Consider the following 341,571-nt stretch of genomic DNA (forward strand, 5'->3'; position numbering starts at 1 on the left):
GCTGCGAACACTTTGCCCAGGACATCATGGGAAGGTATCCCATTCTTAAAAGGGAAGAATCTGCGAAGCCAGTCAAGCTTGGCACGACCAAAAAGACTGATGGTCGTCCAGCTATCCATCCCGCTGACAACAGCGGCAATGGAAAGGAACAGGATTTCATCAAGAGGGTAAAGGTGGTTGCCTTTGGCTATACGTCGGGGATCTTTCAATTCTGAAAAAAATGAGGAGAAAGCCGGGTGTACTTTCTGGTCTAAATCTGGATTGGCCATTTTTTTGACCACTCCCAAAAATATCCAATAATTCTTAAATTTCAACGATTTTTAAAAGCGATTTCCCTGTGTTTGAACCGAGGCAAGCGCACTTTAATGCGGTAATCTCTTTAATTTCGCCCAATGGATTTCAAATTGACACGAATTGCCCCTACTCCCAGTGGATACCTACATTTGGGAAATCTTTATTCTTTTTTGGTTACCAAAGCTTTGGCGGAAGAAACTGGCGCAAAGATCCTTCTACGAATAGATGATCTGGATCGAGAGCGATATAGGACTGAATACGTTCAGGATATTTTTGACACGCTGGACTTCATGGAAGTCAGCTATGATCAGGGACCGAAAACAGTTCAGGAATTTGAGCAGGAATGGTCTCAAATCCATAGAATGAACAGCTATCTGGAAGCTTTGGAGCAAATTCGGGAAAGAAAACTTGTCTTTGCCTGCGATTGTACCCGGAAGAAAATCCAGCAAATGGACTCTTCAGGCTATTATTTAGGTCATTGTCAGGTTAGAAATATCCCTTTGGAAAGACTGGAGACTTGCTGGCGCATGGATACTTTTGATACAGATTTCATTAAAATCAGGACCTATACAAGCGGAGAAAAATCCTTCGTTCTCCCTGAAGATTCCGCATTTTTTATCGTAAGAAAGAAAGACAAACTACCCGCTTATCAGCTTACTTCAGTCATAGATGATGTGCATTATGGAGTCGATCTGATCGTAAGAGGAAATGATCTTTTGGGATCCACCCTCGACCAGCAAATCCTTGCTGATGAACTTGATCTACCTTCTTTCCAGAAAGCGACTTTCCACCACCATCCCCTTTTGAAAGGGTCTAAAAACAAAAAACTCTCCAAATCTGAAGGAGCCACTTCTATCCAATTTTTAAGGAAAGAGGGGAAGAAACCGACTGATATTTACCAGATTTTGGGAGAGATGATTGGTTCAACAGAACCTTGGATTGATTTTGAATCTTTCAAAAAACATTTGACTATCAAGGGAAACTGACAAATATAAAAGCCGAAGAATATTCTTCGGCTTTTATATTGACTGATCTAATTAATCCTTTTAACAGTAAAATGATAAAAGGATTGCATGATGCCAAACTCAAATATTGAGGTGAATTCGGTCTTCCGTCATCTGTCTTCCAACTTAATCATACTTCGCAGGCATGTCCGGAGCTACCATAGATTTCTTGATAAACTCGCGGATATCATCATTGGAAGTCTCCAAGTCCTCAGCCCTCAAATACATCATGTGACCACTTCTGTAGCCTTTCCAGGAAAGTCTGTCTGCCATCCTGCCTGATGGATCCATTTGCCAGTGGTTGTATTTTGCATTGAAAAAGTCTGTTCCGCCATCATAATAGCCAGATTGGGTCATTACGTGCAAGTAGGGATTTTGGCGCATGGCATCTGCCAAATCATAGCCTGTGTTCTCGTTAGAGCGATTCCAAGGATGTACCGGGCCAAAAAGATTGTAAGTCAAATCGGTTTTATACTTGAGATGCTCTCTCACATAGATCTGAAAAGATGGGGCGAAAGCATGATTCCAAGAAGACAAGGCTGGATCAAAATCAGGTCTTGAACCTGTGCCTGCATTGTCAAAACCTTTATATCTACTGTCCAATCTACCGATAGTCATTCCTTGATCTCTCAGTAATTCTTTCCAAAAGAAATTCGTAGGAATTAATAGATTATGCTCAAGCACCACTTCTTTGCTTAGCCCCGAATACAAAGCATATTTGGTAGCTATGGCATCTCGCTCAGCTGCTGATAGCAATCCTCCCTTCACTACTGCGGGAATCAGTTCATTGATGGTGAAAGCTTCTACTTCAGGTAGGAATTCTTCCAAATCCTGGCTTTGAAGAGATGCATCCAATGCTTTGTGATACCAAGCCGTAGCTGCGTAATAAGGTAGATAGTTGGAGGTATGGATAGGTGCTCCGCGTTCAATTCCAAGTTCAGTCGGAGAAACCATGATCACCCCATTAAAATACATCCAGTGTGAATTTTGGAGCTGCGCTACCAAACCTGCAACACGCGTAGTACCATAACTTTCACCGATTAGATACTTTGGCGAAGCCCAGCGCTCCTGACGAGTTACAAATGTATTCACCCAATCCGCCAAGTATTTGATATCGGAGTTAATCCCGAAGAAAGTAGAGCGATCCACTTCTTCATCTACAATCCGCGAATATCCCGTATTCACTGGATCTACATAAACGATGTCGGCTACATCCAGAATTGAATGTGGATTTGACTTCACACCGTATGGCTGAAGAGGATATCCTTCCTCATCAATATTCAGCACCACAGGCCCCGTATAAGCGATATGCATCCAGATAGACGCCGATCCCGGTCCTCCATTGAATGAAATCACTAGCGGCCGGGTAGTTTTATCTGAAACATCTGTACGCTCATAATAGGTGTAAAATAAAGAAGCTATTGGTTTCCCTTTTTCATTCCAAACAGGCTGGGTTCCCGCTGTTGCTTTGTAAGGAACCTTCTTGCCTTTGATGGTAGTCTCATGGGTAGTCTCCACTGCCGACTCTATTTCTATATGTCTTTCTTCCTGCGCAAAAACAACAGAAAGCAAAGCCATAAAAAGTACTGTTAAACTAAATTTTCTCATAAAGTATAGGGTATAATTATTCGATTTTGAAAGTACTAATTGTTAATACAAAGCGGAAAAAAATTACATAGATGGACACAATTAGTTCACTTTGTTCACGGCAACTAAGCGGGCAATCACCACCGCTGGATAGAGAATTCCAATAGTAGAAAGAAAAACAGAGAGCATTTTTGACATAACCTGGATTGGATACAAATCGCCAAAACCGACCGTTGTAAGCGAAACTAAACTAAAATATATGTACAAAGCGAAATCCTTATCCAATCCCTCCAAAACTACGTCTCCACCTATCCCTGACCCTGTAGTCAGATAGATAATCTCAAAAACAAAAGAGCCTAAAATCGCTACTAGCAAATAAACATTGACTGCGCCAATCACCCTATAAATGTTTACTTCATCATCTCTAAATAACAGCCTGATATTCAAAAATATAAATACAATCATATTCAAAATACCAACGATACGCTCAACCAAGTAAAATTCATATTCATACTCTGAGAAACGCAAAACTCTAAGCCCCAATTGAGTCATAAAAAGAATTGCTGTCAATCCTATCAAAAGCTTATTGCGGGAGGACCAGATTCCGGTAAAAAATAAAAAAAGAAAGACCGAATTCACGAAAAAGGCATGTACATGCCCATATTCAATCAAAATGGGTAAGACAAAAACAGTGAAGAGTAAAATCACCAGAAGCACAGCAAAACTGGTATCAGTAAGCCAATAATCCGTGAAGGAATTAAATGCATATTTTACTTGACTTCGCTTCTTATTTACAAATTGATTCATCTAAAATGGGTTAATACTCATAAATCAATATTTACGCTTTAGTCAATTAAGGCAATAATCTCCCTTTCAGCCAATCCATCATCAATATCGCTCTTTTAAAATATTCATGTGATGTTCAAAATGCCCAGGAATGATCCAAAATAGTGCTCGTGGAGTTATGGGATTACCACTAGCGGTACCAACAAGGTCTAAGGTGTCTTCATGCAATATTCGAAGAAGGGACAATAAAGCCATGCGCTGACTTACAAAATCATCCATTAAGTGGTCGAGTGGCACATGCCCAAACCTGGCATTGAGTACATAAGGATCCTGATCAAAGCCCGGTAAGGAGGATTTCTCGCCTCTTGCAAAACAGAGTGCCCTAAAAGTCATGATCCGCTCTGTGTCTATCATATGGCCAAGAACTTCCTTAGGTGTCCATTTCCCTTCAGCATAGGGCTTATCTGCCCACTCAGCTTCCTTATTTTTAAACAATTTTAAAAGGGAATCAGATTGTTTTAATACCAGCTCTTCATAGTTGTTACCAGAAACTAGTTTGAGGTAGGTAGAAAAAAAAGGCGAATAATCACCTTCTTTCGGTTGATCTAAGGTTTTCATGTAAAAATTCTTTGGGGGAAATATATATCGGATAAATTTAAGTCATAAGTATAAACCACATCTATATCATGCATAAAAAATTACTCACAATCTTACTTGCACTTGGTTCTCAATGGGCGATTTCGCAAACCACCATTATCAGAAATCCAGAAATCGCTCAAATGATCTCGGAGATTTCAGCAGATTCTCTGGAGCATCATGTGAGAGCCTTGGCATCCTTCAATTCCCGACATACCTTAAGTACAGATCAGGAAAATGGGATGCCGGCAGCACAACGCTACGTTCTTTCTAAATTCAATCATTTTGCGAAGCAATCATCAGGGAGAATGAGTGCTGAGATTGAAAATTTCACTATCTCAGCTGATAATCGGCGGATTAAGGCTGATTCTCCTGGTGCGAATGTAGTCGCAACATTAAAAGGAACTAACCCAGCAGACGACCGAATATTTATCATTTCGGCACACATGGATTCACGGAACAAGGATGTGATGGATGCTGAAGGAAGCTCACCTGGCGCGAATGATGACGGTAGCGGAACTGCAACTGTGATAGAACTCGCTAGAATAATGGCATCTCACGAGTTTTCTGCTACTATCATGTTTGTGGCATTTACCGGAGAAGAACAAGGATTAAAAGGTGCAACTTACATGGCTGATAAGGCTAAATCCGAAGGTTGGAACTTAGCAGCTGTGTTGAATAACGATATCGTGGGTAATAGCAGCTCATCGGAAACACTGATAAAGGACAACTTAAAAATGAGAGTTTTCTCGGAGACTATTCCAGCTTCGGAGACCGAGCAAGAAGCTAATATCCGTCGCTATACCAATGCTGAAAATGATAGCAAATCAAGGCAACTGGCTAGGTATATCAAAGAGCATGGAGACAAATATGTAGATCAATTCGAAGTAAAGTTGATTTATCGAGCAGATAGATTCCTGCGAGGAGGTGACCAAACTCCCTTCGCGAGAAATGCCTTCACTGCGGTCAGAATGTCCGAAATGAATGAGGACTTTATCCATCAGCATGAAAACGTTCGTGTAGAAGATGGTATTCATTATGGTGATTTACCAGAGTATATGGATTTCGAATACCTGCGAAAAGTATCTGCGGTAAACTTGGCCTCTTTAGCTTCTCTGGCTAATTCTCCTGACCAACCTCAGGAGGTCAAAATAGATGTACGAGGATTGAGTAACAAATCCACTTTAATTTGGGATGCGCCGGAAATCGGCAAAGCTGTGGGGTATTACGTACTTATGAGAGAGACTTCATCTCCGATGTGGGAACAAAAATTCTGGACAACAGAGACCACATTGACATTGCCCTATTCTAAGGACAATTACTTCTTTGCCGTGCAATCTGTCTCTGAATCAGGAGCAGAAAGCCTTCCTGTCTTCCCTACTCCACTTTCCAGATAAGCGAATTCTTAATTAAATCAATTCCAAATTCAATAGAAATTAACTGAAATTGGAACTCCAATGGCTATATTTAGTTAATCATTTGAAACATTATACTTATGAAAACTAAAGAAATCGTAACGCTTCAGCGTTCATTACTTGTCGATACAGAGAAATTGCTCAACCAACAGGTGGAAATGGAAGGCACCTCTTCTGCGTACTATCTTTCTATGGCCTCTTGGTGTCATATGATGGGGTATGAAAATTCGGCAAAATACCTCTACACACATGCTGATGAAGAGCGCATGCACATGATGAAAATATTCCAATACATCAATGAGGCAGGCGGACATGCTATTCAACCGGAAATCACCGGAATTAGACATAACTTCAATTCTTTGAGAGAGATCTTTGAATTGATTTTGGAACATGAAATCAACGTGACCAAGTCTATCAACAACATCGTCGATCATGCTTTCTCCAAGAAAGATTTCGCTACGTTCAGCTTTATGCAGTGGTATGTCACCGAGCAACGAGAAGAAGAAACCATGTCTAGAAGAGCATTAGAGCTTTTTGATATCATTGGCGAAGAAGGAGTTGGTCTTTGGACGATAGATCAGGAGCTTGGCAAGCTACATGCTGCTGCCCATCCTGCAGAATAAATTTAAAGCGACTTTCGAGTCGCTTTTTTTTTCCAATCTTTAATAAATACAATAAAACACGCAATATTTATATTACTGTTTGACTATCAACTCTTTGGGTGAAATTCTTTTGCTAGTATGGATTTTTTCTTATTCTACTTTGGCATATCTTAATGCAAGTTTATTTCAATCCACCCCTTAACACATCCTGTTGCTATGAGTTTCAATAAGAGCCAAGCGGCATTTTTCCAGGCAATAAAACTTTCATTACCCAGCTATAATTCTCTAGTTGACGAGATAGCAGAGATTTTAGAAATCAGCATAGACAGCGCGTACAGGAGAATCCGAGGCGAAAAGTTACTAGACTTTACAGAGCTAGAGATCCTATGCAATCGGTTCAACATTTCAGTTGACTCCTTTTTCAACTTGAACTCTAAGAGTATCCTTTTTCAGGGAAATCAAAATGACTATCAAGAGAATAGCTTTATGAAGTGGATGGAAGATGTCTATGCACAGCTGAATCTGGTGAATAGTTTTTCCAAAAAACACATTTATTGGCTGGTTAAAGACATGCCGCCTTTCCATCATTATTACCACAAGGAGTTGGCGGCTTTTAAGTTCTTTTTCTGGAGAAAATCCATTCTCTTTAATGAGAGCCTGAAAGACACCAAGTTTTCCATAAAGGATAATTCCTACGACCAGTTTGCCGAAATCACCCAGAAAATCCTCAAAGCCTACCATAAAATCCCGACCACTGAAATCTGGAACATAGAAGGCATAAGTGTTACGCTGCGTCAAATTGAATTATACCATGAAATGGGTATCATGACATCCACAGAGGACACTTTGTTTCTATACAATTGCATGATGGAGGTGATCGACAACCTGGAGCGAATGGCAGAGAAAGGAAGGAAAATCATCCCATCGCATCCCGACATTGAAGGAGCAGACTATAACTTTTTTGTAAATGAATTCATTATTGGAGACAACACCTTCTTTGCTACTATGGATGAGCAAAAAGTAACTTATCTAAACCATAGTGTCATCTATTTCCACGGCACATCCGACCCAGTTTTTAATAATGCGATGTTCAGAAATCTGGAAAATCTGATCAAAAAATCTACCCAAATCAGCGTAGTCTGCGAAAAAGAGCGGAAACAATTTTTCAATAAATTACGCAAGAAAGTAGTAGAAAGAATCAATGCCCTCCCAGTGGAAGAAGAGTAAAAACCCATTTCCTAACCAATTCTTTCGGATAAAGCTTAGAATCTACTACTTTTAAGCTTGAAGGAACCTACTTATGAATAGATCAATCAAATACAGTTTCGCTAGCCTTGCTCTAGTTAGCACTTCGTTTTTCTCCTGTCAGGAAAAAACTTCCGAAGAGGTGATCGACGAGGACAAAATGGTAATAGCCAGCAATCCGGCACCAAAAGAAAAGATAGAAGGGATGGCTTGGATCCCAGGTGGCGAATTCGTCATGGGAACCAATGAAGCTGAAGCATATTCTGCGGAGAAACCAGCCGTAAATCTGAAAGTAAATGGATTTTGGATGGACACCCACGAGGTCACTAATGCTGAATTCAAAAAATTTGTAGATGCTACTGGCTATGTTACGCTAGCTGAGAAAAAACCAGAATGGGAAGACCTCAAGAAGCAATTGCCACCAAATACCCCAAAGCCAGACGATGCACTTTTGGTTGCGGGTTCCATGGTTTTCAGTCCGCCTCCCTACGCAGTTCCTACTCAGGACATTTCACTTTGGTGGGTGTGGGTAGAAGGTGCCAACTGGAAAAACCCAGAAGGTCCTGAATCAAATTTGGAAGGTAGGGAAAATCATCCTGTAGTTCATATTGCATTTGAAGATGCACAGGCTTATGCAGATTGGGTTGGAAAAAGACTTCCTACAGAGAATGAGTGGGAATTTGCTGCCCGTGGTGGCGCAGAAGGTAAGCGATTCGCTTGGGGAGATGAACTGACTCCAAATGGGCAGTACTTGGCAAATACATTCCAAGGAAACTTTCCTAATGACAACCAGAGCCTTGATGGATTTGAAGGAACTTCTCCGGTAAAATCCTTTGCCCCAAATACATTTGGACTATACGATATGATCGGAAATGTCTGGGAATTGACAGGCGACTGGTATGACGCACTGAAATACGCCAGACTGGCTGGGCAAGCGCCGAAGTTGGATGCCAAAATGAATCCTTGTTACAATCCTGACAACCCATACGCTATGGAGCGCGTGATCAAAGGTGGATCGTACCTTTGTGCAGATAACTACTGCGTGAATTACCGCCCTTCTGCCCGTCAAGGTCAGGCTTTTGATAGCGGAACTTCCAATGTAGGTTTCAGATTAGTAAAAGACGCTGAGGATAAAACAATCAGCATGAAGTGATACTAGTTAGACATCAAAAAAGGTGGTTTCTGAGTCAGAAACCACCTTTTTTATTTTACAGTTTTCTTCACTAGAATAAAACTAGTTTTTCGCGATACTGAAAGCCTCGCTCAATCGGGACGGATGAACGCCTACCAAAATGGAAAGATTTTTAATTCTCCCCTTGCACAGTATGCAGTTTAACGAAAGCACACTCATACTGCGACTGCGAACTTTGCATTTACTTTTTGCTCTCCGTGGTTAAAAAAATCATGGCAAATCATATCCTTTGGTAATTCTTTGGATATACTTCCCTAGAATATCAAACTCCAGATTGACCAAGTCTCCTACCCTCAACTGATGAAAATTAGTGTGCTCAAAGGTGTAAGGTATGATTGCTACTGAGAATCTACCTGGACCAGAGTTAAAGCAGGTCAGGCTTGTTCCATTAATGGTGATTGATCCTTTCTCTACAGTCACATTTCCAAGACCATGCTCAAATTCCAGATCAAAAACCCAGGAGCCATTTTGATCTGTAATGTTTTTCACTGTCCCTACCTGATCCACATGACCCTGCACAATATGACCATCAAAACGGCCATTTGCAGGCATGCAGCGCTCCAAATTCACCCGCTTCCCCACTTTCCACTGCGATAGATTCGTCTTCTGAATAGTCTCATCTATTGCTGTCACTCGATAAGAATCCGGCGTAGTTTGAACGACGGTCAAACAGACTCCGTCATGAGCCAAAGACTGATCTATTTTTAATTCAGAAGCCAATGTGGACTCCAAATCAAAGTGGACATTGGTGCCATCCTGAGTTATATTATGTATTGTGCCAAAAGCTTCAATAATTCCTGTAAACATAGCGGTGAATTTAACTTTCAAAGTTTCAATGACTAAGCAATAAATGCCCCATTCAAGTTCAAATTAAGCCAAATATTCCTTTATCTTCGACCGCAGAACCACAAAAAACCATGCCCCTACTCAAACTCGAAGACACTTATTTACATAAAGGAAAACGGAGAGCTCTAGTGACTTTGTTACGGGAAAAAGGAATAAAAAACGAGCGTGTTCTTCAGGCTATCAACACCTTACCAAGACATTTTTTCTTCGATTCAGCACTCATTTCCCACGCTTACGAGGACAAAGCTTTCCCTATCGGTGAAGGTCAAACTATTTCGCAGCCCTATACCGTAGCCTTCCAAACTGAACTTCTGGAGATTAAAGAAGGAGATAGAATTTTAGAAATCGGAACTGGATCTGGATACCAAGGAAGTATTTTACATCTACTTGGAGCAGAGGTATTTACGATAGAATATCAGAAGAAATTATTTGAAGGAACCAAGCGATTCTTAACGAGATTGGGAATAGAAATGCATCTTTTCTATGGAGATGGAACTGGCGGTCTTCCTGCCTATGCACCTTATGATAAAATAATTGTGACAGCTGGCGCTCCTGTGGTCCCGGAAGCCTTGATTCAGCAACTGGAAATAGGCGGAATTCTGGTAATTCCTGTTGGTGATAAGCGAAAACAAGCCATGCTAAAAATCACCAAGAAATCTAATACCAAGGTCGAGCAGGAAGAATACGAGGGTTTTGCTTTTGTTCCACTTTTGGGGAAAGACGGTTGGGGTTGAAAGAATTTGAAATTGAAAATTTGATATTTGATATTGTCGGTATTTGAAATTTTTTCAAAATTAAATTCCGATATATCTTCTTGAATTATTTTCCAGCCAAATTTTATTTCTATTTTTGTTAAAATTTAGATTTATGAGCACAAAGAAATTTGCAAGAGAGTCAGCAGTGATTATGACCGAAATGGTCCTTCCTAATGATACCAATACATTGAACAATCTCATGGGAGGTAAACTGATGCATTGGATGGATGTGGTGGCTGCCATCGCTGCTCAGAAGCATTCAAACAGCATCGTAGTAACCGCCTCTGCAGATAACATTTCGTTTCAGCAACCAATAGCTCTTGGTAATGTCGTAACACTCAAAGCACAAGTGACTCGTGCCTTCAATTCTTCCATGGAGGTTTTCATCGAAGTTACTGCAGAGGACATTCCTGCAAATAAAAAGGTGATGACCCATAGAGCTTTTTTCACTTTTGTCGCTGTAAATGAAAACAACAAACCCTCAAGAATTCCTGAGTTAGTTCCAGAAACTCCCGAAGAGATTGAAAACTTTGAAGGCGCACTGAGAAGAAGGCAACTTCGATTGGTACTCGCAAAAAGAATGAAACCAGAGGATGCAGTGGAATTGAAATCCATTTTCAATTTGGACTGATCAAACTATAAAGTCATTAAAAAAGTGAGGGGTGCTAGAGATATTGCCCCTCTTTTTTTGTGTTAAGGGGAATTTTGAGCAATTTCCCGACATGGAAAATATGAGCATTCAAGAGCTCCAGCATATCATCACCGAGGAGCTTTTTTTCTTTGAAAAAGAACCTGAAGCCGGTCAGGCAAATCAGGAATCAAATCATACTTCTGAGACAGAAAAACCAAAGACTCTTCCGAAAACTGTCCATATAGATGGTGTAACCCCTCCAAAAGAAGAACTAAAGCCAGAGCCGCTGAGTGTTCGTGGTAAATTCGAAAAGGGAATTCTCGTACTTCATGAAGAAGAGCAGCTCAGACCCGAGGTAATGGAAATGTTGGTGAATATGATCAATGCCGTGGGGCATTCCATGAACGAAGTTGGGCTACTTTCATCCAAAGAGCTGGAAGGTAGAACGCTAGCCGAGCTCTATGACCTCAATGCGCATATCGTTCTGAAGTTTGGTCGCCTGAAACACCCTATAAATGCGCTACCGGCATCGGATTATCAGATTCATACAGAAGGAGAAACCGAATACCTTTTCGCAGATGCCCTAACTACAATTTCTGAAGAAAAGGCGCTAAAAGGCAAACTTTGGAACACTCTTAAAATACTCTTTAACATTTCTAAAAAATAATGAGTCTCACACCACAACAACATACCTGGGCAAAGCGCTTTCGCTGGATTTCACTCATAGAAGGTATTTCCACTTTAGTATTATTTTTCATTGCTATGCCTATGAAATACATGTGGGACTATCCGCTGGCCGTCACTTACGTAGGTTCAGTTCATGGGGCTCTTTTTATCCTCTATATCTGCATGGTTTTCCCTACGGCACATAAGTTAAAATGGAATTTCAGCAGAACATTCTTTGCGATCATTGCTTCAATTATCCCCTTTGGCCCCTTTATTTTTGATAGAAACCTGAAAAAAAGTCAACACGTGAATTTGTAAGAAATGGCCTTAATCAGCAAAAAGAAGCGTATTTTCCCGATCAGTCCTGGACTGAGGCGCTATCTGATTAAGTATTCCCGTGAGGTGGATATTCCTATTCACTACCATGAATTGCTACGCTATTCAAGCTCCATAGCACTTTACGATTCCAAGGAACAAGACACACTTTGGGAAACGGTTTTCTATGATCAATCCGACCGGGAGGAGATTCACCTGAATGTCAAAAAAATCTATGCCCTACTGAAAGCCGGAGGGGATATGTCGGTGATGGAGCATCTGTATGTAGATCGGATAGACCTCTGTGTCTATGGAAATACACAGCCGTTTAGGGTAAGAATTGTAAATAGAATCAATGATAATTTTGATTATTTCTATGTGAAAAATGCTGATGCTTCGAGAGTTTACGGGTTGGAGTTTGAGCATTTACTTTCACCAAATAGAATTTCCTATCTGGTTCATCAAAATACGCTGATTGAAGAACATATCGCAGGAATTCCCGGAGATTTATTCATGCGTGCTCACATGACTGATCCTCATTTGAACCCCATTCGATTAGCTAAGGAATTCGTCAAATTCAATGAGCGTTGTTTTGTGAGACTTCTCGGAGATATGCACTCCTCCAATTTCGTGATTGACGTCACTCCCGACTTTGAAGAAACCCATTATAGGATCAGGGCAATAGATTTTGACCAGCAGTCTTATGAGGGAAAAAAATCGATTTACCTGCCCCAGTATTTCAAAGAAAACAATGTATTGATTCAGCTGGGAATGAAATACATCACCCCCGAATCCATGGCTCAATATCAGAAAGAAGAGCGGGCGCTTATAGCCACCCGACTCAAATCTTCCCGACAAGGTATTCTTGATATTTTGCGTTCTATGGAGCAAGACACCATTTCCCTTCCGGAAAATATCACCTCTTTAAAAATAGACTTGGCGAAGCACTATGGAAATGATAAGTTCTTGGACTGTAAGAACATGGGTCAAATCATGAAAACTAGTCTTGAACAACTTATCAAGAAATAATTTAGTCTATTTCACTAGTCTACGGAGATAGCCACCATACCCACTTTTCCCCAATTTATCTGCAGCCTGAAGCAGTTTTTCCTCTCCGATAAACCCTGCTCTATAGGCGATCTCTTCGATGCATCCGATCTTTAAACCTTGACGCTCTTCGATTACTTCCACGAATTGCGCAGCCTGTAAAAGCGATTGATGAGTACCCGTATCCAGCCAGGCTGTTCCCCTATTTAGGATAGCCACTTGCAATTCACCCAGCTTCAGATATTCATTATTAATATCAGTTATTTCGAGTTCCCCACGCGGGCTGGGCTTGATCTTTTTAGCTATCTCCACCACTCGATTGTCGTAGAAATAAAGCCCAGGAACGGCAAAATTTGATTTTGGGTTTTCTGGCTTTTCTTCGATGCTGATCGCCTTCTGATTCTCATCAAATTCCACTACGCCGTATCGCTCAGGATCATTGACATGATAGGCAAACACAACCCCGCCAGTCGGCTTAGTATGCTCTTTCAACGTCTTATGAAGACCGGATCCGTAAAATATATTATCTCCTAAGATCAAAGCGACATCATCGTCTCCAATGAATTTTTCCCCAATGATAAAAGCCTGAGCCAAACCATCCGGGCTCGGCTGGACTGCATATTCAAATCTGCATCCCACTTGGGAACCATCTCCTAAAAGCCGCTGGAAAGCCTCGCTATCTTCTGGAGTCGTAATAATTAGCACTTCTCTGATTCCTGCCATCATCAATACAGAAAGCGGATAATAGATCATCGGCTTGTCATAAACCGGCATCAGCTGCTTGCTGACAGAAATAGTCAGAGGATATAAACGAGTGCCAGACCCACCGGCCAAAATAATTCCCTTCATATAGTTAGTTGTATAAGTTTCATAGATCAATTCCCCATTATTTCAAAAATGAATCCAAATCTATCGGCGACCAATTCGGTATGTAATGAATTCAATAAATAGTCTTCGCTAAATTCAGCGATAAATGATGTAAAATAACGTTAGATTAAGGCTTAAAGCTACTGAAAGCCCCATAATTAAAAAAATAAGATAAGAAATCAAGGATATGAAGACACTGTTTGCTGCTTTGGGAACGCGTGGAGATATCGAGCCGTTTTTGGCACAGGCTGAGATTTTTGCTGAAGCCGGTCAAGAAGTGATTTGCCTTTTTCCAGAGCAATTTAGAGAAACAGTGACCCAACTTGGGTATGAATTCATCGGCTTTGACAGAGGCTTTCTGGAATTGTTGGAATCTCAAAGTGGCAAAAATATCATGGGAGGCGGAGGAAATGTCTGGAACCAGCTCAAAAACTATTTCAAGCTGGCTAAAAGCTCCTTGAGTTTACAGCATCTACTTATCGCTCAGCAGCGGGATGCGCTCAAAAATCTTAATCCCGATAGAATTGTTTTTCACGCCAAATGCCTGTATTTTATCCTGGCAGCTATGGCTGATCCAGCTAGATTTACTTTTCTCACTCCCATTCCATGCCTCACCCATCCTTCTTCGGAATATCCGCATATTGGATTTGGAAAATGGAAACCCTTTGGGAAAGCCTTGAATCTAAAGTCCTATAATCTGGTAAATGGGGCTAGAAGGCTTGCTATGAAGAAGTTTCTCGGCCAGTACTATTCAGATTTTCCTTCACTAAAAATCTCTTCCAAAAGCATTAAAAACTTTGAATTAAACGGTCTGAGAACCATTTACTCTATTTCTCCTTCACTTTTTCCCAGACCCATAAATTGGCCGGAAACTGCACGTATTGTAGGCTATTATTTTAGAAATCAAGTCAATAAATTCCAGCCTTCAAGAGAATTGGAAGAATGGCTGGAGAAATATCCAAAAGCTGTGCTAGTCACTTTTGGCTCAATGAGTAACACCAAGCCTGCCGAACACTCCAAAACAATAATTGAATTACTTCAAAAGCATCAGATTCCTGCAATCGTCAATACTTCCTGGGGAGGATTGGAGAAAGTGGAAGGTAGCGGAGAATCCATTTTCTATGTCAATCAAATCCCCTATGACTGGATTTTGCCAAAACTATATGGGATGATCCATCACGGGGGCTCTGGTACTACCCACCAAGGAGCGGCGCATGGGTGTGTGCAACTGATTGTTCCTCACATTATCGATCAATATTTCTGGAATAGGATTTTAGAAAACCGTGGATTAGGACCACTTGGCAAAAGTATCCATGACTTGGATGTACAAAAATTTGAGATAGCTTTGGAGGACTTTTGGACAAATCCTAGCTATGCAGAAAACGCTAAAAGAATTTCCGGAATGGTCAAACTTGAAACGAACCGGGATACAGTGCTTAACCTTGTTTTGAACCCAAAATCAAGCTAAATGAAACTCCAATCAACTTTACTTCTGATAATTTTTGCTCTGGTAATCTTGAGCTGCCAATCAGATCCTGAAATCATTTTCGAATCTCAAGTGAATGAAGATTACAGACCCATTTACCATTTCACGCCGGAAACCGGTTGGATGAACGATCCAAATGGACTGGTCTATCTGGATGGGGAATACCACCTTTTCTACCAGCATTACCCAGACAGCACAGTCTGGGGTCCTATGCATTGGGGACATGCTGTTTCTACCGATTTGGTGAATTGGGAGTCACTTCCGATCGCACTCTATCCAGATAGTTTGGGCTATATTTTCTCTGGAAGTGCCGTTTTTGATGCGGAAAACAGTTCTGGATTAGGCACGGATGAAAACCCTCCGCTGGTCGCCATATTTACCTATCATGATGCCGAACTAGCGAATACAGATTCCGAGACATTTCAGAGCCAGGCAATAGCCTTTTCACTGGATAAGGGCAGAACTTGGGAAAAATATGAGGCAAATCCAGTCTTACCCAATCCGGGAATCCGGGATTTTCGGGATCCAAAAGTTTCTCAAATCACAAATCCAGATGGTTCGAAATCCTGGTTGATGACTTTGGCGGTGCTAGATCAGATTAATTTCTACAGTTCCCCGGATTTGAAAAACTGGAGTTTGATTGGAGTGTTTGGTAAAAATATAGGCGCGCATGGCGGTGTTTGGGAATGCCCTGACCTACTTCCCTTCAAAACCCCATCAGGAGAAGATAAATGGGTTTTGCTAGTAAGCATCAATCCCGGCGGACCACAGAATGGCTCTGCCACACAATACTTCATTGGTGACTTCGAAAATGGCCAATTCACCCCAGACGATACCATGATCCGCTGGCTAGACTACGGACCGGACAATTATGCAGGAGTGACTTACAGCAATCTTCCAGCTGAGCAAAACAGAACGCTTTTCATAGGATGGATGAGTAATTGGCTCTACGCAAATGAGGTTCCGACGGTGGCATGGAGATCAGCGATGACTGTTCCAAGAGAGTTGAGCCTTTTTGATGTAAATGGCACCTTACTCTTAAAGTCTGCTCCTGCCCTAGAACTTGAAAAACTTCGATCAAAGGAGTTTTTAGTAAATGACCAGAGTTCAACTTTGCCCTCTGAAGCTGTTGAAATTGCTGCTGAAATCGAATCTGATTCTTTTACGATGTCATTTTCCAATGTAGCAGGTGATAGCCTGATACTATCTAAAGAAAATGGCCTCGTAAGTATAGACCGGAGAAAAGCCGGAAAAAGTGATTTCAACAAGTATTTCGCTGCCATTCATTCGGCTCCTATGAGCTGGGAAGCAAAGGAAATCAGGATTTTCATGGATGCTTCTTCTATCGAATTGTTCGTAAATGACGGTGAATTGGCGATGACTTCTATCCTATTTCCATCTAGTCCTTGGCAAAATGTAACTGTATCTGAAAATGTCGATTCCTTAAAAATATATAAGCTGAAAAAATAAGAACCTGTCTCTATTGACTTCTCGGAAAATTATGTTTTACATTTAAGCACAATTAAAAGTAAAATGAAAAAACAGCTATCATTCCTAATGGTTTCCCTAAGTTGGATCTTATGGTTTATAGCTGTTTTTGCATTTCCTCTCACTACCAAATCAGCCGACAGTGGCTACTCTCTGGATTCAGTTTCGAGTTCAAGACAACTCACTAAAATCCAGTTTAATTCTACTGCGGAGCTTTTAGAGGTTCCAGAATTCAAAGTCGATTGGAGCTTGACTGCAAAGCTGAATTCGGACTTCAATTTTGAACAAATCAGTCCATACAAGGCTTATTTATCACCTTCATTTTTCAAAAAATCCTCTCCACTTTTCGACGTTAAAGACACCTTTATCCACTTTTTCTACACCTGGTAAAATCGAATAGAATCCCACTCTGCGATACAAAATCGCATAAAATTCTCTTCATTTTAACCACATTCCTATGATCTCAATAGATCCAGTCACACTTGCTGTGACTTCATTTGCTATGGTGGCTACGGCTTCACCATTCGTGTACTACAGTTATAAACTCAAGAAATTAACTACAGCTAATCTTGCCTCATTCGAAGAATTTTCGACCTCCAATAATGCTGTCCCAACTCAGCATGAGCGGTGGAGAAATCATTACCATTTGGGTTTGGATTGCCAAAGTAAAAAGTTGGTTTATCATAGATTTGGCAGTTATCCCGAGCAGAGTATCATTGATCTCAATGAGGTAAATAAGGTAAGCATTCAGGAAAAAAGCCATATGATTCATGTTGGAAAAGAGAAGCGACATATCTTAGAATACCTGGCTTTGCAATTTCACTTCAAAGATTCAAGTCATTCACCCAAAACAGTAGAAATCTACGATGGCGAACTCTTTTCTGACCTAGCCGGTGAGCGCAGTATCGCTGAAAAATGGCAAAGAATTCTTGAAAAAAATCTAAAGAGCCCCATCTAAAGCACTCGCATAGCCCAGTTGCTAAAGTAAAACTTGCTTGAATTACTCTCTTTCAAAAGACCCGGTCAGGTGACTGGGTTTTTTAAATTTTATACCTCCTTAGTACTAGATTAAAATTGATAATTTGTAACATTATATCTTTTCAAACCAACAAACGCCATGTCAGACTCGCCGATTCATAAAGAATACTCCAATGGGGAAGTAACCATCACCTGGGAACCGCATAAATGCATTCATTCCAAAAATTGCATTTCAGGATTACCGGCTGTTTTTGACTTCGAAAAAAGGCCTTGGGTAAATGCCGAAGGAGCCAGCACCGAAGCCATAGTGAAGCAAATAGATACTTGTCCGAGTGGAGCTTTGGGATATTATTTTGCGGAGCAAAAAGAAAAAAGCACAGGAGATGTAATGTCCGAGCAACTAGTAGAAGTAGTTCCAAACGGCCCATTGATGGTTTACGGAAATCTCCAAGTAAAGCTTCCCAATGGTCATATCAAAAACCAGAGTAAGGTTTCGGCCTTTTGCAGATGTGGATCCAGCCAAAACAAACCTTTCTGTGACGGTTCGCATAAGAAAATAAACTTTCAAGGATAAAGGCAAAACAGATGCGTAAAGTACTCGTCCTTTTTGCCCATCCCAAGTTTGAGCATTCTGAGGCAAATCAGGCTTTGATACAGGCTGTCGATGGATTGGAAAATGTAGAGATCAGAGATCTGTATGAGCTCTATCCTGATTTCAATATTTCTATCCAGGCTGAGCAGGAAGCACTTTTTGAAGCCCAAGTGGTAGTCTGGCATCACCCGGTCTATTGGTACTCATGCCCTCCGCTTATGAAGCAATGGATAGATTTGGTCTTGGAATTTGGCTGGGCATACGGTCCGGGGGGTATTTATTTGAAGGGAAAATACATTCTCAATGCCATTACTACCGGAGGCTCCCAAGAAGCCTACCAACATGAGGGTAGAAATAAGTATCGCATCGAAGAATTTCTAAGGCCTTTTGAACAGACTGCCAGGCTTTGTCATATGAATTATCTGGCTCCTTTTCAAGTCGCTGGAACTCATAAAATTTCTGCTTCCGAATTAGCTCTAAAAGCAAATGAATATAAGGAACTGTTGCTCAGTCTTAGAGATGAAGGTGATCTTAACTCCTACCAAAACCGCTAAATTTTAAGCTTATGAATGGATTTTTAGCAAACGCGATCATATACATTTTAGCTGCGATCATTTGTGTTCCGGTGGCCAAAAAACTAGGAATGGGCTCTGTCTTGGGCTATTTATTTGCTGGAATTCTCATCGGCCCCTACTTGCTTGGCTTTATCACCAATGAAGGCCAGGGGCAGGATATCATGCATGCGACCGAGTTTGGCGTGGTGATGATGCTGTTTTTGATAGGATTGGAACTTGAGCCAAAAAACCTCTGGAAAATGCGAAAGCTGATTCTACAAGTAGGATTGAGTCAGGTTTTGATTACAGCTGCATTGGTATTTGGCATTGGGTTATTACTAGATGTGCAGTGGCAAATCTCCCTAGCCATTGGACTTTCTATGGCGCTTTCTTCTACAGCCATTGTCTTACAGTCTCTAAAGGAGAAAAATCAGATGAACGGCCCAACGGGAAAACTTTCTTTTGGAGTTTTGCTGATGCAGGATATTGCCGTGATCCCAATTCTGGCGCTATTGCCTTTATTGATTTTCGGTGAAGCTTCACAAGTGGCAACAGATACTTCAGGCATGCACGGCCTTATTGACAACTTACCTGGATGGGTTCAGACATTATCAATCTTTGCCGCAATAGGAATAGTTGTTCTTCTCGGACAATTCGGATTTGGACCGCTATTGAATTGGGTGGCTAAGACCAGACTCAGGGAATTGTTCACAGCTTCTGCTTTACTTATCGTAGTGGGAATATCTTTTTTGATGGAATTAGTAGGTCTCAGTCCAGCTTTGGGTGCTTTTTTGGCGGGAGTCATTCTAGCCAACTCTCCTTATCGGCATGCACTGGAGTCAGATTTGGAGCCTTTTAAGGGACTACTTCTAGGTTTATTTTTTATGGCTGTGGGATCGACGATTAATTTCAGCCTAATCTTCAACAATGCTTCCACTATAGTTTCTCTCACGCTAGGCGTCATTGTATTGAAAACCATCATTTTGCTTGTGATTGGTAAAACGAAGAAGCTTAGCCTCGGAAGTAATCTCAGCTTTGCCATCGGGCTTTCCCAGGTTGGTGAATTTTCCTTTGTCACCTACGCCTTTGCACTTCAACTGGGTATTTTTGATCAATCGATTTCTGATACACTCATGGCCGTGACTGCTTTGAGTATGACTATCACTCCCATCCTATTGGTGATTCTGGATAAAGCTGTCATTCCTGCCATTAACAAATCCCATTCAATCAGTGAAAAAGAGATGGATAGCATTGATGAGCACAACAAGGTTATTTTGATCGGCTTTGGACACTTTGGCTCTACGCTGGGCCGTTTTCTTAGGGCAAATGGCGTGGAAGCTACGATTTTAGATGCAGACCCTGATCGCGTAGAGTTTTTGAGGAAAATGGGTTTCAAAGTATATTTTGGAGATGGAACCCGCGCAGAGCTGCTTCATTCGGCAGGTGCCGAAGAGGCTTCTATTTTAATCTCAGCATTGGACAACACAGAATATAGTCTCAAGCTAGTGGAACTTTGCAAGGAGGAATTCCCGCATCTGGAAGTGATGATTCGGGCAAAAAACAGATACGACGCCTTCGAACTGATGGAAATGGGTGTGAAAAATATTTACAGAGAACACTTGGACACTTCTATTCGAATGGGAGAAGATGTGTTGAAAAAACTTGGGTTTAGAGCTCATACTGTGCACAGATTGGCAAAGCAATTCCGGGATTACGATGAAGATGCATTGAAGGTACTGATGAGTCTGAAGGACAATAAGGAAGCTTATGTATCCAAAATCCGACAGCAAATAGAGATGCAGGAAAGTCTGCTAAATGGAGAATTGATGCGAAAGTTTTCGGTGAACGATCATACCTGGGACAGCGATTCGATAAAGGAGGCAGAGAAAACTTCATAGGTTCAACTCTTCTATTTTTCTAATTGGAGATTCATTTCCAATCCACATACCTTATTTTTTTCGTAGGTGAAACAACATCTACCTGTCTATCAACTGCTTATTAGAAAAATTAACAACCCTATTTATTGTTAAATAGCTAGTTTGAAGTAGCGAATTTTCAATTAAACACGTTATTTCAATCCATGGGAACCAATCAATCCCTTTTCTCATTTTCTCTGAGATTAAAATACTAAAAAGGAATACTAAAATTTTCTGAACCATATAAACTACTGCTATGAACCAACACTTTACACTACTAAAAAAAGCCATTGAAGTATTTCACTCCTATGGCATCACACTGATCGGACAGCAAAAAAATGCTGATTTTATTCAGCAATTAAACATGGATCCAGTGTTTATCAATGGATTGATTTTCGAGCTGGAATACCAGCTTCATGTCATTTTCCAAGAGGAGAAATTAGGCGCGGTTCATACACCAAAGGATCTGATTGCTCTGCTCTTCAATATTCCTCAAGAGAATTAACCACGAATAGGAAAGCTAAACCAACTAGAAAGGGCTGAAATAAAAATGTATTTCAGCCCTTTTCTCATCTATAAACTATTCTACTTTCTTATATGGAGGATTTTCCAAACAATCATCAGTCGAGAGGCATATAAAGGCTAAGGTCGAGAAATCATCTTCAATTATAAATTCCGAAACTCCGCTCACCTCTGCGGGGACAAGTTGATCTTTGGTTCCAAAAGGAAAATCTGTAGAGCTGGTAATCAAATACGTATCAAATTCCATAATCAATTTAAGTTTGGAAGTACTAATTTCTTCTACAAAGTAGCTTCCATATACTTCTCTTAAATACCCAATTGTATCCTCAGACCCTAATTCCCTGACTATTGAAGTTCCGAAAACGGAGCCATCCTCCTTTATTTCAAAACTATCTAAAAAGCTAAACCCTCCACTATCTTTCACTCGTGACCAGGAACCGGCGAGAAGTCTTTCTGGAGTAATTTCTTCACTATCCTTGCATCCGATTAGAGTGACAAATACACAAATCAGCAATAATTGTTTTTTCATAATTCTGGGTTTTGCATTTGAGTTTAAGTTCAAAGTACCCTCTCATAAATAATTCCTAATGAACTGGAATATAAAGGCATAATGGTATGCAATTCGGAATTATTATTTCTGAGTTGAAATTCTCTGGATTGGTTGACTATTTCCATCAAAGTAAGCTGGTCTTTATCCGAATACATTTCCCCACTTACTTGATTGGTGTAATGCTCCGTGATTAGTACAGTAATTTTGTTTTGGCCCACTTGATAGTTTCCATCGTAATATTCAATAAAACCTAAAATATCTTTGGTCTCAAGATCCCTGAAGTAAGACTCATAATGAACCTTTCCATCAATTTGGAAATCAATTGAATAAACGACTTCATAGGGAGGATCGAAATTTAAATCTTGGAATGCTTTCTCCCAGTGATATTGTGTCAAGACTTCAGGGTTAACCTCTTCATCTTCTTTGCAACTAATGAGCACAAAAACAATAATAACGAGTGGTAATAGCTTAAAATTCATAGGTATAATTTTATAGGTTTATAAAAAGTTAAAATTTCGTAAAAGATATTCACAATCTCAACCTATACGTAAATCGGCATCGAAATGATACAAGCAATGCTAAATTTTGCTGGCATACTACCGCAGTCGAAAGTACCTTGCACTCACAAACGCAACACTAAAAAATGGAAAAGAAAACTTTACCAGGAAGTATCAGGAAAAACATACAAATAGATAGCGAAGTCACCATTGTACAGAAACACCATCAGCAATCTGGCGAACTCACAGAAGGCTTTGTGAAGAAAATTCTCACCTCCTCTCCTACTCATCCACATGGCATCAAAGTGATGCTGGACACCGGGGAAGTTGGACGGGTAAAGGAGGTCTTTGTAGAAGACTAACTAGACGGTTGGACGATGTTTCTTTTTTAATCCATTTAAGAAATTCCTGAGAATCTGGTCTTTGCAAGGTCTGTATTGCGATTGACTAGGCTTTCTGAAAAAGGCACTCAACTCGTGCGGACTTATATGCATACCTACAGAAGAAAGAATTTCCAGCACATCATCTTCTTTCAGATTCAATGCAATTCGAAGTTTCCTGAAAATGATATTGTTATTTAAAGACTTTTCGGGCTTTGGATCCTCACCTTCCTTTTTTCCTCTTTTTGTTATGATAAAACCATTCAAAAAAGCTGCGAGATCTTTGTCAATAATAGCCTGAAAATGCTCCTCGTCATCATTTTTCAAAAAATTTGCTACTTCCTCCCGTTTTAGATCTAATCCTCCATCTTTAAAAATTTCGACCATTTCAGGGTCTTTGAAGTTGAAAATATAGCGTATCGTCCGTAAAATATCTGAATTTGTCATGAATGCTCTTTGAGTGTGTAGTTCAAAGGTAAGGATGAATTAGGAATTGCTGGATGGAAATAAGCAATCAAACGTTTTTCATGATTTCAGACAGATGAAAAAGCGTGCCGGTGAAATTAGCTCACAGTTGTCCTGCTTATGAAAAGAACATAACCGCATTATGAGAATACCGCTCGTGTGAAATGAGCTTTGACCCTGGTTCAAGAATATTAACTTGCCTGGCGTAAGACAGGTCTGAAGGCTTGTCCTACGCCAGGCGGGATTGATTTAAAACCCGGAAGTTGCATCAACCCTGCGGAGCAGCTTCAGCAAAACTTATCATCCAGTTAATTCCAAATCGGTCTGTGCACATACCGAAATAATCACCCCAGAAAGTACTTGCCATAGCCATTGTCTCTTTTCCATCAGCAGAAAGTTTAGCAAAATAGGCATCAGCTTTTTCCTTTGAATCTGTATTGATTGAAATGGAGAAGTTATTTCCTACGATAATAGGCGCTCCGTGTCCTCCCGTATCAGAACCCATCAAAACGCATTCCTTACTGATAGGCAAACTGATATGCATGATTTGGTTGCGAAACTCATCTCCAATAGGATAGGTTGGGTCAGCTGGCATGTCTGAAAATCTACCTACATGGGCGAATTCACCACCAAACACAGAGCGATAGAAGTTGAAGGCATTTTCACAGTTTCCTTCGAAGGTCAAATACGTGTTTAAAGTTGTCATAGTGCTTTAGGTTAGTATGGATAGGATTTATTTACAAGTTGTATTGAAAAGAAATTAGTGCATTTAATTTAGCAAAATCAACTGACTTCACCTTCACTCCTACACCTCCATCAGCTTCCATTTACCTTTTCTGAAAAAGAACAAGGATACCAATGAGTGAAAACTATGGCTAAAAGCAATCGAAATAAATATTCCCAAATGAGCCAAACCAAGTGGAAATGCAAGCACATAAGCCAGCGGAATTTCGATAAACCACAGCACCCCGATATTGATCCATGCGGGAGTTTTAGTATCTCCTGCCCCATTAAATGCCTGCGTCAACACCATGCCTACGGCAAAGAAAACATAGCCTAACACCACTACCCAAAGACCTTGCGCAGCTACTTGCTGTACCTCTGGAATGTCCGTAAAGAAACCCGCTAATTGTTGGTTGAAAAGCAAATAGATGCCAGTTACCGAAGCCATGAAAATGACGGTATATCTTGTCGTCATCCATACCGCTGTCTCTGCACGATCAGGTTGCTTGGCACCTAAATTTTGCCCTACCAAAGTAGATGCAGCACCAGATAAACCCCAGGCTGGTAAAAGAGTGAAAATCAATATCCTAAACGCGATAGTAAATCCTGCCAATGAAGCTGAACCAAACTCAGCGTTCATACGCGTAAGAGCAATCCAAGAAACTGAATCGATTAGAAACTGCCCCATTCCACCCACTGCGATTTCCATAATTTTCTTGATAATTTCCCAGGAAACAACAATGTTTTCCTTTAGGATTTTCAGCTTGTGCTTACCGTTGAAAAGATGGTAAAGCTGATATACCACACCTACTCCTCTTCCAAACGTAGTGGCTATTGCAGCTCCTTCCAGACCAAATCCTTCAATATTCCCAACTCCAAAAATCAGGATTGGGTCCAGAATTATATTTAACCCATTGGCTATCCAAAGTGAGCGCATCGCATGATGTGCCTGTCCTGCTCCCCGAAATGCACCATTCAATAAAAACAACAGCATAATGGCGGTATTACCGGCGAAAATGATTCGCGTGTAGTTCACTCCGGTATCTATGACAGTTTGCTCAGCTCCCATCAAGCCCAGGATATCCGGTGCGAAGATCCACCCTAGAATTCCCAAAACGATTGATATCGCACCACCCACAATCAGTAATTGAAAAGCAGCTGCTCCGGCTTCCTTGAATTCTTTTTCCCCAAATCTCCTCGAGATCAGAGCTGTAGCAGCCATACTTATCCCAAATCCCATGGCATAAACCAGAACAACAACCGACTCGGTCAAGCCAACCGTAGCGATGGCATGCTCACCTAATTTGGCTACAAAAAAGATATCCACCACAGCAAACGCTGATTCCATCATCATCTCTAATATCATGGGAATCGCAAGTACGAAAATGGCTGTTTTGAGGGAAAGACTTGTAAAATCCTGCTCTTTGCCTTGCAAGGCGTCTTTAATTAATTGCCAAGTCATTGGGGGTTTGGAAAAATTTTGAATGGCGAAAGAAAAGAAATTTTCTGAGGATCAGAAAGCAGGCTGAGTTAATATACAGTTACTAATCGCATATCAGACATATTTTGTCGCTTTTAGCCTTCTCATTAAAGCTTCCCTATTTCATTTACTGCAATCTCTTCACCAAGCAATAGCCATATTTTAAAGCTGGTCTCGACAAGCACGACCACCGCTGCTCTTTAGAAACAGGAGGGAGGAAAGGGAATTTAGGCCATGGCCTAAATTCCCTTTCCTCCCTCCTCACCAAACCTAACCTGGTCACCGAGCTTGCCGAGGTGATTCAAACATTACCATCAAATTACTTTAATATTCTATCAATGAACCGATTTCCTATCCACAATCACATGAGCATTTGGATGGAGCCAAAGCAGAGAAGCCGGCAAATCTGTCCTGATTTTCCCTTCTAAAAGTAAATCCAATGCCTGCTTTTTGCCATTGCCAGTGATAAAGAGTATGACCATTTTCGAAGACATAATATTCCCCACGCCCATAGTCATACCTTGAGTTAAGGGAATTCCAACCTTCTCGATCATTCCGCTAGCTAAAGTCACTGGATGCAAATTTGCTACATGGCAATCCGGTTGAAGAAATTCCGAAGGTTCATTTAAAGCAATATGTCCATTGATCCCAATACCGAGAATACAAATATCTATGCCAGCAAATTCAACGATTTTATCCTGAATTCTATCGCATTCTGACTCTGGATCATCGGTTTCCACGTCAAATGAAATGTAACGATCATCCTTTATCTCCAATTTTTTAACCAGCTTCTCTTGAATATCATACTCTGAAGTGAATGTAGAATCCTTGCTCAATCCCACCCATTCATCGAGCTTGATCACATTCATCCATTCAAAAAAGCCAGGAGTATCTAGGTGTTTTTCCACCATCAATTCATACAATCCTGCCGGAGAATTCCCACTGGCTGCGCAAAAAAGCAAATCTGGATTGATCTCAACCTCTGCATGAACGAGCTCTGCCCCTAGCTGAGACATTTCTTCGTAGTTTTTGCAATTGTGTAGTTTCATGGCCTAAGTTATCTGTAAAAATGAATGTGAATTATGATTCTATCAAGCTGATTTTCAATTGATTTACTCCTTACTTTTCAACATACTACCCTATCCCCGTTCCCAGCCAATCGCCCCGATGTCTGATCGTTCTTATTTTCCAATGGCCAGTTTTGTAATAAATAAAGGCTACCAATGCTGCTATAAAATTGGAAATCGGGAATGCCCACCAAATTCCCTCGAAAGCCAGCGTAGTTTTCTGAGAAAGTACAAATGCTGTTGGAAATCGTACGATCCATAAACTAAAGATGGAAATCAATAAAGAAGCTTGGGTAAACCTAGCACCGTTAAATAGACCATTTAAAACCTGATTAACTCCCAAAAGCCCAAAACTAGGTGCCATAATTCTAATAAAAGTTGCTCCGTCTTTGATCACTTCCGGATCATTTGGGACGAAGAAAGCCGTCAATGTCTCCGCAAAAACAAATAACAAAAGTCCTATTCCAGTCAGCCCAAAGAAGGCAACTTTCACACTTAGATTACCAATACTTTCAGCTCTTTTTATTTTAGAAGCACCAATATTCTGACCTACCATGGTTGTGGTGGCCATCGCTAGTCCTTGCGCAGGCACAATTACTAAACTCAAAATTCTTGCCCCTATCCCATAAGCAGCTACCACTCCGCTTCCAAAACTCGTAACCAACATAACTAAAACCGTCAAAACCGCAGAGCGTGAGGATTGCTCTAAACTGGCTGGAATACCCAATTCAAACATTCGCCTGATCCACTGGAAGTCTGGTTTCATATCCGCAAGACGGATTTTGATGCCTTTTTTACCTCTAAACAAAATCACAATTCCGACCAGAGCTGATAAGCCTTGCGTGATAATACTTGCCACAGCTGCACCAGCCACACCATAGCCTTCGATGGAACCAAAACCAAAAATGAAAAGTGGATCTAAGACCAGATTTAATAATACCGTCCCAAGCACGATATACATGGGCATCAGCACATTTCCAATGCCTCGCATCAGCGATTGGAAAGTGAAAAACATAAAGAGAAAAACAAATCCAAAGGATGAAACCTGGAAATACTTGACCGAATCATCCAGCGTTTCTGGCCCAGCACCCACCAAATTCATCAAAGGAGATGCGCCAACATAGCCTAAAACGGCCAGCATTGCCGACACAAAAAAGATAACAACCACCGTCTGAGAAGCACTGAAATCTATCATTCGCTGATCATCGGCGCCTTTGTATTGGGAAACGATAACTGTACCCGCCAAAGTAAGCCCAGCCCCAAGAGATAAAACCAAAAACAAAATCGGAAAACTGATACTCACTGCTGCTACAGCATTTGCCCCAAGTCTTCCTAACCAAAAAGTATCGATTAACTGATAAGCAGTCTGGAGAATATTAGCCATGATGATCGGCCAAGCCAAGGAAAAAAGGCTCCTGATTAAACTCCCTTGTGACAAATCTGACTTTTTACTCATTCATCTAAAATCTAGCTTTTCACTTGATATCCTAAGATGCTAGTAATATTCTGAAATCAGAAATTTGTGCTTCAAGAAGAAACCGCTTTGGTTAAATTTTTATTTGGGATCATCTTCACGCTATAATCAATCCTGCCGTCCCCGCCACAGTATGCTGGACTTGCGACTTGATACGATCTACTCGCTACTTATATCTAAAATCCTAGCTCTTATTCCTTTTCACTAAAATCTAGCACCTTGACTCAAGATTCTTGAATCTTGATTCTTATGTCTTGATTCTAGCATCTTATTACTTGATACTAAAGTCTTGCTACTCCCAAAACCTACTCTTCCCCAAAAATCTCCTTCACTACCCAGCCTTTTCCCCACTGCTCTTTTTCTTCCTCTGTCCATAGCTCAGGATAGAAAATAACCTTCTGGAAGCGCGGAGGCAGGTATTTCTGCCAGTTCGTTCCGCCAGTAGCAGCTATGTCAATCGGATCTCTTTGGAGAAAACGTACCGCAGATTTATAGTGCGCCAATGGCCAGAAAACATTAGCTTTCAGGTCAAACTGCTTCATCTCCTCGGTCAACTCATCAGATGGATCAGACAAATCTATGTACCGCTGCCAAAGATTCTTGCGTCTATAGGCATCGATAAGATCCATCAGTTTTTTGCTGTATTTGGCTTCAAAATTCTTCAGCGTGAGCGTTTTCTCACCTGTCGCCAATTCTACTGCTCCCTGCTGCCAATAGAGGTTTTCAAAAATCTCATCCGTCGGCGTATGGAAATCAGGATCTGTACGCTTATCCAAAGCAACTAAATTAAAAGCATCTGCTGCCATCAGTTCTATCTCTCGATATTGGGCACTCTGGAAACCACTTGCAGGTAGCAAAGACATTCGGAATTTGAGAAATTGTTCCTGTTCCATGCCTTTCCACATCATCGCAAAAGAGCCGATCAACTGATCAAAATACATATTGATCCGCCCCAATCTAGCTTTGAAAAATTCCTCCGTAATCGGCTGAAGTTCTGCAATCTGCTCCATCTCAGAAATAATCAGCTTGAAATATAGCTCCGTGATCTGATGATAGATAATAAATATCTTTTCGTCTTTAAATGAGGTCTTTGGCTGCTGCAGCGAAAGCAACACATCCAGATTGATATAGTCCCAATAGGCCAAGTAATCCGCATATTGCAACCCTTCCAGGTAAGAAAGCATATCCTGACCGGAAGCTTTGAATTTCTGCTGAAGCAGTTCAATTTTATCTAATATCTTGGGATCAAATTGGGATTCCTCCATGAGTACTTTTAGGATAAAAAGGTAGTATTTTCGTCAGCGATCTAGTTAATTAGGATCAGCTGGAGATTTTAAAATCCCGACAAAAGTCACAGATTCATTCTATAAAACCAAAAAAACCATGGAGTCAATTGAAATCCGAAAGTCATTAAAGCAAGATACCTTCGAAGGCGTTGATTTTTTAGACCTAGATGATTTACTCACAGATGAGCATAAATTGATCAGAACTTCCATCCGGGATTTTGTCAAAAAGGAGATATCTCCTTACATAGAAGATTGGGCCCAGAAAGCTCACTTCCCTACAGAAATCGTCAAGAAATTCGGTGATGTAGGAGCTTTTGGACCGCAGATTCCCGAGCAATACGGAGGCGGCGGCTTGGATTACATTTCCTATGGTTTGATCATGCAGGAGATTGAGCGAGGGGATTCGGGCATGCGTTCAACGGCATCTGTACAAGGTTCGCTGGTGATGTACCCTATCTATAAATTCGGATCCGAGGAACAGCGAAACAAATACCTACCAAAACTAGCTTCAGGAGAAATGCTGGGTTGCTTCGGATTGACCGAACCAGATCATGGTTCCAACCCATCCGGAATGGTGACCAACTTCAAAGATATGGGTGATCACTACTTGCTCAATGGTGCCAAAATGTGGATCTCCAATTCACCGGAAGCAGACATTGCGGTAGTCTGGGCAAAAAATGAAGAAGACCGAATTCATGGTTTGATCGTGGAGCGGGGAATGGAAGGATTCACTTCGCCGGAAACTCACGGCAAATGGTCGCTTCGGGCTTCCTGCACCGGAGAATTGGTATTCGATAATGTAAAGGTTCCTAAAGAAAATCTACTTCCTGGCAAATCAGGTTTGGGAGCGCCACTGATGTGCTTGGATTCTGCACGATTTGGCATCGCCTGGGGAGCAATCGGCGCTGCGATGGACTGTTATGAGTCTGCAAGAAAGTATGCTGCTGAGCGTATCCAATTCGGGAAACCAATCGCAGGTTTTCAATTGGTACAGAAAAAGCTCTCTGAAATGCTTACCGAAATCACGAAAGCCCAACTTCTAGCTTGGAAAGTAGGCAAGATGATGAATGCCGGAAAAGCCAAAACTGTCCATATCTCCATGGCAAAGCGAAACAATGTGGAAATGGCGCTTAACATCGCTCGGGAAGCAAGACAAATCCATGGTGGAATGGGCATCACAGGAGAATATCCGATTATGCGTCATATGATGAATTTGGAATCGGTAATCACTTACGAAGGAACCCATGATATTCACTTGTTGATTTTAGGTCAGGAGATAACTGGGATTCCTGCTTTTGTGTAGGGAATTTTACCGCGGAGGGAAACGCAGAGGGCGTAAGAATAAAAATTCATATCCATAATAGTGTCATCTATATTTCTAGGTAGATTAGTTTTTAGTATAACTTGAAAAATGAATGGACAAAGATTTTTCATTATCCCCTAAGCAGATTGAAAATCGGATTTTTTCTATCCGAGGAGTTCAGGTTATGCTAGATAGTCACTTAGCGGAGATTTATAATGTCACCACAGGAAGACTAAATGAGCAAGTAAAGAGAAATAGTGAGCGATTTCCTGAAGACTTTATGTTTCAGCTTACGCAAGTCGAATGGGACAATTTGTTAGTACAACTTGCTAAATCGAATCTAAGATCGCAAAATGCGATCTTAGAAAATGAAAGAGGCAAACATCGTAAATACCTTCCTTACGTTTTCACCGAACAAGGAGTAGCTGGATTGTCAGGAGTACTTAAAAGTGAAACTGCTACAAAAGTTCATGTGGCAATTATGCGAGCTTTCGTAGCAATGCGCAAACTGATTCAGGGAAACCAGTTAATTTACGACCGCTTGGATCGTCTAGAATTAAAGCAACTTGAAACCAATCAACAATTTGAACAGGTATTTAAAGCTTTAGAAAGTAAAGAATTGATCCCGAATCAAGGTGTTTTTTTTGATGGGCAAGTATTTGATGCGTATGAACTAGCATCAAAAATTATTCGATCTTCCAAGCAAAGTATACTATTGATAGACAACTACATCGATGAAAGTACGCTTACCCTTTTATCAAAGAAAAATGAAAATGTGGAAGTGCTTTTACTAACCAAAGTAATTAGCAAGCAACTGAGCTTGGATGTAGAAAAAGCCAATGCCCAATATGGCAAGTTCATAGTAAAGCCCTTCACAAACAGCCATGATCGTTTTCTAATAATTGACAAAACGGAGATTTACCATCTAGGGGCATCGCTAAAGGATTTAGGTAAAAAATGGTTCGCTTTTTCCAAGCTTGAAAAAGAAAGTGTAAGTAGCATGTTGAATAAGATATCATTGTTAATTTAAGCATATGATTGGTAGACAAAAATCATTAAAATTATTTCTCTCATGAAGCCAGACAAATCCATGGAGGAATGGGAATCACAGGAGAATATCCGATCATGCGCCATATGATGAACCTGGAATCAGTGATCACCTATGAAGGAACGCATGATATTCACTTGCTGATATTAGGTCAGGAGATTACTGGGATTCCTGCTTTTGTGTGAGGGATTTTTATCGGGAGGAGGGCACGGAGCGCTCAATTAGAGATTAATAATATATATAGGAAATAACCCCAATTGCGGAAATAGTACGTTACCATTTATTACTATGCATATCGTTAAGTTGAATATTACAGGTAAACAAGTTGGTTCGGAACAGTTCTTTGAATTCTCAGCTTATTACTTTTGATCACTATATCGGACTAATCAAATAATAAATCAAGAATGGCAGTATGAACCTATTGAAGATGGATTAAGTCTGAACCTTTTTTGTCCTGAAAAAGCTTCATATTCTGAAAAAAATTCTACCATCTATGGTAACAGATGGAAAAAAAGAATTGAAGAAGAGTTAGAATGTATATTTGAATTCAAATATATTGGATTAGACCCTGAATTTGGAAAAACTATCATTCCACAAAAGCTAGACTTTTTAATTCTCAAAGCAGCAAGGTTTTCCCCATTAATAGAAGGGGAATCAATGAGTCAAATTCCATTATATAAAATTCCTTACACCCATCATGATGGTCAATCTTATAATGATATAAACTTCTGGGAAGACAATTACCAGCAAATTGAGGGTCTTTGGTATAATAGTGTAGTAGGTGAACGATGGACTCAAAGTCAATTACAAAATCATGATAGTGATTTAAGTAAACAAGGGAGAGATTGTTGTAGAAAAATTGAGGAAGTTACTGGTGTGCCCACATACTATTTCCTTTTCAACTATAGGGCTTGGGGTCAAAAAAAAGATAAAGAAAGAAAATGCCCTAACTGTGGACAAAATTGGCTATCGCAAGATTTAACACTTAATGATCATTTTGCATTTAAGTGTGATGATTGCAGATTAGTGTCAGAACTTTCATCCAATAAATAGAAAAACAAAAAGGTAACAGGATGTATAACGCATTTTACAACAAACCTTAACTTCTCCCCACTAAAACACTATGCCCAAATCCAAAACCAAACAAACCCTCCGAATCCTCTTTATTCTTGCAAGTATAGGTTCGCTATATTTTGTTCCTTGGCCGTTGGTGAAAGCTTGGATCAGGCCCCTACCCGATACGGTTCAGGAACAGCTGGAAGAAGGTGTTGAACAGGGCTTTGATGGAATGATTGTTTACGTGGAGCAAGGCGGAAAGTCCCCAGAGTTTTATGCCGCAGGCTGGCACGATCGGGAAAAGAAAATCCCTGCCTATCCTCAGGCACTATTTAAGATTGCCAGTATCACTAAGCTTTATGTTGCTGTGGCTACCACTAAGCTTGTCAAGGAAGGACGCTTGTCTCTGGACAAAACGGTAGCTGAATACTTTCCGGAACTGGCAGGAAGGATTGAGAATTCGGATAGAATCACCTTGAGGATGATGGTGCAGCATAGATCAGGCATTCCCAACTTTGTAGATCATCCAGATTACTGGACTAATCCTCCCAAGAATAAGGAAGAGACTTTAGCTTATGGATTGGATTTACCCGCTGACTTTGAACCCGGTGAAAGCTATGGCTATTCGAATACGAATTATAGGCTGATCTCTGATCTCATTGACAAGACGGTTGGCTATCCTCATCAGCAATATATCCGGGAAGAGATTCTGACCCCACTTGGGCTGAAAAACACCTACACTTCCCTAACTGAAGTAAATATGGATGAGGTGATGAGCGGGTATTACGTGGGTGTTGACCAAGATTTCAAAACAGAAAACACAGGCTTAATGCTTGCCACTGCTGAAGATGTGGGGATTTTCCTTCGGGCGTTAAATGATGGCTCGGTATTCAAGGAAGGGGAACAGGAGATCTATACTGACATTTATGTGTACGAACACACCGGTTTACTTCCCGGCTACCAGAGCATCGCCAAGTACTTCCCAGACATAGATACGGTGGTCATTCAGTTTAATAACACCAGCAACTTTAATGGCTATGATTGGAGTTTGGCAGAAATTATCTACGGCCGTGTGGTGAAGATTGTGAGACGAAACAAGGAAGGGTGATTGCTCTAAAAATGAAAAATCTGCGTAGAATCAGCGTACTTTTCTGCGTAAATCTGCGGGAAACACTCATTCACTAATTCAATACCGTTAAGCAGATTCAGCAAAAAAATCAGGAAAAGACAAATTTTAAGTATTTTTGGTATATGAACATCAAAGACAAAGATCTAAACCATATCAAAAAGCTCTGTGAAAAATACAGGGTTCGGACATTTTCTGCATTTGGTTCAGTTAACCGCGATGATTTTAGTGATGATTCCGATATAGACTTTGTTGTGGATTTTGATGAAAGTGACCCATTCAAATACACCGATTTATATTTTGGGCTTAAAGAAAACCTTGAGAATTTATTAAAACGCCAGATTGACCTGGTTGAAGAGCGAGGAATAAAAAATAGATTTTTTAAAAAAGAGCTTAATGAAACAAAAGTTCTAATTTATGGACAATAAGGTAAGTGCTTGGCTTGAAGACATAAATAGATCTATTGACGAGATTTTTGAGTTTCTTCCAGAAAAAAGAGATTTTTTCGAATATCAATCTGACCTCAAAACAAAGAAAGCAGTAGAGAGAAATATCGAAATAATTGGAGAAGCAATTAATAGAATTTCAAAAAACAAGAGTAGTCAGTTTGAAATAAAAAACGCTCAAAAAATCATTGGAACAAGAAATAGGATCGCTCACGAATATGATAATATTTCCGACGAACTTATTTGGACTATTATTATCCGAGAGTTACCTAAGCTTAAAAAAGAAGTAATAAAATTAATGAAGTAATGATTCATCAAAAAAGCCTCACAAAATGATTTTGTAAGGCTTTTTAAATGATATTCGAATTCCTACTGCTTAATCAACCTCCCTACAAAAACTCGATTATCCTGGCTTTCGACCATAATCACATAAGTTCCTGCAGAAAGTCTAGCTATGGCAAGTGTGACAGCATTCGAACTTTGACGGATTACCTCCACACTAGAGCTGACGTCCTTACCGCTATTATCAAAAATCCTCATGGAATTCTCCGCAAACTCCAGATCTCCCATGGCTTGAATTTCCACTTGAGAAGAAGCTGGGTTAGGATAGATTTTCAATTCCTCAGAGATCAAGATTCCCGGATTGAAAATGCCAGAGATAGTCATCGTAACTGCAGCAAGTCGCGTGGAACATCCTGCCTCATTGGTCAATTCCACAGAGAATTCACCCATTTGATTTACTGTCAACATTCGCTGAGTATCTCCTTCTAGCTTATCTCCATTTCTAAACCATTGATAAGTGTAATTACCTTCTGGAGCTCTTAGGATATTTCCGTCCACAGCGATCTCTCCACTAGGTTTAGCCTCAGTTTTTACTTCGAATTTGGTAGTTTCCACCAAGCAACCACCAGCTAACCGAACTATGGCATGGTAACTTCCTCCCTCGGCTATTTCCAATGTTTTACCGGTTGCTCCAGTAATCTCAGTTCCGTTTCTTCTCCATCTTAGCACTTCGAATTCAGCTTCTGAAGTCAAAGTCAGTGTTTTATTATCTCCAGCGCAAATAGAAGCCGGACCAGTAATTTTCACGTCTGCAGTGGCAGTTTCTTTTACAGTAAAGTCAGCTGTTTCAACCAAGCATCCTCCTGCAGTTCTAACAATTGCCTGATAAGTCCCTGCACTTTCGATTTCTAAGGTTTTCCCTGTAGCGCCGGCAATCTCCGTTCCGTTCTTTCTCCACTTCACCACCTCAAATGCAGCTTCAGATTTTAGCTCCAATGTTTGCTTTGTACCAGCACAAATGGATTCTGAGCCAGTAATTGTCACTGGCTTTGCACTAGCTGTCTCCACTATAAAATCAGCTGTTTCAACCAAGCATCCACCTTCCGTTCTTACGATAGCCTGATAGGTTCCAGCACTCTCAATTTCCAATGTTTTTCCATTGGCTCCAGTAATCTCAGTTCCATTTTTCCTCCATTTCACGACTTCAAAGCCAGCTTCAGATTTTAGCTCTAATGTTTGCTTTGTACCAGCGCAAATGGATTCTGAACCGGTAATTGTGACTGGCTTTGCACTAGCTGTCTCGACTATAAAGTCAGCCGTTTCAACCAAACATCCTCCTGCAGTTCTAACAATTGCCTGATAAGTCCCTGCACTTTCGATTTCCAATGTTTTTCCTGTGGCTCCAGTTATCTCGGTTCCATTTTTTCTCCATTTCACTACTTCAAAACCTGCATCAGACTTAAGTGTCAGTGTTTGCTTAGATCCTTCACAAATCGATTCAGAGCCTGTAATCTTGACTGAGGTGGCATTTGCAGGATTTACGATGAATTTCTCTGTTTCAAAAAGACAGCCTCCCACATATCGAACGATAGCATGGTAACTTCCACTATCTTCGATCTCCAAAAATTTTCCGGTTGCACCACTTATATCAGTCCCATTCTTTCGCCAACTTACCACTTCGAAAGCTGCATCTGACTTTAATGTCAAGGTTTGCTTAGTTCCAGCGCAAATAGAATTAGAACCAGCGATGGTGACAGGGCTAGAAGTAATACCTTTAACCACAAGTACAGCGGATTTTTCAGTTACATTCCCCGCATTATCCACGGCTCTCAATTCTACCCTAATCTCTTTCCCTACATCCTCACAAGTGGCTTTTGTTTTGTTTAAGGTCACTTCCTTGACGCCACAATTATCAGTAATTAATTGAATAAAATCCTCCGGACTCAATTCTACTTGACCTTTGGTCAGATCAAGCTCAAGTACAAGATTTTTGGTTTCTAGAACTGGCGCTATTTTGTCTTGAACAACTACCTCAATCTTATCCTCCCAATTATTTCCCTTATCGTCTTTGATAAGGACAGTGACCTCTTGAGCGCCTAGATTTTCACAGGTAAAGTCAGACTTACTTAATGATACCGTGTATATAGAACTGATTGGCCAATTCGTGAAAACCTGCTCAGAGGTTAAGGTCGCTTTTCCTTCATTAGAAAGCCCCAGCTCTAACCTGTCTTTTACTTGAGGCCTTTCTTCGATAATCCTGAGAGGAATTTTTAAGCTCACCTCATCATTATATACTCTGCGTTCTATTTTCTGCAGGTTATAGTTTTGATCCATAACGGGGAAAACATAGACAGGAATAAAATTAATCAAAGCAAACTCCTGATCTCCTTCTACCTTTTTCTCCAAGTTCACTTCCAGGTGTCCGTAATGCTTTCCTCCATCAACCAAAACGGGGTTTGCACCAGAAGTATTCCATTGCTCCACAGAACTCTGATCAGCTGTCCATTTTCGATAAGGATTGTAATCAAGTGTATTAAATGGATTACCTAACCAATCTCTCTTTTCCCCTCTCATTCCATCACCAGCTACACCTACATCATAATATAAGATCCCTTTTCCATCTCCATCCTCATCCACAAAGCTTCGTTCGAATAATTCATCATGTCCAGAAAAGACCGCTATTACGCCATAATTTTCCAGCAATGGATTCAAGACCCGCAAAGGTGTTCCTACCTGTCCAACAGAAAGTTCATGATTCATCGGCACGCCATGCTCACCTGAGGAATAAGCAATGTGGTGATATTGAACAAAAATCAACTGTCCATTTTCTTTGGCATCTTTCAGATTTTCTTCCAGCCATAAATACTGATCGGATCCGGGTTCAAAACCACTTAAATCATTACCCCCGGCAGCATTGTATTGAGCAAGCGTGTAGTTTTCCTGGGTATCTGTACCGGGTAAAGTGTATTGCTTGCCAGTAAGTTTTGGTTGACCGTCAAAATCAGTGGCAGTCTGATCAGGCGTACCATTACTGGAATCCAGTGTCAAAATAGTCACAGGACCATAATCTACTCTGTAGTAGCTCTTTTTATGCTTCTGCAAAGGATCTTCTACGGGCGTTTCAAAATAAGTGTGGAAACGATTTCTCCCTACAACCGGAAGGAACTCCCCTCTTTCATTATTCCCGTATCCACCACTAATAGCTCCATAAGACTCCCAATTACCTAGGGCTGGAATAATTGCATAACTGGACAACCCCTTTCCCAAATCCCCAGCATTGTGCCTAAAAAACTCATCCCAAGCGGGCTGATAGCCTGCTCCCTGCACCAAATCTCCTGGCATGATGATAAAATCAGGATCGCGTTCATTGATGATTTTAAGGTTTTCTTTATAGCCAACTTCCTCAGTCAGCATATAATTTGGTAGCTCTATACCTTGTTCTACAGTACTACCAAACTTTTGTTTCCAAAGTTCTGGAACACTCGTAATTGGTCTAAAAAGTGGGTTTCCTGGATACCATGCTCTGTTGGTCACTCTTCCTCTTGGGTCAGTTTCGGAGTCAGCTAAAGCCATAAATCTAATCTTATCCCAACTAGACTTCGATACCGGCATGGTAAAGGATCCTGCATAGTCAACACCTCCGAGGCTCACTACATAATCTACAGCAACTCCAGCCGGCAAATCAATAGGCATTCTATAGCGAAAAACCTGATCACTTTTTATCCAGCTTCCTTGCTCTAATCCATCTATTGTTTGATTTTTTTCCTGTGAGGTATAGTAAATATTCGGTACGGACTCACCTGCCACTTCACCTTCATACAGTATTTCGCCAGATTCTCCTGTAAGCTTTATTGAGCTCGTTGCCAAAGAATTACTAAACCATGTCAGTTGCATCTTTCCCTGCCCATAAACCTGCAGGAATGGGTAAATTCTATACGGATTTACTTCTGCGACATTCAATGAAGTGAAAGCCAAGCATATCAACAACCCAATACTAAACAGTAAATGTTTTTTCATAATTAAACAGTTGAAGTAAATCAGACAAACCTAGAGGATAAATGCATGAATTACAGTCCCTAATCTACGAAATATCGGTCTCTATATGCTTGCAATCGTAAATGAAAAGTAATCAGACTATTCCACCCGACTTTTCAACAAAAACAACTGAACAGGATTCACTGGATCATTGCTGAAAACGTAGATATTTCGCTGATCTATTCCTTTCCTTCCCACCGGATCAAAAACCAATTTGAGTACCATTGATTCTCCCGGATCCAGGGTGGTCTTAGGCATTTCGAGCCTTAGACAATCACAATTTCCTTGAACCTTTTTGATTTCAAGAACTTGTCTGCCTTTATTGGTGAGCATCACCTCCTTTTGCTGAATTGAGGTTGATTTAATTGTTTTTAAGTCAATTTCCCTAGGTTCTATTACCAACTGAGGCACTTGATTCAAATCATCCTTAGAAAATGGCGCATAATACTCAAATACATCAGCTAAAACATTTAAGGCAATAAATCCAGTGCTATCTTTCCAAGTAAGGGAAACTTGATCCTCAAAATACCCCAAATCATTTTTCATCGCTCCATCATAAGCCACCTGAAGTAATCCACGGTCGTTTGGCATGATAGAATCTGTAAGCTGAGCCACTTGAATGTACTCCGGCCCTATAAATTGAAGGCTATCTTTGTAAAAAGGGGTATCTCCAAAATTATACACTTCCACCTCCTTTAATTTTGGCACATTGGTAAACACCTCTCCCACATTGATTTTCTCCAGTCTGAAACCCAAATCTCCTTTGCGGGTTCTATAGGTTCCTTCAGGATCACTTGCTCTTGGGATGGCATTTCCTTCTATATAAAGTGTATCCTGAACTCCCTGTAAATTTCCTTTCACCACTATCATTCTAGAGAAAAATCCAGCCCCGGAAGAGGGGTCAAATGAAACCTGTAAAGTCCCGCTTTCTCCTACCACCAAAGTATCCTGAGTGTATTCTACCGTAGTACAACCACAATCAGTCACTACTGTCTCAATATAAAAAAGAGAATCCTGCGTGTGGGTAAACTCAAACTCTGCCACTTGCGGTCCCTGCTCTTCCAAGACAGTACCCAAATCGACCTTATTCACCGCCCAGATTAATTTAGGTACGATAGTATCTTGAGCCTGTGTAAGTTGAGTGATAAAACAGAGTAAAAGAAGCGCAAAGAGGTTTTTTGGAATTCTAATCATACCCGCAATTAACGCATAATTTCAAACGTATTAAGGACTGTTTTACTTAATTTGCAGCAAAATCAGACCAATGGCAAGAGTATTAACAGGCATTCAAAGCAGCGGCAGACCACATTTGGGAAATATCCTAGGTGCTATCGTCCCTGCGATTGAATTGATCAAAGAGAACAAGGAAGAGTCCTTCATTTTTATTGCAGACTTGCACTCACTTACCACCTCCAAAGATGGTGAAGTAAGGAAGCAAAACACTCTGGCGGTGGCTGCGGCATGGCTTGCTTTTGGGTTAGATATCGAGCATACGACCTTTTATCGACAGTCAAGAAGACCTGAAGTGGCTGAGCTGACTTGGTATATGAACTGCTTCACCCCTTTTCCTATGCTCGCAAATGCGCATAGTTTCAAAGATAAGTCGGAGCGTCTTGCTGATGTAAATGCGGGTCTCTTTACCTATCCTGTTTTGATGGCATCGGATATCTTACTGTACTCGGCTGATTTGGTTCCTGTAGGAAAAGACCAAATGCAACACCTGGAAATGACCCGGGATATCGCTTCTACCTTCAATAGAATTGTGGGTGAAGATATCCTGACCATTCCTGAGGCAAGAATCGATGAAGTGGTAAAAACCATTCCTGGCACTGACGGTCAGAAAATGAGTAAATCTTACAATAACTTCATTGATATTTTCCTTCCGGAAAAGGCGCTGAAGAAGAACATAAACAGCATCGTCACGGATAGCAAAGAACTGGAAGATCCAAAAGATCCAGACACGGATAATGTCTTCAAATTATACAGCTTAATCGCATCAGAAGAGCAAACTAAGCAGATGCGGGCTAACTACGAAGGAGGAAATTATGGTTATGGTCATGCCAAAAAAGAATTCCTTCAGCTGATTCTTGATAAGTACAGAAAAGAGCGTGAGCTGTTTGACTTCTACATGAATCACCCAGACGAAATCGAAAGAAAACTTTCCGCAGGCGAAGAAAAAGCCAAGGCAGTTGGAGCAGAATTGCTGGATAAGGTAAGAGTGAAGTTGGGGTTTAAGTAAGTTCTCTCTCCCGATAGCAGACGCGGCGTATTCTATCTCCCGCAACGGCGCAAAGGCGCAATGTTGATGTGAACCTTTGAGGTGTCATTTCGACTGAGGGACGAAGGAGAAATCTCCTCGAAGGTTTAAATTCCTTATTCCATGAATATGGCTCCGTCAACATCTGACGGAGCCATTTTTTTATAATACCGATCGTGCCTTTGGCGCTCGCCATGTAATCACTATTCTTACTTAACCCAGAATATCATTCTGGGCTTTTACTGGCCTTGCCTTTGGCAAAGAGCATTAAAACTCAATTGAAAAGTTGTGCCAACGGCACCAATAGTAAAAGCCCTGAATGCAGCGAAGCGAAATTCAGGGCTTAAACCAAATCAGAATATTTAGAGTGCCAACGGCACGATCAGTATTCCTTACGATTCAAAAACAAACCACAATAAAAACCTTTGCGGAATTCTTCGCGTCCTTTGCGACTTCGGGGTAAAAAACAAAAAACCTTCGAGGTCCTAAAGACCTCAAAGGTTAGGAAATCTATACAAACTCTTTAAATACCACCGAAGCATTATGCCCACCAAAGCCAAAGGTATTGCTCAAGGCTACCTTCACCTTTTTTTCAATTGCTGATTTGGTGACAATTTGAACTCCTTGAGGAATGGCAGGATCTAAGGTTTCAGTATTGATTGTAGGAGGGATTATTCCTTCATTGATAGCCTTCACACAGAAGATTGCTTCAATAGCCCCTGCAGCTCCTAGCAAATGTCCTGTCATAGATTTCGTCGCGGAGATATGCAACTTATCATAGTTACCATCCAGCAATCTTGAAATAGCCTTAATCTCACTCAAATCACCAGTTGGTGTAGAAGTGGCGTGGGCATTTAGGTAATCTATATCCTGCATGGTCAATCCAGATTCTTCCAATGCGAACTTCATGCACTGAGATGCACCTGCTCCTTCGGGATGAGTTGCAGTCAAATGATACGCATCGGCTGTCATAGCCGCTCCTACCACTTCTCCGTAGATTTTGGCCCCACGCTTTTTGGCATGCTCGTATTCTTCCAGAATCAAAGCCGCGGCTCCCTCTCCCATTACAAATCCATCTCTGTCCACATCAAAAGGTCTTGATGCGGAAGTCGGTTCTTCATTTCTAGTGGATAGCGCTTTCAAAGCATTGAAACCTCCCATGGCAGCTTCAGTAATCGGTGAGTCCGAACCTCCAGTGATGATCACTTTGGCTTTTCCCCACTTGATGTAATTAAAAGCATCCATGATCGCGCTATTCGAAGAAGCGCAGGCAGTCACTGGCGTATAGTTGATCCCCATAAAACCATACTTCATCGAGATTACTCCAGAAGCCATGTTCACTAGGTATTTGGGAATAAAAAATGGATTGAAGCGTGGAGTAAGGTCGTTTGCTACGAACTCCTTCATCTCCTTTTCAAAAGTATTCATTCCTCCTTGACTGGTGCCCCAGATCACTCCGGCATCAAATGGAGAATCCAATTGAGACACATCCAAACCAGCATCTTCCATAGCTTCAGCAGCTACGTATAACCCATATTGCGTGTAGAGATCAGAGCGTTTGATATCATTTCTATCAAGTCTCTGGGTAGGGTCAAAGCCTTTTAGCTCACTGGCAAACCGCGTTTTGAACTTCTCCGCATCAAAATAAGTGATCGCTCCCGCTCCGCTTTTGCCTTCTTTGGCGTTCTGCCAGTTGCTCTTTACATCATTTCCAAGAGCAGACAAAGCTCCCAAACCGGTAATAACTACTCTTCTAGAATTCATTCCTTTTAATTTTCATTGCTTCGAAAATGCCTACAAACTTTATGATGAGAGATCTTATTCGATAGGCAAAGGTAAGCGCAACTTTTACCTAAATAAACTTTACTTACATGACTGGAAAAAATCCCCCTCAAATAGAAAAACCCGGCTATTCACCAGGTTTATTCTATTTGCAACTCGATATGACAAATCCGAAATCATAAATTTGAAATCCGACATCTAATTATCTGCTTCTCCAAAGATCCTTCAGCTGTCTGCCATTGATCAGCATCACAAATCGTGCGGGATTTGGGATCAAAACAATACGTACATCTTGCTTGTCAAATTGCTCCGACTCAATCGGAACACCTTGCTGACCTCCTACCTCGTAGCTCACGACACCATTGGCATCAGGAAGCATAGGCTTGTAGGCATTGGCAATGTAGGCAGTAGGTAAAAGGATGTCCGTGTCAGACTGTAACTTCTCCTGGATTTTCTCGATTTCAGTTTCAAGTCTATCCTCATAGTTTTCATTGAAATCATCTTCCAAATCATGAAGCTCTTCTTCAAGATCATCATATCTTTCGTCGCTATAATCCATAGCGGCTAGTTGATTTCTTTTTTCTACTATTTCGGTAAGCTCTTTATCCAGCGTATCCCAATTCATTCTGTTCAGTTTTTTTGATTTGAAATGCAAAGATGGGGAATCCCTTTTTTTATGAAGAACTATTTCAAAGAAATTAACTCAGCAAGAGGATTTTTCCGTTTCGTCCCGGTTTGTTATAAGCTGCTATTGCAGCCTTTACTTCAGCAAGAGGGAAAGTTGCTTCCACCTCCACTTTGGAATCTTCATCCATCAGAAAAGCCTGCGTCTCCTTATAAAGTTTGGCTCGATCTTCATTTGAGATCCGCTGCAGAATACTACTCAGCCAGAAGCCTTCTACTGTAATCTCCTTGAAAATCATCAATCCTGTCTTAAGTGGCATAGGCTTTCCGCTCAGTACTCCGAAAACGTACATCTTTCCGAATTGCTTGATACAAGTCAATGCTTCGGCTGCCAAATCTCCTCCTACTGCATCAAATACGGCTGAAACTCCTTCTGGAACCACCTCACTGATAGCCTTTTTCAAGTCTTCTTTCTCCGTATTAATCACCAAATCAGCCCCGAGATCAGTCAAATGCTTTTTCTGCTCATCATGTCGAACGGTACAGGCAACTTTGATTCCTTTGGACTTGGCCACTTGTATGGCAAATTTCCCAAACGCAGATGCTCCCGCAGTCAGCAGTAGCCAGTCTCCGGATTTCAATTCAGATTTATTGACCATTGCTACAGCAGTCACAGGGTTGACAAAAGCCTGACAGGCCACCTCAAACGACATTTCTTCAGGCATAGTAATGACTTGCTTGGCCGGCAAAGTGATATATTCCCTCCAAGTCCCCATATTGGTTCCTTGGGCGGTAAACATCACTCGCGTGCCCACAGGCACCTTTCCATCAGCATCAGACTTACTTACTATTCCCGCTGCTTCAAAGCCCGCACTACTCGGCAAATCAGGCTGAATTCCATATCTACCGCGGATAAACATCAGGTCAGAAGGATTGATATTTCTTGCTTTGACTTGAATCTGAACCTCGTGGGGTTTTGGCTCGGGAGCAGGGGATTCTCTTACTTGAAGCACATCCTCTGGGAGCCCGGTTTTTTCAAAAATTACTTCTATCATATTCTATTGAAATTTCAGATTTGCAATTACTTCTCTTTTAACTACGATAAATCTTCATTCGTTCAGGCATACTCTTGATCTTTCTTTACCTTGAGCGCAGAAAATAGCAAAAATGACCATCACTACTATCTGCATCATTGGAGCTGGCAATCTCGGGACGAAAATTGCTTTGCAGGCAGCAATTTCTGGTTTTCAGGTGCAGGTCTATGATGTGGACCACAGCAGACTTCAACGTTCTTCTACAGAAATGAACCTCCTGATAGATCAACTGAATAAATCAGGACAAAAAACTAACGTCCCATCAGTAGAAGTGATGGAACGGGTTTATTTTACTTTTAATCTAGCGGAGGCCTTACAAGCTGCTGATGTAGTCATTGAAAGTGTGACTGAAGACGCTGGAATCAAATCTGAAGTTTGGAAAGAAATAGGGAAACTAGCCCCAGCACACACCATTTTCACAACAAACACGTCTTACCTCCTTCCTTCCCAATTTGCAGAGGTATCAGGAAGGCCGGAGAAATTTTGTGCATTTCACTTTCATGATGTGTTTCACTCCAGAGTGGTGGACATTATGCCTCATGAAGGTACCGATGCTAAAGTGATTAGCATCTTGGAGGGGCTTGGGCGAAAACTGAATCAAATACCAATTTTGGTTAAAAAAGAACATTCTGGATATATCTTCAATACACTTTTGATCGCCTGGATCGATGCAGCAGGCAGACTGCTGACAGGCGAAATAGCCGAAGTAGAAGCCATAGATAAATCTTGGATGATCAATTTCAATATGTCTGCTGGCCCATTTGGGATTTTGGACAATGTGGGTTTAGACACAGCCTGGCATATCACCAGTTCTAGAAGAAACCCTTCCTCAAGAGCTTTTGCGGCTCTTCTCAAAGCATATGTGGATCAGGGGAAATTAGGTGCCAAATCGGGCGAGGGCTTCTACAAATACCCCAACCCTAGCTATAAAAGCGTAGATTTTTTGAAATAATCAAAACATTTTCGGCTTAAATAAGATCTAGTTTTAGAAAATACCTCGTAATTGCTCCTACCCTTTAATCTCCCTTATGAATTACTTTTATTTATGTCTTACCCTTGGCATGCTGTTTTGGAACAGCGCAGAAAGTAGAGGTCAGATCTCAGCTAGTCAAAACTTGAATTTTCCTGCCTCCTTACATTCCCAAGCTGAAATTGCCCAAGTAGATTCTACTAATTACACCTTGGAAAAACTGCTTGAAAATGAAAACAATCTTGATTTTGCTACTTTAAAATATCCAATAACCGATTTAGGTTTTACAGATAAGACCTTCTGGTTGAGGTTTTCTTTGGAAAATAACTCTGAGGAAGCCCAGACTTTCTTTTTGGAAACTGCCCGCCCTATCACAGATGTGGTTCATTTATATCAATTTACTGAAGGAAAACTTATTTCAGATCAGCTGAGCGGTGATTTGGTCAGTTTTGATGATAGGCCATTTAAGCACAGAAAGCTGATCTTCCCGATTACGCTTGAACCTAATTCCTCGTCCAAATTTTACATCAAATACCAAAGTGATGGTGAAGTAATTAACCTTCCTCTTCTGTTGAATGACACCTCATCGCTGGTTAATTCTTCATTCTTCAACCAACTGATATTTGGGTTTTTCTATGGCATCCTCTGTATCGCAAGTGTGATGTACCTTTTCTTTTATTTTGGAATGAAGGAATCCAGCTTTCTTTTCTACGTAGCCTATGTAGTGTCAGTCGGACTTCTTCACTTAAATCTTGATGGGTACTTTTTCCAATACATTACTCAGGAGCAGGGCTGGTTTGCCAATCGCTCCCTGTTGATTTTCGCAACTTTGAGCTCACTGGCACTCGGGGGCTATAGCTATGTTTATATCAATGCACCGAGACTCACTACTCTCATCAAGCGTTCGTACCAAATCCTTTTCATTGCACATATTTTCTTGTTAATAGCGATTCTGACGTACACAGCAGGACAGGCTCTCTATTACCCGGCTGTCAATATTCTTGGGATTTTAACGTTGGCTTTGATCATCACGAACATTTTCAACAGTTACATTACCAAAACGCCAATTGATTTTTTCTTTACGATAGGCATTGCCTGCTTGACTTTTGGCTTCGTGCTATTCATTTTAAACAACTTTTCCCTGATTCCCAATTCTTTTTTCACAGCAAATGCTTCCAAAATCGGTACTGGAGTAGAAATCATATTCCTATCCCTTTCTATGGCAAATAGAATACGCTTGCTGAAAAGCGAAAAAGAGAAAATGCAAGAAATCGCATTGGTGCAGTCTCAGGAATCCAATGAAATAAAGTCTTATTTCCTTTCAAACATGAGCCATGAATTGCGAACTCCGCTAAACGCAATCTTGGGACTTTCCAAATCAATTATAAGCAGCACGGATGATCCCAGTATCAAAAACAACCTGGAGGTAATCCAATACTCCTCTATGTCTTTATTAAGTTCCATCAATGATATTCTTGATTATTCTAAAATCGAAAAAGGTGAGTTGAAGCTTGCTCGTGTGGACTTTGAACTCAATAAAATCATTAAAGAATTAAAAGTGGTAACCAATCAAAAATCACGGGAAAAAGGGTTGGAATTCATCTATGAAGAGCGAAATAACATAAATTCAAAACTCCTTGGGGATCCTATTCGCCTCAAGCAAATCATATCCAATGTCCTGGATAACGCGACTAAATTCACCCAAAAAGGACAGGTAAAATTAGCTATCAACACCGAAGAACTTCCAGGGAATAAGGTCAGAATCAACTTGGACATAGCCGATACCGGCGTAGGGATAGCCAAAGAAAAGCTGGATCGGGTGTTCGATTCATTCAGTCAGGAGCAGATCAATGACAAGCGGAAATATGGGGGTTTTGGAATAGGTCTATGCATCGTAAAAGCCTTAGTGAACCTTCATCAGGGTGAAATAGAAATCAATTCTGTCAAAAATAAAGGAACTCAGGTAAGCATAAAGCTGGAAATCGAAAAGTCAGAAAAGTCTCTGCAAAACCAAGAATTGATGACTCCTTCACAATCCGAGAAGCTAATGAATGGTAAGCATTTGCTAGTGGTAGAAGACAATACAGTAAACCAGCTGGTAATCAAATCTATTTTGAGGAAATGGAAAGGGGTAACCTTTGATTTTGCAAACCATGGAATAGAAGCACTGGAAGCCATGAAGACATCTGCTTATGATGTGGTGCTGATGGATCTGCAAATGCCTGAAATGGATGGATATGAAGCTACTCAAGAAATCCGTTCGGGGAACTCGGGAATGAATTCCAAGGATATTCCAATTATAGCTGTGACTGCAGATACCACCGAAAAAACGAAAAACCGGGTCTTTGCAATTGGAATGGATGCTTATATCACCAAGCCTATAGATCAGGAATTACTTTTTTCCAGTGTGGAAAAAGCGCTTTATCTGGATAAAATCAAGCTGGATATTGAGCTTTAAATTAGTTCTGTGATTCGAAAATCAACAAGGCTTTTATGGTTTTGTAGATTCCGGATTGTAATCCATAGGCAACAAATCACCCACTCGCTCCCATGCGATGTATCCTTCTACTAAAATCCCAAATGGATCTGCATAGCTCCCATTTGCGTAAATTTCCAATTCCTCTAGTTCGAGATGAATTGTAGAAACCTGATTTCCAAGCCTCCCAGGGCTGGCTCTGCCTCTGAACTCCACGCTTTCTAACTCCTCGGTGTAGGTGACATGCACGTAGTCACTGAAGCGTAGCATCACTTTGCCCTCAGCATTCTTGGTGATTAGTTCCTTTGCCGAAAAAGGACTAGAAACCAATTGATTAACAAACTTACCGGGATTGGAAGGATCAGGGACTCGGTAGAGCCTTCGTAGGACAAATCCCTGTTCTTCTGTAGTTCCTTCGTAAATTGACCTGATCAGGTGCTGTAAACTTCCTCGATATGCTTTTTCACGTTGTTGTTCGACTTTTCTCTGCTTTCTTCTAGACAAAGTTGAATCGGGTACAAAGAGTGGATATCCGGCATAAAACACATAGCCATCCTGCCTCTGATACCTAAATTCTTCTAGTAAATAGTCAAGCCGGTAGCCAAGGTTCGGATTTTCAATTCTCAGGATATCTGCTGCAGTCACTTTGAGCACGCCTGTTTCACTTTGATCATCCAGTCTCAAGATAGTTTCATCGAGAAACTTGCATTGGAGTCCATTTTCTGAAGTTCCAAGAAAATAAGCTTTGAAACTCGCCAGGTTCCTGTACCAAGCTGGATCACGGTTTACCTTGACCTCTACCAAGTCCAATTCCTCCTCACTTGGAGTTAGTAAAAACCGGTACCCCTGAGGCTTTAATTCTTCTGTAGATAAACTGAATACTAGCCCATTATATCCCAACATACGAATAATCACTTCATAGTTTCCTTCGGGAATAGACAAAGAGAATTTCCCATTTTCATCTGCAGATACACCAAAGGTGGTATTCGTGATAAAAACAGTGGCATATGGAATCTCTTCACCCGTATCAAAATCAGCCACGGTACCTTGAAAAACCAGTTGGGCAAAAGCCATATTCCCACCTAAAAACAAAAACAAGCCTAAAACAATCTTTCGAAGTATTGTAATAGGCTTGTTCATTTTATTTCTGGTAGGTAGGTTTTACTTACTTTTTCTTGGCGAATCTCCCTCCTTTTTTCTTGGGTTCAGGCTGGTTTTCTATGATATGAATCGTCTCTTCGTAAGTAAGTGTTTCGGCCTCCTTATCTTTAGGGATTTTGTAATTATTCTTACCCATCTTGATATAGGGTCCCCATCGACCATTCAATACCTGGATTTCAGGGTTTTCATCAAAGGATTTGATATGTTTTTTGGCATCAGCTTCACGCTTATCCTTGATGAGTTGGATTCCTTCTTCTTCTGTGATGCTCAGTGGATCCATTTCCTTTGGAAGGGAAACGAAATTGCCATCATGACGCACATAAGGGCCAAACCTTCCGATAGCAGCCACCATTTTTTTGTCCTCAAACATCCCGATGTCACGAGGTAATTTGAACAATTCCAGTGCATCTTCCATCGTAATATTTTCGATGAACTGGCCTTTCTTCAAGCTTGCAAACTGCTTTTCTTCATCTTCCGAGTCGCCGATCTGTACCAAAGGACCAAATTTCCCAAGTCGAGCAATCATTGGCTTCCCACTTACAGGGTGATTTCCAAGTTCACGGCTTGTATTGAGATCTTGTCTGGCGATTTGCTCAGTGTCTTCTACATTCTTATGGAAATTGCCATAGAAAGAATCCAACATATCCTGCCAAACCTGTCCACCTGCAGCGATATCATCAAATTCCTTTTCTACTCTTGCAGTAAAGCTGAAGTCAATCACATTCGGGAAATGCTCTACCAGGAAGTCATTCACCACCATTGCAATATTGGTTGGGAAAAGCTTCTGTTTCTCAGCTCCAGTATTTTCAGTTTTGGTGGCATCTTTAAATTCACCACCTTTTATGATCATTTCCACATAATCTCTAGGCGTACCATCTCTGGATTCCTTGATTACATATTCACGTCGTTGAATGGTAGAAATGGTTGGTGCATAGGTGGACGGTCGTCCGATTCCCAACTCTTCAAGTTTCTTCACTAAAGAAGCTTCTGTATATCTAGGAGAAGCTCTGGAGAAGGTCTCCCGGCCTTTCATTTCCTGAAGACTAAGAGCTTGACCGATGTTCAATGGAGGCAATAAAGCCTTTCCCTCATTGCGGTCTTCCTCTTCCGGCTCATCATCGGTGTCTTCAAGATATACTTTTAGGAATCCATCAAACTTGATGATCTCGCCCGTTGCGACTAGATTTTGCGGCTGATTTGAGATATCTACCGTGATGATCGTCTTCTCCAATTCCGCATCTGCCATCTGCGACGCGATAGCACGCTTCCAGATCAGCTCATAGAGCCGCTGTTCGTTGCGATCTCCCGATCCATGGGTATTGCCAAAGTCAGTTGGTCGGATGGCTTCGTGAGCCTCCTGAGCCCCTTCAGACTTGGTCGTGAATTTTCTTGATTTGTGGTATTTGTCACCGTATGAACTCTGGATTGCACTTTTAGCTGATGCCATCGCGTCATCCGATAGATTCACACTATCTGTTCTCATATAAGTAATCTTACCAGCTTCGTAGAGTTTCTGAGCGACAGACATAGTTTGAGCAACAGAGAAATATAGCTTTCTACTCGCTTCCTGCTGAAGTGTGGAAGTGGTAAAAGGAGCTGCTGGAGATTTTTTCCCAGGCTTTTTCTCCAGATTAGCAACTGAAAAATCAGCTTCTAGGCATTTCTTTAGGAATTCCTCAGCCTCAGCTTTCGTATCAAATTTCTTTGGAAGTTCCGCCTGGAAAGTTTTGCCTTCTACTTCGAAAATAGCGGTTATTCTATAACTTGACTTGGCTTTATGCTGTTCAATTTCTCTTTCTCTATCAACAATCAGCCTAACTGCTACAGACTGAACCCGTCCTGCGGAAAGACCTGTTTTGATTTTCTTCCAAAGAATCGGAGAAAGTTCAAAACCCACCAAACGATCCAAGATCCTGCGTGCCTGCTGGGCATTTACCAAATCTATATCTATCCCTCTTGGGTTTTCGATGGCTTTGGTGATCGCATTTTTGGTGATTTCCCTGAAGACAATTCTTCGGGTATTTTCATCCTTTAGCTTTAATACTTCCTTCAAATGCCAAGAAATCGCCTCTCCCTCGCGGTCATCATCACTCGCTAGGTAAACAGTCTCTGCATCCTTCACTAAAGCTTTGAGATTTTTGATCACATCCTTTTTATCGGCAGTGACCTCATAGGTGGGATTAAATCTATTTTTAATATCGATCGCTTTATCGCCTTTAGGAAGATCCCGAACATGACCGTAGCTGGATGCGACCTTATAGTCCTTGCCCAAGTATCCTTCTATGGTTTTGGCTTTGGCAGGTGACTCGACGATAACAAGGTTTTTTGACATAGAAAAGCAGTTTTTCTGGGCTTTCAAACCCGATAAGAAAAGCTAAAAATAGACGGCATTGTTTTCTCGTCCAAATATTTAAAATTGCGTTGCTCGGATTTGGTGGGATTTTTGATTCAAGTGCCTTATACTTTTACAGGCTTAAACCACTTATCATGAAGCAATTGTTTTTACTCAGACACGGAGAAGCAGGTTTTTCTCAAGGATCAGATTTTCAGCGCCAACTCACCAAAAAAGGCAGAGATAGCCTGGATCGTATGGGAAAAAGCTTAGAAACAACCCTGAAATCCGTGGATTTGATGTATTGCTCAGCTGCACGACGTACTGTAGAAACTGCTGAACTGATCGAAAAGTACATCCATATTAAAGACAGAATTTTCACTATGGATATTTATGAAGGCAATGTAGGCAGCATGATTTCCTTGCTGGAAAATACAGCTCCTGACGTGGAAAACTGTCTCTTTATAGGACATAATCCTACCATCAGTTTATTACTATCGCATATTAGCAATGAAAACTACATTGGATTGCAGCCCGGAATGATGGCTGTGATAGACTTGCAGGTACCGGAATGGAAGATGCTTGGCTTAGGCACTGGAACATTGAAGGAAATCATTCAATAAGCAACAATCCATTAAGGGACCATTGAAAAACCCACTTTTAGATTCTCATCAAAAAAAAGAACACAATAATTAAGTTTTTGACCCCACTCCTATTATATTCGTAAAATAATTCGGCAATCAGCGAAGTTTAACACCCAGTATTTTAAAATATGTTGTTTTTTTGAATTTTAATAAACCCTCTCGATTCGGAAAGTTTACCCGAAGCCCCGCCCAAAATACTCAAGTGGTTCCATCGCCGCGGAACCTTCAGTTACATGCTGATCAATGGCTAAAAATTAGAGTACCCTTTTAAAGAATATACATACCCAAATTACGATTACCGATTAAAGTGCTAGCATGAATATCTTCGAAAGAACCGAATATTGCCGCTTTCTTCACCCAGCCTCTGAATAGATGCAGTTCCTACGGAAGTTTAGAAGAGCAAACAGTTTTCTGAATTCTTTAGGAAAAAGAACCAAATTAAAATGCGAAAAGCCCTGAATTTTACGGTTCAGGGCTTTTTTATTGGTCTATGTATTACTTTAGAAATCAGTGGACATATCGTCCAATTTCAGTTTTTTGATCCAGATATTTCTGAAGAAAACATCATGTCCTTCTGCCTGAAGTTTCAGTCCTCCAGGTCTGTCAGTGATACCTTTTCCGCCGTCATTTCCTCCATCTAGACCAGAATTTGGTCCTCCCCAAACTTGTTGTATCTCCTTGTCTTCATGAATTTTCACACCATTTAGATAGACTGTTGCACGAGGCTTTGCTACCAATTTCCCATTTTCAAAACGTGCAGCTTTGAACACAATATCATATGCATTCCATTTGCCTATGCCATAGTATTCCTCAGAAGTAGGAATATGCTCATTAATCAATGCACCCAAGCCGTGATCACCATAATCTCCGTCTAGTATTTGCACCTCGTACCTGTTCTGCAAATACACGCCACTATTACCACCTTCGTTTTTGATAAAAAATTCTACATGAGCTCGGAAATCTTCAAATTTATCTTTGGTCACTATGTCCGCAGCGCCATATAGACCGCCAGCTGCTGCCGGATCATTACTACTAATTGCTTTGCCTCCGTCAACGGGATCCGATACTTCAGGCCATTTAATGGGATTTTCAGCACTAAATCTTGGGCCTTCCCAGTACTCCCAGTTCTTTTCTACCGATTTCTTCGAGCCGTCTAGGTATAATTTAGCTCCCTTTTCAGGCTTTACTCCTACACCAGTTTGAGCCATCGTAAGTGTGGCAGCTCCTAAAAGTGCTAGAGTGAAAACAAGTCTTTGCAAAAATTTGTGATTCATATGTAGATAGATTTGAATATATTTTTTCTCTAAATTAAATAATTGAACAAGTCTGATTGGTCAATTTGGTTAATTTTAAACAAAATCAAGCTGTTTATAAGATGAATTCAAGAATGAAACAAATGAGTTCTATGGGATTGGTTAAAATTTTTCCAGATTCTCCCCAAATCAGCTTGGGACAAACTTGATAATTCTTTGAAAAAAATTAGGAACACATGAAATCGAGCATGTCGGAAGCGACACACAGAGGGATGATTATCTCCCAGGCGAGATTCCATCCCGTATCCTTCGTCACGGGACAGGTTATGGCCTTTAAAAGACAAATTATAATCATATGAAATCAAGCATGACCATAACCGACATACAGAGGGATGTTTATAATTCATGCGAAGATTCCATGTGACCTTAAAAAAAATTATAAACACATGAAATGGGAAGGAAAAAGACGAAGCTCCAATGTGGAGGATAGACGTGGTCAACGTGCAGGAGGTATGCAAGGCGGAGGGTTTAATCCCATGCTGATCGGTCCATTGATCAAGATTCTATTCTCCAAAACTGGTCTAATCATAGTCGGAGGAATTATTGTAATATCTGTAATTACTGGCACAAACCCTCTTTCGTTCTTAGGAGATTTCATGGGCGGCGGCGGCCAAGGCTTTACTATGGAGACCAATTACACTCCTTCTGCGGAGGAAGATCGACTGGCAGCTTTCTCTGAAACCATTTTGGCAGATACCGAGGATGTCTGGAATCAGCAATTGGATAATTACCGGGAACCAACCTTGGTGCTTTTCAGTGGACAAGTTTCTTCTGCATGCGGGATGGCTTCCAGCGCAACTGGCCCATTTTATTGCCCGGGGGACGAGAAACTGTACATCGACCTGAGCTTTTTCAAAGAAATGGAAGTAAAACTGAATGCTCCGGGAGACTTTGCACAAGCGTATGTCATCGCACATGAAGTAGGGCATCACATTCAGAAAATCTCCGGAATCACTTCGGAAATGGATAAACTGCGAGGCCAGGTGAGCGAAAAAGAATACAATCAATTATCCGTTAAACTAGAGCTCCAAGCAGATTTTTTAGCAGGAGTTTGGGCGCATCACAGTCAGAAGTCTGTAGGTTGGATGGAAAAGGGTGACTTGGCTGAAGCCTTAAATGCCGCGAATGCAATCGGAGATGACCGCTTGCAAAAGCAGGCAACCGGAAGAGTGACGCCAGATTCCTTTACCCACGGCACCTCAGCTCAGCGCATGAAATGGTTTAAAAAAGGCTTTGAGACTGGCGACATCAATCAAGGCGACACCTTTAATACCAACGACTTGTAAGAAACCTTAATTTGTTTCTAGCACTTGGATTTGAGCTGGATTAATCTGATGGATGTATTGGCGAAGGATATAATAAGTCTCTGGTACTTGCGCCACAAAATCTAATTGCGAAGGAATGTCATCAGTAAGCTGGTCTTTTTCCAGAAAGGAAAATTTGCTAAGCATTCCGCTTTCAAACATGCAATAGGCGTTTTCATTAGGATTACGACCATCCAGACTGATCAAAAGCTCTTTTTGGCTCTCCTTTATTTTCTCCATAAACTCAGCCACTCTCTGATTGTATTCCTTGGGTTTCTCAGTAAAATGGCAAGCACCGTTGCAACTCATATCCTCTTCAGGTGCGCAATTCACTTTCCTAAGCCCACTTAATTTGGGACATAAACCATAGGTTTTAATCCCAGTCTTCAGGAAGGCATTCGCTTCCTCCATAGAGAAAAAAGATTCTATGGGCTTGAAAAACTTGGTAATCTTCGAAACCTGAAACCTCCCATAGCCTGAATTGTCCTCATAGTGAAACAGCCCAAATAGACGCTTTGGCATTTTCAAAGCGGAATTATACTTGGGCCATAGACGTTTGATTTCCAAGGCTTCAAATAGAAGTGCCATAAGTTCACTTCCAGTGAGTTCCCATTTTAGATCAAACACTTCAGTCTTAAGTTTTTGCTTGAGGTTAGGCAGTAACTGACCTGAAAAATGGTTTTTAAATCGTTCTTTGATATTAATCGCCTTACCGACATAAATTACTTTTCCACGCTCATCCAGCATGTAATAAACTCCACAGGCAGTTGGGATTTCTTTGAATTTGGAGTGAGGAAAATTAGGCGGAAGAAAAGCCTCTCCGGTGTTTTTCTTAAGGGATTGGTTGATGATTTGATAGTCGGACTTGATCATCCGATCAAACAAAATAGCTGTAGCCCTCGCATCTCCCATCGCCCGGTGTCTCGCTTCAATTTCGATTTTTTGGCTTTCACATAGTCTCCCCAAGCTATAAGATTTCATACCTGGATACACTTTTCTACTCAACTTTACAGTGCATAGTTTAGGTGTTTTTAGCTCCTTCCCAACTTTCAAAAACGCCTCCCGAAGGAAACCATAATCAAAACTGACATTGTGGGCTACGAAAACTCTATCGTTAAGTAATTCCCATAACTCATCCTGAATCGCCTCAAAAGTAGGCTTGTGCATCACCATGAAATTATCTATTCCAGTCAGTCCAGTAATGTAAGTTGGGATTGCCTGCTCGGGATTAAGCAGCGTCTGGTATTCTCTGATAATCGATTCCCCATCGTGAATCAAAACTGCTATTTCAGTAATTCCACCGTATTTGGGCGCGCCGCCAGTGGTTTCTATATCTACTATGGCAAATTCCATTGCCTAAAAGTAAGGATTTGAATTTTTAGATAATGATGTGGTGTCAGAGAATGACAAAGAATCAGTTCAATAACCTTTATATGATTTGAAATAGGATCCATTTACAGCCCAACCACAGACCAAAATTTCAGTTCCTTGTAGTTTTTTACCTTTTATCCCATAAATGCAACTTTGTTTCATTTGTTCTAGTTTATAATCCCGACGCCTACTACTTTTGCATTGTGAATTTAAAAACAGGACTACTTATTACGGCTTTCATCTTACTTGCTGCGTTTAGCATCCAAGCCCAGGATTGCAAGCTATCCATCAGAGGTAAAATTATCCACTTGGAAAATAACGAACCCATTGAGGCTGCTTATGTGTGGATAGTTGAGGCGGAAGAAGGCGCTGTAAGTGACCAAAATGGAAACTTCACAGTAAAAAACCTGTGTCTCGGCACTTATACGCTTACCATACAATACATCGGTCATAAAACTATAACAGATACTGTCAACTTAGAGTCAAATAACTACAGCAAAACTTATCGATTGGAAGATGAAGCGCTGGAACTTAGCGGCGTAGAAATTCACGGTCATCGGGATGCTGTACAAACTACATCTTCAGTATCTGCCCTTTATGGCGAAAATCTACTTGAATCTAGAGGTGAAAACCTGGGTGAAAGCTTAAAGAGAATTTCAGGAGTTTCTACTTTTTCTACTGGAAACAGCATAGCAAAACCAGTAATCCATGGAATGCACAGCAATCGAATCATGATCATGAACAATGGCATTCGACTGGAAGGGCAGCAATGGGGTGCAGAGCATGCACCTGAAATTGATCCTTTTCTAGCTGATGAGATCACTGTGGTAAAAGGAGCAGAAACGGTAAGATATGGCCCAGAAGCAATGGGAGGAGTCATTCTAGTCAATCCAGCCCCACTTCCCACCAATAAATTCAGGAAAACGAGTCTAAACCTGATCGGCGGAACTAATGGCAGAATGGGTAATATTAATGTGGTGCATGCGGGTGGCTCGGAAAAAATAAAAGGCTTCGGATATAGGATCCAGGGCTCTGCCAAAAGATCCGGTAACATTAAATCCCCTGACTATTTTCAGGATAATACAGGAGTCAGTGAGTTAAATTTGAGTACTTCCTTGGGATACAGCACCTCCAAACTTGGTGTGGAAGCCTATTATAGCCTATTCCATTCTGAGTTGGGAATCTTGAATGACTCCCATACGGGCAACCTATCCGATTTAGAAAATATCATTGAAAATGGCCGCCCTTTCGGAGATGGCGAGTTCACCTATGACATCGTAAATCCCAAACAACGGGTAACTCACCATTTGGCCAAGCTGAAGTCGCATTATCACATCTCTGAGAGTTGGAAAGTGAATTTCCAGTATGGTTTTCAGCTTAATCACCGACAGGAGTTTGATAAGCGAAGAGGAGACTTGAATGAGAAAGCAAGCTTGGATTTAGAGCTTTTTACAAATACCCTGGATCTCTACGTAAACCATACGCACAAGAATGAACTCAGTGGCACTTGGGGTTTGAACCTGATTCAGCAGGCAAACAGCAATGTGCCAGGTACGGGAGTTACGCCCTTGATACCTAACTACGACATGGTAAATGTAGGAATGTATGCCATGGAAAAATACTCCAAAGGGCCACTCGAAGTGGAAGCGGGAGTGAGGTTTGATTTCAGAAATGTGAATACTGCCAGATACATCAATCAAGAGCTTCAGACCGCTGATCTGAATTATCAAAATTTCTCAGCATTCCTTGGAGGTCTTTATCACATCAGTCCAGATTTGACCTTCAACTCCAATCTCGGCTCGGCCTGGAGACCACCAAATGTGAATGAATTATTCAGCGAAGGTCTGCATCATGGAGCTGCAGCAGTGGAAATTGGCGATCCTGATCTGAAGTCAGAAAAATCACTGAAATGGATCAATGAGCTTCAGTACGATGGAAACAAGACCCATCTGGAATTCACTGCTTACTTGAATCCTATTCAGGATTACATTTACCTAAATCCCACAGGTGAAACGTATGTGAGTTTGAGGGGCACTTTCAATGTGTATGAATACTTGCAGGCAAATGCATTCTTCTACGGATTTGATTTTGCTGGAAGCTATGAATTCACTGATAAGATTAGCGGGTACTTAAAAGGCGCTATCGTACAAGCAAAAAACACAGAGGAGGATAATTACCTTCCTTTTATCCCTTCAAACAGACTGGACTGGGGCGTCTCTTATGACTTTGCCAAAGCCACAGATTCGCGCACAAACAAACTAACCTTGAGTAATGTGCTGGTGGCTAAGCAAAGTAGAGAGCCTGATTTCGACATTGCACCTGCTCCCCCTGCCTATGCACTCTTCAACCTCGCTTACAATAGGCAACTAACCGTTGGAGAAAACAAGTTAAATCTTGGACTGCAAGTACAAAACTTATTCAATACCAACTACAAAGATTACATGAACCGCTTCCGATACTTCACTTACGATATGGGAAGAAATGTCCTTTTAAAAATCAATTACGAATTCTAACCGACTACTTTATGAACACAAAAAACAAACTTTATTTGATCGCCTTTGCATTTGTTTCATTTGCTATGGCAAGCTGTTCCAGTGAAGATCCAGTACCTGAAAATGACGGCGAAGTGATCACAGATGTCACGCTGATGTTTCAGGAAATTGACGCCAGTGGGAATGCGGTAGGTTCACCAGTTGAGTTCACTGCTTCGGACGCAGAAGGAATTGAAGTGGGTGGCGCGCCAACGATAGAAACGGTGATGTTGGCCAAAGGTAAAACCTATGAGATGTCTATCGAAGTGTATAATTCCATTGAAAATGAAAACATCACTGAGGAGATCCAAGAGGAAGGTGATGAGCACCAGTTTTATTTCTTAGGATCTGCTTTCACTAGCTCTCCATTCCTATCTTATACCTATGATGATGAGGGCACAGAATTGATTGGATTGAAAGGCATCGTATCTGTGCAGCAAAGTCCAGGTTTTAGCACTGCGGAGATGCGGGTGATCCTTCGTCATGATTTAGACAAAAACTTTCCTGGAGCTGACAACCCAAATTTCACAGACTATGCACAGGCAGGTGGTGAATCTGATTTGGACATCACTTTCCCTGTTGTAGTAGAATAATTACAAATCCCTTATAAACACCAAAAGCAGCGAAATCGCTACTTTTGGTGTTTAAGCCTAAATCCAAACCATTAAAAATCAGGGGAACAAATCGTCATCTGCTCAGCATCAAATCGCCCAAGTTCCTCTACGTTGGAACCTACATTTCCAGCTACCAAAATCACTTCGTAATCCGGTCCTTCATTTGCCAGATGCACTTTTACATGACCATCGAAAGTCTTCATATCTTCAAAGCTTAGCTTTGTACCATCCATCAAGGTGCCTAGGACAGTTTTACTTAGCAGATCTGCACCACTCACCGGAGTAAGCATAACTGCCATAGGGGCATCCGGATCTGTATAGCTTCCGTAGTGTAAATGAGCTGGAAAGGTGGTGGCAGCTGTACTTCTTTCTCCGACTAACTGTATGGTAACTTCCAGGTTTCCATCTATCAATTCTCGGACAGAAAAAGTCCCACTGTAATCAAAATCACTGGCTTTATATAATTGAAAATCCAATTTTTGTCCCGTATAAAGATCTTGATCGCTTTCAGAGCACGATCCAAAACCAATCAAAACTAGAAGTACTAAAATTACATTTCTCATAGGTCTATTTTTCTAAGCTCAACGGAAACAGATTTGCATCTGTTCGGTTATTTCTGAAATTACAAATTCATTTGGAATTCTTTCCCTTTTCTTTGGGTAGGTTCACCGCCTAAACTTCCTCGTTAAATATACTTATGAAAGAAACGCGTCTGGCAATTGGTTTGGATTATTTTCAAAAGAAAGGCTGGACGCTTTTCCCGTTTCAAAAGCAGACTTGGAATGATTACCTCGACGGGAAATCCGGGCTATTAAACGCCCCGACAGGATCAGGAAAAACCTTTGCGCTTTGGTTTCCTGTCATCTTGGAATACATCAAGAACAATCAGGATACGTGGCAAAAGCCTAAGAAAAATGGTATCCAGCTAATATGGGTCACTCCGCTCCGAGCACTTGCTCAGGATATCCAAAAAGCAATGCAAGAAGTCTGTGAGACCATTGGGCTGCCCTGGCAGGTAGCGGTCAGAAATGGTGATACAGATTCTAAAACCCGCGCTGCGATCAAAAGAAGACCTCCAGAGTGTCTGATTACCACTCCAGAGACTTTACATGTGCTGATTTCCCAAAAAGGTCATGCAGATCTGTTTCGAACCGTTCAGGCTGTGGTTGTTGATGAATGGCATGAATTGGTAGGAAACAAGCGAGGGGTTCAGGTGCAGTTGGCACTGGAATACATGCAGTCAATCTGCCCAACCACCTTCCGCAGATGGGCGGTGTCAGCTACCATAGGGAATCTGGAAGCTGCTGCCAAGACTCTTCTGGGGGAAGAAATGCCTACTCATATCGTAAAAGCTGATATCAAGAAGCAGATCATTCTAAACACAGTGATTCCTGAAGAAGTGGAGAAATATCCTTGGCATGGACACCTGGGAATCAGAATGCTGGATCAGGTAATCCCTATAATTGAATCAGGGAAAACCGTACTTCTCTTTACCAATACCCGGTCACAAACTGAAATCTGGTATCAGAAGATACTCGAAGCCAGACCGGACTGGGCAGGCTGGATTGCCATGCATCATGGTTCCTTAGACATGGCTGTCCGCGGATGGGTGGAAAATGCCCTGCATGAAGGGAAATTAAAGTTAGTCGTATGTACTTCTAGTTTAGACTTAGGAGTTGATTTCCGTCCGGTAAACCGGGTCATACAAGTAGGAAGTCCAAAAGGAGTTTCAAGATTTATGCAAAGAGCTGGGCGAGCTTCTCATCAGCCGGGATTGCCCTCTGAGATATTCTTTGTACCTACTAATTCCCTGGAATTGATCGAAGCGGCTGCGCTTAGAGATGCGATAGAAAAGGAAGAAACGGAATCTCAATTCCCTCCGGTTTTAGCTTACGATGTCCTGATTCAATTTTTGGTAACACTCGCAGTTGGCGATGGATTTGAAGAAAAATCAATTTATGAAGTAGTCAAAAAGTGCCATTCGTATAAAGACTTATCTGTGGCCGAGATGTCTTGGGTTATGGACTTCATCACAAAGGGAGGAGCTTCCCTTGGGAGCTATGAGGACTTTTTGAAGGTAATTCAAACAGAGGATGGACTCTACAGAGTCACGAATAAAAAGATTGCAATGAAACACAGATTGTCCATGGGAACGATCGTTTCGGAAGCAATGATCAAGGTGAAATTCAAAAATGGTGCTTACCTCGGCACGGTAGAAGAATCCTTTATTTCCAAAATGAAAATCGGTGACCGTTTTTTCTTTACTGGTAGAAGCCTTGAATTGCTTCGCGTAAATGGGTTGACAGCTACAGTGAAAGTCTCTGAGAAAAAGACCACAAATGTAGTGAGTTGGATGGGTGCAAGAATGTCGCTTTCATCTAAGCTGGCAGATAAAATCAGGGAGATTTTTGAACTCTACAATCAAGGAATTTCGATTTCAGAAGAGATCGTCCACGTATCCCCTATTCTGGAGCTTCAAAATCGCCTTTCTATAGTCCCAAACCGGGACACATTTCTGATAGAAGCACATCAAACCAATCAGGGATTTCACCTCTTTTTTTACCCTTTTGAAGGTCGGGCAATTCATGAGTTGATGAGCGCTTTGATCGCCTACCGAATCAGTGTGAGCTATCCTGTGACCTTTAGCATGGCGATGAACGATTATGGGTTTGAGCTGCTTTGCGACAGCTATATGAATATTGAAGAAATACTGGAGGAAGATCTCTTTTCTCTTAAAAACCTACGTGAGGACATACTACGCTGTGTAAATGAGACGGAAATGACCCGACGGAAATTCAGGGAAATCGCAAGTATTGCTGGCTTGGTTTTCCAAGGATACCCAGGAAAACCAACTACCTTCAAGCATATTCAAGCCAATTCCAGTCTGCTTTTTCAAGTCTTCGAGCAATATGACCCTGAAAACTTACTATTGAAACAAGCGCATGGAGAAGCGATAGATCAGCAGATGGAGGAAGATAAAATGATTCATGCGCTGCAAAAAATAAACGGTCAATACTTAGTTGTAAAGCATCCAGTGCAGTTCACACCTTTTTCATTTCCAATCATGGTAGATCGGCTGAGCAGAACATCGATTAGTTCGGAATCAATAGAAGATCGGATCGCTAAGATACAAGCCCAGTTTCAAGTCATGGATTAATTAGCTCTCCAGAAGAATGGAGTGAATAAAATCAGGAGTGTAAATAGCTCCAATCGCCCAAGAAGCATGATTACCGAAAGGAAGATTTTTGCCGTAGGCGAGAAAAACGCAAAATTATCCACTGGACCTACTTTGCCTATTCCCGGACCCACATTTCCCAAAGAAGTAGCTACAGCACCTAAGGAAGTAGCAAGATCATAGCCCATCAGAGAAAGTGCCAATGCTCCCAAAACAAAAGTAAGTAGATAGATCAGCAGGAAATTCATGATATGTGTGATGATTCTCCCGGTCACCCGGTCTCCATTGATCATCAGCGGGACTATTGCTCTTGGATGAACCAATCTCTTAAATTCCAGCCATGAATTTTTAATGAACGTCAGGTGACGCACGAATTTGATCCCGCCTGCGGTAGAACCCGCACAGCCTCCCAAAAACAACAACATGAAACAGATAAAAGTCACTCCTTGACTATACTGCGTGTAATCATCGCTCACGAAACCTGTGGTAGTCACAATAGAAACTACCTGAAACAAAGATTTACGGAAAGCCAATTCATGGCTCACTCCGCCATTGGCAAAAATCGGGTAATAGAGGATAATAGAAAGTGCCAAAAGCGCCAAACCGTAGGTTTTGAACTCATCACTTCGCAACACGCGCTTAAACTTTCCAATCAAGCCAAAATAGATTACCGTAAAGTTGGTTCCTGCCAAAAACATGAAAAAGATCGCTACATACTGTATAAATGCTGAATCGTAGTAGGCCATGCTGGCATTTTTAGTAGAGAAACCTCCCGTAGCCAATGTAGTCAAGGCGTGATTGATCGCATCGAAAAAGGTCATTCCTCCTACCCAGTAAAGTGAGGTGGCCAACACTGTAAGCCCTACATAGACATACCAAAGGCGCTTTGCTGTCTCAGAAATTCTCGGGTGAACTTTATCCGAAGTAGGCCCGGGAGACTCTGCTACAAAGAGCTCAATCCCGCCGATTCCCAAGAGTGGAAAAATTGCGACTGTTAGCACGATTATCCCCAATCCTCCAATCCACTGGGTCATACTTCGCCAAAAAAGCAACCCTTTTGGCATAGCTTCAATATCTGTCAGAATAGAGGCTCCCGTGGTAGTGAGACCCGACATGGTCTCAAAAAGAGCATCTGAAAAGCTCCCTATTTCCTGACTAAGCACGTAAGGAAGCATCCCAAAGCCAGCCATAAAAACCCAGCTCAAAGCCACAATCAAGTATCCTTCTCGCTTTCTAATATTTTGGTCCTGCTTTGAAAAAGAGAAAAAGAGCGTAGCACCAATTACCATAGTGATCACAGCCGAGCTCAAAATCGGCCAGGGGTCCTCTTCAAAATGAATAGAAAAAATAATCCCGGGAAGCATCAACAGGGAAATCAGCACCAAGAGTGCGCCCATGATTTTCCCGATTTCTTTAAAATGGATCATCCCTTAATGAAACAGTTTTTCCAGCGCATTTTTTGCTTCAGGCAGCGCCAAAACAATTGCTTTATCATTCAAATCCAGCTGAAAATCACCGTCAGGGATAAAAACTTCCTCTCCTCTGATTACTCCGGCTACGATAGCTGAATCCGGAAAATGCAATTCTCTCAGCGGATTTTTGATCAATCGGTTATTCTTACAGACGGAATATTGGATAAACTCCGCATCTACACCATAGATACCGGAAACTGCTTCCACTGTACCTTTTTTCAAAAACCTGGACACTTCATTAGCAGCTACCAGCTTTTTGTTGATCAATGAATCCACACCTATACTATGGGAAATATGGATGTACTCCCGTGTATCTACGTGGGCAATAGTCTTGTAAACCCCATGATTTTTGGCTGTCAAACTTGCAATAATATTGGTCTCGGAGGATTCGGTCAAGGCAAGAAATGCATCCATCTGCTCTAGGCCTTCCTCGATGAGTAATTCTACATTCTTATAATCACCGTTGATCACCAGCGAGTTTTTGAGATTCTCTGCCAGCCATTTACAGCGTTCCTTGTCCTTGTTGATTAGCGTTACCCGGAAATGGTCTTCCAGCCTAAGCGCTGTGGTCAGCGCCATATCATCCCCACCGATAATCATCACATTCTTAATGGTATGCTTTTCCTGACCTAGCACTTCCATGATGGTCTGTGTATTTTTCTTATTAGAGATGAAAAATACGTGGTCGTTATTTCGGATGATTGTACTTCCCCTAGGGATGAGTGTTTTTTGATCCCTGAGAATCGCTATGATCCGAATGTCATCAAATATAGGGTTGGACTTGGTGTCCATTATCCGCTGATTGACTAGAGGATTGCTTTGATCTAGTGTGATCCCCACGATATTCAGCTTGCCACCTTCAAAATCGAAAACTTCCGTAAAACTGGAATTCTCTATCATGTTGAAAATATGCTTGCTGCAAAGCATAGTTGGTGAAATCAAATTATCTATGCCTAGATTTTTGAAGTAGGACATGTTCTCTGATTCCATGTAGGAGTGATTTCTCACTCTGGCCATCACCCGCTTTGCACCAAGTTGCTTGGCCAAAACTGCAGTCACAATATTGGTTTTCTCAGAGGTAGTCACAGCCAAGACCATGCTTGCTCGATTGACGTTGGCGCGTTTGAGGATCTCAAATGAGGTAGCATCTCCCTGAACTGTTAATACATCGAGCTTGGAGGACACATAGTCCAATACTTCTCTGTCTGTATCGATCAGCGTAATATCCTTATTATCGTAACTTAATTGCTCAGCGAGGTGGTAACCCATATCTCCAGCACCGGCAATCACAATATTCATCCCCATAGAGGTAATTCAGGTGATTTTTGAATTGGCAAAAATAATAGCTTTCTAAATGGTAATCAGATATTAAGCAATTTCTTTTCTGCCTTACGGGTCAAAGTAACAAAGCTAAATCCTAAAAATTCACTTTTGAGTCAGTTTTTTGAAGGGACATTTTCAAGACTTATCTCCTTCAATTGGTTCAATCCTCGAGAAGCTTACTGCTTTCAGCTTCGGGCAATTCCTGAATGTCTTTAAGCTTTCGCTGAATAACTCTCGTCCGGGCACCGACCAGCTTGTCTAGTTCAGAATTGGCTTCATTTAGCTTCTTCTGGGTCTTTTCGATCAACTCTCCAAACTTCCCAAACTCAGTTTTGATCGCTCCCAAAATCTGCCAAACCTCCGAGCTACGCTTCTGAATAGCCAGCGTCCGAAACCCCATTTGAAGACTATTCAAGATTGCAGAAAGTGTGGTAGGGCCAGTGACCAGCACTTTATATTCCTGTTGGATTTGCTGAGTCAGTCCAGGTTCACGTAGGATTTCTGCATAGAGGCTTTCTACTGGGAGAAACAGAATGGCGAAATCCGTAGTGTGAGGAGGATTGATGTATTTGTTCTGTATATCCTGAGCAGCTTTTTTTACCGCTTTGAAAAGCTCAGTTCTAGCCATTGTAATCTCTGCTTTAGACGCTACTTCATACGCATCAACAAGCCTCAGATAAGACTCCTGAGGGAATTTCGAATCAATCGGCAATAATACAGGCTCATGTTGACCGGGCATTTTCACCGCGAATTCCACCCGCTCGCGGTTCCCTTTGCCAACTTCTGCATTTAAAATATACTGCTCTGCAGTAAGCAGATTCTCCAAAATTGCCTGCAACTGATATTCACCAAGCACTCCCCGGCTTTTCACATTGGTCAAAACCCGCTTCAGATCCCCGACTCCATTTGCGAGACTTTGCATTTCACCTAGTCCCTTTTGTACTGCCTGAAGCTGATTGCTCACCATTTCAAAAGACTGTCCCAAACGGGTTTCCAACGTCTTCTGAAGCTTTTCATCTACTGTCTCACGGATCTTTTCCAAGCGCAACTCTGTAGTTTTCATCAAATCCTCCTGCCTTCTGTTCAATTCGGAAAACTTCTCCCGCTGAAGTGAATTAAACTCTTGCACATTTTGTCTAAAAACCTCTCCAAAAGACTTCAACGCCTCATTTTGATCTTTGGAATTGGCTCGGATACTGTTAAATACCAACTGAAACTGATTCGCCAGATTCTCACTAGCCTCACGTCTGGATTGCGCCAAAGCTACTTCTAGCTCTTTGCTCATTCTAGCAAGTTCTGCTTGCAAAAAGGCTTTTTCCTGCTCATTATTCTTTCGTAGAAAAAATAAAAGCATGAAAATCACTTGAAGAATGATTACTACAATAATCAAATACTCAATCGGCATATGTCATCAGTTTGGGTTCTTGAAAGTAGTCCTTTCGTACTTCCACCCCTAAAAATGAGAGATATTTAGCGACAGATTCCGTCGGTATTTCTTCCATCGGCACATGAGCAGCATTGTCAAAAACAACCAGTTTAGATCCAGGAATTGCTTTTTCTAAAGCATACCCCTGAGTTACAGGAATCCACGAATCCTCTTTTCCCCACATGATCAAAGTAGGCATATCCAACCTGTCAAAGTCAATTCGTGATTCTCGCGGTGCTCCCATTCGATCCAAAGTCGCTTTTCTATTCCCCTTCCGAAGCATCAGCTCATAATACCGGGTAATGGCCTCATCAGTGACCTTTTCGGGATCAGCATACACTTGTTTCATATTCATCCCAAAAAGAAACTTGGGAGTGCATTTCAGAAGTATGGATGAAAGCACTGGATTCTTTGCCAATTTAAAAATCCAAGGATCACTTTTCTTTGATTCTTTTAAATCCAAATTTTTATTTAAAGTAGAAGGAACACCTGAAGCATCTACAAAATTCAAAGAGAGCACTTTATCTGGTCTAGTAGAAGCTACCTGCATCGCCACTGCTCCACCCATAGAATTACCCGCCAAGTGAAATTTATCAAGATTCAGCTTTTCAGATAACTCCAAAACCAAAAGAGAGTAATCTGTCAAACTATATCGCTTCAGCTCATCTGGACCAGTAAGTCCATGCCCGGGAAAATCGATGGAAATAGTCAAAAAGTAGGGGCTCAACTCTTGCTGCCAAGCATCCCAGGTATGCAGTGAAGAAAAGCTACCATGAAGGAGAATTATTGGCTCACCTTCTCCTATTATCCGCACATGGACATTGATACCGTCTAGGGAAATAAAATGGGATTCTCCTGTAGCGTATTTTTGCTCAATTTCCTCTGCTGGGATATCATTTCTATAACATAACCCTAAAAAGAACAAACACGCGAAAAGAATAACAGTCAATACTTTTAAAATTCGTTTGATCCAACCCATAAATTCGGCTTTTTTGAAATAATGTTTATTCTCGGTAGAATAGAAAAAGTACAAAAATTCTACCCTAATCTCTAGCTAAACCTTTAAAGATAAACCTTGAGTCTTAAAACATTTTTTAAAAATCTCGGGCCGGGCTCTATCATCGCCGCTGCTTTCATCGGCCCCGGTACGGTGACCGTCTGCACTTTGGCCGGAGTCAATTTTGGGTTTGCTTTACTTTGGGCATTGGGATTATCGATTATTGCTACGGTGATTCTGCAGGAAATTTCCGGCAGACTTGGATTGGTGACTGGTCAGGATCTCAGCCAATTGATACGTAATCAAACCGGAAAGCCACTTTTCAGAGTGTTCTCCATGATTCTGGTGCTGATAGCCATTGGACTTGGAAATGCCGCTTACGAATCCGGAAATATATCAGGAACCAATTTGGGATTGCAGGTTTTCTGGGATGCACCGATCATCAATGTTGCAAGTTTTGAAATACAAACAGGAAATCTAATCCTAGGCCTTTTTGCTTTTGCTATACTTTGGCTGGGAAATTATAAAGCGCTGGAGCGAATACTGGTTGCTTTGGTGATATTCATGTCTATAGCTTTCTCAGTGACAGCCATTCTCACAAAACCCGATTGGTCAGCTGTTTTTTCAGGGTTTATCCCAAGTTGGAATGACGCAAATCTCCCAACGCTTGTCGCTTTAATCGGAACTACCGTAGTTCCTTACAACCTGTTTCTTTATGCCAGTTTAGCCAAAAATCGTTGGTCAGGGTCTGAAGATATTGTATGGATGCGAAGAGATATTGCAATTTCCATAATTCTAGGCGGGTTGGTTTCCATGGCTATTTTGATGGTAGGAGCAGCAAATACGAGCAGCGAAATCAAAAGCGCTATTGATGTATCCAAAGGTCTGGAAGGAGTCTTCGGAAGCTTTGCAAAATACTTGATGGGATTTGGCTTGATGGCAGCTGGACTTACTTCCAGCATCACTGCACCACTGGCTGCTGGATTGGTAATCTGTGGAATACTGGGCTGGAGTCAGGAAATCCAATCCCGATCCATGCGAGCTTCGATGGGAGTAATCGTAGGTCTGGGATTACTTTTTGCTTCCTTAGGAATCAAACCTGTGCAATTGATCACGCTTGCCCAACTGGCTAATGGAGTTCTTCTTCCACTTATCAGCGGATGGATTATCTGGGTTGCTTCGCAAAAAGAAACACTAGGGGATTACCGAAATAGATTAGGCTACACTTTCCTGGCGGTTTTGATCTGGCTAGTCACTTTGGTCCTGGGTTTGAAAAGTATTTTGGCGGTTTTGGGGATTACATTTTAGTAGAATTTTTCAGCAGGTTTTACTTGAATTATTCTATTCTAATTCTATCCCACTCGCTATCCAAAACACTATAATAAATCGTATCTCTTCGTCTTCCATGCGTAAGCAAGGTGTGGCTTCTCAAGATCCCCTCTTCTACAGCACCTAATTTTAGCAATGCTTTTCGGGCTGGCATATTCAGCACATCGGTTTTTATTTCTACGCGCTTGAGCTTTAGTGTCTCAAAGCAATAGTCCAGCATCAAAAGCTTCATCGCTTGATTTATTCCTGTTCCATGAAACTTTCTTCCAAGCCAAGTCCAGCCTATTTCTATGCGTTCATCTCGTTCAGAAAAATTTCCAAAAGCAGTACTTCCCACTGCTTGATTGTGGTGTTTGTCCCAAACCAAAAACTGTAAGCGACTTCCAGCAAAAGCAGGCTTTGCCCATTCTACAAATTCCTCAGGGACGCTCAGGTCATAAGTGAAATAAGTCCATAGACTTGGATCAGTTGCCAAGGACATCAAAACAGGAAAATCCTGCTCTGTGATAGGCCTGAGCAGGATTTTATCATTCTCTAAAACTAAATTCGGATTGAGCATTAGCCTAAAACTTCTGTGATTGCTTGATTATAAAGTTTGACCTCTTCGATGGTGCCGGTTGAAATTCTACACCAGTCAGTTAAGGGTTCAAATGGCCTGCCGATGATAAAACCTTTGTCATACATCACCTTGTTCAATTCTTTGATAGTTCTTCCAGATTGGAAAAAGATGAAATTGGCATGGGAATCTAAATAAGGCAATTTTAATTCATTTAGAGTATGTGTAAGTAAAGCTTTTGCTTCATTCGTTTTCTGAAGAGAAAAGTTGTAAAAATCAGTATCCAGTAGCGCTGCTTTACTCGCTTCAATCGCCATAATATTTGTATTGGCGACCACGCGATCTGAAAGCATTTTGGCCAACTCAGGCTTTGCTATCAAATACCCCATTCTGATTCCTGCTAGTCCATAAACTTTAGAAAAAGTACGGGAGACGATTACATCATAGCCTTCCTTCACCAACTCAACCATGGACGGGTAGTTTGGCTCCTTGATGTAATCGTAATAGGCTTCATCAGAGAAAACCACCGCTTGCTTACTTACCGTTTTGCAAAAATCAACGACTTGATTCGCTGGAAGTAATTTGCCCGTTGGGTTATTCGGATTACATAGAAAAACCATTTTAGTTTTATAGGAAACACGCTTTTCTATTTCCTCCAGATCGAAGTCTAAGTCCTTATTCAGAGGAACCCAATTGATATCCGTACCCCATACCTCTGCATAATTCATCATGGTCAAAAAAGTAGGCGAGCAGGAAATAATCTCTCCCCCACTGCCAAAGGTAATTCCTGCAATCTTTAGTCCTTCAGTAGATCCTGCGACTAGTACAACATGATCCTCAGGCACCCCCTCTTTTTCAGCGATCATTTTGACTAGATCAGCATTGTAGCCCCAAGGATACCTACAGCCATTATCAAAACCTTTAGTCATCGCCTTTCTCATAGATTCAGAAGGTCCATATGGATTTTCGTTAGAGCCTAAGCGAATAGGTGAAGCTATGGATCTGGGGTTAAACCTTCTGACTTCCTCGGCACTAAGCGAACTGATGACACCTGTAGTTCCTAAGGCAGCTAAGCCAGTGCCAAGCGAAGCTTTTTTTAACCATAATCTTCTTGAAATTCCTGACATAATTTCACCTTTTAATTGTTAAAATAATAATATATAACCGCACCTATTGGAATATTTTCATCAGTAAAGATCTTTTATTAACAATAGCCTGTTTGGTATAAACGACCTATTATAAAATTATCTATTATTATTTGTTAGTGGCTCAAAATAATTATTTAAATTATACAAAAGCGAAATTAACCCTAAACCCTAATATTCATGAAAAAGCTATTATTTTTCTTAGTCTTTGGGATGCTTTGGGTAAGTAGTCTCAAGGCTCAGCAAACGCAGTATATGGTATTCGAATTTGTCAAAGTTGAAAACGAGCAACTTTTTGACTACATCGAATTTAAAGATTTAATGGAAAAAGTTTACCGGCAGGCGCTAAGCGACAAGAGAATCAAAGGTTGGGATTTCTGGTCTTTACAATCCGGTGGCGATCGTTCCGATTTTCAATACATCATGGTCACCTATTACGATGATCCTGTGAAAATGATGAATGGGCTCGATGAACAGTCGATGATGGAATACACCAAAATTGCCTACCCGCATCTGAACAGCTTACAGGTGAGCAAATTGTTTCAAGAATCACTGAGTATGCGTGATATGCCCATGAGGCTGTATATGCGAGAGATTGCACATACTAATGATAACTTCCAAATGAAACCAGGTGTATTGGCATCTTTCGATCTGATGAAAGCGAAAGAAGGGAATTTTGAAGCTTATGAAGAGGCTGAGTCAACGACATTCAAACCCATACACCAGAAGTTTGTAGAGCAAGGTTTGATGGGACATTGGAGCTTGCTGAGAACGGCACTTCCTCTTGGGTCTGAAGCCAAATCCACGCATTTGACCATGAATGTGTATAAAGATTACATGCAGTTTTTCAATGCCCAATCCTATGAGGATATGAATCAAACAGAGGCACAACGATTAGCTGTAAATGAAGGGTTAAACTCCAGAGATCAAAAATGGGTTTACCTGGCAACATTAGAAAACGTAGTTCGATAGTCCGGTTGGAACTTACGCGGGAGGCTTCGGAAGGAGCTTCCCTTTTTTTATGTCAAATTAGAAAGACATAATCAATGCTCAATGGACAAAGAGATACAAAAAAGCTATTGGTGTTTATAAAAGCGAAAAAGCATCAAACCCAGCAATGGACCAATAAAAAGCATGGCCAATACTCTATCTATCCTAATCCATTCCAGCAGAAATTGAGCGAACTGGATACTGACAATTGATAATGCAAACCCCATAGAATTGACAAGAGTAAGTGCAGTACCGCGATATTCCGCAGGTACACTTTGAGCTACTAAGGTGGAAAACTGTGGTGAATCTGCTGTGATAAACATTCCCCAGATTAATAACAAACTGATCCAAACCCAACTTGGTAATCCAGACGCAACAAGCACCAAAACACAGCATAATCCAGAGCCTATAAGTGCTACTTGTGCCACTTTTGAACTTCCTTGTCGCTTCGCTATCACTCCCCCTATAGCACAAGAATATGCACCTATTGCTATTACAAAAAAGGTTAGTAAGCTATCACTTGCCTCCATAGCTTCATTTCCCTGAAAAAAAACAATCAAAACAGGCACGAACGCCCAAAAAGTATAAAGCTCCCACATGTGTCCAAAGTACCCCGATGCGGCACTTTTCAATGGCGAAATCCTAGATAGCTTGGTTAATAAACGAAAATCAAATTTGGAATTGATCTTATGAAAAGGCCCATCAGGAACAAATAAACCAACTATGACTCCTCCAAGCAATGCGAGTCCAGATGTAACCCAGATTACTATTTGCCAGGAAAAATCCAGATCAAGTCCCTTCAGAAGATGAGGAAAAGCGGTGCCCAAAACCAAGGCTCCTACCAAAAAACCTAAGGCTGCACCAAGCCCTTTTTGATAGTAGTCCGCGGCGATTTTCATACCTATGGGATAAATCCCAGCTAAGAAAAACCCGACCAAAAAGCGGCAAACCAGCACAACTGATAATTGCATAGGTAAAACAACAATCAGCAGATTCACGCTGGCTGCGAGAATAGAGCTGACCAAGAATATTTTACTCGGTGAAAATCGATCTGGAACAGAAAAAAAAGCAAATACTAAAGTCCCCAAAATAAACCCGAACTGAACTACAGATGTGATAGTAGCCAAAATTTCAGGCTCATTGAGAATTTGGCTGATTTCCGGAGCTACAGCATTACCGGCAAACCAAAGCGAAGTGCCGAGAAATTGAGCAATGACTATCAAAATCAAGGCACTTCGAGATGTTAACTGGGAATTCAAGCTCCTAAAATTCCTCTGATAGTTTTCACTTCATCAGGACTAAAAGTAGAATTCTTCACAGCAGCTACATTATCATCCAATTGCTCAGGCTTGGAAACTCCCACCAAAACGGATGTAATTCTTTGATCTTTTAGCAACCAGGCGATCGCCATTTGAGCTAGCGTTTGCCCTCTCTCTAATGCAATATCATTTAGCTTGGAAATCATGCTGATTTTTTCATCAGAAATCTGCTCAACTTTCAGGTATCTACCATCTTTGGCTGCTCGGGAATCTTTAGGAATTCCTTTCAGATATTTATCAGTTAGTAATCCTTGCTCTAGTGGAGAAAAGGCAATGCTTCCAACCCCTTTTTGGCCCAAAACGTCCATCAAACCATTTTCTACCCAGCGATCAATCATCGAATATCGCGGCTGATGAATCAAAAGTGGCGTACCGAGACGTTCCAAAATAGCGTAGGCTTTGGCAGTATCTTCTGCACTATATTGAGAAATGCCTACGTAAAGTGCTTTTCCTTGGCGTACTAAAATATCAAGAGCACCCATGGTTTCCTCAAGTGGCGTATCTGGATCAGGTCTATGATGGTAGAAAATATCCACGTAATCAAGTCCCATTCTCTTTAAGCTTTGGTCACAGCTCGCCACCAGATATTTTTTGGAACCATAGTTCCCATAAGGTCCAGGCCACATATCCCAGCCTGCTTTGGAGGAAATTATCAGTTCATCTCTTAAGGTGCCGAAGTCCTTTTTCAGCATTCTCCCAAAATTCTCTTCTGCGGATCCAAATGGAGGCCCATAGTTGTTTGCCAAGTCAAAATGGCAAATCCCAAGGTCAAAAGCACGACGAAGAATAGATCTGCCTAGGGTAAAATCAGCATTGTGACCGAAATTATGCCAAAGTCCTAGGCTGATTTCAGGCAGTACTAAGCCACTATTTCCGCACCTGCGGTACTTCATCTGATGGTAGCGATCAGCAGCTGGTTGATAAGGCAAAAGAGGTGAATGATCGTTAATATCCATGATTTGTAGGTTTAAATGTTAGTTTAAGCAAACCAAATTAGAGCGATTAAAACTGATATCAAACCTAAGACCATAAGAAGCAGTCAACTTTTCCATAAGTAGCCTATCCAGTTATGGTATTTTATACCAGCAGCAGCTATTACAGCCATCATGCCCAAGTTAGTCGGAGTGATTAAATCCATTAATCCTCCTGCATATAGATAAATCACTACTGCAGAAAGAATAATAACTGGGTAAGGGAAGGATTATTTCATTTAGAAATATGATTATGGTGAAATATAGGACAATACTTGAATTGCTATTTCGGTTCTAAAACCCTGCTCGTCTCTGGAATTAGAAAAAAGAAAAATACCCGTATCGGTTTCATTGGAATAAAACAATAAGCTTGAATAACCGGCTTGACCTCCAAAATGACCAATCCAATCGGCACCCAATAGTTGAATTTTCTGAAAACCTAAGGGAATTTCATCCTCAGTATCAAGCCAGCTTAGCGCTTCGGAGTATGCGCCAGCATGGCCTTTTAGCAAATGCGATAAGGCTAAACTCATGTCTTTGGTGGTGGTCACTAATCCTGAAGAGGGAGAAGGTAGAATTTGAAACTTGATTTTTTTCGGCCCAATCCGCTTCCAGAGAAAGGTTTTCTGGTATCCAGTGATCCCAGTTTCTTCAATTGGCCAGATATTGACAAACTCAGAATTCAACATTCCCGAAGAAGCAAAAACTTCTCTTTGCATGAGTGTGCTGAAATCATCTTGTTCTGATTCGGCGAGCAAATAACCTAAAAGGTCGAAATTCGAATCCGCGTAGAAATAACCTACATATCCATAATCGGTAGTATGTGGCGTTTTCTGGAAGCCTACTCCCCAATCATGCAAAGTCTGGGTCTTGGAGGATGACATGATTTTTTCTCTAAAATTCTTATCCCTAAGTCCAGAGGTATGACTGAGTAAATCTCCAAATTGAAGATTTGCTAATGAAGAAGTATTGATATCCTTTAGACCTAATGCTGCCAAGGAATCCGTTGCACTTATCCCGCTTTTCTGGAGGGTACCTGCTACACCTAAGGCGGTAAATATTTTGGAAATAGAAGCCACCAAAATTTTACTATCTACCGTTAGAGAATCCTTTGTATCTAGATTTTCATACCCGAAAGCATCCAGGTAAACCACTTCTCCCTTCTTTACAATCGCAACAGAAACACTAGGTAATAAATAAGTTGACATTGCCTGCTGTAGGATGGAATCTACCCCCTCTTGCATGCTGTTTACCTTTGCAGCGGGTTTGATCCGTACTCTTGGAAAACTACGCCACCATTCCCAGATAATGAATAAGGCAGACCAGAAAGCCAATACTGCTAAAAACACTTTGATTTTCTGCTTCATGGAGAAATGGTCTTTTACTCAAAATTTGCTTGAATCACCTGAACAGTTTAAATCCAAGTTAAGCAGCTAAACAAAGAAGGAACAGCGTTGTCCTACTTGCTATCCATATGAGAGAAATCACAATCAAGACTTTCCTGATTCCAATCACCCAGTTTGGCAGCTGAATTATAAGTGCTCTGAATAAACTCAAGAAGCATTTCAGCAGGAGCGGGTGACTTTTGAACATCTGCATAATTCAACATAAATTCCCCCATGTCCTTGCTCCAATAGGCACTTGCCGGAGACACTTTAGCATCCTGAAATTCAGGGTAATTAGGATAGCAATATGCATAGAAAACTGGCATAGGAAATTGCTCACTTCCTGGCCAAAATCCTACACTGAACACCTCATGAGAATATGCCTCCTGCATCACGGAAGTAGGTATATTAGGCACTTGACCCGAAAATTTAGGTGCTTTATTACCAGAAAAGCGTGTGTATGCCAAGTCAAAAGACCCCCAGAAGAAATGGATTGGACTACTTTTACCGGTGAATTTGGTTCTGAATACACCAAAAACATTTTGAATTTGTACTAAAATTTTCCAAAAGGTTTGAGCTGTATTTGCTTGATACATCAAGCGTTTCTTGTTTTTTGGAAATGGTATTGGATTGGGAATCTCATTTGGGGTTTCGTGAATTTTCACATTTACTCCCAAAAACTTCAACTTTTCCATCAATTGTTCATAGAAACTAGCGACCGTCTGCCCCCCCAATTCAAATCGGTCTCTCGTGCCATTACTGGTTTTCAGTCTCAATTCATGATGAATGAAATCGAATTTGATCTCAAAAACTCCATTTTCATAGGGAATCAGACCTGTGGTAAGACCTTGCGAATCTACATAGAGTGATACATGCCAAGAATGATTTTGCCAGGGAGATTTCTTCAGACGTACTTTTCCGACAATCTGAGTCCACTGATGCAAGAGATAAATGGTGTCTTTGTTCTCTTCAAATTGAAATGCAGGCCAAGAATTCTTTTTCGATGCCATAGGTAAAAGTTTATCCTTCAATTTATAGGTTTTCCTTCCTGAACAAAAATTAAATCTCAGACTTTAGCATTTTTCCAAAAGTAATTATCCCTGAAGTAGCATTTTCCAAGATATAAACAACCTTTTTATTTAAGCGAACTCCAGGACTAGTCGGGTCAATCAAAAATAACTTGCTGCTAGCTGGCACAAAATCCACTAATCCTGCAGCTGGATAAACCTGCAATGAAGTCCCTATTACTACAAGAATATCCGCAGTCGAAACAAGCTCTATAGCCAAATCCATCATGGGCACCTGCTCGCCAAACCAGACTATAAATGGCCTCAACTGACTTCCACGCTCGCATTTATCGCCTTCTTTGATCTCCCAGTGATCCAGATCATATACCAATGTTGGATCCAAGGTGCTCTGAGCTTTCCTCAACTCCCCATGAAGATGAATAACTTTAGTGGATCCAGCGCGCTCATGTAGATCATCGACATTCTGAGTGATGATAGAAACATCATATTCCTCTTCTAATTTTGCTAATGTCAAATGAGCTAGGTTGGGTTCACATTCCAATAATTGCTTACGGCGCTGGTTATAAAAATCCTGAACCAATGTGCGATTTCTTCTCCACCCCTCTGGGGAAGCCACTTCCATCACATCATGACCTTCCCAGAGTCCCCCAGAATCCCGGAAAGTCTTGATACCACTCTCCGCAGAGATTCCAGCCCCACTCAGTACTACCAAATGTTTCTTTTTGCTCATGATTTGTCGCAATTTTATTATTTACTTTTTGCCCACAGATTAACGCTGATCAAAATCGCAGATTGTCGCAGAATTTGAAGAGTACTGCGTCAAATTGAGCTAAAACATCTGCGCAATTTATCTGTGACTATCTGCGGGAAAAGAAAGCTAGAAACTTTTAACTAAACCTGCACTTAAGGTACTTAATCTTCTCTCCTTTGTCAGAAAACATCTTTTCGTAGCGCGTCTGTATCCCAAAGTGATCATCCTTCCATTCGGATTGGTAGAAGTCATGCGTAAAACCAATCACTTCTAAGTCTTCTCTGGATAGGAATAGCTCCAATGAATAGTTGAAAAGATCTGTATTATCAGTTTTGAAGTGTAAACACCCGTCTTTCTTCAGCATGGGCTTGTACATATCCAAAAAACGTGGAGAAGTCAATCTACGCTTTTCGTCTCCATCTCTGGGAAAAGGATCCGGAAAAGTGATCCAAAGCTCAGAAATTTCATCTGGTGCAAAGTATTTCTCCAATAGTTCTATCTGAGTTCTCAGGAAAGCCACATTCTGAATACCTTCTTTGGTCGCGGTAGAGCTACCTTTCCAGATACGGCTCCCTTTGATATCTACGCCAATAAAGTTCAGATTGGGAAAATTTCGGGCTAAGCCGACAGTAAACTCTCCTCTTCCGCAGGCGAGTTCTACAACAATTGGATTTGAATTCTGAAACTGAACTTCATTCCAGTTTCCTTTGATCGTTTCAAAAATTGGCTTTCCAGCCTGGATTACATTTGGATTCTCGTCGTTCTCTTGGAAGCGAACCAGTTTTTTTCTACTCATCTAAAGCTCTTCGATTTCTGCAACCACAAAAGTACTCCCTCCCACAAAAATCAAGTCATCTTCTCCTGCATTTTTTCTGGCAAATGCCAAAGCTGCATTAATATCAGGAATTACTTCACCTTTTAAACCCACTGAAACTGCCTTTTCTGCCATTTGATTTGCTGGAAGAGCTCTAGGTAGTTTAGCTTCGCAAAAGACATAATTGCCTGATGCAGGAAGCATGCAAAGCACTTTGGAAATATCCTTGTCCTGAACCATACCGAGGACCATCCACAGCTTATCAAAGCTGTAAGTTTCTAATTGTGCCAATATTTCTCGAAATCCAGCCTCATTATGTCCCGTGTCACAAATCACCGTCGGATTTGTTGAAAGCGTCTGCCACCTACCTTTCAAGCCAGTTAATTCAGTCACATTTTGCAAACCATCCAAAACTGCTTTGGATGGAAGATTCCAGCCTTGACTTTTCATCTGAGAGACAGATTCTAAAATACCCGGAAGGTTATATTTCTGATAGTTTCCATTCAGTCCAAAAGTCAAATCAATCGTTTCCTCTCCCTGTGCCGTGGTCTGTGTCTTCACAGACCACTCTGACTCTTCACTAATGACAACTTTATACATGGCCTTGCCATCCTCTTCAGAAACTTTTGAAGCAGTCCAGTTTTCATCAGCAAATGTAATTTGAGCATTCATCGCATGAGCCTTTTCAATGAAAACAGGCTTCGTCTCTACATGCGTTTCGCTGATCACCACAGGTACATTTTGCTTAATAATTCCGGCTTTTTCACCCGCGATTAAAGGTAAAGTATCACCCAAAAACTGAACATGGTCAAAACCTATATTGGTAATCAAAGAAAGCTCAGGCCTGATGATATTCGTACTATCGAAATTGCCTCCCATTCCCACTTCCACGATGGCGATATCCACTTCCTGTTGAGCAAAATACCAAAAGGCCATCCCAACGGTCATCTCAAAGAAGCTAGGCTTCAATTCATCGAGAAAGCTTTTATTTTCTTCCACAAACTGAACGACTAACTCAGGACTGATTTCCAGTCCATTAATTTTAATTCGCTCAGTGAATGATTTAAGATGTGGGGAAGTATAAAGTCCAGTCTTGTATCCTGCACTTTGAAAAATAGCGGCCAAACTATGGGAAGAACTTCCTTTCCCATTAGTGCCTGCCACATGAATTGATTTGAATTTATTCTCTGGATTTCCTAAATGATCGCAAAGAGCAATTGTACTGGCAAGGTCCTTCCTGAAAGCAGATGCTCCCACTCGCTGGAACATGGGAAGGGAATTAAACAAATAATCCAGCGTCTCCTGGTAATTCATTGCTTAATCTACCTTAATAACAAACGTGATCTTGCCTGTAGAGAATTCTGCTGCAGCACCGCCTTGCTTCTTGAAGGATATCTGATTTACTACCTGACGGTAATAAGCCAAAACATCATTTGAAACATTGTATTCCAAAGGAACCGCCTGCACTACTCTACCGAGATCATCAATGGTAATTTTAAAAACTATTCTACCATTACGGGTAGAAACTCTATCATTGATATTCGGTCTATTCGCAAAATCCCATCCCGCAAGGTCCAGGCTATAGCCATCCCCTGAGTTCGCTCCTTTTCCAGAACCCACGCCCATAATCGCTCTTCCGTCCACGGTGCCTTTCGGGTCGCCTTCATCCCCTTTTTCATTGGAGGTTCCTTGCGCACCACCAGAAGCTGGTGTAGTTCCCTTTCCTGAAGTTCCACCTGCACCAAAGATTGCTCTCTGATCAATTTTAGGTTTTTCAGGTGCTTTTTGAACAGTTTCCTTTTCCTCAGCTTTAGCTGGAGTTTCTACCGGCTTGGCCACTTCCTTTTTAACTGGTTCAGGTTTTTTGGTTTGTTCGGTAGCTTTTTCCTCTCCTTTTATTGGAGAAGGTTTTGTTGTCACAGCTTTATTTACAGAGGGTTTCGGCTGAGCAGCTGGTTTAGCAGTCTCAGTTTTGGGACTGGGAGGAGGTGTGGCTGGTTGGGTTACAGCTTCAGCTATTTCACCCGGTGCAGCATCTTCTACTACTGGTGTTGGAGTTTCTGATGGCGGCGCTGGGCTATTTCTTTCGCCAGAACCTGTTGGTGTGAAACCCAGATTTAATTCGAGTCCGAATGCAGGCAAAGGTGGCACGGGTTGCTTCCAAACCACAATAAAATAGAGCGCAATCAAAAGCAACACGTTGAAGATAATGGTGATTATCCACGATTTCTTTTTGCTTTCGTTCTCTATTTTATCTGCATTCCAGTATTCCATTGATTTAGAATGGTTTTGTAGCTATGGAAACATTTGCTTCTAATCCTGCTGCAATTCCTCCGATCTCCACCAGATACTCTACTGGAACATCTTTATCTATGTGCAACACGACTTGACCTTTCTTATCCTTAAGTAAAGAAGTCAATTCCCCCTTGATTTGTTCCCTTGGGACAATTTTGTCGTTTACAGAGTACTTCAAATCCTTAGTAACTGTAACGGTAACTTCCTGCATTACGATGTCTGAAGTCTCGCTGGAAGGTAAGTTTACAGGCAGTCCAGAAGGCGTGATGAAGGAAGATGTAAGCATAAAGAAGATCAACAACAGGAAAATAATGTCTGTCATTGATGACATGCTAAATGCTGGATCTACTTTATTTTTCGCTTGAAGTCCCATAGTAATTAGTCTTGAAGCAAATCAATAAATTCTATCGAAGAATACTCCATATTGTGAACAAGCTTCGATACTTTCGATACGAGATAGTTATATCCCAAGTAAGCAATAATACCTACCACTAAACCGGCTGCGGTAGTAATCATCGCTTCATAGATTCCTTCAGAAAGAAGCTTTGGCGAAACCATTCCTTCTTCCTGTGCAATGGCAATAAACGCTTGAATCATACCTGCGACTGTTCCCAAGAAACCAATCATAGGGGCCGCTCCGGACACTGTTGCTAAAAGATTCAAGTTTTTCTCCAACTTGTAAATCTCGATTTTACCAACATTCTCGATAGCTACTTCGATATTTTTTAAAGGAGAACCAATACGCTCTACACCTTTGGCAATCATATTTGCAACTGGCGTATGTTCACCTGCACAAAGAATTTTCGCCTTTTCGGTCTGACCACTTTGCACCAATACTCTCACTTGATCCATCAGGTGGGTTGATGTTTTGGAAGCCTTATTGAGTGTAATTAATCGCTCAACAAAGATAAAAATCGCAAGAATGAACAAAAGATAAAGCGGAACCATCATGTATCCGCCTTTGATTAACAGGTCAAGAAGTCCTATGTCATTATTGGTGGCACCCATCGCCAGGCTATCTGCTGCAGAAAGTGTATCTGTAGAGAGCGTTTGAAGTAGAATCATATTAATATTTCAAAATCCATAAATCTTCTGTGTACTGGTCCTTAACCCGAGCTAGCTCTTCCGTCATCTCAGTGAAGCCGATTGAGCCTGCTATTGCCAAACGATAATTAGTGACATCTTCGTATGGTAGGATCAAATAAACCGTTTCTGCTCTATCCATGTATTTCTGTGCCTCCTCGATAGCCATAGCTTCATTTGGGAGGCTACCGACAACTACATAGAAATACGGGCGGCTGGCTTTTTCTTCAACCCGGACCAAGGTTCCTGATACCTCTGACGCAATAGTTGTACCAGTTTGAGCTGATTCTGCGACAGGTGAAACAGAAGTTATAGAATCTGAAATAGATGGCTGATTATCACTTAATTGAGTTTCTTCAGTTGGGGTGGAATTGAGGGATACTGCATCATTTTCTTCCGCTGCCAAACCTTCTATAGGTCCTGAAACAAGTTCCTCCGAATCCTGATTTGGAACCACAGACTTGTTCATTTGCCAAATAATCACCAGGACTACCGCCAAGGCCAAAACAGCAGCAATCCATATCCAAGAATTATTGGATTTTTTTGCTTCTATTTTTTGTTCTTTCTGCTCAGGTTTAGAGGCTTTTTCTTCTTCAGCAAAAGATGGTTTTACAGATTGTATAGTTCTCTTTTTAACTTCACTTACATCAATTGGAGCTATTACTTCTTCCTCTCTTTTAGGCGCATCAGTTTGAGCCAAAGGCACAACTTCTACATAGGGAAGCCCATAGTCTTTTGGATCAGTCCAATGCTTATTATCTGTCGTTTTACCAGTCATTGTTTTCGGGGAATGTTACGAAACTAATTGAATTGAGTCTAAAGCCCAACCCAATGCCGCAAACAATCTTAGAATTTAAATGAAGCGCCACCTATGAATTGAATTCCTCTCACAGGATAGTTTAGCCAGCGCATATTTCGACCATTTAGGAGATTATTGCCTTCGGCAAAAATTGAGATTCTATCCGTAATGCCATAATCAGCTTTCAGTTGCAAATCAGCAATAGTCTTCAATTTCACCACTTCATATGGGCCAGTTTCTCCAAAAATATCGCTTAAATCATGGCCACGTGCCTTGATCCCTCCCATCAAATTCAAATTTGCCTGAACAATTAATCGCTTGATTGGAGTAATCTGATTGTTGACTCTCAATTCCCAAATAGGTCTGTTCCAGGCTTCCGCCTGCGTGCTTAGATCATATTGATAAAGATCTAATCTACTATTCAGAGAATACATATCTGAGAATTTATATCCCAATTCTGCATTGATATTGAAAACCGTAGTTTTTTCATCATACACTAAGCTGAATCTTGCTGAATCAGAGGTGACCAAATTATTGGTGTAATTATTCACAAAGAAGTGCATCTGATTGTAGCGGCTCATATTGATCGCACCACGATAACTGAATGCTCCACCAAACTGACCTTCTATCCCACCTTCAACTTTGTAATTCTGAATAGTATTAAGCAATTGATCACTTGGTCCCAAGTATGGGTTTTCACTTACAAAACTGTAATAAGTATTACGCTGCACGTCTCCTGAGAATTCTGCAAAAAAGCCAAATTCCTCAGCAAACTGATAGTTTGCTTTTAATACTGGAAACACATGAAAATCGCTTGATTTATCCTCCACAGAATCATTTTCTGACACGAGATTTAATCCTGCAGTGAAGTTAAAGTCGTTGTATTTGTAGGAAATAGTAGGACGAACAGCGAAATAAGTTCTCTTCAAAGAATAATTTACATCTTCAGGACTTGTAGAGAAATAGGATAAGCCGACTCTACCTGCCCAATCTTCTGTAGGTCTGAAAGTCAAACTTCCCTCAGCTCCAAATTGGTTTTCCTTCACCATGTAGCTATCCGTGAAGTTTCTGAAGCTCAACTGACCTTCATATGAAATCGGACCAACTTTTTCCAGTTCCCGGATACCGGCTTTCGCTTCCACAGCATGCAAGACATTTCCGGAAAAGCCAGTAAACTGCCCAGTTTCATCTATAAGAAAGTTAGGATCTTCTCCATAAAACTGATAACTGTCCTGATTCCAACTTAGCCCTCCGAAAATCTCAAATAGATCCGTAAAGTAACTCCCATCAAAACCTAAATTCGTATGCGCCTCTTTGGACTCCTCAGCCAAAACCGGCCCTTTACCAAAACTCTGGTGATTCAGCTGCAATGAATAATTAAAGTCAGCAATGTCAGTTCCCATGTATCTAGCTTCCAAAAGTGGTGAAGCAAAGTTTCCATATCCAGCCTTTATATATCCTTGATAGAGGTCTAATCTCTCAGGAGTATAAACTTTCTGGGATGGTTCAGCCTTCAATTCCAAAGGTTTTAGATTCAAAGGATAGCTGCTCACCAAGTAATTATATTCATTTAAGCCAGTGGGTTTTGGCAAAACTGGAAGTTTCTCATACATCCTAGGCTGCACTGGTACTGTCAATACACGGTCTTTTCGGATCACAAATTCCTGATCAGTCACTGCTCCACGTTGCTGGGTTTGTGCCAAAGCCCATCCGGATGTCAAACCGATAATTCCTGTCAAAAGGATAGTTTTCGCTAGCTTCATCATGGTTTAATTAAGAGTTTGAAGTTTGGATTGAGCCATTTCTTTTATTTCTGGATTGGTAGAGTTTTCCACGATAGATTCCAAGGTGGCTTTTGCCTGGAACTCCTCCCCGCTCTTCACATAATTATCTGCCAGAAGCAAAAATATCCTACCATACCAGTAATCATAATTGACAAATGAACCCGATTGGTCAAAAATCAATTCATTGGATTGCGTGATTTCTCCTTTTTCCTGAGAAGCAAGGGCCAATAAATAGAGCCCCTCAGCACCCTGCTCAGTTTTATAATCAGCAACCAAAGCCGTCAAGGTCAATTCCGCCTGTGGTTTTTGGTTTAACCCATTTTGGGATTTGGCTTTGATAAGCAATGCCTCTGGGGAAGTCTCTGGAATCACTCCATCTAACGTTGCCAAACGCTCCGCTTGAGTGATCGCCTGCTGATAATTCTTTGTTTCAAAGTTTGCAATCATCAATCCCTGGACTGCCTCAGCTTCCTCTGGTTTGCTTCTGGCATTTTGTACCGAAGTCTCCAGATAAGGTATTGCTTGCGCAAAGTTTCCTCTTTCCAATTCGATTACTCCGATCTTTTGCATAGCCCGAAGTCGCTGTGGTGAAGCGGGTTCACGTTCCAAGGTTTTAAATTGTGCCAAAGCTTTATCCATATCACCTACCTGCATGTAGCTATCGCCAAGGAAGTACAGCGCATCTGCACGCTGTGCTGATTGAGGATAACTCTTCAGGTAGTTCTCAAATCCACGTATCGCCTGCGCATAGTTTTTATCGAAATACGTTCCTTTTGCAGCCTCAAACTCTAAAGATTGTACACTACCGTTACTTGGATTTGAATCTTTGTATTGGGTCAAATAATCAGAAAATTCCCCAGATCTACCTTGGAGTGCAAGTGTTTCCTGAAGACCTTTAAGTGCGGTCTCAGCATTTTCAGAATTTGGGTGATTATTTAATATTGTGCTGTAATCCTTCACCGTCTGATCGTAATTCTGAAGGGAGAAATTTGCCACCGCTCTGCCTTCCAAAGCATAAGGAACAAAAGGACTATTCGGCTTGGAGCTCAACAAATCAGAGAATGAAACCGACGCAGCCTGATAGCTTGTTTCCTCCATATAAATCTGCCCACGCTGATAAAGCGCATCCTCCAAGTACAAACTATTAGGGTAGCGGGAAATCAGTACATCCAGTTGACCTAGCGCTTCCTGATTTCTGGATTGGAAATTTTGTACTACAGCCAATCTGTAATAAGCGTAATCCGCACCAGAATTCCCTTCATTGATGGCCTTTTGGAAAGTAGAAGCGGCTTCACCGAATCTTTTCTGAACATAGTAACAATCCCCTAATCTCAAAATCGCATCGTCGTATTGCTGCTTATTGGCAATAACCTGTCTGTTTTCAGTGAATCTTCTGAATTGATCTTCTGCTTTTGAATAGTTTTGAGAATTGAAGTATGCGTAACCAAGTCCGTAATAAGTCTTAGTAACCGTTCCGTTTGTTCCTGAAGGACGATTGCTCAGTACTTGCTCGTAGGATTTGATCGCCTGAGGCAAATTATCCGCAGCAGAACTGATTTCTCCTTTCCAGAAGTAGGAATCCAACACCAGGTTTTTATCCACCGGAAACTTCAGTGATTTATCCAGATAAGCCAAAGCCGGATTCCACTTTTGGTCACGGTAATAAACCATGGCCTGATAGAAAGCCACCTTTTGGTAAGCCTCCTGAATTCTTGGAGACTTGTTGGTGATTTTATCCATTTGCTCGATTGCCCGCAAATAATCATTTGTATTTACAAGCGCTTCTGAAAGCAAATTCTCCGCTTCTGCTCTGTATTTACCAGACGGGTAAGCTTCTACATATTCATCCAAAGCTGTAATCGCAGACTGGAAACTCCCCTTCTGAAGATTTACCTTGGCGTAATTAAAAATAGACTCTTCTTTAATGATTGGATTGAAGTCAGATTTAGCAGCCGATTGAAAACTGGTAGAAGCAAACTGATAATTCTCCAATTTCAAATAGGCATGAGCCAAATAATAACTGGAAGCTTGACCGATTTCATCTTCAGATGAAGCGGAAACTTTCAGGTAATCTGTCGCTCTTTGGTAGTTTTTGATTTCAAACTGAGATATCCCTGCTTTGTAAATTTCATTTCTACCTAGCTCTTCACTTGGACGGGAATTGATGAAAGCGTCATAGTTCTCAGCTGCCTTTGGGAAGTTTTTCTTAGCATAATATGCTTCGGCTAGATACAAATAGATCAAATCCTTTTTCTCCAAATTCTGACCATTCGTCAACTTAGGCTCTGCATAGCTGATCAACTGATCATAACTACCTTGTTTATAATATAGCGCTGCCAATAGATAAGGAACCTTGTTGGCATAAAAAGTAGATTGTGAAGCTGTCTGAAGATCAGCGATTGCTTTACCGGTATTCCCATTTTCCATTGCGATAAAGCCACTATAGTAATAGGAATCAAAGCTTGCCTGTTGATTAAGCGCTTTACCCGCATCAAAATATGGAGCGGCTTCAGCATACTGATTGAGCTGAAAATAGGAATATCCCTGTTTGAAAAGTACCTCAGCTTGATTTTCCAGAGGCAGCTTTTCTGAATCTACCAGTTTGTAGCTTTCTATTGCTTCCGCGAAATTTCTTTTAAAGAAAAAGTGATCTCCCAAATACAAGCCAGCAGTAGTTACCGACGGATCATTTCCATGATCAAAAATGTATTGCTTCATCAAACCCGGACCATCTGGACTTTCCAATTGGAGAGCGGCCATAGCGCGATTTAATTCTGCAGCTTTGGCTTGACCTGAATTAACAGGCTTTTCCAGAAGTCTGGAATTGTCATAGATACTTGCAGAATATAGCTGCTTATCAAAAAGGGCCAGATTGTGATCTAGCTTCTGTTGTGGACTCGTCTGATAGAGGGAAGACTGGGAATATGCCTCTAAACTAAGTCCAAGGCTCGAACCGAGCAGGCTCGCAAAGAGCACAAGGTGGTATTTCATCTGCTAATTTTTAGGTTTTTAATAGCCAGATGGAAACTAGCATATTACAATATCCAGTTGTTTGGAGCTTGAAATAATGCTGGATTTCAAATAGTGGCTTAGGTAATCAATGCAAAATCTTGTAAACAAGCTCTCGGAGGTTTTCTGCTTCGCTTAGACTTCCGGAGTCAACTCCTTTAAAACGAAGATCGGCCTCTTTGATGTATGCGAACACATCAATTACCTTGCCCAAATTATAGTTTCTGGACGCTACTAAATATTCTTTGACCACAAATGGAGGCAGTCCCAAAAGGCTGGCAAGCTGCTGCTCACTGGCTCCAGTTTTCTTGGCTTGATGGATTAAAGCAATTCTGGTGAAGTAGTTGAACATCAGTGAAAACATGGGAATCACCGGGTTTGCCTTTGGGTTTTGGATGAAATAATGGATGATTTTATTGGCTTTCACCACATCCTTAAATCCTATAGCCTTCAAAAACTCAAAGTTGTTGTAATCTTTATTAATCCCTATATACTTGGAAATATGCTCATTGGTGATTTTCGTAGGTTCACGAAAATTGATCAGCATCTTCCCTATTTCATTGGAAAGCACTTCTAGGTTATTGCCGATAGAATCCGATAACAGTTGGGCTGCTCGGTTATCTATTGAATGCTCTGTTTCCTTGATAAAGCCCTCAATCCATTCAGTCAACTTGTAATCTTTTACTTTGTCCGAACGCACATAGACAGTTTTCTTATCTAGCTCCTTGTAAAGTGCAGATCGACCATCCAATTTTTTATACTTATGCGCAAAAACCAAAATCGTACTCGGAAGCGGATTTTGAACGTAGTTGACCAGTAATTTCTGAGAATCTTCTTTGGTGAGATCTGACAAGCTCTGAGCTTCTTTAACGATCACTACTTGACGATCCGCCATCATCGGGAATTTCCTCGCATTATTAAGGATCAAACCGACATTTGCGTCTTTTCCATAAAGCACCACCTGATTGAATCCACGCTCATGCTCAGCAATTGCATTCTTTTCAATGTAATCGGTAATCTGATCGATAAAGAAAGGCTCCTCCCCATCCAAAAAGTAAATGGGAGCAAACTTTTTCGCTTTCAGATCTTTAAGTACAGCTTGTGGTGTTTGGGGCATAAATCAGGAATAATCTCAAGCCTTAAAGATAACAGGCCTATCCATTTGCCTGCAAAAACCAAGGAAAGATTCTTTGGTAAACTATTCAGGCGTTAACTTTGTCTTTGAAAGAGAAACAGTTTTCGACGAGCAGTCAGGAGACTGTATTTGGAAAAGTCCAAGTCTGAAGACTTGAACTAGCTATAAAAAAACACGCCATCTGCGTGAACTACGCTTACTCTGCGGTTAAAAAGAAAAGATTATGAGCTTCGAAAAAGGAATAGAATTATATAAATCAGGGAAATTTGAGGAGGCTTTAGCCATATTTGATGGATTGATAAAAGAAACCCCAAATCAACCGCAGTTGCATCTTAACCGTGGAAGAATACTTTCCAGGCTTGGGAGAACCGAAGAAGCTTTAGCAGAATTTGACCTGATCACTTCCCTCGAACCTTATAATACTGACTTTATTTCTGACCGGGCGGTGGTTTTGCATTTGCTCAAAAGAAACGAAGAAGCCCTCACAGAATTAGACCGAGCAGCAAATCTTGACCCTAAAAATCCCTATCGCTACAGTAGTAGAGCTTATTTCAAAGATAGAATTGGAGACCTAGAAGGGGCCATTGCTGACTATGAAAAAGCGATAGAACTGGATCCTGAAGATGCAGTTTCTCATAACAATAAAGGGTTGGTAGAGGAGAAAATGGGTTATCAGGCAAAGTCAAAAAAGAGTTTTGAAAAAGCAGATGATTTGGTGGGCTACAAACCATTACAAACTACTGACCAAAACCCTAAGTCAAGTGAAGAAAACTCAGAGCTTCCAAAAGTTGGTTCAAAACCAAGTGAAAAACCTATAGTACCGGTTCAAAAGAAAGAAATGACTTTTAATCACTTCATGAATACCCTTGGCTCTGTCTTCAACAATGCGAATACCCGAAAAGAATTCGGTAACTATTTGAAGGGATTCTTTGGCGGGAAAAAGGGTGAGTAGCTGCTTTTCGGTAATCTTAATACACTATAATTTTATAATGAATTGCGTCTGAAGACGAAGCAAATCGAAAAGTAAAATCTGCGCTCTCTGCGAGACCTTTGTGCACTTAGCGGTTAAATTCTCAAAAAGACTTGATCACCCAAAGCGGCTTATTGATGAAATAGGCCATCTTTTTAGATAGACTATTTGAGAAAATCTGATCAAAAAAGGATTTCTTTTCGCTGAGTGTGACCAGAATGTCCCCTTTTGCTGTTTGCAGGTAATTTTCCAATCCCAAGGCAATATCATCCCGGAAGGACTTCAAAACGAAATTCACTTTACTGTATTTGATAAATGGCTCAATCTCCTCAACCATAGTCATATGCAGCGATTTGTCAAGAGCTTTATGCGTAGAACTGATATGCACCATATCAATCTCTGAATCAAAGAACTTTGCCACCTCAACGATTTTCTGAATGGCGATCTTATCCTCTTCCAAGTAATCGCTGGCATAAACCAACTTTCGTGGAGCTTTGAAATACACTTTCCGAGGGACTACAAAAATATCCTTATTAGACTGTTCCACTATCCTACTCGCACGGGAACCTATAATATTTTCCCGAAAATCATTTACACCTTCAGTTCCTACAACAATCAGATTGGCTTTCACTTCTTTGGCGTACTCCAAGGTTTCTTTCACAATGTTCCCTTCTTTTACTACAGAAGTACAGCTTTGCAACCCGTTTTTCACACCTTCCTTAATGACTGCACTTTGTAAATTCTGCAGTTTTTCAAGCACAAAGTCCATTTGAAACTTTCCATCCCTATCGTTAGGAGAAAGTTTCACGTAATCCTCACGATTGAGCACATGAAATAGGATGAGCTCTGCCTTGTACTTTTCACCCAATCTGGTAGCGTACTCGATTGCATTCAATGAGCATTCAGAAAAATCTGTAGGGCACAATATTTTAAAAATCTGTTCCATTTCATTTCTATTTACGACCTACAGTTAATTAGGTCAATAACCTTTAGAACGATTAACGACATTAATCAATTCCTTGTTTGCACGAATCCGAGTAATATTTTCTATCACCTGTGGCGCAGCCGCCTGAGGATTGGTCACACTTGCGATATGTGGTGTCATAGTTATTTTCCAATTTTCCCAAAAAGGATGGTTTTCTGGTAGTGGCTCCTCACGATAAACATCTAACATAGCCCCTGAAAGCTGTCCACTTTCCAAAGATTCAATTAAATCATCCTCTACCAAATGCCTCCCTCTTGCAACATTAATGAGATAAGTATTGGGATTACATTTTGAGAAAAGATCAGCATTGAGGATGTTCTCTGTGTCTGGGGTAAGCGGAAGCAGACATACCAAAACATTTACCTCTTTTAAAAACTCTTCCAATTTGTCTTTGGTGTAATAGGGAAATTCAAAATCGTTCTTTTCTGAAAAGCCAAAACCAACTACTGGAAATCCCATGTAATTGAGTTTATCCATGACATCTTTTCCCAAAGCCCCGACTCCCATAACGCCTACGGTCACATCCAACTCCGGCATACTCATATCCCAGACCTTTCGTGTTTGGTTCATCTGAAAGCGAGGAGTTCGACGATGATAATTCAAAACGCCCATCACCACATAATTGGTCATGGAAAAAGTCAGCTTTTCATCTACGATTCTCACTATGGGAATATGCGATGGAATTGATTTATCTCTGAGAATATGATCAACACCAGCACCCATAGAACTGATCAACTTAAGATTTGGAAAGTCTGAAAGTATCCCTTCAGGGTGTTGCCAGAGAAAAACGTATTCCACTTTTTCTGGCTCGTTTATTTCCGGATATACCTCTATACTTAACTCAGGAGCAAGTGCTTTAAACTCTTTGATCCAAACATCCGGTTTCTTGCCGGGACTTACAATTGCTAAACTCATAGTATTCTATACGATGGATAATTTTTGAGGATGAAAAACAAACGAAAACGTTCTGGTTTGCTCAAAAAAATGAGCATTAGAATAATTAAAATTGCCTTAAAAAGCTTCAAATTGCATCTCTTTACGAAACAAACTTTCAATTTTGACGCTTAAGAATCTTCAAACCAAATTATAACTTCAATTCCAATGAAACAAAAAATAGTCTTCTCTTTAGCCTTTTTGCTTTGCAGTATTTTTTCTTTTGCGCAGCAAATCCAAATGCCTCAGGCTTCTCCATCAGCTAAAATTGCACAGAAAGTAGGACTGACAGATGTGACGGTGGATTACAGCAGACCGAGTACCAAAGGAAGAAAAATCTTCGGTGAGTTGGTTCCTTATGGACAGATCTGGAGAACAGGTGCAAATGGAGCCACAGTCCTTTCTTTTTCTACGGATGTAATCATAGACGGCAAAACCGTCCCGGCTGGCCAATACGCGCTGTATTCCATTCCAGGCAAATCAGACTGGACAATGATTCTATCTAAAAACATCAAGCTCTGGGGAGCAATTGGTTACGAGCAAAGCGATGATCTTATCCGGTTCAATGCCAAGCCAGAGAAACTCAGCAAAAAGGCTGAAACGTTTGAAATCAGCTTTGCAAATATGACAGACACAGGTTCTGACCTTTCCCTAAAATGGGAAAATACCCGCGTGGACTTTAGAGTAGAAACGGAAGTTGACCCACTGGTAATGGCTCAGATCAAAGAATATGTAATCGAAGCGGAAAGTAAAGATCCTAGTCTGCTTTATGCAGCTGCCAGCTATTACTACACCAATGAGAAGGATATGAATCAGGCTTATAACTGGATAAATGAGTCTGTAAGTTCTGACCCCAAATACTGGACAATGCACCTCAAAGCTAAGATAGAGGCAGCTTTAGGAAAAAAAACCGAAGCAGTAGAGACGGCAACGGAAGCAATAGATCTTGCTGAAGAAGCCGGAAATCCAGACTACGTTGGCTTGAACGAACGCTTGATCAAGTCGTTAAAATAGTATTGAGCCAATTCTCAGATGGGAATACTTAAAAAGACTAAATACAAAAAGCCTCCAATTATAGAGGCTTTTTGTATTTAGGATTGACTCGTGCCTTTTGAAGGAATCACCAGCTGTAAAAGACCCGCAAATAGCATCACGGACAAGCATCCAATAGGATTGTACCAAAGAAAACCAATATCCCAAAGGTTTCCGTCCATTACATCCCCATTGTTAAAATGAACAAACAAGACAAGTGCCTGCGAAAATAAAGCCGCTATAAATACCGCGTGCCCCTTCACCCATTTCATAAAAAATGCAACTAGGAAAATACCCAGAATTGTTCCGTAAAAGAGTGAGCCTAACAGGTTGACAGCTTGGATTAAATTCTCAAATAAAGACGCATAGGTTGCAAAGAGGATCGCTCCTAATCCCCAAAAAGCAGTGAATAACTTCGAAGAAGTCAAATAATGCTTGTCTGTCGCCCCCTTTTTGATAGATCTCTTGTAAAGATCAACGGTAGTCGTGGAACCCAAAGCATTCAATTCAGAAGCTGTTGATGACATAGCTGCAGAAAAGATCACTGCGAAAAGCAACCCAATGACGCCTTTAGGAAGGTTGTCCATCACAAAGCGCATAAAAACGTAATCGGTATCTCTAGTCTCAGCCACTGGATCATTCGTGACGATAAGTTCTTTTACTTCCGCTCTGATTTCCTGCTGCTCAGACTTCAAAACAGAGATTTTCTCCCGGATTTCATTTTCCTTTCCTTTATCCTCTTGTTCTATTGCATCAAGCATTTCGAGGTAAGATGACCTGCTGAGTTTAAAATTCTCGGCATATTCAGCCTCCAAGCCTTCGAACTCACCAGCATACTCACTTTCGCGAAGCTTGTCTGTCTGCACTTTATTAAAAACAACCGGGGGTAAAAAAAACTGGTAAAACACAAAGACCATTACTCCGATAAATAGAATAATGAATTGCATGGGAATCTTCAAAAAGCCATTCATGATCAATCCCATTCTGCTTTGCGAAAGCGTCTGACCAGAAAGGTAACGCTGAACCTGGCTTTGATCTGTTCCAAAATACGAAAGGAAAAGGAAGACTGCAGCGGTCATTCCAGACCAAACATTGTATCGATCTGAAATATCAAATTCCAAGTTGATCATATTCAGCTTATCCATCTTCCCTGCTACATGCATGGCTTCCTGAAAAGAAATTGGAAGCAATTGGATAACAATAATTCCTGCCAGGATCATCCCTCCCATCATCACAGCCATTTGCTGCTTTTGGGTAATAGAAACAGCTTCAGTACCACCGGAGACGGTATAAAGGATTACCACAGAGCCTATCAAAATATTGGTAAAGGTCAGATTCCAGCCCAGCAAAGTAGATAGAATAATAGCCGGAGCATAAATGGTAATTCCTGCCGCTAATCCTCTTTGCAAAATAAACAGTAACGCAGCAAGTGTTCTGGTTTTCAGATCAAATCTATTTTCCAAAAACTCATATGCGGTATAAACTTTCAGTTTATAATAAATCGGAATAAATACCACTGAAATGATAATCATCGCCAGAGGCAATCCAAAGTAAAACTGAATGAATCGCATTCCATCTTCGTAGGCTTGTCCCGGAGTACTTAAAAAGGTGATTGCTGAAGCCTGGGTAGCCATAATCGAAAGACCGATTGACCACCAGTTCATGGAGTTTTTTCCCCTTAAGTAAGAATCAAGACTCTTCGAACCATAGGTTTTGTAAACACCATAAGTGGCTATAAGTGCCAGTGTACCAAAAAGTACTACCCAATCTAGTGTGCTCATGCGTAGGTCACTTTAAGCCAAGAAAATAAGGCCATCAAAATAAAAAGCGATGCAATTAAGCCTATATAAAGGTATTTCCAACGTACTTGTTTTTCCTCCAAAACTATTGCTCGATCAAGTTGATGAATAATTTAGTAGCCCCAGGCACGCCTGCAGGCAGTTCTCTGAAAAACGAAAGACCAGTGTAGATGTATGTTCCTTTGCCGTATTTCGCATAGATCAATGAGCCATTCAAGGGGACTTCACCAGGATCCTGGAAAGTCAGCGGTGTAGAATATTCCGGAGCTATATTAGCTTCAAAATACAACCCTCTTTCCTGAATCCAATCGTCAAAATCTGCCGCTGTAATTTTATTAGGCCCAGCTAAAACAGGGTGATCCCAATCCGCCGTAAAAGGCGAATTCTCTACAGTCACTCTATCTCTACTGATTGAAAACGGATAAGGTCCCAGCTTATTGATCAATAGCGGACGACTCACATTGTATTGCACCACCACTGTTCCGCCGTTCTCCACATAGGTCATGAGATTCTGTTGGTTGGCAGCCAGTGCCGCATTGGTATTGTAAGCTCTGATTCCTACTACGATGCTTTTATACTGGGAAAGATTAGCCAGGGAATAATCGATGATTTCTGTCACCTGATAGCCCAAAGAAGAAAGCACTGCCGGCACATCATCACCAGCCCCCATGATGTAGCCTATTTTAGCACCGGAGACTTTCCAGTCTTGCTGAATCAGATTTATGGAAGCGGGAGAAAAATACGTTAAATTGGGAATGTGGGCATAGGAAATCCTATGCGTGACTTGATCGTAAACTTTCCCATCCTCAGTAGTAAACTGAGCCACAACTTCCCGCTTTTCGTTTTTATCCAATTTGAAGGAAACTTGGTAAACTTTCTTCTTCTGAGCGATATTTTCCTCAGTACTTATTATTTCAAATTCAGACTTCTGAAGGCTTTTGAAAGTCAGTTCTCCATCTTTAACAGCTCCTTTGAAATTGACAGAGATGCTGACTAAAGGATTTACACCCGGAATTAAAAACACATTTTGGTCAGATACCTCCAGGTCGATTTCTGGTACAATAGTGAACGGCTGCTTCACCTCTCCATCTACCTGATCATTGTATTTGTATTCTAGAGGAATTACTGTTTTGAATTCCTGGTCATTGATTTTAAACATCAAATCACCGCCAGCACTAATATCATTAAATGGCTTGCCTATCATTTTCTGACTCCGCACATCATAGATAGCATCGGTAACAGGATTGACTAACCAATACGGTTGGGAAAGAGGGGTGCTTTCACTGATGGTAAATTCAATTGGAGTAATAGCTGGGGCATTATTGCTAGTCGTCTCTTTATCAGAAACATAGTAGGTATCATACAATTGAAGAGAAATATCTGAAACCAAAACAGCGGAAGGATTATTTACCACAAGACTTGCATTAATGACTTCACCAGTATAACCTAACTCTTGGTTGGTGACAAACTCCATTTTCAGTCCAAGTAATTGGAAAATCAACTCATCAACTTTCTTCGCTTTTTCCTTAAGCCATGGTGCTTTTGAGCTCAAAGCTGAAAGCTTGGAGCGAATGTCCATCAGGGCTTTCAGGTTCACCACTGGCTCAGTGAAGTTGAACTTCTCGATAGCGCTTTGAATCATAGCCTCGACTTCCTTTCCGCCTTCTATCTGAGTCCAACGATTTGAAATCCCTTCAAAAGCTGAGGTTTCGAATGATTCACCTTTGATGAATTGCAAGTGATCCTCAGCTGCACCTATTCTTGGAGTAGCACCAAAACCCTGAGATTTATGCATCGTACGGCTATCTGCGGCAATTTGGCTGTAGGTTTTACCCAATAAGCTATTGAATTCACCAACTTGAAATACCGCATACTTTTCTTTCGGGTCAGCTTTAAATTCTCCTCCAAAATTATACGAATTCCAAAAAATCCTCTTAGTCTGCCAGGTTTCTACGTAGTTCAGTTGATCTGGGAAAGCAGTTCGATCTGCTGCCAGCTCAAACGCTTCTTCTGCTAAAATAGCCGAAGTGGTGTGATGCCCATGATTTCCCCCGGGGATAGTATTGAATCGGGTAATAATAATGTCTGGTCTAAAACTCCTAACCACCCATACCACGTCGGAAAGCACCTTTTGTTTATCCCAGTTTTGCAGGGTTTCATCTGGATTTTTAGAATAACCAAAGTCCATAGCCCGGGTAAAAAACTGCCTTCCGCCATCCGTCTCACGGGCTCTAAGCAACTCTTGGGTTCTGATTTGACCGAGTTCAATCCCCAGTTCTTTTCCAAGCAAATTCTGGCCTCCATCTCCACGGGTCAAACTTAAGTAAGCTACTTCCACATGCTCCCCATTCCGAAGGGTAGAAATCAGCTGGGTATTTTCATCATCCGGATGTGCTGCCACATACAATACCTGCTTGGTTTCTTTAAGCTGAAGTAACTGGTGATAAATCTCAGAGGATGAAAGTGATTGGGCAACACAGAACAAACTGCTTAGCGAAAAGAAAACAAATGCTAAACTTCTGAACAATATAAGCTTGGTCATAAATGGGCGTAATTTATCCTTACAAGCTAGAATAAGCCTGATGGAAATAAAAACTTTTTTTGATTAAAGGAAGGAAAACTCCTTATCGGATGATAGATTTTTTGACTTTACCTGGAATGGTGTATCCGAAAGTAAACTCAAAGAAATCAGCTTTTGCCTTGTGAGCTTTGATTTGCAACCCAGCAAAAATACTGTCATTCAACCTATAACGTACACCAATCCGTTCGTAAAAACTTGTGGTTTCCTGATTCAAATGAGCTTTGTTCAAGTAAACACCAAAGGCAATGGGCATATACAATTTTTCGGATAATTTCCACTCCCAAGATCCTACTACAGCGAAGGAATTCACGTCATTGAAAGTGACATTCTCATTAGGAAATCGCTGAGATCCACCGGCTCCATAAAACCAATCGATCCCGATGCCTCCCCGATATTTATAAGATATCTCCCAAAGGTAATTAACTCCTAGTCCGCCTCTGAAATAAGCTTTCTCTCCTATTTCATAACTCTTCATACCTGTATATGCCGCAATATTCCAAAAACCTCTTTTCTCCAAAGTTGGAAAATCAGGCTTATCTCCCGGGTTGAATTCCTCCTTATCCAAATTGACGCGCAACCCAATCGCAATAGGGACAAAATTGATCCCAGCATTTGGTTTTTTGACAGCGCCATTAGAATAATGCTTCGTGCCTATTGAAGTAAAACCTTCGAAAGTATTAGAGAATCTATAGGAGGCTTTTAAGCCGAAATGTATATGTGCATTAATCGCTGTACTTACGAATCCGTTGATTTCATTCGTTTCTGCATCGTAGGGATTCATATTGAATCCTAAACCAATTTGAGCAAAATAGCTGAAATTGAGTTTTCTGTCAAAATCATTCTTACCTAATGGGAATTCACCAAATCCATAAATCCCCATGGGCCGACCTATTTCCTCATAATAATTCACTGTGGATGTGAATCCTACCCCATAACTTGGAAATCTATTGATGTAATTGTAGTACGTATTCTCTCTGCTCCTCCAGCCAAACTTGACATCTACGCCAGCATAATCAATTCTATCAATCAGCTCATTAGCCCAGTCCTTGTTGTTTCCAATGATAGGTCCATGATCGTAAGAAAACTCAATGAATTTTTTCGACTGTGCTTGTGATTCCAAAGAAACGCATCCAAAAAATATGAAAACCAGAACTGGTACTATCTGCAATCGCATCGCTACTTAAATTTTCTGATGGCAAAGATATGGATAATGTAAAAAAACAAGACAATCAATTTCATGACTCGGAAAATCAAAGTTCAAACCTATGATTAAAATGGACTATAAGGCATAAAAAAAACCTCTGAATGTAAATCCAGAGGTTTCGTAAATATGTTATGATTGATCAACCTTCTTCCAACCAGTTTGGACCTTTCAACTCGATTAGCATTTTATTGTATTTTTCCGCTTCCGCATCATTTTTCAGACGTGTATTGATTTGGAAAAGAATACCCATAATGTCTGTATTATCAGGCTTAAGTTCCAATGCTTTTTCAAAGTAAGGAATTGCTTGCTCGTAGTAGCCGTTTGATTCCTTTGTCATTTCTTCAGATCTTTTTTCCCACTCTTCGTCAGATAAAGCTCCCAATTCAACAATAATTTCTCTGGATTTCTCCAACAAAAGCGCTCCTGTATAGTAATTTCCATCATAGAATTCAGGATCTGCTTCTACAGACTTTTTATAGTCTTCCAGTGCACCTTCCATATCACCAGCTTGCTCCTTGAGGTAACCTGATCTCAAGAGAATACCAGCATTATTAGGGTCATTTTTCAAAGCATCCTGGATAGAAGCCATTGCCTCATCCATTTTATTCAATTGTAGTAATAACTGAATCTCATATTCAGCAAGGATTTTATCTTCAGGATAATCTTCTCTACCCCTCATAATCATGTCATATGCTGCTTCAGGATTTTGATCTTCACTACTAAGTATCTGAATTAATAAGTAGTACACTTGAAGTTTGTTATACTCTTCTACATCAAGTAAGTATTCGAAATGCTTCTTAGCCTCTTCGAATTTACCTAAATCATTAGCAATAAATCCTGCATTGTAGTGAACAGTGGTATCGGTAAGATCGATTTCACCTGCAAGGTCAAAGAATTCATAAGCCATTTCCTGATCTTCAGCATTATACCTTTCTAATGCCTTGTCAAAAGCAATGTTTTTAAGCGTATAAATAGAATAGGGTCTAAGATTGTCAGGTACGCCTGGCATATCCTCCGTATAAATATCTTCGCCTACTCCTTCTTCTTTATTACTTCCACCCATTTCAAAGGCTTTGTTGTAAGTAGCCAAAGCTGCCTGACCAGTTTCTACTGTAGAAGCAGTGTTACTAGAATCCGAACCAAACATTTTGGTTTCAATTTGGGCTTTTAATAAATAGGTAGCAGGATCACTTCCAGTTTCAGGGTCAGAACTGGCTGCTTCTATATCAGCCATTGCTTCGGTTAGATCTCCAGATTTGAAGTTCTTCTCAGCAGAACGAACCACTTTTTTTTGTCCAAAAGCCAGTGTCGTTGCACCGATCAAGGCCATTGATAGAATTAGCTTCTTCATTTTAGCGTATTTTTCTTGTTTGGTTGGTTATTCGTTAATTTCATTTGACTCATCTGAAGAGTCTTCCGATTCCTCAGTATTAGGGTCTTCGGTAGTAGTTGCATCAGGATTTTCATCAGTAACTTCTACTATACCTTCTAATGCTTCTACTTCCTCTTCTTTTGATATTTTCTCTACAGAAGAAATTTCGTCATTCTCTCCTATTTTGATCAATCTTACCCCTTGCGTAGCTCTTCCCATGACACGAAGACCATCCACAGAGATTCGGATCGTGATACCAGATCTATTGATAATCATCAGATCATCAGATTCTACTACTTCTTTGATTGCAACTAGGGCTCCCGTTTTTTCGGTTACATTCATTGCTTTTACTCCTTTGCCTCCACGATTGGTGATTCTATATTCGTCTAGACTGGAGCGCTTTCCGTAGCCTTTTTCAGATACTACAAGCAGGGTTGCATCCTCCTCAGATGCACATACCATGCCAATCACATAATCCTTATCATCATTTAACCTGATCGCTCTCACACCTGTAGCTGTACGTCCCATAGGTCTTACTGCTTCTTCGTTGAAGTGAATAGCCCTACCTGATTTTGCAGCAATCACGATGTGCTGGCTGCCATTGGTCATTTCCACATTTACCAATTGGTCATCTTCACGAATGTTCAATGCGATGATACCGTTGGTTCTTGGGCGACTGTATTGTTCTAGCGTAGTTTTCTTGATGACACCTTTCTTGGTCACCATCACCAGGAAGTGATTGTTCAGGTAATCCTGATCATTCAAATCTGCTACCTGTATGATAGAACGAATTTTGTCATCCTGCTCAATGCTAATCAAGTTTTGGATTGGTCTGCCTTTAGAAGTCTTGGAACCCTCTGGAATAGCGTAAGTTTTCAACCAAAACAACTTCCCTTTATCGGTAAAAATCAAGAGATAATTATGAGTGGACGCAGTGAATAGATATTCGGTAAAATCATCCTGTTTGGTACTCACACCTCGAGATCCCACTCCGCCTCTACCTTGAGTTCTGTATTCTGTAAGCGCGGTGCGCTTCACGTATCCTTCATGAGAAACAGTAATAATCACCTCCTCATTTGGAATCATATCTTCATAACTGAAATCTTCTGCATTATGCTCGATCTCTGTTCTTCGATCATCAGCATAGCGAGTCTTCATTTCTGAAAGCTCTTCTTTGATGATTTCCATTCTCTTGTCTTCGTTGGCAAGAATTTCTTTGAGCTCTTCGATCAAAGCCATGATCTCATTGTACTCATTGATGATCTTCTCTCGCTCCATTCCTGTCAATCGCTGCAATCTCATATCGAGAATAGCCCTTGCCTGGATTTCGCTCAATTCAAATCTCTCAATCAACCCATTTCTGGCTGTCTCAGGATCTGCAGAGTTTCTGATCAAAGAAATCACTTCATCCAAATGATCTAATGCGATCAAATATCCTTGGAGAATGTGTGCTCTTTTCTCAGCTTCTCTCAGTTCATATTCCGTTCTACGGATCACTACTTCATGGCGGTGATTCACATAATGAACGATCATATCCTTTAGATTCAGTGTCTGAGGACGACCTTTCACCAAGGCCACATTATTCACTGAAAATGAAGTCTGTAACTGCGTATGCTTATAAAGATTATTAAGTACTACACTGGAAATTGCATCACGCTTTAATTCATAGACAATGCGCATTCCCGAGCGATCCGATTCGTCACGGATAGCAGAGATTCCATCGATTTTCTTTTCATTGATTAGGGCAGCGGTTTTCTCCACCATGCTAGCCTTGTTCACCATGTATGGAATCTCAGTGATGATAATCATCTCCTTGTTTCCACCATCTTTGACTTCTACATTGGCCTTACCACGCATCACCACTCTACCACGGCCAGTTTCGAAAGCCGCTTTCACTCCATTGTACCCGTAGATAATACCGCCGGTAGGGAAATCTGGGGCAATGATATGCTCCATCAATTCCGCCACAGTAATCTCATTATTATCGATGTAAGCTACTATGCCATCAATGACCTCACCCAAATTGTGCGGAGCCATATTCGTGGCCATACCTACGGCAATACCTGAAGCTCCATTCAATAAAAGTGCAGGGACTTTAGCAGGAAGTACAATTGGCTCCTTTAGGGAGTCATCAAAATTGAATTGAAAATCTACCGTCTCTTTGTTGATATCCACCAAAAGCTCCTCAGCGATACGCTTCAGTCTAGCCTCGGTATAACGCATCGCAGCGGGATTATCTCCATCGACGGAACCAAAGTTACCCTGACCATCCACTAAAGGATATCTCAAAGACCAAGGCTGCGCCATACGGACCATCGTCTCATAGACGGCAGAATCACCATGTGGGTGATACTTACCGAGTACCTCACCGACGATTCTGGCAGATTTCTTATAAGGTTTGTTATGTAATACTCCCAGTTCCTGCATCCCAAAAAGGATTCTGCGGTGTACTGGTTTCAGTCCGTCACGGACATCAGGAAGCGCTCTTGAAACAATAACCGACATCGAATAATCGATGTAGGCGCCACGCATTTCCTCTTCAATGTTAATGGGTATGATGTTCTCGTTTTCTCCTTGAGCCATATAATGCTATTCACGGGGTCGATTAAGCCTGCAAGATAGTAAAAACAGAATGGTTTTGAAAAGAGATTGTAAACAGCAAAGTCGATTATATGGACTTTAATACCACTGTCCTACTTTACGGTCCTGAAAATTGAAAATACCACTTCCTCTATACTCGATCCCGTTGTGCATATGCTTCATCACTACGCCACAGCCGCCGATTTTGCAACGCTTAGTGCCCGGGAAACGAACTGCCAAGCCAACTTGCATGGCATAAACCTTTTGCTCGAGGTCTTGAAATTCAGAAAAATCAGAAGCAGCGTAGGTAAAACTACGGAAATCAGCTCCGCCTTTGACAAACATTTTGGTGTATTCGGAGAAGTCCCGCTCTATTCTAAGACCTATTCCATAGTAATTTTTATCCGAAACAGCCAATCTCGGCTCATATGCACCTCCTGCAGCCAAAGCCGGATCGTAAGACTTCTTTAGGTCTAGTTTGCCAAACTCAGCCTCAGCTATAAACCTCCATGGGTAATTCTGTCTTGCGCGCTGTCTAAGCTCAGACTGCATGTACAGATTGGAAGAAGAATAATTTCTATACCTCCAATTCAGAAATGCTCTACGTCTATTAGCATCATAGAGAACCAAACCGACTGTTCCATACAATTTATTGACTTGATAGGTAGCACCTTCGAAATCAAACTGGTAATCTCCACCCTGCATCGGCGCCAAATTGCCCCACTCCTGCCCAAAACCTCCTCCGATCGTAAGTAGATTAAAAAGGTTGACTCTTATCCCTCCATTCCAATTGGGAAACACCCAATCTCCTCCTTTCATCTCCAATGGGTTTTCCTCGGAAATATCCAGCGGATCCCCATCTAAATTCTGAAACCTGGAGAATGGATAGAGATTCGTATTGGCCGAATAAAAGCTGGTTCCAAACTGCTGATAGGCACCTCCACCTGAAATCTCAAGACTGAAAGCTTCCAGCACATTTCGGGTAATATTTCCCAATCCAGACTCACTTTTAGGGTTTTTAGCTTTTTGAGAAATCCCGAAAATATCTTCTTCCTGCGCTAAGACAGTTGTAAATAAAAAACAAAGTATAAAGGAGAAGTGTAGCTTTTTGAAATTCATATCTATCTAAACGAAGGCTTGTGACTCTTGGTGTGAAATTAAAAAAAAATGCCTCCCAATCAGGAGGCATCTTCATATTAACTTCAATAAATTCTTATTTTCCGTCAGTTGGCTTTTCAGTATCTTCGGCGTCTTCTTTTTCAGCTTCCTGCTTTGCTTTCATTTCAGCAATCATCGTATCAAGTTTCTCTTTTAATGCAGGATCTTCTTTCACAGCACCATTTACCTTATTATAGATAGATGCGCCTAGAATAGAATCGTTCATGATAAGATCAGTTTTATATTCTCTCATAACATCCTGTTGAGAATCTAAAAAAGCTTGAACCTCTTCATAAGCAGCCTTCTCCTCATCAGTTATTTCAGCTTCGGTCATCTTAGCTTCATCACCCCAGGCAGCCTTGATCTCATTGTACCGAGCTCCTCCTTGGAAAATTTCATTGTCTTGAATCATTGATTTCATTTTCTCAGTCAATGAAATACGGAATTCATCAAACTCAACTTCCATATTTGCAAACTTCGTAAGTTCCTCAGTAGTCACTTCCTCCGTCGCTTCCTGCGCAAATCCTGACATTGCAAAACATGCGAAAAACGCTCCAAACAACAGTACTTTTTTCATAAACATTGTGATTTTAATTTCTGTATAATCCTCAATAAAAAACTCAGATCCCAAAAATTCAAGATTTACGGCCACTTTTTAAGATTTTTTATGATAAATGGCTTGTCAGAATTTCAAACTACTTCAATGCTCTTTAGTTGATTGATGGTTTGGATTGGATCAGCTGAATTGAATACAAAACTTCCTGCAACTAATACATCAGCTCCTGCGGCAAGCAATTTCGGTGCATTATCGAGGTTGACTCCCCCATCAATCTCAATTTTAGTTGCTGCTCCTTTAGCCAAAATTAAATCCTTCAGCCGGGACACCTTCGAATACGTGTTTTCAATAAACTTCTGTCCGCCAAATCCCGGATTAACTGACATCATACAGACTAAATCCACATCCTGAATTACATCTGAAAGTAACTCCACCGGAGTATGAGGATTGATGGCAACTCCGGCTTTTGCCCCTAGGCTATGAATAGCCTGGAGTGTTCTATGCAAATGAGTGCAGGCTTCATAATGAACTGAAATCACAGCTGCTCCAGCATTTTTAAAAGCTTCCAGATAATTATCCGGATTTACTATCATCAAATGCACATCCAATGGTTTCTGGGCATGACGCTGTATCGCTTCTATCACCGGAATACCAAATGAAATATTGGGAACAAATACACCATCCATAATATCCACGTGTATGTAGTCCGCAGCCGAGGTATTCAGCATTTCTACTTCTCGTTGGAGATTTGAGAAATCAGCTGCTAAGATAGATGGGGCAATTAGTAAGGACATTTGTTTGTTTTTAGTGGTGTTAAAAGAGGCAAAGTTAGGATGAATGTGTAAAGAGCTATTGTCTGATTAATTTGCTTTGTTTGATCAAAGCTCCGTCTTGCATCTGAATCACATAGAACCCTGGTTTCACTCCTTGAAGTAAGATTTGGAAAGGTTCTTTAGGACTTGCTCTATTCAAAGTTTCATTTTCCAGAGCTCGACCATTTAGATCAATTAGGGTAAACTCTGCATGCAGACTATTTCCGAAATAGATATTTAATTGATCACCAATTACAGGATTAGGATACACGCTCCAAGCCAAAGTCTCTTCATTATCCTCCACGGCGAGAATCTCTCCATAGTAAGCTCGAAAGAAATTAGGAATGCCATAACCTAATATATTATCTGGTTCATCTGCCTGCGTTCCACTATTCAATAAGGCCTCAATCAATTGATCCTTTTTCCATTCTGGTTTGGCTTCCCAGAGTCCAGCCGCCAATGCAGTAATCTGAGGGGCAGAAAAAGAAGTGCCATTCGAAAAGCCTTGACTGCCATCTGAGCGAATCAAAGCAGCTCCCTGTCCCAACGCCGCTAATTCTGGCTTTATTCTTCCATCGCCAGTAGGTCCCCGTGAACTTGAATTAGCAACATTCAATTCTTTATTTACCGAACCTATCGCTAGAATTCCTTTTGCATCTGAAGGAGAAGTTAATGTAGATTCTCCTGGCCCGTAATTCCCGGAGCTATTGACAACTAGAACCCCCTTACTTGCAGCTATGCTTGCCCCTCGTGCTATAATGGTCGTTTCCCCATCCAACTCTTCTAGTGTATAGTTCATCTCAGGATCATCAAAATCCCAATAACCCACAGAGCTGCTGATTATATCTGTTCCTAAGCTGTCTGCATATTCAGCAGCTCTCACCCAGTTGTATTCTTCCACCCAATATTCGGTAGCAATTTCCTCAGTCATGGATAGGATATAATCTGCATCAGGAGCCCCAGCAACTAGTTTACCTGGCTCGTTGGAGGCAATAAGGGACAATACATTCGTACCATGTTGATTATCAGAATATACATCTTCATTCCACGGTCGCACAAAATCCCTTGTTGCGATTATTTGCCCGTTGGTTTGAAGGTGTGCCAAAGAACTTGCCGTTTGAGCACCAGGGAATCCGGCATCAAATACAGCAATAGTAATTCCTTTGCCAGTGAAGCCTTCTCCATGCATGATATCTATACCCAATAAGTTATTCTGAAAATCGTAGGTCTCTTCATTTGTCGTTAATACTCTAGCGCTTCCTGCTTCTGGAGGACAAAATCTATTAGTAACTGAGGCAAAAATTCTTTTCCCAACCCGTGCATTTGGACTTGGGATAAATCCCCTTCCTACCAACTCTACTCTATCTACAAACGGCAGTGCTTCCAATTCCTTGACTTGAGTAGCGTCTGTTACCAATAAAGTAGCATTAAACCATTTGCTGGAATAAAGGATATAATTGGACTTTTCGTAAACCGCATCCACATATTTCTGAGCAACAGGAAGGTCCAAACTATCCGGCGCAACGCCTTCTTTAACTCTCCGGGCTAAAGCTTTTGCCGAAAGAAACTCATCTGGTCTTTCTAGAGAAAGACTCTCTTGCGGTTTGTACTTATAAAATACTGCATAGCGATCCTGAGCAGCTATACTGCCAGATAAAAGCATTCCCAGTAACACAAAAGCTAAAAATTTAATTTTTTCCATAATCGCTCAATTTCATGTGAACTTTAGACCCTGAATCAATCAGCATATCACCCAGGCAATCATTTCTGGAACAGTACGTCAATACTTCATCGTACTTTTCCACCATGCCTATTCCTTGTTCATATAACTCATATCGGATATCTCTATACGTCACCTCATCGTCACTTGCCTCCTGATTGACACGAATAGAATTTCCCGAAGAAATTAATTCAAAATCATCGGCCACATCATCTCTGTAGATGTTGCCATTCCATATTGCTCCGTCTTTAGGAGGGAAAACCAAGGTAACCAAGGGTTGGTTATCAATCGTGCGAACCAATGCTAGATCTCGCTGAATGAGTGTGTATTCTACTAGGGAACTCCAACTCGACTGATCTGAGGATTTGGAGCGATTCACAATAAAAACCTGCTCTCCTTCTGCATTAATATAAAAGCTCCTAATCCGATCCCTGTAGAAAAATGTCTCTTGTTCAAAATCATTTTCACCAAAATAGATGGTTTGACCCACTTCATAAATCCAAAACAATCCTACCTCCAATGGCTGAAAATCAAAGCCCAAGTTACTCTTCGGCTCTTCTATTTCTCTATCACAAGAAGCAAAAAGCACAAGTAAAATAAATATTATAAGAGGTAGCTTTCTTTTCATTTGACACTATTCAATGACTAAAAATACTAGGATTTTCCTAAAGATAGTCTAAGTCCAGATGCATACAGTTTCGAAATACTTTTTTCTAGCCAATCATCCTGTTTAACTTAGCGGCTTCAAAATTTCAACCATGGCTTTAAGCACTTTTGTAAAAATAAGTGGCATCACAAACCTTTCTGATGCCCGATATTGCTCCGGTATGTATGTGGACTTACTGGGTTTTTCTCTGGAAGCAGAATCAGATAAATATATCACAGCTACTCAATTCAGCGAAATTACGGGCTGGGTTTCCGGTCTGGAGTTCGTCGGAGAATTTCTAAGCTACGATTCAGAGCAAGTCTTAAGCACCTTAGATAGCTATCCAACTGTAAAGTGGATCGAGCACGATAGAATAGAGCCTTTGGTAGCGCTGGAAGGCAAGGGTTTTGGCTTGATTTATAAAATGGATTTAGAAGAGGTTCGTCATATTGAACTCGAAGTAGCTGAGAAACTCAATGAATCTGGAATTATTTTCCATATCACTTCTATTCATGAAGAGCTGAATGAAGAGGATAAAAAGGGAATAAAACTAATAAGTGAGCATTGCCGGGTGATTTTAAGCGCGGGTATTTCTGCCGAAAATGTGCAGGAACTGATCGAAGAGTTGAATCTCTATGGTATCTCTCTCACTGGAGGAGATGAAATCAAACCGGGTCTTAAGGACTTTGATGAGTTGGCGGATATTCTCGAAGCTTTAGAAGTTGAAGATTAGGTTTTATGGTTATTCGAAATGATGCCAGTTACCTAAATCCTTTGCTAATCTTGTTGGGAGACAGATGACCGAAGCGGCCTCAATTCAATAGTTTAACATATCCTATATTGCTTTAGACTCCTTACTGGCTAAAAATCTGTTATTCTTATTAGTAAATTGGCAAATCAAACAAAAAGGCTATTGGATCAAATCCAGTAGCCTTTTTTACTTCTAAAACTTAATCCTTAAGCCGGATCAAATAAGTCAGATGATTCATATGGACTGTTGTCCCCTGTGAAAAAGGAACCGTCAATAAATCTATGGCTGATTCCTATATCCCGAAGTTCCATCATGTCGTGATCATCCAGGCTGATTTTGGCGGCGGCCAAATTACCAATGATTCGCTCCTGATTCACAGACTTAGGTATAACGGCAATTTCTCTGGCGATAGACCAGGCAATCAGGATCTGTCCAGCGCCCACTTTATGTTTGTTAGCAATCTCTTTGATGACAGGGTCTTCCAATAATTTAGGGTCATTTTCATGCCTTTCTGCCCGGGAATCAGGAGATCCCAGCGGTGAATAAGCAGTCATCAAGATTCCATGCTCCGTGCAAAAATCCACCAACCCTTCCTGCGGTAGATAGGGTTGCATCTCCACTTGATTCATTTCTGGCTGCTGTCCGCCCACTTCGAGAATTTCATTCAACTTATTCTGATTGAAATTTGAAACACCTATGTGTTTTGCAAAACCTTGTTCCTTTACTTTTTGCATGGCTTCCCAAGTCTCCGAGATAGAGACTTCCTCATAGGTATAAAAGTCATCTCTTTCCTTCGGAAAGCCTACACCAGCCTTAAAAGCAATTGGCCAGTGAACCAGATACAAATCAACATAGTCCAGCTTGAGGTCAGAAAGTGATTTCTGTAAAGCTGGCAACACCTGATCTTTTTTATGGGAATTGTTCCAAAGCTTGGAAGTGACAAATAGCTCCTCTCGCTTTACCAATCCTTCGGAAATTGCCTTGGCAATTCCCTCTCCTACTTCATTTTCATTTTGGTAAACAGCCGCACAATCTATATGTCTATAGCCTGCCTCAATAGCCCAATAAACTGCCTGAGAAACTTCCCCCGGCTTGCTTTTCCATGTTCCTAAACCTAGGATCGGAAGTTTATCTCCGTTTTTAAAACTTAAATGTTTCATCGTATAAAAATTTTAATCGTTTGTTTGAGTCTATTATCAAGTAAATCTCAGGAAAATTAATTCAATCTATTTGCTAAATATTTCTTAAACCGATTCATCACCCACAGGTGAATCCGCGCTTGGGTGTTTACATAAATCAACCAAGGCAATCTAGGAACAAACTCGTGAATAGCGGATATAATATAGCGATTGTCCAGAACTCCCCGAAACTCTAACCATCCATGGTCAAATCTTTTCACCAGCCATCCACCTGAAATATAGAATAGCTGTCGATTCACCTCGCTTCGATCTGGAATTAAGGTCAATTCCAACATGGGCTTCTTCGTCCAAAGCAGGTAAAATACAATTTCACCACTTTCCAGCATTTTCCCATTGATCCAAAACTTAAAGAAGGTAGGTAGCCAAATATTATAGCGCTGAGCCACCCAAGTGGCAGTATCTCCCTGAGGGTTTGCCATACGCTGAATACTACGAACCGTATTCTTGACCTTATCCTGGGGATGAAAAGTTGGATTTTGCAGCTCAATCGTAGAATCCAACGCCTCCCTAACTGATTCTTTGTAACTCAGGTAATCAATGGCTTTCTCCTGAAACTTCAACTCTTCTGACACGGTCAAGGTATGCCTGAGACTTTCTACCAAAGGCGAAACCAATTGCGGTGGCGACTCACCAAAAAAACCTACCCAAAGTTTGGAGAGACCTAAAGAAAATACTGGGACAGAAAACACCAAACGCTTCTTGCCTAATTCCTCGGCGGTTAATTCGAGCATTTTCCGGTAGGAAATCACTTCTGGATTTCCTATCTCGATAGCTTTCCCATAGACATTTTCATTGCCTACACAGGTATCAATAATATCAAGAGTATCGCGCAAAGAAATAGGCTGGGTAAGAGATTCTGTCCACTGAGGACACATCAGCACGGGCAAGTTCTTGACCAAATTTTTGATCATATCAAAGGACGATCCTCCCGGCCCAACAATGATCGATGCACGGATAGCTGTTAATTTGGCAGATCTTGATCCAAGCGTTTGCTCCACTTCCAGGCGACTTTTGAGATGCCGGGACAACTTCTCGCCTGTCTCCTTAGGCAAAAGACCTCCCAAATAGATGATTTGCTTTACTTTATTAAGATGGGCAGCCCTACTGAAATTATCTGCAAGTAAGAGATCTGTGTCCTCAAAACTACCTTGATTTAGCCGAGTAGATGCATTCATGGAATGAACCAAATAAATAGCAACATCTACATTTCTAAGCACTTCTGTCGTACTGGAGATCGAATAAAGTTCCACCTGCTTCCAAGTAACTTCCGGATAAGGATTATCCTTTACCTTCTTGCGGCTAAGGGCTATAATATTGTATTTGTGACGGAAATGATGAATAAACCAGCGTCCCACATAGCCACCGGCTCCGGCAATTGCTACGGTAGGTTTTGAAACAGTAATAGGTTGATCAGTTAATTCCATAATTAACTAACCAACCTATTAATTGGTGTTACTGTTCAGGATATGCTTAGTTTTCTTGAGCTTTTTCTAAAGCTTCTGTGGTAGTGAAATACTTCACGATCATATTTGGCACTTCCCATGCCGGCATATTTTTGTTGGTGAAATACTCCAAATACTTCTCTGTAACTTGTGCAAAGTGCGCTTCATGCCCATTATGGTATTTCTCAGGGATGATCACTTTGTATTTTCCATCACTGATTTTCTCTAGATCTAATCCTGGAAAGCGATCCTGAAGTTTTTCTTTTACCAAGCTAGCCAGCGCTTCATCCTGCCCATCCAGAAGCTCCACATATAATGTGGCTACATAATTCTCATTTGCACCTTGTTGAATAATCAGATTGGCTTTGCTACCACGCATCATGCTATAATGTGTATCGGCCGCTCCTTCCGGTGCTTGAAAATTCCAGATTACACTCACTTTGGAATGAACCCCCTTCAAGGTGTAGTTCATCTCACCGTTGCTATTGACACTCAATTTCCCATCGGATACATTTTTCTGCAAGAAATCAGAGAACTCTTCCTTCCCTGTAACCTGCTTGAATTGTTCCAAATCCATCTCCGTTGCCCAAAGTTTGGCAGTCTGCATCTGCACATCAGAAGTATCCAAAGTCACGCCAGGAAAAGCCTCCCATTGGATCAAATCCACTAAGTGAGTTGTCACGTCCACAATTCCTGTCCCTTCTACATCCGTGTCGAAGAACCAATCCGGCCTAATCAGAGGGTTTCCGGAAACATACTTGAAGAAATGGTGAACAGATTCCTTAGTAATTGCTGGGTTTTCAGGTGAGCCTTTTTCTAATTCTCCGAAAACCTCAGGAACCATAGAAAGCTCTTTTTGCAAAATTGTACTGATTTCAAAGCGCTCGGTCATGATGTCATAGAGAAGCAAATCATTTTGCTCCGCCTCCTCAAAGGCATTGATCAGCTTCTTGAATCCTTCTTTATTGATCACCAACGGCTTGTCCGCATAGACATGGATCCCGTTGGAAATAGCCGTGGATATATAATCAATCTTACGATCATTTTTCCCTGCCACCATCATCACATTGCCAGGCTTGGTGGAGATCATTTGTTCCAAATAATCATCACCAGTACTTACCTGCAAGCTCCAGGCGGTTGGATTTTCTTCCCGGTTGTTGTAGCCGGAAAGGCGATTCATATGATCCTTGAGCTCAGCTCCTTCCGGTGCAAACACATAAACTGTAGAATCCACCTGAGGATACATGGATTTATGGATCAATCCGGCATGAAAATGTCCCGGGTCTAGGGACATTATCGTAATCTCAGCGGTGGATTTAGGAGCTTCAGTCACAGTTTCTTTATTTTCGCAGGAAAACAAAATACCTGCGGCCAAAGCTACTAGAGCAGTATTTTTCAAAATATTCTATAATTAAACTTTCACATAATTAGTACCATAAGGCGCACGCTGCGGTCTTTCCAACATTGCATTTGCCTCATCATCATTGATAAACTTTTCAGCAGCAGCATCCCACTCCAGTTTTCTTCCAAGCTTCATGGAGATGTGCGTCACAAGACATACTGAACAGGAACGATGGCCGATTTCTACCGGGGAAAGCAATTCATTATTTCCCTGAATAGCTCCCAGCCAGTTGCCATGATGCTCATCACTTCTGATCAACTGAATCTCATCTGGGCCGATTACTGATTGCAAAATTTTGGGATCTGAAGCATCCAGCGCTTTAGCACTATTCCCTTTTGCCACCGGATCAGATGCAGAAGCCACATAGCTACCTCTGGAAACCCAGATCCATCCTTCCGTACCTTCGTAACGAATACCGTTTGGATAGCCACCACTGGTGTACATGGTGATGCCATTGTCGTATTCAGCTTTTGCCATAAAGTCCCCATGCACATTCCACAGACCAGACTGAGGAAACTCAGCCACTGCCTGAATGTATCGTGGACCTGTAAGCTCCGTGTCCATTCCCCAAGCTGCAGAATCGTAGTGGTGCTGTCCCCATCCAGTGATCATTCCCGCACCGAACTGCTCCAACCTCAACCATCCCGGACGGCCGTATCCTCTTTGCGGATGCACACCAATCTCTGTGTAAGGGACTTCTGGGGTTGACCCTAGCCACATGTCATAGTTCAAATTGGAAGGAACTGGCATAGGATCCGCTTCTGGGCCAGCTGGATCGCCTGGCAAACCTACTTTAACTGTATGAAGCTTACCGATTCTACCATTTCTCACCAATTCTGCAGCGATTCTAAACTGCTCGCTTGAACGCTGCTGGGTACCGAGCTGAAGAACAGTACCCGATTTTTTGACCGCATCAACCAGCTGACGACCTTCTCGGATAGTCAAAGAAGTAGGTTTTTGTACATAGACATGCTTCCCCGCCAAAGAAGCTTCCATAGCCGGCTGAGAGTGCCAGTGATCTGGAGTACTGATTACAATCGCATCAATATCCTTATTCTGAAGCATTTCTTTGTAGTCTCCATATTGCCTGACATCCAGGTAAGCTGATCCCATTTTCTTGGTGTAGTAATCTTCCACCAACTTTTTGCCATCAGCCATACGGTTACTATCCAAATCAGAAACTGCGATTACGCGTGCTACCTCATGACGCATTACGCCAGGCAAATCATGATCACGTGCAATTCTACCACAGCCTATTTGTCCAATGTTGATTTTATTGCTAGGAGCATTTTTTCCAAAAACCGATGCTGGCACTATCGTAGGAAATCCTATCGCTGCACTTGCAAGGGCGCTGTTCTTAATGAATTCTCTTCTTTTCATCTTCATAAGGGTTATTTATGCGGGTATAGTTTATGCAGGTAAAGTATTGGTTTTTCTGGGTAACAAAAGCTTCCATACCTACTAGAACTGAAAGCATTGCTGATTTTTTTTTCTGTTACTTAACAAACGCTCTCCAGTACGCTTCTGCTTCCTCTTTTGTCATTTTACCGTCATAGACAATCATTCGGTATTTTAGCGCGTAGCGTTGATTTTGCTTCAGTTCCCAGGACTCATGACGGATAGGAGTAAATTCTATAAATACATTTCCTTCTCCATTGTACTGGTCTTCCGGCCAAACGCGAAGGGGTTCAGGAAAGGCTTTATTGGTGTTATGGCTCAAAAACAAGATACCGCTTTCTCCAGAGACATCCTCAGTTTCACCTTGTACGATGACCCATCGGGCATTGGTGCCATCTGCAGTTTTACGCGCATCGCCCTCTGAAGTGAGAATGGTGCTGTTAGCCTTTCCCCATTTATCAGTCGCACGGAAACCGATTCCCCCACCATAGCGGTAATCATCCAGAAGAATCCCGCCCGGAATTTTGGTTTCAATGGTGCTTGTATAATCTACCATGTAGCGCCCTTTGTCCGCTGGCTTTACTTTGATACGAAGATCTTCTTCGATAGCAATTCTTTCGTTATCTGGAGCCTTGAGGTCGATATGATTCTGACGTACATTTAGCTCTGCTGCTCCACCTGCTTCTTTTTTGGAAAGCACATGAGAAAAATCCACTCTTCCCTTCCCGTCACCCAAATTCCAAAAGTCAACCTCGCGTCCAGAGATGGTCGCACGGGTCCAAGGACCCCATATTCCATAGTGGTGATAATGGTCCTTTGGCTGAATTCTAGTGAGAACTTGCCCGGATGGAGAAGTTAATGGATGAATAAACCCAGATTTTGCAAAATCTTTTTTCACGTCTTCAGGAACGTCTTCCACAGCAGTTTGATAGGTCAAAACAGGCTGATTATCAATCACGAAATCAATTCCGTTAGTTGTCTCTTTTAAGGATACTTTTTGCGCGTAAACCGACACTATTAAACATAGGTAAAGTGCTGGTAAGCAGAAAATTCTTTTGAATATCATATAAAATTCAGGTTATTGGGATCGAATTTTAAAGATATAGAATTCTAAATTATCGACTAACCCATTCATCCAATTACCCCATGAAGAAGATTATTATCTACGGAATCGTTTTCCTAGCTTCTGTCAATTTCGCCCTTGCCCAAAACCCAAAAGAGATTCCGTTGGATCAAGCATGGAAAGACAAAATCGAGGAGTTAGCTCCTGAAAAAGCCAATTTCCCATTCAAAAAGAAAAAGAAAATCCTGGTTTTTTCACTCCACACAGGCTTCTGGCACTGGGTAAATCCCCACACTCAGGCAATGATCGAAATCTTAGGGGAGAAAAGTGGTGCTTTTGAAGTGACTGGCAGCACTGACATCGCAATGATGGAAAAGGACAAATTGAAAGAATTTGACGCAGTGGTTTTCAACAATACCAATGCGAAGGGTGACTACAGAAATCTCTTTGTAGATGTCTTCAGTGAAGACGCCTCTATGGATAGTGTAGCCGTTTGGAAAAAAGCCAGCGAACTGGAAAACAACATCATTCAATACGTGAAAAAAGGAGGAGGAATTCTCGTGGTACATGGAGGAAACACCATGCTGAACAACTCCATGGAGTTCTCCAAACTTATAGGCGGTAGCTTCGATTACCACACCAAGCAGCAAGGTTTCCAAGTGAGAATTGAAGATCCTTCTCATCCCTTGACCAAGTCACTTCCCGCAGAAGGATTCAATCATGTGGACGAGCCATACTTCTACAAGAATGCTTACGAAGAATTGGACTTTCATCCCCTGACTTACTTCAACAATGCGGAAATCGAAGGCCAGAGAAAAGGTCAGGAGAAAACCTCAGGTAAAACTTATGTGTCCTGGATCAGAAAAGATGGCAAAGGAAGAGCGATGTATATTTCCACTTCCCACAATGCCCAAAGCTTCGAAAATGCTGCGGTCCTCGCCTACTTCCTGGATGCACTTCAGTATGTAGCTGGAGATGTGAAAGTGGATGAAACGCCTATTGGAAATTGAAAAATTTGAAGTTTGAAATTTAAAATTTGAAAGTCCAGTAATTGAACTGTATGTGAGTTAAATTACTGGGCTTTTTTTCTATTAAATCCGAAATCAAAGTTCCGAAACCCGAAATCCCTAAGCTTTCTTCACAAATTCACTTTTCAGTGCCATCGAGCCAAATCCATCGATCTTACAGTCGATATTGTGATCTCCTTCTACCAGACGAATACTTTTTACTTTGGTGCCAGCCTTAATTGGTTTGGGAGCTCCTTTCACCGGAAGGTCTTTTATAATGGTCACTGAATCCCCATCTGCTAATAAAGCACCATTAGAATCTTTGACTACGAGTCCTTCTTCTACTTCTTCCTCAACATCATTGTATTTCCACTCAAAACTACATTCTGGGCAGATCAACTTTTCATCTAACTCATAGCCATAAGGCGAGTTGCAGGCGGGACAAGGAGGTATATTTTCCATGCCGCGAAGATAAAGGAAATTCTCTTTAGGAGACGGAAAGGGAATTAAGTAAGGGTTGACCAAGCCCAAACCCATTTATTTTTTAACTCAATAAACTGGCGTAAAACTATGAACTACAGCCTCTGCAGCTATGCGTCCAGATGCCATTGCGGCGTTGATCGAACCATTTAGCAGGTAATCCCCTGCAAGAAAAACATGATCAGAAATCTTCGTTTCGGTGAATGGAATGGTTCCCTTCATATCTTCAACGGTGGGAATAGCGTAGTCTATGTAATAGGACTTTACAAACTTGAAATACTCCGCATTGATCCTTGACAGGGTTTCTAATTCAGTTTGAACTGCTTTAATCAACTCCTTCTCTTTAAGATGAGAATTTAAAACAGAAACAGACAACAAGGCTCTTCCATTGGTTGAATATGCTGATGATACATCACTCATAAAGACCAAGTTATTGATCAGGTGATTATCTCCTGGAACCAAACCTAGCATAGCCCTATTCATAAATGACTTTTGAAGGGAAAAATACAGGGTAATCACTGATCTGGATGGGGCAAATTGTCCTTGCAATTGCTTCATAATTTTATCAGGCTGTGTAGCGACTATTATTCGATCAGCATCCAAGGTCTGCCCATCCTCCAGCTGAATCTGCTGGCCCAGTAAACTGGACACTTTCGTATTAAATCTGAATTCTGTACGCTTCAATTGCTTTCTAAGCATATTCGGAACCTCTATCATTCCTTTTGCAGGAATCCCGCCCAGCCCCTGGGAAAACATCTTAAACACAAACTCAAACATTCTAGAAGAGGTTTTTAAATCCTTTTCCAAAAATATCCCGCGAAAAAAAGGCTTGAAGAAGTTTGTAATGATCTGATCTGAAAATCCATAGTCAATCAAATACTTATGGGTAGTCATAGACGGCTCATTGAAAATTTCATCGATCGACTTATTCTTGAGCATTTGGGTAAGGTTGAACATTCTAACTTTGTCCAAGAAAGTACCTACATGAGAAAAGGCCATGCTAACCACTTTGAGTGGATTGCGTAAGGGGTCTGAGATAATAAATGTTTCTTTCTCTCCAAACACTATCGCACCAGGTTCGAAATACTTTAGGTTTAATTCGGATAGATCTAGGTATTTTTTCACTTCAGGATAGGCTGTCAACAGCACCTGAAATCCATGATCTAAAAGGAAACCATCCACTAAATCTGTTTTTATCCTACCTCCTACGCTATCACTCCCTTCCAAAATAACCGGTGAAAAACCTGCCTTCTCAAGTTCAATGGCTGCCACCAAACCTGCAATTCCGGCACCAATTATATAGACATTTTGCTCTTTCATGTACTGATTGTATTTGATAAAAACTTTCAAAAATAATTTTGGTAAGGGTATTCAGTGTTAACTCAGCGAAGATTGCTTTGTTTGAAATATTCTGGAACAATCTGACTGTTCTGGAATTAAAATTTTCAAGCTTCACAAAAATAGAAACAATTTGTTGCGGTTTTATCAAAATAGAATTCAACTTAAAAAAGCAGGTAAAACATGATTAACTGGATCAGGAAAATAAGCTGGTAATCGTAGCTCGACGGATTCCAGGTGGTGACAAGAATGAGCTGATAAGGCAGGTCTTGGAGAGTTTGAACTAATTCAAGCTTCTCTGATAAAATAATCATCGGCAAAATCAAGTGTTCTCGGACTATTACTACTACCATATGTCAATCAACAAAAGATAAAATCATTTTTGACAAAAAATAATAACTATATTGATGAGTTTATAGCACGATAATCTATAACCTAATGCTAGTTATAGTCTTCCTGTTGATATCTCATGAGCAAAATCAAACCCTCCTTAATCAATAAACCCTGGGCCATCACACTCATATACATGATAGTGGGTGCCTGCTGGATATTCTTCAGTGATGTACTGGTTAACAGCATCTTCAGCGATGATGTCCAAGAGATGTCTCGATTTCAACTTATAAAGGGCTGTCTATACGTTTTCCTATCTGGAATGCTGCTTTACTATTTGATCAGGCGACTATACGACCAAATCAACGGAGGCAAACAAGAGTTGGAGTTGCTGTTTACCAACCCGAATCTTGGGATTCTAAAAATTGATAAAGCGGGAAACTTCACTTATGCCAGTCCAAATGTTTTGCAAATCACAGGCTACGCTGCTAAAGAAGTAATTGGGAAAAATATCCTGGACCTTACGCCGGAAAAGTATTTGGAGGATGACCTGGATAAGATGAATGTGATAAGAGAAAAAAAAGCTGAGGGCGGATTTATTGTTAAAAAACATCTAAAAAATAAAGAAGGGAACACGACGATCATTAAAGTCTATGGAATTGCCTTGAAAGACAAAAAAGGCCAATTAACTGGCTACTTGGCGGCTTTCCAGAACATCACCGAACAGGAGAATTTTTTGAAGTCTCTGGAGTCCAAAAACAAACATCTGCAGGAGTTAGCCTCGGATCAATCTCATCTGGTACGGGCTCCATTGGCAAGAATCCTTGGCATCATCGAATTGGTTAAGGCTGTGGATTTGGCATCTTCCGAAAAGACCGAGCTGATCAACCACCTCAAAAGCTCTGGTGAAGAGCTGGATCAAGCATTAAAAGACATTTCCCAGAAAATGACCACAGAACCATAAACCTGGAGCTAATCAGATTGAAACCTAAATCTATGAATTCCCGTTGCTTAGCCTATGTGTAAACTATTGTTGTAATTTTATATCCTCTTATAAATCAATAGAAATGAAAAAGTTTTTATCCTACCTTTTATTCACTTTGGCGACAGCCTTACCTGCGCTCTCTCAATCCATAAGCTCAAATAAATACGACTTCAATTTGTCACTGCCCTCGTTAGAAGAAATCCAAGGATTGAATAGCTGGCAAGATACGCTTCCATCGATAAACTCTTGGGACAATTCGGCACAGCTTAGGCAGTTCGATAGTACAGGTAGTTTTTTAGATAAAACAGCAAGAAACAATAAGCTTCTGTATAGACAGGATGAGAATGAAATAGTCCTAAATACAGAACCGATTTACTCTTTACGAATCATAACACCAGGAGGAAATCACCCTATTCAGATCTACAAGCCAGATTCTACCAAAAATTACACGCTTCTAATAAAAGAATTTTAATAGGTATTACCGCTAGCATGATTTACCAAAACAGGTTTAGTTACTGAACCAAACTGTATGAAGTGACTACTTCCCTTCTACTCTTTCCAACTTCTATTTGATTTTTTTTCAGCCTGATTTTTCTTGGCTTTAAGTCGTTTTTCGATAGCTCCCTTGGAAGGCTTAGTTGCTTTTCTTACCCGTTTCTTGAAAAAAGCTTTGCGAAGCAAATCCTCGAACTTCCTGATAACCAATTCCTTATTTTGAATTTGAGAGCGCTTTTCCTGGGATTGCAATTGGAGAACTCCTTCCTGATCAGTTTTAGAACTCAGCTTTTCTAGCAGCATTGACTTTTCTTCTTCACTAAGCTGGGCGGAATTAGGAATATCAAATTTCAACTGAACTTTGGTTTCCACTTTGTTGACGTTTTGTCCTCCTGCCCCACCGCTTCTGGAAGTAATGAACTGAAGCTCAGTACGGAAGTCCCCTCGCTTTATTCGTTCATCTATATTTTTCTCTCCGTAGTTCATCTCTCTATTGTTCATCAGCAACACTTTCCATACTGATTTTTGACCAATCAGCATGAAAATAAAATTAGGCGTAAACTTTTCGCCAAAAAAGAGAAAGTATATACTAATTTGAAGACTGACTTAACAACGAAACCCAACAAACCATGCAAAATAGAAGAGAATTCCTGATAAAATCGGCATTAGGAGTAAGTGGACTAGCTTTGGCGCCGTCTTGGCTTCAAGGCGCTCCCGCACTGATCAAGTCTTACAACAAACCTAACTCTTTGATCAATGGAGTGCAAATAGGCTGCATCACCTATTCATTCAGATCCATGCCCGATCAGAGTGCCGAAGCCACGCTTAAGTATGTGCTGGACGCTGGGCTTTCTGCCATTGAACTCATGGGGGATCCTGCTGAGTCTTTTGCAGGCAAGCCTGGCAATCCAGTGAATATGCAGGAAATGTACCCGCTAAGAGCTAAACAGAGAAAAGGTGATGAACTTACAACTGAAGAAAAGAGCAAATTGGAAGATTTGAATCAACAGACTGAAGCCTATTCCAAAGAAGTTGCAGCATGGAGAAATAAGGTGGGAACGGCTCCATTTGAGAAGCTGCGGAAAATGTATAAGGATGCAGGAGTAACTATTTATGCCTTTAAGCCAAATGCTTTTGGAAGAAATGCATCGGATGAGGAAATCGCCTATGGAATGACAGCCGCTAAAGCACTGGGAGCTTCACATGTCACCCTTGAGCATCCATCTAATGATGAACATACACTCAGGCTAGGCAAAATGGGAGAAAAGCATAAGATGTCTGTTGGCTATCACGGGCATGAGCAGGAGACTTTTACATTCTGGGACACTGCGCTGACGCAAAGCAAACGAAATGGCTTAAATCTGGACGCTGGTCATTACATCGCAGCGGGAAATACGGACTTAATTCCTTTGATTGAAAAACAACATCGTCACATCCTCAGCATGCATACTAAGGATAGACAAACACCTGCAAATGGGAAAGGCAACTTACCCTGGGGAACTGGCGATACACCCATCCCGGAACTTTTAAATCTGATGGCAAAAAACAAGTATAAATTCCCAGCAACCATAGAGTTAGAGTATCAGGTACCCGAGGGATCTGATGCTGTAAAAGAAGTTCAGAAATGCGTTGAATTTTGCGAAAAGGCACTAGGTTAGATATGAAATTTTGTTTTCAATACTAAGCTTTTCAACCTATTTTTTGAAGCGGCAGCATCCACTGCCGCTTTTTATTTGCGTAAGAAAAAAATAAGTGCCAACAAAATTATTTTTCAGTGATTTCCCCCGCTTTAATCCTTAGAAAAACTGCCCCACTTATTACTTCAAAATAAAATTGAATTAGCATTTTATTAGTGTACTTTCGGCAGCTCATTTTGGAACTCAACGTGCTTGGCTAATCAATAATCTAGTACAACATGGAAGAACAAGAGATTCAAGATCGAAAACAATTCGAAGAGCTAATTCAGGGCCTCATTGATAATAAATATGGATGTAGCAATGACTTTCTACTACCTAGCACCGTAATCGGCCTAAGAGACACCATTCAACATCTCGCAGAATCTGGAAAAATGAAACGTGCAGGAGTCGGAAATGCGACCATCACTAAGCAGGATCATGCTATAAGAGGTGATAAAATAAATTGGATTCAGGAGAGTAGTATCAATCCATTTGAAATCATTTATCTTAAAAAAGTGGGAAAATTCATTGATCATCTGAATAAAACCTGCTTCACCTCCATCAAAAGCTTTGAAAGCCATTATTCGAATTATGAGAAAATGAGTTTCTACAAGCGTCATATTGACCAATTCAAGAGTGAGAAAGGAAGAAAGTTCTCAATTATCGTTTACCTAAATCAGGATTGGCAGGATGAGGATGGGGGGCAGTTATCGTTATACCCTGAGTCAGGCGAAACCCAAAACATCTCTCCTATTGGAGGCCGAATTGTATTTTTCCGAAGTGATGAAATGGAACATGAGGTTCAGCCCTCACATACTAAGGAAAGAAAAAGTATAGCCGCCTGGTTTAAAAACTAGCTGTTTCCTTCAACAACTTCTTCGTAAATCCATCAAATAAACAAAAGACCGCAACTCATGCTGCGGCCTTTTACATTCGGGTTTAAAACTTTTACGAATTATTTAGAAAACATGGTAAACATCCACATTCTCTTCTCCAGATCGCCTACGAATCTCGTCAACAAATCTGCTGTGGCTATATCATCAGCTTCTTCAGCCAACTTTGCAGCTTTTCTATGAGATTGGGCCAGATTTCCCAATCCATCAATTACGTGCTTCACACATCCATCACCATTTGACACATCCGTGATTTCCTTATGGATCGTATTTTTCAGATAATCTGAATAAGCATGAAGGGGCTTAAAACCAATGGTCACGATTCGCTCTGCCAGCTCATCTATATTTTCATACAACTGAGTGTATAGCTCTTCAAATTTTTCATGCAAGTCAAAAAAGTTCTCACCTTTTACATTCCAATGAAAACCTCTGACATTTTGGTAAAAGACATGATAATCAGAAAGTAGATCATTCATCTTATCTGACACATTTTTCATGGCTTTGTTATCCAATTTCAAATGATTTCCGAGTGTTGCTTTATCTTGAGTATTCATTGTGTGGTTTAGTTTAAGTTTAAAATTATACTTCTATTAAACCAAGACGCATGCCATGATCAGCGCTTCAAAAGGAACAAAGGTCTTAGACTGAAGGAGACCAATAGTATTTTGATAATTTTCATTTCAAGCGAAGATTATATACATAATGCTGCTGGTCTGCTCTGTGAAGATGTGAAAACGCCCCGTAAAAAATTCCCCAATCTGTTGAATAATGGCTCATGAAAAATAGGTAAAGGCTGCGATTTACGATGACAAAAAATTCTATGTTAGCCTGAGATTTTAGGTTAAAGCATAGATAGTTAAGGGCATTAAAAAGCCCGAACCTGAGGCTCGGGCTTGGTGGGTGAATGTATACAACTTTCCGCTACAAATCGTATTGCTTCATTTTATTGAAGAGTGTCTTCCGGTCGATACCCAATTGCTTTGCTGCTTGAGTTCTGTTGTACTTGACTTCTTCCAAAACCTTTTTCAGTACTTCAGCCTCAGCCTCAGCGGCTGCATCCTTAAGGTTTAATGACATCTTATGCGTTTTGGTATCACTGCTATCAGAATCGGAGTCAGAAAAGTTAAATTTCTTAGAATAAACTAATTCAGGCGGAAGAGCCGAAACTGACATTTTACCGCCGTCGCTCAACAAAGTTGCTCTTCGAATCACATTCAGCATCTCTCTCAAGTTGCCCGGCCAAGGATATTCTTTAAACACATCCATCACTTGCTCGTCAAAACCAAACACCTTTTTATTCAGTTCGGCATTAGAAAGCTCCAAGAAGTGATAGGCAAATGCCTCGATATCAGCAGTTCTATGCCTCAAAGGAGGAACAGTTATGCTGAATTCGTTGAATCTAAAATAGAGATCCTCTCTGAATTTACCTTCGGATACTGCCTTGCGCAGATCCTCATTGGACGCTACTAAGATTCGTACATCAATGGATTTATCTTTGGTTCCTCCTATTCTTCTCAGCTTTCGCTCCTGCACTAAGCGCAGCAAACCAACCTGGGTTTCATAAGATAAATTGGCGATCTCATCCAAAAAGATTGTCCCTCCGTCAGCTAATTCAAACTGCCCAGGTTTATCTGAAAGAGCGCCTGTAAAAGCTCCTTTTTCATGCCCCCAGAGCTCACTGCCCGCAAGTTCTTTGGTCAGTGCACCACAGTCAACTGCAATGAAGGGCTTCCCTGCACGCTCACTCTGATCATGGATCGTACGCGCTATATTTTCCTTACCTGCTCCACTTTCACCGTAAATCACCACGCTGAGGCTGGTCGGAGCGACTAAAGCAACTTCTTTATAAAGTTTCTTTGACTCGGCACCAGAGCCTTTGAGGAATTTATTATCAGGTTTTGTAGTCTTTTGGTTTGAATCTTTCTTTAGGTTGTTTGCCTTTGAGAAAGTTTCGGTATTTGATTTACTTGCTTTTGAAGCTGCCAGAGCTCGTTCTATCAAGTTGATGATTTCATCTGGTATCAACGGTTTGGTTACATAGTCAAAAGCACCGTTTTTGATTACTTCTACAGCAATTTTCACATCTGCATAGCCCGTGATTATTGCCACTTGAGTACCGGGAGAAATTTCTCTTACTTTCATCAAGACATCTCTGCCTTCCATATCTCTCAGCTTGAAATCACAAAAAATAAGGTCAAAAAAGGTCTTTTTGACCATATCAAGACCGTTTTTTCCTGAAATAGTAGTTTCTACATCGTAGCCCTTCTTTGTCAGAAACCTTTCTAAAAGCTGACAAATATCTATGTTATCGTCTATTACTAGTATTTTAGCCATGGTTTAATTGGTGTTGGGGGTGTTCACTAACTGGCTCTGGACTACCTGATCCAATCGAGCAATGTTAAAGGGTTTACTGAGGAAGTCTAAGGCGCCATTTTCTATAGCTTCCATTTTCACCTCATTATGATCAAAGGCGCTCATCATGATCACTTTGGATTGGAAATCACTAGAATTAATGTATTTCAATTCATTTAATCCATTACCATCAGGAAGGTTGACATCCAAGAAGACTAATTGAGGTTTAGATTGGTCAAACAATCGTCGGCCTTCGACAAGTGTGCCCGCAGCAAGAACAGAAAAACCTTTCCTACCCAAAAATCTGGACAAAAGTGATCTTATCTCAGGCTCATCATCTATAACTAGTATTAGTTTTTTATTCATCACATCTTCTTCTAATCGCCTCAACCCTGGTTAAATTCATTGTTTTTAAATATTAACTGTAAAATTGGGAATACTGAAAGAAAAGGTGTGGCAAAGAGCCACACCCTTTCAAATTCTAAACCTATTTCACTTCACTTTTTCTACCTTATCTTTTGCTGATTGGAGCGCCGACTTAGTTGCTTCCAATCCTTCTGATTTTGCTTCTAGGAATTTTGTCTTAATATCCCCTAGGATACCTTGGAAATCACCTAATAGGCTGTTCAATTTCTCTTTTTGTGGGCCAAAATCATCTTTGTTTTTGTATAGATAAGCCCCTACTAAAGCTCCGGTTACCAATCCGCTTAGCCAAAGAGTTTTATTTACTGCTGATTTAGTCATGATGTTTATAATTTTAATGGTTATAAGAATTTTTAATTCTAGATAATGAATTTTGGAACTGTGAGCAATTAGATTTTGCAATCAACCTGAAATTCATCTTCTATTCTTTTCTAACTACAAAAGCCCATTAGGGTTTATATTAATTAGCTTTTAGAAAGCTTTGATTTCTACCCTATACCGAGCGACCTGAAATCAAACGGAAGATTACGGCAATTATAGCTAGAACAAGAAGAATGTGGATTAATCCTCCTACGCTGTAAGCAAATACTCCGACTAGCCAGCCGATAAGGAGAATGACTGCGATGAAATACAATAAAGAACTCATAGTTTTGTTGTTTAGGTTGGTTAATTAGTTTATACCTACTAACTCAACTGGTATGCCCTTTTAGCCTAAATAAATAAAATCGCCCCCTATTGGCCCAAATAACCCTTTGAAAATAGATATTTAAGAAATCTTTTAAAAAAACCTTGCTTTACTGAGTAACAAATTCCCCAAATCAGGGAAAACACTATGGAAAATGATAAAAACCCCTCCATCCGCCAAGTAAAAATATATTCAATAGTCACCTTGATACTGATTGTAGTTGGCAGTGGCATTTCCTATTGGACAGCTGGCAGGATAGAATATTATACTAATGCAGTCATGCATACTTCCGACGTGCTACAGCGTACGGACGAATTGTATTCAAGTATTCTGGAAAGAGAAAGTAATATCCGAGGGTATGTCATCACCGGTAAGGAAGAATTTTTAACCAACTACTCCCAATCCAATATAGATGCGGATGTGTTATTGTCTCAGCTACAGGGTCTAACTGAGGACAATGCCGTACAGCAAAATAATTTTGAAGAACTCAGAGGCTTGATTAATGCCAGAGTTAGAACTTTTGATGCAACCATTGCCTATATGAAGGAGCATGGAGATTTAGAAGGCTTTCTTGATCCGTCTAAAGCCAACAATGCGCTCAGCGGCTATACAATGATCAAAAATGTGGTTTTACGGATTAATGATGTTGAAAACAATCTTTTCCAGGATCGCACTAAAAGCTTGACAAATAACATCAACGCGCTTCCGTTTATAGTAGGTCTTATTTCTGTTTTTTCAATCACCATTGGTTTGGTCACCTTCTTTTCCATCTATCAATACAACAAAGCTCAAATAGCAGCGGATACAGAAAGGTCCAAATTCCAGGAAAAGCTAAAAGATCAGATAGAGCTCTTGGATAATTCGAACAAAGAACTGGAGCAATTCGCCTATGTTGCTTCTCATGATCTGCAGGAACCTCTTCGCAAAATCACCGCATTTTCGGACTTACTCAAAGAACAATATGCTGGTAAATTGGAAGGAGACGGAGATCTATATCTCAATCGTATCACAGCAGCTGCACTTCGGATGAGGCGATTAATCACTGACCTTTTAGAATATAGCAGAGCAGGTAAAATCGAGCATGACAAAATAAAAGCAGTAAAACTCTCCAAAATCGTCGCAGAAATGCTTGAAGATGTGGAAGTAGCAATTCAAGATAAAGACGCAAAAATAACAGTAGGGAAACTACCAAAAGTATATGGGGCAGAAACAGAATATCGTCAGGTGTTTCAAAACTTGATTTCAAATTCCCTAAAATTCTCAAAACCAGATACAAAACCAGAAATCAATATCACTTCTGAGGAAGCTAGTTCAGCTCTGATTAATAAATTTTCAACACTCGATACTGACCAAAAATATCACTTGATCAAAGTAAGTGACAATGGGATAGGATTTAAAAAAGAATATGCAGAACGAATTTTTTCTATCTTCCAGAGGTTACACGGAAAGAAAGAATACGATGGAACAGGCATAGGTCTTTCGATCACACGCAAAATCATCGAGAAAAACGGAGGGGTAATTTATGCTGACAGCAGCCCCTCAAGTGGCGCCACCTTTAACATCATACTACCATTCACAAGTCGTAATCTCCGAGATAATTAGGAGTGCATTATATATATCAAAATCATACTTATCTTTTCATCAGAATCTAACCCTCATTCGTCAAAGACTTTATGCTCATGTCCTTCGAGAAACCCATCCAAATCCTAGTCGCAGAAGACGATGAAGATGATAAATTATTGATTTTAAAAGCCTTTGAGAGAACACTACCAAAGGAAAAAGTCACCTGTGTAGAAGATGGCGACGCGCTTTTGAATTACCTGCGCCGGGTAGCTCCTTACAACGATCTGTTGAAATACCCCCGGCCTGATATTATTCTCCTGGATCTCAATATGCCAAAAAAAGGAGGCAAAGAGGCACTGGCTGAAATCAAAAGCAGTGAAGACCTAAAGTCTATCCCAGTCATTATTTTCACTACCTCAAGCAATATTGATGATATACAAACCACCTACAAAATGGGGTCAAGTAGCTATATCACCAAGCCTGGGTCATTCGAGGAATTAATCAAAGTCACTGAAGAAATTGAAAATTATTGGTCTAAAACGGTCCTGTTGCCCGACTAATTGAGAACTATGTTTAGCGGAAAAAAAATAAAAATACTCTACGTGGATGATGATCCGGATGATTTCATTCTGGCCTCTAGTCTGCTCAAAAAAATCACTGATACTACCTACGAGCTGGAAGGTGCTACAAGTTTGGAGGAGGCTATTCCAAAGTTGGGCAAGAACTTCGACTTATTTTTAGTCGATTACCGCTTAGGCAAGGACACAGGATTGGAGCTAATCCGCGAAATAAAAGTTGTCAGAAAACACGCACCAGTAATAATGCTCACTGGTATGAGCACTGGCAACATCGACAAAGAAGCGCTTAATCTGGGAGTTTCGGATTATCTGGTCAAAGGTGAATTTGACGCTCAGACACTGGACAGAACGCTCAGATACGCCATTCGGGATGCGCAGTTGATGGAGTCACTGGCGAGCGCAGCCGTGAAATTCCGATCTATTTTCGAACTGGCCACGGATCCGTTTCTGCTCATGGATGACCAAGGCGAAATCTTGGAGGTAAATCCGGCGTTTCAGAAAAAATTTGGTGCAAAAGCTTACGATCCAAACTCCGATAAAAGCTTTTATTTCAAAAATTTGCTTCCAGAAGAATCCTCCCGACAAGAGCTTGATGACTTCTTTTTCAACAATCAGGAGATGTATGACATGGAATCCCTGTTGACCATTGACCACGGGCATTCCATCAACAGTCTGATCAGTATTGTGAAGCAGGATGTAAGTATCTATCAAGTGTTGATCAAAGATCTCAGCGCTATCAAAGCCAAAGAGGAAGAAGATCTCAATTTAAAGAAATTCTCCTCTACCGGCCGAATAGCCAGGCTTTTGGCACATGAGGTAAAAAACCCGCTTACCACCATTCTACTTTCTGCTGACCAGCTTCATATGGAGCTTCCTGAGTCAGTCCTGGTAGAAAGCGGTGATCTGATAGACGTAATCCGCAGGAATTGCGACCGGATCAACCACCTGGTTACTCAGTTGTTGGACAGTACACGATTTACAGAGTTAGATTCAAAGAGTCACTCCATAAATACCTTATTGGACGAAGCCCTGGAGCATGTCAATGACCGAATTGAGTTTAAAGGAGTGACTATCCAAAAAAACTATCAAACAGATATTTGCGACATCAATGTAGATGGAGAAAAGATAAAAATCGCATTGATAAATCTCATTGTAAATGCAATAGAAGCTATCCCAGAGAAAGGCGGAAAACTTCTATTGAAAACTTCCATTAAGGAAAATCAATGTAGAATTGAAATCAGGGATAATGGTGAAGGTATTCCAAAAGAAAACCTAGAGCGCTTGTTTGAGCCCTTTTTTACCAGTAAATCTACCGGATCAGGGCTTGGGCTTACCAACACGCAGAATATAATACTAAGTCACGGAGGAGCTATTCGGGTAAAAAGCGAAGTCGGAAAAGGAACCTCATTCTTGATCACCTTCAACCTCCCGGGTTAAGACTTAACAGTCAGAAATTTCTAATCCTCTCAAACCTGAAAGTTGAGAGGATTTTTTATAATAATCTTTGGACAGAAATCAGCATATCTCCTCAAACCAAGTTGGATCTTAATGATAGCATTTCAAGGCAAATTAGCAGCATTCGAGTTTAACCATTGGCAACACCACATTCCAATTCCTGATGACATCTCCTCCCAAATGATGGATAAAAAGCATCGGCGGGTTTTGATTTGGATAAATGAAGAAGGACCATACCATATGGCATTGATGAAGGCAAAGGACTATTGGTATGTACTGATCAATAAGGAACTCCGAAGCCGTTTCAAATTGGATGAAATGCAGGGTTTCTCTGTTAAAATTGATCGGGATCACAGCGAATATGGCCACGAAATGCCCGAGGAACTCCAAGTGCTGATGGATCAGGATGAGGAAGGAGCTGATTATTTCAAAAAGCTAACCCCAGGAAAGCAGCGTATGATGGTCTATACCGTCACCAAAGTCAAAAACCCCGAAAGCAGAATGAGGAAAGCTTTGGCAATTATTCATCATCTTAAGCTGACAAAAGGTAAGCTAGACTACAAGCAACTCAACGAATTGATTAAATATTACAATAAGTTATAGGAAACATTCGATGCCTTAGTTGACATTTTGTATTTTAGACTTTACTCAATTTTTCCCCTTATAATGAAGAAACTGCCAGAAATAAACTGTGATTTAGGTGAAGGCATGCCAAACGAGGAACAGATCTTTCAATTCATAGATACAGCCAGTATCGCATGTGGAGGTCACTTTGGGGATGAGAACTCGATCATTGAAAGCCTAGAGTTGGCTGTGAAATACAAGAAAAAAGTAGGTGCTCATCCCTCCTATCCGGATCAAAAAAATTTTGGAAGGAAGACTATGAAGATCTCAGACAAGGAATTGAAAAAGTCAATATTGATTCAAATACTAAAATTTGAACAATTGGCAGAGAAATCCGGAGTCCAGATGGATCATATCAAATTCCATGGTGCCTTATATAATGAAGCTGCTAAAGACGCTGAATTGGCAGACAGTCTCACGGATTTCATCGCTAATCATTTCCAAAATACACCGATATTTGCTCCGCCTCACTCCCAGTTGGAAAAGTATCTAAACCTAAAAAATTTGCATCAGCGAGTAGAGGTTTTTGGAGATAGAAGGTATTTAGATAATTACCAGCTCGTTCCGAGATCTGTATTTGGCTCACATTTGATATCCGAAAGTGAGATTTTACCTCCGCTTAAATTGCTTATAGAAAATGGCTATTTGCTCTCTGACTCGGGCAAAAAGCTACCTTTCGAAGCTGACACAATTTGCTTCCATGGAGACAATCCGGGCATACAGGACTTTTTGCCAAGCATCAGAAAAAAATTCTGGACATGAAACCCCAGTTCCGGCAAATCTCCCCATTGATTTGTGAATTTGAATGGGAAGACGAAGTCTCTGACAAGCTACTCCAACAGCAAATTAGCTTGAGAGAGGAAATCAAAAAAGAATTTGATTCAGAGATATCTGAAGTTAAGATGGGCTTTAAAACCCTTTCTCTTAGGCTTTCCAACTCGTTGAACTTTCCAGTAATAAAAGAATGGCTAGCATCTGTAAAGCCAGAAGACGCTCAAATCCCTCTTCCGGAGAAAATCTGGCAAATCCCTGTTTGCTATTCCAAAGACACCGGACGTGACTTGCAATCTCTCGCTGAAGCAAAAAATATAGCCATTGAAGAGTTGATAGCTTTGCATTCCCAACCACTTTACCGACTTCATTTTTATGGGTTTCTACCGGGATTCATGTACTTAAATGGCCTTCCAAAATCCCTTTTCACCCCAAGAAAAAGTGTTCCTGATCGAGAAGTCCCCGCTGGCTCAGTAGCTATCGGCGGCTCACAAACTGGCATTTACCCATCCTCAAGTCCAGGTGGATGGCATTTGATCGGGCAAACTCCTATTGAGCTTTTCAATCCAAAGTCAATAATTCCAGTGTTTGCGGAAGTTGGTGAGCGGATAGAATTTACTCCTATCAGTAGTCAGGACTTTGAGCGCTTGAAAAGGCATCCACAACAACCCAACTTCAGATGATCCGGGATATTGGCTATTTGAAAATCCTCAAAACGGGGCCAGGAACTTCCGTTCAAGATAGCGGGAGAACAGGGGTTGCTTTTTATGGGGTTCCAATTTCCGGAGCGTTGGATCAGCGATCCTGCGGCTGGGCAAATCACCTCCTGCAAAACCAAAAAGGTGATGCTGCGCTAGAGATATGTCAGCCCGGTCTGAAAATCCAATTTGACTCTCCTACCCTTATTTGTCTTGCCGGAGCAAAAGCGGAAGTCAAATTCAATGGAAATTCAATTTCAAGCTACGGACTTATTGAAATACAAGCATACGATCAATTGGAAATCGGTGCATTTCACGAAGGATCAGTGCTTTATCTAGCGATTAAAAATGGATTTCAATCTGAGCAAGTATTGGGTTCCAGAAGTTGGATGGAAGGAATCACTGCAAATATTTACTCAAAAAAAGGAGATCAAATTCCTTTTTTCTCCAACTCTGAAACCCCAAAATATACCGCAGCAAAACCCAGATGGGATTTTAGCTGGACTCAGGATATGAGCCTTGAAGTATATCCCGGTCCAGAGTGGGACTTGCTAGACCTGAAAACTCAGAAAAAAATTCAATTAAACAGTTTCAGCGTTTCCAGTCATAAAAACAGAATGGCAATTCAACTCACCGAATTGCTGCCACATTCCCTCCCAGAAATGCTCACTGCCCCCGTGTATCCAGGCACCGTGCAATTGACTTCAGGAGGAAAAATGATCGTTCTGATGAAAGATGCTCAGGTCACTGGAGGATACCCAAGGGTTTTGCAACTGTCAGAGCAAGCTATTGATCAGATTTCTCAAAAATGCCCTTCAGATTTAATTAGGTTTGAACTCAAAAAGCCCTGAAAAATCAGAGCTTTTTGAATTAATTAGTTTTCAATAATTACCTACCTGTAGTTGGATCGGTGTGATGTTTGTCCCAGAACTTTTCCCACAGTAGATACATTTCAAATTCAAATTTCTTTCTATTTAACTGGAGAGCAGCCCAATCCACATCTCCTTCCGAGTCATAATCCTCACTTGCAAGTAAGCCTATAGCTCCCATCCCGCCTATTTGATACATGGCACTTAAGTCAGCCTCAGGATCTAGCCCATAATTCGATAAACTTTCAATAAGAATGTCTGCTTTTCCTCTTGACTTAGGATTTGGCTTAGCGGCTTCACGTACTTTTTGAATAGCAGGAAGTAAAAGGGCTGCTAACACAGGATCCATTCCAGAATCAATTTCAAGTTGGTTTAGACCTTCATTTAGACTTTTAGGATCACTATTTCTCGGACTAAGACCCAAAATAAACTCACCAAGGCCAGCAGCTTCCGGTGCTTTTACAGGTGGTATGCTATCATTCCAAGGGTTACCTTTTCTTCCAGCTTTTCCATTGCCTATCAATTCAAAAATTTCAGCCACTGGATAAGTATGATCTGTGGATTCTCCTTTAATATCTCCAATTTTAAGGTATCCAGCGGCAGCCCTCAAGGCTCCAGCAGTCAGGTCATACTCTATTTCGTGCTCATCTCCCGCCAAGGCAGCATGGTTTCTTTTGGCTAAGTCACTCATTTTATTGCCATTTTCCATCACTGTTTCGTCGAAAATTTTCATAGAGGATATGATCACATTTTTCAATACATAGGCTTGGTCATCACTTGCTGCCATGATGGCTTTAACTTTACCCGGCGGTAATTCTCTCATCACAGCATAATAGGCCTTTTCGGCAACTTCATAATTAATGGCAAGCTTCTGCTGAGCAAACCCATCGTTTCTTCCTAACCTTGCATTAGGGTCGCCTTCCTTACTTTCTAGTACTGCCTGATCTACGTCAGAAAATAAAGATTCTTCATTTTGTGGATCACATGATGTGCTGATTAACATGGCTCCCACTCCGATAATAAAAAGATACTTTTTCATGATTTTATAAAATTTAATTGGTTGCTTTTACTGAAGAGCTTTTCTCTTCGAACACTCCAAACTTAGCAGCCGACCAATCAATAATTTTTGCCAAATCGATGAATTAGCTATTCGGATTGATGAATACACGATTCTGATTGATAGCCGAAAAAATCTGATAAAACACTGATTTAAAGGGATTTTAAGCCAAAAAAATCAGACTATCAATTGAAAACCTAATTTCATCAATCGAAAACCACCATTCATTAATAGTCTTACTTTTTAACAAGTGGAATAAGTAGATTTCAATTGTTAGTCCCGGTAAAATTCTTACCAAAAGTTTAAATTAATTACTTAGTGAAAAATCGCAAAACACCTATCAGTCCTGCTGAAATCGAAGAGATTCTACTTCACTTTTCCGATTCAATAACCGAGTTGGAAACTGAGGAAGAAATCCTTTGGGACATGGTGAAAAATTGTATTTCCATCCTTGATTTTGAAGATGCTGTGGTCTATTTGTTAGATCGTACCGGTAAATACCTAGAGCAGAAAGCTGCCATTGGCCCCAAAAATCCAGAAGGCCAAAAAATACTGAATCCCCTAAGAATAAAAATAGGAGAAGGCATAACCGGACAGGTAGCATTCACAGGGATTCCAAGACTAATAGCTGATACCAGGCTCGAACCAAACTACATCAAAGACGATGTTTGCAGACTTTCTGAAATTGCCGTCCCTATCTTACTTATGGGAAAGGTGATTGGGGTAATTGACAGTGAAAACTCCCAGCCTGATTTCTTCACCAATCAACACCTGAAAATACTCCTTGCGGTGGCTTCCATTTACGCAGGGAGAATAGCACATATTAGAGCACTGGAAACTATCAAAGAGTCTGAATTGGAACGATGGAAAATCAAACAAAAGGCCACCAGACTCCAAATGGAAGTGCTTTCTGCACAGCTTAGCCCCCATTTTGTATTCAATTCTCTGAATGCAATTCAGCACTATATATTACTGGAAGATAAAATCAAGTCCTTGAGGTTTTTAAGCATCTTCGGAAAGCTGCTGCGCTATTTCATGAGTCAAATCCACGAAGAATCAGTATTAGTACAGGAAGAGCTACAAATGCTAGATTGGTATCTACAGCTCCAGAAATTGCGATATGAAAACAAACTCATCTACAAAATTTCATCAGGAAACATAAAAAATCACCCTCAGGCAAGAATCCCAGCTATTATAGTCCAAAGCCTAATCGAAAACTTATTAGAGGAAAATATTTCCAAATCAGATGGAAATTCTAAAATAGAATTAGGTTTTCATATATCAGCAACAGAAGTTAAATTCAATGTAACGATCAATAATTTGAGCTCTTTGAATCATCAAGCAGCGACTTCAACCTATTTTAAAAGCTTAACTCCTTGGCAAGAATATGTGAGCTTATTAAATGAAATACGACCGTTTGAAATACGATCAGAGGTAGTAGAAAAGACTGCCCAGGATAAGAGTAGTTCTTTAAAGTCTGTAAAACTTATTTTTCCCAATCTAGCCCATAAATGAAGGCATTATACATTTTTCTGCTTTTTTACTTTTTGCTTGACTATGCTATTCTTGCGCAAGAAAAACCAATAATCCATCAAGTGCCTTTACACCCAAAAGTCCTTCAAATTGACTCCGTTATTAAAATCAACGAGGCGGTTGATTTTGGTCGTAGAGGCATGTATGGATCAACAGAAAATCTGGGAATTGCAAAACCAGGCATTCAGTATTGGTTCGAAATCGATCTAAGAGATCAGCATAGCAAAATCTCTGGACACGATTCTATCTATTTTTACCCCTATGGAGTGGAAAAAGGGGCAGTTTATATTGATAGAAATGGAGTACTCCTGCCCTTGGTTTACAGCACCTTGGAACAAAATGCGCTTCAACGGACTAACCTGGAAAGTCCATTTTATATTCCACTGGCAGTTAAAGATTTAATTGATGGGACAAAGATTTATGTGCTGTCCGAGTTTCTAAGAGCAACTCCCAATCTTTCCAATAAAACTTTTGCCTTCAGCACTCCCGAAGACCACCACCTTTTCTCCAATTATATACCTATCAAGTCCTTCAAAAGTCAAGTTTTGGCATTTTTCTTTTTGGGAGTAGCCTCAGTGCTGATGGTGTTCAACTTGATTTTATTTTTCAATATGAAAGAGCGCCAATACATTTATTATGGTCTTTTTCTCTTGTTCCAACTAATTTACTATTCCAGAATAAGCCCTTACCTAGCTACAAATTTCGGTTACGAACACAGTCATTTCTTTTTCTGGCTCACCACTGTTGCCCAGGTTTGCATTAATATTTTCTACCTGCTTTTTATCCGCCACTTTCTAGAAATCCCTCTGCATTTGCCAAAATTTGATCGAATTGTCAAAAGCATAATAGTTTTACTCTCTACTTTTCTTTTGGTCATTAGCCTGATCATCGTCACCAATCCCTACAGTTCTCTTCAGGCAAGTCTGATGAATTGGCAAAGGTATTTCATGGCTACTTTTGCCTTTGTCGGAGTAGGTTACTTGTGGAAAGTTTATAGAGGAAAACTGGTGTATTTCGTCATTGCGGGCACCATAGTTTTCACGACGGGAGCATTGATGACTATGTTCTTATTGGATTTGGACTATATGGTCACTGGATCCGCAATCGAGAGCACCATTTTCGCGCTAGGTCTTTCTTATAAAATCAAGACTATTAGCACAGAAAAAAGGGAAGCAGAGCGGGAAACGTTTCAGACCAGACTCGGTGCACTCCGGGCACAAATCAATCCCCACTTTATTTTCAACAGCCTAAGCTCCATCCAACATTTGATCAGTAGCGGGCAAAAAGAGGCCGCTTTAAAATACCTATCCAAGTTCAGCAAGTTTGTACGTCAGGTTTTGGAAAACTCCCTGGATGTGCATGTCACTTTAGAAAAAGAGATAGAGCTTTTGAAAGTTTACCTTGATCTGGAATCGTTGCGATTTGACCATGCTTTTTTATATGAAGTCATCGTACCAAAAGACTCCAATTTGTGCTATGAAGAGGTGCCAATGATGATTGTGCAGCCTTTTGTGGAAAATGCTATTAAACATGGTTTGATGACGAAAAAGTCTCCTGAAAAGAAACTAACAATACGATTTTTCGATCAAAATGAATTCATCCTCTGCGAAGTAGAAGACAATGGAATAGGAAGAAAAGCCGCCGCAGCACTGAAAGGGACAAACTACAGACCATCCCGAGGAATGAACCTTACCTACGAAAGATTGCGGCTGGGTAATAAATGGACTTCTTCAGAATATTACATACAGATAGAAGATCTAGAACAAGGAACAAAAGTCAGTATCAAAATTCCAAAACAATGAAAACATTGCAAGTGATCATCGTAGAGGATGAATTCCATAGCAGGGAGACCCTCAAAGCATTTTTGACAGAGTACTGTCCTCAGGTGGAGCTAGTAGAAACGGCCTCCAATGTAGAAGAAGCAATAGAAAAGATCTCTTCCTTGCGTCCCAACTTGGTCTTTATGGATATTGAGCTTCAGACAGGCACCGGATTCGACGTGATCCAGCAGGTGAAGCATCTGGATTTTCATTTGATATTCACGACGGCTTTTGAGCACTATGCCATCAAAGCGATTAAATACAGTTCAATAGACTACCTTCTGAAACCGATAGACTTGGATGAATTGTTAGCGGCAGTTCAAAAAGTAAATGCACTGATAGCATCAGAGTCCAGACAGCATATGCTGGAGAATCTTCTTACTAATTTTCAAATATCAAATCCTGAAAACCGGAGGATTTGTCTATCTACTGCCGAAGGAATGGAATTTATCCCTGCCAATCATATCAGCTTTTGCGAAGCGAATGGCTCCTACACTGACTTTCATTTGACTGACAACCGCAAATTGGTGGTCAGCAAGAATCTCAAAGAATATGAAACCCTCCTAGCTGACATGAATTTCATGCGGGTTCACAATAGTTTTCTGATCAATCTGGATGAGGTTAAAAAATTTATCAAATCAGAAGGAGGCTACATCGTGATGAATAATGATAAGCAGGTAAGTATATCGAATTCCAAACGAGAAGAATTCATGAAAAGGATGGGGATTTAGCAAGATGATTTGAAAATAAATCTCAAAAAGTAGCGCTCAAGTTTGAGCAAAGTAAATTAGCCTGCTATCTTGAGTTATCATTTTTACAACCCAAAAACCATGGACGCAGCCTTAAAAACAAAGATTTTGTCTCAGGGAATGAACCCTGACACTGTAGCACAACAAATACAACATTTCGAGAATGGCTTTCCATTTCTAAACATTACCGCCCCTGCCACACCTGGAAATGGAATAAAAGTTTTGAGCGACAAGGAGTTAAGACATTTTTTAACGACCTACCCAGAAAAAGCCTCTAAAGTAGAAGTCTTAAAATTTGTTCCTGCCAGTGGAGCCGCATCCAGAATGTTCAAAGATCTCTTTGCATTTCTGGAGGGAGATGGAGACATCAGCAAATCTCCTTTTGTTCAGAAATTCATGAATAACATCGAGAAATTCTCTTTCTATGAAGATTTGGATGAAGTATTGAAAAGTCAGGGCAGTAGTATTAATCACGCATTGGACACCAAAGATTACAAGAGCATTTTGGCTGCACTGCTCCTTGATGATGGACTTGGCTACGGCAATTTGCCAAAGGGACTGTTGAAATTTCACCGCTACCAGGACGGAAGAAGGACACCTGCGTATGAGCATCTGATCGAAGGCGTTCAATATGCCGTAGGTACAGGGTCTCTTGTAAAAATCCACTTTACAGTTTCTCCAGAGCACACTTCCAAATTCAAAGCAGAGATAGATAAAATCCTTCCTGGAATAGAAAAAGAGTTTGGGGTCAACTTCGAAATCAGCTATTCCCAACAGAAAAAATCTACCGATACTATTGCCGTAAACACAGATAATACGCCCTTCACTGAAGAAGACGGAAGTATTCTTTTCCGACCAGCGGGTCACGGTGCCTTGCTTGAAAATCTGAACGACGTATCCGCCGATCTGATCTTTATCAAAAACGTGGATAATGTGGTTCCTGATCGCCTAAAAGAGGATACCAAAAACTACAAAATGGCAATTGGTGGCTTGCTTCTGGAGGTACAGGAGAAAGTATTTGGTGCATTGTCGAACCTCGATAAATTAGTTGACCAGCAATCAGTAAGACATGCCGAGCATGTATTTACACATGATCTGGGCGCAAAACTTCCAGAGGATTTCTCTACCCTTTCGATTGAGGCTAAAGCTGCTTTTCTGAAAATTAAGCTAGACAGACCTATGCGTGTGTGCGGAATGGTAAAAAACACCGGTGAACCTGGTGGCGGACCATTCTGGGTGATGGAAGATGATGGTTCCCAATCCCTTCAAATCCTAGAAACTGCCCAAATCGATTTGGAAGATCCGACATCTAAAGCGCATTTCAATGCAGCTACTCATTTCAATCCGGTTGATTTGGTCTGCGCTACAAGAAATTTCAAAGGAGAGGCTTTTGACTTGCTTGAGTTCCGTGATATGATGACGGGATTTATTACAGAGAAATCTAAAAACGGAAAAGAACTAAAGGCACTTGAACTGCCTGGGCTTTGGAACGGTGCTATGTCAGGATGGAATACCATCTTCGTGGAAGTGCCCCTGATCACCTTTAATCCAGTGAAGACAGTGAATGATTTGCTGAGAGACGAACATCAATAATTTCGGATTGATGATTTCGGATTTCGGATTGTAAACTGAACAAATCCGAAATCCGAAGTCAAATATCCCAAATTAGGTTACTCTTCTTTTTTCCCTTCGTACAAGTCGTACTTCAGCAATCGACAGTCAATCGTACCATTCCAAAACTCGATTCTACGACTCGCCTTTAGGCCTATTTTTTTAGCCAACTCTAGGTTTCCTGTAAAAATATACCCTCTGTATCCTGCACATTTTTGCTTTAGGAAGTCTCCCATCCGCTTATAAGTAATTTCCAATTCATCGTTCTCCCCTAGCCTTTCGCCATATTCTGGGTTGAACATAATAACACCTCGTGGTCGCTCAGGAATCTCTGTTTCCGCAAAATCACACACCTGGAATTCGATCATGTGGTCCACACCAGCTGTGATTGCATTTTCTTGTGCAAATGAGACCGCTTGAAGTGAAATATCAGAGGCAATGATTTTAAGATCCGGAAGTTCCATGATTTTACTTTCCAGTTTCTTTTTCTTAGCCAGAAAAGCCTGCTCATCGTATCCGAGGATATGCTGAAAGGAATAGTGATCTCGATAAAGCCCGGGGTATCGCTTCGTCGCCATCAAAGCCGCTTCAATGGCTAGGGTACCAGAACCACACATAGGATTGATGAACGGGACTCGGGTATTCCATTCTGTCGCATAAATAGTCGCCGCAGCCAAGGCTTCCATCATCGGCGCTTTACCAGGAATCTTGCGGTAGCCATGCTTAGCAAGCGTATCCCCCGAAGTATTGATATAAACGGAGCATTGGGTTTCCTTCCAGTAAACCTGAAAAACCAAGCCATTAAAATCTGATCCGGAGTCCGGTCTTCGCCCTTTCAATTCACGAAAACGATCTACAATCGCATCTTTCACCTTTACATTGACGATCAGCGGAGTAGTTATGCTTTCATTTTCTGCTACAGAATTTACAGAAAAATAGCCATCCACATCCAGGTAATCCTCCCAAGGGATTGCTTTGAACCGGCGGTAGATATCATCTGCATTTCGCAGGTAAAAAGATTTGATTTCGTAGAGAACCTGGGAAGCTGTACGCAAATATAGGTTGAGGTCCATGCATTCTTCCATAGTAGCCCTAAGCTCCACACCTGTCCGAGTGACAGATTCCGGCACAAAACCGAGTTCACGAACTTCCTTTTCCAAGTAAGAAACAGAGCGATCCTTACAGGTGACAAAAACTTTTCCTTTGAGATTAAAATCAAGCATACGCAAAAGTAAGAAACATAGGCGGATTCTATTCTACTCTTCCTTTCAGTCAGGTAATTCATTAATTTTTGACAGGAAAAATCGCAATCGATTGCGTAACTTAATGGATATACTGCTTGCTGCAATGGTACTAAATCTTGAATTTTAACCTGAACAATAATACCTCAACACTATGAAATACACCCGGAATTTATTTGCGGTTTTACTCACTTCTATCACGCTGGCAAGCTGTGCTACCGAACAAAAAGCTGAAGATGGATGGACTGATCTATTCAACGGAAAAGACCTGACTGGATGGAAACCTGTAGCCGGTACTGCCACTTTTGAAGTCGTGGATGGAACTATTGTAGGGTCAGCAGTAGCTGGATCTCCAAATACATTTCTGATCACTGAAGAAAACTATGGCGATTATATATTGGAACTAGATCTCAAAATCGAACATCTATCGAGTAACTCAGGAGTGATGACCCGCGGGCAGTTTGACCCGGCAGCCAGAGATGGAAAAGGCCTAGTTTACGGCTATCAAATCGAAGCTGATCCTTCAGAAAGAGCTTGGTCTGGTGGTCTATATGACGAAGCAAGAAGAGGTTGGCTATATCCGCTGGATCTAAATCCAGAAGCAAAGACTGCTTTCAAAATGGGGGAATTCAACCATTACAGAATAGAGGCAATAGGCGATGAAATCAAAACTTGGATCAACGGTCAGCCTGTCGCTTATGTAGTTGATGATATGGATAAAACTGGTTTTATTGGTTTACAGGTGCATAGCATTCAGAAACCAGAAGATGCAGGCAGAAAGACTTCATTTAAAAATGTGAGAATCCAGACAGAAAACCTTGAACCTAAGCCGTTTGAGAAAGATATTTTCGTAGTAAACAACAGCTTAAACGCCCTCACAGAATACGAAAAAGAAAATGGCTGGAAACTACTTTTCAACGGTCAAAACGCTGATGGCTGGAAAGGTGCCTATAAAGAAACGTTCCCAGAATCAGGCTGGTCTGTCAAAGACGGAGTTTTGAACATTGCAGCATCTGATGGACGAGAATCAGCGAACGCTGGAGATATCGTTACTACCGAAAAATTTGCAGCTTTTGATTTAGCTTTTGAATTCAAACTGACCGAAGGAGCTAATTCCGGGGTAAAGTATTTTGTGACTTTATCAGAAGGCAATACAGGTTCGGCTATTGGGCTTGAGTATCAGGTGTTGGATGATGATAATCACCCGGATGCAAAAATGGGAAGAGACGGAAACCGCACTATGGCTTCACTTTATGATTTGATCAAAGCTGACAAAAATGCCAGATTCATCAAGCCTGTAGGAGAATGGAATAAAGGCCGTGTAGTTGTCACTCCTGACAACAAGGTAGCGCATTACTTGAATGGTGTGAAAGTAGTAGAATACGTAAGAGGCTCTCAAGAATACCGTGATCTAGTAGCGATCAGTAAGTATGAAAAGTGGGAAAATTTCGGCGAAGCCGAAGAAGGCCATATACTCCTCCAGGATCATGGCGATGATGTGAGTTTCAAAAACATCAAAATCAAGACCTTAAAATAAAATCCCAAAATCAACTATGAAGAACAATCGAAGAGACTTTATTAAAAAATCTGCTGCTGCTACTATGGGAATTTCCGCCCTGGGTTCCGCTGCATTTTCAGCAAAGTCTTATGCTAATATTATCGGAGCGAATGAACGATTAAACGTGGCGATAGCAGGATTGGGAAGACGACTTGGAGCATATTACGAGCCGATCGGCCTCAAATCTAGCAATGTGAATCTCTTGTACCTCTGCGATGCCATGGAGTCACAGATGCCAAAAGCTGCTAAAAACTTTGCGAAGCATATAGACTATGCACCAAAACTGGAGCAAAATGTCATGAAAGTGATGGACGACAAGGATGTGGATACCCTAATCATAGCGACCCCAGATCACTGGCATGCACCTGGGACTTGGTTGGCTTTAGAAAGAGGTAAACATGTCTATGTGGAGAAACCTTGCTCACACAATCCGCATGAAGGTGAGTTGTTGATTGCTTTGCAAAAGAAATACAATAAAGTAGTTCAAATGGGCAATCAGCAGCGTTCTGCGCCAGAAAGCCGTGAGATTATTGAAGCTATTCATAATGGAGCTATAGGCAAAGCATTTATGGCAAAAGCATTTTATAGTAATAGCCGAGGCGCAGTTCCAAATCCTGTTGCTGCCCCTGCCCCTGCTGGTTTAGACTGGGATATGTTCCAAGGCCCAGCTCCAAGAAGAGCCTATACTCACGATACTTGGGATTACAACTGGCACTGGTATGGTTGGGATTATGGAACTGCCGAAACCGGCAATAACGCCACCCACGAACTGGATGTAGCCCGCTGGGCACTTCAGGTGGACTATCCAAGCGAAGTATTGGTGACAGCAGAAAAAAGACATTTTGCGGACGACGGATGGACCATGTACGACACCATGGATGCCACATTCAAATTTGGAGACGGATCAATAATCCAATGGGACGGAAAAAGCAGAAATAGCTACAAAACCTATGGTTCAGATCGAGGAACAATCATCTACGGTACAGAAGGTTCAGTATATGTGGATCGGGGTGGCTACAAGCAATTTGACAGAGCTGGCAAAGAAGTAAAGAGCAATCTCTCTGGAGGAAATGAAGCAGGCACCGCACTTGGCGGAGGAGGAGATATGAGTACGATTCACATCGTCAATTTCTTCAATGCCATACGAGGTCTGGAAAAGCAAAATTCCAATATTGAAGAAGGTGCCGTAAGTACCCTGCTCTGCCACTTGGCCAACATCAGCTCCAGAACCGGTGAAAACCTGATATGTGATCCAAGTAATGGCCACATCAAAAACTCTAAGAAAGCTGCTGCTCTCTGGACCAGAGCCTATGAAAAGGGTTGGGAGCCACCAAAGGTTTAATATTCATTTAACTATATTAAAAAGCAAAATAAGATGTTCAACAAACATCTTTAGATATAATAACACAATAGGCCAGTCTAAACTGGCCTATTGTGTTTTAGGGCAAAAAACCTATAAAAAAGCAACTTTAAATCATATAACCAAGACAGCACAGGATGCTCTTTTTTATAAAAAAAATAACGAAATAAAAATATAAAAAAACAGTATTAAAACACATAGAAATATAAGAACAACTTTTCGAGTAAGGTGATTTTTTTGAGGTATCCTGAGCAATAATAGCGCAATAAAACACCTCCAAAACTTAAAACACCCCCGCTTTTTTACCAAATAAAAGGATATAGAACCGTTTATCTGCGCAATCGATTTCGTAAATAGAAATTTAATCCCATAAAATCCAGATTCAATTGTCCTATATTTAAAATGGAAATTTTACTTCGGATTTCGTCAATTGCTTTGTGATAAAATTCTGAAAAAAGATCCAATAACAAATTATTACAACAACAAACCCAATTTACTATGAAAGCAAAAATTTACTCGTACATGCGGGTAGTTCTTTTCTTGTTGCTCAGCGCTTCCTATAGCTGGGCTCAAGAAGCCGAAATCAGAGGTACTGTATATGATGAAACAGGACAACCTCTTCCGGGCGCAACTATCCTAGTCAAAGGAACAACCACAGGAACCACTTCGGATATAGATGGCAAGTACACCATCTCTAGTCCTCCAAATGGAACCTTAGTTTTCTCCTTCATTGGATATAACCCTACGGAGATAGTCTTAGGAAACCAAACTGAAGTCAATGTAAACCTTACTCCAGATCTATCAGACTTGGAGGAAGTTGTAGTAGTTGGATATGGAACTGCAAAAAAGAGTCAATTGACTGGGGCAATTTCTTCCGTAGGCTCTAAAGAAATCCAAGAACTACCCATCACAGATGCACGTCAGGCACTTCAAGGTAGAGCAGCAGGTGTAGATGTAACGCAGCCAGGATCTAAACCAGGATCTGCTCCTCAAGTAAGGATCCGAGGTAGAAGATCATTCAATGCTTCGAATGAGCCACTTTATGTAGTTGATGGAATTCCACTTGCTGGAGGAATTGACGATATCAACCCACAGGACATTACATCCATGGAAGTATTGAAAGACGCCTCAGCTACAGCTATTTACGGATCTAGAGGTTCCAATGGTGTAGTGCTTATCACTACTAAGAGAGGAACTGTCGGCAAAACAGTCGTTTCTCTGGATGCCTATTATGGTATCAATAAGGAGTTGGGGAGAATTGATGTCTTCAACGGACCTGAATTCGCAGAATACAAGAGAGAATCACGAAGAGCTGGTGGAGAAATCCCAGAGGGTCCCACTACTCCAGCTATAGATGAATCTATTTTTGAACCTGTAGAACTAGAAGGTATCGCTTTAGGCAGAACAACAGATTACCCTGCTGGACTTTTGAGAAACGGTTCTATCCAAAGCTATCAGTTGGGTATAAGTGGTGGTAGTGACAAAACTACCTTCTTCGTATCCGGTAACTACTTCAAAGATGAAGGGGTTATTATCAACCAAGATTATACCCGCTATACTTTTAGAGCGAATATTGATCATAAGATTACTAAAAACATCAAATTCGGTACCTCTACCTTGGTTTCATACAGCGAGCGAAATGGGGAAAACTTCAACCCACTTGGAGGAGCTCTTGCAGAAAATCCACTTGGAAAGCCATATGATGAAGAAGGAAATCTAATCTTCCTCCCTACGCAAGATGGATTAAGAACCAATCCATTTGCTGAGATAGTACCAGGGGCGCAAATGGACTTGACCAAAAACTATAGAATCTTCAACAGTATTTTTGCTCAATATGATATACTTCCCGGACTTAGCTACAGATTGGTATTTGGCCCAGATTTTACCATCAGCAGAAATGGAAGGTTTACAGGTTCACAGACTAATGCTCGACGTGGTGGAGCTGCTACAGGTAGTGTAGATGATAGATTTACATTCAATTATACGTTAGAAAATATTCTGAACTACACAAAGACTTTCAATGAAGTTCACAACCTAAATGTAACTGCCCTTCAATCTGTCCAAAGAGATAAATTTGAGCAGTCAACTATCTCTGTGTTAGGAATTCCTGCTGAATCCCAGCTTTTCCATAGGTTGGGAGATGCCTCTCAGATAACAGGAGCCAATACAAACCTTGTTGAATGGTCATTGATGTCCTTCATGGGTAGAGCAAACTATGATTACAAAAACAAATACCTTGTTACTGCTACACTTAGAGCTGACGGTAGTTCTAGATTCGGAGCTAACAATAGATTTGCATACTTCCCATCGGTTGCACTAGGATGGAATATTCATTCTGAATCATTTATGCAAAACTCATCAACTTTTGATCAGTTGAAGCTTAGAGCATCTTATGGGTCTATAGGTAACCAGGCTATCAATCCTTATCAAACCCAAGCCTTACTAGGTAGAACAAGCTATGCTTATGATAATACTGCAGCTTTTGGTTATAGACCAAATACCATTGGTAATCCTGATTTAAGATGGGAAACCTCCACCACACTCAATTTAGGATTGGATTTTGCGATTTGGAACAGCAGAATTTTTGGTTCATTAGAGTACTACATCACTAATACTAGTGATCTTCTCGCTCCTCAGCCACTTCCTAACTCAATTGGGTTTGGCGGCTTTACTACCAACATCGGAGAAACTCAAAACCGAGGTGTCGAACTTACGATTTCCACTCTGAATATAGAAAAGGGAAGTTTCGTATGGTCTTCTGATATCATTTTCACCAAAAACACAGAAGAAATTATTTCCTTACCAAATGGTGATGACATTTCCGCAGGAAGATTTATCGGTCAACCATTAACGGTGTTTTATGATTTGAAAAAGATAGGAATCTGGCAAACATCTGAATTGGATGAGGCTCAGTCCTTTGGTAGTGTTCCAGGTGAAATCAAAATTGAAGATTTCAATGGAGATGGCGTGATCAACTCACTTGATAGACAATTCTTAGGATCTGCCGTGGCCGATTTTGCAATGGGTTTCACGAACAGATTTAATTTCAAAGGATTTGATTTATCATTTTTCCTTTATGGAAGATTTGGATCTATGCTTAGATCTCAGTTCCATACCCAAAACAATTCACTTGCTGGTAGATATAACAATTTGGATATCGATTACTGGACTCCAAACAATCCTACCAATGCGTATCCTAGACCAAATGTGAATCAGGAAAGTGCCAAATACGCAAGTTCTATGGAATACTTTGATGGCACATTCATTAAGGTGAGAAACATCAACTTCGGGTATAATTTCAGCCCAGAAGCAGCTAAGAAGATTGGTTTGACAAATCTTAGAATTTACACAAGTATTCAACAGCCATTTATCTTCGCTAATTATCGATCTGAGCACAAAGGCATCGATCCAGAAGTCTTTATTGATGGTGAGCAAGGCGTAGGTGGAGGTATAGTCAATTCTAACGTATCCCCTGCTGTCACTTCTTACACTTTTGGTATCAATGCTAAATTCTAATCAATCATGAAAAAACTAGCAAACAATATAAAATACTGGGCAAAATCTTCAGCCCTTATCCTAGGACTTTCCATCGCTGCATCCTGTGATGGATTCCTTGATGAAGACGTTATTTCTCCTATTGGCAACGACTATCTGAACACGCCAAAAGGTATGAATGACGGCATCAACGCTGCTTACAGTACGATGCGAGCATGGTATGGTACAGAAAGAGGTAATAACCTTACCATTTTCGGTACGGACATCTTTACCAATGGTGCGGATGGCTCCTGGAAATTCATGAATTTCTATACCAATCAGTTTGATTCACAAAATGGTCACGTACGTGAGCTTTGGGATGAATTTTACAGAGGAATAAATACTTGTAATGCAGTGATTGACCGGTCGGTAAATTTGACAGGAATCTCCCAAGAGCTTATTGACCAGCGGGTGGCTGAGGCAAAGTTCATTCGTGCACATCACTACTTCATCCTTGTACAATTGTTTGGAGGTGTAGATCTTCAACTTGAAGAGACAGCAATTCCTACAAAAGTGGTAACTAGAGCTTCTGTTGCACAAATCTATGCTGCTATTATCAATGATCTGGAAGAAGCGATTCCTAATTTAGAAGCTACCAATAGATCTTCAGATTATGGCCGCGCAACTCGTCCTGCCGCAGAGCATCTGCTGGGAAGAGTGTATCTTACTAAAGGCACCTCTGAAGCAGCAGAATCTACTGATTTTTCCAATGCAGAATCAAACCTACAGAATGTGGTAAGTGATTATGGCTTTGAATTACTTCCTGATTTTGGAGATGTACATGCCTTTGGAAATGAAATAAATAATGAAGTGATCTGGTCCACTCAATATACACGAGACCCTTTGACCAATGGTGGAGGAAATAACGCACACGTGTTTTTCTTAATGGAATACGATGTGCAGCCAGGAATGATTCGGGACACCGAAAATGGAAGACCTTTCAAGCGTTATAAATCAACTGATTACACGTTGAATACAATTTTTGCAGACCGAGTAAATGATTCTAGGTACAAAAATACGTATGTGGATCATTTCCTATCTAACAACCCAGGCACATTCAACACTACCTTTGATAAGTCTAAAGCCTCTGTAACATTTGCTCAGGGCGATACCACAATCTGGCTTCCTGGCTACAATATGTCTGAGGCTGAGAGAGCAAAGTATCCCTACCAAGTCCTGACCCCAGAGCTTTATACAGAGCGGTTATTCCCTCCTATGAAGAAGCACAAAGATCCGGGAAGAGTAGATAGAACGCAGTTCGAAGGCGGTAGAGATTACATCGCCATGAGATTAGCAGATTCCTACCTACTCTTGGCAGAGGCTCAGTTTAGACAAGGCAAAACCGGCCTAGCTACAGAGAACATCAATGTGGTGAGAAGAAGAGCTGCATTTCCAGGCAAGGAAGCTGAAATGGAAATCTCTGAATCTGAGTTGACCTTCGAATTTATCACCGAAGAGCGTGCACGGGAACTGATCGGCGAACAAACTAGATGGTTAGATCTGAAAAGATGGGGAATCTTAGTGGAGCGAGTGAAGATGTATAATCCTCAAGGAGCGGCTGGCATACAGGAATTCCACAATTTGAGACCTATTCCTCAGAATCAAATTGACCGTGCCGAAGGAAATGCAAGTGCCTTCCCACAAAACCCAGGATATTAAGTTATTCAAAACTAAACGAAAGATAATATGTAAAGAGCTATTCCGAAATTCGGGATAGCTCTTTTATATTTTGTTACCGCTGTTTATTTAGTGAATGCTAGTTTAAATTAGTTTGCTCCCACAACAAGTGTAATTAATATTTATCAATTTCTGGAACTACTTTTTTATGAGGACTTATTTATTAAACAATCAATACTTATTTGAAACACATTTATTTCTAAGAAGGAGAATTTCATATTTCATTATGTTACATAATTGTAACGATTGAACGAAATACATGACACCACAGGATACATGATAAAATAGATTTTATATACTATTTATCACGCTACAAATTACAAGCATCGGCTAAAAGCAGCCCCTACAGTCTCCGAAATCGATTGCGTTTAAAATCATGGAAATTATTAGGGCGATTGTTCCATATTCATTTAAATTGAAACGTTAATATTTCTTAAACGAAATTATTAACACCTTAGTCAATTTAAATATTAACAATAAACCCTCTACTTATGCGGTACAAACTTTACAAAAACCTCTGGTTGATTGTATTTTTCCTTTGCATAAGCGTCTCAATGGCGCATGCTCAGGATGTACAAATCACAGGAACTGTTTTAGATGAAACAGACATGCCTTTGCCGGGAGTAACGGTCCTACTCAAAGGAACTACAACCGGCACCACCACAGATCTTGATGGAAAATATTCCATAAATGCTCCACGAGATGGTATTTTAGTTTTCTCCTTTATAGGATATGATCCTATTGAAAGGGAGGTTGGAAATCAGTCGGTCATAGACTTGGTTATGAATCCAAATACTTCCGATCTAGAGGAAGTTGTAGTAATTGGATACGGTACGGCCAAAAAGCGAGATGTAACCGGAGCTGTATCATCTGTGAATCCGAATAAACTGGAAAATGAAAACCCAAATTCAGTGCAGGATATCCTTAGAGGAAATGCTGCCGGACTGAATGTAGGGATGAGCACCTCAGCAAAAGGAGGAGGTTCATTGGAAATCAGAGGACAAACCTCCTTGAATGCAGGAAATTCTCCCCTATTAGTATTAGATGGGGCCATCTATTACGGTGAACTTGCCGATATCAATCCAAATGACATTGATAACCTTGAAGTGCTTAAAGATGCAAGTGCTGCGGCAGTATTTGGGGCAAAAGCAGCAAATGGTGTAATATTGATCACTACTAAAAAAGGTACACTTGGGAAACCTGTCATCAAATTCAATGTGAATTCCGGTTTAGCTACTATGGCGACCTTCCCTGATGTATATGGGCCTGACGAATTTGTCAGCTGGAGAGAAGATGTTTTTAAAAGTATCAATGCAGGTGGATATGATCCTTACGAATTCTCTGATCCTAGAACTTTGCCAAGTGATATTTCCATAGAAGAATGGATGGCTTATGATGGTTCAGCTGGTGACCCAGTAACAGTTTGGCTACAGAGACTTAATATGCAACCTGTAGAAATCGAGAATTACTTAGCAGGTAGATCTGTGGACTGGAGAGATAAAATATTCCAGACTGGATTCAGGCAAGATTATACTGTGAGTTTATCAGGTAGAACTGAAAACTTCAATTACTATTGGTCTCTTGGTTACTTAAATAATGAAGGTATCATTATTGGAGATGAATATTCGACGATAAGAAGTCGGGTAAACATTGAGGGCAAAGTAAACAAATGGCTTACAGTAGGGATGAATACTCAGTTTGCATTAAGTGATGATAGTCATGTGCCAATTAATGATGACCCAGCACCTATGTACGCAAATTGGGGTCTGTATAGAACGTTATCTCCATGGGGATCAGAGTATAATGAAGATGGCTCTTATAAGTGGAGGCCAAATGAAGAACAAAGCGGAGGTACACACCCCTTCTATGATATGAGTCATACAGACCGAGATCAAAAAGGATTCTCTATCAATTCCACTTTATTTGCATCTATTAAACTTCCATTTGGCTTCAATTTCAGAACAAATTTCAGCCCGCGTTTCCAGTATGACGAGCGTTTTTACCATAGATCTGCCGCACATGAAGCTTGGGCAGCAGAAGGCGGAGTAGCTAATAGAAGAAATCAGAAACAGTACTATTGGCAAATAGATAATATTTTGACTTGGCAAAAGACTTTTGCTGAGAAGCATGATTTCAACGGGACTTTCTTGATCAATGCGGAGAAATTCCAGTCTTGGGATAATTCCATGAATAATAATGGCTTTGAACCGCATGATAGACTTGGTTACCACAACATGGGTGGTGGTATCAATCCGATTATCTCCAGCAATGACGAATACAGTACAGGGGATGCACTAATGGGTCGCTTAATCTATTCTTATGACGGCAAGTATTCAACTACATTGTCAGTAAGAAGAGATGGTTATTCAGCATTTGGACAGAGTAATCCTAGAGCGCTTTTCTATTCTGCAGCTGTAGGATGGGTGTTTTCTGACGAAAATTTCATCAATATAGACTGGTTGGATTTCGGTAAAATGCGTTTCTCCTGGGGTAGCAATGGTAACCGGGATATTGGAAGATATGTAGCTATTTCTGATTTGAGCACAGGAAAGTATTTCTATGAAAGACCAAGTGGAGAGCTTTATCTGGTAAACCAACTCTATGTCAACCGAATGGAAAACAAAAATCTTCAGTGGGAAAGAACAGAATCTTTCAACTTAGGTATAGATTTCTCTGTCCTTAAGACCAGATTAACCGGTACAATAGAGCTGTATAAAATGTCCACAAGGGACTTGCTTGTACAGAGAAGCTTACCGGATTTTCTTGGATTCAACTTTGTGTGGGATAACCTAGGTCAAGTTGATAACAAAGGTTTCGAACTGACTTTGAACTCAACAAACTTTGAACGAAGTAACTTCACTTGGAGATCCACGGCTAATTTCCAATTGAACAGAAATGAAATCGTAAGCCTTTATGGGGATTTGGATGAGAATGGAGTAGAACTTGATGATCCAAGCAATGGCTGGTTCATTGGACGTGCAATAGACCAAATCTGGAACTACAAAACAGATGGAATTTGGCAATTAGATGAAGCAGAAGCTGCTGCTGAATACGGTGTAAAACCTGGAGATTTTAAAGTAGAGGATGTAGATGGAGATGGCAGATTCACAAATGCAGATAGACAATTCCAAGGATATACTTCACCTAGATTTCGATGGAGCTTAAGAAATGAATTTACCCTTTTTAATAATTTCGACATCTCCTTCATGGTTTACTCCTATCTAGGCCACACGGGCTCTTTCAATCAAATGAAAAACAGAGATGGTTTCTTGGATAGAACAAGTTCCTACGTAACTCCATACTGGACAGAAGAAAACCCTAACAATGAATGGGCTAGACTTAACTCCAGTGAAGGTGGAGCAGGTGGCTTTAGCGTTTACCGCAAGAAGTCATTTGTCCGTATGGAAAACATCTCAATGGGATACAATTTCCCTAAACAATTGACTGAAAAAGCAAATATCACAAACTTACGTGTGTACGGAAACATACGGAATGTAGGGTTCTATGCTCCTGAGTGGGACTTCTGGGATCCAGAGAACTCAGGCCCTATCCCAAGATATTTCACACTTGGAATTGATGTCACTTTATAAGCCTAAATTAACATTGAAATGAATATAAGAAGTAATACACGCGCAATAAAGATCCTATTGACGGGATTTGTACTAACCTTCACTTCAGCTTGTAACGAAGACTGGTTGGAACCCCAACCACTATCTTTCTACTCACCTGAAAACACCTATAACGAAGCAAGTGGACTCTGGGCAGCCTTAGTAGCATGTGAGAGAAATATGAGACATGAATATACCGGTGATGGCTCCCCTATTCTTACAGAACATATTTTCTCGGAGGTTGCTGTAGAAGGCACTACAGATAAGTCTGGTCCAGCACAGGACATGAACCTGCTTATAACACCAGATGCCAATCTTAATTCAACTGATACTAACCGTATAGGATGGTATTGGTACGAAGGTTTTAAAGGTATTAAGTATGCAAACACAGTAGTCTCCAGAATCGATCAGCCACAGGATTATGAATCTGAGGCAGAAAGAAACCACATTCTCGCTACCGCCTATTTTCATAGGTCACTACGCTACTATAGATTGACCCAGCAATTCGGTGATGTTCCACTAATCCTGGAAGAAATCGTGACTCCTAGACTTGACTTCTTTTCTACAGACAAAATGGTGATTTTGAGAAAGATGAAAGAAGACCTAGATTGGGGTGAGGAATGGATGCCAGAGACAATAGACAGAGGTAGAGTTCCTAAAGGAGCTCTACAACATTTGTTGATCAAAATCAACCTTGCCCTTGGTGAGTTTCAGGATGCACTTGCTGTTGCAAACAGACTTATTGATTCAGGACCATATGCCTTGATGCAGAATAGATTTGGAGTGGATGCTGGTGATCCTACCAAAAATGTGATTTGGGATCTTCACCGAGCAGAAAACAAATCCATAAATACTAATACTGAAGCCATCCTTTTGGTAATGGATAGAGTAAATGTAGATGGAAGTTCGGGAGGTATCATTTCTATGAGAAATGCGGTTCCTTTCTGGGGATCCAATATTAACACTCCGGCTGGAAACAAAGGAACTTCTGATTTAGCCAATTTAGCAATTGATCAAGTTGGCAACTTCGGTAGAGGAATCAGAAGATTGAGAGGAACTTGGTATCACCAAAGCATGATTTGGGATGATGAAAATGACCTAAGACATGCTCCCGGGAACTGGATGAATATGACAGACCTAGTATATAATAATCCTGGAATCAACGGAACAGACCCTTACTATGGTGAAAATCTAGAATTTAGAAACGCCGATGGAGTAGTTATTGTAGTTGATACTATCAGGAGTTGGTTCTCTTGGCCACATTACAAACTCTATGTACCAGATCCTCTTCGTGTACAGCCTCAGGGAGGGCAGACTGATTGGTATATTTTCAGATTGGCAGAATCTTATTTGTTGAGAGCTGAAGCTAAATTCTGGCTAGACGATCTTGCCGGTGCTGCAGAAGATATTAATGCAGTGAGAACTAGAGCAGGTGCTGCTCCTTACACAGCTAGTGATATCAATATCGGAACAATTCTAGACGAAAGGGCAAGAGAACTCTACTACGAGGAACCTAGGAAAACTGAGTTGACTAGAATTGCCAGAATATTTGCAATGACTGGAAAAACAGCTTACAACGGTAAATCTTATAGCGAGTCAAATTTCTCTCAGGATAACTTCTACTACGATAGAATCATGGAGGTAACGGACTATTACAACAAAGGTGTATTCACCAGACATGGTGATACTTACACCCTTAGCCCTTACCATGTGCTGTGGCCTATTCCTCAGAATGCCATCAACTCAAATACCAAAGGTCACCTCAATCAAAATGAGGGTTACTATGGTTTTGAAAACAACATACCTCCTCTTACTACCATAGAAACGGAGGAGTAATCAGAAATTAAAATCTAGTTAACGAAGGCCAATTGAATCAATTGGTCTTCTTTTTTTTAACTGTTTCATTCAGAAAAAAAGCTACTCCAAAGCTGAAGTAGCATCTAACAATATAAATCCCTGACTAGCTAATCCTGACAGGTTGACTCCCTAATCGTGATTTTAGATGGGATAGTAATCACCTGATCTATTAAATCATAGTGATTTGGCTTCGTTAATTTTTTGATTAACAACTTCGCACACTCATAGCCTATGGTCAAAGCTGGCTGGGTGATCGTTGTCAATGCAGGGTTTAGAAGACTAGCTGTCGATGCATTGGAAAAGCTAATCAACTTCAAATCGTATGGAATTCTCAAATCTGTTCTTTTTACTGCATGATAGGTAGCAAAAGCTAATTTTTCCACCGAAGATAAAATCCCATCTGGTCTGTTTGGAGATAAAAGCAACTCCTCTATCAACTTTACATTAGTCTCTTCCTCATGGCAGCATTGTACGATCATCGAAGGTTGCAGTTCCCAACCTTCACTTGTGATAGCATCCTGAAAACCCCTTTGCCGCTCCTTGCTGATAGATAAGTCCTTCCCCAACGTAAGAAAAGCGATTTTTTTGCATCCCTGCTGAATCAGATGCTTTGTCCCTTCAAAAGTACTTTCGTAATCATTTGTGATGAATTTCGTAGTTGGGATTTCCGGACTGACACGATCAAAAAATATGATGGGAAGACCTCTGTTATGTAATTTCTGCAAATGTGATGAGTCTTTGGTTTGGCTTGTCACGGACATGGCAATAGCATCCGCTCTTCCATTCAGCAATAAATTGACAATTTTCATTTCCCTCTCCAAATCCTCATGGGTATTATAAATCAAAAGATGATAGCCGTGTTCCTGCGCAACTTCTTCTATACCATCCATCACCTGAGCAAAAAAACTGTTGATACGTTCCGGGATGATTACAGCAATAGTTTTACTCTTATTTTCGCGCAAACTCCGTGCAAATGGGTTGGCATGGTAATTCAGCTTTTCAGCCATACTAATCACCTTCTTTTTCGTCGCTTCTGATATTTCGTAACTATCATTCAAAGCCCGAGAAACGGTGGATGGTGCAAGTTTAAGTTCCGCAGCTAATTCTTTTAAACTAATTCCTGAAGCCATGGTACATAGGGTAAATTGGGTTGTAAAATATGCGCAAAGTACAAATGAATGCGCTTATAAAGTTAACACCGCCTGCATAATTTCGAAATCGTTTCCGCATTTTATTAGCTATTTCCATCTGATTCGAGGTATTTTTAAGTCATTAAAAAGTTGTGGAAAATTAGCCTAAATAACCGATGCCCTATTCAACAACGAAATCTTCATTTCTATCTGATGATTTCCTTTTGCAAAATGATTTTGCCAAAATCCTTTACCATCAATATGCCAAGGACTTACCTATCATAGATTACCATAATCACTTACCTCCCACGGAAATTAACGCTAACCGAAAGTTTGAGAATATATCAAAAATCTGGTTGGCGGGTGATCACTACAAATGGCGGGCGATGCGGACCTTTGGCATCAATGAGAAATTTATCACTGGAGAGGCCTCAGATGAAGAGAAATTTAAAAGCTGGGCCAAAACACTACCCTATACGCTTAGGAACCCATTGTATCACTGGTCTCACCTAGAGCTGAAACGATATTTTGGTTTTGACGAATTACTTTCTGAGTCAAACGCCGCTGAGGTTTACAAGCACTGCAATACCATTTTGGAGCAGGACTCCTACTCTACTCAGGGTCTTTTGGCACAGATGAAAGTGGAAGTGGTCTGCTCTACTGACGACCCGATAGATTCCTTGGATCAGCATGTTTCCTTTCACAAAAAAGGGAAAGATCTCGGCATGTATCCAGCTTTCCGGCCGGATAAAGCCTATGCTGTAGAAAATCCAACTAACTACAAAGCTTATATTTCCAGCTTGAGCGACAGAGTTGGATTTGAAATTAATTCATTTGACAAATTGCTGGAAGCATTGAGCAATAGAATTGATTACTTCCATGAGCGGGGCTGCAGACTTTCGGATCATGGTCTTGAGCAATTGTACTTCTTTAACTCAGACGCTTACTCCATAGACTCCATATTTTCAGCAGTTCTTTCAGGAGATATTTTAGCCACTGAAAAAGTGAATTTCTTCAAATACACTACGCTATTGGCATTGTGCAAAATGTATCATGCCAAAGGCTGGGTGCAGCAATTCCACCTAGGTGCACTGCGAAATACCAATGAACGATCCCTTAGAATTCTGGGGCCAGATACAGGATATGATTCTATCGGAGATTTTGACCAGGCCAAAGCCATGTCTGGATTCTTTAACGCACTAAATTCCGATGATCAGCTTACCAAAACGGTGATCTACAACCTTAATCCCCGTGACAATGAGGTTTTTGCAACAATGATCGGCAACTACAACGATGGATCTGTGCGAGGCAAGATCCAGTTTGGATCAGGTTGGTGGTATCTCGATCAGAAGGATGGTATGGAAAAACAGATTAACACCTTGTCAAACATGGGACTTATTAGCTGCTTCATCGGAATGCTAACGGACTCCCGAAGTTTCCTTTCTTTTCCACGGCACGAATACTTCAGAAGAATACTATGTAATCTTTTTGGACAGGATGTAGCCAATGGTGAGCTTCCTTGGGACGAAAAATGGCTCGGTGGTATCATTTCTGATATTTGTTACCACAATGCCAAAAACTATTTCAACTTCAGTCCAAAAAACATTCAAGTCTAATTATGAGCAGTTCACTATTCTCTCTCAAAGGAAAAAAAATAGCCTTCTCCGGAGCCACTGGAGTTCTAGGCACATCCATGAGTTTATACCTGGCCCAAGAAGGAGCAGAAGTGCTAATTCTGGGAAGAACTCCCACCAAAATTGAGGAGTTGGTAAAAGAAATTCAAGCAAAGGGAGGCAAAGCCTATGGTTATATCTGTGATGTAACTGACGAAGCTAGTATCCAATCAGCTGCTGATCAGATCGAAAAAGAGCACGGTTATATTGACACACTGATCAATGCTGCTGGTGGAAATATGCCGGGAGCAGTGATCACGCCAGACAAAACGATTAAGGATTTGGAATTGGATGCTTTACGCAAAGTAATGGATCTCAACTACCTAGGAACAGCTATTCCTAGCAAGATTCTGCTTCCCCTTATGTTGAAAAACGGTAAAGGAAACATCCTAAATATCAGCTCCATGGCTGCTTCCAGGCCTATGACAAGAGTAATGGGCTATGCATCAGCCAAAGCAGCAATAGATAACTTCACCAAATTCCTTTCTGTAGAACTTTGTGCTAAGCATGGTCCAGAATTCAGAGTAAATGCAATAGCACCTGGATTCTTCCTAACTGAGCAAAACAGAACTTTACTCACTGAGTCCGACGGAAGTTTGACTGGAAGAGGAAACCAAATCATCACACATACACCAATGGCCCGATTCGGAAAACCTGAAGATCTAAACGGAGCGCTTCACTGGCTTTGCTCAGATGCTTCTGAATTTGTAACAGGAACTATCGTAGCAGTAGATGGTGGCTTCAGTGCATATTCCGGTGTTTAAGAATTTCCGACTTGAGGATTGAACATTTAATTTGATTATTGATAATTTACCTAAAATAATATGACCTATAAAATGGAGCAAACCATGCGTTGGTACGGCCCAAATGACCCGGTGAGTTTAAGGGATATTCTTCAGGCTGGAGCGACAGGAATAGTGACGGCCCTGCATCATATCCCAAACGGAGAAACTTGGTCAAGAGAAGAAATCAAAAAGCGTAAAGACATCATCGAGGCAGCAGGCCTGACTTGGTCAGTTGTAGAGTCTGTACCTGTACATGAGGTCATTAAGACCCGATCAGGAAATTACCTACAGGTAATCGAAAACTATAAGGAAACCCTTCGAAATCTTGCTGCTGAAGGCATTTACACAGTTTGCTATAATTTCATGCCTATTCTGGATTGGACTAGAACGGACCTTGAATTCGAACTTCCTAATGGTGTGAAAGCCCTGCTTTATGAGAAAAAAGCAGTTCAGGCATTTGACCTTTTCATCTTGGAAAGACCAGAAGCAAAAGCTGAATACTCAGAAGAAGAATATGCTGAAGTGAAAGCTTACTATGAAGCCTTATCTCCTGCCAAGCATAAAATGATCTTCGACAATATCCTCAAAGGCCTGCCAGGTTCTGAGATTGGATACACATTGGAAGAGTTCAAAACAATGCTAGCAACCTACGACGGAATCGACGCTGCTAAGCTTGCTGACCATTTGAGATTGTTCCTTGATGCCATCGTACCTGTAGCGGAAGAAAATGGCATGTGCGTGGCCATTCATCCGGATGACCCTCCATTCCCACTTTTTGGGCTTCCTCGTATCATGAGTACAGCAGACGATGCTCGTAGAATCCTGAGAGATCAGCCTAGCCCTGCTAATGGTTTGACTTTCTGCACTGGCTCATTTGGAGTTCGTGCAGACAATGATCTACCAGCCATGGTAAAGGAGTTTGGAGATCATATTCATTTCATCCATTTGCGAAGCACGAAAAGAGACGAAAACGGTAATTTCTTTGAGGACAATCACTTGGAAGGAAATGTACCTATGGTCGCCGTGATCGATGAAATCATCCAAGTGCAGCAAAAGCGAGGCAAAAGCCTACCGATGCGCCCAGATCATGGACACTTGATGTTAGATGATCTAACCAAAAAAACGAACCCAGGCTATTCTGCAATCGGAAGATTGAAAGGGCTGGCGGAAATAAGAGGTGTGGAAGCAGCATTGCTTTACAGCCAAAAAAAATGACAGAAAAAGAGAAAATGCTAGCTGGCCAACTCTACCAAGCCGGAGATCCGGAGTTGGTAGCAGAGCGCTTGAAAGCTAGGAAATTGGTGAAAACCTTCAATGATTCAGATCCTGAGGATACCGAGTTTCGGGTTTCTCAGATTCGGAAAATCTTTGGAAAGGCCGGTAAAAACCTTTGGGTTGAGCCTCCATTCTACTGCGACTACGGCTATAATATTGAAGTTGGAGATGATGTATTCTTCAACTTCAATTGCGTAGTTCTAGATGTGGTAAAAGTTACCCTCGGGGATAGAGTCTTTGTTGCACCCAATGTTCAGTTTTACCCAGCCACTCATCCACTTGATCCTGTCCAAAGAGGAGAAATGTGGGAATATGGAAAGCAAATTACGATTGGAAATGACGTTTGGATAGGTGGATCAGCTGTGATCTGTCCTGGCGTTAGCATAGCTGACCGGACGGTAGTTGGAGCTGGAGCTGTGGTCACCAAGAGCTTTCCTGCAGATGTATTGATAGGTGGTAATCCAGCTAAAATTATTAAGCACCTAGTTTAATACCCTTTCTGATTCCTCTTCCTGTTTACATTTCCTTTTTATTGAATAACATTTGCTTATTTTTGGGCACAATTGTTTTTAACCCTTTTGTTTTAAGTTAATGAAATCGAGCCTACCTAAAGGAGGCAGACAGGCATGACGAAAACGTCAAACACGCATATAGTTATAATGCAGGCGAGATTCCATATGGCCTTTAAAAGACAAATTATAATCATATGAAACGAGTATTAGTAAGCGGTGGCGGCGGATTTCTAGGCAGCCATCTTTGTGATAGGCTTCTGAAAGAAGGAAATGAAGTTCTTTGTGTTGATAATTTTTTTACCGGAAACAGAAGAAATATCCATCACCTGCTTGACAACAAGAATTTTGAATTGCTTCGGCATGACATCACTCATCCACTCTTTGTAGAAGTAGATGAGATCTATAATTTAGCCTGTCCAGCCTCTCCTATTCACTATCAGTTTGACCCAGTTCAGACTACCAAAACTTCGGTAATCGGAGCGATGAATATGCTAGGTTTGGCAAAGCGGTTGAAAATCAAAATTCTTCAGGCAAGTACCTCTGAAATCTATGGTGATCCTGAGGTTCATCCTCAGCCAGAAAGCTACAAGGGAAGTGTAAACACACTTGGCCCGCGTGCCTGCTATGATGAAGGAAAAAGATGTGCAGAAACGCTCTTCTTCGATTATCACCGTCAGCATAAAGTTGCGATAAAGGTCATGCGTATTTTCAATACCTATGGCCCCAGAATGCATCCAAACGATGGTCGCGTAGTGAGTAACTTCATCGTTCAAGCACTTCAAGGAAAAGACATCACTATGTATGGAGATGGTATGCAAACGCGCTCCTTCTGCTACGTGGATGATAACATTGAAGGAATGTATCGTCTAATGAATAGCCGTGACGGATTCACCGGACCTGTGAACATTGGCAACCCTGGGGAATTCACCATGCTGGAACTAGCTCAGCAAATTATTGAACTCACAAACAGTAAGAGTAAAATCATCTTCTTACCACTTCCGCAGGATGATCCCATGCAGAGAAGACCAGTGATTGAACTTGCGAAAAAAGAACTTGATTGGGAACCTACTATTAACCTTAGAGAGGGATTGACCAAAACGATCGAATACTTTGAATCAGTAATCTGAGAAAGCCATCAATCAAACTAGAAAAAGCCATCTTTTGATGGCTTTTTCTAGTTCAAAGCTTTTTCAATCTCTGCTTTCTCGAAGGCAGGATCGTAGTCAGGATTCTTTGTTGAGGGAATAGGCGCCCCATTTTCCGCCCTCCACTTCTCTAACTTACGTAACAATTCCTGAGCCTTTTCAGGATTTGAAGTTGCTAGGTTATTCCCTTCGGATGGATCATCCTTTAGATTATAAAGTTCTAATCCTCCATCTTCAAAATACTGATGCAGTTTCCAATCTCCTGAACGAATTACTGATCCAGGACGAGTACGGAAAAGCGGATCACGGGAATCATCTTCCTTTGAATCATAAGCTTCCAAATAAATTGGGAAATGCCAGAAAAGATCTCTTTCCACGAGTTCCTCTTCACGCAGCAGTGGTAATATACTTTCCCCATCCAGTTCCAAATTTCCACTTGGAGCTATCAAAGCTTGGAGTGTTGGGTAAAAATCCATTTGTGTTACCGGGGTGTTTTCTACACTTGGCTTAATTTGATTTTGCCACTTGATCAGAAGCGGAACACGAATGCCTCCTTCGTAATAGCTCCCCTTTCCAGCTCTTAAGGGATCTTGGTAGCTGGTAGCTCGTATACCACCATTATCTGAAGTGAAAATAATAAGGGTGTTATCTGTTAAATTCAAGTTATCTAAGACAGCTAAAAGTCTCCCCACATTTTCATCCATACTTTGGATCATGGCAGCATAAACGGGATTACTTTGGCCTTTACCACCCTTTTTATTCCTGTAATTTTCTTCAAGTTCTGGCTTCCCCATCAGCGGGCTATGAACGGTGTAAAAAGGCAGGTAAAGAAAAAATGAATTGTCTTTGTTTTCCCTCACAAAAGAAATAGCCTCATCTGTCAGCCTATCCGTAAGGTATTCTCCTTCCACTTTTGCTTTCAAATTGACATTGTATGGACTGAAATATCCATCCTTGCCAGGGTTACCTCTATGGCTACCCGCTATGTTTACATCAAACCCATGATCCAAAGGATCATCAGAAACATGCCATTTACCAAAAGTCCCCGTACGATAGCCATTGTCTTTGAAAAACTTACCCAAGGTGTACAGGCTGTCTTGAATGGCCTTAGCATTAGGAAAAGCGATCAACTGCCTGGTTCTCTTGTCCCCACGATCTGCAGGATCTACCGTATAAATCCCGTGCGTCATAGGGTAACGACCAGTAATCATGGTGGCTCTGCTTGGCGCACAGTTAGAAGCTCCGGCGTAGGCATGCAGAAAAACCTTACTCTCTGTGCTTAATTTATCCAGATTAGGCGTCTCGTAATAGGCTGACCCCATAAAACACAAATCTGCCCAACCCAAATCATCCACGTTGATCAAGACTACATTAGGTTTTTTTGAGTTTTCGGATTTAAGCTGCGCAAAAGAATCAGCTGTTCCAAACACTAACAACAAGCCTATAATTATATATTTTATCATGGATTAAGATTTAGACATTTTACTTCACTCACCTAATTACTTCCGACCTCAAACTTCCTACTTCCCACTCTTCGGTAAACAGCATCTCAACATAGTAACAAGGTTTCGACTTCGCTACCAATGACGACTCACTAACCTTACAACTTTCCAACCTCCTAATCCTTCGTCACCTTACTTCCCCACCAGTCAGGATTTGGGGTGTAATCGGGAGACAGCATTTTTACACGTTCAGCTTCCAAGACAGGTGTGCGTACGTTCTTGTTTCTATCCAATACTTCCTGATGTAACTTCTCATCGTACTCTGGATCATCCCTTGGCTGATTTGCATCACTTTTTGCCAAATACTTCAAAAGATCTGAAGTGAGCTTTTTGGTCACTTTTGGGTTTTGCGTAGCTACATCATTTTGCTCGCGTGGGTCTTTGCTTAGATCATAGAGCTCTACATTTTTATTTTCCCAATAATAAATCAATTTCCAATTTCCCTCCCGCACAATTGAACTAGGATCTCCACCTTGATTTCCGTAGTGCGGATAGTGCCAATAAAGCTGACGGGAAGCGATTTTCTTCCCGTGCATCGCTGGAGCCAAGCTCATTCCCTCTATATTCACACCTTGAGGCATGTTTTCATTTGCCAGTTCCAAAAGCGTAGGGTAAAAATCTATTCCGCTGGCAGGAACGTCTAACGTGATCAATTCCTTCTGTCCTGGGACTTTGATAAAGTATGGCACGCGCAAACCACCTTCCCACTGGTATCCTTTGCCGCCTCTCAGCGGCAAATTTGAAGTGGAAAAAGCATCTCCAGATGCTACTCCTCCATGATCGGAGGTAAATACGATAATCGTATTTTCATCCAATCCAGCTTTCTTCAGCGCTGCCGTCACTACTCCTACAGCATCATCCATAGCTTCAACTAGACCTGCATAAACGGGATTATCCTGATGCAGACGAATTGGCAATCTTCTTTCCATTTCAAAGCCTTGGTCAGCGATTCCATTTGCGTCAGCCTTCGCTCTGTACTTCGCCCACTTCTCCTCTGTGGTCTGAATTGGGCCATGAACGGCATAAAAAGACAACATGGCAAAAAACGGTTTCTGATGATCCTGTCCGATAAACTTAGCCGTTTCATTCGCTAGTCTCATGCTTAGGTTTTCACCATCAGGCCCTTGTTCCAGCTTGGGATTATCGTAGGGGGCAAAATATCCACCCTTCGGACTTCCTGCTTCAAAACCGCCAATATTGATATCAAAACCATGATCTTCAGGATAAGAACCTTCGCTTCCCAAATGCCACTTGCCCGCAAAGAACGTCTCATATCCAGAATCTCTCAAAGCCTCAGGTAGCGTCACATAGGATGCAGGTAAATCATGCGCATATTTCGGTGGCAAAAGTTTGGTATGCCTTCCATAATCTCTCCAAGCTTCACCTTCTGGCGCTCCTATCCAATCAGTAATCCCATGAACTGCAGGTGTCACCCCAGTCATAATACTTGCCCTTGCCGGACTGCAAACGGGCGATGCAGTATAGCCTTGAGCAAACTGATAGGATTGGGACGCTAGCGCGTCAATATTAGGAGTTTCATAATACTTGCTCCCCGTCACACTGAGGTCATGGTAACCTAAGTCATCCACCAGGATAAAGACAATATTGGGTTTGACGGTAGTTTGGGCAAAAGCCTGAAAGAAACCGAGCAAAAGCCCAGCTACCGGAATAAATTTCTTCAGCATTTGGAGGTTATTGTTATATAGAAAAACTAAGATGGCTAAGAAGAATTAAAATCAAAAAAGTAATGTGATGATAGGCAGAAAGTCCAAAACTAGCTAAGTGAAATTCCAGGGGAAGGCAAGCCTATCTAAATCAGCTATTAATAACGCTGACTTTTAAAAAATATAAAGTCTCAGCCTTCAGTCCTTTCAAAAGTAAACTGCGACTGAAAACTGACCACTGATTACTGTAAACTGAATACTACAACCCTCCTTTAATTCGTTCAGCGATTTCCGCCAACTCTTCGTTGGAAAGCTTCAGCTTAGGCCGGGTGAAGTTGATATCATCCATCGCCTTCAAAGGCACTAAGTGCACGTGGACATGAGGTACTTCCAAACCAATCACTGCAACACCAATCCTTGTGCACTTAATTGTTTTGTCCATTGCTTTGGCTACTTGCTGCGCAAAAAGATGCAAACCAGAAAGTACTTCCGGTTCCAAATTAAAAATGTAATCCACTTCCTGCTTGGGGACGACTAGTACATGACCTTTGACCAAAGGCATGATATCCAAGAAAGCTATATAGTTTTCATCCTCAGCCACGATGTGACCTGGGATCTCTCTATTGATGATTTTAGTAAAAATGGAAGCCATAATTAATCGAAAGTAAAAATCCCGACGTTGGCCGGGATTGGTTTTAAAATGTAATATCTAATATCTCAAATTGAAGTGTTCCTGCTGGAGCAACTACTTCAGCAATATCACCTACTTTTTTACCTACTAATCCTTTTCCAAACGGAGAAGCTAAGGATATCTTGCCAGCTTTCAAATCAGCCTCTTGTTCAGAAACCAAGGTGTAGCTCACAGTCATGCCATTTTTCACGTTTTTGATCTTTACGGTGGTCAGAATCCCAACCTTAGAAGTATCCAACTGCGAGCTGTCCAAAATTCTGGCATTGCCTACTACCGCTTCCAACTTTGCGATTTTCAGTTCTAAGTGGCCTTGCGCATCTTTAGCCGCATCGTATTCGGCATTTTCGCTTAGATCTCCCTTGTCTCTAGCTTCAGCAATCTGATTAGATATATCAGTTCTACCTTTTGTTTTAAGCATTTGAAGTTCATCCTTCAAGCGCTTCAAACCTTCTTCAGTATAATATTGTATTTCTCCCATAATCTACTTTATTAAAAGCCACAAAAACAAAGTAACGGTCGCAAGACGGGACCGTTACCTTGTTATTAGCTTGTATTTGATGCACAAAGATAGCAAAAGCTTTGAAACAAAGCAAAGCACCTATTTCTTTGACTTTCTATTAAAATCTTGTCTAATTCTCTTTAAAGGCCTTTTTGATCCTTTTCGCTAAAACTTTATTAATCTTTTCGTAGGATTCATAAGTCCAGCCTGCCACATGTGGACTAAACAATACATTTTCTCTAGCAGCCAGTTTTTCAAACTCAGCTTTTTGCTCGGGCGTAAACTTCTGGAACTTCTCATTTTCCAATACATCCAGCAAAGCTCCTCGTAAAATTCCCTGATCCAATGCTTCATTCAAGGTTTTGAAACTGATTACTTCTCCCCTAGCCGTATTGATCAGCCAAAATGGTTTTGCGAAGCTTTTGAGTTCTTTCAACGTAAAAAAGTCCCTAGTTTCAGGTGTAAGCGGAACGTGAATGCTGAGAATATCTGCCTCAGCTTTCAGCTTTTCCCAGATTACTTCCTGGACGAAATCGTCTCCAAAATCCATCTTGTATTTATCATACGCGAGAATATTTACGTTAAATCCTTGTAGTCTCTGGGCAAAGGACTTTCCCATATTCCCAAAGCCCATAATCCCAACAGTTTTACCCATTAGCTCATGGCCACGGTTTCCTTCTCGGTCCCAAATACCTTTTCTGACTTCCTGGTTAGCTTTTTCAATAGTATTGAAAAGTGCTAGAAGCATACCAACCGCATGCTCTGCCACTGCATCACGGTTTCCTTTGGCGGCATGGAAAAGTTTGATATCCCTTTCAGCCATATATTCCAGATCAATTTTATCCAGTCCTGCACCAGCTCTTCCAATGAATTTCAGATTTGTTGCCCGCTCTAGCAGATCCCGATCCATCGGTGTTTTGGACCGAATTATAAGTCCATCAAACTCAGCAACACAGGCTAAAATCTCATCACGGGTGATTTCTGGAGAATAGACGACTTCATGCCCTTGCTTTTCCAGCATAGGAATGATGCTCTCATGCATATCGTCAATGATTAGAATCTTCATTTTTTACAATTATATATGTAGTAAAGACATCGCTACCAAAAAGTAAACTGCCAGTCCAATCAAATCATTTGCAGTGGTGATAAATGGCCCGGAAGCTAACGCTGGATTGATACCAATTTTGTCAAGAATAATCGGTGTGATGGTGCCCATAAATGAAGCGAGAAGCACAACTGAAAACAAAGCGATGGAGACGACCATGGCGAATGACACATCAGTTTTATAGAATAAAACTACCACGCCAAAGACGAAAGTGGCCAAGATCAATCCATTCAGAATAGCGACTAAAAGCACTTTCAGAAACCTTTTGGCCATAGAATCATCGAAAATCGATTTGCTGGCAAGAGACTGCACTACGATGGATGAAGTTTGGATTCCTACGTTTCCACCTGTTGCAGTGATGAGAGGAATAAAAAAGGCAAGCGCAGTCACCTTACTTAGCCCTTCCTCAAAAAAACCTATAAACCCAGCACCAAGCAGCCCGCCGCAAATCCCAATCAACAACCAAGGAAGTCTGGCTTTGGAAAGCTTTATCACACTATCATATTCATCCACGGTATCTGATATACCCGTCATTGCCTGAATATCCTCCTCGGCTTCTTCTCGGATTACATCCAGGATATCATCGACCGTAATTCTTCCTACCAATTTATTCTTACTATTCACAACAGGTAGCGATTCCAAATCATACTTTCGCATGACTTCAGCCACCTCTTCCTGATCCATGTAAGTTGGCACAGAGATCACTTCTTCTTCATAGATATCCTCGATCTTAGTTTCGTCCGAAGCCAATACAATCCGCTTCAGGGATACGATTCCCATCAATTGCTGACGGTTGTTCACCACGAAAATGGAATAGATCTTACTTACATTTTCGGCTTGGCGACGAATCTCATTAATCGTCTGAACTACATTCCAGTTTTTATTAGCTCGAATATATTCCTTCGCCATGATACCACCTGCAGTATCTTCATCGTAGCGTAAGAGTTCGAGAATCTGATCTGACTTTACCTTATCCTGAAAGTGGCTGATGATATCTTCCCGCTCTCTTTCCAAAAAGAGATTAAGTATATCAGCACCATCATCCGAGTCCATCAACTCAATCAGATTGGCCATTTCCTGCACTTCCAACTCCTTCAGAACTTTATGCTGATTGGTAGCTTCCAGCTCGATAATAATATCAGCAGCCAACTGTGCGTCCAAAACCCTAAGCACATAAATGGATTCCTCCATGGATAGCTCATCGAGCAAAGCAGCAATATCCGCTACATTAACGCCATCAAGCGACTCTTGAATAAAGTTCAAGTCCTCCGCTTCAATCGCCTGCTGTAGGCTTTCTAAGTACTCCTTCGAAAGTTCAAACTGCTTAATGATTTCCACGGGAAGTTTCGATTGTTTGGGTGAGAAAAATAAAGTCTGCTACGTCCAATTGCTCGGCACGCAAACTCAAAATAGGATGTGTATTAAACTCCTCTGGTAGGTTAAAAGGCTTCAGGCAGTTGCGAAGAGTTTTACGCCTATTACCAAAGCCTGCCTTTACAACCTGTTTGAATAGCTTTTCGTTGCAATCCAATTTCTCGGTCGCATTTCTGGTTAGACGGATTACCCCAGAATTAACTTTCGGAGGGGGATCAAATACATGCGGAGGAACTGTAAACAGGTATTCTATATCGTAAAAAGCCTGCAATAATACAGAGAGTATTCCATAGTCTTTATTCCCTTTTGGTGAAGCAATCCGCTCTGCTACTTCCTTTTGGAGCATGCAAACGACTTCTGTCACCTGATCTTTTACTTCCAAGACTTTGAAAAAAATCTGAGAGGAAATGTTGTAGGGGAAATTACCCGCAATGGCAAACTTATCGGTGAATAGATCTTCCAAATTCATTTTCAGAAAATCCCCTTCAATAATCTTATCACCGAGTTCGGGGTATTTTTTATGCAAGTAAACAATGGATTCTTTATCAATATCTATTAGATATAAATCCAGGCTTTCCTTCATCAGAAAATCAGTGAGTACACCCATCCCCGGTCCTATTTCCAGAACTTTAGATACTCCGTTATGCCCTTTGACCGCTTGCGCTATTTGCTCCGCAATACTCAAATCGGTCAAAAAATGCTGTCCCAAGTGTTTCTTGGCTTTGACCTTTTCCATCGGTTAGCTCAGATAAATTTTTATAAATTGCAAACTCAAAATTAAGAGAATAATTCTAAAGGACTAGCTTACCCATGGAGGCTTGACCAAACCTTAACACCTAGTCCACATTATAATTTATATGCATCAACGAAAGATCAAACCCATTATCGGAATAAGCATTGGCGACATAAACGGAATCGGCGTAGAAGTCACCATGAAAGCCCTGCTGGACAACAGAACCTACAAGTCATTTACCCCGCTAATCTATGCGCATGGTAAAGCCTTGACATTCTATAGGAAACAACTGGGCATGGATGATTTTAATTTTTCACAAATCAGAAGCATAGATGAGGTTCAGCACAAACGCATCAATGTAATCAATGTCACCGAAGAATGTCCAGAAGTAATTCCTGGAGTAGAAACCCAGGAAGCCGGGAAATTTGCTTTGGAAGCATTGAAAATGGCAGTTGATGATCTAAAGGAAGGGAAAATCCAGGCATTGGTAACCGCTCCACTCAATAAAAACAATGTGAATTCGGAAGAACTTCCCTTTGTCGGACATACCGAATTCATCACTGAAGCCGTTGGATCCAAAGAGAGTCTAATGCTGATGTGTGCTGAGCAGCTTCGCGTAGGTTTAGTGACAGGTCATGTGCCGTTGGCAAAAGTGGCAGAGAATGTGACTCAGGAGCGTATTATTCAAAAAGCTAAAATTCTGCTCAAAACTCTAGAAAAAGACTTTGGCATCAATAAACCAAAAATCGCAATTCTGGGACTGAACCCACATGCGGGTGAAGACGGGCTATTGGGCGAAGAAGAAGAGCAAATCATTAAACCAGCCATTCACGCTTTGAAAGACCAGAACAAAATGGTATTCGGCCCTTATCCAGCAGATGGATTTTTCGGCATGGCTCACCAGACCAAATTTGATGGTGTATTGGCCATGTATCATGATCAGGGTTTAGTTCCTTTCAAGTCAATGGCATTCAGCACAGGGGTAAACTTCACCGCTGGGTTGCCCGTAGTTAGAACATCGCCAGATCATGGCACTGCGTACAATATAGCTGGGAAAAACGTCGCAGACGAGGGCTCCATGCGAGCAGCTATTTTCTTGGCAGCAGACATTATTCAACAACACAACCCGCAGGAATCGGATGATTGAGAAGGAAAACCAGAGATTTTTGAATAAAACCAAAGATTATTTCAATATCTCTTTTATCCTTTTATAATTATTCACTATTTTTGCGGTCTTAAATCGAGAGGAGACATCGTGAAATTCTGGAGAACATTTGATATTGAGGTCATTAAGTTCCTCGAAGGCATCCACGAAATTGACTTCGAAATCGGAGATTCATTTTTCCAACACTTCGAAGACAACGAACTAGTCGAAAAAGGTAATTTGATCGTACGGATCAAAATGAAAGTCGGAGCTAATTTAATTGAAATGGATTTTCATATTGCGGGGAAAGTAACCTTGACCTGTGATAGAAGTTTGGAGCAGTTTGAACAGCCACTGGATTTTCACGAAAAGATGATTTACAAATTCGGCGCTGAGGAAAAAGAAATCGATGAAGATGTTATTATGATTACGCGGGATACCCCGAAAGTCAATGTCGCTCAGTTGATTTACGAATTTATTTTATTGGCTTTGCCACTAAAAAAGATTCATCCTGATTACAGAAACGAAATGGATGATGAGGAATACGAAGGAGAAGGAATTTACGCTTACATAGATGGGCAGGATTCCAATGACTCCGAGAATGACTCAGAATCCGATGAAGATAATACACCAGTCGATCCTAGATGGGATCTTTTAAAAAAGTTAAAAAACAAGGAATAATCATAAACCACGCATAAAATGGCACATCCTAAACGAAAAATTTCGAAAACCAGAAGAGATAAAAGAAGAACTCACTACAAGTTAGAGGCTCCAGGTTTGGCTAAATGTCCTACTACAGGCGAAATGCACCTACCACACAGAGCTTTCTGGTTGGACGGTAAATTGTACTACAAAGGACAAGTTATCATTGAGAAAGAAATATTGGCTTAATCAGTCATCTTAATAGCTTATAAAATCCATTCGCCACTTGCGAATGGATTTTTTTTTAGCCCCAATTCAAACAGCTTGTTAATCAAGCCTATTAACCCCCGTTAATGGATTTCTTTTGGTAGAGAATGACAATTGTAATATTTTTGCCTTCCTTACAGGTTAGAATACATCCATAACAAACAGTTTTAGATGATTTTGATTTGATCATCTTAACTTAAACCAAGCATAATGGACAAACTAAGAGCCATGATCACCGGAATACAAGGTTACGTTCCGGAATACAGGTTGACCAATAAAGAACTTGAGGAGCTCGTAGAGACAAACGACGAGTGGATAGTCTCAAGGACTGGAATAAAAGAAAGAAGAATACTTAAAGGAGAAGATCAAGGCTCATCGGTAATGGGTGCTGAGGCTGTAAAAGGTCTTTTGGAAAAAACTGGCATTGACCCTTTGGATGTGGATTTGATTATTTGCGCTACTGTCACTCCAGACATGCCTTTTCCTGCTACTGCAAATATTATTGCTGATTTAGTGGGAGCCAAAAACAGCTATAGTTTCGATATAGGTGCCGCTTGTTCTGGTTTTTTATATGCTTTGCAGATTGGGAGCCAGTTCATACAAACAGGAAGTCATAAAAAAGTAATCGTAGTCGGTGCTGATAAAATGTCTTCTATTGTCGATTACACGGATAGAGCCACCTGCATCCTTTTTGGCGATGGCGCGGGAGCAGTCATGCTAGAGCCAACTACTGAAGATTTGGGCATTGTGGATTCTATTCTCAAATCTGATGGAACAGGAGCTCCATACCTGCACATGAAAGCTGGCGGAAGCCGCAGACCCGCAACACATGAAACTGTGGATGCTAAGGAGCATTTTGCCTTCCAAGAAGGTTCAACAGTATTTAAGTTTGCTGTGACTAATATGGCAGATGTAAGTGCGGAGATCATGGAAAAAAATGGCTTGAAAGGTGAAGATGTCGCTTGGCTTGTTCCGCATCAAGCGAACCTGAGGATCATCAATGCTACTGCCAACCGTATGGGAATCGGATCTGATAAAGTGATGATGAATATCGAAAAGTACGGCAATACAACAGCTGCCACCATTCCACTTTGTCTTTGGGACTATGAAAATCAGTTGAAAAAGGGTGACAACTTAGTTCTTGCCGCTTTTGGAGGTGGATTCACATGGGGTTCCATTTATTTGAAGTGGGCATACGATCCGAAATAAGTTCAAAATAAATAATACGATAAGAATAGTATGGCTAGTACAGCAGATTTTAAAAACGGACTTTGTTTGGTCATGAATAATGACATCTATACGATCGTCGAATTTCAGCATGTCAAACCTGGAAAAGGCCCCGCATTTGTGAGAACAAAAATGAAAGGGATCACTTCTGGCAAAACATTGGACAAAACATTCAGTGCAGGCGAAAAAGTAGAAACAGCCAGAGTTGAAAAAAGACCACATCAGTTTCTTTATGCTGATGACATGGGTTACAACTTCATGGACACAACCACATTTGAGCAAATTTCAATTGATGAAAAGCTCATCGAAAGAGCTAACTTATTGAAAGACGGGCAATTGGTTGACATCCTGATTCATGACGAAACAGAAACTCCCCTTGCAGTTGAGCTTCCTCCGTTTGTAGAATTAATGATCACTTATACCGAGCCTGGCATCAAAGGAGACACCGCTACCAACGCATTAAAGGCTGCTACTGTAGAGACTGGAGCTACTGTCATGGTGCCCCTTTTCGTGGAGCAAGACATTATGATCAAAGTCGATACCCGTGACGGTTCGTACTCAGAAAGAGTAAAATAACTTAGTTAAGCTGTGTGATTTCCTTAAATTACACAGCTTTATTCTTTGATAACCCATTTAAAATATTGCCTTTTGGCACATCTAAATAATAGACCTATGAAAGCAAAAGAGATTCAGGAGTTAATCGATTACATCTCTAATTCTGGTTTGGCGGAAGTTAAAATCAAGACTGACGAGTTTGAACTTTCTATTAAGAAATATGCTGAGTCTTCAGCTCCAAGAACTGTAGAAGTAGCCGCACAAGCTCCAGCGCCTGCACCAACACCTGCGCCTGCAGCAGCTCCTGCCTCAGCACCTGCACCAGCAGAGGCTCCATCTAATTTAGTAGAGATCAAATCACCAATGATCGGGACATTCTACCTTACTTCTAGCCCAGATGCTGATCCATTTGTAGCGGTTGGTGATTCTGTAAAAGCCGGTGAAACCGTGTGTATCATCGAAGCAATGAAGCTTTTCAATGAAATCGAGTCTGAAATCTCCGGTAAAATCGTGAAAATCCTGGTTAGCAATTCTACTCCTGTAGAATATGACCAACCGTTATTCCTTGTAGATCCAGCAGGTTAATTTTTTCACCCAAAATAAATAGCTGTGTTTAAAAAAATACTAATTGCCAATAGAGGTGAAATTGCCTTAAGAATCATCCGCACCTGTAAAGAGATGGGGATTGAAACTGTAGCAGTTTATTCCACTGCGGATAAGGATAGCCTTCATGTCAGATTCGCTGACGAAGCTGTCTGCATAGGTCCTGCACCTAGCCGCGAGTCCTATCTGAACATTCCTAGAATCATTGCCGCTGCAGAAATCACCAATGCAGATGCTATTCACCCAGGATACGGTTTCCTTTCAGAAAATGCAGAGTTTTCCAAAATCTGTGAAGAATACGGAATCAAATTTATTGGAGCCAGTGCCGAGATGATCAATCAAATGGGTGACAAGGCTACCGCCAAAGCAACCATGAAAGCTGCTGGAGTTCCTACTATTCCTGGATCTGAAGGGATCCTGGAAAGCATGGAGCAAGGAATCAAGCTCGCCAATGAAATGGGCTATCCTGTCATTCTCAAAGCAACTGCCGGTGGTGGTGGCCGTGGAATGAGGATAGTAAAAGAAGAAGCTGGATTCAAAAAAGCATGGGATGACGCAAGAATGGAATCTGGTGCGGCTTTCGGAAACGACGGGCTATATCTTGAAAAATACGTAGAAGAACCTCGACACATAGAGATTCAGATCATCGGAGATAAAACCGGAAAAGCTTGTCACCTGTCTGAGCGGGACTGTTCCATCCAGAGAAGACACCAGAAATTGGTTGAAGAAACCCCTTCCCCATTCATCACGGATGAGTTGAGAGAAGAAATGGGAAAAGCTGCTATCAAAGGTGCAGAAGCCATCGGATACGAAGGTGCTGGTACGGTAGAATTCCTCGTGGATAAGCACCGCAACTTCTTCTTCATGGAGATGAATACCCGTATTCAGGTAGAGCATCCAATTACTGAGGAAGTTACGGATTTCGACTTGATCAAAGAACAAATCAAAGTAGCTGCTGGAGAAACTATTTCAGGAAGAAACTACTATCCTAAGCTTTATGCTATGGAATGTAGAATCAATGCTGAAGATCCTGCTCATGGTTTCAGACCAAGTCCAGGTAAAATCCAAAACCTACATATTCCAGGTGGTCGTGGTGTAAGAATCGATTCACACGTTTACGCAGGATATGTGATTCCTCCTAATTATGATTCCATGATTGCTAAACTGATCGTAAGTGGCCAGTCAAGAGAGGAAGTCATTGTGAGAATGAAAAGAGCGCTGGAAGAATTTGTAATCGACGGTATCAAAACCACGATCCCATTCCACATAGCCTTGCTGGAAAACGAGCAATTCAAGGAAGGAAACTTCACTACGAAGTTTCTGGAAGATTTTGACTTCTCTGTGATAAAAGGATAATCAGATAAAAAAGATTGAATTAGAGAGCTGTCCAAATTGGGCAGCTTTTTTGTTAATTTTCATCAGGCCCAATTTGACCATATACATCCGCCAAAACAATGGTCATACCCACTGTGGCTGCTACACCCAAACCAAGTGTCCAGGCTAAAGTGGCTCCTATACTTTTCCGTCTCACTCTGATATAATCTATTTGATCTAAAGGAATACGAATAGCCTTAGGTTCTTTTAGCTTTTTGCCACCTTCTTTCCATAATTCCCCAGAAAGATTCCCCTGCTCCACACCAGAATACAGCAAGTAGCTCATGCGCAAGTCTTTTCCCGCTACTTTTATTTTATCCCCTCTTAGAAGATTTTGAAGTCCTGGGATTTCGTCTTCAAGCTCTGGGGACTCAATCGGATACTTGGGATTAAGATTTTTGGGATTTCTGTAAGCTTTACACGAAGTTATTAGTATAACGGAGGCAAATAGAATTAAAATTGAAGCTCGTTTTCTCATTATTACTCTAAATATTTGTGGTTTCAACCTGCTCCATTCCAACACATTTTGAAAGCTACATAAAATACTTATTCGTTCAAAGATGGTTGCTTCTAAGTCAAATTTTTCAAATCCTAAAAATCACAAAACAATCTTCTATTAATCAATATTTTTCATAAAGTTTATTTCATTTAATCAAAAAAGCACAAGAAAATAACCTTATTCATGACGGCAGTTCTGCAAATTATCGCTAGTTTAAGAGTGATTTAATTATCGATTAGACCCGAAAATGACTTACCTAAAGATCTCCACGCTTTTTACTTTCTCCTTCCTCGGCATTGCTATGTTTGGTTGTACCCAAAAGCAAACCAATGAAGTACAACTTTCCGATATCGAGCAGGTTAGCTACAATTTTCATATCCGCCCCATTCTCTCCGACAAATGCTTTGTCTGCCATGGTCCAGATGCAAATAAGCGGGAATCCGAACTTCGCTTAGATACAGAAGAAGGAGCCTATGCTGCTTTAAAAGATGATCCAAGTCAGTTCGTAATTAAACCTGGAAACTTAGAAGAGTCCACAGTTTACCATAGAATCATTTCCGAGGATCCTGGAGAGCTCATGCCCCCGCCAGAGTCCAATCTTGCATTATCAGAAAAAGAAATCCAACTGATCAAAAAATGGATTGAGCAAGGAGCCAAATACGAGCCGCACTGGGCTTTTATCAAGGCAGAAAAGACGGAGTTACCCGAAGAAACTGACTGGACTATCAATGAAATAGATCGCTTCACCCTGAAGAAAATGAAGGAAAAAGGGCTTCAACCGAATCCTGAAGCCAAATCCTACGAACTCATCAAGCGTGCAAGTCTGGACCTTACTGGACTTCCTCCTTCTCCCGAAGTTTTGGATAGATTTGGTGATTTCTCGGGAGAGCTTTCGTATGAGGATTTACTGGATGGCTTATTAGCTGACCCCGGTTTTGGGGAGAAAATGGCTATCCTCTGGATGGATATTTCGCGGTATTCAGACAGCTATGGCTATCAGGATGACAATATCAGGACGCAATGGCCTTACCGCGACTGGGTGATTCATGCTTTCAATGAGAATATGCCTTATGATCAATTTGTCACTTGGCAACTCGCAGGCGATCTTTTACCGAATGCCAACAAAGAGCAGATTTTGGCGACAGCCTTCAACAGAAACCATAAATACACCGAAGAAGGCGGGGTAATCGACGAGGAATACAGAATAGAATACGTACTTGACAAAACCAATACGGTTAGCAAAGGACTTCTTGGAATCACCATGGAGTGTGCACAGTGTCATGATCACAAATACGATCCTTTTTCACAAAAGGAGTATTACGAGATGTTTGCCTTTTTCAATAATACCCCAGAAAAAGGATATCAAGGAGATGTTTCCCAATCCAAACCTGCGAAAACTCCTATCCTATTTGTAGAGCAGGAAGATTTGTCGGGCATTATGAATTTTATCAACTACTCCGATACCTCCAAATTGAGCATCTCCGTAATGGGTGAATTGGAAGAGCAACGGCCAACTTACATTCTTGATCGTGGCGTATATGATGCCCCAACTGTAGAGGTAGAGCCATCTACTCCTTCCTCGATCATGGAATTCCCTGAGGATTTGGAAAAAACCCGTCTAGGACTTGCCAAGTGGATGACGGCTGCAGAGAATCCGCTTACTTCTCGTGTTTTCGTAAATCTGATGTGGCAGGAGATTTTTGGTCAGGGAATCGTCAAATCTGCTGGTGACTTTGGAATGCAAGGAGATTTGCCTACACATCCTGAGTTATTGGATTGGCTGGCGGTTGATTTTATGGAAAATGGATGGGATATCAATCGGCTGATGAAGCAGATACTGAGTTCAGCTACCTATAAGCAAAGCGCCGTAATCACAGAAAAACACCTGAATACAGATCCAGACAACTTATACCTAGCGAGAGCACCTCGTTTACGCCTTCCTGCGGAAAACATTCAGGATTTGGTTTTGGCTAGCAGCGGATTGCTTGTGAGAAAGCTAGGCGGCCCAAGTGTCAAACCCTATATGCCCGAAGGAATTTGGGAGGCAGCAACTTCCGGACGCGGTGAATTGGCCACTTATGTTCAGGATAAAGGAGACAAACTCTACCGCAGAGGCCTTTACAATTTTATAAAATTAACTGTCCCACCTCCCAAAGCTATAATTTTCGACTCCAGTAACCGTGACCGATGCGAAATCGGGAGAAGCAGAACCAATACCCCGCTTCAGGCCTTGGTGATGATGAATGATCCGATGATTTTGGAAGCTTCAAGGGTTTTAGCTGGCAAAATGTGGGAGGAAAATAAGAATGGTGAAATGGCTATTGAAACTGCATTTAAGCGAATAGTATGCAGAGATCTGACCACTAAGGAAAAGGATATCCTCCTGTCCTACTACGAAGATCAATTAAATAGATTCACAGAAAACTCAGACCAAATCCTTCCAACATTAAGTGTGGGAGAATTTCCTTTGGAAGAAAAAAATATTAACCCAGAGACTGCAGCGCTTATGCAAGTGATCGTAAGCATTTACAATCTGGAAGAAACCATTACCAAGAGCTAACATGGAAAAGGAAATATTAGAAGAAGGGCTGAACCATAACAGAAGGAAATTTCTCTCCAGATTAAGCCTTGGTGTTGGAAGTCTGGCTTTAGGATCGCTTTTGGTTCCTGATCTTTTCTCCGGAAAATCTGAAGCCGAGGAAGCAATGATCAGTGCCCTACCGCATTTTGCTCCCAAAGCAAAACGGGTGATTTATTTGTTTCAGAACGGAGCTCCAAGTCAACTAGAATCTTTTGATTATAAGCCAGAGTTAATCAAAAGAATGGGAGAAGAGCTTCCAGAATCCATTCGAGGAACTCAGAGACTTACAGGAATGACCGCTGGTCAATCTTCTTTCCCATTAGTTGGCTCAAATTACAAGTTTGACCAATACGGAGAATCCAGAGCCTGGATATCAGAGGTTTTTCCACATACAGCCGGTATTGTGGATGACATCTGCATAGTCAAATCCATGCATACCGATGCCATCAATCATGACCCTGCACTTACCTTCTTCCAAACTGGAGCACAGGTAGGCAACCGTCCAAGCATGGGGTCCTGGTTGAGTTATGGCTTGGGATCTGAGAATAGTAATCTTCCAGCATTTTCAGTTCTGCTAAGTCGAGGACGTGGTAACGGCCAGGGAGTGTATTCAAAATTATGGAGCAATGGATTCTTAGACGCAACGCACCAAGGCGTACAGTTTTCCAATTCTGAAGATCCTGTGCTTTACCTTAAAGACCCAGAATCCATGAGTCGCTCAGAGCGCAGAAAGATGATAGATCAAATTGCTGCAATGAATGATCTGAGCATGAAGCAATTCAATGATCCAGAGATTTCCGCGAAAGTCAAGCATTACGAAATGGCCTACCGCATGCAAACGGCGGTGCCGGAAATGACCGACGTGTCCAAAGAACCTGAAAGTATTATAAAACTTTACGGTCCAGATTGTCTTGTTCCCGGTACCTATGCTGCCAACTGTCTTTTGGCCAGAAAGCTATCAGAAAGTGGCGTCCGATTCGTGCAACTCTATCATCAAGGCTGGGATCAGCATGGCAATTTGCCAAATGAAATGCGCCTGCAAGCCGAAGATGTCGATCAGGCATCAGCAGCGCTAATTACCGATTTGAAGCAAAGAGGCTTACTGGATGAAACTTTGGTCATCTGGGGAGGAGAATTTGGAAGAACGAATTACTGCCAAGGAAAAATCCAAGTAGATAATTACGGTCGCGATCATCACCCACGTGCATTCTCGATTTGGATGGCCGGAGGCGGCGTGAAGTCAGGAATGGTTTATGGTGAAACTGATGAGTTTGGCTATAACATCACCGAAAACCCGGTTCACGTTCATGATTTCCAAGCCACCATGCTCCACTTGATGGGAATCGATCATGAGCGCATGACTTACAAACATCTAGGAAGAAGGTATCGCCTGACTGACGTCTCGGGCAAGGTTGTAAAAGATTTAATTGCCTAAAACCCGTATGCTCAAGATTTCTTCGATCAGATCAATTCTGGAAAACACGCTTTTCGTTTGGATAGGTCTTACCCTTATCATCACTTTAGCTGGAAATGCACTGGTTTTGCCCGATTGGCTTCAGGTCGTAGGCAGGAGCCATCCTATATTGCTACACTTTCCTATCGTATTACTTTTGATGGGCTTGCTCTTTTTCTGGATTCCTGGAATTGATAACAAACCTGAAATAAGAGAGATTGGAGAAATTAGCTTTTTGGCTGGTTGCAACTTTGCTGGAATTACGGTGATTGCCGGGCTGATTTTGGCACAGGAAGAATACACCGGAGAGATTTTAACCTGGCATAAATGGGGTGGAATCGCTGTTTTCGCCGGATGTATCCTTCTCTACTTTTTCAGGTCTTCAAAGGCAAACTATATCCGGATTTCCAGCATTGTGTTGGCCTTTGCCATTATCGCCACCGGACATTGGGGAGCAGGATTGACACATGGTGAAGATTTTCTTTTGGCTCCCATAATATCAAATGAAGTTGAGGTAATTCCTTTGGCAGAAGCGGAGATTTTTAACGATGTGGTTCAGCCTATTTTGCAGGCAAAATGCGTCAGCTGTCACAAGGAAGGCAAGATCAAAGGAGAACTACGGCTGGATCATATCGAAGGTTTACAAAAAGGCGGGAAATCAGGGCCATTTGTATTGGCTGGAGATTTCGAAAAATCACTGCTTATCCAGCGTATCAATCTTCCCGAAGATGATAAAAAGCACATGCCTCCTAAGAATAAAGCTCAGTTGACTGAGGAAGAACTTTTGATCTTAAGCGAGTGGGTAGCATCAGGAGCAAGTTTCGAACAAAAACTGGTTTCACTTCCTGCAGAAAATGAGCTATATCAATTGGCATCGGTAAAGTTTGAAGGGAATAAAATTTATTCTTTTGATGCGGCTGATCCTGATGATATCGCTGAACTGAATACCTCATTCCGTTCCATCCAACCTCTTTTCCCAGAGTCACCAGCTTTGGATGTTTCTTATTTTGGAATTTCAGCTTTTCAGCCTGAATCCCTCACAGACCTTAAATCTGTAAAAGATCAAGTCGTAAGATTAAGCCTGAACAAAATGCCTTTGGCAGGAATTGATCTCAAGTTCCTTAAGGACTTCAAGCATCTGGAAGAACTTCAATTGAACTTTACTGACCTAGAGCCTGAGCAGATAAAAACCATTTCTGAACTGGGCACATTGGAAGTTTTGGCTATTTCGGGAAATGAGATAGATCAGGCTTCGCTAGAAAATATTTCTAAAATGAAGTCTCTCAAAAAGCTCTATGTATGGTCCACAGGAATGAATGATCAGGATCAGGAGTCACTTCAAAAAGCACTTCCTGAGACTGTCATTGACTTTGGATTTGACGGAAAAGGCATCATCTATGAATTGAATAGCCCGATCATTTCTCAAGCAGAAATGATCTACCAAGATAGTCTGGAGATTAAGCTTTCCCACCCTATTAAAACAGCTGAGATTCGTTACACTCTTGACGGCACAGACCCAGACAGTCTTACTAGTCCGGTTTATTCTCAACCAATTTTTGTTACATCCACCGGAAAAATCGTAGCCAAAGCATATGCAAATAACTGGAAGGGCTCGAAAGTAAAAGAATCAGTTTATATACATTCTGGCATTAAACCATCTGAATTTTCATTACTGTACGAGCCAAATTCTAAATACAAGGCTTCAGGAGCAACTACGCTGTTTGATTTGGTGAAAGCCGAGGCTGCCAACCATGGTCAAAAATGGTTAGGGTTTCAGGATCAACCCATGGTCTTGGAAGTTGACTTCGAAAATTTGAAAAAGGCTAAAGAAATGTCCCTTAGCTTACTTTACAACGAAGGAGCGCATATTTTCCCACCTTCGAAAGTAACTGTTCAAGGTTTGGAAAATGGAAAGTGGGTACAGCTAGCAAGCAATTCACCCGAAGTATCACCAAAAGCTTTGTCAGCTAGATCAGAGTTATTGACTCTGGAGTTAGAAAACACAAACTACGAAAAGCTGAAAATTACCCTTACTCCACTTCCACATTTACCTAAATGGCACCCAAATGCGGGAAGCAAAGGTTGGGTATTTGTGGATGAAGTGATATTTAATGAATAGGGAGGAAAATTCAGCTTCCCTCCTTACTCAAAATCTCCTTATACATTTCAATATTCTTCTTGATAGCTTCATCCAGCTGTGGCTCTGCTATGTCCTTGATTTTTTTCATCTCATCATAGATGATCTGAGCTACAATTACTCGCGCCGCTTCCTTATTATCCGAAGGAATGATGTACCAAGGTGCGTGTTTCTTGGAGGTCTTATTGATCGCCTCTTCGTAACATTTCTGATAATCATCCCAGCGTTCCCGCTCTTTGAGATCCCCAGGAGAAAATTTCCAATTGTGCTTTGGCTTATTCAAACGGCGAAGTAAACGCTGCCTTTGCTCTTCTTTTCCAAGGTGCAGAAAAAATTTAAAAATGATCGTCCCGTTATCGCTGATCTGCTTTTCAAAGTTATTGATCTGATCAAACCGATTTTCCCAAAACTCCTCCGTGATATCATCGGCAGAATTTATCCCTGGGATATTTTCTCCCAAAATATAGGTAGGATGCACTCTAGTCACGAGTACATTTTCATAATGCGTACGGTTAAAAACCCCATATTTTCCACGCTGTGGCAAGCATACACTATGCCTCCATAGGAAATCATGCTGCAACTCCAGTGTCGAAGGAGTCTTGAAACTATGAACCACCACGCCACGTGGATTGAATTCTTTGAATACTTCGCGAATCAAACTATCCTTCCCGGCGGTATCCATCCCCTGAAGACAGATGAGCACAGCATATTTATTATGGGCGTACATCGTGTCTTGATGCTCACTGAGTTTTTCCCTCAATTTATTCAGTTCTTTTTCCTTTTTTTTCTCGGAAGCTTCAAGGTCTATGGAGGTTGGGATATCTTTTAGCGAAATCGACTTAGTTACTTTAAAGTCATCAGAGGAGATATTTTTCATTTGTAATAAGAATTTGAGTCGATAAAAAGTCTGTTTTTAAGTAAAGAACAAGATAATATTTTATCTTAACCCTACAGAAAAACACTGTCTTTTATCACTTTTCCCCAATCTTATAATGACCCAAGATTCTATCTCTCCAGGTATAAGTAATCGATACCTGGCCTTGGACGTACTTCGCGGTTTGACGATTGCATTTATGATCGTAGTGAATACTGCAGGCGACTGGAGCAACCTTTTTGCACCGCTAGCACACGCCAAATGGCATGGCTTCACTCCCACTGATTTAGTATTTCCCACTTTCCTTTTCGTAGTCGGCAATGCCATGAGTTTTTCGATGAAAAAGCTCCAGCAAATGAACACGGCTGACTTTTTCAAAAAAGTAGGTAAAAGAACCATTTTGATTTTCCTGATAGGATGGCTGTTAAATGCATTTCCGTTCTATGATATTTCAGAATCTGGAGCAATGAGTTTTATAGATTTAACCGAGGTAAGACTCTTCGGAGTATTGCAGCGAATTGCACTTTGCTACTTCTTTGGAGCGGTGGTTCTTTATTATGGAGGAATAAAAGGAGCATGGATTTTTAGCGCTATCGCACTTTTGGGCTATTGGGCTATCCTATATTTCTTTGGTGATGCGGCGGATCCATATGGTCTTACAGGCAATGCAGCAATCAAGCTCGATTTGGCACTTATAGGTTCAGAAAGAATGTATGGAGGCGAAGGAATACCATTTGATCCCGAAGGAATACTAAGCACTTTGCCAGGAATTGTAAATGTAATCGCTGGCTACCTGGCTGGCAAAATGATCCAGAAATTGGGAAATACGATGGATGCGGTCAAGAAATTACTGGCGGTAGGCTTGGTACTTATCATCGTCAGTTATGCCTGGGATATTCTTTTCCCCATCAATAAAAAGATTTGGACCAGCTCTTATGTATTGCTCACGACAGGAATTGACCTCGTTTTATTAGCTCTTTTGGTAGCTGTGATTGAAGTCAAAAAATGGAAAGGTTGGACCTATTTCTTTGAGGTTTTCGGGAGAAACCCACTAATTCTTTATGTATTTTCTGGTCTTGTTGTCACTCTTTTATCCATGATACCAGTTGGAGATACCACACTAAAAGGCTTCATTTATCAAAATTTCTATACCAGTTGGCTTTCGCCTAAAATGGCTTCTTTCCTATTTGCCTTTAGCTATATGCTTATTATTTGGGTGATCGGATTGTGGATGGATAAGAAGAAAATTTACATAAAAGTATAAATGCAATAATTTGTTAACCAGACATATACCTACAAAAATGTAACTTGACAAAGATTTTTAACCAAAGCTATATTTTTTATGAAACTTAAAATCGGAGTTTATAATGTGGAGTGGATGCGGGATCTTTTTGATACCGACGGCAATCCCAAAATGAGCGGGAAGGAACTGACCCGAAGTCAGCAACTGGCTGAAGTGATTCAGGCCATGGATCCAGATTTTCTAGGAATAGTAGAAGGTCCAAATACTTTAGTGGATGGTTCCAAAACTGCCTCCGCCCAACTAGAAATCTGGACTCAAACCTTTATCCCGGGTTCAAATTATAAAGGAGTTCACGGCTTCCCTTCACCAGGTCAACAGGAACTTTGTGCTATCTACAAGGCAGATAAAATAAATGTACTCTTCACTCCTGAGACTAAAGCAGGAAAGCGATTTGACGAGCCATTCTTGCAAGACACCACCAATCGTCTGATCAAAGAACAATACAAGCATTATCGTCCACCATTGGAACTCAGTATTTTGGGTTTGGATGATACATTAATTACCCGGGTGATTATAGCCCACACCAAGTCTAAGGGGATTTTTGACATGGTGGATTACGCCAGATTCGAGCAGATTTCTGCCCGCGATAGACTCAAGTTATTTGCAGAATGTATGTCCATACGTGAGCGCTGTGATGAGTATATGGAAAAAGACCAGCAGGTCATGGTGATGGGTGATATCAACGATGGTTTTGAGTTGGATTTCTACGAAAATAAATTCTCAAAAAGCGCGGTGGAAATTCTTTTGGGGGATCTTTGGAAGCCTGAATTTGTACTAAAATCGGTTCTGCCAAAGCCAAAACTCAACAGCTACGGATACACTCCAAATTCCAGTCGATATACAGATAGAATCACTGGAGATCAAGTAAATGTCCTGATAGACCATATACTTGCCAGTCAAGGAATTAATGTCCTAAATGGTACTGTATGGAACCCCTATTTGGAAAAGGATAATGGCACTATCCAAGGTGTGAGAAATTCCTTGATCAGAGGCGCAGATCACTTCCCCATTCTTTGTGAAATAGAAACAGCAACACCGATATAAACAATGGATCAAGCAGCACAAAAAATGATCGACAACCTTGAGAAAAACACAGGCAAAAGTCTGGATCAATGGGTTGCGACTGTTCAGAAAACAGACTTAAAAAAACACGGTGAAATCGTTAAATTCTTAAAATCAGAACATTCATTTACTCATGGTTTTGCCAATCTAGTGGCTCACAAAGCACTCAAATCAGATGCTGGATCAGTTTCGGATACGGATGAACTAATCACCAAGCAATACAAAGGAAAAGAGCACTTTTTACCTATTTATGAAAAACTCCGCGAAGAGATCAAGGCATTTGGTCCAGATGTGGAATTTGCTCCCAAAAATTCTTACGTAAGTGTGAAGAGAAAAAAGCAATTTGCCATACTAGTCCCTGCGACAAAAAGCCGCTTTGAAATCGGAATTAATCTTATAGGTCATCCTGCTGATGGAATTCTGGAAATAGATACTAAATCTAATGGGATGTGTAGTCATAGGGTTCAGTTCGGCACCGATGGGGGTATATCTGAAGAAATGATAAAATGGTTAAGACAGTCTTACGAAAACGCAGGTTAGACCATGGATCCAATTGTGATTATTTCCATTATTACCGCCATAACTGGGATTTTTGTTGGTTTGATAAGGTATTACAAATACCAGCTTGATAAAAAGAAACAGGATAAGAGGGAGAAAATAGAACTTACAGTCAATCTCAAGATACGGGAAAAATACGAAGACCTTGCTCTGGGAGAAAAGCCGCATATAGGTAAGAAACTTCAGTTTTCATTCATCAATACTGAGGAAAGTAGTATATATATCCATAAGGTGAGAGTAGATTTTTATAAAGATTTGAAATCTCTAAACGAAAGTTGGGAAAAGGAGTTGAAACCCACGGCACGGTTGAAAGAATTAAAACAAGGCCAAGAATTGCCTGAACAATTCAACCTAACGTTTGCTTCTGATAAGCACTACATTGAGCTTTTCCTTAGCAATTCCATAAAAGTCTGCACCACTCTTTCGACCGGTCAAGTAATAGAATCAAAAATTTTTATGCCCGAAATCCTTCCTTAAAATTCAATTTTGCATTTTGTGGTTCTAAACGCCCACATTATGAAACAAGGATTTTTTATAGCCTCTTTCTTACTGTTTACTGTCTTCACATTTACTGATTCGTCTTTTGCCCAAATCACGGAAGACACCTATCACAAAGCGGAATACTTTCTGAGCGGAAATATACAGAAAGAAGTTTATCACCTGGACGTGATCCCTAATTGGTTGGATGATAAGAAAAGCTTTTGGCACCAGACTTATACCGAGGATGGAAAGCGTTTTTTCCATACAGCTATTGAAAAAGGTGAAACCAAAGAAGCTTTTGATCATACGGAATTGGCAAAATTGCTCAGTGAAAAAAGCGGAGAAACCATTGATCCTAATAGCCTGCCGTTCTCAAGAATACAACTTAAAGCTGATGGCTCATTAAGCTTCGAATGGAACAATAAAAGCTGGACTTTTGCTGACGGAACTCTGGAATCAAAGAGGAATTCAAGTGATTCCAGAGATAGGTCCGTTTCAATTTCCCCTGATGGCAACTGGAAAGCTTACGTCCGCAACTTCAACTTATTTGTAGAAAATCTGGAAACGGGCGAGGAAGTCCAATTGAGCTACGACGGGAATAAAGACTATGAATATGCCTCCTACTGGGGCTGGTCAGATATGGTTCTGGGCGAAAACGGAGAACGTCCCCCTCACTTTACAGTCAACTGGTCACCAGATTCCAAGAAAATCCAAACTCAGATTGTGGATTTACGATTGGCTGAGAAGATGCTGCTCTTGGATAATAGTCAGGATGATAAATTCCGTCCCCAGCTGATGGCGTATTACCGCGCATCGCCTGGAGATACTACTGTGGTAATGTACACCCCCGTATTGTTTGATCTTGAGACTAAAGAGACTACCAAATTCCAAGGGCTATCACTGCCTCATTTCATCGGAATGAATTTCAATTGGGATAGTAAAAGTGAAAATCTCTACGGGACATACATTGAAAGAGGTTTCAAAAGTTTTGATCTAATCGAGATCAATGCTGACTCCAGAGAAATCAGAAAAGTCTATTCCGAATCCTCAACCACTCATATCAACAACAATAACATTTTTAGGAGGCTGGACAACGGACAATTTATCCTCGGGACTGAAAAATCAGGCTGGAATCAGTTGTATTTGATGGATTGGAAAACAGGCAAACTTGTCAATAGAATCACTTCAGGAGATTATGTGGTGAAAAGTTTACTTTCAATTGATGAGGAAAATGAAGTTGTATATTTTGAAGCTGCAGGAAAGGAAAAGGATGTGAATCCTTATTATTCCTTTGTTTACAGAGTGAATTTCGATGGCACAGGTCTAGAATTATTGACACCAGAAAATGCCTTTCACGACATCAGCTATCGTAATGGAAACAACTATTTTGTTGACAACTATTCTACGGTAGATCAACCGACAGTCTCAATAGTAAGAGAATTGAAAACAGGTAAGATTGTGCACGAGGTTTCAACAGCTGATATTTCAAACCTCACTGAAAAAGGCTACCAAAGCCCTAAGCAATTCACGGCAACGGCTAAGGATGGAAAGACGATTATCTATGGGATTTATTACGTCCCGACAGATTTCAGTTCCAAAAAGAAATATCCAATTATCGACTACACCTATTCCGGTCCTCATACAGACATTACGCCCAAGACGTTCAAAGCTGGCTTGATCGGTTTACAACAGCCGATGGCAGAATTGGGTTTTGTGGTAGTTACGGTGGATGGTTTGGGAACAAATGGTCGTGGAAAAGCTTTTAATGACGTTTCCTATAATAACCTTGGCGACGGAACCACAGACCATGTGCTGGCAATCAAAGAGCTAGCTTCAAAAAATAAATTTATGGATGTGGATAAAGTCGGGATATTTGGTCACTCGGCAGGAGGATATGACGCAGGTAGAGCGATGCTTTTGCATTCCGACTTCTACAAAGTGGGAGTTGCCTCAGCTGGAGATCATGACCACCGGATGGAAAAAGCCTGGTGGCCTGAAATGTATATGGGATATCCTGTAGGAGATTTTTACCACATGCAATCCAATATTACGAATGCCGCAAACCTCAAAGGGCATTTGCTATTGGCACATGGAGGAATAGACGAGAATGTGAATCCTTCAGCAACTTTCAAATTTGCTGAGGCACTGATCAACGCTGGAAAAGACTTTGACTTATTTATCTGGCCGAGCCGGAACCATAGTTTCGGAAGAACTGATGGAGATTATTTCACCAAAAAACGCTGGGATTACTTCATTGAGCATCTGATGGGAGAAAAGCCAATAAGGCATTATCAGATTCAGAAGTGAGAGGGATTTGAGGTTAAAAATTTGAAATCAAATCAAAAAAGCGCAGATCCTGAGGTCTGCGCTTTTTTGATAGACAGGAAATTTTCAAAATCTCTGAGTAAATCCTCAGATTAATTTGAATTAGGGCAGAAAGTAAAGCCTGGAAATCGATTACCTTTCTACTTCCAATTCCACCCTTCTATTTTTTGACCTTCCGGTTTCGGTGGCATTAGATGCAGTCGGTCTGGTTCCTCCCCAGCCTGATATCCTAAGGCTTTCAAAGGGCACTCCTTGCTCGATGAGAAAATCCCTCACACTTCCAGCCCGATCCAGTGAAAGCGCCTTGTTCAACCCCGGATCACCCGAACTATCAGTATGTCCGTGAATTCTAAGTTTCATTGATGGGTTTTCCAAAAGAAATCCTGCCAATTCAGTCAAGGAGGCTTTTGTATCCTCTCCTTCTAATTCAGCTGTGCCTCTTTTAAAATTTACATTTTCAAGCAGAATCATGCTTCCTGACTCTGCTTTGGTCATTAAAACCACAGTAGGTTCTCCAGTTTTGATGTCACTTAGTAAAACTGATTTAGGAAAATAACCCTCAGCAGAGATCTTCACTTCTTTAAGTTCAGAGGCTGCTAGCTCGGACAGTTTAAGCGAATCACTGGCATTTTTAGAAATAGTAGCATCACCCAATTTATAGCTGATGGAAAAAGGAACCATGGTCTTGTTCTTAGCATCTACTACAAACCAGGATATTGGATTTTCTTCCGCTTCCAGCTCCTCCTCTACCATTTTTACTTCTGGAAACCCAACAGCAGAGGAAGGGTAAATAGGGACTATAGAGACTTTTTTAGGTTTTGCAGGTTTTTCAAGTGGAGCTAAAGGCTCTGGCGCTGCTGCTACAAATTCTTCGGGAATCTCAAGAGGAACAACCGTTTCGAAAGTCAACAAATCCGCAAAACCATCACTGTTTTGGGTGCTTGTCCATACTACTTCTTCCTCATTAATGAAGGTAATAGAAACTTCAGATCCTGGCGAGCTTATTTGCTGCCACAGCTCCGGCTTGCTCCAGTTGTTCCAACCTTCGCCCATTCGCTTTGCTATAAATATATCCTTGCCTTCCGCCCCTTCATGCATGTTCGAAGAGAAGTATAATTCACCGGATTTGTTATCGTAGTACGGGCTCATTTCCTGCCCAATTGTATTGACTGAAGCTCCTATATTGACAGGTTTTGACCATTCTATTGGCCCCAGTTTCTCACTGACATAGATGTCCTCATTGCCCTTAGAGTCTTTTCCTTTTCCAGAAAGAAAAATCACGTTGCCACCAGATCCTACTCTTCCGGTGACCTGACCAGAAAGCTCCTCTAAACCAACCATAGATACCTGACGAAGAAAATTCCAGTCCGTACCAAATTTAGAATATTGGTATATCCCGAATCGTTTTCCGCCTGTGTGATATACTAAAAGTGTCAAGTAGTCTTCTAATCCGAGCGAGAAATCATAGCCATCTGTACTTAAATCGGCCCGGTGAACTGCTTCCTGCCACTGTCCAGACTCCGATTTTTTGGTCATCCAGATATCTCCCGGGTCTGTTACTCCTCCGATATTGTCTGGATGAAAAGCACGGGTAAATAGTAATGTATTATCTCCAATCCAGACAGGATTCATATCATCCTGTGGGCTGTTGGCGCCAGAAAGCGATACTACTTTCTGCGCCTGGAGGTTAAATGAAATGCAAAAAGCAAGTAGCATTGCGCCACTTGCTTTTTGAAATACGTTTTTTAAATCTCTCATAATTATTGATCCAGCACAATGGCAAATACCAAAGGTGCTACGATCGTTGCATCAGACTCGATAATAAATTTCGGAGTATCGATTCCAAGTTTACCCCAAGTGATTTTTTCATTTGGAACAGCTCCTGAATACGAACCGTAAGAAGTGGTCGAATCAGAAATTTGGCAGAAATACCCCCAAAGAGGCACATTCTCCCGTTGTAGATCCTGATGCAGCATCGGCACCACACATATAGGAAAGTCTCCTGCAATTCCCCCGCCAATTTGGAAAAATCCGATCGTACTCTCGTCTGTTGCAGTGTTTGTGTACCATTCTGCGAGGTACATCATGTATTCGATACCAGTTCGCACGGTGTGTACATTCTTCACATCTCCTGAGATTACGTGACCCGCAAACATATTTCCCAAGGTGGAATCTTCCCATCCAGGGACGATAATTGGAATGTTCTTTTTGGCAGCTTCCAGCAACCAGCTATCTTTTGGGTCAATCTGATACGAATCTTCAAGCTTGCCGGAAAGCAAAATTTTGTAGATAAACTCATGCGGAAAGAATGCTTCTCCGGCTTGATCGGCTTTCACCCATTCTTCCAAAATCACGTTTTCAATCCTACGCATCGCCTCCATCTCAGGAATACAGGTGTCTGTCACTCGATTCATGTGTCTTTCTACCAAATCCTGCTCCTGAGCGGGAGTCAGCTCACGATAATTTGGAATACGCTCGTAATAATCATGAGCGACCAAATTGAACACATCCTCTTCTAGATTTGCTCCTGTACAAGTAATGATCTGGATTTTATCCTGACGGATCATCTCTGCAAGAGAAATGCCTAGCTCAGCGGTTGACATGGCACCTGCTAGAGTAACCATCATCTTTCCCCCATTATCCAAATGGCTTTTATAACCTTCAGCTGCATCGATCAATGCAGCTGCATTGAAGTGGCGATAATTATGCTTTAAAAATTCAGTGATTTTCATTCTATAAATTTTCGTTAGAGCATCAAAATTACCCAATTTTTCCCCACAAAAAAACCCAGCCTAAGCTGGGTTTCAATATTTAGAAAATGTAAGTCAGCTTATTTTGCTGTGTCTGCAGGAGCCGCAGTATATTCTTTATTCAATCCTTCGATCACTGATTCAGTTACGTCCAAAGCGTCATTACCATACCAAACTGCACCACCTCTTGTATAGCTCAAAACCATGGTAAGATCATTTGATTCAGCATATGTTTTCAAGTATTTCTGAACTCTATCATACACTTCGCTGTATAGAGCTGCTTCGTCAGCAGACAATTCTTGCATCAAATTATCACGGTAAGTCATCAGGTTTTGCTCTTTTTTGGCCAATTCTTCCTGCTTAGCTCTCTGCTGGTTTACGGTCATGTTGCCACCAGTTTGCTGGAAAGTCTGAACTTCCTGCTGGAAACCTGAGGCTCTTCCCTGAAGATCTCCTTCAAATTTCTTTCCTTTTTCAGTAAGTTCTTCAGACTTTGTTTTGAAGTAATCATACTTATTGATCACACTATCTGTGTAAACAAAAGCAATGTTAATATCGCCTTTGGTGACTTCAGTTGAAGTGCTTCCTTCAGTAGCCGTAGAAGTTCCTGCATTTTCGCAGCCGTATAAAAGCACTGTAGCAAGGCTCAATGCACCGATTAGATTTAGTCCTCTTTTCACTTTGTTGATGTTATTGATTACAAGGGTATTGATTACAAGGGCGCAAATATAAAGAAAGTATTGATTTTACAAGAATTGTGAGCTGATCTCTGGATAAAATTAAGATCCATTGTTCAAAAATATAACTCCTGAGCTAGCCTATAAACTTGGGTATGGGCATCAACTATTTTAGAGACTTTCGCAGAATACCCTCCTCCCATGCAACACATAATCGGCGCCTGAAGTGATTTGGCTAGAGATAAAACCACAGCATCTCTTTTGTTCACCCCCTCAATGGTCATTGCTAGCCTACCCAATTTATCGCTTTCCAGAACATCCACCCCGCACTGGTAAATAATAAAGTCAGGCGTGAAATCTTTCAGAATAACTTCCAATTGGTCTTCGAGAATCCTTAGGTAATCCCTGTCCTCTGTCCCGTCTGGTAAAGCAAAGTCTAAGTCCGAGACTTCCTTTCGCATAGGGTAATTCCTTTCACCATGCATACTGAATGTAAAGACATGTGGATTTCCAGCGAATATGCTTGCTGTCCCATTACCTTGGTGCACATCAAGATCTATGACTAGCACTTTTTTAACTAAATGATTGTCAAGCAAATAATTGGCCGTAACTGCAATATCATTTAACAAACAAAAACCTTCTCCCCGATCAGCAAAGGCATGGTGTGTGCCACCTGCTATATTCATAGCTATTCCATATTCCAAAGCAAACGCCGCAGCCTGTACAGAACCATTCAAAATGGCAATTTCCCGATGAACAAGATCAGAAGACAACGGAAAACCTGTTGCTCTGATTTCAGATTTGGTTAAAGTGAGGTTTTTAAGTTTGTTCCAATATTCCTGAGTGTGGGTATTCAAAATCCACTTTTCATCAATGGGTTTTGGCTCAAAAAAATTTGATTCATTGACTATCCCTTCATGCAGCAATTGCCCTGGAAGCAACTCATACTTTTCCATTGGAAATCTATGACCTTCAGGCAATGGGTGTTTGTAAATCGGAGAAAAGGCAATTTTGAGCATAAAAAAACGCTTGAGGTTAGCAAGCGTATTAACTGTCTTCTAGATAGAATGAGTTCAATCTTCGATATCCTCCTCCTCGGACTGAAAAGCATACATGGTATCATCAAGTTCTAGGGTGTCGTCGTTGAATTCTCTGATAAAGTTTGCGATCACTTTCTCATCGATGTGGTCAATATTCAAACCAGCATCAAGACCAATTCCAAAATCGTGATGTGTATCTATATCCACAAACTCCTGGACTTTCACACTTTCCTCCTCCTCGATCTCCATAATGATCTCTGTGATAAACCAACCTATCTCCTCCTCCTCACTAGTCAATGGCTTTAAATTGCCATTCTCGTCTTCTTCGTAGGAGATGCCTTTGAAATTAGGGAATTTCTGCGCGGCTTTATGCTCTGCCAATTCATACACCTCACTGGCATGGTGTAGTCGAAGGGTATATAATGCTGCATCGTAAATCACCTCTTTACCTTGGTACATTCCAATAAAATAGAAATTCACAAACTCATCTGTGTTTTCTTCATCGGGAATAATTTTAAACGTTTTATCGAGCTTCCCCAGCTCTTCCTTTAGCTCCGCAATGCGAGTAGGATCAAAACCTGGATTTGAAATTGACATGTGGCAAATAATTAAAGAATATATACTTTTTAGTGAATAGCAATCCAATAGTACTAAATGAATCTATAATATTATATCAAAAGCTAAACGATTTTCATCAAACCAACAAAGCCTTGAGCCAAAATGCGGCTTCGAGGAAATGCTGACCTCAGAATAAAGCTGTTTATTTTCGGGGTTCTATCAATCAGAAAATCAATTTCCGAATCTCATCTTATTAACAGATAGTTCTACGAAAGTTAAAGAATTATTCAAGAGTTAAATTAAATGATATTTGTTAAAAAACAACTCCTAAACCTAATTATTAATCATTGATTATCACATAATTATCTTGAAATTAATCAATCCGTAGCATTCAAATTGTTTCCAAAAAGCGAATTAATAATGCTCAACACTATGGCAAATAAAATTGCCCACCAAAAACCATCGACTTGAAACCCTGGGATTATCCGGTCCGCCAGCATGATCATCAATGCATTGATTACCACTAGAAACAGGCCTAAAGTCACCACAGTAATTGGAAACGTAAGCACTATAAGAAGTGGTTTTAAGGTAATGTTGATCAATATAATCACAGCGGCCAGAATAAATCCAGTCATAAAAGTATCGATGTGGATTCCGGACAGAAAATATTCTGCGATCAATACAGAAATTCCGCCAAGAAGGATTTTAACTAAAAAATTCAATGCTTTATTTTTCTTCTCCATAAGACTAAAAATACATATTTACCCCAAGAATTTGCAAAACCTGATAAATATCATCTTGAAAAATGGAATGGAACAGTATTGAAATTCGTTCGTTCAATTACCGTACATTATATTTGCAGCTTTAACATAAAATCCAAACTGAGTGATAATCATCCTTTTCTTCCTTCTTCATTGGTATTTCTCTTTGTTTTGCCAAAGCTTCTTCTTGCATAGGTATGCTGCCCACCAGATGTTCTACATGAACAAATATTGGGAAAAATTCTTCTACTTCTTTACTTGGATGTGGCAGGGCAGTTCATACCTTTCTCCTAGGGCTTACGCAATCCTTCACCGCATGCACCATGCCTACAGTGATACGCCAAAGGATCCACATAGCCCACATCATACCGAGAACTTGTTCACTATGATGTGGAAGACCAAAAATATTTACAACGAATATTTCGCTTTTCGACTCAAGCCAGAAGAGCGATTTTCTAAAGACATTCCTGATTGGAATAAGTTCGACAAATTTGCAGACACCATGCTCGTCAGAGTAAGCTGGGGATTATTGTATGTTGCCATCTATGTCCTTTGTATTTCAGTTTTTGATCTACCAGGCACCCATTGGTGGATGTATTTCCTTCTTCCTATCCACTTTTTGATGGGCCCAGTACATGGCGCTATAGTCAATTGGAGTGGTCATAAGTATGGCTACGCTAACTTTGACAATAACGATCATTCGAAAAACAGTCTCTTGCTGGATGTATTGATGCTGGGTGAGTTGTTCCAAAATAACCACCATAAACTTCCTAATCGTCCAAATTTTGCGGTAAAATGGTATGAGTTTGATCCTACCTACCCTATTGTGAAATTATTGCACATGACACGGATCATAAAGTTAAGACCGGCATGATTTAGTAAAGATTTTCTGATTCCTAGACTTTTTTGCTAAGTAAAGCGAAGTCGTAGCCTGATGGCTTCAATTAGACTGATGAACTTCCAATTCTTAAACAAAAAGCGCCTCAGGAGCTCAAAATAGCCAGATTTATGATTTAAATCTGGCTATTTTTTTGGAGATCAATAGATGAATGTGCGCCCAAAAGAATTAAAAATTTAAAAAAAAATTAAAACTAAAGGTGGTTTTTTTTGCAATTGTGAAACTAAACCAATAATTTTCTTCCAATTAAAACTTAACGCCTTATTTATGAAACCATTAACTAGAGCCGAAGAGGAGATCATGCAGATCCTCTGGCAAATCGAAAGAGGATTCGTCAAAGATATCCTTACTCCGATGACCGACCCAAAGCCTGCGTACAACACTGTTTCAACGATTGTTAGAATCTTAGAACGTAAAGGCTTTGTCAGTCACAAGTCTTACGGTAAGAGTCATGAGTACTTCCCGATCGTTTCCAAAGACGAGTATCGCTCGTTTATTATTAAGAAAATGTTGGACGGGTATTTTGAAAATTCATTCGGAAAACTAACTGATTTCTTTAAAAATGATGAAACGCTGAATACAAAAGCGTTTCAGTAAGAAATCTTAAGTAAAACAATTGCTAATTAAGGAACCTGGTTTTGATATCAGGTTCCTTTTTTTTGGGTCAACTTCCTTTGAGGATTACTATTTCTCATCCTAGTCCACTAAATGATTTTTCCTGTTGCTACCGTTTAAATGATGAGGACTGATAAAGGATTGTAGGTTTCCTTTATTCCTTACCTAGACAAGGCTATATTTGCACCTCGAAAAATCACTCATTACATGAATTCATTTATAGAAGAATTACGCTGGAGAGGCATGCTTCAGGATATGACTCCCGAAATCGAAGAGCACCTGACCAAGGGAATGGCTTCGGCATATCTTGGTTTTGACCCTACGGCAGATTCCTTACATATTGGTCACTTAGTAGGTGTAATGACCCTGCTTCACTTCCAGAGAGCTGGACACAAGCCGTTTGCGCTTGTCGGTGGAGCAACGGGTATGATCGGTGATCCTTCCTTCAAGTCAGCCGAGAGAAATCTATTGGACAAAGCTACTTTGGATCACAATGTGGCTTCTATACAAGGACAACTTTCCAAGTTTTTGGATTTTTCCGGGAACACTTCCAACAAAGCCGAGCTGGTTAATAATTATGACTGGATGTCAGAATTCAGCTTTCTGGACTTTATCCGAGACATAGGCAAGCACATCACGGTAAACTACATGATGTCAAAAGACTCTGTAAAAAGACGCCTGGAAGATGGAAATGGCCTTTCGTTCACGGAATTCACCTATCAGTTGATCCAGGGCTACGATTTTTATCATTTGTGGAAAAATGAAAACTGTTCCATTCAGCTTGGTGGATCAGATCAATGGGGAAATATAGTTACCGGAACAGAATTGATCAGAAGAATGGGCGGTGGGTCTGCCTATGCGCTTACAGTTCCTTTAATCACAAAAGCTGACGGTACCAAATTCGGCAAAACCGAAGGCGGCTCTGTATGGCTAGATCCTGATAAGACTTCTCCTTATGCATTCTTCCAATTCTGGCTAAATGTATCTGACGAAGATGCCTCTAAATACATTCGGATTTTCACAGTTTTGAATCAGGAAACGATTGAAAAACTAGAAGCAGAACATTCGGAAGCTCCACACCTTCGTATTTTACAGAAGGAAATCGCCAAGCAAATAACTATCATGGTTCATGGAGAATCAGAATATGAGATGGCGGTAAAGGCTTCAGAAATATTGTTTGGCAAATCATCTACAGAAGATTTGGCAGCGTTGGATGAGCGTACTTTCCTTCAGGTTTTTGAAGGTGTGCCACAGGTTCAGATTAACCAAGCGGAATATGCTGAATTGAATACTATTCTTGATTTATTTGGTGAGGTTACGCAGGGAGTAGTTTTTGCTTCCAAAGGTGAAGCTAGAAAAATGATCCAGGGCGGTGGACTGAGCATCAATAAGGAAAAACTAGGTGATCCAAATGCTACTTTAAACTTGACTTTGCTTCAAAACAAATATTTACTGGTCCAAAAGGGCAAGAAAAATTACTACATCGTAGAAGTAAAGTAAGTCAATGATTATCAAATAAAAATGGCTTTAGGGAATTCCTGAAGCCATTTTTTTATACAACCGGATTCATTTTTACATCAGTAAATCAATAGTTTTGACCCAAGTTTAATACCTTTGGATTTTACTTTTACATTAGAAATAAACCCATGGCAGGAGAAAAAAATAAGGAGAAGCTCATTTTAGATTCAGCAGTATCACTATTCACTTCCAAAGGCTATTTAGCCACCCGAATGGAAGATGTGGCCAAAGCAGCAGGAATAAGCAAAGGACTCACCTACTTCTACTACAAAAACAAAGAAGACCTGTTCATGGCTTTGACTAAAAAAGCTTTTGACCAATTCAAGGATGAGTTTCGGGAGGAATGGTCCAATCGAACGAAAGGCAAGAGCGGACTCGATATGCTTTCTGATCTTTTGGTTAAAATAGTGGTCTTTGCGAAAGCAAATCAGGTCTATTACGACGCTATTCTCAATTTTCTGGATCTGCTGAAGAAGTATAATAATCCTGAAACCCGTCAGTTCATTGATCCCAAAACACTGGAATCCACCCATTTCCAAAAACTGTTGGAGATCCATCACGAACCTGCCAAGATTGGAATCATGATGGTAAGTCAAGGAATCAAAGATGGAAGTATCCGAGCGGAATTGCAGCCTGAAATCACCTTCTACACGATCTGGAGTATGATTATCGGTTATGAAAAAATGTTAGGTCCGATAGAATACGAAGGCAAAGACCTGAAAATTCATTCTGAAAACTGGGAACCTGGATTCCTTCGGTTGATGCAGGAGATGCTCAAAGGAACCATACAAGCAACGAAGAAAACAACAGTTCAAACAAGCTTATTCTAAACTTTCATAAGCAAAAAAAGCTGTTCTATCTGAACAGCTTTTTTTGGGTAATGATTTTCTTTCGAAGAGACTTACTCAAAAATCTCAGCAAGCTTTGCTTCTAAGCTAGGTCCTCGAAGGTCTTTTCCAATGATTTTACCATCTGGATCAATCAAATAGGTGGCTGGAATAGCATTAACCTGGTATGTTTCAGCTGCCGCAGAATTGAAATACTTCAGATCAGAAACTTGAGTCCAGGTCAACCCATCCTCTTCTATTGCATCTACCCAAGCTTCTTTGGTGCGATCGAGGGAAACTCCAAACACCTCAAATCCCTTTTCTTTATATTCATTATAAAGTCTGACTACATTAGGATTTTCCTCACGGCAGGGTTTACACCAAGCCGCCCAGAAGTCAATCATTACATATTTCCCTCTTAGATCAGAAAGCTTGACTGTTTGACCTTCAGGGTTAGGGAGCTCAATCTCCGGAGCAACTTGCCCCATAGATAGCGCTCTCATCTCATCCAACTGTTGTTTCAACTGAATAATAGACTTGGTCTCCGGATAGGTCTCATCTAGCTTAGCCACCAGACTATCCATAAACTGAAATTCATTTTTAGGATTCAATAAGCCAATAGCTGCCAAAGAAGCAAAACTATCGCCCATGCTATTGATCACATTCTTAACCTCAGTGGATTGGTTGCTTTCCAAAGCCATGGCATCTGTCTGAATCTGCTTGATGGTTTCTGTATCATTTTCTCCCATAGCCTCGTAATAGGCTTCATTGAGCGCATTTACTTTAGCTTGATAGGTCTCCATCAATTTCTCGATTTTCAGCATTTCCTTAGTATCCTTAGATCCATCGATAGCGAGGCTTTCAGGGTCTGCAAAATCATAAGAAATGCTCACGTCATCCTTGAAAAGAGCCAGACGAATGACTTTCTCCCCATACATATTCAATTCGTAGAACGTCGGTGTATCTACCGCTATTTCATAATTGAATTTCCCCTTATCATCCACCTCAAGCGTATCCAAAACTTTAGGACGGCTATCTGTGAACTGAGAAAGGACTACTGCACCGACACGGGAATTCTGTAAAGTTCCTGAGATTTCTACTTTCCCATCATTTTCTTGCTTTTCCTCACAGGAGAAGAATGACAAGAGCAATAGAAATATGATTCCGTTCATTTTGTTCATCATGGGTTATTTCTGTAATAATTCTGTTAATAATTTAGTGGCCACTTTTGGGTCAGCTTTCCCTTGGGATTGCTTCATTACCTGCCCCATGAATAAGCCCATCAGACCTTTTTTGCCCGATTTATATTCTTTCACTTTCGCTGCGTTTGCTGCCAAAACCTGTTCTACGATTGGCTTCAAGGAAGATTCATCACTTTCCTGAATTAAGTTCAGCCGCTGCGCAATTTCTAATGGAGTTTCACTTGCACTTTTCAGAAGCTCTTGATATAGATTCTGCGAAGCCGCAGTATTACTCACTTTTCCTTCGTCCACTAATGCGATCAAAGCCGCCAATGAATCTGTACTGATTGGGAAATCAGCTAGCGCAACAGAATGTTCATTCAAATATGATTTCACTGGTCCCATCGTCCAGTTAGAAGCAGCTTTGTAATTTTTGGTTTTGCTACAAAGCTCATCAAACCACAAGGCAACCTCTTTCGTCTCGGTCAAAAAGCCAGCATCATAATCCGGAAGGCCATATTCCTCCACGAACTTCTTATGAAGATCTCTAGGCAAGACAGGCATGCTTGATTTCACAGCGTTCAGCCATTCATCCGAAATAACGACAGGGCTCAAATCCGGCTCCGGGAAATAACGGTAATCGTTCAAATCCTCTTTGGTACGCATACTGGCAGTTAGTCCCGTATTTGCGTCAAAAGTTCTGGTTTCTGAAACCACTTCCTTTCCCTCTTCGATCAATCCAATCAAACGCTCATGTTCATGCTCGATGGCACGAAACACATTACGGAAGGAATTCATGTTTTTCACCTCTACTTTTTTACCTAATTCTTTCGAGCCTTTCAGCATCACAGAGACGTTAGCATCACAGCGAAGGGAACCCTCTTCCATGTTACCATCGCAGATATCAAGGTATTTCACCAACTTTTTGACTTCTGCGAGAAAAGCATAGGCTTCCTCTGGACTGTGCAAGTCTGGCTCAGTTACAATTTCAATCAGCGGTGTACCAGCACGGTTAAAATCCACCAAGGTGTCCGGCTCTTCTGCCAAATGAATAGATTTACCTGCATCCTCTTCCATATGTACACGGTTCAGAATTACTTCCTTTTTGCGACCGTCTGCCAGCTGAATCGGCACAGTTCCTCCCACACAAATTGGTCCTTTGTCTTGGGTTAGCTGGTAACCTTTTGGAAGATCAGGATAAAAGTAATTTTTGCGCGCAAAGACATTGTGGCGGGTGATCTCAGAATTGCAAGCCAATCCCATCTTGATGGCATAAGCAATCGCTTTTCTATTCACCTTCGGCAAAGTGCCTGGGTGTCCTAGCGTGATAGCAGAAATCTGAGTATTGGGAGCTTTTCCATACTCATTTGCATCAGCGGCAAACATTTTACTCTCAGTCAAAAGCTGCGCATGCACCTCAAGACCAATCACCAACTGATATTTATTCTTTAATTCTTCACTTAGCATCCGCGCGTGTTTTTCTATTTTCTAAAGGTATAACTCCTTGGCTTTGGTCACTACATTTTCTAGTCCGGCTAGATTTTTTCCTCCAGCAGTGGCAAAAAACGCCTGTCCACCACCTCCACCTTGGATTTCCTTAGCCAATTCCCTTACGATTTGACCAGCATTTAGATTTTTACTTAGAATCAATTCTTCCTCAATGATGACAGCGATTTGCGGTTTGTCATCGACTTTGGCTGCCAAAATCACAAAGGCATTTTCTACCTCATTTTTGAGTTCGTAAGCCAGTTTTTTTAATGAATCCGCATTTGGTAGTTCTACTTGAGCAATTAAGGTATTGATCCCATCACCAGCTACAAATTGCTTGAGCAATTCCACTTTAACGCCAGAAGCTTTCTCCAAATGCAAGGCATCAATTTCTTTTTTCAGATCATTTCTCTCCTGAAGCAAGTACTCGATTGACTTCATCAGATCCTTTGGGTTCTTCAGCAATTCCTGAATTTCCTTCACCAAATGCTCTTGTTTACGGAAATAATCCTCCGCAGCCTTCGCAGTAATTGCTTCGATTCTACGAACGCCTGAAGCACTGGAAGCTTCAGAAATAATCTTAAACAAACCAATTTTGCTAGTTTGGGGAACGTGTGTACCTCCACAAAGTTCTACAGAGAAATCTTTGTCAAATGTGACTACTCGCACAAAATCACCATACTTTTCTCCGAACAGCGCAGTAGCACCTTGACTTCTAGCTTCTTCAATTGGAACATTTCTTTGCTCAGAAAGCGGAATATTCTGTCTGATTTTCTCATTCACGATATCCTCTACTTTTGCAATTTCAGCATCTGTCAATTTGCTAAAATGGGAAAAGTCAAAGCGAAGCAAGTTTTGATTCACTAAGGAACCGCGCTGCTGAATGTGATCACCAAGAACTTCTTTCAGAGCAGCCTGAAGTAAGTGTGTAGCTGTGTGATTATTTTCAGTCAAAAACCGCTTTTCTGCGTCAACTTCAGCTCCGAAATTAGCTGCTGGATTTGCAGGAAGCTTTTCTACAAAATGAACGATCAAGTCGTTCTCCTTCTTTGTGTCAATTACTTTGATTGTTTCAGTATCAGAAATCAATACTCCTGTATCTCCTACTTGCCCGCCACTTTCTGCATAAAATGGTGTCTTATCCAAAACCAATTGGTACTTGTCACCTTTCTTATCAGAAATCACGCGATACTTTATGATCTGCGCATGCGCTTTGAGATAATCATATCCTACAAACTCAACTCCGTTATCTTCATTCACAATTACCCAGTCACCGGTTTCTGATTCAGAAGCGGCACGGGAACGGGTTTTCTGAGCTTCCATTTCCTGCGCAAAGCCTTTTTCATCCAACGAAAGTCCGCTCTCACGAGCAATCAGAGATGTCAAATCCAATGGAAAGCCGAACGTATCATACAGCTCAAACGCTGTTTTGCCAGGAATTACATTTTCTCCCTTTTCTGCTAATTCAGCTTTAATCTGATCCAGCATTTTCAGGCCATTGTCCAGCGTACGAAGGAAGGATGTCTCTTCTTCGAAAATCACTTTCGCAATAAACTCCTGCTGCTTTCTAACCTCAGGAAAAATATCTCCAAAATTGTCTGCAATAAGACTTGTCAACTCATATAAAAACGGTTCGTGGAAACCCAAGAACGTGTATCCGTAACGAACTGCTCTTCTCAGGATTCTACGAATCACATAGCCAGCTTTATTATTGGATGGCAACTGCCCATCGGCAATGGTAAAAGAAATTGCACGGATATGATCTACGATTACTCTGAAAGCAATGTCAGTTGGCAAATCCTCGCCGTAAACTTTGCCTGATTTCTTAGCCAAAGCAGCCAAGAATGGAGCAAATAAATCCGTATCGTAGTTAGAAGATTTGTGCTGAATAGCTCTCACCAAACGCTCAAAACCCATTCCTGTATCGACGTGAGTCGCAGGAAGAGCTTTCAAAGATCCGTCCGAAACCCTGTTGAACTGCATGAAAACCAGGTTCCAAATTTCGATAACTTGCTCGTGATCGTTGTTCACCAAATCTTTTCCTGCAATTTGAGCACGCTCAGCATCAGGTCTCAGGTCAATATGAATTTCCGAACAAGGCCCACAAGGCCCCACATCTCCCATTTCCCAGAAGTTGTCCTTCTTGGAACCCATGATGATACGATCTTCAGGAACAATTGCTTTCCAAAGATCATAAGCTTCCTGATCCAAGCCTAGGTTATCTCCTTCGTCACCTTGGAATACAGACACATACAATCTATCCTTTTCCAAGCCATAGACTTCAGTCAATAATTCCCAAGCCCACTCAATTGCTTCCTTTTTGAAGTAATCTCCAAACGACCAGTTGCCCAGCATCTCAAACATGGTGTGGTGATAAGTATCCACTCCCACTTCTTCAAGGTCATTGTGCTTACCACTTACCCGAAGGCATTTTTGGGAATTGGCAACTCGGGAATATTTGGCAGTTTCATTGCCTAGAAATGCGTCTTTGAATTGGTTCATTCCCGCATTAGTAAACATCAGCGTAGGGTCATTTTTGACCACAATCGGTGATGAGGGAACGTAGTGATGCTGTTTGGATTGGAAAAACTCAATAAAGGTGCTCCGTATTTTCTTTGCTTCCATGAAGGTTTTGAGGCAATTAAGAATGCTATTTAGGCCGAATTACAGCCGATTTTACTGGGGGACAAAATTAACAGAATTGATGGTGTTACCTGCATAGGGGTGAGAATTTCTCTCTTTGGAAAATCTCCAGCAATGGCGGAACCCATAAAAAATATTCTCGCGGCGGCGCAACGGCGCGGCGAAGGATAAAAGGTAGTGTCTTTGGCTTAATGGAACAAAAAATCTCCCGCAAGGGCGCAACTTCTAATTTCCTCCTGTTTAAGTGAAGCTTGATTTTAAAAATCAGTTTAGTTCCTCAGGAATCTGGTAATTCGTATTTCGTAGATAATATTCATTGAGATTTTCACCAATCTCTTTTATGTCTGCGCCGCTGCGTCGCCGCGAGAAAAAACCTAACATACCTCCTCGGGAATCTCGTAATTCGTATTTCTCACCTCGCAAATCTTTCTTACTTTCAATAAAATTTTTAATAACTCAACAATCACCAATGAGCTACCTAGATCAAATAACCTCTCCTACATTACTTCTTGACGAGAAAATCTGCCGGGCAAACATCAAACGAATGGCTGATAAAGCAGCTAGGCATGAAATGAAGCTTGTTCCGCATTTCAAAACCGCCCAATCTCATCAAATCGGTGACTGGGCCAAAGAATACAACATCACCGAAGTGACTGCTTCTTCTATCAAAATGGCAGAATATCTCTCTGGCCAAGGCTGGGTGAATATCCATATCGCATTTCCTTTCAATCCACTTGAAATCCCAAAGCTTAATAAAATAGCAGAAAGACAATCTATTTCTGTTCAATTGATTAATGCTGCCACTACGCAAATGCTTGTGGATCAATTAGAATATCCGGTTGGGTTTTTCATTGAAATAGACGCTGGCTATGGCAGAACCGGCGTGGAAGTATCTGACTTTGGGCTGATCGAAGAGATTTTACTGATCGCTAAAAAGTCGGACAAACTTAATTTCAAAGGTTTCTATCTGCATGCTGGACACTCCTATTACATGCCGGATATTCCAGCACTTTATGAGCAAACCAGAAATGCGCTCAGCATGCTAAAGCATAAATACAACTCTGAATACCCGCATTTGGTTACCCGAACTGGTGACACTCCGGGTTGTGCGGTGATGGAGGACTTTGGAGACATCGACGAGATGGGACCAGGGAATTTTGTCTTCTACGATTTGATGCAAGCGGAACTCGGAGGATGTGATAAAGAAGACATCGCAGTTTGTCTCGCAGTTCCTGTGGTGGACATCAAAAAAGACCGAAAGGAAATTCTAATTCACGGTGGTGGAGTTCATTTGGCAAAAGATGTATTAGTGGGAGAAAACGGCCTTAAGAACTTCGGCGAAGTTGTTTACCTAAATGAAAACGGTTGGACAATTCCTGAAAATAAATCCTTCCTGAAAAGCATCTCCCAAGAGCATGGAATCATAAAGGCTTCTGACGAATTGCTAGCCAAAGTAAAAGTTGGTGATCTTCTGGGCATTCTTCCCGTACATTCCTGTATGACCGCAGACGCAATGGGCGAATACATGACACTTGACGGTAAGATGGTGGATCATGCCGAAGGTATTGTTAAATAATCACTGGTTTTTTTATATAATATTAACCCTTAGCTCTAATGCCCTCACAACTAGAAATAACCCGCTACTTTACCCAATCCAAAGAAGAAGTGTACAATGCTTTTACTACATCAGACAGTCTGCAGCATTGGTGGGGACCGAAAGGATTTGAAATGGAGGTAAAAACATTCCAATTTTACCCTAAAGGCACAGTTCACTTTATCCTAAAGAGTAAGGATGGCTACGAAATGTGGGCGAAATGGGTCTTTACAGAAATTGAATCTCCCTCCCGACTGCAGTTCATCAATAGCTTTTCTAATGAAGCGGGTGAAACAGTCAAAGCTCCTGAAGTTCCTTTTGGCCCGGATTGGCCAATGGAAATGATTGTGGATCTAGAGTTCTATGAAGAAGCTGGAAAAACAAGAATTGATTTAGTCTCTTTCGCTCACAATGCTTCTGAAGCTTCCAAGCAGGTATTCGAAGAGAATATTGGCAATATGGAACAGGGGTTTGGAGGCACTTTTGACCAGCTGGAAAAATATCTCTCCAAGTAACAATCAATACATTTCAACCACCTCAAAACTCAATTCTTTCAACTAAAGAACATTCATGAAAGCTATAATTAAGAAGCTTGGCTGGTGGATATTTGCATTCCTTTGTACCATTATTGGCCTCTACCCCGCCCTTTATTTTATCCTAGATAGAAACTTCGGACTTCTCCAATCCAAATCTGAAGAACTCTTACTCAATCCTATTTGGAATACGGCTTTCTACACTCACATCATTCTAGGAGGACTTGCCTTGTTGATTGGATGGACCCAATTCCCCAAAGCCTTTCGGGACAAAAACCGAAAAATCCACAAGAAAATCGGGATGGCTTACGTAACATTTGCATTCTTCAGCAGCCTTTCAGGAATATATATTGGTCTATTTTCCACTGGCGGAGTTGTCAGTATTCTTGGGTTTGTAAGCTTGGGAATGATTTGGCTTGCCACCACCATGATGGGATGGCTGACTGCTAAAAAACATGATTTTGATGCACACGAAAACTGGATGATTTACAGCTATGCCGCCTGTTTTGCGGCAGTAATCCTGAGAATCTGGCTTCCAATTCTTATCACCTTGCATCAAGGGGAGTTTATTCCTGCTTATCAAATAGTGGCTTGGGTATGTTGGGTGCCAAATATGGCGGTAGCGTATTGGATAGTAAGGAGAAGGAAAACCAAAATGATGTTGAAAAGTATAGATTGAATTTGTGTGTGCTACAAATTTTATAGCTTTCACAATTTCAATTTTTAATACCTTAAAAAAATGATCGAAATCCTCCTCAAAAACAAAAAGTCATTTAAAGCCCAAACGGTGAACGAGCTTTCGGTTTCTGAACTGAATTTTCATGTCATGCAGTTCTTAGATCATAGCAATCCTGATTTGAAATGGCTGGAGCAGAATTATGGACTTGATTTCACGATCATGAAGCATTTCGAGGACATTGAGATTAGCTCGCACTTTTTGGAAAATGAAACCCAGGCTGCGTTTCACTTTTCTATCCCTTTTTTCAACAAGGAAAAAAAGATGATTGAAGAACCGCTTTTCATAATCATCACACAATCAAATCTTTTCCTATTCACCAGTTCAAATCTCGATGGTTACATTAATGAGATCTATCCAAACAAAATAATATCCTTGCAGCGGCTATCAGACCTGAAAGATATTTTCAAATTTCAGTTTGAGTTTATAGCTGATTATTTTGCTGATATCACTGAAAACTTAAGCAGAAAAATAAAATTCCTAGCCAACGATGTGCTGATCGAAAAGGAGTTTTCCAGCAATGTGATGGACGTGATTACACAAAACAACTTCAACAATCTCTTGATCAAAGAAGCACTGATAGAAACTACCCGAGTTTTGAGGTTGTATCTGAAAAGTGAATGGGAGCAAAAAACGGATTTAAAGGAAAGTGTGAGAGCTGAACTGAATGACCTCACAGCAATTTCCGATTACATCCAGTTCAATTTTGATAGGCTTGATGACCTCAAAGAGAATGTATCGAATAAGATTGACTTGGAACAAAATCATATTTTCAAGATGCTTACGGTAGTCACAGTTTGTATATCTCTACCTACTTTTATTGCTGGGGTTTACGGGATGAACTTTGAAAAAATGCCTGAGCTTCAGTTCGATTTCGGCTATCCTTTTGTTCTAATCGGAATGGTCTTTTCAGCTATTTTACCTATTATTTATTTCAAGAAGAAAAAGTGGCTTTAACACAAAAGCTTCATCAATATTATTTAAATCCACTGAAAAATCTGCGAGAATCCGCGACCCCTACTGCGCTCATCTGCGAAAAATATCATCAGAAAAAAGCCCCGATCCGAAAATCAGGGCTTATCCTACTAGTTGGTTTAATTTTTAGAAATAAAGGGTTTTACTTCTTCCTTGAGAGTCAGTAACTTTTAGATGAATGTCTTTCACATTGGTTTTGGTGAATGTATAGTCTTTTCTGAAAGCTTCTTCCTGTGTGATATGATCTGTGAAAAGTACAGTTCCATTTGCTGAAGAGATGATCTCTACATCCACGCCAGGCTCGTTTAGTCCAAAGACGCTTAGATTTACGGTATTGCTGTCAATAAGTTTTCCATATGCCATCAATGGCAACTCTGTCGCTGGAGTTAGTTTTTCAGATGTTTCTACGGTGTAAGTTACTTCTTCATCTTCTGTCACGATTTTGACCAGGTATTCTCCAGTTGGCAAGCTTTCCATATTATAAGGAAGCATCAAAGTTTCCCCTTTTACCCGCACATTTCTATTGTTAAGAACCTTTCCATCTGTGGACATAATAGAAATTTTGGCCTTGCCTACTCCCTCATTTAGAGTGACGTTGATTTTTTTGAAATTAGAGTTAACTGCGGAAAGTGCTCTCAAATCCTCACTTGCGCTGGCTACGAATGAGCTAAAAGATAATGCGCTGGCTAATGCTACTGTTAATAAAGTTTTCATAATAAGTTGGTTTAGAAGTGTTGTGCTATCCCTATTGCGAAGCGCATACCAAACCAAAAAACCAATCTTTCCTGTCAAGTATTTTATTTTGCAGAAATGAAATTTATGACCTTAAACTCAGAATTAAATTTTGAAAAAATCAAGATTTAGTAACAAAACCTGTATAAAAACTGACCACATCAATGACCGATTGTAATACTAGCGGACACTTATGGTCTATTTGTGAGATGCCATTGGTTGCACCGAACTTTAACTATTAAGGAAATTTAATCTTGAAAAAAGAATTGTATCTACCCATTTAGCTCAGATGCTAATTATTCATCTGTACGTTTACGAACACGCTTCGTCCGATAGGAATCAATTGAACAGCACAGATTCAAAAAAATCCAATTTTTAAAAGTTGATTCATGAAGGCTTTAAGGCAATTTAAACTGATCATAAGCATGTAAACTATATCAATAGCTAGGATAGAAATGCTTATTGTTTTGAAAATCCCTAACTTTTATCTCATTGTCACTATGACACAATAGCGATTTCTGTATATTCACACCACAATGAAAACCCAATTAGACCCCTTACCTATGAAAATGAAGTTACTTCTTTCCATTCTGATCTTATCACTTATAGGAATTAATTCCAAGGCTCAGGAAGCCTTGTTTGGAGCACAGCAAATCATTTCCCCCGAAATTCATGACGATAGTTCGGTGACATTCCGATTCTTTGCCCCATCTGCAAAATCGATTCAGGTAACAGGAGATTTTTTACCTACCGTGAAAATAGAATCTCCTATGGGAGAAATGGATGGACCAGGCAAGGCCGAACTTACCAAAGACGATAAAGGTGTGTGGTCATTCACATCAGAAGCGCTTTCCCCAGAACTTTATAGTTACTCATTTATAGTAGATGGGCTTAAGACTACCGATCCCAACAACCCATTTCTGACCAGAGATGTTGCTTCTGTCACTAATGTATTCATTGCGGGAGAAGGCCAAGCTGCATTGTATCGAGTGAAGGACGTTCCTCATGGTACAGTTTCCCGTCGTTGGTACGATTCCCCAGGATTAGGTATGGATAGAAGATTGACAATCTATACTCCTCCAGGATACGAGCAGTCGAATGAAAAATTCCCCGTATTATACCTATTGCATGGAGCAGGTGGAGACGAAGAAGCATGGATTGCGTTAGGCAGAACGGCTCAGATCATGGATAATTTAATAGCCCAAGGCAAAGCAAAGCCGATGATAGTAGTGATGCCAAATGGTAATGTGATACAAGATGCCGCTCCAGGAGAAGGAAGTGAAGGCATGTACAAGCCTGCCTTTATGATCCCGAAAACTATGGACGGAACTTATGAAGGAAGTTTTAAAGACGTCATCAAATTCGTAGAAAGTAACTATCAGGTGAAAGCTGACAAAGCTGATCGTGCTATTGCTGGTCTATCAATGGGCGGTTATCATACCATGCACATCTCTAGGTACTACCCAAACACTTTCGATTATATGGGCCTCTTCTCAGCTGCAATCATGCCTCGAGAAGATGCTACAAACAGTGTATATAGTGACATTGATGGCACATTGAAAACCCAGATGGATAATGGCTACAAACTCTATTGGATCGCAATCGGAAAAACCGATTTCTTATATGATGCGAATAAAGAATATAGAGCAAAGCTGGATACTATGGGAATGCCTTACGAATATGTAGAATCTGAGGGTGGCCACATCTGGAGAAACTGGAGAGTTTATCTGACTCAGTTTGTACCACAGTTATTCAACTAACTTAACTCCAAACACATGAAATTCTCAATAATTAAATCAGGGATTTTAGTCGCATTCCTTCTTGGTGCTAGTACAATCGCACAAGCGCAGGAAATCTCTGCAATGCAAGCACCAAAAGTTGTTTCCCCGGAGGTGGCTTCTGACAACAGCGTCAGCTTCCGTATCTTTTCTCCATCTGCAAACGAAGTGACCTTAAATGGTAGTTGGATGGGGTTTGGAGAGAAATTACCTCTACAAAAAGAAGAGAATGGCGTATGGTCTGTTACCACTGATCCTCTGGAATCATCCATGTACCATTACAATTTCTTCATCGATGGTGTTTCTGCCATCGATCCAACAAATCCTGAAGCATTACGAGATGGAACTCGATATGCAAGTTTGTTGATGGTTTCAGGTGAAGGCTCTGATGTTTTCGAACTCAATGAGGTTCCTCATGGCTCTATTTCAAAGGTTTGGTACGAATCTCCTTCACTAGACAGCTACAGGAGAATGTACGTCTATACGCCTCCTGGTTATGATTCTGGGAAAGAAAGTTATCCTGTGCTTTATCTCCTTCATGGCGCAGGCGGTGATGAAGATGCCTGGTCTGCACTTGGCAGAGCAAATGATATATTAGACAACCTGATTGCCGAAGGCAAAGCCAAGCCTATGATTATTGTGATGACTAATGGAAATGCCTGGCAAACCAGTACGCTCAGAAATGTACCTGGAGCTGCCGCTCCTACTCGAGAAACCTATGCAAAGTTTCAGGGGCAATTCGAAAAGAGCTTAGTGAAAGATGTAGTTCCTTACATCGAAAAGAACTATAGAGTAAAAGCTGACAAAGAAAATCGGGCGCTTGCTGGACTTTCTATGGGAGGTGCACACACGATTACTGCGTCCACTGAATATCCAGGAACATTCGGGTACATAGGCGTTTTCAGTAGTGGTATTTTTGATGCAAATGCGGACATGGCTGAATTGGAGAAAAAATTCACAGCATTGAAAGCTAGTGGTGTTTCTAAATATTGGGTTGCCTGTGGCAAGGATGATTTTGTAATGGAGTCAAACAAAAGACTACTTTCAATTTTGGACAAAACTGGATTAGAACACGAATATCACGAAAGTGAAGGAGGTCACACTTGGGCCAATTGGAGAGATTATCTTGTGCTTTTTGCCCCGATGCTTTTCATATAAATAAAAGAAAAATACAAGATTGAAGCGTAGCCTAGAGCTACGTTTCTTTTTCGAGTTCAGTTTGCAGAGTTTTTAGTCGTGTGTCTCGTGGATTAATTGTTTCCATTTAGTATTTTCAAAAACCACTAAACACTACCCTATGAAAGAATCTCAAAGAATCCAACGCCTCTATTCAAAGCAATACAATGGTGATTCTTGGCTTGGAGTGAATTTTGTCGATAAATTAAATCAAATCACACTTACACAGGCAGCACATAAATTTTCACCCTCCACCAATTCAATTTGGGAAATACTCAATCACCTCATCAGGTGGCGAAAGTTGGTCCTAGAGGGTATTCCTCATAATACCTACACTAGCCCTTTTCATAACTTCTTTCAACCGATCACCAACCCTTCCAAGGAAGAATGGCTCAAAACACTTGATCTTCTCAGAGATTCTGAAGAAGCATGGCAGGAGTATTTATCGAATTTGGACGAATCCATTTTTGATAAAGCATTTGGAGATAAGCAATACAATTATCATGAGTTAATCCATGGCGTGCTTCATCACGACATCTACCATTTAGGACAAATATCACTTTTGGCAAGGCTAACCAGAGAGATCTTATAAATTTCATTCTCCCTTTATACGATGTAATGCATTAGCTAACCTATTGATTTTTATTCCGTTTTTTTAAATCATGAAAGTCTTAGTCTTTATCTGTCTCTACATTTCCTTTAGTAATTCTTTTGGTCAAGAAGTGATATTGAAGCTTAAACAAGAGGATTCATCAGGACAAAAGAGAAATTACTTTTTCAATCAAATAATTGATGATCGCGTTCAGGAGTCCATTGGCCAAGTCTATGATTCAGACAGAAATAAACATCACGCAACTTTTGAGGGCAAATTAGAGGAGCAAGCCAAACTATTCTATAATTCCCTAATAACCCCATCTCAAACCCCAGACTATAACATTCTGATAAAAGTTTACAACCTGGACCTCAAAGAAATCTATCAGGCGAATCAGCGTGGATATAAAGGAGAAGTTCAATTGAGTCTCGGCTTTTTTGCTTTGGGAAAAGGTGAGCCGGTGCATTTAGTAGATTTCAATGGCAAAGCAAACTATGGCAGACCTGCCAATCAGCAGGCGAATGTCCAGACGAGCGTACAGCAATTATTTGCTAATAGTTGGAATTACTTCGATGCATGGTTCAGTAGTCAGGCATCAACGAATAGAGTCTTAGCGAAAACAGTAAAATTAAACATCCTTGACCCAATTTTGCCAAGCAACAAAGACACCGTGTTCTATGATCCGGCGAGACCTTTGACATGGGATGATTTCTCGGATTCCCCAGACCCAACAAGCTCCTTCAATGCAACTATTTTTAGTAGTTTATCTATTGAAGGAAATGCAGAAATAGTAGCTGGAGAAATCATTCAGACCATACTGATAAAAGTATATATGCTGCCAGATCAGTCTTGGGTAAAAAAAGCTGATACTTATGGCAACAACCACGAGCAGAAGCATTTTGACTTGACTAGAATCGCTGCCGATCGCATGATCTATCAATTGAACCAAGCGGATCTGGAACCAACGCTCTTCGAGGCTACACTCAATGACATCTATTTAGATGGTTACAGGGAAATGAATAAGCTGCAGGAATTGTACGATGGACAAACCCGAAATGGTTTAGATAAAGAAGCACAGGCTAGATGGAATATGCTAGTCAAAGATGGATTGGCGGGGAATTGGGAAGAGCTAGATCAATTATTGAAAACAAAAAACTAAAAGCCTTGGTTAGTTTACCAGATTTGAACGTCTCACAATAATTCAAAAAAACTCATCTCGATTTGCATTTTCTCATTCACCTTCTATCTTTGCCAACGATAATGGAAAACAGCAATAGAAATATTGATTTTTTGGCAACAGCACATCAGGGCAACTTGATGCACCATTTCCATCATTCCTCCTGAGGAATAGTTGCACATACCCGGTGAAGCCGATGATAGGGATTCCGCTTTTCACCACTATTTACTTACAACCTTTTATTTCTTAGCGTAACTTGCCAACATGGAACAAATAATCCGTATTGCCGTGCAAAAAAGCGGCAGACTATCTGACGATTCACTCAGCCTCATCAAAGAATGCGGCATCAAATTTTACAATGGAACGGGCAAACTCAAGTCCACTTCCACCAATTTCCCAATAGAATTCCTCTTCCTTCGCGATGACGATATTCCCGGCTATGTAGCTGATGGAGTAGCTGACCTTGGAATTGTAGGGCAAAACGAAGTCGTAGAAAAAGATAAGAACGTCACTACGATGAAAGCTTTGGGTTTTTCGAAATGCAGACTTTCTTTGGCAGTGTCCAAAGGGCAGGAATACTCCGGCGTAGAATTTTTCGAAGGAAAAAACATCGCTACCTCCTACCCAAAGATCCTTGGTGATTACCTGAAAAGTCAAAATATCAATGCAGATATCCACGAAATCTCCGGCTCGGTAGAGATTGCTCCTAGTATAGGCTTGGCAGAAGGAATCTGCGATATCGTCAGCTCAGGCTCCACCCTAATGATGAATGGTCTGAAAGAAGTAGAAGAAATCTTCAAATCAGAGGCTGTCCTGATTGCGAATAACAATTTGCCAGATTGGAAAAAGGAAATCGCTGAGAAGCTGCTCTTTAGAATCAACGCTGTACAAAAAGGTAAAAGCAGCAAATACGTGCTTCTAAATGCGCCTAACGAATCCATCGAGAAAATCATCAATTTAATCCCAGGAATGCGTAGCCCTACCATTTTGCCACTTGCCCAAGAAGGTTGGTCTTCCGTACACTCGGTGTTGAATGAGGATCAATTCTGGGAAAATATCGAAGAGCTTAGAGCTGCCGGAGCAGAAGGAATCCTAGTAGTTCCTATCGAAAAGATGATTCTATAATTCTGCACAACTATTTGCAACCCCAGACCAGAAATCATATGAACATCCTGGATAATCCTAGTCAAGACACTTGGAAGAAGCAGTTAGCTCGACCTACTTTTAAGACCAAACAAATAAATAAGATTGTAAAACCAATCTTGCGTAAAGTGAAAAGGAACGGTGATAAAGCCCTTTTCAAATTTGCAATGGAATACGATCATGTAGAATTAGAGTCTTTGTTTCCATCGGAAGTTGAGATCCAAGCCGCCTCAGCAGCTTTATCACCAGCTTTGAAAGAAGCTATAGATGTGGCCAAAGCTAATATTGAGCGATTTCACATGGCTCAGGCCACTCCAGAATTGGTTGATGAAGTGATGCCAGGAGTAGTGTGCCGAAGAAAAAGTGTACCCATCCAAAAAGTTGGCTTGTATATTCCCGGTGGAACTGCACCATTGTTCAGCACCGTGCTGATGCTTGGAATACCAGCGGTTTTAGCTGGCTGCAAAGAAATTGTTCTTTGCTCTCCACCGAACAAAGAAGGGAAAATCCACCCGGCAATTCTTTATACTGCAGCTTTAATAGGCATTACCAAAATCGTAAAAGTAGGTGGAGCACAAGCCATCGCTGCGATGACTTTTGGTACCGAAAGTGTACCGAGGGTGGACAAGATCTTTGGCCCTGGAAATCAATTTGTAACTGCGGCTAAGCAGACTGCCACAAAGTATGGAATCGCCATTGACATGCCTGCTGGACCTTCTGAAGTGTTGGTTTATGCGGATGATTCAGCAAACCCGGCTTTTGTTGCAGCAGATTTACTTTCCCAGGCTGAGCATGGGGTGGACAGTCAAGTGATTTTGGTTACCGATACCGAAAAGTTTGCGAAGCGAGTGATCAAAGAAATTGATGCTCAATTGGAGGAACTTCCTAGAAAAGATATTGCTAAAAAAGCCTTGGCAAACTCCAGAGCAGTGATAATGGATAGCACTGAAAAAGCCTTGGAACTCATAAATTTCTATGCTCCTGAGCATTTGATCATCAGTGTAGTCGAAGAGGAGGAAGCAGTTGCAGCTATTTACAACGCTGGATCAGTTTTCATAGGTAATTACACGCCTGAATCCGCGGGCGACTATGCCTCTGGCACCAACCACACTTTGCCAACTTACGGCTATGCAAGGAATTACAGCGGCGTTTCTTTGGATAGTTTTGTCAAAAAGATCACCTACCAAAAAATTACTCCTGAGGGATTGAAAAACATTGGTCCTACTATTGAAATAATGGCGGAGAACGAACTATTGGAAGCCCATAAAAATGCCGTTACGATAAGACTCAAACAGCTCAAAAAACAAAAGAAATGAAGTTTGACCCAACCCCACTACTTAGACCTCATATAGTAAACCTTCTGCCTTATACATCCGCACGTGATGAATATACCGGCAAAGAAGGGATATTTCTGGATGCCAATGAAAACCCATACGGATCTGTTACAGATCAGGATCACAACCGATATCCTGATCCCTATCAGCTGGATTTAAAAGAGGAAATTGCCAAAATCAAGCAAGTTAAGCCTTCCCAAATATTCCTAGGAAATGGCTCAGATGAGGCGATTGATTTGCTTTTCAGAGCATTTTGCAATCCAGGAAAGGACAACGTAATTCTTCTACCTCCTACCTACGGAATGTATGAAGTGAGCGCTGGCATCAATGATGTGGAAACCCGAAAAGTCCCATTGACTTCGGACTTTCAGCTACAGCCAGATTTGATTCTCAAAGCTGTAGATGCAAACACGAAGATCATATTTGTATGCTCTCCGAATAACCCAAGTGGCAACAAGGTGAACCGGGAAGACATCTTAAGATTGCTGCGTGAATTCAACGGATTGGTGGTCGTGGATGAAGCCTACATTGACTTCAGCGACGAGCCCAGCTTTACTACTCTCCTAAGTGAATTTGGTAATCTCCTCATCATGCAGACCTTCTCTAAAGCTTGGGGACTGGCGTCACTTAGACTTGGGATGGCTTTTGCCAGCAAGAAAATGATCAAAATCCTAAACCGCATCAAGCCTCCTTACAATATCTCCGGCCTGACCCAAGAGACGGTTTTGGCGGCTATAAATAAGGTAGAAAAGGTCAATGCAATGATTGCGGATATTCTTCAGGAGCGGGAATACCTAAAAGCAGAACTGAGCAAGCTTGATTTTGTCGAAAAAATCCATCCTTCGCATGCCAATTTCCTTTTGGTGAAAATCCCCAACGCAAGCCATGTTTACGACGATTTGATTGAGGAGAAAATCATTGTCAGAAATAGATCGAAAGTTCAGCTTTGCGAGGAATGTTTACGGATCTCTGTCGGAACGAGAGCAGAAAATGAAGCCTTTGTCCAAGCCTTGAGAAAAATCTACACAGAAAGCTTTAACCTATAAATGATGAAAAAGAAAGTACTTTTTATAGATCGGGATGGCACAATCATCAAAGAACCACCTACTGATTTTCAAGTAGATAGTTTAGAAAAGTTAGAGTTTTTGCCGAAGGCTATTTCTAATCTGAGAAAGATAGCTGAAGAGACAGATTTTGAACTGGTGATGGTGACTAATCAAGATGGGTTGGGGACAGATTCATTTCCGGAAAGCACCTTCTGGCCAGCACAATTTAAAATGCTCAAAACACTGGAACAGGAGAATATTTTCTTCAAAGAAATCCATGTGGACAAGACTTTTGAACATGAAAATGCTCCGACCAGAAAGCCAAATACCGGACTTTTGACAGCGTATTTTTCTGAGGACTACGACTTGGAAAATTCCTACGTGATCGGTGATCGGCTTACGGATGTTAAGCTTGCTGAAAATTTGGGGGCAAAAGCTATTTTCATAGGCGAATCAGCTGAAAACGCAGCCTTGAGCACAACGAATTGGGATGAGATTTACGAGTTTTTGAAAATGCCTCCCCGCTCGGCAGAAGTTATCCGCAAAACATCAGAAACCGACATCTACATCAAGTTAAATCTGGATGGAAATGGCCACTGCGACATCAAAACTGGCTTGCATTTCTTTGATCACATGCTGGAGCAATTAGGAAAGCATGGCAGTACAGATCTGGAAATAAAGGTAAATGGTGACTTACATATTGATGAACATCACACGATAGAAGACACTGGACTGGCGCTAGGAGAAGCTTATTTGAAAGCTTTGGGAGACAAAAAAGGGATTTATCGGTATGGTTTTCTTTTGCCTATGGATGACGTGCTTGCACAGGCTGCCATTGATTTCGGCGGCAGGCCTTGGATCGTCTGGGATGCTGAGTTCAAGCGGGAGAAAGTAGGTGATATGCCAACTGAAATGTTTTTCCACTTCTTCAAATCCTTTTCGGACACGGCAAAGTGCAACCTCAACATCAAAGCTGAAGGTGATAATGAGCATCACAAAATAGAGGCGATTTTCAAGGCTTTTGCGAGAGCTATAAAAATGGCGGTAATGAGGGACCCAAGAAATATCAATCAATTACCCAGCACCAAAGGTGTACTTTAATACCTATCCACTTAGGGTTTATTTCCTTCGCGAAAAGGGTTGCTTAAAATAAAATTCAAGGATTAGGAAAATTTCACACAAAATATTTTTCCTAATCCTTATTTTTTTGTTCATTTAGTCATGAAACGACTTTTACGTACCCTAACTATTCTTTTATTGATAATTATAAGCAGCTCCTGCTCCAGTAATCTTCAAGAAGCTCAACAATTATTCAATGATGAACAATATGAGGAGGCCATTTCTAATTTGAATCAATACCTCTTTTTCACAGTCACCGATGTGAAAGCGCTACATCTACGCGCAAGGTGTTATGAAGAATTAGGCGAAATCGAAAAGTCAAAATCAGATTACGAGCGAATTATCGACATCGACAAGGAATATGCTCAGGCGTACGGTGGATTGGCAAAATTACACTTTGAAGAAAAGGATTATGAAAATGCTGAGAACCTAATTCTGCGAGCAGCTACCTTAGACCCTGAAGATTTTGATATCATGTATTTACTAGGTCGGACGATGTTGATGAATGGGAAATTTAAAAAAGCTGAAGAGTTCCTAAGAAAAGCAGCAGATCTAAATCCTGATTATGCGCAAACATACTACTATACAGGAATGGCTCTAGCCTACCAGGGAGATGCTTTGGGCTGTGCTGCCTCCTTTAATTCCTATGTAAGCCGCGAGCCAAACAACATGGTAGGACGCTACAATCGTGGATTTGCTCTGATGAATGCAGGTTTTATGAAATGGGCTATTGAGGATTTTGATGCTGTGCTAAAGCAAAATCCAGATCATACTGAAGCTTTGGCAAAAAAGGAAATTTGCATGAAATACTTAGGCCTTTCAGCTTCTGCCAATTAATAATACTTGTCGGAAAATTGAATTATCACTTCAGCAAAGTTGAAGCTATGCGCCCTTCTATGGCTTTCTTATAATTACTAAGCGCTTGCTCACTGGAACCTAAAAACAAATACGGCTCGATCATTTCCAATTCCATCAAGTAGAATATCCCATCGACCACTACCCCATCCACCCGGACATATAAACTGTCAGTTGCAAATCTGTTTAGTAATTTCTGACAAGATGCCAGTATAGTTTCTGAAGGATTCACAGATTGAATCGTCCCACCAAAATAATGCTGAACACGAAAGTCTTTGGTCGCCGGTGTTTTTAATACGGCGTGCGAGAAATTACTGTTAAAAAATACTAGTGAGTACTCTCCTACTTTTTCAATCTCAGGTATAAATGGTTGAACCAAAAATGCCTCATCATTCACCCAGGACTGTATTTTATCCTTATAGTTGTCCCATTCTTGAGTTTCTATCTTCAAGGTGTTTTTTGCTCCGCCACTCACCAATGGCTTCACTACCCAGGTCTTTGAAGTGACTTTTGACGCAATATTCTCCTGAGAAATAGGCAATCCTTTTTCCAGAATCATACCCGCAACAACTGGAAAACCAGCAGACTCAATTTCCAAAAGATACCTTTTCGAAGAATTCCAACGAATCGTTTCCATGCTATTCAAAGATGGAATCCCGAGCTTTTCTATCTTAGCTATCCAGGCCAAAAACTCTGGATAATAGTCAAAGTAATCCCAGGTGGACTTAATAAGCAATAATGAAAACCGCTCCCATTGAACAGCTGGGTCTGACCAACTGACAATCTCATGCGAAACCTGTAGCTCGGTGAGAATTTCGGAAAGCATTAGATTTTCATCGAGTGTATTGGTATCGTATGCTCCAATCGAGAAATAACTTACAATAGCTACGTGCTTCATTCTTGCTGAATTTTTGTGCAAATCTATACTTTAACCAAAATTTATGGTCACCACTCTTCTAAAATCGCTCTTTAGCCTTACTTTTGGGCTTTGCCCCAACTATGAACCATCGTAAGCTCGTCATCATCCCTACATTCAATGAGAAGGAAAACATCCTGGAAATGATCCATGCGGTGATGAATCTTGAAGGCGGCTTTGAGCTGTTGGTAATTGACGATGGCAGTCCAGATGGAACCGGAAAACTGGTTCAAAGTCAGCAGGTAGCTTTTCCTGATCGACTTCATCTCATCGAGAGAGAAGGAAAGCTAGGCTTAGGAACGGCTTACATTACAGGGTTTAAGTGGGCCTTGGAAAGGGATTATGACTTTATTTTCGAAATGGATGCTGATTTTTCGCATAACCCTGATGACCTGATCCGACTTTATGACGCTTGCGCTGACCGTAGCTTTGATTTGGCAATAGGTTCACGGTACATCACTGGCGTGAATGTAGTCAACTGGCCAATGGGAAGAGTTTTAATGTCCTACTTCGCAAGTGTTTACGTGAAATTTATCACTGGATTGCCGGTAAAAGATGCCACTGCAGGCTTCAAGTGCTACCATAGATCTGTTCTTGAGGGAATCAAATTGGATGAAATCCGATTCGTAGGCTATGCCTTTCAGATTGAGATGAAGTTCACCTCCTGGAAACTTGGATTCAAACTGGTAGAAGTCCCTATCATTTTCACAGACCGAACGAAAGGTACTTCCAAAATGAGTCCGGGGATTTTTAAGGAAGCTGGGTTTGGAGTAGTCTCGATGAAGATCAAAAGTATTTTCAGCCCTTACAAGGCTAATCAAAGCGTATTGAGCGAATAGGATCCACCTTGGAAATCACCATCACCGGAATCAACAAAACCGCTGCAGTAAGCACAACAATCCCAAAGTTGATCATAAAAAACGCAGCCCAGTTCCAGTCAATCGGCACATAGCTCATGTAGTAACTTTCCGCATCAAGAGGGATCAATCTGAATTTGTCCTGCAAAAAGCCTATTCCAAGACCTATCAAATTTCCTATCACCATTCCCCGCAGCAGGATATTGATACCATTCCAAAAGAATATCCTCTGGATTTGCTTATTGGTGGAGCCCAAGGCTTTTAACAGACCTATCATTTGCGTTCGCTCCATGATCAAAATAAAGAGAATAGCTCCCATATTGAAGATTGCCACGAAGCCAATCAGACCGATGAATACATACACGTTGTTGTCCAACAAACTAAGCCAATCAAAGATCTCCAGGAATTTATCCTGACTACTAATCAACTTTAAGTCATAATCCATATAATCCTCTAGTATAGGAGAATATGATTCAATTTTACTAAGATCATCTACGAAAATTTCCAGCCCACCGATCTGATCATTTGTCCAGTTATTGAGATTTCTAATGGTCTGCAATTCTCCGATTATGATTTTTTCATCGAAGTTTTCCAGGTAGGTTTGAAAAATCCCTACTACTTCCACCCGTCTAAATCTGGGAGGGTCTTGGACAAAATAAAGAGTGATTTTATCTCCTACTTTGAGTAAAAGTTTATTCGCTATAAACTGACTCAGCATGACTTCATTGCTTGTCCCTTCGTCTGGAATCTGAAGCATTCTGCCATCAATCACATACTTTTTGAATCCCAGCGTATCAAAATCCTGCCCCACTCCTTTCATGAGGACACCTTCTACTTCCTCATCGCCTTTTATCAAGCCAGCTTTATGCGCAAAGGACTGAACCTTGGTAATGAAAGGTAGTTCCTGGTAGGTTTGACTGAATTGGGAGTTTAAAGAAAAAGGAGCTTCCTCAAAGGCGTTGCTCATCGTGAACCGCTGTACCTGATAGTGACCGGTGAAGCCATAGACTTTTTCAGAAACTGTACCCTGAAAACCACCCAAAACCATAAAGGAAACGAGGGAGACTGCCAGCCCAAGTGCAAGACTCCCTACTGCAATTTTATGTATGGTGGCCGAAAATCCCCCAGCTTTCTTGAAACTGATTCTTTTGGCGATGAAATAGGAAAGGTTCAAAGGACTGCTTTAATTTGTTCGATGAGACCGCAAAATAGCATGAAGCAAACGAAACTTTCGCCCTTTATTTACTTTTTGAGTTTAACACTCTTAATTCTCTCCACTTCTAGCCTGACTATGGCCAGACAAAATAAGCCTCTACCCGGCGCAGAACGTCCAGAACTCTATTTAGAACAGCTGCAAGGTAAGCGCATAGGCATTGTCGCCAACCAAACCAGCATATTGACTCACAGCGAAAATAAGCATGTGGTTGATTTTCTTCTGGAAAAAGGAGTAGTCGTAAAAAAGGTTTTTGTGCCTGAGCATGGATTCAGAGGTCAGGCTGATGCAGGTGAAAAAGTAGATAACTCAGTAGATGCCAAAACTGGCCTTCCGATAATTTCGCTTTATGGCAACAATAAGAAGCCAAAACCGGAGCAAATTCAAGATCTAGACATCCTGATTTTTGATTTGCAGGATGTAGGCGTACGGTTTTATACCTACATCAGTACGATGCACTACCTGATGGAAGCCGCTGCGGAAAATGGCAAAAAAGTCATCATTTTCGACAGACCCAATCCTAATGGATCTTACATTGCCGGGCCCGTTTTGAAAGAAGGTTTTGAAAGCTTTGTGGGCATGCACCCCATTCCGGTTGTTCATGGATTGACTGTGGGTGAGCTGGCGCAAATGATCAATGGAGAAAAATGGCTCAAAGGTGGCTTGAAAGCTGATTTGGAAGTGATTCCTGTTGGAAATTGGAATCATAGCACCCCATATAATTTGCCTGTAAAACCTTCTCCAAATTTGCCGAATGATTTATCGATCAAACTCTATCCAAGCACCTGCTTTTTCGAAGGAACAATTGTTTCTCTAGGTCGTGGCACACATTTCCCATTTCAGGTTTATGGCTATCCAGACCCAAAATTTGGTGATTTCACCTTTACTCCGGTGAGTATTGATGGCATGTCAAAGAATCCTCCCCATCAAGATAAAAAATGCTTTGGGGTGGATTTGAGAGGCGAATCTATGATGCATGAATTTACATTGAAGTATCTAATTGATGCCTATCAAAAATCAGGAAAAGGTCAGGCTTTTTTCAATAATTACTTCAACACACTTGCCGGTACAGATCAGTTGAAAAAGATGATCATGGAAGGGAAAACTGAAGCTGAAATCACTGCTAGTTGGAAAGTCGATTTGGATAAGTACAAAGAGCTTAGAACCAAATACCTGATTTACAATTGAGTTTGAAAATTTCGAATTCTAAATCTCAAATCAATTTCACGATGAACAAAAATCTTAGAATCATATACATGGGCACGCCTGAGTTTGCAGTGCCTGCTTTAGAACTACTAGTTGAGAATGGCTGGGATATCGTCGGTGTGATCACTGCGCCTGACAAGCCTAGAGGACGCGGCCAGAAGTTAATCCCTTCTCCGGTGAAGGAAGCAGCACTGAAACTTGATTTGAATATTCTCCAACCCACCAACCTTAAATCACCTGAATTTCAGGAAGAACTCCGCGCATTGAAGGCTGATTTGCAGATCGTAGTTGCATTTCGGATGCTTCCTGAGTCAGTTTGGAATATGCCTCCATTAGGCACATTCAATCTTCATGCTTCACTTCTACCCAATTATCGTGGTGCCGCTCCGATCAATTGGGCGATCATCAATGGAGATACTGAAACCGGCGTTACGACTTTCTTTTTAAAACATGAAATCGACACTGGAAGTATTATCTATCAGGAAAAAACACCTATTCTAGCTGAAGATGACCTCGGATCAGTTTATGAAAAATTGATGACTTTGGGATCGAAGCTTGTGCTCAAAACAGTCGAAGACATAGCCGAAGATAAAGTCCAAGCACTTCCTCAGGACGAATCCAAAGCGATCCATCATGCTCCCAAGATTTTTAAAGAAAATGGCGAGATCGACTGGAACAAGTCAGCTGAATCCATTCATAATCTGGTACGAGGATTATCCCCTTATCCAGCTGCTTGGACCAGGTTTGATGATAAAGTTTGCAAAATTTACAAGACGAAATTCGATCCAGCTAAGGAGACTAATAAGGCAATTGGAGAGATTCAAACGGACAACAAAACCTATTTGAAAGTCCAGACCGGAGAAGGAGTGTTGGAGCTTTTGGAGCTTCAGCTAGAAGGTAAAAAGCGCATGAAAGTGGACGATTTATTGAGAGGCTATAAATTTGGATCCTGATGGTGAGACTCATTTTTTAAACAAAGCAATTAGCAAATCTTCGCTGATTTTCGATTACTATTTTTTACCAAAACTAACCCTCATGCAATTATACTCCACCAAATTAAATCATTGAACACTTTACCTTTTACCTGATTTTTAGGAACTTGTATTGAATCAAAAACCAATTTTTAAACCAAATAATTATGAAAAGCTTAGTAAAATATTTCGTGGTACTTCTCATTTTTCCTTTCAGTTCCATCACTGTTGAAGCTCAATTCATTAAGAAAATCCAAAATGCCGCTAACAGGGGGGTGGAAAGAGCCATAGAAAAAAAGGTAGAAGAAGAAGCAACTAAAATGACCCAAAGACAGCTCGAAAAATTGTTTTCGGATATGTATGGAGATAGTGAAGGAAATGCAGCTGGAAACATAGATATGAGTCAAATAATGAAAGGCCTAGGTGAGCCTGTTGATACGGAAGACGAATACGATTTTTTTGGATACTTAACACTGGAAATGGTCAGCACAAATGCTAATGGCAAAGCTGAGGATCCTTTTCAGTTGAAATCCTATCTGGCTGAATCCACCGACTACACCGGAATGGAGCTGATAGACCCTAAAAACCCAAAAGCTACTACTGCGATGGTCTTTGATGTGAAGAACCAAGCTTCCATTGTATTCTTAGACAATAAGGGTGAAAAATCAAGCTTCGCCTACAAATTGGATATGGATGCTATGGATGAAATGGTGGACGAAAATATTGAATCAACTTCTGAGGATTATGAGGTATCTATAGAGAAAACGGGCAATACCAAGGACATCTTAGGTTATCCTTGCGAAGAGTACCATGTAGTCAGTGAAGATGGAGAAGGCTACTACTGGATCACAGATAAACCCATAGGTGGATATGCTTCATTTTGGGGCAGTAACAGCCCGATGATGACTTCAAAAGCCCAGGAACGATATGCCCAGCATTTCAACAATATGCCTGATGGCAATTTCATGGAGCTGACTTTCACTTCTACAGATTCCGAAAAAATTGACATGAAAGTGATAGAGATAAATGAGTCCGCTCCCAAATCTCTGACCATGGCGGAATATCCCAACCTCATGAATTCCATGAAGGAACAGTAATTCTGGCTTTTTTTATTTTTTATGGGGTGCTCGCCTATTATCTTCAAGGCAAGAAGGATTTTGCATGAAGATATCACTAATAGCCGCATTGGCTGCCAATAATGTAATTGGTAAAGAAAATGACCTCGTTTGGCGATTGCCAGATGATTTCAAACGATTTAAGAGACTCACTTCCGATCATTACATACTTATGGGGAGGAAGACTTTTGAGTCACTGGGAAAGCCGCTGCCAAACAGAACGCATCTCGTAATCACCCGAAACAAAGACTATGAAGTACCGGAAGGGCATTATGTGTTTGAAAGTGTAGAAAAGGCTTTTGTATTTTGCCAAAAACTGAAAGTAGATCACCTCTATGTGATCGGTGGTGGCGAAATCTATCGTCAAACCTTACCTTTAGCTGACGAGTTAGTACTCACTGAAGTGGAAGCTAGACCCGAAGGAGACACACATTTCCCAGAATTCGACAAGGAAAACTGGAAAGTTACTTTCAGTGAATACCATCCCGCTGATGATCGCAATCAGTACCCTTTCACCTACGTCAATTACGAAAGAATCCACAGGTAACATGTCAAAAAAAGTAATCTGGATCACTGGAGCTTCGTCCGGTATTGGAGAGGCTTCGGCTTATAAATTCGTAAGTGAAGGCTACCAAGTAATACTTTCTGCACGAAATAAAGAAGCACTGGAACGAGTCAAAACATCCAGTTCAAATCCTGAAAACTGCAAAGTGCTTCCTCTAGATCTGATGGATCAGGTTTCGTTTCCAGTAAAAACTGCTGAAGCAATTGCTGCTTTTGGACATATTGATATGGTCTTGCACAATGGAGGAATCAGCCAGCGCTCTTTGATCAAAGACACTCCAATGGAAGTGGATAGAAAGCTTATGGAAGTAAATTTCTTTGGCACTGTTGGATTAACAAAGGCAATTCTCCCCCATTTCATTCAGAGAAAATCCGGACAATTTGGAGTCATTTCATCCCTGGTTGGCAAGTTTGGCTCTCCATACCGTTCAAGTTACGCCGCTGCAAAGCATGCCTTGCATGGTTTTTTCGAGTCACTTCGGCTGGAGCATTTTGAGGAAAATATAGCTGTGACGATGATCTGCCCAGGATTTATCAAGACGGATGTTTCCAAAAATGCTCTGACTGCTGACGGTACTCCACTCAATGAGATGGATAAGGCTCAGGAAAATGGCATGAGCGCGGAAGAATGTGCGAAGGAGATTTTTAAGGCACTAGAAAAGAAAAAAGAAGAAGTGTATATCGGAGGAAAGGAAACTTTTGGGATTTATCTAAAACGATTTGTCCCAACAATCTTCACCAAGATTCTTCGTAAATCAGAAGTTAGATAAAATAATGAAGGTCGTTAGAGCAGAAATTATAGCCATCGGAGACGAATTGCTCTATGGGCAAATTGTAGATACAAACAGTCACTGGATCAGTCAGGAACTCGATTTAATGGGTGTCAAAGTGGTCAGGAAAACGACAGTGGGTGATGACAGAAAGGATATCCTGGCGGCTTTTGCATCTGCGGAAGCTAGAGCTGATATCATTTTGATTACTGGAGGACTGGGTCCTACGCAAGATGATCTGACCAAACCACTGATGGCAGAGTATTTTAATTGCCCAATTGTAGAGAATCCAGCAGCTGTGGAAGCAGTCACTGAATTTTTCAAAAAGCGGGGAAGAGAAATCACTCCATTAAATATTCTACAAGGCCACCTACCTGCCTGCTGTACTTATGTGCCAAATGAAGTGGGAACTGCTCCAGGAATGTGGTTTGAACGAAACGGAACCTACTGGATGTCTATGCCAGGCGTGCCGCATGAGATGAAGAAGTTGATGAGAGACTTTGTCTTACCAAAACTACCTACGCTATTTCCACTTCCCATCATCGTCCATAGAATGGTGAAAACAGTTGGTATTGGAGAAAGCTGGCTGGCGGATTTGATACGGGAATGGGAAAATGCTTTGCCTAAAAACATACGACTGGCCTACCTCCCATCCCTAGGTCACGTCAAACTTAGACTTACCGGATTTGGGCAAGACAAAAACCAAATTGAAAAAGATATCCAAAAGCAAATCGACATGGTCTTGCCCAGCATTGAAAAGTATGTGTATGGCTATGACGATGAAACGCTTGAAAGGGCAATAGGGAAGCTTTTGACTACAAGTCAGAAAACTGTAGCTTTAGCTGAAAGCTGTAGCGGAGGTTATATTTCCCACCTAATTACCAGTATTTCCGGGAGTAGTTCGTATTTTCAAGGAGCAGTAATCCCATACCACAACCAATTCAAAAATGAAATCCTTCAGGTTAGGAATGAAACTTTATCCACATTTGGAGCGGTTAGCGAAGAGACTGTCGGAGAAATGGCAACTGGAGTAAGAAAGTTATTCAACTCAGATTTTGGTTTGGCAAGCAGCGGCATCGCTGGTCCAAATGGAGGAACAGAAGAAAAACCAGTAGGAACCGTTTGGATTGCCTGTGCAGGAGAAGGGTTCGTTGAAACCAAAAAACTTCAGCTAACTCAGGATAGAATGCTTAATATACAATTGACTGGAGTAGCAGTTTTGAACCTTCTCAGAATTTGTATTACGGAGAAATAACAAATAAAATTTCTATTGAAAGGTTTGTGATCCTGTTTTATAAAATTTAATTTTAAAACTTGTATATAAACCCAATAAATCATTAAATCATAACCATGGCGATTGTAGAAATGCTAATGCCCAAAATGGGCGAAAGTATCATAGAAGGTACGGTGTTGACCTGGCTGAAAAGTGAGGGTGACACTATAGAACAAGATGAATCCGTCTTAGAAGTTGCCACGGACAAGGTCGATACAGAGGTACCCTCTACCCATGCAGGAGTGTTAAAGCAGATCCTTGCCAAAGAGGGAGATGTGATAGCTGTGGGAGCTCCAATAGCAATTATAGAGACTGAAGGAGAAGGGAAAACAGTCCCTTCAAAGCCGCAGTCTACTGCTGATTCGCCGAAAGAAGACCTGATTGCAGCAGCTCCAGAAAATACAGCCGCTATTCTCAAATCATCAGAATCAGCAAACTCCATTGACTCCGGGGATGATAGATTTTACTCACCACTTGTACAAAGCATCGCTAAGGAAGAAGGAATATCTAAGGCAGAGCTAGCCAACATACCTGGTACCGGTAAAGATTCCCGGGTGACCAAACAGGACATGTTGAATTACCTAGATTCGAGAGCGTCCTCTGTTAAAGAATCCTTGACTATACCATCTATCTCCACACCTAAAGTCCAGGTAAGCGTGTCCGGTGAAGACGAGATCATCGAAATGGATCGCATGCGAAAAATGATTGCGCAGCGAATGGTGGAATCAAAACGCATATCTGCTCATGTCACTTCATTTGTGGAAGCTGATATGACGAATATCGTATTGTGGAGAGAGCGCAATAAGTTGGATTACAAAGCCAAATTCGGGGAGTCAATCACCTATACGCCTTTCTTTATAGAAGCAGTGGCAAAAGCTATTCGGGACTTCCCGATGATCAACATCTCTGTAGATGGAGATAGAATCATACGGAAAAAAGATATAAATATCGGCATGGCGGTAGCTCTTCCAAACGGAAATCTGATCGTGCCGATCATAAGAAAAGCCGATCAATTGAACCTTGTGGGTATTTCCAAAAAAGTCAATGAACTGGCAAATTTGGCGCGTAACAATAAATTAAACGCTGATCACCTTGCAGGTGGTACCTATACCGTTTCGAACGTTGGCTCTTTTGGCAATGTGATGGGAACCCCTATAATCCCTCAGCCTCAAGTAGCAATCTTGGCAGTGGGTGCAATCGTGAAAAAACCTGCTGTAGTAGAAACACCCACCGGTGATGTGATCGCTATCCGACACAAAATGTTCCTATCCCATTCCTATGACCATAGAGTAGTAGATGGTTCTCTTGGAGGGAAATTTGTCAAGCGGGTTTCTGATTACCTGGAAGCATTTGATATCAATACTCCATTATAAAGAACAAGAAAGCCGGCTAAAAACCGGCTTTTTTATTATACTTTTTTAGCTGAGAATTTACACTTTAAGGAATATTCCTTTAGTTTCTCAGCCAGGGAAATCAGTCTGATCGGCTTCATCAAGTAATCATCCATTCCTGCTTCTGCTGCTTTTTTCTGATCTTCATCGAAGACATTGGCTGATAACCCTACAATGTAAACCTGCCCTATTTCACCCAGCTTTCTGATTTCTATGGAAGCGTCCAATCCGTTCAGCACTGGCATTTGTACGTCCATTAATATGATGTCGTACTCTTTTTGTTTGATGCTTTGTAGCGCTTCATTGCCATTTCTAACTACATCAAAAGCATAGCCCAATTGCTCTAACATCAGTTTCATGAGCTGTAAGTTTAACTCATTATCTTCAGCCAAAAGAATGCGAAGTGGGTATTCCTTTGCCATTCCATTCCAATTCATTCGTTTGGGCAGTAATGCCAAATGATTTTCTCCTGCATTTTCAGGCGCTTTTTTCACTATCACTGAGAAAGCGAAGACTGAGCCTTTACCCAGTTCACTTGTGATAGTCAACTCACCCCCCATCAACTCTACAATCTTCTTTGCGATAGCCAATCCCAGTCCAGTTCCTTGGTAACTCCTTGAATTAGAGCTTTCCACTTGGTAAAAAGGATCAGTAAGCTTGGGAATTTCTTCTGCTGGAATACCTATTCCGCTGTCCTGAACTATACATTTGAGAAAATTGATCCCTCCAGATATATGCTCTAGTTCAAGTTTCACTAAAACAGTCCCACCTTTTGAGGTGAATTTGACAGCATTTCCGACAAGATTGAGAATAATCTGATTGATTTTTTCAACATCCCCTTCCATCAACTCCTTCGTTTTAGGCTGAAGGATAGTCTTTAGTATAATACCTTTCATTTGAGCCAAACCGGATAGGATTTGAACCTGTTTTTCCAACTCATCTGCCGGACAGAAACTAATGGAGTTGATTTCTATTTTACCTGCTTCAATTTTAGAATAATCGAGAATATCCTTGATGATATTCAATAAGGAGTTGCCAGAATTTTTGATGACATCCAGATATTGGAGCTGTTGATCATCTAGCTCTGTCTGATCTAGGAGATCTATTATCCCTAGAAGTCCATTCATCGGGGTTCTAATCTCGTGACTCATATTTGCCAAAAACTCGGACTTGGCTCTACTTGCCTGATCTGCCGCATTCATCGCCTCTACCAAGCCCTTTTCCCAGATCCGCTGACTCGTGATATCCTTGGTAATCGACATCATCCGCTTTGAATCCAACGGGAAAAATCGAATTTCAAAGTACTGGTTTTCATCCTCAGTAGTGAAATTCAAGTCAACTGTCTGAATTTGCTCGGTTTTTCTAGCGAGATTAAATGCAAATTTCGTTTGCTCACGTTGCTTTTCTGGCACCAGATCAAACACAGATTCCCCTATGACAGAGGTTCCTAGTGATTTTAAGAATTTTTGATCCTTCGCATAGGACTCTAACAGAATCCCCTCATTATCGTAAGCTAAAATAATATCCGGAATGTTGTCAATAAGGTTTTGAAGGCGTTTGCCGCTTTCGATCAACTCCTGTTTACTTTGAAATTGATCAGAAATATCCGTGCATATTCCCAATCCCCCGTTGAATCTCCCCTGCTTATCGAAAACTAACTTTTCGAAAATCCTTAGTCTTACGACTTTGCCATCCGGCCTGTGAAAATCATATTCCACATTGATAAAGGATTTATTCTGGCTGATAGCACTCCTCACCAAACCCTTTACATTCAGAGCATCCCGATGACCCTCTTCTCCTTTGAAGGCATTCAAAAACTCAGATTTTGGATGTCCCAATACCTCCTCCACCTCATCTGATACTCTGGTGATCTGCCCCTTATAATCATGAAAAAACACAAAACCTCTAAGCTCCTTGAGCAATATGTTTTGCTGGTCAAACAATTCAGAAATTTCCCTGGCATTTTCTTCAAGCAGCCTTTGGGAATCAAGTCTATTTTGTAGTGAAAGCGTAAAAAATACCACAGTGCCGATAAGCAAAAATACAAATCCAGTAAACAGAAAAAGGTAAGTATTATATATACCACCGGGGACTGAACTTGATTCAATCATAAACAAAAGCGCTACATTTTCATATATACTGCCAAAATCAAAGGGATACTGTACCAAAACGCCCGAGCCGGAAACCTCGTCCTGAATCCAATCAATCTCATAAATTCCAATAATCCCTATAGAGGCATCATTTCGAATGTTCTTAAGAGATACCCTATCAATCTCCAGATCAGATTCACCATTCTCTGAATCAAGGCTAAGTAACTCCTCCCCAGCCAGAAGCATTTTCTTTCCATTATTATTTAAATAATAATGCGTGACAAAATTCTGGGTATAGCGCACAGGGTTTAATAAAAAGCTGACTTCAAATCCTTGTCCACTACCTTCAGAAAAATATAGATAATCTCGATCCAGCTTTGTAGGCACCTCTTTTTCATAGTTATTTCTTATGAAATCGTTTCTATCACTGAAAGTCATAAAAACCACAGAGTCCTGCAGATTGACCCAAACCGTATCAATAAGTCCTGGATAATTATTGAAAATTTTCCTGACAGACTTTGATAAATCATCTCTGAAATCATCCGGATCCAAATCCTCATCTTCCAGGTAATCTGTGAGCCCTACAGCAGTTTCTTCGAATCTGTCAATTGCCAGCTCAATCTCGGTTGCCGCAAGTTCTGTTTGTTTCCTCAGAAACTCCTTTCTGGATTTGATTTCTGCGTTTGAAATCGCAATAAAAAAACTAACCCCTAAGAGGATTACCAGAAACACCAAGCCTGTCCCAATAACAAGAGTTAGCCAAAAATCTCTGCGATATCCTTTTCTAGTCTTCATTAGGAACCAGGAACAATTTCTATCAAATACCAATCTAAGAGATTAAAGGGGGCTGAGTAAGCTGCCACTGGACTGAAATCGTCCTCAAAAAAGAAACTCTTTTCCTTATTTAGAATAATTGCTTTGGCCATTTCCCTCACTTCATTATTCTTACTATTGAACAGATTGAAATCTGAAACCCGATAATTATCAGACAAAATAGTCTCTCTATACACATGATTCAATAAAGGCGGAAAACTAAGTGCTTCTATCGCCCCAGAATTTCCCCCTACAATATCGCCTTGGCTATTCACGATTAAGTACTCCCCTTTCTTGTCATCTAGATAGCGACCAAAAATCTCTTCTACAGTAATATCTATTCCCAAAACTGCATATAATTCACCCTTATCGATAACCGGGTGCACCAAAGATAGAATCCAGCCTCTGCCTGCTGGATCTATATAGACCTCAGGTATCCACTTTGGGCCTTTGTCGGGATTATGTTCGAAATCTCCTTCGTAGAAGAAATTGAAGCTTGTCAGATCCAGCACTGGAGCCAAAAGAGTTTTCGAATCATAAGCAGGAAAGACTCGTGAAACTTGATCTACGGTATTATAATATACCTGAGCTATCATTCCGTACTTTTCAAGTGATGTATTGAAAAGAGAGTCCATATCATTCGTGATCAATACATTTTCCATGGATTTTTCAAAATCACTGGTGGTATTAAAAACTACAACTGTGCTTAGCTTATCGGAATCTTGAGGTTTATTGGTAGAAAAGCCCTTATCAAATTCATACTTTTTCGTATCTGCAATTTTGAGAATACTATCTCTATTTGCCAATAGAAATTCGAAATGATCCTTCAACAAAATGATCTCTTCTTCAAGCTGAGCAAGTTCAGACTCCATTTCCAAAATGATAGAATCATCAAATTCAAATCTTTGTTGCTGCTGACGCCTATCAGACGATTCGCAGGACAGCAAAAAAATGAAAACGGGGAAAATCCAAGGAGAAAAAGACTTCATAGGAATCAAACTTATCGGGAATTTATAAATTACCCACTTCTGCCCGAAATGATTCTCCCATTTCTTTGAATCTAATTTTAACTTTTTCAAAAAATTCTCCAGTCCAAAAAACCTCCAAATCAGCTTCTTCTAGCACATCAGTCTCAGGAATTTTGAAGGTCTGCTCCATCGGTCCCAATTCAAACTTGAGTATGTATTTGTTATTCCAGGAGAACACACTTATTCGAATGTCCTTCTGATTGAATTCCTTGACAACCCGCATTAAACTGTTCTTACTTCTGAGGAAAATGTAATATTCGCCTTCAGTGAAGAAGCTACAGAGCAGTATTTCTCCACAGATAACGCTACAACTTTCGCAAACTCCTCATCCTTAGCATCTGGAGAAATCAGGATAAACTTCATGTGGATGTCAGTATAAAAAGCAGGAACACCTTCGTTTCTCTCTCCTTCTACTTCCACTATGAAGTCCAGAACAGTTTTACGTTTCTTCTTCATCATGAGAACGGCATCAACTGATGCACAAGAGCCTAGTGCAGAAAGTATCATATCCATAGGAGATTGAGCTTTTTTCTCGGCTGGATCATACATATCAATTTGAACCACATTTCCCTGAGGATTTACAGCCTCGTATTCATGATCCGCTTTCATGCGAACCGTCACATTTCTTTTTGCCATCTCTTTTTATAATTACAGAATCTGAATGTTATTAGTAATTTTCAAATTTTTCAATTTTACAATCTTTAAATCTGCCTACATATTTCGGCGATACTGCCCGCCCACTTCATAGAGTGCATGGGTAATCTGTCCAAGTGAACAATACTTCACAGCCTCCATTAGTTCCTCGAAGATATTCTCATTGTTAACGGCTACTTTTCGAAGTTCCTGAAGATGCTTTTCTACCAAATCAGGATTAGCAGCATGGAGAGTTTCCAAGGTTTTGATCTGCGCTTCTTTTTCATCTTTTTCGGCACGGATCACTTCGCCTGGGGTCACAGTCGGCGATCCATCAGAGGAGAGGAAGGTGTTTACACCGATAATCGGAAATTCTCCGGTATGCTTCAGCATTTCATAATGCATACTTTCCTCCTGTATTTTGCCACGCTGATACATGGTCTCCATAGCACCTAATACTCCGCCACGCTCAGTAATCCTATCAAATTCTACATATACAGCCTCTTCTACCAAGTCAGTCAATTCCTCAATAATGAATGCACCTTGGATAGGATTTTCGTTCTTCGCTAAGCCCAATTCCTTATTGATTATCAATTGAATAGCCATCGCTCTGCGAACTGATGCTTCAGTAGGCGTAGTGATCGCTTCGTCATAAGCATTGGTATGCAGGGAATTGCAATTATCATAAATCGCATACAGCGCTTGCAGCGTGGTTCGTATATCGTTGAAGTCAATTTCCTGGGCATGAAGTGAGCGACCGGAAGTCTGAATATGGTATTTCAACATTTGTGAACGCTCGTTTGCGCCATACTTGAGCTTCATGGCTTTTGCCCAGATTCTTCGGGCTACTCTGCCTATCACTGCATATTCCGGATCGATACCGTTCGAGAAAAAGAAGGAAAGGTTTGGAGCAAATTGATTGATGTCCATACCACGGCTCACGTAGTACTCTACATAAGTAAAACCGTTGGAAAGTGTCAATGCCAACTGTGTGATTGGATTTGCTCCTGCTTCCGCAATGTGGTAACCAGAGATAGATACTGAATAAAAATTACGGATACTTTGATCAATAAAGTATTGCTGCACATCACCCATCAATCGGAGAGAAAACTCGGTGGAGAAGATACAGGTATTCTGCGCCTGATCCTCCTTGAGGATATCCGCTTGAACAGTTCCTCTCACCTTGGCGATAGTATCTGCCTTGATTTTCTGATAAACTTCTGCTGGAAGAACCTGATCTCCCGTGACCCCAAGTAGCATCAGACCTAAGCCATTATTTCCTTCAGGAATTTTTGCATTATAGGTTGGTCGGGAAAGGTTTCTGTCTTTGTAGATCCGATCGATTTTCTGATCAATCTCTTTTTCAAGGCCATTCTCCTTGATAAAGACCTCACATTGCTGGTCAATTGCAGCGTTCATAAAGAAAGCAGTCATGGTAGCAGCTGGACCATTAATAGTCATTGACACAGAAGTCATTGGATCTACTAAGTTAAAGCCAGAATACAACTTCTTTGCATCATCCAAACAACATACACTCACACCTGAATTCCCTATTTTCCCATAGATATCAGGACGATGATCTGGGTCTTCTCCGTACAATGTCACCGAATCAAAAGCAGTTGAAAGCCTTTTTGCAGCCATATCCTTAGACACATAGTGAAAGCGCTTATTTGTACGCTCTGGCCCACCTTCACCCGCAAACATCCGGGTTGGGTCTTCCCCTTCTCTTTTAAATGGAAAAACTCCAGCTGTGTATGGAAACTTACCTGGCACATTTTCCCGTAATCCCCATTTCAAAATATCTCCCCACGCCTCATATTTAGGCAAGGATATTTTCGGAATTCTAGAATCAGAAAGTGAAGTGGAGTAGGTTTTAATCTTGATTTCCTTATCCCGCACCTTGAAGACATAGAAGTCTTCAGCGTATTTGGCGGCTTCTCCAGGCCATTCCTCCAGCCACTTTTTATTTTTTGGATCAAACTCCAATTCCACTTGTGCATATACTTCCTGAAGTTCTTTGATCAAGCGATCCTTGTCCTCCACTTTCGTGTTTTGTATCGCTTCTATGGATTTGGTGATGCTGTAAAGCTGTTGAGCGATCTCCTTCTGCTCATCCACCCAGACATCGTAGTTTCTATTAATCTCCGAGATCTCAGAAAGGTATCTGGTTCTTGCTGGGGGAATAATATAAATCTTCTCAGAACTTCCTGCTGTCAAAACAAAGTCACTACTCATCTCAGGATGGCTTTCAGCAATCTTGGATATCAAAGTGCGATACAGCTGATTCATCCCAGGATCATTGAATTGGGATGCTATTGTTCCGAAAACTGGAAGCTCCTCGTCTTTTGCTTCCCAGAGATTATGATTGCGCTTAAACTGCTTCTTCACATCTCTAATAGCATCCAAAGCTCCTCTTTTATCAAACTTATTCAATGCAATCACATCGGCAAAGTCAAGCATATCGATTTTTTCCAACTGGGAAGCAGCTCCATATTCCGGTGTCATCACATACAGTGAAAGATCTGAGTGCTCAATGATCTCCGTATCAGATTGACCAATACCGGATGTCTCCAAAATCACCATATCAAATCCAGCAGCTTTCACTGTATCCACAGCATCCTGCACATATCTCGAAAGTGCAAGATTAGATTGCCTGGTAGCCAAAGAGCGCATATAAACACGTGGATGATGAATCGCATTCATACGAATTCTATCTCCAAGTAGTGCTCCACCAGTTTTCCGCTTAGAAGGGTCAACAGATATGATAGCCAATGTCTTATCTTCGAAATCCATAATGAATCTCCGAACCAATTCATCCACAAGGGAAGACTTACCAGCACCTCCTGTACCGGTAATCCCAAGCACTGGAGTTTTACATTCCTTGCTTTGCTTTCTTACTTTTTCCAGCAAGGAAGTGGAGTTTTCTGGGAAGTTTTCGAAGGCAGAAATTGCTCTTGCTACATGCTCTTTATTTTCCACTCCGAGTACAAAACCTTCTGGCAATTCATCTCCGATGGCAAAATCACATTGGCTGACCAGATCATTAATCATCCCTTGCAATCCCATAGAACGCCCGTCATCCGGTGCGTAAATTCTATTGACACCATACTCCTGAAGCTCTTTAATTTCCTCTGGAAGTATAGTCCCTCCTCCTCCACCGAAAATCTTCACATGTCCCGCTCCTTTTTCTCGAAGCAAGTCATACATGTATTTGAAAAACTCCACATGCCCACCTTGATAGGAAGTAATAGCGATCGCTTGCACATCTTCTTGAATGGCACAATCCACAATCTCCTGCACAGATCGATTGTGGCCTAAATGTATCACCTCACAGCCGGTGGACTGAATGATACGACGCATGATGTTAATTGCAGCGTCATGTCCATCAAAAAGTGATGCCGCCGTTACAATTCTAATGTGATTTTTGGGTTTATAGCTCTCAGGAATCGTAGTCATGGAGTTGGTTTAGCTTGGTAATTAATCTTTTTGATTTCTGCCAAAGAGGCTCTTTTACCTCAATCTGCTCAGTTCACAAATATACTAATTAATAGGGGGCTTCACTTTCGTATTTGTATAAAAAACAAAATATAATTTGGCTGAAACCAAAGCGCTATTTGTTACTTTCTCTCCTTATTTGAAGATTTTTTCCGACCTTGGAAATCAAGCTTTAAACCTATTTAAAGATTTATATCTGCAATTGCACCAGTAAAAGGTAAAAAGCGACTTAAAGTATGGTTAACACTAGCGTTGTTGGTACTTCAGCCTGTCCCGCTCCTGCGGGAGTCACCCGTCATCGGTCTTCCAGCCTGATAGGCAAAAAAAGAGGTCACTGGCATCATTGCGGATAATCAGATATTTTAATCTCCATTTTCACTCCTATGATCACTTATGTCAGCCCCGAAGTTGCGGTTTCTTCCGTCCAAAGCCATCAGCGTGTTTTCATCCATGGCAGTGCAGCTACGCCAACCACCCTATTGTATGCCTTGGCGGCGAGAAAAGATGAACTGAAAGACGTGGAAATAGTTGCAATTACCACATTGGGAGACATGCCTTTAGCAGCTGATGACTGCAAGGAGAGTTTTTACATGAACTCGCTTTTTGTTTCTCAAAATGTACGAAAAGCAGTCAATTCCGAAAATGGCGGATACATACCTATTTTTCTAAGTGAAATTGGCCATCTTTTTAGACGAAACATCCTAAAACTAGATGTGGCAATAATTCAGGTTTCTGAGCCGGATGCACATGGATTCTGTAGCTTAGGCACTTCTGTGGATGTAGCGAAGCCAGCGGTGGAAACTGCCAGAACGATTATTGCCCAAGTAAACAAGCAAATGCCAAGAACGCACGGGGATGGACAAGTTCACATTTCGAAGTTTCACGCTGCGATCCATGTAGATGAACCCTTACCTGAAGTGAATTATGGGGACAAAATCACAGATATTGAGCGGCAAATAGGAAATCACTGTGCATCCTTGATAGAAGATCGTTCGACACTTCAAATGGGAATCGGTGCGATTCCTGATGCCGTTCTTGACTCTCTAAAGCAACACAAGGATCTGGGCATACATACAGAGATGTTTTCTAATGGGATTTTAGGCTTGCTTAATTCGGGTGCAATTACCAATAAGTACAAGAAAAAACACCCAGGCAAAATAGTGTCAGCTTTTGTGACTGGCAGCCGTGAACTCTACGATGCCATAGATGACAATCCGGAATTCTCCTTCCACGAAGCTGCTTACGTCAATGACACCGCAGTAATTCGTAAGAATCCAAAAGTAATCTCCATCAACAGTTGCGTGGAAATGGATCTCACTGGTCAAGTCTGTGCGGATTCTATCGGGAGCTACCAATATTCCGGTGTGGGTGGGCAAATGGACTTTATGCGTGGAGCATCTCTCTCTGAAGGAGGAAAACCGATCATGGCCATGACATCCGCCACCAGAAATGGAACATCCAAAATAGTCCCATTTCTCAAAGAAGGCGCTGGAGTGGTCACCACCAGAGCACATATGCAATATGTAGTCACTGAATATGGAATGGTCAACCTTTATGGAAAAAACTTGCGGCAGCGAGCCTATGAACTGATGCGGATTGCGCATCCTGACCATAGAGAGGATTTGGAGGAAGCCATCATCAAACGATTTGGCAGCGCTGTATATCCTTTTAGGTAAAGCAATACAAGATTACAGTTTTGATTTATTCCGCTTCTGGTTAGTTTAGCAAACTTTACTAAACCCAGAATACATGAACTCCAAACAATACGCCTTTTTTATCTCTATCACTGCTGCGCTGGGTGGTTTTTTATTTGGTTTTGACACCGCTGTCATTTCGGGTGCTGAGCGAGCCATCCAGGATGTATGGAAATTAGACGATCTTACGCATGGTCTGGCGATAGCCATGGCACTTTATGGCACTGTCATCGGAGCATTGGTTGGAGGGATTCCTGCGGATAAGTTCGGTAGAAAAAAGAGCTTGCTCTGGATCGGAGCCCTTTATCTGATTTCAGCTGTTGGATCTGGAATGGCACCTGATGAGTTTTCTTTCATGTTTTTTAGGTTTATAGGAGGCTTAGGCGTTGGCGCGTCTTCCGTAGTGGCGCCTATGTATATTTCCGAAATCGCTCCTGCCAAAAACCGAGGCTTACTGGTAGCGCTCTACCAGTTCAATATCGTATTTGGAATTCTGATGGCTTATTTATCAAACTACCTGATAGGAACGGCAGGAATAGCAAATGACTGGAGATGGATGCTCGGCATGGAGGCAGTTCCGGCATTGATCTATACTGTAATGATTTTCAGAATCCCTGAAAGCCCTCGCTGGCTGATCGCCAAATTCAATGATCAAATCAAAGCCCGTGAAATCCTGACCAGAACTGATCCAGATGGAGTAGATGAAGCCATTCGATTAGCAATTATCGAGGAGCAAAGCATCAGGCAAAAAGGCAGTTTCGCTGCCCTTTTTAGCAAGGCATTTATTTCCACCACCATGCTGGCGATTTTCATTGCCTTTTTCAATCAGGTTTCCGGCATCAATGCAATCATCTATTTTGCACCGCGTGTATTCGAGATGGCGGGAATCTCAACAGAATCTGCACTCTTTTCTACCATAGGAATAGGCGTAGTTAACTTGCTCGCGACCTTTGTTGGGTTGTATTTAATTGACAAAATCGGAAGAAAAAAACTGATGTATATTGGGTCGATTGGTTACATCATTTCCCTATCACTGATGGCTTACAATTTCCTAGTGGGAGGAATTGACAACTACTGGTTGCCCATCTTTGTCTTTTCATTCATCACTTCACATGCAGTAGGACAAGGTGCTGTTATTTGGGTATTTATATCGGAAGTTTTTCCTAACGAACTTCGTGCCTACGGTCAATCTATCGGCTGTTTTACCCACTGGATTTTAGCAGCTCTCATCGCCAATGTATTCCCTTATTTTGCCAATCAATTTGGCCCGGGATACATCTTTGCCTTCTTTGCACTTATGATGGTCTGGCAACTGCTTTGGGTGAAATTCAGAATGCCGGAAACCAAAGGCCGATCTTTGGAAGAGATTCAACAAGACTTACATAATACCAATGCAGCATAAAGTAGTAGTATTCGGAGAAATGCTTTGGGATTGCCTACCCTCAGGTCCAGTACCTGGAGGCGCTCCAATGAATGTCACACTGAACCTCCATCAGTTAGGATTAGACTCAAGGTTGATTTCCGCCATTGGGAATGATGCGGAAGGCGAGCAACTCATTGAGTTTCTAAAGACTTTCAACCTGCCAGTAGATCTCATTCAAGTAAATGAAGCTCATGAGACTTCAAAAGTCCTCGTAAATGACGAAGATCCAGAGAACATCAAATACACCATTGTATCCCCGGTAGCTTGGGACTTTATTCACTGGACCAAGGAAATGGATCATTCTGTAGCAGATTCCGATGCTTTCGTTTTTGGGACACTTGGCGTTAGAAACTCAGAAAGCCTCACTACCCTTCTGAAATTGCTTCATCATAAAACCTTGCGGGTATTCGATGCAAATTTCCGCCCGCCATTTTATGATTTTGAGATCATAGAAACCCTACTTGGGTTTACAGATATCTTAAAAATCAACGAGGATGAGCTGGAGATATTTGCAGATTATTTTGTGATAGACCCAACCATTGAAAGTGTCTGTGGGCATTTAGACACCCATTTTCCTATGGATTTGATCTGCGTAACCCAAGGTTCTAAGGGAGCAATTATTTATAAAAATGGAGAAATATTTAGCCATTCTGGCTACAAAGTTCAGGTTGCCGACAGTATTGGGGCTGGGGATGCATTTTTAAGCGGATTTGTCAAAACGTATTTGGATAAACTGCCTCTGGATAAAGTTCTGGACTTTGCTTGTAAACTAGGGGCATTTGTAGCCAGCAAAAAAGGAGGAACGCCGAGGTATAAGATTTCTGAATTATAAAATAGTACACACTAGATATCAGCCTCAATTTTTCAGGTGAAAAATGAAAAGCATATGAATAGTTAGTAGTAGACACTATAGTTATACTAGGTTAGATTGGTCAACTACTAGTGAATTTCATCATTCGTCATCATCATCCTCTATCTCGCACCATGGATGCCAAAATTTATAAAAGCTCAAGCTAAGGCTTCCCTCTTTATCCAAAGATACAGATACATTCATTTGACAATAGCGCTCATCAAACTCCCAATATCTACCTGCCCAATCACCTAATAGTATTTTCTCTTTTTCCTCATCTAGCAAATACAACATCAACTTTTCATCAGCTCCATAGATTTCCGCAAGGTTCTCTATAAGCGAACCTAAAAAGACCATTTTATCATTAGAAAAAGTAGGGAGAATGAAACTAGTCAAAGTCAACATCATGGACTTCCGCACTTTCAAAATCGTAAATAATCCGCATAATGGATCTGAAAGTTCTTTGGAATAAGATGGTATTTCTTCAAAGTGTTTCATGTTGAACTCTAGATCCGAAGGCAGATCATCAGGACCAGGAAATTCCCCAAATTTAAATTCAAGCAAAGACTCCACTTTCTCAATAAAACCCATAGAGCTAGTTTTAAAATGAAACAAAAAATTTAAAGGATTTACATCAGTTCAATTTCCTAAAATCTCTGAAATTAGTTCTAGAAATGGTTGTATTTTTCTTGACTAAAAACCAAAAAATATTTCAAAAAAAATGGTCTGCATTTCTACAAACCATTTCTCTGGAATTTATCAAATCAACTATTGATCCTGCAAACTATTTTCCCATCTTCGCCATATGCCCTTCCTTAATCTTTCTCCTCAAAATCTTGCCCACATTGGACTTTGGTAGTTCGTCGGTGAAGTGAACTTCCTTAGGGCATTTATAATTGGTGAGGTATTCGTGGCAATGGGAAATGATCTGCTCCTTGGTGATTGACTTGTCTTTGGCCACCACATAAGCTACCACTCGCTCTGTGGATCTTTCATCAGGAATACCGATTACACCGACTTCCAACACACCGGGAAAGGACGCTATGGCATCTTCCACTTCATTTGGATAGACATTGAAGCCTGACACCAGGATCATCTCCTTTTTACGGTCCACAATCTTGGTAAAACCATCCTCATCCATCACTCCTATGTCGCCGGTCTTAAACCACTCTCCCATCATCACCTCAGCGGTTTCCTTTGGCTTATGCCAGTAACCTTTCATGACCTGCGGGCCTTTGATACAAATTTCGCCCCGCTCTCCTACTGGAAGGATATTTTCCGCATCATCGATAACCATGAATTCAGTGTTGGGAAGCGGAATCCCGATAGTACCATTTCGTTCTGTGCCATCGATAGGATTACAGGAAGCCACAGGGGAAGTTTCTGTAAGACCATAGCCTTCGGCCAAAGGAGTTCCAGTCACGGCCAGCCATTTTTCTGCAGTAGCTTTCTGCACCGCCATTCCGCCGCCAACGGATATTTTCAAACTACTGAAATCTAAGGTTCTAAACGATTCCTGATTTAGCAATCCATTAAAGAGTGTATTCACCCCTGTAAAAACGGTAAACTTCTTTTTGGACAGATCCTTGCAAAAAGCCGGCATATCCCGCGGATTGGTAATCAGGAGATTGTGTGCTCCGATCTTAAGCATCGCAAGACAATTTACTGTCAGGGCAAAAATGTGGTAAAGTGGCAAAGCAGTAATGACTATTTCCTCACGCTCCTTCAGTTTTGGCTTCATCCAGGCAGAAATCTGCTGCATATTAGCCACTATGTTTCCATGTGTCAATTCAGCTCCTTTAGAGACACCGGTAGTACCGCCTGTATATTGGAGGAAGGCTGTGTCGGCTAAGCTGAGTTCTACTGGTTTGAATTTGTGATTTGCTCCCTGAGTCAAGGCTGATTTGAAGGAAACAGCATTGGGAATCGAAAAGGCAGGCACCATTTTTTTGATGTGTTTCACTACCAAGTTGACTAGAATTCCCTTCAAACCTCCAAGCAAATCACCCAGTTCGGTTACGATCACGTGTTTGGCAGGAATTTCGTCTAGAATTTTCTCCAGATTATCCGCAAAATTGGCAACAATAACAATCACTTCAGCTCCAGAATCCTTGAACTGATGCTTCATCTCCGAAGAAGTGTATAGCGGATTGGTATTCACTACGATCATCCCCGCACGGATCGCACCAAACATGGCCACCGGATACTGCAGGGTATTTGGCATCTGTATGGCTACCCGGGTGCCTTTTTTCAGTCGTAAGACCTGAGTCAAATAGCAGGCAAAATCTGCACTTAGGTTGTTTAAGGTATTGAATGACATTGTTTTCCCCATGCATTCATAAGCCACAGCGTCTCCGTATTTTTTTACACTTTCCTCAAAAAGCTCTGCGACGCTGGAGTAGGCTTCGCAATCGACTTCTTTAGGTACAGATTCAGGGTAGTGCTTAAACCAGGGAAAATCCTTCATAATATCAGTTATTGTTGGGTGTGTCTAATGATTGAATTAATTAAAAACTTGGCTCAGGTCAAAAGATTTTTTTTCTATTTCAGAATTTTTCTTGCGATCAGCTCTTTCATGATCTCATTTGTGCCTGCATATATCCGCTGAACTCTAGCATCGGCGTACGCTCTGGCTACACCATAATTCCACATGTATCCATATCCACCGTGAAGCTGCACGCACTCATCAGCTACTTTACATTGCAGTTCGGTCATGTTGTATTTGGCCGCTGAAGCCATCGCTGAATCCAGTTTGCCTTCATTGTGCAGTTGCACCAAATAGTCACAGTAAATCCTTCCTTGCTCAAGCGCTGCACACATTTCTGCCAATTTGAATCGGGTATTCTGAAAATCTGAAATGGCCTGATTAAATGCTTTACGTTGCTTTACATAGGTAATAGTCTCCTGAAGCATGTATTCCCCCAAAGCCACAGCTGCCAAAGCTACCACAAGTCGCTCCTGTGCAAGCTCAGTCATCAGATACTTAAAACCTTCTCCTTCTTTACCCAGCAGATTTTCCTTAGGAACCACTACATCTTCAAAAAACAACTCGCAGGTATCCTGAGCATGCAGACCTACCTTTTCAAAGGGAAGACCTTTGGTATAGCCTTTCATCGTATTGTCCAAAAGAAGGAGGCTGATCCCTTTAGCACCTTTCTTCGGGTCGGTCTTCACTGCTACCACCACTACATCGGATAAGTACCCGTTTGTGATAAAAGTTTTGCTGCCATTCACCAGATAAGAATCCCCTTGATCAATGGCGCTGGTGCTGATGCCTTGCAAGTCACTCCCGGCTCCTGGCTCCGTCATAGCCACGGCGCCTATGAATTCTCCAGTCACCATTTTGGGAATATAGTTGGCTTTGGCTTCCTCTGTTCCAAAGTGCAGAATATAGGGCATCACGATATCATTGTGAAGTGGGTATCCTATTGCAGGTGCAGAGCAGCCACTGAGACCAAGCTCTTCAATAAAAATCGCATTGTATCGGAAATCCTGAATATTCATCCCTCCAAGATGCTCCGGAGCCTGGATTCCCAGAAATCCACTTTCACCGAGTTTTTGCCAGCTTTCCCGTGAGACCATTTTATTCTTCTCCCACTCGGCATTAAAAGGCGTGATTTCCTTAGCAATAAAATCTCTTACGCTGACTCTGAAAAGTTCATGCTCTTCAGTAAAAAGGGTTCGGGGTAATCCAAACATGGTAGTAATATTTTAGGTTTTTATTCAAATCAAAAATAGGGATTTTTAGGCTCCACATTTCCTTTTGTCTCAAAAAGACCCTCTGCAGCTCATTTTGGAACTTTTGTTGAGCGGTGCCCAAGTATCTAAACTTATGTATAGTTTCGATTCTCATAATTCAATTGCTTGCAAATGACCGATCTTACCGAGTATTCCAGTCTTGAAACTTTATCTACCCTCCCACTTTGGCAGGAAAATGAAAAGCTTCTCTCTGCAAAGCCTGCTGGCGAAAGCAATATGAACTTGGTTTTACGGGTAAAGACTAGTTTAAGATCTGTTATCCTGAAGCAATCCAAACCATATGTCAGGAAATTCCCCCAGATACCAGCTCCAATTGACAGAACTGAAATTGAGCTCTGCTATTATCAGTTGGTAGAAGATGATGAGAAATTAAGTCATTACAGCCCAAAAGTGATCCTATACAACCCAGAGCTTCATATCCTGCTGATAGAAGACCTAGGCGATGGAAGAGATCTAACTGATATTTACAAAAAAGGATATCAATGGGAGACGAACGATTTTCTGTCTATCAGTACTTATCTGAATGCCCTGCACAAGCTGGAGGTGAGCAATTTCCCCGATAACCGAGAAATGAAAAAGTTAAACCATGAGCATTTATTTGTCTTTCCATTTATGGAAGAAAATGGGTTTGATCTGGATACTATTCAGCCTGGCTTGCAGGAAATAAGCTTGAACTATAAAACTGATACTCCATTAAAAAATGCTTTGGAACGGCTAGGAAAACGCTACCTATCCACCGGAACGACTTTACTTCATGGAGATTTCTATCCTGCTTCCTGGCTCAAGACTGAAAGCGGCATCAAAATCATCGATACTGAATTTGCTTACATGGGGGACTGCGAATTTGACTTGGGCGTTTTATTTGCCCATTTTGATTTGGCAGCAATCGAGCAAAGTCAGCATCATGAGTTTTTAAAGCATTACCAACATCGCTACGCTGAAGATTTGGTCAATGCCTACCGGGGGATGGAAATCATGCGCAGAATCATTGGCATCGCCCAACTCCCATTGTCTTTATCTTTGGAGGAGAAAAAAGCACTGTTGGAAAAAGCCAGAAATCTTATTTTAGCAAAATGAAAAACATAGCTCATTTGGTTCTTTTCCTACTTTTATTTTCTGCCTGTGACAGAAAAGAGCCAGCTTCACCCATTCAGTTTTCCGATCAGCGAATCCCTGAAATAGGTTTGTCTGAAAAGCAATTGCATGACAGGATCTTGGGAATGCTTGTGGGTTCTGCCATTGGTGATGCTATGGGAGCTCCTACAGAAATGTGGTCTAGAGATGCCATTAAGCTAGAATATGGGTTTGTAGAAAGTTTGGATTCTATGGTTAGGGAAGTCTCTCCGGAAGGAATTTGGATAGCTAACCTTCCAGCTGGTGGGACGACTGATGATACACGCTGGAAAGTGTTAACCTCGGACTATTTGTTGACTCAGAACACCAATGAATTGGATGCAAGGGATTTTGCAAAGCAGATTCTCAATAGCTATGAGTCATACACGAAAGAATTTGAAAACATAAAAAGTACCGATCCAGAGCCATTTGAAGCGGTGACTTTGAAAATGGGATGGCTTCAGGAATGGGCAAAAGTGAGTCATCCATTTATAGAGGATAATTTGGTCGGGTATGCCGATTCCTTAGGCAAATTTTATGGAGGAGAAATGGTCTGTGCGGGATTGCTTTATTCACCAGCTTTAGGGGCTTATTTTCCCGGAAATCCTGAAAAAGCCTATCGTGAAGCTTACAAGCTTTCTCTCTATGATCTGGGCTACGCTAAAGATATCTCGGCACTTTCTGCAGCGATGGCAGCAGCAGGAATGAAAGCTGGAGCAACGAAAGAGAGTTTACTCGCAACTCTGAGAATTGATCCTGAAAATTATTTTCAGAGTCGCCTAGTTGGACGTACATCCCATAATATCCTAAAGAACGCACTATTGATTTCTTCGGAGTCTGCCAAACAAGATAGCCTGGGAAATAAGCTACATCCTGACAGCAAAGCACTTCAGTTCGCGTTTAGCCAGCTCGACCAAAGACTACAAGATATGCCATTTCATGCTGGAGAAATCTGGCTTCAGACGCTCACTGCGATGGTTTATTCAGATTTTGAGTTTATGGGAACGATGACCTTTTTGGTAAATTATGGAAGAGACAATGATACCACTGCTGCCGTGGCTGGCGGGATTTTGGGTGCATTTTATGGGTTCGAGAAATTACCAAAACTGGAAAGAGAAAAAGTCTTAAGTGTAAACAAAGAAATGCTTGGGATAGACTTGGAGAAAACCGCAAATGATTTGACGGCGCATATGTTAGGGAATTAGTCATTGTTTTCACCACATAAGTCCTTGAATGGTCAATGCTCAATTTTTAAATTCAATAATCAATTAGCTTAAAATTCCTATGTTCCCTTAATGTGGTTGTGGTTCAAAGTATTTCACCACAAAGGATCAAAGAAATCAAAGTCAGTATTTGAGAAATGAATAGACATCAAGGCCAGTCACTTCTATGTCTTTCTATGATTCTATGCGGTCAAAATAACTCACCACATAGAATCATAGTTTTCATAGTTCTAAAAAATGGCAAGCATTTATCTACCTAAATGAAACTCTCAAACCTTTGTTCACTTGATGACTTTGTGGTTAATAACCTTTTACCACAAAGGACCAAAGAAATCAAAGTCAGTATTTGAGAAATGAATACACATCAAGGCAAATCATTTCTATGCCTTTCTATGATTCTATGCGGTCAAAATAACTCCTCACATAGAATCATAGTTTTCATAGTTCTGAAAAATGGCAATCATTTACCTACCTAAATGAAACTCTCAAACCTTTGTTCACTTTATGACTTTGTGGTTCAAAGTATTTCACCACAAAGATCAAAGAAATCAAGGTCAGTATTTGAGAAATGAATACACATCAAGGCCAGTCACTTCTATGTTTTTCTAGGATTCTATGCGATCAAGAAAAAGCCCCAAATTTTTCAATTCAGGGCTTGGACGCAGGAAGTTGGTTTAGTATTCAAATGTAAATCTTACGGGTTCTTCCTTTAATGTCCGTTACTTCAAAATACACATCTTCCGCTTGAATACCGTTCAATTTGTAGTTTTTTCGGAACCCTTCTGGCTGATCTACCTTTTCTTTGTAGATCAATTTACCATCACTGGCTCTTCTGATTTCTACATCAACTCCAGCTTCTTCGAGGCCAATTACCAGCAGATTTACCGTGATATCATCTACTTTTTTACCGTAGGCCATCAGCGGATAGACTACTGGAGCTGGATCTTCTTTTTCTACAGTCTCTACTATATAGTTTACTTCTTCTTCATCCGTGGTGATTTTCACTTTATACTCGGCGCAAGGAAGACTATTCATGTCATAGGGCACATGCAGATCTTCATTGGCCTTGACTGATCTTTGATGGAGTTTTTTGCCATTCATATCGTAAATAGCAATTTTAGCTTTGCCCACTCCTTCATTCAGGTGGACAGAGATTTTCTTGTAATTGGTGTGAACTGATGAATTTGCTTTCAAATCCTCTGCTTCAATAGCAAAAGTACTTGTGGCTAAAAGTCCAGCTAGTGCGAAAGTGAATAAGGTTTTCATAATAATGTTGGTTTAGAGTTATGCTACTCCCAGTTGCGAACAGCGTACCAAGCATGCCAGAAAAGCCTTTCAAAGGCACTTTGAGCCCTTTTCTTGTTTACAAAAATTAACATTCACACAGAACATTATTTGGTTTAGAGCAAACCAACTTTCCTAATGTTGTATAAAAAGTGATCGTTTTGTAATAAAATTGTATTGAAGCCGAACAGTTTAGTGCGGTTTTGCAAAAAATGGAGGTTACACTTTATTACATCTGTTAGTAAAAATTAATTTTTCAAAAAATCGTAAGTGACTGAATCTAACTAATTTAAAAAACAAAGACCTGTACGCTAGTGCACAGGTCTTGTTCGCTGAGATACATAATTTTGATCTATGTCAAATCTTTTTTAGCTCTTGGGAAAGGGATTTTACCCGGTCTTTTATTGCAATTCCTGATACATCCAGATTCATAGAAGTTGCCATTAGGAATTCGTTGACTGCCCCCTGATGGTCTGTGGATTTGCCTTCGGCGAGTGTGACATAGCGCATCGTGGTCCATAAAAGTGTCTTCAATTGAGTCTCGCTATCATCAGTCATGTAATATTCCAAAACCACTGTATTGTGATTATGCCAGATAATTCGGCTCTTTACACGCACCCACTCTCCCACCTGTGCGGGTTTCACATACGAAATGTTATGATTGTAAATCACCCAAGCCGCTTGGTACTTTTTGATGAAATCCATCATCTCGACACCATATAGTTTTGGAACCTGATCTTCCCGGGCATTGAAAAAGTAATCGAAATACTTCGCATTATTCAGATGACGAAGTGGATCACAGTCTTGAAATCGGATCAAAACTCTGCTTTCTGTTTCCTTTGGGTAATGTTTCTCTGAGTTATATTCAAACATGGTTAATCTAGTATAGCTGTACTTTCAATGAGTATCACTCCCGCTTTTTTCAATTCTTCCAAAGCATTGTCACCATCTTCAGGATTGAGATTAACTGCTTTGGTAGCATCGGTGATGAGGTAAGTTTTGAAACCCAGACTTATAGCATCAAGAGATGTGTATTTCACACAGTAATCCTGAGCAAGTCCAGTTACAAATACATTCATGATCCCTTCATTCTGGAGAAAATCACTAAGTCCAGTATCTTCCCTACGAGCATTATCAAAAAAGCCTGAATAGGAATCCACTTCAGGATTTTTACCTTTTTGAAAAATCGCCTGCCATTTGATCGGGTTCAAATCTTCATGAAACTCTGCACCGGCTGATCCTTGAACACAGTGAACAGGCCAGAGAATCTGGGACAGCCCAGCTAATTCGACGAATTCACCAGGTTTTTTACCTTCATGATTTGCGGCAAAACTTCCGTGATCGGAAGGATGAAAGTCCTGGGTAGCGACTATAAAATTGAATTTCTCCTGAAGGGAATTAATCACTGGAATCACCTCATCGCCCCGGCTCACAGCCAAAGCTCCTCCGGGAAGAAAGTCATTTTGCACATCAACAATCAGTAATGCACTATTTTTAAGATTCATCGCCATTGTCTGTTTGTTTTGCTTTCAATACTAATTCCATCCGCAGTTGATGCAGATTTTCCTCCAAACCAATTGGATACAAATGTGGGTTTACTAATCGCTTATGCGTCTTGTCCAGAGATTCTAACTGACTTTGCACTTTTTCTCTGATCTGAGCGATGGTTGGAAGTTCATAAACCAACTTTCCCTTATTAAAAATTGGCTTAAGCAATACTTCCTCTTGATAAAACGCCGGCATCATGCGCTTTCTCCTCGTCGGATCATTGGGATCTATGATCAATGCAGCTTGGGGATTTAATTCTTGATCTTCCAAGTAAATCATATCAGCAACTGCCTTCCCTTTCGAGAAAAAGCGCTTCACTGTATGCAACCCAGGAATGTTGATTTTCAAAGACTGCTGGGAAAGTTTGACTTTAGGAACCCAAGTTCCATTTTCATCTCGAATTGCAGAAAGCTTGTAAACTCCTCCAAGTGCTGGCTGGTCAAATGCCGTTACCAGTTTAGTCCCTACTCCCCACACATTAATTGATGCCTCCTGCCCTTTCAAAGAAGTGATAATATTCTCATCCAGATCATTGGACGCTACTATTTTTGCGTCGGGAAATCCAGCTTCGTCCAGCATCTCTCTCGCCACGTTGCTGAAATATGCCAAGTCACCAGAATCTATTCTGATGCCTACCATTTCTTTTCCCTTGCTTCGCAAAGCATTTCCAACTTTGATGGCATTCTTGATTCCATTGACCGTGTCATAAGTATCAACAAGGAAAATGGATTGATCAGGAAAAGCATCTGCATAAGCTTCGAAGGCTTCAAATTCTGTCTCAAAAGACATAATCCAGCTATGTGCATGTGTACCTGAAACTGGAATTCCAAAAAGTTTCCCCGCCATTACATTGCTCGTAGAGGCACATCCCCCGATATATGCAGCTCGGGAAGCTGCCAATCCTCCATCAATTCCCTGTGCCCGGCGAAGACCGAATTCCAAAACAGGCTCACCTTGAGCCGCTAAATTTATTCGGGCAGCTTTGGTTGCGATCAAGCTTTGAAAGTTTATGATATTCAAAAGTGGAGTCTCCAGTAGTTGGCATTGAATCAGAGGACCTTTCACCCGTACCAATGGCGTATTCGGAAAAACCACCGTTCCTTCTTCCACAGCATCTATATCGCAGGTGAATTTCATTTCCCGGAGGTAATCCAAAAATCCTGATTCAAAGAGAATCTGACCATCCTTGCCTTTCATCGAGGCTAGGTAAGTCAGGTCTTCTTCAGAAAACTGGAAGTTTTTACAGTAATCAACAATGTAATCCAAACCTGCAGCTATCGTAAAACCTCCTTGGAAAGGATGTTTGCGAAAGAAAAGATTGAAGACAGCTTCTTGCTCTGCTTTCCCTGACTTCCAGTAAGCATAAGCCATAGTGAGCTGATAAAAATCTGTTAGAAGAGCCAGTGAGCCTTTATATAAGTCTTTCGTGATTTTCATTGATGATAGATTGCTTTATTCAAAAATAACCTGCTTTCAATTCCTGTCCAATTGATTTAGGAAAGTTGCTTCACTCTCATATTTAAAAGAATCCCCAGCAGAACAAGTCCCATTCCTACATAAACCAAGGCATTGAAAGTTTCCTCAAAGAAGAAGAACCCGAATATCAAAGCGTAAACAATTCCAATATATGTAAGGCTTGCCACCTTCGATACGTTGGCATTTTGATAGGCAATGGTCAGGAAATACTGAGCTGTCTGCGTGCAGATACCTATAAAAAGCAGAATTGCCCAATCCCAACCTACAGGATTCACCCAACCAAAAGCTGAGACAATCAAAGCAAATGGCAAGGTGACCAAAGGGAAATAAAATATAATTACCAGCGGGTGTTCCGTGTTCTTCAGTTTTCGGATGACATTATAAGCCAAGCCAGAGAATATGGCTGAAATAATTCCTACGCTCGCCCAAAACATATCCACACGAGCATCAACTCCTTGAATCACCAGAACTCCCGCGAAAGAAATGGCGAAGAATAAGAACTGAATTGGTTTTACTTTTTCTTTAAGCAGGTAAACCCCAAATAGTGTGGTGAAGATTGGTGATAAATATTGTATAGTAACTGCACTTGCCAGAGGGATATTTTGCAGTGTGTAGAAGAAGGAAATTAAGCCAATAGAACCTACTACACCACGGATTATGAGCCACTTCTTGTTGTTTCCAAAGACATTTACTTTCTGTTTTTTCAAGACCAAATAACTGAAAACCAAAGAAAATACAGATCTGAAAACGATGATTTCTATTGCAGGAATATGAGGAATGTACTTGACTGAGACATTCATCAGAGCGAAAAATATTCCAGCCAAAAGCATGGCCTGGACACTGTTAATCTTCAAAATAGTAGCTTTCTGGAGTGATCTGTTTCTAAGGAAATAAGCTGGTCAATAGTTCAAAATAGTTTACAAAATATTCAAATCTGCTCGAACCATTCCAAGATACTTTTGCTTTACTGTTTATGGCATTAAAAACTGGAAGCATTGCACCGGAATTCACCTTAGCGTGTACCGGCATAACTATTCTCAACACGGCTAAGGACTTGAAAGGAAAGGCTTTTGTGCTATATATCTATCCGAAAGATTTCACCAAAGTCTGTACAGCAGAAGCCTGTGAATTCAGAGATCAATTTGAGGCTTTCAGAAATCTGGACATTCCTGTATTCGGCCTAAGTAAGGACGATATAGAAACGCACAACAAATTCAAGAAAGAAAACAGATTGCAATTTGAGTTACTTTCCGATCCTACGGGTAAAGTATGCAAATCCTATGACGCACTGATCCCTTTGATCAAAATGCCAAAACGAATCACCTATTTAATCGATAAGGACCACAAAATTGCTGCAGTGTTTTCGGATATGTTTGAGTCAAAGGGACATATCGAGGCGATGCTGAAGGGGCTAGAGAAGTGAGAATTTCTTGCGGCGGCGCAACGTCTTTAAAGCTCCCGCTAAGGCGCAAAGGCGCAGTTTTTCTTAACTTACCACTGTTCTTTTTCTCACAAATGATTAAAGCGTCCTAAAATCCGCTCAGAACTAACATTGAGGCTACTTCGGTCACCCGTCTTCGGACTTCCAGCAACTTTACAAAATCAGCCCATCCTGCATCACCACTTTACGATCTGCCATGGCGGCTAGTTCCTCGTTGTGCGTGACGATCACGAATGCCTGTCCCAATTCTTTGCGAAGCGTAAAAAACAACTCATGAAGTCCTCTGGCGTTTTGTGTATCCAAATTTCCGCTGGGCTCATCTGCAAAAACCACGGCTGGACTATTGATTAGCGCCCTAGCTACCGCCACTCTTTGCTGCTCGCCACCAGAAAGCGTGGAAGGTTTGTGATCCAGTCTATGAGATATCCCAAGTAATTCTGCCAGTTCTCCTGACTTTTTAGCCAGCGACTCTGGGGATGTTTTTCCAATCAAGCCTGGAATCATGATGTTTTCCTGAGCAGTAAATTCCGGAAGTAGGTTATGAAATTGGAAGATAAATCCGATTCGTTCATTTCTGAATTTCGCCAAATCATCTCCTTTTAGATTAAGCAACTTTTTACCATCCATCTCCAAGGATCCCTGATCCGGCTGATCCAAAGTACCGAGAATATGAAGTAGAGTGCTTTTTCCGGCACCTGAGGAACCGACTATGGAAACAATTTCAGAAGTTAAAATTTCTAGATCTACTCCTTTTAATACTTGAAGGCTTCCATAGGATTTATGGATACCGTTGGCTTTCAGCATGCTAACATTTTTTATCAGTCCAAAAATAGAACAAATGCCTATCTCGACAGGAAATTAACGGCTTTTTTTACCGAAAAAGGAAAAACTCAGGTTTGATTTATCGAGTCTTAGGGCTTAACTTCGGGCAAAAATTTCCAAAGGATGAAATCGAGCAGGACTGAATGGTCAAAGGTGGAACACACCCAACAATGCGAGATTCCATCCCGTTTACTTGGTCACGGGACAGGTAGTGACATTTGAGAAAAAAATCATACACACATGAATATTCACGAATATCAGGCTAAAGAAGTATTAAAAGGTTACGGAGTCCGTATTCAGGAAGGTATAGTCGCCGACACACCTGAAGCAGCTCATGAAGCAGCCGTTAAGTTGAACGAGCAAACCGGTACTAGCTGGTATGTGATCAAAGCTCAGATTCACGCAGGTGGACGAGGAAAAGGTAAAGTCAACGAAACAGGTTCAAACGGTGTTGTTCTAGCCAAGAAATTGGAAGACGTCGCTGAAAAAGCTAAAAATATCCTGGGTGGCACATTGGTTACCCACCAGACTGGCCCAGAAGGAAAAGTTGTAAATAAAGTTTTGATCGCTGAGGATGTATATTATCCAGGAGCTTCTGAGCCAAAAGAATATTATTTGTCTATCCTTTTGGATAGAGCTACAGGTAGCAATGTAATCATGGCCTCTACCGAAGGTGGAATGGACATTGAGGAAGTTGCAGAACACACTCCTGAGAAAATCATGAAAGAGTGGATCGACCCTAAGGTTGGTTTGCAGCCTTTCCAAGCTAGAAAAGTAGCTTTCGGACTAGGACTTTCTGGTACAGCATTCAAAGAAATGGTGAAATTCATAACTGCTCTTTACAATGCTTACGAAGGAACTGATTCTTCTCAGTTTGAAATCAACCCAGTATTGAAAACGTCTGATGATAAGATCTTGGCAGTAGATGCTAAAGTAAATATCGATGACAACGCGCTATACAGACAAAAAGGATTGGCAGCATTGAGAGATGTGGCTGAAGAAGATCCTTTGGAAGTAGAAGCTGGAGAATCAGGATTGAACTATGTGAAACTTGACGGAAACGTTGGTTGCATGGTGAACGGAGCTGGTCTTGCGATGGCAACTATGGACATGATTAAATTGGTAGGTGGCGAACCTGCTAACTTCCTAGATGTGGGAGGAGGAGCCAACGCAACTACTGTGGAAGCTGGTTTCAGAATCATCCTACAGGATCCAAACGTAAAAGCTATCCTGATCAACGTATTCGGTGGTATCGTAAGATGTGACAGAATCGCTAGCGGTGTGGTAGAAGCTTACAAATCTATCGGAGACATCAGAGTTCCTATTATCGTAAGACTTCAAGGAACTAATGCTGCTGAAGGTGCAAAAATCATTGATGATTCAGGATTGAAAGTATTCTCAGCAATCACGCTTAAAGAAGCTGCTGACAAAGTACAGTCTGTACTGGAAGGCTAAAAAATAACACGGTACTGAAGTTTACCCTTCAGTACTTTCTGCACTCGTAGTTCAACTGGATAGAATATCAGATTTCGGCTCTGAGGGTTGAGGGTTCGAATCCTTCCGAGTGCACAAAAGCTCTAGGTTTAGCCTAGGGAATAGTTTCTAAACTTTTGGAAAGTAAAAATCAATCATGATTCATGTTAAAATTAGATTGATCGAATTTTCCAAAAGCTCACTAAAACCTGTAAAGAAATTCTTTGCAGGTTTTTTTATTAGGATAAACCAACAGGATTTTCACAATTGCCCGGAAGTTAGCTTCTTTTGATCTGAAGGAAAATAGTTTTGTTTTTGGTTTAATGAATGGGGCTTTTAGAATTCGAAGGCCTTGCAGACCTTACGTTTTCCAATCAGAAAAAAGAAAGGCCTCGCATCGCAAGGCCTTTTAAATACTAGACTAACGCTTCTAAAATCTCTATTACAGCTTTGTCATCTCCACAAAGTTGGATATTCCGGTATCAATAAGATCTTTCATTGCTCCAGATGCTGCATTGACATAGGCATCATGATCGCATTCTGCATGGTGAGAAGTAACCGTTTTTTGGTCCCCGGAAGTCATCACTAATTGCGAATACCCTGTTTTTGAAAACATATCTGATTGGGCTTGGGTAGTTTCTGTAATTTTTTTGTCTTTGAAGACACCTTCAAAAGAAACGGCTTTTTTTGGTTCTACCTTGGCGTGAAAAAGAGGGTTATTTCCGATATCCAGTCCAGATACAAATCGAACCTGCGAAAGTAAATTCGGACCACTGCCAACAAGTGACTTTTTGTTCTCACTTGGATCAACCATCGGGTCTATCCTATAATCGATTTTAGCTTTCACGGAAGTGGAGTTAGTCCAAGTGGAAGCATCCGCATCCAACATGACAAAAGGGAATACGAAATTTACTTCGGCAATGAAAACATCTCCAAGTGATTTGGACAATTTAGGTGTTGGATCTAAAAAGCTTCCACCCGATTTTTGTTTTCCGCTGTTGGTTACTGTTTTTACCAAATAATCAAATCCAGTTGGAGTAACCATAACATAGCCTGGGGCTTGCGCATCCGAAGAAGCCCCGCCTTTGACCTTAGTCCACCCTTCAAAATATTCATTCTTGCTCGCTTCATCAGCAGACATGATTTCATAACCTTGGCTTTCCAGTTGGTCCAAGAATGAAGCGTAAGCTTCATCAATCATTTTTTGGAAATCATCTACGTCCACCCCAGAAATCTGAACACCCATGCTGGTAGATGTTCCAGACGTAAAGGTGGTACGGTCGGCACGCTCCTTTTTGGAGCCTGAAGTTTGCGCAGAGGCCTCTTCAAACACCTCAAAAAGTGCGTTGAAACTACGAATAAAGACTTTTTTCGGAGCTTTGGAACCTTGCTTCTTTTTTTCAAAACTGGTCACTTTAATGTCTTTTTCTGACAAGACAGAGTTTGACCCTAACTCTACAAATAAGAGGAGAAATACGAGTAGTAAACTTTTCATGATTTTAAAGATTAAGTACACAAATTTTTGAGAAACAAGACTTAGTTCAAATAAGGCAAATGCCTTATTTGAACCAGTGCATCTAAAAATTTGAATGGAAATACTCCCTCAGCATAATCATTTAGCTCTTGGCACTGGTAGGTTTTCCCTCCTATTTCTCCATAACACGGCAGGGACTGGCGCTACCTTGGATTTGGGTACAAAAAATTTCCGAATTTAATCATCGCAAAAAATCAGTTATTTGTAGTCAAATAACCCGTTGGAGCAATTAGGGTAATCTTAAAAGGGAATCAACTTTTATAAAAATGCAGCTGTGATAGGTCCGTGATAATTAGACCTTTCCTTTCCAGCCCAAATTACTTTTCTTCTGAAACCGAATACGTGAAAAACTTCATTCAGATAGATAATATAAAAGCTGCGGTTTCAGGTTAAAAATTATATCGAGCGGTGACCAATAGAATCCGTGTTTCCCGTTTTGCCCTAAAATCCTGAGAAAAGGTACTTGTAAGTGTTTCACCTGCAAATCTCTCGGTATTGAAAACATCTCTAACGCTGAGCAGAATGCTTGCTTTTTCATTAAGGAATGACTTCTGAATACTACTGTCCACTGAATATCTGGCTAGATCTCTTCCCTGCGCTTCCACCTCTGGAGAATCGTAATTCCCTACCAACTGGAAGTTAATTCCAAAGGGAAATTTAAAGTCCTGGGTGAGCTTGGCATTCCAGGAAAATCCAGAATTTGTAAAATCCTCACCTATATTAGAACCATCTACAGCAATCCTAAATAGGGTAAGTCCACCATTCAAAGAATACCAATCACTCAACTCCGAAACCCCGATAAATTCCAGACCGTAGGACTGGGAGGAAAGCAGGTTGGCTGGCTGTGAATAGGAAATCCCATCCTCTACAATAGTGATAAAATCCAGCTGCCCATTGACTTTTCGATAAAACAGGTTGGTGGTGAAACTTGATTTGTCAAAGTTTGCCAAATGCCCAACCTCAAAGGAATTGATCATCTCAGGTTCCAGATCCGGATTTCCCCTGCGGATGTTCAAGGAATCTGTAATGTCCGGAAATGGGTTCAGTCTCCATGCTGTAGGTCGGTCTATTCTTCTGGAATAGGTAAACTTGAGCGAATGGTTTTCAGTTAGATTATACATTCCCTGTACACTTGGAAAGAGATTGAAGTAGCGCTGCTGATTCTCCTCGTCGGTATTTTTGAGGTAAGTATCGACTTTGGTATATTCTCCACGTAGTCCCAGTGCATATTCGAATTTCTCTCTGGCTGAGGAGAATATGGCGTATCCTGCATGAATCTGATCTTGATACAGAAACTGGTTGCTGATGGCAGGATCTTCTATAAAAGAGCCCGAAGTCTCCTCATATCTAAGGTAGCGGTAGTCGTTGTCAAATTTTCGGATATTGGATTTTAGGCCTGCTTCAAACTGACCTGTTTCCCAAGGCTGGATGTAATCTGCCTGCAGTACTGTAATATTCCTTACTTCATCCGTAAAGGCCTGTTCCTGTCCTGTAAGATTTGTAGGGTTCGGGTCCAGCGTATTGCCAAAAATCTCAATGTTCTGGGTTTTGAACTGATTTCTGTACGAATGACTAGCTGTGACGCGGAGCAGATGTCCGTCCTCATCAAAATTATGCTCAAAGATCAGGGCATTGTCAAGTCCCTCATCTATTTCGTCCTCGTTGTTCCGCCGCACATAATCATAAGAGTCTTCAAAGCCGTCAGGATCAAGACTGCTCAGTTGAGAGTAGAGGGTATTAGTCTGGAACTGATGACCATATTGATATACGCCTTCATAACTCAGTACATTATCCCCAAAGTAATAATCAGCGCCCAGGTTGAGGTTATGGTTTTTCTCCCGTTCCGAACCGTTGGTATTTTGCTCCAGTCTCTCCTGGTCTTCAAAAATCTCCCTTACCGAGCTCCTCTTGCTTACACCTTTCCAATTTCTGAAATTATATCCTCCAAATACATTGAATGCCCCTGTCCGATGGTTGATTCTAGCACCAGCATTCGATCTTCCTCTGGTTCCATAAGTTGCTTCCACACCTCCGTGCGTACCCAGATCCTGCCCTTTTTTCAAGATAATATCGATCACACCACCTTCTGCAGCTGCATCGTATCGGGCATTTGGATTGTTGATGACCTTGATTTCCTCTACAGCACTGGCAGGTAATTGATCCAGGTTTTGGGTCAGGGAGGAATTTCTTCCATTGATAAGAATATTCGTACCGCTACTTCCTCTAAGAGAAATAGAACCGTCTTCAGACACTGAAATCGATGGCGTATTTCGCAGCACATCCAGCAAAGTACCTCCGGCATTTGCCAGGTTATTTTCGGGAGTAATAGTAATCCCCTCCAAACTTGCCCTCACCGGCATTTTGCTTGTTTGCACCACCACTTCCTCCAGATTCTCTGCATCACTCTCCATCTCAAGTTCTCCCAAAGAAAGGTTGCCGTTCACATTAATATTCTCCAGAACTAGATCTTCATACCCAATAAAAAATGCCTTTAGGATATAATTTCCTTTTTTGGCATCAAGTGAAAACCTACCCTGCTCATCAGTATCCGAAAACACAACAGGAGATACTGATGTCATGGATTCGAACAAGGCTACCTGTACAAAGCCCAAGGATTCCTTGCTTTCTCCATCCTTCAACGTTCCTGTGATCTGAAAGTCCTGAGTTAATCCTAGAAAGGGGATACAAAACAGTAATAAAAAGAGTGTAACTTTTGGCTGTGAGTTCATCGGATACTTAGTTGGTTTTAGCATAAGTCTAACAAAACAATCTGTATTAAGTTTGAAGCTATTATCTAAACTGTATCTGAATGCTGTGGAATGGTTTTTCAAAGGTGTAAAGCAAACCAAAACCATAATTTTTACATATCTGGTTTACAATAGCAAGGCCAAGGCCTACCGAATCCTTATTGTCCCCATCTTTTTTGAAACGTCCAAGCATTTCCTTGGGATCAAAAGAAGGAGTCCTGCCGGTATTTCTAATCTGAAGCATACTTCTATCCATGAGAATATCTAGTTTCCCGCCTTCCAGATTATGCTTGATGGAATTGCTAAGGAGATTGTTGATCAGAATTTCAGCCACAAAGGGGTGAATTGGTAAGATCACCCCAGGCTGTATATGTTTTTTGAGTTGAATATCATGCATTTGGATTACTTCTTCCATTCGGCTGAGAACACTCGCCATTACCTCACTGAAATCCACGGGATCGGGTGATTCGAATTCATCATTTTCCAGTTTTGCCAGTATGGACAGAGACTTGACAATTCTTCGAATGTGTTCGTTGCTATCGAAAGCGGCTTGGATCAAAGCAGCCTGCTGTCCGTTGATGGACTCATTCATCAGCAGTTCCAGTTTGCCCCTGACTACAGCGGAAGGAGTCTGAATTTCATGCGAAAGATTTTCAGAAAACTCCTTGATCTTACGGTAGTCAGTAAGCAATTTGGTGGACATTTTTGCCAGAAAGCTATTGAGCAAATCGAATTCAGTTACACCGCTTTTCTTGAAAGTCAATGGTGTGTTTTTTTGGAGGGTAAAGCTCTGTAATTGATCTAGACTTTGGTGGAATGGACGGAATATCTTTCTGGAAATAGCCCAAAGAAAACAGCCTATAAACAGCAACTGGGCTAGAAAGACAGTCAGCATGGTGATCACGATAGTCTCAGTGATATCATCTGCCTCCACTACCAGATTATAGTACGAAATACGATAGTGCTTTCCGTTGATTTTAAACGAGCGGCTGGCTTTCAACTGAGTCTCATTTCTATTCATAGGATCATGATAGGCCAGCGTATCCCTAAGCCATAGCTCCTCCACAGGGCGATCCATGGATATTTCCTGAATCTGAAGTTTGTCATATATCAGTTTGTTTACCGGAGCACCCTGGGCTATCCTATCAGCATAAGACTCAATCTGCCTATCCAGCTCCATTCCCAATTCAAAATCGATCTCCGAACCAAGCTTTTCATAAATTACGATGGTACCGATCAGCAGAGCTGCCAAAGTGATTCCCAGAAACCACAGGCTTATGATATTGATGAGTTTCATAGGGCAGCTGTATCGAATTTGTATCCAAGGCCATAGACGGTCCGTATGTAGTCCCTTCCTCCAGCAGCCGAGATTTTTTTCCGAAGGTTTTTGACGTGCTGATAGACAAAATCAAAATTGGAAAGGTCGTCGGTGTAATCACCCCAGAGATGATGCGCGATTGCATTTTTCCCTAACACCCTGTCTTTATTGGTCAGAAAAAACAGGAGTAGATCATATTCTTTTTTGGTAAGGTCAAGTAATTGGTTTTTTACCAGTACCTGAAATTGTGAGTTGATAACAGTGATTTCATTGAAAACAACTTCATCAAATCCCTGCATTTTAGTTCTTCTATAAATGGCTTTCAGTCTTGCTAGAAGCTCTGCGAGATGAAAGGGCTTTGCCAAATAATCATCTGCTCCCAGATCCAGTCCGGATAATTTATCGTCCAGGGAACCTTTAGCGGAGATTATCAATACACTGCTGTCGATTTTTTTTTGTTTGACCAATTCCAACAGTCTCAGACCATTGCCATCAGGCAACATCAGATCCAGGATAATACAATCATAACTAAAGCTGAGAATCTTGTCCTGAGCTTCAAAAAGGCTGGTCGCACATTCACAGACAATCCCCTGATCCAACAGGTAATTACTGATGTTCGAGGTAAGCTCTGGATTATCTTCTACCAATAAAATCTTCATTGCTCAAGGTTTCTGCTTCAGGCACAACACATTAATAATATGCTACAATCAGGGATAAACTAGTACAAACTCTTGAAGCAAATCTGAAGTTAACTATAATCCAAATAGTCAGGCCTATTATTTACCATCCTTGCTGTTGACTTCAATTATAAAAGTATTAGCCGCTAATACATAGCGAAATTGTCTTTAATCTATAACTTGGCTAGATCAAAGGCTTTATTTTCCGATGACTTTTTTTAACTTATACGATGTGTGTATAAATCCCGTATTTACCACTAGTGATGCTTAGATTCTTTTTTCTGCCTTTTATAAAAAGCATAGAGAAATCGTATTTATCAATCATAAAACCAAAAACAGTTTGTAAAAACTCTTAATTAAGTCAGATACAATGACTGTCTAAACTTTTTGCATATTCGAGGATACCCATATATTTATTAAATCAAACACACTACAACATGACTAATTTTTCGCTACAGCTTAGAATCCTTTTAACGATAGTTTTGATTTCTACCGCCTTTTGCTTGCAAGCTCAAGAAAAAAACACCCTGATAGTTGATGTTGAGATATTTGACGGAGTAAATGAAAAGACTTTTAAAGGAAATGTGTGGATAAAAGGCAATAAAATAGAACAAGTTTCTGAGCAGCCAATCCAGCTTCCAGATGAATTGGAGGTTAATAAAATTGACGGTAAAGGTATGTTTTTGATGCCGGGCCTGATAGATGCACATTACCATGCTATGTTCGCCACACTGCCACAGGTAGCCTTATTGACATCAGATATTGGATTTGTAAATTTGGCAGCTGGCCAAAATGCAGAAGCCTTGCTACTTCGAGGCTTCACCAGTATCAGGGATTTGGGTGGACCGGTATTTGGCCTTAAAAAAGCAATTGACACAGGTATTATTTCCGGGCCTAGAATATTCCCTTCGGGCGCATTTCTTTCTCAAACAGGTGGACACGGAGATTTCAGACTGCCTTACGAGGTTCCTTCGGATGATTCCAAAGGGCTAAGCTATTCGCAGCGAATCAATGCAGCCGCTATTGCGGATGGAACTGATGAAGTTTTGAAAAGATCCAGAGAGCAATTGATGCTGGGAGCTTCCCAACTCAAACTCATGGCTGGAGGTGGCGTATCCTCAGTCTATGATCCCTTGGATGTAAGCCAATATACTGAAGCAGAATTCAAAGCAGCAGTGGAAGCTGCCGAAAATTGGGGAACCTACGTCACAGTTCATGCTTATACCCCCCGAGCAATCCAGACAGCAATCCATGCGGGAGTCAAATGCATAGATCATGGACAACTTATAGACGAGAAAACTGTCCAGCTTATGTCGGAAAAGGACATCTGGTGGAGCCTTCAACCATTTATGGAAGAAGAGGGAACGGTTAATACGACACTTAGCGCAGAGAGCAGAGCTAAGCAATTAGAAATGTACTCTGGAACCGATAATGCTTTTGCGCTAGCAAAGAAATATAAAATCAAGACTGCTTGGGGTTCTGATATCTTGTTCGATGCCAAAAAAGCTAGTCGCCACGGGCATGAACTTGTAAAAATGAAGCGCTGGTACTCTAATTTTGAAATCCTCAAAATGGCCACTTCCTCCAACGCTGAGCTACTGGCACTGGCAGGAAAAAGAAGTCCCTACACCGGAAAACTTGGAGTAATAGAGACTGGAGCTTTGGCTGATTTACTTATAGTCAACGGTAATCTTATTGATAACCTGGAATTGATTTCCAATCCTACAGAGAACATCGTCCTGGTGATAAAAGACGGTCAAATCCATAAAAACAGCCTCCCCTGAGGCAAAAGCATTTTTTGCAAAAATTTTGATAAAAAAGCTTCTCTTCGAAAACTTCATATACTCCCTAGTAGAAATCATATACCCGGATTAATTCCATTAAAAAAGGCATCAGAACTTTCTGATGCCTTTTTTTTCTTATAACCCAATCTCATCTAACTAAATGAGCCCGTACTAATTGAAACTGTTACTCGTAAAGGCTCAAAATATATTTCACCATATCTTTAGCATCTTCCTCACTCAGATTTGGATGTGGTGTCATAGGTGTCTCTCCCCATACGCCAACTCCACCGTTTATTACTTTGGTAGCAAGTTTGGTGATGTTCTCCTCAGAAGGCTTGTACTCAGCGGCGATTTCCTTGAAAGATGGACCTATTACCTTTCGCTCCACCAAGTGACAGGAAAGACAATCGGAATTGGCTATTTTTTGCTCACCAGAAAGTGCTACACTGGCTTGCTCACCTATGGCTTCTTCTACCTGCTCCTCTTCTACTATCGGCTCCTCTATAATAGCAGGAGCTGGTTCAGCAGGTTTCACCTCAACTGGTGTTTCCGTGGTTCCTTTGTCAGAAGTGGATTCTCCACCTCCGCAGGCAAATGAAAGTACTGCTAATAGTAGGAAAGCAGTTTTTGACATGGTTTTAGTTTTCATTCTTTTAATCTATTTATACTCAATGGCCAAGATTGAATAAATTATATTTTCAGGCCTATTAATGACTGTTTAGCGTAAACTCCGGAAGATGTCTGATTGTTCCTCCGTCCATCGCCGATTCATGTGCTAAGATACCCACGCAGGTAATATTGGCTGACTCTTTAGCATTTGGATAAGGAGCTCTTCCCTCTGATAATGCATTCAGGAATTCATTCACCAAATGTGGGTGAGATCCACCATGCCCAGAACCTTGAATGAAGGATAAGTGCTGATTGTCATCCCCATCATATACCCCAGCAGTAGTGAATCCAGCAATTTCCTCAGGAAGCAAATGACCATAATCAGGGATTTTCACTTTCTCTGGACTTTCGCCTGTATGAATTACCGAATCTTCATGCTCGATCAATGTCCATTCAAAGGATTTCTTGGAACCATATACGTCAAAGCTTTCACGGTATTGTCTAGCAGTATTGAAAAGTGATCTAGTCACCTCTGCTGCCAAATCTGAATCTTTGAATTTGATATGACACGTTTCGATAGCAAAAGGAGACCCATACTTAGGAATCAAATTCTCATCGATTCGACCAGATCCTAGACAGGAAACGTATTCTGCCTGGGCCTTTGGCAATGCCAAAACTGGCCCAACACAGTGTGTAGCATAATGCATTGGTGGAAGACCTTCCCAGTATCCTGGCCAGCCTGCCATTTCCTGTTGATGAGAAGCTCTCAGGAATTGAATTTTACCCAATTCACCTTTCTCATACATTTCCTTGACGAAAAGGAATTCCCGGCTGTAAATCACCGTCTCCATCATCATATAGGTCAAACCTGTTCGCTGAACTTCTTCCACGATCTTTTTGCAATCTTCCACAGAAGTTGCCATGGGAACAGTACAAGCTACATGCTTGCCAGCTCTAAGTGCTTTGAGGGATTGCTCCGCGTGATTCTGTATAGGTGTATTGATATGAACCGCATCGATATCCGGATCTTTTAGCAGTTCATCATAGTCAGTATATACTTTTTCTATCCCAAATGCTTTCCCGATCTCTTCTGCCTTTTCTTGATTTCTCTGGCAGATAGCGTACATATTAGACAGCTTGTGCTTTTGGTAAATTGGAATAAATTCTGCACCAAAGCCAAGTCCAATGATGGCGATATTAAAGGGTTTATTACTCATTTTAAGTGTAAGTATGTTGTTGTAAAATAAATAGGTAAAATAGGTTTGAGAATTTTATGTTTTTTAAGCTCAGGTAGAGCGGAACAGAAGGAAGTGATTATTAATTACTTCCTTCTGCTTGGTAGGTATCATTGAAAGCTTACCTGATACTTTCATTTTGTTTTGATTCAGTACTCATTGTGAAGCCCAGCTTTTGAGAAATTCCAATCCCTCCTTTGCGAAGCCATCCTGAGATGGAACGAGTGGTTTCCAGATACAGACTGCTCCGGCTAGCTCTTTCACGTCTGGTGTGAAACTCTCTATTGACACGACTCCTTGGTAGTTGATAGCCTCAAGTCCTCGCTTATAGGCATCCCATGGAGTAGTACCAGTACCTGGAGTCCCGCGATAATTCTCCGACACCTGAAAATGAATCAGTTTTTCCCCAGCCAGCTTGATGGCCGCTTCGGGATTAGGTTCCTCTATACTCATGTGAAAACCATCCAAGATCACCTTTGCTTCAGGTTCATTGATGTCAGAGATCAATCTCATCAGTTCTTCGCAGGTATTGATCAGGTCAGTTTCAAATCGGTTCAAGGTCTCTAAGGCGATATCCAATCCGAATTTTCTCGCATTTTGACAGACAATACGAAGATTAGTCACAGCTCTATCCCACTCTATTTTTTTCTGCTCAGGAGAAACCAACCTTGCTTTTCCTACAGCAGAATACATGGGACCAGCGACGAACTTGGCATCTAATCCAGCAGCTATTGCAAAGCACTGATCCAAGTATTCGAAACTGGTTTTATGAAATGAAGGATCTTCATTGGTGAAATCTCGACTTGTACCAAAAGCCCCGCAGATAACGGCCTCAAGACCGTTATCGCTAAGTGCTTGTTTCACTTCCGGTATATTGATCAGGGCAGGATCTTCCACTGGGATCTCTACTACATCATACCCAAAGCTTTTGATTTTTGGTAAAAGACTAAGCGTTTCAGAGCTGAATGGAGAAGTCCATAACCAGGTGCTAACACCGAATTTTACATTAATAGACATCTCTTATATCACTTTCATTACACCATTCATTTGCTTCCAGTGATTAGGAAGGGTACAAACGAATGGATAATCACCTTTTTGAGAAGGAACCGTCATGATGATAGATTCCGTAGAGTTTGGAAACACAAGTGCTGTAGAGGCAAGTACCTCCGACATTTCAGGAACAAAACTGTTGTCCATTCCAGTCAGATCCTGAGCCATCTTGTCAGCTGCCTGACCGATTTTTTCCAATGAACCTATGGCTCCGATCACCAAGTTGTGCTGCACAAAGTCAGGGTTGTCGAAATCCAAAACCAATTTGCTTCCTGCACTTACAATAAATGCAGATTTGTCGAAGGACATCTCGTGAGGAATAGCTGTAAGCGTGATCAAACCATCTTTTACAACTTCTATGGGTTGCTCAACAGCTGAAACTGCACCGCCGGTTTGACTTGAAGAGACCTTCTTGAGTTCAAGGCTTGAGTCATTTCCGATTCTGCCTGAGAATCTCCAATTGCCTTCGTAATCCCCTACTTTATTGCCAGAATCAAACTGCCCAACACGAACGTTCTCTGGAGATAGTGGAGCTGTGAATAACCCTTTGGTTTTACCCTTAGCTACTTCATTTCCATCAATCATCAAGCTCATGCTGCCATCTTCTTTCAGTGTAGCATTCACCAAGAATCTTTCTGATGGCAAATTCTTACGTGAACTGATAATTTTCACATCGCCATCTTGAGCAACTGCAAAGTGCAATGCATCTTTATACACATAGAGACTATAGCCATTTGTGCCATTACCCTGCGCTACCATTACGCCATCCAGTGCTTCTCTACCAGGAGCTACTTCCATCTCAATAGCCATTTCTTTTCCTGAAAGATCAGGCGGGAATAGAAGCGCATTTCGCTGACTCAGGGTATATGATTCAGTCACCAAGCTTCTGGAGATTCTATCTGCAATTCCCATTGCAGAATCTGCTTCAGATTTAGGAGCTACTTCTCTACCTTCAAAAGCAGCAGGGTGAGTCAAGGCCGCAGCAAAAATTGCTTGTGGTAAATACTCATCCTTAGCATTGTCCGCATTTTCAGAAATTGCTAACAATTTATTAGAAACATCAGCGGAAGCAGGCATTTCAGACACGGCTACAATAGCGTTTTTACGTACTTGGAGATTAGCATCTTCCATCAAGTTGGCAGCCAGGATTGCATCAAGTGCAGCCTGATTTTTAGGAATCACTCTTACCGCATTTTTTCTCACTCCAGCTGAAGGGTGGGTCAACGCTTTTTCTACCGCCTGTTGTGCTGCTGCATTATTTCCATCTAAAACACCAAGTCCATGAAGCGCCCAAAGTGCATTAATGGCTGGGGCATTCAATCCAACTTCATCTACTTCCTGATTATTGATGATTTCATACAAACCATCCAATACGTCCATGTTTTGAGTCTCAACAATCAATCGCTGAGCTGTAAGTCTCCAGAACATGTTATCACTTTTGATAGCTGATAAAAGCTCATTAGCATCAGCATCTTTCAAATCAAATACTTCAGAAGACTCATTGCCTTTGTAAGTTAGACGGTAGATTCTGCCATGCTTGCTATCTCTAAGCGGGTTGATGTAGGCATTACCTTCACCGTTTTCAAATCCACGAGGAGTTGGGTTGTGCTGAATGATGAAGTTGTACCAATCAGCTACCCAAAGTGAACCATCAGGCCCAACCTCTGCATGCACCGGGCTAAACCATTCGTCCGAACTAGCCAGTATATTAAATGCGTTTTTCTCTCTGTATCCAGAACCCTCTTCCAGTATTTTAGCATTGTGCAATACACGGCCGGTAGGTTCAGCCACAAAAGCCATTTGATTCCAATACTCCTGAGGGAAGTTTCTGGCAGTATATAAGTTGTGACCTGCAGCAGCTGTATAGCTACCATGCCAATCTACTTGTCTCAAGAATGGCGTGATATGAGGCATATCATAGTGGGAATCTATACCTGTCGCAGTATTTGGAGTTCCTTTGTAAATCGTTCTCTTTGCGTACTTGCTTTCCATGGCCAAATACACTGAGTGCTGACCATTGGCAGTAGAAATGAACGTTTCGAAGTCCTCAGAGAATCCTAAGCCCCAGGTGTTATTACTTGTACGTCCTAGGAATTCCATGTTTTCCCAGGTTGGTGTAAATCTATAGACACCTTGGCTGAAATTAAACTGCTTGCCACTCACTTCACCATTGAATCCTGAGTAACCTAAGACGCCCCAGACTTTATTGTCAAATCCGTATTTCAAGTTAGATGGACCAGCGTGAGTATCGAATTTACCCCAACCTGTCATCACTACTTCTTTGACATCTGCTACGTCATCGCCATCCGTATCTTTTAGGAATACAAAATCCGGAGCCATAGAAATTAACATTCCGCCATTTACAGCCATGATGGATGTAGGGATATTCAAGCCTTCGGCAAAAACCGTAACCTTGTCAGCCTTGCCATCACCGTTGGTATCTTCCAAAATCTTGATTTTGTCATCACCGCCTTCTTTACGAACTTCATTTGGATAATCAGTCGTCTCAATTACAAAAAGTCTTCCTCGCTCATCCCATGCAAATGCAATCGGATTAATGATCATAGGCTCAGATGCAAAAAGCTCCAATTCAAAACCTACTGGCACCTGAACTAGCTTCATTGATTCTTCAGGAGACATAGGCAACTGGTAGCGAGGTGCTGGATCTCTTCTCTCGTAATTCGGGATATCAGCATCCTCGAACTGGGGCTGAGGAATGTTGTATTCAGCCAAAAGCTCATTTACATCGTCACCTACAGCCCAAAGGATACCGTTGGCAACTAATTCCTGAAACTCTTTTTTCTCCCAAGTCTTTTCATTGTGACCATAGGCAGTATAGAATACTCTTCCTTTGCCCTGCTCACGAACCCAAGTATAAGGCTCTTTCCCTTTATCATCTACTCGCTCCATCAGGACAGTCATATCCGGATTCACCTGGCTGTGTACATAAGTCTCATCCCAAGTCTCAAACTCAGAAATCCCTTGCATCACCGGATGCTCAGCATTGACTATAGTGGCTGTAAAATCGCCGGTACCATGTGTGCTAAACTGTCCACCAACTGCCTCAACAAACCAATCTGAATTGCGGAAGCAAAAGGAAGCACTATGGATCGGGATTAATGCTTTACCGCTTTCCACGTATGATTTCAAAGCAGATTCTTGCTCTGCGCTGATCTCATCGTGATTGGCATAGATCATCAAGCCATCGTAATTATTTAATTTGGTGGAATTCAAATCAGCCACATCCGTAGTGTAAGTGAGGTTAATTCCTTTTTGGAACAAAGGTGTTTCCAGGTACATCATCAACTTTTCAGAATTGTGATGCTCACTTTCGTGACCAAGAACCAAGATCTCTATTCTTCTAGGGTCAGAGGAGGAAAGAAAGTTTTGATTGCCTTTTCCACCGCATCCTGCGAGGAAAGCCAACATTAAAATCACCATACCATAGAATGGGGATTTGGATAATTTTTGGGTTATCGAATACATATCATTAATTGAAAATTTTTCAGTGACTAAATTGCGGTAATAATTCCATCATTTCTCCCTGTATTAGCTTAAAAAATCACTGAATTATGATCTTTTTTTGCTGAATAACTAGAGAATTGTATGGTAAATCAGATAGAAATACTTGACGAAGCAGCTCTATTATCATCTATTCTCACTACCTATTCTTCTGCTACAAAGACAATTACAGCGAGTAACAAAGGACTTTCTCTTAAAGAAAACATTTAAAACCAGACTCTTTAGCCAGCATTGGCCCTAATTCGCTTATTGAACCTTGTCCAGACCTAAAGTGCAGGATTAAATGGATGGTATGATTGAGAATACTTGATGTGAGTTTTTAGAGATGAAAGCCGCTGTTGTGAGGAGTTCTACACAAAAGCGGCTTCTACCTCCTACTCACTTTTTAAGGTACTTATTTCACCACGCTGGCGATTTTATTAATCACCTCTGTTTTTGGTTCTAAGTTTCGGTCGAAAAGCAAAGGATAATTGGTTCTTCCTCTCACAGGGAAATTATTCAACCAGCTATTTCTATCTCCTAAGCCCCAAAAGGTGACCCGGGTGATTTTGTCCTTGTGTCTTTCATAAATCTCAAAAATATCAGCATATCTCTGGGCTAACTTAGCTTCGGCTTCTGGGGTGATTCCGTCTTTGTACGGATTATACTCATCAGAATTGGCGAAATTCATATTTAGATCGGCACCTTCAGCTCTTCTTGGCCTTGGGAGTACATCCACATCCAATTCGGTAACCATGACCTTGAACCCAGCCTCATGAATATCTATTATTCCCTGCTCGATTTCTTCCAACGTTGGTGAGTCCAGTTGATAATGCCCCTGCATTCCTATGGCGTCCACTTTGATTCCTTCGGCAACCATTTCTTTGGCAAAATCCAAGATACCTTTTCTCTTGGAAGCTCTCCACACGTTATAGTCATTGTAATACAATTCTGCTTCGGGATCCATTTCGTGAGCCTTGCGGAAAGCTGCTTTCATAAAATCCTTCCCGGCGATTTTGTACCAAGCTGATTCTCTAAACGAGCCATCCTCATTGAACGCCTCATTGACAACATCCCATCCATGGATTTTGCCTTTGTATCTGCCAGCCACCGTCTCTATGTGATCTTCCATTCTGGCAAGCAACGCATCTTTGGACAATGGCTCCTTATTTTCATCCTCAAAAACCCATCTCGGAGTTTGCTGATGCCAGACTAAACAATGTCCAATCGTGAAAGCGCCGATTTTTTCTCCCAAGGCCACATATTGATCCCCAAACTCAAAATCGTATCGGTCTAATTCTGGATGCACCAGTTGCCATTTCAGTCCATTTTCAGGGCTCAGACTATTGAAGTGATCTTTGATCAAAGCATTGACTTTTTCGTCAGTACTATTTACCTGCCTGGAATTCAGTGCTACTCCAATGTGATAGCTATCAGCGAAGATATCTTTTAGATTTTCACTTTTAGGGCTTTGTGCCGAAAACAGCAGGGTTAGCGACACAAAGGTTAAGGCTTTTTTTATTATCATAATATTAATTGTTAAATAGGTTGAGTGTTTAAGGAAATGTTTGTCGAACAGTTATCTGAAGAAAGCGGTCAGAAACCATGGCAGGAAACTTTCTGTTCCCGGTCAGGTCTGATTCTGTAGAAACTATTTTGAAAACAATAGTGGCGCTAGCTCATATAAGCTTCTTCGCCAAGTCTGGAACTCGTGAGCTGTACCTTCGGATACGTAGGAAACAGCATTGTATCCGGCTTCTTTTAAAGCACTTACAGCATTGAGTACACGCTCAGGATTTTCTTTACTTCCGGCGCTGATGAAAATCAAATCAGGTTTGCTGGAATCCTTCAATTCTTCCGGATTATAGGTTCCTCCGCTGAGCAAAGCGTACTTAGAAAACACCTCTGGTTTGTTCAAAGTAATGGAGTGAGTTTCCATTCCACCCATAGACAAGCCGCCCATTGCTCTATGGGCTCTGTCAGCAATAGTTCTAAAGTTCGCATCAACATATGGAATCAATTCATCAACCAAAACCGTCTGGAAAGCATCAATTTTGAAATCACGCAAGCCCCCAAACTTCACCTCATTGGTCATTCCATAAGTCATTACAATGATGAAAGGATCTACTTTACCCTCAGCGATTAGATTATCCATGATCAAGTTTGCATGGCCCTGATTACTCCAGGCAGTCTCATCTTCACCCCAGCCATGCTGTAGGTAGAGAACTGGGTAGCGCTTAGAAGTCTCCTGAGTGTATCCAGGTGGTGTATAAACAAATGCCCTGCGAGAGGTATTGGTGCTTGGGGAAGGAAATAACACTTGTTGGACATGACCGTGTGGCACATCTTTTAGCGCATAAAACTCTTCGTCGTGGGCGGGGATTTCAATTCCACTTTCCCAACGGGTAGAACCATAATAATTCTTGGCTCCGGGATCGTTAAATGTACCGCCGTCAATCGTGAGGTGATAATAGTGAAAGCCTTCGTCCATCGGTCCAGCAGTAGTTCCGGTCCAGAGTCCATCAGCATTTTTAGTCAAATCTGTTCCTCCTCTTCCTCCTAGTCCTAAACTTACATTTACACTTTGTGCTGCAGGTGCTTCCACTCTAAATCGGGCGTAACCTTGTGAGTTGACCTGAGGATATTCCTTTCCAGGTTGATTTTTAGAAGAGGGTTTGAAATCTTCTTTAATTTCTGCGTTTTCAGTTTGCGCAAAGCATACCGAACTGCTCACCGCTAGGAGAAAGACTAAAATAAGGGAATAATGTTTCATTGTCATTAAGGGTTAGAGTTATTGAAAATACGAATAAAATGCGGGTATAGAAGCTGGGTTACAAGTGCTATAATCTATAAGTCATTTACGTATTTTACTAGGTCAAAATTCATAGAAAGCCCTTTCATCTTTAGTCTTAAGAATTGGCTTAAGCCAGCCCTGCTTTCTTAAAAAAACGGATGGAGAGCGGGTATTTCCATAACTTTCCAGTGCTGGCTTTCAGCGCACCGATCAGTATGAAAAGAACATTGAGGATCATCAGAATGGTCACCGGGAAAATCCCCGTAAATAAAGATGGCAGTGCATTCAAATTGAAAGAATGACTCATGGGAAATTGCATGAAATTATTCATTGGGAAAATGATGATGGTGGTAATGAGAAGATAGATAGTAAAACTCAATATCCAGTTTAGCACATTCCTTCCATGCTGATCTATGGTTGGGTTGTTTTCTCTGTTCAGAGTCCAAAGTATAATCGGTACTACCAGCCCAAGTAATAAATGTACAAATCCTAACAATACCGAAATATGGATCAAAAAGCAGTAGGTGTTCTCATTCAGCCCAAAAAGATTGTTGGATAAAGTGAATGTTGAGGTGCTTAACAATTTACTTTTCTGGTAGTTAAACTCCTCTTCAGTGATCACTCCATCATTTAATAAAGCTCCTAGTCTTTCGAGATTTTCTAGATTTTTTTTCATAGGTCTTTAGTGGTATGGATTCGGAGTTTAAAGGAAAATTTTAAAAATCATAAGGCTTTTTTCAGGCATATAAAACAAGCTTAGATTAATGAAAAAACTTTCGAAATGCTTGTCGTCTTAAGTTGAAAAAAACTAACCTATGCTATTCCCTCTATATAGAGTTGTAGCATAGGTTAGTGAGTAGTGTATTACATTCCTTCTAATCCTTCTGCGAATCCAGCGTAAGCAGGTTTACGGTTCAGATTAAGATCCCAAAGCCCCTGTTTTTCTCCAGGAAGCCAATTGGCATTTTCAGGACTGTCAGTGACCCCCCATACGGTGATGCCGTAGCGCTGTGCCTCAGGGACATGTTGCACGTACATTTCGGCTACGTATTTATACATTTCACGTTGCATCTGAAGAATTTCTGCAGTAGGCGTGGTTGTATTCACACGCACGTCCAGCTCAGATACTTTCACCAGTTTGCCTGTAGCAGCCAGCATTTTGAACATAGAAACGATCTTATCCTTGTCCGAATCGATGTTGATATGCATCTGAGTTCCTATGCCATCGACAGTCACTCCTTTAGTTTCTATGTAGTTGACGTAGTCGATGATTCCCTGACATTTTTCTAGGCTATATTCAAGATTGTAATCATTGATAAATAGAAGATCATCCGGATTACCATATTGCTCGGCAAGTTCTATCGCTTTTACAGCATAGTCTTTGCCCAAGTAATCTTGCCAGTAGAAAATATCTGCGGCTAAATCAGTATTGCCTACACCGGTTTTCAACTCAGAAGGATTGGCATCATCCATAGGCTCATTTACGATGTCCCATGCTTTGATATAATCCTTAGTAGTAGTGAGCATTCCTGAGATCCATCGCTCAAACTCACCTTCTACAATGGAACGTTTCTCCTCATCTGTTTTGTAAACCAAAGTAGTAGAACCACCGGAAAGATTAGCGCTACTGAGCACTACATTGTCTAGATAGACGGTACCCGCAAACTCACCATAGGAAATCACAAATCGAATCCTATCATCAGCTGTGGCCACTGTACTCAAGGTTACCTGCTTCCATTCCTTTGTGACGCCCACTTGTCCAAAGCCATTTGAAGAATAGTTTGGAGATTGTAGTTCTGGACGAATGATACCTTCGGCATCGCCTTTCACCCAGAAACTCAACTTATATTCTTCTCCATTATTTAAAGGCGCTGCAAAGTCATAGGAAGTTTGTACCTCCCAAAATCCAGCAGTTTTGGATGGATTGGTTACAGAGAAAGCTTTTCCAGAACCTCCGAAACCCATTCCATCTTCGGTAACACCACGGCTAGAGCCATTGCCCCATCCTCCCCAGCCATTGCCGTTTTCGAAGTCTCCGTCAGCAACTAGGTTGTTTATTGCAGGCTCTCCTGTTGGATCATAGACGTATAGATTACTGATGTCTATGGAGTAATTTACGTTTGGTTCATAACCAAAATTGAAATGCATCTGGAAACTGTCTCCCACCACATCATTTACTGTGAAGCGGATTTCTTTCCAGGAAATATCAGTACCGAATGAGGTGCTGTCAGTACCTGTATTCATCCAATCTATGGCAGGTTGGTTGTTTTCAAGTCCTTCGAAAGTAATGCCACCCTGACCAGGAACATCGGATTTCACATAGACGATCACTTCATAAGGCTTACCTGGGATCACAGGTATCGGCGGAGTAGTAAGCTGCACGCTCTCAGGATCAGAACCTGACACGGCAGATAGCATTATCCCGGAGGTTCCTTCACCCATTCCTTCATTTTCCATATGCTTTACCTCACCTTTGGTCTGCCATCCCTCCATGCTTCCTGACATCAGTGGAGTCAAATCCAACTCATTTTTGAAAGGAGGAGATTCTACCACTAGGGGTGCAAGTAAGCCATTGAGATATCCCGCGTTTTGATTGGCATGCCATACAAGCGTGTGTCCATAAATAGACGTTCCAGCCGCTGATGCTGCTTCTATCGTGGCATTAACGCCATCAAAATTCATATTACCGTTTGACTGAACTATAGCTCCATGCTTCATGCCATAGCCGGCAGTCACTTCATGAAAATTACTGTTGATAAGTCGGTACATCAATCCTCTACTGGAGTATTGGTTCATATCTATCGCACCGCCCAATTTGAAATTGGGATTTGCGATGGTATCAATGTAGCTACCCAATGTGCCCATAGCGTTGAGGACTTCTTGTTCAGCTATATTTGCAGGCTTTTCTACCTGATAGTCATTGGTATCCATGTAGTCCACGCAGGAACTTAGTCCAATGGATACTGCCAGCACACCAATATATTTGTTATATAATTGCTTCATGGTCTCATTGAATTAGTTGTTAGAAAGGACAGGAGTAAATACTTCAAATCCTACACCCCGGTCTCTTACCACTAAGGTATCTTTGGTACTGATATTCATTTCTGGAAGAGAAATCTGATAATCTAAGTATAAGACATCTCTATCTTGATTACCCCAGCTGTTTTTCTCTCCTTTGGAAATAAACTGACCAGAACCACTAGCAGTGTAACCATCGTTAAGTGCTGAGACTGTACAGTTCCCTTCATCATCGAAGGTCAGCAAGAGATCCGCAGAAATATTTTCTCCATCTGTGCCGGGAAACGCCAAGGGAAACTCTACTTCATTTAGCGATCTGGTGATCAGCGAGTTCAATTCGCTATCCTCCAAATATTCTTCATGTCGAGTGAAAGTACCATTCAAGGCTGAATTGCCTTCAGATCCTTCAATGATGTCCTGTCCTCTTCTTAAGTAGTTCGCGTGATAAGGATTTACATACTTCAAGGCATAAAGCACAAAATCCTTCGGCTGAACAGACCAATGATCCGGATTAGTCCGCTGAGGATTGGCTACCTGCCCCATACCTGAGAGTACAGAATCAGCATTGTTTATCGCATTGATCCTTAATGGAATCACATAAGAATTTTTAATTGCTTTTGGATCATTGAAAAATCCGCTGGTAAGCTGAATTTCCACACCGCCAGTAACCTCACCTTTAGGGATAATTATAGATTCCGAAGCCAGTTGGTAATATTCTGCAGGAAGGGCCTCTACAGGATTTCCCTCAGAATCGAACATCAGCCCATCAATTAAGCTTTCATCCACCGCTACATTGATGGAGACCTCCTGTGGTGAAGCATAAACCCCGCCTGTGGTGGCGACAATCTTAAATCTTCCTTCATTGTCCATGGAAGTGTCGAAGATATCGTCCCCTAGCGTGATCGTTCGTACGGGATATTGATAAGCAAAATAAACTGTTTGGTAATCAAAATCAGGGAACTCCCAATCTTCATTTTTACATGAAACCAGGAGGAGGCAAAGCGCCAAAATTATATATGGAGTATTTTTCATGTGCTTATTAGTTGAGTTTCGAAGACCAGTAATTCAGGATTTTCTGCTCTTTTGCTGGCAGACCTGTGATTTACATTCATCACAGTAAGTACGCTCTGAGTCCTACTATTTATACTAGTTACCAATGCATTTAAAGCATTACTAACCAATTTGCTATGAAGTGAAAATGAAGTTACCATCCTGTATTTTGTTTAAGTTCTGTAAACTTCAATGTCTCACTGTATGGCACTGGGCCATAAATCATATGATCAGCATAGACTCTATTTTCTACAGGCATCACTTCATGATCACCTTCTTCTATGGTCATACCACGGGCAGTTTCCGTCAAGGAAGCATCCCATCTACGCAAATCCCAGAACCTGAAACCTTCAAAACTTAATTCTATTCTTCGCTCGTTTCTGATGAGTTCGCGCATCGCAGCCTGGTCACCTTTAATGGATTCCAAATAAGCATCACCATTTTCAGCACCGATTCCGGCACGTTGGCGGATAGCTCTGATTACATCGTATGCAGAAAAACCTGCAGTACCTGTTCCCATAGGTCCATAAGCCTCATTTGCAGCTTCAGCGTAGATCAGGAAAATCTCAGTATATCTGATTCTCGGCTTCATATGAACCTGCTGATTGGTAGAGTTAGGGTTAAGGTTCACATCCTGACGAAGCAGTTTACGAAGGTAATAACCAGTTCTGGTAGAGGTTTCTACTCTATTCAGTGCATCATTAGTAGTACCATCTATCGCAGTAGTAATTACTGTGTTATTTGGCCCAGCAGTACTTCCGTTCACTACCACAAAGTGATTCAATCTAGGGTCCCTGCCTGCATATGGATTTTGAGGATCATATGCACTGCTGGACTCGTCTATCGGAAAGCCATTAGCCATCGGAAAGGCATCTACAAAATTCTGGGTAGGGTTGATTAATCCATTACCAAATAAAGTAGGTGGATAATTATCTGCTTCGAGGTTATTGCTAGATCCGATAGAAGTACGCCACAGCACTTCTGCTGGATTTACACCACCACCGATAGCATTTAGTTCGGATGTATTTGCAAACCAGGTAACACCGTTTGGCGCTAATCCACTCACTCCACCTATGGTATTAAGAATGTCCGCAGCATGCTCTGCCGCTGCTCTCCACTTCTCAGTATCTCCGTTCGGATTGAATGCTGGGCTTGCCGCAAGAAGTGCAGCCTGTGCCATCACAGCATTGACGATCCTACCGGAAACAAGTTGGATAGCATCATCACCGAAAACCCGATTGTACTGTCCAGTTTCCGCTCCCTGAGAAGCATATTTGCTAGGAATCAGTGACGGATCAGTGATATTAGCCAAGTCATAAGGCAAAAGATCCATCGCTCTTTCTGCATCTGCGTAGAGTTGATTCATACATTCTTCGAAAGTGTTTCTAGGAATATTAAAATCAGATTCTACGTTTTGGGATTGTTCCAAAATAGGAACACCTAGCAATTGACCATCTGCCATACCACCGTGGGCTTGAAGCAAATAATACATAAACAAGGCTCTTAGTCCATAGGATTCGCCTTTTAGTCGATCTACAAACATCTGGTTTACAATAGGATCTACAGCAAAATCTACGCTGTCCACATCCTCAATCATTACATTCAGGTATTGAATGGCAGACTGTGCGCCTGTCCATTGGTTTACCGGGTTGTTGTTGGATGCCCACTGGCCAGTGGCCATGTTCAGAAACTGATTTGTAGGATTATTACTAACTGCATCATCCGTAGCCATTTCGCTGAATGACCAGCCATTTGTAGGAATTCGCAGGTAGGCATTGATCAGAAGTCCCTGAGCAAGTCGGGGTCTTTCAAGCATGTCTTCCCTGCCCTGTATATTTTCAATGGCTGGGTCTATCAGATCCTGACAGCCGGTCATCACCCACATGATGCCAACTATTAACCATAGTTTATTCTTCATATTGTTCAATTTTTGGGTCATGTTAAAATTGTGCTCGAATACCAAAATTGTAGAATCTCGTCTGCGGTGCGCTACCGATATTCATTTCCAATAATTCGCTGTTAGGACCTACAGTCAGCAGGTTCGATCCGCTGATGTATGTTCCCAATTCTTTGATAAACCCGTTACCCAAGATGCTTTTAGGGAAAGAATAAGAAATCTGGACTTTCGCCAAATCAAATCGGTTGGTGCTGTATAACCAGAAGTCAGAGTTTCTGAAATTATTCGCTCCATTCAGCGTAGTCAGTCTAGGAAAAGTAGCTGTGTTCTGAGTCTCTTCAGTCCAACGGTCTCTTACTTCCACAGAATACTTATCATCAGCATTTACCCAGAAATAATTGTTGTTCTTCATCGCATAGGCTCCACTTCTCATGGTTCCAATAGCGAAAATGGTGAAGTTTTTGAAACGTGCAGAAAGGTTTACACCCATAGTAAGTGGAGCACCTGACCATCCACCTCTTCCCAGATATACTTCATCCTGAGCATTGATTATTCCGTCATTGTTTTGGTCAATATACTTGATATCTCCAGGTCTTACTTCACCGAAAGCTTGAGAAGGTGAATTCTCTATATCATCCATGCCAGTGAAGAATCCATCGCTCTGTAGTCCCCATATCGCATCCAAAGGCATTCCCTGTCTGTTTTGATAACTATCTTCAAAATTCTCTGAGCGCTTAGCAGCTTCTGTGGTGTAATACAATCCTGACACTCCCAATGACCACTCCACTTCACCTACTCTTTTGTTGAGGTTCAATTGGAAGTCTGCTCCTTTTCTTAGGTCATTATTGTAGTTTACAAATGGTATCCAAGAGGAAATAGGCCATCCAGTCACGAAATAACTAGGATACAAAACATTGTTCTGAACAAATAACCCTGTCATTCTACTATTGAATACTGAGCCATTCAGCGTAAGTAGATTATCGAACAAGGACGCATCTAGCTCCAAACTGATTTCCTCTCTTTTCGGGAATTTCAAATTTGGATTTTCACCTCTTCTTACGTCCGTTCCGGTGTTATTAAGACCATCTTTCCACTCATACCATGATCCTTCATCTGTATAGATTGCCTCATATAAATAGTAGTCAGAAATATCCAGATCTGTATTCAGGATACCGGCAGAAACCGAGATTCTAAGGTTGTCGATCACAGAAGAGGATGACAAGAATCCTTCCTCGCTCATTCTCCAACCCAAGGTCATCGTAGGAGAGAATGCCTGTCGGTTTTGCTTTGCAAGCATTGCAGAATGGATAAATGCGCCACTGAATTCAGCATAATATTTCTGCTGAAAGTTGTATCCAAGGTGCAGACCTAAGTTCGCGTTGCTTGTCTTATGATAGATAGCTGACTCTGCGATTTGGTAGCCATTTGCTAGAAGCATAGCCGATACATTGTGCTTTCCCTTGAAAGATCTCTGATAATTCAACTGAGCTGAAAAAGACACTGTCTGACTAAACCAGTTGTTTGTGATATTCTGAGTTCTTGAACTAGCATCTTGTCCATACTTAGTCAAACTGGCAATTTGGTCTTCTCCATTGTAGTTTGTCCAGTTTGGCTGATAAACTGCATATTCATTGTCAAAGGACAAATTGTATGAAGTAGCGTAATTCAATCCAAATAGAGAACTGAAGGATAAGCCCTCGATTACGTTTCTTAAATCTGCATCCACGCCCGCATTGAACTGAAACTGGCGACTTGTGAATTTATTAGAACCACCCGCGTAGATATCAGCAATTGGGTTGGTTTGATCCAATTGGGTTCCTCCTAGTAGATATTTGCCATCGATCACGTGATCACTGGTTTCTACAAATCCCATAGAGGCTTCATCTCCCTCTTCGATGTACTCAAGAGGAATTAGCGGTGTAAATCTAAAAGGTCTCAGCGTGGTAGAACCTCCCCAGTAATCGGTATTCACTCCATTGCTATTGTAGAAAATAGCCGAAGCATCCACTTTAGCTGAGATAAAGTCATTCAAGTTTAGATCAATATTACCACGTACGTTGAACCGCTCGTTAGCATTTTCTGCCGCCTGACCGAAATCCATCACCGTTCCTTCAGTCATGAACCCTACGTTAGTATAATACCTTGCCGTTTCATTACCACCGGAGATTTCCAGGTTACCATCATATTTAGTATAAGCTTCCTGTAAATATTCTGGAGAATAATAATCCGTGTTTGGATAGCGGTAGATATTCTCTCCTGAAGAATGGTTATAGATATCCTCATTGGAATATAGCGGAGAAAGTCCGTCGTTCGTTCTAGCCTCATTGTAAAGAGACATATACTCTCCTGAGCCTAGGTATTGAGGATAGCGCTTTGGTGTATTGACACCAGCATTGGTACGCAAAGTGATATTTTGGCTGTTTGCCACACCTCTTTTGGTCGTAACCATGATTACTCCTTTAGCCGCTTTACTTCCGTAAAGAGCTACCGCAGAAACACCTTTCAAAAAGGAAATCTGTGCAATCTCCGTCGGGTGTACACTTCCAATATCTCTAGGCACTCCATCGATCAAGACCAATGCGCTAGAATTTCCCCACAAGTTGCCATTGTATCCACCTACAAAAGCTTCCATGTTTTCAAATGGATAGGTGATGTAGTTGTCACGAAGTATTTCTGGCATGTTCACATAGGATACGCCGCCCATCAAATCATTTTTATCCTTGGTTTGAAAGGCTACATTCACCTGATTACCCTCGAGGTTGCCAAATAAGACGATTTCTTCGAGATCTGGTGAAGCTACCAACAACTTGGTCTCATAGCCTGCAGCAGACACAGAGAGATAGGAATTGGTACTTACTTGGAGCTTGACTACTCCGAGGCTATCAGAAACTGCCGATACGCCATCTTCCTCACTAGTGACAATGGCACCCGTTATCGTCTCGCCGATATTGGATTTTACCACTGGACTTAGTGTGATTTTTAAGGTACCCTGTGCAAATAGTTGAAAGGGAATTGCAACTATTACGACACAGCATACCAGTATTGATTTTATATATTTCATTATGAATTTTCATTAGACGATGAACAGATAAACATCATTAGGCTTACCATCCTGGGTTTTGAGACAACTCAGGATACAAGGAAACATCCGATACCTTCAGAGGTAGCCAATAATGTTTCTCCGTGAAAGGACGCCGCAGAATCTCAACTTCTCTGATGTTGGCAACACGGTTTTCGGTAGGATCATCTGTGTTGAAGTCTCCTACTCTATCCAGCTCCACAGAAGTTTTGACTGTATATGGCTCTTCGATCAAAAGCATCCATCTACGAAGATCAGTGAATCTGTGTCTCTCGAAAGCCAACTCAACTGCGCGTTCTCTTCTAAGCTCAGGCAAGAAATCCTCTACAGATCCTGTAAACTTGCTATGAACCTGCGCCATGCCTGCTCTGTCTCGAATTACATTTACTGCATCAATCGCAGTCTTGCTAAACGTAGCACTTGGAGCATTTGGGGAGTTGTACCCTGTAGCAGCAGCTTCAGCATACATCAAATAGATGTCTGCCACTCTCATGTAAGGGACATTGATATGAAGCGAAGTACCCCAGTCATATGCATTGTCATACAAATTGGCTCTAAGCGGCACAAATTTTCTGCTCATATACCCCGTACGGCTTCCGTTGCTAAGATTTCTGTAGCTCCCGCCTGTAAAGAGATTAGCATATCTGTTTGCTTCCTGGGATTGATCAGGGATAGAACCTTGAATTACCTGCACTCCATCGTAAGTGATATCGCTGTAGAATCTAGGGTCTCTACCTTTCCAAGGATAATTTGGATCGTAGCCAGACTCAGGATCAGCCTTGGTGATATCATCAGGAAGCGGAAGGCCATTTGCCATACCGTAGTTGGCATGCACATAATTTGCCGTAGGCATAAACATGGTCGCATCACCCTGACTGATCAGCAAAGGCATAAACTGCTTAGAAATCTGATAGTTACTACCATTAGCTCCAGTAGTGGGAGCTCTAAACATCGCCTCAGTTCCTCCAGGCATTGCCCAGTTTTGTCCTGTGGTGTAGAACAAATTGGATTTCTGCGCAAAAGGCATCAAGGAATAGATAGTCTGTCCAGTTTCTATAAGCTGAAGCAATTCTCCAAAAACATCAGCAGCACGCTTGCTATAGGCAGCATCGTATGTTCTGCTACCCGTTTCAGTATAGTTCATCAGCGGACTAGCAGCCCAAAGCAAATTTTTACCCAGGTAACCCAAAGCCATAGCTTTGTTGATTCTCATGGTGTTTTTACCTATGGTATTTCTACCTGCTACCGTATTATCCCAGTTAAGTGGCAGTAGATCCGCTGCTCTTCGTAGATCTTCAGCCACTCTATTTGCAGATTCTCTATAAGAAAGACGTGGTAAACGCAGTTGCTCATCGCTAGGCAATACATAATCTATGTATGGCAATCCACCGAAATACTGGATCAACTGAAAATGAAACCATCCTCTGAAAAACAATAATTGTCCTTCTATCAATCTACGTTCTTCGTCAGTAGCATCTGTAAGTCTGTGAAGGTTTTCCAGACCCAGATTTGCTTTACGAATTCCTCTCCAAGCAAGAGGCCATAATGCTTTTTGATGGTGTCCACCAGTGGTAGATGCGTTGCCTTTGTCAAACCAGCCAACGCCGCCTCCTTGCTCAGCTTGCCAAGCCCAGAAGTTACCCCGGTCGAAATTGTAGGACACTGTGAAAGTTCCTGCGGTGGATTCGATTTCATCTTCTCCAAAGTTCCACGCACTTACCCAATAAGCTAAAGTGAAATTTGGAACAGCATGATAAAGCTCTTCTGTGAATCCTTGGAAGTTATTGAAATTCTGGAAAGCCGTTTCTTCAGAAATGATTGAATCCGGGGTTCTTTCTAAATAGTCTTCACAAGAGGACGCAGATAGAAATACAGCTACCATGAATCCACTCTTTATGATGTTCTTTATGTAGTTCTTCATTTGCATTGCTAGATTAGAATGAAACATTTATCCCAAGATTGATTCTTCGTACTGTAGGATAAGCGCCCGCCCATCCTGCAGAGGAGAAATTAGACTCACGGTCATCCGGCATATCCGTCCATAGGAGGAGGTTGTTACCATTTGCGTAAAGTCTCAGAGTTTCTACTCCTATACTTCTTACCCAATTGCCATTGAACAGGTAAGCTATTTCAGCATTTTTCAGTCTTAGGTAAGACCCGTCATACAGGTACCGTTGGCCATTGCTGTAGCCAGGCATAAGTGCTCCCCATCTAGGCATAGGAGAATCAGGATTGACATTATCCTCGGACCAGTAAGAACCCTCTTCATATACTCTATTAAGACGGTTGTTCAAACTGCTAAGCGGTACATCTCTAGTGACATTGTTTACACCATAGAACTGTACATAAAGGCTCAAACCTTTCCATTCTACACCCAGATTAGTACTGAAGGTATTTTCAGGTACACCTGAAAAACCAAATGGCGCAGCATCAAAAGAATCGATTACTCCATCTCCATTGAAATCAAGAATCTGTAGCCCTCCAGGTAGTTTGAACTGGTCATTTGCATTATGAGGAGTACTTCCATATACTTCATCCCAAGAGCTGTAGTAGCCATTGCTGATGTGAGTACGGTACTGTCCTAGTTGGTATCCTTCATCTTTTTGGTAAGCAACCTGAAGTTCAGGATCGTCACGCTCGATCACGACGTTTGCCGCATGAGTCATAGAAACGTCACCCCAAATTCTGATTTGGTTTTCGAAGGTATGACTAGCTCCTACTGTGAATTCAAAACCCTTGGTGATCACTCTACCCAAATTAGCAGCAGGTGCTGTAGTTCCATAATAACTTGGGATAGAACGGTCACCGGACATCAGGATATCCTTTCGGTCATCTTTGAAGTATTCAAAGTTACCATTGATTTTGCCGTTGAAAATATCGAACTCCAAACCAATGTTGGTTTTGTAAACAGTCTCCCATTGTACCTCAGGGTTACCCACCGAAGTCTGGCTGTACCAAGTATAAGGGCTATACTCTCCCCCTTCACCTACGATACCTAGCTGTGAGCTATTACCATAACTCCATTGATCCATAAATAGGAATCTACCTCCGATATTATCATCTCCTACTTCACCGTAACTCGCTCTTACTTTAAGGAAATCAATGAAAGAAAGTGATTTCATGAAATTTTCTTCTGAAATAACCCATCCAATACCTCCGGATGAGAAGAAAGCGTATCGGTACTCCGGAGCGAATTTCTCAGAACCGTTATAAGCGCCACTGTAATCGATCAGGTACTTGTTTTTGTAATCGTAATTGGCACGGAAAACCCAGTCTTCACGATAGGCTGGAATCACATTTCCTACTGCATCCTCTTGACGGCTCATCAGTCCCATTAGAGAGTAATGATGATCCTGGCCTACGCTACCGGCGTAATTCAATTGGAATTGATAATACAATCTTCGTTGCGCGCCTCCTACAGAGCCATTAGCTGTACCCCAGGTAACTGCCTCGCGGAAGTCAAATCTACTGTTGGCATCCACGATATCATCGTATCTGTGAATTCCCGTCTCTGGATCCACCCATTTCTGGAATGGTGTATTGTACAAGTCATTTACACCTCGGTTTGATTCTGTAAAAGAATTATCTACCGCTAGGGTACCTCTGAAATTCAAACCTTTTAAGATCATTCCCAGATCCTGGTTCAAAACAAAATTTGTTGAAAGCTGCGTGGTGGTCAGGTATTGAAGTCCACTCACTGCAAGGATTCTCACGGAGTTTTCTGCCGCTACATCATCCGGAGCATATACTCCCCATGCGCCATCGGCATAAACAGGCATAAATGCATCTGGTGGATTTGCATAGGCCGCACTCCAGAAGCTATTGGAATTACCTCCACCCCAAGGGGTTTTTCTTACACCATAGGATCCTCCAAGGTTTACCTGAAGCTTGGTACTGGAAGTCAACTGGAAATCCAGGTTACTACGGAAATTTAGTCTGTTATAATTATAACCTGGTTCGTAACCTCTGTTGTTATCAAAATCTCTGAATAAATCCCCTTCATTCTGATAATCTATGCTCGCAAAATACTGGGTGAATTTGGTACCACCACGTATTCCAATATTGGCATTATAGGCCATTGCATAATCTTTGAAAAGCGTTTCCTGCCAGTCAACATTTGGATAGCGCTCTGCTTCCTGCCAATCAGCTGGGTTTCTGTATTTATCGCGGATGGCGTAAGGAATGTAATCTGACCATCCTACAGGGTTTGAAGAAAGTTCGTTTTCGATTGCTCTGTTACGAACTCCTATAGCACTGTAAGCATCGTATTTACCAGGAAGCTTAGATACCACTTTCATGGTAGAGTTCACATTTGCAGTGATCTGAGCTTTTCCCTCTCTACCTCTTTTAGTGGTGACGATGATTACACCGTTTGCACCTCTGGATCCAAAAACGGCTGTTGCTGAGGCATCTTTCAACACAGAAATAGACTCCACCGAAGCGATGTCCATCGTATTGAAGAATTCTGGTCGCTCCACCCCATCTACCAAGATAAGCGGCGAGTTTCCATTCCAGCTATTCTGACCTCTGATCACAATCTGAGGGTTTTCACCGCCCGGCACACCTGTACTGGCGGTGGTGATTACCCCTGGCAAGTTACCGGTAAGTGCAGATCCTACATTGGAAATACCACCAGTACGCTTTAGGACTTCACCACTCGTCTGGGCTACTGCTCCTACGATGGTTTCCTTTTTCTGCTCGGCGTAGCCAACGACTATTACCTCTTCCAGACTGGTAAGGTCTTCTTCAAGTGTAATGTTGATTACTGCTTGGTTAGCAACAACCACTTCTTTTTCTACAAAGCCTATAAAGCTAAACACAAGAGTCTCACCCTCATTCACACTAATGGTGTATTCACCATCAAGGTTAGTAGTGGTTCCTCTTGTCGTATTCTTTATCCGGACAGTAACGCCTGGCAAAGCTAGACCTGTGTAATCCAAGACCTGCCCAGTAATCTCTACGATAGCGGGAGGTATTACCTCTTCGGCAGGTTTTGGCTTTTTAGGCCCATTAGTGATGTGAATATTGTCATCCACTTGCACAAATTTCAAATTTGTCTGGCTGGATATTTCGAGTAATACTTCCGACAAGGGAGTGTTACTTTTTGACAGATTCACCTTTAGCTCATTCACCGGCACCTTCGCTTTGTTGTAGGTGAATTGAAAACCGCTTTGGGCTTCTAGTTCGGTGATGACTTTATCTAGTGTACTTCCATTAAACTTGACTGTGACACTTACTTCGGCGAGCCCTTTTAATTGGGCATGACCTGTATTTGCCATCAGTACTGCTGTGAAAAACAGCTGAAAAAGGAACGCACACATAAAATATTTGGAAAGCATAATGATTTTCCTAAGTATTGATTTTTCCATACTTTTGTTTAAGATTTTAAGTGTAGTACTTGAGATTTAGCCTTTGTTTAATTTGACGATTGGCACAAAGGCTTTAGGCAGAAAAGCATTCGCTCTTCTGCCTATTTTTTCAGCTGCTGTTAGTGTAGAATTTTTCCATGGTTTGTAGATTTATGGGTTTGAAATTGTAATTGATTTATTATTGATTTTGTATTGAAAATCAGAAGAAATACTAATTCCCTCTAATACCTGATTCAAGGGTTTGTTGTGATATTGACCAGAGTATGACCAGTCTTTATCCACTTTTAAAGTGCTTTCTATAGTCACCCCAAACCACTCCTCCAGTTTCTCGATCACCTCCGGATAGCTGTCATCTTTAAAAATCAGGTACTGCTCTCTCCAACCAAATACTTCCAGAGGATCATACGCACCTTTGGATACTTCACCATTTTTGCGTTTGATCAACATTTCATTTGGAAGCACGGTAATTATCCCACCGGTTGAATCTGCCACCTCTACTTTTCCTTCTACCAAAGCGAGTTCAAAATCCTCCTCATTTTTCAGGTTGAAGGAAGTTCCTAAAACCGTCACTTGACTATTGTCTATCTCGATAATAAAAGGCCTGTTAGGGTCAGTCTTCACATCAAAAAATGCTTCGCCCTTCATTCGTACGGTTCTTTTCTCCCCATCAAAACTCTGGGGATATTCTATACTACTAGCCGCGTTGAGATGAACTCGTGTACCGTCTGGTAATTGGAATTTGTACTTCTGCCCCGCCGGATTATCAACGGTCAGCCAGGTGGTAACATGTTGATTTTTGGACTCCACCTGGTTTCTCTTATTCAAAACATCTATACCATAGACAGTAGAAAAGACCAGAAATAAAATGGCTGCTGTTTTGTGCCAACCACTCCATTGAAAATGACTACCATCTGCCCGTTGTTGATGACTCTTCTCCACGATGTCCTCATAAAGATCCATGTAAGCCTGATCAGAAAGCACATACCTTTCTTTATAATCGATCATGGCAATAATCTCTTTGGACTTCTGGAGAATCGGTCTTCTTTCTGGATTATTTTCGATCCATTTGAGCCAAAAGTGGTTTGTCTCTTCTCCAGGATTTTTCACCCACTGAATAAAAAATTCATCGTTCAAAAAATCCTCTATCTCAAAATCTATGTATTTATATTTTTCGTCCATGGTAGTGGCAGGAAGCGCGCTGGCTAGGCTTTCTCAACTTCAAATATTTCTTTTAACTTCTCCATGGCTCTGTAAACCAAGGTTCGGGCTGTTTTAACCTCGCTGAAATTCATCACTTCAGCTATTTCCTTATAGGAAAGCTCTTCTTGGTAGAGCATGATAATAGCTTGTCTTTGTCTGGTTGAAAGCTTGTTCAGCGCCTTCGCTATTTCAGCTTTCTTCTCTAAAGCAAACTCTTCGTCTATTAGCTTGGTCTCGTGAGAGGTCTCTATACAAAAAATGCTCTCCTCGTTATCTATGGATATCAGATCAGCATTTAGTTTTTTCTCTTTTTTGAGAAACTTGAAAAGTTCTCGATGGAAAACAGTAAACAAGTATCCTTTGATTCGTTGTACGTCTCCAAGTTTAGCTTGATTTTTACGCAGATCTATAAACATTTTCTGAAGACAATCTCTGATTATTTCCTCTTGCTTACAGATTTGCATTCCATAATTAAATAAGTCTGCTACATACTTTCTGTAGATGTAATTAAATGCAGCTTCATCTCCACTTTTGAAAGATGCCCAGACCTCTCGGTCTGATTTTTCAGTATATACAATCATCACCTGACTATGCTGCATGTATAGCATAGCTGAAGATTCAGTGGTTTCAATAGGTTTATTCTGGGTTTTTTTCATTTGAACAGGAAGGTATCTCCACTCTTCACTTATAAAGAGTGTTTTTGGAGGTCAAACAACCTCAAAATTTTAAATTATTTTTTTTCATACATGAAAAAATCTTTCATGCACGGCTTTTACACCTTAAAACCGAATAATAGACCTCTGTGGCAGAATATTATTCTGCCACAGAGAATTACTAGTAAATGGCCTTTTTTTAAGAAGTAAAAAAGAAACGTGGAGCTCTCAGGGAATTCAGTCTGCTTCCAGAAATTCATTGACATCCAGCCAGTGAATGAAGGCATCAAACCAGCGATTACTGGTACGACCGGGATTGCCCAGGCCAAAGCCATGTCCACCGTTTTGGTAAAGGTGAAACTCCACAGGAATACCTGCCTTGTACCAGGAATCGATCACACCAAATTGCCCTCTAAAAAGAAAATCATCCGTGGCAATGACGTTGAACATGGGCGGTGCATCTTTTGGAACCTCCACCGGTCCCATGCCTCCGTAGATCGGGCCGATAAAAGCCAGTTTCATGGTTTTGGAATTCAATGTACTGTGCATGGTCAAGCCTGCACCGGCAGAAAAGCCGATCATTCCTAACCTATCCATATCAACACCCCACTCTTCTGCTCTATCCTTGATCATCGCATAGGCAGCCTCAGCATCTTCCAGTTGATCCGAGAGATCAAAGGGAGCTGGAGCTGGTCGGGCCGGAGCATTCGATGAACCAGACGCAGGCGCTGGTGGTGGCGATAAAGTCTGGTTCATAGATTCTTTAAAACCATCCAAGGACTCAGGAGTTGGACGAAGTCGGTATTTCAAAACAAAGGCAGCTATCCCCTGATCGGCAAGTGCCTGTGCCACTTCCCAGCCTTCATTTTTCAAAGAAAGCCATCTAAAACCGCCACCCGGGGCGACAAGAACCGCTGCTCCTGTCGCCTTGCCTGGTTCAGGTAAAAATGGAGTAAGTGTAGCAGTAGTAATATTTCGTGCCATTGGATCACCCCACTGCTTAAACCAAGTTTCAGAAGCTGGTTGATTTTCAACTCCACCTGTTCCCAGCAAAATTGCATTGGGTTCATCTGGAGTTTCCAGTGGATAAATGGTACCGTCCTGAGCCATTGCGAAGGAGGCGATTAAGAGGCATGATGCCAGAATTGAGGTTTTTAATAGGTTCATGTTATTATGGGTTTTGTTAATTGTTTATATGATTCTCGCAATCTTTCCAGTAGACATATTTTCTTTGATGAACTGGCTGGAAGACCGATGACGGATGACCGAAGTAGCCTCAATGCAAGTGTTGACCAAATCCTATAATGCTTTAGTCTCTTAACTGGCAGAAAAACAGATATAGAAATATATCAATCTCTCACATCGTTAATCTTCTCTTAATTTGTACTCAAAGAGTTACTTTATTTAACCGTTGTAATATCCAGCGGACTGTATTGGTCGAACTTAGATTCATCTACAGGTTTGAAAAGAAGCTGAGAGAACATGTAAAGTCCATTTTTCCATACTTTGAAATCATGCCCGCCAGTCTCCAGATAATAAATATGCGGCACATCATTATCTGCCAAATACTCATGGGTACGGGAAGAGAACCTCAGCAATCCATCGGCATCACCACAGGAAATCCACAGAAGTTTTAACATGTCCTTGGCTTTCTCAGGATCTGGTACCAAGACTTGTGGCTCCTTCGTATTTGGAGCAGAAGAAAACCCTCCTACCCAAGCAAACTTATCCAAGTTGCCCAAGCCGAAATTCAGTGATTGTCCACCACCCATAGAAAGTCCGGCAATGGCTCTATTTTCCCTGTCAGTCAATACAGGAAACTCCTTTTCAATAAATGGAATCAAATCATTCAGCAGATCCTGCTCAAAAGTCGCAAAGGCCTGCACCTTGTCCGGCGCCATCACATTTCCTCCAGCGCTATCGTCTTTCATTGCCCTGCCATTTGGCATGACGACGATCATAGGCTCCAGCTTTCCATCCGCATAGAGGTTATCCAAAATCACCTCTGGATGTCCACCGTTTAGCCACTCTTTTTCATCGCCACCAATGCCGTGAAGCAGGTAAAGCACGGGGTATTTTTCATTTTCAGAAAAGCCCGGTGGAGTGTAAACCGTGGCTTTTCTGTCATTTCCTACCGTTTTTGAGTTGTAGGTAATGGTCTGGATTTCCCCGTGGGAAATTCCATCTCTAGTTTGGTCAAAGCCAGCCGGGGCTTCTTTTTCCAGATCCTGAGCATGGAGTTGCCCGACAAATAGAAACAATAGGAGTAATAGGTTTTTTGAGCGGTTCATATAGGTTTTGGTTAGGTTATTTTTTGGGTTAAACTAATTGGTCACTAGGCTTTAGGCTTATTCTTTCATCAGCAGCGCTGCCATTTGTTCTCCATAGCGGGACCCGAGTAAGCGATACCCCGCAGCTGAGAAATGAAGTCCATCAGCAATCGCTTCGCAATCTGCTGAGGAAATTACATAAGAATTAGGAATTACATCTGGAAGGGTGGCAATGATTGGATTCATGCTGGCGCACTTTCCTCCCTGCTCAGCACTCACCAGTTCACCCGCCAAAAGCGGTACTGAATCAGGAGCCAAGCCAAGGTCACTAAGCAGATTATCGTAAACGCCTTCTACTTTCTTTGGCCAGGATTTGTCTCCAGTATTGGATTCTCCCTGATGCAGTAAAATGCCTTTGATCACCCCATCTTTCTGGGCAATCTTTGCTAGCTCTAGCAATCTTCCATAGGGATTGCCATCGTATTGGGCAATCATTCCTTTCATCCATCCGGGAGCCGTTTCCACATAGGATTCATAACTATCTTTCTCGAAAAGCTCGATTTTACACCCACCAACAGACACATTGATGATTCCGATTTTGATGCTGTCAGGTAGACTTTCAGCCAAAGTTTTTCCAAAATAATCCCCTGGCGTTAGGCCGGTATTGCATCTACTAAGTGGTGGGATGGCTGTATACCAGTTGCCCATTATTCTGTCTAAATCCGGACAATCCACTGCCTGCAACACTTTAAATCGCTCATTTGCCACTGTGTCCTGAGGTTCAGGCTTGGAATGGCCTTCCATGTTGGACTGGCCGAAGCTGAGGAAAATGTAAAAGTTAGGGTCTTGGGCAAAGCTGCTCGCCGTAAAAAACATAGTCAAGAAACTCGCTGAAAACAGCTTAAGCATTGATTTCACCCAAAAATTGGAATGAATAGAAGGTCTAGGGTTTATCATAGTTTGGTTTTTAAAAGACATTATTCATTTTTGTGTACACCTATCATTTCGGTTGGACGAAGGCTGGAATTCTCACTCGTAGGAAAGTCAACCGGCACAGGATAAGTTACCTTTCCGCTGGCCAACCACTCAGCTGCCCGGATCACAGTAGTCTGAAATCCCGCACACCTATAAGCCGGCGGATAGGTTTCCCCTCTCCAAAGATGTCCCATACTGGAATTATAGACATTCCCCCTTCCATACTTAATTACCCATTCCACAGGCCAAGTTTTCTTAGTGTCGGTGCTATCAAAAGCATAGGAAAGCACCCTCAGATTCTCAGCGGTACCGCGTGGAAAACTGTAAACTTCAGTGTTAACTGTCTTCCATGATGCTGGATATCCCTCGTTAATCGGATGAGGGTTCAGAATTTGGATGAGCGCGTCAAATCTATCGCCATGACTCGTTCCCTTTCCTTCTCCTTTAGGATGTCTGATCAGCTGTTCTTGATCATTTACTTCCAGAGCAATTCCTGCATCTGCCGAGCGCCAACCCAAGCCGATCATTTTATCGTATTCCTGCCAATCCGGAAATGCATTATTGGCAGAGTGAAGAATATACAGACGGCCGCCCTGCTTCACATAGGCTTCCAAACTCTTCTTTGCCGCATCAGGCCAGTTTAATTTCAGATTCTGGATATTATTAGTGTTTTGAATTACTACAGCAAAGTCTTCAAAATCTGCATTCCATTTCTGCCTTTCAATACTGTCATTAGGTATGGTAGAAACTTCAACTTCAAACTTCCCACTTCCTTCCAAAATCCATTTAATCACTTTAGTAGTTTGCTTCCAATCATGATTACTGAATCCATCCACGATTAAAGCCTTATGAATTGGTTGGGTTTGGGCAGAAAGATTCTCGCTCATAAAGACACATAAGCCAAAAGCGATCAGCACAGCTAGCCGCCTCAAACTAAGTCTTGATGAATAAGATTCTTTCTTAAAATCCATAGTTTTTACTGCTTACTCAATTCTTTTAAAATCTTTATTTCGTTGAAATACTACCTGTACTTAAACTCATTTTCCTGCAACCAAAGTAATCACCTCTCCCTCAGTGGTCTTGATATCATAAAGCTCCATATCACTAAGGTCCACAGGTACAATCTCAGCCTCCGGAGAAACAATTGGATCGGCAGTCACAGGCACCTGATAGAAAGGATTCGGGTTTTCCCCACTTGCTTGCTTAAGCCCTTTCCCTTTTTCTAACTCCAAACCGTTAGGAACTCTCACGCGTAGATTACCTCCAATCGTAGATTTAATAACCGCTTTTTCAACCTTCCCGTCTTTCCATTTCAGTTCCACTACTTCAAAACCTCCTTTGGCTCTGATTCCCGTAATGCTTCCTTCTTGCCAAACGTCTGGCAAGGCAGGAAGCAAATGAATTTCTCCATTGGCACTCTGAACCAACATCTCGGTAATCCCGGAAGTACAGCCGAAGTTGCCGTCAATCTGGAATGGTGGATGTGCATCAAACAGGTTGTTGTAAGAACCACCTCCTTCGCCACGCTTAGCACTTACAGGAGAAAGCTGATTTTGGATCAGTTTGTAAGCATGATTGCCATCCAGCATTCTTGCCCACCAGTTCACTTTCCAGCCCATGCTCCAACCAGTGGATACATCTCCACGCTGGATCAAGGTATTTTTGGAAGCAGAATACAATTCCGGGGTACGAAGTGGGGAAATCTGATTTGATGGGAATAGGCCATATAGATGGGAAATATGACGGTGATGATCATTAGGATCGTCAATATCATCCAACCACTCCTGAAGTTGACCGTGTTTTCCTATGTGCATGGGAGGCAATTTATCACGCATTGTTCTGAGTGAGTCTGCGAAAGATTCATCTTTACCGAGCATCTCCGAAGCCTGAATGACTGCACTGAAGGCATCAAAAACCAATTGATTGTCCATCGTGGTACCTGCATCCAAAGAAGAACCATCGTGTGCAGCAGGTGCATTTTCAGGGGAAGTACCCGGATTGACTACCAACCAAGGTTTGTCTGGATGCTCCACCAAGAAATCCACATAGAACATTGCTGCACCTTTTAGAATTGGATAGATGGACTTCAGATATTCCTTATCACCGCTGTATTGGAAGTGATCCCAAAGATGCTGGCTGGTCCAGGCTCCTCCTCCACTCCAGATTCCCCAGAATATCGCATCTACTGGCCCTGTGATTCTCCATATATCGGTGTTATGATGAGCCATCCAACCCCTCGCACCATACATGACGCGGGCTGTTTCTTCGCCTGCCTCAGCCATCTCAGAAACCATTTTTAGGAAAGGCTCATGAAGCTCAGCCAGATTTGTTTTCTCTGCCGGCCAGTAGTTCATCTGCGCATTGATATTGATGGTGTATTTGCTGTCCCATGGCGGTGACATTTCTTTGTTCCAAATCCCCTGCAGGTTTGCCGGTTGTCCCCCAGGCTGTGAAGAGGAAATGAGCAAATACCTTCCATATTGATAATAGAGCGTAACCAACTGAGGATCATCTCCTGTCTTAAAACTCTTTAAGCGCTCATCAGTAGGGAGTTTAGAAGCTTCTGTCTCACCCAAATCAAGACTTACGCGATTAAAGTACTTCTGATAGTCTATTAGATTTGTCTTCAATAAGTCATCAAATGATTTGGTTGCAGCTTTTGCCATAAATGCCTGAGCTCGGGCATTTTCATCTCCAGAGAGATCCAGGTAATTATTAAAGTTGGTAGCAATGGCAATATAAATCGTCGCTGCGTCTGCGTCTTTTACCGTGATAGAAGAATCGGAAGAAGTTAGCGTCCCTCCCTGATTTTTGGTTTTTGTAAGGCTTTTGAATTTCACCAAGCCTTTTACTCCTTCATGATCTGTCGTAGTGCCGGAAATAGTCAATTCCTTTACTGAATTAAGGGCAACCGTAGCATTCGGCTGAGGAGTAGCCATGGATGCTGTGAAAGAAATCATCCCAGGCTTGCTGGCAGTAAGATGTACAGCAATGACATTGTCAGCGAAAGAAGCGATGGCTTCCCGGGTATAAGTTACGCCGTCAACTTTATAGCTCACTTTGGAAATCGCCCGCTCTATATCCAATTCCCTGCGATAATCTGTAAAAGCAGCATGTCCTTCAAAAGCGATCTTTAGGTCTCCCACAGGCTGAAACTTCTGCCCATGTGACTTTTTGCTTTGTATGGTTTTTGCGGCTAGCTGTTCTGCTTCCTTTTGTTTTCCTTCGAAAATCAATCTTCTGACTTCCGGCAAGGCTGCCAAAGCATCCGGGTTATCATTCCTGTTTGGACCACCGGACCAAACGGTATGCTCGTTAAGCTGAATCAGCTCATTTTCCACATTCCCATAGATCATTGCTCCCAATCTGCCATTTCCTATCGGCAAGGCATCTGTCCAAACATCGGCAGCCGGCTGCTTGTACCAAAGCGTAAGAGGAGAGCTTTCCTGAGCTTTTGTCTTTAAGGAAAAAGCTATAAAAAGCAGGACAAAAAAGGTTCTTAAACAATATTGATTATTAAGCATTTTGGGTGGTTATTATTATTCAATTCTATTTTATATAAATCCTCATTTCTACCTGTAAGGATACAAAAGCAATACAGACCTTATTAACACTAATATTTAAGCTGCTTCCGTCTCCTGTCTCCGGTCTTCCGTCTCTTGTCTTCCTTCTCCTGTCTCCCGTCTCCTGTCTCCTGTCTTCCGTCTCCTCTACACTTCCACCAAAGCCTTAATCACTCCGGTTTCAGGTTCCAGCCAGGATTTAAAATCTTCCTTCACCTTTGCGAAGGGTACACTATGCGTGATGTAGCGATCTAAGGAAACCTGCCCTGAGGCAAGAGCTTCCAACACCAAATCAAAGTCCGCTCTAGTGGCATTTCTGCTACTCATCAGCGTTGCTTCCCGCTTATGAAATTCGGGATGGGAAAAGGCAATATCCCCTTTCTGCAAGCCCACCAACACATAATTCCCTCCATGAGCGATGTATTGAAACCCCTGATTGATGGCGATCAAACTTCCGGTAGCATCAATCACCGAGTCACAAAAATCCCCGTTTGTGATCTCCTGAATGACTTTATGAGCATTGATATCTGCTTTCACCACATGCGGGATACCCCACACCTCCCGGCAAAACTCCAGTCTTTGCTCATTGATATCCATCGCGATCACGGTAGCTCCGGCAATCCTTGCAAATTCCATCACTCCCAATCCTATAGGGCCAGCTCCGATCACCAGCACAAACTGCCCCGACTTTACTCCTGCTCTTCGCACCCCATGTGCTCCTATGGCCAAAGGTTCAGCCATCGCCAGCTGCTCCAGGCTGAGCCCTTCCTTTTTCACCAAAGAAGAAATCGGCAAGGCAACAAACTCCCGCATTCCTCCGTCCTCATGCACACCGAAAACGCTGATTTTCTGACAGCAATTTGGCTTACCATTTCTGCAGGCAACGCAGATTCCGCAGTTGAAATAAGGAATGACAGTTACTAAATCACCTATGGAAAACTCTTCGTTTTCTCCGATTTCCACGATTTCACCGGCCAACTCATGCCCTAGAATCCTTGGGTAGGAGAAAAAGGGCTGGGTGCCTTCAAAGGCATGAAGATCTGTGCCGCAAATGCCAATTCTCTTGATTTTGACAATAGCCCGACCTTCGGAAAGCTGAGGCATTTCTCCGACTTGGTATTCAAATTCTCCCGGCGAGGTACAGCTTAGGATGTTCATTCTATTTTATTCAAATTAAATTCCGATAGATAATCTGCGATGATCCCTTGCTCCTTTAAAAGATCCCAAAAGGAATCTGGAATCAGGGTTTCGCAATAGGATGCATTTGCCTGAATGCGGTGCGTGGAAGTGGAATTCAGCGCCAGGGAACTGACTCCCGGCAGCTGTAGGGCAAACTGTATGCAGGCATGGGCAGGGATGACGGCCTGCGCTTCGCAAAGGGTAAAGAATTTATTTCTCCACTTATACAGCTGACTAAAGGCAGGATCGGTAGGGCTCATTTTCTGATAATCAAAATGATCACCACCCACCAAAAATCCTGAATGGAAAACAGCAGAATTGATAATTCCTACCCCATTCTTTTCCAATAACCTCATAAAATCAAACAGCTCCTTTGGATGCTGGTAGATGGTCATGCTGTTGGCTATCATCACCCAGTCAAGTGGGTAATGCTGATAGATTTCCTGGATCACTTTCCAGTTTTTGGAGCCTACACCGATGGCTTTCACCTTCCCGGCTTGCTTCAGCTCATCCAAGGCCGCATAGCCCTCCAATATATCCGCAAATCGCTTTTCATAGTCTTTTGGCGAAGCTGCCTGATCCAGATACTCATCCGGATCATGGATGGAGACCAACTGACTTTCGTAGCCTCTCAGCAGGGAATTCCCCTCTTCAAAGCAATTCAATATCCCTCTGTAGCTGATATCCTGCACCGCATCATAGTCCAGTTCTTTCCAGACATTCCGCTCAAACGTAGGCTCAGTACCCAGCAAAGGCGTACGCTTCCATCCCAGTTTATTGCTGATCAGCACCTTGTCATTTGGCACCTGCAAATCATTCAATGCCTGACCCAAGGCTTCCAGAGCCATTCCAGCCCCGTATTTTCCAGCCGTATCGAAGACAACCCCGCTGGGGAAGCATTCCATAGCGCCCAAGACCAACTCCAGCTTTTGCCCATAAGGCTTGGCCTCATAGAGATTGCCCAGCGCGCTGGTTCCTATGATCATGGATGATACTGATATGCCGGATTGTCCTAACTCCATATTCGAAAATGCTTCAAGCAAATGTTTGATGCGGGATTTTTTGGGGAAAAACCCATTTTCCCAAATCAACTAACCAATATCATAAATATGATAAAGACTATGTTGGTCAAACGTTTGACCTGCCTGTGGAAGCTTCTAACTAAAAGCTACCCGGTTTTCATGCATTTATCCTAAATTGGGCTTACCAAGAAGCCCAAAATGAAAAAGAAAAGAATCAGCATCACCGATATTGCCCAAGCGCTGCAAGTGACTCCCTCCACAGTTTCCCGGGCGCTGAATGGCGGTGGCAAGGTCTCTGAGAAAAAGCGGCAGGAGATTATTTCCCTCGCCAAAAAACTGGGCTACAGACCAAATCCCATCGCGAAGAGTCTGCTGGAAAACCGAACGAATACCATAGGATTGATCCTTCCGGAATTTACGCATCACTTTTATAGCCGGGTATTGGCAGGGATAGAGAGTGTGACCTCCCAAGCTGGCTATCAGCTGCTGATCTGTACCTCCAATGAAAACCAGAATCAGGAAATCAAATCCACGCTCACGCTACTGGATGCCCGGGTAGATGGGATTCTGGCTACGATCTCCAAGATGAATGACAAGTTTGAGCATATACAGGAAGTGATGGACAGTGGCACGCCGCTGGTGCTGGTGGATCGATTTTCGGAGGAAATAGAAACTCCCTACGTGATCTCGGATGATTTCAAGGGCGCTTTTTCTGCAGTGGATTACCTGTGCCAAATCGGGTGTAAAAACATCCTGCATATCAAAGGTCCTGATAACCTTTCTACTACGTTCAACCGATTTATGGGCTATAAGGAAGCACTGCGCAAGCATGAAATCGAAGTAAAAGAGGAACTGGTTCTGGAGAGTTCTGATCCCAAGCTGGTGGAAAAGATCCGCTTCTGCCTGGGTGATTTGCATGCGGATGGAGCGTTCACCTATAGTGATTACCTGGCTTTTGAGATCTATAAACTAGCAGCTGAACTGAAAATCACGATTCCCGAAGAGCTCTCGGTAATCGGCTATGCCGACGAACCTATTTCCACCTACATCAACCCTACCCTTAGCACGGTAAATCAGCAACCCTTTGAAATGGGTGCAATGAGTGCTAACTATCTGCTGAATAAGATCAATGATTCTGCTTCTCCTCTAGAAGCAAGCCGTGTGGACACCAAGCTAATACTACGGGAGTCTTGTAGGAAGATGGATGGGTGAGAGAAAATTTAGATTACAATATACAAGCTGAGGTAATATAATCTATTTAAATTGATACGAGGTTAGTGTTCTTCTTTCACCCTAATTCATTGTCGCTTGTGGTTGGTAACAGAAATATTATTCACCATGTATTGGCTTGTGAATCCCCTAATTCGACTTGGTCATTTATGCAGCTATTTAGCAATGGGAATATTTTGTTTTTAAAATATTGTTTATTTCAGTTAAATAATTCTCAGTAGGAGATTTAATTATTGCAGATTTCCTGTATTTATTATAAAGTTCTAAGATTTTATTTTCAGTTTTTTTGTCAAGCAATGTCAAATCAAGCATCATTGCTTTGTTAAGGTCATTAGGCTCAAATTTTTGTAGTCCGTTACCATACTCCCGTCGATTATCTTCAAATATCTCCCTTGCAATGTTTGTCAAAAGATACGCAAACAAAACGTCAACATTAACATTGTCAAACAAGCTGTTTTGAGCAGGGTAAACACAATGAAATGTTGTCAGATTGGAAATATTTGCTTCATTTCTAATAAATTTTAATCCACTTCTGTTAAAAACAGAAACCCAAATTGGTGATGGAGGACGCTTTTCTAACGAATACCAAGGAGTTCTGCAAGATGTAAGATATTTTTTGTCAACACCAGTTTTTTCTCCAAGTTCAATATACTTCAAAACATTTTCGTCCTTAGAACCGATTGCGTTTAATAAGAATGTTTGTCTATCACTCTTGATTAATGAATGGTAATTGTCTTTCGTGAAAAAATTATCTTTAACATCAATAGCTTTACAAATGCAAGGGAGTAAATATTTTTCTTCAATACCATACTGATTTGCTTTTAACTTAGAAAATGTAAAATAATCATTTGCACCTGTTGCAATACCACGAACAACTTTGGCCACACTAGAGAAAGGAATTAAATTTTTATATCTAATGCCATTTTGCTCTTGGTAATATTTACGCCACTTTACTTCTGGATCAAGTGCTTTGACGCTAAAAGTTGAGCCATCAACGCTGTTTAAAGGATACTCAGAAATGTAAGTTCTAACTAGCTCTAAATCGCTAATTCTTTTAACAGTTGAAAACTTTACTGATTGATTATTTTCATCATTTGAGCATAACAAAATGCATGCAGTTGTTAGAGCATCATCAAAAACATTCTCTTCAAAATCAAAAACGACTATATGTCTTAAAATATTGTTCTTTATTAAAGCCGATTTTACGAGTTTGCCATAATCAGAATTTAAAAACTCTGAAGGTATAATGTAGGCAAGTCTGCCATTTGAGTTTAGCTGGTAAATAGACTTTAACAAAAAAAGTGTGTAAAGATTTGTAAAGCCATTGAGTTTGATCTTTAAGCGATTTTCTATTTCGTTTAAAATTGTTTTGTTGTCATAATCGTGAAACTTAAAATACGGTGGATTGCAAATAACCCCATCATATTTATTGTCCCAATCATTGAACATATAATCCTCTAAATGTAAATTGACATTTGGGGTTTCGCTGAAAATCTCCTTTCCCTCCGCAAATATTTTTTCATCAATATCAAAGCCTTTTATAAACAAATCTGATTTTTTACTAAGTAAGGCTCTTGAAAACACTCCAAGACCAAATGCTGGTTCTAAAACGGTATTTAGTCTTTGATTTCCTAACAACCAATTAGCCATTAAAGATGCCAACTGAAATGGTGTGAAGAATTGAGCAAATTTCTTCCTATGCCCTAATGAAATTAATTTAGAGTAGCTCTTCTCAACTACGTTATCTGTCGCTTTCGATATGTCTTTAACTTCAATCATTAGAATTCATTACTATCTATATCGAGTATGTTAATCAGATTATCGACATCAAGATATGCAGTTCCACCTTTGAAGGTGACATAAAACAAAAGTCTCCCTCTATCCATTTCTTTTCTAACACTTTTATGTATGGGTTCTTCAACTTTTGATGCAATAGGTATTCCTGACTTAGAGTTTATTTTTATTGTGGTTTTGTTTTGATTTTTGGTATCCCTCTCTACCGAGAAGTTTACGCCTTCATTGTTTGAATCCGAGATTATTGATAGTATTTGCTCGAAAGAGATACCATAAACCTTATCAAAGAATACTTGAAAATAAAAATGTGGAACATTGAAAGTTTCAATCCACTTGTAAACAACCTTGATATCTTCAACTTTAGGAGTTATGGAAAGGTAATCTCTCTTTTGAATTTGTTTAATAGCACCCTTTAAAGTCCTGAAATAGTCTTTGAGTTCAGATAGCCTTTCAGACGAGCTCCAGCTCGGAACCCTAAAATCTGTAACCGATAATGTTTTAGGGGTGATACTTTGAAGCAAATCAATATATCCTTGTCTTGAAGGGTGATTTAATTCTTCCTGAAATTCTGCAAGAATTACATCTCTAGCCTGCAAGGCTATTTGACTAAATTTTTCCGTCCTAACTTGCATAGCTTCTTCATATTTGTCTATCAAGAACGCACTTGACCTTACTTCAATCCCTGCTATTGCCATTTTTACATATTCAGTAATTTTGTGGTGAGGTATTTGGCTTAAATCAAACCCTAGGTCTTTTCTGAAGTCTTCTTTTCTGAAAATTAACAAATCAGGTCTTTTTCCAATTGTATCAAGCTCTTCTTGAAAATCTTGATAGAATGTATCAAATCCATCCTCTCCTGCTACTAAGTCATCCGACTTACCATATTTAACCGCTATAAAATTTTTGGACGTTTCGTTAATTGATCTGAACACCAAGTTTTCAGCCCAATCTCCCTGCTCCTTGTTGGTAATGAAATTTGATGATGCTTGAGTAGGTGTTCTTGCAGGGTCTCGTGGAAGCCCAAAGTCCACCAAAGTAGGTGATATTGTTTTAGTTAATTCTCTTATTTTGGCGTAATATGTCATATTTAATTTTTGCTCTACAAAGTTACCTTTTTAACTCTGTTCATTTGTCTGTGAGATGGCACTTAATGGCTCTTTTGGTTTTTCAGCGTTGGCAGTGAGGGGAGAAAAAACCAAATTTGACTCTTTGTGCGGTGGGCTTTTTGTTTGTTCCCCAACCCTTGCATATTTCTTACCCCAATTACCCTCTTCCATCAATATCGCCATCCTCTACAGGTCTTCGGACTTCTACTGATCCCAAATTAATAATTTCGTCTAGGGGAATTGCGATAGAGATAGATTTTTTTTACGTAAGTAGAAATCATCTTCCAGAAAACTGCTGGAAGTTTAAAATTTGACCCAATCGGGGTAATGTGGATGAATGTCGGGTTGCAGGTTACCATGGGTTGCACCCATGGCTATTCAGAAGTTAGATCCTTTCAGGATCATCACTGGAAATTATGCACAATGAAAGTGATAGCAACCAATGAAATGATTATTTGTAAAAGACCACGAAGCGACAGTCCCGATGAGGGAAGCGATTTCGGGATGGTCGAACCTGTCAATAACCACGGGTGGAACCCGTGGAAAAGCCTCAAGATGAGGTGACAAAGCAACCCTGAAAGGGTTGAACATAAAAACATAAACCATCACGCTATTATCTTGAAGCTTCAAGCTCTAAGTATAAACCTTCACCCTATTACCCTGAAGTTTCAACCACCAAGTATAAATTTTCAGCCTATTATCCTGAATGTTCAGGTTCTGAGTATAAAATCTCAACCTATTATCTCAAAATTTCAGGTTATTAACCTGAATATTTACCCTTTTATACTGAACCTTCAGGCTTTTTACCTGAAGATTCAGTAGTCACTCCTGAAGCAAAAAAGCCGGATCCTCTCGAATCCGGCCTGGAGAGGTGATAAGCAACCTCTCAGCATTAAGTTTTAATCAGGTATTTCATTCTTTTGGCGGGGATTTTTTTGGTTTGCGCTCCCAGCGCACCATCAAATCCGCTACTACAGGCTTGGCACTAGGTACACCAAGCTTGACCGCCATCTGCGCTGACTTGTAGTAGGCGGTAGATGGCACCATGACTTCAGAGCCTGCCTCCATCAGTGTATCATCTAGATTGCTACACAGCTGGGATAGCGCATTGAAAACCGGTAATAAATCTGAAATAGCTTTCCAGTCCTTTTGCATCTCCTCCACTGTAGTAAACGGCGGGAGAAATTCAGGATTGGTGACTACATACTCCAGTACTTTCTCCACGAAAGGACGTGAGGCCTCACCCATTTTGAAGAGCGACCTACGCTCCTCATCGGTGAGGGCAATGAGCAATGGACCTAGTTTGGCCTGTAACACAGCAATGGCGTCTTTGATCGCCTGGAGATCTGCCGGAGAGATCTCGATGGAAACTTTGTTTTCCATGTTAAAAATGATTTAAGTGAAAGAAAAATTATATCGTAACTAAATTAACTAAGTAGAATCAAAAAAACAACAGCTTACTTACTATCAGTGGGTTAGGGAACTAAATTATTTTCAGAGCAGTAAATCTGGGAAGTTGAAAAAATGGGGTGTGGGCGGGGCAACATTTATGTTTATGAAGGCTTGGGTTTTCGAAGTACGTCACCTCACCATTGCAGAAACATATTGTTAGCTATCCTTATCCTCAGGTCGCTTCAATCCAAATATTACCTCCGCTCTACGCGTTCCAATTATGTTAAGATCCTTTATCGTTTTCTTATAGTTGTTCTCGTTATAGAGTTCTTCAATGGCTTTCATGTTACTTTCAAGGATGATAGCTTCTTGCTCATTCACCAAACTCTTGTTATGAGCATGCACATCATATTTGTCCAATTGTACTCCTTTCGATCTTAAGAACATGAGTAGGTATATTGTACCAACATCCCAAAAGTCTTCATAATGAATGGAGGATACGTCCACATTCACAATGCTCTTATCGCTTACCAGTCTTAGTCTTAGAACGTCGTTACGGTACTCGTATATTGCACCTAATGGTGAATGCACTCGCTTTTCAATCAGCTTGAAGTGGTACTTGTTAAGTACGTTTTTGAAAAACTTTCTTATTACAGACTTCAGTCGACCTTCTGGGCCTTGGAATAATATCATAAATGACAGCTAACGCCTAGCTATGATGAGTGGGGATTAGAAAGCACTAATCTTTTCTCTCGCACATAGCCACGCCTTGATTTAAATTTAAAACTTGTGGCGGACTTTCCAATCCCCACGAAAATATCCTGACCACCGAAACCCCATTCATTCATAGCATATGTTAGCATCTTTACTTTTTCTAGTCAAATATCGTATTGCAAGTTTTGCAAATCTTGCTTGGTCTTTTAAGGCCCGAATCACTTCCTTTTTCTCCACAAATTAGACATGGATGGTTGTTATCAGGTTCTTCCACAAAATAACTCAGATAAACAGGAGCTTTAAAATGATTACAAAGTTCCGCCCTAATTCGCTCACCTTCTTTGTTCAGTTTGCCTTCACTGTAGTTTGTTAATTCGTTATAAGCATCATGTTCAAATATTCCGCTATCTAACCAGTTCAGATAAAACCGCTGATGATAGTTTTGCCATTCTTCAATCTTAATATAAAGTGGGATTCGAGAATATGGAACTTGTTTTAAGCAGGAGCCACAAGTCAGCTCATCAGTAAATTGTAAAGAACGACCTTGAAGAATGAAGAAATCTGACGTGTTACATTCACAGTTCTCAACTCTGTCAACTTCAATTATTACGTCCATCTCTTCTAATGTTTCAGGAGTCTTGACAAGCCAATTTTCAAATTTTTCGCCCCAATATTCCCTTACCTTCGAATGTAAATGCCAATTTTCAAATGAGTCTCTGTCTCTGAATATTACAGACATTTCTAAAGATTCGTTAGTCCGTCTCAATTCTCTTGGCTCAGAATGGATGAGATTACATTGATACAATGTTCCAGAAAGACCTAGAAAATCTTCTCCAGAGTCCTTACCGTTCAGTAAGTTCAAGATTATTTTAGCTGCTACTGGTTTGTCTATATTCATTGCATTATTGATGCTAACACTAGTATGTAAGCTACTCTCAAACCCTATTGCGTCTATATCGCCATTTTCCACAGGCATTCGAGGGAGCTGCTGTGACCAAATTAAGAATTTCGTCGAGGGGGAATTGAGTGGGAGGTGAAAATTATTTTTTGCGATGATAATTGTGGGATGCTTTATAGTGTATGTCCATTCAGGATAGTCCCATCCTTTACGGTCTTTAGGTAGCTGATGACCTTTTCGTCTTCTCCCACTTCGCACACCCGGTAAGAAGGGAATGGATTCCCCCAGCTGCCGCCGAAGTGCCCGGACCATAGAAAGGGTATTTTACGGTAAATCATCTGCCCATCTACATCATGATCATGTCCATGGAAAGTCGCCCGCACATTTGGGTAGGAAGTGATCAGGTTCAGGAAGTCTGTACAGGGTACACCATGGCGGGTCCAGTCGTTTTGGGAGATATGGACGAATACGAAAACCTGAGGCAGGGAGGCATATTCATCCAAGATAGATTTGGCAAAACCTTGATCGGCACAGAGGTAATCTCCTTTTTCATTCGAACAGTCCAGCAGCAGTATGCCGGAATCCTTGGATTGGAAGGAAAAGTTGGTCGTCTGTCCCATGATTCTCTCAAAGTCTCCCTCACTGACCCTGTCGTGGTTGCCTCGGGTGACATAGTAAGGTACTTTTAGGCGGTTATAGACTTCCTTGACCTGTGGTAAAAGTGCCGGGTCATCGTGAATCAGATCCCCATTAAAAACCACAAAATCCACATCCTTCTCCCCATGGATCGCCTCAATCAAGTTGCTATGTGATGTTTCGTAGTCTGTATCAGGCTGCCCCCAGTGCCCATCTGAAGCGGTGATGAATTTGAGTCGGGTGGCATTAGGAAAGTCTATTTTCCCATAACCCATAAAAGGCATAGTCATCATCGAGGTGCCCAAGAGGCTGATTTTTTGAAGAAAAGGTCTGCGGTTCATGGAGTTAAAATAGGATTAAATGAGGAGGGTTGAAAGGTTTTTCTCTAGCTGTACATACTTATTCTTACGAACTGGGAGGTGAGAATCGGGAACTCTACTAAGCCATATCAATTAGCTGTTGTCTTCTGAAATCAGAACCAAAGGACTTTTGTAGAGGAAAATAGATGAATAAAATATTTTCGGCAGAAGTAGAACTAGCTAATCAAAACACACTAGTCATTGATTAAGCTGGTTCAATCGATTAATCGCATTTTGATTTTGAGGATACAGTTCCAAAGATTTCCGGAAGTTTTTTACAGCCATTTCTTGATTCCCAACAAATAAATATGCCTCAGCCAGGCTATCAAATAGATTGGCAGAAGTTGGGTAGAGATTGGTGGCAAATAATAAGATATTGATGCCCTTTTGGGAAGTCTTAGGGTTAAAGAGTAGCTGTAGCCCAAGTGTATTTAGATCGCCTTCCGGAAGTGATAGAGATGGATACTCACTTTTGATACTTTCGTAAAACCCGAGCAGGTCCTCATAGTTTTGCTTTCTAGCCAAGTCATTAAAATCCTGAAAGCTGAAAGCCTCTACTTCCTTCTCTTTGTATTTTAATGAAATCAGTTCCTTTTTTATCCCGTTTTCTGAAGGTTGCTTTTGGATAAACTCTAGCCCATTCGAATCATCTTTCAGATACCCATCCAGAAAGTTTAAGGTATAAACTGCAAGCCATTTATAAGATTCCATTATTTCCGGATCGCTCTTATCTTGCCTTGGATCACGCTGCTCAAACAGAACACCAAGCGTACTAAATTGGGAATGGGTAAGGTTGTGGAATTTCAGTTGGTAAGCATCACTAAAGCTAAGGCTATCGTAAAATTCAAAATTGGTATTTAAGGCAGCGTCAATTTTATCAGCCTCCAATACTTCCTTGGGAATATCCTTTTGAGAAAAATGTATAAAAGGAACATCTACTTTATTGAGGTCGAAAAAGGTTGATTTTTTCAACGTCTCATATTGGTATTTGATGCTTCCATCAAGGCTCACAATGGCTTTGATATTATCATTTCTAATTTGTGAAAGCACATTGGATAAACCACCGAAACTGAAGCCCATGGTTGCGATTTGATCTAGATCAGCGCTGGGAACCTTGTTTAATTCCTGGGTTAGAAATTCAATATCCCGGGCCTGAGTTTCCATGTCCTTTTCTGTACCTCCTTCCAGCCAGCGATTTTCAGTTCCACGACTTGGACTTGATATCACTAAGTATCCATGACTTGCCAAGTACTCACATAAAGCAAAGTTTTCAATGGACGGTGCCTGATAGCTTGGTGCGTAAATAATTACCGGAAACTTTCCACCCTCAAATTCTGCGTTTGCAAAAGCAGCGGTAGTCTCCTTGAGATGATTCTGATTTGCAGCTGTGTTTTGGTAATAAAACCAATTTAGAATCTGATCATTTGGCAAATTCTCCCATTCCTCTTCTTCTTTTAGAGTCTCCATGTAGTCCAAAACGGATATTTGCTTTTCATTTCCCCTTAGGCTCGCCGGATACCAGACACTCACTGAAATTGGTCTTGGGACCTTCTGATTAGTGTAATCGTAAATTCGGCTGTAATTTCTCGTACTGTCAGCGGTGGTATAATTTCTGAATCCTACTTCAAACTTCCCATTCTCCAGATTGAGTTGCTCAAGTGAAGTCTGAGCGATCAAAAGGGAGGTTTGAAAGAGGAGTAGAAAAGTGAGTATTTGAATTTTCATTCTTTGCCGCTTTATACCGTTGAGAGTAGGCTGATTTTGAATTTAGGACTTTTTAAAATAAGAAATCAAACCTTAACCATCATTAATGAACGGGGAAATAGATAGCTTAAGTAGGACGAAACCACTTTATCATCAATCCATATTCATGTGCCCTACTCAAAAACCAACTTGAAAAAGTCTCTCAGAGCGGAGGAAGAATCAATACCCTATCCGCTTCTCCAATTGTGTTTCACCGAACACCATCCCTGAAGAATGCTGTTTGGCAATTTCTGAGATCTCAAAGACAACTTCTGGATATTGATCTGCTAAGTCAAATCGCTCTGAAGGATCATGACCTAAATTAAAAAGAGTCAACTTCTCCAGCTTCTCCACCTTTGCAGGATAGCCAGCAGGATTATTACTGTAGAAATAGAGTTTGAAATCGCCTTTACGGACTGCAAAAAGTCGATCACCATGGTAGTAAAACATTTCCTCTCTAGGCGTAGCATTCTGCCCTTTCAAAACTGGGCTTAAATCAAATCCATCATAAACTCGATCCTGAGGCATTTTTACGCCAGCCAGACTGGTAAAAGTCGGCAACAAATCCAGTGTACTTCCCATTTTGGAAATCACACCCGGCTTCACATTTCCTGGACCCCAAATCACCGTAGGAACCCGTACCCCACCTTCATAACTGGTGCCTTTTCCCCCAAAAAGAGGACCTGCACTACCGCCCTGCTCATTGTAAACCAACCAAGGCCCATTGTCAGAAGTAAAAACTACATAGGTATTTTGATCCAATCCATTTTCCTTCAAAGCGCTAAGAATCTCTCCCACAGACCAATCGATCTCCTCAATCACATCTCCATACAATCCTCTCTCACTTTTTCCTTTGAAATCACTAGAGGCAAAAAGCGGAACATGCGGAAGAGAATGAGCTAGGTAGAGGAAAAAAGGCTTGTCTTTATTAGAATTAATGAAGCTCACAGCTTCCTCCGCATATCTTTTGGTGATGGTATTTTGATCTGCAGGCCGCTCGATAATCTCGGTATTCCGCATCAGTGGCACATTGAAATACTCGATTTTTGAGTCTGCAAAAGCTTCCTTTGCGGTGATATCGTTCACTCGATCCATGTCATTGCTGTAAGGAATTCCATAATAGGAATCAAAGCCATGACTCGTTGGCAAGAATTCAGGTAAATGCCCGAGGTGCCACTTGCCAATGGCAGCTGTTGTATATCCAGCACCTTTGAGAAGAGTCGCTATCGTATTTTCATAGGCTGGCAAACCTCCACCCGAATCCGGAAATAGTACTCTACGAGTGTTGGAATACATACCTGTGCGCACCGGTAGCCTTCCTGTTAGAATTGCTGATCTGCTCGGTGTGCAGACATTCGCCGCCACATAAAAACTTGTCCATTTTTGCCCCTCGACAGCCATTTGATCAATATTGGGAGTTTTGATCGTAGGGTGCCCAAATGCTCCTAAATCCCCATAACCCTGATCATCTGTGAAAATGATGATGAAATTGGGTTTGCTTTCATTTGAATTTTGGCTAAAAGCCAGAGGTGTGATTGAAAAAAAGAGGGCTATCAGCTGTAGGTAAATGATGGGTCTATGCATGAGGAGTTTGAATTAAAAAGGGAAGACTAGGTTCTAGGTGCTACCTCAGCAGCTCCCTTTGAATTTACTGAAAATGGTCTATTTCAAAACTACATCTTCGACTTTCGCACTCGTTTCACCTCTAATAGTCTCATAATCGCCGATCATTTGCTCCAACTTTTCCGGATTCTCTTGAGCCAGGTTGTTGGTTTGCCCTATATCACTGGTCAAATTGTACAACTGATATTCCTTGGCATTACCGATTTCAATATTCACAGATTGGATTACTGCCACACCATTGTATGGCGGAATCATAAGCCATTCACCCTTTCTCAAAGCGGTTCTACCTGTAGCTTCTATCATCAAGTCTGTACGACCGGATTTCTCTTCACCTAGAAAAGTCGGCATGAGATTTTGACTATCGTCTGTAGTTTCTGAGCTTCCAGTCAAAGCCGCCAGAGAACTCAACAAGTCCAGCTGACAAACCAAAGCCTCCGAAACCTGAGGTTGAATTTTTCCTTTCCAATACACCATAAATGGCACTCGGGTACCCGCTTCAAAAAGACTGTATTTCCCGCCTCTAAGCGGTCCAGCAGGCGTATGATCTCCCAGCTTTTCTACCGCATCATCGTAATACCCATCATTCAAAACCGGGCCGTTGTCAGAGGAGAAAATGATCAATGTATTCTCCAACAATCCCTCATCTTCCAAAGTCTTCATAAACTCACCAACCATCCAGTCTGCTTCCAAAATCACATCTCCTCTTGGCCCCATGCCTGATTTCCCAACGAATCTAGGGTTAGGCGTTCTAGGTACATGTGGCTGCTGAAATGCATAGTAAAGGAAAAATGGGCGGTCTTTATGCGACTTCACATAGCTTTGAGCTTTCTCCAAAAAGTGATCCGCCATATCTACATCCGACCACTTGGCAGCTTCTCCACCTTTCATAAATCCAATTCTTGGAATGCCATTTACAATACTATTGTTGTGGCCATGATGCCATTTCATCGTGGTTAGTTCCGGATTATCTTTCCCTGTAGGTTCACCTTCAAAATTTTGATCGTAACTCACTTCGATCGGATCATTTGGATCCAGATTTACCACATCACCATTCTCGATATACACAGTAGGAACGCGATCCTGAGTCGCTGCCATGATGTAGCTGTAGTCGAAACCTACTTCATTTGGACTTGGGCTAATGTGCTCATTCCAATCCACGTCTCCATTGCCTAGTCCCAGATGCCATTTCCCCACAACTCCAGTTTCATATCCTTGGCCTTTGAGCATTTTCGGAACAGTCATCTGAGAAGTACTGATCAGCAATGGAGCCGTTCCAGGCAGGATTTTAGCATCCTTATTTCTCCAAGGGTAAACGCCGGTCAGTAGAGCATATCTGCTTGGCGTACAAGTAGCTGAAGTTGCATAGCCGTTCGTGAAGCGAATCCCACCATTTGCTAGTTTATCAATATTCGGCGTAGAAATCTCCGTAGCTCCATATGCACTCAAATCACCGTACCCCAAATCATCCATGTAAATGATGACAATATTTGGCTTTTTGGCTTCTGTTTTCGCTGTTTCCTCTTTTGGGGAACTGCAGCTCCAAAGTATTGTGGAAGCCGTTAATCCAAGTAAAAGTTTGATTTTAAAGCTCATGATATATTAGTTCTGTATCCATACTATTTTTAAAACTTTGACATTATCAATTCATCATTCGAACATCATTATTTTTTAATTACGAATGATGAATCACAAATTAAGAATAATGAAGTAAGCCTTATTAGGCACTTCCACCTATATTCTATTCAGCAAAATTTACGGTAATTTCCTCTGCATCGGCACCTTGCAAAGTGAGACCTGCGTAAGTTTTCACAATACTTTTACTACTATCTCTCACCACTACCCTGTGCTTTTCTGTTGAAAACACCTTAGGCTGAAAGTTATTGGAATTCACCGGTAGGGAGTATTCTAATTCTCCGGTTGCTTCCTTAAAGACCGAAACCACAGGATTTTCAACTCCTTCCAAATTCAAGGTATTCAGATAACCAACTGCCTTTCTAGCATAGTTGTCTTTCTGAGAAACTGTCAGCGGCCAGCCCTCATACTGTCCTTCAGGATTGGCAATTGGATCTACATTTCTTGGCCAGCATTCGATATGCATCGTTCGCACATCTTTATCAAAAGTAATGATCCCGTAACCTGTTCCTCTATCGTAAATTCTGGCCGGTTCATATCCTGACTTATATGGATTGGCCACAGCCATGATCGTCATCTTGTTTCCAAAACCATCTTCAAAATCTCCTGTATTTTTGGTCCCGCCTGGAAAAGGCTCGTGTCCCTCTGGTACTTTTGGCCACCATCTTCGCGGCCAAAGATTATTCAGCGCAGGACCTGCAAAAGCAAATCCGGAATCACGGAATTCATCGACGCCATATTGCACGGTACTCGCCAAATGCTGATCTCCGGCGATGTGTAGCGCAAAAGCTTTTCGGATAATCCGCACCGCTTCATCCCGGCCTTTTTGCGGCCAGCCATTGGAATCCATATCGGTAGTCGGTGCATCCCCATCTACATATTCACCTTTTTCAGGCGTAGGCAAACTAGGCACGATGCTATCGATGATACTTCCTTCCGGCAATGTAGCCACGGTACAGAAGTTGGTTTGTGACAATACCGCTTTCATCTGTACGCCCGAATCCCATTTTGACGCCCAGCTTTCCAGAAAATTGAGTTGTCTTTTCCCCAATAGCTCCGCATCAATATCGTAATGCTTCTTGATATCAAAATCCCGGTTTTGAATAAATCCATTCTGAACTTTTGCTTCTTCCGGCAACACATTTTTTGGAGCTGATTTGAATTTTCTATCCTCCAAAATCGCAAAACTCACTCCTCCATATTCCCAGTCCGTGTAATAAACATTGATTCCCTGCTTTACCGGTGTAGGATCAAAAGCATCTGGTAGATGACTTGTCTGACAATCCTGAATCATATTCACCCACTCAGCAGGCATTTTGTAACCACCTTGATCTTGGGCCACATATCCCCAACCTTCATCGGATGGCGCATGCGCACCCCCTTCTCCCCAGACATTCCCATGATACACATCATGATCATCAGGAATAATGGCCGCCGGAATAGTTCTAAAAATATCTCGATATGACCAGCCAAACATATACCATTTGTGTAGGTAATCCAGATAAGACTTTTCCAAAGGACTGGTTTGGATTCCAAATCCTCCCGTCCCCTCGTAGAACTGATCTCCAAGAAAGAAAGCCATATCTGGTCTATGCTTTTCCACATTTATCGCTACCTCCTGATCAGGAAAACCATGGTCAGCATTGCAACTGAACACAGCGACTTTCAGATTATCCGAGGATTTTGGCTGAGCAGCAATCTGACCATAATAGCTGAACTCCTGATTTTTATCGGCGAGAGGTACCTCAATATGAACTCGATATGGGATCATTTCTTCCTGATTCCAATCCTCTACTCTAAACTTGGCAATCCTTCCTTGAGGGTCAAGATCTGAAGTCTGCGCAGTTTCCCATTCCGATCCTTTTTTAAGCTGAAGCTCAACTTTTAGGTTTGAGATTAGCTCTAGCGGCGCAAGCTGAGCGGTAAGTTTTAGAGTGTTTTTATGTAGGGTATATTGAGCAAAAAATATTGGCCCATAGACTTGATTCGCAGATTCTACGATTTTTTCTCCCTGAAAAACCCAGTCTGAGAATGCTACTAAACTGGTTGAATTTTCTTCCTTTTTCGGGCAATGTGCCACCAAAGCCAAGTTCCCCTGTAGATCCAAAGGAGTGATGTAATCAGCCGAAAACACAATTGAATTCTTATTGTTTTCACCCGCTGAAGCCGAAAGAGTCAGGGTATAATTTCCATTGTTGAACCTACTGGTTAAACTCAAAGAAATGGGTTGGGCCATATCCAATTTCTCTTCGCTAAGCTTATCCCCTATCATCAATTGCCCAGCGCCTGTGACTCCAACATCCAGTCCTTTTCCAAAAACTGCCGCAGATCTATAGTCTTCGAAAATACCTTTTGCTCCTAACCTAAACCCAGCGTAGGCTCCGGCATTTCCTGCTAACCCCTGATTTTTCCAATCGATAATTACAGACTGCTGAAAATCCTTCGTACTTGATCCCAACTGATGGGTAAGTATATGTAAGGCTCTATTATTACTGGAAATATTACATAGCGCTTTTCCACCGGAGATCTCCCAATCCTGTAATCGATTCCCCCAAAACTCAGGGCCTATCCACTTCATATCCGGCCAGTTTTCCCAGTTACTTTTGAATCCTTGTTCTTCAACAGAAAGCAGTTTTTTGATGCTGGTGAATCCTTGTGAAAAGAAAAAAGGTGTTGAGAAGGTAGTTAAGGCCATTGCCTTGACAGCGGATCTGCGTTTCATAGGGTAAGAGGTGGTGAAAAAGTAAATTTGGGTAATTTGCCCTAAAAAACAATGAAAAAAGGATAAGTGGTTTTTCAGGTTGGGAACTAAGAGTTGACCCAATTAAGCCCACAAAAAAACCAATGAGCTTTCACCCATTGGTTTTAGTATTTATGATGATTTATATCCGCATTTCTTCCACTAAGTAGGCTAAAGCAATATAGAATATATTAAACTTGTGAATTGAGGCCGCTTCAGCCTGTCCCGCCACTGCGGGAGTCTTCGGTCATCGGTTTTCCGACCAGATTAGCGAAGAATCTAAGGTAACTGGTAGCATTGCGGATAATCATATCATGATTTAACCTTTTTTTGATCAACCAATAATATTTCCTTCATCATCCCATTGGATGATAGTACCACGGTCTTCAGTCTTGAGGTATTGCGGAATGTATTTTTCTTCCAGCTTCACCCCATGCTTATCCATTACTTCCTGTGGCACACCGTCCCAGGCATTTGGAGTATTCCCTACATATCCCATGTATTTCCACCCTTCCGGGGTAGAGAAGTATCCTGAGCAGGTAAGGTTTCGCAGCATGTTAAACCAGCGAACTCCACCTTCATATTCAGGCTTTGCAGTGTCTGGCCAAGCTACTTCATCTACGATTTCAATCACTTCAGATTCGCTTAACTCATTGAAAGCTTTACCGAACTTTTCGTCTGATTCAAAATCCAACCACATCAGGCCACCACGCATACGCGTCTGGTTTCCAGGCTGGTCTTTCATCATAAACTCCATGAAATCCACCACACCTACTTCCGTGGCAGCAGGAGATTCATCGTCTTTTGGCATGATGATATCTACCAATGTAGAAAGTTTCTTACGCTCATCTTCGGTGAAAAACGTTTCGGAAAGTAATTCCTGATCACGCTGCTTTTCCTCTGCTGTTCTGCCACCTATAGTTCCTCCGGACAAAAGCGCATTTTCAGGCAAAGCCTGCTCTTCTGGGGAACAACCTGTCAGCAATAATCCTGTACCAAGTGAGCCGGTAAAGAGTAATTTGAGGTTTTCTCTTCTGTTCATGGTTTAGATATTTTTCTTTTTCAATTCACCTACTATATAATCGGATGTTCTCCAGGCCAAGGCTAGAATGGTCCAAGTTGGGTTTTTATCCGCCTGGGAAACAAATGGTCCAGCATCGACTACGAATAGATTGTCGCAATCGTGAGCCTGACAATTTGAATTCAAAACAGAAGTAGAAGGATCATTTCCCATTCGGGTAGTTCCCACTTCGTGAATGATTCTTCCTGGAGCCAACAAGCCATACTTAGATTCTGGGCCTGGCTTTGATCCAAGCAGAATACCACCTGCTTCTGTCAAGATCTCTTCAAAGGTGTCATGCATGTGTTTTGCCTGCTTCACTTCCTGATCTGTCCAGTTGTAATTAAATCTTAGAACTGGAATACCGTATTTATCTACCGTATTTGGGTCGATTTCACAGTAGTTGTCGTACATGGGTACACTTTCTCCTCTTCCGGACATACCCATCGTAGAGCCGTATATTTTTCGGATGTCTTTTTTCAAACCTGCACCATACCCACCATTTGGACTTGGTTTACCAAATTCGTCAGTGATGTATTTTCTCATCGAATCCATACTTCCTCCGGTGCCATAGGCTGGTTGGCCCATTCCACCCCAATATTCAATGTGGTATCCTCTGGCAAAGTCAAGTTTTTTGTTATCTCCCCACCAAGGTGTGTACATATGCAAGCCACCCACACCGTCTTCATTATATCGCTGACGATCCATCATGCTAGGCACAATTGCCATACGATCTGTCCCTGTGGAATCATGCAGGTATCTACCCACCATTCCAGAGCTGTTGCCAATTCCGTCAGGATGTGATTTTGACTTGGAATTCATCATGATTCTGGCAGACTCACAGGCTGAAGCTCCAAGTACTACTACTCTGGACTTCAGCTTGTATTCTTTCATATCGACTTTGCTAACGAAAGAAACCCCAGTTGCTTTGCCTGCCTCGTCAGTAGTCACTTTTCTCACCATCGAGTGGGTATAGAGATCTACTTTACCTTTTTTCATGGCTGGATGAACCAAGCAAGTACCTGCTGAGAAATCCGCATAAACCTGACAAGCCCTGTTACACTGACTACAGAAGAAGCAAACGCCTCTTTCTTTGCTGATAGGACGGGTAAGCATGGATAGACGGGAAGGGATCATTGGAATGCCCACCTTGTCCGCACCTTTTTTCATGTAGAGCTCGTGCAACCTTGGCTTGGGAGGAGGAAGGAAAAAGCCATCCGGCTCATTATATATGCCTTCTTTAGTGCCAAAAACGCCAATCAGCTTATCTACTCTATCGTAATAAGGCTTCAAATCATCATACCCTATAGGCCAATCGTGTCCTAGGCCATCAATACTGGCACGTTTGAAATCGTTTGGTCCGAAGCGAAGAGAAATTCTTCCCCAGTGGTTGGTTCTTCCTCCTACCATTCTAGATCTGAACCAATCGAACTCAGTTCCATTTTTGCGAGTGTATGGCTCCCCATCAATATCCCAACCTCCGATGGCTGCATCAAAGTCACCAAAAGGACGAATACGGGTACCTGCACCTCTCCTAGGAGATTCCCAGGGCGGACGTAGCTGTGTACGATCTTCATCTTTGGCCGGGTCAAAATCTCCTCCTGCCTCAACAACAGCAACAGAAAGGCCTGCTTCAGAAAGTATTTTGGAAGCCATGCCTCCACCTGCTCCAGAACCGACGATTATGACATCGTAGGCCTCTCCGGAATTTTTGATTTGAAAACTCATTAGCTAGAATTTACTTTATTGATGTGTTTCAATTTTAAAAAAGGAGCGTGGGTTTTTGGATTACCCTTCAGCTTACTTCTTCTAATGATAAATTAACAAAATAATTTCTTGCCAAACCTGCTGATTTACCTATTCAGACTGAATCCAAGGAGGGATAAGGAAGCGTTGAATCATTTAATTTAATCATAAAAATGCCCAAACGAGCCAATTTCAAGCTTTTTACACTATCAATCGCACATTCATAGATTTAAAAAAAGACCCAAAACTTCTTCAATTTTTTTATAAATGGAGATTTAGCCTTTTGAAAAATATAATTACAAAATCGAGAGGCCAAAATCTTCTTTTATTTAAAAGGCAGTCGATTTGTTTGTCTTTTTTACAATGTTTGTTTTCGGATAACCCATAATACCGATTTCAATGTCGATAGGAGTAAAATCAAAACTGGAAAGTGAGATACTGCTGAAGGTTTCGCGGATGAAACCCGTCATCAAACCGACTGTTCCGCATCGTCATGCCGGTTACCATGAATTGATTTTTCTTTCCAAAGGAGCTGGCTCGCATACCATCGGGGATGAGAAGTTTGATGTGATTCCAAATACTGGGTATTACCTCGGGCTCAGTGAAGTGCATTGCTGGGATTTCAGCAAGATTCCTGATGGCTATGTGGTTCTCTTCAAAGAAGAAGTTTTGTCCCAATACCCAAATGCTTTCAACAGCCTTTTTCAACTCTCTAAAACCTTTGAAACCGGAAACTCAGAAGATCAGATTTTCCCGCTTCTGGAGACCTTCTATAAAGAATATAAAAATGGAAGTTCTCTGGAAGTACTTTCTGCACATCTCAATCTGCTTATCCTAACTACACTAAACCTTCCTTCCTCCTCACCAAAGCTGGATTCCACGGCCATCAATCAACTGGCGCTTTTCAAAAGGTTGATAAATGAGCATTTTGCGCAGCTGAAAAATGTACAGGATTATGCGAACTTGATGAAAATTCCGGTGAGAAGGCTGAATGCGATTTGCAAAACTTCACTTAACACCAACGCGAGGGAAGTAATCAAAGAACGGGTATTGATAGAGGCAAAAAACCTGCTTACTCACACCAGCAATCAGGTAACTGAGATAGCCTACGCCCTGAATTTCACTGATTCCTCCAATTTTGTGAAGTTTTTTAAGCAGCAGACTAACCTGACTCCTTTGGAGTATAGATCCAAAATAAAAGTCTGATAATACCATTATCGGTATTTTTCTACCGTAAAATAGTACATAAGCACTAGTTATTTGTGGTTGATTAACAAACCTCAAATGAATAGAATACTTCTGCTCTTTTTTACCACAATTTTTTATGCACCAGCTTTTTCTCAAACTGGAGTAAAAGGAAAACTGATCGATCAATCCGAAAACAGTCCGTTGGAATATGCCAGTGTAGCCATATACCAAACTAAGGACAGCCTCTTGGTAACTGGGGCTGTAACAGATCAGGACGGAACATTCTCTTTAGAAAACTTAAAATCAGGCGATTACTATCTGTTAGCTCAATTCATGGGTTATGAACCCAAAGTTGTTTCAGGCATAACTATTTCCAAAAATCAACTGTTGGACTTAGGTACTATTATGCTTAGCCCAGATCAGCAGCTACTGTCTGAAGTAGAAGTTTCCGGCAAGAAATTCACTACTATGAATCAGGTAGATCGCCAGGTTTATAACTCTGACAACTTCCTCACAAGTCAGGGAGGTACGGCAACGGATGTATTGAGAAATCTCCCTGCGGTAAGTATCAATGCGCAGGGTGAAATCTCGGTCAGAGGAACCACCGGCTTTGTGGTCATGGTAAACGGTAAACCTACCCAATCCAGCCCAGAAGCTTTGCTCTCGCAATTGCCAGCAAATGCAGTAGAAAAGATAGAGTTGGTGACTTCTCCATCTGCCAAGTATGACCCCGAAGGCAAAGCAGGCATTATCAATATCATCACAAAAAAGGGAGTGACAGACGGTACGTTTGTGCAGGTAAATGCAAAAATCGGTGCTCCAAGCATAGAACCTTACGACAATCAAGACAATCCACAGCGCTATGGGGCAGACTTTACCATCAATCATAAAAAGGGAAAATGGGACCTTTCTCTAGGTGGAAACTTTCTGAGAAATGACATCAATGGAAGACGGGAAGGAAATGTCTATACGATAAGCGGTGACACGACAACTTACTTCCCTTCGGACGGAGAAAGAAGTACAGATGCCAAAACCTATTCTGGAAGGTTTACGCTAGGTTTTAATCCAAATGAATCGAATGATTTCAGTCTGGGATTCTATGCAGGAAAGAAAACAGCTGACCGAACTGCTGATATCCATTATTATGACAATCATGCAGAAGTAGATGGCGAACGCATTTACACGATGCAGTATTACAATGAAAACCTCAGAATTCGCCGAGGCGATTTTGTTTTGGGCAGTTTGGATTACAAGCATACCTTCCAAAATGAATCCCAAATCTCTGGCTCATTTCTATACGAGTACACTATGCTTGGTGGACCTACCACAAACCGAAACCTAGGCTATCCGGATACCAGCATAATCTATCAGGACGAATACAATACAAATGACAATCCACTACACGGCACACGAGCTCAATTAGATTACAAAACAGCACCGAAACCATTTGGAACTCTAGAATTCGGCTACCAATACAGACTGCTCAACCATACAGGGGATTTTGTTTACGAACGAAAAAACAATGAAACTGGAGCGTTTGAACTGGTGCCTGAGTTTTCGAGCAGGGTGGATTTGAATAGAGTTTTGCATTCAGGATACGGTCAATTGACCGGTGCAAAAGGCAAATGGAATTACTCCGCTGGCGCAAGGGTTGAAATCATGGACAGAACACTTGACTTGACCGATAAGGCTGGGACAGTGGATACGACTTACTTATATGACTTTGTAAAGCTTTACCCGTCGGCAAGTTTACAATACTCCCTAAACGAGGACCTCCAACTCAAAACCTCTTATTCCAGACGTGTAGAGCGAACTACTACGTTCAAAATGAATCCATTCCCGGAAAGAGAACATTCCGAAACTCTGGAGCAAGGCGACCCTACCCTACTTCCTGAATTTGTGGACTTGGTGGAAGTTAGTGTGGTGAAGGATTTTGGAGAAAATTCATTCACTGCTACGACCTACTTCAGGAATGTACAGAATCTAGTCAATCGCGTGAATACTGTCTATAATGACACAATTTTGAATAGAATTTATTCAAATGTAGGAACGGGAAAATCTTTAGGTTTGGAAGTTGGGCTGGAACTAAACCCTACCGATTGGTGGCAGATTTTTGCTGGTACCAACGTGTATCATTATTCCATAGAAGGAGAATTTGACAATCGTCCGATAGACTCCGAGAGTTGGATTTATTCTATCAATGCAAATACAAGTTTCAACTTTGGCAAGAACTGGGAAGCCCAACTGACGGTAAACTACCTGTCACCAACTAACACTGCGCAAGGTGAAGATTCACGATTTCTTTCCCCCAATCTGAATATCAAAAAAACCTTCTTAGATGGCAGGCTGAGTGCTACCATGCAATGGCAGAACATAGACATGGGACTGCTCTCCACTAATGAGCAAAGAATCACTACTTGGAGAGAAGGTGAGTTTTACACCACCACGAATTATGTCTATGAAGTAGATATCATTCAGTTCAACCTTAGCTACACTTTCAATAAACTGAAAAACAACTCTAAGTTTATTAAGAGTGAGTTTGGTGAGAAGGAGTTCTAAGGAAATCATTTCATAACAGTAGCGGTTCCTTTAAAATAATCGTCTTGTAGGTATCCAATATTTTAAATCATGAAAAGCCTGTTTATTCTCTTTATAGCATTACTCTTTTTCACTTCCTGTGCCGATGATCCTGAACCTGATGGGGTTCTTATTCGGGTTGAAAACAATTCTGAGGTAGATTTCAAAGACGTAATAGTGAACTCTGGATCTGGGGATGTAGCTTTTGGTACTATTAGAGATGGAAAAAAATCAAATTACATGGCATTTGAATCAGCCTATCGCTATGGTTTTGTTAGTCTATTAGCCGACGAAAAGGAATTACGGATTCAACCCCGCGATTATGTAGGAGAAACTCCCCTTGAAATAGGGTTTTACACATACAAACTTGGAGTGATCACTTCTAATACAGGGAGTCCAAATTTAACTTTGGAGCTAGTCATCGATAATTGAGCTTGCTCGTTAAAGATAAAGTAAAATTCAGAATGACTTTTTAAAGTCAATTCGGCCATAACCGCTATCTCACTCATTTTCAATAGGCTTCAAAAATCGGATAAAATTTTCTTGATTTTTTTCATTATCAATTTGGAAAAAGTGTTTGTCGGAAATAAATTTTGCTACATTTGCATCCGATTCGAGAGCAAGTCTCGGATTAAAATAAAGTTCGGGGTGTAGCGTAGCCCGGTATCGCGCCACATTTGGGATGTGGAGGTCGTAGGTTCGAATCCTGCCACCCCGACGAAACCTGTTTCAAGGGAAATCAAAAGCCTGTAAATCTACTGATTTACAGGCTTTTCTGTTTTTTATCCTTTAGTTCATATCAACAAATATCAAAAAAAATGTGTCTTATTCGGTGACATATTTTAATCCTTAAATTTAAGACCCAGAAAGTGGTTTATCTATCTGGTAATCAAAATTTTGTTTTAAAGTAATTAAACCTTATTTGATTCATTTTAGCCCTATTTGTTGTGTCTTATTCGGTGACATAATTTAAAGTGATGTAAAAACCTTTAAAACAATTCAATTGTCATGAAAACAACTAACACATTTGGAATTAGGTTTTTTATCAAAAACAACCTAATCAAAGACGGAGAGGCTCCTATCTATTCAAGGATAACCGTTGACGGAACCCGGGTGGACATCTCTTTAAAGAGAAAAATAAATGTCCACGATTGGAACCCTGTGCTGGGATCGGCCAAAGGATCCAAAGAATCCTCTAAATCCTTGAACCACTATTTGAAGGAATTAGAGTCCCGAATCATCCAGATTTACCAGGAATTCCAGATCAAAAAAAACCCCATAAGTGCAGATGCCATTAAGCATGAACTATTGGGAACAGAGACAAAGGAGCATACAATTTCCATGCTCTTTGAATACCACAATGAAAAGTACAGAAACGTGTTAGCTTGGGGAACCCTCAAAAATTATTTCACCACTCAAAAGTATGTGATGGCCTTTGCCAAATCCCAGTACGGCAAGGACGACTTTTTCCTTCAGGATATCAATTACCGGTTCTTGAATGAATTTGAGCTCTACCTGATAAACTACGAGCCTCAGGACCACCACAAGCGTTTGTCAAACAATGGGATCATGAAGCACCTTGAGCGGTTTAGGAAAGTCATCAATTTAGCACTGCGGATGGAATGGATGGTAAAGGATCCTTTTGCAAAATTCAGCCTCCGCTATCAGAAAGTAGAAAGAGAATATCTTACGCCAGCAGAACTAAAGCAGATCGAAAAAAAGAAATTTGATATACCCCGCCTGAGTTATATTAGGGATCTGTTCGTATTCGCCTGCTACACCGGATTGAGTTACATCGATACGGTTAACCTGAAAAACCATGATGTAATCATAGGTATAGACGAAGAGTACTGGATATCCATCAGCAGACAAAAAACTCAACAGAAATCCAATGTCCCCTTATTGCCGCAGGCACTTGATATAATCAGAAAGTATATGGATCCCGATAGAGCCTACGCCAAAGGCAAAATTTTTCCGTTGATTTCAAACCAAAAATTAAATGCATACCTGAAGGAAATCTCCATCATTTGTAATATCAAAAAGAACATGACCTTCCATTTGGCCAGGCACACCTTTGCCACGACGGTCACGCTTTTAAACGGAGTTCCAATTGAAACTGTCAGTAAAATGCTTGGACACGCAAGTCTCAAAACCACACAGGTTTATGCTAAAGTGGTTGAGCAGAAAGTAAGCAACGATATGAAGGAATTAAGAAGGAAGCTGGGTAATTCAAAATAATCCATTCACCACCTTCGGGTGGTGATGTGACATTCTGTTGGATATTAGCCTGATTTTGTGACCCATTAATCAAAATCTAATCTAAATGGCAGCAGAAATCATCACATTACATGACTTGGAGAGGTTTGGGACAGAACTGAAGGAAGAGATAAGAAAAATGCTTTCCAGCCTGAATGGGCAACCGACCAAAAAATGGCTTAAGTCCCATGAAGTAAGAAAGTTGTTGGATATTTCTCCGGGAACCCTTCAGCATTTGCGTGTCAATGGCACGATACCGTTTACTAAGATTGGAGGAGTGATCTACTACGATCATGAGGATATAGTCCGGCTCTTTGAAAAAAATAAGCGAGTCAACAAATTTCCAGATGATGGAATATAGGAGAACTGATCTAAACAAAAAGACAAACTTGGGATATGGGACAGAAGTCCCTCCTCTGCTTGACCATGTAAAAATTGTTTTTGACCAACAGGAGCTTGGGGAAAAAGAGGCTGTCGAGTTCTTTGACCATTTTGAAGAAAGTGGATGGAAAACCAAAACCGGGGTTTCCATCAAAAACTGGAAGCAAGTAGCAGATCAATGGATTTGGAATCTTAAAAAAACGGGATTTGATAAAGTAGCCCTTCTTAAAGCATAAAAAAACTTATCCTGAAAGTTTGGCCTTGTGGGAGTGGGTCATCACCCTATTAAATTTCCCTCATCGTCCCATTGGGCAACTATACCCCGCTGCTCGGGTTTGAGATAAATCGGGAGGTATTTTTCCTCAAGTTTTAGACCGTATCTGTCCATGACATCCTGCGGCACCCCGTCCCAGACATTCGGCTGATTACCTACATAGCCGATGTATTTCCAGCCTGCTTCAGTGGAGAAATATCCAGAGCAGGTCAGATTGCGGAGCATATTGAACCAGCTTACTGCTCCCTGGTATGCTGGCTTTGCCTTTTCCGGCCAAGCCACCTCCTCAACAATTTCGATAACCTGATCATTGGAAAGTTCATTGAAGGTTTTGCCGAACTTTTCATTGGCTTCAAAATCCAACCACATTAAACCACCTCTCATAGGAGTCTGATTGCCTGGCTGGTCCTTCATCATAAATTCCATGAAATCCACCACTCCCACTTCTGAGGCAGCAGGGGAATCCTCATCCTTTGGCAGTATAATATCTACCAGAGTTCCCAGTTTTTTTCTTTCATCTTCCGTAAAAAAGGTCTCTGAAAGCAATTCTTGGTCGCGTTGTTTCTCTTCCTCGGTTCTATAGCCTTTGGTTCCCCCACTCAAAACGGCCTGCGGAGGCAATGCCTGCTCTTCAGGAGAGCAGCCAGTCATAAATAAGCCTGTACCAACAGAGCCAGTAAAGAGTAATTTCAGATTTTCCCGTCTGTTCATCACTTAGATATTTTTTTGTTTCAACTGATCGACAATGTATTCTGAAGTTCTCCAGCTTAAGGCCAATATGGTCCAGGTAGGGTTTTTATCTGCCTGTGACACGAAAGGACCGGCATCCACCACAAATAAGTTTTTGCAATCATGTGCCTGGCAATTGGAGTTTACCACAGATCCTTTTGCACTGTTTCCCATGCGGGTAGTACCAACCTCATGGATAATTTTTCCCGGATCCAATAAACCGTAGTTGGTTTCAGGGCCTGGCTTGCTTCCCAATAAGATAGCTCCTGCCCCGGTTAGGATCTCCTCAAACGTCTCATGCATGTGTTTGGCCTGTAGAATTTCCTGATCGGTCCAGTTGTAGTTAAATCTAAGTACAGGAATTCCATATTTATCCACCACATTCGGATCGATTTCACAGTAGTTTTCATACCTGGGGACACTTTCCCCCCGACCAGACATACCCAAGGTTGTACCGTAAAGCCTGCGGATATCTTTTTTCAGTCCTGCACCATAACCTCCATTCTGGCTTGGCTCTCCAAACTCATCTTTGATGTACTGGCGCATGGAGTTCATGCTTCCCCCAGTACCATAGGCAGGCTGTGTCATTCCACCCCAGTATTCAATGTGATAACCACGCGCAAAGTCCAATTTCTTATTATCTCCCCACCAAGGCGTGTACATGTGCATGCCGCCTACGCCGTCTTCGTTATACCTATCCCTGTCGATGAGATCTGGCAGAATCCCCATCCTGTCTGATCCCGTAGAATCATGAAGGTATCTGCCTAAAGCACCCGAATCCCCACCTATCCCGTTGGGATGAGACTTGGATTTGGAATTCATCATGATCCTCGCTGATTCACAGGCGGATGCTCCAAGCACTACCACCCGGGACTTCAGCTTGTACTCCTTCATGTCCTTTTTACTCACAAAGGAAACCCCAGTCGCTTTCCCCTTGTCATCAGTAGTCACTTTTCTCACCATGGAATGGGTATATAAGTCCACCTGCCCTTTCTTCATTGCCGGGTAAACCAAACAGGTTCCTGCTGAAAAATCTGCGTAAACCTGGCAGGCACGATTGCACTGGCGGCAGAAAAAGCAAACCCCACGCTCGTTGTTGATCGGGCGTGTGAGCATGGAGAGTCTGCCGGGGATCATCGGGATATTTGCCTTATCTGCTCCTTTCTTAAGAAACAGTTCGTGCAGTCTGGGTTTTGGAGGTGGAAGAAAAAAGCCATCCGGTTCATTATAAATGCCTTCTTTGGATCCAAAAACACCGATAAGCTTGTCCACTTTATCATAATAGGGCTTCAGGTCATCGTAGCCAATCGGCCAGTCATCGCCCAAACCATCGATACTGGCCCGCTTAAAATCATTTGGTCCAAATCGCAAGGATATCCTCCCCCAGTGGTTGGTCCTACCTCCCACCATTCTGGAACGGAACCAGTCAAACCGGGTGCCGTCCTTATGGGTGTAAGGCTCGCCATCTATATCCCAGCCACCAATGGCAGCATCAAAGTCTCCAAAAGGTCTGATTCTGGTGCTCGCCCCTCTTCTCGGAGATTCCCAAGGCGGTCTCAGCTGGGTTCTGTCCTCATCCCTTGCGGGATCAAAGTCACCGCCGGCTTCTACCACGGCGACAGAAAGCCCTGCTTCAGAAAGGATTTTGGAAGCCATCCCCCCACCTGCTCCAGATCCGACTATGATCACATCATAGCTGTCCCCTGATGATTTTATCTGAAAACTCATATTTTGTACTATTTATTTAAAATTATTTAAAGTGTTCACACTTTGTTGTTGTGCCCCTAGCCTGTCAAAGAAAAGGCTTAGCTTAATTCTCTTTCTCACTGTCTTTACTTAAGTGATCAAGCAATAGCTTCTGAAAACCCGGAATCGAGGAATGCCATTTTCAGAATCGGAAAGGAAATTAAGAGGCATACGATTAATCTTTCGGTTAATTCTGGGGTTAATTGAATAAAAAAAACACTGATGTGGATTTTTTTTTATGCTAAACCATTTCGATTTTGAGCTTTAAGAGATTATTTACTCAAAATCATATACAGCCACTGATAGGCCTGCTTCAGAAGGGATTTTAAACCCCATACCTCCACAGGCCCTCAGATCAGACGATGATTACATCTTTAGCTTCCCTTTGTTGATTCATCTTCCATCTCCTCTACTTGGAAACGAATTGGTAGTCATGATCAACTAGAAGAAGACTATTTACCTGCTAGGCTGGGTGGCTGAAAAAGACCCATCTCCTTTGATCCATTTGCCAGCCTCACCGGTTAGATATAAGTAATGGTCTGTCTGTAATTCAGGGTCAATCCCAATGAATTTACCATCCGCATTCATGGGAGTCTTTCCTTCATGCATTACCTTGAAAATGGCCGTTCCTTCATCAATTTCATCAAACATTGCCACGTATAAGGATTTTGCTCCGGACTTCACCGCTCCATTGATCTGCTGCCAGAAGAAGTCCCCCTTAAGTCTTGGGATTGCATTGTATTCTGCCTCCTGATTCATATTCCCCCAGCTGAATCCAGGGAAAACCAACGGGATATACTTCACATCATTAGAGTTACACCATTGTAAGTCGGATACTAGCGTCTGGGATGAAACCTCTTCATAATTCGTGGAATTGTATCTGCCTACAGCCCATGGCATGATCACATCAGACTTCTTGATCAGATCATGGAGTTTGGTATTGTTTTCCGTGTCATTACCCAAGGACCTCCACCAGTAAGGCACCCCTAACATCACAGATACCCTATTCTGGCTTCCTTTCAGCTGATTTACCATTATAGTAGCATCTTCTATGGTGTACTTTCTGTTATCATTAAAGCCAACTCCCCATACTGCTACCAATGGCTTACCGTTTTCTCTCAAGTAGGTTGGATTCTCTTCATTATCAAAAAGCTTGTATTTATTGACTAATTCAAAATAGTCTTTCTCTACAAACTCCCTGACATCCTCACCGGTAGCACCGCTGAGATCGTACATGATGCATACTGCACGGTCGTATTTCTTTGCAGCTGCTAGTGCATTTTCCAATACCTTATCAAAATGACGTTTTCCCGCCGGGTTGGAACCCTTCACTTCCACAACAAAACGCTGTAGGTACACCCCATCAATTCCGTATTCCTTCATCCACTTGAAGTGTAAATCAGTTGTCTCTGCGTCGTAAGAGCTAAACAAGTGCGCTGTTTCCCCATTTTCAAATTTAAAATCCGTCGGGTAGGTCTTTGGATATTCACTCACATCTGCCCACATATCAATGGTGGAACATCCCGGCTGAAATCCACAACCCGATTGGTAATGGTACCAACCTCGGTTAGAGTCATCCCCTTCTGCAGCAAACCATCCCTGATATCCTGCCATGACCAATCCATCAGTGTTGGTATAGAGTAGTCCTGTCTCATCGTATTCTATCTCAGTAGATGGTTTGGTCGGAGGATCAGGGTCAGGATTTGGATTAGGTTCATTGGAATCTGAGCACCCGAAGGTGCTCAGAAGTAGGATGGATAGCCAATAGGTTAAAAACATAGTTTTATAAATTTTCATAGGTTAAAGGGTAATTCGCTCTGCTGGAACGTAGTTGTACTTTGATTCAGCGGCATTGGCGATAGCACCAATCCGGAAGAAGAAATCATCAGCTTTTCCGAAAATCGTACTGTTAGCCGCCACATCCATTTCAAGAGTAAACACCTCGTCCTTAGTCACGTCCCTGTTGATGTCATTTTCAACAGAAAATGACTGAACAGGCTGACCAACCACCGAATTGGGATGAGCAAAGAATCCGATCCTGCGCACATTGCTCGCCCCGGTTTGTTCGATGCTAAATGTGGCGGTTACCTTACCATTCTGATAGGTGATTTGAGGATTGATAATTCTCAGGTAGGGAGTCACCACAAAATCCATGGTCGTTCCTGAACCAATTGTTAAATCCTGAGCATCCACCGGGTAAAAGTTTCCTCTTACCGGCTGAACCGTATAGGTGTTTTCAAAAAGAAGCTTGTTTTCATATGTGCCGTCGTTTTTCACCACCAGGTACTGTAATCCGACCGGGTCATAGCCGTGCTCGGCAAGCTGAATAACCGTGCCGTTGATCAGGTCCTGCTCTACCAGATCACCCGTCTGGGCATCAATGAACTGACCTGAAAGACTTGCCGTTGGAGCATCATAGTTGTCCAATTCACAGGAGAAAAGCCCAATAGCACATAGACAGATTATATAGAATGAAGTTTTCATAGTATGCATGAGATTAATAAGATGGATTTTGAGTCAAACCATTTCCTCCGATGCCTGGAATAGGTCTGTAGTAGAATTTTAGCTGGAAATTCTGAGCTTCCATGGAAGGCACATTTTCCCTCACAAAAATGTAAACCGGGTCTGATTCCCGAAGGTCAAGAATCGGAAACAGAGAATGTCTCCTTCTGTTAGTGAATTCCTCTTCGTATTCCCTTCTTCGGATCAGATCCCAGTATCTCTTATTTTCAAAGGCCAGCTCCACGGTTCTTTCGCGCATGACATTTTCCAACGTAAGTGGTACTTCAACCGTATGAGCAGCTCTTTTACGGATATCATTGATCCCTTTCTCAGCAAGTGCAGGATCCCCAAGACCGCTTTCCACCACTGCCTCCGCGTAGTTGAGCAATACTTCTGCGTAGCGCATATCCATAAAATCCGAAGTGCTTTGGTTCCAGCCAGGGACGACTGCTTTGTCTTCATTTAGGAACTTCTTAAAGGAGAATCCGGTACGCGTATTATTCCCACCATAGGTATCAAAACCGGAATATTGGGACACATTCTCAGCACCGTAAGAATAGAACATTTTACCGTTGACCTCTACCTGATCTTTAGTACGAATGACTGGGGTTCCCTCTGGTTTGATAAAACCTGCCTGAATTATGATTTCCCTATCCTTCCAAGTCGAGCCAGGCACAATGACCGTAGCATGTAATCTCGCATCTCTGTTTGCAAACAAAGCAGCAGGATCATTGAACTGTATATAGGGTACCGAAGGATTAAAACCGTTATAATCTGTAACCACTCCATCTAACCGGGTCTCAAAAGGCGTTATTTCTCCTGGATTGTCGTAGGTCTCATACATTTCCACAAAATCCAAAGTTGGATTCATCCTTCCCGGATGAGGCCATCCATTGGCCAATTGGGCAGGCCCAAACCAGATATCGTAGTTATGCCCACGGTCATTTCCAGGAATTGCATAGCCTTTAATAAATATTGCTTCAACACCCGCCACATTTGGATTTTGGAACATCCCCTGGATATTCCCTGCAGCTTCTTCTGGGCTGGCCGGATTTGGCTGATATAATCCAAATGCACCACTGTTCATGATTACCTCTGAAGATTCAATCACTTGCTGATAGTATGCATTGGCATCAGAAGTATTCAATCCCACCAACCCTGCATCAGCAGCATTTCCGGATAGAGGTGCTTTATCAGAGAATTTAGCAAGAGAAGCAGCGTGTAAGGAAGCTCTTGAAATCAAGGCAAGTGCAGCCCATTTTGTGGCTCTACGCTCTCCTCCCGACCACTGCTCAGGAAGCGTACTGCTTGCCATTTGCAGGTCATTCAACAAGAAATCCCAGGTTTCCTTTTCTGTAGATCTAGGTACTTTCAGGGATTCAATGTCCCCAGAATAGGCTTGGGCTTCATCCAAAAGTGGAACTCCACCATATCTCTTGACCAAACCGAAGTAGGCATAACCCCGGATAAACAAGGCTTCGCCCAATATCTGATTCCTGTCTGATTCCGTCACATCAATTTCCGGAATGATTGCTATTAATTGGTTGACATCCCGGATCAGTTTGTAAGCTGGCTCCCACCAGGCTATATCTTCATTCCTGAAGAAATCACCAAATTCAGAGTGTACTGCCTCATCAGTCAACATGGTGACTGCGAATCCTCCATTATTGGGATCACCCCCGTTGATGTTAAATCCGTTACGGAAGTAGGCAAAATCCTCAACAGGAAGCTGTGAATAGAGGTTTGCCATATAAAGTCTCACTCCCTCAGGATCTGAAAAGAGTTGCTCGCCCTGAATCCTGTCAAGCGGTTCTTTATCCAGCACATTACTGCAGGAAGTCTGAATTAACAGGGCAAGAAGTATAAGTATAGAATAATGTATCTTGTTCATGTCTGTATAATTAGAAGTTTGCGCTTATACCAAAGTTGAAACTACGCTGAAGCGGATAGGTAAACCCGGCATTGAACAGGCCTTCCAGCTTTTCAGGATCAAATGCCTTCACGAATGGATCGGTGATAGTGAAGATGTTATGGGCGTTACCGAACACCCGCAAACTTGAAAGTCCAATGGAATTGAGCACGGCGGAATTGACTGTGTAGCCGACCTCAGCGCTTTTGAATCTCACATAAGAGGCATCTCTTCTCCACACTTCGCTTTCCGCATAGATCATTCCCACATTTTCGATCAGACGTGATGCAGGCCAAGTACCCGTAATCCACTCACTGTCTGCGTTGTATGGATCTTCTTTTCTCCAGCGATCAAAGAAATATGCTGGAGTATTAGATCCTTTGAATGCCAAAATCTCAGCATAGACTTCGTTAAATCGCACAGAATACTTAGCAGCACCTTGGAATAGGAAATTGAAATCAAAGCCTTTGTAAGAACCATTCAAGGTCAAGCCAAAAAACATTTTTGGAGTACCGTTCCAGAAGGTGGGAAGCATGTCATTACCATCGATTATTCCATCCCCGTTCACATCTTCATATTTGAAGTCCCCAGGCAATTCCCGGATATTGCCCAAACTACCGTTCTGAATAGGTGCATTGAGAATCTCTTCCTGATTGGCAAACTGCCCTTGGTACTGGAAACCCCATACCGCATCGTTGTTGCGGTCTAGATTGCCATTTCTCCAGCGATCCATACTGTTCAGGAATTCCCCTCTTTCAACATAGATATTCTTGGTTCGAGCATAGTTGAAATTACCGCTGATTCCGTAACGGAAACCATTGATTTCACTTCGGTAGCCAAGCATAAAATCCAACCCTCTTACCTGATCACTGTTCAGGTTTTCCTGTGGAAGATTACCGCCGAAGGTATTGGGCAAAGACTGATTTCTATAAGCCAGCAACCCCTCTCTGTTTCTTTGATACACGTCAAATTCCATATTGAATCTTCCATCCCAAAGTCCGAGATTAAAGCCCAAATCAAGAATTTCGGAGGTAAACCAAGTGAGTTGCTCATTCACAATAGAAGGAGACCCTGCACCCACAGTATAGGTTCCATCAATGAATTCATATCCTCCCCCACCCGTGGTGGTATAGCCACTGACATATTGGAAAGGATTTCCGGCATCTTCCCCAACTATGCCATATGAGCCACGAATCTTGAGATCTGAAAGCCAGGAAGTAGTCCCACTCATAAATCCTTCATCAGATATCCTCCAACCAAGTGAACCTACCGGGAAAAATCCCCAGCGGGAATCGGGGTGATACCGGTATGACCCGTCTTCACGGAAAGAAAACTCTACCAGGTATTTGTCCTTGAAATCGTAATTGAACCTTCCTACAAAAGAAACCCGTGCGGTCTGCTCTTCCAGCCCTCCAGCCTGCTGATTGTTCAAGCCTGCAAAGTTGATCTGATCAGTCGTATAAAAATCATAGTAACGAAGCGCCGAAACCCATCTTGACCAGGTTTGTTGCTGCTCAAACACCAATACACCACCCAGGTTATGATCTTCATTGATTTTGGTATTGTAAGACGCCTGAGCCTGTAACGTAATTCTGTTGAAATCAGAGCTTCTGTTGGAAATATTAGCGTTTCCATCCCGCTGCTTCTGTACTACATAACTATCCTCATTAGAATCATAGTTGTATAGATTGTATGCTTTTGACAGGTTCTTGTTCAGATTTGCAGTGAAGTCATAGGCCACTAAGCCTTTGAAGGCTAATCCCTCCAAAAAAGGAGCCTTATAGTTTAAAGAAACTGAGGATTGAATGTTTTTATCGGTGGTTTCATTATAACCTGTCAGCTCTCTGTTTGCAAGTGCAACGGGGTTTTGACCAGAACCTACGCTGGAAGGGTACTGAGGATTTCCATTGGCAAATGGCTGTTCGATAGGCAATGTTGTCCGTGTTCCTTTGAAAATGTTAAAGAAATTCTCACCTGGATCTGATCGCTTGTCTATTTTCCCAGCTATAAAAACCTGCGTTTCCAGATTTTTTGAAAGTTTAGCCGTTATGTTTGATCGTAGCGTATAACGCTTATACTTGATATCGTTGGATTGAAGTAGGCCTTGTTCATTGTAATATCCACCACTTAGAAAGTAATTCACACTTTCATTCCCACCACTGGCACTTAAATTCTGCTGGTACTGCCAAGCTTTATCCTTCAGGGTTTCATTATACCAATTGGTAGATTCGTAACCTGGAGCTCCGTTGATGTAGTTATTGAGAATTTCCTCGGAATAGAATGGAGCACCGGTACCCAAAAGTGCCGCATCATTTCTCATTTGAGCCCATTGAGATGCAGAAGCCATTTCAGGTACTCCCGTAGGAGTCTGGAAGCCAACCGTGCCATTGTAATTGAATTTTGTAACCCCGGCGGTGCCTTTTTTGGTTGTGACGATTATTACACCGTTTGCTGCGCGAACACCGTAAATTGCTGCTGAAGCATCCTTTAATACGGAGATACTTTCTATATCATCTGGATTCAAACGTTGAAACTCACTTCCTCCATCTCTTGGAATTCCATCAATTACATAGAGAGGTGCCCCACCAAAGCCCCGTATATTGATTGAGGTATTGAACTCTCCGGGCTGACCGGAATTCTGACGAATCTGAAGACCAGGCACTTTCCCTTGGAGTTTTTGGGCCAAGCTGGAACTCGTGGTAGTCTGAATCTCCTCTGCGCCAATATTACTGATCGCGCTAGTCAAAGATTCTTTCTTTTGGGTACCATAACCAATTACCACAACTTCTTCCAGCCCCGCAATATCTTCTTCAATAGTAACGGTGACTTCGCTTTGGTTACCTACTAAAATACTCTGTTTCTTAAAACCAATAAAGCTGAAATCCAGCACAGCACCTTCTACAGGTACCAATAGTTGAAATGACCCATCTATGTCAGTCACCGTACCTGTAGTTGTACCTTGCAGAAGTACGGTTACACCGGGAACCGGTACCTGTTTGACATCTAACACTTTACCCGATATTTGTTTTTTCTGAACGGGATCTGTTTGAGCATTCGCAATAAAAGGGATTATCAAAGTCAAAACTACAGCCAGGTAGTATTGCATGAGTTCCCTCCTGATAAGAGGTCTGTTTTTTTTCATGTTGTTTAGATTAGGATTGGGAATTGTTAAAGAAAAACCACTCAGAATGGAGCGATCGATAAGGAATAATTATGTAAAAATCATGTTTCATTGGCATTGGGTTTTAGTTTTAGAGTTAGATTATAAATAAAGTTGAGGGTCATAGGTATAACCCATTGAACAATCACCCCGATCTGATGGCTGAATAAAGCCTCCTGATTACTTAAAAAAACAGTATTCGCCTTTTCCTAAAATGAGCGACATTTAATAGTGACAGGTGGCAAAAAAGCAGGAGATAACTCTCCAGAGAATTTGTGAAGTGTAGATTTTTCATTTTGGGTTCAGTTAATGGTTAGAATCAAAAACTGTCCTAAATGAAGAACAGGGCAATTAATTTGGAATTAATAATCGCTTAACAGCCAAAAAAAAATGAAACAATCTCAAAAAAAAATTAAAAGTCCGGCAATAATCTCTCTATTTGGAAGAGAAGAATTTCAGGCCCAATAAAATTACTTAGTTTAGTTTTTAGACTTTGAAGTATCGCTATCGGGTAAAAACACTCAACACTTAAAATTCCTATGTCAAATAATAGCTCGCACTATAATTCTTTTCTAGGTTTATATTGGTGTAACACTGTAAGGACAATAACCCAAATTTCTCCACATGGAGATAGATTAAAAGCATAAATGTACGTGAGCAAAATCAAGTTCCTTTTACTTTTCCTAGTTAGCCAGCTTTTTTGGATAGGTGCCGAAGCACAGACTGGATTGAACTCGGGGCTGCACTTTAATTCCCATGAGGTAATTCAGGATGAAAGAACTTCTTTAGATTTAACACCAAATGAGCCACTTTCTATTAAGGAAAAACTCATTTTGGATTTTGACATTCGATTCAGGCCAGGAGATGGCTACTACGGCTATATTTTTAAAATGCTCGGCAAGGAGTCCGTTCCTATAGACCTGGTTTCAAATTTGGCTTCTGAAACCGAAAATTTTTGGCTTGTAGTGGGAGACCAATCTGTCCTGTCCTTTTATTGGAAAGACCTTGGTGGGGCCATTTACAACGAATGGGTAAAAATCAAACTGGTCTATACTCCGGAATTAGGAGAATTCTCACTAAGCATTAATGGAATTGAGAAAAAAACAACCCTTAAGGACTTCACTAAATTGAAAGATTTTCAGCTTGTCTTTGGATCGAGTAAAGTCCCCGAAATGCTCAACAGTGATGTGTGTCCGATGACTCTGAAAAACATTAGAATACATGACGCAGATGTCTTGCTAAGAAATTGGGAGTTAAAAAAGCATGGGAATGGCCTGGTTTACGATGAAGTAAAAACGTATGAAGCAGAGGTAAGATTTGCCAACTGGGAGATAGATAAGCATATCTATTGGCGTAAAAACAAAAAAATAGTAATGCCTGGAATCCTGGGAATTACAAGCACTCCGTCTTCAGATTCTATCTTTATTGTGGGGTTAGACCAATTGAAGTTATACAATACCACAAGCGGGGAGATAGCTACGTTTTCTTATCAATACGGAAATCCCTTCCCCTGCCTGGATAATAACCTAGTATATAATTCCCTGACCCGAGAAATTTGGTCCTACTCTTTTGATACGGTAGCCATTAATAAGCTGGACCTTAAAACCTTTAAATGGACAGCAGCCCCCGACACCTGTCCTGAGCCCGATTTATGGCATCATATCCGTCTGTACAATGCTCCTGAGAACGAAATTATGACTTTCGGAGGCTATGGGCATTATACCTACAAGTCAAACTTGATGACATTGAAAGATGGGGCAAACAGCTGGGATTCTATAAACAAATCCAGCCAAGTTCCACCTAGATATCTAAGTTCCATGGGCTGGCTAGATGATCAAAAAGTTTTGATTTTTGGCGGGTACGGAAGTCCTTCCGGAAATCAAGGAATAAATCCCCAGCATTATTATGATCTTTATTCCCTGGATCTCCAAAGCAAAAACATTGAGAAAATCCGTGAACTAAAGGACAATGTCCCTCCTTTTACGCCTGTAGCAAACGCTATTTTATCAGAAGATAAATCAAGTTTCTATACGCTAATCCATAATAACATCAATTACAATACGCATCTGCAGCTCGCAGAGATAGGCATTTCAAAAGAGTTATTCAGAGTTTATGAGGACTCTATCCCATACAATTTTCTTGACACCAAAAGCTGGGCGGGTTTATTTTTAAACACCTCGAAGTCAACGCTCATTGCAATAACCCAATCTGATAGCTTGGTTGAAATATTCCAACACGCCTATCCTCCGCTGTTAAAAAGCGAAGCCACTCAGATTGCGAAAGGAAGTACCGGAATTACTAGACTGCTTTACATTTTTATTGTGGCAGTACTTATCATTGCAGGCATTATAGCTTATCGGAAATATAGAAAACAACCTAATCCTTTAAACTCTACCGACGATAATCCATTACCCCCCACAACTGAATTACTCGGTTTACAGGAAAATAAAACCGCTTCCATCATCCTAATGGGAGGATTACAGATCTATGACAGTTCAGGAACAGACATCACTGGCCAGTTTACCCCCACCCTTAAACAACTTTTTCTATTGATCTATCTTTCAAGCATTTTGGATAAAAAAGGCATATCATCTGAATTGCTGACAGAGTTATTATGGAGTGATAAATCAGCCACCAGTGCCAGAAACAACCGAAATGTCAATATTAGTAAGATCCGATTACTTCTTGAAAAGCTATCCTCAAACCTACACCTGACCCATGACAATACTTTCTGGAAAATAGAACATGACCAAACTGTTTATTCTGATGTATTGGATTCCCTGAAATTAGTCCAGAAACTTAAATCCAACCTAAAACTTACTGAAGTCGAAGCAAATCGATTACTGAGAAATTCAGCTGAAGGAAGCATCTGTCCAAGTGTACAAACGGATTGGATGGACCAGTTCAAAGCTGACTTTACCGCTCAACTTTTAGATGCTTTGATGATTATGATTCATCGCACCCAAGATCACCAGCAAATCACAAGGATCTCAGATTCGATCCTAAAATTAGATCCATTAAATGATGAGGCACTGAAGATGAAATGTCTCTCACTTTTCAAACTTGGCAAAAAAGGGCAGGCCTTGTCAGCTTACAACCAATTCTGCAAAGACTATTCAAATATGCTTGGACAAGAATTCGAAATTGAATTCAGCGTACTATTAAATGAGGGATAACCTAAGTCGATAGGGCACAAAGTTTTGATTTGCTCCAGCATTCCTTAAACCCTAAAATTGCTTCACATACAACTAACCTGTCATGTGATATGGTAGCACGTGCAGTAAAGTTATACCCTCTTAAAATGTACATCCCGGTCTGTCTGGGCACTGAGTTTTAGTCAGACTTTGATTTTTTCAATTTATCCAAAGCTTCCAGGCCTTCCGATCCTTGATTATAGCTCGGGGAAACATTGCAATTAAAGAATGAAAGGCTTTTGCATCCATTTTGCGATCATCCAATCAACCTTTTGCGTGTCCGGGTTCGTCTACTTTATACTTAATAAGTCCTAGTCTCTTGAGTTCTAAAAATTTCTAAAACACGTAATGGTGCTTCTCATCATAGAGCAGGTGGACAGCATACTATCAAAAATTGATTCACATTCTCCAATGAGTTTAACACAATGCCATTCGGAATTCATTCTAAATCAATAAAAAAGGAAGCTTAAAGCTCCCCTTCATCTGCAAAAGAATAATACCCATCTTCAGTGACGATTAAATGGTCCAGAATAGGCAGATCCAAGGCTTTACCAATATTCACCAGGTTAGCCGTCAGCCGTTTATCCTGTTCGGAAGGCATCAGATTACCGGACGGATGATTGTGACTTAATATAATCGACTGGGCACATCCTTTCAGAGCCGCACCGAAAACCAGCTTGGCATCTACCACAGTACCGGCCGTTCCACCTTTGGATATCGTACAAATCCCCAGTACCCTATTTGCTCTATTTAACAACATGACCTGAAAATGTTCAGCCAGCTCCAACGTGTCTTTATCCCAAAAATCATATAAGACCTCATAAACCTCTCTGGAGCATCCCACTTTTGGACGTTGGTTTGATTTCACTTTTGGTTTATAGCCAAGCGTGATTTCTGCTACCTCACTGAGATTGATGATTTGATTTACAGCTTCCATAATGCATTCATTTAAGTTAGAAATTATTTAGGATGCCGTAATCAGGTGATCCGGGAGCAAGGAAGCAGGCAACGGAATAAATAGCGCAGCGGCTTTATGCCGAACGCTGCTGAACGCCCCGACCGTAGCACCGATCTTTGTACCGAAATAATAAGAACTACTCCTTATCATCCCTTTTCACAAGCTTAACCTGAAGCCTTAAAAAGTCAACGCATAAAAAAACCGGCTGTTACACCGGGCCTTACTTAGAAATTTCACCCTATTACAGCTGAGGTTCGTGCAGGAGAACTTCCTCCACTAGGAACATACTTTCCTGAGGTATCCGATGAAACCTTCCATCATTCTACCGGTAGGTGAGTACAATGTAGATGGTAGATCTATACTTATTACGTTTTCCTGGATGCTGATTGTAACCGATACCGACTTTATTCCACTAGGGACTTATTTGGCTTTAATAGTTTTTAAATAAATATTTTTAGGATTAAATGAAAATCTATTCCCTGTGCTCCTCACCACAACCATGGTAGTATCCACTTGCAAAAACCTAAAGTACAATAACTTCATCATAATCCATACAAAAAGCTCATTTTCAACAGTTTAATACAAATAATCCGTTATAGTATTATACTTTTATATAACATATATTGTATTAAAAACATAAGTTTTTGCCATTTAAAAAACCTACTGCTTATACGTAGAAATACCTATTTTATACACCACAAATATGGGGACAAAATATTTTTATTAAATTCGAAAAATTGTACACGCGGCAGGTAATTAACATATAATATTCAGAAAAGAATTTAACTTCCCTTGGTATTATAATACTTTTCTTTAGCAGGAGAAAGTTTCCCATTAATCCTTCAAAAGTTCCCTTAGTAACTTAAGCACTTTTGCTAACCAGAAATCCGTGTGGGCAATGGTATTAAAAAGCAATAAACCTCCTATAATATAACTATTATTTAATTCATCATGCTTCCAGAACACGAAAGAGATGCGCTGATTGAAAAGCAACAGCTATTGGAAAAAATCCAGGAGTTGGGAATTGATCAGCTTACAAAATCAATTGCAAATCAATTTGGCGTTCTAGGAGCCACCCTTTCAATCGTAACTGAAAACAGGGTCTGGTTTAAATCCAAGTATGGTATTCTCATCAATGAAATAGAGCCCGACCAATCTTTGTCCAGAGAGCTCTTGAAGAGTGGTAACAAGCACCTGATAATTGAACATTTAAGCGGTGATGAAATCTATTGCAATCACCCACTTCACACGATTTATGGACTGGAATTTTTTGCTGCTGCCCAGCTATACCTTGAGGATTCTTTACCGTTTGGAGTACTCTGTGTATTTGGGACGGAGCCATTGAAACCAAATCAAAAGCAACTCAAGGCACTCTCTTCTACTGCGGATCAAATTGGTCAGCTCATCAAAAATGAATTGACTGAGCGGGAAGAGCTAGCTCATGATTTTGGCAAAGAGTCCTTTATTATTAAAAAGACCTCACCTGTTGAAGAATTCGGTGGTTTCTACGCAAATACCGCAACCAACGAGCTCCAATGGAATCCTGAAAATAACCGGATCCTGAATATCAAAAAAGACTGGACCCCAAAATTCCATGACCTTGTCAACCCGATATTTTGCAAGCATTTCAATGCTAATAACGGTGTATTGAAATTGATCAATGACATCAAGAAACTAATAGACAACCCAGAGATCTCAAGGCATTCTAAATTATACCAGTTAAACTTTTCCCTTCCAAAAATTCATCATATCCATATGATTTACCACCGCAGCGGTGATGCTATTTTTGTTGTGCTGAAAGATGAAACAAATTTCTTGGAATTGGCAGAACAGGACAACCAAAAAAAAGTATTCATTCAGGAAGTAGAATCCCTATCCGGGATTGGAGGCTGGCAGTTTGAGTTGGCCAAACAGAACGTAAAATTCACCGGTAACGCATGTAAAATATTAAATATAGCGCCAAAACCAGCCTTTTCCTTGCCTTTTCTGCACTTGAATAAGCGTGTGAAAGAGTACGATGAATTGAAGAACGGAATTAAACAAGCTTTGGAATCAAAAAAAATGTATTCCGGTGATTATGAGTATATACTAGGTAAGACCTTAAACAAAACAGTTCGAATCAAAGCCAAGCCGATATTTATAAACCAAAAGTGTGAGCGATTGGTCGGGACTATTCAGGATATCACCGAAGACAAAGCCAATCTGGACATGCTTTCCTTACTGAAAGCAGATGTGCAACAGCAGGTGGATTTTTATAAATCTCTGGTCAATAATTCCCATGTATTTATCTTTCAGTTAGCCCCAGATGGAGAGCTAATGTATTCAAACAAGCAATTCAGATCAGTTTTTGGTACGAATGAACCATCAGGTAAAGATCCTTATGAAAATGAACTACTAAAGTACCAACCCAAAAACAGAGTAAAAATACAAAAGGTAATTCAAGAATGTTTGCAGTCTCCCGGATCTTCATTTCCGATTATGCTGGACAGGAAAGATACAAGTGGGAAAAACAGGATTACCAGATGGGATTGCTCCACCATAGGTGATAGCGCAGGGAAAGCACCTGGAATTCTGTTTATAGGAGTTGATATTACAGAACTTCAGGAAAGTAAGGAAAAACTCTTAGGCCTGTTGGATGAAATTACGCTACATAATGAGCAGTTGGTAGAGCTTAGCGAAGTCCTCAACCACAATGTGCGCTCCCAAGTAGCCAATCTCCAAGGCCTCTTAAACCTCATGGGTCTTATGAAAACCGCAGAGGAAAAAATGGATTATTTCAACTACCTGGATCAAACCGTCCAAAACCTAAACGAGATAACCGCCATAGTATCCTCTGTGCTTCATATCCAGAACAACAAGAACCTAGAATATGAAGAAGTAAATCTTCAGGATTTAGTAGATGCTCTGATTATGGAATTTATCGAAGACATTCTTAGTCATTCCATAGTGGTTGCAATTGATATCCCGGTTGAAAATCCAATAGTTTCAGTCAAAAGATACCTGCATTTTGTGCTTAGGGAATTAATTTCAAATGCCATCCGCTTCCGCAAAATGACCGAACCCCTGCATCTGTCTATAGCAATGCGTCGAGCCTCGGGAAAAGTGAACATAACCGTATCAGATAATGGGAAGGGTATTGACATGGCGATCCATAAAGACAGCATTTTTAAACTTTACCAAACCCTAGACGCAACACCAAAGCACAAAGGAACCGGTTTATACTTGTCAAAGATGAGAGTACTGGCGTTAGGTGGCTCAATACATTTGGAATCAACCTCCGGACAGGGAAGCACGTTTGTTATTGAGTTACCCGATGAAAAAAATTAAGCTATTGATCATCGATGACGATGCACTCTGTCTGATGATCGCAAATAAAAGTTTAAGAAAATTCCTTCCTTCAAAACTTCCCTACCAAGTGGAGGTAATCAGCAACCCAGTAGAAGGATTGAACATAATTCAAAAGCATATTGAAAGTAATATCACCTCTGAAGTAATCGTTATACTTCTTGACATCAATATGCCAATTCTAGACGGTTGGGCAGTCCTGGAAGAATTGGACATACTTGATCCTGAGCAAAATATACAAGTTTATATGCACAGTTCATCGATTTCCGAATTGGATATAAAACGCTCCAAAACATATGCGAGGGTTCGGGATTTTATCCATAAGCCATTAAATGAGATGAGAGTCAATTCGCTTAATGCTGATTTAATGGAGTTTTTATAGGGACTTTCTAAGACTACTTTTCATAAAAGAGTTCTGAGCCAGTCTCCGGTTTAAAACCTTCGATATCCTCCGATTAAAATCCTAGTAATTGTTCTATAATACTTGGGACCTTCAGTACAGCTTAAAAAATATAAATTATTACGCTTTTTATCAGTTGATTATAGCACAATGAAACCAAGTTCTCTCCGAAATCCAGCCAGTTACCTGAAAGATTTATTCTATACTAGTTATATAACCACAATAGCGTTGCTAAATAAAGATGATACTGCATTTTCGGTCCAGACAGGACATCTTACTTCTGGCTTACAGTTGCCTGATCCCACAAGTAATTAGGCTTTTGGCTTGAAAACAAGAGGCTGTTATTAGATTAAAAGCTTCAAATCATTTGCAATAAGCCTACCACATCACCACTTCCTGAGACTCGGTCCTCACATTATCCCTGAAAATATTGAACACCGCTGTGAACTCATGGGTGTTGCCCGGAAGGTTGTAGCTGGTGGCATTGGGAAACTCGTACAGGTAGCCTATCCTCAAGCGCTTGGTCAGTATTCCCAGTTGGGCATTGGTCGCATAGTCTATCCGGTGTCCTAACCCAAACCAAAGTCTATCCATAAGCAGAGCTTTGATGTTAAACTCAATGTTGTCATCCTGGTTTTTCTGGGTGCTGTACATCCCGTTTACAATCACCGCCAGATTATCACTCACTGCACTTCGGTAGCCAGCCTGGAAGATGGAGCTTGCAGGATAGGCATCCATAAACTCATCACCCGAAGTGATTTTACCGCCGTTCACCCGGTGGATCCCATAGGAGAAATAATAGTTGGCATGTGTCAGGGCTATGCCCAGATTGAAGTCAATCACATTCATATTTGAAAACTGCCCGATGTACTGTCCAAGCGTAGGATCATTCTGTTCTTCTGTAGTCAGGGCATTGCCATCCAACCGGATGCTTTGGTAGTTCAGCCCTGCTCCCAGTCTGAGGTTATGATTTTCTGTCAGCCTGATTCTGCTCGCGTAGCCTACCGTCAGTTCCGTCTCCCGAAACGCTCCGTAAGTATCGTACAGCAGATTCACAGAGACAGCATTTTTCCCCATCAAAGCCGGATCCTCCTCCCCTGCCAGTTCCCCAAAGTCCAGCTCAGTGCTGAAGAAATAGGTTTTTGGAGCCCCTTCCACCCCAGACCACTGGTTGCGGACAAAACCCCTCACCGTGGATCCTTCGTAACCCGTCAACCCAGGATTGTAATAGCTCTGGAAAAAGTCAAAGCTGGAAATATATTTCCTCGACTGGGAATAGGAAGAGCCGACTGATGCAATGAAAAGCACTGCAGTAATTAGGTGTTTTATATATTGTGTCATCTGAAAATTAATTAAAATCCTAAAAAAGGGAAGCCGGTGGTTATTCACCGACCTCCAATTCCAAGCAGCTGTTTATTTACTGAGAAGGTTAAGCATTCCACGTTTCACTTCTCCTGTTTCTCCCACTTCGATCACATACAGGTAAGCTCCAACCGGCATCTCTTTGCTGTTGAATACACCGTCCCATCTCACATCTGCATCCTCTGTGTAGAACATTCTGTCCCCGCCCACGGCAAATACCGAAATCCTTACTCCGGAATAGTATCGCAATGCCGGCACACCCCAGGTATCGTTTATTCCATCACCGTTAGGCGTAAAAGTATTGGCTATTTCCAACTGTTCCAGCGGGGTTCTCTCACGGGTAATCTGGAAGTCTTTCTCCAGCACATTGCCTACTCTATCCGTTACTCTCAACAGAATCGTAAAGTCCGTTCTGCCTTCTGCCTGTTCTCCACTGCTCCAGAATAAAATACCATCAAGTACTTCGAAGTATCCATTGTCCTGAACTCCATCAGGAAGACTTAGGGTATGGACGTTATCAGTAGGATCAATCACTGTGAATGCCCCGATCTCCTGGAAGAATTGATCAGGAGCAGCAACAAAACTGTTTGCGCTAAGTATAATATCTTCCGGTGCAGGCTTAGCAAATACCGTGATTTCCAGTGTTGGTTGAAGTTCATCAGGATTGATCAGACCGGATGGGATTTCTATTACTCCAAAATAGCTGCTAATACCAGCTTCCAAAGGCTCATATCCCATCAGATCCCATTCCACAGCAAGATTAACAAACTCTCCCGCTGAGGTGATCACCACAGTTTCAACAGGCAAATTCAACTCCGTCTCTGGTGTACCCCAGAGAACTTCCAGACTTTGGGCTACAAAGCCGGTGATTGTGTCTGGTTCATCCACTTCCGCCATCAGGATCTCAAATTCAGCTCCCACAAAGTCGATTGTATAATTATCCCCTGTAGTTAAGCTGCCTATTCCTATGGCATAGGTACCAACTTCCTCACCGGATTCTCTCTCAGGCGAACCACCAAGAATCCCCTCGTCCTCACCCATAGCAAAACCTGCCGCAGTATATGTCAGTTCGGGATCCGCTTCTCCAACCACCTTGTTTAGACCCTCATCCATCATAATCTTCAAGGTAGCCTGTGTCACACTTAGATCCGCAGTCAATGCCAGCGTGGTATAGTTCGCCCCACTAATCGTTGCCGTAACCTCTTGTCGACCCACATCCGTCCAGCTGTTGTCAGTATAGTTTACAGTTGTACCTTCAGGAAGTGTTCCTGAGATAGCAAGAGACTTGGCTGTTCCGTCATAGACAAAGCTTTCGTCTTCGAATGTGATACCTCTAATTGTTGCAGGTGTGATTGTCAGATCAGCAGTCAATACCAAGGTGGTGTAGTTATCTCCCGTGATTGTTGCAGTCACTTCTTGGGATCCTACATCGGTTCTGCTGTTGTTAGCATAGCTTACACTTGTACCTTCTGGTAAAGTACCTATAATCACAAGAGTCTTCACTGTACCGTCAAAGACAAAACTCGCATCATCGAAGCTGATTCCAGTAATGTCTGCCGGAGTGATCGTCAGATCTGCGGTCAGTTCTAATGTATTGTAGTTAGAACCAGTGATCGTTGCCGTCACTTGCTGTGTACCCACATCCGTTCTGCTGTTGTTGGTATAGGCTACCGAAGTCCCGTCTGGAAGGGTTCCTGTTATGGCTAGCGACTTGGCAATGCCGTCAAATACAAAGCTAGCATCTTCGAATATGACTCCGTCAACTTCTGCCGGTGTAATTGTCAGATCAGCAGTCAATACCTGTGTATTGTAGTTAGAACCTGTGATCGTTGCCGTAACTTCCTGTGTACCCACATCCGTTCTGAAATTGTTGCTATAGCTTACGCTTGTACCTTCTGGAAGTATTCCAGCAATCACCAGTGACTTAGCCGTACCATCATAAACAAAGCTTTCATCTTCAAACGTGATATCAGTAACCGTAGCTGGGGTGATAGTCAGATCAGCAGTCAATACCAAGGTGGTATGGTTGCTACCTGTGATGGTTGCAGTTACTTCCTGGCTCCCCACATCTGTTCTGCTGTTGTCTGAATAGGCCACCGAAGTTCCATCAGGAAGTGTCCCAGAGATGGCAAGAGCCTTCGCAGTTCCGTCGTACACAAAGCTTCCATCTTCTAAAGTAATGCCTGTGATATCAGCAGGTGTAATCGTCAGATCAGCTGTCAACACCAGTGTATTGTAGTTGGAACCAGTAATCGTCGCGGTCACTTCCTGGGTACCAACATTAGTTCTGCTGTTGCTAGCATAGCTTACACTTGTACCATCAGAAAGTATTCCTGTTATGGCAAGCGACTTTTCAGTTCCATCAAATACAAAGCTTCCATTCTCGAAAGTAACTCCTGTAATCGTAGCAGGTGTGATCGTCAGGTCAGCAGTCAATACCAAGCTGGTATAATTGTCTCCGGTAATCGTCGCAGTCACTTCCTGAGATCCCACATCCGTTCTGGAATTGTTGCTATAGCTTACGCTTGTACCTTCTGGAAGTGTTCCAGCAATGACCAGTGACTTAGCCGTACCATCGTAAACGAAGCTGTCATCTGCAAATGTGATATCAGTAACCGTAGCTGGGGTAACCTCTAGATCAGCAGTCAATACCAAGCTGGTATAATTGTCTCCGGTAATCGTTGCAGTCACTTCCTGAGATCC

At 41.3% G+C, this 341,571-nt stretch carries 277 protein-coding genes, 2 tRNA genes and 1 pseudogene; 126 read left to right on the forward strand and 154 right to left on the reverse strand.

The window, feature by feature from the left end; genetic code table 11:
- A partial coding sequence (locus BM386_RS17840; protein WP_139235944.1) for a transposase family protein occupies positions 1-314 on the reverse strand: 314 nt, incomplete at its 3' end.
- 78 nt (positions 315-392) lie between these two features.
- On the opposite strand from BM386_RS17840, the gene BM386_RS17845 reads away from it, so the two are divergent.
- Positions 393-1,280 (forward strand): glutamate--tRNA ligase family protein, encoded by an 888-nt coding sequence (locus BM386_RS17845; protein ID WP_091696771.1) that lies wholly within the window; start codon positions 393-395, stop codon positions 1,278-1,280.
- Positions 1,281-1,424: 144 nt separating this feature from the next.
- Here the strand turns inward: BM386_RS17845 and BM386_RS17850 are convergent, their stop codons facing one another.
- From BM386_RS17850 to BM386_RS17860, 3 genes are all read right to left on the reverse strand, one after another.
- On the reverse strand, positions 1,425-2,906 hold the full coding sequence (locus tag BM386_RS17850) for a S10 family peptidase (RefSeq protein ID WP_091696773.1): 1,482 nt from the start codon (positions 2,904-2,906) through the stop codon (positions 1,425-1,427).
- A gap of 81 nt (positions 2,907-2,987) precedes the next feature.
- On the reverse strand, positions 2,988-3,692 hold the full coding sequence (locus BM386_RS17855; RefSeq protein ID WP_091696774.1) for a potassium channel family protein: 705 nt from the start codon (positions 3,690-3,692) through the stop codon (positions 2,988-2,990).
- A gap of 81 nt (positions 3,693-3,773) precedes the next feature.
- Positions 3,774-4,289: a DinB family protein gene (locus BM386_RS17860; protein WP_091696776.1), complete on the reverse strand. Its 516-nt coding sequence runs from the start codon at positions 4,287-4,289 to the stop codon at positions 3,774-3,776.
- A 68-nt stretch (positions 4,290-4,357) separates the two neighbouring features.
- On the opposite strand from BM386_RS17860, the gene BM386_RS17865 reads away from it, so the two are divergent.
- The 4 genes from BM386_RS17865 (at position 4,358) to BM386_RS17880 (ending at position 8,722) form a co-directional block, all read left to right on the forward strand.
- A complete protein-coding gene (locus BM386_RS17865; RefSeq protein ID WP_091696777.1) occupies positions 4,358-5,704 on the forward strand; it encodes a M28 family metallopeptidase in 1,347 nt (448 codons plus the stop codon).
- A gap of 98 nt (positions 5,705-5,802) precedes the next feature.
- Entirely contained in the window at positions 5,803-6,345 is a 543-nt protein-coding gene (locus BM386_RS17870; protein WP_091696779.1) for a ferritin, read from the forward strand.
- Positions 6,346-6,540: 195 nt separating this feature from the next.
- Positions 6,541-7,551 carry a hypothetical protein gene (locus BM386_RS17875; RefSeq protein ID WP_091696781.1) on the forward strand — a complete coding sequence of 337 codons (1,011 nt, stop codon included), beginning with the start codon at positions 6,541-6,543 and terminating at the stop codon, positions 7,549-7,551.
- 73 nt (positions 7,552-7,624) lie between these two features.
- Positions 7,625-8,722 carry a formylglycine-generating enzyme family protein gene (locus BM386_RS17880; RefSeq protein WP_091696783.1) on the forward strand — a complete coding sequence of 366 codons (1,098 nt, stop codon included), beginning with the start codon at positions 7,625-7,627 and terminating at the stop codon, positions 8,720-8,722.
- A gap of 249 nt (positions 8,723-8,971) precedes the next feature.
- On the opposite strand, the gene BM386_RS17885 is transcribed toward BM386_RS17880, so the two are convergent.
- On the reverse strand, positions 8,972-9,568 hold the full coding sequence (locus BM386_RS17885) for a riboflavin synthase (protein ID WP_091696785.1): 597 nt from the start codon (positions 9,566-9,568) through the stop codon (positions 8,972-8,974).
- A 110-nt stretch (positions 9,569-9,678) separates the two neighbouring features.
- Here BM386_RS17885 and BM386_RS17890 point away from each other — a divergent pair, with 110 nt between their 5' ends.
- The 5 genes from BM386_RS17890 to BM386_RS17910 all read left to right on the forward strand — a co-directional run bounded on the left by BM386_RS17890 (position 9,679) and on the right by BM386_RS17910 (position 13,003).
- The gene (locus BM386_RS17890; RefSeq protein ID WP_091696787.1) at positions 9,679-10,341 is read left to right on the forward strand and encodes a protein-L-isoaspartate(D-aspartate) O-methyltransferase; all 663 of its coding nucleotides are present in this window, start codon (positions 9,679-9,681) and stop codon (positions 10,339-10,341) included.
- Between the two features lie 133 nt (positions 10,342-10,474).
- Complete coding sequence (locus BM386_RS17895) at positions 10,475-10,993, forward strand: acyl-CoA thioesterase (protein WP_091696788.1); 519 nt, start codon at positions 10,475-10,477, stop codon at positions 10,991-10,993.
- Positions 10,994-11,093: 100 nt separating this feature from the next.
- Positions 11,094-11,660: a hypothetical protein gene (locus tag BM386_RS17900; RefSeq protein ID WP_139235945.1), complete on the forward strand. Its 567-nt coding sequence runs from the start codon at positions 11,094-11,096 to the stop codon at positions 11,658-11,660.
- On the forward strand, positions 11,660-11,977 hold the full coding sequence (locus BM386_RS17905; protein WP_091696791.1) for a DUF3817 domain-containing protein: 318 nt from the start codon (positions 11,660-11,662) through the stop codon (positions 11,975-11,977). Before BM386_RS17900 ends, BM386_RS17905 begins: the two co-directional genes overlap by 1 nt.
- A gap of 3 nt (positions 11,978-11,980) precedes the next feature.
- Positions 11,981-13,003 (forward strand): hypothetical protein, encoded by a 1,023-nt coding sequence (locus BM386_RS17910; protein WP_091696793.1) that lies wholly within the window; start codon positions 11,981-11,983, stop codon positions 13,001-13,003.
- Positions 13,004-13,009: 6 nt separating this feature from the next.
- On the opposite strand, the gene rfbA is transcribed toward BM386_RS17910, so the two are convergent.
- The gene (gene rfbA / locus BM386_RS17915) at positions 13,010-13,870 is read right to left on the reverse strand and encodes a glucose-1-phosphate thymidylyltransferase RfbA (protein ID WP_091697195.1); all 861 of its coding nucleotides are present in this window, start codon (positions 13,868-13,870) and stop codon (positions 13,010-13,012) included.
- 205 nt (positions 13,871-14,075) lie between these two features.
- On the opposite strand from rfbA, the gene BM386_RS17920 reads away from it, so the two are divergent.
- The 8 genes from BM386_RS17920 (at position 14,076) to BM386_RS17960 (ending at position 21,407) form a co-directional block, all read left to right on the forward strand.
- Positions 14,076-15,356, forward strand: a complete 1,281-nt coding sequence (locus tag BM386_RS17920) for a glycosyltransferase (RefSeq protein ID WP_091696794.1) — start codon at positions 14,076-14,078, stop codon at positions 15,354-15,356.
- Complete coding sequence (locus BM386_RS17925; protein WP_091696796.1) at positions 15,357-16,844, forward strand: glycoside hydrolase family 32 protein; 1,488 nt, start codon at positions 15,357-15,359, stop codon at positions 16,842-16,844.
- 63 nt (positions 16,845-16,907) lie between these two features.
- Positions 16,908-17,252: a hypothetical protein gene (locus BM386_RS17930; RefSeq protein WP_091696798.1), complete on the forward strand. Its 345-nt coding sequence runs from the start codon at positions 16,908-16,910 to the stop codon at positions 17,250-17,252.
- Positions 17,253-17,319: 67 nt separating this feature from the next.
- Entirely contained in the window at positions 17,320-17,820 is a 501-nt protein-coding gene (locus tag BM386_RS17935; protein WP_091696799.1) for a hypothetical protein, read from the forward strand.
- Positions 17,821-17,979: 159 nt separating this feature from the next.
- Positions 17,980-18,414: a (4Fe-4S)-binding protein gene (locus tag BM386_RS17940; protein ID WP_091696801.1), complete on the forward strand. Its 435-nt coding sequence runs from the start codon at positions 17,980-17,982 to the stop codon at positions 18,412-18,414.
- Positions 18,415-18,425: 11 nt separating this feature from the next.
- Positions 18,426-18,986 (forward strand): glutathione-regulated potassium-efflux system oxidoreductase KefF, encoded by a 561-nt coding sequence (gene kefF, locus BM386_RS17945; RefSeq protein WP_091696802.1) that lies wholly within the window; start codon positions 18,426-18,428, stop codon positions 18,984-18,986.
- A gap of 11 nt (positions 18,987-18,997) precedes the next feature.
- Complete coding sequence (locus BM386_RS17950) at positions 18,998-20,884, forward strand: monovalent cation:proton antiporter-2 (CPA2) family protein (RefSeq protein WP_091696804.1); 1,887 nt, start codon at positions 18,998-19,000, stop codon at positions 20,882-20,884.
- 274 nt (positions 20,885-21,158) lie between these two features.
- The gene (locus BM386_RS17960; RefSeq protein ID WP_091696807.1) at positions 21,159-21,407 is read left to right on the forward strand and encodes an acyl carrier protein; all 249 of its coding nucleotides are present in this window, start codon (positions 21,159-21,161) and stop codon (positions 21,405-21,407) included.
- A gap of 75 nt (positions 21,408-21,482) precedes the next feature.
- Here BM386_RS17960 and BM386_RS17965 read toward each other — a convergent pair whose 3' ends face one another.
- Positions 21,483-21,953, reverse strand: a complete 471-nt coding sequence (locus BM386_RS17965) for a hypothetical protein (protein WP_091696808.1) — start codon at positions 21,951-21,953, stop codon at positions 21,483-21,485.
- 29 nt (positions 21,954-21,982) lie between these two features.
- Entirely contained in the window at positions 21,983-22,453 is a 471-nt protein-coding gene (locus BM386_RS17970) for a hypothetical protein (RefSeq protein ID WP_091696810.1), read from the reverse strand.
- Between the two features lie 164 nt (positions 22,454-22,617).
- Between BM386_RS17970 and BM386_RS17975 the strand changes: the two genes are divergently transcribed.
- On the forward strand, positions 22,618-22,833 hold the full coding sequence (locus BM386_RS17975) for a YwbE family protein (RefSeq protein WP_091696812.1): 216 nt from the start codon (positions 22,618-22,620) through the stop codon (positions 22,831-22,833).
- Here the strand turns inward: BM386_RS17975 and BM386_RS17980 are convergent, their stop codons facing one another.
- The 6 genes from BM386_RS17980 to BM386_RS18005 all read right to left on the reverse strand — a co-directional run bounded on the left by BM386_RS17980 (position 22,834) and on the right by BM386_RS18005 (position 29,325).
- Entirely contained in the window at positions 22,834-23,298 is a 465-nt protein-coding gene (locus BM386_RS17980; protein ID WP_091696814.1) for a YehS family protein, read from the reverse strand.
- Positions 23,299-23,584: 286 nt separating this feature from the next.
- Positions 23,585-24,022 (reverse strand): VOC family protein, encoded by a 438-nt coding sequence (locus BM386_RS17985; protein ID WP_091696816.1) that lies wholly within the window; start codon positions 24,020-24,022, stop codon positions 23,585-23,587.
- Between the two features lie 99 nt (positions 24,023-24,121).
- Positions 24,122-25,501: an MATE family efflux transporter gene (locus tag BM386_RS17990; protein ID WP_091696818.1), complete on the reverse strand. Its 1,380-nt coding sequence runs from the start codon at positions 25,499-25,501 to the stop codon at positions 24,122-24,124.
- Positions 25,502-25,854: 353 nt separating this feature from the next.
- Positions 25,855-26,568 (reverse strand): 6-phosphogluconolactonase, encoded by a 714-nt coding sequence (locus tag BM386_RS17995; protein ID WP_091696819.1) that lies wholly within the window; start codon positions 26,566-26,568, stop codon positions 25,855-25,857.
- 85 nt (positions 26,569-26,653) lie between these two features.
- A complete protein-coding gene (locus BM386_RS18000) occupies positions 26,654-28,042 on the reverse strand; it encodes an MATE family efflux transporter (protein ID WP_091696821.1) in 1,389 nt (462 codons plus the stop codon).
- A 323-nt stretch (positions 28,043-28,365) separates the two neighbouring features.
- Entirely contained in the window at positions 28,366-29,325 is a 960-nt protein-coding gene (locus BM386_RS18005; RefSeq protein WP_091696823.1) for a tryptophan 2,3-dioxygenase family protein, read from the reverse strand.
- Positions 29,326-29,443: 118 nt separating this feature from the next.
- Between BM386_RS18005 and BM386_RS18010 the strand changes: the two genes are divergently transcribed.
- The 7 genes and pseudogenes from BM386_RS18010 (at position 29,444) to BM386_RS18040 (ending at position 34,632) form a co-directional block, all read left to right on the forward strand.
- Positions 29,444-30,649 carry an acyl-CoA dehydrogenase family protein gene (locus tag BM386_RS18010; protein WP_091696824.1) on the forward strand — a complete coding sequence of 402 codons (1,206 nt, stop codon included), beginning with the start codon at positions 29,444-29,446 and terminating at the stop codon, positions 30,647-30,649.
- A gap of 112 nt (positions 30,650-30,761) precedes the next feature.
- Positions 30,762-31,679, forward strand: coding sequence for an ORF6N domain-containing protein (locus BM386_RS18015; RefSeq protein WP_091696826.1), 918 nt, complete (start codon positions 30,762-30,764; stop codon positions 31,677-31,679).
- Positions 31,680-31,717: 38 nt separating this feature from the next.
- Positions 31,718-31,882: pseudogene (locus BM386_RS18020) on the forward strand (acyl-CoA dehydrogenase family protein); the annotation flags it as partial.
- 205 nt (positions 31,883-32,087) lie between these two features.
- Positions 32,088-32,750, forward strand: coding sequence for a DUF2310 family Zn-ribbon-containing protein (locus BM386_RS18025; protein ID WP_091696828.1), 663 nt, complete (start codon positions 32,088-32,090; stop codon positions 32,748-32,750).
- A 70-nt stretch (positions 32,751-32,820) separates the two neighbouring features.
- On the forward strand, positions 32,821-33,861 hold the full coding sequence (locus BM386_RS18030; protein ID WP_091696829.1) for a serine hydrolase domain-containing protein: 1,041 nt from the start codon (positions 32,821-32,823) through the stop codon (positions 33,859-33,861).
- Positions 33,862-34,004: 143 nt separating this feature from the next.
- Positions 34,005-34,307 (forward strand): nucleotidyltransferase domain-containing protein, encoded by a 303-nt coding sequence (locus BM386_RS18035; RefSeq protein ID WP_091696831.1) that lies wholly within the window; start codon positions 34,005-34,007, stop codon positions 34,305-34,307.
- The gene (locus BM386_RS18040) at positions 34,297-34,632 is read left to right on the forward strand and encodes a HepT-like ribonuclease domain-containing protein (RefSeq protein ID WP_091696833.1); all 336 of its coding nucleotides are present in this window, start codon (positions 34,297-34,299) and stop codon (positions 34,630-34,632) included. Before BM386_RS18035 ends, BM386_RS18040 begins: the two co-directional genes overlap by 11 nt.
- Positions 34,633-34,694: 62 nt before the next feature.
- On the opposite strand, the gene BM386_RS18045 is transcribed toward BM386_RS18040, so the two are convergent.
- Both BM386_RS18045 and BM386_RS18050 read right to left on the reverse strand, forming a co-directional pair.
- Positions 34,695-38,624 (reverse strand): T9SS type A sorting domain-containing protein, encoded by a 3,930-nt coding sequence (locus BM386_RS18045; RefSeq protein ID WP_091696835.1) that lies wholly within the window; start codon positions 38,622-38,624, stop codon positions 34,695-34,697.
- A gap of 117 nt (positions 38,625-38,741) precedes the next feature.
- A complete protein-coding gene (locus tag BM386_RS18050) occupies positions 38,742-39,836 on the reverse strand; it encodes a DUF1573 domain-containing protein (protein WP_091696837.1) in 1,095 nt (364 codons plus the stop codon).
- Positions 39,837-39,906: 70 nt separating this feature from the next.
- On the opposite strand from BM386_RS18050, the gene trpS reads away from it, so the two are divergent.
- Positions 39,907-40,881: a tryptophan--tRNA ligase gene (gene trpS, locus BM386_RS18055; protein ID WP_091696838.1), complete on the forward strand. Its 975-nt coding sequence runs from the start codon at positions 39,907-39,909 to the stop codon at positions 40,879-40,881.
- A gap of 528 nt (positions 40,882-41,409) precedes the next feature.
- Here trpS and fabF read toward each other — a convergent pair.
- From fabF to BM386_RS18070, 3 genes are all read right to left on the reverse strand, one after another.
- Positions 41,410-42,663 (reverse strand): beta-ketoacyl-ACP synthase II, encoded by a 1,254-nt coding sequence (fabF, locus tag BM386_RS18060; RefSeq protein ID WP_091696840.1) that lies wholly within the window; start codon positions 42,661-42,663, stop codon positions 41,410-41,412.
- 220 nt (positions 42,664-42,883) lie between these two features.
- The gene (locus BM386_RS18065) at positions 42,884-43,306 is read right to left on the reverse strand and encodes a hypothetical protein (protein WP_091696841.1); all 423 of its coding nucleotides are present in this window, start codon (positions 43,304-43,306) and stop codon (positions 42,884-42,886) included.
- 73 nt (positions 43,307-43,379) lie between these two features.
- Positions 43,380-44,360: a zinc-dependent alcohol dehydrogenase family protein gene (locus BM386_RS18070; protein ID WP_091696843.1), complete on the reverse strand. Its 981-nt coding sequence runs from the start codon at positions 44,358-44,360 to the stop codon at positions 43,380-43,382.
- 112 nt (positions 44,361-44,472) lie between these two features.
- Between BM386_RS18070 and BM386_RS18075 the strand changes: the two genes are divergently transcribed.
- Both BM386_RS18075 and BM386_RS18080 read left to right on the forward strand, forming a co-directional pair.
- Positions 44,473-45,351, forward strand: coding sequence for a 3-hydroxyacyl-CoA dehydrogenase (locus BM386_RS18075; protein ID WP_091696845.1), 879 nt, complete (start codon positions 44,473-44,475; stop codon positions 45,349-45,351).
- A gap of 76 nt (positions 45,352-45,427) precedes the next feature.
- Positions 45,428-47,827 carry a hybrid sensor histidine kinase/response regulator gene (locus BM386_RS18080; RefSeq protein ID WP_244545559.1) on the forward strand — a complete coding sequence of 800 codons (2,400 nt, stop codon included), beginning with the start codon at positions 45,428-45,430 and terminating at the stop codon, positions 47,825-47,827.
- Between the two features lie 33 nt (positions 47,828-47,860).
- Here BM386_RS18080 and BM386_RS18085 read toward each other — a convergent pair whose 3' ends face one another.
- Entirely contained in the window at positions 47,861-48,985 is a 1,125-nt protein-coding gene (locus tag BM386_RS18085; protein WP_091696848.1) for a carboxypeptidase-like regulatory domain-containing protein, read from the reverse strand.
- Between the two features lie 25 nt (positions 48,986-49,010).
- The gene (gene topA / locus BM386_RS18090) at positions 49,011-51,338 is read right to left on the reverse strand and encodes a type I DNA topoisomerase (RefSeq protein ID WP_091696850.1); all 2,328 of its coding nucleotides are present in this window, start codon (positions 51,336-51,338) and stop codon (positions 49,011-49,013) included.
- A gap of 155 nt (positions 51,339-51,493) precedes the next feature.
- On the opposite strand from topA, the gene BM386_RS18095 reads away from it, so the two are divergent.
- Entirely contained in the window at positions 51,494-51,961 is a 468-nt protein-coding gene (locus tag BM386_RS18095) for a SixA phosphatase family protein (protein WP_091696852.1), read from the forward strand.
- A 521-nt stretch (positions 51,962-52,482) separates the two neighbouring features.
- Here the strand turns inward: BM386_RS18095 and BM386_RS18100 are convergent.
- Positions 52,483-53,256: a 3-keto-disaccharide hydrolase gene (locus tag BM386_RS18100; protein WP_091696853.1), complete on the reverse strand. Its 774-nt coding sequence runs from the start codon at positions 53,254-53,256 to the stop codon at positions 52,483-52,485.
- A gap of 425 nt (positions 53,257-53,681) precedes the next feature.
- Here BM386_RS18100 and ypfJ point away from each other — a divergent pair, with 425 nt between their 5' ends.
- Entirely contained in the window at positions 53,682-54,581 is a 900-nt protein-coding gene (gene ypfJ, locus BM386_RS18105) for a KPN_02809 family neutral zinc metallopeptidase (protein ID WP_091696855.1), read from the forward strand.
- 6 nt (positions 54,582-54,587) lie between these two features.
- Here ypfJ and BM386_RS18110 read toward each other — a convergent pair whose 3' ends face one another.
- Positions 54,588-55,952: an exonuclease domain-containing protein gene (locus BM386_RS18110; RefSeq protein ID WP_091696856.1), complete on the reverse strand. Its 1,365-nt coding sequence runs from the start codon at positions 55,950-55,952 to the stop codon at positions 54,588-54,590.
- Between the two features lie 221 nt (positions 55,953-56,173).
- Here BM386_RS18110 and BM386_RS18115 point away from each other — a divergent pair, with 221 nt between their 5' ends.
- Both BM386_RS18115 and BM386_RS18120 read left to right on the forward strand, forming a co-directional pair.
- Positions 56,174-58,483: a TonB-dependent receptor gene (locus BM386_RS18115; RefSeq protein WP_244545560.1), complete on the forward strand. Its 2,310-nt coding sequence runs from the start codon at positions 56,174-56,176 to the stop codon at positions 58,481-58,483.
- 11 nt (positions 58,484-58,494) lie between these two features.
- Positions 58,495-59,094, forward strand: coding sequence for a hypothetical protein (locus BM386_RS18120; RefSeq protein ID WP_091696858.1), 600 nt, complete (start codon positions 58,495-58,497; stop codon positions 59,092-59,094).
- Positions 59,095-59,165: 71 nt separating this feature from the next.
- Here the strand turns inward: BM386_RS18120 and BM386_RS18125 are convergent, their stop codons facing one another.
- Positions 59,166-59,678, reverse strand: coding sequence for a hypothetical protein (locus BM386_RS18125; protein WP_091696859.1), 513 nt, complete (start codon positions 59,676-59,678; stop codon positions 59,166-59,168).
- Between the two features lie 134 nt (positions 59,679-59,812).
- Between BM386_RS18125 and BM386_RS18130 the strand changes: the two genes are divergently transcribed.
- Complete coding sequence (locus BM386_RS18130) at positions 59,813-62,272, forward strand: ligase-associated DNA damage response DEXH box helicase (protein WP_091696861.1); 2,460 nt, start codon at positions 59,813-59,815, stop codon at positions 62,270-62,272.
- Here BM386_RS18130 and BM386_RS18135 read toward each other — a convergent pair.
- From BM386_RS18135 to BM386_RS18150, 4 genes are all read right to left on the reverse strand, one after another.
- Entirely contained in the window at positions 62,269-63,717 is a 1,449-nt protein-coding gene (locus tag BM386_RS18135; protein ID WP_091696863.1) for a TrkH family potassium uptake protein, read from the reverse strand. The genes BM386_RS18130 and BM386_RS18135 overlap by 4 nt on opposite strands.
- Before the next feature lie 3 nt (positions 63,718-63,720).
- Positions 63,721-65,067: a Trk system potassium transporter TrkA gene (gene trkA / locus BM386_RS18140; RefSeq protein ID WP_091696865.1), complete on the reverse strand. Its 1,347-nt coding sequence runs from the start codon at positions 65,065-65,067 to the stop codon at positions 63,721-63,723.
- Positions 65,068-65,245: 178 nt separating this feature from the next.
- Positions 65,246-66,490, reverse strand: a complete 1,245-nt coding sequence (locus BM386_RS18145; RefSeq protein WP_091696866.1) for a DNA recombination protein RmuC — start codon at positions 66,488-66,490, stop codon at positions 65,246-65,248.
- Positions 66,480-67,490, reverse strand: a complete 1,011-nt coding sequence (locus tag BM386_RS18150; RefSeq protein ID WP_091697199.1) for an alpha/beta fold hydrolase — start codon at positions 67,488-67,490, stop codon at positions 66,480-66,482. The genes BM386_RS18145 and BM386_RS18150 overlap by 11 nt, the downstream gene beginning before the upstream one ends.
- A 96-nt stretch (positions 67,491-67,586) precedes the next feature.
- On the opposite strand from BM386_RS18150, the gene BM386_RS18155 reads away from it, so the two are divergent.
- Positions 67,587-68,816: an Nramp family divalent metal transporter gene (locus tag BM386_RS18155; protein WP_091696868.1), complete on the forward strand. Its 1,230-nt coding sequence runs from the start codon at positions 67,587-67,589 to the stop codon at positions 68,814-68,816.
- 28 nt (positions 68,817-68,844) lie between these two features.
- Here BM386_RS18155 and BM386_RS18160 read toward each other — a convergent pair whose 3' ends face one another.
- A complete protein-coding gene (locus BM386_RS18160) occupies positions 68,845-69,396 on the reverse strand; it encodes a GNAT family N-acetyltransferase (protein ID WP_091696870.1) in 552 nt (183 codons plus the stop codon).
- Positions 69,396-70,520, reverse strand: a complete 1,125-nt coding sequence (locus BM386_RS18165) for a pyridoxal phosphate-dependent aminotransferase (protein WP_091696872.1) — start codon at positions 70,518-70,520, stop codon at positions 69,396-69,398. Before BM386_RS18165 ends, BM386_RS18160 begins: the two co-directional genes overlap by 1 nt.
- 198 nt (positions 70,521-70,718) lie before the next feature.
- Between BM386_RS18165 and BM386_RS18170 the strand changes: the two genes are divergently transcribed.
- Positions 70,719-71,510: a hypothetical protein gene (locus BM386_RS18170; protein WP_170857128.1), complete on the forward strand. Its 792-nt coding sequence runs from the start codon at positions 70,719-70,721 to the stop codon at positions 71,508-71,510.
- Positions 71,511-71,614: 104 nt separating this feature from the next.
- Here the strand turns inward: BM386_RS18170 and BM386_RS18175 are convergent, their stop codons facing one another.
- From BM386_RS18175 to holA, 14 genes are all read right to left on the reverse strand, one after another.
- Positions 71,615-72,787, reverse strand: a complete 1,173-nt coding sequence (locus BM386_RS18175) for an MFS transporter (protein ID WP_170857129.1) — start codon at positions 72,785-72,787, stop codon at positions 71,615-71,617.
- Entirely contained in the window at positions 72,784-73,803 is a 1,020-nt protein-coding gene (gene mgrA / locus BM386_RS18180) for an L-glyceraldehyde 3-phosphate reductase (protein WP_091696875.1), read from the reverse strand. Before mgrA ends, BM386_RS18175 begins: the two co-directional genes overlap by 4 nt.
- A 266-nt stretch (positions 73,804-74,069) precedes the next feature.
- A complete protein-coding gene (locus tag BM386_RS18185) occupies positions 74,070-75,185 on the reverse strand; it encodes a serine hydrolase domain-containing protein (RefSeq protein WP_091696878.1) in 1,116 nt (371 codons plus the stop codon).
- A gap of 92 nt (positions 75,186-75,277) precedes the next feature.
- Entirely contained in the window at positions 75,278-76,213 is a 936-nt protein-coding gene (locus BM386_RS18190) for a DUF5996 family protein (RefSeq protein ID WP_091696880.1), read from the reverse strand.
- Between the two features lie 49 nt (positions 76,214-76,262).
- Positions 76,263-76,961, reverse strand: a complete 699-nt coding sequence (locus BM386_RS18195) for an SIR2 family NAD-dependent protein deacylase (protein ID WP_091696882.1) — start codon at positions 76,959-76,961, stop codon at positions 76,263-76,265.
- A 157-nt stretch (positions 76,962-77,118) separates the two neighbouring features.
- Positions 77,119-77,778: a tRNA (guanosine(46)-N7)-methyltransferase TrmB gene (gene trmB, locus BM386_RS18200; protein ID WP_091696883.1), complete on the reverse strand. Its 660-nt coding sequence runs from the start codon at positions 77,776-77,778 to the stop codon at positions 77,119-77,121.
- On the reverse strand, positions 77,779-79,110 hold the full coding sequence (locus tag BM386_RS18205) for a bifunctional folylpolyglutamate synthase/dihydrofolate synthase (RefSeq protein ID WP_091696885.1): 1,332 nt from the start codon (positions 79,108-79,110) through the stop codon (positions 77,779-77,781).
- Between the two features lie 3 nt (positions 79,111-79,113).
- Positions 79,114-80,070 carry an energy transducer TonB gene (locus BM386_RS18210; RefSeq protein WP_091696886.1) on the reverse strand — a complete coding sequence of 319 codons (957 nt, stop codon included), beginning with the start codon at positions 80,068-80,070 and terminating at the stop codon, positions 79,114-79,116.
- A gap of 4 nt (positions 80,071-80,074) precedes the next feature.
- Entirely contained in the window at positions 80,075-80,464 is a 390-nt protein-coding gene (locus tag BM386_RS18215; protein WP_057937742.1) for an ExbD/TolR family protein, read from the reverse strand.
- Positions 80,465-80,469: 5 nt separating this feature from the next.
- Positions 80,470-81,156 (reverse strand): MotA/TolQ/ExbB proton channel family protein, encoded by a 687-nt coding sequence (locus tag BM386_RS18220; RefSeq protein ID WP_091696888.1) that lies wholly within the window; start codon positions 81,154-81,156, stop codon positions 80,470-80,472.
- A 1-nt stretch (position 81,157) separates the two neighbouring features.
- Complete coding sequence (locus BM386_RS18225; protein WP_091696890.1) at positions 81,158-81,952, reverse strand: hypothetical protein; 795 nt, start codon at positions 81,950-81,952, stop codon at positions 81,158-81,160.
- Between the two features lie 68 nt (positions 81,953-82,020).
- A complete protein-coding gene (locus BM386_RS18230) occupies positions 82,021-83,739 on the reverse strand; it encodes a TonB-dependent receptor (protein ID WP_139235946.1) in 1,719 nt (572 codons plus the stop codon).
- Between the two features lie 3 nt (positions 83,740-83,742).
- Positions 83,743-86,748: a tetratricopeptide repeat protein gene (locus BM386_RS18235; protein WP_091696894.1), complete on the reverse strand. Its 3,006-nt coding sequence runs from the start codon at positions 86,746-86,748 to the stop codon at positions 83,743-83,745.
- Positions 86,749-86,854: 106 nt separating this feature from the next.
- Positions 86,855-87,883: a DNA polymerase III subunit delta gene (gene holA / locus BM386_RS18240; protein ID WP_091696895.1), complete on the reverse strand. Its 1,029-nt coding sequence runs from the start codon at positions 87,881-87,883 to the stop codon at positions 86,855-86,857.
- A gap of 241 nt (positions 87,884-88,124) precedes the next feature.
- Between holA and BM386_RS18245 the strand changes: the two genes are divergently transcribed.
- The gene (locus BM386_RS18245; protein ID WP_091696897.1) at positions 88,125-88,853 is read left to right on the forward strand and encodes a tetratricopeptide repeat protein; all 729 of its coding nucleotides are present in this window, start codon (positions 88,125-88,127) and stop codon (positions 88,851-88,853) included.
- Between the two features lie 121 nt (positions 88,854-88,974).
- Here BM386_RS18245 and BM386_RS18250 read toward each other — a convergent pair whose 3' ends face one another.
- Both BM386_RS18250 and BM386_RS18255 read right to left on the reverse strand, forming a co-directional pair.
- Positions 88,975-89,817, reverse strand: coding sequence for a universal stress protein (locus tag BM386_RS18250; protein WP_091696899.1), 843 nt, complete (start codon positions 89,815-89,817; stop codon positions 88,975-88,977).
- Between the two features lie 33 nt (positions 89,818-89,850).
- Positions 89,851-90,771, reverse strand: a complete 921-nt coding sequence (locus tag BM386_RS18255; RefSeq protein WP_091696900.1) for a 2-hydroxyacid dehydrogenase — start codon at positions 90,769-90,771, stop codon at positions 89,851-89,853.
- A 186-nt stretch (positions 90,772-90,957) separates the two neighbouring features.
- Between BM386_RS18255 and BM386_RS18260 the strand changes: the two genes are divergently transcribed.
- Entirely contained in the window at positions 90,958-91,803 is an 846-nt protein-coding gene (locus BM386_RS18260) for a DUF2911 domain-containing protein (RefSeq protein WP_091696902.1), read from the forward strand.
- A 77-nt stretch (positions 91,804-91,880) separates the two neighbouring features.
- On the opposite strand, the gene BM386_RS18265 is transcribed toward BM386_RS18260, so the two are convergent.
- The 10 genes from BM386_RS18265 to BM386_RS18310 all read right to left on the reverse strand — a co-directional run bounded on the left by BM386_RS18265 (position 91,881) and on the right by BM386_RS18310 (position 106,231).
- Complete coding sequence (locus BM386_RS18265; RefSeq protein WP_091696903.1) at positions 91,881-93,602, reverse strand: sodium:solute symporter family protein; 1,722 nt, start codon at positions 93,600-93,602, stop codon at positions 91,881-91,883.
- Between the two features lie 103 nt (positions 93,603-93,705).
- Positions 93,706-96,162: a PIG-L family deacetylase gene (locus tag BM386_RS18270; RefSeq protein ID WP_091696905.1), complete on the reverse strand. Its 2,457-nt coding sequence runs from the start codon at positions 96,160-96,162 to the stop codon at positions 93,706-93,708.
- A gap of 82 nt (positions 96,163-96,244) precedes the next feature.
- Positions 96,245-97,375: an acyloxyacyl hydrolase gene (locus BM386_RS18275; RefSeq protein WP_091696907.1), complete on the reverse strand. Its 1,131-nt coding sequence runs from the start codon at positions 97,373-97,375 to the stop codon at positions 96,245-96,247.
- Positions 97,376-97,544: 169 nt separating this feature from the next.
- The gene (locus BM386_RS18280) at positions 97,545-98,756 is read right to left on the reverse strand and encodes a tetratricopeptide repeat protein (protein ID WP_091696908.1); all 1,212 of its coding nucleotides are present in this window, start codon (positions 98,754-98,756) and stop codon (positions 97,545-97,547) included.
- A gap of 27 nt (positions 98,757-98,783) precedes the next feature.
- Entirely contained in the window at positions 98,784-101,360 is a 2,577-nt protein-coding gene (gene gyrA, locus BM386_RS18285) for a DNA gyrase subunit A (protein ID WP_091696910.1), read from the reverse strand.
- 96 nt (positions 101,361-101,456) lie between these two features.
- Complete coding sequence (locus tag BM386_RS18290; RefSeq protein WP_091696912.1) at positions 101,457-102,476, reverse strand: hypothetical protein; 1,020 nt, start codon at positions 102,474-102,476, stop codon at positions 101,457-101,459.
- A 94-nt stretch (positions 102,477-102,570) separates the two neighbouring features.
- Positions 102,571-103,092 (reverse strand): hypothetical protein, encoded by a 522-nt coding sequence (locus BM386_RS18295; RefSeq protein ID WP_211482927.1) that lies wholly within the window; start codon positions 103,090-103,092, stop codon positions 102,571-102,573.
- A 113-nt stretch (positions 103,093-103,205) separates the two neighbouring features.
- Entirely contained in the window at positions 103,206-103,865 is a 660-nt protein-coding gene (gene rpe, locus BM386_RS18300; RefSeq protein WP_091696913.1) for a ribulose-phosphate 3-epimerase, read from the reverse strand.
- 55 nt (positions 103,866-103,920) lie between these two features.
- Positions 103,921-105,585, reverse strand: coding sequence for a S8 family serine peptidase (locus BM386_RS18305; protein ID WP_091696915.1), 1,665 nt, complete (start codon positions 105,583-105,585; stop codon positions 103,921-103,923).
- The gene (locus tag BM386_RS18310) at positions 105,572-106,231 is read right to left on the reverse strand and encodes a hypothetical protein (protein WP_091696917.1); all 660 of its coding nucleotides are present in this window, start codon (positions 106,229-106,231) and stop codon (positions 105,572-105,574) included. Before BM386_RS18310 ends, BM386_RS18305 begins: the two co-directional genes overlap by 14 nt.
- 130 nt (positions 106,232-106,361) lie before the next feature.
- Between BM386_RS18310 and trpF the strand changes: the two genes are divergently transcribed.
- Entirely contained in the window at positions 106,362-106,982 is a 621-nt protein-coding gene (trpF, locus tag BM386_RS18315; protein ID WP_091696918.1) for a phosphoribosylanthranilate isomerase, read from the forward strand.
- Between the two features lie 224 nt (positions 106,983-107,206).
- Here the strand turns inward: trpF and BM386_RS18320 are convergent, their stop codons facing one another.
- The 5 genes from BM386_RS18320 to BM386_RS18340 all read right to left on the reverse strand — a co-directional run bounded on the left by BM386_RS18320 (position 107,207) and on the right by BM386_RS18340 (position 113,507).
- Positions 107,207-108,160: an aldo/keto reductase gene (locus tag BM386_RS18320; protein ID WP_091696920.1), complete on the reverse strand. Its 954-nt coding sequence runs from the start codon at positions 108,158-108,160 to the stop codon at positions 107,207-107,209.
- Positions 108,161-108,216: 56 nt separating this feature from the next.
- On the reverse strand, positions 108,217-109,623 hold the full coding sequence (locus tag BM386_RS18325) for an NAD-dependent epimerase/dehydratase family protein (RefSeq protein WP_091696921.1): 1,407 nt from the start codon (positions 109,621-109,623) through the stop codon (positions 108,217-108,219).
- A 46-nt stretch (positions 109,624-109,669) separates the two neighbouring features.
- Positions 109,670-111,040, reverse strand: a complete 1,371-nt coding sequence (locus tag BM386_RS18330; RefSeq protein WP_244545561.1) for a putative oxidoreductase C-terminal domain-containing protein — start codon at positions 111,038-111,040, stop codon at positions 109,670-109,672.
- 12 nt (positions 111,041-111,052) lie between these two features.
- The gene (locus BM386_RS18335) at positions 111,053-112,423 is read right to left on the reverse strand and encodes a Gfo/Idh/MocA family protein (protein ID WP_091697205.1); all 1,371 of its coding nucleotides are present in this window, start codon (positions 112,421-112,423) and stop codon (positions 111,053-111,055) included.
- Positions 112,424-112,538: 115 nt separating this feature from the next.
- Positions 112,539-113,507 (reverse strand): DUF6807 domain-containing protein, encoded by a 969-nt coding sequence (locus BM386_RS18340; protein WP_091696923.1) that lies wholly within the window; start codon positions 113,505-113,507, stop codon positions 112,539-112,541.
- Between the two features lie 80 nt (positions 113,508-113,587).
- On the opposite strand from BM386_RS18340, the gene BM386_RS18345 reads away from it, so the two are divergent.
- Complete coding sequence (locus tag BM386_RS18345; RefSeq protein WP_091696925.1) at positions 113,588-114,514, forward strand: ThuA domain-containing protein; 927 nt, start codon at positions 113,588-113,590, stop codon at positions 114,512-114,514.
- Between the two features lie 117 nt (positions 114,515-114,631).
- On the opposite strand, the gene BM386_RS18350 is transcribed toward BM386_RS18345, so the two are convergent.
- On the reverse strand, positions 114,632-114,973 hold the full coding sequence (locus tag BM386_RS18350; protein ID WP_091697207.1) for a zinc ribbon domain-containing protein YjdM: 342 nt from the start codon (positions 114,971-114,973) through the stop codon (positions 114,632-114,634).
- Positions 114,974-115,060: 87 nt separating this feature from the next.
- Positions 115,061-116,311, reverse strand: coding sequence for a protoporphyrinogen/coproporphyrinogen oxidase (locus BM386_RS18355; protein WP_091696927.1), 1,251 nt, complete (start codon positions 116,309-116,311; stop codon positions 115,061-115,063).
- 487 nt (positions 116,312-116,798) lie between these two features.
- Between BM386_RS18355 and BM386_RS18365 the strand changes: the two genes are divergently transcribed.
- Together BM386_RS18365 and BM386_RS18370 are read left to right on the forward strand one after the other, a co-directional pair.
- Entirely contained in the window at positions 116,799-117,623 is an 825-nt protein-coding gene (locus tag BM386_RS18365) for a PAS domain-containing protein (protein WP_091696930.1), read from the forward strand.
- A 103-nt stretch (positions 117,624-117,726) separates the two neighbouring features.
- Positions 117,727-118,116, forward strand: coding sequence for a hypothetical protein (locus BM386_RS18370; protein ID WP_091696932.1), 390 nt, complete (start codon positions 117,727-117,729; stop codon positions 118,114-118,116).
- 77 nt (positions 118,117-118,193) lie between these two features.
- Here the strand turns inward: BM386_RS18370 and arfB are convergent, their stop codons facing one another.
- The gene (gene arfB, locus BM386_RS18375) at positions 118,194-118,679 is read right to left on the reverse strand and encodes an alternative ribosome rescue aminoacyl-tRNA hydrolase ArfB (protein WP_425285314.1); all 486 of its coding nucleotides are present in this window, start codon (positions 118,677-118,679) and stop codon (positions 118,194-118,196) included.
- Positions 118,680-118,768: 89 nt separating this feature from the next.
- On the opposite strand from arfB, the gene BM386_RS18380 reads away from it, so the two are divergent.
- Positions 118,769-119,797, forward strand: coding sequence for a sugar phosphate isomerase/epimerase family protein (locus tag BM386_RS18380; RefSeq protein ID WP_091696933.1), 1,029 nt, complete (start codon positions 118,769-118,771; stop codon positions 119,795-119,797).
- Positions 119,798-120,054: 257 nt separating this feature from the next.
- Positions 120,055-120,672 (forward strand): 2OG-Fe(II) oxygenase, encoded by a 618-nt coding sequence (locus tag BM386_RS18385; protein ID WP_091696935.1) that lies wholly within the window; start codon positions 120,055-120,057, stop codon positions 120,670-120,672.
- A gap of 98 nt (positions 120,673-120,770) precedes the next feature.
- On the opposite strand, the gene BM386_RS18390 is transcribed toward BM386_RS18385, so the two are convergent.
- The 5 genes from BM386_RS18390 to BM386_RS23510 form a co-directional block, all read right to left on the reverse strand.
- Positions 120,771-121,262 carry a Dps family protein gene (locus tag BM386_RS18390; RefSeq protein WP_091696937.1) on the reverse strand — a complete coding sequence of 164 codons (492 nt, stop codon included), beginning with the start codon at positions 121,260-121,262 and terminating at the stop codon, positions 120,771-120,773.
- A 367-nt stretch (positions 121,263-121,629) separates the two neighbouring features.
- Complete coding sequence (locus tag BM386_RS18395) at positions 121,630-123,042, reverse strand: sigma-54-dependent transcriptional regulator (RefSeq protein ID WP_091696939.1); 1,413 nt, start codon at positions 123,040-123,042, stop codon at positions 121,630-121,632.
- Between the two features lie 3 nt (positions 123,043-123,045).
- Positions 123,046-123,450: a response regulator gene (locus tag BM386_RS18400; protein ID WP_139235947.1), complete on the reverse strand. Its 405-nt coding sequence runs from the start codon at positions 123,448-123,450 to the stop codon at positions 123,046-123,048.
- A gap of 102 nt (positions 123,451-123,552) precedes the next feature.
- Complete coding sequence (locus BM386_RS18405) at positions 123,553-123,804, reverse strand: hypothetical protein (RefSeq protein ID WP_091696942.1); 252 nt, start codon at positions 123,802-123,804, stop codon at positions 123,553-123,555.
- Positions 123,805-123,976: 172 nt separating this feature from the next.
- Positions 123,977-124,129 carry a lmo0937 family membrane protein gene (locus BM386_RS23510; protein ID WP_139235948.1) on the reverse strand — a complete coding sequence of 51 codons (153 nt, stop codon included), beginning with the start codon at positions 124,127-124,129 and terminating at the stop codon, positions 123,977-123,979.
- 186 nt (positions 124,130-124,315) lie between these two features.
- On the opposite strand from BM386_RS23510, the gene BM386_RS18410 reads away from it, so the two are divergent.
- From BM386_RS18410 to BM386_RS18440, 7 genes are all read left to right on the forward strand, one after another.
- On the forward strand, positions 124,316-125,770 hold the full coding sequence (locus tag BM386_RS18410; RefSeq protein WP_091696944.1) for a sensor histidine kinase: 1,455 nt from the start codon (positions 124,316-124,318) through the stop codon (positions 125,768-125,770).
- Positions 125,771-125,847: 77 nt separating this feature from the next.
- Complete coding sequence (locus BM386_RS18415) at positions 125,848-126,291, forward strand: response regulator (RefSeq protein ID WP_091697210.1); 444 nt, start codon at positions 125,848-125,850, stop codon at positions 126,289-126,291.
- Between the two features lie 9 nt (positions 126,292-126,300).
- A complete protein-coding gene (locus BM386_RS18420) occupies positions 126,301-127,746 on the forward strand; it encodes a hybrid sensor histidine kinase/response regulator (protein ID WP_091696945.1) in 1,446 nt (481 codons plus the stop codon).
- Between the two features lie 111 nt (positions 127,747-127,857).
- Positions 127,858-128,367 (forward strand): YdeI/OmpD-associated family protein, encoded by a 510-nt coding sequence (locus BM386_RS18425; RefSeq protein WP_091696947.1) that lies wholly within the window; start codon positions 127,858-127,860, stop codon positions 128,365-128,367.
- 63 nt (positions 128,368-128,430) lie between these two features.
- Entirely contained in the window at positions 128,431-129,150 is a 720-nt protein-coding gene (locus tag BM386_RS18430) for a LamB/YcsF family protein (RefSeq protein WP_091696949.1), read from the forward strand.
- Positions 129,147-129,842, forward strand: a complete 696-nt coding sequence (gene pxpB / locus BM386_RS18435) for a 5-oxoprolinase subunit PxpB (RefSeq protein WP_091696950.1) — start codon at positions 129,147-129,149, stop codon at positions 129,840-129,842. Before BM386_RS18430 ends, pxpB begins: the two co-directional genes overlap by 4 nt.
- Complete coding sequence (locus BM386_RS18440) at positions 129,839-130,708, forward strand: 5-oxoprolinase subunit C family protein (protein ID WP_091696952.1); 870 nt, start codon at positions 129,839-129,841, stop codon at positions 130,706-130,708. Before pxpB ends, BM386_RS18440 begins: the two co-directional genes overlap by 4 nt.
- A 37-nt stretch (positions 130,709-130,745) precedes the next feature.
- Here the strand turns inward: BM386_RS18440 and BM386_RS18445 are convergent, their stop codons facing one another.
- A complete protein-coding gene (locus BM386_RS18445) occupies positions 130,746-131,765 on the reverse strand; it encodes a hypothetical protein (RefSeq protein ID WP_091696954.1) in 1,020 nt (339 codons plus the stop codon).
- Between the two features lie 336 nt (positions 131,766-132,101).
- Here BM386_RS18445 and BM386_RS18450 point away from each other — a divergent pair, with 336 nt between their 5' ends.
- From BM386_RS18450 to BM386_RS18465, 4 genes are all read left to right on the forward strand, one after another.
- Entirely contained in the window at positions 132,102-133,298 is a 1,197-nt protein-coding gene (locus BM386_RS18450) for a histidine kinase (RefSeq protein WP_091696955.1), read from the forward strand.
- Positions 133,295-135,118 carry a sensor histidine kinase gene (locus BM386_RS18455; protein ID WP_091696957.1) on the forward strand — a complete coding sequence of 608 codons (1,824 nt, stop codon included), beginning with the start codon at positions 133,295-133,297 and terminating at the stop codon, positions 135,116-135,118. The genes BM386_RS18450 and BM386_RS18455 overlap by 4 nt, the downstream gene beginning before the upstream one ends.
- Entirely contained in the window at positions 135,115-135,867 is a 753-nt protein-coding gene (locus tag BM386_RS18460) for a LytR/AlgR family response regulator transcription factor (RefSeq protein ID WP_091696959.1), read from the forward strand. Before BM386_RS18455 ends, BM386_RS18460 begins: the two co-directional genes overlap by 4 nt.
- 99 nt (positions 135,868-135,966) lie before the next feature.
- On the forward strand, positions 135,967-137,478 hold the full coding sequence (locus BM386_RS18465) for a DUF4301 family protein (RefSeq protein ID WP_091696961.1): 1,512 nt from the start codon (positions 135,967-135,969) through the stop codon (positions 137,476-137,478).
- A 77-nt stretch (positions 137,479-137,555) separates the two neighbouring features.
- Here BM386_RS18465 and BM386_RS18470 read toward each other — a convergent pair whose 3' ends face one another.
- A complete protein-coding gene (locus BM386_RS18470; protein ID WP_091696962.1) occupies positions 137,556-138,719 on the reverse strand; it encodes a THUMP domain-containing class I SAM-dependent RNA methyltransferase in 1,164 nt (387 codons plus the stop codon).
- Positions 138,720-138,891: 172 nt separating this feature from the next.
- Here BM386_RS18470 and BM386_RS18475 point away from each other — a divergent pair, with 172 nt between their 5' ends.
- The 6 genes from BM386_RS18475 (at position 138,892) to BM386_RS18500 (ending at position 152,310) form a co-directional block, all read left to right on the forward strand.
- On the forward strand, positions 138,892-140,274 hold the full coding sequence (locus BM386_RS18475; RefSeq protein ID WP_091696964.1) for a 3-keto-disaccharide hydrolase: 1,383 nt from the start codon (positions 138,892-138,894) through the stop codon (positions 140,272-140,274).
- Between the two features lie 16 nt (positions 140,275-140,290).
- A complete protein-coding gene (locus BM386_RS18480) occupies positions 140,291-141,637 on the forward strand; it encodes a Gfo/Idh/MocA family protein (RefSeq protein WP_091696965.1) in 1,347 nt (448 codons plus the stop codon).
- A gap of 516 nt (positions 141,638-142,153) precedes the next feature.
- Positions 142,154-145,171 (forward strand): SusC/RagA family TonB-linked outer membrane protein, encoded by a 3,018-nt coding sequence (locus BM386_RS18485; protein WP_091696968.1) that lies wholly within the window; start codon positions 142,154-142,156, stop codon positions 145,169-145,171.
- Positions 145,172-145,177: 6 nt separating this feature from the next.
- Complete coding sequence (locus tag BM386_RS18490) at positions 145,178-146,848, forward strand: RagB/SusD family nutrient uptake outer membrane protein (RefSeq protein ID WP_091696970.1); 1,671 nt, start codon at positions 145,178-145,180, stop codon at positions 146,846-146,848.
- A gap of 509 nt (positions 146,849-147,357) precedes the next feature.
- Entirely contained in the window at positions 147,358-150,456 is a 3,099-nt protein-coding gene (locus tag BM386_RS18495; RefSeq protein ID WP_091696971.1) for a SusC/RagA family TonB-linked outer membrane protein, read from the forward strand.
- An 18-nt stretch (positions 150,457-150,474) separates the two neighbouring features.
- The gene (locus BM386_RS18500) at positions 150,475-152,310 is read left to right on the forward strand and encodes a RagB/SusD family nutrient uptake outer membrane protein (protein WP_091696973.1); all 1,836 of its coding nucleotides are present in this window, start codon (positions 150,475-150,477) and stop codon (positions 152,308-152,310) included.
- A gap of 128 nt (positions 152,311-152,438) precedes the next feature.
- Here BM386_RS18500 and BM386_RS18505 read toward each other — a convergent pair whose 3' ends face one another.
- Complete coding sequence (locus tag BM386_RS18505) at positions 152,439-153,461, reverse strand: LacI family DNA-binding transcriptional regulator (protein WP_091696974.1); 1,023 nt, start codon at positions 153,459-153,461, stop codon at positions 152,439-152,441.
- Between the two features lie 176 nt (positions 153,462-153,637).
- Between BM386_RS18505 and uxaC the strand changes: the two genes are divergently transcribed.
- The 5 genes from uxaC to BM386_RS18530 all read left to right on the forward strand — a co-directional run bounded on the left by uxaC (position 153,638) and on the right by BM386_RS18530 (position 158,833).
- Positions 153,638-155,077: a glucuronate isomerase gene (gene uxaC, locus BM386_RS18510; RefSeq protein WP_091696977.1), complete on the forward strand. Its 1,440-nt coding sequence runs from the start codon at positions 153,638-153,640 to the stop codon at positions 155,075-155,077.
- 2 nt (positions 155,078-155,079) lie between these two features.
- Positions 155,080-155,898: an SDR family oxidoreductase gene (locus BM386_RS18515; protein ID WP_091696979.1), complete on the forward strand. Its 819-nt coding sequence runs from the start codon at positions 155,080-155,082 to the stop codon at positions 155,896-155,898.
- A 60-nt stretch (positions 155,899-155,958) separates the two neighbouring features.
- Entirely contained in the window at positions 155,959-157,134 is a 1,176-nt protein-coding gene (gene uxuA / locus BM386_RS18520; protein WP_091696980.1) for a mannonate dehydratase, read from the forward strand.
- Complete coding sequence (locus BM386_RS18525) at positions 157,131-157,685, forward strand: sugar O-acetyltransferase (protein ID WP_091696982.1); 555 nt, start codon at positions 157,131-157,133, stop codon at positions 157,683-157,685. The genes uxuA and BM386_RS18525 overlap by 4 nt, the downstream gene beginning before the upstream one ends.
- 215 nt (positions 157,686-157,900) lie before the next feature.
- A complete protein-coding gene (locus tag BM386_RS18530) occupies positions 157,901-158,833 on the forward strand; it encodes a UDP-glucuronic acid decarboxylase family protein (protein ID WP_091696983.1) in 933 nt (310 codons plus the stop codon).
- Between the two features lie 47 nt (positions 158,834-158,880).
- Here the strand turns inward: BM386_RS18530 and BM386_RS18535 are convergent, their stop codons facing one another.
- The 7 genes from BM386_RS18535 to rsmA all read right to left on the reverse strand — a co-directional run bounded on the left by BM386_RS18535 (position 158,881) and on the right by rsmA (position 166,422).
- Positions 158,881-160,314 carry a sulfatase gene (locus tag BM386_RS18535; protein WP_091696985.1) on the reverse strand — a complete coding sequence of 478 codons (1,434 nt, stop codon included), beginning with the start codon at positions 160,312-160,314 and terminating at the stop codon, positions 158,881-158,883.
- Between the two features lie 155 nt (positions 160,315-160,469).
- Complete coding sequence (locus tag BM386_RS18540) at positions 160,470-162,038, reverse strand: sulfatase (RefSeq protein ID WP_091696987.1); 1,569 nt, start codon at positions 162,036-162,038, stop codon at positions 160,470-160,472.
- A gap of 238 nt (positions 162,039-162,276) precedes the next feature.
- Positions 162,277-162,669 carry an HIT family protein gene (locus BM386_RS18545; RefSeq protein WP_091696989.1) on the reverse strand — a complete coding sequence of 131 codons (393 nt, stop codon included), beginning with the start codon at positions 162,667-162,669 and terminating at the stop codon, positions 162,277-162,279.
- Between the two features lie 43 nt (positions 162,670-162,712).
- Positions 162,713-163,186 carry a transcription elongation factor GreA gene (greA, locus tag BM386_RS18550; RefSeq protein WP_091696991.1) on the reverse strand — a complete coding sequence of 158 codons (474 nt, stop codon included), beginning with the start codon at positions 163,184-163,186 and terminating at the stop codon, positions 162,713-162,715.
- A gap of 151 nt (positions 163,187-163,337) precedes the next feature.
- Positions 163,338-164,273 (reverse strand): 2-hydroxyacid dehydrogenase, encoded by a 936-nt coding sequence (locus BM386_RS18555; RefSeq protein ID WP_091696992.1) that lies wholly within the window; start codon positions 164,271-164,273, stop codon positions 163,338-163,340.
- Positions 164,274-164,282: 9 nt separating this feature from the next.
- Positions 164,283-165,650 (reverse strand): magnesium transporter, encoded by a 1,368-nt coding sequence (gene mgtE / locus BM386_RS18560; RefSeq protein WP_091696994.1) that lies wholly within the window; start codon positions 165,648-165,650, stop codon positions 164,283-164,285.
- Positions 165,637-166,422 (reverse strand): 16S rRNA (adenine(1518)-N(6)/adenine(1519)-N(6))-dimethyltransferase RsmA, encoded by a 786-nt coding sequence (rsmA, locus tag BM386_RS18565; RefSeq protein ID WP_091696995.1) that lies wholly within the window; start codon positions 166,420-166,422, stop codon positions 165,637-165,639. The genes mgtE and rsmA overlap by 14 nt, the downstream gene beginning before the upstream one ends.
- Positions 166,423-166,543: 121 nt before the next feature.
- On the opposite strand from rsmA, the gene pdxA reads away from it, so the two are divergent.
- From pdxA to accC, 7 genes are all read left to right on the forward strand, one after another.
- The gene (pdxA, locus tag BM386_RS18570; protein ID WP_091696997.1) at positions 166,544-167,566 is read left to right on the forward strand and encodes a 4-hydroxythreonine-4-phosphate dehydrogenase PdxA; all 1,023 of its coding nucleotides are present in this window, start codon (positions 166,544-166,546) and stop codon (positions 167,564-167,566) included.
- A 108-nt stretch (positions 167,567-167,674) separates the two neighbouring features.
- Positions 167,675-168,244 carry a YceD family protein gene (locus tag BM386_RS18575; RefSeq protein WP_091697000.1) on the forward strand — a complete coding sequence of 190 codons (570 nt, stop codon included), beginning with the start codon at positions 167,675-167,677 and terminating at the stop codon, positions 168,242-168,244.
- Positions 168,245-168,262: 18 nt separating this feature from the next.
- Entirely contained in the window at positions 168,263-168,454 is a 192-nt protein-coding gene (rpmF, locus tag BM386_RS18580; protein ID WP_057938136.1) for a 50S ribosomal protein L32, read from the forward strand.
- Between the two features lie 228 nt (positions 168,455-168,682).
- Entirely contained in the window at positions 168,683-169,681 is a 999-nt protein-coding gene (locus BM386_RS18585; RefSeq protein ID WP_091697002.1) for a beta-ketoacyl-ACP synthase III, read from the forward strand.
- Positions 169,682-169,711: 30 nt separating this feature from the next.
- Positions 169,712-170,275, forward strand: coding sequence for an elongation factor P (gene efp, locus BM386_RS18590; RefSeq protein ID WP_091697003.1), 564 nt, complete (start codon positions 169,712-169,714; stop codon positions 170,273-170,275).
- A gap of 96 nt (positions 170,276-170,371) precedes the next feature.
- Complete coding sequence (accB, locus tag BM386_RS18595; protein WP_091697005.1) at positions 170,372-170,839, forward strand: acetyl-CoA carboxylase biotin carboxyl carrier protein; 468 nt, start codon at positions 170,372-170,374, stop codon at positions 170,837-170,839.
- Positions 170,840-170,863: 24 nt separating this feature from the next.
- A complete protein-coding gene (gene accC, locus BM386_RS18600) occupies positions 170,864-172,213 on the forward strand; it encodes an acetyl-CoA carboxylase biotin carboxylase subunit (protein WP_091697007.1) in 1,350 nt (449 codons plus the stop codon).
- A 52-nt stretch (positions 172,214-172,265) separates the two neighbouring features.
- Here the strand turns inward: accC and BM386_RS18605 are convergent, their stop codons facing one another.
- Positions 172,266-172,709, reverse strand: coding sequence for a hypothetical protein (locus BM386_RS18605; protein ID WP_091697008.1), 444 nt, complete (start codon positions 172,707-172,709; stop codon positions 172,266-172,268).
- 268 nt (positions 172,710-172,977) lie between these two features.
- Here BM386_RS18605 and BM386_RS18610 point away from each other — a divergent pair, with 268 nt between their 5' ends.
- From BM386_RS18610 to BM386_RS18620, 3 genes are read left to right on the forward strand one after another with little or no spacing between them, the layout of a single operon-like run.
- Positions 172,978-175,290, forward strand: a complete 2,313-nt coding sequence (locus BM386_RS18610; RefSeq protein ID WP_170857130.1) for a PSD1 and planctomycete cytochrome C domain-containing protein — start codon at positions 172,978-172,980, stop codon at positions 175,288-175,290.
- A 1-nt stretch (position 175,291) separates the two neighbouring features.
- Positions 175,292-176,746 (forward strand): DUF1501 domain-containing protein, encoded by a 1,455-nt coding sequence (locus tag BM386_RS18615; RefSeq protein WP_091697010.1) that lies wholly within the window; start codon positions 175,292-175,294, stop codon positions 176,744-176,746.
- Between the two features lie 7 nt (positions 176,747-176,753).
- A complete protein-coding gene (locus tag BM386_RS18620; protein WP_091697011.1) occupies positions 176,754-178,883 on the forward strand; it encodes a c-type cytochrome domain-containing protein in 2,130 nt (709 codons plus the stop codon).
- Positions 178,884-178,893: 10 nt separating this feature from the next.
- Here BM386_RS18620 and BM386_RS18625 read toward each other — a convergent pair whose 3' ends face one another.
- Entirely contained in the window at positions 178,894-179,778 is an 885-nt protein-coding gene (locus BM386_RS18625) for a PPK2 family polyphosphate kinase (protein ID WP_091697013.1), read from the reverse strand.
- A gap of 115 nt (positions 179,779-179,893) precedes the next feature.
- Here BM386_RS18625 and BM386_RS18630 point away from each other — a divergent pair, with 115 nt between their 5' ends.
- The 5 genes from BM386_RS18630 (at position 179,894) to BM386_RS18650 (ending at position 185,485) form a co-directional block, all read left to right on the forward strand.
- Complete coding sequence (locus tag BM386_RS18630; RefSeq protein WP_091697014.1) at positions 179,894-181,039, forward strand: acyltransferase family protein; 1,146 nt, start codon at positions 179,894-179,896, stop codon at positions 181,037-181,039.
- 78 nt (positions 181,040-181,117) lie between these two features.
- Positions 181,118-182,122 carry an endonuclease/exonuclease/phosphatase family protein gene (locus tag BM386_RS18635; protein WP_091697016.1) on the forward strand — a complete coding sequence of 335 codons (1,005 nt, stop codon included), beginning with the start codon at positions 181,118-181,120 and terminating at the stop codon, positions 182,120-182,122.
- A gap of 3 nt (positions 182,123-182,125) precedes the next feature.
- Positions 182,126-182,680 (forward strand): DUF4287 domain-containing protein, encoded by a 555-nt coding sequence (locus BM386_RS18640; RefSeq protein ID WP_091697017.1) that lies wholly within the window; start codon positions 182,126-182,128, stop codon positions 182,678-182,680.
- A gap of 3 nt (positions 182,681-182,683) precedes the next feature.
- Positions 182,684-183,175, forward strand: a complete 492-nt coding sequence (locus BM386_RS18645; RefSeq protein WP_091697019.1) for a hypothetical protein — start codon at positions 182,684-182,686, stop codon at positions 183,173-183,175.
- Between the two features lie 39 nt (positions 183,176-183,214).
- Positions 183,215-185,485 carry a S9 family peptidase gene (locus BM386_RS18650; protein ID WP_091697021.1) on the forward strand — a complete coding sequence of 757 codons (2,271 nt, stop codon included), beginning with the start codon at positions 183,215-183,217 and terminating at the stop codon, positions 185,483-185,485.
- 150 nt (positions 185,486-185,635) lie between these two features.
- On the opposite strand, the gene BM386_RS18655 is transcribed toward BM386_RS18650, so the two are convergent.
- The 6 genes from BM386_RS18655 to BM386_RS18680 all read right to left on the reverse strand — a co-directional run bounded on the left by BM386_RS18655 (position 185,636) and on the right by BM386_RS18680 (position 191,271).
- Entirely contained in the window at positions 185,636-187,261 is a 1,626-nt protein-coding gene (locus tag BM386_RS18655; RefSeq protein ID WP_091697023.1) for an OmpA family protein, read from the reverse strand.
- Positions 187,262-187,263: 2 nt separating this feature from the next.
- The gene (locus tag BM386_RS18660) at positions 187,264-188,235 is read right to left on the reverse strand and encodes a deoxyhypusine synthase family protein (protein ID WP_091697025.1); all 972 of its coding nucleotides are present in this window, start codon (positions 188,233-188,235) and stop codon (positions 187,264-187,266) included.
- A gap of 98 nt (positions 188,236-188,333) precedes the next feature.
- Positions 188,334-188,933, reverse strand: coding sequence for an OmpH/Skp family outer membrane protein (locus tag BM386_RS18665; protein WP_091697027.1), 600 nt, complete (start codon positions 188,931-188,933; stop codon positions 188,334-188,336).
- Positions 188,934-189,046: 113 nt separating this feature from the next.
- Positions 189,047-189,949, reverse strand: a complete 903-nt coding sequence (locus BM386_RS18670; RefSeq protein WP_091697028.1) for a histone deacetylase family protein — start codon at positions 189,947-189,949, stop codon at positions 189,047-189,049.
- Positions 189,950-190,003: 54 nt separating this feature from the next.
- Positions 190,004-190,567: a hypothetical protein gene (locus BM386_RS18675; protein WP_091697030.1), complete on the reverse strand. Its 564-nt coding sequence runs from the start codon at positions 190,565-190,567 to the stop codon at positions 190,004-190,006.
- A gap of 338 nt (positions 190,568-190,905) precedes the next feature.
- Positions 190,906-191,271 (reverse strand): phage holin family protein, encoded by a 366-nt coding sequence (locus tag BM386_RS18680; protein ID WP_091697031.1) that lies wholly within the window; start codon positions 191,269-191,271, stop codon positions 190,906-190,908.
- Positions 191,272-191,413: 142 nt separating this feature from the next.
- Here BM386_RS18680 and BM386_RS18685 point away from each other — a divergent pair, with 142 nt between their 5' ends.
- The 4 genes from BM386_RS18685 to BM386_RS18700 all read left to right on the forward strand — a co-directional run bounded on the left by BM386_RS18685 (position 191,414) and on the right by BM386_RS18700 (position 195,150).
- Positions 191,414-192,163, forward strand: coding sequence for an acyl-CoA desaturase (locus tag BM386_RS18685; protein ID WP_091697033.1), 750 nt, complete (start codon positions 191,414-191,416; stop codon positions 192,161-192,163).
- 291 nt (positions 192,164-192,454) lie between these two features.
- The gene (locus tag BM386_RS18690; protein ID WP_091697034.1) at positions 192,455-192,784 is read left to right on the forward strand and encodes a BlaI/MecI/CopY family transcriptional regulator; all 330 of its coding nucleotides are present in this window, start codon (positions 192,455-192,457) and stop codon (positions 192,782-192,784) included.
- Positions 192,785-193,009: 225 nt separating this feature from the next.
- Complete coding sequence (tyrS, locus tag BM386_RS18695) at positions 193,010-194,302, forward strand: tyrosine--tRNA ligase (protein ID WP_091697036.1); 1,293 nt, start codon at positions 193,010-193,012, stop codon at positions 194,300-194,302.
- Positions 194,303-194,448: 146 nt separating this feature from the next.
- A complete protein-coding gene (locus BM386_RS18700; RefSeq protein ID WP_091697037.1) occupies positions 194,449-195,150 on the forward strand; it encodes a TetR/AcrR family transcriptional regulator in 702 nt (233 codons plus the stop codon).
- Between the two features lie 71 nt (positions 195,151-195,221).
- Here the strand turns inward: BM386_RS18700 and BM386_RS18705 are convergent, their stop codons facing one another.
- From BM386_RS18705 to alaS, 3 genes are read right to left on the reverse strand one after another with little or no spacing between them, the layout of a single operon-like run.
- Positions 195,222-196,319, reverse strand: a complete 1,098-nt coding sequence (locus BM386_RS18705) for a redoxin domain-containing protein (RefSeq protein ID WP_342029150.1) — start codon at positions 196,317-196,319, stop codon at positions 195,222-195,224.
- Between the two features lie 15 nt (positions 196,320-196,334).
- Entirely contained in the window at positions 196,335-197,795 is a 1,461-nt protein-coding gene (gene gatB, locus BM386_RS18710; protein WP_091697039.1) for an Asp-tRNA(Asn)/Glu-tRNA(Gln) amidotransferase subunit GatB, read from the reverse strand.
- 21 nt (positions 197,796-197,816) lie between these two features.
- On the reverse strand, positions 197,817-200,441 hold the full coding sequence (gene alaS / locus BM386_RS18715; protein WP_091697040.1) for an alanine--tRNA ligase: 2,625 nt from the start codon (positions 200,439-200,441) through the stop codon (positions 197,817-197,819).
- A 487-nt stretch (positions 200,442-200,928) separates the two neighbouring features.
- On the opposite strand from alaS, the gene BM386_RS18720 reads away from it, so the two are divergent.
- Genes BM386_RS18720 through BM386_RS18735 form a run of 4 tightly spaced genes read left to right on the forward strand, consistent with a single transcriptional unit; the run spans position 200,929 to position 204,279 of the window.
- A complete protein-coding gene (locus BM386_RS18720) occupies positions 200,929-202,035 on the forward strand; it encodes an alanine racemase (RefSeq protein WP_091697042.1) in 1,107 nt (368 codons plus the stop codon).
- A gap of 38 nt (positions 202,036-202,073) precedes the next feature.
- Positions 202,074-202,568, forward strand: coding sequence for an SRPBCC family protein (locus tag BM386_RS18725; protein ID WP_091697043.1), 495 nt, complete (start codon positions 202,074-202,076; stop codon positions 202,566-202,568).
- A 55-nt stretch (positions 202,569-202,623) separates the two neighbouring features.
- Positions 202,624-203,265 carry a DUF2306 domain-containing protein gene (locus tag BM386_RS18730; RefSeq protein ID WP_091697045.1) on the forward strand — a complete coding sequence of 214 codons (642 nt, stop codon included), beginning with the start codon at positions 202,624-202,626 and terminating at the stop codon, positions 203,263-203,265.
- A gap of 60 nt (positions 203,266-203,325) precedes the next feature.
- On the forward strand, positions 203,326-204,279 hold the full coding sequence (locus tag BM386_RS18735; RefSeq protein ID WP_091697047.1) for a CorA family divalent cation transporter: 954 nt from the start codon (positions 203,326-203,328) through the stop codon (positions 204,277-204,279).
- Positions 204,280-204,423: 144 nt separating this feature from the next.
- On the opposite strand, the gene BM386_RS18740 is transcribed toward BM386_RS18735, so the two are convergent.
- Entirely contained in the window at positions 204,424-205,011 is a 588-nt protein-coding gene (locus BM386_RS18740; protein WP_091697216.1) for a T9SS type A sorting domain-containing protein, read from the reverse strand.
- A 554-nt stretch (positions 205,012-205,565) separates the two neighbouring features.
- On the opposite strand from BM386_RS18740, the gene BM386_RS18745 reads away from it, so the two are divergent.
- The 9 genes from BM386_RS18745 (at position 205,566) to BM386_RS18785 (ending at position 215,231) form a co-directional block, all read left to right on the forward strand.
- The gene (locus tag BM386_RS18745; protein ID WP_280141020.1) at positions 205,566-206,789 is read left to right on the forward strand and encodes an esterase; all 1,224 of its coding nucleotides are present in this window, start codon (positions 205,566-205,568) and stop codon (positions 206,787-206,789) included.
- A gap of 15 nt (positions 206,790-206,804) precedes the next feature.
- Positions 206,805-207,965, forward strand: coding sequence for an esterase (locus tag BM386_RS18750; protein ID WP_091697048.1), 1,161 nt, complete (start codon positions 206,805-206,807; stop codon positions 207,963-207,965).
- 139 nt (positions 207,966-208,104) lie between these two features.
- On the forward strand, positions 208,105-208,575 hold the full coding sequence (locus BM386_RS18755) for a DinB family protein (RefSeq protein ID WP_091697050.1): 471 nt from the start codon (positions 208,105-208,107) through the stop codon (positions 208,573-208,575).
- A 70-nt stretch (positions 208,576-208,645) separates the two neighbouring features.
- Positions 208,646-209,734, forward strand: coding sequence for a hypothetical protein (locus BM386_RS18760; RefSeq protein ID WP_091697051.1), 1,089 nt, complete (start codon positions 208,646-208,648; stop codon positions 209,732-209,734).
- Positions 209,735-210,016: 282 nt separating this feature from the next.
- Positions 210,017-210,877: an ATP phosphoribosyltransferase gene (gene hisG, locus BM386_RS18765; RefSeq protein ID WP_091697053.1), complete on the forward strand. Its 861-nt coding sequence runs from the start codon at positions 210,017-210,019 to the stop codon at positions 210,875-210,877.
- Positions 210,878-210,915: 38 nt separating this feature from the next.
- Entirely contained in the window at positions 210,916-212,211 is a 1,296-nt protein-coding gene (gene hisD / locus BM386_RS18770; RefSeq protein ID WP_091697054.1) for a histidinol dehydrogenase, read from the forward strand.
- Complete coding sequence (gene hisC, locus BM386_RS18775) at positions 212,208-213,275, forward strand: histidinol-phosphate transaminase (RefSeq protein WP_091697056.1); 1,068 nt, start codon at positions 212,208-212,210, stop codon at positions 213,273-213,275. Before hisD ends, hisC begins: the two co-directional genes overlap by 4 nt.
- A gap of 3 nt (positions 213,276-213,278) precedes the next feature.
- Complete coding sequence (hisB, locus tag BM386_RS18780; protein WP_091697220.1) at positions 213,279-214,376, forward strand: bifunctional histidinol-phosphatase/imidazoleglycerol-phosphate dehydratase HisB; 1,098 nt, start codon at positions 213,279-213,281, stop codon at positions 214,374-214,376.
- Between the two features lie 120 nt (positions 214,377-214,496).
- Positions 214,497-215,231: a tetratricopeptide repeat protein gene (locus BM386_RS18785; RefSeq protein ID WP_091697058.1), complete on the forward strand. Its 735-nt coding sequence runs from the start codon at positions 214,497-214,499 to the stop codon at positions 215,229-215,231.
- A 25-nt stretch (positions 215,232-215,256) separates the two neighbouring features.
- Here BM386_RS18785 and BM386_RS18790 read toward each other — a convergent pair whose 3' ends face one another.
- On the reverse strand, positions 215,257-216,147 hold the full coding sequence (locus BM386_RS18790; RefSeq protein WP_091697060.1) for an ATP-grasp domain-containing protein: 891 nt from the start codon (positions 216,145-216,147) through the stop codon (positions 215,257-215,259).
- Positions 216,148-216,248: 101 nt separating this feature from the next.
- Here BM386_RS18790 and BM386_RS18795 point away from each other — a divergent pair, with 101 nt between their 5' ends.
- On the forward strand, positions 216,249-217,004 hold the full coding sequence (locus BM386_RS18795) for a polyprenol monophosphomannose synthase (protein WP_091697062.1): 756 nt from the start codon (positions 216,249-216,251) through the stop codon (positions 217,002-217,004).
- Here BM386_RS18795 and BM386_RS18800 read toward each other — a convergent pair.
- Positions 216,979-218,196 (reverse strand): ABC transporter permease, encoded by a 1,218-nt coding sequence (locus BM386_RS18800; RefSeq protein WP_091697063.1) that lies wholly within the window; start codon positions 218,194-218,196, stop codon positions 216,979-216,981. The genes BM386_RS18795 and BM386_RS18800 overlap by 26 nt on opposite strands.
- Positions 218,197-218,235: 39 nt before the next feature.
- On the opposite strand from BM386_RS18800, the gene BM386_RS18805 reads away from it, so the two are divergent.
- From BM386_RS18805 to BM386_RS18835, 7 genes are all read left to right on the forward strand, one after another.
- Positions 218,236-219,423: an exo-beta-N-acetylmuramidase NamZ family protein gene (locus BM386_RS18805; RefSeq protein WP_091697065.1), complete on the forward strand. Its 1,188-nt coding sequence runs from the start codon at positions 218,236-218,238 to the stop codon at positions 219,421-219,423.
- A 41-nt stretch (positions 219,424-219,464) separates the two neighbouring features.
- On the forward strand, positions 219,465-220,394 hold the full coding sequence (gene fmt / locus BM386_RS18810) for a methionyl-tRNA formyltransferase (protein ID WP_091697222.1): 930 nt from the start codon (positions 219,465-219,467) through the stop codon (positions 220,392-220,394).
- A 185-nt stretch (positions 220,395-220,579) separates the two neighbouring features.
- Positions 220,580-221,509 carry a DUF4412 domain-containing protein gene (locus BM386_RS18815; protein WP_091697067.1) on the forward strand — a complete coding sequence of 310 codons (930 nt, stop codon included), beginning with the start codon at positions 220,580-220,582 and terminating at the stop codon, positions 221,507-221,509.
- Between the two features lie 64 nt (positions 221,510-221,573).
- On the forward strand, positions 221,574-222,074 hold the full coding sequence (locus BM386_RS18820; protein ID WP_091697068.1) for a dihydrofolate reductase: 501 nt from the start codon (positions 221,574-221,576) through the stop codon (positions 222,072-222,074).
- Position 222,075: 1 nt separating this feature from the next.
- Complete coding sequence (locus BM386_RS18825; protein ID WP_091697070.1) at positions 222,076-222,861, forward strand: SDR family oxidoreductase; 786 nt, start codon at positions 222,076-222,078, stop codon at positions 222,859-222,861.
- Positions 222,862-222,865: 4 nt separating this feature from the next.
- Positions 222,866-224,116 carry a competence/damage-inducible protein A gene (locus tag BM386_RS18830; protein ID WP_091697071.1) on the forward strand — a complete coding sequence of 417 codons (1,251 nt, stop codon included), beginning with the start codon at positions 222,866-222,868 and terminating at the stop codon, positions 224,114-224,116.
- Between the two features lie 95 nt (positions 224,117-224,211).
- Positions 224,212-225,507 carry a dihydrolipoamide acetyltransferase family protein gene (locus BM386_RS18835; RefSeq protein ID WP_091697073.1) on the forward strand — a complete coding sequence of 432 codons (1,296 nt, stop codon included), beginning with the start codon at positions 224,212-224,214 and terminating at the stop codon, positions 225,505-225,507.
- A gap of 35 nt (positions 225,508-225,542) precedes the next feature.
- On the opposite strand, the gene BM386_RS18840 is transcribed toward BM386_RS18835, so the two are convergent.
- The 5 genes from BM386_RS18840 to BM386_RS18860 form a co-directional block, all read right to left on the reverse strand.
- Complete coding sequence (locus tag BM386_RS18840; protein ID WP_091697075.1) at positions 225,543-228,410, reverse strand: PAS domain-containing hybrid sensor histidine kinase/response regulator; 2,868 nt, start codon at positions 228,408-228,410, stop codon at positions 225,543-225,545.
- On the reverse strand, positions 228,410-229,417 hold the full coding sequence (locus BM386_RS18845; protein WP_091697077.1) for a hypothetical protein: 1,008 nt from the start codon (positions 229,415-229,417) through the stop codon (positions 228,410-228,412). The genes BM386_RS18840 and BM386_RS18845 overlap by 1 nt, the downstream gene beginning before the upstream one ends.
- Before the next feature lie 22 nt (positions 229,418-229,439).
- On the reverse strand, positions 229,440-229,679 hold the full coding sequence (locus BM386_RS18850; RefSeq protein WP_091697079.1) for a hypothetical protein: 240 nt from the start codon (positions 229,677-229,679) through the stop codon (positions 229,440-229,442).
- The gene (locus tag BM386_RS18855; RefSeq protein WP_091697080.1) at positions 229,679-230,092 is read right to left on the reverse strand and encodes an OsmC family protein; all 414 of its coding nucleotides are present in this window, start codon (positions 230,090-230,092) and stop codon (positions 229,679-229,681) included. Before BM386_RS18855 ends, BM386_RS18850 begins: the two co-directional genes overlap by 1 nt.
- Positions 230,093-230,167: 75 nt before the next feature.
- On the reverse strand, positions 230,168-233,545 hold the full coding sequence (locus BM386_RS18860) for a methylmalonyl-CoA mutase family protein (protein ID WP_091697081.1): 3,378 nt from the start codon (positions 233,543-233,545) through the stop codon (positions 230,168-230,170).
- Positions 233,546-233,967: 422 nt separating this feature from the next.
- On the opposite strand from BM386_RS18860, the gene BM386_RS18865 reads away from it, so the two are divergent.
- The 3 genes from BM386_RS18865 (at position 233,968) to BM386_RS18875 (ending at position 237,533) form a co-directional block, all read left to right on the forward strand.
- Positions 233,968-235,260, forward strand: a complete 1,293-nt coding sequence (locus tag BM386_RS18865) for an acetyl-CoA hydrolase/transferase family protein (protein WP_091697082.1) — start codon at positions 233,968-233,970, stop codon at positions 235,258-235,260.
- Between the two features lie 73 nt (positions 235,261-235,333).
- A complete protein-coding gene (locus BM386_RS18870; RefSeq protein ID WP_091697084.1) occupies positions 235,334-236,680 on the forward strand; it encodes a sugar porter family MFS transporter in 1,347 nt (448 codons plus the stop codon).
- Positions 236,670-237,533: a PfkB family carbohydrate kinase gene (locus BM386_RS18875; RefSeq protein ID WP_091697086.1), complete on the forward strand. Its 864-nt coding sequence runs from the start codon at positions 236,670-236,672 to the stop codon at positions 237,531-237,533. Before BM386_RS18870 ends, BM386_RS18875 begins: the two co-directional genes overlap by 11 nt.
- Positions 237,534-237,653: 120 nt before the next feature.
- Here the strand turns inward: BM386_RS18875 and BM386_RS18880 are convergent, their stop codons facing one another.
- The 3 genes from BM386_RS18880 to BM386_RS18890 all read right to left on the reverse strand — a co-directional run bounded on the left by BM386_RS18880 (position 237,654) and on the right by BM386_RS18890 (position 241,250).
- Positions 237,654-238,142: a hypothetical protein gene (locus BM386_RS18880; RefSeq protein ID WP_091697088.1), complete on the reverse strand. Its 489-nt coding sequence runs from the start codon at positions 238,140-238,142 to the stop codon at positions 237,654-237,656.
- A 193-nt stretch (positions 238,143-238,335) separates the two neighbouring features.
- Positions 238,336-240,018, reverse strand: coding sequence for an AMP-binding protein (locus BM386_RS18885; protein WP_091697089.1), 1,683 nt, complete (start codon positions 240,016-240,018; stop codon positions 238,336-238,338).
- A gap of 74 nt (positions 240,019-240,092) precedes the next feature.
- The gene (locus tag BM386_RS18890) at positions 240,093-241,250 is read right to left on the reverse strand and encodes an acyl-CoA dehydrogenase family protein (RefSeq protein WP_091697090.1); all 1,158 of its coding nucleotides are present in this window, start codon (positions 241,248-241,250) and stop codon (positions 240,093-240,095) included.
- Between the two features lie 171 nt (positions 241,251-241,421).
- On the opposite strand from BM386_RS18890, the gene BM386_RS18895 reads away from it, so the two are divergent.
- Together BM386_RS18895 and BM386_RS18900 are read left to right on the forward strand one after the other, a co-directional pair.
- Positions 241,422-242,387, forward strand: a complete 966-nt coding sequence (locus BM386_RS18895; RefSeq protein WP_091697094.1) for a phosphotransferase — start codon at positions 241,422-241,424, stop codon at positions 242,385-242,387.
- Complete coding sequence (locus tag BM386_RS18900) at positions 242,384-243,628, forward strand: ADP-ribosylglycohydrolase family protein (protein ID WP_091697096.1); 1,245 nt, start codon at positions 242,384-242,386, stop codon at positions 243,626-243,628. The genes BM386_RS18895 and BM386_RS18900 overlap by 4 nt, the downstream gene beginning before the upstream one ends.
- A 699-nt stretch (positions 243,629-244,327) precedes the next feature.
- Here the strand turns inward: BM386_RS18900 and BM386_RS18905 are convergent.
- The 5 genes from BM386_RS18905 to BM386_RS18925 form a co-directional block, all read right to left on the reverse strand.
- Positions 244,328-244,912 carry a hypothetical protein gene (locus BM386_RS18905; protein ID WP_091697098.1) on the reverse strand — a complete coding sequence of 195 codons (585 nt, stop codon included), beginning with the start codon at positions 244,910-244,912 and terminating at the stop codon, positions 244,328-244,330.
- A gap of 375 nt (positions 244,913-245,287) precedes the next feature.
- Positions 245,288-245,803 carry an acyl-CoA thioesterase gene (locus BM386_RS18910; RefSeq protein ID WP_091697100.1) on the reverse strand — a complete coding sequence of 172 codons (516 nt, stop codon included), beginning with the start codon at positions 245,801-245,803 and terminating at the stop codon, positions 245,288-245,290.
- A 2-nt stretch (positions 245,804-245,805) separates the two neighbouring features.
- Positions 245,806-246,441, reverse strand: coding sequence for a bifunctional nicotinamidase/pyrazinamidase (gene pncA / locus BM386_RS18915; RefSeq protein WP_091697102.1), 636 nt, complete (start codon positions 246,439-246,441; stop codon positions 245,806-245,808).
- Positions 246,425-247,915, reverse strand: coding sequence for a nicotinate phosphoribosyltransferase (locus BM386_RS18920; RefSeq protein WP_091697103.1), 1,491 nt, complete (start codon positions 247,913-247,915; stop codon positions 246,425-246,427). The genes pncA and BM386_RS18920 overlap by 17 nt, the downstream gene beginning before the upstream one ends.
- Before the next feature lie 56 nt (positions 247,916-247,971).
- Positions 247,972-248,784, reverse strand: coding sequence for a DMT family transporter (locus tag BM386_RS18925; RefSeq protein ID WP_091697104.1), 813 nt, complete (start codon positions 248,782-248,784; stop codon positions 247,972-247,974).
- Between the two features lie 143 nt (positions 248,785-248,927).
- On the opposite strand from BM386_RS18925, the gene BM386_RS18930 reads away from it, so the two are divergent.
- A complete protein-coding gene (locus tag BM386_RS18930) occupies positions 248,928-249,377 on the forward strand; it encodes a peroxiredoxin (RefSeq protein ID WP_091697113.1) in 450 nt (149 codons plus the stop codon).
- Between the two features lie 171 nt (positions 249,378-249,548).
- Here the strand turns inward: BM386_RS18930 and BM386_RS18935 are convergent, their stop codons facing one another.
- On the reverse strand, positions 249,549-250,199 hold the full coding sequence (locus BM386_RS18935) for an ABC transporter ATP-binding protein (protein WP_091697114.1): 651 nt from the start codon (positions 250,197-250,199) through the stop codon (positions 249,549-249,551).
- Positions 250,200-250,457: 258 nt separating this feature from the next.
- Between BM386_RS18935 and sucC the strand changes: the two genes are divergently transcribed.
- Both sucC and BM386_RS18945 read left to right on the forward strand, forming a co-directional pair.
- Positions 250,458-251,672: an ADP-forming succinate--CoA ligase subunit beta gene (gene sucC, locus BM386_RS18940; protein ID WP_091697115.1), complete on the forward strand. Its 1,215-nt coding sequence runs from the start codon at positions 250,458-250,460 to the stop codon at positions 251,670-251,672.
- Between the two features lie 40 nt (positions 251,673-251,712).
- Positions 251,713-251,786 (forward strand) — tRNA-Arg (locus tag BM386_RS18945).
- A gap of 346 nt (positions 251,787-252,132) precedes the next feature.
- On the opposite strand, the gene BM386_RS18950 is transcribed toward BM386_RS18945, so the two are convergent.
- From BM386_RS18950 to BM386_RS18965, 4 genes are all read right to left on the reverse strand, one after another.
- The gene (locus BM386_RS18950) at positions 252,133-253,185 is read right to left on the reverse strand and encodes a hypothetical protein (protein ID WP_091697117.1); all 1,053 of its coding nucleotides are present in this window, start codon (positions 253,183-253,185) and stop codon (positions 252,133-252,135) included.
- 428 nt (positions 253,186-253,613) lie between these two features.
- Entirely contained in the window at positions 253,614-255,977 is a 2,364-nt protein-coding gene (locus BM386_RS18955; protein WP_244545562.1) for a TonB-dependent receptor, read from the reverse strand.
- A 37-nt stretch (positions 255,978-256,014) separates the two neighbouring features.
- Positions 256,015-257,268, reverse strand: a complete 1,254-nt coding sequence (gene porY, locus BM386_RS18960) for a sensor histidine kinase (protein ID WP_091697120.1) — start codon at positions 257,266-257,268, stop codon at positions 256,015-256,017.
- The gene (locus BM386_RS18965) at positions 257,265-257,948 is read right to left on the reverse strand and encodes a response regulator transcription factor (RefSeq protein ID WP_091697121.1); all 684 of its coding nucleotides are present in this window, start codon (positions 257,946-257,948) and stop codon (positions 257,265-257,267) included. Before BM386_RS18965 ends, porY begins: the two co-directional genes overlap by 4 nt.
- Positions 257,949-258,403: 455 nt before the next feature.
- Here BM386_RS18965 and BM386_RS18970 point away from each other — a divergent pair, with 455 nt between their 5' ends.
- Positions 258,404-259,750 (forward strand): metal-dependent hydrolase family protein, encoded by a 1,347-nt coding sequence (locus tag BM386_RS18970; RefSeq protein WP_091697123.1) that lies wholly within the window; start codon positions 258,404-258,406, stop codon positions 259,748-259,750.
- A gap of 184 nt (positions 259,751-259,934) precedes the next feature.
- Here the strand turns inward: BM386_RS18970 and BM386_RS18975 are convergent, their stop codons facing one another.
- From BM386_RS18975 to BM386_RS19080, 22 genes are all read right to left on the reverse strand, one after another.
- Positions 259,935-260,384: a c-type cytochrome gene (locus BM386_RS18975; RefSeq protein ID WP_244545563.1), complete on the reverse strand. Its 450-nt coding sequence runs from the start codon at positions 260,382-260,384 to the stop codon at positions 259,935-259,937.
- 73 nt (positions 260,385-260,457) lie between these two features.
- A complete protein-coding gene (locus BM386_RS18980; RefSeq protein ID WP_091697126.1) occupies positions 260,458-261,576 on the reverse strand; it encodes a Gfo/Idh/MocA family protein in 1,119 nt (372 codons plus the stop codon).
- 174 nt (positions 261,577-261,750) lie between these two features.
- On the reverse strand, positions 261,751-262,611 hold the full coding sequence (locus BM386_RS18985) for a sugar phosphate isomerase/epimerase family protein (RefSeq protein WP_091697128.1): 861 nt from the start codon (positions 262,609-262,611) through the stop codon (positions 261,751-261,753).
- A 3-nt stretch (positions 262,612-262,614) separates the two neighbouring features.
- Complete coding sequence (locus BM386_RS18990; RefSeq protein WP_244545564.1) at positions 262,615-266,130, reverse strand: PVC-type heme-binding CxxCH protein; 3,516 nt, start codon at positions 266,128-266,130, stop codon at positions 262,615-262,617.
- A 430-nt stretch (positions 266,131-266,560) separates the two neighbouring features.
- The gene (locus BM386_RS18995) at positions 266,561-267,673 is read right to left on the reverse strand and encodes an endo-1,4-beta-xylanase (RefSeq protein WP_244545565.1); all 1,113 of its coding nucleotides are present in this window, start codon (positions 267,671-267,673) and stop codon (positions 266,561-266,563) included.
- A gap of 123 nt (positions 267,674-267,796) precedes the next feature.
- A complete protein-coding gene (locus BM386_RS19000; protein WP_091697129.1) occupies positions 267,797-268,918 on the reverse strand; it encodes an alpha/beta hydrolase-fold protein in 1,122 nt (373 codons plus the stop codon).
- 148 nt (positions 268,919-269,066) lie between these two features.
- On the reverse strand, positions 269,067-269,615 hold the full coding sequence (locus BM386_RS19005) for a magnetosome magnetite crystal formation protein family (protein ID WP_091697131.1): 549 nt from the start codon (positions 269,613-269,615) through the stop codon (positions 269,067-269,069).
- A gap of 188 nt (positions 269,616-269,803) precedes the next feature.
- Complete coding sequence (locus tag BM386_RS19010) at positions 269,804-271,942, reverse strand: endo-1,4-beta-xylanase (protein ID WP_091697133.1); 2,139 nt, start codon at positions 271,940-271,942, stop codon at positions 269,804-269,806.
- Between the two features lie 12 nt (positions 271,943-271,954).
- Positions 271,955-272,989 (reverse strand): DUF5627 domain-containing protein, encoded by a 1,035-nt coding sequence (locus BM386_RS19015; RefSeq protein ID WP_091697135.1) that lies wholly within the window; start codon positions 272,987-272,989, stop codon positions 271,955-271,957.
- Between the two features lie 172 nt (positions 272,990-273,161).
- Entirely contained in the window at positions 273,162-274,925 is a 1,764-nt protein-coding gene (locus BM386_RS19020) for a RagB/SusD family nutrient uptake outer membrane protein (protein ID WP_170857131.1), read from the reverse strand.
- A gap of 22 nt (positions 274,926-274,947) precedes the next feature.
- Positions 274,948-277,965 (reverse strand): SusC/RagA family TonB-linked outer membrane protein, encoded by a 3,018-nt coding sequence (locus BM386_RS19025; RefSeq protein ID WP_091697137.1) that lies wholly within the window; start codon positions 277,963-277,965, stop codon positions 274,948-274,950.
- Between the two features lie 43 nt (positions 277,966-278,008).
- Positions 278,009-279,904, reverse strand: a complete 1,896-nt coding sequence (locus BM386_RS19030) for a RagB/SusD family nutrient uptake outer membrane protein (protein WP_170857132.1) — start codon at positions 279,902-279,904, stop codon at positions 278,009-278,011.
- Positions 279,905-279,917: 13 nt separating this feature from the next.
- Positions 279,918-283,352, reverse strand: coding sequence for a SusC/RagA family TonB-linked outer membrane protein (locus BM386_RS19035; RefSeq protein ID WP_244545566.1), 3,435 nt, complete (start codon positions 283,350-283,352; stop codon positions 279,918-279,920).
- Positions 283,353-283,502: 150 nt separating this feature from the next.
- The gene (locus tag BM386_RS19040) at positions 283,503-284,531 is read right to left on the reverse strand and encodes a FecR family protein (protein WP_091697138.1); all 1,029 of its coding nucleotides are present in this window, start codon (positions 284,529-284,531) and stop codon (positions 283,503-283,505) included.
- Positions 284,532-284,554: 23 nt separating this feature from the next.
- Positions 284,555-285,208, reverse strand: coding sequence for an RNA polymerase sigma factor (locus tag BM386_RS19045; RefSeq protein ID WP_091697140.1), 654 nt, complete (start codon positions 285,206-285,208; stop codon positions 284,555-284,557).
- A 234-nt stretch (positions 285,209-285,442) separates the two neighbouring features.
- Positions 285,443-286,372, reverse strand: a complete 930-nt coding sequence (locus BM386_RS19050; RefSeq protein WP_091697141.1) for an alpha/beta hydrolase — start codon at positions 286,370-286,372, stop codon at positions 285,443-285,445.
- Between the two features lie 233 nt (positions 286,373-286,605).
- Positions 286,606-287,496: an alpha/beta hydrolase gene (locus BM386_RS19055; protein WP_091697143.1), complete on the reverse strand. Its 891-nt coding sequence runs from the start codon at positions 287,494-287,496 to the stop codon at positions 286,606-286,608.
- Between the two features lie 57 nt (positions 287,497-287,553).
- Positions 287,554-288,384, reverse strand: coding sequence for a sialate O-acetylesterase (locus BM386_RS19060; RefSeq protein WP_091697231.1), 831 nt, complete (start codon positions 288,382-288,384; stop codon positions 287,554-287,556).
- Between the two features lie 68 nt (positions 288,385-288,452).
- The gene (locus tag BM386_RS19065; protein WP_091697144.1) at positions 288,453-289,421 is read right to left on the reverse strand and encodes a ThuA domain-containing protein; all 969 of its coding nucleotides are present in this window, start codon (positions 289,419-289,421) and stop codon (positions 288,453-288,455) included.
- A 66-nt stretch (positions 289,422-289,487) separates the two neighbouring features.
- A complete protein-coding gene (locus tag BM386_RS19070; RefSeq protein WP_091697145.1) occupies positions 289,488-291,974 on the reverse strand; it encodes a glycosyl hydrolase family 95 catalytic domain-containing protein in 2,487 nt (828 codons plus the stop codon).
- Between the two features lie 186 nt (positions 291,975-292,160).
- A complete protein-coding gene (locus BM386_RS19075) occupies positions 292,161-293,171 on the reverse strand; it encodes a zinc-binding alcohol dehydrogenase family protein (protein ID WP_091697146.1) in 1,011 nt (336 codons plus the stop codon).
- A complete protein-coding gene (locus BM386_RS19080) occupies positions 293,168-294,214 on the reverse strand; it encodes an aldo/keto reductase (protein ID WP_091697233.1) in 1,047 nt (348 codons plus the stop codon). The genes BM386_RS19075 and BM386_RS19080 overlap by 4 nt, the downstream gene beginning before the upstream one ends.
- Positions 294,215-294,412: 198 nt before the next feature.
- Here BM386_RS19080 and BM386_RS19085 point away from each other — a divergent pair, with 198 nt between their 5' ends.
- Positions 294,413-295,426 carry a LacI family DNA-binding transcriptional regulator gene (locus tag BM386_RS19085; RefSeq protein WP_091697147.1) on the forward strand — a complete coding sequence of 338 codons (1,014 nt, stop codon included), beginning with the start codon at positions 294,413-294,415 and terminating at the stop codon, positions 295,424-295,426.
- A gap of 177 nt (positions 295,427-295,603) precedes the next feature.
- Here the strand turns inward: BM386_RS19085 and BM386_RS19090 are convergent, their stop codons facing one another.
- The 12 genes from BM386_RS19090 to BM386_RS19150 all read right to left on the reverse strand — a co-directional run bounded on the left by BM386_RS19090 (position 295,604) and on the right by BM386_RS19150 (position 312,869).
- Positions 295,604-297,223 carry an HsdM family class I SAM-dependent methyltransferase gene (locus BM386_RS19090; protein ID WP_091697149.1) on the reverse strand — a complete coding sequence of 540 codons (1,620 nt, stop codon included), beginning with the start codon at positions 297,221-297,223 and terminating at the stop codon, positions 295,604-295,606.
- Positions 297,223-298,323: an AccI family restriction endonuclease gene (locus BM386_RS19095; protein WP_091697151.1), complete on the reverse strand. Its 1,101-nt coding sequence runs from the start codon at positions 298,321-298,323 to the stop codon at positions 297,223-297,225. Before BM386_RS19095 ends, BM386_RS19090 begins: the two co-directional genes overlap by 1 nt.
- Before the next feature lie 933 nt (positions 298,324-299,256).
- Positions 299,257-299,727 carry a hypothetical protein gene (locus BM386_RS19105; RefSeq protein ID WP_091697154.1) on the reverse strand — a complete coding sequence of 157 codons (471 nt, stop codon included), beginning with the start codon at positions 299,725-299,727 and terminating at the stop codon, positions 299,257-299,259.
- Positions 299,728-299,952: 225 nt separating this feature from the next.
- A complete protein-coding gene (locus BM386_RS19110) occupies positions 299,953-300,429 on the reverse strand; it encodes a hypothetical protein (protein ID WP_091697156.1) in 477 nt (158 codons plus the stop codon).
- A gap of 181 nt (positions 300,430-300,610) precedes the next feature.
- Entirely contained in the window at positions 300,611-301,426 is an 816-nt protein-coding gene (locus tag BM386_RS19115) for a DUF2310 family Zn-ribbon-containing protein (protein WP_091697158.1), read from the reverse strand.
- Between the two features lie 95 nt (positions 301,427-301,521).
- Positions 301,522-302,325 carry a metallophosphoesterase family protein gene (locus BM386_RS19120; RefSeq protein WP_244545567.1) on the reverse strand — a complete coding sequence of 268 codons (804 nt, stop codon included), beginning with the start codon at positions 302,323-302,325 and terminating at the stop codon, positions 301,522-301,524.
- Between the two features lie 216 nt (positions 302,326-302,541).
- A complete protein-coding gene (locus tag BM386_RS19125; RefSeq protein ID WP_091697160.1) occupies positions 302,542-304,068 on the reverse strand; it encodes a prolyl oligopeptidase family serine peptidase in 1,527 nt (508 codons plus the stop codon).
- A 198-nt stretch (positions 304,069-304,266) separates the two neighbouring features.
- Positions 304,267-305,670, reverse strand: a complete 1,404-nt coding sequence (locus BM386_RS19130) for a sulfatase family protein (protein ID WP_091697161.1) — start codon at positions 305,668-305,670, stop codon at positions 304,267-304,269.
- A gap of 78 nt (positions 305,671-305,748) precedes the next feature.
- Positions 305,749-307,302, reverse strand: a complete 1,554-nt coding sequence (locus tag BM386_RS19135) for a sulfatase family protein (RefSeq protein ID WP_091697163.1) — start codon at positions 307,300-307,302, stop codon at positions 305,749-305,751.
- A 145-nt stretch (positions 307,303-307,447) separates the two neighbouring features.
- On the reverse strand, positions 307,448-310,063 hold the full coding sequence (locus tag BM386_RS19140; RefSeq protein ID WP_139235950.1) for an alkaline phosphatase D family protein: 2,616 nt from the start codon (positions 310,061-310,063) through the stop codon (positions 307,448-307,450).
- Positions 310,064-310,415: 352 nt separating this feature from the next.
- Complete coding sequence (locus tag BM386_RS19145; RefSeq protein WP_091697165.1) at positions 310,416-311,123, reverse strand: gluconate 2-dehydrogenase subunit 3 family protein; 708 nt, start codon at positions 311,121-311,123, stop codon at positions 310,416-310,418.
- Between the two features lie 3 nt (positions 311,124-311,126).
- Entirely contained in the window at positions 311,127-312,869 is a 1,743-nt protein-coding gene (locus tag BM386_RS19150) for a GMC family oxidoreductase (RefSeq protein WP_091697166.1), read from the reverse strand.
- A gap of 417 nt (positions 312,870-313,286) precedes the next feature.
- Here BM386_RS19150 and BM386_RS19155 point away from each other — a divergent pair, with 417 nt between their 5' ends.
- The 7 genes from BM386_RS19155 to BM386_RS19185 all read left to right on the forward strand — a co-directional run bounded on the left by BM386_RS19155 (position 313,287) and on the right by BM386_RS19185 (position 319,525).
- Positions 313,287-314,093: an AraC family transcriptional regulator gene (locus BM386_RS19155; protein WP_091697168.1), complete on the forward strand. Its 807-nt coding sequence runs from the start codon at positions 313,287-313,289 to the stop codon at positions 314,091-314,093.
- A 78-nt stretch (positions 314,094-314,171) separates the two neighbouring features.
- Positions 314,172-316,634 carry a TonB-dependent receptor gene (locus BM386_RS19160; protein WP_091697169.1) on the forward strand — a complete coding sequence of 821 codons (2,463 nt, stop codon included), beginning with the start codon at positions 314,172-314,174 and terminating at the stop codon, positions 316,632-316,634.
- A 69-nt stretch (positions 316,635-316,703) separates the two neighbouring features.
- Positions 316,704-317,084, forward strand: a complete 381-nt coding sequence (locus BM386_RS19165; RefSeq protein WP_091697171.1) for a hypothetical protein — start codon at positions 316,704-316,706, stop codon at positions 317,082-317,084.
- Positions 317,085-317,296: 212 nt separating this feature from the next.
- Positions 317,297-317,370: transfer RNA gene (locus BM386_RS19170), tRNA-Pro, on the forward strand.
- Between the two features lie 290 nt (positions 317,371-317,660).
- Positions 317,661-318,890: a site-specific integrase gene (locus BM386_RS19175; protein ID WP_091697173.1), complete on the forward strand. Its 1,230-nt coding sequence runs from the start codon at positions 317,661-317,663 to the stop codon at positions 318,888-318,890.
- An 85-nt stretch (positions 318,891-318,975) separates the two neighbouring features.
- Positions 318,976-319,269, forward strand: a complete 294-nt coding sequence (locus BM386_RS19180; RefSeq protein ID WP_091697175.1) for a helix-turn-helix domain-containing protein — start codon at positions 318,976-318,978, stop codon at positions 319,267-319,269.
- Complete coding sequence (locus tag BM386_RS19185) at positions 319,259-319,525, forward strand: hypothetical protein (RefSeq protein ID WP_091697236.1); 267 nt, start codon at positions 319,259-319,261, stop codon at positions 319,523-319,525. The genes BM386_RS19180 and BM386_RS19185 overlap by 11 nt, the downstream gene beginning before the upstream one ends.
- A gap of 41 nt (positions 319,526-319,566) precedes the next feature.
- Here the strand turns inward: BM386_RS19185 and BM386_RS19190 are convergent, their stop codons facing one another.
- From BM386_RS19190 to BM386_RS19215, 6 genes are all read right to left on the reverse strand, one after another.
- Positions 319,567-320,274, reverse strand: a complete 708-nt coding sequence (locus BM386_RS19190; protein WP_091697177.1) for a gluconate 2-dehydrogenase subunit 3 family protein — start codon at positions 320,272-320,274, stop codon at positions 319,567-319,569.
- A 3-nt stretch (positions 320,275-320,277) separates the two neighbouring features.
- Complete coding sequence (locus BM386_RS19195; RefSeq protein ID WP_091697179.1) at positions 320,278-322,020, reverse strand: GMC oxidoreductase; 1,743 nt, start codon at positions 322,018-322,020, stop codon at positions 320,278-320,280.
- Positions 322,021-322,494: 474 nt separating this feature from the next.
- On the reverse strand, positions 322,495-323,835 hold the full coding sequence (locus tag BM386_RS19200; RefSeq protein WP_091697181.1) for a glycoside hydrolase family 99 protein: 1,341 nt from the start codon (positions 323,833-323,835) through the stop codon (positions 322,495-322,497).
- A gap of 3 nt (positions 323,836-323,838) precedes the next feature.
- Positions 323,839-324,522, reverse strand: coding sequence for a DUF3823 domain-containing protein (locus BM386_RS19205; RefSeq protein WP_170857133.1), 684 nt, complete (start codon positions 324,520-324,522; stop codon positions 323,839-323,841).
- Between the two features lie 13 nt (positions 324,523-324,535).
- Positions 324,536-326,431: a RagB/SusD family nutrient uptake outer membrane protein gene (locus BM386_RS19210; RefSeq protein ID WP_091697183.1), complete on the reverse strand. Its 1,896-nt coding sequence runs from the start codon at positions 326,429-326,431 to the stop codon at positions 324,536-324,538.
- A gap of 10 nt (positions 326,432-326,441) precedes the next feature.
- A complete protein-coding gene (locus tag BM386_RS19215) occupies positions 326,442-329,591 on the reverse strand; it encodes a SusC/RagA family TonB-linked outer membrane protein (RefSeq protein ID WP_091697185.1) in 3,150 nt (1,049 codons plus the stop codon).
- 671 nt (positions 329,592-330,262) lie between these two features.
- On the opposite strand from BM386_RS19215, the gene BM386_RS19220 reads away from it, so the two are divergent.
- Positions 330,263-332,785, forward strand: a complete 2,523-nt coding sequence (locus BM386_RS19220; RefSeq protein WP_170857134.1) for an AfsR/SARP family transcriptional regulator — start codon at positions 330,263-330,265, stop codon at positions 332,783-332,785.
- Positions 332,786-333,269: 484 nt separating this feature from the next.
- Here the strand turns inward: BM386_RS19220 and BM386_RS19225 are convergent, their stop codons facing one another.
- On the reverse strand, positions 333,270-333,740 hold the full coding sequence (locus BM386_RS19225) for a JAB domain-containing protein (RefSeq protein WP_091697187.1): 471 nt from the start codon (positions 333,738-333,740) through the stop codon (positions 333,270-333,272).
- A 972-nt stretch (positions 333,741-334,712) separates the two neighbouring features.
- Between BM386_RS19225 and BM386_RS19230 the strand changes: the two genes are divergently transcribed.
- Both BM386_RS19230 and BM386_RS19235 read left to right on the forward strand, forming a co-directional pair.
- Positions 334,713-337,088: a sensor histidine kinase gene (locus BM386_RS19230; protein WP_091697188.1), complete on the forward strand. Its 2,376-nt coding sequence runs from the start codon at positions 334,713-334,715 to the stop codon at positions 337,086-337,088.
- Positions 337,075-337,488 carry a response regulator gene (locus BM386_RS19235; RefSeq protein ID WP_091697190.1) on the forward strand — a complete coding sequence of 138 codons (414 nt, stop codon included), beginning with the start codon at positions 337,075-337,077 and terminating at the stop codon, positions 337,486-337,488. The genes BM386_RS19230 and BM386_RS19235 overlap by 14 nt, the downstream gene beginning before the upstream one ends.
- Before the next feature lie 396 nt (positions 337,489-337,884).
- Here BM386_RS19235 and BM386_RS19240 read toward each other — a convergent pair whose 3' ends face one another.
- Entirely contained in the window at positions 337,885-338,847 is a 963-nt protein-coding gene (locus tag BM386_RS19240) for a PorP/SprF family type IX secretion system membrane protein (protein ID WP_091697192.1), read from the reverse strand.
- Between the two features lie 72 nt (positions 338,848-338,919).
- The coding region (locus BM386_RS19245; RefSeq protein WP_091697194.1) for an MBG domain-containing protein at positions 338,920-341,571 on the reverse strand (2,652 nt) is incomplete at its 5' end.

The sequence above is a fragment of the Algoriphagus locisalis genome (assembly GCF_900116615.1).
GTDB lineage: Bacteria > Bacteroidota > Bacteroidia > Cytophagales > Cyclobacteriaceae > Algoriphagus > Algoriphagus locisalis.

What these genes read in the sequence shown, in the direction of transcription:
- BM386_RS17845 (WP_091696771.1), top strand. Translation starts at nt 393, where the DNA reads ATGGATTTCAAATTGACACGAATTGCCCCTACTCCCAGTGGATACCTA.
- BM386_RS17850 (WP_091696773.1), bottom strand. Translation starts at nt 2,906, where the DNA reads ATGAGAAAATTTAGTTTAACAGTACTTTTTATGGCTTTGCTTTCTGTT.
- BM386_RS17855 (WP_091696774.1), bottom strand. Translation starts at nt 3,692, where the DNA reads ATGAATCAATTTGTAAATAAGAAGCGAAGTCAAGTAAAATATGCATTT.
- BM386_RS17860 (WP_091696776.1), bottom strand. Translation starts at nt 4,289, where the DNA reads ATGAAAACCTTAGATCAACCGAAAGAAGGTGATTATTCGCCTTTTTTT.
- BM386_RS17865 (WP_091696777.1), top strand. Translation starts at nt 4,358, where the DNA reads ATGCATAAAAAATTACTCACAATCTTACTTGCACTTGGTTCTCAATGG.
- BM386_RS17870 (WP_091696779.1), top strand. Translation starts at nt 5,803, where the DNA reads ATGAAAACTAAAGAAATCGTAACGCTTCAGCGTTCATTACTTGTCGAT.
- BM386_RS17875 (WP_091696781.1), top strand. Translation starts at nt 6,541, where the DNA reads ATGAGTTTCAATAAGAGCCAAGCGGCATTTTTCCAGGCAATAAAACTT.
- BM386_RS17880 (WP_091696783.1), top strand. Translation starts at nt 7,625, where the DNA reads ATGAATAGATCAATCAAATACAGTTTCGCTAGCCTTGCTCTAGTTAGC.
- BM386_RS17885 (WP_091696785.1), bottom strand. Translation starts at nt 9,568, where the DNA reads ATGTTTACAGGAATTATTGAAGCTTTTGGCACAATACATAATATAACT.
- BM386_RS17890 (WP_091696787.1), top strand. Translation starts at nt 9,679, where the DNA reads ATGCCCCTACTCAAACTCGAAGACACTTATTTACATAAAGGAAAACGG.
- BM386_RS17895 (WP_091696788.1), top strand. Translation starts at nt 10,475, where the DNA reads ATGAGCACAAAGAAATTTGCAAGAGAGTCAGCAGTGATTATGACCGAA.
- BM386_RS17900 (WP_139235945.1), top strand. Translation starts at nt 11,094, where the DNA reads ATGAGCATTCAAGAGCTCCAGCATATCATCACCGAGGAGCTTTTTTTC.
- BM386_RS17905 (WP_091696791.1), top strand. Translation starts at nt 11,660, where the DNA reads ATGAGTCTCACACCACAACAACATACCTGGGCAAAGCGCTTTCGCTGG.
- BM386_RS17910 (WP_091696793.1), top strand. Translation starts at nt 11,981, where the DNA reads ATGGCCTTAATCAGCAAAAAGAAGCGTATTTTCCCGATCAGTCCTGGA.
- rfbA (WP_091697195.1), bottom strand. Translation starts at nt 13,870, where the DNA reads ATGAAGGGAATTATTTTGGCCGGTGGGTCTGGCACTCGTTTATATCCT.
- BM386_RS17920 (WP_091696794.1), top strand. Translation starts at nt 14,076, where the DNA reads ATGAAGACACTGTTTGCTGCTTTGGGAACGCGTGGAGATATCGAGCCG.
- BM386_RS17925 (WP_091696796.1), top strand. Translation starts at nt 15,357, where the DNA reads ATGAAACTCCAATCAACTTTACTTCTGATAATTTTTGCTCTGGTAATC.
- BM386_RS17930 (WP_091696798.1), top strand. Translation starts at nt 16,908, where the DNA reads ATGAAAAAACAGCTATCATTCCTAATGGTTTCCCTAAGTTGGATCTTA.
- BM386_RS17935 (WP_091696799.1), top strand. Translation starts at nt 17,320, where the DNA reads ATGATCTCAATAGATCCAGTCACACTTGCTGTGACTTCATTTGCTATG.
- BM386_RS17940 (WP_091696801.1), top strand. Translation starts at nt 17,980, where the DNA reads ATGTCAGACTCGCCGATTCATAAAGAATACTCCAATGGGGAAGTAACC.
- kefF (WP_091696802.1), top strand. Translation starts at nt 18,426, where the DNA reads ATGCGTAAAGTACTCGTCCTTTTTGCCCATCCCAAGTTTGAGCATTCT.
- BM386_RS17950 (WP_091696804.1), top strand. Translation starts at nt 18,998, where the DNA reads ATGAATGGATTTTTAGCAAACGCGATCATATACATTTTAGCTGCGATC.
- BM386_RS17960 (WP_091696807.1), top strand. Translation starts at nt 21,159, where the DNA reads ATGAACCAACACTTTACACTACTAAAAAAAGCCATTGAAGTATTTCAC.
- BM386_RS17965 (WP_091696808.1), bottom strand. Translation starts at nt 21,953, where the DNA reads ATGAAAAAACAATTATTGCTGATTTGTGTATTTGTCACTCTAATCGGA.
- BM386_RS17970 (WP_091696810.1), bottom strand. Translation starts at nt 22,453, where the DNA reads ATGAATTTTAAGCTATTACCACTCGTTATTATTGTTTTTGTGCTCATT.
- BM386_RS17975 (WP_091696812.1), top strand. Translation starts at nt 22,618, where the DNA reads ATGGAAAAGAAAACTTTACCAGGAAGTATCAGGAAAAACATACAAATA.
- BM386_RS17980 (WP_091696814.1), bottom strand. Translation starts at nt 23,298, where the DNA reads ATGACAAATTCAGATATTTTACGGACGATACGCTATATTTTCAACTTC.
- BM386_RS17985 (WP_091696816.1), bottom strand. Translation starts at nt 24,022, where the DNA reads ATGACAACTTTAAACACGTATTTGACCTTCGAAGGAAACTGTGAAAAT.
- BM386_RS17990 (WP_091696818.1), bottom strand. Translation starts at nt 25,501, where the DNA reads ATGACTTGGCAATTAATTAAAGACGCCTTGCAAGGCAAAGAGCAGGAT.
- BM386_RS17995 (WP_091696819.1), bottom strand. Translation starts at nt 26,568, where the DNA reads ATGAAACTACACAATTGCAAAAACTACGAAGAAATGTCTCAGCTAGGG.
- BM386_RS18000 (WP_091696821.1), bottom strand. Translation starts at nt 28,042, where the DNA reads ATGAGTAAAAAGTCAGATTTGTCACAAGGGAGTTTAATCAGGAGCCTT.
- BM386_RS18005 (WP_091696823.1), bottom strand. Translation starts at nt 29,325, where the DNA reads ATGGAGGAATCCCAATTTGATCCCAAGATATTAGATAAAATTGAACTG.
- BM386_RS18010 (WP_091696824.1), top strand. Translation starts at nt 29,444, where the DNA reads ATGGAGTCAATTGAAATCCGAAAGTCATTAAAGCAAGATACCTTCGAA.
- BM386_RS18015 (WP_091696826.1), top strand. Translation starts at nt 30,762, where the DNA reads ATGGACAAAGATTTTTCATTATCCCCTAAGCAGATTGAAAATCGGATT.
- BM386_RS18030 (WP_091696829.1), top strand. Translation starts at nt 32,821, where the DNA reads ATGCCCAAATCCAAAACCAAACAAACCCTCCGAATCCTCTTTATTCTT.
- BM386_RS18035 (WP_091696831.1), top strand. Translation starts at nt 34,005, where the DNA reads ATGAACATCAAAGACAAAGATCTAAACCATATCAAAAAGCTCTGTGAA.
- BM386_RS18040 (WP_091696833.1), top strand. Translation starts at nt 34,297, where the DNA reads ATGGACAATAAGGTAAGTGCTTGGCTTGAAGACATAAATAGATCTATT.
- BM386_RS18045 (WP_091696835.1), bottom strand. Translation starts at nt 38,624, where the DNA reads ATGAAAAAACATTTACTGTTTAGTATTGGGTTGTTGATATGCTTGGCT.
- BM386_RS18050 (WP_091696837.1), bottom strand. Translation starts at nt 39,836, where the DNA reads ATGATTAGAATTCCAAAAAACCTCTTTGCGCTTCTTTTACTCTGTTTT.
- trpS (WP_091696838.1), top strand. Translation starts at nt 39,907, where the DNA reads ATGGCAAGAGTATTAACAGGCATTCAAAGCAGCGGCAGACCACATTTG.
- fabF (WP_091696840.1), bottom strand. Translation starts at nt 42,663, where the DNA reads ATGAATTCTAGAAGAGTAGTTATTACCGGTTTGGGAGCTTTGTCTGCT.
- BM386_RS18065 (WP_091696841.1), bottom strand. Translation starts at nt 43,306, where the DNA reads ATGAATTGGGATACGCTGGATAAAGAGCTTACCGAAATAGTAGAAAAA.
- BM386_RS18070 (WP_091696843.1), bottom strand. Translation starts at nt 44,360, where the DNA reads ATGATAGAAGTAATTTTTGAAAAAACCGGGCTCCCAGAGGATGTGCTT.
- BM386_RS18075 (WP_091696845.1), top strand. Translation starts at nt 44,473, where the DNA reads ATGACCATCACTACTATCTGCATCATTGGAGCTGGCAATCTCGGGACG.
- BM386_RS18080 (WP_244545559.1), top strand. Translation starts at nt 45,428, where the DNA reads ATGAATTACTTTTATTTATGTCTTACCCTTGGCATGCTGTTTTGGAAC.
- BM386_RS18085 (WP_091696848.1), bottom strand. Translation starts at nt 48,985, where the DNA reads ATGAACAAGCCTATTACAATACTTCGAAAGATTGTTTTAGGCTTGTTT.
- topA (WP_091696850.1), bottom strand. Translation starts at nt 51,338, where the DNA reads ATGTCAAAAAACCTTGTTATCGTCGAGTCACCTGCCAAAGCCAAAACC.
- BM386_RS18095 (WP_091696852.1), top strand. Translation starts at nt 51,494, where the DNA reads ATGAAGCAATTGTTTTTACTCAGACACGGAGAAGCAGGTTTTTCTCAA.
- BM386_RS18100 (WP_091696853.1), bottom strand. Translation starts at nt 53,256, where the DNA reads ATGAATCACAAATTTTTGCAAAGACTTGTTTTCACTCTAGCACTTTTA.
- ypfJ (WP_091696855.1), top strand. Translation starts at nt 53,682, where the DNA reads ATGAAATGGGAAGGAAAAAGACGAAGCTCCAATGTGGAGGATAGACGT.
- BM386_RS18110 (WP_091696856.1), bottom strand. Translation starts at nt 55,952, where the DNA reads ATGGAATTTGCCATAGTAGATATAGAAACCACTGGCGGCGCGCCCAAA.
- BM386_RS18120 (WP_091696858.1), top strand. Translation starts at nt 58,495, where the DNA reads ATGAACACAAAAAACAAACTTTATTTGATCGCCTTTGCATTTGTTTCA.
- BM386_RS18125 (WP_091696859.1), bottom strand. Translation starts at nt 59,678, where the DNA reads ATGAGAAATGTAATTTTAGTACTTCTAGTTTTGATTGGTTTTGGATCG.
- BM386_RS18130 (WP_091696861.1), top strand. Translation starts at nt 59,813, where the DNA reads ATGAAAGAAACGCGTCTGGCAATTGGTTTGGATTATTTTCAAAAGAAA.
- BM386_RS18135 (WP_091696863.1), bottom strand. Translation starts at nt 63,717, where the DNA reads ATGATCCATTTTAAAGAAATCGGGAAAATCATGGGCGCACTCTTGGTG.
- trkA (WP_091696865.1), bottom strand. Translation starts at nt 65,067, where the DNA reads ATGGGGATGAATATTGTGATTGCCGGTGCTGGAGATATGGGTTACCAC.
- BM386_RS18145 (WP_091696866.1), bottom strand. Translation starts at nt 66,490, where the DNA reads ATGCCGATTGAGTATTTGATTATTGTAGTAATCATTCTTCAAGTGATT.
- BM386_RS18150 (WP_091697199.1), bottom strand. Translation starts at nt 67,490, where the DNA reads ATGGGTTGGATCAAACGAATTTTAAAAGTATTGACTGTTATTCTTTTC.
- BM386_RS18160 (WP_091696870.1), bottom strand. Translation starts at nt 69,396, where the DNA reads ATGCTCAATCCGAATTTAGTTTTAGAGAATGATAAAATCCTGCTCAGG.
- BM386_RS18165 (WP_091696872.1), bottom strand. Translation starts at nt 70,520, where the DNA reads ATGTCAGGAATTTCAAGAAGATTATGGTTAAAAAAAGCTTCGCTTGGC.
- BM386_RS18170 (WP_170857128.1), top strand. Translation starts at nt 70,719, where the DNA reads ATGAAAAAGCTATTATTTTTCTTAGTCTTTGGGATGCTTTGGGTAAGT.
- mgrA (WP_091696875.1), bottom strand. Translation starts at nt 73,803, where the DNA reads ATGGATATTAACGATCATTCACCTCTTTTGCCTTATCAACCAGCTGCT.
- BM386_RS18185 (WP_091696878.1), bottom strand. Translation starts at nt 75,185, where the DNA reads ATGAAGCAGAAAATCAAAGTGTTTTTAGCAGTATTGGCTTTCTGGTCT.
- BM386_RS18190 (WP_091696880.1), bottom strand. Translation starts at nt 76,213, where the DNA reads ATGGCATCGAAAAAGAATTCTTGGCCTGCATTTCAATTTGAAGAGAAC.
- BM386_RS18195 (WP_091696882.1), bottom strand. Translation starts at nt 76,961, where the DNA reads ATGAGCAAAAAGAAACATTTGGTAGTACTGAGTGGGGCTGGAATCTCT.
- trmB (WP_091696883.1), bottom strand. Translation starts at nt 77,778, where the DNA reads ATGAGTAGAAAAAAACTGGTTCGCTTCCAAGAGAACGACGAGAATCCA.
- BM386_RS18205 (WP_091696885.1), bottom strand. Translation starts at nt 79,110, where the DNA reads ATGAATTACCAGGAGACGCTGGATTATTTGTTTAATTCCCTTCCCATG.
- BM386_RS18210 (WP_091696886.1), bottom strand. Translation starts at nt 80,070, where the DNA reads ATGGAATACTGGAATGCAGATAAAATAGAGAACGAAAGCAAAAAGAAA.
- BM386_RS18215 (WP_057937742.1), bottom strand. Translation starts at nt 80,464, where the DNA reads ATGGGACTTCAAGCGAAAAATAAAGTAGATCCAGCATTTAGCATGTCA.
- BM386_RS18220 (WP_091696888.1), bottom strand. Translation starts at nt 81,156, where the DNA reads ATGATTCTACTTCAAACGCTCTCTACAGATACACTTTCTGCAGCAGAT.
- BM386_RS18225 (WP_091696890.1), bottom strand. Translation starts at nt 81,952, where the DNA reads ATGACTGGTAAAACGACAGATAATAAGCATTGGACTGATCCAAAAGAC.
- BM386_RS18230 (WP_139235946.1), bottom strand. Translation starts at nt 83,739, where the DNA reads ATGATGAAGCTAGCGAAAACTATCCTTTTGACAGGAATTATCGGTTTG.
- BM386_RS18235 (WP_091696894.1), bottom strand. Translation starts at nt 86,748, where the DNA reads ATGAAATACCACCTTGTGCTCTTTGCGAGCCTGCTCGGTTCGAGCCTT.
- holA (WP_091696895.1), bottom strand. Translation starts at nt 87,883, where the DNA reads ATGCCCCAAACACCACAAGCTGTACTTAAAGATCTGAAAGCGAAAAAG.
- BM386_RS18245 (WP_091696897.1), top strand. Translation starts at nt 88,125, where the DNA reads ATGAGCTTCGAAAAAGGAATAGAATTATATAAATCAGGGAAATTTGAG.
- BM386_RS18250 (WP_091696899.1), bottom strand. Translation starts at nt 89,817, where the DNA reads ATGGAACAGATTTTTAAAATATTGTGCCCTACAGATTTTTCTGAATGC.
- BM386_RS18255 (WP_091696900.1), bottom strand. Translation starts at nt 90,771, where the DNA reads ATGAGTTTAGCAATTGTAAGTCCCGGCAAGAAACCGGATGTTTGGATC.
- BM386_RS18260 (WP_091696902.1), top strand. Translation starts at nt 90,958, where the DNA reads ATGAAACAAAAAATAGTCTTCTCTTTAGCCTTTTTGCTTTGCAGTATT.
- BM386_RS18265 (WP_091696903.1), bottom strand. Translation starts at nt 93,602, where the DNA reads ATGAGCACACTAGATTGGGTAGTACTTTTTGGTACACTGGCACTTATA.
- BM386_RS18270 (WP_091696905.1), bottom strand. Translation starts at nt 96,162, where the DNA reads ATGACCAAGCTTATATTGTTCAGAAGTTTAGCATTTGTTTTCTTTTCG.
- BM386_RS18275 (WP_091696907.1), bottom strand. Translation starts at nt 97,375, where the DNA reads ATGCGATTGCAGATAGTACCAGTTCTGGTTTTCATATTTTTTGGATGC.
- BM386_RS18280 (WP_091696908.1), bottom strand. Translation starts at nt 98,756, where the DNA reads ATGAAGAAGCTAATTCTATCAATGGCCTTGATCGGTGCAACGACACTG.
- gyrA (WP_091696910.1), bottom strand. Translation starts at nt 101,360, where the DNA reads ATGGCTCAAGGAGAAAACGAGAACATCATACCCATTAACATTGAAGAG.
- BM386_RS18290 (WP_091696912.1), bottom strand. Translation starts at nt 102,476, where the DNA reads ATGAATTTCAAAAAGCTACACTTCTCCTTTATACTTTGTTTTTTATTT.
- BM386_RS18295 (WP_211482927.1), bottom strand. Translation starts at nt 103,092, where the DNA reads ATGAAAAAAGTACTGTTGTTTGGAGCGTTTTTCGCATGTTTTGCAATG.
- rpe (WP_091696913.1), bottom strand. Translation starts at nt 103,865, where the DNA reads ATGTCCTTACTAATTGCCCCATCTATCTTAGCAGCTGATTTCTCAAAT.
- BM386_RS18305 (WP_091696915.1), bottom strand. Translation starts at nt 105,585, where the DNA reads ATGGAAAAAATTAAATTTTTAGCTTTTGTGTTACTGGGAATGCTTTTA.
- BM386_RS18310 (WP_091696917.1), bottom strand. Translation starts at nt 106,231, where the DNA reads ATGAAAAGAAAGCTACCTCTTATAATATTTATTTTACTTGTGCTTTTT.
- trpF (WP_091696918.1), top strand. Translation starts at nt 106,362, where the DNA reads ATGGCTTTAAGCACTTTTGTAAAAATAAGTGGCATCACAAACCTTTCT.
- BM386_RS18320 (WP_091696920.1), bottom strand. Translation starts at nt 108,160, where the DNA reads ATGAAACATTTAAGTTTTAAAAACGGAGATAAACTTCCGATCCTAGGT.
- BM386_RS18325 (WP_091696921.1), bottom strand. Translation starts at nt 109,623, where the DNA reads ATGGAATTAACTGATCAACCTATTACTGTTTCAAAACCTACCGTAGCA.
- BM386_RS18335 (WP_091697205.1), bottom strand. Translation starts at nt 112,423, where the DNA reads ATGAAAAGAAGAGAATTCATTAAGAACAGCGCCCTTGCAAGTGCAGCG.
- BM386_RS18340 (WP_091696923.1), bottom strand. Translation starts at nt 113,507, where the DNA reads ATGATATTCAAAAGAATTTTCTGCTTACCAGCACTTTACCTATGTTTA.
- BM386_RS18345 (WP_091696925.1), top strand. Translation starts at nt 113,588, where the DNA reads ATGAAGAAGATTATTATCTACGGAATCGTTTTCCTAGCTTCTGTCAAT.
- BM386_RS18350 (WP_091697207.1), bottom strand. Translation starts at nt 114,973, where the DNA reads ATGGAAAATATACCTCCTTGTCCCGCCTGCAACTCGCCTTATGGCTAT.
- BM386_RS18355 (WP_091696927.1), bottom strand. Translation starts at nt 116,311, where the DNA reads ATGAAAGAGCAAAATGTCTATATAATTGGTGCCGGAATTGCAGGTTTG.
- BM386_RS18365 (WP_091696930.1), top strand. Translation starts at nt 116,799, where the DNA reads ATGAGCAAAATCAAACCCTCCTTAATCAATAAACCCTGGGCCATCACA.
- BM386_RS18370 (WP_091696932.1), top strand. Translation starts at nt 117,727, where the DNA reads ATGAAAAAGTTTTTATCCTACCTTTTATTCACTTTGGCGACAGCCTTA.
- arfB (WP_425285314.1), bottom strand. Translation starts at nt 118,679, where the DNA reads ATGCTGATTGGTCAAAAATCAGTATGGAAAGTGTTGCTGATGAACAAT.
- BM386_RS18380 (WP_091696933.1), top strand. Translation starts at nt 118,769, where the DNA reads ATGCAAAATAGAAGAGAATTCCTGATAAAATCGGCATTAGGAGTAAGT.
- BM386_RS18385 (WP_091696935.1), top strand. Translation starts at nt 120,055, where the DNA reads ATGGAAGAACAAGAGATTCAAGATCGAAAACAATTCGAAGAGCTAATT.
- BM386_RS18390 (WP_091696937.1), bottom strand. Translation starts at nt 121,262, where the DNA reads ATGAATACTCAAGATAAAGCAACACTCGGAAATCATTTGAAATTGGAT.
- BM386_RS18395 (WP_091696939.1), bottom strand. Translation starts at nt 123,042, where the DNA reads ATGGCTAAAATACTAGTAATAGACGATAACATAGATATTTGTCAGCTT.
- BM386_RS18405 (WP_091696942.1), bottom strand. Translation starts at nt 123,804, where the DNA reads ATGACTAAATCAGCAGTAAATAAAACTCTTTGGCTAAGCGGATTGGTA.
- BM386_RS23510 (WP_139235948.1), bottom strand. Translation starts at nt 124,129, where the DNA reads ATGAGTTCTTTATTGTATTTCATCGCAGTCATTCTCCTTATCGGCTGG.
- BM386_RS18410 (WP_091696944.1), top strand. Translation starts at nt 124,316, where the DNA reads ATGGAAAATGATAAAAACCCCTCCATCCGCCAAGTAAAAATATATTCA.
- BM386_RS18415 (WP_091697210.1), top strand. Translation starts at nt 125,848, where the DNA reads ATGTCCTTCGAGAAACCCATCCAAATCCTAGTCGCAGAAGACGATGAA.
- BM386_RS18420 (WP_091696945.1), top strand. Translation starts at nt 126,301, where the DNA reads ATGTTTAGCGGAAAAAAAATAAAAATACTCTACGTGGATGATGATCCG.
- BM386_RS18425 (WP_091696947.1), top strand. Translation starts at nt 127,858, where the DNA reads ATGATAGCATTTCAAGGCAAATTAGCAGCATTCGAGTTTAACCATTGG.
- BM386_RS18430 (WP_091696949.1), top strand. Translation starts at nt 128,431, where the DNA reads ATGAAGAAACTGCCAGAAATAAACTGTGATTTAGGTGAAGGCATGCCA.
- pxpB (WP_091696950.1), top strand. Translation starts at nt 129,147, where the DNA reads ATGAAACCCCAGTTCCGGCAAATCTCCCCATTGATTTGTGAATTTGAA.
- BM386_RS18440 (WP_091696952.1), top strand. Translation starts at nt 129,839, where the DNA reads ATGATCCGGGATATTGGCTATTTGAAAATCCTCAAAACGGGGCCAGGA.
- BM386_RS18445 (WP_091696954.1), bottom strand. Translation starts at nt 131,765, where the DNA reads ATGAAAAAGTATCTTTTTATTATCGGAGTGGGAGCCATGTTAATCAGC.
- BM386_RS18455 (WP_091696957.1), top strand. Translation starts at nt 133,295, where the DNA reads ATGAAGGCATTATACATTTTTCTGCTTTTTTACTTTTTGCTTGACTAT.
- BM386_RS18460 (WP_091696959.1), top strand. Translation starts at nt 135,115, where the DNA reads ATGAAAACATTGCAAGTGATCATCGTAGAGGATGAATTCCATAGCAGG.
- BM386_RS18465 (WP_091696961.1), top strand. Translation starts at nt 135,967, where the DNA reads ATGGACGCAGCCTTAAAAACAAAGATTTTGTCTCAGGGAATGAACCCT.
- BM386_RS18470 (WP_091696962.1), bottom strand. Translation starts at nt 138,719, where the DNA reads ATGCTTGATTTTAATCTCAAAGGAAAAGTTTTTGTCACCTGTAAGGAT.
- BM386_RS18475 (WP_091696964.1), top strand. Translation starts at nt 138,892, where the DNA reads ATGAAATACACCCGGAATTTATTTGCGGTTTTACTCACTTCTATCACG.
- BM386_RS18480 (WP_091696965.1), top strand. Translation starts at nt 140,291, where the DNA reads ATGAAGAACAATCGAAGAGACTTTATTAAAAAATCTGCTGCTGCTACT.
- BM386_RS18485 (WP_091696968.1), top strand. Translation starts at nt 142,154, where the DNA reads ATGAAAGCAAAAATTTACTCGTACATGCGGGTAGTTCTTTTCTTGTTG.
- BM386_RS18490 (WP_091696970.1), top strand. Translation starts at nt 145,178, where the DNA reads ATGAAAAAACTAGCAAACAATATAAAATACTGGGCAAAATCTTCAGCC.
- BM386_RS18495 (WP_091696971.1), top strand. Translation starts at nt 147,358, where the DNA reads ATGCGGTACAAACTTTACAAAAACCTCTGGTTGATTGTATTTTTCCTT.
- BM386_RS18500 (WP_091696973.1), top strand. Translation starts at nt 150,475, where the DNA reads ATGAATATAAGAAGTAATACACGCGCAATAAAGATCCTATTGACGGGA.
- BM386_RS18505 (WP_091696974.1), bottom strand. Translation starts at nt 153,461, where the DNA reads ATGGCTTCAGGAATTAGTTTAAAAGAATTAGCTGCGGAACTTAAACTT.
- uxaC (WP_091696977.1), top strand. Translation starts at nt 153,638, where the DNA reads ATGCCCTATTCAACAACGAAATCTTCATTTCTATCTGATGATTTCCTT.
- BM386_RS18515 (WP_091696979.1), top strand. Translation starts at nt 155,080, where the DNA reads ATGAGCAGTTCACTATTCTCTCTCAAAGGAAAAAAAATAGCCTTCTCC.
- uxuA (WP_091696980.1), top strand. Translation starts at nt 155,959, where the DNA reads ATGACCTATAAAATGGAGCAAACCATGCGTTGGTACGGCCCAAATGAC.
- BM386_RS18525 (WP_091696982.1), top strand. Translation starts at nt 157,131, where the DNA reads ATGACAGAAAAAGAGAAAATGCTAGCTGGCCAACTCTACCAAGCCGGA.
- BM386_RS18530 (WP_091696983.1), top strand. Translation starts at nt 157,901, where the DNA reads ATGAAACGAGTATTAGTAAGCGGTGGCGGCGGATTTCTAGGCAGCCAT.
- BM386_RS18535 (WP_091696985.1), bottom strand. Translation starts at nt 160,314, where the DNA reads ATGATAAAATATATAATTATAGGCTTGTTGTTAGTGTTTGGAACAGCT.
- BM386_RS18540 (WP_091696987.1), bottom strand. Translation starts at nt 162,038, where the DNA reads ATGCTGAAGAAATTTATTCCGGTAGCTGGGCTTTTGCTCGGTTTCTTT.
- BM386_RS18545 (WP_091696989.1), bottom strand. Translation starts at nt 162,669, where the DNA reads ATGGCTTCCATTTTTACTAAAATCATCAATAGAGAGATCCCAGGTCAC.
- greA (WP_091696991.1), bottom strand. Translation starts at nt 163,186, where the DNA reads ATGGGAGAAATACAATATTATACTGAAGAAGGTTTGAAGCGCTTGAAG.
- BM386_RS18555 (WP_091696992.1), bottom strand. Translation starts at nt 164,273, where the DNA reads ATGAAGATTCTAATCATTGACGATATGCATGAGAGCATCATTCCTATG.
- rsmA (WP_091696995.1), bottom strand. Translation starts at nt 166,422, where the DNA reads ATGGAAAAGGTCAAAGCCAAGAAACACTTGGGACAGCATTTTTTGACC.
- pdxA (WP_091696997.1), top strand. Translation starts at nt 166,544, where the DNA reads ATGCATCAACGAAAGATCAAACCCATTATCGGAATAAGCATTGGCGAC.
- rpmF (WP_057938136.1), top strand. Translation starts at nt 168,263, where the DNA reads ATGGCACATCCTAAACGAAAAATTTCGAAAACCAGAAGAGATAAAAGA.
- BM386_RS18585 (WP_091697002.1), top strand. Translation starts at nt 168,683, where the DNA reads ATGGACAAACTAAGAGCCATGATCACCGGAATACAAGGTTACGTTCCG.
- efp (WP_091697003.1), top strand. Translation starts at nt 169,712, where the DNA reads ATGGCTAGTACAGCAGATTTTAAAAACGGACTTTGTTTGGTCATGAAT.
- accB (WP_091697005.1), top strand. Translation starts at nt 170,372, where the DNA reads ATGAAAGCAAAAGAGATTCAGGAGTTAATCGATTACATCTCTAATTCT.
- BM386_RS18605 (WP_091697008.1), bottom strand. Translation starts at nt 172,709, where the DNA reads ATGAGAAAACGAGCTTCAATTTTAATTCTATTTGCCTCCGTTATACTA.
- BM386_RS18610 (WP_170857130.1), top strand. Translation starts at nt 172,978, where the DNA reads ATGACTTACCTAAAGATCTCCACGCTTTTTACTTTCTCCTTCCTCGGC.
- BM386_RS18615 (WP_091697010.1), top strand. Translation starts at nt 175,292, where the DNA reads ATGGAAAAGGAAATATTAGAAGAAGGGCTGAACCATAACAGAAGGAAA.
- BM386_RS18620 (WP_091697011.1), top strand. Translation starts at nt 176,754, where the DNA reads ATGCTCAAGATTTCTTCGATCAGATCAATTCTGGAAAACACGCTTTTC.
- BM386_RS18625 (WP_091697013.1), bottom strand. Translation starts at nt 179,778, where the DNA reads ATGAAAAATATCTCCTCTGATGACTTTAAAGTAACTAAGTCGATTTCG.
- BM386_RS18630 (WP_091697014.1), top strand. Translation starts at nt 179,894, where the DNA reads ATGACCCAAGATTCTATCTCTCCAGGTATAAGTAATCGATACCTGGCC.
- BM386_RS18635 (WP_091697016.1), top strand. Translation starts at nt 181,118, where the DNA reads ATGAAACTTAAAATCGGAGTTTATAATGTGGAGTGGATGCGGGATCTT.
- BM386_RS18640 (WP_091697017.1), top strand. Translation starts at nt 182,126, where the DNA reads ATGGATCAAGCAGCACAAAAAATGATCGACAACCTTGAGAAAAACACA.
- BM386_RS18645 (WP_091697019.1), top strand. Translation starts at nt 182,684, where the DNA reads ATGGATCCAATTGTGATTATTTCCATTATTACCGCCATAACTGGGATT.
- BM386_RS18650 (WP_091697021.1), top strand. Translation starts at nt 183,215, where the DNA reads ATGAAACAAGGATTTTTTATAGCCTCTTTCTTACTGTTTACTGTCTTC.
- BM386_RS18655 (WP_091697023.1), bottom strand. Translation starts at nt 187,261, where the DNA reads ATGAGAGATTTAAAAAACGTATTTCAAAAAGCAAGTGGCGCAATGCTA.
- BM386_RS18660 (WP_091697025.1), bottom strand. Translation starts at nt 188,235, where the DNA reads ATGAAAATCACTGAATTTTTAAAGCATAATTATCGCCACTTCAATGCA.
- BM386_RS18670 (WP_091697028.1), bottom strand. Translation starts at nt 189,949, where the DNA reads ATGCTCAAAATTGCCTTTTCTCCGATTTACAAACACCCATTGCCTGAA.
- BM386_RS18675 (WP_091697030.1), bottom strand. Translation starts at nt 190,567, where the DNA reads ATGTCAATTTCAAATCCAGGTTTTGATCCTACTCGCATTGCGGAGCTA.
- BM386_RS18680 (WP_091697031.1), bottom strand. Translation starts at nt 191,271, where the DNA reads ATGGAGAAGAAAAATAAAGCATTGAATTTTTTAGTTAAAATCCTTCTT.
- BM386_RS18690 (WP_091697034.1), top strand. Translation starts at nt 192,455, where the DNA reads ATGAAACCATTAACTAGAGCCGAAGAGGAGATCATGCAGATCCTCTGG.
- tyrS (WP_091697036.1), top strand. Translation starts at nt 193,010, where the DNA reads ATGAATTCATTTATAGAAGAATTACGCTGGAGAGGCATGCTTCAGGAT.
- BM386_RS18700 (WP_091697037.1), top strand. Translation starts at nt 194,449, where the DNA reads ATGGCAGGAGAAAAAAATAAGGAGAAGCTCATTTTAGATTCAGCAGTA.
- BM386_RS18705 (WP_342029150.1), bottom strand. Translation starts at nt 196,319, where the DNA reads ATGAACGGAATCATATTTCTATTGCTCTTGTCATTCTTCTCCTGTGAG.
- gatB (WP_091697039.1), bottom strand. Translation starts at nt 197,795, where the DNA reads ATGCTAAGTGAAGAATTAAAGAATAAATATCAGTTGGTGATTGGTCTT.
- alaS (WP_091697040.1), bottom strand. Translation starts at nt 200,441, where the DNA reads ATGGAAGCAAAGAAAATACGGAGCACCTTTATTGAGTTTTTCCAATCC.
- BM386_RS18720 (WP_091697042.1), top strand. Translation starts at nt 200,929, where the DNA reads ATGAGCTACCTAGATCAAATAACCTCTCCTACATTACTTCTTGACGAG.
- BM386_RS18725 (WP_091697043.1), top strand. Translation starts at nt 202,074, where the DNA reads ATGCCCTCACAACTAGAAATAACCCGCTACTTTACCCAATCCAAAGAA.
- BM386_RS18730 (WP_091697045.1), top strand. Translation starts at nt 202,624, where the DNA reads ATGAAAGCTATAATTAAGAAGCTTGGCTGGTGGATATTTGCATTCCTT.
- BM386_RS18735 (WP_091697047.1), top strand. Translation starts at nt 203,326, where the DNA reads ATGATCGAAATCCTCCTCAAAAACAAAAAGTCATTTAAAGCCCAAACG.
- BM386_RS18740 (WP_091697216.1), bottom strand. Translation starts at nt 205,011, where the DNA reads ATGAAAACTTTATTAACAGTAGCATTAGCCAGCGCATTATCTTTTAGC.
- BM386_RS18745 (WP_280141020.1), top strand. Translation starts at nt 205,566, where the DNA reads ATGAAAACCCAATTAGACCCCTTACCTATGAAAATGAAGTTACTTCTT.
- BM386_RS18750 (WP_091697048.1), top strand. Translation starts at nt 206,805, where the DNA reads ATGAAATTCTCAATAATTAAATCAGGGATTTTAGTCGCATTCCTTCTT.
- BM386_RS18755 (WP_091697050.1), top strand. Translation starts at nt 208,105, where the DNA reads ATGAAAGAATCTCAAAGAATCCAACGCCTCTATTCAAAGCAATACAAT.
- BM386_RS18760 (WP_091697051.1), top strand. Translation starts at nt 208,646, where the DNA reads ATGAAAGTCTTAGTCTTTATCTGTCTCTACATTTCCTTTAGTAATTCT.
- hisG (WP_091697053.1), top strand. Translation starts at nt 210,017, where the DNA reads ATGGAACAAATAATCCGTATTGCCGTGCAAAAAAGCGGCAGACTATCT.
- hisD (WP_091697054.1), top strand. Translation starts at nt 210,916, where the DNA reads ATGAACATCCTGGATAATCCTAGTCAAGACACTTGGAAGAAGCAGTTA.
- hisC (WP_091697056.1), top strand. Translation starts at nt 212,208, where the DNA reads ATGAAGTTTGACCCAACCCCACTACTTAGACCTCATATAGTAAACCTT.
- hisB (WP_091697220.1), top strand. Translation starts at nt 213,279, where the DNA reads ATGAAAAAGAAAGTACTTTTTATAGATCGGGATGGCACAATCATCAAA.
- BM386_RS18785 (WP_091697058.1), top strand. Translation starts at nt 214,497, where the DNA reads ATGAAACGACTTTTACGTACCCTAACTATTCTTTTATTGATAATTATA.
- BM386_RS18790 (WP_091697060.1), bottom strand. Translation starts at nt 216,147, where the DNA reads ATGAAGCACGTAGCTATTGTAAGTTATTTCTCGATTGGAGCATACGAT.
- BM386_RS18795 (WP_091697062.1), top strand. Translation starts at nt 216,249, where the DNA reads ATGAACCATCGTAAGCTCGTCATCATCCCTACATTCAATGAGAAGGAA.
- BM386_RS18805 (WP_091697065.1), top strand. Translation starts at nt 218,236, where the DNA reads ATGAAGCAAACGAAACTTTCGCCCTTTATTTACTTTTTGAGTTTAACA.
- fmt (WP_091697222.1), top strand. Translation starts at nt 219,465, where the DNA reads ATGAACAAAAATCTTAGAATCATATACATGGGCACGCCTGAGTTTGCA.
- BM386_RS18815 (WP_091697067.1), top strand. Translation starts at nt 220,580, where the DNA reads ATGAAAAGCTTAGTAAAATATTTCGTGGTACTTCTCATTTTTCCTTTC.
- BM386_RS18820 (WP_091697068.1), top strand. Translation starts at nt 221,574, where the DNA reads ATGAAGATATCACTAATAGCCGCATTGGCTGCCAATAATGTAATTGGT.
- BM386_RS18825 (WP_091697070.1), top strand. Translation starts at nt 222,076, where the DNA reads ATGTCAAAAAAAGTAATCTGGATCACTGGAGCTTCGTCCGGTATTGGA.
- BM386_RS18830 (WP_091697071.1), top strand. Translation starts at nt 222,866, where the DNA reads ATGAAGGTCGTTAGAGCAGAAATTATAGCCATCGGAGACGAATTGCTC.
- BM386_RS18835 (WP_091697073.1), top strand. Translation starts at nt 224,212, where the DNA reads ATGGCGATTGTAGAAATGCTAATGCCCAAAATGGGCGAAAGTATCATA.
- BM386_RS18840 (WP_091697075.1), bottom strand. Translation starts at nt 228,410, where the DNA reads ATGAAGACTAGAAAAGGATATCGCAGAGATTTTTGGCTAACTCTTGTT.
- BM386_RS18845 (WP_091697077.1), bottom strand. Translation starts at nt 229,417, where the DNA reads ATGAAGTCTTTTTCTCCTTGGATTTTCCCCGTTTTCATTTTTTTGCTG.
- BM386_RS18850 (WP_091697079.1), bottom strand. Translation starts at nt 229,679, where the DNA reads ATGCGGGTTGTCAAGGAATTCAATCAGAAGGACATTCGAATAAGTGTG.
- BM386_RS18855 (WP_091697080.1), bottom strand. Translation starts at nt 230,092, where the DNA reads ATGGCAAAAAGAAATGTGACGGTTCGCATGAAAGCGGATCATGAATAC.
- BM386_RS18860 (WP_091697081.1), bottom strand. Translation starts at nt 233,545, where the DNA reads ATGACTACGATTCCTGAGAGCTATAAACCCAAAAATCACATTAGAATT.
- BM386_RS18865 (WP_091697082.1), top strand. Translation starts at nt 233,968, where the DNA reads ATGATCACTTATGTCAGCCCCGAAGTTGCGGTTTCTTCCGTCCAAAGC.
- BM386_RS18870 (WP_091697084.1), top strand. Translation starts at nt 235,334, where the DNA reads ATGAACTCCAAACAATACGCCTTTTTTATCTCTATCACTGCTGCGCTG.
- BM386_RS18875 (WP_091697086.1), top strand. Translation starts at nt 236,670, where the DNA reads ATGCAGCATAAAGTAGTAGTATTCGGAGAAATGCTTTGGGATTGCCTA.
- BM386_RS18880 (WP_091697088.1), bottom strand. Translation starts at nt 238,142, where the DNA reads ATGGGTTTTATTGAGAAAGTGGAGTCTTTGCTTGAATTTAAATTTGGG.
- BM386_RS18885 (WP_091697089.1), bottom strand. Translation starts at nt 240,018, where the DNA reads ATGAAGGATTTTCCCTGGTTTAAGCACTACCCTGAATCTGTACCTAAA.
- BM386_RS18890 (WP_091697090.1), bottom strand. Translation starts at nt 241,250, where the DNA reads ATGTTTGGATTACCCCGAACCCTTTTTACTGAAGAGCATGAACTTTTC.
- BM386_RS18895 (WP_091697094.1), top strand. Translation starts at nt 241,422, where the DNA reads ATGACCGATCTTACCGAGTATTCCAGTCTTGAAACTTTATCTACCCTC.
- BM386_RS18900 (WP_091697096.1), top strand. Translation starts at nt 242,384, where the DNA reads ATGAAAAACATAGCTCATTTGGTTCTTTTCCTACTTTTATTTTCTGCC.
- BM386_RS18905 (WP_091697098.1), bottom strand. Translation starts at nt 244,912, where the DNA reads ATGAAAACCTTATTCACTTTCGCACTAGCTGGACTTTTAGCCACAAGT.
- BM386_RS18910 (WP_091697100.1), bottom strand. Translation starts at nt 245,803, where the DNA reads ATGTTTGAATATAACTCAGAGAAACATTACCCAAAGGAAACAGAAAGC.
- pncA (WP_091697102.1), bottom strand. Translation starts at nt 246,441, where the DNA reads ATGGCGATGAATCTTAAAAATAGTGCATTACTGATTGTTGATGTGCAA.
- BM386_RS18920 (WP_091697103.1), bottom strand. Translation starts at nt 247,915, where the DNA reads ATGAAAATCACGAAAGACTTATATAAAGGCTCACTGGCTCTTCTAACA.
- BM386_RS18925 (WP_091697104.1), bottom strand. Translation starts at nt 248,784, where the DNA reads ATGCTTTTGGCTGGAATATTTTTCGCTCTGATGAATGTCTCAGTCAAG.
- BM386_RS18930 (WP_091697113.1), top strand. Translation starts at nt 248,928, where the DNA reads ATGGCATTAAAAACTGGAAGCATTGCACCGGAATTCACCTTAGCGTGT.
- BM386_RS18935 (WP_091697114.1), bottom strand. Translation starts at nt 250,199, where the DNA reads ATGCTGAAAGCCAACGGTATCCATAAATCCTATGGAAGCCTTCAAGTA.
- sucC (WP_091697115.1), top strand. Translation starts at nt 250,458, where the DNA reads ATGAATATTCACGAATATCAGGCTAAAGAAGTATTAAAAGGTTACGGA.
- BM386_RS18950 (WP_091697117.1), bottom strand. Translation starts at nt 253,185, where the DNA reads ATGAAAAGTTTACTACTCGTATTTCTCCTCTTATTTGTAGAGTTAGGG.
- BM386_RS18955 (WP_244545562.1), bottom strand. Translation starts at nt 255,977, where the DNA reads ATGCTAAAACCAACTAAGTATCCGATGAACTCACAGCCAAAAGTTACA.
- porY (WP_091697120.1), bottom strand. Translation starts at nt 257,268, where the DNA reads ATGAAACTCATCAATATCATAAGCCTGTGGTTTCTGGGAATCACTTTG.
- BM386_RS18965 (WP_091697121.1), bottom strand. Translation starts at nt 257,948, where the DNA reads ATGAAGATTTTATTGGTAGAAGATAATCCAGAGCTTACCTCGAACATC.
- BM386_RS18970 (WP_091697123.1), top strand. Translation starts at nt 258,404, where the DNA reads ATGACTAATTTTTCGCTACAGCTTAGAATCCTTTTAACGATAGTTTTG.
- BM386_RS18975 (WP_244545563.1), bottom strand. Translation starts at nt 260,384, where the DNA reads ATGTCAAAAACTGCTTTCCTACTATTAGCAGTACTTTCATTTGCCTGC.
- BM386_RS18980 (WP_091697126.1), bottom strand. Translation starts at nt 261,576, where the DNA reads ATGAGTAATAAACCCTTTAATATCGCCATCATTGGACTTGGCTTTGGT.
- BM386_RS18985 (WP_091697128.1), bottom strand. Translation starts at nt 262,611, where the DNA reads ATGTCTATTAATGTAAAATTCGGTGTTAGCACCTGGTTATGGACTTCT.
- BM386_RS18990 (WP_244545564.1), bottom strand. Translation starts at nt 266,130, where the DNA reads ATGTATTCGATAACCCAAAAATTATCCAAATCCCCATTCTATGGTATG.
- BM386_RS18995 (WP_244545565.1), bottom strand. Translation starts at nt 267,673, where the DNA reads ATGATAATAAAAAAAGCCTTAACCTTTGTGTCGCTAACCCTGCTGTTT.
- BM386_RS19000 (WP_091697129.1), bottom strand. Translation starts at nt 268,918, where the DNA reads ATGAAACATTATTCCCTTATTTTAGTCTTTCTCCTAGCGGTGAGCAGT.
- BM386_RS19005 (WP_091697131.1), bottom strand. Translation starts at nt 269,615, where the DNA reads ATGAAAAAAAATCTAGAAAATCTCGAAAGACTAGGAGCTTTATTAAAT.
- BM386_RS19010 (WP_091697133.1), bottom strand. Translation starts at nt 271,942, where the DNA reads ATGAAGCAATTATATAACAAATATATTGGTGTGCTGGCAGTATCCATT.
- BM386_RS19015 (WP_091697135.1), bottom strand. Translation starts at nt 272,989, where the DNA reads ATGAAAAATACTCCATATATAATTTTGGCGCTTTGCCTCCTCCTGGTT.
- BM386_RS19020 (WP_170857131.1), bottom strand. Translation starts at nt 274,925, where the DNA reads ATGAAGAATAAACTATGGTTAATAGTTGGCATCATGTGGGTGATGACC.
- BM386_RS19025 (WP_091697137.1), bottom strand. Translation starts at nt 277,965, where the DNA reads ATGAAATATATAAAATCAATACTGGTATGCTGTGTCGTAATAGTTGCA.
- BM386_RS19030 (WP_170857132.1), bottom strand. Translation starts at nt 279,904, where the DNA reads ATGAAGAACTACATAAAGAACATCATAAAGAGTGGATTCATGGTAGCT.
- BM386_RS19035 (WP_244545566.1), bottom strand. Translation starts at nt 283,352, where the DNA reads ATGGAAAAATCAATACTTAGGAAAATCATTATGCTTTCCAAATATTTT.
- BM386_RS19040 (WP_091697138.1), bottom strand. Translation starts at nt 284,531, where the DNA reads ATGGACGAAAAATATAAATACATAGATTTTGAGATAGAGGATTTTTTG.
- BM386_RS19045 (WP_091697140.1), bottom strand. Translation starts at nt 285,208, where the DNA reads ATGAAAAAAACCCAGAATAAACCTATTGAAACCACTGAATCTTCAGCT.
- BM386_RS19050 (WP_091697141.1), bottom strand. Translation starts at nt 286,372, where the DNA reads ATGAACCTATTAAAAACCTCAATTCTGGCATCATGCCTCTTAATCGCC.
- BM386_RS19055 (WP_091697143.1), bottom strand. Translation starts at nt 287,496, where the DNA reads ATGAACCGCTCAAAAAACCTATTACTCCTATTGTTTCTATTTGTCGGG.
- BM386_RS19060 (WP_091697231.1), bottom strand. Translation starts at nt 288,384, where the DNA reads ATGCTTAAGCTGTTTTCAGCGAGTTTCTTGACTATGTTTTTTACGGCG.
- BM386_RS19065 (WP_091697144.1), bottom strand. Translation starts at nt 289,421, where the DNA reads ATGGATTTTAAGAAAGAATCTTATTCATCAAGACTTAGTTTGAGGCGG.
- BM386_RS19070 (WP_091697145.1), bottom strand. Translation starts at nt 291,974, where the DNA reads ATGCTTAATAATCAATATTGTTTAAGAACCTTTTTTGTCCTGCTTTTT.
- BM386_RS19075 (WP_091697146.1), bottom strand. Translation starts at nt 293,171, where the DNA reads ATGAACATCCTAAGCTGTACCTCGCCGGGAGAATTTGAATACCAAGTC.
- BM386_RS19080 (WP_091697233.1), bottom strand. Translation starts at nt 294,214, where the DNA reads ATGGAGTTAGGACAATCCGGCATATCAGTATCATCCATGATCATAGGA.
- BM386_RS19085 (WP_091697147.1), top strand. Translation starts at nt 294,413, where the DNA reads ATGAAAAAGAAAAGAATCAGCATCACCGATATTGCCCAAGCGCTGCAA.
- BM386_RS19090 (WP_091697149.1), bottom strand. Translation starts at nt 297,223, where the DNA reads ATGATTGAAGTTAAAGACATATCGAAAGCGACAGATAACGTAGTTGAG.
- BM386_RS19095 (WP_091697151.1), bottom strand. Translation starts at nt 298,323, where the DNA reads ATGACATATTACGCCAAAATAAGAGAATTAACTAAAACAATATCACCT.
- BM386_RS19105 (WP_091697154.1), bottom strand. Translation starts at nt 299,727, where the DNA reads ATGGAAAACAAAGTTTCCATCGAGATCTCTCCGGCAGATCTCCAGGCG.
- BM386_RS19110 (WP_091697156.1), bottom strand. Translation starts at nt 300,429, where the DNA reads ATGATATTATTCCAAGGCCCAGAAGGTCGACTGAAGTCTGTAATAAGA.
- BM386_RS19115 (WP_091697158.1), bottom strand. Translation starts at nt 301,426, where the DNA reads ATGCCTGTGGAAAATGGCGATATAGACGCAATAGGGTTTGAGAGTAGC.
- BM386_RS19120 (WP_244545567.1), bottom strand. Translation starts at nt 302,325, where the DNA reads ATGAACCGCAGACCTTTTCTTCAAAAAATCAGCCTCTTGGGCACCTCG.
- BM386_RS19125 (WP_091697160.1), bottom strand. Translation starts at nt 304,068, where the DNA reads ATGAAAATTCAAATACTCACTTTTCTACTCCTCTTTCAAACCTCCCTT.
- BM386_RS19130 (WP_091697161.1), bottom strand. Translation starts at nt 305,670, where the DNA reads ATGCATAGACCCATCATTTACCTACAGCTGATAGCCCTCTTTTTTTCA.
- BM386_RS19135 (WP_091697163.1), bottom strand. Translation starts at nt 307,302, where the DNA reads ATGAGCTTTAAAATCAAACTTTTACTTGGATTAACGGCTTCCACAATA.
- BM386_RS19140 (WP_139235950.1), bottom strand. Translation starts at nt 310,063, where the DNA reads ATGAAACGCAGATCCGCTGTCAAGGCAATGGCCTTAACTACCTTCTCA.
- BM386_RS19145 (WP_091697165.1), bottom strand. Translation starts at nt 311,123, where the DNA reads ATGAACAGAAGAGAAAACCTCAAATTACTCTTTACCGGCTCACTTGGT.
- BM386_RS19150 (WP_091697166.1), bottom strand. Translation starts at nt 312,869, where the DNA reads ATGAGTTTTCAAATCAAAAATTCCGGAGAGGCCTACGATGTCATAATC.
- BM386_RS19155 (WP_091697168.1), top strand. Translation starts at nt 313,287, where the DNA reads ATGTCGATAGGAGTAAAATCAAAACTGGAAAGTGAGATACTGCTGAAG.
- BM386_RS19160 (WP_091697169.1), top strand. Translation starts at nt 314,172, where the DNA reads ATGAATAGAATACTTCTGCTCTTTTTTACCACAATTTTTTATGCACCA.
- BM386_RS19165 (WP_091697171.1), top strand. Translation starts at nt 316,704, where the DNA reads ATGAAAAGCCTGTTTATTCTCTTTATAGCATTACTCTTTTTCACTTCC.
- BM386_RS19175 (WP_091697173.1), top strand. Translation starts at nt 317,661, where the DNA reads ATGAAAACAACTAACACATTTGGAATTAGGTTTTTTATCAAAAACAAC.
- BM386_RS19180 (WP_091697175.1), top strand. Translation starts at nt 318,976, where the DNA reads ATGGCAGCAGAAATCATCACATTACATGACTTGGAGAGGTTTGGGACA.
- BM386_RS19185 (WP_091697236.1), top strand. Translation starts at nt 319,259, where the DNA reads ATGGAATATAGGAGAACTGATCTAAACAAAAAGACAAACTTGGGATAT.
- BM386_RS19190 (WP_091697177.1), bottom strand. Translation starts at nt 320,274, where the DNA reads ATGAACAGACGGGAAAATCTGAAATTACTCTTTACTGGCTCTGTTGGT.
- BM386_RS19195 (WP_091697179.1), bottom strand. Translation starts at nt 322,020, where the DNA reads ATGAGTTTTCAGATAAAATCATCAGGGGACAGCTATGATGTGATCATA.
- BM386_RS19200 (WP_091697181.1), bottom strand. Translation starts at nt 323,835, where the DNA reads ATGAAAATTTATAAAACTATGTTTTTAACCTATTGGCTATCCATCCTA.
- BM386_RS19205 (WP_170857133.1), bottom strand. Translation starts at nt 324,522, where the DNA reads ATGAAAACTTCATTCTATATAATCTGTCTATGTGCTATTGGGCTTTTC.
- BM386_RS19210 (WP_091697183.1), bottom strand. Translation starts at nt 326,431, where the DNA reads ATGAACAAGATACATTATTCTATACTTATACTTCTTGCCCTGTTAATT.
- BM386_RS19215 (WP_091697185.1), bottom strand. Translation starts at nt 329,591, where the DNA reads ATGAAAAAAAACAGACCTCTTATCAGGAGGGAACTCATGCAATACTAC.
- BM386_RS19225 (WP_091697187.1), bottom strand. Translation starts at nt 333,740, where the DNA reads ATGGAAGCTGTAAATCAAATCATCAATCTCAGTGAGGTAGCAGAAATC.
- BM386_RS19230 (WP_091697188.1), top strand. Translation starts at nt 334,713, where the DNA reads ATGCTTCCAGAACACGAAAGAGATGCGCTGATTGAAAAGCAACAGCTA.
- BM386_RS19235 (WP_091697190.1), top strand. Translation starts at nt 337,075, where the DNA reads ATGAAAAAAATTAAGCTATTGATCATCGATGACGATGCACTCTGTCTG.
- BM386_RS19240 (WP_091697192.1), bottom strand. Translation starts at nt 338,847, where the DNA reads ATGACACAATATATAAAACACCTAATTACTGCAGTGCTTTTCATTGCA.